Annotated in this window: 395 protein-coding genes, 6 tRNA genes, 1 other RNA gene, 1 pseudogene and 1 riboswitch (2 of these 404 running past the window's edge); of the genes and pseudogenes, 259 read left to right on the forward strand and 144 right to left on the reverse strand. The window is 35.7% G+C overall.

The window, feature by feature from the left end; genetic code table 11:
- The 19 genes and pseudogenes from AAEU33_RS11845 to AAEU33_RS11935 form a co-directional block, all read left to right on the forward strand.
- A protein-coding gene (locus AAEU33_RS11845) for an amino acid adenylation domain-containing protein (protein ID WP_345992766.1) crosses the window boundary here: on the forward strand, positions 1–2262 show its 3' end. The gene continues 3117 nt to the left of window position 1, outside the view; only the last 2262 of its 5379 coding nucleotides appear in the window; the start codon falls outside the window, past its left edge; it ends in the stop codon at positions 2260–2262.
- 8 nt (positions 2263–2270) lie between these two features.
- Positions 2271–6596 (forward strand): SDR family NAD(P)-dependent oxidoreductase, encoded by a 4326-nt coding sequence (locus AAEU33_RS11850; RefSeq protein ID WP_345987693.1) that lies wholly within the window; start codon positions 2271–2273, stop codon positions 6594–6596.
- Between the two features lie 14 nt (positions 6597–6610).
- Positions 6611–12769, forward strand: coding sequence for an amino acid adenylation domain-containing protein (locus AAEU33_RS11855; protein ID WP_345987694.1), 6159 nt, complete (start codon positions 6611–6613; stop codon positions 12767–12769).
- A 4-nt stretch (positions 12770–12773) separates the two neighbouring features.
- The gene (locus AAEU33_RS11860; protein ID WP_345987696.1) at positions 12774–13760 is read left to right on the forward strand and encodes a TauD/TfdA family dioxygenase; all 987 of its coding nucleotides are present in this window, start codon (positions 12774–12776) and stop codon (positions 13758–13760) included.
- Positions 13761–13781: 21 nt separating this feature from the next.
- Positions 13782–19096 (forward strand): annotated as a pseudogene (locus AAEU33_RS11865) (amino acid adenylation domain-containing protein).
- 17 nt (positions 19097–19113) lie between these two features.
- Positions 19114–19947, forward strand: a complete 834-nt coding sequence (locus AAEU33_RS11870; RefSeq protein ID WP_345992768.1) for a non-ribosomal peptide synthetase — start codon at positions 19114–19116, stop codon at positions 19945–19947.
- A 30-nt stretch (positions 19948–19977) separates the two neighbouring features.
- Positions 19978–21585, forward strand: coding sequence for an MBL fold metallo-hydrolase (locus AAEU33_RS11875; protein WP_273648447.1), 1608 nt, complete (start codon positions 19978–19980; stop codon positions 21583–21585).
- A 250-nt stretch (positions 21586–21835) separates the two neighbouring features.
- Positions 21836–24424, forward strand: a complete 2589-nt coding sequence (locus tag AAEU33_RS11880; RefSeq protein ID WP_345987698.1) for a condensation domain-containing protein — start codon at positions 21836–21838, stop codon at positions 24422–24424.
- Positions 24400–32211, forward strand: a complete 7812-nt coding sequence (locus AAEU33_RS11885) for an amino acid adenylation domain-containing protein (RefSeq protein ID WP_345987700.1) — start codon at positions 24400–24402, stop codon at positions 32209–32211. The genes AAEU33_RS11880 and AAEU33_RS11885 overlap by 25 nt, the downstream gene beginning before the upstream one ends.
- A 10-nt stretch (positions 32212–32221) precedes the next feature.
- Positions 32222–34603 (forward strand): TonB-dependent receptor, encoded by a 2382-nt coding sequence (locus tag AAEU33_RS11890; protein WP_345987701.1) that lies wholly within the window; start codon positions 32222–32224, stop codon positions 34601–34603.
- 19 nt (positions 34604–34622) lie between these two features.
- Complete coding sequence (locus AAEU33_RS11895; RefSeq protein ID WP_345987703.1) at positions 34623–35843, forward strand: glycosyltransferase; 1221 nt, start codon at positions 34623–34625, stop codon at positions 35841–35843.
- 17 nt (positions 35844–35860) lie between these two features.
- Positions 35861–36583 (forward strand): thioesterase domain-containing protein, encoded by a 723-nt coding sequence (locus tag AAEU33_RS11900; RefSeq protein WP_345987705.1) that lies wholly within the window; start codon positions 35861–35863, stop codon positions 36581–36583.
- Positions 36564–38180 carry a cyclic peptide export ABC transporter gene (locus AAEU33_RS11905; RefSeq protein WP_345987706.1) on the forward strand — a complete coding sequence of 539 codons (1617 nt, stop codon included), beginning with the start codon at positions 36564–36566 and terminating at the stop codon, positions 38178–38180. The genes AAEU33_RS11900 and AAEU33_RS11905 overlap by 20 nt, the downstream gene beginning before the upstream one ends.
- Before the next feature lie 12 nt (positions 38181–38192).
- On the forward strand, positions 38193–42599 hold the full coding sequence (locus AAEU33_RS11910; RefSeq protein ID WP_345987708.1) for an amino acid adenylation domain-containing protein: 4407 nt from the start codon (positions 38193–38195) through the stop codon (positions 42597–42599).
- Between the two features lie 63 nt (positions 42600–42662).
- Positions 42663–44597 (forward strand): alpha/beta hydrolase, encoded by a 1935-nt coding sequence (locus AAEU33_RS11915; RefSeq protein ID WP_345987709.1) that lies wholly within the window; start codon positions 42663–42665, stop codon positions 44595–44597.
- 36 nt (positions 44598–44633) lie between these two features.
- Positions 44634–45878 (forward strand): DUF6625 family protein, encoded by a 1245-nt coding sequence (locus tag AAEU33_RS11920; protein WP_345987711.1) that lies wholly within the window; start codon positions 44634–44636, stop codon positions 45876–45878.
- Between the two features lie 10 nt (positions 45879–45888).
- Positions 45889–46254, forward strand: a complete 366-nt coding sequence (locus AAEU33_RS11925; protein WP_345987712.1) for a cysteine peptidase family C39 domain-containing protein — start codon at positions 45889–45891, stop codon at positions 46252–46254.
- Between the two features lie 635 nt (positions 46255–46889).
- Positions 46890–50792 (forward strand): PAS domain S-box protein, encoded by a 3903-nt coding sequence (locus AAEU33_RS11930; RefSeq protein WP_345987714.1) that lies wholly within the window; start codon positions 46890–46892, stop codon positions 50790–50792.
- Positions 50793–50804: 12 nt separating this feature from the next.
- A complete protein-coding gene (locus AAEU33_RS11935) occupies positions 50805–51161 on the forward strand; it encodes a response regulator (RefSeq protein ID WP_172279099.1) in 357 nt (118 codons plus the stop codon).
- Between the two features lie 353 nt (positions 51162–51514).
- Here AAEU33_RS11935 and AAEU33_RS11940 read toward each other — a convergent pair whose 3' ends face one another.
- The 10 genes from AAEU33_RS11940 to AAEU33_RS11985 all read right to left on the reverse strand — a co-directional run bounded on the left by AAEU33_RS11940 (position 51515) and on the right by AAEU33_RS11985 (position 65124).
- The gene (locus AAEU33_RS11940; protein WP_345987715.1) at positions 51515–52555 is read right to left on the reverse strand and encodes a YaiO family outer membrane beta-barrel protein; all 1041 of its coding nucleotides are present in this window, start codon (positions 52553–52555) and stop codon (positions 51515–51517) included.
- 244 nt (positions 52556–52799) lie between these two features.
- Entirely contained in the window at positions 52800–53495 is a 696-nt protein-coding gene (locus tag AAEU33_RS11945) for an ABC transporter ATP-binding protein (RefSeq protein ID WP_345987717.1), read from the reverse strand.
- Positions 53489–54835, reverse strand: a complete 1347-nt coding sequence (locus AAEU33_RS11950) for a DUF3526 domain-containing protein (RefSeq protein WP_345987719.1) — start codon at positions 54833–54835, stop codon at positions 53489–53491. The genes AAEU33_RS11945 and AAEU33_RS11950 overlap by 7 nt, the downstream gene beginning before the upstream one ends.
- Positions 54835–56280 (reverse strand): DUF3526 domain-containing protein, encoded by a 1446-nt coding sequence (locus tag AAEU33_RS11955; protein WP_345987720.1) that lies wholly within the window; start codon positions 56278–56280, stop codon positions 54835–54837. Before AAEU33_RS11955 ends, AAEU33_RS11950 begins: the two co-directional genes overlap by 1 nt.
- A gap of 3 nt (positions 56281–56283) precedes the next feature.
- Complete coding sequence (locus tag AAEU33_RS11960; protein ID WP_345987722.1) at positions 56284–58599, reverse strand: TonB-dependent siderophore receptor; 2316 nt, start codon at positions 58597–58599, stop codon at positions 56284–56286.
- 143 nt (positions 58600–58742) lie between these two features.
- Entirely contained in the window at positions 58743–59069 is a 327-nt protein-coding gene (locus AAEU33_RS11965) for a hypothetical protein (RefSeq protein WP_345987723.1), read from the reverse strand.
- A gap of 349 nt (positions 59070–59418) precedes the next feature.
- Positions 59419–60825 (reverse strand): MFS transporter, encoded by a 1407-nt coding sequence (locus AAEU33_RS11970; RefSeq protein WP_345987725.1) that lies wholly within the window; start codon positions 60823–60825, stop codon positions 59419–59421.
- The gene (locus tag AAEU33_RS11975; RefSeq protein ID WP_345987726.1) at positions 60822–61472 is read right to left on the reverse strand and encodes a zeta toxin family protein; all 651 of its coding nucleotides are present in this window, start codon (positions 61470–61472) and stop codon (positions 60822–60824) included. Before AAEU33_RS11975 ends, AAEU33_RS11970 begins: the two co-directional genes overlap by 4 nt.
- 44 nt (positions 61473–61516) lie before the next feature.
- A complete protein-coding gene (locus tag AAEU33_RS11980; protein ID WP_345987727.1) occupies positions 61517–62638 on the reverse strand; it encodes a glycoside hydrolase 100 family protein in 1122 nt (373 codons plus the stop codon).
- 62 nt (positions 62639–62700) lie between these two features.
- Positions 62701–65124: a TonB-dependent receptor gene (locus AAEU33_RS11985; protein WP_345987728.1), complete on the reverse strand. Its 2424-nt coding sequence runs from the start codon at positions 65122–65124 to the stop codon at positions 62701–62703.
- Positions 65125–65367: 243 nt separating this feature from the next.
- Between AAEU33_RS11985 and AAEU33_RS11990 the strand changes: the two genes are divergently transcribed.
- Positions 65368–66297 (forward strand): LacI family DNA-binding transcriptional regulator, encoded by a 930-nt coding sequence (locus tag AAEU33_RS11990; RefSeq protein ID WP_345987730.1) that lies wholly within the window; start codon positions 65368–65370, stop codon positions 66295–66297.
- A gap of 431 nt (positions 66298–66728) precedes the next feature.
- Here AAEU33_RS11990 and AAEU33_RS11995 read toward each other — a convergent pair whose 3' ends face one another.
- Together AAEU33_RS11995 and AAEU33_RS12000 are read right to left on the reverse strand one after the other, a co-directional pair.
- Positions 66729–67589 carry a hypothetical protein gene (locus tag AAEU33_RS11995; RefSeq protein WP_345987732.1) on the reverse strand — a complete coding sequence of 287 codons (861 nt, stop codon included), beginning with the start codon at positions 67587–67589 and terminating at the stop codon, positions 66729–66731.
- A gap of 126 nt (positions 67590–67715) precedes the next feature.
- Complete coding sequence (locus tag AAEU33_RS12000) at positions 67716–69344, reverse strand: GIY-YIG nuclease family protein (protein ID WP_345987733.1); 1629 nt, start codon at positions 69342–69344, stop codon at positions 67716–67718.
- Between the two features lie 440 nt (positions 69345–69784).
- Between AAEU33_RS12000 and AAEU33_RS12005 the strand changes: the two genes are divergently transcribed.
- From AAEU33_RS12005 to AAEU33_RS12045, 9 genes are all read left to right on the forward strand, one after another.
- Positions 69785–70330, forward strand: coding sequence for a hypothetical protein (locus AAEU33_RS12005; protein ID WP_345987734.1), 546 nt, complete (start codon positions 69785–69787; stop codon positions 70328–70330).
- 261 nt (positions 70331–70591) lie between these two features.
- On the forward strand, positions 70592–72217 hold the full coding sequence (locus AAEU33_RS12010) for a T9SS type A sorting domain-containing protein (protein ID WP_345987736.1): 1626 nt from the start codon (positions 70592–70594) through the stop codon (positions 72215–72217).
- Positions 72218–72349: 132 nt separating this feature from the next.
- On the forward strand, positions 72350–76858 hold the full coding sequence (locus AAEU33_RS12015) for a DUF5977 domain-containing protein (RefSeq protein ID WP_345987737.1): 4509 nt from the start codon (positions 72350–72352) through the stop codon (positions 76856–76858).
- 6 nt (positions 76859–76864) lie between these two features.
- Positions 76865–80488, forward strand: coding sequence for a DUF6443 domain-containing protein (locus tag AAEU33_RS12020; RefSeq protein WP_345987739.1), 3624 nt, complete (start codon positions 76865–76867; stop codon positions 80486–80488).
- Between the two features lie 10 nt (positions 80489–80498).
- A complete protein-coding gene (locus tag AAEU33_RS12025) occupies positions 80499–80975 on the forward strand; it encodes a pentapeptide repeat-containing protein (protein WP_273648404.1) in 477 nt (158 codons plus the stop codon).
- An 11-nt stretch (positions 80976–80986) separates the two neighbouring features.
- A complete protein-coding gene (locus tag AAEU33_RS12030; protein WP_273648403.1) occupies positions 80987–81433 on the forward strand; it encodes an HAD domain-containing protein in 447 nt (148 codons plus the stop codon).
- A 234-nt stretch (positions 81434–81667) separates the two neighbouring features.
- Complete coding sequence (locus tag AAEU33_RS12035) at positions 81668–82183, forward strand: hypothetical protein (protein ID WP_345987741.1); 516 nt, start codon at positions 81668–81670, stop codon at positions 82181–82183.
- A gap of 1 nt (position 82184) precedes the next feature.
- The gene (locus AAEU33_RS12040) at positions 82185–82505 is read left to right on the forward strand and encodes a hypothetical protein (protein WP_345987742.1); all 321 of its coding nucleotides are present in this window, start codon (positions 82185–82187) and stop codon (positions 82503–82505) included.
- A 585-nt stretch (positions 82506–83090) separates the two neighbouring features.
- Positions 83091–83489 (forward strand): hypothetical protein, encoded by a 399-nt coding sequence (locus tag AAEU33_RS12045; protein WP_345987744.1) that lies wholly within the window; start codon positions 83091–83093, stop codon positions 83487–83489.
- Positions 83490–83521: 32 nt separating this feature from the next.
- Here the strand turns inward: AAEU33_RS12045 and AAEU33_RS12050 are convergent, their stop codons facing one another.
- A complete protein-coding gene (locus AAEU33_RS12050; protein WP_345987745.1) occupies positions 83522–83914 on the reverse strand; it encodes an NUMOD4 domain-containing protein in 393 nt (130 codons plus the stop codon).
- A gap of 421 nt (positions 83915–84335) precedes the next feature.
- Here AAEU33_RS12050 and AAEU33_RS12055 point away from each other — a divergent pair, with 421 nt between their 5' ends.
- From AAEU33_RS12055 to AAEU33_RS12070, 4 genes are all read left to right on the forward strand, one after another.
- Positions 84336–84995 (forward strand): hypothetical protein, encoded by a 660-nt coding sequence (locus AAEU33_RS12055; RefSeq protein WP_345987747.1) that lies wholly within the window; start codon positions 84336–84338, stop codon positions 84993–84995.
- A gap of 107 nt (positions 84996–85102) precedes the next feature.
- The gene (locus tag AAEU33_RS12060; protein WP_345987749.1) at positions 85103–85564 is read left to right on the forward strand and encodes a hypothetical protein; all 462 of its coding nucleotides are present in this window, start codon (positions 85103–85105) and stop codon (positions 85562–85564) included.
- Positions 85565–86166: 602 nt separating this feature from the next.
- Complete coding sequence (locus tag AAEU33_RS12065; RefSeq protein WP_345987751.1) at positions 86167–86700, forward strand: hypothetical protein; 534 nt, start codon at positions 86167–86169, stop codon at positions 86698–86700.
- Between the two features lie 345 nt (positions 86701–87045).
- A complete protein-coding gene (locus AAEU33_RS12070; RefSeq protein WP_345987752.1) occupies positions 87046–87318 on the forward strand; it encodes a hypothetical protein in 273 nt (90 codons plus the stop codon).
- An 80-nt stretch (positions 87319–87398) separates the two neighbouring features.
- On the opposite strand, the gene AAEU33_RS12075 is transcribed toward AAEU33_RS12070, so the two are convergent.
- The gene (locus AAEU33_RS12075) at positions 87399–87563 is read right to left on the reverse strand and encodes a hypothetical protein (RefSeq protein WP_345987753.1); all 165 of its coding nucleotides are present in this window, start codon (positions 87561–87563) and stop codon (positions 87399–87401) included.
- A gap of 81 nt (positions 87564–87644) precedes the next feature.
- Here AAEU33_RS12075 and AAEU33_RS12080 point away from each other — a divergent pair, with 81 nt between their 5' ends.
- The 6 genes from AAEU33_RS12080 to AAEU33_RS12105 all read left to right on the forward strand — a co-directional run bounded on the left by AAEU33_RS12080 (position 87645) and on the right by AAEU33_RS12105 (position 95483).
- A complete protein-coding gene (locus AAEU33_RS12080) occupies positions 87645–88316 on the forward strand; it encodes a hypothetical protein (protein ID WP_345987755.1) in 672 nt (223 codons plus the stop codon).
- A gap of 202 nt (positions 88317–88518) precedes the next feature.
- On the forward strand, positions 88519–91023 hold the full coding sequence (locus AAEU33_RS12085; RefSeq protein WP_345987756.1) for a PIG-L family deacetylase: 2505 nt from the start codon (positions 88519–88521) through the stop codon (positions 91021–91023).
- Between the two features lie 100 nt (positions 91024–91123).
- Positions 91124–92815: a sodium:solute symporter gene (locus AAEU33_RS12090; RefSeq protein ID WP_306612811.1), complete on the forward strand. Its 1692-nt coding sequence runs from the start codon at positions 91124–91126 to the stop codon at positions 92813–92815.
- Between the two features lie 25 nt (positions 92816–92840).
- The gene (locus tag AAEU33_RS12095) at positions 92841–93359 is read left to right on the forward strand and encodes a DUF2911 domain-containing protein (protein WP_345987758.1); all 519 of its coding nucleotides are present in this window, start codon (positions 92841–92843) and stop codon (positions 93357–93359) included.
- A gap of 514 nt (positions 93360–93873) precedes the next feature.
- A complete protein-coding gene (locus tag AAEU33_RS12100; protein ID WP_345987760.1) occupies positions 93874–94884 on the forward strand; it encodes a hypothetical protein in 1011 nt (336 codons plus the stop codon).
- 326 nt (positions 94885–95210) lie between these two features.
- Positions 95211–95483, forward strand: coding sequence for a YtxH domain-containing protein (locus AAEU33_RS12105; RefSeq protein WP_345987761.1), 273 nt, complete (start codon positions 95211–95213; stop codon positions 95481–95483).
- Positions 95484–95656: 173 nt separating this feature from the next.
- On the opposite strand, the gene AAEU33_RS12110 is transcribed toward AAEU33_RS12105, so the two are convergent.
- From AAEU33_RS12110 to AAEU33_RS12125, 4 genes are read right to left on the reverse strand one after another with little or no spacing between them, the layout of a single operon-like run.
- Positions 95657–96067: a hypothetical protein gene (locus tag AAEU33_RS12110; protein ID WP_345987763.1), complete on the reverse strand. Its 411-nt coding sequence runs from the start codon at positions 96065–96067 to the stop codon at positions 95657–95659.
- 9 nt (positions 96068–96076) lie between these two features.
- Entirely contained in the window at positions 96077–96526 is a 450-nt protein-coding gene (locus AAEU33_RS12115) for an SRPBCC family protein (RefSeq protein ID WP_345987764.1), read from the reverse strand.
- A gap of 56 nt (positions 96527–96582) precedes the next feature.
- Positions 96583–96996, reverse strand: coding sequence for a DoxX family protein (locus tag AAEU33_RS12120; protein WP_345987766.1), 414 nt, complete (start codon positions 96994–96996; stop codon positions 96583–96585).
- Positions 96997–97016: 20 nt separating this feature from the next.
- Positions 97017–97442: an SRPBCC family protein gene (locus AAEU33_RS12125; protein ID WP_273648394.1), complete on the reverse strand. Its 426-nt coding sequence runs from the start codon at positions 97440–97442 to the stop codon at positions 97017–97019.
- A gap of 133 nt (positions 97443–97575) precedes the next feature.
- On the opposite strand from AAEU33_RS12125, the gene AAEU33_RS12130 reads away from it, so the two are divergent.
- The 11 genes from AAEU33_RS12130 (at position 97576) to AAEU33_RS12180 (ending at position 112153) form a co-directional block, all read left to right on the forward strand.
- The gene (locus AAEU33_RS12130; RefSeq protein WP_345987768.1) at positions 97576–98544 is read left to right on the forward strand and encodes a helix-turn-helix domain-containing protein; all 969 of its coding nucleotides are present in this window, start codon (positions 97576–97578) and stop codon (positions 98542–98544) included.
- A 268-nt stretch (positions 98545–98812) separates the two neighbouring features.
- Positions 98813–99355 carry a peptidoglycan-binding protein LysM gene (locus AAEU33_RS12135; protein WP_345987769.1) on the forward strand — a complete coding sequence of 181 codons (543 nt, stop codon included), beginning with the start codon at positions 98813–98815 and terminating at the stop codon, positions 99353–99355.
- Positions 99356–99557: 202 nt separating this feature from the next.
- Positions 99558–100103 carry a peptidoglycan-binding protein LysM gene (locus AAEU33_RS12140; RefSeq protein WP_172279031.1) on the forward strand — a complete coding sequence of 182 codons (546 nt, stop codon included), beginning with the start codon at positions 99558–99560 and terminating at the stop codon, positions 100101–100103.
- Between the two features lie 381 nt (positions 100104–100484).
- Entirely contained in the window at positions 100485–101030 is a 546-nt protein-coding gene (locus AAEU33_RS12145) for a peptidoglycan-binding protein LysM (RefSeq protein ID WP_345987771.1), read from the forward strand.
- Positions 101031–101231: 201 nt separating this feature from the next.
- Positions 101232–101777: a peptidoglycan-binding protein LysM gene (locus AAEU33_RS12150; RefSeq protein ID WP_172279027.1), complete on the forward strand. Its 546-nt coding sequence runs from the start codon at positions 101232–101234 to the stop codon at positions 101775–101777.
- 80 nt (positions 101778–101857) lie between these two features.
- Positions 101858–102658 carry an Fn3-like domain-containing protein gene (locus AAEU33_RS12155; RefSeq protein WP_345987773.1) on the forward strand — a complete coding sequence of 267 codons (801 nt, stop codon included), beginning with the start codon at positions 101858–101860 and terminating at the stop codon, positions 102656–102658.
- A 9-nt stretch (positions 102659–102667) separates the two neighbouring features.
- Complete coding sequence (locus tag AAEU33_RS12160) at positions 102668–105472, forward strand: hypothetical protein (protein ID WP_345987775.1); 2805 nt, start codon at positions 102668–102670, stop codon at positions 105470–105472.
- Between the two features lie 10 nt (positions 105473–105482).
- The gene (locus tag AAEU33_RS12165) at positions 105483–106916 is read left to right on the forward strand and encodes a hypothetical protein (RefSeq protein ID WP_345987776.1); all 1434 of its coding nucleotides are present in this window, start codon (positions 105483–105485) and stop codon (positions 106914–106916) included.
- A gap of 603 nt (positions 106917–107519) precedes the next feature.
- Positions 107520–108254 (forward strand): HAMP domain-containing sensor histidine kinase, encoded by a 735-nt coding sequence (locus tag AAEU33_RS12170; protein ID WP_345987778.1) that lies wholly within the window; start codon positions 107520–107522, stop codon positions 108252–108254.
- A complete protein-coding gene (locus AAEU33_RS12175) occupies positions 108254–108898 on the forward strand; it encodes a response regulator transcription factor (protein ID WP_273648385.1) in 645 nt (214 codons plus the stop codon). The genes AAEU33_RS12170 and AAEU33_RS12175 overlap by 1 nt, the downstream gene beginning before the upstream one ends.
- A 291-nt stretch (positions 108899–109189) precedes the next feature.
- Positions 109190–112153, forward strand: a complete 2964-nt coding sequence (locus tag AAEU33_RS12180) for a response regulator (protein WP_345987779.1) — start codon at positions 109190–109192, stop codon at positions 112151–112153.
- Between the two features lie 493 nt (positions 112154–112646).
- Here the strand turns inward: AAEU33_RS12180 and AAEU33_RS12185 are convergent, their stop codons facing one another.
- The gene (locus AAEU33_RS12185) at positions 112647–113456 is read right to left on the reverse strand and encodes an AraC family transcriptional regulator (RefSeq protein ID WP_345987781.1); all 810 of its coding nucleotides are present in this window, start codon (positions 113454–113456) and stop codon (positions 112647–112649) included.
- Entirely contained in the window at positions 113456–114427 is a 972-nt protein-coding gene (locus AAEU33_RS12190; RefSeq protein WP_345987783.1) for an aldo/keto reductase, read from the reverse strand. The genes AAEU33_RS12185 and AAEU33_RS12190 overlap by 1 nt, the downstream gene beginning before the upstream one ends.
- A gap of 481 nt (positions 114428–114908) precedes the next feature.
- Between AAEU33_RS12190 and AAEU33_RS12195 the strand changes: the two genes are divergently transcribed.
- Entirely contained in the window at positions 114909–116324 is a 1416-nt protein-coding gene (locus tag AAEU33_RS12195) for an aldehyde dehydrogenase family protein (RefSeq protein ID WP_345987784.1), read from the forward strand.
- A gap of 65 nt (positions 116325–116389) precedes the next feature.
- Positions 116390–117187, forward strand: a complete 798-nt coding sequence (locus AAEU33_RS12200) for an AraC family transcriptional regulator (RefSeq protein WP_345987786.1) — start codon at positions 116390–116392, stop codon at positions 117185–117187.
- Between the two features lie 9 nt (positions 117188–117196).
- Here AAEU33_RS12200 and AAEU33_RS12205 read toward each other — a convergent pair whose 3' ends face one another.
- Positions 117197–117340 carry an AraC family transcriptional regulator gene (locus AAEU33_RS12205; protein WP_345992770.1) on the reverse strand — a complete coding sequence of 48 codons (144 nt, stop codon included), beginning with the start codon at positions 117338–117340 and terminating at the stop codon, positions 117197–117199.
- A 227-nt stretch (positions 117341–117567) separates the two neighbouring features.
- Positions 117568–117644 (reverse strand) — tRNA-Arg (locus tag AAEU33_RS12210).
- Between the two features lie 59 nt (positions 117645–117703).
- On the opposite strand from AAEU33_RS12210, the gene AAEU33_RS12215 reads away from it, so the two are divergent.
- Genes AAEU33_RS12215 through AAEU33_RS12225 form a run of 3 tightly spaced genes read left to right on the forward strand, consistent with a single transcriptional unit; the run spans position 117704 to position 121481 of the window.
- A complete protein-coding gene (locus tag AAEU33_RS12215) occupies positions 117704–118750 on the forward strand; it encodes an ABC transporter substrate-binding protein (protein WP_345987787.1) in 1047 nt (348 codons plus the stop codon).
- 42 nt (positions 118751–118792) lie between these two features.
- On the forward strand, positions 118793–119437 hold the full coding sequence (mtgA, locus tag AAEU33_RS12220) for a monofunctional biosynthetic peptidoglycan transglycosylase (RefSeq protein WP_172279005.1): 645 nt from the start codon (positions 118793–118795) through the stop codon (positions 119435–119437).
- 13 nt (positions 119438–119450) lie between these two features.
- Positions 119451–121481: a recombinase gene (locus AAEU33_RS12225; protein WP_345987789.1), complete on the forward strand. Its 2031-nt coding sequence runs from the start codon at positions 119451–119453 to the stop codon at positions 121479–121481.
- Here the strand turns inward: AAEU33_RS12225 and AAEU33_RS12230 are convergent.
- From AAEU33_RS12230 to AAEU33_RS12240, 3 genes are all read right to left on the reverse strand, one after another.
- Positions 121459–121752 carry a hypothetical protein gene (locus AAEU33_RS12230; protein WP_172279002.1) on the reverse strand — a complete coding sequence of 98 codons (294 nt, stop codon included), beginning with the start codon at positions 121750–121752 and terminating at the stop codon, positions 121459–121461. The genes AAEU33_RS12225 and AAEU33_RS12230 overlap by 23 nt on opposite strands.
- Positions 121753–121961: 209 nt before the next feature.
- Entirely contained in the window at positions 121962–123041 is a 1080-nt protein-coding gene (locus AAEU33_RS12235) for a DNA replication/repair protein RecF (protein ID WP_172279000.1), read from the reverse strand.
- A gap of 3 nt (positions 123042–123044) precedes the next feature.
- Positions 123045–123800 carry a hypothetical protein gene (locus AAEU33_RS12240; protein WP_172278998.1) on the reverse strand — a complete coding sequence of 252 codons (756 nt, stop codon included), beginning with the start codon at positions 123798–123800 and terminating at the stop codon, positions 123045–123047.
- Positions 123801–123818: 18 nt separating this feature from the next.
- Between AAEU33_RS12240 and AAEU33_RS12245 the strand changes: the two genes are divergently transcribed.
- The 22 genes from AAEU33_RS12245 to AAEU33_RS12350 all read left to right on the forward strand — a co-directional run bounded on the left by AAEU33_RS12245 (position 123819) and on the right by AAEU33_RS12350 (position 146644).
- On the forward strand, positions 123819–129713 hold the full coding sequence (locus AAEU33_RS12245; protein ID WP_345987791.1) for an alpha-2-macroglobulin family protein: 5895 nt from the start codon (positions 123819–123821) through the stop codon (positions 129711–129713).
- A gap of 42 nt (positions 129714–129755) precedes the next feature.
- Entirely contained in the window at positions 129756–130244 is a 489-nt protein-coding gene (locus AAEU33_RS12250; protein WP_345987793.1) for an ecotin family protein, read from the forward strand.
- Positions 130245–130501: 257 nt separating this feature from the next.
- Complete coding sequence (locus AAEU33_RS12255; RefSeq protein ID WP_345987795.1) at positions 130502–131911, forward strand: TolC family protein; 1410 nt, start codon at positions 130502–130504, stop codon at positions 131909–131911.
- A gap of 19 nt (positions 131912–131930) precedes the next feature.
- Positions 131931–132887 carry a biotin/lipoyl-binding protein gene (locus tag AAEU33_RS12260; protein WP_172278991.1) on the forward strand — a complete coding sequence of 319 codons (957 nt, stop codon included), beginning with the start codon at positions 131931–131933 and terminating at the stop codon, positions 132885–132887.
- 63 nt (positions 132888–132950) lie between these two features.
- A complete protein-coding gene (locus tag AAEU33_RS12265; protein ID WP_345987797.1) occupies positions 132951–134156 on the forward strand; it encodes an ABC transporter permease in 1206 nt (401 codons plus the stop codon).
- Positions 134157–134365: 209 nt separating this feature from the next.
- Complete coding sequence (locus AAEU33_RS12270) at positions 134366–134821, forward strand: DUF1569 domain-containing protein (RefSeq protein ID WP_172278987.1); 456 nt, start codon at positions 134366–134368, stop codon at positions 134819–134821.
- Between the two features lie 131 nt (positions 134822–134952).
- Positions 134953–135423 (forward strand): hypothetical protein, encoded by a 471-nt coding sequence (locus tag AAEU33_RS12275; RefSeq protein WP_273648374.1) that lies wholly within the window; start codon positions 134953–134955, stop codon positions 135421–135423.
- 39 nt (positions 135424–135462) lie between these two features.
- The gene (locus AAEU33_RS12280; protein ID WP_273648373.1) at positions 135463–135834 is read left to right on the forward strand and encodes a VOC family protein; all 372 of its coding nucleotides are present in this window, start codon (positions 135463–135465) and stop codon (positions 135832–135834) included.
- A gap of 8 nt (positions 135835–135842) precedes the next feature.
- Positions 135843–136385 carry an SRPBCC family protein gene (locus AAEU33_RS12285; protein ID WP_345987799.1) on the forward strand — a complete coding sequence of 181 codons (543 nt, stop codon included), beginning with the start codon at positions 135843–135845 and terminating at the stop codon, positions 136383–136385.
- A gap of 34 nt (positions 136386–136419) precedes the next feature.
- A complete protein-coding gene (locus tag AAEU33_RS12290) occupies positions 136420–136869 on the forward strand; it encodes a VOC family protein (RefSeq protein WP_345987800.1) in 450 nt (149 codons plus the stop codon).
- Positions 136870–137134: 265 nt separating this feature from the next.
- The gene (locus AAEU33_RS12295) at positions 137135–137485 is read left to right on the forward strand and encodes a DoxX family protein (RefSeq protein ID WP_345987802.1); all 351 of its coding nucleotides are present in this window, start codon (positions 137135–137137) and stop codon (positions 137483–137485) included.
- Positions 137482–137904 (forward strand): nuclear transport factor 2 family protein, encoded by a 423-nt coding sequence (locus tag AAEU33_RS12300; RefSeq protein WP_345987803.1) that lies wholly within the window; start codon positions 137482–137484, stop codon positions 137902–137904. The genes AAEU33_RS12295 and AAEU33_RS12300 overlap by 4 nt, the downstream gene beginning before the upstream one ends.
- 29 nt (positions 137905–137933) lie before the next feature.
- Positions 137934–138608 carry a DUF2490 domain-containing protein gene (locus AAEU33_RS12305; RefSeq protein WP_345987805.1) on the forward strand — a complete coding sequence of 225 codons (675 nt, stop codon included), beginning with the start codon at positions 137934–137936 and terminating at the stop codon, positions 138606–138608.
- 10 nt (positions 138609–138618) lie between these two features.
- Positions 138619–139623, forward strand: a complete 1005-nt coding sequence (locus tag AAEU33_RS12310) for a bestrophin family ion channel (protein WP_345987806.1) — start codon at positions 138619–138621, stop codon at positions 139621–139623.
- 75 nt (positions 139624–139698) lie between these two features.
- On the forward strand, positions 139699–141312 hold the full coding sequence (locus tag AAEU33_RS12315; protein ID WP_172278971.1) for a Na+/H+ antiporter: 1614 nt from the start codon (positions 139699–139701) through the stop codon (positions 141310–141312).
- A 22-nt stretch (positions 141313–141334) separates the two neighbouring features.
- A complete protein-coding gene (locus AAEU33_RS12320; RefSeq protein ID WP_345987808.1) occupies positions 141335–141763 on the forward strand; it encodes an SRPBCC domain-containing protein in 429 nt (142 codons plus the stop codon).
- Positions 141764–141820: 57 nt separating this feature from the next.
- Positions 141821–142204, forward strand: coding sequence for a VOC family protein (locus tag AAEU33_RS12325; RefSeq protein ID WP_345987810.1), 384 nt, complete (start codon positions 141821–141823; stop codon positions 142202–142204).
- A gap of 35 nt (positions 142205–142239) precedes the next feature.
- Complete coding sequence (locus AAEU33_RS12330; RefSeq protein ID WP_345987811.1) at positions 142240–143262, forward strand: glutaminyl-peptide cyclotransferase; 1023 nt, start codon at positions 142240–142242, stop codon at positions 143260–143262.
- Between the two features lie 193 nt (positions 143263–143455).
- Positions 143456–144481: a glutaminyl-peptide cyclotransferase gene (locus AAEU33_RS12335; protein ID WP_345992772.1), complete on the forward strand. Its 1026-nt coding sequence runs from the start codon at positions 143456–143458 to the stop codon at positions 144479–144481.
- A gap of 87 nt (positions 144482–144568) precedes the next feature.
- Entirely contained in the window at positions 144569–145546 is a 978-nt protein-coding gene (locus tag AAEU33_RS12340) for a hypothetical protein (RefSeq protein ID WP_345987813.1), read from the forward strand.
- A gap of 41 nt (positions 145547–145587) precedes the next feature.
- Positions 145588–146202 carry a deoxynucleoside kinase gene (locus AAEU33_RS12345; RefSeq protein ID WP_172278961.1) on the forward strand — a complete coding sequence of 205 codons (615 nt, stop codon included), beginning with the start codon at positions 145588–145590 and terminating at the stop codon, positions 146200–146202.
- Positions 146203–146293: 91 nt separating this feature from the next.
- Positions 146294–146644 (forward strand): ArsC/Spx/MgsR family protein, encoded by a 351-nt coding sequence (locus tag AAEU33_RS12350; protein WP_273648364.1) that lies wholly within the window; start codon positions 146294–146296, stop codon positions 146642–146644.
- Positions 146645–146694: 50 nt separating this feature from the next.
- On the opposite strand, the gene AAEU33_RS12355 is transcribed toward AAEU33_RS12350, so the two are convergent.
- Positions 146695–147000: a DUF493 family protein gene (locus tag AAEU33_RS12355; RefSeq protein WP_172278957.1), complete on the reverse strand. Its 306-nt coding sequence runs from the start codon at positions 146998–147000 to the stop codon at positions 146695–146697.
- 41 nt (positions 147001–147041) lie between these two features.
- Complete coding sequence (locus AAEU33_RS12360; RefSeq protein ID WP_345987815.1) at positions 147042–147719, reverse strand: DUF4197 family protein; 678 nt, start codon at positions 147717–147719, stop codon at positions 147042–147044.
- Between the two features lie 377 nt (positions 147720–148096).
- Between AAEU33_RS12360 and AAEU33_RS12365 the strand changes: the two genes are divergently transcribed.
- The 12 genes from AAEU33_RS12365 to AAEU33_RS12420 all read left to right on the forward strand — a co-directional run bounded on the left by AAEU33_RS12365 (position 148097) and on the right by AAEU33_RS12420 (position 165428).
- Positions 148097–150913 (forward strand): SusC/RagA family TonB-linked outer membrane protein, encoded by a 2817-nt coding sequence (locus tag AAEU33_RS12365; protein ID WP_273648362.1) that lies wholly within the window; start codon positions 148097–148099, stop codon positions 150911–150913.
- Positions 150914–150925: 12 nt separating this feature from the next.
- Complete coding sequence (locus AAEU33_RS12370; RefSeq protein ID WP_345987817.1) at positions 150926–152344, forward strand: RagB/SusD family nutrient uptake outer membrane protein; 1419 nt, start codon at positions 150926–150928, stop codon at positions 152342–152344.
- A 75-nt stretch (positions 152345–152419) separates the two neighbouring features.
- Positions 152420–153805 carry a glucoamylase family protein gene (locus AAEU33_RS12375; protein WP_345987819.1) on the forward strand — a complete coding sequence of 462 codons (1386 nt, stop codon included), beginning with the start codon at positions 152420–152422 and terminating at the stop codon, positions 153803–153805.
- A gap of 56 nt (positions 153806–153861) precedes the next feature.
- Positions 153862–154563, forward strand: a complete 702-nt coding sequence (locus AAEU33_RS12380; protein ID WP_273648359.1) for a prolyl oligopeptidase family serine peptidase — start codon at positions 153862–153864, stop codon at positions 154561–154563.
- Positions 154564–154639: 76 nt separating this feature from the next.
- Positions 154640–156970, forward strand: a complete 2331-nt coding sequence (bglX, locus tag AAEU33_RS12385) for a beta-glucosidase BglX (protein ID WP_345987820.1) — start codon at positions 154640–154642, stop codon at positions 156968–156970.
- A gap of 109 nt (positions 156971–157079) precedes the next feature.
- Positions 157080–157493: a hypothetical protein gene (locus AAEU33_RS12390; protein ID WP_172278943.1), complete on the forward strand. Its 414-nt coding sequence runs from the start codon at positions 157080–157082 to the stop codon at positions 157491–157493.
- A 334-nt stretch (positions 157494–157827) separates the two neighbouring features.
- Complete coding sequence (purB, locus tag AAEU33_RS12395) at positions 157828–159255, forward strand: adenylosuccinate lyase (protein ID WP_345987822.1); 1428 nt, start codon at positions 157828–157830, stop codon at positions 159253–159255.
- A 46-nt stretch (positions 159256–159301) separates the two neighbouring features.
- Positions 159302–160261, forward strand: a complete 960-nt coding sequence (locus AAEU33_RS12400; protein ID WP_345987823.1) for a WG repeat-containing protein — start codon at positions 159302–159304, stop codon at positions 160259–160261.
- A 27-nt stretch (positions 160262–160288) separates the two neighbouring features.
- Positions 160289–163984 (forward strand): phosphoribosylformylglycinamidine synthase, encoded by a 3696-nt coding sequence (locus AAEU33_RS12405; RefSeq protein ID WP_345987825.1) that lies wholly within the window; start codon positions 160289–160291, stop codon positions 163982–163984.
- Positions 163962–164378 carry a ribonuclease inhibitor gene (locus AAEU33_RS12410; RefSeq protein WP_345987826.1) on the forward strand — a complete coding sequence of 139 codons (417 nt, stop codon included), beginning with the start codon at positions 163962–163964 and terminating at the stop codon, positions 164376–164378. The genes AAEU33_RS12405 and AAEU33_RS12410 overlap by 23 nt, the downstream gene beginning before the upstream one ends.
- A 90-nt stretch (positions 164379–164468) precedes the next feature.
- Complete coding sequence (locus AAEU33_RS12415; protein WP_345987828.1) at positions 164469–165095, forward strand: GDSL-type esterase/lipase family protein; 627 nt, start codon at positions 164469–164471, stop codon at positions 165093–165095.
- The gene (locus tag AAEU33_RS12420) at positions 165096–165428 is read left to right on the forward strand and encodes a gamma-glutamylcyclotransferase family protein (RefSeq protein WP_345987829.1); all 333 of its coding nucleotides are present in this window, start codon (positions 165096–165098) and stop codon (positions 165426–165428) included. It begins immediately after the preceding gene.
- A 48-nt stretch (positions 165429–165476) separates the two neighbouring features.
- Here AAEU33_RS12420 and AAEU33_RS12425 read toward each other — a convergent pair whose 3' ends face one another.
- Entirely contained in the window at positions 165477–165833 is a 357-nt protein-coding gene (locus AAEU33_RS12425; RefSeq protein WP_172278930.1) for a diacylglycerol kinase family protein, read from the reverse strand.
- Positions 165834–166032: 199 nt separating this feature from the next.
- Here AAEU33_RS12425 and dnaN point away from each other — a divergent pair, with 199 nt between their 5' ends.
- The 3 genes from dnaN (at position 166033) to AAEU33_RS12440 (ending at position 170329) form a co-directional block, all read left to right on the forward strand.
- Positions 166033–167163, forward strand: a complete 1131-nt coding sequence (gene dnaN, locus AAEU33_RS12430) for a DNA polymerase III subunit beta (RefSeq protein WP_172278928.1) — start codon at positions 166033–166035, stop codon at positions 167161–167163.
- Between the two features lie 207 nt (positions 167164–167370).
- A complete protein-coding gene (pheT, locus tag AAEU33_RS12435; protein ID WP_345987831.1) occupies positions 167371–169773 on the forward strand; it encodes a phenylalanine--tRNA ligase subunit beta in 2403 nt (800 codons plus the stop codon).
- Positions 169774–169918: 145 nt separating this feature from the next.
- Positions 169919–170329: an META domain-containing protein gene (locus tag AAEU33_RS12440; protein ID WP_172278924.1), complete on the forward strand. Its 411-nt coding sequence runs from the start codon at positions 169919–169921 to the stop codon at positions 170327–170329.
- A 50-nt stretch (positions 170330–170379) separates the two neighbouring features.
- Here the strand turns inward: AAEU33_RS12440 and AAEU33_RS12445 are convergent, their stop codons facing one another.
- The 7 genes from AAEU33_RS12445 to AAEU33_RS12475 all read right to left on the reverse strand — a co-directional run bounded on the left by AAEU33_RS12445 (position 170380) and on the right by AAEU33_RS12475 (position 177353).
- A complete protein-coding gene (locus AAEU33_RS12445) occupies positions 170380–170619 on the reverse strand; it encodes a hypothetical protein (protein ID WP_007845674.1) in 240 nt (79 codons plus the stop codon).
- 36 nt (positions 170620–170655) lie between these two features.
- On the reverse strand, positions 170656–171972 hold the full coding sequence (locus tag AAEU33_RS12450; RefSeq protein WP_345987834.1) for a hypothetical protein: 1317 nt from the start codon (positions 171970–171972) through the stop codon (positions 170656–170658).
- An 83-nt stretch (positions 171973–172055) separates the two neighbouring features.
- Positions 172056–172946, reverse strand: coding sequence for a 3-hydroxybutyryl-CoA dehydrogenase (locus AAEU33_RS12455; RefSeq protein ID WP_345992774.1), 891 nt, complete (start codon positions 172944–172946; stop codon positions 172056–172058).
- 19 nt (positions 172947–172965) lie between these two features.
- Positions 172966–173373, reverse strand: coding sequence for a hypothetical protein (locus AAEU33_RS12460; RefSeq protein ID WP_273648351.1), 408 nt, complete (start codon positions 173371–173373; stop codon positions 172966–172968).
- A gap of 75 nt (positions 173374–173448) precedes the next feature.
- A complete protein-coding gene (gene bla-A / locus AAEU33_RS12465; protein ID WP_345987836.1) occupies positions 173449–174327 on the reverse strand; it encodes a CGA/CIA family class A beta-lactamase in 879 nt (292 codons plus the stop codon).
- Between the two features lie 76 nt (positions 174328–174403).
- Positions 174404–176137, reverse strand: a complete 1734-nt coding sequence (locus AAEU33_RS12470; protein WP_345987837.1) for a cellulase family glycosylhydrolase — start codon at positions 176135–176137, stop codon at positions 174404–174406.
- A gap of 247 nt (positions 176138–176384) precedes the next feature.
- Entirely contained in the window at positions 176385–177353 is a 969-nt protein-coding gene (locus AAEU33_RS12475; protein ID WP_345987838.1) for a Gfo/Idh/MocA family oxidoreductase, read from the reverse strand.
- A 161-nt stretch (positions 177354–177514) separates the two neighbouring features.
- Between AAEU33_RS12475 and AAEU33_RS12480 the strand changes: the two genes are divergently transcribed.
- From AAEU33_RS12480 to AAEU33_RS12510, 7 genes are all read left to right on the forward strand, one after another.
- The gene (locus AAEU33_RS12480; RefSeq protein WP_345987840.1) at positions 177515–178168 is read left to right on the forward strand and encodes a protein-L-isoaspartate(D-aspartate) O-methyltransferase; all 654 of its coding nucleotides are present in this window, start codon (positions 177515–177517) and stop codon (positions 178166–178168) included.
- A gap of 3 nt (positions 178169–178171) precedes the next feature.
- Positions 178172–178564: a DUF1801 domain-containing protein gene (locus AAEU33_RS12485; RefSeq protein WP_345987841.1), complete on the forward strand. Its 393-nt coding sequence runs from the start codon at positions 178172–178174 to the stop codon at positions 178562–178564.
- Between the two features lie 143 nt (positions 178565–178707).
- Positions 178708–178971, forward strand: coding sequence for a prevent-host-death protein (locus AAEU33_RS12490; RefSeq protein WP_345987843.1), 264 nt, complete (start codon positions 178708–178710; stop codon positions 178969–178971).
- A 69-nt stretch (positions 178972–179040) separates the two neighbouring features.
- A complete protein-coding gene (locus tag AAEU33_RS12495; RefSeq protein WP_345987844.1) occupies positions 179041–180018 on the forward strand; it encodes a D-glycerate dehydrogenase in 978 nt (325 codons plus the stop codon).
- Between the two features lie 53 nt (positions 180019–180071).
- Complete coding sequence (locus AAEU33_RS12500; protein WP_345987846.1) at positions 180072–180365, forward strand: hypothetical protein; 294 nt, start codon at positions 180072–180074, stop codon at positions 180363–180365.
- 283 nt (positions 180366–180648) lie between these two features.
- Complete coding sequence (locus AAEU33_RS12505) at positions 180649–182634, forward strand: urocanate hydratase (protein ID WP_345987847.1); 1986 nt, start codon at positions 180649–180651, stop codon at positions 182632–182634.
- 410 nt (positions 182635–183044) lie between these two features.
- Positions 183045–183485, forward strand: a complete 441-nt coding sequence (locus AAEU33_RS12510; protein ID WP_345987849.1) for a hypothetical protein — start codon at positions 183045–183047, stop codon at positions 183483–183485.
- Positions 183486–183556: 71 nt separating this feature from the next.
- Here AAEU33_RS12510 and tpx (AAEU33_RS12515) read toward each other — a convergent pair whose 3' ends face one another.
- Complete coding sequence (gene tpx, locus AAEU33_RS12515; RefSeq protein ID WP_172278897.1) at positions 183557–184129, reverse strand: thiol peroxidase; 573 nt, start codon at positions 184127–184129, stop codon at positions 183557–183559.
- A 169-nt stretch (positions 184130–184298) separates the two neighbouring features.
- Here tpx (AAEU33_RS12515) and AAEU33_RS12520 point away from each other — a divergent pair, with 169 nt between their 5' ends.
- A complete protein-coding gene (locus AAEU33_RS12520) occupies positions 184299–185927 on the forward strand; it encodes an NADP-dependent glyceraldehyde-3-phosphate dehydrogenase (RefSeq protein ID WP_172278896.1) in 1629 nt (542 codons plus the stop codon).
- Between the two features lie 124 nt (positions 185928–186051).
- Here the strand turns inward: AAEU33_RS12520 and AAEU33_RS12525 are convergent, their stop codons facing one another.
- Positions 186052–186786, reverse strand: coding sequence for an SDR family oxidoreductase (locus AAEU33_RS12525; protein WP_345987851.1), 735 nt, complete (start codon positions 186784–186786; stop codon positions 186052–186054).
- Between the two features lie 173 nt (positions 186787–186959).
- On the opposite strand from AAEU33_RS12525, the gene AAEU33_RS12530 reads away from it, so the two are divergent.
- Together AAEU33_RS12530 and AAEU33_RS12535 are read left to right on the forward strand one after the other, a co-directional pair.
- A complete protein-coding gene (locus AAEU33_RS12530; RefSeq protein WP_345987853.1) occupies positions 186960–187460 on the forward strand; it encodes an RNA polymerase sigma factor in 501 nt (166 codons plus the stop codon).
- A 16-nt stretch (positions 187461–187476) separates the two neighbouring features.
- Positions 187477–188070: a hypothetical protein gene (locus AAEU33_RS12535; protein ID WP_345987854.1), complete on the forward strand. Its 594-nt coding sequence runs from the start codon at positions 187477–187479 to the stop codon at positions 188068–188070.
- 31 nt (positions 188071–188101) lie between these two features.
- Here the strand turns inward: AAEU33_RS12535 and AAEU33_RS12540 are convergent, their stop codons facing one another.
- The 3 genes from AAEU33_RS12540 to AAEU33_RS12550 all read right to left on the reverse strand — a co-directional run bounded on the left by AAEU33_RS12540 (position 188102) and on the right by AAEU33_RS12550 (position 191059).
- Positions 188102–188659: a DUF417 family protein gene (locus tag AAEU33_RS12540; protein ID WP_345987856.1), complete on the reverse strand. Its 558-nt coding sequence runs from the start codon at positions 188657–188659 to the stop codon at positions 188102–188104.
- 61 nt (positions 188660–188720) lie between these two features.
- Entirely contained in the window at positions 188721–189554 is an 834-nt protein-coding gene (locus AAEU33_RS12545; protein WP_345987857.1) for a helix-turn-helix domain-containing protein, read from the reverse strand.
- Positions 189555–189562: 8 nt separating this feature from the next.
- Positions 189563–191059: a S41 family peptidase gene (locus tag AAEU33_RS12550; RefSeq protein ID WP_345987859.1), complete on the reverse strand. Its 1497-nt coding sequence runs from the start codon at positions 191057–191059 to the stop codon at positions 189563–189565.
- Between the two features lie 171 nt (positions 191060–191230).
- Between AAEU33_RS12550 and AAEU33_RS12555 the strand changes: the two genes are divergently transcribed.
- Positions 191231–192328, forward strand: a complete 1098-nt coding sequence (locus AAEU33_RS12555) for an MBL fold metallo-hydrolase (protein ID WP_345987860.1) — start codon at positions 191231–191233, stop codon at positions 192326–192328.
- 2 nt (positions 192329–192330) lie between these two features.
- On the opposite strand, the gene AAEU33_RS12560 is transcribed toward AAEU33_RS12555, so the two are convergent.
- Complete coding sequence (locus tag AAEU33_RS12560) at positions 192331–192618, reverse strand: GNAT family N-acetyltransferase (protein WP_172278880.1); 288 nt, start codon at positions 192616–192618, stop codon at positions 192331–192333.
- 453 nt (positions 192619–193071) lie between these two features.
- Here AAEU33_RS12560 and AAEU33_RS12565 point away from each other — a divergent pair, with 453 nt between their 5' ends.
- From AAEU33_RS12565 to AAEU33_RS12580, 4 genes are all read left to right on the forward strand, one after another.
- Positions 193072–193977 carry a helix-turn-helix transcriptional regulator gene (locus AAEU33_RS12565; protein ID WP_345987862.1) on the forward strand — a complete coding sequence of 302 codons (906 nt, stop codon included), beginning with the start codon at positions 193072–193074 and terminating at the stop codon, positions 193975–193977.
- Positions 193978–194066: 89 nt separating this feature from the next.
- Positions 194067–195068, forward strand: a complete 1002-nt coding sequence (locus tag AAEU33_RS12570) for an aldo/keto reductase (protein ID WP_345987863.1) — start codon at positions 194067–194069, stop codon at positions 195066–195068.
- A 71-nt stretch (positions 195069–195139) separates the two neighbouring features.
- On the forward strand, positions 195140–196330 hold the full coding sequence (locus AAEU33_RS12575) for an MFS transporter (RefSeq protein ID WP_273648331.1): 1191 nt from the start codon (positions 195140–195142) through the stop codon (positions 196328–196330).
- A gap of 2 nt (positions 196331–196332) precedes the next feature.
- On the forward strand, positions 196333–197328 hold the full coding sequence (locus AAEU33_RS12580; RefSeq protein WP_345987865.1) for an MBL fold metallo-hydrolase: 996 nt from the start codon (positions 196333–196335) through the stop codon (positions 197326–197328).
- A 59-nt stretch (positions 197329–197387) separates the two neighbouring features.
- On the opposite strand, the gene AAEU33_RS12585 is transcribed toward AAEU33_RS12580, so the two are convergent.
- The 7 genes from AAEU33_RS12585 to AAEU33_RS12615 all read right to left on the reverse strand — a co-directional run bounded on the left by AAEU33_RS12585 (position 197388) and on the right by AAEU33_RS12615 (position 202937).
- Positions 197388–197786: a DoxX family protein gene (locus tag AAEU33_RS12585; protein ID WP_172278870.1), complete on the reverse strand. Its 399-nt coding sequence runs from the start codon at positions 197784–197786 to the stop codon at positions 197388–197390.
- 43 nt (positions 197787–197829) lie between these two features.
- Positions 197830–198609: a DUF1223 domain-containing protein gene (locus AAEU33_RS12590; RefSeq protein WP_345987866.1), complete on the reverse strand. Its 780-nt coding sequence runs from the start codon at positions 198607–198609 to the stop codon at positions 197830–197832.
- A 117-nt stretch (positions 198610–198726) separates the two neighbouring features.
- Positions 198727–199494, reverse strand: a complete 768-nt coding sequence (locus AAEU33_RS12595; protein WP_345987868.1) for a LytTR family DNA-binding domain-containing protein — start codon at positions 199492–199494, stop codon at positions 198727–198729.
- Positions 199475–200488: a histidine kinase gene (locus tag AAEU33_RS12600; protein WP_345987869.1), complete on the reverse strand. Its 1014-nt coding sequence runs from the start codon at positions 200486–200488 to the stop codon at positions 199475–199477. Before AAEU33_RS12600 ends, AAEU33_RS12595 begins: the two co-directional genes overlap by 20 nt.
- 101 nt (positions 200489–200589) lie before the next feature.
- Positions 200590–201036, reverse strand: a complete 447-nt coding sequence (locus tag AAEU33_RS12605) for a hypothetical protein (protein ID WP_345987871.1) — start codon at positions 201034–201036, stop codon at positions 200590–200592.
- On the reverse strand, positions 201033–202028 hold the full coding sequence (locus tag AAEU33_RS12610) for a heme-binding domain-containing protein (protein ID WP_345987873.1): 996 nt from the start codon (positions 202026–202028) through the stop codon (positions 201033–201035). Before AAEU33_RS12610 ends, AAEU33_RS12605 begins: the two co-directional genes overlap by 4 nt.
- Positions 202029–202190: 162 nt before the next feature.
- Positions 202191–202937, reverse strand: coding sequence for an SDR family oxidoreductase (locus tag AAEU33_RS12615; RefSeq protein ID WP_345987874.1), 747 nt, complete (start codon positions 202935–202937; stop codon positions 202191–202193).
- A gap of 86 nt (positions 202938–203023) precedes the next feature.
- Between AAEU33_RS12615 and AAEU33_RS12620 the strand changes: the two genes are divergently transcribed.
- Positions 203024–203362 (forward strand): helix-turn-helix domain-containing protein, encoded by a 339-nt coding sequence (locus tag AAEU33_RS12620; protein WP_345987876.1) that lies wholly within the window; start codon positions 203024–203026, stop codon positions 203360–203362.
- A gap of 364 nt (positions 203363–203726) precedes the next feature.
- On the opposite strand, the gene AAEU33_RS12625 is transcribed toward AAEU33_RS12620, so the two are convergent.
- Positions 203727–205946 (reverse strand): NADP-dependent isocitrate dehydrogenase, encoded by a 2220-nt coding sequence (locus AAEU33_RS12625; RefSeq protein WP_273648323.1) that lies wholly within the window; start codon positions 205944–205946, stop codon positions 203727–203729.
- A gap of 170 nt (positions 205947–206116) precedes the next feature.
- On the opposite strand from AAEU33_RS12625, the gene tpx (AAEU33_RS12630) reads away from it, so the two are divergent.
- From tpx (AAEU33_RS12630) to AAEU33_RS12745, 24 genes are all read left to right on the forward strand, one after another.
- Complete coding sequence (gene tpx / locus AAEU33_RS12630; protein ID WP_172278849.1) at positions 206117–206614, forward strand: thiol peroxidase; 498 nt, start codon at positions 206117–206119, stop codon at positions 206612–206614.
- A gap of 94 nt (positions 206615–206708) precedes the next feature.
- Positions 206709–207281, forward strand: a complete 573-nt coding sequence (locus tag AAEU33_RS12635; RefSeq protein ID WP_345987878.1) for a Crp/Fnr family transcriptional regulator — start codon at positions 206709–206711, stop codon at positions 207279–207281.
- 67 nt (positions 207282–207348) lie between these two features.
- Complete coding sequence (locus AAEU33_RS12640) at positions 207349–208038, forward strand: alpha/beta hydrolase (RefSeq protein WP_345987879.1); 690 nt, start codon at positions 207349–207351, stop codon at positions 208036–208038.
- An 85-nt stretch (positions 208039–208123) separates the two neighbouring features.
- The gene (locus tag AAEU33_RS12645; RefSeq protein ID WP_345987881.1) at positions 208124–208471 is read left to right on the forward strand and encodes a VOC family protein; all 348 of its coding nucleotides are present in this window, start codon (positions 208124–208126) and stop codon (positions 208469–208471) included.
- Positions 208472–208485: 14 nt separating this feature from the next.
- A complete protein-coding gene (locus AAEU33_RS12650) occupies positions 208486–208881 on the forward strand; it encodes a glyoxalase superfamily protein (RefSeq protein ID WP_345987882.1) in 396 nt (131 codons plus the stop codon).
- 275 nt (positions 208882–209156) lie between these two features.
- A complete protein-coding gene (locus AAEU33_RS12655) occupies positions 209157–210368 on the forward strand; it encodes a DUF763 domain-containing protein (protein WP_345987884.1) in 1212 nt (403 codons plus the stop codon).
- 142 nt (positions 210369–210510) lie between these two features.
- Positions 210511–211101 carry a Crp/Fnr family transcriptional regulator gene (locus AAEU33_RS12660; protein ID WP_273648317.1) on the forward strand — a complete coding sequence of 197 codons (591 nt, stop codon included), beginning with the start codon at positions 210511–210513 and terminating at the stop codon, positions 211099–211101.
- A gap of 77 nt (positions 211102–211178) precedes the next feature.
- Positions 211179–211589 (forward strand): VOC family protein, encoded by a 411-nt coding sequence (locus AAEU33_RS12665; RefSeq protein WP_172278836.1) that lies wholly within the window; start codon positions 211179–211181, stop codon positions 211587–211589.
- A 23-nt stretch (positions 211590–211612) separates the two neighbouring features.
- Entirely contained in the window at positions 211613–212074 is a 462-nt protein-coding gene (locus AAEU33_RS12670; protein ID WP_273648316.1) for a hypothetical protein, read from the forward strand.
- 65 nt (positions 212075–212139) lie between these two features.
- Positions 212140–212664 carry a DinB family protein gene (locus AAEU33_RS12675; RefSeq protein WP_172278832.1) on the forward strand — a complete coding sequence of 175 codons (525 nt, stop codon included), beginning with the start codon at positions 212140–212142 and terminating at the stop codon, positions 212662–212664.
- A 3-nt stretch (positions 212665–212667) separates the two neighbouring features.
- Positions 212668–213444 carry an alpha/beta hydrolase gene (locus AAEU33_RS12680; RefSeq protein WP_345987886.1) on the forward strand — a complete coding sequence of 259 codons (777 nt, stop codon included), beginning with the start codon at positions 212668–212670 and terminating at the stop codon, positions 213442–213444.
- Between the two features lie 109 nt (positions 213445–213553).
- Positions 213554–213985 carry a VOC family protein gene (locus AAEU33_RS12685; protein ID WP_172278827.1) on the forward strand — a complete coding sequence of 144 codons (432 nt, stop codon included), beginning with the start codon at positions 213554–213556 and terminating at the stop codon, positions 213983–213985.
- Positions 213986–214063: 78 nt separating this feature from the next.
- The gene (locus AAEU33_RS12690; protein ID WP_172278824.1) at positions 214064–214477 is read left to right on the forward strand and encodes an SRPBCC family protein; all 414 of its coding nucleotides are present in this window, start codon (positions 214064–214066) and stop codon (positions 214475–214477) included.
- A gap of 32 nt (positions 214478–214509) precedes the next feature.
- On the forward strand, positions 214510–214755 hold the full coding sequence (locus AAEU33_RS12695; RefSeq protein ID WP_273648312.1) for a DNA-directed RNA polymerase subunit alpha C-terminal domain-containing protein: 246 nt from the start codon (positions 214510–214512) through the stop codon (positions 214753–214755).
- A 206-nt stretch (positions 214756–214961) separates the two neighbouring features.
- On the forward strand, positions 214962–215819 hold the full coding sequence (locus AAEU33_RS12700) for a VOC family protein (RefSeq protein WP_345987888.1): 858 nt from the start codon (positions 214962–214964) through the stop codon (positions 215817–215819).
- Positions 215820–215865: 46 nt separating this feature from the next.
- On the forward strand, positions 215866–216699 hold the full coding sequence (locus AAEU33_RS12705) for an SDR family oxidoreductase (protein ID WP_345987890.1): 834 nt from the start codon (positions 215866–215868) through the stop codon (positions 216697–216699).
- 46 nt (positions 216700–216745) lie between these two features.
- Positions 216746–217174: an SRPBCC domain-containing protein gene (locus AAEU33_RS12710; RefSeq protein ID WP_345987891.1), complete on the forward strand. Its 429-nt coding sequence runs from the start codon at positions 216746–216748 to the stop codon at positions 217172–217174.
- A gap of 35 nt (positions 217175–217209) precedes the next feature.
- Positions 217210–217650: an SRPBCC domain-containing protein gene (locus AAEU33_RS12715; RefSeq protein WP_273648309.1), complete on the forward strand. Its 441-nt coding sequence runs from the start codon at positions 217210–217212 to the stop codon at positions 217648–217650.
- 109 nt (positions 217651–217759) lie between these two features.
- A complete protein-coding gene (locus AAEU33_RS12720) occupies positions 217760–218218 on the forward strand; it encodes a hypothetical protein (RefSeq protein ID WP_345987893.1) in 459 nt (152 codons plus the stop codon).
- A 159-nt stretch (positions 218219–218377) separates the two neighbouring features.
- Entirely contained in the window at positions 218378–220381 is a 2004-nt protein-coding gene (locus AAEU33_RS12725) for a S9 family peptidase (protein WP_345987895.1), read from the forward strand.
- 236 nt (positions 220382–220617) lie between these two features.
- Complete coding sequence (locus tag AAEU33_RS12730) at positions 220618–221172, forward strand: sigma-70 family RNA polymerase sigma factor (RefSeq protein WP_228456954.1); 555 nt, start codon at positions 220618–220620, stop codon at positions 221170–221172.
- A 12-nt stretch (positions 221173–221184) separates the two neighbouring features.
- Entirely contained in the window at positions 221185–221526 is a 342-nt protein-coding gene (locus AAEU33_RS12735) for a hypothetical protein (RefSeq protein WP_172278808.1), read from the forward strand.
- A 91-nt stretch (positions 221527–221617) separates the two neighbouring features.
- Positions 221618–221875 (forward strand): hypothetical protein, encoded by a 258-nt coding sequence (locus AAEU33_RS12740; RefSeq protein WP_172278806.1) that lies wholly within the window; start codon positions 221618–221620, stop codon positions 221873–221875.
- Between the two features lie 300 nt (positions 221876–222175).
- On the forward strand, positions 222176–222823 hold the full coding sequence (locus tag AAEU33_RS12745) for a DnaJ domain-containing protein (RefSeq protein WP_172278804.1): 648 nt from the start codon (positions 222176–222178) through the stop codon (positions 222821–222823).
- 268 nt (positions 222824–223091) lie between these two features.
- Here the strand turns inward: AAEU33_RS12745 and AAEU33_RS12750 are convergent, their stop codons facing one another.
- Positions 223092–224285, reverse strand: coding sequence for a DcaP family trimeric outer membrane transporter (locus AAEU33_RS12750; RefSeq protein ID WP_345987897.1), 1194 nt, complete (start codon positions 224283–224285; stop codon positions 223092–223094).
- Between the two features lie 431 nt (positions 224286–224716).
- Between AAEU33_RS12750 and gcvP the strand changes: the two genes are divergently transcribed.
- Positions 224717–227575 carry an aminomethyl-transferring glycine dehydrogenase gene (gene gcvP, locus AAEU33_RS12755; RefSeq protein ID WP_345987899.1) on the forward strand — a complete coding sequence of 953 codons (2859 nt, stop codon included), beginning with the start codon at positions 224717–224719 and terminating at the stop codon, positions 227573–227575.
- Positions 227576–228000: 425 nt separating this feature from the next.
- On the opposite strand, the gene AAEU33_RS12760 is transcribed toward gcvP, so the two are convergent.
- Positions 228001–228723, reverse strand: a complete 723-nt coding sequence (locus AAEU33_RS12760; RefSeq protein WP_172278798.1) for an ATP-binding protein — start codon at positions 228721–228723, stop codon at positions 228001–228003.
- Between the two features lie 71 nt (positions 228724–228794).
- A complete protein-coding gene (locus AAEU33_RS12765; RefSeq protein ID WP_345987901.1) occupies positions 228795–229301 on the reverse strand; it encodes a MepB family protein in 507 nt (168 codons plus the stop codon).
- A 664-nt stretch (positions 229302–229965) separates the two neighbouring features.
- Between AAEU33_RS12765 and AAEU33_RS12770 the strand changes: the two genes are divergently transcribed.
- The gene (locus tag AAEU33_RS12770) at positions 229966–230301 is read left to right on the forward strand and encodes an SMR family transporter (RefSeq protein WP_172278794.1); all 336 of its coding nucleotides are present in this window, start codon (positions 229966–229968) and stop codon (positions 230299–230301) included.
- Between the two features lie 145 nt (positions 230302–230446).
- On the opposite strand, the gene AAEU33_RS12775 is transcribed toward AAEU33_RS12770, so the two are convergent.
- From AAEU33_RS12775 to AAEU33_RS12785, 3 genes are all read right to left on the reverse strand, one after another.
- Positions 230447–231058 (reverse strand): DapH/DapD/GlmU-related protein, encoded by a 612-nt coding sequence (locus AAEU33_RS12775; protein WP_345987902.1) that lies wholly within the window; start codon positions 231056–231058, stop codon positions 230447–230449.
- Positions 231059–231179: 121 nt separating this feature from the next.
- Positions 231180–231890, reverse strand: a complete 711-nt coding sequence (locus tag AAEU33_RS12780) for a glycosyltransferase (RefSeq protein ID WP_345987904.1) — start codon at positions 231888–231890, stop codon at positions 231180–231182.
- 246 nt (positions 231891–232136) lie between these two features.
- Entirely contained in the window at positions 232137–232871 is a 735-nt protein-coding gene (locus AAEU33_RS12785) for a DNA-formamidopyrimidine glycosylase family protein (protein ID WP_273648300.1), read from the reverse strand.
- A gap of 70 nt (positions 232872–232941) precedes the next feature.
- On the opposite strand from AAEU33_RS12785, the gene AAEU33_RS12790 reads away from it, so the two are divergent.
- Together AAEU33_RS12790 and AAEU33_RS12795 are read left to right on the forward strand one after the other, a co-directional pair.
- Positions 232942–234297 (forward strand): deoxyguanosinetriphosphate triphosphohydrolase, encoded by a 1356-nt coding sequence (locus tag AAEU33_RS12790; protein WP_172279687.1) that lies wholly within the window; start codon positions 232942–232944, stop codon positions 234295–234297.
- A 77-nt stretch (positions 234298–234374) separates the two neighbouring features.
- Positions 234375–235307, forward strand: a complete 933-nt coding sequence (locus AAEU33_RS12795; RefSeq protein ID WP_172278786.1) for an SPFH domain-containing protein — start codon at positions 234375–234377, stop codon at positions 235305–235307.
- A gap of 47 nt (positions 235308–235354) precedes the next feature.
- Here AAEU33_RS12795 and AAEU33_RS12800 read toward each other — a convergent pair whose 3' ends face one another.
- Positions 235355–235702, reverse strand: coding sequence for a DUF4377 domain-containing protein (locus AAEU33_RS12800; RefSeq protein ID WP_345987906.1), 348 nt, complete (start codon positions 235700–235702; stop codon positions 235355–235357).
- Between the two features lie 150 nt (positions 235703–235852).
- On the opposite strand from AAEU33_RS12800, the gene AAEU33_RS12805 reads away from it, so the two are divergent.
- A complete protein-coding gene (locus AAEU33_RS12805) occupies positions 235853–237874 on the forward strand; it encodes a hypothetical protein (protein ID WP_345987907.1) in 2022 nt (673 codons plus the stop codon).
- Positions 237875–237979: 105 nt separating this feature from the next.
- Here the strand turns inward: AAEU33_RS12805 and AAEU33_RS12810 are convergent, their stop codons facing one another.
- Both AAEU33_RS12810 and AAEU33_RS12815 read right to left on the reverse strand, forming a co-directional pair.
- On the reverse strand, positions 237980–238294 hold the full coding sequence (locus AAEU33_RS12810; RefSeq protein WP_172278780.1) for a DUF962 domain-containing protein: 315 nt from the start codon (positions 238292–238294) through the stop codon (positions 237980–237982).
- Between the two features lie 274 nt (positions 238295–238568).
- The gene (locus AAEU33_RS12815) at positions 238569–240251 is read right to left on the reverse strand and encodes an amino acid permease (RefSeq protein ID WP_345987909.1); all 1683 of its coding nucleotides are present in this window, start codon (positions 240249–240251) and stop codon (positions 238569–238571) included.
- 176 nt (positions 240252–240427) lie between these two features.
- On the opposite strand from AAEU33_RS12815, the gene AAEU33_RS12820 reads away from it, so the two are divergent.
- The 4 genes from AAEU33_RS12820 to AAEU33_RS12835 all read left to right on the forward strand — a co-directional run bounded on the left by AAEU33_RS12820 (position 240428) and on the right by AAEU33_RS12835 (position 246278).
- Positions 240428–243391, forward strand: a complete 2964-nt coding sequence (locus AAEU33_RS12820; protein WP_345987911.1) for a tetratricopeptide repeat protein — start codon at positions 240428–240430, stop codon at positions 243389–243391.
- Positions 243392–243464: 73 nt separating this feature from the next.
- Positions 243465–245231, forward strand: coding sequence for a TonB-dependent receptor (locus tag AAEU33_RS12825; RefSeq protein WP_306612673.1), 1767 nt, complete (start codon positions 243465–243467; stop codon positions 245229–245231).
- A 71-nt stretch (positions 245232–245302) separates the two neighbouring features.
- A tRNA-Arg gene (locus AAEU33_RS12830) sits at positions 245303–245374 on the forward strand.
- Between the two features lie 490 nt (positions 245375–245864).
- Entirely contained in the window at positions 245865–246278 is a 414-nt protein-coding gene (locus AAEU33_RS12835) for an SDR family NAD(P)-dependent oxidoreductase (protein ID WP_345987913.1), read from the forward strand.
- A gap of 90 nt (positions 246279–246368) precedes the next feature.
- Here AAEU33_RS12835 and AAEU33_RS12840 read toward each other — a convergent pair whose 3' ends face one another.
- Together AAEU33_RS12840 and AAEU33_RS12845 are read right to left on the reverse strand one after the other, a co-directional pair.
- On the reverse strand, positions 246369–247739 hold the full coding sequence (locus AAEU33_RS12840) for a T9SS type A sorting domain-containing protein (protein WP_345987915.1): 1371 nt from the start codon (positions 247737–247739) through the stop codon (positions 246369–246371).
- Positions 247740–247982: 243 nt separating this feature from the next.
- Entirely contained in the window at positions 247983–248342 is a 360-nt protein-coding gene (locus AAEU33_RS12845; protein ID WP_345987916.1) for a prevent-host-death protein, read from the reverse strand.
- Positions 248343–248713: 371 nt separating this feature from the next.
- On the opposite strand from AAEU33_RS12845, the gene gndA reads away from it, so the two are divergent.
- The 6 genes from gndA (at position 248714) to AAEU33_RS12875 (ending at position 257297) form a co-directional block, all read left to right on the forward strand.
- Positions 248714–250132, forward strand: coding sequence for an NADP-dependent phosphogluconate dehydrogenase (gndA, locus tag AAEU33_RS12850; protein ID WP_345987918.1), 1419 nt, complete (start codon positions 248714–248716; stop codon positions 250130–250132).
- 10 nt (positions 250133–250142) lie between these two features.
- Complete coding sequence (gene zwf / locus AAEU33_RS12855) at positions 250143–251624, forward strand: glucose-6-phosphate dehydrogenase (RefSeq protein ID WP_172278766.1); 1482 nt, start codon at positions 250143–250145, stop codon at positions 251622–251624.
- A gap of 25 nt (positions 251625–251649) precedes the next feature.
- Complete coding sequence (pgl, locus tag AAEU33_RS12860; protein ID WP_345987919.1) at positions 251650–252360, forward strand: 6-phosphogluconolactonase; 711 nt, start codon at positions 251650–251652, stop codon at positions 252358–252360.
- A 318-nt stretch (positions 252361–252678) separates the two neighbouring features.
- Positions 252679–253980: a M20/M25/M40 family metallo-hydrolase gene (locus AAEU33_RS12865; RefSeq protein WP_345987921.1), complete on the forward strand. Its 1302-nt coding sequence runs from the start codon at positions 252679–252681 to the stop codon at positions 253978–253980.
- A gap of 835 nt (positions 253981–254815) precedes the next feature.
- The gene (locus AAEU33_RS12870; protein WP_345987922.1) at positions 254816–256477 is read left to right on the forward strand and encodes an FAD-binding dehydrogenase; all 1662 of its coding nucleotides are present in this window, start codon (positions 254816–254818) and stop codon (positions 256475–256477) included.
- A gap of 16 nt (positions 256478–256493) precedes the next feature.
- Complete coding sequence (locus tag AAEU33_RS12875) at positions 256494–257297, forward strand: SDR family oxidoreductase (RefSeq protein WP_345987924.1); 804 nt, start codon at positions 256494–256496, stop codon at positions 257295–257297.
- Positions 257298–257575: 278 nt separating this feature from the next.
- Here the strand turns inward: AAEU33_RS12875 and AAEU33_RS12880 are convergent, their stop codons facing one another.
- Positions 257576–258100 (reverse strand): SRPBCC family protein, encoded by a 525-nt coding sequence (locus AAEU33_RS12880; RefSeq protein WP_345987925.1) that lies wholly within the window; start codon positions 258098–258100, stop codon positions 257576–257578.
- Positions 258101–258828: 728 nt separating this feature from the next.
- Here AAEU33_RS12880 and AAEU33_RS12885 point away from each other — a divergent pair.
- A complete protein-coding gene (locus AAEU33_RS12885; RefSeq protein WP_345987926.1) occupies positions 258829–260373 on the forward strand; it encodes a tetratricopeptide repeat protein in 1545 nt (514 codons plus the stop codon).
- A 325-nt stretch (positions 260374–260698) separates the two neighbouring features.
- Here AAEU33_RS12885 and AAEU33_RS12890 read toward each other — a convergent pair whose 3' ends face one another.
- The 6 genes from AAEU33_RS12890 to AAEU33_RS12915 all read right to left on the reverse strand — a co-directional run bounded on the left by AAEU33_RS12890 (position 260699) and on the right by AAEU33_RS12915 (position 268845).
- Positions 260699–261100, reverse strand: coding sequence for a hypothetical protein (locus AAEU33_RS12890; RefSeq protein WP_172278750.1), 402 nt, complete (start codon positions 261098–261100; stop codon positions 260699–260701).
- Between the two features lie 55 nt (positions 261101–261155).
- On the reverse strand, positions 261156–261890 hold the full coding sequence (locus AAEU33_RS12895; protein ID WP_345987928.1) for a response regulator transcription factor: 735 nt from the start codon (positions 261888–261890) through the stop codon (positions 261156–261158).
- 3 nt (positions 261891–261893) lie between these two features.
- A complete protein-coding gene (locus tag AAEU33_RS12900; protein WP_345987930.1) occupies positions 261894–262952 on the reverse strand; it encodes a histidine kinase in 1059 nt (352 codons plus the stop codon).
- A gap of 232 nt (positions 262953–263184) precedes the next feature.
- Complete coding sequence (locus AAEU33_RS12905) at positions 263185–264390, reverse strand: MFS transporter (RefSeq protein ID WP_273648278.1); 1206 nt, start codon at positions 264388–264390, stop codon at positions 263185–263187.
- 92 nt (positions 264391–264482) lie between these two features.
- A complete protein-coding gene (locus AAEU33_RS12910; RefSeq protein ID WP_345987931.1) occupies positions 264483–265397 on the reverse strand; it encodes a helix-turn-helix transcriptional regulator in 915 nt (304 codons plus the stop codon).
- Positions 265398–265503: 106 nt separating this feature from the next.
- Entirely contained in the window at positions 265504–268845 is a 3342-nt protein-coding gene (locus tag AAEU33_RS12915) for an SNF2-related protein (RefSeq protein ID WP_345987933.1), read from the reverse strand.
- 359 nt (positions 268846–269204) lie between these two features.
- Between AAEU33_RS12915 and AAEU33_RS12920 the strand changes: the two genes are divergently transcribed.
- From AAEU33_RS12920 to AAEU33_RS12930, 3 genes are all read left to right on the forward strand, one after another.
- Positions 269205–269381 (forward strand): histone H1, encoded by a 177-nt coding sequence (locus tag AAEU33_RS12920; protein WP_089026768.1) that lies wholly within the window; start codon positions 269205–269207, stop codon positions 269379–269381.
- Between the two features lie 202 nt (positions 269382–269583).
- Entirely contained in the window at positions 269584–270732 is a 1149-nt protein-coding gene (locus AAEU33_RS12925) for a hypothetical protein (RefSeq protein ID WP_345987934.1), read from the forward strand.
- A 166-nt stretch (positions 270733–270898) separates the two neighbouring features.
- Positions 270899–272470: a M20/M25/M40 family metallo-hydrolase gene (locus AAEU33_RS12930; RefSeq protein ID WP_345987936.1), complete on the forward strand. Its 1572-nt coding sequence runs from the start codon at positions 270899–270901 to the stop codon at positions 272468–272470.
- 53 nt (positions 272471–272523) lie between these two features.
- On the opposite strand, the gene AAEU33_RS12935 is transcribed toward AAEU33_RS12930, so the two are convergent.
- Both AAEU33_RS12935 and AAEU33_RS12940 read right to left on the reverse strand, forming a co-directional pair.
- Positions 272524–273093: an RDD family protein gene (locus tag AAEU33_RS12935; RefSeq protein WP_345987937.1), complete on the reverse strand. Its 570-nt coding sequence runs from the start codon at positions 273091–273093 to the stop codon at positions 272524–272526.
- 10 nt (positions 273094–273103) lie between these two features.
- Complete coding sequence (locus tag AAEU33_RS12940) at positions 273104–275227, reverse strand: Tex family protein (protein WP_345987938.1); 2124 nt, start codon at positions 275225–275227, stop codon at positions 273104–273106.
- A 223-nt stretch (positions 275228–275450) separates the two neighbouring features.
- Here AAEU33_RS12940 and AAEU33_RS12945 point away from each other — a divergent pair, with 223 nt between their 5' ends.
- From AAEU33_RS12945 to ychF, 7 genes are all read left to right on the forward strand, one after another.
- Positions 275451–276128 (forward strand): YceI family protein, encoded by a 678-nt coding sequence (locus AAEU33_RS12945; RefSeq protein WP_172278729.1) that lies wholly within the window; start codon positions 275451–275453, stop codon positions 276126–276128.
- Between the two features lie 136 nt (positions 276129–276264).
- Positions 276265–276801, forward strand: a complete 537-nt coding sequence (locus tag AAEU33_RS12950) for a type 1 glutamine amidotransferase domain-containing protein (RefSeq protein ID WP_172278727.1) — start codon at positions 276265–276267, stop codon at positions 276799–276801.
- A gap of 93 nt (positions 276802–276894) precedes the next feature.
- A complete protein-coding gene (locus AAEU33_RS12955) occupies positions 276895–277152 on the forward strand; it encodes a DUF1294 domain-containing protein (protein ID WP_345992777.1) in 258 nt (85 codons plus the stop codon).
- A gap of 186 nt (positions 277153–277338) precedes the next feature.
- On the forward strand, positions 277339–279144 hold the full coding sequence (typA, locus tag AAEU33_RS12960) for a translational GTPase TypA (RefSeq protein WP_345987940.1): 1806 nt from the start codon (positions 277339–277341) through the stop codon (positions 279142–279144).
- Between the two features lie 126 nt (positions 279145–279270).
- Positions 279271–280875, forward strand: coding sequence for a family 10 glycosylhydrolase (locus tag AAEU33_RS12965; RefSeq protein ID WP_345987942.1), 1605 nt, complete (start codon positions 279271–279273; stop codon positions 280873–280875).
- 233 nt (positions 280876–281108) lie between these two features.
- Positions 281109–281660, forward strand: a complete 552-nt coding sequence (locus tag AAEU33_RS12970; RefSeq protein ID WP_172278720.1) for a ferritin — start codon at positions 281109–281111, stop codon at positions 281658–281660.
- 113 nt (positions 281661–281773) lie between these two features.
- On the forward strand, positions 281774–282865 hold the full coding sequence (gene ychF, locus AAEU33_RS12975; protein ID WP_172278718.1) for a redox-regulated ATPase YchF: 1092 nt from the start codon (positions 281774–281776) through the stop codon (positions 282863–282865).
- A gap of 82 nt (positions 282866–282947) precedes the next feature.
- Here the strand turns inward: ychF and AAEU33_RS12980 are convergent, their stop codons facing one another.
- The 3 genes from AAEU33_RS12980 to AAEU33_RS12990 form a co-directional block, all read right to left on the reverse strand.
- Positions 282948–283148: a hypothetical protein gene (locus tag AAEU33_RS12980; protein ID WP_345987944.1), complete on the reverse strand. Its 201-nt coding sequence runs from the start codon at positions 283146–283148 to the stop codon at positions 282948–282950.
- A 170-nt stretch (positions 283149–283318) separates the two neighbouring features.
- Positions 283319–283480, reverse strand: a complete 162-nt coding sequence (locus AAEU33_RS12985) for a hypothetical protein (RefSeq protein ID WP_345987945.1) — start codon at positions 283478–283480, stop codon at positions 283319–283321.
- 144 nt (positions 283481–283624) lie between these two features.
- Positions 283625–283780 (reverse strand): bacteriocin, encoded by a 156-nt coding sequence (locus AAEU33_RS12990; protein WP_172278712.1) that lies wholly within the window; start codon positions 283778–283780, stop codon positions 283625–283627.
- A 150-nt stretch (positions 283781–283930) separates the two neighbouring features.
- Between AAEU33_RS12990 and AAEU33_RS12995 the strand changes: the two genes are divergently transcribed.
- The 3 genes from AAEU33_RS12995 (at position 283931) to cls (ending at position 287292) form a co-directional block, all read left to right on the forward strand.
- Positions 283931–284869 (forward strand): helix-turn-helix transcriptional regulator, encoded by a 939-nt coding sequence (locus tag AAEU33_RS12995; protein ID WP_345987947.1) that lies wholly within the window; start codon positions 283931–283933, stop codon positions 284867–284869.
- Between the two features lie 87 nt (positions 284870–284956).
- Positions 284957–285721 (forward strand): SDR family oxidoreductase, encoded by a 765-nt coding sequence (locus AAEU33_RS13000; RefSeq protein WP_345987948.1) that lies wholly within the window; start codon positions 284957–284959, stop codon positions 285719–285721.
- 104 nt (positions 285722–285825) lie between these two features.
- Positions 285826–287292 carry a cardiolipin synthase gene (gene cls, locus AAEU33_RS13005; protein ID WP_345987950.1) on the forward strand — a complete coding sequence of 489 codons (1467 nt, stop codon included), beginning with the start codon at positions 285826–285828 and terminating at the stop codon, positions 287290–287292.
- 21 nt (positions 287293–287313) lie between these two features.
- Here cls and AAEU33_RS13010 read toward each other — a convergent pair whose 3' ends face one another.
- The 6 genes from AAEU33_RS13010 to AAEU33_RS13035 form a co-directional block, all read right to left on the reverse strand.
- Positions 287314–288462 carry a methionine aminotransferase gene (locus AAEU33_RS13010; protein WP_345987951.1) on the reverse strand — a complete coding sequence of 383 codons (1149 nt, stop codon included), beginning with the start codon at positions 288460–288462 and terminating at the stop codon, positions 287314–287316.
- Between the two features lie 135 nt (positions 288463–288597).
- On the reverse strand, positions 288598–289260 hold the full coding sequence (locus AAEU33_RS13015) for a hypothetical protein (RefSeq protein ID WP_345987953.1): 663 nt from the start codon (positions 289258–289260) through the stop codon (positions 288598–288600).
- 3 nt (positions 289261–289263) lie between these two features.
- Positions 289264–289974, reverse strand: coding sequence for a hypothetical protein (locus tag AAEU33_RS13020; protein WP_273648262.1), 711 nt, complete (start codon positions 289972–289974; stop codon positions 289264–289266).
- Positions 289975–290160: 186 nt separating this feature from the next.
- Positions 290161–291390, reverse strand: a complete 1230-nt coding sequence (locus AAEU33_RS13025) for a T9SS type A sorting domain-containing protein (RefSeq protein WP_345987955.1) — start codon at positions 291388–291390, stop codon at positions 290161–290163.
- A 275-nt stretch (positions 291391–291665) separates the two neighbouring features.
- Positions 291666–292394, reverse strand: a complete 729-nt coding sequence (locus AAEU33_RS13030) for a response regulator transcription factor (protein ID WP_273648259.1) — start codon at positions 292392–292394, stop codon at positions 291666–291668.
- A complete protein-coding gene (locus AAEU33_RS13035) occupies positions 292363–295218 on the reverse strand; it encodes a histidine kinase (RefSeq protein WP_345987956.1) in 2856 nt (951 codons plus the stop codon). The genes AAEU33_RS13030 and AAEU33_RS13035 overlap by 32 nt, the downstream gene beginning before the upstream one ends.
- A 219-nt stretch (positions 295219–295437) precedes the next feature.
- Between AAEU33_RS13035 and AAEU33_RS13040 the strand changes: the two genes are divergently transcribed.
- The 7 genes from AAEU33_RS13040 (at position 295438) to AAEU33_RS13070 (ending at position 304225) form a co-directional block, all read left to right on the forward strand.
- Positions 295438–297321 (forward strand): DNA topoisomerase IV subunit B, encoded by a 1884-nt coding sequence (locus tag AAEU33_RS13040; protein ID WP_172278691.1) that lies wholly within the window; start codon positions 295438–295440, stop codon positions 297319–297321.
- Between the two features lie 86 nt (positions 297322–297407).
- The gene (locus tag AAEU33_RS13045) at positions 297408–297893 is read left to right on the forward strand and encodes a hypothetical protein (protein ID WP_172278689.1); all 486 of its coding nucleotides are present in this window, start codon (positions 297408–297410) and stop codon (positions 297891–297893) included.
- The gene (locus tag AAEU33_RS13050; protein ID WP_345987958.1) at positions 297893–300481 is read left to right on the forward strand and encodes a DNA gyrase/topoisomerase IV subunit A; all 2589 of its coding nucleotides are present in this window, start codon (positions 297893–297895) and stop codon (positions 300479–300481) included. The genes AAEU33_RS13045 and AAEU33_RS13050 overlap by 1 nt, the downstream gene beginning before the upstream one ends.
- A 14-nt stretch (positions 300482–300495) precedes the next feature.
- Positions 300496–301149, forward strand: a complete 654-nt coding sequence (locus tag AAEU33_RS13055) for a rhomboid family intramembrane serine protease (protein WP_172278685.1) — start codon at positions 300496–300498, stop codon at positions 301147–301149.
- 32 nt (positions 301150–301181) lie between these two features.
- Complete coding sequence (locus AAEU33_RS13060; protein WP_345987960.1) at positions 301182–302282, forward strand: helix-turn-helix domain-containing protein; 1101 nt, start codon at positions 301182–301184, stop codon at positions 302280–302282.
- A 144-nt stretch (positions 302283–302426) separates the two neighbouring features.
- The gene (locus tag AAEU33_RS13065) at positions 302427–303212 is read left to right on the forward strand and encodes an SDR family NAD(P)-dependent oxidoreductase (protein ID WP_345987961.1); all 786 of its coding nucleotides are present in this window, start codon (positions 302427–302429) and stop codon (positions 303210–303212) included.
- Positions 303209–304225, forward strand: coding sequence for an NAD-dependent epimerase/dehydratase family protein (locus tag AAEU33_RS13070; RefSeq protein ID WP_345987963.1), 1017 nt, complete (start codon positions 303209–303211; stop codon positions 304223–304225). The genes AAEU33_RS13065 and AAEU33_RS13070 overlap by 4 nt, the downstream gene beginning before the upstream one ends.
- Here the strand turns inward: AAEU33_RS13070 and AAEU33_RS13075 are convergent.
- The 5 genes from AAEU33_RS13075 to AAEU33_RS13095 form a co-directional block, all read right to left on the reverse strand.
- Positions 304176–304535: a DUF4180 domain-containing protein gene (locus AAEU33_RS13075; RefSeq protein WP_172278677.1), complete on the reverse strand. Its 360-nt coding sequence runs from the start codon at positions 304533–304535 to the stop codon at positions 304176–304178. The genes AAEU33_RS13070 and AAEU33_RS13075 overlap by 50 nt on opposite strands.
- Positions 304536–304621: 86 nt before the next feature.
- The gene (locus AAEU33_RS13080) at positions 304622–305008 is read right to left on the reverse strand and encodes a 5-carboxymethyl-2-hydroxymuconate Delta-isomerase (RefSeq protein ID WP_345987965.1); all 387 of its coding nucleotides are present in this window, start codon (positions 305006–305008) and stop codon (positions 304622–304624) included.
- Between the two features lie 53 nt (positions 305009–305061).
- Positions 305062–305910, reverse strand: coding sequence for a peptide chain release factor N(5)-glutamine methyltransferase (gene prmC / locus AAEU33_RS13085; RefSeq protein WP_345987966.1), 849 nt, complete (start codon positions 305908–305910; stop codon positions 305062–305064).
- Entirely contained in the window at positions 305911–306669 is a 759-nt protein-coding gene (yaaA, locus tag AAEU33_RS13090; protein ID WP_172278671.1) for a peroxide stress protein YaaA, read from the reverse strand. It abuts the gene before it with no gap.
- A gap of 156 nt (positions 306670–306825) precedes the next feature.
- On the reverse strand, positions 306826–307437 hold the full coding sequence (locus AAEU33_RS13095; protein WP_172278669.1) for an L-threonylcarbamoyladenylate synthase: 612 nt from the start codon (positions 307435–307437) through the stop codon (positions 306826–306828).
- Between the two features lie 101 nt (positions 307438–307538).
- On the opposite strand from AAEU33_RS13095, the gene AAEU33_RS13100 reads away from it, so the two are divergent.
- The 4 genes from AAEU33_RS13100 to AAEU33_RS13115 all read left to right on the forward strand — a co-directional run bounded on the left by AAEU33_RS13100 (position 307539) and on the right by AAEU33_RS13115 (position 307945).
- Positions 307539–307611: transfer RNA gene (locus AAEU33_RS13100), tRNA-Met, on the forward strand.
- A gap of 39 nt (positions 307612–307650) precedes the next feature.
- Positions 307651–307723 (forward strand) — tRNA-Met (locus tag AAEU33_RS13105).
- Positions 307724–307761: 38 nt separating this feature from the next.
- Positions 307762–307834, forward strand: a tRNA-Met gene (locus AAEU33_RS13110).
- Between the two features lie 38 nt (positions 307835–307872).
- Positions 307873–307945 (forward strand) — tRNA-Met (locus AAEU33_RS13115).
- Positions 307946–308016: 71 nt separating this feature from the next.
- Here AAEU33_RS13115 and AAEU33_RS13120 read toward each other — a convergent pair.
- Positions 308017–308598 carry a hypothetical protein gene (locus AAEU33_RS13120; RefSeq protein WP_345987968.1) on the reverse strand — a complete coding sequence of 194 codons (582 nt, stop codon included), beginning with the start codon at positions 308596–308598 and terminating at the stop codon, positions 308017–308019.
- A gap of 331 nt (positions 308599–308929) precedes the next feature.
- Between AAEU33_RS13120 and AAEU33_RS13125 the strand changes: the two genes are divergently transcribed.
- The 3 genes from AAEU33_RS13125 (at position 308930) to AAEU33_RS13135 (ending at position 312094) form a co-directional block, all read left to right on the forward strand.
- Entirely contained in the window at positions 308930–309295 is a 366-nt protein-coding gene (locus tag AAEU33_RS13125) for a BlaI/MecI/CopY family transcriptional regulator (protein ID WP_172278665.1), read from the forward strand.
- Between the two features lies 1 nt (position 309296).
- Entirely contained in the window at positions 309297–311144 is a 1848-nt protein-coding gene (locus AAEU33_RS13130) for a M56 family metallopeptidase (RefSeq protein WP_345987970.1), read from the forward strand.
- A 62-nt stretch (positions 311145–311206) separates the two neighbouring features.
- Positions 311207–312094 carry a GLPGLI family protein gene (locus AAEU33_RS13135; protein ID WP_345987971.1) on the forward strand — a complete coding sequence of 296 codons (888 nt, stop codon included), beginning with the start codon at positions 311207–311209 and terminating at the stop codon, positions 312092–312094.
- 53 nt (positions 312095–312147) lie between these two features.
- On the opposite strand, the gene fsa is transcribed toward AAEU33_RS13135, so the two are convergent.
- Positions 312148–312801: a fructose-6-phosphate aldolase gene (fsa, locus tag AAEU33_RS13140; protein WP_172278659.1), complete on the reverse strand. Its 654-nt coding sequence runs from the start codon at positions 312799–312801 to the stop codon at positions 312148–312150.
- 213 nt (positions 312802–313014) lie between these two features.
- On the opposite strand from fsa, the gene AAEU33_RS13145 reads away from it, so the two are divergent.
- Positions 313015–313503, forward strand: coding sequence for a YdeI/OmpD-associated family protein (locus AAEU33_RS13145; protein ID WP_345987973.1), 489 nt, complete (start codon positions 313015–313017; stop codon positions 313501–313503).
- A 43-nt stretch (positions 313504–313546) separates the two neighbouring features.
- On the opposite strand, the gene AAEU33_RS13150 is transcribed toward AAEU33_RS13145, so the two are convergent.
- Complete coding sequence (locus tag AAEU33_RS13150) at positions 313547–314098, reverse strand: hypothetical protein (RefSeq protein WP_306612601.1); 552 nt, start codon at positions 314096–314098, stop codon at positions 313547–313549.
- Positions 314099–314290: 192 nt separating this feature from the next.
- Between AAEU33_RS13150 and pepE the strand changes: the two genes are divergently transcribed.
- The 3 genes from pepE (at position 314291) to AAEU33_RS13165 (ending at position 317637) form a co-directional block, all read left to right on the forward strand.
- Complete coding sequence (gene pepE, locus AAEU33_RS13155) at positions 314291–314986, forward strand: dipeptidase PepE (RefSeq protein ID WP_345987975.1); 696 nt, start codon at positions 314291–314293, stop codon at positions 314984–314986.
- Between the two features lie 100 nt (positions 314987–315086).
- Positions 315087–316460, forward strand: a complete 1374-nt coding sequence (dacB, locus tag AAEU33_RS13160) for a D-alanyl-D-alanine carboxypeptidase/D-alanyl-D-alanine-endopeptidase (RefSeq protein ID WP_345987977.1) — start codon at positions 315087–315089, stop codon at positions 316458–316460.
- A gap of 7 nt (positions 316461–316467) precedes the next feature.
- Entirely contained in the window at positions 316468–317637 is a 1170-nt protein-coding gene (locus AAEU33_RS13165; protein WP_273648241.1) for a HAMP domain-containing sensor histidine kinase, read from the forward strand.
- Between the two features lie 62 nt (positions 317638–317699).
- Here the strand turns inward: AAEU33_RS13165 and AAEU33_RS13170 are convergent, their stop codons facing one another.
- The 5 genes from AAEU33_RS13170 to AAEU33_RS13190 form a co-directional block, all read right to left on the reverse strand.
- The gene (locus AAEU33_RS13170; protein ID WP_345987978.1) at positions 317700–319556 is read right to left on the reverse strand and encodes a peptidase M61; all 1857 of its coding nucleotides are present in this window, start codon (positions 319554–319556) and stop codon (positions 317700–317702) included.
- A 162-nt stretch (positions 319557–319718) separates the two neighbouring features.
- Positions 319719–321350, reverse strand: coding sequence for a M1 family metallopeptidase (locus AAEU33_RS13175; RefSeq protein ID WP_345987980.1), 1632 nt, complete (start codon positions 321348–321350; stop codon positions 319719–319721).
- 278 nt (positions 321351–321628) lie between these two features.
- The gene (gene tatC / locus AAEU33_RS13180; RefSeq protein ID WP_273648238.1) at positions 321629–322456 is read right to left on the reverse strand and encodes a twin-arginine translocase subunit TatC; all 828 of its coding nucleotides are present in this window, start codon (positions 322454–322456) and stop codon (positions 321629–321631) included.
- Positions 322457–322631: 175 nt separating this feature from the next.
- On the reverse strand, positions 322632–323327 hold the full coding sequence (locus AAEU33_RS13185) for a type 1 glutamine amidotransferase domain-containing protein (protein WP_345987982.1): 696 nt from the start codon (positions 323325–323327) through the stop codon (positions 322632–322634).
- A 114-nt stretch (positions 323328–323441) separates the two neighbouring features.
- Positions 323442–324401 carry a KpsF/GutQ family sugar-phosphate isomerase gene (locus AAEU33_RS13190; protein WP_345987983.1) on the reverse strand — a complete coding sequence of 320 codons (960 nt, stop codon included), beginning with the start codon at positions 324399–324401 and terminating at the stop codon, positions 323442–323444.
- A 161-nt stretch (positions 324402–324562) separates the two neighbouring features.
- On the opposite strand from AAEU33_RS13190, the gene recQ reads away from it, so the two are divergent.
- From recQ to AAEU33_RS13245, 11 genes are all read left to right on the forward strand, one after another.
- Positions 324563–326767 (forward strand): DNA helicase RecQ, encoded by a 2205-nt coding sequence (recQ, locus tag AAEU33_RS13195; protein ID WP_172278637.1) that lies wholly within the window; start codon positions 324563–324565, stop codon positions 326765–326767.
- Between the two features lie 49 nt (positions 326768–326816).
- Positions 326817–327902 (forward strand): glycosyltransferase, encoded by a 1086-nt coding sequence (locus tag AAEU33_RS13200; protein WP_345987985.1) that lies wholly within the window; start codon positions 326817–326819, stop codon positions 327900–327902.
- A 48-nt stretch (positions 327903–327950) separates the two neighbouring features.
- Positions 327951–328349 (forward strand): cupin domain-containing protein, encoded by a 399-nt coding sequence (locus AAEU33_RS13205; protein ID WP_345987987.1) that lies wholly within the window; start codon positions 327951–327953, stop codon positions 328347–328349.
- A gap of 128 nt (positions 328350–328477) precedes the next feature.
- Positions 328478–329881 (forward strand): dihydrolipoyl dehydrogenase, encoded by a 1404-nt coding sequence (lpdA, locus tag AAEU33_RS13210; RefSeq protein ID WP_273648234.1) that lies wholly within the window; start codon positions 328478–328480, stop codon positions 329879–329881.
- Between the two features lie 109 nt (positions 329882–329990).
- Entirely contained in the window at positions 329991–330848 is an 858-nt protein-coding gene (locus AAEU33_RS13215) for a DUF4476 domain-containing protein (protein ID WP_345987989.1), read from the forward strand.
- Between the two features lie 28 nt (positions 330849–330876).
- Positions 330877–331716: an arylamine N-acetyltransferase gene (locus AAEU33_RS13220; protein ID WP_345987990.1), complete on the forward strand. Its 840-nt coding sequence runs from the start codon at positions 330877–330879 to the stop codon at positions 331714–331716.
- Between the two features lie 196 nt (positions 331717–331912).
- Positions 331913–332737, forward strand: coding sequence for a S1-like domain-containing RNA-binding protein (locus tag AAEU33_RS13225; RefSeq protein WP_345987992.1), 825 nt, complete (start codon positions 331913–331915; stop codon positions 332735–332737).
- A 451-nt stretch (positions 332738–333188) separates the two neighbouring features.
- Complete coding sequence (locus tag AAEU33_RS13230) at positions 333189–333782, forward strand: TetR/AcrR family transcriptional regulator (RefSeq protein ID WP_345987994.1); 594 nt, start codon at positions 333189–333191, stop codon at positions 333780–333782.
- A 97-nt stretch (positions 333783–333879) separates the two neighbouring features.
- A complete protein-coding gene (locus tag AAEU33_RS13235) occupies positions 333880–335247 on the forward strand; it encodes a TolC family protein (protein WP_345987995.1) in 1368 nt (455 codons plus the stop codon).
- A gap of 9 nt (positions 335248–335256) precedes the next feature.
- Positions 335257–336318 (forward strand): efflux RND transporter periplasmic adaptor subunit, encoded by a 1062-nt coding sequence (locus tag AAEU33_RS13240; RefSeq protein ID WP_172278619.1) that lies wholly within the window; start codon positions 335257–335259, stop codon positions 336316–336318.
- Positions 336319–336325: 7 nt separating this feature from the next.
- The gene (locus AAEU33_RS13245; RefSeq protein WP_172278617.1) at positions 336326–339511 is read left to right on the forward strand and encodes an efflux RND transporter permease subunit; all 3186 of its coding nucleotides are present in this window, start codon (positions 336326–336328) and stop codon (positions 339509–339511) included.
- Positions 339512–339666: 155 nt separating this feature from the next.
- On the opposite strand, the gene AAEU33_RS13250 is transcribed toward AAEU33_RS13245, so the two are convergent.
- The 3 genes from AAEU33_RS13250 to metE all read right to left on the reverse strand — a co-directional run bounded on the left by AAEU33_RS13250 (position 339667) and on the right by metE (position 343433).
- Positions 339667–340113: a KTSC domain-containing protein gene (locus AAEU33_RS13250; RefSeq protein WP_345987997.1), complete on the reverse strand. Its 447-nt coding sequence runs from the start codon at positions 340111–340113 to the stop codon at positions 339667–339669.
- A gap of 482 nt (positions 340114–340595) precedes the next feature.
- Positions 340596–340796 (reverse strand): hypothetical protein, encoded by a 201-nt coding sequence (locus AAEU33_RS13255; protein ID WP_306612582.1) that lies wholly within the window; start codon positions 340794–340796, stop codon positions 340596–340598.
- A gap of 327 nt (positions 340797–341123) precedes the next feature.
- Positions 341124–343433 carry a 5-methyltetrahydropteroyltriglutamate--homocysteine S-methyltransferase gene (gene metE, locus AAEU33_RS13260; protein ID WP_345987999.1) on the reverse strand — a complete coding sequence of 770 codons (2310 nt, stop codon included), beginning with the start codon at positions 343431–343433 and terminating at the stop codon, positions 341124–341126.
- Positions 343434–343691: 258 nt separating this feature from the next.
- Positions 343692–343878: riboswitch (cobalamin riboswitch) on the reverse strand.
- A 154-nt stretch (positions 343879–344032) separates the two neighbouring features.
- Here metE and AAEU33_RS13265 point away from each other — a divergent pair.
- Positions 344033–344494: an Lrp/AsnC family transcriptional regulator gene (locus AAEU33_RS13265; protein WP_345988000.1), complete on the forward strand. Its 462-nt coding sequence runs from the start codon at positions 344033–344035 to the stop codon at positions 344492–344494.
- A 13-nt stretch (positions 344495–344507) separates the two neighbouring features.
- On the opposite strand, the gene AAEU33_RS13270 is transcribed toward AAEU33_RS13265, so the two are convergent.
- From AAEU33_RS13270 to AAEU33_RS13325, 12 genes are all read right to left on the reverse strand, one after another.
- A complete protein-coding gene (locus AAEU33_RS13270) occupies positions 344508–345041 on the reverse strand; it encodes a Crp/Fnr family transcriptional regulator (RefSeq protein WP_273648227.1) in 534 nt (177 codons plus the stop codon).
- 13 nt (positions 345042–345054) lie between these two features.
- Positions 345055–345435 (reverse strand): VOC family protein, encoded by a 381-nt coding sequence (locus AAEU33_RS13275; protein ID WP_345988001.1) that lies wholly within the window; start codon positions 345433–345435, stop codon positions 345055–345057.
- A 141-nt stretch (positions 345436–345576) separates the two neighbouring features.
- Positions 345577–346053, reverse strand: coding sequence for a hypothetical protein (locus AAEU33_RS13280; RefSeq protein ID WP_345988002.1), 477 nt, complete (start codon positions 346051–346053; stop codon positions 345577–345579).
- Between the two features lie 20 nt (positions 346054–346073).
- On the reverse strand, positions 346074–346655 hold the full coding sequence (locus AAEU33_RS13285) for a hypothetical protein (RefSeq protein WP_172278601.1): 582 nt from the start codon (positions 346653–346655) through the stop codon (positions 346074–346076).
- Between the two features lie 133 nt (positions 346656–346788).
- The gene (gene nudK / locus AAEU33_RS13290) at positions 346789–347370 is read right to left on the reverse strand and encodes a GDP-mannose pyrophosphatase NudK (protein WP_345988003.1); all 582 of its coding nucleotides are present in this window, start codon (positions 347368–347370) and stop codon (positions 346789–346791) included.
- Positions 347357–347716 (reverse strand): DUF4406 domain-containing protein, encoded by a 360-nt coding sequence (locus AAEU33_RS13295; RefSeq protein ID WP_273648222.1) that lies wholly within the window; start codon positions 347714–347716, stop codon positions 347357–347359. The genes nudK and AAEU33_RS13295 overlap by 14 nt, the downstream gene beginning before the upstream one ends.
- 67 nt (positions 347717–347783) lie before the next feature.
- Positions 347784–348365 (reverse strand): Crp/Fnr family transcriptional regulator, encoded by a 582-nt coding sequence (locus AAEU33_RS13300; RefSeq protein ID WP_345988005.1) that lies wholly within the window; start codon positions 348363–348365, stop codon positions 347784–347786.
- 120 nt (positions 348366–348485) lie between these two features.
- Positions 348486–350741: an excinuclease ABC subunit UvrA gene (locus AAEU33_RS13305; protein WP_345988007.1), complete on the reverse strand. Its 2256-nt coding sequence runs from the start codon at positions 350739–350741 to the stop codon at positions 348486–348488.
- A gap of 86 nt (positions 350742–350827) precedes the next feature.
- The gene (locus tag AAEU33_RS13310; protein WP_345988008.1) at positions 350828–351733 is read right to left on the reverse strand and encodes a TIGR01777 family oxidoreductase; all 906 of its coding nucleotides are present in this window, start codon (positions 351731–351733) and stop codon (positions 350828–350830) included.
- 25 nt (positions 351734–351758) lie between these two features.
- Positions 351759–352103, reverse strand: a complete 345-nt coding sequence (locus AAEU33_RS13315) for a hypothetical protein (protein ID WP_172278589.1) — start codon at positions 352101–352103, stop codon at positions 351759–351761.
- A gap of 4 nt (positions 352104–352107) precedes the next feature.
- A complete protein-coding gene (locus AAEU33_RS13320) occupies positions 352108–352704 on the reverse strand; it encodes an HPP family protein (RefSeq protein ID WP_172278587.1) in 597 nt (198 codons plus the stop codon).
- Positions 352705–352714: 10 nt separating this feature from the next.
- The gene (locus tag AAEU33_RS13325) at positions 352715–353611 is read right to left on the reverse strand and encodes an arginase family protein (protein WP_345988010.1); all 897 of its coding nucleotides are present in this window, start codon (positions 353609–353611) and stop codon (positions 352715–352717) included.
- Between the two features lie 172 nt (positions 353612–353783).
- On the opposite strand from AAEU33_RS13325, the gene ssb reads away from it, so the two are divergent.
- The 4 genes from ssb (at position 353784) to hisS (ending at position 356886) form a co-directional block, all read left to right on the forward strand.
- Entirely contained in the window at positions 353784–354119 is a 336-nt protein-coding gene (gene ssb, locus AAEU33_RS13330) for a single-stranded DNA-binding protein (protein WP_172278583.1), read from the forward strand.
- A 13-nt stretch (positions 354120–354132) separates the two neighbouring features.
- Positions 354133–354588, forward strand: a complete 456-nt coding sequence (locus AAEU33_RS13335; RefSeq protein ID WP_345988011.1) for an HRDC domain-containing protein — start codon at positions 354133–354135, stop codon at positions 354586–354588.
- Between the two features lie 205 nt (positions 354589–354793).
- Positions 354794–355426 (forward strand): MgtC/SapB family protein, encoded by a 633-nt coding sequence (locus AAEU33_RS13340; protein WP_172278581.1) that lies wholly within the window; start codon positions 354794–354796, stop codon positions 355424–355426.
- 92 nt (positions 355427–355518) lie between these two features.
- Positions 355519–356886, forward strand: coding sequence for a histidine--tRNA ligase (gene hisS, locus AAEU33_RS13345; protein WP_345988013.1), 1368 nt, complete (start codon positions 355519–355521; stop codon positions 356884–356886).
- Positions 356887–356939: 53 nt separating this feature from the next.
- Here hisS and AAEU33_RS13350 read toward each other — a convergent pair whose 3' ends face one another.
- Positions 356940–357881, reverse strand: coding sequence for a 2-dehydropantoate 2-reductase (locus AAEU33_RS13350; RefSeq protein ID WP_345988015.1), 942 nt, complete (start codon positions 357879–357881; stop codon positions 356940–356942).
- 159 nt (positions 357882–358040) lie between these two features.
- On the opposite strand from AAEU33_RS13350, the gene AAEU33_RS13355 reads away from it, so the two are divergent.
- The gene (locus AAEU33_RS13355; RefSeq protein ID WP_345988016.1) at positions 358041–358703 is read left to right on the forward strand and encodes a GNAT family N-acetyltransferase; all 663 of its coding nucleotides are present in this window, start codon (positions 358041–358043) and stop codon (positions 358701–358703) included.
- Positions 358704–358763: 60 nt separating this feature from the next.
- Positions 358764–359564: a class I SAM-dependent methyltransferase gene (locus AAEU33_RS13360; protein WP_345988018.1), complete on the forward strand. Its 801-nt coding sequence runs from the start codon at positions 358764–358766 to the stop codon at positions 359562–359564.
- A gap of 50 nt (positions 359565–359614) precedes the next feature.
- Here AAEU33_RS13360 and AAEU33_RS13365 read toward each other — a convergent pair whose 3' ends face one another.
- From AAEU33_RS13365 to AAEU33_RS13375, 3 genes are all read right to left on the reverse strand, one after another.
- Positions 359615–359851, reverse strand: coding sequence for a YtxH domain-containing protein (locus tag AAEU33_RS13365; RefSeq protein ID WP_172278571.1), 237 nt, complete (start codon positions 359849–359851; stop codon positions 359615–359617).
- Between the two features lie 96 nt (positions 359852–359947).
- Positions 359948–360790, reverse strand: coding sequence for an isoaspartyl peptidase/L-asparaginase (locus AAEU33_RS13370; RefSeq protein WP_345988020.1), 843 nt, complete (start codon positions 360788–360790; stop codon positions 359948–359950).
- Between the two features lie 123 nt (positions 360791–360913).
- On the reverse strand, positions 360914–361801 hold the full coding sequence (locus tag AAEU33_RS13375) for a cyanophycinase (RefSeq protein WP_172279675.1): 888 nt from the start codon (positions 361799–361801) through the stop codon (positions 360914–360916).
- A 199-nt stretch (positions 361802–362000) separates the two neighbouring features.
- On the opposite strand from AAEU33_RS13375, the gene cphA reads away from it, so the two are divergent.
- Complete coding sequence (gene cphA / locus AAEU33_RS13380) at positions 362001–364628, forward strand: cyanophycin synthetase (RefSeq protein WP_172278567.1); 2628 nt, start codon at positions 362001–362003, stop codon at positions 364626–364628.
- Between the two features lie 54 nt (positions 364629–364682).
- Here the strand turns inward: cphA and AAEU33_RS13385 are convergent, their stop codons facing one another.
- From AAEU33_RS13385 to AAEU33_RS13425, 9 genes are all read right to left on the reverse strand, one after another.
- A complete protein-coding gene (locus AAEU33_RS13385; protein WP_273648212.1) occupies positions 364683–365120 on the reverse strand; it encodes a hypothetical protein in 438 nt (145 codons plus the stop codon).
- Positions 365121–365144: 24 nt separating this feature from the next.
- A complete protein-coding gene (locus AAEU33_RS13390; protein ID WP_273648211.1) occupies positions 365145–366329 on the reverse strand; it encodes a hypothetical protein in 1185 nt (394 codons plus the stop codon).
- Positions 366330–366404: 75 nt separating this feature from the next.
- On the reverse strand, positions 366405–367238 hold the full coding sequence (locus tag AAEU33_RS13395) for a GMP synthase (RefSeq protein ID WP_172278562.1): 834 nt from the start codon (positions 367236–367238) through the stop codon (positions 366405–366407).
- Between the two features lie 31 nt (positions 367239–367269).
- Positions 367270–368388, reverse strand: a complete 1119-nt coding sequence (locus AAEU33_RS13400) for a carboxylate-amine ligase (protein ID WP_172278560.1) — start codon at positions 368386–368388, stop codon at positions 367270–367272.
- Positions 368389–368423: 35 nt separating this feature from the next.
- A complete protein-coding gene (locus AAEU33_RS13405) occupies positions 368424–369377 on the reverse strand; it encodes a hypothetical protein (RefSeq protein ID WP_172278558.1) in 954 nt (317 codons plus the stop codon).
- A gap of 53 nt (positions 369378–369430) precedes the next feature.
- Positions 369431–370144: an alpha/beta hydrolase-fold protein gene (locus AAEU33_RS13410; RefSeq protein ID WP_345988023.1), complete on the reverse strand. Its 714-nt coding sequence runs from the start codon at positions 370142–370144 to the stop codon at positions 369431–369433.
- A 34-nt stretch (positions 370145–370178) separates the two neighbouring features.
- On the reverse strand, positions 370179–371390 hold the full coding sequence (locus AAEU33_RS13415) for an ATP-grasp domain-containing protein (RefSeq protein ID WP_172278554.1): 1212 nt from the start codon (positions 371388–371390) through the stop codon (positions 370179–370181).
- A gap of 140 nt (positions 371391–371530) precedes the next feature.
- Positions 371531–372946 (reverse strand): leucyl aminopeptidase family protein, encoded by a 1416-nt coding sequence (locus tag AAEU33_RS13420; RefSeq protein ID WP_345988025.1) that lies wholly within the window; start codon positions 372944–372946, stop codon positions 371531–371533.
- 5 nt (positions 372947–372951) lie between these two features.
- On the reverse strand, positions 372952–374073 hold the full coding sequence (locus tag AAEU33_RS13425; protein WP_345992779.1) for an alpha/beta hydrolase-fold protein: 1122 nt from the start codon (positions 374071–374073) through the stop codon (positions 372952–372954).
- A gap of 215 nt (positions 374074–374288) precedes the next feature.
- On the opposite strand from AAEU33_RS13425, the gene glgB reads away from it, so the two are divergent.
- The 7 genes from glgB to apaG all read left to right on the forward strand — a co-directional run bounded on the left by glgB (position 374289) and on the right by apaG (position 384840).
- Entirely contained in the window at positions 374289–376238 is a 1950-nt protein-coding gene (glgB, locus tag AAEU33_RS13430) for a 1,4-alpha-glucan branching protein GlgB (protein ID WP_345988027.1), read from the forward strand.
- A 1-nt stretch (position 376239) separates the two neighbouring features.
- Positions 376240–377646, forward strand: coding sequence for a glycogen/starch synthase (locus AAEU33_RS13435; RefSeq protein ID WP_345988028.1), 1407 nt, complete (start codon positions 376240–376242; stop codon positions 377644–377646).
- 115 nt (positions 377647–377761) lie between these two features.
- A complete protein-coding gene (locus AAEU33_RS13440) occupies positions 377762–379030 on the forward strand; it encodes a glucose-1-phosphate adenylyltransferase (protein WP_345988030.1) in 1269 nt (422 codons plus the stop codon).
- A gap of 69 nt (positions 379031–379099) precedes the next feature.
- Positions 379100–380140 (forward strand): SRPBCC domain-containing protein, encoded by a 1041-nt coding sequence (locus AAEU33_RS13445; RefSeq protein ID WP_172278544.1) that lies wholly within the window; start codon positions 379100–379102, stop codon positions 380138–380140.
- Positions 380141–380263: 123 nt separating this feature from the next.
- Positions 380264–383080: a 2-oxoglutarate dehydrogenase E1 component gene (locus AAEU33_RS13450; RefSeq protein WP_172278542.1), complete on the forward strand. Its 2817-nt coding sequence runs from the start codon at positions 380264–380266 to the stop codon at positions 383078–383080.
- 39 nt (positions 383081–383119) lie between these two features.
- Positions 383120–384370 carry a 2-oxoglutarate dehydrogenase complex dihydrolipoyllysine-residue succinyltransferase gene (gene odhB, locus AAEU33_RS13455; protein WP_345988033.1) on the forward strand — a complete coding sequence of 417 codons (1251 nt, stop codon included), beginning with the start codon at positions 383120–383122 and terminating at the stop codon, positions 384368–384370.
- A gap of 83 nt (positions 384371–384453) precedes the next feature.
- Positions 384454–384840, forward strand: a complete 387-nt coding sequence (apaG, locus tag AAEU33_RS13460; RefSeq protein WP_194304229.1) for a Co2+/Mg2+ efflux protein ApaG — start codon at positions 384454–384456, stop codon at positions 384838–384840.
- A gap of 2 nt (positions 384841–384842) precedes the next feature.
- Here the strand turns inward: apaG and AAEU33_RS13465 are convergent, their stop codons facing one another.
- From AAEU33_RS13465 to AAEU33_RS13475, 3 genes are read right to left on the reverse strand one after another with little or no spacing between them, the layout of a single operon-like run.
- A complete protein-coding gene (locus AAEU33_RS13465; protein WP_172278536.1) occupies positions 384843–385397 on the reverse strand; it encodes a 3'-5' exonuclease in 555 nt (184 codons plus the stop codon).
- A gap of 49 nt (positions 385398–385446) precedes the next feature.
- Entirely contained in the window at positions 385447–386433 is a 987-nt protein-coding gene (locus AAEU33_RS13470) for a glycosyltransferase family 2 protein (RefSeq protein WP_345988034.1), read from the reverse strand.
- A 6-nt stretch (positions 386434–386439) separates the two neighbouring features.
- Positions 386440–387324 (reverse strand): lysophospholipid acyltransferase family protein, encoded by an 885-nt coding sequence (locus tag AAEU33_RS13475; protein WP_345988036.1) that lies wholly within the window; start codon positions 387322–387324, stop codon positions 386440–386442.
- Positions 387325–387403: 79 nt separating this feature from the next.
- On the opposite strand from AAEU33_RS13475, the gene AAEU33_RS13480 reads away from it, so the two are divergent.
- Positions 387404–387976 (forward strand): thioredoxin family protein, encoded by a 573-nt coding sequence (locus AAEU33_RS13480; protein ID WP_172278530.1) that lies wholly within the window; start codon positions 387404–387406, stop codon positions 387974–387976.
- Between the two features lie 32 nt (positions 387977–388008).
- Here the strand turns inward: AAEU33_RS13480 and AAEU33_RS13485 are convergent, their stop codons facing one another.
- The 4 genes from AAEU33_RS13485 to AAEU33_RS13500 all read right to left on the reverse strand — a co-directional run bounded on the left by AAEU33_RS13485 (position 388009) and on the right by AAEU33_RS13500 (position 393471).
- Positions 388009–389397: an aldehyde dehydrogenase gene (locus AAEU33_RS13485; RefSeq protein WP_345988037.1), complete on the reverse strand. Its 1389-nt coding sequence runs from the start codon at positions 389395–389397 to the stop codon at positions 388009–388011.
- A gap of 16 nt (positions 389398–389413) precedes the next feature.
- Positions 389414–390976 (reverse strand): hypothetical protein, encoded by a 1563-nt coding sequence (locus tag AAEU33_RS13490; protein ID WP_345988039.1) that lies wholly within the window; start codon positions 390974–390976, stop codon positions 389414–389416.
- A 109-nt stretch (positions 390977–391085) separates the two neighbouring features.
- Positions 391086–392132, reverse strand: coding sequence for an HlyD family secretion protein (locus tag AAEU33_RS13495; protein WP_172278524.1), 1047 nt, complete (start codon positions 392130–392132; stop codon positions 391086–391088).
- A 4-nt stretch (positions 392133–392136) separates the two neighbouring features.
- Positions 392137–393471, reverse strand: a complete 1335-nt coding sequence (locus tag AAEU33_RS13500; protein ID WP_345988041.1) for a TolC family protein — start codon at positions 393469–393471, stop codon at positions 392137–392139.
- Between the two features lie 137 nt (positions 393472–393608).
- On the opposite strand from AAEU33_RS13500, the gene AAEU33_RS13505 reads away from it, so the two are divergent.
- The gene (locus tag AAEU33_RS13505; protein ID WP_345988043.1) at positions 393609–394412 is read left to right on the forward strand and encodes an AraC family transcriptional regulator; all 804 of its coding nucleotides are present in this window, start codon (positions 393609–393611) and stop codon (positions 394410–394412) included.
- A gap of 78 nt (positions 394413–394490) precedes the next feature.
- Here AAEU33_RS13505 and rplI read toward each other — a convergent pair whose 3' ends face one another.
- From rplI to AAEU33_RS13535, 6 genes are all read right to left on the reverse strand, one after another.
- A complete protein-coding gene (rplI, locus tag AAEU33_RS13510; RefSeq protein WP_172278520.1) occupies positions 394491–395000 on the reverse strand; it encodes a 50S ribosomal protein L9 in 510 nt (169 codons plus the stop codon).
- A gap of 180 nt (positions 395001–395180) precedes the next feature.
- Positions 395181–395483, reverse strand: coding sequence for a 30S ribosomal protein S18 (gene rpsR, locus AAEU33_RS13515; RefSeq protein ID WP_007844708.1), 303 nt, complete (start codon positions 395481–395483; stop codon positions 395181–395183).
- 30 nt (positions 395484–395513) lie between these two features.
- On the reverse strand, positions 395514–395855 hold the full coding sequence (rpsF, locus tag AAEU33_RS13520; RefSeq protein WP_172278518.1) for a 30S ribosomal protein S6: 342 nt from the start codon (positions 395853–395855) through the stop codon (positions 395514–395516).
- Between the two features lie 144 nt (positions 395856–395999).
- On the reverse strand, positions 396000–397358 hold the full coding sequence (locus AAEU33_RS13525) for a chloride channel protein (RefSeq protein WP_345988045.1): 1359 nt from the start codon (positions 397356–397358) through the stop codon (positions 396000–396002).
- Between the two features lie 236 nt (positions 397359–397594).
- On the reverse strand, positions 397595–398905 hold the full coding sequence (locus AAEU33_RS13530) for a dihydrolipoamide acetyltransferase family protein (RefSeq protein WP_345988047.1): 1311 nt from the start codon (positions 398903–398905) through the stop codon (positions 397595–397597).
- A 63-nt stretch (positions 398906–398968) separates the two neighbouring features.
- Complete coding sequence (locus AAEU33_RS13535) at positions 398969–399796, reverse strand: SAM-dependent chlorinase/fluorinase (RefSeq protein ID WP_172278512.1); 828 nt, start codon at positions 399794–399796, stop codon at positions 398969–398971.
- Between the two features lie 361 nt (positions 399797–400157).
- Here AAEU33_RS13535 and AAEU33_RS13540 point away from each other — a divergent pair, with 361 nt between their 5' ends.
- From AAEU33_RS13540 to AAEU33_RS13555, 4 genes are all read left to right on the forward strand, one after another.
- On the forward strand, positions 400158–401117 hold the full coding sequence (locus AAEU33_RS13540; RefSeq protein WP_172278510.1) for a PhoH family protein: 960 nt from the start codon (positions 400158–400160) through the stop codon (positions 401115–401117).
- 193 nt (positions 401118–401310) lie between these two features.
- Complete coding sequence (locus tag AAEU33_RS13545; RefSeq protein ID WP_345988049.1) at positions 401311–401808, forward strand: hypothetical protein; 498 nt, start codon at positions 401311–401313, stop codon at positions 401806–401808.
- 212 nt (positions 401809–402020) lie between these two features.
- Entirely contained in the window at positions 402021–402677 is a 657-nt protein-coding gene (locus AAEU33_RS13550; protein WP_345988051.1) for an outer membrane beta-barrel protein, read from the forward strand.
- 234 nt (positions 402678–402911) lie between these two features.
- Positions 402912–403547: an OmpW family outer membrane protein gene (locus AAEU33_RS13555; RefSeq protein ID WP_345988052.1), complete on the forward strand. Its 636-nt coding sequence runs from the start codon at positions 402912–402914 to the stop codon at positions 403545–403547.
- Positions 403548–403613: 66 nt separating this feature from the next.
- Here AAEU33_RS13555 and ffh read toward each other — a convergent pair whose 3' ends face one another.
- The 3 genes from ffh to AAEU33_RS13570 form a co-directional block, all read right to left on the reverse strand.
- Positions 403614–404975 carry a signal recognition particle protein gene (gene ffh, locus AAEU33_RS13560; protein ID WP_172278502.1) on the reverse strand — a complete coding sequence of 454 codons (1362 nt, stop codon included), beginning with the start codon at positions 404973–404975 and terminating at the stop codon, positions 403614–403616.
- 74 nt (positions 404976–405049) lie between these two features.
- Entirely contained in the window at positions 405050–406306 is a 1257-nt protein-coding gene (locus AAEU33_RS13565; RefSeq protein ID WP_345988054.1) for a radical SAM protein, read from the reverse strand.
- Positions 406307–406366: 60 nt separating this feature from the next.
- The gene (locus tag AAEU33_RS13570; protein ID WP_345988056.1) at positions 406367–406570 is read right to left on the reverse strand and encodes a hypothetical protein; all 204 of its coding nucleotides are present in this window, start codon (positions 406568–406570) and stop codon (positions 406367–406369) included.
- Positions 406571–407213: 643 nt separating this feature from the next.
- On the opposite strand from AAEU33_RS13570, the gene atpB reads away from it, so the two are divergent.
- The 30 genes from atpB to AAEU33_RS13720 all read left to right on the forward strand — a co-directional run bounded on the left by atpB (position 407214) and on the right by AAEU33_RS13720 (position 437155).
- The gene (gene atpB / locus AAEU33_RS13575; protein WP_345988058.1) at positions 407214–408341 is read left to right on the forward strand and encodes a F0F1 ATP synthase subunit A; all 1128 of its coding nucleotides are present in this window, start codon (positions 407214–407216) and stop codon (positions 408339–408341) included.
- Between the two features lie 47 nt (positions 408342–408388).
- Positions 408389–408607: an ATP synthase F0 subunit C gene (locus tag AAEU33_RS13580; RefSeq protein ID WP_034681712.1), complete on the forward strand. Its 219-nt coding sequence runs from the start codon at positions 408389–408391 to the stop codon at positions 408605–408607.
- 106 nt (positions 408608–408713) lie between these two features.
- Entirely contained in the window at positions 408714–409208 is a 495-nt protein-coding gene (locus tag AAEU33_RS13585) for a F0F1 ATP synthase subunit B (protein ID WP_172278498.1), read from the forward strand.
- 2 nt (positions 409209–409210) lie between these two features.
- Positions 409211–409750: an ATP synthase F1 subunit delta gene (gene atpH, locus AAEU33_RS13590; RefSeq protein ID WP_345988060.1), complete on the forward strand. Its 540-nt coding sequence runs from the start codon at positions 409211–409213 to the stop codon at positions 409748–409750.
- Between the two features lie 18 nt (positions 409751–409768).
- Complete coding sequence (atpA, locus tag AAEU33_RS13595) at positions 409769–411346, forward strand: F0F1 ATP synthase subunit alpha (RefSeq protein ID WP_172278494.1); 1578 nt, start codon at positions 409769–409771, stop codon at positions 411344–411346.
- An 86-nt stretch (positions 411347–411432) separates the two neighbouring features.
- The gene (gene atpG / locus AAEU33_RS13600) at positions 411433–412296 is read left to right on the forward strand and encodes an ATP synthase F1 subunit gamma (RefSeq protein ID WP_172278492.1); all 864 of its coding nucleotides are present in this window, start codon (positions 411433–411435) and stop codon (positions 412294–412296) included.
- A gap of 105 nt (positions 412297–412401) precedes the next feature.
- Entirely contained in the window at positions 412402–413760 is a 1359-nt protein-coding gene (locus AAEU33_RS13605) for a hemolysin family protein (RefSeq protein ID WP_172278490.1), read from the forward strand.
- 11 nt (positions 413761–413771) lie between these two features.
- Positions 413772–414077, forward strand: coding sequence for an ATP-dependent Clp protease adaptor ClpS (locus tag AAEU33_RS13610; RefSeq protein WP_172278488.1), 306 nt, complete (start codon positions 413772–413774; stop codon positions 414075–414077).
- A 129-nt stretch (positions 414078–414206) separates the two neighbouring features.
- Complete coding sequence (gene udk / locus AAEU33_RS13615) at positions 414207–414821, forward strand: uridine kinase (RefSeq protein ID WP_273648198.1); 615 nt, start codon at positions 414207–414209, stop codon at positions 414819–414821.
- 1 nt (position 414822) lies between these two features.
- Positions 414823–415176 carry a septum formation initiator family protein gene (locus AAEU33_RS13620; protein WP_172278484.1) on the forward strand — a complete coding sequence of 118 codons (354 nt, stop codon included), beginning with the start codon at positions 414823–414825 and terminating at the stop codon, positions 415174–415176.
- 43 nt (positions 415177–415219) lie between these two features.
- Complete coding sequence (locus AAEU33_RS13625; RefSeq protein ID WP_345988062.1) at positions 415220–416386, forward strand: methylmalonyl-CoA mutase family protein; 1167 nt, start codon at positions 415220–415222, stop codon at positions 416384–416386.
- Positions 416383–416823, forward strand: a complete 441-nt coding sequence (locus AAEU33_RS13630) for a DinB family protein (RefSeq protein WP_345988064.1) — start codon at positions 416383–416385, stop codon at positions 416821–416823. Before AAEU33_RS13625 ends, AAEU33_RS13630 begins: the two co-directional genes overlap by 4 nt.
- A gap of 260 nt (positions 416824–417083) precedes the next feature.
- Positions 417084–418154 carry an RsmD family RNA methyltransferase gene (locus tag AAEU33_RS13635; protein ID WP_345988066.1) on the forward strand — a complete coding sequence of 357 codons (1071 nt, stop codon included), beginning with the start codon at positions 417084–417086 and terminating at the stop codon, positions 418152–418154.
- Between the two features lie 139 nt (positions 418155–418293).
- Complete coding sequence (locus tag AAEU33_RS13640) at positions 418294–418569, forward strand: hypothetical protein (protein WP_345988067.1); 276 nt, start codon at positions 418294–418296, stop codon at positions 418567–418569.
- A gap of 167 nt (positions 418570–418736) precedes the next feature.
- Positions 418737–420116, forward strand: coding sequence for a dipeptidase (locus AAEU33_RS13645; protein WP_172278474.1), 1380 nt, complete (start codon positions 418737–418739; stop codon positions 420114–420116).
- A gap of 305 nt (positions 420117–420421) precedes the next feature.
- Positions 420422–421345: a T9SS type A sorting domain-containing protein gene (locus tag AAEU33_RS13650; RefSeq protein WP_172278472.1), complete on the forward strand. Its 924-nt coding sequence runs from the start codon at positions 420422–420424 to the stop codon at positions 421343–421345.
- A 372-nt stretch (positions 421346–421717) separates the two neighbouring features.
- Positions 421718–422734, forward strand: coding sequence for a T9SS type A sorting domain-containing protein (locus tag AAEU33_RS13655; RefSeq protein ID WP_345988069.1), 1017 nt, complete (start codon positions 421718–421720; stop codon positions 422732–422734).
- Positions 422735–422811: 77 nt separating this feature from the next.
- Positions 422812–423519 (forward strand): SDR family oxidoreductase, encoded by a 708-nt coding sequence (locus AAEU33_RS13660; RefSeq protein ID WP_345988071.1) that lies wholly within the window; start codon positions 422812–422814, stop codon positions 423517–423519.
- A 148-nt stretch (positions 423520–423667) separates the two neighbouring features.
- Positions 423668–424414, forward strand: a complete 747-nt coding sequence (locus AAEU33_RS13665) for an electron transfer flavoprotein subunit beta/FixA family protein (protein WP_345988072.1) — start codon at positions 423668–423670, stop codon at positions 424412–424414.
- A gap of 43 nt (positions 424415–424457) precedes the next feature.
- Positions 424458–425405: an electron transfer flavoprotein subunit alpha/FixB family protein gene (locus AAEU33_RS13670; RefSeq protein WP_172278466.1), complete on the forward strand. Its 948-nt coding sequence runs from the start codon at positions 424458–424460 to the stop codon at positions 425403–425405.
- Positions 425406–425512: 107 nt separating this feature from the next.
- Entirely contained in the window at positions 425513–426112 is a 600-nt protein-coding gene (locus AAEU33_RS13675) for a bifunctional nuclease family protein (RefSeq protein ID WP_172278464.1), read from the forward strand.
- A gap of 21 nt (positions 426113–426133) precedes the next feature.
- Positions 426134–427516, forward strand: coding sequence for a nucleoside permease (locus AAEU33_RS13680; RefSeq protein ID WP_172278462.1), 1383 nt, complete (start codon positions 426134–426136; stop codon positions 427514–427516).
- Between the two features lie 276 nt (positions 427517–427792).
- Positions 427793–428179: a hypothetical protein gene (locus AAEU33_RS13685; protein WP_345988074.1), complete on the forward strand. Its 387-nt coding sequence runs from the start codon at positions 427793–427795 to the stop codon at positions 428177–428179.
- A complete protein-coding gene (locus tag AAEU33_RS13690) occupies positions 428176–428595 on the forward strand; it encodes a hypothetical protein (protein ID WP_345988076.1) in 420 nt (139 codons plus the stop codon). Before AAEU33_RS13685 ends, AAEU33_RS13690 begins: the two co-directional genes overlap by 4 nt.
- Before the next feature lie 63 nt (positions 428596–428658).
- Positions 428659–429837, forward strand: coding sequence for an acetyl-CoA C-acyltransferase (locus AAEU33_RS13695; protein ID WP_172278450.1), 1179 nt, complete (start codon positions 428659–428661; stop codon positions 429835–429837).
- A gap of 199 nt (positions 429838–430036) precedes the next feature.
- Positions 430037–431527, forward strand: a complete 1491-nt coding sequence (locus tag AAEU33_RS13700) for an MFS transporter (RefSeq protein ID WP_273648184.1) — start codon at positions 430037–430039, stop codon at positions 431525–431527.
- Between the two features lie 180 nt (positions 431528–431707).
- The gene (locus tag AAEU33_RS13705) at positions 431708–433873 is read left to right on the forward strand and encodes a T9SS type A sorting domain-containing protein (RefSeq protein ID WP_345988078.1); all 2166 of its coding nucleotides are present in this window, start codon (positions 431708–431710) and stop codon (positions 433871–433873) included.
- 177 nt (positions 433874–434050) lie between these two features.
- Positions 434051–434977, forward strand: a complete 927-nt coding sequence (locus tag AAEU33_RS13710; RefSeq protein ID WP_273648182.1) for a mevalonate kinase — start codon at positions 434051–434053, stop codon at positions 434975–434977.
- Between the two features lie 11 nt (positions 434978–434988).
- Positions 434989–435918, forward strand: a complete 930-nt coding sequence (locus AAEU33_RS13715; protein ID WP_345988080.1) for a UbiA family prenyltransferase — start codon at positions 434989–434991, stop codon at positions 435916–435918.
- Positions 435919–435982: 64 nt separating this feature from the next.
- Positions 435983–437155 (forward strand): proline dehydrogenase family protein, encoded by a 1173-nt coding sequence (locus AAEU33_RS13720; protein WP_172278440.1) that lies wholly within the window; start codon positions 435983–435985, stop codon positions 437153–437155.
- A gap of 102 nt (positions 437156–437257) precedes the next feature.
- Here AAEU33_RS13720 and AAEU33_RS13725 read toward each other — a convergent pair whose 3' ends face one another.
- Positions 437258–437797 carry a helix-turn-helix transcriptional regulator gene (locus tag AAEU33_RS13725; RefSeq protein WP_345988082.1) on the reverse strand — a complete coding sequence of 180 codons (540 nt, stop codon included), beginning with the start codon at positions 437795–437797 and terminating at the stop codon, positions 437258–437260.
- A gap of 831 nt (positions 437798–438628) precedes the next feature.
- Here AAEU33_RS13725 and AAEU33_RS13730 point away from each other — a divergent pair.
- The gene (locus tag AAEU33_RS13730; protein ID WP_345988083.1) at positions 438629–439738 is read left to right on the forward strand and encodes a M14 family zinc carboxypeptidase; all 1110 of its coding nucleotides are present in this window, start codon (positions 438629–438631) and stop codon (positions 439736–439738) included.
- Positions 439739–439802: 64 nt separating this feature from the next.
- Here AAEU33_RS13730 and AAEU33_RS13735 read toward each other — a convergent pair whose 3' ends face one another.
- On the reverse strand, positions 439803–440318 hold the full coding sequence (locus AAEU33_RS13735) for a DUF4920 domain-containing protein (protein ID WP_345988084.1): 516 nt from the start codon (positions 440316–440318) through the stop codon (positions 439803–439805).
- A 144-nt stretch (positions 440319–440462) separates the two neighbouring features.
- Here AAEU33_RS13735 and AAEU33_RS13740 point away from each other — a divergent pair, with 144 nt between their 5' ends.
- The 3 genes from AAEU33_RS13740 (at position 440463) to AAEU33_RS13750 (ending at position 444416) form a co-directional block, all read left to right on the forward strand.
- Positions 440463–441878: an amino acid permease gene (locus AAEU33_RS13740; protein WP_345988086.1), complete on the forward strand. Its 1416-nt coding sequence runs from the start codon at positions 440463–440465 to the stop codon at positions 441876–441878.
- Between the two features lie 192 nt (positions 441879–442070).
- Positions 442071–442511, forward strand: a complete 441-nt coding sequence (locus tag AAEU33_RS13745) for a GPW/gp25 family protein (RefSeq protein WP_273648175.1) — start codon at positions 442071–442073, stop codon at positions 442509–442511.
- A 21-nt stretch (positions 442512–442532) separates the two neighbouring features.
- Positions 442533–444416: a type VI secretion system baseplate subunit TssF gene (locus AAEU33_RS13750; protein ID WP_345988088.1), complete on the forward strand. Its 1884-nt coding sequence runs from the start codon at positions 442533–442535 to the stop codon at positions 444414–444416.
- Positions 444417–444468: 52 nt separating this feature from the next.
- Here the strand turns inward: AAEU33_RS13750 and AAEU33_RS13755 are convergent, their stop codons facing one another.
- The 4 genes from AAEU33_RS13755 to AAEU33_RS13770 form a co-directional block, all read right to left on the reverse strand.
- Entirely contained in the window at positions 444469–444768 is a 300-nt protein-coding gene (locus AAEU33_RS13755; RefSeq protein ID WP_345988089.1) for a putative quinol monooxygenase, read from the reverse strand.
- A gap of 19 nt (positions 444769–444787) precedes the next feature.
- Complete coding sequence (locus AAEU33_RS13760) at positions 444788–445462, reverse strand: type 1 glutamine amidotransferase domain-containing protein (RefSeq protein WP_345988090.1); 675 nt, start codon at positions 445460–445462, stop codon at positions 444788–444790.
- A 122-nt stretch (positions 445463–445584) separates the two neighbouring features.
- Positions 445585–445929, reverse strand: a complete 345-nt coding sequence (locus AAEU33_RS13765) for a hypothetical protein (protein WP_345988092.1) — start codon at positions 445927–445929, stop codon at positions 445585–445587.
- On the reverse strand, positions 445926–446159 hold the full coding sequence (locus AAEU33_RS13770) for a hypothetical protein (RefSeq protein ID WP_345988094.1): 234 nt from the start codon (positions 446157–446159) through the stop codon (positions 445926–445928). The genes AAEU33_RS13765 and AAEU33_RS13770 overlap by 4 nt, the downstream gene beginning before the upstream one ends.
- A gap of 154 nt (positions 446160–446313) precedes the next feature.
- Between AAEU33_RS13770 and uvrA the strand changes: the two genes are divergently transcribed.
- The 3 genes from uvrA (at position 446314) to AAEU33_RS13785 (ending at position 450147) form a co-directional block, all read left to right on the forward strand.
- Complete coding sequence (gene uvrA / locus AAEU33_RS13775) at positions 446314–449142, forward strand: excinuclease ABC subunit UvrA (RefSeq protein WP_172278420.1); 2829 nt, start codon at positions 446314–446316, stop codon at positions 449140–449142.
- A 349-nt stretch (positions 449143–449491) separates the two neighbouring features.
- Positions 449492–449887, forward strand: a complete 396-nt coding sequence (locus tag AAEU33_RS13780; protein ID WP_345988095.1) for a hypothetical protein — start codon at positions 449492–449494, stop codon at positions 449885–449887.
- A gap of 125 nt (positions 449888–450012) precedes the next feature.
- Positions 450013–450147, forward strand: a complete 135-nt coding sequence (locus AAEU33_RS13785; RefSeq protein ID WP_172278416.1) for a bacteriocin — start codon at positions 450013–450015, stop codon at positions 450145–450147.
- A gap of 33 nt (positions 450148–450180) precedes the next feature.
- Here the strand turns inward: AAEU33_RS13785 and AAEU33_RS13790 are convergent, their stop codons facing one another.
- Entirely contained in the window at positions 450181–450720 is a 540-nt protein-coding gene (locus AAEU33_RS13790) for a hypothetical protein (protein ID WP_345988097.1), read from the reverse strand.
- Between the two features lie 143 nt (positions 450721–450863).
- Here AAEU33_RS13790 and AAEU33_RS13795 point away from each other — a divergent pair, with 143 nt between their 5' ends.
- From AAEU33_RS13795 to AAEU33_RS13805, 3 genes are all read left to right on the forward strand, one after another.
- Positions 450864–451376, forward strand: coding sequence for a YetF domain-containing protein (locus tag AAEU33_RS13795; RefSeq protein WP_172278412.1), 513 nt, complete (start codon positions 450864–450866; stop codon positions 451374–451376).
- A gap of 4 nt (positions 451377–451380) precedes the next feature.
- Positions 451381–451881: a GNAT family N-acetyltransferase gene (locus tag AAEU33_RS13800; protein ID WP_273648168.1), complete on the forward strand. Its 501-nt coding sequence runs from the start codon at positions 451381–451383 to the stop codon at positions 451879–451881.
- A 173-nt stretch (positions 451882–452054) separates the two neighbouring features.
- A complete protein-coding gene (locus AAEU33_RS13805) occupies positions 452055–452276 on the forward strand; it encodes a hypothetical protein (protein ID WP_228456976.1) in 222 nt (73 codons plus the stop codon).
- 317 nt (positions 452277–452593) lie between these two features.
- Here AAEU33_RS13805 and AAEU33_RS13810 read toward each other — a convergent pair whose 3' ends face one another.
- Positions 452594–452908 carry a DUF4286 family protein gene (locus tag AAEU33_RS13810; protein WP_172278406.1) on the reverse strand — a complete coding sequence of 105 codons (315 nt, stop codon included), beginning with the start codon at positions 452906–452908 and terminating at the stop codon, positions 452594–452596.
- A 148-nt stretch (positions 452909–453056) separates the two neighbouring features.
- Between AAEU33_RS13810 and gyrA the strand changes: the two genes are divergently transcribed.
- The 6 genes from gyrA to AAEU33_RS13840 all read left to right on the forward strand — a co-directional run bounded on the left by gyrA (position 453057) and on the right by AAEU33_RS13840 (position 459959).
- Positions 453057–455657 (forward strand): DNA gyrase subunit A, encoded by a 2601-nt coding sequence (gyrA, locus tag AAEU33_RS13815; protein ID WP_345988100.1) that lies wholly within the window; start codon positions 453057–453059, stop codon positions 455655–455657.
- Between the two features lie 24 nt (positions 455658–455681).
- Positions 455682–456707 carry a tetratricopeptide repeat protein gene (locus AAEU33_RS13820; protein ID WP_345988101.1) on the forward strand — a complete coding sequence of 342 codons (1026 nt, stop codon included), beginning with the start codon at positions 455682–455684 and terminating at the stop codon, positions 456705–456707.
- A gap of 170 nt (positions 456708–456877) precedes the next feature.
- Complete coding sequence (locus AAEU33_RS13825) at positions 456878–457714, forward strand: 1,4-dihydroxy-2-naphthoyl-CoA synthase (RefSeq protein ID WP_172278400.1); 837 nt, start codon at positions 456878–456880, stop codon at positions 457712–457714.
- Positions 457715–457781: 67 nt separating this feature from the next.
- The gene (gene menA, locus AAEU33_RS13830) at positions 457782–458711 is read left to right on the forward strand and encodes a 1,4-dihydroxy-2-naphthoate octaprenyltransferase (protein WP_345988103.1); all 930 of its coding nucleotides are present in this window, start codon (positions 457782–457784) and stop codon (positions 458709–458711) included.
- 14 nt (positions 458712–458725) lie between these two features.
- Positions 458726–459175 carry an SRPBCC family protein gene (locus AAEU33_RS13835; RefSeq protein ID WP_345988105.1) on the forward strand — a complete coding sequence of 150 codons (450 nt, stop codon included), beginning with the start codon at positions 458726–458728 and terminating at the stop codon, positions 459173–459175.
- A gap of 97 nt (positions 459176–459272) precedes the next feature.
- Positions 459273–459959: a metal-dependent hydrolase gene (locus AAEU33_RS13840; protein ID WP_345988107.1), complete on the forward strand. Its 687-nt coding sequence runs from the start codon at positions 459273–459275 to the stop codon at positions 459957–459959.
- 15 nt (positions 459960–459974) lie between these two features.
- Here AAEU33_RS13840 and ffs read toward each other — a convergent pair.
- Positions 459975–460072, reverse strand: an RNA gene (ffs, locus tag AAEU33_RS13845) — signal recognition particle sRNA small type.
- 132 nt (positions 460073–460204) lie between these two features.
- Here ffs and AAEU33_RS13850 point away from each other — a divergent pair.
- Together AAEU33_RS13850 and AAEU33_RS13855 are read left to right on the forward strand one after the other, a co-directional pair.
- Entirely contained in the window at positions 460205–460783 is a 579-nt protein-coding gene (locus AAEU33_RS13850) for a DUF4199 domain-containing protein (protein WP_172278392.1), read from the forward strand.
- A gap of 17 nt (positions 460784–460800) precedes the next feature.
- A protein-coding gene (locus AAEU33_RS13855; RefSeq protein WP_172278390.1) for a glycosyltransferase family 2 protein crosses the window boundary here: on the forward strand, positions 460801–461373 show its 5' portion. The gene runs 378 nt beyond the window's last position; 573 of the gene's 951 nt are visible here — the first part of the coding sequence; it begins with the start codon at positions 460801–460803; its stop codon lies off the right edge, out of view.

Raw genomic sequence — 461373 nt, forward strand, 5'->3', positions numbered from 1 at the left:
CCACGTAGTCTGTTAAGCCAACTTCATCAGGAATCTATTCAGAGCAGCCGTTATCATTTTAATAGCCTGGCAGAGATCCAGTCTTTATCCTCTTTAGGTAAAGAGCTGATTAATCATATTATTGTTTTTGAGAATTATGTAAAGAATGAACAAGGGAATGCAGAAGCAAGTTCATATGCAGGCTTATCGTCTGAGTCAGCAGGTTCTTTTGAACAGACGAATTATCCTTTTACCATTGTTGTGGTTCCTGATAATGGCAGTCTGCATATTGAGTTCCGCTATAATTCTTCCGTATTTGCTCCATCTTCAATGACGTCTTTATTGTCTCATTTTAGAGAAGTTTTTCATCAGTTTATAAGTGCAGCAGATACTCCTTTAAAAACAATGGATTATGTAAGCCTTGAAGAAAAGGCAGTTTTAGAATCATTCAATAATACAGAAGTTAATTATCCTGTTGATGAAACTATTGTAAGTTTATTTGAAAAACAGGTACTAACGAATCCGGATCATGCAGCAGTTGTTTACGAAGATATTTCGCTGACCTATGCTGAACTCAATGCAAGATCCAATCAGTTAGCTCATTATTTACGTGAGAAATATTCTATAGAGGGGGATGATTTGATTTGTATTGAGTTACCTCGTAATGAGAATATGGTGATTGCAATATTGGGGATACTGAAGTCGGGAGGAGCTTACGTGCCAATAGATGTTGATTATCCAAAGGAAAGGATCAATTACATTTTGACTGATACCCAGGCTAAAGCTAGTATTGATGAATCTTTCCTTTTAGAGTTTGATTCTTTAAAAGAAAAATATTCCACAGAGAATCCTGAGACAGTAATCAGACCAGATCACTTAGCTTATATTATCTATACTTCAGGGACCACAGGAAATCCAAAAGGGGTAATGATTGAACATAAAAATGTAGTTCGTTTATTGTTCAATGACGAAGCATTGTATGATTTTAACAGTAATGACTCATGGACTTTATTCCATTCCTATAATTTTGACTTTTCGGTATGGGAATGTTATGGCGCCTTACTTTACGGAGGCAGTCTGCATATCATCTCAAAGCAGACGGCTCAGGATCCCGGAGCCTTCTTAAACTATCTGATTGAGAACAAGATCACGATATTAAATCAAACTCCTGCTGCTTTTTATAATCTTCTGGAATTTGACAGTGAATTTAATAATGAGAAACTGTCGTTACGCTATGTCATTTTTGGAGGAGAAGCTCTTAATCCTGTTCTATTGCAGGATTGGCATCGTAAATATCCGGAAATCCAAATGATCAATATGTACGGGATCACGGAAACTACTGTCCATGTTACCTATAAAAAGCTTAACACTGCAGACATGACCCGTTCTTTATCTAATATAGGAAAACCTATCCCAACGTTGGGCTGCTATATTCTGAATCCACACGGTCATTTGCTTCCTGTAGGAGTGATTGGAGAGATGTATGTTTCCGGTGATGGTTTGGCCAGAGGTTACCTTAACCTTGAAGATTTAACTGAAGAGAAATTTATTGATAATCCTTTTGTAAAAGGCGGTAAAATGTATCGTTCCGGTGATCTTGGAAGATGGTTACCAGACGGTAATATCGAATATTTAGGAAGAATTGATCATCAGGTTAAGATCCGCGGCCATAGGATAGAGCTAGGAGAAATAGACACTCAGGTACTTTCTTATGGAGATTCTATCAAAAATGCAGTTACTGCCGTTAAAGAACATCAGGGCAATAAGAGTTTGGTAGTGTATTATGTTTCAGACATATCGATTGATAAACAAGACTTGTCTCAATATCTGGAAACAAAGCTTCCGCAGTATATGCTGCCAGGTTTTTATGTGGAACTGGATTTTATTCCTTTAACCAGCAATGGCAAGATTGACAGGAAAAGCTTACCTGAAGTGGAAAGTTCGGATCTAATCAAGAACGAATATGTAGCACCTCAAACGGAAACGGAGCAACTACTGGTTGAATTACTAGCAAAAATTTTGAATTATCAGAAAGAAGAGATCAGTATTCAGGACAACTTCTTTGATATGGGATTAAATTCATTGTCTATTGTAAAGCTCTCCCAGCTATTGCGTAAAGATTTTGGTTTAGAAATAGAAATTGCCAAATTCTTTTCTTACCCAAGTGTATCAGAGTTAGCACACTTCATACAAAGCATGAACTCATACACTGAAGAAACGACAGCAGAAGATCAAAATCTGTCGGATCACGTAGATAACCTTATTGATAACCTGTTCGATTAAATTTTACTATGCAAAGAGAATCCTTAAAAAGAGACATAGCTATAATAGGTGTTTCCTGTATGTTTTCAGGTTGCGATAATCCCCATACATTCTGGGAAAAGCTCGCCAATGGAAATGAGCTGATTGAGTTTTATACAGATCAGGAATTATTGGAAAGCGGAGTAGAACCCAAGCTTATTCAGGATCCCAATTATGTGAAAGTAAAGACATTTATTGATCATTCTGATACTTTTGATTATACATTTTTTGGCTACACAAAAGATGAGGCTAATAGTATGGATCCACAAACCAGAATTTTACATCAATTGGTTTGGGAAGCATTTGAAGATTCATGTTATGATCCATCAAAAATTAACGATAAAGTAGGTTTGTATCTTACTGCTCCCGATAATTTCAACTGGATTGCCCATACCACCATTAATAAAAAAGATACAGTGGATCCTTTTTATTTGTCACAAATTAACAATAAAAACTTTTGCAGTTCTTTAATTTCTTATAACCTGAATCTAAAGGGGCCAAGTATTTTTATGGATACGGCATGCTCAAGTTCGCTGGTAGCAATGCATACTGCATGCAGGGCTTTGTTATTAAGGGAGTGTTCCATGGCGGTGGCAGGAGGAATTGCTTTAAACACCAAAGATGAAAAAGGATACATGTACGAAGAGGGAATGATTTCTTCTAAAGATGGACATTGCAGGGCGTTTGATGAAAATTCAAGTGGAACAGTAGGTACAGAAGGCGGTGGTATAGTTGTCTTGAAGAGGCTGGAAGATGCTATCAATGATAATGATCATATCTATGCTATTGTAAGAGCAACTGCCGTTAACAATGATGGAAAAAGAAAAGTAGGGTATACCGCACCGAGCATAGCAGGACAATCTGATTGTATAAAGCAAGCCCATAATTTTGCAAAGGTTTCTATTGATGAGATTTCTTATATCGAGACGCATGGTACCGGAACAAAATTGGGAGATCCTATTGAAATCGAGGCACTGAATAAGTCATTTAACTATGACCAATCTTTGAAATGTGCCATAGGAGCTGTGAAGTCAAACCTTGGTCATACTGGTAATGCGGCAGGAATTACAGGAATTATTAAAACAGCCTTATCCTTAGAGAAAAAGGTCATACCACCATCTTTACATTATATAAAATCTAACTCAGAAATAAGTTTTAGCAAAGGTCCATTTTATGTTAATACTCAGGCAAAACAATGGGAGACAAAAGACAATCGTCCATTAATTGCGGGAGTAAGTAGTTTTGGAATTGGGGGAACCAATGCTCACGCGATTTTAGAAAATTTTGTAGCTGATCATTCAGACGATCACCATAAGAACAAACAGGTAAGTAATGTCATAACCTATTCTGCCAAAAGACCGGAAGCGGTAAGACAATATTTTATAAAACTAAAAAAGTTCATCACCGAAAATCAGGAAATGAATCTTTCAGATCTTTCGTATTCCTTAAATATAGGCAGAGCTCAGTTTGACTATAGAAATACAATTGTTTTCAAAGACAGAGAAGATTTATTAAATGAGTTAGAAGCTAAAAAAGATTTTTACCAAAAAGCAAAATCTTCCCAACATATTGTTTTTGTTTTTCCAGGCCAGGGAGCTCAGTATTTTAAAATGGGGAAACATCTTTATCATCAGGAAGAAGGTTTTAAACAGTATATAGATAAAGGGCTTTTAATCCTGAAGAATAAATTCAATGCAGACTATTCTCAGGTCCTGGGATATGGTAATACTCAAACTTCTGATCCGTTAAAGATTAATGAAACTCAATATACCCAGCCTTTATTATTCCTTATTGAATATGCATTAGCAAAATTTCTTATTGAACTTGGAATAAAACCTTCATTAATGATAGGTCATAGTTTGGGAGAATATGTTGCTGCTTGCGTTTCCGGAGTACTTTCTTTTGAAGATGGACTATTGCTGGTTGCAGAAAGAGCTTTATTAATGAGTAAAGTACCAACCGGAAAAATGGTTGCTGTAAATGCCTCTTTTGAACAGATAAAAAATGAGATCCCGGATAGAATTTCAGTAGCAGCGATCAATTCGGATCATACAACAGTTTTGTCTGGAACAGAAGAAGATATTCAGGAATGTATTAATGTATTTAATGAAAGCAATATTACAACCACTCTTTTAAAAACTTCACATGCATTTCATTCCCGAATGATGAATAGTATTGCCGCAGATTTTGAAAATTTATTTTCTGATATTCAGTTATCGGTACCTGAGATTCCGTATCTATCAAATCTTACAGCCAACTTTATTTTAGGGGACGAAGCTAAATCTCCCCAATACTGGAAAGAACAAATGTTGAATACTGTTCTTTTTGAAAAAGGAATTAAAAATATTCTTAAGGATCCAAAAGACTATATATTCATAGAATTAGGACCTTCTACACTAACCAATGCAATTAAACAAAACGAGTTCTATAATGATAATACCATTATTCGCTTATTGCAAAGATCCGATCAAAATGAGGAACTGCAATTTTTAAACAAAGCTTTGGGTGATTTGTGGCAATCGGGTATTGAGATAGATTGGAAGAAATATTATCAAAATCAGAAAAGAAAGAAAATTTCATTGCCCACCTATGCATTTGAAAAAAATAAACTGGATTTTCATGTCAATCCTTTTAAAAGATTTACGGTAGATAACAATCGTTCGTCTTTAGACCTTTTTTATCAGAAAAAATGGAAGAGCAGCCTATTGTCTAAAGGCGAGAAGGAGGAAAAGGCAACATTTATTATTTTTTCTGAAAATAGTGCTGTATCGCAAAATATCATTAACGAACTAGGAAGCAGGGAGATAGGCTTTATTGAATTAGAAAAAAATGAATTTTTAAAAGCAAATGGGGAGATAGAGCTAGGAAGTATTGCAGATTATCTGGATAAAATTAATATTTCAGACAATACTAATTATCAGATTATTTTCACCTGGAATATACAGGATGATCAATTAAGTTCCATGGTCTCTGTTTTCAGATTGTTTAATATCATCGGGAAATTCTTAATCTCTAATGATCTTACAGCAAATTCGAAGATTACTTTGGTAGGGGATTTCAATAATATGGAGATCAATAAAAAGAGTAACACCACATTGCTGTCTTCATTTGGTCAGCTGTATGTCTGTGCGCAGGAAAATAAAAATATCTTCAGTTTTCTTTTAGATATTCCATCAGGGAATGATATTGCTTATGGAAAGATCATTGATGAAATCGAATACAACTTTTCTGATCCTCTTGTAACCTATAAAGGAGATCAGAGATATGTTCCGTTTTATGAAAGATGGAATGAAGATAGAGGTGATGTTCAGCTCGATTCCAAAGTTATCGTTGTCATTGGAGGTTCAGGTAAGATCGGAAAAGTTTTGACCGGTTACCTGTTAGAAAACAAAGCTAAAGTTGTCGTTGTAGGTAGGAAACTAATTGATCAACTGGATGAAGGATTCAGAAACAGAATAGGAAATGAATTGTCTTACTTTACTTCTGACATTTCAGATCTGACATCTTTAGAATCAACGATAGCTTTCATAGAACAGGAACATGGAAAAATCCATGGTGTGCTGAATTTAACAGGAAACCCTTCAAATAATTCTTTAAAATTAGTAGAGCATCTGGATATGGAAATGATTCAGGATCAGTTGTCTCCTAAGGTGCAGGGAATCATTAATTTGTATAAAGTATTCTCCGGCAAAAACCTTGATTTTGTATGGATCAGTTCCAGTTTATCAGCAATCCTTGGTGGTCAGACTTTTGGAGCGTATTCAGTAGCCAATTCTTATATGGATTATTTTATTGGAAAATCCAAACCTCAGAATTGGGTCAGCGTAAATCTGGATGGAGTTAGTGACGGTGCAATAAATGAGACTGAACTCGTCGATATTTTTAAGGCTACAGTGCTTTCCAATGTTCAAAATCATCAGATCATTGCATCGGCAAAAAATCCCAATCAATACCTCACCTATAATTACAAAACGATTAACAAAGCGGAAGTTCAAATTTCGGGAGGCATCCTATCCAGTACTGAATATGTGGCCCCTGTTTCTGCAACAGAAATTAAGCTGTGTAGCCTATTTAATAACTTTTTTGAACCTAAAAAGGTTGGAACTACCGATAATTTCTTCGAATTGGGCGGGGATTCATTAAAAGCGATGAGCATTTTGAAGAATATCAATAAAGAATTCAATCTGGAGCTAGCGCCACAGGATCTTTATACTTCACCTACTATTAAAGGTCTCGCCCTGCATATAGAAATGATATCATATGTTTCAAAAGCAGAAGTAAGCAGTGAGCCTAATAGAAAGACCATCATTATATAAATCCTATTCTTTATATGTTAAATTTATTAGAAGAATTAAAAGATAAAAATATTCATATATCTGTAAAAGATAATAACCTTGTTATTGATACCACAGAAGATATTGAAGAAAGTCTTATTAAAAGAATTAGAGTTTATAAAGAGGAAATCATATCCTATATTTTAAAACATAATTCTAACAGTATTGCCAAACATACCTCTACCGGAGAAGATCATCCTGTTTCAGATGCTCAGAAAAGGTTGTGGCTGCAAAGTCTTACTGAAGAAGGATCCAAATCATATCATATCAATTTTCCTATTGAATTTCCTTCCTCTTATGATCCGCATGTGGTGAAGCTTGCTGTTTTACAATTGATCAAAAATTTTGAGATCTTCAGAACGGTATTTCATCTCAATGACCAGGATGAAGTAAGGCAAATCATTTTGGAAGAAAATAATGCCGCACTTGATGTTGAGATTATAGATCTTAAAAGAGAATTCGCTGATATTAGATCCATAGCAGACCTTGTTAAAAATCTGAATTCACAGGCTTTCGATCTGGGTAAAGGTCCTTTGTTTAGATGTAGAATTTTTGAACTTAAAGATAAGATCGTCACCTATTTTATCTTTCATCATATTATTATCGACGGAGTATCTCTGAATGTTGTGAAGCAAAACATTTTAAGTTATTACCATGCAATAATTCATTCAGAAGAAATAAGCGGTCCAAAGTTCCAGTATCTGGACTATACGTACTGGAAACTTGCGGGAATTAATAATGGAAATTACAATGCTGCACAACGATATTGGATAGATCTATTATCAAAGAAAATTCCAACGATCGATTTACCTTCTTATGCTAAGAGGCCTTCTGTTAAAACATTCAACAGTTACACGCTAAAAACAGTTATTTCATCAGAACTTACTCAAAAGCTTGATGCTTTTGCTAAACAGAACATGGGAACTTTAAATGTAGGTTTACTGAGTGCTGTTTATGTTTTATTAAATAAATATACTTCAGAAAATGACATTACATTAGGAACTTTTACCTCCGGAAGAAATCATCCAAGCCTTAATGAAATGCCCGGACTTTTTGTAAATACCATTGTATTAAATAATATACTGGACCAGAAAGACACCTTAACAAATACATTCAGAAAGGTAAAGGATTCTTTTACAAAAGCATTTACGCATCAGGATTACCCTTTTGATCTTTTAATTGAAGACTTACACTTATCCCAGGATGCTTCGAGAAATCCGTTATTTGATATTACGGTGGTTTTCCAAGACTATCTGGATAACGAAGCAGCTGAAGTGTACAGTGATGAAATAGAAGAAGTTGGATTTACAAAAAGGGCTTTTGATATCAATTTTGAATTTATAAATAAAGGTTCATTTTTAGAAATGATTGTTGCATTTAATGCAGACATTTATGATAAAGGAACTATTATTTCATTTATAAATCACTTCAGGCAGGTTCTTCAGCAATTTGTGAGTGCTTCTGATATCCCTTTACAATCTCTTGATTATATAAGTGCTGAGGAAAAAATAGCTTTAGATTCATTCAACCATACAAAAGTTGATTATCCCTCAGATGAAACTATTGTAAGTTTATTTGAAAAACAGGTGTTAATAGCTCCCGATCACACGGCAGTTATCTATGGAGGAGTTTCTCTTAGTTATTCTGAATTAAATGCAAGAGCAAATCAACTGGCATATTATTTACGGGAAAAGTTTTCTATCAAAGGAGATGATCTGATTTGTATCCAATTATCCCGCAGTGAAAAAATGCTGGTATCTATTTTAGGAATATTGAAATCAGGTGCAGCTTATGTACCGATCTCTCAGGATTATCCACAAGACAGGACCGATTTTATTTTATCCGATACCCGGGCTAAAGTTAATATTAATGAATCTTTTCTTTTGGAGTTCGAATCTTGTAAAGACCTATATTCAAAAGAGAATCAAGAGTCCGTAATACGACAGGATCATTTAGCTTATATCATCTACACTTCAGGGACAACGGGAAATCCAAAGGGAGTAATGATACAGCATGGTTCTCTTGTCAATCGTTTGATGTGGATGCAATCGCGCTATCCTTTAGCTGATAAAGATGTACTCATTCAGAAAACACCTTATACATTTGATGTTTCTGTGTGGGAGCTTCTTTGGTGGTGTATATATGGTGCCACGTTATCTGTTCCTGAACAAGGAGCCGAAAAAGATCCGTCTCTTATCATAGAGACAATAGAAAGGGACCACGTAAGTATTATCCATTTCGTTCCGTCTATGTTTACCGCTTTCCTGAATCACATAGATACCTATCCTGAAGAAAAACAAAAACTGACAAGCCTGAAGACCGTTTTTACCAGTGGTGAGGCGTTATCTGTTTATCAGAAAGAGTTTTTTTACAGACTGTTCCCTGAAAATATTTCATTGGTTAACTTATACGGACCTACAGAAGCATGCATAGATGTTACTTACTATGATTGTAAGAAAGACATAAAAAATACAATAATACCCATCGGTAAACCTATTGATAATACCCAGATGTATGTTTTAGATGATGCGAATGGTATAGTACCAATAGGGGTGACCGGAGAATTATACATTTCGGGAGATGGTTTGGCTAGAGGTTACCTGAACCGTGTAGACTTAACAGCAGAAAAATTTGTAGAAAATCCTTTCATACCAGGTGCTAAAATGTACCGTACCGGAGATTTGGGAAGATGGTTATCAGACGGAACTATAGAATATTTAGGAAGGATTGACCATCAGGTCAAGATCCGTGGTCACAGGATAGAGCTTGGAGAGATCGACAGCCAGGTGCTTTCTTTCAGTGAATCGATTAAATCTGTTGTTACAGAAGTAAAAGAGCATGAAGAAGATAAGAGTTTGGTGGTGTACTATGTAAGTGATACCCCGATTGACAAGCAGGATTTATCAAGATATCTTGAGAGCAAGCTTCCTAAATATATGATTCCCGGTTTTTATGTGGAACTTGACCAGATTCCTTTAACAAGTAATGGAAAGGTTGACAGAAAGAGTTTACCAGAAGTAAGTTCAGAAGATCTTATTACCACAGAATATGTTGCAGCTACCAGTAAAGAAGAAAAGGTATTAGTCTCTGTCTGTGAGCAGGTCTTGAAACACAGTCCGATCAGTATCCGTGATAACTATTATAATTTAGGAGGAGACTCCATAAAATCCATTCAGATAGTTTCCAGGCTTCGTCAGCAGGGTTACAGTTTAAAAGTAGAACATATTTTACAGTATCCTGTATTAGAAGAGCTGGCGCGCTATATGACAACAGATGTTGTGAATATTGACCAGTCTGAAGTTACAGGAGAAAGTATTCTAACTCCTATCCAGAGGTATTTCTTTGAGAGTGAAGGGATCACTAATAAAAACCATTACAACCAGTCTGTTATCTTAAAAAGCAGGGAAAGACTTTCCGAAAAGATACTTGAATCCTCTCTAAAGACTTTGGTGTCACATCATGATGCTCTGAGAATGGTATATAGCAAGAAAGAGGGAAAATGGAATCAGTATAATTCAGGAATTGATGGTGTACATTACCGTTTAGCATATTTTGATATCCGGGAGAGTGGTAGTGAATCAGAAGAGCTATCCCAATTACAACAAATAGGAGAGGACCTTCAGAGTACAATCAACATAGAGTCCGGAGTTTTATTCCATGTGGGTCATGTTTCCATGAGTGATGGGGACCGTATTATTTTAGTGGTTCATCATTTGGTAATGGATGGTGTTTCGTGGAGAATTTTGCTGGAAGATTTAGGTAATTTATATGAGTCAGAAATTAGAGGACAACAATATTCTCTGCCCTCGAAAACGGATTCCTTCCAGAGTTGGGGTAAAGCCTTGGATGAATACAGCAGAAGTTTGGAACTGTCCAAAGAACGTTTGTATTGGGAAGGAGTAGAATCTGAAAACTATGCTCCTCTAGCTACAGATTATCCTGTAGAAGGCAAACAGGTTTTAGATAAAAGCTTAGGTTTTAGTTTGAGTACTGATGCTACGAAATTATTACAGACTCGTGCAGGGAGGAAATACAGTGCAGAGATCAATGATGTTTTGCTAACTGGTTTGGCATTAGCATTACAGAATCAGTTTGGAGTTAGCAAGACCAAGGTTCTCATGGAGGGACATGGTAGGGAAGTGATGAACACAGGACTTGACATCAGCCGGACGATAGGTTGGTTTACCAGTGTATATCCTTTTAACCTTGATATCAGCGATAACAGTCAGCCTGCTTTGGTCAGTGTAAAAGAAGGTTTACGAAGTATTCCAAATAAAGGAATCGGTTATGGTATTTTACGTGATCTAAAAAAAGAGATCGATTCACAATCAATGCCTTCTGTTTTATTCAATTACCTTGGGGACTTCAATGAAGAAGGAGATAAAAAGGACGATGCAACACAGAAATTTTCTTTATTCCGTTACAGCTCTGAAAATATAGGCTCTTCCGTCGATCCTTCCAATTTATCAACAGATATTTTATTCGACGTATCAGGGATGACGGTGAACGGAGAAATGAATATCAGCATCCGTTACTCAACTAAGGTATTTAAAGAAGGTACCATAGAGAATCTTTCATCTGCTTATAAGACAAATCTGGAAGCTATCGTGAGAGAGAGTGAAGATTCATCTGTAATTCTGACGCCATCAGACCTTACTTACAAAGAATTATCCTTCAATACCATTACAGAGATCAGTGTTGGTGATGAAATAGAAGATATTTATGAACTTTCCCCAATGCAGCAGGGATTATATTTTCACTGGCTGATGAACGCTAAAGGGTCAGCATACTTTGTCCAGACCTCATATAGAGTCAAGTCTGTCAATCTGGATCTATCCTTGGTAGAACAGGCTTTTGGAATGTTACTAAACCGTTATACGATTCTTCGCACTTCCTTTGAAAACCGTTATGGAGAAGTACCGCTTCAGATTGTTCATAAAAAAGCCCGTTTAGATTTCAGGCATTTGATCCTGGAATCAGAAATTGGATTGGATAATATCAAACAGGAAGACATAAATCAAGGCTTTATTTTGAATGAACCAACCCAGATGCGTTTGGTTGTGGTAGAATTACCGGATGATTACTACGAATTTATCTGGAGCCATCATCACATCGTGATGGACGGATGGTGCCTGAGTATTCTGATCAATGACTTTGCTGCCATTTTACAAAGCCTTCAACAGGAAACTATTTTGTCATTACCAGAGGCAGAGAAATATTCTTCATACATCCAGTGGTTGAAAAATATTGATAAGGATGAAGTCCTGGCTTATTGGGAGGATTATCTTCAGGGAAAAGATTCTCCGACCCTGATTCCTTTTGCAAAAGAATTTCACGAAGATACCATCCAGTATGATCTGTCGTCCCATATTTCATTTGTAGACAAAGATGTATATAAAGAGATTGTGCAGTTTTGCAAAAACTCAGGAATTACATTAAATACGTATATCCAGGCAGTATGGTCTTATCTTTTAAGTGCTTATAATGATTTTGAAGAGGTGACTTTCGGAGCAGTAGTATCAGGAAGGCCGCCAGAAGTACTTGGCATTGAAAGTATGGTGGGGTTGTTTATTAATACCGTTCCGGTGCGTGTGGCGATCAATAAAGACGAAACCCCGCAGATCCTTTTGGATAAAATGCACCGTGAGTCTATAGGAAGTACAAAATATCATTATCTGAGTTTAGCGGAAATACAGAACAAAAGTACTTTGAAGAGAAATCTCATTAATCATATTCTGATCTTTGAAAATTTCTTAATGGCTGAGCGTTCAGTTGATCCTGAAAATGATAGAGATCCTGACTCTATAAAAATTGAAAAATCTAAGTTTCAGTTGCAGACAACTTATCCTTTTAATTTCGAGGTCTTTCCTACAGATGAAGATTTAAGGATCTTGGTTGATTATAATAAAAATGTTTTTGATGACTATTCAGTGGTCAATATTGTAAGGGTATTTAAAGAAATCCTTGCATTTTTCAAAGAAAATATAAATGTCCCTTTTGCTGAAATTAACGATGAACTGGAGAAACAGAGCATATATTTTAAAGCAATCAGACAAAAGGACATTAAAGAAATTGTCAACACTACAGATTCCGATCTGATCAAGCAAAAGAACTCAAACAAGCTTAGTGCATTTATAAAAAATAAAAAACAATAATATTATGAACAGATTAAACAAATTAAAAAATCAAAACAGTGCTCCGGTATCTTCGGAAGAGCCTGCTTTAAAGGGATTTTTTAATGAGAATAAATTTCCTTTGCTAGTTCAGTCTTCAAACCCCAATACAGGTTTAAAAAACTGGCTGATTGAGAATAATGAATATTTTAATACCTGTTTATCAGAGAACGGAGCCATATTATGCAGAAATTTTGAAATTGATACTGTGGAAAAATTTCAGGATTTAGTTTCTGTTTTTGATCAGCCTCTTCTGGAATACAAATTCCGCTCTTCCCCAAGGCATTCTATTATGGAAAATGTTTATGTATCAACAACTTATCCTAATAGCTATAGCATCAATATGCACAGTGAAAATTCTTATGCTCCGGTACCACCTAATAGAATTATATTTTGCTGCATTATTCCGGCAACCTTAAAAGGAGAAACACCTATTGCGGATAACAGAAAGGTATTGGAATATATCAGTGATGATCTTAGGAATAAATTCCTTGAAAAAGGGATTCTGTACCGAAGAAGAATGAATGGGATGTTAGGATTATCCTGGAAAGAGGTTTTCCAGACTGAAAATAAAAATGAGGTGGAACAAGAGTGTGAAAAGAATGGAATCACCTATGAGTGGCTGGATGATAATGATCTCGTAATCAACTGGAAGAAAAAAGCCATTATAGAGCATCCTGTGACCAAAGAATTAATATGGTTTAATCACGGAGTATTTTTTAATAAATACAGCTACGATGAGGTTCTTCTTTCAGCCATAGAATCAGATGATGAGCTTCCTAATAATACCTACTTTGGTGACGGACAGGAAATCACTAAAGAAGAATATTCAGAGCTTTATGAAGCTTACCAAAAAGCAACGATAGATTTTCCGTGGGAAAAAGGAGATGTATTATTCCTTGACAACTATTTGTCTTCTCATGGAAGAAATGCGTATGAAGGCGAGCGTAAAATAATTGTTTCTATTTGCTAATTCCCAAAAAATACTAAATAAATGGAGAAAATTGAAGGATATAAATTATCTGAGAATCAGATTAATTATGTGTCAAATCAGGCTTATAATGCCGACTGTCTTTATAATCAGGTTATTATTAAAATAAATGATGAATGCTCTGACGAAAAAATTACCGCTTATATTAATGAAGCCATAAAAGGACATGAAGTATTGTTTTATACATTGTTTTCAAATAATGATGTAAAGAGTGCGATCCAATATAAAGATACCAAAGAGCATGAAATAAAACATTGGTATTTTGATACGGAAATTGATCAGGACCACTTTATAAAAGTGGTTGATAAAGATTTTGATTCTTCTTATCATTATCATGAAAATAAGGCACTTAAAATCGGAGTCGGTACTTCCGGAGAAGCAAGGTATATAGCGATTAGAATATATTCATTATTTGGAGACCTTTATAGTTGTATCTATTTGGCTAATGAAATTATACAAAGGATAAAAGGAAGTTATGAACATCATGAAAAAATAGAATTCTATAATTATTGCTCCTGGCAAAACGAGCTTTTAGCAGAACCCGAAGAAGAAGCAAAACTATTCTGGGAAACCTATAATGCAGATCCTGAAAACAAAATTATTCCTTTTGGGAAAAAGTTCGAAACTTTCAAACCTGTAAGGGAGAATATCATTTCCGTTGATAAGGAAAATTATGAGAAATTAATCAAAGATTTAGCGGAAAACGATCTTACTACTGAATCCTATCTGTTGTTGTGTTTAAGTAATTATTTTTCACAATTTTCAACAGATGATAAAGATCTGACCATCGGTTATGTAACTCAGGACAGGCCATACGAAGAACTTGCACATACCATAGGGTACGTTAACTCTAAGGTAGCATTAAATCTTAAGGTACATTCGGGAAATCTTGTTTTATCAGAAGCTATTGCAAAAATCAAAAAAGAAGTGGAAGCTGTAAAAAGCTGGGCTGATTACTTTACCTTAAACCGAAAAAAGCAAAATACAGTTTATTTCAAATATTGCTTTGAATACGTTAATACAGGAAAAATCCTTAGCGAATCACATGCTGGTATCATTAATGCTTATTCCGTACAGGATATTTTTGATTACAAGTTGACAGTAATTGATTCCGGTGAAGCTTTATCTGTAGATATTTATTACAATAGTGATGTTTTCTCACCTGTAGAAAAAGAAATTCTTGAAGAGCAGTTCAAAGGAATATATGATACATTATTGTACCAGCAAAAACAGGAATTGACCCCGGCAGACAAGAAAATTATAGCACTTACCAATTCTACGGCAGCTAATTTTGAAGACAAAAACAGTATTGTCCATCTGTTTGAATCACAGGTTACAGCAACCCCAAACGCTGAGGCAATTGAGTGTAATGGAATATCATTAAGCTATGAGGAACTTAATGAAAAGTCAAATCAGCTGGCACACTATCTTAAGGCTCACTATAATATCCAGCCTGATGATTTAGTTTGTATTCAAATTCCCCGCAGTGAACAAATGATTATTTCTATCATGGGGATCTTAAAATCCGGAGCCGCTTACGTGCCTGTAGATTACGATTATCCTGCTGAAAGAATACAGTACATTATTGAAGATAGTAATGCGAAAGTAGTTATAGACGATGCTTTTTTATCAGAGTTTGATAAACAGAAGGAAGGTTATTCAAAAGATAATCCTTCTGTGACAATTGGTTCTGGCGATTCTGCTTATGTTATCTATACCTCAGGAACTACAGGTAACCCAAAAGGAGTCGTTATCACGCATGCTAATATCCTTAATTATATACTATGGAGTAACGATTTTTATTTTACTGCAGGAGACAGAGGTAATTGGGGGTTATTTACATCAATTTCGTTCGATTTATCGGGGACCGCTGTTTTTTGCTCCCTTACAAGAGGAGGAAAGCTTTTCCTTGGCAATTCGCAGGAAGATAATGTAGCGTCTTTACTTTCAATGCTTGGAAATGAAGAGGTGGATGTTCTTAAGCTTACTCCATCTCATATTTCTTTATTAAAAAATACAGAAGTGACATCTTCCGGTCTGTCTAAAATTATTTTAGGTGGGGAGAAACTTCATGCAGACCATATTCAGACTATTCGTTCAATCCGTGAAAACATTGACATTTATGATGAATACGGTCCTACAGAAACAACCATAGGCTGCATAGCCCGTAAGATAGAGCAGGCGGGTGAAAATATTGGACAGCCGATATCCAACACTCAGGTTTACATTCGTAATGAGAAAAATGATGTTGTTCCGGTTGGAGTTCCTGGTGAAATATGCATAGCCGGAGCAGGAGTAGCTAAGGGATATCTGAATAATTTAGAACTCACCAATGAGAAGTTTATCGAGAATCCTTTCTCTTCCGGAACAAAAATGTACCGTACCGGAGATCTTGGACGTTGGCTTCCTGATGGAAATATAGAATATCTGGGAAGGACTGATGATCAGGTGAAAATAAGAGGGCACCGTGTAGAATTGGGTGAAATAGACAGTCATGTGCTTTCTTATAGCTCTACGATTAAAACAGTAGTAACTGAAGTGAAGCATCATGAGGGAGAAGCCCATCTTGTGGTATACTTTGTATCTGATGAACAGATTGATAAAAAAGAACTGACAGGTTATCTTGAGAAGAAGATGCCGAATTATATGCTTCCGGATTTTTATGTTCAGTTGGAGAATATTCCATTGACGAATAATGGAAAGATAGATCGTAAAAAACTTAGGGATGTATCTCCTTCAGATTTGATAAAACAGGAATATATAGCTCCGAGAAACGAAACTGAAAAGCAGTTAAAAGAGATCTGGGAGGAAATACTGGGAATAGAAAATATTGGAGTTACAGATAATTTCTTTGGATTGGGAGGACATAGCCTGATTCTTATAAGAATTATCAACAAGATTAAAACTACATTTAATAAAACCATCTCAATAAAAGATTTCATGGAAAACCCAAGGATCGATCTGGTAGCCCAAAAAATCTCAGGAGATGTAAATGTTGAAAACTTTGAACCCATTCCCAATGTTGCAGAAGCGAAATATTACCCAATCACTGCTGCTCAGTACAGATTTTGGGTGATCCAGCAAAATTATGAAGCTTCTGCCACTTATAATGTGAGTGAAGCCTATAAATTAAAAGGAGATCTGGAAGCATCTAAACTTGAAGAATCATTTAGGGTACTGGTTAATAGATATGAAATTTTAAGAACAATTTTCCTTAATATCAACGGAACTGTTTTTCAACAGGTTTTACCTTTTGATAATATTGATTTTAAGATTGAGAATATTGATTTATCATCCTCTCAGAATAAGGATCAGGAGTTAGCTGAGCTTTTGAATACCAAAAAGATCAATTTTAGATTAGATGAATTTCCTTTATTCAAAGTATATCTTATTAAAGTTGATAATGATGAATACATTCTTTGGTTCAATACCCACCATATCATTTGCGATGGATGGTCAAGCAATCTTTTTGCTTCAGAAATTATAAAAACGTACAATTCTTTAGTACGAAATGAATCTCCCAACGTACCGGATCTTAAAATACAGTATAAAGACTACGCAGATTGGGTAAATAAGAAAAATGTTGAAGAGAGCAGGGATTTCTGGATCAAAACGCTTTCCGATGATATAAAAAGAGTTGAGCTGCCTTTTTCAGGAAAAAGAAAGAAGTATCAGACTTTCAATGGTGATAAATTTGCATTTGTAATTGATGGAGAAAATGTAAAAAAAGTTAAACATTTTTTACAGGGAAATAACATCTCCTTATTTACTTATTTGGTAGCCTGTACCAAAGTATTACTGAATAAATATACCCATCAAAATGATGTTATCATTGGAACAACATTCTCCGGCAGGGACCATCCGGATTTAGAAAATCAGCTTGGACTTTTCCTAAATACTCTTCCTTTAAGGTCAAATGTTGATAATAATGACTCATTCAATACGCTCTTGATGAAGGAGAAAAAAAATATTATAGATGCATTTTCTAATGGAAATTATCCTTTTGATCAAATCCTTAATGATATAAACTATCAAAAAGATATTAGCAAATCTGCTCTTTATGATGTGTCTGTAGTATTGAACAATCATAATAACATGGCTTTATTTGAAGGGCCGAAAGAAATGGATGATCTTGTGATCGAAAGCTATCCGTATGCCTATAATATTTCTAAAAACGATATTGAATTTAACTTCTCTGAAGGTGATCATGAATTATTAGGAATTGCTACCTATAATACTGATTTATATGACAGAGAGTCTGTTGTGAAGTTTGTTGATCATTTAAAGAACATGATAGAAAGTCTCGTTGATTCCCCGGATCAGCCCCTTTCAGAATTGAACTATTTAAGCTCTGCTGATCAGGAAATATTATTAAGAGAATTTAATGACACCTCTGTTTCATACCCTGACAATCAGAGTATTCTTAGTTTATTTGAAGATCAGGTGAATCTTACTCCTGACAATATTGCTGTTGTTTTTGAGGATCTTAGTTTAAGCTATACCGAATTGAATGAAAAAGCATCCAGCCTTGCTCTTCAGCTTCAAAGTGCTTATGGAATCAAGAAAGGCGATTATGTAGGAGTAATGCTTAATCGTGGAGAAAATCAGATCGTTTCTATTCTTGGGATATTGAAGCTAGGAGCAGTTTATGTACCTATAGATGCGAATCTTCCAGAATCCAGGAAAGAAGTGATGACTTCCGGCTTATCTTTATTGATCACCGAATCTTACTATTTCTTTGACCTTGATTTCTACTCTGGTGAATCTTTTTCTATAGATTTAGAATTTGCAGAAGAAGATGCCTCAGGCTTTACATCAGAAGTTTTAGAAAGAGATGATATTGCATACATCATATACACTTCCGGTTCTACGGGAGAACCAAAAGGAGTTTTGAATACTCATGGCGGTATTTTGAATACAATGTTATTCCAGAAAGAATTCTTTGAAGTTCCCTCTTATGAGAATGTTGCTCAGTTTGCTTCTTTTCATTTGATGCTTCTATTTCAGAGATTTTTATGACGTTGCTAAGTGGTAAGAGTCTTCATATTTTGAGTGATTCAGTTAGAAAAGATGTTTATGCCTTTGAAGAGTATGTAAACAATCATTCCATTGATCTGGTAACACTGCCACCGGCATTTTTCAGTTTACTGAATGTTGAGAGACTTCAGGGATTGAAAGGTTTAATAACCGCAGGAGAATCAGCCGTTATCGGTAAGACGAAAGAATATTTAAAGTATGGAACTTTTTACAATGCATATGGTCCTACAGAGACGAGTATCTGTGCTACCGTACATAAACTTGAAAAGGAAGTGATTTAGCTTCTTCTACCATACCTATCGGTCAGCCTATCGCCAATACGCAGATTTATATTTTAGATGAGAATAAACATTTGGTTCCTGCAGGAGTAAGCGGGGAGATGTATATCTCTGGATCTGGATTAGCTCAGGGTTATTTAAATAATCCAGAGCTTACCGCAGAGAAGTTTGTAGACAATCCATTTATTCCGGGTACGAAGATGTACCGCACAGGAGATTTAGGAAAATGGCTAGCTGATGGTACAATAGAGTATCTAGGAAGGATTGACCATCAGGTCAAGATCCGTGGTCACAGGATAGAGCTTGGAGAGATCGACAGCCAGGTGCTTTCTTTCAGTGAATCGATTAAATCTGTTGTTACAGAAGTAAAAGAGCATGAAGAAGATAAGAGTTTGGTGGTGTACTATGTAAGTGATACCCCGATTGACAAGCAGGATCTGGCGAGACATCTGGAGAGCAAGCTTCCACAATATATGTTACCCGGTTTTTATGTAGAGCTTGACCAGATTCCTTTAACAAGCAATGGAAAGGTTGACAGAAAGAGTTTACCAGAAGTAAGCAGTTCAGATTTAATAAAGAACGAATACATCGCACCAACCAACGAATCAGAACAACAGTTGAAAGAAATCTGGCAGGAAATATTAAGAATTGAAAACATAGGAGTTACCGATAATTTCTTTGAACTGGGTGGAAACAGTATGAATGCCATAAGGATCATTGGAGAAATACAAAAGAAAATGAAAAAGGTGGTGAAAATTAATGTTTTCCTTGAGAAACCTACCATTAAGGAGCTGGCTGAAGTGATGAACGAAATAGAAAACAAAGAAGAAAACACATTTAGAACTATTATTTAACCTAGTAAAGACTATAAAAATTATTAAAAAATGGAAAATTTAAAAAACGATACCTATTTAAAACTTAATGTCGTAATTGAGCCATTGGTAGATCTATGGTATGCATGGTCTCACCTTATATCTCCGGTTACTGCAGCAATGAATATAAAGCATAGACACCTGAGAATTATGTCCTCTTATATTAAAAATGCAAAAACACATAGTTTAGCGGTTAAAAATCCTAAAATGCTGGGAGGTCCGTTCATCGATTATCAGACGGAAAGGGTAAATGAGGTTTCAAGATTACACGACGAGACCATCGAAAAAAGAGCACATTTATTAGAATTGGACAATGCCTTAAGAGAATTAAATGAGATTTTGCAATCAGAAGTTCAGGGCTTCTCTCTCAATAGTATGTATGAAAAGATTCCTGAAATTCTAAAAGGATATGTTGAGCTTTATTACGATTTAAATAATAATGTCAACTACAGATTAATAGAACCATTATTATATGCGAGTAAGTATTACGATGAGTCGGCTCAGTCTATAAGCTTACAATTAATTGATTCCGATGATTCAAGATCATTTGTGTTAAGTACTCCAAGATTACCGGATGAAAATGTTATTCATCTTGATATTCCTTTTAAATCTGAAGTAATAGATGAGCTGTTTACAATGAAAAAAATTCCGGGGGATTATAATAGAATCAAAGAATTATTAAATATTCCTGCTGAAAAAGAAGAGCTTTTCAAAACCTTTTTTACTAAAGAAAAACCGGCAGAATTCCGAAAATATAACGGGCCGGGAGTTAGAACCAGATATTTCGGACATGCCTGCGTTTTGGTTGAAACCAAAAAAGTATCAATTGTGGTAGATCCCGTTATAAGCTATGACGGATATGAAACAGATGTGAACAGATATACCATTAATGATCTTCCTGAAGAAATTGATTATGTTTTAATTACTCACAACCATCAGGATCATATTCTTTTGGAAACGTTATTACAATTACGCCACAGAATAAAAACGATTATTGTTCCAAGCAGCAGTAAAGGAAACTTACAGGATCCAGATCTTAAGTTGATGTTTAAGAAAATAGGCTTTAAGCAGGTTATTGAATTGAATGAGTTGGAAAGCATCGAAATGGAGAATTGTGTAATCACAGGACTTCCATTCTTAGGAGAACATGCAGATCTTGATGTTAGAAGTAAACTGTGTTATCATTTTTCCCTACACAATGGCATCAGACTTTTATTTGCAGCAGATTCTTGTAACATCGAGCCAAAGATCTATGAAAAAGTAAAAGGAATCGTTGGAGAAGTGGATGTGTTATTCCTGGGAATGGAATGTGAAGGAGCTCCTTTATCCTGGCTGTACGGACCATTAATGTATAAAAAATTAGAAAGGGATAAAGACCTTTCCCGACGTCTGGCCGGATCTGACTACAATCAGGGAATAGCCTTTATCGATATTTTTAATCCTAAAGATGTATTTGTATATGCAATGGGAATGGAACCTTGGCTGGTATTCATCAGTTCTATTAAATATACAGATGAATCCAAAGCTATTGTAGAATCCAATAAACTGCTGGAAGAATGTATATCCAGAGGCATCGAGGCAGAAAGATTATTCGGGGAAAAGACAATAGAATATGTATAACGGAATTACTGAATTGTAATGTAAAGTTAGATTTTAAATCAATGATCAATTATAAACTTTGCATTTGGTTTAAATAAAAATGCAAAGTTTTTAAATGGTCTGCTTGAATCCCAACGATATTTCTATGTAAACTCAATATTGTCTCCCTTAACAGATTGATATTGTTTTATATATTAAAAAATAATCAAAGATTATAAGCTGCATTAACTAAGGATAATTTTTAACAGAAATATCAATTATACCAAAATTTATGAAAAATTTTATTGATAAATTAAAAGAAAATAATATAGAAGTTGTATTGAAGAATGATGATTTAGAAATCATTTCCACGAAAGAGAATATTCCAACTGAGCTTTTGAAGGAAATAAAAATAAATAAAGATTCTTTAGTTCAATTTTTTAAAAATAAATCACTCTCAAATGTTTCTGTAGATGAACAAGGTAATATCCATTACAGAACATCTCATGTTCAAAGGGAAATATGGATAACATGCCAGGACCCTACAGCATCCATAACCTACCACTTACCTTCAAATTTCTATATTCGGGAAACTTTAGATCTTGAATTATTAAAAAAGGCATTGAATTTTGTTCTAAACAAATATGAAATTTTAAGAACCAATTTTAAATTAAATGCTTCAGGAGATTTGGAGCAAATAATCCATCATAAAGTAGAAGCGGATATACATGAAGTCGATTATACTCATGGTAATTATGGGGACGGGATGGATTTTATCAATAAAGATAATCTTGTAAATTTTGATTTAGAAAACGGTCTGCTTTTACGATGTTATTTAATTCATCTTCCTGAAGGAAATAGCATTTTCTATTATAATATACATCATATTATAGCGGATGAATGGTCCGTTAAGATATTTGAAAATGAAATATTCTCAGTATATAAGGCCTATTTAATCGGGGCTGAGCCGGAAAAAGAAGTAAAATATCAGTATAAGGATTATATTGACTGGACCTATGAACAATTGTCAGCTTCAAAGGATCACAAAAAATACTGGCAGGATGTTTTGTTACCGTTACCGGAAGTAGTTCAGTTTCCTACAGATAAGATAAAACCATCTTTCAAAACCTATGACAGTGTAGCTTTTCAGATGTTTTTATCCCTTGAGAATACCAAGCTGCTTAGTAATTTGGTGCAGAAAAGTCACGGAAGCCTTTTCATGGGAGTTCTTACAGTGTTAAAGGCATTATTGTACAAATATACCCACCATGAAGATATTATTGTAGGATCCCCGATGGCTATAAGGGAAAGAGATGAATTTTCTCAGCAGATCGGTTATTTTTTAAGAACATTGGTGTTAAGAAATAAAGTAAGTTCTACAGATAGCTTTAATACTTTCTTTGAAAAAGTTAAAGAGAACCTGATCTCCGCTTATGAGCATTCCATATATCCGCTGAGTGAGATATTGAATGATATTGATTTTAAAAGAGATCAGTCTAAAAGCTCAATTTTTGATATTTCAATTACATTTCATGAAGCCACAACAGATCCTTATTCAATACATGAAATAGTAACAGATAATATTCAGGAATTTAAAGGAGGTAACTGTAAGAATGATATTGAGTTTCACTTTGGTGTTATTAATGACCAGTTATATATCAAAGTAAATTATAATAAGGATCTGTATGATTCAGATATTATTCAGAACTTTATAAAACATTACAAAGAATTACTATTAAAATTTATTGACTCTCCCAATACTCCTTTATCAGAATTAGAATATGTAAGCTCTGCTGATCGGGAAATATTATTAAAAGAATTTAATGATACTTCTGTTTCATACCCTGACAATCAAAATATTGTTAGTTTATTTGAAGAAGAAGTGGCCAAAAATCCAGATTCAAGAGCTGTTGTTTTCGAAGATACAGTATTAAGCTACGAAGAGCTGAATAATAAAGCGAATGCTTTAGCTTATCGTCTTCAGGTGGATCATGGGATCAAGAAAGGCGATTATGTAGGAGTAATGCTTAATCGTGGAGAAAATCAGATCGTTTCTATTCTTGGGATATTGAAACTAGGAGCAGTTTATGTACCTATAGATGCGAATCTTCCAGAATCCAGGAAAGAGGTGATGACCTCCGGATTATCTTTATTGATCACCGAATCTTACTATTTCTTTGACCTTGATTTCTACTCTGGTGAATCTTTTTCTATAGATTTAGAATTTACAGAAGAAGATGCCTCAGGCTTTACATCAGAAGTTTTAGAAAGAGATGATATTGCATACATCATCTACACTTCCGGTTCTACGGGAGAACCAAAAGGAGTTTTGAATACTCATGGCGGTATTTTGAATACAATGTTATTCCAGAAAGAATTCTTTGAAGTTTCCTCTTATGAGAATGTTGCTCAGTTTGCTTCTTTTTCATTTGATGCTTCTATTTCAGAGATTTTTATGACGTTGCTAAGTGGTAAGAGTCTTTATATTTTGAGTGATTCAGTTAGAAAAGATGTTTATGCCTTTGAAGAGTATGTAAACAATCATTCCATTGATCTGGTAACACTGCCACCGGCATTTTTCAGTTTACTGAATGTTGAGAGACTTCAGGGATTGAAAGGTTTAATAACCGCAGGAGAATCAGCCGTTATCGGTAAGACGAAAGAATATTTAAAATATGGAACTTTTTACAATGCATATGGTCCTACAGAGACGAGTATCTGTGCTACCGTACATAAACTTGAAAAGGGAAGTGATTTAGCTTCTTCTACCATACCTATCGGTCAGCCTATCGCCAATACGCAGATTTATATTTTAGATGAGAATAAACATTTGGTTCCTGCAGGAGTAAGCGGGAGATGTATATCTCTGGATCTGGATTAGCTCAGGGTTATTTAAATAATCCAGAGCTTACCGCAGAGAAGTTTGTAGACAATCCATTTATTCCGGGTACGAAGATGTACCGCACAGGAGATTTAGGAAAATGGCTAGCTGATGGTACAATAGAGTATCTAGGAAGGATTGACCATCAGGTCAAGATCCGTGGTCACAGGATAGAGCTTGGAGAGATCGACAGCCAGGTGCTTTCTTTCAGTGAATCGATTAAATCTGTTGTTACAGAAGTAAAAGAGCATGAAGAAGATAAGAGTTTGGTGGTGTACTATGTAAGTGATACCCCGATTGACAAGCAGGATCTGGCGAGACATCTGGAGAGCAAGCTTCCACAATATATGCTTCCCGGTTTTTATGTAGAGCTTGACCAGATTCCTTTAACAAGCAATGGAAAGGTTGACAGAAAGAGTTTACCAGAAGTAAGTTCAGAAGATCTTATTACCACAGAATATGTTGCAGCTACCAGTAAAGAAGAAAAGGTATTAGTCTCTGTCTGTGAGCAGGTCTTGAAACACAGTCCGATCAGTATCCGTGATAACTATTATAATTTAGGAGGAGACTCCATAAAATCCATTCAGATAGTTTCCAGACTTCGTCAGCAGGGTTATAGTCTGAAGGTAGAACATATTTTACAATATCCTGTATTAGAAGAGCTGGCTCGGTATATGACAACAGATGTTGTGAATATTGACCAGTCTGAAGTTACAGGAGAAAGTATTCTAACTCCTATCCAGAGGTATTTCTTTGAAAGTGAAGGGATCACCAATAAAAATCATTATAATCAGTCTGTTATTTTAAAAAGCAGTGAAAGACTGTCGGCTTCTGTTTTAGAAACTTCCTTAAAATGTCTTGTAGAGCATCATGATGCTTTAAGAATGGTGTATAGTCAGAAAGAGGGAAAATGGAATCAGTATAATTCAGGAATTGATGGCGTACATTACCGTTTAGCGTCTTTTGATATCCGGGACAGTGGCAGTGAATCAGAAGAATTATTCCAATTACAACAAATAGGAGAGGACCTTCAGAGTACAATCAACATAGAGTCCGGAGTTTTATTCCATGTGGGTCATGTTTCCATGAGTGATGGGGACCGTATCATTTTAGTTGTTCATCATTTGGTAATGGATGGGGTTTCGTGGAGAATTTTGCTGGAAGATTTAGGTAATTTATATGAGTCAGAAATTAGAGGACAACAATATTCTCTGCCCTCGAAAACGGATTCTTTCCAGAGTTGGGGTAAAGCCTTGGATGAATACAGCAGAAGTTTGGAACTATCCAAAGAGCGTTTATATTGGGAAGGCGTAGAATCTGAAAACTATACAGCTCTTGTTACAGATTATCCTGTAGAAGGCAAACAGGTTTTAGATAAAAGCTTAGGCTTTAGTTTAAGTACTGATGCTACTAAATTATTACAGACTCGTGCAGGGAGGAAATACAGTGCAGAGATCAATGATGTTTTACTGACCGGTTTGGCATTGGCATTACAGAATCAGTTTGGGGTTAGCAAGACCAAGGTATTAATGGAAGGACATGGTAGGGAAGTGATGAACACAGGACTTGACATCAGCCGGACGATAGGTTGGTTTACCAGTGTATATCCTTTTAACCTTGATATCAGCGATAACAGTCAGCCTGCTTTGGTAAGTGTAAAAGAAGGTTTACGAGGTATTCCAAACAAAGGGATTGGTTATGGTATTTTGAATTATCTGGGTAATGCATTTTCTTCAACAAGAAATCCTTCCATACAGTTCAATTATCTTGGAGATTTTAATGAAATTGGAGATTCTGAAACTGAAGGGAAGCGCTCCTTATTTGATTACAGTTCCGAAAATATAGGCTCTTCTGTAGATTCTGCTAATTTATCTACAGATCTCTTGTTGGATGTCTCAGGAATGACGGTGAACGGAGTGATGAGTATCAATATCCGTTTTTCAGATAAATTATTTACAGAAAATACGATACAAAAACTTTTATCCGCCTATCAGTCTCACCTGGAAGCTATCGTGAAAGAGAGTGAAGATTCATCTGTGATTCTAACTCCATCAGACCTTACTTACAAAAGATTATCATTCAGCACCATTGAGGAGATCAGTAAAGGGAATGATATAGAAGATATTTATGAGCTTTCCCCGATGCAGCAGGGCTTGTATTACCATTGGCTGGTAGACCCTCACGGCTCAATTTACTATATGCAGACCTCCTATCGTATTAAATCATCTGAACTGAACTTATCTCTGGTAGAAAAAGCATTTGGAATGTTGCTCAACCGTCATTCTATTCTTCGTACTTCCTTTGAAAATCGTTATGGAGAAGTGCCTTTACAGATTGTTCATAAAAAAGCTCATGTAGACTTCAAACATTTGATATTAGAATCGGAACTTGAACTGGACAATATAAAGCAAGGGGATGTAAACCGCGGCTTTGTTTTAAGTGAACCTACACAAATGCGTTTGGTTATTGTGGAGTTACCGGATGGCTATTATGAATTCATCTGGAGCCACCATCATATCATTATGGACGGCTGGTGTCTTAGTATTCTGATCAATGATTTTTCAGCAATTTTAAGTTCTTTGGAACACGGAACAGAAATAAATCTGCCGGAAACCAAGAAATATTCCTCTTATATTGAGTGGTTAAGAGAAGTTGATGACCAGGAAACAATGAAATATTGGGAATCCTATCTTAGCGGTGTTAACGTGCCAGCAGTAATTCCGTTTGAACGAGACCGTGCTTCTGCCAACGAACCTAAGATAATTGTAAGCAATAAGATTAAAATTGAAGGAGATTCTTTCAAAGGAATTGAAAAATTATGCAAGAATATTGGAATTACGATCAACACCTATATTCAGGGAGTCTGGGGATATCTGCTTTCCAGATATAACGGATCAGAAGATGCTGTATTTGGAGCAGTAGTGTCTGGCCGCCCTCCTGCACTGGAAGATGTTGAAAATATTGTAGGACTATTTATCAATACCATTCCGATCAGAGTAAAATATAAAAAGGAAGATACAGTTAAAGAATTTTTCCTTGATTTACATACCAAGTCCATTCAAAGCAGTCCTTATCATTATTCTAAACTTTCAGATATCCAGACAATTTCGGGGTTAGGAAATAACATGATTAACAATATCATTGTTTTTGAAAATTACCCTGTTCAGGACTCTATCATGGACAACTATGTGGATAATGAAAGCAGCTCATCAATTGAAGAGATCAAAAACGTAGAAGTAGTTGATGAAACCAATTATTACTTTTTGATTACTGTATTCCCATCAGAAGACTCGGTAATGCTTGATATTAAATATGATGCTTCTGTATTCAACAGGGTATTAATGGATAATATCGGAATGCATTTTACTAATTTGTTAAAAAATATATTCATTGATGGCGAAAGAAAAATTTTAGAAGCTGGTTATTTAGGCGAGGATGAGAAAAAACTTTTATTAGAAGATTTCAACAATACCACTTCTTTTTATCCTGAGAATCAAAGTATCGTTAGTTTATTTGAGGATCAGGTAAAGCAGACTCCTGATCATACTGCAATTATTTATGAGGATCTGAAATTAAGTTATGCCGAGTTAAATGATAAGGCGTCTAGCCTTGCCTGGGAATTGCAGAATACCCATGGAATAAAAAAAGGTGGCCATGTAGGTGTGATGCTTAACCGTGGGGAAAATCAGATCATTTCTATCCTGGGAATATTAAAACTGGGTGCAGTGTATGTGCCGATTGATGCCAATCTTCCTGAATCCAGAAAAGAAGTGATGACCTCCGGTTTGTCTTTACTGATCACTGAATCTTACTACTTCTTTGATCTTGATTTTTATTCCGGTGGATCTTTTTCAATAGATTTAGAATTGACAGGAGAAATTAATTCAGAATTTAATTCTGAAGTTTTAGAAAAGGATGATATTGCCTATATCATTTATACATCAGGCTCTACTGGGGAACCAAAAGGTGTGATGAATACCCATGGAGGTATACTCAATATGACACAGTTTCAAAAGGAATTCTTTGGAGTCTCTGCTTACCAAAATGTAGCTCAGTTTGCCTCTTTTTCTTTTGATGCATCTATTTTCGAGATTTTTATGACCTTACTTTGTGGAAAGTCCCTTCATATTCTTAGCGATGTAGTTAGAAAAGATTCCTTTGCCTTTGAAGAATATGTAGAGAAGCATTCTATTGATATAGTAACGCTGCCTCCTGCATTCTTTAACTTACTCAATGTAGAGAAGCTTCAAAACCTGAAAGCAGTAATTACAGCGGGAGAATCGGCAGTTATCGGGAAGACAAAAGAATTCCTTCAACATGGTACTTTTTACAATGCTTACGGGCCTACCGAGACAAGTATTTGTGCTACTGTGCATAAAATAGAAAAAGGAAGTGATTTGGCATTATCAATAATACCCATTGGTAAGCCCATAGCGAACACACAAATTTATATTCTGGATGCAGATAAGGACCTGGTGCCTGTAGGAGTAACAGGGGAGATTTATATTTCAGGAGCAGGTTTGGCAAACGGATATTTGAATAATCCTGAACTTACCTCTGAGAAGTTTATAGAAAACCCTTTTATATCAGGTACTAAAATGTATCGTAGCGGGGATACGGGAAGATGGCTACCTGACGGAACTATTGAATATTCTGGCAGAGTCGACCGCCAGGTAAAGGTTCGCGGACATCGTATTGAGTTGGGAGAGATCGACAGCCAGGTAATTTCTTACAGCCATGCCATTAAGACTGCCGTTACTGATGTGAAAGAGCATGAAGGAGATAAAAGCATTGTGGTATATTATGTAGCAGATACTGAGATTGACAAAGACGAATTAACCAAATATCTGGAGGAAAAATTACCACAGTATATGGTGCCGAGCTTTTATGTCGAGCTGGAAGATATTCCTTTAACCAGCAATGGGAAAATTGACCGTAAGAAACTGCCTGATGTTTCTTCTGCCGACCTTATAAAGAATGAATATGTTGCTCCTGTTACACCAGCACAATCTGCTTTGGTAGAAGTTTGTGAACAGATTCTGAAACACAGTCCTATCAGTATGAAGGATAATTATTATAATCTTGGGGGAGAATCCATCAAATCAATTCAGATTGTATCAAAATTAAGACAAAAAGGATATACCCTGAAAGTAGAGCATATTTTACAGTATCCTGTTTTAGAAGAAATGAGTAAGCATATTACAAGCGAAGTCTCAGCAATAGAACAGTCTGTTGTAAGTGGAGAGATCAGCCTGACGCCTATTCAGCGTAGTTTTTTTGAGGATGAAAAGATCGTTAATAAAAATCATTTTAATCAATCCGTTGTACTAAAAAGCACTGAAAGACTCTCAGGTTCAATTTTAGAAAATTGTGTAGAGCAGCTGGTCAATCATCATGATGCGATGAGGATGATGTATACTAATGAGGAAGGTAATTGGAGACAATTCAATTCCGATATATCCGGTAAACATTATCGATATGAGTATTTTGATATCACTTCAAGCACATCAGAAACAGAAGAACTTGAACGTTTAGAAGATATTGGAATAACGCTTCAGACTTCAATAGACATCACTTCAGGGATTTTGTTCCATGTAGGACATGTGTCTATGAGTGACGGCGACAGAATTCTGTTAATCCTTCACCACCTAGTTGCGGATGGAATATCCTGGCGTATTCTATTGGAAGATCTGAACAATCTGTATGATTCGGCTATATTAGGACATGTATATATCCTTCCAGCTAAAACACATTCCTTCCAAAAGTGGAGTAAAGTGTTGGAGGACTATAGTACCAGCCCTTCTCTAGGAAAAGAACGTGCTTACTGGGAGAGCATAGAATCCGTAGATTATCAAATGATTCCTACAGATTATCCTTTAGCAGAAAATCAGGTTTCTGATAGTAGTGTGGGATTCTCTTTTGATAAAGAGCAGACGCATTTATTACAAACTAATGCAGGCAAGAAATATAATGCTGAAGTTAAAGATATTCTGTTAACAGCAATGGCTATGTCTCTGCAGGAACATTTTGGGATAAGCAAAACTAAGGTGCTGATGGAAGGACATGGTAGAGAGAACATTTCTGCTGATGTAGATGTTAGTAGAACAATAGGTTGGTTTACTAGTGTTTATCCTTTTTCATTAGATATTGGTGATCAGACCAAACCTTTTATATTAAGTGTAAAAGAAGGTCTGAATAACATTCCTCAAAAAGGGATTGGATATGGAGTTCTTCACTACCTGAATGAAAAAATTAAATCCTCATCGGATCCGAGCATATGCTTTAATTTTATGGGAAGTTTTGATGATGCAGGAGGTGTTAACAACAAAAAAATGAGGCTTGATTTCTCATCAGAAAGCATAGGTACAGCGGTTTCTGCTGACAATTTGAAAACTTCTATTTTACTGGATGTTTCAGGGATCATAGTTTCCGGAGTGCTATCTGTAAATATCCTTTACTCAAAAAACATATTTCATGAATCTACAATCGAAAAACTATCTCAATTGTATAAGAAAAATATGATAAAGATTCTGGAAGAAAATGAAAATGAAAGCATCAATGAATGGCAATATGGAGATACAATGACGTTGTCTCCTAACCAATATCATCTGTTCAGGAATAAATATTCATCAGTAAACTTTAATATAGACATACAAAGATTTGATGAAAATAATTTTGAACATACCCTTAGAAAGTGCTTTTCCAGATTTCCTTCTTTGATGACGAAATATGAGCAGGATCAGCTCCAGGTTTTACAACGATATATCTCCGAAACAGAAGTAGCTATAAAAATACATATTGAAAGCTTACAGGTGAGGTCAGAAGAGGAGATTAAAGCTATTGGAAAAGAGTTTATATTCCAGCCGTACGACTTATTTGAGGGCGAACTGATAAGAGTTTTTGTTGTTAAAACCGAAACTTCCGCTACTCCACAAGCTACGTTATTTTTTGGAATACACCACTCCTTATTGGATAATTATTCATCTAATTATTTAAAACATGAATTGGAGGCTTACTTTAATTCTGGTAAAGAAATTAGTATGCAACCTCACCATTTTACCTTTATTGATTCTCAGGAGAAATTTTTAAAATCCGATGACGGGATTGAACTTAGAAATAATCAGGTTAATTCCTTATTGACAACTCCTTTGTATGAAAATAAAGATTCCGGTAGTGACCATGTTTTCTTCCAGAATTTTATGATCAAGGAAGCTTTTATTAAAAATGAAGATTTCGTACATCTTAGGGTAGTATCTAAAAAAGCGTCTGTTCCTATGAATGCTCTATGCCTGTCGGTATTTTCCAGAATTATGACCGATTATAAAGGTCCAAACAAAAATTTATTCGGAATGCTAAGCAGTAATAGAGAAAGTTCGGAGTATGGTAATATGATCGGGGTATTAACTAATCTTGTTATGGTTTCACATACTGATTCTAAAAATTATTCAATTGAGGAAATGATGAAGAACTATGTAAGAATGATTGAGTGCAGATCAGTGCAAAAAATTCCATATCAAGTCATTAGACAGGATATAGAATCCATGGAAAGTAAAGATATCGAAAAAAATATTTTTGGATTTTATAGCTATTTAAGCCAGAATGAAGAAAAGGAATATGATTATTTTAATGAATACATGGAAGAAATGACAGAATTTGACGGAATTAATCTGAAAGCCTTTGAATATTCTAATGGAGTCTTAATTCAATTATCACAACCCGCATCTACTGCCAGTATTGATTTTTCAAAGTATATTAAAGAATTCACAGACTTTTTAAAAACGCAGTAATTACATATTTATGAAAAACGTTAAACTACTACATCTTTTAATTTTACTATTTCCTGTTCTACTTTATTCTCAATATAAAATAGAAGGGAGGGTATTAAACAAAGAAAAAGAACCTGTAAAAAATGCAGAACTTCTTTTTAAAACTACTCCTTCAAATAATAACAGGAAAGTAATGACAAATGATGGAGGAAACTTTAGTATAGAGCTCATAAAAGGTAAATACATACTGACCGTTAAAAACTCCGAGTATACCTCTTTTGAAAAAGAAATAATCATTAATTCGGATACTAAATTGGCTGACATAGAGTTGGTAACCGTCTCTAAATTAATAGAAGAGGTTAAACTGACTTCTTCACCCAAAATGATCATCCATAAACTGGACAGGACCGTGTTTAATGTTGAAAACAATGCTCTTGCAAACAAGGGGAATATTTTCGAGACGATGAAATCTGTACCGGGGCTTGTTTTGAAAAATGATCAGATATCAATGCTTGGAAGGGACGCTGTTAAAGTAATGATTGACGGGAGAATGATCAATTTAAGCGGAGATGATCTGAAAAACTTTTTAAAATCTATACCGAGCGAAAACATTAAATCTGTAGAAGTCATTAGTAACCCATCAGCCAGGTATGAAGCCGAAGGAAACAGTGGAATTGTGAATCTTGTTCTTAAAAAGACCAAAAAGAATTCATGGAATAACAATACTACTTTGACAACTGATGTTGCAAAAACAAAATATATCTTACAGACGGTAAATAACAATTTTACCTATCAGAAGAATAAACTCAGTTTTTTACTCAACACGGGATATACCTATGGTGACACCTTTACAAAACAGATGTCGGATATTTTCTTTTCGGATCCCTATTTCTTAACGACAGAGCAAAAGTGGAATTATAATCAGTTCTCCGGGAGGTTTTTGATAGATTATGACATAACGCCCAAAACAAAGATTGGATTACAGTATCTGGGAGGAGTATACAACAATTACGTTGACGATAATGTAAATACAGCTGTAGTTAACAACGCAAACGTACCTCTTTATTTTCTGAAAGGAGATGGACATATCCGTGATAAAAATAATAATCACTCATTGAATCTCCATTTGGAACAGAAGTTAGATACCGTGGGAAAAAAGTTAAATATAGACTTGGATTATCTTAGCTATGTAACAGATAGGAATAATACCATCCTTTCCAATCAATATAATCCGGATTACAGTTTTGAGGGAATTAATTTCTTTAATAGAGGGATTTCAAACCAGGATATTAATAATTATAGTTTAAAATTTGATATTGAACATCCCGGAAAATTTATGAATCTTAACTATGGAGGTAAAGTAGGATTTACAGGAACCAATTATTTACTCAATAATTATGATCTTTCTTCCAATAATACTCTAACTCAATCAGATCAGTTCAAATATGATGAAGCGATTCAGGCTCTCTATTTTAATGCAACAAAGAAGTTTTCTGATAAATGGGAGGGACAAATAGGATTGAGAACAGAATATACACAGACCAAAGGACATTCTGTCATCTTAGATCAGACTGATTATAATAAGTATCTGAAATTATTTCCGTCAGTATTTATCAAAAATACAATTAATGAAAATAATAGCTTACTATTAAACTATTCCAGAAGGATACAAAGACCATCTTATGGGCAGCTAAACCCGGCAAGATCCTATATCAACAGCCAGATTTCTTCTATGGGTAATCCATATCTGAAGCCATCTTATGTAGATAATATTGAACTTTCCCATACTTATAAGAGCCTGACTTCCAAATTGGCTTTTAATGTAAATTCAAATGCATACAATGTGTTCTTTAAAATGAATGATGAAACTAAAGAGCAGATCGTAACCTTTGATAATTATTTTAAAAGTTATGGCTATTCTTTATCGGAAACGTATGAATTTAATGCCCTTCCATGGTGGAAAAGTTATGTTACTCTTTTCCTGAATTATTCCCAGTCAAAGAAGACCCAGGATATTAATCTGGTTTTGAGGAACGGATTTGAGTTTTTTGGAGCCCTTAATAATTCATTGACTCTTAATCAATCAAAAACCTTGACCCTGGATATCAATTACTGGTACGGATCATCATCTAATCAAAATTTGTTTCATTACTCTGATGCCAATTCATTAGATATGGCTCTTTCTTACAAGACGCCCTATAAAGGATTAAATCTAAGCATTGCAGCGTACGATATATTTAATTCCAGTCCACGGACCATGCTGTCGGAAATTAACGGGATCGCACAGACTTATAAATCGTTCGCCAATAATAGATTCTTTAGATTTTCCATCAACTATAGTTTTGGAAATGATAAAATTTCCAAAGGAGAAAGAGCACTTGGAAATGAAAGTGAACGAGAGAGAAGCAGATAACCATAAAAACAATAACCTTATGAAAAAAATATTGGTTTATACGGATGCATTTAGAGGAAATATAATTCCTACGCTGGGAATCAGTGAAAAACTTCATCAGATGGGGGCTCATGTTCATTATATCGGTGTACCTGATGTGACAGAAATTATATCCGGGACATCATTTCCATCTACATCTATTTTTGGGGATTATTATCCGAAAGGCAGCAAATATGAGTCTGGTAAAATCAATGCGGATGTTATTCGTACAATTATCGATGGTGGTCTTGATGAGCTAATGCAGGATTTTAATCCGTCAGCTATTCTTTTTACAGCCTATAATCCAATAGAAGCAGCCACTTTCTATTTGAAATATAAGATAAAAACATTCCTGGTATATTGCCACTTTCCTGTTGATAACGATTTCAGTAAAACATCATTTACAGAAAAGGTAAAAGAATGGAGCATCAATATGCTTATGGATGATGCCAACCTGGAATCTACTAATCTTCTGATTAATTACCTTATCGATAAAGGATATGCAATGAATTCTCTGAACGATGTTTTATGTGTTTTTGAAAACTTCTATAATGTAGTACCTGCCTCAAAAGAATTCTTAATAGAAAATGCAGTGGTTAACGGAAATGATATGTATGTAGGACCTTGTATCCCTGAGCAGAATATATTTCACTTACATTATGATATGGATAATCTTGAAAATGAGATTTCTAAACAGAAGAAATCTGGAAAAAAGTTGGTTTATTGTTCATTAGGTTCATGGGCCGAACAAATTGATAACGAAAAAGCACAATACATTACGCAAACACTTATCGATAGTTTTCGACAGGAATCTATGGAAGATTATATCCTTAATATATCGGTCGGAAACTTATTTGATAACTATAAATCTCAGGCTTCAGATAGCATAAGAATTCACCAGTGGCTTCCTCAGGTGGCCATGCTTCAACATTCAGACCTTGCCATCATACATGGCGGAATGGGGGGGGTTAAAGAATGCATCATGCATGAAATTCCGATGGCTGTTATTCCATTAGGGCTTGATCAGTTTGAAAATGCAGATAGGGTAGCTGCCCACCAATTAGGAATAAAAATAGAAACTCATTCGATAAATAATTCAGGAATCATTTCAGTAATCAACAAGCTTCAGAATGATACCATTATAAAAGATAGTTTATCTAAAATGAAATCCAGTTTTGAAAAAGCATCGCAAGATGATGCATGGACAAAGTTTAACCCCTAAACACCAACCCCTAAATAATGAATAAACAGCTTTTTTTACTACATTTTGCAGGCGGAAATAAATATTCTTACAATTTTTTACAAAAAACAATAACCTCCGACATCGAATTTATTCCGATAGAACTGCCGGGTAGAGGAGAAAGATTTAGAGAGAGTTTAATAACCGGAAAAAAAGAAGCAATTGATGACCTTTTTCTGCAGATAAAAAAAAAGAGGAACGGTTCTCCTTTTATCGTATTAGGACATAGTATGGGAGCCTTGCTTGGCCTTTTTGTTACCCGGATGCTTGAAGAACATCATGATTTCCCGGAGTTTTTAATGGTATTAGGAAATCCGGGGCCTTTAAAAAATCATAAAATTCCTACCAGATACAATTTAGATGATGATACTTTCAAAAAAAGAATATCAGAGATGGGTGGAATTCCAATCGAAATCCTTGAAAACCAGGATGCATTTTCTTTTTTCGCTAAAATCATGAGGGCTGATTTCGAATGCATAGAAAAAGAACAGGGTTTTGAAAATGATGTCGTCATTAAAACACCCATTTATGCGATGATGGGCAGCGAAGAATCACTCAATACAAAAATTGAAAATTGGAGAGGATTTACAGAGTCTCAATTTCATCATTCAATATTGCCTGGAAATCACTTTTTTATTCATGATAACGGACCAGAAATAGGAAAACTCATTAACCATTGTTTTAAATTAAAAGAATCAAATTATGTTAAAAATAAAATCTAAACACATCATCTTAATATCCCTATATGCGGTTATAAGCAGTTTACTGAGTTTTGCTATTATTTATATAATAAACAATACACTGTCTAATCAGCTTTCGGCAAGCAGCTATATTTATATAACCTTTTTTGCTTTTGTTGTCTATGCTTATTTATTAAGTATCTTTTTTCAGAGAGAGCTCAATAAAATAACCTTTGAATTGCTTTCCCAATTAGAAAAGAAATTATTCCAGAAAATACTGGATACACCATTGATAAAAATCGAGAAATTAGGAACTCAGAGGTTTTATACAGCTGTGGAAGATACAAGAACATTTTATTCACTGCCGGCTGTGGTAACTGCAGCATTCTCCTCTTTACTGATGGTAATATTATGCCTTTTCTATCTCGTCAAATTATCTCCGGTATCTGCGGTAATTATTCTTGTTGCGATTTTGATAATTGCTGGAATCTATTATTTAGTAATGAATTCCTTATCAAAGTCGATAGAAAAGGTGAAAAAATATAATGAGCATTATTTCGGGTATGTACAGGACGTGATCAGTGGTTTTAAAGAATTAATGATCAGTGATAAAAGAAGAAAGAAACTGCTTGAAAACTATGTATATGAAAACAGGACTGCATCCTATGCGTTGGATTTTAAAATTAGTTTTTCCTTTTTATCAATAGGGCTTATCAGTCAGTATGGGATGTACATTATAATGGGTATTATTCTTTTTATATTACCTGAATTAGGATGGCTGAAAAGAGAATTTGTAATTCCATATGTACTGGTTTTATTATTTATTGCTGGTCCTATTAATAACCTGATCAATCTTCAGGATGTGGTCACCAGACTGTTTGTAGCGAACAAACGTCTTGAAACATTTTATGAGGATTTTAAAAATGAAAAGATTGTTAATGTACATAATAAAGAACTGGCGGCCGACTTTTCAAAATTAAATTTTAGGAATATTCATTTTAACTATAAAAATGATAATGCAGATGCTAATTTTGAGTTAGGGCCTATCAACCTTGAAATTAACAAAGGAGAAGTTATCTTTATTGTAGGAGGAAACGGAAGCGGTAAAAGTACTTTTATCAATATTCTTTCAGGTTTGTATGTTCCTGACCAGGGGGATATTTTTTTTGACGGGGAAAGAATAAGTTCAGAGAAGGAAATCCAGAATCTTATTTCTGCTGTATTTACCAGCAATCACCTCTTTTCACAAAATTATGATGACTATATACTGGAAAATAATCCAAAATATAAAATATTACTTGAAACATTTAAACTTGAAAATATCGTAAAAGACGATTCAGAAGAATCTGCCAGAAGAAGTTTTTCAAAAGGTCAAAGCAAAAGGATGGCGTTGATATTTGCTTTATTGGAAGACAAACCGATCGTAGTACTGGACGAGTGGGCGGCAGATCAGGATCCGTATTTCAGAAAATATTTCTATGAAGAATTGATTCCCAAATTGAAATCACAAGGTAAAACTATCATTGCTGTTACTCATGACGATAGATATTTCCATTACTGTGATAAGCTTTTGAAATTTGATTACGGTAAAATCGTGAAAGAAGATATTCCTGCAAATTTTCAAAATGCTTACTTTTAATACCATAGGTTTATGAAACTGACACTTCCCCAACTGGATGTTTTCTTTGAACAACTGCTGTATCCCGATACTCCGATCTATAATATAGGGGCCAAAATAGAAATTAAAGGTGAAATTCAGATTGAAACTTTTAAGAAGGCCTATCGTGAGATGATCAATCAGCACGATGCCTATCGAAGTTTTTTCAGACAATCTGAAGATGAGGTAAAAAAGCATATAAAAGAAGAAGAACCAAGACATTTGGAATGGATCGATTTTTCAAATGAAACTGATGCTGTGAGTAGCGCTGAACACTATATGGAGAGGGAGTTTTTAATACCTTTCAATGTGTTGGAAGATGATTGTCTGTATCGATTTGTTCTTATTAAATGCAGTAATGTTCACTATTACCTTTTCTCAGTGTACCATCACATCATCACAGATGGATGGGGAACCTCTCTTATGTTCCAGAGATTGATTAAAAATTATAATGACATCCTGAAATTTGATATGGTTCAAGACCAATACCCTTACGAATATAGTACGTTTGTAACTCACGATCTGGCTTATCAGGATTCCGATGAATTTTATAAAGATAAGCAGTATTGGGCTGAAAGATATTCAACACTACCTACGGTTGTTTTTAACAGGAAAGATAATAAAGAATACGCTGTTCATGAAAGCGACAGGAAAGAACTAATAGTTCGCAGGGAAGATTATAACAAACTCATAGAATTGGGTAAAAAGCATAATTTCTCTACATTTCACGGATTTTTAGGGTTGTTTTTCTTGTATTTTGGAAGAATTAATCAGAGTGATGATCTAGCCATTGGAATTCCTGTGCTGAACAGAAACACCAAAGTCTTCAAAAAAACAGTTGGATTATTTATGGGAGTTTCACCCTTAAGGATGAGACTGGATTATCAGGCTAATTTGTTGGATCTGATCAATAGTACAAAAAAGCAACTGATGTCCGACTACAGGCATCAAAGATATCCGTTGGGAAAAATTGTAAGTGACCTGAAACTTTTTAATGAAAAAAATAAGCTTTTTAATATTACCCTATCTTACGAGAAACATAATTATGCCGATCACTTTGAAGGTACTCAAACTACAGTGATTCCGCTTACCAATAAATCTGAGAGGTCTGCTTTAGCCTTGTTTGTAAGGGAATTCGATGATAATGAGGATATTAAAATAGATTTTGATTACAATACCGATTATTTTGATGACCAATCTATTGAACAGTGCGTACGACATATTCACTATATGATCGTTAACATCGAAACATTAGCAGCTGAACCTCTGTATAAAATTTCATTTTTGTCTGAGGAAGAAAAAGAAAGTCTCTTCTTATTTAATGAAAGATTCTCATCTAAAGATGAAAATCAAGACCACAATAAAACATTCCTTGATCTATTCAATGAGAAGACTTTAGAATTTCCTGATAAAGTTGCAATTGCCGATGAAAACTTTTCTTTATCCTACACTGAGACTAATAAGATCTCTACACAGATAGCTGATTACCTTCTCCATCATCATAACGATGAAAAGACGGTTGCTGTTTTATTGAACCGGTCGGCTTATATGATTTGTGTTTTGCTGGGAATAATGAAAGCGGGGAAGGCTTATATACCTCTCGATCCTGAATTTCCTGTACAAAGATTGCAGTATATTTTACAGGATAGTAAGGCGCAGCTTTTAATATCTGAGGAAAATATTTCTCTTAATCTTACTGATATCGAGAGTATTTTAGTTTCAGATATTGTAAACAAAAGCCTTAGCAATAAAGAAGTATATGTTAGTCCAACAGATACTGCATATATTATTTATACATCGGGATCTACAGGAAACCCTAAAGGGGTTGAAATTGGGCATGCTTCATTGTTAAACCTGTTAGAAAGTATAAGTGAGAAACCGGGAATCGACGATCAAGACACAATGTATTCAGTAACTACTTATTCTTTTGATATTTCTATTCTGGAGTTTTTTACCCCTCTGATTAATGGTGCCACACTATACATTGCCAGTGAAAAGACCTTGAGAGATCCAGTGGCTACAATACAGGAAATTGTCGAGGTGAAACCCTCTGTTATTCAGGCGACCCCAAGTTTTTTCAAAAGACTTCTTAGTGTAGGCTGGGAACCAGATTCGGAATTAAAAATAATGTGTGGTGGTGATTTGATCAATAATGATCTTATTGAGGAATTGCTTGCATCATGCAAAGAACTTTGGAATATGTATGGACCCACAGAAACTACGATCTGGTCCTCAACAAAAAAGATTGAACCCGGAACGGTACCTCAGAATATTGGTCAACCTATTAAAGAAACTTCTTTCTATATTTTAGATACAGATTTAAATTTACTTCCGGTAAATACTGTTGGTGATATTTATATTGGAGGTAAGGGGATTGCCAAAGGATATTATAATAATGAAGACTTGTCCCTTGAAAGGTTTATAAAAAATCCTTTCAGGAAGGAAGAATTAATGTATAAAACAGGTGATGTAGGCAAATGGAATGAACAAGGTGAAATCTTGTTCTTCGGAAGAAGTGATAACCAGGTTAAGGTAAAAGGATATAGAATAGAGTTAGGAGATATTGAAAACCATCTGAATACGGTGGAGAATATTGAAGATTCTGTTGTAGTGGCTAAAGAAGTGGAGGGCGAAAATCAACTGATAGCATACTTGAAAACTTATGCACCAATTGAGATCTCTTCTCTATATGAGAGATTGCATGAAAAGCTCCCCTATTATATGGTTCCCCAATTTATTTTTCCAATAGAGGAATTTCCCCTAACTCCCAATCAGAAAATAGACAGGAAATCTCTTTCAATGAAAGACTTTCCTTCTCAAGAACCTGCTACAATCCAGATCATTAAAGATGCAGAAATGATGCAAGAATTAAAGGATGTATGGCGGGAAATCTTAAACTATAAGAAAGATATTGAAGATAAAGACAATTTTTTTGAACTGGGAGGCCATTCTTTATTGATTTCCAGACTAGTGAATGTGTTAAACAAGAAGTTTTCTGTCCATCTGACTATGAAGGACGTATTTGAAAATCCTGATTTATCTTCTTTATGTCATACTATTTTAAAGAAAAATGACAGGAACAGTTTGATCTTAAAAGCACAAGATCAGGATCTATATTTGGCAACACCTACACAAAAGAATATTTGGTTGGCCTGCCAGAGAAAAGAAGTTTCTCCTTCGTATAATATGTTGATGGAGTTCGATGTAGCCGGAACCATTAATGTTGTAACATTTGAAAAAGCAGTCAGACAAATAATATCTGCTTCTGAAATTGTAAGAACAAATTTTATTCTGGAGGATGAAGCTGTGATTCAGAAAATCCACTCTTCTGAAGATATTCATTTTGCATTAGAAATTAATGAGGTTGCAAACGAATCCGGATACAGGAAAGTTATTGATGACTATAAAGGCTATTGTTTTGATCTTGAAAAAGAATTATTACTCAAAATGATGATTTTGAAAGTCAGGGGAAAGTACAAAGTTATTTTCCTTGTTCATCACATTATTTTTGATGGAATATCAACAGGAATATTTATAAAACAATTGATATCTCTTTATAATAATCATTCAAATCAAACAGCGGAACTGCGGCCTGAGATTCAGTTCCGGGATTATTCAAATTGGTATTACCAGAATGCAGATCTTGAAAAGAATGACATTTTTTGGAAAAACTATACAAAAGGATATCAATATGAAGCTTTTGTAAAAAAAGAAACTGTAACTGCTGATTCGTATCAGGGAAATATATTTACAATTCCTCTGGATCTGGAAGTAACACAAGGATTATCTGATTTAGCAAAAAAGATGAAAACAACACCTTATCTGCTTATGTTAACATCTTTGTTGATATTTTTACGTAATATTTCCGGGAAGAGAGATATCTGTATTGCTACAATAGATTCAGGAAGGTCTGTACCTCAGGTACAATCGCTTTTAGGTGTTTTCATTAAAAGTCTCTTAGTACGGGTAACATTCGGAGAAGAAGAATTAGGTGAAGTGCTTCATAAAGTGACTCAAGAATTTTTAAAAGTCACAAAATATGAAGAAGTTTCAGACCATTCTTTCGTGAAAAATAATATTGATATCCTTTTTGTAACCCAAGATCCTGAATTAAGTTATAATACAATAAGTGATTTTGCGGACTTTTCTTTACAAAATGTTTCGCAGGATACCACCTACAATAAATTCCCGCTTATCATGAATATGATTAATGAACCGCAAGGCATTCAGCTTGAGATAAGCTATAACAAAAGTCTGTATAAAGAACATATCATTGCAGATTTTTCACAGGCCTACACAGATTTTGTGAAATACCTGTCAACATTGAGATCTGAGGCTGAGCTTGGGTATAAGGATTTTTTCCACAGCAATAATCCGGTAGATATTGATTTTGACTTTTAAAGTTCGAAGATGTTGATACAGTGACTCTATAAATAATAAAAAAATAAAAATTAATAATTCTATATGAAGACCCAAAAAGTAATTTTTTTACTACTCATGATGTTATCCTCATTTTTGTTCGCTCAGAAATGGGAATACACAATTACAAAAACAAAACCATTTTTTGACGTTGAAAACCTCAAAGATGATCAATCGGTTGAATGGGGATACCTCTCAGTTCCTGAAAACTGGATCACTCCGTCAAGCAAAATAAAAATAGCATATGTTGTTTTAAAGAAGAAAAAACAATCCATTCAGAAACCTCTGTTATATATAGAAGGGGGGCCAGGACAATCAGGCATAGGTGCATTCGGGTATTTTAGGAACCATCCATTGAGGGATTACTCAGATATTGTATTGGTGGATGCAAGGGGAGTCGGGAACTCTTTACCGAAATTATGCCCGGAACTTGGAACGGAAATATTTAATATTTTATCTTCAAACGAATCTTCAACAGCAGATGAAAAAAACAGGTCATTTGCCGCAATGAACTGTAAAAATGAACTCATAAGAAAAGGCATTGACCCAGCTAACTATAGCAGTATCAATATTGCCAATGATCTTCATGCGCTTAAAAAGGCTTTACATTATGACAAATGGAATGTACTTGGAGTTTCATATGGGACCTATATTTCGCAGGTATATGCGAACTCATTTCCTGAAGATTTCAATAAAATGATTCTGGATTCTCCGGTTGATAATATCTCTGAATATTACAATAAAATCAACGATCATTATGTGAAAGAACTAAACCTATTTTTTGCAAAATGTAAGCAAAATCCGGCTGTAAATAAAAAATTCCCAAATCTTGAAAAGACCTATTATGAAGTAATAGAAGATCTGGCTAAAAATCCATTAACGGTAGGAGTTCCTAAAGATCTTCTGGAAAAAGGTAGCTTTACTTTTAATAGCGAAGATTTTAAAATTGTAATTCACCAGGCTTTATACACGAAGCAATTAATAGAGGTATTACCCGTTATCATTACCTTATTTCATAAAAGAGATGCGGAAACACTCAGCTCAATTGTAGGTGTATTTTCTGGCGTTTTTAAAGCATTGGACTTTGGGACCTATTATAGTATGGTACTTAATGATGCGGTTCCTTATAATTCATTGAAGTATTATGATGAGGATGCAGCGAATTATCCCGGATTAAAAGGGGGATTATCATTTTACAGAGCCGACTTTCTTGTGGGCAGCCAGTGGAATAATAATAAACAGGTTCCGCAAAATATATTAGACTATGGAAAGATGTCTAAAATTCCAACGATGATCATAGGAGGAGAATTTGACCCCATTACTCCTGTTTCAAATGCACAATCTCTGGCAGGATTACTGAATGCCCAACTGATCATCTTCAAAAATGAAGGTCATGCTCTCTTATTTGGAAAAGAAGGAAGTGATTTTATCAATAATTTCATTAATGATAAAATGCCTTTAAATTCAGGAAGTACACGAGTTATTAATTCTCCGGAAGTGAGGTTTATCACAGATATTCATATTAACTCAGGGATTACCAAATTAGCCATGTTATTATTTGGTGGTTTTGATATCTTGAAAGTTGCTCCGTTGATTCTGGCTTATGGAATTTTATTAGTTGCTATTATTTTCTTTTCTGTAAGTATATGGAAAAGACGAAATGTAGACAAGCTGATCATGAAAACTTTCTACATAATACTAATTATTAATTGTATGATAGGAATAGTACTTATGGCAGGGCTTATCTATGCAATAGTTTATTCTAATAATACTAATTTTTTTATATGTGCTTTTGGTATTCCCGAAAAGTTTGTCAATTTATTTTATTTGTTAAAAGTACATATGATCGTATCCGGGTTATCATTTATATTATTTTTTGTGACCTACACACGACTTAGATACAAAATCATTGTCATTTCAGTACTATTTTCATTTATTTTAATCCTTTCCTATTTCTACTACTGGGGGTTCTTTAGTTAATATCATTTCTAGCCTCTAATTATTATCCTAATTATTATGAAAAAAATAGCATTTATAAATTGTTTTTTCGGGAAAGCCTGGCCGGACTATTTTGATTATTTCCTGAAAGGCTGTGAGTATAATCCAACTATTGATTTTTACATTTTCACCAATATTGCTCCTCAATATAAAATAAAGAATGTCCATTTCATTAAGTTTGATTTACAAAAGTTTAATGAAATGGCAACGGAAAAATTAAAAATTCCGGTCAATATAAAAGATGCCTATAAATTATGTGATTTCAAGTCTTTGTATGGGGTGATACTGCAAGAATATATTTCAAAGTATGACTTTTGGGGATATTGTGATGTCGATTTAATATTTGGTAACATTCGTGCTTTTATTACTAATGAAATGTTAAATCAATATGATGTCATTTCTCCTGTTGATAAATATCCTGCCGGATTCTTTACCTTATATAGAAATACTCCTTTTATAAATAAAATATTCCGGTTAAGTAAAGATTTTAAGAAAATAGTACAAAGTGACCGTCACTTCTGTTTCGATGAATGTAATTTTGAATTTAATACCGTTCAGACTCAAGACATACAGTATATTGATTCTGAAATAGAAAGTATGGCCTTTTTATTAAGGAAGTTGGAACTAAGTAATAAAATCAAATATTTTCATGTAGACATGGCTCAGGAATTTTTATACAGCAGAAATACTCATATATGGAGAGATGGAAACATATACGATTTTATTACAGAAAAGCCTTATTTATTAATTCATTTTATTAATATTAAAGGTTTGCCCACCTTCCATATAGAAAAATACACAAAGACAGAGGTAAACAAAACAGAGGTATTTTATATATCGCCTCAATTTCTTGGCCGGGATTTAAAACGAAAATTTAATTTTCAATTATTTATTAATCCATATCAACGAAGAATTAAAAATATAATAACAAAGGTCAAAGCCATTACATTCGGAAAATCATTTTCTTTTCCTTTTGTAGAAGACTCTCCCTATAAGTCAGCTAATCGGGAAGTGTTCTTCTATAAAAAATCAGATAGAAGTGTTATCATGCTTACTTCAACTGGTAGTATAGATAATTATATATACAATGAAATTTTTCTTTATCAAATAAAAGGAAATCATTACTTCTGTTGGAATAAGATTGATAATATTCAATATTTCGCTAAGTTTCATTACTTAAAAGGTGATGAAAAAGCTTATAAAATTGAGATAGAAGATCTCAAATTAACAGAAAAAGGAACAATGTATTTACTCAATAAATAAAACTAATAGAATGCTACCTGCAGATTACAATAAAACAAAAACACAAGAAATTTTTAAGACCTTTTTTCAATATTATAAACCGCAAAAAAATATTCAGAATGTCGATTGTGAAAATTTGGATTTTATAACCTTACATTCTATTTTGTCATCGACTTTTAAAATAGAAAATGAAATAGGAAAAATAAATCTTGATGATTTAATCAATAGCCCCCTGCCTGCAATTACATTTTTACATATAAATGGAGGTTGTTTTGCTGTAATAAAAGAAATAACAGATCAATATGTAACATGGAAGTCTCCACAATATGGGGAACAAAAAAACAGTATGAACTTATTTAAGAAAATCTATAGTGGTTTAGCATTACGTATTGTCTGATAAGAGAAAAAATAAATTCAAAAATTTGATGCTGATATTTAGAAAAAGATAAACTTTCATTAATTGATATCAATGAAAATGTAAACATTTCAATTATGGAGTTATAAAAAATTATCTAAAGTATTTTATCCATATCTCGGATATGAAAAGACCGTACATGATCTTAAAAAATTACTTTAAATATCAAGCTGCTTGAAACGTACTTAATTAATCTAAAACTTATGTGCGAGTCTACAATTTAAATAAATCAGAGTAAATTTTTTACTCTGATTTTTGCTTTTTTATAGATTTAATATTGTCTTAACGTTCAACAGTAAAAAGGCTTTTCAATTTTAAAAAAGAAAATTATCAAGTAGCTCTATCTTAAAAGAAAACACAGACGGGATTGTTATCAAATAATTTTATCGATAATTGGCTCCGATTGAATGAGTTAAATCGGAATGGAATTGTAATATTCATTTTATCAGATATTTTTATTGAAGGCTAAATTTTCCGGAACTGTAATTTTGAATATTTATAATCGTAATGGATTATTAAATATATTAATTGAATATACTGACGATGTTGTAAAAAAATAGTTTCCCATAATGATTTTATAACTATATTTAACATAAAACAAAATATTAGTTAATGTTATGGGGAATTATCCAGTGCCTAATAATGAACAGGGGAGAGTAAAAAAACTGGAACTATTTGATCTTCTGAATCTGCCGAAGGATCCTCAATTAGATATTTTTGCAGAAACTGCTTGTCTGGTTACCGACTGTCCCAGCTCTCTTATTGCTATTATGGAAAGTGATATCCAGATGATACAGAGCTGTATTGGGATTTCTTTGGATAGCGTGGAGCGTGAAAATACACTTTGCCAGTATTCTATTGCAAACGGAGATGTGTTGGTGATCCCTGATACGCTCGCTGACGACAGATCATCCGGGAATTCTATAATTCTGGAAAGTGGTATCCGCTTCTATGCAGGGGTACCGCTGATAGATGATGAAGGATTTGCATTGGGTACATTGTGCGTTATTGATTTTAAGCCTAAAAACCTATCCGAAAACCAAATAGATACTCTGAAAAAAATTGGAGAAGCTATCACCAATTTATATATCGGCAAAAAAAAGAATAAACAGGCTGAATATTTCCAACAGACCTTTGATATTTCTAATAACCTGATTTGCGTTCTTGATAACAAATTTATCCTTAAAGAAGCAAATCCCACCTTTGAAAAAATATTCGGCATAGCTCCAAAAAAAGCAGTTCATCAGAGTTTTTTAACGATTATAAAAAAGCAGGATGACGATTGGCAACTCAAACTCGAAAGCTTTCTTAAGACAGATGAGGAACTGGTTTTTACTACCTCTACAAAAACTGATGATGCTGGTGCTATAATTATAGAATGGTACCTGAAGCCAAACCATGACCATTCAGAGATTTTTTGTTTCGGCATTAATATTACCCAGCATATCGAAGAAAAGCGCCAGCTTGAAAGTTCCGAACGCCGTTTTAGAAGCTTCTTCGAAAATGCCATTGGGTTGATGAGCATGCACGATATGGAAGGAAATATTCTTGAGGTGAATCAAAAAGGTAGAGAAACCCTGCATTATTCTGCGGAGGAAGTAAACGGATTAAATCTGAAAGATCTCGTTCCTGAACAAAATAGTTCTTTACTGGAAGAATATTTAGAACGCATCAATCAGAATAAGGAAGATTTCGGAACAATGATCCTCAAGTCAAAAGAAGGTGAAGAACTGTTTTGGATGTACCATAATCTTGTGGAAATTGATAAAGACGGAAAACCGTATGTGGTAAGTACAGCGTTGAACGTAACGGAAAGAATGAGCCTGGAAAAGGATCTTCTTTATGCCAAGAAAATGCTTGAGCAAACTAGCTCGGTCGCTCAGGTGGGTGGCTGGGAAGTCAACCTTAAAAATAAATCTGTAATCTGGTCCAAAACAGCAAAAGAAATCCATAAAATAGATCAGGAATTCCAGCCCGACTTTGAAAATGCAATCGGTTTTTATAAAGAAGAAGATAAACAAAAAGTTGAGTTCTTATTTAACCGGGCTGTTTCAGAAGGTATTCCTTATGATGCGGAATTTCAGCTTATCCGCAATGATGGAGTTACGATCTGGGTAAGAGTAAAAGGAATTCCGGAGTTTGAAAACGGAGTATGTACCAGGGTGTACGGAATCATTCAGGATATTGATGCTTTTAAAAATATATATCTGGAACTGGAGAAGAAAGAAGCAATGATGCAGTCTTTTGCTACTTATGTTCCCGTTGCAGTAGCGATGTTTGATAAAGAACTTAATTATGTTTCGGTAAGTACAAGCTGGAAGGAAGAATTCAATATGAATAATATGGAACTGATGGGAGAGAATATTTATACCATTTCTCCTAACGTTCCTGAAGAAAGAAAGGCCATCTACAAAAATGCTTTAGAAGGCAAGGTCTATAAAAATGATGATTTTGCCATTGAAGTTCCACATAAAGAAGGCATCCAACATTATAACCTTGAAGTAGGACCGTGGTATCTTTCTGATGGTGTAATAGGTGGCGTAATTGTTTCTGTACAGAACATTACCGATATTGTAAAAACTAATGAAGAACTCAAAAATGCAAAGAAAATGGCGGATATTGCAAGCAAAGCAAAATCAGAATTTCTTGCCAATATGAGTCATGAGATCCGCACGCCTCTGAATGGAGTGATCGGATTTTCAGATCTGCTTTTGAAAACTCCTCTCAATGAAATACAGACTCAATATCTTAATTATATAAATGAATCGGGGGAAAATCTACTCAATATAATTAATGATATCCTGGATTTTTCGAAAATAGAATCTGGAAAAATGGAACTCCTTATCGAAAGATCGAATGTTTATGATTTAGTTAGCCAGGTCATCAATGTGATCCTTTATCAATCACAGAAAAAAAACATTGAGTTGCTACTCAATATTGAACAGGGATTGCCGAAAGTAATTTGGCTTGACGAATCCAGAATGAAACAGATTCTCATTAATCTGTTGGGTAATGCCGTTAAATTTACACATCGTGGCGAAATTGAGCTTAAAGTAGAAAAGCTGAATATAACAGGAAAAAATATATCATTAAGATTTTCCGTACGAGATACCGGGATAGGTATTCCGCTTGAAAAGCAGCAGCATATTTTTGATGCCTTTACCCAGGAAAACAGTTCCATCAGCAAGCATTACGGGGGAACGGGACTGGGACTAACGATATCCAATAATATTCTGGCCTATATGGGAAGCCATCTTTCCCTGAACAGTATACCGGAAAAAGGATCCGTATTTTTCTTTGACATTGAAGTTCCCTATGAGGAATCTGAAGGTATTGAAGAAGAAGAACTGAAAATAGAAAAAGTTCTTATTGTTGATGATAATGAGGCGAACAGGATCATTCTCCAGCACATGCTGGCCTATAAAAATATTGGGTCAAAATTAGCAGCCAACGGGATGGAAGCTTTGCAGATTTTATTGGATGGAGAACATTTTGATGTTATTTTGATGGATTATCATATGCCCATTATTTCAGGGTTGGAAACTATTGAGAAAATTAAGGAATTATTTGCTCAAAAAAATGAAACTTCACCCCTGGTTATCCTTCATACTTCTTCGGAAGAGCATGATGTGCTCAACTCTTTCCGGCAAGAAGAAAATTCTTACTTCCTGCTAAAACCTATAAAATCAGAAGAACTCTACCGAACTTTAAAACGTGTAGTACATGATCATGTAAAAGAAATACCGGCAGCTGATGAGCAGGAAGCAGAAAATTTTTTATTCCCACCGCATCTTAAGGTTTTACTTGTTGATGATAACCCTGTGAATATGGTTCTTAACAACAAAATGATGAAATCTTTGATTCCCGATGCTGAGCTTACAGAATCGGTAAATGGACTGGAAGCAGTGGAACGATGTAAAAACAAACATTTTTCGGTGATACTGATGGATGTCCAAATGCCCGTAATGGATGGTATTGAAGCTACTAAACAAATTCGTCTTCTTCCAGGATACCAGGATGTTCCGATCATTGGTGTAACAGCAGGAACCATCATCGGGGAAAAGGAAAAATGCATCATATCCGGAATGAATGATTTTCTTCCGAAACCCCTGAGACAGTCGGATCTTTTGGAAATGCTAGAAAAATACATCTCCGTTCAAACGATAGAAACCGAAAATACTGTAAAAACTGAGAAATATCTTGATCTGAATCTTCTCAATGATCAAACGGGGGACGATGATGATTTTAGAGCGATTTTCCTGGATCTGGTAATCCAACAGCTCTCTGAGGCGGAAAATAATATAAGAACTGCATCGGCTGAAGAAAACAGAGATGAGTTGAAGAAAGTCCTTCACAAACTAAAAGGTACAGCCGGAACTGCCGGATTGATAAAGCTGGCAGAAACTGCTTTATACTGGGAAAAGAAAGCGGATGAAACTAAGGATTTCACCTCTTTACAGAAGCAAATTATCAATGAAATAACAATCGGATTAAATTTAATAAAAGGTTTAATACAATAAAAACAAAAGACTATGTTGATTCTGATCGCTGAAGACGATGAACTGATTCTAAAAACGATAGAACACAAATTACTAAAGGAAGGGCATGAAGTAATCCTTACCCGTAATGGTAAAGAAGCCATCGAAACCTTAAAAGAGAAAGATGTAGACCTTGCCATCACCGATATCATGATGCCTTTTGCTTCAGGAATAGAAATACTTTCTGCCATACAAACCATGGGAAAGGAGATTCCTGTCATTATGCTATCCAGTATGGGGCAGGAAGAGGTGGTACTAAACGCTTTTGATCTGGGAGCTTCTGATTTTATTGTAAAGCCGTTCAGTCCTAATGAATTGATGTTGAGGATAAAAAGATTTACCCCTAAATAATAGAACGATGCTGTTAGCCACTTCTGTACATTTTCTGTTTCTTATCTTCCTTGGGATGTTGTCTCTCGTATTGTTATTGATTACAGGGATTCTTGTTTACAGTTTTTTTCGGTACAAAGAATCTGTGAGAATCTCGGGGTGGATGAAGGTTATTAATCAAAAAATATCGGAAGTTATTGTTTATGAGGATGAAGAAGTTGCTCTTGATCAGAATTTTGTACTTCTTTCCAGGAGTCCTTCATTTAGAAATCTATTCCTGCAAAAACTGGTAGATTCCGAAAAGAAATTTTCAGGGGCTGCAAAAATTAAAATTAAAAATCTGTTTAAAGAATACAATCTCCGGCAGGAAGCCGCTAAAAAGCTTGATCAGAAAGAAAGCCAATATAATCCTGAGCACTTTTCGTATAATAGCGTACTGTTCCGGTATAGGAATGCGAGATATTTTTGTTATCCGGCGTAATGTAGGTTCTTATATTAAACCAGAAATTCTTGTAATATTTTCCGATAGATGCTGTGTACATCCAGATGCTGTTGCTGAAATAAAGCTGTCTGTATCCGATTTCTCCTTCGAAACTCTTAGGAAGATTAGCATAAAGGGATACCCCTGTACGGTATTTCGGGAAAAGCCCGACATCATTGGAATAGGCACCTCCCACATACAAGTAAAATGTTTTTGATAACCGTGGATAAGCTTCCAGCTCAATCTGGGTACCGTCTTGAGCAAATTTGTTGGCATAATTCCCTCTGATAATCACGGCTCCAATAGGGGTAGCCCTTTTATAGCTGATCCCTACAACATGCCAGTCGTCATCAAACTGCTTATCAAAATGGGAATAGTTATAAAGAATGCTTATCGCGTTTTTAGAAGTAAACTCTTTCACTTTTACGGCAAGGCTATTGGCTTCCGTGTTTTTCGGATCGATGGCTAAAATGGATTTAATGGCTTTTTCGGATTCAATATAATCTTTGTCCGTATAATTTACTTTCGCTTTTAAAAGTAAAAGTGCTTTAGATTGCGGATGAAAAGATAACCCTTTGTCGAGGATCTCTTTGGCTTTACTATACTGGTCATTCCAATATTCTAAGGAAGCATAGGCAATAAAGTAATCTTCATCCTGTATATTTTTTTTCCTAAGTGCTTCAAAAACGGTTCTTGCAGACTCCGGATCCTTATTCCACGTATAAACTCTTCCTAAAAAAATTGAAATATCGGTATAATCGGGGGCTTTTTCCAGGGCTTGTTTAGCCAATACAATAGAGTTGGTATAATCCTTATTTTCAAATGCAGCAGTTCTTGCTTTTGCAAATAATTCGTCGGCTGACAGATTTTGCTGCGCATGTATTTGTAACGGAAATAATATCAGAAGAACTAAATAGCCAAAATATATTCTCATTGAGGTGAAATTCTTAATCAATATAAAGACGAATTGTATCTTTAACAAATATATTAAACTTTTTTAAGTAATTCATTGTAATTATTTCCATTAAATAAGGGCCGTAAAGTTGATAGGAGCTCCTGTCTCTCCATCTTATTACTACTATGAGATCAAAGCATTCATAAGATTCTTGTAAAGAAAGATAATACAGAGAAGTTACAATACATATTCAATAATGTATTTTAGTTAAAATTCAAAATAATTAGATTGTTTTCAAATACAGTTCCTTCAGTTCTTCAGCTGAAAACGCTTTGGATGGAATATTTTGCACCAGTTCTCCCTGTTTCATAATTCCGATATTCGTAGCGACACTTACCGCGTTGAAAATATCATGGGTGGCCATTAAAACAGTTCGTCCTTCTAAGCCTAGCATTCTTACAATTTCTGTAAATTCAGCGGTGGCAATCGGGTCGAGTCCGCTGGTCGGCTCATCAAGGAGCAGAACTTTGGCATCTTTAGCGAGAGCGATAGCAATTCCAACTTTCTGCCGCATTCCTTTTGAATAACTTCCTAAAGGTTTATTATGAGCAGTTTCTTGTAAACCGGTTTGTTGTAAAAGACCAGAAAGTTCTTTTTTATTATAATTAAATCCCGCAATTTTTGAAAAGAAATCAAGATTTTCAATTCCGGTAAGATTCGGATAAAGTAATACAGTTTCAGGAATATATGCCAGGTGTTTTTTAATTTTTTCGGGATGATCTTTTACTGAAATATTGTTAATGAACGCATCACCGGAAGTAGCTTTAATCAGGCCTAAAAGAATATTGATAGTTGTACTTTTTCCGGCTCCGTTCTGTCCGAGAAGGGCAAAGATTTCCCCTTCCTGAATTTCAAGATCAAGAGATTTTAAAGCGGTAAAATCGTTGTATTTTTTGTGAAGTTTGATGGTTTTTAACATAGCTTTCTGAATTTGTTTTGTGAAAGGATTAGCAATAAAAAAATTAAAATGAAATAGGGAAGAAGTAAGCTGAAAAGATTAATTATCTCAGAATCCGTAAAGATTTTTACAGTCTGTTTTTTCCAGTCGATCATTTTTCCGTTTATATTTTCAAAAATATAAGGATAGAAATACAGCCTTTGTTTCTCGTGGAAATTTTTCAGGCTTTCTGCATAATTTAGCTGATTTTCCATTCCTGTTCCGGCAACATTGCTCTGAATCCATTGTGTTTGAATATTCGGTAAAATATACCCTAAGTAAATGGCTGCATTGTTTCTGCTCTGCATTTTTTCATGATATTTTTTTGAAGAAGCCGCTGATTCCACATCCGCCATGTGCTGCATTGCGTAATACCAGGCGTAAGAAAAGTCACTGTTTTCCGCAATCTCGTATTGGCTGAACTGGGGATAGATTTTATAGAATTTCTGCATTGTAGGAACTTTCGGTTCATCCCACTTGTTGTGATAACCTTCCCGTTGTTCGATTTGTGCCTGCAATCCTTCTTTTACAGGAATCAATTTCTGTATCATCATATTTGCAGTCATCGGAATTACAAAATTCATGCTCAGCCAGAAAATCACCAGGGTTAAAGCATTCCACGAAGAGGACTTCTGATAACCAATAATCCATCTACATAAGGCAAACCAGAAAGCCAAATATAGAAAACCGGACAAAGCAAAAATAGTGAAGGCCAGGTCTACAGGAATTTTAATGTAAAAAAGGGCAGCAATTAACAATAAAACATAAACCGAGCTTACGGCCAGGAAACGGAACAGCAACTTAGCATCAATCAGCTTTCTTACATTTTGACTTTGCACTGAGAGTAATTTCCAGGTTCCTTTTTCTTGATCTTCGGAAATGATATTGTAGCACAAGGCAATAATCACGAGTGGAAAAAGAAATATCATCACAAAAGAGAAATCGAAATTTCCAACCGCTGCATTCGCAGGGTTGAAAAAATCGGAATTGTTTTTTTGTTCTTCCAGGTTTCGTATTGTAACGCCCTGAATGGAAGGATTCAAATCTCTCATACCGATATTTAAAGCAGCTAGTCTGGGTATTTCATTCACGAGATTAAATTTCACATAATAGAGTAAAAGACCGATGTTATCGCTGTGTAATTCCACATTTTTAGCGATGCTGTTTTTTTGATAGGTTGCACTTTTAGCCATAATTTCTTCATTCCTGTCCAGAAATTTTTTACCGGTGTACAAAGAGCATAAACCGGCGAAAAGAAGAATCAACAAAGAAATAATGTAGGCTTTGTTGCGGTAAAACTGTTTAAATAAATAATGATTCATTAGATTAATTTTAAATTTTTTGCACTTAATTCAATCATCAGAACACAGGCAAGGAGCCAGAAAAGAATAGCAACCAGAGGAAGAATCTGGTTACCCAGACTTTCTTTAACTGACGTAAACTCATAATGAAAATCAGGAAATTCCTGCCAGTTTTTTTTGCTTACCATTGCCTGTTTTTCACCTTTTTTGGGTGGAGTGTTGCGGATGTGCTCAATCTGTAAATCATTCATTCGCTGGGCGAGTGTGTAGCGGTATTCCTCTGCCTGATTCTGAAATTGCCGGTACGCAAAATAATCTGTTCCCGAAGCGGTCACTGAAAGATTTTTAATCGCCATCACAGGATTGATGAAACCGAAAATTTCATTCAGTTTTTGCTGTTGATCGTATTGATCCTGAAGTCTTTTTAAATGATCAACATAGAGTTTTGCACTTATTCTTTCTCCTTCTTTCATCACAATTCCACCGTAATTAACCGGAAGTTCATCCGTTGTTTTCACATTGTATTTTGCCAGAAGCGAATCTTTAATGTGTTTAAAATGCGGATCGTTGGGGTTGTGGCTGTCGCCTACTTTCATAACATCCTCTTCTACCTGGGTTTCAAAGGCAATTCTTGATGGAGTAGGATAGAGATTCTGCGCTGCAAACTGAATTCCTTTAGGTAAAAAAATCGACAGGATTATCCATGAGCCAATTAAACTGATTAAGGCGGATGACGAAGCTTTGCTTTTTGCAGAAATTAAAACCGTCAATGTACTGAAAAAAAAATAATAGATCATATACGCCGGAAAAAGGATCAGTATTCTTGATAAAATATCAGTAAAATGGCTTGATTCAACCATAAGTCCCGCCATTAAAACGATGGCAATCACAGGAATCAGAAACAATAAAGAAAACTGCCAGAGACCAAGGATTTTTCCCCATATAATAGCTCGTGCGGAGGCCCCCTGAACGGTAAGGATTTTCAGTGTGGCGTCTTCTCTTTCACGGACAATCAGGCTAAAACCGAGAAATAAAATAATCAAAGGAACAATTGCCTGCAGAATGAATGCTGCACTGAACGCTCCGAAACGTACGAGAATCCCTGAACTTCCGGCTTCCGAAAGGTTAGCGGTATTTTGTTTATGGGCTTCAAGGAAAATAACATTTCCAAGGTAATCGTCCAATCCGTTATCAAAAATACTTAACGGATGCCCGATTCTGAAAACGAGATAACCATAGTGGGCCATCCTGTGCGGATGCTTATCAGGCCTGTGTTCCCAGTTTTCACGGGTTTCTTTACGGTATTCCCTTATTTTTGAATAGGTTTCACCGTATTTTGTAAACCCTATTCCAATGCTTATAAAGCAGAACAGGAGAACAGTAATGGCAATGAGCAGGTTTTGTTTACTTTTAAATAAATCCTGCCGGGTTTTTCTTACAATGAGTTTCAGGTTTGAAAAAGCCATGGTTTAAAATTTATAAGTTGCTGTAAATAGATAATTTCTTGGGGCTCCCGGGAACAGTCTCAGGTAGTTCTGAGCTCCTACCCAGTACGTTGTATTGGTCATATTGTTCACATTCAAAGCCAGCTGAAGCTTAGTTTGCGGTACGGAATAATAAATTGCCGCATCCACGGTAGCATAAGCGGGAAGTTCGAAACTTCTGGTGAACCAGGGAATTTTTTTACTTTGATAGAGCATTCCCGCACCCATTCCGAAGTCTTTTAAAAGCTGAATTTTGGTGAAATTATACCTCGTCCAGATATTGACGGAATTTTTTGATGTATTTTCTTTAGCTAAACCAATTAAAGCAGGATTAGAATCATCCAGAACTTTTGCATCAATATAGCTGTAACCAGCATAAATGTGCCATTGCGGAAGAATATGACCCGTAAACTCAGCCTCAAAACCACGGCTCCTGTCTGCGCCACGCTGGATCAGTTGATCGGGCTCCGCAGGATTATTGGCGTTCATCAGGATATTTTTCTGATTGATTTCATAGATGGAAAAAGTGGCATTAATTTTTCCAAAAAGCTTGGTTTTGACTCCGAATTCTTTCAGATCGGAAAGCAGGGGTTTGTACAATGATGCGGAAATTGCACCTGTAAAATTGGCTGTTTGCGGCATCAGGGTGACCGTATTGGATTGTGGCTGATACCCTGTAAGATATGTTGCGTATATGTTTGTATTTTCTGTGATGCTGTACGTCAGGCCGACCCGGTAAAGCATCTTCTGATTTCTGAAAGAACTTTCTTCCGCTTTCTTATATTGGGTAATGTCCTGAAACCATTCCTGTCTGAGTCCCGCCAGAAGTTTAAACTTTTTCCACGTCAGTAAATGTTGTACATATGCTGCATGAGTAGTTGTTAAAGCCGTTGGTAACGGGTTGATGATATTCAAAACAGTATAGTTATTCCCTTGATGGTTTGCCGCTCCGGGCGTCAGGTCGAATGGGCTCACATTGGGGGTGGGAAATATAATGCCATTATAAACCGATGTCTGATATAAAGCAGCATTGGCTGGATTATAAGATGAGCTTACTGTTCCATCCTTCATCATGAAACCTCTTGCCGCATCTTGTTTTCCGCCGCTTTTTTTCTCCCAGATATGACTGTCATATCCTACTAACGTCTGATGTTCAAGGGATCCTGTTCTGTAAGTAAAATTAAAATAGGCATTAATATTATCTACCGACCAATGCTGAATTCTTTCCATATACTGCATCATCACCAGGCTTGAAATCTGGTTATTGCTGATATCCGGCACAAAAGAATTTGTCGTCCTCGTTTCATGGATGTCTTCGTTCCAGAACTGTTTCATATAAGAAGCATTAAAACTGATGTTTTTATTGAAATGATGGGCTAGACTTCCCATCAGAGTAAGGTCTTTTGTTTTAAAATAGTCACCCGGAGCCCCCAGATTTAAACTGACAGGAGTACTGTTGAGATCGGTTTTTCCGGCAACTGCTCCAAAGATAGGCTGTCCTCTGTCGAGGTTTCCGTTCATTTCGTTGTAAATCATTTCTACATTCACCGATGTTCTATCATTAGGGATAAAGGAGATCGAGGGAGCTATTAAAATTCCGTTATTTTTTACATGATCCCGAAACGATTTGGCATGCTGATGGGCACCGTTGAAACGGTATAAAAGCGTTTTACTGGTATTCAAAGGTCCGGTTACATCTGCGGAAAGGCGATAGGTATCAAAGCTTCCTCCCGATAAACTTACTTCGTAACGGGAATTTGCCAAAGGTTTTTTAGTTACCATGTTGATGGTTCCTCCTGGGTCTACGCTGGACATGGTAATACTTGCCGGACCTTTAAAAACCTCCACACGCTCGATGTGTGAGGTCATCGGCTGAAGAAAATAATATTGCCTGGTGCGCATTCCATTAATGATCTGGCCTTCTTCATTCTGGCTGATTCCCCGGATGCTGTACTGATTATAAAAACTTACATTGGAAACGCCTGCAACATTTTTCAGTACATCTCCCAGCCTGAACGCCTGCCTGTCGTTGATGAGTTCTTTGGTAACCGTATTGAGCGTGAGCGGAAGATCTTTGTTTTTCATCGCAATCTTAGTGGCCGCAAATGAATAATCGGAAATATAATCTTTGGATTTTCGCCCTGTAATTTCTACCGTCTGAATAGTGACGGGAATTGAATCTTTTTTAATTTTCTGAGCATGGATCGCACCTGAGAATATGATACAACCTAAGCCTGCTAAATGAAAAGTTTTAGTGGGAATAAAATGTATGATTCCAGGATTATAAGCATTAAATGACATAAATAGAGAGTAAAATGGGTATAATTAAATACCTGGTGAGTAAAGAATATCTTATTCTGCTTTTAAAATAAAATATCCCAAAAAGACAGTTACTGCAGATAACAAATCTGTAGCTAAAAGAGTTTAGTTTGAAAAACTAGAAATCAGGAGAGAACGGGAGGAGCCCTGGAAGAGAAAAAATCAAGGAGACAACGGTATGATACGGCCTTTGGCTGAAGTATTTCGTTATCATTTGAATCGTTTATGGCAAAATTTAGATTCTGAATTTCCGGAAGAAGACTTGTATTCATCTGCAAATGGAGTGCACATTGGCAGTCGTCCTGGGAAACTGTAGGGGCTTTTTCCTTTTTAGAATCTTTTTTGTTGTCAATTTTGGTTGTTACATGTTTCGCATGTTCAAGACATATGCTTATTCCACTGACGTTCGAAAGAAAGATCAGTAACAGAGAAAAGGTAAAAAAGATTTTCAATGTTTTTTGCATAAGAAGCGGTAAAAGTAAGGATAAAATTTTATAAAATGAAACTTTGTTGCAATATTGAATGTCGCCAACCCAAAAATAACAAGCAAAACATAAACTCTATGTTTGAGCAGTTAGCTTGTTGGATATGGGAAAAGAACTTCTTATAGCAGTATTAAATGCTATAGGGGATAATAGTTCTGAAGAAGGTAACGCACAAAACCGTAGAGTAGAGCTTGCGAAAAAATAATATAAATGCTGCAATATCGGAGAATTGTAGCTATTTGGCTTAAAAAATCCCAACGAAAGCTGGGATTTTTTTATTGAAGTTTTATTAAAGAATAATTCTTATCATCCGGTATTATTCGCTTTTAGGAATATCAGGTTTAATAAAAAAGACACATGCGCCGGCAGTCAGAAATAATATTCCGGAGACCATAATGGCTGAAGAAGGATTACTATTCAGAAAGAAATTAAAAATAGTCCCGAAAGACAGGGTCTGAATCAGCATGGGAATAACGATCATCATATTGATAACTCCCATGTAGATTCCCCTTTTCCGGTGAGGGATAGAAGGGGAAACGATGGAGTAGGGCAAGCCCATCATGGAAGCCCATCCAATTCCAAGAGCCACCATTGGGATAAGAATAGCATATTCATTCCTGATAAAAGGTAACGTCATTATTCCCAATCCTGTAAGGAATAGACAGAAAATATAAGTGTTTTTTGAACTGAACTTTTTAGCAAAAGGTACCAGGAGTAATGCGGAAATCATGGTCACAATATTATAAGAACCATTCATAAGTCCCGTTTGTCCTACTGCTACTTCTACCTGGTGCAATATGTTTTTTGCCCAAGTCAGGTCGGATGCTGCAATGGGTATTCCGCTTTTAGTGCTTTCCAGAAGATGATGGGCTTTCATTTCATCAGCTTCGGAAACGCCGTACAGTGACCATTTCAGCATGGGCGTGATAAACTGCCAGTACACAAAAAGGGCATACCACTGGAAAAGGTACACCAGGGCCAGTTGCCAGAGAACTTTCGGCATCTCTCTGATGGCAATGATTATTTCTATAAAAGGAGTAAAAAACGTGCTGCTTTCTTTGGCTTTTTTTATGTCCTTAAGCTCATCTTCGGTGGGCGGAATCTCCGGTGTCTTATACACAGACCAGGCTACCGATGCAATGGAGCAGAAGGAACCTAAGAAAAAAGAATAGTAAACCCAGACCGGAATACCGCCGTTCGTAGAATTTCCTGCGAGATATTTCTGAAAAACAAACAGTGAAAGATTTGCCAGGGTAATACCCGCCCCTACAAACAGGCTCTGCATCTGAAAGCCGAATGTCTGCTGGTCTTCAGGGAGCTTATCACCAATAAAAGCACGGTAAGGCTCCATAGCTGTATTATTCGCCGCATCCAGGATCCATAACAAACCCGCTGCCATCCAGATGGTAGAACTGAAAGGGAATAAAAATAGAGCAATGCTGCAAAATAGAGCACCGAGCAAAAAGAATGGCTTTCTTCGTCCCCACCTAGGACTCCAGGTCTTATCACTGATGGCTCCTATCAGAGGCTGTATCAGTAACCCTGTGATAGGCCCGGCCAGATTCAGGATAGGAAGCTGCTCAGCATGGGCACCCAAAAAAGAATAAATAGGATTTACGGCCGTCTGCTGAAGTCCGAAACTGTACTGAATACCAAAAAATCCGACATTCATGTTCCAGATCTGCCAGAAGCTCAGATGGGGAATGATTCTTTTTGCTTTCATAAACGGGTATTTAAAAGTTCATAGTTTTTCCCCAGAATAAGATCTGCTTTATTTTTAAAATTTCTGATAATCTGATGTTCTATTTCCAATACTTTTTCTATAAAATCACTTTGTTCATCCCGGTTACGGTTCATCCGGTTTCTGTAAGTATCCTTATAATCCCTGTCTATGAAAATTTTAAAATCAAAAGCTTCAATTTCAAGGACGTAAGTGCCTTCTGCAATAATAATACTATATTCTGATGTATCCGCTATTTCGTTGCTTATAGTGTTTTCACCGTAGTTCACCAAAGGTTTTTCTATTTCCGGATCTCCATTTTTAAAGTCCCTTATATTTTGAGAAAGTGTATCGAGATCAACTTCAAGTATGCCTACGTTGTCCAGAGACTGCAAACGGTTTTCGTGATTTGTTTTCGGGGGAAGTTTAAAGTAATCATCCATTTGCAGAACGATGCTCTTCAGGTTTTCCTGTTCCAGGATCTTCTGAACGGCAAAAGCTGTTACGGACTTTCCGCTTCCGCTTTCTCCTGCAATTCCTATCGCTATTTTCTGGTCTTTATGTAAAGTGAAACGTTTTTTCAGTATTTCTGTGATCTCTCTGGCAGTTGCCAGATGTTTTTCTTTCAGTTCTATAATATCTCCAATCATTTTTTTAATTTTTTGAACCTATCTTGGTTATTTGAAACAATGCTTTACAGCGACATGAAAAGATATCCGGATGCAGAAAAACAAAGCTGCCCGGTTCCCAGTGGCAAGAGCTTGTCTGTTGAATAATATTCTCTGAAATGCTCACCCTTTTCATGCATTAATGTTTCGTATTCCGTCATAATTTTTTCAGGAATTTCCCTGATTCCCTTTTTCTTAAGCCCCAGGCACAGCCATCCTAAAAATATAGGCCACGATCCTCCGTTATGAAAATGGTAGGGTTGGTTTTTAAAGCTGTAACTGTAGTTGTTTTCCAGTAAACGCCAATCGTCATCTCCCGGAAAAATAACCGGGTAAAAGACAGGAAGCATCCAGTGCTTAAACTCATCACGGATACCCTTTAGAAATTCTGAAAAAGCCTGTATATCCATTTCAAAATCTAAAAGTAGAGCCAGTGCATTCCCGGCCAGATCAAACCGTTCGTCGTATCCGTGTGCATTCAGTGACGCCCACAAGTAGGGTTTTGCTGAAGCTTTTGCGTAGGCTGTTTCATGATACCTGGTTACATTGGAATCATTTTTATAAAAATTCTGCTGGATGAGATTTTTTGTGTTTTCCGATACTGCTTTTAATTCGGGATCATTATAAACTTCTGAGGTGTTTTTCAATGCCCAGTATCTCAGAACATTATCATACAGCGTATATCCTGATGTCACATATTCATCTGCCCAGTTTCCTCCAAGGGGGCTGTAGACCAAACCTCTTTGATTGTATTCCCAGGTCTTAAGGCATGAAAGCGCCTGATATATCTTCTCTTTCAGGCTGCTTTTAAGCGTATCATCTGATGTTGTTTTAAGGTATTCACAGGTCGTAACAATCCACCATGCCGTAGCATCCGTTCTTCCTACATGTGTTCCGTAACTCGCTTTGCTATTCACCACATTGGAAGGAATCTGCCCGTTTTCTGCCTGATGTTCGGCTAAGGTGAGAATAGATCTTTTAAGCCCGGAAATGATCTGCTCATCATGGATTAAAATTCCGGCATATCCTGTCATCATCGAATCCCTTGACCATACTCTTGCATAATTATCTTTTTGCTGTGCTGAGGCCAGAATACCCTCTTTTGTAATGGCTTTTCTGATGATCTCTATGGCTTCCTGTTTAAACATATTTTTTATTTTTTTTAAATACAGAGCGGATTAAAAAAAATCGTTCCGTCTATAACCAACTATTAAAAATCAAATTTCACACTTGCGCTGTAGCTGCTTCCCGGAAGTGTTCTGGCTCTTACAATTCCATTTCCGCCTGCGATGGATCCTTCTTCGGCCTCCGTAACTGCAATGGCGTTAAAGATATTATTGGCATTCACATTTACTGAAAGGTTTTTCATAATCTGATAAGAAATGTAAGGATTTACAATAGCATATCCCGGCATCACCAGCTTATTGGAATCCTGGGTGTATGCTTTTGTGGTTCCGATCAGATAAAACCCGACATTCACTTTACCCATATTGAAATTCGGGTTTACGGAATACATCAGCTTTGGGGTTCTTCTCGGCGTGTTCCCAATAATAGAAGGGTCAAGTGCATTTTTGATCTCAGCGTGGGTATAAGTAAGCCCTGCTTTTACTTCAAAACTTTTTGTAATTCTGTAATATCCATCCAGCTCTACTCCCAGGGACTGGTATTTATTTTCTGTTTTCCTCTGGGTGGTTGCTTCGTAATTCGCTTCTTTTGTTCCGGCGTAGAAAAGTGTGGTATTCAGGAAATATCCCGCTCCTCTGAGTTTGTATCCCGCTTCTATCTGGTTAACTTCATTTACTTTTACAGCATCCAGTGCAGGATCGTCATTATTAGTATAATTATATCCTGAAAACAGGATTCTGTCTGCAGAAGCGCTTCCACCCTGGCTTACTCTTGCAAATACAGCATTTTTACTGTTGAGTGCATAATTGGCGCCTACCGAATATCCGAAAATGCCATATCTGTAGTTGACCGGAACATTAATGTTATCATTGGATCCCACCATTTGTTCAGGAATATCAATGACGCCGTTTCCATTCATATCAAGGCTGGTATAGGTAACAGTGGCGCCTGAAAAAGTTCCCGTTACTTTTCCGATATCGTATCTTGCTCCGGCATCTATCGTCAGCTGATCTGTTGCATTGATTTCAATCTGGGCATGGGGTGCGGTGATATCATATTTGGTATTGTAATCCCTCTTCAGGTTTCCCCAGTCTTTCATTCCGTAATTCAGTAAACCATGGTCTGTGATCAATGCTCCGGTCGTATCTTTTACATCAACCAACCGGGCATTGCTGTCATTGACTTCCTGAATGTAATTGTTCCACATCCAGGACATATTGATGTTTTGTGTAGATTTATATAAGCCTGCATTCAATTTTAATCTGTTCCATTTCTTGTTGATATTCAAGTCATTCACGAAGTTGTTGAAGTTGTTCAGCTTTACATTAAAAAGGGCCAACTTCATATAATTGGCATTCATATCTACCGGAGTATTCGTCCCTGCATACACAGCACTTCCGAAATTGGTGAAATTAGCAGCAGTAAAGAAATCACTGCCTTTGCTTACACTGGCAGGAAAAGGGGCAATAAACTGTCCGCTGTTGGCCGCATAACGAATTTTTTCTTCCAGCTTCCAGCCTTCTCCAAGGTCATAATTAAACTCTGCCCCGATCACCTTTGAAAGGGAATGCATTCCATCCGAAACATCGCTGTTAAAAATATTTCCGTCATTTCCTAAGGTTCTGTCGTGTTGCAGATTAATGGTTTGTAAAGCACCTGTGAGAATATTGTAATTCGGCAGGGAAGACCATTTAGGATCTCCGTCGGTTCCTGTAACGCCTACCGGCATCGGCATATAAGCGGCTGTTCTGTCGTCAAGGAGCTTTGCATATATTCTGAAGCTTCCTTTATCAAACTTTTTCAGTAAAGAAAGTCTGAACTGTCCGCCGTTATTGGAATTAAATCCGGTTTTTCTCGGTCCGTCCGATATCCTGTAAAATCCTCCTACTGCGATATAGGTATTTTCCGCTATGGATGTTCCGTAATCGAAATCTGTTCTGTAGTTTTTATAATTAAGACCAATCTGTTGCGTAATGCTTCCACCTTCTTTTTCTCCGGTTTTTGTAATAAAATTGATGATCCCTGCCGGAGAATTGCTGGCAAAAACAGAGGCAGATCCTCCTCGTAAAGCTTCCACCCTGGAAACAAAAGAATCAAATCGGGTAAACTGGTCCTGCGTTCCGAAAGCAATGTCTCCAAACTGCATCACCGGTAAACCGTCTTCCTGGATCAGAAGGTATCTTGAACCTCCTGCCGAAACCGGAACTCCTCTTACCGTAATATTGGAATTTCCTTCCCCTCCTGATGATTCCGAACGGATCCCCGGAATAGTACGGAAAATTTCCGCAGTTGTTCTTGGAGCAGCATTTTCTATGTCTTTCATTTTTAATGTGGATATAGAAGTACTGGTTTTAATGGAAGCTTTAGGATTTGAATTTCCTGTGATCACCACTTCATCAATGGCCTTACTTTTTACAATCGTATCATTTTCTGTACTTTGGGAAAACATGAATGCAGCTGTATTCATCGTACCCAAAATAAGCAGTCTGGTAAAAATTTTTGATTCCATATCGTTTCGGAGTTTTTTGTTATGATCCAAAAGTATTTTTTTTACCCTATGTAAAATGAGCTTTATCCCGTATGTTAAATGATAATTAAATTCAAACGTTTGCGCAATCGTTTGCGGTGGATAACTTATTTGAATTTTAACTTTTTAATAACATTTTTATGGTTAAAATTAACGTTTTTTTAACTTAGATTTGCTCCGAAAACAGTCCTGAATTAACCCAAAAATGGCCTCAATTAACTTATAATGAAAAGAGTCACAATAAAAGACATTGCCGAAATGCTGAACATCAGTGTATCTACAGTATCCCGGGCACTGAAGGATCATCCTGATATCAGCAATGCCGTAAAGCTTAAAGTAAAAGAGGCCGCGGAGACTTTTAATTATATCCCTAATGATTTCGCCATCAACTTCCGGAAGAAATCATCGAAAGTGATCGGGCTTATCATTCCTGAAATGTCAATGTTCTTTATTCCTTCTATTATTAAGGGCATATCTTCTGTGCTTCACAGTGAAGGATATCATTTCTTTCTGTTGTCTTCGGAAGAGTCTTTGATGAGGGAAAAGGAAAACATTATAACCTGCATCAACTCCCGGGTAGATGGAATCCTGATTTCTCTTACGCGATATACGAAAGATCTATCCCACTTGCAGAGAGCCAGAGACATCGAGCTTCCTGTTGTTATTTTTGATAAAACGATCTCGCAAAATCATTTCGATGAAATTATTTTCGATAATGGACGGAATGCCGGAATGGCTGCCGAAAAACTGATAGAAAGCCAATGTAAAAGCATATTGGCCGTTTTTGGGGATGAAAACCTGGAAATAACCCAAACCAGAAGAGATTTCTTTCTTGAAAAACTAAAAAACCATTCAGGTATTAAGTGCAAAGTAATCTACTGTAAATCTGCCGATGAGGTAAAAGACAAGCTCAGTACCATTGTGGAGTATGAACATTTCGACGGCTATTTTGCCATGAGTGACGAAACGCTTGCAGGATTGCATAGTTCATTAGTTAAAAATAAATTACAAACCTCTGCAATAAAAGTAATTGCTATTACGGAAGGTATTCTTCCCAAGTATCTTGATGATTCTTATGAATGTATTATTAATGATGGATATAGCATGGGAACAATGGCAGCATCAAAAATTTTGGAGATAATAAAGGGGAGTTGAATTGGGAGTTGTGAATATTTTTTAGTAATTGTAATAAAAAAAGTTGACATAAGACATTTAATTTCTTCTGTGTAAGCCTCCAGTTTATTCTATCTTGGTTTTTTGTTTTTCATAGAAATTCTTACATTGATGTCAAAATTCATTTTGATTCCTCGAAAAATTTTGAAAATTAAATAAATGACGGCAATGATTTGTATTTCATAAGTATTTTTGAAAATACTATTGCTATGGTATTCTTGATGAAAATTTATTAAGCTGTCTTCTTTAAATTTTATCTGACTTTTTTCAATAGTTTTAATTGTACTCATTTTCAATATTTGTTAAATTAATAGTACAAAGATTGATTATTGTCGAGTATGAATGTTATCCAAACCATTATCCAGTTTATCCAAAAAATACAATAATTAATTGTAAACTAAGTTGTTATTTTTTTAATCTGTATTGATGATTCTACTGTGAGGAATCTTAAATTGATTTTGTTTGTCAGTTGAAAGTCTATTTTCAGTAAAAAGAGTTTTGCGTATATCTTCAGGCTTTGGTTGCTCTTCTTTATCAATAAATTCAAAATGGTCTAAAATCATTCTAGATATGGCGCTGGTATTATCTTTTCCATTTCTTTTTGGAGCTTCAATAAAACCTTTTTCGATTAATTCGGAAAATAAATAACCAATAGATTGAAGACTACCTTTAATTTTTATTTTTTGTAATGTAGAGAAAATATCATTGTCTTCAACTAGTACTTTTTCAAATTTAATTTTTGAGGTAATTAATTGAGTTTTTTTATCTAGAAATTCTAAAATTTTCTTTGTTGTAAATTTAAAATTTATGAATTTTTTACTGTCAAAATCTAATTTATTTGTATAATTATTAAAAGTAAAAAAGCCTTTTAAATATTTGTGTTTTTCGTCGTCAATTATTGCACTATTTTTTCTAGTTCTAACATTGCAATCTTCCCAAAAATCCATTACATCAATATCAAACGGAATTTCTAAAATGTCTCCATCAAAATTTGAAAACCCATTATTGAACAAATAATCTATTAGTTTCTTTTGTATAAACTCATGATATGCTATGATTGATAATTCATAATATTCAGGATATTCACTAGAAATCCAATTTGAGTTTATTGTAAAATCAGAATTATTCTCATAAAAAAATAATTGGTATTTGTTTCTTAGTTCATTTAAATAATCAATTTCATCAGCATCAGGGTAAATTTCACCCCAATTTTTAAAATCAATATTATAATTTTTTTCAAATTCTTTGAAAGAATAGTAAAATGTTATTTCCATATACTGAAGATTTGTATTTGGCTATTATCAAAAATTTATAAATTAAAATGCTTTATAAAATTATTTAGATTAGAAAAATATTTCTGCTGTACAAAGTCTCTCGAATTTGAGTTAGTTTAAAGGAAATTATATTTCATTAATCTCTTTGACTGTTTTTGTAATTATATCAATTGCTTTATTATAACTTACATCAAAAAATTCTCTTCTAGGGTCTATTCTATAATCTTGTAAAATATTATGTATATTTTTTTCTGCCAATATACAATCTTTTACTAGCCATTCTTGGGCTTTATAAAATTTGTCTGGAACACTAGTTTTTGATAACTGCTCAACTCTATAATTTACTTCATTCCTAGTAAGTCCAATTTTAAAAATATTTTTTCCCATAACAGGATTACGTAAAATATAAATATATCCAACATTTGGTCCTTCTAAAATAGTTTGCTCTTCTTCTATTATTAAATCGTTTTCGGATGCTTCAAACCAAGAAGAACTTTGGCTCACCCAAGTTCTTCCATGAATTGTGTTACCTTTTTTATCTAATCCAATCTCTTCTGGCAATAAGGTTTTCCAATATCCAGATTTTTGTACTTTAAAAAGATCATCTCTAAGTATTATTTTGCTAGGAGATAAAATATCTTTCTTATCTAAGTAAAAGATATTTTTAATTGGAGTTTTATATCCAAGTGTATTTGTAAATTTCCTTTTTTTAAGGGGATTTTTAATTAATTTTTTATATTCTGTATCAATATCTTCATCTTTAATATAATTTTCATTTATGTTAAAATAATGAGGTAGATATATCAAATAATTTATTAGATCATATATGGCATCATATTTAAAAATTTCATCAATATTATTTTTAAATAATTCTTCATGTTCTTTACTAAGAAAATTACCATTATTGTCAATAAAAATAGTTAAATCATCAGTTGTGATATTAAACATCATATTTGTTTCTTTCGCAACATATCTTGAATCAATGGTTAGTGTTTCAAGATCTAATCTAATTGCAATTATTGTTTTAATATAGCATTTATCTTTATCTAAATATTCAAATTCTAAATCATTATTTTTTAAATCATTTTTAATTTTCTCAACAATCTTAACCTTTTCAGGATTTGCTGGTCTGAAATCTTTGTAAATATTTTTATCTATAAAGTCTGTTTCTGTTTTTCTTTTTCCAGTTATTAATGATAGGGTAATTTCACTTTCTCTACGAATCATTGAAACTCCTTTAATTATAAAAATCTGATCGTTAGAGTTTTTAAATGTTATTTTTTCAAAATCTTTATTAAACTCAAAATTGTAGATTATATTTTCACTAATAGTATTTTCTAGATTAATTCCATCTAATACAAATTTATCCGATGTAACAAATTCGAGAAAATCAAACAATGTAACATAATAATTTTCTTCTTCGATTAGTTCAAAATAAATTTCTGGCTTTTTATAATTAAAAAAACTTTCCATTATATTAAACATAGTAGGCATAGACCATAAGCCGGTTTGCCATGCTCTTGAATTAAATTCTAGTAAAAAATGGCGTAAGTTTTTTTCTGTTGTGAGGTTACAGCTCGATGAATACTGTGCTTGTAATGATAAATTTACTTTTTCCCAATTTTTCTTCGCAAATTCAGTATGTTGTGGTGTGCTTTTTTTTTCTAGATACTTAATTACTGTATTATAGTTTTCTGTTCCTTTTTTGGGGAGAATTCCAATAGCAATTTCTTTCTTTCTATCAATATGAGTCATGGTGTTTTGTTTGAAAAATATTATTGTAAGTTAATGTAAAAACTTTTAATTAAAATTATTCAATAGTTATAAATAACAAATCCTAACTCTCGTCAGGATTATTCAATTATATTTTTTTGCCGTAATCTATATTCCAATCATCTTAAAAAAGTTGGCAAGAGTTAAATTTCTAGCGTGGCAAATTCGCATTATTGTAAGAAGAGCAATTTGATAATCTTTATCGTCTCTTATTCTTCGGACGGTCTTTTCATCTATGTTATGATCAACTGCAAATTTGCTGTTATTGTTCATAGGGATAACCCATTCATCCCTTATAAATTCAACAATTTTTCTATTTGCTTCTGTCATGGAAACAAATAAATTACATATTCTTATAAAAATCTCGGACTTAAATCCGAATATTTGTAATTTTTCATTACATTTATAAAAAAATACAAACAATGAAAAAGATAAAAACACATTTCGATTCCCGGTTTTGGCCGGGCAAGAACCCCTCCGGCTTACAGCTAATGGAAACCTTCTTTCAGCTCAATGAGCTGGATGTTTCCAAAGAAATACTCAGCAACTTGTTGAATTATGCTGTAAAGAGAAATAGCTGGATCCATGAAGATCCGGCGGTCATCTTTGAGTTTTACCATTCGATGAGGTCACTGATCCGGGCTGGCTATCTCATCATGCTGAAGGAAAGGAAATGGACGGTTGATACGCGGCCGGAAAAGATTTCCCCGTGGGTTCTTGGCCTGCTTTCAGAGAAGGAATACCGGAATCCGTTGCTGGTTTTCAAAACAGCATTCAGGGAATACACCCCCAAAGAATTTGATTATTTTATGTCCGGAATCGTCTATTTCTCAATGGGAGTCTATGAAAATCTACCGGAAAGGAATATCGTGATGCCGTATATCCATACGGTTAAAATGCTGGATGCGGCACACCTTATCCTTGAAAGAAGGAGAGAAAAGAAAATGGCGGGTACAAATTCAGGATAAGAAGACTATGCGAAACTTCTCAAAATATCATTTGAGTATTTTCTTGATTATTTACACTTCAAAATTTAATGCGTCAATTTCTGTCGCTATACTGCAATATCTTTGTAATATTGAAATCGTAACATTTTGTAAATGAATAATCAAACATGATGTAATTCATATTAAATCTTTTTAAAGTGAAATTAACAAGTCATAAAAAGCGTTAAATTTGCACGCTTTTATATCAGACGGAATTCAACTAAAAAATATATACCATAAAGGATGAAAAAACTCTACTTCAGTGTACTTTCTACGTGCATTATTTCCGGGCTATCGGCCCAGGAAGTGGTTTGGCAAAAAGATATCAAATCTTCTACCCAGGATTTCCTAAGCCAGGTAACCACAACAATTGATCAGCAGTATCTGATAACAGGAAGTGTCATACAGGCAGGAAACCAAAAGAAAGATGCAGGAAGCAATACCCAGCAAAACAATGGATACGACTTTCATTTGGTGAAGCTGAACCAGCAAGGAGACCAGGTTTGGGAAAAATATTTCTCCGGAAACAATCATGATTATTTGTCTTCTACCGTAGCTACCCAGGAGGGAGGCTTTTTGGTTTCGGGAACCTCATATTCCGGAAAGGGAATAGATAAAAAAGATGACTCCAAAGGAGGATCTGATATCTGGCTCATTAGAATTAATGAATCTGGAGATGAATTGTGGCAGAAGACCTTGGGAACAAGTGCTGATGAAGAAGCCAGGGCAGTTATCCAAACCACAGATTTAGGATTTGTTGTAGCCGGAAATGTTCAGAATGCATCCAAAGGTTACGGTTCAAAAGATATCCTGATTATCAGACTCGATAAAAACGGAAAAGAACTTTCACAACTTATTTTAGGAGGAAGGGGATTAGATGAAGTGGAGAAGATGATCCCCACAAGAGACGGAGGAGCACTTCTGGGAATCTATTCAAGAAGCTCTGAGTTTCGTGTTTCCGATTCCGGGAATCAAAACTCAGCTACAGGAACCTCAAATCCTATATCCCGCTATGCAAAAACCACTGAAAACTTTGGTGAAGGAGATTACTGGATCGTAAAACTAAACAAAGAGGGAAAGGTAGAATGGGAAAAGAACCTGGGAGGAAAAGGAGATGACCATCTAAGAACACTGGCTTTAACCTCAAACGGTTATATCATCGGAGGAGAATCCAGAAGTGAGAGATCCGGAAACAAAACAGTAGGAATAGAAGAAGGAACAGATTTGTGGTTGGTTTCTTTAAATGAAAGAGGAGATGAACAGTGGCAGAAGTCCTACAATTTCAAAAACAGGGATGTTTTGATGGGTATGACCGCCCTAAATCAGCTATCAACTGACAACTCTCAACCCTCAACTAAAGGAATATTGTTGGGTGGATATACTCAGGCAGAAGGAAGAATAGAAACAGATGATGAAACATTCTGGATGCTGTATCTGGATCATAATGGAAATGAACAGTGGAGAAAGCATGTGAAGGGAGAATCCAGAAAGAGAGAGGAGAGATTATCGGATATTAAGCTGAACAGAGATGGTTCCATCATTTTAGCAGGAACCAGTGCAGAGGAGCTAGGGAAGGAGAACTGGAAGATCCTGAAGCTGGGAGATAAACAACTGGATCAGTTGATTGAAAAACAGGATATCAAGATCTATCCGAATCCGGTGTCTGATTATGCATATGTTGAAATAGGTTTTGACTTCAAAGATGCAGATATCACTTTATATGATATTGGTGGAAGACAACTACAGACTTTGAAAACAAAGAATAGAGTAACGAAGATAAATACTCAACCTTTGATTCAAGGAGCTTACCTGGTGGTGATCAAGACGGATACGAATAAAACAGCTAATGCTAAATTGATTAAGAAATAAATAATGGAGAGATTAAAAATAGACTTAAAAGATCCAGTTATAACAACATCCTATATAAACATTAATAATATAGATTTGAAAAAGATATTACTATTACATATATTTTTTATATTTTTTAGCGCTCAAGGTCAAATGTCAGAATATCGGGCTAAACCTGTTGATATTAAATCTCCGCAGAGCTATGAAATGGAAAGATTTGGAAATATTCCAGTAAATCTCTATTCCGGAGGTATTGATGTAAGTGTTCCGGTTTATTCTACTGAAGTGCCTGGAACCGGAGAAAATTTCAACATTAGTTTAGCCTACAATTCCTCAGGATTTATACCTGCTAAACAATCCAATTACGTGGGACAGGATTGGTTTCTAAGTTATGGAGGTGCTATTACCCGTACTATAAAAAATCTACCAGATGATGTAAAGCATTATGAAAATACAAATGGTCTTTTTGATGGAGGAGGTTATCTGGTAGGTGCAAGAGCTGCTGCAGGATTGGGGTTGACAAACCAGAAGATTTTTGATGTACAATATCCTCGTGCTAAATTAAGTAATGGTTCATTGCAAGATTATTTCCCCTATTTGAGTCCCACACAACAGATAGGTTATTTTTATGAATTAGAACCCGATAAATTTAATTTTAATTTTATGGGAATCTCCGGTTACTTCTATATAGGTATTGACCTCAAACCTGTAGCGGTATCTAATGATCCTAACTTAAAAATAGATATTACAGGAATTTCTACTCAAAATGACCCCAATGCAGGATGTAAGCCAGCTTCTTCTGAGATTATCATTACAGACGGAAAAGGAAACAAGTATTATTTTGGAGGTGATTCCGATAATCTGGAAATATCATATGATCTTGGGATTTTAGGGGAAACGCCTCTCCAAACGCCTGCTTACAATATGAAAATAATGTCTTGGTATCTAACCAAGATTGAATATATGAATGGACGGAATGTTATTATTGAAAACAAAAAGTACGGTCCTGAATGGACCAATTTTTGTCATGGTAACTATTTTCCCCCTCAAGACTATAACAGTACTTCATCTACAGGAATAAAACAAAGCTTTTTTGATTTGAATTTTTATGTTTCAGGACAAAGAGAAATAAGACCTGGAAAATACGGTTCTAACTATTACAATGGTCCTGAAAATAATTTCAAAGGAGCAACCAGCATGAATTTAGTTAAAAAAGTATTCCCTCAGAAAATAACTATTGATAATGTTGCAACCATTATGTTTAGCTACACGGAGTTTCCTGCCTACACTTCCTATGTTGATAATCATGGTACACCGTATGCATACGGATACAAATCTTTAAGGTTGAACAATGTATCAGTATCTAACAATCAAAATAAAGAAATAAAAAGTATAAGTCTTAGTTATAACAGAATAAAAGATTATTTCTTCTTATCTTCAGTAACGGACAGCGATAAAAAATATTCATTTGATTATTATAAAACTTCTAACCTTCCAGAACATACCTCCTTTGGTATTGATTTTTGGGGATACTGGAACGGAAAACCAGAAAATAATCAACTTACGCCCAATTATCTATATAACAATTCCCTTGGTAGCTCAACCATTGTTGGAGATCAAAGAAACCCCAATCCTGAATTATGTGATGTCGGATTATTAAGAAAAATCGAATATCCTACAGGAGGGTATTCCTCTTTTTATTATGAGCCAAATACTTATTCAAAAACTATCTGGAGAGATACTAACTCACATTTCCTACAATATCTGAGAAATCAGACTGGAACCACTGGAGGTGCAAGGATAAAAAAAATTCTTGATTTTGATGGAAATAATCAAAACATCCGTGATTTCACGTATGATAAGGATGCTGACGATGGTTCTATTTCTGCAAAAAGTAGTGGGATCAATAATTCTTTTTTTATTTATGTTTATGACGGTTACTCAGACGAAATTTATAATTTTCTTAATCCTATTCTTCATATAAGGCCAAAGGAATTTATTAATAGTATAAATCCCAATACGTACACTAATAATCCAGTTAATTATTCGCAAGTGAATGAGTGGGTTAATAATAAACTTTATAGGAAATACTATTTCTCAGACTTAGAAAGCATTCCTGACAGCATTCCCGATAAACAGCTTAAAAGGGAATTTTTAGATCCTCAGGAAGTTATTGATAGTTATAAGAATTTAACTATGCCTTATCAGGATTATGGTTATTACCGGGGAAAACTACTTAAAACTAGTTATATAGGGGAGCAAGGAATTCCTGTTAAAACAATTGAGAATCAATATAGCTTGCTAAAGTTTCAAAATAAAGATCAATTTGTAACATGGGGTTCTTTTGAACATTTGGTGTATGATCGCTATTATAAAATTAATCTTAATCAACAACGTCTTACCTCTACAACCACAACAGACTATTTTAATGGAAATACAATAAGTACAAAAACCAATTATTTCTATGATACAAATTTGACAAATAATCTTACATCAGAAGAAACGACTTCTACAGACCAAACGAAATTAAAAACTACTTATAAATTTGCTAATGATGTTTCGGGTTCAGCTGATCTCATTCAGAATAACTTGTTAAGCATTCCTTTGGAAACGACCAGATATAATAATAACATTGCCATATCCAAAACAAAATTAAACTATTCTAATAACTGGAGTGGACATACCAAACTCTTACCCAAACAGATTCAATCCGTCTTGCTTAATACCATTGACAGCACTTCTGAAGTTATGGATAATGAAATTATTTATGACCAATATGACAATAAAGGAAACCTATTACAATATCACACAAAATCTGGAGTGAATGTGAGTATTGTATGGGGGTATGGCCAAACTTTGCCTCTCGCGAAAATTGAAGGTATAGATTATAATTCATTGTTGGCCTTGTCTGGTATGTCTACCATAATTACTGACTTGCAAACCAAATCTATAGCAGATGTAGACGATTCTACAGAGCAAACACTTAATAATGCTTTGGATATTTTTAGAAAAAATCAGTATCTAGCAAGCTATCAGATCACTACTTACACTCATAATCCATTAATAGGTGTTACTAGCATTACTCCCTCCAATGGAATTCGTGAAATATATAAATATAACACGAGTACTAATCAACTCGAAAAAATTATTTCAAAAGATAATGAGTTGTTAAAAGAATATAAATACAAGTTTAAACAGCCTGTCAGCGGCCTCTTTTACAATGATGAAATGTCTAATTATTATATCAAAAAAAATTGTCCGTCAGGCTTAGTTGGGGAGCGATATTTATATATTGTTCCTGAGGGAAAATATAGTTCTACCATAAGTAAGAATGATGCTAATCTGAAAGCAATAGCTGATTTAAATAACAATGGCCAATCTCAGGCCAATCTAAATGGAAATTGTGTACCGGCTACTTGTACTTTTAATTCGGCAGATGCAATTCCGTATTTTTCCATAGGTGTTTCTAAAACTCCTCCATCAACAGTACAACTAACATTTGATGGCGTATTTATAAATGATGATTTGGTTACTAAAAATTTGTTATTACAGGGAGTAATAGTTGGAAAAATTACAGGAAGCTGTGTACCTTCTTCACAAAGGTCTACTCAGGTTACGAGCAGAAATAGGGTATGGTCTGTTTCTATAGAGCCAAACGGCGATGTAATATTAAAGTATCTTTATGAGACTGCAGCGAACACTCCTTCTTCTGTTGTAAATTTCTCAATTAGTTATGATTTATATTATTACAATGTAGAACAAAAACAAGGCTTTATAAAAAATAATTGTCCCGCTGGAACATCAGCAGATCTTTATACTTATATAGTTCCTGCTAATACCTATACATCTGAGGTTTCTATCGCAGATGCTAATCAAAAAGCATTAAATGATATTAGTACTAACGGACAGAATACAGCCAATGCCAATGCTATTTGTCTATTTTTTAACATAGAAAAAAGTAAAACTTTTAGTAAAAATTGTCCTCCAGGGGGAACAGCAAGCTATACTTACATTGTACCAGCCAAAAAATATTCTTCAAATATCAGCCAGGCAGATGCTGACCAAATGGCACAAAACGATATCAATACTAACGGACAAAACCTGGCTAATGCTATACCATGTTTTTATAGTGCTGAAAAAAGTAAAGTGTTTACTAAAAATTGTTCTCCTGACGCTATATCAAATACGTACACATACATCGTACCCGCTAAAAAATACTCTTCAGACATCAGCCAGGCAGATGCTGATCAAAAAGCGCAGAATGATATTGATGCCAATGGTCAAAATGAGGCTAATAACAGTCCTTGTATGTACAATGGTTGCGATATAGGCTCATTAAACGGAATTACGCTAGGAGCTAGCTCTTATGTTAATCAACCAAACTCAGGACATTTTAAAGGAAATTTAAGTCTAATTGCACCTAATAATACTTATTGGTATAATAGCAATGCAGCAAGCATTCCAGCTTCCTGTAGACCTAATACTACAAAAGTAATCACTAATGTTATTGAATATGGTACACAAACAATATGGAAAATAACAATAAATACCGATGGAAGTATTATTCTAACGCCAAGTATCACAAACCATGGACCTGGTGATGGTGGTGTAGCAGTTGCAGGTAAAGGAGCTTCTTTCAGTTTTGAATATGATAAAAACTAAAATACGATGAAAAAGATAAAGCAAATAATATCTGTAGGTGCTGTGCTTGTAGTTAGTTTAGTACATGCCCAACTTTCTCCAACGGAAAACTATGTATATTCAAAGACGATTCTTGATTATGATACCAATAATCAGCCGACCAAAACCTCAGAAACAGTTCAGTATTTTGATGGTCTTGGTAGACCTAAGCAGATTATAAATATAAAAGCATCTCCGACAGGAAAAGATGTGGTTACCCCTATTGAATATGATGGCTTCGGAAGACAGGTAAAAGATTATTTACCTATTCCCCAGGGACAGACCTTAAACGGAGGTATTGTTTCAAATCCTTTAGCCAATGTCATAAATACTCCTTACGGACAGGAGAAGATCTATGCGGAAAAGACATTAGAAAACTCTCCTTTGGACAGACTATTAGAACAAAAACAAGTAGGGACGGCCTGGAGTGATAAACCTGTAAGGTTTGAATATGGAACCAACACCGCAACAGAAGTTAAAAAATACGTAACAGTAACCGGTTGGGCCAGTGGAACCACGTCATCTGCCATCAGCCAGTCCGTGAACTATGGCGCGAATCAATTGTATAAAAATACAATCACGGATGAAGATGGCAATAAGACCATTGAATTCAAGAATGGAAAAGGTCAGACTATTCTGGTTAGAAAAGTTATTAGCCCTACTGAAAATGCAGATACTTATTATGTTTATAACGAATTTGATCAGTTAGCTTTTGTCATTCCTCCTAAAGCGGCTGTGGTTGCTGATGTTAATACGCTACTGGGAAGCCTGTGTTATATTTACCGGTATGATGGAAGAAACAGGCTTATTCTTAAGAAACTTCCGGGTAAAGATTATGAGTTTATGGTATATGATAAACAGGATCGGCTGATCATGACCCAGGATGCTGTAATGGGAGCTAATAAACAATGGCTTTTTACCAAGTATGATCAGTTTGGAAGAGTTGCTTACACCGGAATCTACACCTCTACAGAAAAATCCGGAACAATAGGGAGGGCGGCTGAGCAAGTAAAAGCCGATGCTGTGGGGAGTAACAATGTAACGAGAACTGCTTCCGTAGGATTTATTGTGGGAGGCCGTGGAGCTTATTACACGAATAATGCTTCAAGTTATCCTAATACCATTACCACTCTTTTAAGTATCAACTATTATGATACCTATCCTGTATACAGCTTTAATCCAACATTTCCAACCAATATTTTAGGAACGCCTGTTATTACTGATAATTCCACATCAAATGCAGTGAGTACCAAAAGTCTTCCTGTGATGAGTCTGGTAAAAAATATAGAAGATAATAACTGGACCAGTAATTATACATACTATGACAGCAAAGGAAGAGTGTTAGGAACTCATTCCGTTAATCACCTGGGAGGATACACCAAAACAGAAACTTTACTTGATTTTGCAGGTACTCCACAGAAAGCGATCACAACTCATATGAGAAAACCGGGTGAGGCAAGTGTTACCATCAATGAACGTTTTGTTTATGATAATGGAAACAGGCTAAAACAACATTATCATCAGGTTGATAGCAACCCCGAAGAATTATTAACGGACAATACCTATAATGAACTTTCGCAGTTAAGCAATAAAAAAGTAGGAAACAATCTCCAAAGCATTGATTACAATTACAATATCAGAGGTTGGCTAACAGACATCAATAAAAACCAGATGTCCGTGGCTGATTTAGGAGGGAAGCTTTTTGCTTATAAGATCAAATACAATCAGAAAGAAGGAATCACTAATCCGGATCCAGTCTTATTCTCTGGAAAAAATGTTGAGGCAAAATACAATGGTAATATCGCAGAAGTAGATTGGAGGGCAGTGGAAACAATCGGAGCCAATCCTTCTCTTACTCCTAAGAGATACGGATATGTTTATGATAAGCTGAACAGATTAACAGCTGGATATTATCAAAACCCAAATAACCCCAACAGCAAAGAAAATACAGAATCTTTAACCTATGATTTGAATGGAAATATCACCAATCTTTATAGAACCTCAGTTCTGCAAGGGACAATTGCCACAAAAATTGATGATTTAGAATATACTTATTCAGGAAACCGGGCCACTACCATAAAAGATAACAGTGGTAACAAGACTGGTTATGAAGGAACAACAGGACTTCCCATAGGATATGATGTTAATGGGAATATGATCAATATGGCAGATAAACAAATCAATGGAATAGTGTATAATTATTTAAATCTGCCCAATGCAATATCTATTGGTTCAAGTCAGGCATATACTGATATTACTACAAAGTATGGATCAAATGGGACAAAGCTGAGAAAACAAGTCGTAAAAACACTTGTTGGAATAACAGGCACTACTTCTTCTACGGAAACTACAGATTATCTTGATGGATTTCAATATATAAATATAACAGGATCCGGAAATAATGGAGGAGGTACGGAAATGTTTGCTGCTAGTCTGGAAACGAGCAAAGCTTTGGAAATGGAGGCTTATTCTGCAGAGACTTTAAATGTTGTTCCCGGTTTAGGGGCAAAGAATCCTGAGCTTCAGTTTTTCCCAACCGCAGAAGGATTTTATGATTATGGAAAAGATCAGTATATTTACCAGTATAAAGATCATTTAGGAAATGTAAGGATAAGTTTCGTAAGAAACAGCACAGGCGCTCTTGAGATTACAGATGCTAATGATTATTATCCATTTGGAATGAACCATTTAAAAACGGGATTCTCCTTTTTTAGTCCAAGTGCCTATAAGAATTACAAATACAACGGCAAGGAACTTCAAGAGACGGGTATGTATGATTATGGGGCGAGAATGTACATGGCGGACATTGGAAGATGGGGGGTAGAAGACGAATTGGCAGAAAAGTCGAGAAGATTTTCACCTTATACCTATGCATTAGATAATCCTATAATGTTTGTTGATCCAGATGGTAGAGAAGCACAACAGTGCTGTGGAAAATTATGGGAACTTACTAAAGCGTATTATTCTGGTTTATATCAAGGAGCAAAAGCAACAGTTCAAGGAACCGCTAATTTTGTCAGACATCCAATAAACAGTATAAATGCAGCAAGCAAAGCAATGGCAAAAGATCCTATAGGAGCTCAAACCAATATGCTAAAAAGCGTAGCCAAAACTTTTTCACCAATGGTATCTGCAGCCAGTATTGGATATACAGCAGCTACAAAAGGAGTTAATGCAGCGGGAAGAGAAGCCGGGAGTGATTTGACACAAAAAGTAATTGATGCAACTGTCACTGCGGGATTGAAGGGTGCTGGAAATTTAATAGGTAAAGCAACTGCAGCTGGAGAAGCATCCACTTCTAAATCAATAACAGTAACGCAGGAATCGGTTACTCAAGCGCTACAAGATTCAAGTTTGAAAACAACACAAGGGGTCGTTTCAGGACCCGTAGTTGAAAATTATGTAGGAAGAATAATGAACGGAGATGTAGCACCTCCTATAAAAGTTACAAGTGAAGGTGTTATAGTTGAAGGAAATCATAGATATGTTGCAGGGAAATTAACAGGTGTGGAACCAGAGCAAGTGCCAGGAACTTTATCCCCAAGTCAACAATCTAGAGTTGCTCCTGTAAAAGATACCAAAGTAGACCCAACTGATTGGGGGCAACGATAAAATTATAATTATGAAAATTTATTGTGAAAATAATAATGAAATAGATGTTCCTTATAATAGCTTAAAAGGTGCTATTTTGGATAATTTAGATTTACATAGAGTTAAGCTTGAAAATGTTGAATTGAAAGGTGTGATTTTTCATAAATCCAATTTACGAGGAGCACTTCTTTATAATTCAGATTTGAGAAATGCAGATTTATCTTTTGTAAATTTAATTACCGCGGATTTACGTGACACCTTATTAATGAATGCAGATTTATCAAATGCAACAGCTTACAGATGTGATTTTAGACACGCAAAATTACAAAAAGCAAATCTAAATAATGCCAATATTAATTCTGCGGATTTTAGTAATGCAAATTTATCCGGAGCAGATATGTGTTGTTTAGAAATAGAGGAAGCAATATTTAGAGGAGCGGTATATAATGAAACTACAATTTGGCCGAAAGGATTTAATCCTAAGGATTTTGGCTGCATTTTACTTTAATAAATTTTGTTATGAGGCTTTTTTTAGACATTGATGGTGTAATGGTTCACGCTAATCCATATAAAAAAGTGGAGATGGAAGAAGATGGATTTTATAAATTTAATGCAAATGCTATTGATGTTATAAATTCAATTGATGATTTAGAAATAATTTTATCAACTTCACATAGATTTAGATTTGATATTCAAGAATGGGAAAATATTTTTCAGAGGAGAAATATTAAATTTAAAGAAATATCTATTATGAATTTAAAATTAGATTCCAAATTTTCAAGAAGAGAGGAAATAGAAAAATGGATAAATGATAATAAAATTGATCCTGATGATTTAATTATAATAGATGATGATAAGTCATTAAATGGGTTACCAGATAATTTAAAAAGAAGATTAATTTTAACAGATCCTTATATAGGTTTGAATAACGCTGCTCTCCAAAATTTGCAACTTCGGAACAGATAACAAAAAAACTTCCCCCTGCTGGCGCGAGCGTCACGCTCGTGCCCGAATAAAGACTAACAATCTATATAAAAATCCGAGAAGGTACACTTTCTCGGATTTTATTTTAGTATTTAAGATTAATGGGCCTGAAAGTAGCCTTATAACAGAAATATACAAATGGAAATATGGTAGTGTAAGAAACTACTGTAATGATGACCAGAAAATTCTGGAAATAGATTTAAATTTGTGATGTGAATGGCAACGAGCGTGACGCTCGCGCCAGCGGAGGATCCTGAAGCTGTCGGAGCTGCGGTTGTTATGGTTGCAGCTGGGAAAGGTCTTGCTAAAGCTGGAGGAGCGAAAGCTGCTGTTGTTGAGACTGAAGGAGCCGCAATGAATGGAGGGACTCCACTTTCAAGAACACAAATGAATTCTATTGTCGGAGGAGGAGGAGCTGAAAGAGCAGCGCAATATTCCTCTGAATGGCCCAGTGCTAGCTTGTCAGAAACCATACAGAAATTTGCACCTGAAGCAGAAGGTGTAACCACAGACACAGGAAAAACAATCTATACTAATTCTGAAACAGGATTGCAAATTGTTTATGATAATAACGGTAATTATTTTAGAATTCAAGATACAAATATAACAGGAAGACGAAGCTATTTAGATATGGACGGTAATATTCCAAATAATAAAACTGTAGATGGAAAACAATTGGGAAGAAGTCAAGGTGAATATAATCAAGTAACTCATTTTAATAATAATGATTAACATGCCAAAAACAATAATTGTTCCAAAGAATAAAGAAGCAGAAAATGCATTAGATTACGATACAGCTACTAAAGAACAGATAGTAGAATTAAATTTATCCGAGCAGGAATTTGAAAAATTATGGAATGAAGGTGTGTTCTCCTTAATTAATAAAGTTTCAGAATGTAATATAGATGATTATGAAGACGAACATATCACAGATTTAGGTCTTATATCTAACACATTAATTGAGTTAAATAAAATTTTAAGTGGTTCAGAGAATATTATTAAAATGTTTGAATTTGCTCTAACATATAAGACTAGTATACATTTTTATTTTTAGGATATTAGTTAAAACCTTGGTTACCATATGAATACTTTCGTATGGTCAAGTAACATAACCATTGCTATTTTTGCAGTGGTTTTTGTGTTAATGACAATCCTTAATTGCGATGAGGGTTTTGAGACATCTTTAACCTACATTGGTTTGCTTTCATTTACCATAACAAGTGTTTTATTAATTGAGATCACATTCTTACAAAAGAATAATAAAAAAAGGATTTTGGAGGTAGTTTTTCACAAGGTTTTGTATTTTTTTCTTGGTTTTACTATGTTCTGTATTTTCTTTTTTGGAATAACATATGTTTTTACAAACTAGGAATTTTATAGTTTTCTGATATTAAATAAATCGTAATTAACCAATATTAAAAATTAAAATAAAAAGCCTTTATCAAATTCGATAATGAAGTTGTTTATTATATTGTTGATATGAAAATCAATTTAGAAGAACTCAAACAAATTATTCCCAATATTAAACTTGAAGAAGATAATAGTTACTTAATATCTTATCCGTATTATTAATTATTTCAAAAAGGACATATTTACTGAACAAGATTTGATTTGTGGTGCATTTATGATCTATGGTTGGATGCCAACGATCTTAAAAAACATAGACTGTACTGATATAGATAAGATTGTTGACTTGTTTAATAAAGCAAAGTCAAGTGATAATATTCTAACCGAAATTGAGATTGAAAACTTGAAACCTTTTACAAATAAGTCGTTGGTTGGATTATCTAAACTTCTTCATTTTATAAATCCTAATGTTTATCCTATTTGGGATAGTAAGATTTGTAAATACTTTTTTTCGAACGGTTTCTATTCTAAAATAGGTAATATCTCAATTTATTTAGAATATATAGATGCAATAAAAGAAACTATAAAATCTGGCTTACCCAATGAATTTAATAGTATAAAAAAGCAACTGGGATATGAAGTTACTGATGTAAGATTAATTGAATTGGCTATCTTTTTAAAATCAGTTTGACAGTTGGTTTTTATGATGGTTAATGGTTTGTTTTAAGTTTTTCTTTTAAAGACAGAATGAATAGAATTTAATGAGAGTTTTGAAACATCTATATCCCACATTGGCTCATTTTCATTTACCACAATAAGAGTTTTATCATTGAGATCAAACTCCTCCACAAAAGAATAATAAAGTAGTCTAGTAATTGTTATACGAGATCTTTTACCATTGTGACTTAACAGTGTATAAAAATAGTAAGCTTTATTTTTTGGTTGTACATCAAAGCGCAGGGATATGATATGTTCATTTAAGAAAGTTTTGATTTTGTTAGTAGTCCAAGTATTTAATCGCTTTATTCTTCCTTTATTAGAAATGGCAAATTGCTCTTCGAAATCTTTTATAGGTTTCCACTGTTCATCAGGTAGGTCTTTAAGTGACAAATTCATACAAGCAGGTGGATTGTTTTTGTCAATTAGAGGATTGCCTAGTCTTTTCCAAAGAGACTTGTTTAGTATTTTATTTGGTTTTTCTTTTGTGCTGGGTGCAAAGTCTTCTTTTGTGGGAGTATAGCCTTTTAAAAACCATCGAAATCTCGTGCCCGAATAAAGATTAACAATCTATATATAAATCCGAGAAGATACACTTTCTCGGATTTTTATTTTTAGTATTTAAGATTAATGGGCCTGAAAGTAGCTTTGTAACAGAAATATACAAATGGAAATATGGTAGTGTAAGAAACTACTGTAATGACGGCCAGAAAATTCTTGAAATAGATTTAAATTTGTGATGTGAACGACAACGAGCGTGACGCTCGCGCCAGCGGAGAGGAGTTATTAATAATCATTTAACCTTATAATTTGTAAAATCATGAAAAAAAAACGTTTACTAATATATCTTATTGTTGGACTGACTGTAATAGGCTATCTCATATACAGAACAGTTCTTTTTTCAGAATATGATAATAAATTAACGGTAAGTAATTCAAAACCAGAAATTAAATTGGGGGATTTGCTTAATAAAAATGATATAAAAGTAGATTACCTAAAAAGCTTTAAGTATGATAATACTTCTATAGGGTTTGATGCAATAGTTAATAATAAGTATTACGTTAAAGTTACAAAGCTTGGAAAGCTCCGTAATATCCCGTTTGTTATTAATAAAACAAATAAAGATTTTATTATTAATTATGAAATAACACGTTTTCCAATTGATGTTGATGTTCAAATTGCACAATATTTTAGTTTTTACGACTTTCCTTTTCATATAAAAGAGGCAAAATACTATATAGATGGTAAAGAATTAAAACGAATTGATGATCAATTTGTAGAAATTATTTTTCAAGGTAATTATATTAATTTTTCCTTTAATAATAAAGGGAAAGAAGATTTCGGATATCTTACACCTAATGAAGAAATGTCAGTCAGCTTTATCTTATATAATAATGAAGTATATGCAATTAATACCAAAATGTATAAAGACTATCCTTTTAAAAGTTTACATTCATTATTAAGTGAAAGTGGTCAGTAGTAAAAAAAGATAATTCCGCTCCAGCTGCTAGTGCAAACATCTTGCTAGTGTTAAATAAATTAAATTCGCTGCTACATCATTAGTTTATTTTGGTAGAATGGCCGTTTATGAACATTATTATAACGATGACAAAGCAGCATTTTAAAATGATTAGATTTATAAGGTTATTGTTTTATCATATTTATATATGCTATGATAAATCAGAGAAAGGAGGAAAAGCTTTAACTAAATTTTCCACCTTTGCAGTTTTTTTAGTTGTATTATCTCTTTTAGTGTATGGCTCCTATAGTTTAATTTACCAATGTATTGACAAAAATTATATTGGTACCTCTAAAATATTATATGTTTTTGGGTGGATAGTTATTGGAATTATTATAGCATATTACTTATATAAAGAAGGATTTCATGATTTAGATAAATTTAAGGATTATCATGTAAAATATTATTTTTATTTCTTTTTAATAGCAGGATTTGCTTTTGCTTTGGCATTTTATTCAGCTAGTATTAATAGGGAAAGGATTTCTAAACAAAGAGAAATACAGAGTAAATCTATTGAAACAGGAAAGTGAAATGATTTAATTTATAAGATTACTTTTTATAATAATTATATATACCATGTTAAATCCCCTTCTGGCGCGAGCGTCACACTGATGTCCGAATTAGGTAGGCTGACAACTTATAAATAAATCCGAGAAAGTACTAATTTCTCGGATTTTTATTAAGGTTGTTTTAGAAGTGGTTTTGTAACAAAACCTTATGAATGGCAATATAGTAGGGCAAAAAATTAATATAATGATGATTAGGAAACTTTGGAAATAGATTTAAATTTGTAATATATAAATGGCAACGAGCGTGACGCTCGCGCCAGCAAGGGGCGAGCGTCACGCTCGTGTCCGAAAAAAGTAAAATCAACAATTTATAAATAAATCCGAGAAAGTATTAATTTCTCAGATTTTTATTTTAATATTTGAAAGACTGAAAGTACTTTTTTTGTGGAATCTTATAATTGAAATTTAATAGTACAAAAAATTACTATAAAGGTGATCAGAGAATTTTGGAAATAGGTTTAAATTTGTAATGTATGAATGGGCAACGAGCGTGACGCTCGCGCCAGCGGGGTAAATAAACCAATGCCCATTAATAGTAAAATTAATTTAAAGACATTAAGAAAATGAAAATAATAGTATTAATGCTAATGTCTGTATTATTATATTCTTGTAAAAAAGAAGTAAAAAATCCCTACTTTACATCTGACGAAGTTTATAATAAAGTTTTACAGAGTACTGATATTATCCATCAAGAAATCTCAAAAACTGACGGAATTTTTTATGTATTAAATAGATATGATACACTAATTATAATGTCTGTAAAATATGAGAATGTTATAAAGCCTTCTTTTATGATAAAAAAAGAAGGCACATTTTATACAAATTGCTGTAAAATAATTGTTACAAAACCCTATCATCCTATGTTTCAAATTATACAACAGCCTAATAGTTTGAAGAAGAATGATTTTGATAAAAATTTAAGTCATTATAATGGTAATGATTATCAAAAAGGAGTAATGTATAAGATAAAAGATTTAAACCATCTAGAATTGATTGCAAAAGGAGATTTAAGAAAGTATTTTTATCCCATTAAAGAATATAATTTACCAATTATAAAGCCTCCAAAAGAATATTTAGGAAAGCCCTATAAAAAATAACTTGCTCGCGGATACAAATCCCCCTTGCTGGCGCGAGCGTCACGCTCGTGCCCGAATAAAGATTAACAATCTTTATATAAATCCGAGAAAATCTTCTCGGATTTATATTATTTAATATTAATGGGTCCTGAAAGTAGCTTTGTAACAGAAATATACAAATGAAAATTTGCTAGTGTAAGAAACTACTGTAATGATGACTAGAAAATTCTGAAAATAGATTTAAATTTGTGATGTGAATGGCAACGAGTTTGACGCTCGCGCCAGCGGAGGAAACTTCTCATAGAGTAATTGTAGATAAAAAGAAAGGTAAAATTGTAACTTCATTTCCTCAAAAAGCAAATTAATATGTCAGTTAATTTTTTAGATATAGATAACAAAAGTCAGATTTTATTTAATATTTCTGATTCTGAATTTTTAAAATTTGAAAATATTATTAAAATTTTCAATAAGAAATATGATAATCTGTTTGATATATATGGTGATTTTAGATTATATCAAAACCATATTAATTATCTGATTGAATTATTAGAGCAACAAAATGTTAAAGAAGATTTATTTTATAGATTTTTATTAATGGCAAAAAATAATAATAAAACATTATTAGTAATTGGAAACTAAAAGAATTGAAACAGGTCAGATTTGGTCTTTAAATGATGATGAAAATGGATAAGCATTTGTTATTGATATAGATAATGATCTTACAATAGAATGCAGATGTTTTCATTTTCGGAATCAAGTTTTTTGATGTCGCTAAAACGGTTGAGCATTGCCGGATCTTTAAAGATGTTTATTTCCTCGGTTTCTCCTAGAAGATAACTGATAGTAATTCCTAAAATCTTAGCAATATTTTTTGCTACTTCCATAGAAGGATAAGGAAGCTTTTTGCCATTGAATTTACTAATGCCATATTTTTTCTATATTTAGAAGAAGTATATAGTAAGACAATGCTGATAAACTTAATACCTCCGGATGGAGGCATGTTATATAAAGAAACCGATATGGCTCAGTTTTTTCCTGAGCCTTTCAATGCAATAACTGCTGTATTTTTTTTAGCCATAGCCATTTTCTGGACCATTAAATTGAAGGGTCGTTTTAAAGAATATCCTTTTTTAACCTACTGCTTAATTTTATTGTACATTGGTGCCATAGGCGGAACTATTTACCATTCTTTCAGGCAATGGCCGGTATTTATCATGATGGATTGGATGCCCATTATGCTGCTGTGTCTGTCTGCCGGATTTTATTTTATAGCAAAGAGCACCAAATGGTACTATGCTGTTGTAATGGTTATTGTCTATGTGATCCTTATGTTGGGTTTGAGAAATTGGATTTTGGTCGATAACTTTGCTCTCTTTATCAATATCAATTATGCGATCATGGCTTCATTTGTGCTTTTTTCGGTAGTAAGGTATTTGATGTATACAAAGTGGAAAGCCGGAAAATGGGTGGGTTTTGCTTTATTGTCGTTTGTTTTCGCACTTATTTTCCGTATCGTTGATCAGTGGGGATGGTTGAGTTTCGGAACCCACTTTTTATGGCATACTTTCGGGGCGGCAGCCACATTTTGCATGTTTAATTATATTTATCTTACGCAGAATACAATGAGAAAAAAATAAAGAGTTTACATTTTCTTTGAATTCTAATTCATTCATAAGTGTGTTTAAACTTAACCACAAAATCACAAAAGTTTTATTATTTAAACCCCTTCGGTTTGTGGTTTAATAAAAATTTAAACATTTTTTTATGAAATTCACAGTGTGATTCTTTTACGTTTGCAAGAAAGATGATTTACTTATATTTGTCGCAAAGCAAATTTAAATGTTCAAAAAAGTAAGCGCTGTATTTATTCTTGGCTTTTATACGGTTTTTTGTTCGGCCCAACAGGTTCGACCTTCCCAATCTTCTGAAATTTACCGTGAACTCAAAACAATTAAACAGCTGCCTAAAGTTTTATACCTTGCGGCTCATCCCGATGATGAAAATACAGGATTGCTTTCCTGGTTAATCAACGATCAAAATGTAGAAACGGGCTATCTGTCTTTGACAAGAGGTGATGGTGGTCAGAATTTATTAGGCACAGAGCAGGGGGCAGCATTGGGTTTAATCAGAACGCATGAGCTTTTGGAGGCAAGAAAATTAGACGGTGCCCAACAGTTTTTTACCCGGGCCATTGATTTCGGGTTTTCTAAAAATACGACCGATACTTTCAAACAATGGGATGAAAAGAGCATTATAGCGGATGTTGTTTGGGTGATCCGTCAATTCCGTCCGGATGTTATTATTTGTCGATTTCCTCCAACTGCAGCGGCAGGCCACGGACAACATGCGGCTTCGGCCGTGGTTGCGGAAAAAGCCTTCAGGCTGGCAGGTGATAAAACTGCTTTTCCGGATCAATTAAAATATGTGAATGTATGGCAACCCAAACGCGTATTGTGGAATACTTTCCGGTTTGGTGGAGTTAATACAACCGCTGAAAATCAACTGAAAGTTACCGTTGGGCAATATGATCCGCTGCTGGGAATGGGCTATGGTGAACTGGCAGGATTAAGCAGAAGCCTACATAAAAGCCAGGGAGCAGGAACACAGTCTGTAGCCGGAATCAAAACTGAATATTTTTCTCATGTTATCGGAGAGCCTGCAAAAGCAACACTTTTTGACGGAGTCGTTAAAACCTGGACTTCAAAAGGAAACGCTGACATTGACCTGGCCTTAGATCAAATTATTTCCACCTTCAATTTCAATAATCCTGACCTGAGTTTACCCGCTTTGCTTGCCTTACGAAAAAAGGTTATGGCACTTCAGGATGCAGATCTGAAAAAGGATAAAATTAAATCTCTCGACCATATCATTCTGAGCTGTGCCGGATTTATGGGCGAGGTGGTGACGAATCAGGCTGAAGCCGTAGCCGGGGACCATTATAATTTCAGGTTAAATCTGATTTCAAGAGCTGCTGATCCTGTTGTTTTAGAAAATGTACAATGGTTACATCAATCAGAAAGCTTCAATAGAAAACTGTCAAAAGATTCTTTAATTACCATTCAGCATAACATTCAGATTCCTGCAGATGCGGCACTTACAGAACCTTACTGGTTGGCAAAACCTCCCGCCAACGCAGCAACTTTCTCTGTTCCGAATGATACTTTAATTGGTTTGCCTGAGGCGGAGTCATCCCTGAATGTGTTGCTTGGTTTAAAAATAGGCTCTGAAAAATTTCAGGTTAAACTTCCTTTATCTTTTAAGAAATTAGATCCGGTGCGTGGCGATGTGGTCGAAGGCCTGCGTATTGTTCCAGCATTGGAGCTGAAATTTATACAACCCCTGTATGTGGTTAAAGGAAATGAAGATTTACATTTGAGTTTAAATGTTAAGGTGAATTCCAGCAAAAACTTCAATAAAGGTATCCTCAATCTCATGTATAACGGAGAGCGAATAGGTAGCGCGGATATTAGTTCGCTCAATGGAAAAGATACTACCATCGATTATGTTATTCCAAAAACGAAACTGGCTTCAGTTAATTCATCCCGCTTGCAACTGGAAGCCAATTTTGTTGCAGATGGAGTTACGTATAATAAAAAGCAGATATTAATTCAGTATCCGCATTTACCTTCTTTACAATATTTTGCACCTGCCACTGTAACCATCATGAAAGGTGACATTCAGGCGAAGGTTAAAAAAGTGGGGTATATAGAAGGTGCGGGTGATTTCATTCCTGACTTCCTACGCATTGCAGGTATCCAGGTAGACGTCCTGAAAGATGAAGATTTTTATGGCAATATAGATGAGTCTGCCGGAGACGGGAGTCAGAGCAAGCTATCGCAGTATGATGCCATCGTACTTGGGGTTCGCGCTAATAACACAGAGAAAAAGCTGGGTCGTTGGATGCCTTTTCTATGGTCTTACGTAAAAAAGGGTGGTAATCTGGTAATGCAGTATAACACCAACCAGGATACAACCGTTGATAAATTGGGGATATACAATTTCAGTATTGCCAATAAACGGGTTACCGAAGAAAATGCTGCGGTTACGTTTTTAAACCCTGATCATAAATTACTGAACTTTCCAAACAAAATTACTCCTGATGATTTTAAAGGCTGGGTGCAGGAGCGTGGTGCCTATTTCCCTGCACAATGGGATGCAGCGTATGAACCGCTTTTTGAAATGCACGATACTGATGAAGAGCCTCTTCAGGGATCTACTTTATATGCCCAATACGGTAAGGGTAATTTTATCTATACGCCGTTGGCATTTTTCAGACAGCTGCCTGCGGGAAATGTGGGGGCGGCACGTTTATTTTTTAATTTTTTAAGTGCACAGAAAAACTGATGAACAAACAACTTAAAAACTGGAATATCTGGTACATACTATTAGCAGTAGCATTAGTATTCCAGATTGCATTTTATTATTGGTTTACTAAATTCTGGGCATGAGTAATATAGATTGGACAGTTCTCATTTTTACACTGGTTGCAGTGGTGGTTTACGGCGTATTCATCGGCCGGGGCCAAAAAAACAACGAATCCTACCTGAAGGCAGATAATAAAATGCCTTGGTACATTGTGCTGATAGGTATTATGGCTACGCAGGCTAGTGCCATTACATTTCTTTCAGCACCGGGCCAGGCCTATACGGACGGTATGCGTTTCGTTCAGTATTATTTTGGTTTGCCTTTGGCGATGATCGTTATCTGTATCACCTTCATCCCTATTTTTCAGCGCCTGAATGTGTATACGGCCTATGAATATTTAGAAAACCGTTTTGATAAGAAAACAAGGGTACTCACTTCATTGCTTTTTCTTTTTTCCAGGGGTTTGTCAACAGGAATCAGCATTTACGCGCCGAGCATCATCTTATCAAGCGTTTTAAACTGGAATATTTATTTGACCAATGTTTTAACGGGCGGCATTCTGTTGATTTATACCTATGTTGGCGGTGCAAAAGCGATCGCTCACACGCAAAAATTGCAGTTTCTCATTATTTTGGGAACAATGGCTTTTGCTGGGTATCTGCTTATCGAGAATATGCCGAACGGAATTGGTTTTAAGGATGCGTTGTATCTGGCGGGGAAATCAGGCAAGCTCAATGTCATTACCACAGAATTCGACTGGAAAGACAAATACAATATCTGGAGTGGATTGATTGGCGGTTTTTTCCTGGCGCTTTCTTACTTCGGGACGGACCAGAGTCAGGTCGGCAGGTATATTACGGCCAAAGACAACACCAATGCAAAAATGGGTTTGCTGTTGAACGGATTGGTTAAAATTCCGATGCAGTTTGCCATTCTCCTGATCGGTGCCCTGCTTTTCGCATTCTTTTCTCTGAAACCGGCTCCGATTTATTTTAATGAACGTTCTTATCAATATTTAAAGGAAACAAAACCTGAACAGGCTGCGGTTTTTGAAAAAGAACATCAGGATTTGCAAATAAAATTTAACGCAGAATCAAAAGAAATTTTAAAGCTAAAAGAAACTCATTCCCCCCGGCTCAACAAAACAATTCAGGATTTTAAAAATACGCAAACTGAGGTAAAAGCATTGCACGGAAGGGTAGAGGAAGCAATTAATAAATCAAATTATAATGCAGAGAAAACGGATACGAATTACATTTTCCTGTATTTCGTAAAAAATAACCTGCCTGTAGGAATGATCGGTTTACTGTTTGCCGTCATTTTTCTGGCAAGCTGGGGGTCCATTTCAGCAGCGCTGAATTCCCTTGCCGCCTGCTCATTAAAGGATGTTCATCTGATATTCAGAAAAGATATTCCTGATGAGAAAACCGAATTGAAATACAGTCGCCTGCACACTTTGGCCTGGGGTATTTTCTCGATTGGGGTAGCTATGTTTGCCACGCAAATGGGCTCGCTTATTGAAGCGGTGAATGTATTGGGGTCTCTTTTCTACGGCCCGATTTTAGGGATTTTTCTGGTTGCATTTTATTATAAGAAAATCAACGGCGCGAATGTATTTATTTCTGCCATTGTATCAGAAATTACGGTAATTGCCGTTTACCAGTTGGATATCATTTCTTTCCTCTGGCTTAATGTAATCGGCGCAGCGGCAGTCGTTATATTTTCTGCAATTGGTTTAGTATTTTATAAGCCGAAAGATGTAAATTCGTAAACAACAAATAAACAAACAAATTATTATGAAAACAATGATTAAATCTGTTACTGTAGTTTTTGCTGCAATGACGCTTTCAGTAAATGCCTTTGCACAGGACACTAAAAAGCCTGCCAGCCCTCCGGCTACTGCTACGGGAAAAATTAAAGATGCCACCATTACCATAAACTATAGCAGTCCTTCTGTTAAAGGGCGTACCATCTGGGGTGGTTTAGAAGCTTACGATAAAGTTTGGCGTGCGGGAGCTAATGAAGCAACTACTTTTGAAACGGATAAAAATATTACCGTTCAGGGTAAACCGCTGCCTGCAGGGAAATACAGCTTCTTCCTGATTCCTAAAGAAAGTGGAACATGGACTGCGATTTTCAACAAAGAGCCGAAACAATGGGGTGCTTACAAATACGAAGAGGCAAAAGATGCTTTACGTGTTGATGTAAAAACAAAAGCTTTACCGGCAACACAGGAAAATTTAGTGTATAAAATCAACAGTAATGGATTCACAATGGATTGGGATAAAATCTCGGTTCCTGTGGAGATCAAATAAATTGAGATACAACAAAAAATCCCGGATCATCCGGGATTTTTTGTTATTTATAGTATAATTTCTGTAAGCCAACTTCACACTTACCAATTTCTCAATGATCTTTATAACTATGTAAAAACTCATTTTAACTTTAATTTTCTTTAGTTGTTATTTTTTTTATGTACTGATTTTTAGTGATTTAGATTGTTATTTTCTTAATGATATTATTTTTCTTTTTTTGTTTGGTATGAAAATTGTCATAAGTAATAATATCACATATATGTGAGATAATAAAATAAGACACTGTTTAAAGTGAAACAAAAACTATAAAGGTTTCATCTTTTTCAGTAGGGCTTTATTACATCGGTTAATGTATTAAATTATCAATACTACTATTGATTAACCTTTAGCCTATTAAATTAAATATTTTGATGTAGACTAATTCTACCAACTTTATTCTTGGCAGTTCTTTTTTACGTCTATATATCAACCAACAGATAGCTAAACTATTATACTAATCTTTATATAAAATATTATGAAACAAACAATTAAAACTGCTAATGATCAATCTGTAATTGGTGTTATCAATCGTTTATCATGGACTTCCATTTTTGCTGGTGTCATAATAGCTATAGCGGTTCAACTATTATTGAATCTATTAGGTTTGGCAATTGGCCTGGGAAGTATAAATCCTCTTGAAGAAGCAAAACCCTTTAAAGGATTAGGAACCGGAGCACTTATATGGTGGATTGTCACTATGCTAATTTCATTATTTTGTGGCGGCTGGGTTGCTGGTTGGTTTTCTAACCAGATTAATAAGATAGATTTGTCATTGCATGGGGCAATTACATGGTGTCTACTTACTATTTTAAATCTTTATATAATTACGAGTTCAGTCGGTAAAATTGTTGGAGGTGTGGGAGCTGTTGTTAATAAAGGACTTGATGTAGCAGGTGAAGGTGTGAAGGCAGTAGCGCCAAAAGCAGGTGATATGATCAATGATCAATTAAATATCAACCAGAACTCCATAATGAAGCTTAAAAGCGAAGCAGAGTTACTGCTCAAGCAAACAGATAAAAAAGAATTACAACCTGGAAATCTTGAAAACAAATCAAAGAAAGCTTCTGACAATGTAAAAGGTACAGCAAATTCGATATTAGAAAACCCTCAGGAAACACAAGCTAAGATTGATTCATTATTCTCTAAACTTTTTCAATCAGAAAATTCTACATTTGAAGCCGTTGACCGTGATGCCTTAGCTAATATTGTTATGCACAGAACCGGCAAATCAAAAGTAGAATCTGAGCAGATCGTTGACAATTGGATAAAAGTAACAAACGAGACTAAGGCAAAGATTAAAGAAACTAAAGAAAAAACTGAACAGAAAGCAAAAGAAGTAGGGCAGGATGTGGCTTCAGGTCTTTCAAAATTTGCATTATTTTCATTTTTTGGACTTTTGCTGGGAGTTATTAGTTCAGTCTTTGGCTCAATAGTAGCAGGAAAAAAGCAAAGAGATTTGTTAGTAATTGAAAATACTAATGAGTAAACAAACTTTTAAATAAATAAACTAGGGTAAAACTTCTTATTAAAGAAGTCTGAAAATAAAAGAAAGCTGTTAACTTGTACAGCTTTCTTTTAAATTTATTTTGATTACAATAATCTTAAATAAAATGCAATGAGAATTAATTTAAAGACAATCTTTTTTTCATTTTGTTTATACCTGAAAACTTATATAAAAGGAAGGATTATATTTTATAATTTCGAATAATTTTTTCCCATTAACTTGTAAGAATTTTCGAATATGAATAAAAAAATGGTATGTTAATTGTACCCTTTTATACTGAATTACAAATTATTTGAAAAACGATTAATATGTGCAAGAAAAAAAATAACACGACAGGATTACTTTTAGCATTGATTGGTGGAGCAGCAGTTGGAGCAGCAATAAGTCTGTTATATGCTCCTAAAAGTGGCAAAAATACAAGAAAGAAAATCAAGAAATTAGCCAAGAATGTTAAGTATCAAGCTCAGAATAAATATGATGAGGTTACTGACAAAGTGAAGGAGGAGTACAACAATATTTCTTCAAATTTAAAAGATACAACGAGTAATGTTGTGAATACTATAACTGACAAGTTTGATTAATATAATTAATATAAGAGTAAGGATTTTTAGCCAAGGGCTATAAAGTTTTTAAATACTAGAGTGGTTAAGCTTTCCTTAACCACTCTGGTATTTTATTGTTAATAGGTAAAGTTTTACAGTATCTAACAGGAAAATCTTATTAGAATTAATCTTATAGATTATTATACTTTTTTTTACTTTCCGTCAGCTACCCCCAATATCCACCGAACCCCAAAAAGATCTGTTATTTCGATGAACCGTTGTTTTTCCGCTTCCGGAGAAGAACTTTCTTTATCTTTAGCGAGCCACATTATAAGCCTAGACCGTTCGGATGCATCCTGACAGGGAAAATAAATTGCAAGTTGGTTGCCCGTTTGGTAACCTTCATCATGAACAAGATCGGAACCATGAAGAACGATGCGTTCAGAAATTAGAGAACCACTAATCACCGGTTTATTGTAATATTGATTCAGAGGTATTTCCAATAGTTCAAAAAAAAGTTCTCCTCCAAAACAGGATTGATAAAAGGTAAATGCTTCTTTACAGTTTCCCGTTAACGTTATAAATACTCCAAATCTTGCAGATTCATTTTGATGGTTAAGCATATAGTTACATTAAGCATCCGGAATTTCAGGCTCCACAAGCCTTTTTAATTTTTCAAGGGATTCCTGCCAGCCCAGATAGCACATTTCTGCAGGTATCTGTTCAGGAATACCAGTTTGTTCAATTCTGATTTCTGTTCCGCACGATACTTTGCCGAATGAGACTGTAGTAGTCATTTCTCCCTGCAAAGCCGGATTATCAAAATGCTCAATATATTTAAGAAACTGCCCTTCTCTGATCTCAGTATAGGTACCACCGAAAGAATGTCCGTTACCGGTGCTGAAATTAATAAAAGTCATTTTAAACTGTCCGCCTTCTTTAAAATCTGCCTGCTGCACAGTGCATATAAATCCATAGGGCGGAATCCAGGAAGCATAAGCTGTTACATCGGCAAATGCGCGGAAAACTTTTTCCGGAGCTGCCTGGATTATTCTGTGTAATGAAACGTTGTTGTTTGTCATTTTTTTGATTTTAGAGGTTTGAATATATTTTAGTTTTTTTTTAATTATCCAAAGATTTATTGTACTGACGGGATTTTATCATAGGAAGCGGCTGATTCTTCTTTTCGGACATTCCATTTCCGGAAGCGATAAGAGACCATCAGTACTGCCAAAAATACAAGTGGCATCAACATATATCCCAGATTACCGTCAACACATGCATGGCTTATAAAAGCAAATATCAGGTTAAAAGCCAGACCGGCATAGGCCCATTCTTTTATTTTATCAGGTACCTTATTAAATGATATGGCCACAATTCCTAATATCTTGCAGATAATTAATGCGTAGGCAAAATAGTCCGGATACCCCAGGGCTTTTGTTCCTGCATTTACATATTCGGGTGCAAACAATAAAGTTGCAGCAGGCATAACGCCTTCCCAGAGGATCAGTACAATGGTAGCTGTCCAGAAAATTATTTTATTCTTTTTCATATTTAAGGATTTAGTAATTATTAATTATTTGATGATTCTGCATATTTTACAAAATTGTCCAGAATAGCCTGCCAGCCCTGTTTCTGAAATTCGGGATCATTCTCGGTTTCAGGATCAAAGCTTGTTGTTATCAATGTTTTTCCGTTTTGTATATCGAAGATGGTAGAGGCTGTTCTTCCATCAGCCATGGTATAACTTATTTCCCTGTTTGGGTCAACCTTATCGTAAGTACCGGAGAAATCGAAACCGAAACTTCCATCCCTGGCTTCCATTCTGTTTGTAAATGTACCTCCGACTCTGAGATCATTATTACTACTGGGACAATGCCAGCTTGGGTGTGCCGAATTCCAGTTCATAATATCTTCCGGTGAATTCCACATTTTCCATACTTTTTCCACAGGAGCATTAACTTCGGCCTGTACCTGAATTTTTTGTTCGTTTTTCATTGTTTTAATTTTTTGTTGTTATTGTTATGACAAAGATCGAACAGATAATAAAAAAACGGGTGTTGTAAAAACGACAACCTAAGGGGTGGATTACGACAAAAATTATAAGTATATTTACACCAAAATAAAAGGTATGCAGATATCAGTTTTTGTTCCTCAATATGGTACCATAGAAGCCATAACCCCGGCATTCAGGACTTTTCATACTGCGAATGAGTTTCTTTCCGTATTCGGGAAAAAGCCAATCTTTAAAGTAGAATATGTAGGATTAAATGAGTATGTTCCTGCTAATAGCGGAGAGTATACGATAAAGACAAACAGGCTCCTTCAGAATGTTACCCATACGGATCTGCTTATCATTCCTCCTACCTTTGGGGATATGGAGGAAGGCATAGCGGCAAATGCAGATGCAATTCCCTATTTCAGGAAACTTTATTTCGAAGGAACAAGCCTTGCCAGTTTATGTGTCGGTGCCTTCCTTCTTGCAGAAACAGGTCTTCTGGACGGCAGTAAATGTTCTACACATTGGGCTTATATTAACGAGTTTAAAAATAGGTATCCGCAGATAGAAGTAGAAGACGGGGCCATTATAACAGAACATGATAATATTTACAGCAGTGGTGGAGCGAGCAGCTTATGGAACCTGATACTTTACCTAGTAGAAAAATATTCCGACAGGGAAACTGCTATTATGATCTCAAAATATTTTGCCCTGGACATAAGCAGGGATAACCAATCGCAATTTGCCATTTTCCGTGGTCAAAGAAGCCATACGGATGAACAGATTAAAAGTGTTCAGGATTTTATAGAAGATCATTATGAAGATAAAATGACAGTTGAAGATCTTGCTGCCTATGCCGGTATAGGACGCCGTACGTTTGAAAGAAGGTTTAAGGATGCCACAAACAATACTCCTGTAGAATACATACAGCGGGTACGCATAGAGGCTGCTAAAAAGTTTTTTGAACAATCCCGGAAAAATGTTTCGGAAGTAATGTATGATGTAGGCTATACGGATACAAAGGCATTTCGTGATATTTTCAGAAAAATCACCGGACTTACCCCCATTGAATACCGGAATAAGTTTGCCAAAGTTTATTAAGCCTTAGCATCAGGTTTTTTTACAATAAGCCTGCAAAAGGTATTGATTATAGATACAATTTCAAAAGAGATTAATTTGCTCAACGAGAAAGTTACTAGTAAGGAGTTTAAGATTATAATATGAAATAACTCTATCAGATTGAATATCTTTATGATAATACACTTAATAATGAAAAAGTCTTGGTAATGTCATATAATGTTATTAGCTTTATAATGAATTCTGAATTCTGAATGACCATATTATTACACCTCACTAAATTTATTTAATCATGAAAAAGCAAATCTTTATCGTTGCGTTGTCTCTGGGAGCAACTGCCTTAGGAACCCACCGGGCTATGGCACAAAATTCAGAGCAGGTGAGTACATCAGTCAATATTATTTTATCAGACGTTATTGCAATGGATATTGGCTCTGCTGCTTCAGAAGGCGCCGTAGATTTTAATTATGGGAGCACAAAAGATTATAGTTCATCTAAAAATGTGACCGTTCCCAATAGTTTAGTCATTATTTCCTCTAAAAATTTTGATGTAAAAGTAAAATCTGAAGGGCCACACTTTGTAAATGGCGCAAACGTTATTCCTGTAGATATATTACAAGTAAAAGCGATACCAGGCGGAAGTTTGGTGGGAACTCTTAATGAGGTCACTTTATCTCCAAATGATCAGGTGTTGGTGAGTAATGCAAGTTTGGGTACCAAACAGTCTTTAAATATTGCTTACTCTATTTCTGCGGAAAATGCATCCAAGGTACTTTTAGGAAAACCACAAGGAACTTATACACAAAAAATAACTTATACTGCCACTGCATTGTAAGTCAATATTAATTTTAAATAGAAAAGCCCTCGATACTACAAAAGTATCGAGGGCTTTTCATTTATCATATGAGTAAATCTTGTAGTTATTTTACTACATGAACTTCCGTTTTCCACTACAAAGAAACTTTTAGCACCACTATAAATTTGCAGTATACAAAAGATAACAATTAAGTAAAAAATAACAATAAAATATTACCACCATGAAAAAACAAATCGTAATCACAGCCTTAACTTTTGGAGCAATCATATTTGGAACTAACAATGTTCAAGCTCAAAATACAACTGCAACTACAACCGTAAACATTACCCTGAACGATGTAATATCTATTGACGCAGGAAGTACAGCCATTGGTAATACGGTTGATTTTAACTATGTTACTGCAGCAGATTATAATTCTGATCAGACGATTACTAAAGCCAACTCTTTAAAAGTAACTTCAACGAAGAACTTTAATGTTAAAGTAAAAGCAGGGGGTGCTAATTTCATGAATGGAACGAACTTAATCCCTGTCAATGTTTTGACCATCAAAGCAGCTACAGCTGCCGGAACCATGGGGGGAACAAAAAATGCTGTAGTTTTATCTGCAACGGATCAGAATTTAGTTACAAATGCCCCACTGGGAAGCGCATTAACACTGAATTTGGATTACACTATTCCAGCTGCAAAATCATCATCATCTGATATTTTAGGTAAACCGGCCGGAACTTATACTCAAACAGTAACTTATACTGCAACAGCTTTATAAATTAATTTTTCATATTAATATTTTGTGATTTGGTGTTTCGAAGGCTTCCTCAGGAGGCCTTTGATTTTATATGTATTGTACCGGTATAAATACAATTCAAAATCCGGGAATATTTTTTGTGAAAACCTAAATAAAAATTATACGCAAACGGTAGTTTATATTGCGACAGCCTTATAATAGAAATTACAGGAATTTATATACGCCCTCAATAATTAGAAAGTGTTGAGGGCTTTACTATTTAAGTTAAATGAATAAACCTTGTAGTTATTTTACTACATGAACTTCCGTTTTCCACTACAAGGAAACTTTTAGCACCACTATAAATTTGCAGTATACAAAAGATAACAATTAAGTAAAAAATAACAATAAAATATTACTATCATGACAAGACAAGTCGTAATCACAGCCTTAACTTTTGGAGCAATCATATTTGGAACTAACAATGTTCAAGCTCAAAATACAACCGCAACTACAACCGTAAACATTACCCTGAACGACGTAATATCTATCGACGCAGGAAGTACAGCCATTGGTAATACGGTTGATTTTAACTATGTTACTGCAGCAGACTATAATTCTGATCAGACGATTACTAAGGCCAACTCTTTAAAAGTAACTTCAACGAAGAACTTTAATGTTAAAGTAAAAGCAGGGGGTGCTAATTTCATGAATGGAACGAACTTAATCCCTGTCAATGTTTTGACCATCAAAGCAGCTACAGCTGCCGGAACCATGGGGGGAACAAAAAATGCTGTAGTTTTATCTGCAACGGATCAGAATTTAGTTACAAATGCCCCACTAGGAAGCGCATTAACACTGAATTTGGATTACACTATTCCAGCTGCAAAATCATCATCATCTGATATTTTAGGTAAACCGGCCGGAACTTATACTCAAACAGTAACTTATACTGCGACTGCTTTATAATAAAAACACAATTATATATAAATATGCCCTCAATACCGGTAAAGTGTTGAGGGTTTTCTATTTAAACCAGATGAATAATACTGTAGTTATTTTACTACATCAACTTCCTCTTTCCACTACAAAGAAACTTTTATCGCCACTGTAGATTTGTAGTGTTCAAAAGAGAGCAAATAAACAAGAATAAAAATTAATAGTACTACCATGACAAAACAAATCGCAATCGCAGCCTTAACTATTGGAGCAATCATGTTAGGATCTAACAATGTTCAAGCTCAAAATACAACCGCAACCACAACCGTAAACATTACCCTGAACGATGTAATCTCTATTGATGCAGGAAGTACTGCAATGGGAGGGACAGTTGCCTTCAACTATGTTACTGCAATGGACTATAATTCGGAAAAAACAGTGGCTCAGGCCTCGGCTTTGAAAATCACCTCAACGAAGAACTTTAATGTAAAGGTAAAAGCAGGTGGCCCGACTTTCGTCAATGGTTTAAACTCCATCCCTGTAGATGTTTTGACAATCAAAGCCGCAGCAGCTCCTGGAAATATGGGCGGAACAAAAACTGATGTGATTTTATCAGCAGGAGAAAAAACTTTAGTAGCAAACGCTCCTCTCGGAAGCGCATTAACACTGAATCTGGACTACACCATTCCAGCTGCAAAATCATCATCATCTGATATTTTAGGTAAACCGGCCGGAACTTATACGCAAACAGTGACTTATACAGCGACTGCTTTATAATAAAATTTTTAGTTTGTAAAGGTCCATTTTGATGCGTTTTCAGTAGTTTTGGGAATCTTTATTATTAAACTATTTACACCATGCACAAGTTCATTCATCTTTTCATTTTCTTTATCCTCGCGGGATATTCCTCACTTCTGGCACAAAGTATTTCTATGTCGCCTACACGGTTGTTTTTCACAGGTAATCCAGGTGAAAAAGTAACAAAGACAGTCACGCTTCAAAACAGCTCCGATAAGGATTATGTTTTTAATCTCAACTATAAAGATTGGGTTAGAGAAGAAGACGGAAATAAGGTTTATCTTGAAGCAGGCAGTTCAAAAACTTCCAATGCGTCCTGGATATCTACTTTAGAAAATACTGTAACAGTTCCTGCAAAAAGTACAAAGGAAATTGTAGTAACCATGCAGATTCCTGCAAATGCATCAAAGTCTGCCGTCACAAACAGCATGTTGTTTTTCACCCAACTTCCTCAGCAGGCTGATAAGGCACGTATTCAGAATGGTATTGGTATTATCACCTTATTTGAGGTGGGACTTCACATCTTTTATACTCCACCGGGTAACCACGTAAAAAGTTTGGATATTACCAATATTTCAGAAGCGAGTAATGAAAATGCAGCGAACAGAAAAGTCGCAGTAAGTATCCATAATGATGGAAACACCATCAATGATGCCACCGTTGAGTTTGAACTCACCAATACAGACAGTGGTAAGGAAATAAAATTACCCGCAATTTCCATCTCTATGCTTCCCGATACCAATCAGGTCGTTCAATTTTCCTTGCCAGAGAACATTTCAGGGAACTTCCTTGGCGTGGTTATTATCAAAATGGCAGAATCAAATGATTTACGTGTAGGAGAAAAAAACTTTAAATTTTAAAATTTAGTCTTGAAACCACAGAATGGAATACCGATATCATTGCTAAGAAGAACAATCTTATTTTTTGTAATTGTTTTTCTGCACTTTTCGTTGGCCTTTGCGCAGGAAAAGAAGGATATTCAAATCCATTTTGAAAATGACAGCGTAGCTGTTGAGAAAGGTTCTACTTTTAGCAATTTCCTGGTTATTGAGAATAAAAGTTCTGAAGAGATTACCATTCAGAATATTATACCCAAGGAAAAATATCCGGGATTGCTTTTCTATCCTAAAAATGATTTTATCTTAGGTGCGGGCCAGTCTAAAAATCTTCCTGTGAAACTGATCGCCAACGTGGATTTTATGAAACTTCGATCCAATGAGATCCAATTCCAGATTTCGTACGTTACCCCGACGATCACCAGAACTGAAAATGCCTCTTTCTTCGTTACAAAAGGCGAGAACAAAAATATCGCAATTTATACAGCTACATATGAAAATTTCATTAACCCTGCTGTGCCCGAATCCTCAATCCTGCTGACTGTAGAAAACCAAGGGTACAGTAAACGAACCGTTAAGATTGATTTGCAATCCATTCCCGATGGTTTGGAAATGATGCCAAAACAACAAACCGTATCTCTGGAGGGCTTAGAAAAACAAACGATTGAGATCAAAATTGCGGTCAGAAAACAGAATACAATTTATCCCGAATTTAATATTAATGCAATAGTCACAGATCTGCTTGATAATAAAATAGTAGGAAGCAACACGCTCTATCTGGTCGTTTTATCGCACAACAGACAAATTGCCCGGGGAAACGAAGCGATGGGCGGAAGTAATTTTGCGGAAATTAGTTATAATGAAAACAGTTCAGGTTTCAATTATTTTCAATTGAGAGGAAATACAGCGTTTCGTGTGACAGATAATTTGAGATCGCGTTTCAATATTAGTGCAGATTACTATCATGAAGACGGCCGTTATAACTTCTATGATACCTGGCTGGAATTGGAGAGAAAAAATACCGTATTACGGGTGGGAAATGTTAATAGCAATGATTACGATTACCCGATTTTCGGTAGAGGAGGGAAAGTTTCTACGAAATTTGGTAAAAACAATCAGATTGAAATTCTTGCGCTTGAAAATAATTATAACTTGTATGGTACTTATTTCCAACAAACAAAAGGATCTACCATGGTGGGTGCAAAATATGGTTTTGGGAATGCTAAATCTTTCAACGGGAAAGTATCCTATATTTTCGACCATGATCCACGCTTTAACATAGATACACAGGTAGCGAATGCAGTAACTTCATTGCTAATTAATGACAAACACACCATCCGCATGGAGATGGGCCTGAGCCACGAAGAAGGTCTTTCGAATAAAGATGAAAATGCTGGAGCTTTAATGGGAGCCAATTATGAGGGGAAAATAGGGAGATGGGATATACAATCTTTCAATTCCTTTGCCACTAAAAGCTATGCAGGGATCAAGCGGGGATCTTTTTTCTCAAATCAGCGAATCGGTCACCAATTTTCCGCTTCTCAACGCGCTTTTATACAATATCAGAATTCGCAGGTAGAACCTGAGTTCCTAAGTTTCCAAAGTGAGCCAATCCAACCGGGGAATACCGCTAATTTGCGCTATTATTTCAACAGTACAGAAGCTTTGGGGTTAGGCTATCAGTTTTCTTTAAAGAAGTGGAATTTTCTACTTTCTCCAAAGGTTGAAAACCAGAAAACAGCTAATTTTTATACATCACAGGAGCTTTTTTCATACAAGTTGGAAGCCAATATAAGCACGACATTAGGTGCTCATGGATTCAACCTAACGGCGGAATATTCTTATTCAAAAGAGAACAATAAACAGGACTGGTTCAATAGTCTAAAAACAACTTTATCTTACAGATATAAATCATTTTCCCTTAACGGAACTGCCCAATGGAATGCTACCAGTGTCTTTGATTTAACTTCTTATTACAATGCAGACCGTAATTTTGCCAACTACAATGTATACGCCTCGTATAATTTCCAGATGCTCAATCATAATCTGACCGGATCTTTTTCTGCCGGAGCCTTCTATTCGGAACTTTATAAAAATTTAAACAGCAATATTACCGGTAATCTGGAATATAAGATTTCGCCTTCCTGGTCCACCACTGGTTATTTTAATCTTTCCGGTTATAAATCTACGGCTGAATATGCAAGCAGCGGCAGTTATTACCAGTTCAGGGTGGGAATTAAAAAATATTTTACCACCGCTACGGCTCTAGGAAATCATAAAGTGGCATTCCAGTTCTTTGAAGATAAAAACTATAATGGACTTCTGGAGTCCGGTGAATCGGTACTTGCTAATGAAATTGTAAAACTGGACAATTATGTAGCGATGACGGATAAGAATGGAAAAGTAGTTTTTCAGAATGTTCCTGAAGGTACTTATACCCTGAAGGTGAACGAAAGTGCGGGCTCCCGGTTGATGACGGATCCTGTCATTATGGTGCACAATAATATCAACCGCAAAGTGGGCTTGGTAAAAAACATCAGAGTAACTGGGAAATTAACGGAGATTAAACAAGCTTACGATACTGTAGAAACAGATGTAACAGGGATTGTAGTATATGCAAAAGGGGAAGATGGTAAAATTTATACCGCAGTGGTTAACCCAAAGAATGAGTTTGAGTTTTTCCTCAAAGACGGCAAGTATGATCTCTATATTGAAAATGACAAATACAGCTATACACAACCCACCCAAACCATTTTGGTGACAAAAGAAGGTTACTCAAAAACCGTGGTTTTTGAATACAAGAAGAAAGACACCATCATTAAGGTGAAAAAGTTTTAAATTTAAAAGTATGAAAAAGAAGAGGGCTTTTTTAATAGGAATTTTTACTGTACTTTGCGGATCTACAGCTACGAAAGCTCAGGATGTGTACCTTTCGGTTCCTGAAAATAATATTTTTAACAGGAGCGAATTTACCTCAGTACCTACAAGGGTAATGACGAACGCCAACAGAACAAACTGGGATTATGCCTTTTTAGGGATACTCCCAACAGCTCCTACATTTACCTCTGTTTCGGGACCAACTTTTACCCACTCTTCTTCCTCGCTTACTTTACCCGCTTCCATTCTTCTGTGGCAGTTGGAAAGTATGGGTGGGCAGCTGCCATATACAGGATTAACAGGTTATTTGCCAGGTTTTCAGTCGTTCAGTACAAGCGCCATAAAATGGTTTGAACCACCATCGACCAGTCTCGGGGGAGGGTTCAATCGGGGAAATATTAATTTTACATTTAAAATTCCTGCTTCACAATTTACTGCCAATACCTTTCGGGCTGGGAATTACTCCATGGAAATTACTCAAAATTATAATGATTTTACACCACGCAATTTTAAAACTATCTTAGTGATTCCTTCATCTATACGATGGATTACAAACTCTTTAACAAAATACATAGAAATATCTTCTTTGAATGACTATCGCAATACGGGCACGCGGGTATGGGATTTGGGGAATACGGAAATCGCGCATACGGTCGATTTTAATTTTTGGGCAAAAACTGCTTCCACTAACGTTCAGTTCACTTCCTCTAAAGGTGTTTCAGGAACCAGAAATATAGCAAGCATTAAATTGGCTAGCAATGGCTCAGCTCTCACGACCAAAGCCTTATCTGCCGATTTTCAGAATTTTTCCACGGCTAATTTCAGTGTTGTAGCGGGAAACAGAAATAGCTTCATTCCAGAGCTTCATGTGTCTGCTGAAGATTTTAAAAACTATTTTTTTGAAGCTGGAACTTATACGTTTGAATTGAATTTCAATGCCAGAAGCATAGATAGCTCAATCAATAGTTTACAAAATACGGCTGTTCAGATAAAGGTGCTCCCTCTGTCGGAGATTACCATTCCCAGTTCCGGCCGAAATGTAAATTTCAATTTTAATACCGCTGCCCATTACACCAATGGTCAGTCACAAATGGTTCCAAACCAAATTATGCTTTCCAACAATGAAAATTTCGAGCTCTATGTAAAATCGGACGAAAATTATTTCAAGAAAGGTGGCCTCCAGACCGATATCAATTCCAACATATTACAAATAGGCGTAGATGGAAGTTCTGTAAATGTTCCCTTATCCAAAACTCCTCAAAAAATACTTTTTAACGGAGCACCGGTTTTGGACCGGGAACTGAACATAAGATACACCATACCACCTGCAGGTGCTCAAAGTTTGGTAGGAAAGGAAAATACCACTTACTCTATCAATGTTTATTATAGCTTTACGGCAATTTAACAATACTTTAGAGTAGTCAATATTTTAGAATTTCAACTTCAATTTCATCTCTTGTTTTCAATGCCGGCGGAATTCCTTAAAAAGCTTCATAAGGCATAAATAAGCTTTACACCTTCAAATAATTCTTTTTCTGAGTATTTCATTCCAATATTTCATGGCTGAGGGTCAATTATAGCGGTTGGTCCAAACACAAAACTGTCCAGGATTCCCAATATATTTTGGTCTGGCTATCAATTATTGCCGCTTCAGGCACCTATTTTTAATTTGCATCATTGGGCTAGATTCGATCAGCAATCTGATGATATTGTCGCATGCTCCATCTTTTACCATTTCCGGTAGTGCCGGTAAACGGTTTTACAGAATAGAAACTCTGCCGAAATATCACGTCATGCAAAGCAAGTTTTAGTTAATAAAATAATGCATTTATTGTTTTCAAATAGATACTATTTCATTTTTCTTTTTACTAATATGATATTTTTTATAACTTGCTAACTCCTGGAAGAAAGGGCTGAACTGTATTTTTTAATCATATTGAAACAATATACCTTTCTGCCCTCTTCAAAAAAGTAATTCAAAAGCTTCTAAAACTGTGATACTTAATTTATGAATGATTTTATTAACGAACTACAATTGAAAATTGAAAGACTCGAAAACGAAATCAATTTTAAGAACGGACTGATCTCGATATTGTCTCATGACTCAAAAGAACTGTTTGGAACCTTTCTGTGGCTGATAGAGGAGCTAGAGCAGAAGACCATAAGTGAGGAAGATTTTTTTAAGTTGTTGCCGCAGGTAAAAAAAGATGCCCAGAAGAATCTGCAAACTATCCAGGACAGCGTTGCCTGGCTAAAAACGCAATACGGGGAATTTAAGATTAGACCCGTTAAAATTATGGTGATAGATCTTTTTCACTATTTAAAAGAAAAATACGCTGCTAAATTAAAAGAAAAAAATATTCAATTTTATTTTAAGGGAGATCATAACGCGTTTCTTACAAGCGACCGCCTGTTGATCGAATACGTTTTAGATAAAATTTTTAACAATGCGGTAAAATATTCCTTTCCGGGACAGGATGTTTATTTACAGGTAATTACAGAGAGTGATCAGGTTGTGCTTTCTGTAATTGATTCCGGAATGGGAATCAATGAAAAGTATTTACCTGCGATCTATACGTATGGTAATCCTATATTCCTGGGGACTGCCGGCGAGAAAGGAGCTGGGTTAAGTTTGAAAATTGTAAAAAATTTTATATCCTTGCTGCATGGAAACATCCAAATCATTTCCACTGAAGATAATGGCACTACGGTTTCCCTTTTTTTACATAAATTTATAGAATAATGGGTTTAAAAGTAAACATTCGTATTGTAGTAGCAGATGATCATGGTATTGTTCGGATGGGCTTGATACAAACGATCAAACGATTGATTCCCGATGCCATCATTTCAGAAGTAGAGGATTATAAATCGCTGTACAAATTAATTCTGAATGAAAAGCTGGATCTGGCCATTATGGATGTTAATATGCCTAATGGTACTGTTCAGGAAGCAATAGATTACATAAAGATTCACCAGCCTGAATTAAAAACTCTAATATTTTCTTCACAGGATGAAGAGCTGTATGGGATGCGCTATCTAAAAATGGGGGCAGGAGGCTATCTAAGCAAGCTGAGTTCCGCTGAAGTAATTGAGACCGCTTTAACGGCGATGGTCAGTAAAGGCCGATATATCAGTGATAATATAAAAGAAGCGATTTTTTTTGAATCATTAACCGGTTCAGGAAAAAATTCTCCCCTTGAAGCACTATCAGACCGGGAATTGCAAATTGCCAATAAACTTGCAGAAGGCCTTCCCCTTAAAGAAATTTCTAATCAGTTGAATCTCCATTCATCAACGATCAGTACGTATAAAAACAGGTTGTTTGAGAAGCTGAAGATACGATCCATACCTGAATTGGTGGAAATTCTCAGGCTATATAATCAGTAAATATTCTATCATAAATTGATTGTCATTCAATGAAATGATGCAATATGCTGCTTTTCTTTCTCCTTATCAGCTTCTTCGTACAAAGCAGCAGTCAGATCGAAAGAATGACGCATCAATTTTCATCCGAAACTGGGAATTTTCGGAATTGATAATAAGCATTTTAATATAGAGTTTCTCTCCGGAATATAGGCTCATTATGATCTGTACTCATTTCCAATATTTTCCGACAAATTTCTAAATTAATTTGCTACTAATATAAAATGACCTATTTTTATTACAAAATACTATTCCATGCCGAAAAAAATTATAAGAAATCTTAAAATTGGTGTAGTGATTTCTTTGGTACTTCTGATTGCTAGTTCTATAGCATCTTATATCAGCATACGTAAGCAGATGGAGAATAGGGAAAACCTCATAAAAAGTAAAGAATCTATAAGCTTAGCAAAAGATATATTAAATACTCTTTTAAATGCTGAAACGGGAAATAGAGGGTATCAGCTTACCGGCCGGGAAAATTTTCTTGAACCTTTCAATAAAAGCAAGGATGAATATCCGTTGCTCGTTTCGAATAAAGATAGACTTAATCTTAAAAACAAAGATCAGATTAAGGTCTTAAATGAACTGCTAGACGCTTCACAAATGATGATGAAGGAATATGCCTTACTTATTAAGAATCGGCAACAAGGAATATTAATGAGTCCGGAAGAACTTGTACAAAACAAGGAGGCTATGGACAGATGTCGCAGGCTCGTTCAGAAATTTGTAAAACACGAGGAAGTCCAACTTGCTATAAAAAATGAAGATCTGAAAAAATCTTCCCAGTGGACGGTTTTGTTCATCATTTTTTCAGCCATTGCAGCCATTGGTGTAACCGTTTTTGTTTATATACAACTAAAATCTGACCTTATTCGTCGTGGTAAGTTAGAAAAAGATCTTTTTGATACTAAAGAAATGCTTGAGGAAACAAGTTCAGTAGCCCAAGTTGGAGGTTGGGAGGTCAATATGAAGACCGGAAAGATCTTTTGGTCTCAAAGTACAAGAGAAATTCACAAACTGAAAGATGATCTCCAGCCTACTTTTGAAAATGCCTTGGGATTTTACAAAGGAGAAAGTGGAGAAAGAATAAAATATTTGTTTAACAGGGCAATACAACAAGGAATTCCTTTTGATGAGGAGCTTCAGCTTTTACGTAATGATGGAGTTACGACCTGGGTAAGAGTAAAAGGTATTCCTGAATTTGAAGATGATATTTGCAAAAGGGTTTTCGGAATCATTCAGGACATTGATGCATTCAAAAAAATGTTTCTCGAGGTTTCCCGGAAAGAGGCAATAATGCAATCTTTTGTCACTGATGTTCCTGTTCCTTTGGCCATGTTTGATAAAGACCTTAACTATATTGCTGTAAGCAGCAGATGGAGAGAGGAATTCCGTATGAATAATGTAGATCTTATCGGCAATAATCTATTCACGATATCACCTAATATTCCCGAAAAAGGAAAAGAGATCTATGAGAATGCACTATTGGGGAAAACGTATATTAACGGTGATTTTACGCTAAAAGTAGAAGGAAAAGAAGAAATCCAGCATTACGATCTTAAAGTTGGACCTTGGTATCTTACAAAAGATGAAATAGGTGGTGTAATTATTTCTATACAGAATATTACAAATGCTGTAAAGATAAATGAAGAATTGAAAAATGCCAAAGAAACAGCAGATATAGCCAGCAAGGCAAAATCCGAATTTCTGGCCAATATGAGTCACGAGATTAGGACTCCTTTAAACGGAGTTATTGGTTTTTCAGACCTTCTCCTTACGACACCGCTGAATGAAACACAGATGCAATATCTGAATTACATCAATGAGTCAGGAGAAAACCTGCTTAGCATCATCAATGATATATTGGATTTTTCTAAGATAGAATCCGGAAAAATGGAGCTTTTGATTGAAAAATGTGATGTTTATGATATGTTAAGCCAGGTAATAAATGTGATCATTTATCAATCCCAGAAAAAAGATATCGAACTACTTCTCAATATTGAGCCGGGCCTTCCAAAAATACTTTATATGGATGAAGCAAGGTTAAAACAGATCTTGATCAATCTTCTGGGGAATGCTGTGAAGTTTACAGAAAAGGGAGAGATTGAGCTAAAAGTAGAGAAGTTGCACATGAATGATCGTACAATCGCTTTGCGCTTCTCGGTACGAGATACAGGAATTGGCATCCCTGTTGAGAAACAGAAATACATTTTTAATGCCTTTACTCAGGAAAACAGTTCCATCAGTAAACGATATGGTGGCACGGGTTTGGGGCTTACCATTTCTAACACTATCCTGGGATATATGGGAAGTCATTTGTCGCTGAACAGCGTAAGGGAAAAAGGGTCTGTATTTTTCTTTGACATTGAGATTCCTTACGAGATTCCTCAAGTGAGAGAGGAGGAGGAAATAACTATTAAAACGGCCTTAGTGGTTGATGATAATGAAACCAACAGGATTATTCTTGAGCACATGCTTACCTATAAAAATATCAAGTCTACCTTGGCTTCTAATGGGATGAAAGCCTTAGAGATCTTGTTGAAAGGTGAGAGATTTGATGTTATCCTGATGGATTATCATATGCCTATTATGTCCGGATTGGAAACAATAAATAAAATAACAGAGCTGTTCAATCAGCGAAAAGAGACTTCACCATTTATAGTACTTTCTTCTTCTTCTGAAGAACTGAGCATACTTAATTCAGTTAGAAAAATTGATAATGCTCATTTACTTTTGAAACCCATCAAATCACATGATTTATACAAAACTTTAAAAAAAGTAGACCAAAGCTATTCAGTAGAAATTACTAAGGATTATTCTGAGAAAGTTACGCATGTATTTACCTCGGAATTAGAAGTGCTTTTGGTTGATGATAATGTAGTAAATATGGTCCTGAATAATAGGATAATGAAATCTTTTGCTCCCAATATACATCTGACGGAAGCAGTCAATGGACTGCAGGCTTTGGAGGAATGCAGGAAAAAACACTTTTCCATTATCATGATGGATGTACAAATGCCAATAATGGACGGTATTGAGGCAACACGCAATATCAGAATGCTGCCGGGATATGAACATATACCTATCATAGGCATTACGGCAGGAAATGTGTTGGGTGAAAAAGAAAAGTGCCTTGAGGCCGGAATGAATGATTTTCTTCCCAAACCTGTAAAGCAGGCAGATCTTCTTGAAGTACTCAAAAAGTATATTAGTGTTTAGAATCTATGAAAAAAGGAATCAATTTTTTGTAAATATTAGGGGACAATATATTTAACATACGGAATATATAACGGATTAGGACATAAAAAAACCGACATCGAAGAGTGAAATCTTCAAATGTTGGTCTTGTGACTAAGACAAGCGTATCTTCGAACACTTTTATAGACGATTTGGTTCGTTTGAGTCAAATTAACCAAGAGTTGCAAAATTCATTTTTACAAATAATTTCTATTAATTTTTTGTCTATGGCTTTTCATTCTACAAATCAAAAAAATTAGTAGAATAGTAGGCCTTACATTGGATTCAACGGTCTTTTAATTATAAATGAAGATTTAATTAAGAAATAGGAAATAGTATGATATTACTAGATAGTTAGATTGGAAAATATAGTTTGGTACATTAAAATATCAAATAGTATCAGACTCATATAAAAGCCGGCTCTGAAGAGTTTTAAACTACCCAGAGCCGCTTCATATGTATTAATTATCATTTTTTACAAAACTAATGTAGGTGCTTTTCCAAATTTCTTTTTAAAAGCATGGGAAAAATGAGAAAGGCTTTCAAATCCCAGGTCAAGATAAATGGAAGATGGACGTTGGTTTTTACTTTCGATGAGATGTCTTGCCTCATTCAATCTTTTATCCTGCAGCCATTTTCGCGGGGGCATTCCAAATGTTTTCTGGAAGTCTCTCTTAAATCCTGAAAGGCTTCTTCCTGTCAATTGGGAAAATTTTTCAACCGAAATATTAAAATGATAATTACTGAGCATAAATTTTTCAAGATCTATTTTGTAAGGCTCAGAAAAATCGAATAGAAAGTTTTGTAGTTCAGGCATGGCAAGAATCATAAGTTTAATGCCTTCCTTCACTTTTAAAAGTCCCATTTCGTCGGTCATTTGAGCACCTGAGTTTCTGGCATAGGGAACAATAGACTGGAAATATCCTTTTAGAAATTCATTATGAGGGATTATCAAATTAGGAAGTCCAATGTATTTACCAGCCGCTTCCATTCTCTCCTCCAAAATAATCTTACGCATTAGATCTTCCTGCAGAGATATAACGATAGTTTCATAATGTCCGCCGGGAAGAGGTGTTTTGGTAAGGGTTCCCAATTGATTTTTTCGTATTAATAAAACCTCTCCCGCAGAGATGGAAGTATTCTGCTCTGAGGTCTCCAAGACAAGTTGACCTGAAACCTGTAAAACTAAGGTATGATGATTCCAAAAGCAGACCTTTTGTTTCTGCTCCGAAGAAAGATAGGAATAAAATATAACGCCGGGTAAAATCTCTGCTGGACTTTCCATTATCTTTGAAGATAGGTACCGCCTTTTATGGCGCCTATTGCAAATGTAGTGTTTAAAATGTTCATTTCCTCAGGAGTGAATATAATTTCCATTGCAGAAATATTTTCAGGTAGTCTCGATCTGCGGCTCATACTTACGAGCGGCATTATATTCTTACCTTGTTCCTTTACCCATGCAATAGCAAGCTGTGTCGGTGTGAAACCTTTGCGTAGAGCCATCTGTTTGAGCACTTCTACTTTTTCAAGATTATGAATCAGGTTTTCACTCTTAAAACGGGAGAAATGATTTCGGTAATCATTCTCTGATAATGGTGACTGAAGATCCCCGCTCAAAAGCCCTTCCGCAGTATTTGCGAAGGCGATGACACCGATTCCTAATTCTCGGGCGGCTGGTAATAAATCTTCTTCTATCTGGCGGTCTGCCAAAGAGTATCCGATTTCCAAAGCATTGATTGGATATATATTATTAGCTTTACGAAGCTGATCCGTTGTGATCTCCGATACTCCGATATGACGTACCTTCCCTTCTTCAACAAGACCGGCGATTGTTCCAATAATATCTTCTATCGGAACACTGCCATCCATCCTGCTTGGCTGATAAAGATCAATGGTCTCAATTCCCAGACGGGTAAGAGAGTAATTGACAAAATTTTTGATTGCTACAGGACGAAGATCCATTCCAATCCACTGGCCATTGTGGAAAATAGCGCCAAACTTGACACTGATGAATGCATCTTCACGTCTTCCCTTAATTGCTTTTCCAATGAGCATCTCGTTATGACCTGCACCATAAAAATCTCCGGTATTGAGAAAATTTATTCCATTATCCAATGCCTGACGAATAGTAGCAATACTTTCTGCTTCATCAGGTGTCGAACCGCCCCAAACTGATGACATTCTCATGCATCCCAAACCAAGCTTTGAAACCATAGGTCCATTTTGACCTAACTGTATTTTTTTAATTTCTGACATTTTGATTTATTTAATAGGACAAAGTTCAGGTATTAATGGATATTCTACTTTTGTGTACGGTTCAATTTACTTGCTTGTGTGGTTCAAGAAAAGTATTGATCGTTTATACTTAAATCTTTGAGCAGAAAAAATAACATAACCTGGTTTAATTTTTTCGTCCGCTTTTTTTTATTTGAATGAAGAAATATCGAAACATTTGCTAAAAGTTTTAGGAAGAACTTTACAATTTTGAAGCTATGAAAGCCTTTAATGATTTAATATCATACAACAAATATCTGAATCTTTCACTTCCTCTTCATCCATTAATGGACAGCAGAGTGTGCAAACAGGCTTTCCTGGTGTAACACCTGTTCAGTATAAAAAAGAAGCAGTTAAGTAAGTTCAGGATTATAATCTGAACTTTTTTACAAACTCACATTGAGCTTTTTTACAAAGTTTACCTTTCATTTCTCATCTAACTTTGTCCTATAAAATTTTAGAAATGAGAACAGTAAACAAAATTTACATCAATGGTGAGTTTGTAACGCCTCACGGAACAGAAACTTTAGATTTAATCAATCCGTCTAATAACCAAAAAATAGGAGAGATAACTCTGGCAGACGAAGTTGATACCAGAAACGCCATTGCAGCAGCAAAAGAAGCTTTCAGAACCTTCTCAAAATCTACAGTGGATGAGCGAATTTCCTATCTTGAAAAGCTTAAAGATGCGGTAGAGAAAAGAAATCAGGAGCTCATCGACGTAATGATCGAAGAATACGGAGGAAGCAAACAGTTTGTTACTTTAAGCAGTAATAACACCAACAGTTGGTTCGATTCAATGATAGAATCTATCAGAAATTTTGAATTTGAACAAACCATTAATTCTTCAAAAGTTCTTTTACAACCTGTCGGTGTTGTAGGAATTATCACCCCGTGGAATGCCAGTAATAGTTCGGTTTGCAGTAAAGTGGCGACAGCGATTGCGGCAGGTTGTACAGTGGTCATTAAACCAAGTGAAATGAGCGGTCTGCAGACTCAGGTTTTGATGGAAGCCTTTCACGATGCTGGTTTGCCCAAAGGAATTATCAACTTTGTGACAGGTTTGGGAAATGTAGTCGGAACGGAATTAACTATTAATCCTGATGTTTCCAAGATTTCGTTCACAGGTTCTACGGCGGTAGGGAAACTTATTGCAAAAACTGCGGTCGATACAATGAAAAGAGTAACTCTGGAGTTGGGAGGAAAATCACCCAATATTATTTTGGATGATGCCAATCTTGAAGAAGTTATTCCTACAGCGATTTTCGGAGCGTATATGAACAGCGGACAGGCCTGTATCGCACCAACAAGACTTCTTGTTCCTGAAAATCAGATTGATAAAGTGAATGAAATTGCACGAGCAACGGCAGAAAAAGTAATTGTAGGATTGCCACAAAGTGAAAATACAAATGTGGGACCGATGGTGAGTGTAAAACAATTTGAAAGAGTTCAGAATTACATAAAAATAGGGTTGGAAGAAGGGGCAACTTTATTAGCCGGAGGAGAAGGCAAGCCTGAAGGACTGGAAGCCGGGAACTTTGTAAAACCGACCATTTTTACCAATGTAAACAATACAATGAGAATTGCTCAGGAAGAGATTTTTGGTCCTGTTTTATCCATTATCCCTTACAAAACGGAAGAAGAAGCGATAGAAATCGCGAACGATACGCCTTATGGTTTAGCGGCTTACATCAGTTCATCTGATGTGGAAAGAGCTCAGAAAGTGGCTTCACAAATTGATGCGGGAAGAGTATGTATCAACGGTTTCCGCCACGACCCAATGGTCCCGTTTGGCGGTTTCAAACAGTCTGGAATTGGCAGAGAATACGGTGTGTATGGTTTGGAAGCTTATCTTGAACCGAAAGCAGTTCTGCAATAATATTTTGTACATTTGATAAAGCGTTGTTTCAAAAAATGACGCTTTGTCTTTTAGCATCAATTAAAATGGAAAAATCTGATATTGTCTATTCCTGCTATCACGAGGTAAGCCGAAAAGGCGAAAATTTTGTTCCTCAGCACGTCCTTGCTTTTCAAATTTCGGGACAATTTGTGCTGTCTGACGGTAAGGAAAAATACATTGCGAAGGAAGGTGATTTTAATTTAATCCGGAAAAATCAGTTGGTGAAATTTACCAAATGTCCGCCCGAAAAAGGAAGTTTTGAAAGCATGAATATTTATCTGAATCAGGAGGTTTTACAGACTATGGCGAAAGAATATCATTTTTTATCCAACCATTCTGAAGCTTTAAAGCCTTTGGTTTCAATAGAAGTGAATGCTGTGCTTCAAAATTACATCACCTCGTTGCAAACCATTCTTGAAAACCCGAAACTGCTGACCAAAGATTTTATTGACCTTAAAATTAAAGAGTTATTATTTATTTTAATCGAGATTCAGCCTGAGCTCAAAAATATTCTTTTCGATTTTTCAGAGCCTTTTAAAATTGATTTGGAATCTTTTATGATTCAAAATTATAAATATAACGTCAATCTCGAACGTTTTGCTTATCTCACAGGAAGAAGTTTAGCAACTTTCAAACGCGATTTTGAGAAGATTTTTCACTCTTCTCCACACAAATGGATCTTACAGAAACGACTGGATGAAGCTTATTTTTTAATGAAGGAAAAACAGCAGTCACCTTCAGAAATTTATGTAGATTTGGGCTTTGAAGATCTTTCTCATTTTTCATATGCCTTTAAAAAACAGTTTGGATTTAGCCCGAAAAATATCGCAGCAATATTTTAAAGACTTAATTTAATTCTGCTCAGAAAACTGCTTTTTGAAGTGCAGTGGAGAAATTCCGGCTTTGGTTTTAAAAATTTTGATGAAGTGGGAAGGATGTTCAAAACCGGGTTCGTAAGCAATTTCGCTTATCGGTTTTGTGGTTCCTAAAAGGATATTTTTTCCTTGTCTACTCTCAACAGCTTAAAGATTTAGCAAAAGTAATAAGTCTTGAAGAGCTGTCCGAATATGTTGATATAAAATACAGCGGGAAAATGAAGGGGAGAGCGGTGGTGAAACTTTAGTAATTGAATTTTTAGGCAAGTTAAAAAAGATTAATCTGGATTCTGGAATTAAAAGCAAAAAAAAGGCGCCAACTGTCTTCAGCTGGCGCCTTTTGGCTTTGGTGACCTCGACAGGATTCAAACCTGTAACCTTCTGAGCCGTAATCAGATGCGCTATTCAGTTGCGCCACGAGGCCATTGTATCCTTATCGTTTAAAGGTTTGCAAATATAGCACTTTTTTCTTTTCTTTGAAATATGAAACTAAGAATTTTACTACTATTTGCGTTTTGTACTCTAATTTCCTGTAAAAGAGAGCAAAAAATTTCGTCCGATGATTGGACGGTTATCTCAAAAAAGCTTCAATACAAGGATGAAGCTAATATTTTACACATCAAGTCGGGGAATTATACCTATGATTTCAAAAATAATCAGGTTCCATTTAAAAAAGTGGTCCTTCTCAACGCCAGTTTGATGGGATATGTTTCAGCTTTGGATGCGGAAAATCTGGTCGTAGGGATTTCAAGTCCCGAATATATTTATTCGGAAAAAATTCAGGGATTGCTTAAAGAAGGGAAGATCCAGAATGTAGGAAGTGATCAGAAATACGATGTGGAGAAGATTATTTCCTTACAACCGGATGCCGTTTTCACCAACTATATTGCAAGCTTCGAAAATACCTATCAGTTATTAAAAAATAACGGAATTCAGGTTGTTTTTTTTGATGAGTATCTTGAGCAAAAAGCACTTGAAAAAACAGCATATCTGAAAGTGTTCGGAAAACTTTTTGGAAAAGAAAGAGAAGCAGAAGCCAAATACGCTGAAATTGAAAAGAACTATAACGAATTAAAAAAACTTGCCTTAACCGCTAAGGATAAACCGGTAGTTCTTGCCAATGAGATGTATGGAGATGTTTGGTATTTACCCGGAGGAAAAACGTCTGTAGCGAACTTTATTTCAGATGCCAATGCAGAATATATCCTGAAAAATAATAATGAGGAAAAAGCTGTGACCATGAGTTTTGAGGAAGTTTTCTCAAAGTCTGATAAAGTTCAGTATTGGATCAATGCAGGAAACCATACTTCAAAAAAAGAAATGCTGAATATAAATCCTTTTTACAGTAAGCTGGGAGTATTTTCGAAAGGGAAAATATACAGTATTTCGGGAAGGGAAATCAAAAAAGCCAATGACTTTTTTGAAAGTGGTGTGGTAAGATCGGATTGGGTACTGAAAGACTATATTAAGATTTTCCACCCCGAACTTTTGCCGGGATATCAGCTGGTCTATATGAAAGAATTGCAATAACTCGAAGGATTTGTTTATTTTTGTAGTGCTTTTTTTAAAGGTATGTGGAAAAAAATAAAACAACTGTTGTTTATCATTCTGATTTTGAATGTGGTGTTCATTATATGGGGCAGATTCTTTAATCCACCCATTACAATTACTCAGATCGGAGGCCTGTTCCAGTATGGAAAATTACAAAGGGATTACATTTCCTATGATGAAATGGGTAATAATGTGAAGAAGGCGGTCATTGCTTCTGAGGATCAGAAATTTTTTACGCACAACGGCTTCGATTATGTGGCTATTGAGAAAGCGATGAAACATAATGAAAAAGGAAAAAAAGTAAGAGGCGGAAGCACCATTTCCCAGCAGACGGCTAAAAATATTTTCCTCTGGCAGGGAAGAAGCTGGATCAGGAAAGGATTAGAGGCTGTCTACACCTTTATCATTGAGAAAGTATGGGGTAAGGACATTATTCTGGAAAGATATCTTAATTCCATTGAAATGGGACGTGGGGTATTTGGAGTAGAAGCTGCATCCGAATATTATTTCGGGAAATCGTCTAAAGACCTAACAAGTTCGGAAGCGGCCTGGATAGCGGCTGTTTTGCCAAACCCTAAAGAGTATGACCCTAAAAATCCTTCAGCCTACCTGACAAGGAAACACAACTGGATTTTAAGACAAATGAGAAATGTAAGTTTGAAATAGTATCTTTGTACTAATGAAATTTTTCAATTCCAGCACAAATTTTGAAACCGTCCTTAAAAAATATTTTTCTTTTAAGAACGAAACTCTTTCCTTAGAACCGTTTGCCGAGTTTTTGGAAAGCATTAAGAGAGCTGATTTTACAGATGTCCTCAATTTCTTTAAAAGTAATCCGGATTTTACAGCCAATTTTAAACATTATATCTACAATATTTTTGAGGGGAGGCCTTTTAACCTTTCGCTTACAGAAGCGAATATCCTTTCTGAAAATGCCTTTTTACCGGAACTGAAAAAAAGAATTCTTAATAAAGTTCTTCCTCCTGTAGAAAAGGAGAAAACGGTGTGGTATCTTATTGATAATATCAGCCTGAGACCAAAGAAAGATCTTGAATATCTTCACAATCTTCCGGAAAATGAAATCAATGAGTTCCTTACAATTTTAGGGATTTCTGATTTTATTATAAAAAATAATGTTAAAAGAGAGCTTATTTTCTCGATGAATATCCTTTCCTGGCGTGTTACAGGAATGGCTATGGAGGTGGAAGTGGTGAGAATGGCTCCCGAATACAGGAATTTTGACAATCCTTTTTTAGCTTTACAAAACGAGCTGGAAAGCCTTGCTGCGGAACTGGAAGCCGACCCCGGATTGCAGCTTCACTCAAAAGACAGCAGCTACAAGCAGATTAAGATCTACATCCAGCAATGTCATGAGTTTGTTAATATAGCTTTTAAAAACTCTTCAAAATATGGAATTTCAGGGAAGATCAATCAGTCACTTCTGAAAATCCGTCAGCAAATTGAAAGAATTAATGAAATCATCAAGCTTCTGGTCATCAATGGTGATGAAGATGTGATTATCAAATCCAAACAGCTGATGTTTAATATTCTCCGGTATAAATCCCATAAGAATAATATCGCAGAGCTTATTAATGACAGTACAAGACTGATTTCCCATCTTATTACAAATCATACGGCAGAAGCCGGATCACATTATATTACCTCCACCAGGAAAGAATATATGAAAATGTTCTATAAAGCCAGTGGTGGTGGAATTATCGTAGGAGCACTCTGTGTGTTGAAAATGTTGTACGGATATATTCCGGGAAGTGATTTTTCCCACGCATTTTTATATTCTATGAATTATGCCATGGGATTCGTTATGATCTACCTGATGGGATTTACTTTAGCAACCAAGCAGCCGGCGATGACTGCTGCAACTATGACTAAAGTACTTGCTGAAGAAGGCAACAGCAAAAGAAATAACACGGAATTTGCACATCTTGTCTCTAAACTATTCAGAAGTCAGTTTATTGCTTTTGTGGGAAATGTAGCGTTATCATTTCCGATAGCTCTGGCTATTATTTATGGGCTGGATGTTTTTTTCTCCCAAAACCTGGCTGTCGACAGATCCGACAAGCTGCTTAAAGACCTGGATCCTTTTCAGTCAAAAGCTATTTTGCATGCAAGTATTGCAGGTTTCTATCTTTTCATCTCAGGAATTATTTCGGGAAATATAGGAAACAACTCCGTATTTTACCAGATCCCTGAAAGGATAGCAAAAAATATATCCATCAGAAAATTATTCGGGGTTAAATTTGCGAAAAACCTTTCTAAATACTATGCTAAGAACTGGCCGGGAATTATATCTAATTTTTGGTTCGGGGTTTTCCTCGGTGCTACTGCTCCGGTTGGGTTATTTTTTGGTTTGGATCTGGATATCCGGCACATTACCTTTGCTGCAGGAAATCTGGCACTTGGATTATATGGAAAAGATTTCTCTGTGGATGCCTACACATTCTGGATTTCCTTCTTTACGGTATTCTTAATAGGATTCTTTAACTTCCTGGTAAGCTTCGGGCTGTCTATGTTTTTAGCGTTCCGTTCCAGAAAACTGAATTTCGGGCAGGTAAGTGAGATTTATAAAGAAATATTCAGGTATTTTTTAAGTCATCCGTTTAAGTTCTTTTTCCCTTTAAGTTCAAGGCTGGATAAACATGCGGATGATCTGATGAACAATACCATATCTACAAAATCTGAAGATCATTAAACTTCTCTTGACCAAATTTATCCTGGAATTTCTTCAGGTAAAAACTTCTCCGCATCTTAAAATCATTTTTTAAAAGAGGGGAATCTATTTTGATCACAATACATTGGTCATGGATCCCTACACTTCTGATTTCCTGAAAAAGACTTTCATCAAGATAATCTTCCAGAAAATCCTTGATTTCAAATGCGATCAATTTATCCTCAAAACCGTGTATTCTGGCAAAGGATTTAACAAGGTCGGATGATTGAAATTCTCTTTTTTTTCGTTTCATTGTTTTAGATCCGAGGTTCGGATTATGTATTAGAAATTGTGGATTAAATTTTTATTTTTTGCAGGTAATGTATGGTACGTTTTGGTTTCTGTTCTCTCTAATACCTTCATGTTTGATAAAGAAAAGTGAGTTTTTATGTGTTTTTAAGAAGAGATCAAAAGCAATTTTATTCTAACTCGTACTCTGAACTTCCTACTTTGTTTCCCACATCAGATTTCAAAAATTATACTTTCCTCATTTATTTTCTTAACTACACTTTCCGTTCTTTCCCTATGGGTATCTGTAATAAAAATCTGCCCGAAATTTTCTTTATTGACCAACTCAATAAGTTGTGCCACGCGATGGTCATCCAGCTTATCAAAAATATCATCCAGTAAAAGAATGGGCGTTTTACCGGTAAGCTCTTTTACGAGACTCATTTGGGCAAGTTTGAGCGAAATAAGAAAGGATTTTTGCTGGCCCTGGGATCCTATCTTTTTAATCAGTGCGGCATCCATTTCGAAAAGCAGGTCATCCTTATGAATTCCTCTGGAAGTATACGTCAGCATTCTGTCTCTTTCCAGGCTTTCCTTAAGTAAATTTTCGAATGAAGATTCCAATAGATGAGATTCGTAGATTACGGATACCATTTCCTTACCTCCGGAAATAATCTGATAAAAGTTTTGAACAATAGGATTGAGTTGGGAAACGAATTCTTTTCTTTTCTCAAAAATTTTAGTTCCGTGATTATGGATAGGAGCATCATAAATCTCGAGGGAATCTTTATCGAATACTCTGTTCTTGGCAAAATACTTTAATAAGGCATTTCTTTGCTGGATGATTTTCTGATACTGGATGAGGTCAAAAAGATATCCCGAATCAGTCTGGCAGATCATAGAATCTAAAAACTTCCGGCGGCTTTCCCCGGAATCCGAAATCAGATTGGAATCATAAGGAGAGATCATTACACTTGGCAGGTAACCGATATGGTCAGACATCCGGTCATAGCTTTTATCATTTTTTTTAATGATCTTTTTAGCCTCTTTGGGCTGCGATATTTTTAAAGTATCCTCACTATCATCATTCTGAACTTCGGCATCAATGGTGAAAAAGTCTTCCTCCTTTTTTATGTTATTAAGATCGGTATTCCCTAAGAAACTTTTTCCCACGGATAAATAGTGGAGGGCATCCAGGATGTTGGTTTTTCCCACACCATTGTTACCTACAAAACAGTTGATTTGAGGGGAGAATTCAAATTTTTTCTCAGCATGGTTCTTGAAATTGTACAGAGAAAGTTTCTTAATAATCATTTGTCAAAAATACTTCATTATTCCCAAAAATAAAAAGGGAAGTGCAGAACAGGTTTCTACCCCAAAAGAAAAATAAGCCTCATCTCTTTTGTTTTCAGAATAGTAGATCAGGATATAGGTGATCACACTGGCCAGAAAAAAAGAAACTGCGTAGGGCGGATCCAGATAAAAAGAAGCCAGCAGGCTACTTATAAAAACCAAAAGATAAGCTATGTATTTTGTATTCTGGGTACCGATCAGTTTGGGAAAGGTTTGCACCCTGTCACTTTTCATATCCCTGATATCAAAAGGAAGGACAAGCGCCGTAATAAAAAAGAAGCTGATCAGAAATATGGAAAGGCTGAATTCCGGTAATGTAAGCCAGCAATTTACCAGTGCCCATACCAGTCCCACATAAAAGACCTTCAGTAAAGGGATTTTTCTTATATAAACGTCCAGAAAAAAGCTATTATATAACAATCCGAGGACGACTATGATAAACCATTTGATTAATCTTATTTCATTGTGATTATGGATGATGAGAAATGCACAAATTACGCCGGCTATAGCATTTAAAATTAATATTTTAAAGAAATGCTTAGTGTATTGATACTTAGTGTAAAGATAACCACTGAAATACGTGATAAAAATTAAGAAAACGGAAGGGAAACGGAATGTGTTTTGCTCTTTCATGAAAAATACTGCAAAAAGAGTTCCCATTACGGAGACATAAATTTGACTGTCTATGACATATTTTTTCAGTATTTTTAAGAAATTCATTTATCAAAAATAACATTTATGAAAAGATTTTCCAAGGTTTTTATGCTTTTGCTTTTAATGCTGAATTTCTCAGCAGTTTTTGCACAGAAATACTACGACGATCAGTGGAAAAAAATTGCTGACAACAGCCAGAAAGGAGCGTACAAATCGAATCTTCCCATTGTTTTAGACATACAAAAACAAGCTATGAAAGAAAATAATACACTGCAGCTGATCAGATCCCTCAAAGCAGAATTTAGTATTGTAAATCAAACGACTGACGATGATCAGAATAATTCCGCTTCTAAATTCTTCGGTAAGCTTCAGGATACACAAAAGCAGCTGAAAGGTGATGAAAGGGTGGTGTATGATGTACTCTTAAGTAGTTTTTTTCAGGATTATTATAAACGGCATTCCTGGGAGATTAATGGACGGACGAACCTGAACTCTCAGGACGTTTCTCAGATTGAAACCTGGAGCAAACTGGATTTTAAAAATTATCTGACGAAGAACTTCAAAGACCTTGACCAGCAGAAAGAGCAAATGAAAAAAATCTCTTTGGATAAATATAAAAGTGCATTTTCAAATACTAAGGATATTATCTATTTTCCAACATTGTGGGATTGGTATTCTCTGAGGAAAATCAACTTTCTGGGGGATAGCGAAATTTTCACAAAAAATGAGCTTGCCGAAAACAGGACTCAGATCAATACAATTTTTGATGAATTAATTGCACAGAATAAAGGAAATGCAAAGTTGTATTTTATGCACCAGAAGCTTTCTGAAAACTGTGATGCCAATCAGTGCAAAGATAAACTGGTGCAACTTCAGAATCTTTTGGAGACTGATACCGAAGGAGATTATAAGGTATTGATCATGGAAGGGATCATGAATGAATACCTGATAAAAAAGCAAGCAAAAGAAGCTTTAGCAGTTGCTGCCCAGGCAAAAAGCCAGTATCCGAAATCTCCGTTTCTTGAGAATATAAAAAATAAAGAAGATCAGATTCTTAATCCGAATCTTACTCTCAAATATGAAGAGCAAACCCAGGCCAATCTTCCTATCCACCTGGTTGCTGAATATAAAAACGTTTCAGAATTTTCATTGAATATTTACGAAGTAAAAGATGATTTTACTTCTTTCATGCAATATATCAGGAACTCATATGGAAATACATTTGGACAGGTGAAAAAAAGCCTGGTAAGAAAAGAAAGCTATCAGCTTCCGGATCCTAAAGATTACCAGATGCATAAAACCTCAGTGGAAATTCAGCCTTTACCTTCCGGTATATACGTTGCTGAGTATCTTGTTGCAGGAGCTGACGCCAGTGATAATGATGCCAAACAGAATTTTTACTTTCTGGTTTCAAACAACAAGGTGATCTACCAGTCGAAAACAGACAGAAATCAACTTTCAAACGAATTGAAACTGGTAAACAGCGAAAACGGAAAAGCTGTAGCTAATGAAAATCTTACGTTCTACGAATTTGTAGCCAATAAAACTTTAAATAAAGTTGATGGAAAAACCAATGATAAAGGTGTTTTCAAATTTCCTTCAACATCAAGTAAGGATTACTACAGGACATTTTTGATACAACAGCCAAAAACCAAAGATTATCAAATCATGCAGGTGTATGGGAATGATGATTATTCCAATTATGATCCTAATAAGCAGGTCCGTTCGAAAGCTCAGATCTTTACAGACCGTGCAATTTACAGACCAGGTCAGACGGTCTATTTTAAAGTGATCAATACAAAGATTGATAAAGAAACGGAAGGGGTGGTATCAGGCCTGAAACAGAAAATAACGCTTGTGGATACCAATGGTCAGGAAGTCTCTGCACAAAATTTTACAACCAGTGAATTCGGATCATATCATGGAAGCTTTATTTTACCAAAAGGACAACTCAATGGGGTGTTCTATTTGAATACCGACGGCAATACGCAGGGATATAAAGATATAAGGGTAGAAGAATATAAGAGACCAAAATTTGAGGTAACCTTCGATCCCGTAAAGGATGAGTATAAATATGGTCAGACCATAGAACTCAAAGGAAAGGCAGCGATGTTTTCTGGTGTTGCCTTAAGCAATACTACGGTGAGTTATGAAATTAAAAAACGCAACATCCGTTGGAGATATTTCTGGTGGTATCCTGAAGGGGATGATAATGAAAATTCAATCCTGGGTGAAGCAAAAACAAATGAAAAAGGAGAGTTTGTTATCCGCCTTGACCTTAAAAAAGATGAAAAACTGGAAGGTATCCAGATCGATAATTATGAGATCAATGCTTCTGTAACGGATATTAACGGAGAAACGCAGACGGCGAATACACAATTGAAGGTAGCTTCCGTATCCCATTATATCAAGGCAGATGAGATTAATAATGCTTTTGCTGATGAGAATGTGAAAGTGAAAGTAGAGACAAGAAACTATAACGAACAGGATCTTAAAAAATCGTATCAGGTAAAGCTTTCTAAACTGGAGTCTCCGGACAGGATCTTCAGGGATAATTTCCTGAGAGAAGTTCAGAATCAGCCAAAATTGAGCAAAGAGGAATTCATTAAGAAATTTCCGCATGATTTATTTGACAAAAATGATGAATTAAAGAATTGGAAGGTCGGAAAAGTTGTTCTTACCAAAACACAGGAGCCATCTGGAGATCAGAAACAATTGGCAACCAATCTGGATCTGGGTAAACTGGAAACGGGTGATTACCAGCTGGAATTGTATAATATGGAAGGAAAAGATACCATAAAATCCGTACAGAATTTCAGTGTTTGGGATAAAGGAGCATTAAAGCCTGGTCAGAAAACATTCCTAAAGGTTATCGGACCTAAAAATGAATGGGGAAGAGGTGAAAAAGCAAAGATCTATGTGTACTCGGCTGTTCCTGATGCCATAGTCAATGTATTTGTTCAGAATGGGTCAGGAAGCACCCTTTCTGAAAGCTATAAGCTGAAAAACGGAATGCTGGAGTATTCAGCAGATATTCCTAAAGATAAAAGTGTATCTGTTTTAAATGTTCAATTTCAGATTGTTGCATTTAATGATGTGCAGACTGAATCTGTCAATTTAAAAATTAAGGACTCTGAAAAGCCTCTTAAAATAGAGACGGTGACTTTCAGAGATAAACTGGAGCCTAATGTAAAGGAGAAATGGTCTGTAAAAGTTTCAGGGAATGATAAGGAGAAGATCAATGCTGAGGTTCTGGCCAATATGTATGATATGTCTCTTGATCAGTTTGCAGCCAACAGCTTCGATTGGGAAAAATTATATATTCCGTATACCATCATAACCTCTTACGATATCAGGGAGAATCTTCTGCAAAAATATTATCAGAAGAGACTGAAATATATGAATGGTAAATATGTGGAAGTACCGGTATTTAACTGGTTTGACAATTCGCTTTATTATGATGGTGCTGTTCTTCAGAGTCTTGAAGGAAGAGCAAGTGGAATAAGAATTAGGGGTAATGCTGCTTACAGTAAAGCGTTACCTGCCCCGGCCGTTGCTGCTAAGGAAGTCGCTGCAGATGCGATGGCTGAAATAAATGAAGTCGTTGTTGTTCGTAAAGGCACAAGTAATCAAGAAGGTGGACAGTCAAAAGAATCTCTGGAAAAAGTTCCGGTTCGACAAAATTTGAATGAAACAGCATTTTTCTATCCGGATCTGAAAACGGATGCAGAAGGCAATGTGAATTTTGAATTTACTTCTCCGGAAGCGCTTACGAAATGGAAGCTTATGTTTCTGGCTCACACAAAAGATGCCAGGTCGGCGACATTGGAGAAAGAAGTAGTTACACAGAAAGAATTTTCCGTAACTCCAAATTATCCAAGGTTTTTAAGAGAAGGTGATGAATTAAACCTTCAGACAAAACTTTCTAATTTAACGGATAAGCGATTAAATGGTTCTGCTGTTTTACAAATCCTGGATGCATTTACTAATGAAGACATTTCTTCAAAATTTGGATTGAATGCAGGAACCCAGAATTTTGATGTAAGTGAAAATGGAAATTCGGTTGCAACATGGAAAGTAAAGGTTCCGGATAATGTTTCATCTATTATCCTTAAAGTAGTGGCTAAAGCAGGTTCTTTCTCAGACGGGGAGCAGCAGGCAATTGCTGTTTTACCGAACAGAATGCTGGTAACAGATGCAGTCCCTGTTTTTGTAAAAGAAGGAGAAACTAAAACTTTTGTTCTGGACCATCTTAAAGATGCGAATTCAGCAACAATAACGAATGTTTCAAATACACTGGAGCTCACAACCAATCCGATCTGGGAAATTATGTTTGCCCTTCCAAGCCTGAAAAATGATCAGAATAGTTCAGCTGATGTAATCTTTAATAAATGGTTTGCTGATGTTTTGGCATCTGAAATTTTCAAAGCAAACCCAAAGATGAAAACCATTTTTGAAGAATATCAGAACAAAGGATTATTGAATTCTAACCTTGAAAAAAATCAGGAATTAAAGCAGTTACTATTAGAGGAAACTCCATGGGTACTGGAAAGTAAAAATGAGCAGGAGCAGATGCAAAAACTTGCATTATTGTTTGATGCCAACACAATGAAAAATTCAATCAATCAGGATTGGGATGATTTCAAAAAACTGCAAAATCCGGATGGAGGCTTTTCATGGTATTCAGGGTATCCTAGCTCTTACGGAGTGTCATTGTATATCCTTAAAAATCTGGGTAAAATCAATTTATGGTTAAAAGGTAATGCCAAGGATTATCAAAGTTCAACGCAAAATGAAATGGTAACCCAATTGATAAACTATGTAGATAACGAGATCAATAAATATGTGGATACGAAAGAAAATGTTTGGAACAACTGGATTCTGGATTATCTGGACACACGTAACTATTGGGAGAAACAATATCCTCTGAAAGGAAAAGGGGCAACTTTAAAATCATTGGTCAAACAAAAAGCAAAAACTGCAAAAATCACTGATTTTACATTCTTCGGACTTCACCGGGCAGCTTTATTGATGAACGATTATGGAATGAAGGAAACTTCTGATAAGCTTATGACCTTTCTTAAAGAAACTTCCACAGATACCAAAACCCAGGGAGTGTACTGGAAGCAGAATCTTAATGACTGGGGTTGGTTCAATTCAAAAGTTGTGAACCATGCCGGTGCATTAGAAGCTTTTAATACCTTAAAACCGAACGATCAGAAGTTTATTGAAGATATGAAGATCTGGCTGGTAACACAGAAGGAAGTTAATTCATGGGGAAGCTCAAGGGGTACTTCAGAAGTGATTTTCACGATATTAAATTCAGGAAAATCATGGACCAGTGCTGAAAGTGATAAAGCAACCATTATTTGGGGCGGAAAAGAACTGGCACCGCAAACACAGGCAACGGGGTATGTAAAGTCAACCGTGAAAAAGGATGCAGTAGACAAAAGCCTGAGTACGGTTACCGTTACCAAGCCGGGGCCCGGAATTGTGCAGGGAGGATTGTTCTGGCAATATTATGAAGATCTGGATAAAATAAAATCATCAGAAAATTATATCTCCGTTACCAAAGAGCTTTATAAAAAAGTGAAAACAGTAAATGGTGAAGAGCTACAGAAAATAGGTGTGGGGACACCACTGAAAGTAGGGGATAAAGTAACAGTAAGAATGATTTTAAATACCGACCGTGCGATGGAGTATATTCATATAAAAGATATGAGAGCAGCCGGATTTGAGCCTCTTAATGTATTATCCGGATATCAGTGGAAAAATAATTTAGGATATTATCAATCTACTAAAGATGCGTCCACAAATTTTTATATTCAATATATGCCGAAAGGGAAATATGTATTTGAGTATGATTATGTTGCTAATGCATCCGGAAAGTTCTCAAATGGTATTACAACGATGCAAAATTACTATGCTCCGCAGATGAATGCTCATACAAAAGGAGACAATGTTCAAATTTTGGAATGATTTTTGGCTTTAGAGAATCAGTAAAAAATAAATACAAAAAATATGAAATTTTCAAAGACACTAATTGCAGGATTAGTCATGATGGTTGGAGTAAATACTTTTGCTCAAAAGAAAGCTGAAAAGTTTGAAAAATTGGAAATTGAAATGTTCCCAAAGGCTAAAGACGGATACAAGCAGGTATACATTCAGCTGCCTGTCGCTAAAAATGAAAAAGATCTGAAAGTTGAATATTTTGTGGGTAAGGAGAAAATGGTTGATTGTAATAACTATTTCATGATGGGGAGCGTAAAATCTCAGGATCTTCAGGGATGGGGCTACAATTATTATGAAGTAGAATCCAATGGAGAGACGGCCGGAACTTTAAAGGGATGTTTAAATAAAAAGGAAACAAAAAAGTTTATTTATATCAAACCGGAAATTGTAGGCTATAACAGTAAATTACCTTTGGTATTTTATGTACCTAAAGACCTCGAAGTACGTTACAGGGTTTTACGTCCGGACGCTGGAATGAAGAAAGCAGTTCAAAAGTAATTTTCAACTTCTAAATATAAAACTCCTCAGTTTTCTGAGGAGTTTTTTTTGTGAAGTACTAAAAAGAGTGGATTATAGGAAGGATCCTGATACAGGTTGTAGAAAATTATTTTATCCTTAAACTATATTTAAACAATTGTTTAATAAATACTGTTGGAGGCCGATTACCATTGAACATCTTTTAAATTCACTATACAGGAGAATTATTCTACGGGTTTTAACATTTTTTTGCATTATATTTGTTGTAAACATGAACCATGAAAAACAATTTATTGATTTTTGCCCTTGGTTTTTTTGTACTTCCAGCTTTTGGTTGGGCACAATCGGCGCCGGACTTTAAGGAACTTTTAGATAGTGCAATGGTTCGGGATTCGGATCTTAAAATGCAGATCACTCAAAATAAACTTACCGATCTTGACGGTCATAAACTGAAAGATATCTTCCTTCCGACGTTGGAATTAAGCGGGCAAGCCGGCTATCTGAACGCAACGGCAAGATTAACTTCTCCTGAAATTAACCTACAACCTTTTTTAACAATTCCTGAAGGAAGGTATAATAACAACCTTAATATTTCCGGTTTCTCGGGTATTGCAAAGGCAGATGCCAAAATGTTGGTGTATTCGGGAGGTAAAGTGAAATATCTTAAAAAGGCGATTGAAGAGAAAAAAGCATCAGAGGACATCCTTCTTGAAAAGACCAGGGATGACGTGGTAGCTGCTGTTTCTAAAGCATACGACCAGCTCGCCCTGATTCATCAGTCTAAAAATGTGTTGGATGAAAGTAAAAAGAGGCTGGACATCAACAGGAAAACAGCCGATAAAGCTCTAGGATACGGATTGATCACACCTTACGATCATAAAAAGATAGAGCTTGCCCAAGCAACCCTGGATGCTAAGATTGTAGAGTATGAAGGAAAAAAAGAGCTGCTTCTTACCCAGCTTTACATTTTAACCGGTATCAATAAAGAACGCCTCCGCCTGATAGAACCCGTTTTAACTCCTGTAGAAATGCTTTCCCGGGAAAATGGAATCGAGCAGAGAGCCGAAATCAGAGCATTGGATCACGGAATTGTAGCCGCGGATTACAAAATTAAAGCAGAAAGAACATGGATGATCCCAAAAATTCAGCTTATGGCTTCTGCATACTATATCGGGTTATATGGAAGCAGAGTCAAAACATCTGAAAATGTAATCCCCGCAATCCCTGCCCTTGGATATGAAGGTGCGCGATTGGATTGGAGGCCCACGAATATTAACATTCTGCCCTTATTTACAGCCGGTATAGGTTTTAAATGGGAAATATTTGATGGAAGAGAGGGAAAGCATGCCGAAGAGACGGCGCGGATAGGTAAAGAAGTTTTACAAAACAAAAAAGAAGATGCCTTGAAAAAACTGACCTTAAACCTCGCGAATAATCAAACGAATTATGATATTGCCACGGCGCAAATAACCCTGAAAAGTAAAGAAAAAGAATTGGCAAAAAATGCCCTTGTACAGGCTGAAAAAGAATTCAGGTATGGGATGAGCAAATCTTCACAACTTATAGAAGCGGAAAGTGACCTTGAAGTTGCGGAACTTGAATATCAGAATGCGGTTTTCAACCAGCGCAGAGCGGGAATTGAACTGATGAGGTCCACGCAGGAGCTGGATATCACGAAATTGTATTAACCCCACTAAAATTAAAATGATGCAAAAAAATATCTCTATACTATTTGGCTTTCTGATTTTATTGGGAAGTTGTGCACAGAAAAAAGAAAACCTCAATGATTCGGAAGGAAAAACCAAAAAGGATGTTGTTTCATTTGCTCCTAAAGTAACCGGGAGGATCCTCAAAATTTATGTTACAGAAGGTCAGACCGTAAAAAAAGGTGACACCTTGGCATTGCTTGATGTTCCTGAAGTTTCAGCAAAAATTGCACAGGCTCAGGGAGCCGTAAGTGCAGCAACGGCACAGGAACAAATGGCTAAGAACGGAGCTACCGCAGATCAGCTGAGACAGCTTCAGGCTAAATATAAAGGATTAAAAGAGCAGTATGATTTCGCACAGAAATCTTTCAAAAGAGCCTCTAATATGTTTAGGGATAGTTTGATGTCTCCGCAGGCTTATGATGAAGTATATGCTAAATTACAGGGTGCCAAAGCGCAATATGACGCTGTAGTCGCGGAACTGGATGATGTAAAAAGAGGAACCCGTTTCGAAAAAGTGGAGATGGCTGCCGGACAGGCTTCGCAAGCCAAAGGAGCTTTACAAGAGGCGAATGTTGCTTATTCTGAACGTTACATTATTGCGACAAACGACATGGAAATAGAAACCATCAGCCTTAATGCCGGAGAGCTTGCGACCGCAGGTTTTGCTCTGTTTAACGGTTACATTCCCGAAAGTACGTATTTCAGGTTTACCGTTCCTGAGAGCGAAATAGCAAAATATAAAAAAGGGCAAACCGTTGCGATGCAGGTCGTTTATAATAAAGAAAACATTGAGGGGACTATCCTGTATATTAAGCAGCTGACAAGATATGCGGATATTACTACTGCCTATCCCGATTATCAGCTGCAGGATGCCATTTATGAGATCAAAGTAAAACCTAAGGATATGAATAAAGCTAAAAATATCCTCGTCAACGCCAATGTGATCCTGAAATAATAATGAAATACAGTCCGATGGCATTTTTGAAATTCCATAAGGCTGTTTAAACAGATATAAACAATGAAAGAATTTTTCCGTCTTTTAAAGCGCGAGTTTAAGATGTTCATTAAAAACTCCACCTTAAGAACCGTATTCTTTGTGGCGCCTTTATTCTATGCCACATTGCTGGGTTTTGTATACAAAAGCGGGAAAGTAGAGCATACGCCAGTTATTGTTATCGACAGGGACAATACTCCGTTGTCGAATCAGCTGGTGGAAATGTTGCAGGACAATAAAGGGATCCGGGTTTTGAAGTATGTTCAGGAACCATTAAGCATAAAAGATGAGGTCATTAAAAATGATGCGGCAGCCGTAGTAATCATTCCTTCCAAGTTTGAAGCTGGAATGCTGCAAAAAAAATATCCGGAAGTCAATGTTTACATTAATACCGGAAATGTTCTTACAGCAAATTTTGCCACAAAAGCCCTTCAGCTGACGATTGGAACTTTCTCTGCAGGTGCATCGATAAAGGCCCTTCAGAAAGCCGGAATGCCGGCAACAAGGGCAGCTACCCAGTTTGAACCCTTTAAAACCAATTATATTACCCTTTTCAATACAACCAGTAATTACCTTATTTTCATGTGGCCGGCCATGTTGGCTGTAGTTTTACAACAGGTGATATTGCTGGCTATGGCCGTAAGTTTTGCTGCAGAATTTCAGGGAGGAACCTTCGTGAAAGAATATTATGGAATGAGGAAATGGGCATTTCCTACAATGCTGATCAAAGTGATACCGATCTGGATATTTTCTATACTGATCGTAGGAATGTATTATTTCATGCACATGATTTTTAAAGTGCCTATGCCTCAGGGGATTTTTAATTTTATAGTTCTGACCTCTGTTTTTGTGAGTTCAGCATCTTTCTTAGGTGTTTTTATCAGTATTCTGATTCCGGATGCCTTGAAGGCAACTCAAATTCTTATGGTTATTGCTTCACCTGCGTTTATTATCAGCGGATTCACCTGGCCATTGAATGCAATGCCTGCTTTTGTACAGTTTATTGCGAATATTATTCCTTTAACCCCATTCTTACAGGCTTTCAAAATATTATTGATTCAAAAAGGATCGGTAGAACTTACATTTCCCTATTTAAGGCACTTGGGAATTCTTTTACTTGTCTATGCTTTTTTAGGGTGGATTGCCCTGAAGATCAAATTATGGCTGGTATTCAGGTACGTAAAACCTGAGAATCCAAAAGAAGAAGATTCCTTCGAAGAAATCGGATAAATTTTTAAGCAAAATATAAATTGACCAGATAAGTTCATCGCATCAGTTGCATCCCAAACTTAATCCATACCACGTACTTTGTAACCCCTTAACTTATACCTCAGACCCGGTATCCATATATCATCGCCCGGGTTTTTACGGTTTTTAAAAAAGGATATAGAATCATCAGAAAAAACTGATATATTTGTTTTCCGAACAATTAACAAACAATGGAAAACGTATTTGATGCAAAAGTTGCTCAGAATTACATCAATAGGATCAATAATCTTATTGAAGATACTCACGGTATTTGGGGAAAAATGATGGTGGATCAGATGCTGGCTCACTGTTGCGTTTCCTATGAGATGGTGTATGAACCGGAGAAGCATAAGAAGCCCGGAGCTATAGCAAAATTTATCCTGAAAAATTTTGTGAAACCTAAAGTCGTTAGTGAAAAAGCCTATCCCAGAGATTCTCCTACTGCACCCCAGTTTATGATTGTGGGAAGAAGGGATTTTGAAGAAGAAAAAAAGAGGCTGATAGGATTTATCCAAAAAACGCAACAACTGGGAGCTGAAGCCTTCGATGGAAAAGAATCATTCTCATTTGGTAAACTGAAATCCCATGAGTGGAGCAATATGTTTGCGAAACATTTAAATCACCACCTGGCTCAGTTCGGAGTATAACTTCGGATGAGTTAGAACCTGTAATGATAGGTTAAAATTACTCAAGGAAATATTGGCCTTCCCTATGCTGTCACAGAATTTCCTTTTATTGATATTGCTTACGTAATACTCAATTAAAAACAAAAAACAATATGAAAAAACTTGTACTACTCCTCATTCTTATTTCCGGTTTTGCTTTTGCTCAGATGCCTAATATTTCAAATGTATGGCTCAACAACAGTAAAGCATACTCCGGAACCATCGGAAATGATAAACAGGCCATAAAGCTCAAGATTAATATTTCAGAACAAAACAGAAAAAATGATCAGGAATATTTTGTTTCCGGATATTCTTTAGTGGATAAAACCTATTCTAAATTTGAAGGAAATCTGACGATTACAAAGTATAAGGATACGAAAAGAAAAGGAACTGTGTATGGTGAATACGAATTGGCAGAGGAGAATAAAGGCAAACATTCCGGTATTTTCAAAGGTAAATTTGTTTATACTTTTAAGTGGAATAAAGTGACTGAGAAAATTGAGTCCCCTTATATCGAATTCATTGGTGACTGGAAAAGCTATGATGGAACAATGGACTTCAAAACCCATATAACCAATCAGTAAAACTGAAGATAAAACTTGTTAATAAAATAAATAAGAAATATGAAGCTAGGAGTATTCTCGCTCAGTTTAAGTGTAAAAGATCTTCAAAAGTCTAAAGACTTTTATGAAAAGCTGGGATTCAGTGCTATGGGAGGAAACATGGACCAAAACTATCTGATCATGAAAAACGGAAGTACATTGATCGGATTATTTCAGGCTATGTTTGACGGGAATATGCTTACCTTCAATCCGGGGTGGGATGAAAATGCAGAGAATCTGGAATCTTTCGATGACGTGCGTGAGATTCAGAAACATTTAAAAGAAAATAATATTCATCTGGAAAAAGAGGCTGATGAAACCACCTCAGGGCCGGAGCACATCTTCCTAAAAGATCCCGATGGGAATATGATTTTAATAGACCAGCACAGATAGAAATACCTATGAAGATTTTAAAATGGGCCATGATCGTATTGGCCGCAATACTGATAGTTTGGTTGGTAATAGCCGCCTTAATTTCCGGGGATTTCAAATATGAAAAAACCATAACAATTAATGCTCCTGTAGAAAAAGTATGGCAGAACACCAACACTTTAAAAGCAATGGATCTCTGGAGTCCATGGAACAGGCTGGATGCGGGAATGAAAAAGGAATGGGCCGGAACCGAAGGGCAACCGGGCGAAAAAATGTGCTGGAGCAGTAAAAATGATAAAACGGGAAAAGGGTGCCAGGAAATAAAAAAAGTAGATCCTTCCCTAAAAAGAATAGATACTTCAATTAAATTCATGACTCCTTACGAAAGTGAAGCAGATACTTATGTTATAGTGGCTCATGAAGGAAACGCAAGCAGGGTGACCTGGGGGTTCACCTCCCAAATTCCATACCCTTTTACCATAATGAAGCTGTTTATGAATATGGATGGTGCCATTGGAAAAGACTATGAACAAGGGCTTTCCATGTTGAAACGAATTTCCGAAAAGCCTTAAAACATCAGACAAACTCAATTTTAAAAAATACTTTATGGCAACAGTAAACGTTTATCTTACATTCAATGGGAACTGCAGGGAAGCATTTGATTTCTATAAATCTGTTTTTGGCGGCGAATATCCTTATATCGGAACTTTTGGAGAAATGCCTCCAATGGAAGGAAAAGAAACTCCGGAAGAAGATAAAAATAAGATTATGCATGTTTCTTTACCCATTTCTAAAGAAACAGTCTTAATGGGAAGTGACACCGGCGGAGAGTGGGCATCTCATTTTGTGGCAGGAAATAATATTTCTGTTTCCATTAATGCAGAGTCAAAAGAAGAAGCTACAAAATTATTCAATGGACTTTCAGAAGGAGGACAGGTGACAATGGCACTTGCAGATACTTTCTGGGGTGCTTATTTTGGTATGTTTACAGATAAATTCGGAATCAACTGGATGGTAAATTATGATGATCCGGCTAAAGCTCAGGTACATCCGTAACATTCATTTTTTGTATACGAAATATAGTTAAAAAGAACCGGCAGGAATTCCTGTCGGTTTTCATTTTATTATACATTTGCATTCCTGTTTTTTTAATTTTACAAAGAGCACTTTTTCGGAAGATTAAATAAGGAATTCATAACTTTAAACCCATTAAACAAAAGATGATGAATTTAACAATTATGATATATTGGCGGTAAAATAAGTGCCATCCGGATAAATCAGGTTCCTTCTCAACAAACTTTAACAATTAAAAACACAACATATGATTTTAAAAATACTCACCATTGCATTGATTGTTTTTGCAGTGTATATGGGCTTTAAACAAGGGATAGCAATGGTTTCCGGGAAACCTGAAATGCTACAGATGCTTGGCAGAATAGGAATGAACAATACCGCTATCATGGTTTTGGGGATAATTACCATAATCAGTGCGGTGTTGATCGTAATTCCACAGACTTTTTTCTGGGGGAATTTTTTAATGGCGGGAACGATCTTGCTTATTATGGGACTAGAGCTTTTTCACGGGGATATAAAAGGTGCTTTGATAGAGCTTCCGTTCATGGGTTTGAATCTTCTTATTATTTTCTTAAATTATCCCTTTAAATTCTCATGAAAAAAATTATTTATTTACTGACGGTATTTTCCATGTATTGCGCATGTGCCCAGAAAAATGATGTTAAAACAACCCCTACTCAACAACAGACAAAAAATGATATGGATACAACAAAATTAAATGAAACGGTAAAAAAGGCTTTTGATGCATGGCAAAAAGGTGATGCGGAAAATTTTACTTCTTTTTTTACTGCAGATGCTAAATTATATGACGATGGTAATCCAAGGGATTTTAAGAAATTCGTAAAAGATGCTTGTGGACACGAGAAATTTACTTCGATTGATACTATTGAAAATGAAGGTAAAACCATCTATGGCCGGTTTCACACAGAAAGCTGGGGGGATTTCAGAACTTTTTTTAAATTTAATATCAACAGTGACGGAAAGTTTGACAAGTTGGAAATAGGTCAGGCTAATTAATTAATAAAATATAAACGTAGAAGATTAGTATGGAGATTATAAGGTCGGTATCCCTCGTCATTTTTATTTTTGCAACAACACTTTCATTTGCTCAGAAAAATGATTTGGGAGCCTGGTATATGTATTTCGGGAATAATAAAATCAATAAAAAATGGAACTGGCACAATGAAATTCAGTATCGTAACTTTGATGCGGTTGGAGATCTTGAGCAGCTTTTAATCCGTACAGGGATCGGATACGATCTGTCGGAAAATAACAATAATGTTTTATTAGGTTACGGATTTATTTTAAGTCAGCCCTATGTAAACGGCGAGAAAAAAGAAAATATTGAACACAGGATTTTTCAGCAGTTTATCACCAAACAACAATTTGGAAGATTTTATCTTCAGCATCGTTACCGTTTGGAAGAACGCTTTCTTGAAGAGGATTTCAGAATGAGGTTTCGTTATTTCCTGGGGCTAAATATTCCGATCAATAATAAAGAAATGCTTCCGAAAACTTTTTATGCTTCTCTCTATAATGAAGTTTTTCTTCACTTTGATAGCCCGGTATTTGACAGGAACAGGGTGTACGGAGCGTTGGGATATGTGATCAGTAAGAATTTAAGAATCGAAGCAGGGTATATGAATCAGCTCCAGGAGAATAGAAACAGGGGACAGATTCAGATCGGATTTTATAACAACATACCATTTAACAAAAAGTAAAAACACATTTATGCACTCAGGAAAAAGATTTGGAGCCCGTGAATTTGCTATGTGGACAAGGAGAAGTATCTATGTCCTTGCCGTTTTAGCAGCAATTCCTACGGTACTTTATCATTTCGGTTTAACATTCGTTTCATTTCCCTGGCAGCCCATTGCAATCATGGGAACAGCGGTAGCTTTCATTGTAGGTTTTAAAAATAATGCAAGTTACAGCAGGCTGTGGGAAGCAAGGCAGATTTATGGTTCTATTATTAACAACAGCCGGAGTTTTGGATATATTCTCAGGGATTCGCTCTCTGCTAAAGATCCTGCTAAAGTAAAAGAAATGTTCTCACGGCATTATGCATGGTTAACGGCATTACGTTTTCAACTAAGGGAGCCAAGGGCGTGGGAGAATATGAATACGGTACAGTTTGACGAATACTCAAAAAAATATGACATTCCGGAAAGGCTTTCCAAGCTGGATGAAGAACTGAAACTTTATCTTTCTGAAAGTGAACTTCATTATATTCTCAGTAAAAAGAACAGGGCTACACAATTGATGGCTGCCCAAAGCAAAGAACTGTCGGAGGCTTATGCAAAAGGAGAGATTAATGATTTTCAATGGACACAAATCAACCAGCAACTGGTAAAATTCACCGATGATCAGGGAAAAGCTGAAAGAATAAAAAACTTCCCATATCCCAGGAATTTTTCATCGATTACTACTTACCTGTTGCTGCTGTTTATTGTTTTTGTTCCTTTCGGATTGTTGAAAGAATTTGATAAACTGGGAGAGGGAACTTTATTAGAAGGGTTTACCATATGGTTTAATATTCCGTTTTCACTTTTGGTAACCTGGTGCTTTCATACACTGGATAGTGTGGGAGAGGCTTCTGTAAATCCTTTTGAAGGAAGTCCTAATGATGTTCCTATCACACAGATCAGCCGGACAATTGAGATCGATATGAGAGATATGCTGGATGAACATAACCTTCCTTTACCAATAAGTCCGAAGAATAATATTGTTCTGTAGGAAATAAAAAACACAATGACAAAAGAATTTATTTAGATTTCTAACCTAATATTAATTAAATAAAATCATAAATAAATGATTCACAATTACGTAATAATATCAATCGCAGTATTGCTGTCTGTGATGATATTAGTAATGATCGGGCAAAAGCTGAAAGTAGCGTATCCTATTTTCCTTGTTATAGCAGGATTATTGATAAGCTTTATTCCGGGTATGCCTCACATTGAAATAGAACCGGATCTGGTCTTTCTTATTTTTCTTCCTCCTATTTTATTTGAAGCCGCCTGGTTTACCTCATGGCAGGACTTCCATAAATGGAGAAAGCAGATTTTTTCGATGGCTTTTGGGCTGGTATTCCTTACTTCAATAGTAGTGGCGTATCTATCATCATCAATCATTCCGGGACTTACTGTTGCGATGGGATTCCTGTTGGGAGGAGTAAATTCTCCACCAGATGCTGTGGCAGCTACATCGGTACTCAGAAATATGAAGATCCCGAAGAAGATTACGAGTATTCTTGAGGGAGAAAGCCTGATTAATGACGCATCGAGTTTGATCGTATTTAAGTTTGCTTTAGCGGCCGTTATTTCGGGGCAATTTATCTTTAGAGATGCTGTCCAGGATTTTTTCATTATGGCTATTGGAGGGATTGCGATAGGAATTGCAGTAGGTTTCCTGTTCGGAGCTCTACTTCGTATCATTCCTTCCAATTCCAATATAGACACTATTATCACACTTATTGTCCCATACATTATGTATGTTGGTGCTGAACATTTTCATTTTTCAGGAGTATTATCTGTGGTAGCCGGAGGTTTACTGATGTCTTATAATTCTCATTGTTATTTGAGCCATACTTCGAGAATTCAGTCGGGTAATGTATGGAGTGTTCTTATCTTTTTGATGAATACCATCATTTTCATCCTCATCGGTCTTGAATTACCCATAGTAGTTGCTGCAATGCAAGATTATACCATCTCTGAAGGAATCTTCTATAGTGTGGTGATCGGTGGTGCCATTATTCTGACAAGAATTATCTACAGTTACGCATTAATGTATTTTCCAAGACTTTGTTCAAAAGAACTGAGGCTGAAGGTCCCCAAACCAGATTGGAGGGAACCCTTTATCATCAGCTTTGCAGCAATGAGGGGAGTTGTTTCCTTAGCTGCAGCATTGTCAATCCCTGCATTTTTACCTAACGGAGATGCGTTCCCACATCGTAATATTATTTTATTCGTAACTTTCGTTATTATTTTAATTACTTTAGTGGGGCAGGGGCTTTTGTTGTCTCCTATTTTAAAGTTGTTGAAAATAAGTGATGCAGGAAGTGAAATACCTGAAGAAAAGCAGGAGGTTATTTTAATGAGAAAATTAAAAGAAACCGCTTTGCAAAAACTGGATACTGATTTCTCAGATCTTGCAGAAAGAAACAGTCTTGTACGTCATCAGAAACATAAACTGGAAAATGAAATGATGATGATGGCAGATAAAGCCCAATGTATGGCTTCTACTGGAGATTACGTTTCTGCCATGAACGAGAATAAGGATGTTTTAAGACAGGTAATACAGGCGCAGCGAAATGAATTGCACCGTATGAAACGTGAAAAGATATTTGATGATCATGTGATGCGGACGATTGAAATGCAGCTGGATTTTGATGAAGCTAAAATTACCGGGTTTACCCACGGATAGATTTGAGAAATAAAAAAATAACATGAGTACACCTATTATTGTTCAACAGAAAGTGGATGCTTCACCTGATAAGGTCTGGATGGCATTGACAGATAGAGATCAGATGAAATCCTGGTATTTTGATATCTCTGATTTTGAATTGGAAATAGGAAAACGGTTTAATTTCTATGAACCCGGAAATGAAAAAAAATACCACCATCAGGGAAGTATTTTGGATTTTGCCATCAATGAACGACTCAGACATACATGGTCATATCCCGAATTTTCCGATGCTGAAACTACAGTGATCTGGGAACTTCAGCCGGAAGATGGAGGAACAGTGATAACGCTGACTCATGAAAACACGGATCTCTTTAAAAACCTGGGAGAGGGATTTTCAAAAGAAAACTTTACAAAGGGATGGAATGTGATCGTTGGAGAAAGTCTGAAATCCTATCTGGAAAATAAATAACAAAAACGCAAAGACGCAGATTGAGTGTCTTTGCGTTTTGCTTTATAAATTAAAAATATGATAAAATATACTTCTCTTCGTCCCATACTCTGGACACAAAATCTTGATGAAACCCTTGGCTTTTATCTTCATATCCTTGGGTTTAATCTGGTGGAAAGGAATGATGAATGGGAATGGGCAACGATCCGTAAAGATGACGTTGAGGTAATGCTCTCGAAGCCTAACGATCATGAAAAATTCAATGGAATAGGATTTACCGGCTCATTTTACTTTAACGTCGACAGTGTAGATGATTTATGGGAAGAATTAAAAGACAAGGCTGAAATTTGCTATGAAATAGAAACCTTTGAATGGGACATGCGGGAATTCGCTATTTATGATAACAATGGGTACATATTACAATTTGGTCAACCCGCCAATCAAATTGGCAGAACGGAATAAAATTTGCTATTTTTGGGGAAATATTTAGAAATTCAATGAAAAAAAATATAATACTTGGTTTTGCGGCGATTTTGATGTTGGCGTCTTGTAACAATGATAAAAAAATATTGAATAGTTTAAGTGATTATAACAATTCAATGGAAAGCAAAGGATATCACTTCGGAGATAAACTTGAACTTCCGAAAGATGTTGCAGATAATGCAGAAAGTGTAACCATCAGTTTTGGAGATAAGGAGACCTCAAACCTTGTGATTGATCCTAAATTTTTCACATTAGGAGATAATGCCGTTACTTTTAATATTAAAACAAAAGGAGGAGAAACATTAAATCAGGATGCTACGATCAATGTTTTTGCAAAAAATCCTGAAAAAAAGATCTCTTATGAAATCGTTGCGGAATACCCGCATAATCCCGCCAACTTTGTGCAGGGATTTCAGATCGAAGGAAACACGATCTATGAAAGTGATGGGCAAAACGGGTCTTCACAAATTCTGAAGTATACTCTGGGCACAACAACTCCTTTAGCTTCAACAAAGCAGGCTCAGGAAGACTTCTCTGAAGGAAGTACGATTGTAGGAGATAAAGTATATCAATTGACATGGCAAAGCAAAAAAGGATATATCTACGATAAAAGTTCATTGAAGCTTTTATCTGAATTTGCATATCCGAACGTATTAGGAGAAGGATGGGGACTGACATATGACGGACAAAACTTGATTGCTTCCGATGGAAGTAAATTGTTGTATTTCCTTGATCCGAAAGATCCTTCAAAATTGGTTAAATATATTGCTGTAGCAGGAAGCTCACAGGCTTATGATCAGTTAAATGAATTAGAATACCACAATGGGTTTATTTATGCTAACGTATGGCAGAAACCTATTATTCTTAAAATAAACCCGGCAAACGGAGAAGTGGTGGGAACATTTGATTTTACAGATATTGCCAAGCAGAATACCAAGGGAAGTGATGATGTATTGAACGGGATCGCTTTCAAAGGAGAAAATATGCTGGTAACAGGAAAGAACTGGCCAAAAATATATGAAGTTGCCATTAAGTAATACAGACAACTCATTTAAAATTATATTTGAATAGCGCTCCCATCGGGCGCTATTTTAATGGAAAACAGAAACGGAGGTTTTAATAATTAAATTTCCATATAACAAATACGCGTTACAGCATGATGATGCCCAAAATGAAATTAGTACAAAGCAATAAATTTTGCTACTTTTGAGAAAATTATTTGGAAACTCAATGAAAGTAAATCCGATAGCCGGTCTTGTAGCGGTTGTATTATTAGTGTCTTGTAATAAAGATAAAGAGATTTTAAATTCTTTAAACGACTATAATCTTTCCATGGAACAAAAAGGTTATCATTATAATGATAAACTGAAAATTCCAGGGGATGTCTTAGAAAATGCAGAAACTATTACCATCAGTTTCGGGGATAAAGAAACCTCAGATTTAACCATTAATCCAAAGTTTTTTGGTCTTGGGGATAATGATGTAACATTTGTTGTTAAAACAAAAGGAGGAAAAACACTTTATCAGGATGCCACGATCAATGTCTTTGCAAAAAATCCTGAAAAGAAAATGTCCTACCAGATTGTAGCGGAATATCCACATGATCCTGATAATTTTATTGAAGGATTTACTGTAGAAGGGAATACGGTGTACGAGAGTGTAGGGTTAGAGAAATCATCTAAGCTTTTAAAATATAACTTGGGAGGAACCATACCCGGTAGTGTAACAAAACAACCAGCGGATATTTTTTCCGAAGGCTGTGCCACTGCAGGAGATAAGATATTTCAGTTAACCTACCGAAATAGAAAAGGTTTTGTATATGATAAAAGTTCTCTGAAACTGATTTCTGAATTTCCTTTAGCATCAGCGATGAAAGAAGGATGGGGACTAACCTATGATGGTAAGAATCTGATAGCGACAGATGGCTCAAAAAACCTGTATTTTCTGAATGTAAATGACCCTTCTATAACATTAAAAACAATGCCTGTGGCAGGAAGCGCTGAAGTGTATGATCAGCTTAATGAACTGGAATACCACAATGGATTTATTTATTCAAACATCTGGCATAAACCTATCATTTTAAAAATTAACCCTGTGAATGGAGAGGTTGTGGGTACATTTGACTTTACGCAACTGACAGCAGAAAATTCCGGAGATAACACTGAGCATGTTTTAAATGGAATTGCCTTTAAAGGTGATAATATGTTGGTAACGGGAAAAAATTGGGCAAAAATTTATGAGGTTGCTATTAAATAATTTAAAATAATAACAATTGAATCACGATTAAAATAAAGTGTGTAAATTGGTCATATTCCTTCGGGAAATCATATTAGTAAAAGAACATTGAAATTATTACCCCTGATATTTGCTTTTGTTTTCTGCTCACTTTCTGCGCAGAAGGCTTTGCCACTGGATACCTTGAAATTAAAAGAAGCAAAAGACCTTTTTGCAGACGATTATGGAAATTTGTACATCTATAAGAATAAAGATTTCAGTTTAACCAAATATGATTCTTTAGGAAAGCAGATTGGGAAAATGATGCTTACGGTACCATTTAAAATCCAGGGGGTTCAAAATCCACTTTCAGTTCCCTTGTTTTCAGAAAATGCCCAGGAATTAAAGTTTGTAGATCAGAATCTCAATGAGATCCAGAGAATAGATTTCAAACAGAAGTTTGCATTTATAAAAATAGCATATGCAGAAGATCTTCAGCAGATATGGCTTTTGGATGAGAGCTCAAAACGTCTCATTCAGTACAATTTCAGAAATGATACCACCATAAACTCGTATCCTTTTGATGCAAGCTTTGATGATCTGATGGATCTTCTGGTTTATGAAAATAAAGTATATATCCTGACAAGAAAGCATTTCAGGATCTATAGTCTGAAATTTGAAAAACTTATAGAGATTCCCATAGAAAACGGGAAAAGATTCAGAAGGGAGAATGAGTCTATTCTGATCATAACTAATAATTCAATTCTTAAATATATTCCGGAAAAAGGATTGGTGAAAATTTTTGAAGATCCTGATGCACAAATTGTGGATAAAAACACGCTTGCTTATTTTGAAATCAAAGCGAACAACCTTTATCTTTACAACCTTGAAAAAATTAAACAGGCAAAACAGGAGTCTGAGCCTGAACCTGGAAATACAGAAAAACCTGTTCAGAAGACACCAGAGCAAACTGGAGAATCAGCGGACAAATCATTAGAAAAGGTTCAGGACAAGTTTATTAAAGACCAGTCTGTGGAAAAACCTGCAGATACTACGTTGAAAAAGCTTCTTGAAGAGACTGCAGAAGTTCAGACTGTTGGTATTTAATAATTTTTTCATGGACATCAATAAATAAGGGAAAATAGAATATGCACATTGCAGTTACAGGAAATATCGGAGCTGGAAAAACGACATTAACGACGATGCTCTCCAAGCATTATGGATGGGATGCACAATTTGAAGATGTAGACCATAATCCTTATCTGGAAGACTTTTATGCAGATATGAGCAAATGGAGCTTTGCTTTGCAGATTTACTTTTTAGGAAGCAGGTTCCGCCAGGTAAAAGAAATAAGAGAAAGTGGAAAGAATATCATTCAGGATCGTACCATTTATGAGGACGCCCATATTTTTGCGGAAAATTTAAATGATATGCACTTGCTTTCGGACAGGGATTTTAAAAATTATCAGGATGTTTTTAATTTAATGAAATCTTTTGTTTCAGCCCCCGATTTGTTGATCTACTTAAAATCTGATGTACCCAATCTGGTTAAAAAGATCTATAAAAGAGGAAGAGAATATGAAGCTTCGATCAGTATTGAATATCTTTCAAAATTAAATCAGAAATACGAAAAATGGATTTCCAATTATACCGAAGGTAGATTGTTGGTCATTGAGGTAGATGATCTTGATTTCGTTGAAAAACCTGAAGATTTTGGGTTTATTCTGGAAAAAATTGAAGCTGAACTGAATGGATTGTTTTAATTAACAATACTTTAGGATCTTTTAGGATTGATGTAACTTGGTTTTTATCTAAATTTGTTACATACAAGTTTAATTGTTTATATTATTAAATATGTTAGTTAAGGTTTTACATAATGGAAGTTGTTCAAAATCAAATGCTGTTTTAGAGTATCTTGATGAGAATGGAGTGCCGTTTGAGATCATCAATATTGTGGAAGACCCATTAAGTATTTTAGAGTTAAAAACAGTTTTAAAAAAACTCAATCAGAGTGTTTTTCATCTGATCAGAAAGACGGAAAAATTATATCTTGAAAAATTTGCAGGGAAGAATTACTCAGAAGAAGAATGGTTGGAAATATTGTCTAAAAACCCTTCTTTAATTCAAAGGCCAATCTTAATAAAAGGTTCAGTTGCTATGCTGGGAAGGCCTATTGAAAATGTAAAATATTTTATTGAGAAATAAACCAGAATGAAATAATAAGAAAAGTCAGCTTTCGGCTGACTTTTTTATTTTTATAAAAGGATCACTCCTTCTATTTTTCCAACTTCTTTATAAATATTTACGACCTGATCAGCGTCTAAGACAAAAGCATTGATATTGCAGGCTGTATATTTTCCATTTTTACTTTCTCTGTTTCCAAGCGTAAATTTAATGCCGTCAAAAACCTTATATATTTCTGTAAGTTTTGCCTGATCTGTAGGAATTATAAATTTAAATAAATAATCTTCCGGAAAGTCGTGGTGGCCTTCCAGTTTTTCCTTTAAAGAATTATAAAATTCTTCCGGATTCGCGTGTTGATTTCCTTGAATGATATCCATCTAACAATTTTAATTTATATATAAATTTAACGAAATTTTTTCTATTTTCCAAGTGGACCTAACAGGGCTTGGGAGTTCTTTATTTCGTAATCTTCAATGATATTAAACAGTCCATTAACCAATTGTTCAGAGGCCAGCTTACTTAATCCTCCCGAATTGACAGTATTGCTGTTTCCACCCAGTAGGTTACCCAAGAAGTTACTTCCTGCCAAGGCTGTATTAATCGTTTTTACAATACCATACCGGTTAAGCTGTTCATCAACCTTTGGAGTAATAGCAGCCACAAGCTGATCCGAAGTTTTTTCCTTCAGAATTAAAGTAGCTGTACCTTTTTCTCCCTGAATGATCCTCGTTACATCCTGCGCATTCAAACTGTTAACTGCATTCTGAAGAATTGGTTTCGAAATATTTACAGTGTACGAAGCTGCTTCTGCAACATATTCCCTTTCCTTAGCAACCAGTGAAGGGGAAATTTTCTCCAGCATCGAATTGATATCTCTTAATTCTTTTGGTAACGCTTTATCCACCAGATTATTTTGTAGAAATGCATCTTTATTGCCATAAATATTCATTCCTTTATCGATTCCGTTCAATAAAAACTTTTTAATGATGGATAATCCCAGATCAGTCGTCGCAAGACTTGTGCAGGATTGTACAGAAGTTGTGATTACAGTAGCAGTTCCTGCAACTAATGCTATTGCCAGAATATATTTTTTCATTGATTTTTATTAATGGTTGAATTTTTCAAATACCGGGCCAAAGGTAAACAGGAAAATCTGTTTAACAAAATATTAATTTAATGTTAGCGATTTGGGGAGTTATTCTATAAAAACCCTTTAATATTCATTGTAAATTAAATGTTAAATTAAATTTATTTTTAGTGATAATACGTTAAAAAATTAACTTTTCACATATGATGTGTGATGTATCATGTTAATTTTAGAATTATTACGATATATTAACAATGTTTCATATATTTTTATAATTTTGGATTAATGTCTTTTTTTGAGAAATACAATATTTATTTAATTAAAGACAGCTTTGCAGTTTAAAAATCTGCTAAGAAATTTGATTGTACGAAATAAAATTGAACTATATGAAGCAAAGTGATTTAAAGTATTCATCGCTCATTGCTGTTTTATACTTTGGTATGAATGTCAATGCGCAGGTGACACCGAAAGATACTGTTCCGAAAGAGCATAAGATCGAAGAGGTGGTGATGATTGGATATGGCTCCCAGAAGAAAGAAAATATTACTGGAAGTATAGGGCTAGTGACAGCAAAAGATCTTGCAGATAAACCGAACGCTAATCCTATAAGCTCTATTCAGGGAAAATTAGCAGGGGTTCAGATTTTAAATTCTGGAACACCAGGAGGATCTCCCAGGGTAGACATCCGGGGAATTAGCTCTCTCACCGGTAAAACAGTTTTTATTGTTGATGGAATGATTACTGATGATATTTCATTTTTGAGCCCACAGGATATTGAATCCATGAGTGTATTGAAAGATCCCTCTAGTTTAGCAATCTATGGAGCAAGAGCATCAAATGGAGCAGTTATAATTAAAACAAAAAGTGGAAGAGGCAAAAAGCCTGTCTTTAACTTTAATTCTTATTTGGGAATCAAGACTGTCACGAACATTCCCAAAATGGTAAATTCTGACCAATACATCGAATTATTTAACGAAAAGTTACGTAATGAAGGGGTAACTGATCCTACAAAGTTTCTAAACAGGTCTAGCTATCCCGCGGACACTGATTGGTTTAAGGAAATTTTCAGACCAAGCATTATCAATTCTAATGATATATCCGCTTCAGGAAATGCTGGAAAATTAAATTATTATTTAAGTGCAGGATATTTACAGGACGAAGGAAATCTGGCTGCCGGACAAGGTATTAATTCTGGAAGTGGCTTTAATAGATTTAATTCTAAAGTTAACCTTATATACAAGATTACGGATAATATAACGATCGGAAATAATTTTACATTTTCTAAAATGCGTACCGATCAGGCACAGAATCCTTTGCAGGATGCTTATTCAGCGCCACCTGTGTATGCCCCGATTAATCCTGGTACAGGAGGATATCAGTATTTTTCACTTGTCAATATTTCAAATCCCCGAGCTAAACTTGACTTGTTCAGATCTCAAACTAGAGAAGAAAGGTTATTGAATAATATCTGGGGGGAATATAAATTTTTAAAAGATTTTACTTTAAGAATCAGTTATACCTCTGATAATATTAATTCGAATAAATATGAATTTACACCATCATTTACATATGCTCCTGATCCCAAACCAACGAAACTCATAACAAGAGATTCCAGAACTAGAAACTATGTGTGGGACAACACATTAAGCTGGAAAAAGAGCCTTGGAAAACATAATGTAGAAGTACTTGCTGGTTTTTCAAGAACAAGAAACTCTTATGCTCAGGAATATGCAGATGCTCTGAATATAAATTATAACGGAACAAACGCTTCACTAGATATTGCCAACGGAACTGACATCGTTAGAACTACTTTTGATGAAAAACGTACTGTTGTTCCATATCAGGACAGAATAGAATCGTTTTTTGGACGACTTAATTATGATTATGGAGGAAAATATTTGGTAAATGCCTCGATCCGTAGGGATGGAACTTCCAAATATTCCAGTAATGACAGATACCGTGTATTTCCAGCTGTAAGTGCTGGATGGGTAATTTCCAAGGAAAATTTTATGAGTGAACAAAATGTTTTTAATCTTTTAAAATTAAGAGCAAGTTGGGGAAAACTGGGAAACCCAGATGTACAAAGAGCTTATACTCTAAACACGACTATTATTAATGGAGGGGCCTACTATGGTAATACAGGCTCTCCGGCACAGACCATAGATCAGATTATAGACCCGAATATTGGTTGGGAAACGACAACGGGTAGGGACCTGGGATTAGAAATGGCATTGTTCAATAATAAATTGAAAATTGATGCTACCTATTTTGATAAAGATACCAAAGATGTTGTTTATGGTATTGTTCAGGGAACTGTATCAGGTGCTGGAAACTGGAATAATTATATTACCAATGCTTATTCTTTTAATAACAAGGGATTTGAAGCATCTGTAAACTATGATACAAAGATTAATGACAATATAAAGTTGGGAGTATATGGTAATATTACCACATTGAAAAATAAAATTACTTCTGTTGCTAATGGATCATATTTACAGACAGGGGCTAATTTGTATGGTAATGCAATCATACGATTACAAGAAGGACAACCTGTTGGTTCGTATTATGGTTATCAGGTAGAAGGAATTTTCCAGACTCAAGCGGAAGCGGATGCATGGGCTACCCAAAATGGTGCTAAAGCCGGAGGATTTAAATTTAAAGATATCGATGGAAATGGCGTAATTGATGCAAGAGATAAAACTTTTCTGGGAAGCCCTATCCCGAAAGGAACCTATGGATTCGGTATAAACTTAAATGTTTATGATTTTGATTTTGCCATTGATTTCCAGGGAGTGTTTGGTAATAAAATATACAATTTTAATAGGGAACAACGCTTTGGAAATGAAAGCTGGGACCTAGATTTTTATAATAACAGATGGCATGGTGCTGGGACATCTACTGAATATCCTATGGCTACAAATGATCAGTCTATTATTTTACCTAACAGTTTTTATGTAGAAGATGGAAGCTACATTAGAATTAGAAATATCCAGGTTGGGTATAATTTACCAAAAGCATTTACGAATTCAATGTCTATAACTAAATTAAGACTATATGTAAGTGCACAAAACCCTTGGACAAGTTTCAAATACCATGGATTTTCTCCTGAGATTTTGAACACCGATAAAGTACAAATGGGTATAGATAATAATATCTATCCGATTTCAGCAATTTATACTATCGGTATGAACCTAACATTTTAATAAGAAACCATTATGAAAAAGATATTTTTAACGGTCGCTTTATTTTCACTTGTAGTAAGTTGTAAAGACGATTATTTAGATATAAAACAAGAAGGGCAGACAGAAGCATCTTCTTTTTTTAAGACACAAGATGATGCAATGCAGGCAACCAGTGCTATTTATAGTTTCCTAAGAAGTTGGGAGAACTCTGCTTTTCCCTATCAATTCGTTTTTGGAGTGCCGGCTGACGACGTAGTGAAAGGTTCCAATCCAGGAGATTCTGCTTTTATTAATGTATATGATAATTTTACCTATACTGTAAGTGATGAAGGAGTAAGAGGTTACTGGATAGGACAATGGCAGGCAGTGAATAGAACAAATCAGGTAATTACTCATGTCCCGGCAATTCAAATGGATACAACCTTAAAGAATCGCCTGATTGCAGAAGCAAAGATGCTAAGAGCCTATTTCTATTTTAATTTAGTAAGAATTTATGGTGGAGTTCCTATTTATGACAAAGTAGAAACTGTATATGAAAAGCCAAGAAATTCTGTAGAGGAGGTTTATAATTTTATCATTTCTGATCTCACTGCGGCTGCTGAGGTACTTCCGCAAACGTATCCTTCCTCAGATCTTGGAAGAGTAACAAAAGGAGCAGCTTTAGGATTACTTTCAAAAGTTTACCTTTATAAAAAAAACTGGCAGAAGGCATATGAAACCTCTAATCAGGTAATTGCTATGGGATATAATCTAGATCCAGACTTTAATCATTTGTTCAGGCCTGCGGGTGAATTTGGTAGTGAATCTGTATTTGAAGTGAACTGTCAGTGTTCATCTCAATATGGAGGAAGTCAATATGCCCAGGTTCAAGGTGTTCGAAATCAGTTTGGATGGGGTTTTTTTACTCCTTCTAATGCGCTTGAAAATGCGTTTGAAGCTGGTGACATTAGAAAAGAACTTACCATACTTAGGAATGGGGAAACTACTCCTGAAGGTGATTTGATTGCTATGGGAGATCCCTTATCTGTAACAACATTTAATCAAAAAGTATATGTTCCGAAAGCATTGAATAATAATGCTTGTGACTACGGTTCTATTCAGAATATCAGAATATTAAGATTTGCGGAAATTTTATTAATCAATGCAGAAGCAGCCAACGAATTAGGAAATATATCAGCTGCTACTATAAATCTGAATAAAGTAAGAACAAGAGCTGGTTTAGCTGGAACTACAGCGTCAAATCAAGCAGCTTTAAGAACGGCAATCTGGCATGAGAGAAGAGTGGAACTGGCATTAGAAGGTGACCGTTTTGTTGATCTAGTAAGAACGGGACAGGCAGCAACAGTTCTAGCGCCATATGGATTTAAGGCAGGGAAAAACGAGGTGTTTCCTATTCCTTTGGATGCGATGGACCAAAGCCATGGTGCTTTCATTCAAAATCCAGGTTATTAATCTATAATCACATAAAAATAGCCAAAGTTTAGCTTTGGCTATTTTTTTAATTAACTCTATGTAAACGTATATTTTATGAAGTTAGGAATCATTTCTATTCTGGCAGTGGCGTCATTATTTTCCTGTAAAAATGCCCAGATGGGAAAACAGGAAATAGTAAAAAAAGAAGCTGTAAAAAGTACTATGAGTGATGAACAGCTGATGGACAAGGTTCAACGGGATGCTTTAAAATATTTCTGGGATTATGCAGAACCGAATTCTATGTTGGGAAGAGAACGTTACCATGAAGATGATATCTATCCGGATCATGATAAACATGTAATAACTACAGGTGGATCAGGATTTGGCTTAGCTACAATATTGGTCGGAGTGGAAAGAGGTTTTGTTCCCAGGAAAGAAGCGGTGAAAAGATTGACCCATATGATGGATTTTCTTGCTAAAGCAGATCGCCATAAAGGAGCATGGTCTCACTGGATCAATGGAGAAACGGGCAAAACAGTTCCTTTTGGAAAAAAAGATAATGGAGGAGATTTGGTGGAAACAGCATTTTTAACTTCAGGAATTTTAATGGTCCGTGAATATTTTAAAAATGGAAATGATGAAGAAAAAGCTCTGGCAAAGAAATGTGACGAACTATGGAAAGGAATTCAATGGAACTGGTATACCAAAGGCGGAGAGAAGGTTTTGTATTGGCACTGGTCTCCGGAATACCAGTGGGAAATGAATTTTCCATTGGAAGGATATAATGAATGTATGATTACTTATATTCTGGCGGCATCTTCTCCAACCTATTCAATTGATGCAGAAACTTATTATAAAGGATGGACCAGAAACGGAACTTTTCTTTCAGATAAAACGAAATACGGTCTTCCGATGTATGTGAAGCATAACTCTGCTGAGGAGTATGGCGGACCTTTATTCTGGGCACATTATTCATATATCGGGTTAGATCCCACCGGCCTTTCAGATAAACTGATTAAAAATTATTTTGATTTAAATAAAAACCAGGTCCTTATTGATTATAAATATTGTCTGGAAAACCCAAAACAATGGAAAGGATATGGTCCGGATTATTGGGGGCTTACGGCAAGCTATTCCAGAAATGACGATGGAACTACCGGATACAACGCTCATTTTCCTCAGAATGACCATGGGGTTATTTCTCCAACTGCAGCTTTAAGCAGTTTTCCTTATTCACCGAAAGAATCAATGGACTTTTTAAAATTTATTTATATTAAAAAACCTGAATTTGTGGGTTCAGCAGGACCTTATGACGCGACATCTATCCATTATAACAATTGGTTTACCCCACGGTATCTTGCCATCGACCAGGGAACAATTGCCCCGATGATTGAAAACTACAGGACAGGATTTTTATGGAAGCTGTTTATGAATGCTCCTGAAATTCAACAGGGTTTGAAAAAATTAAGTTTCAAATCTGAAAAATATGGAATCAAATAAAAGATAAAAAATGGACTTTGTTCCCATTTATAATAAGTCAAAATCTCACTAACAATATGAAATTAAAACTTAGACATGCTTTGTTTCTGCTTCCGCTTTTTTCTTTACAGATCAATGGTCAGGAGATCAAGGCAGAACTCAACAAGGAAATCAAAAGAACAGAAAAGATATCTTATATTTTGGACTATCCCCAAAAAGTAAAAGGAAATCTTCCGTTAATTGTTTTTCTCCATGGATCGGGAGAAAGGGGAACTGACCTTGAAATGGTAAAAGCCCATAGTCCCTTTACCTATAAAAATCTGATCAAGGAACCTGTCGCTATTTTAGCTCCTCAGTGTCCTGCAGATAGCTGGTGGGATACGATTACCGTTTATAACCTGATTAAAGAAATCCAGAAAAAATATAAAATCGATGCTTCCAGGATTTACCTTACGGGGCTTTCACTGGGAGGTTGGGGAACCTTAAAACTAGCAATGGAGCATCCTGAAATGTTTGCTGCTGTAGTCCCGGTATGTGCTCCTACAGATCAGATTATGACAGCAAATGTCAATCGATATAAAGATCTGAATATGAAAATTTTTCACGGTGGAATGGATGACATTGTTTTGCCTGAAAATGCGTTCAGATTATACCAGAAGTTACATCCGGTAAACCCTGGTGCGGAATTAATCATATTCCCGAATGATAATCATAACTCCTGGGACTCAGCTTATTCAGACCCCGGATTATACGAATGGATGTTGTCCAAGAAGAAGTAAGATAAATAATAACGAAAAGTAAGAATCCGGATTAAGAATCTGATGTTCACAATTACTATTAAAAAATGAAGATAAAATGAGTAAAAAGTTAGTTTTAATAGCTGCGTTAGCACTTTCGCCATTGTTTTCGGCTCAGGAAATGGTTACAAGACCTGTTCAGTCCTACCAGACGGCCCAATATCAGGCAAAGAAAAAAGCCTTTGTAGATCAGCTTTTGTCAAAAATGACCTTAGATGAAAAAATAGGACAGTTGAATTTACCAAGTTCGGGAGATTTTACAACAGGATTGGCTCAAAGTTCCGACATAGGTAAAAAAGTAGAACAAGGTTTGGTCGGTGGACTATTCAATATAAAAGGAGCGGACAAAATAAAAGCAGTTCAGAAAGTTGCAGTAGAAAAGAGTAGATTAAAGATTCCGTTGATCTTTGGAATGGATGTTATTCATGGTTATGAAACAACTTTTCCTATTCCTTTGGGCTTGGCAGCTTCATGGGATATGAACCTTATTCAGCAATCTGCGAGAGTTGCCGCAAGAGAAGCATCTTCTGATGGAATTAACTGGACATTTTCCCCAATGGTGGATATTTCTCGTGAACCAAGGTGGGGGAGAGTCTCTGAAGGTTCGGGAGAAGATCCTTTTTTAGGCAGTGAAATAGCCAAAAATATGGTATATGGCTATCAGGGGAAAGACCTTTCTGTGGGCAATACCATTTTAGCGTGTGTAAAACATTTCGCATTATATGGAGCCGGTGAATCAGGGAGAGACTATAATACCGTAGATATGAGTCATGTGAGAATGTTCAATGAATATTTCCCTCCTTACAAAGCTGCTGTGGATGCCGGAGTTGCATCAGTAATGGCATCATTTAATGAAGTGGACGGAGTTCCTGCAACCGGAAACAGATGGCTTCAGACAGAGGTTTTGAGAAATAAATGGAATTTCAAAGGCTTTGTGGTAACGGATTATACCGGAATTAATGAAATGGTAGATCATGGAATGGGAGACCTTCAGCAGGTTTCGGCTTTAGCTTTAAAGGCCGGGGTTGATATGGATATGGTGGGAGAAGGTTTTTTGACAACCCTTAAAAAATCCTTGTCAGAAGGAAAAGTTACGCAGGCTGAAATTGATATGGCAGCTAAAAGGATTCTTGAAGCCAAATATGATTTAGGATTGTTTGATGATCCCTATCGTTATGGCAATGCTAAATTAGCAGCAAAAGAGGTTTATAACCTCGAAAATCGTACGATTGCCCGAAATGCCGCTGCTCAATCAATGGTTTTAATGAAAAATGATAATCAGGTTCTTCCATTGAAAAAAACAGGGACCGTAGCAGTCATTGGTCCTTTGGTAAACAATTCTTTGAATATGGCAGGAACCTGGAGTGTCGCAGCAAAGCATGATCAATCTGTTGCTTTGATGAAAGGTCTTCAGGACAATTTTGGAAAAGAAGTAAAATTTATTTCAGCAAAAGGAGCTAACATTGATTACAGCGCTAAATTAGAAGAGATCTATGCAGCTCATGGAAAGAAAACAGATAGAGATAACCGTTCAAAAGAGGTGCTTTTAAAAGAAGCTGTGGATGTTGCCAATAAAGCGGATGTCATTGTTTTAGCCATCGGGGAATCGGCAGAAATGAGTGGTGAATCTTCTTCGAGAACGGAAATCACCATTCCACAGTCTCAGGTTGATCTATTAAACGAGTTGAAGAAAACAGGAAAACCTATTGCAATGGTGCTTTTCACGGGTAGGCCATTAGCCCTTACGAATGTAAAAGATGTTCCTGATGCCATTCTGAACGTCTGGTTTTCTGGTTCTGAAGCAGGTAATGCTATTTCTGATGTATTATTTGGAAAGGTGAATCCTTCCGGTAAATTACCTATGACATTCCCAAGAAGTCTTGGACAGGTGCCTATTTATTATAATGCTAAAAATACAGGACGTCCGTTAAGTCAGGATCTTGTTGATAAATGTGAGTATCAGCGATTTCGTTCCAATTATATGGATGAGTGTAATACCCCTCTTTATCCGTTCGGTTTTGGTTTGAGCTATACCCAATTCAACTACTCTGATCTTACCGTATCTGATCCTAATCCGAAAGGTAACCAAACGGTTCAGGCCTCTGTTACGGTAACCAACTCAGGGAATTATGACGGAGCAGAAGTCGTACAATTGTATATCCGCGATATGGTAGGAAGCATTACAAGACCGGTAAAAGAATTAAAAGGATTCCAGAAGGTTTTCCTTAAAAAAGGAGAATCTAAAAAAATTACTTTTGATATAACACCGGAAAGCTTAAAATTCTATAATGGGGATTTAAAATTTGACTGGGAACCGGGAGAGTTTGATATTATGATCGGAACCAATTCAGAGGATGTAAAACACTCTAAAATTAATTGGAGCAAATAATTTTAAGCCATTCATTTTGAATGGCTTTTTTTGTATCTTAGAATTAAATTAACTAATACCCTATTTTTGGCATACTTTTTACCAATCTGAAAACATTAAAAAATTAAATATGAAAAAAACAATTTTACTTAGCGCAATGTTCCTGGGTTCTTTCACTTTTGCACAACAAAAAGCTCCGGTTTTAGGAGGGGACAGAGATGTCCATGGCTGTAAAGGCTCTGCGGGTTACACTTACTCACAGATCAAGAATGATTGTGTACGGGTTTTCGAACAAAAAATCAAATTAAAAGAAGTCGGCTCGGATAAAAGCTATACCACAATGACTGCCGTTATTTTTAGCAAAAATATGAAACAGGCGGAAATTTTTATTCCGGATGGTAATGCCAAAAGTATTATTCTGGAAAGAGAAGGGAAAGGAAACATCTGGAAAAGTGGAAAACATATAAAAGAAAGCTATGTCCTGGTTCCTTATAAGAAAAAAGGTTATCAGATCAAGAAAGATGATGTTGTTATTTACCAATAAATCAGGAAGGCCATTCGAAAGAGTGGCCTTTTATTTTGATACCAGAAATGTTTACCATTATGGAAAAAAGTTACGTATTGGTTTTTATTTGGAGCTTTTTCCCGCTTTTCGTTTCAATCTTTTTTTCAAAAAAGGATTTCCTCTGCAATCGGGGCTAGCATTGTCTTGAAATTTTCAATGATCACTCTGATTTATTTTTGAAAATAATCAATAGAAATAATTAGTGTTCTTTAAAATTACCCATAGTTTTTAATCAAAATCTAAAACCTCCGTAACAATTTTTCTCTCTCACTGAAAATCCGTATTTTTGTGCATCTAAAAGTAATAAGAAAGAATGAATTCCTACAAAAATCCATTGGAAGAACGCTACTCCAGTGAAGAAATGTTATTTAACTTCTCGCATAATAACAAATTCCAGAATTGGAGAAAGCTTTGGATAGCTCTTGCTGAAATCGAAAAAGACCTTGGACTTGAAATTACAGACGAGCAGATCGCTGACTTAAAAGCTAATGCTGAAAACATCGATTATGACAAAGCAGCAGAGTACGAAAAAAAATTCCGTCATGATGTAATGGCTCACGTTCACGCATATGGTGATGTAGCACCTTCAGCAAAAGGAATTATTCACCTGGGAGCAACTTCAGCTTTTGTAGGAGACAATACAGACTTAATTCAGATTCGTGACGGACTTTTAATCTTAAAGAAAAAGTTGGTTAACGTAATGAAAAACCTGGCAGATTTTGCAATTCAGTACAAAGACCTTCCGACTTTAGGGTTCACCCACTTTCAGCCGGCTCAGTTGACAACAGTTGGAAAAAGAGCTACTCTGTGGTTACAGAGTTTGGTTCTTGATATTGAAGAATTAGATTTCTTCCTTGAAACACTTCGTTTCAGAGGAGTAAAAGGAACTACAGGAACTGCTGCAAGTTTCCTTGAACTTTTCAACGGAGATTATTCTAAAGTAAAACATTTAGATAAAGAACTTTCAAAAAGATTCGGTTTCGATAAGGTTTTCGGAGTTTCCGGACAGACTTACGATAGAAAAATTGATGCGAAAGTGGTGGCTTTATTAGGAAATATTGCACAATCTGCACATAAATTCACAAACGATTTACGTTTACTTCAGAACCTTAAGGAAATTGAAGAGCCATTCGAGAAAAACCAGATCGGTTCATCAGCTATGGCTTACAAACGTAATCCGATGAGAAGCGAAAGAATCGGGGCATTGGCAAAATATGTAATGTCTCTGACGACAAGTTCTGCCATGGTAGCTTCTACACAATGGTTTGAAAGAACATTGGATGACTCAGCCAACAAGAGATTAACAATTCCTCAGGCGTTTTTAGCTGTGGATGCAATCTTGTTGATCTGGAATAACATTATGAACGGAATTGTAGTTTATCCGAACAGAATCAATAAGCACATAATGGAAGAACTTCCTTTCATGGCAACAGAATATATTATCATGGAAGAAGTAAAAGCAGGAGGGGACCGTCAGGAAATCCACGAGGTCATCAGGGTTCACTCTATGGAAGCTTCTAAAAAAGTGAAAGAAGAAGGAAAAGAAAACGATCTGATTGAAAGGATTCTGAATGATGATTCTTTAAAGCTCGATAAATCAAAATTAAAAGAAGTTCTGGATCCTAAAAATTTCATTGGCTTTGCACCTATTCAAACGGAGGAATTCATTAAAAATGAAGTTCAGCCGATACTGGAGGAGAACAAAGACATGATTGGACTGGAGGCTGATCTTAAAGTATAATACCATATGCAGTCTTTTCGGCTGCATTTTTTATTTCTTTGCAGGTATGAACAGAATACTATTTTTCCTTTTGATACCCACTCTTTCCTTTTCACAGGGAAAAGATGTTTTAACCTACTTTAAATCAAAAGATTCTTTGGTAGGGGTAAAAGATCATACCGGAAAAATTATTGTTCCTGCGCAGTTCAAAGTCTTTTCATTTCTAAAAGACGGCGATCCTGTAAAAGAAGAAACCATTTATTTCGACGGGTCTAAAAAGGATGAGATAAAAGAAAAAAACGCCTGGGGATATGTCTATGATAAAAAAGGGAATTTCCTTTACAGACCTTTCCTGTACGATAATGGTGCTGATTATTTTTCTGAAGGAGTAAGACGGTTTGTTAAAAATGGGAAGGTAGGTTTTGTAGACAGAAACGGTACAACGGTAATTGAAGCCAAACACGATTTTGTTTCACCATTTAATTACGGATATGCTGCCTATTGTGATGGATGTGATTGGGAAAAAACCAATGATGAGCACAAAGCAATGGTAGGAGGAACATGGGGAGTGATGAATTTTAAAGGAGAAGTGATCCAACCTGTTGCGGAACAAACGAATTCCGTAGAAGTTAATGGGAAATTTTATCCAAACCCATTCAAATATAATGAGAAGGAGAAACGTATTCTTCAATTTTTTGAAAAACAAAATACAAAACTTTCGGAAATCTATTATGTCAACTGGTATAATAAATTATCCAAAGAGGAAAAAAAACTTTTTTTTGAAATCGTTGAAAGGCCAAAAGAAAACTTTCCTTTTTATCAGGTAAATACATATGATTACAGGAAAATAGATGTGGGATTAACATTTGATTTCAAATTTTTAGTCTCAGCAGAGGGCCAGGAAATTTTTGCACTGGACTATGATAATGAAAAGGTTCCTTTTGAAAAATGGCTTAAGAGAGAAATCGGAAAAGCTCAGAAATATCAGGAAGAACATCCTGATAATCCTAATAAAATAAGTAAATAAGTCTAATAATATAATATCTGACATCTAATGTCTAATAACAAAAGAATTTTCGTAGAAAAAAGAGGTATTTTCGATGTTGAAAGTCCAAAAATTTTTGATGAGGTAAAAGCGGTTGTTCCGGCTGTTCAAAGCGTGAAAGTATATAACGTGTATGATATTTTCAACCTGAATGACGGAGAATTTGAAAAAGTGGTCAATAACACTTTTGTAGACCCTGTTACTGATATTTTGCATACAGAGAACCCTGCAAAAGCTATTCATTTCGGAATGGAATTTTTACCGGGACAGTATGATCAGAGAGCAGATTCTGCACAGCAGTGTATCGCCTTACTGACAGAAAATGAAAAATCAAAAGTAAGAAGTGGAAAACTGATTGAATTTGAAGGAGTTTCTGAAGCTGATTTGGTTAAGATCAAAGATCTTCTAATCAATAAAGTGGAATCTCAGGAAAAAGATTTATCTATTCTTGATATTCCAGCTGATGAAACACCATCAAAAGTAATCATCCACGAAAACTTCATCAATTTCAATGATGCGGAACTTGAAAACTTTTATAATAATCATGGTTTTGCACTAGGATTGGACGACCTGAAATTCATTCAGGAATATTTCAAAACTGAACAAAGAAATCCTACGGAAACAGAATTAAAAGTATTAGATACCTATTGGAGTGACCACTGTCGTCATACAACTTTTGAAACAGAATTGTCAGACATACAGTTTGAAGGTCAGTTCAAACATACATTGGAAACTATTTTCAATGATTATATCGAAAAAAGAAAATTCTTAGGGCGTGAGCTGAAGCCGATTTCATTAATGGATCTGGCAACGGTATGCGGAAAGTATTTCCATAAAACAGGGAATCTTGATAACCTTGTTATTTCTGATGAGATTAATGCATGTACCATTCAGATCGAAGCAGAATACGATGGTAAAAAAGAACCTTGGTATTTATTATTCAAAAATGAAACGCATAACCACCCGACGGAAATTGAACCTTTCGGAGGAGCATCTACTTGTTTGGGAGGAGCGATCAGAGACCCGTTATCCGGAAGATCTTTCGTATTTCAGGCCATGAGATTAACAGGTGCTGCCGATGTTTTAGAGCCGGTTGATAAAACATTACCGGGAAAACTACCTCAGAAAACCATCACGAAACAGGCTGCCAACGGATATTCATCTTATGGTAACCAAATCGGGCTTGCGACGACAATGGTTTCTGAAATCTATGACGAAGGCTATAAAGCCAAGAGAATGGAGGTAGGTTTCGTTACCGGAGCTGTTCCTGTAGATTGGGTAAGACGTGAGAAGCCTGCTAATGGTGATTCAATCATTATCTTAGGAGGAGCAACAGGTCGTGACGGAGTAGGAGGAGCAAGCGGAAGTTCTAAAGAACAGGACGAAACCTCTATTCACACCATGAGTTCAGAGGTTCAGAAAGGAAATGCCGTAGAAGAACGTAAAATTCAGAGATTATTCAGAAACCCTGAAGTAACGAAGCTGATCAAAAAATCAAACGACTTCGGAGCAGGAGGTGTTTCTGTGGCAATCGGTGAGATCGCAGACTCTTTAGAAGTAAACCTTGATGTATTACCATTAAAATATGAAGGATTAAACGGAACCGAACTGGCTATTTCTGAATCTCAGGAAAGAATGGCTGTGGTGGTAGATCCTCAGGATAAAGAAAAATTCATTAAATTCTGTGAAGCTGAAAACATTGTGGCTGTAGAAGTGGCAAAAGTGACAGATTCCGGAAGAATGCAGATGTTCTGGAAAGGGGACAAAATTGTAGATCTTTCAAGAGCATTCTTAGATACCAACGGATGTTCAAAATCTCAGGAAGTGAAAATTACTCACCTGGAAGAAGTAAAACAAGAAACAAAAGCTTTCATAACAGAAAACTTCCTGAACATCTTAAAAGATAAAAACGTAGCTTCTCAGAAAGGACTACTTGAAATGTTCGACTCTTCTATCGGAGCCACTACGGTAGCTATGCCTTTGGGAGGTAAATACCAGCAAACCCTGATGGAAGGAAGTGTGCAGACACTACCTATTTTAGGTGCAAAAGATATCAAAACCGTTTCTCTCGCAAGCTGGGGATTCGATGCTGAGATCTCAAAACAAAACTCACTGTTAGGAGCATCTTACGCTGTCGTGGAGAGTGTGGCAAAGATTGTTGCCATGGGAGGTGATTATAAAAATATCAGGTTAAGCTTTCAGGAATACTTTGAGAAATTAGGACAAAACCCTGAAAAATGGGGCAAACCTTTAGCCTCTCTTTTAGGGGCTTATGATGCTCAGATCAAATTGGGTCTGGCAGCAATCGGAGGTAAAGATTCGATGAGTGGAACATACCAGGACCTTAACGTTCCACCAACCCTGATTTCTTTTGCATGTGACAACGGAGATAAAGAAAACATCATCTCTCCGGAATTGAAAACTGCAGGAAACAAATTGTATTTCTTCAATCACATTGCTCAGGAAAGCGGACTTCCAAACTATGATGCTTTAAAAGAAGTTTTTGAATTCATTTTCGAAAATATCAAATCCGGGAAAATTGTTTCTGTAAAAACACTAAAAGAAGGTGGTCTTGCCGTAGCTTTGGCAAAAATGAGTTTCGGAAACAGATTAGGAGCTGAGATCAGTGCTGATGAAAATGTATTATTAGCAAAAAATATCGGAAGCTTAGTTATCGAGGCGAAAGAAGAATTAAGCGCAGCTTCCCTTCAGTTAATCGGAGAAGTAAAAGACTCAGGAACCTTAAAAATTAACGGTATTGAATCAGACATTACAGATCTTGTAGCGGCCAATACTAATACATTTGAAAATCTTTTCCCGACTGTAGAAAAAGAAAAGATCACGGTTGAAATTGATGCAAAACATAACTCGGTCAACCCAAGAAATATCATCATTAAAAAACACGGAATCGCACAACCGAAAGTATTTGCTCCGGTATTCCCGGGAACCAACTGTGAATATGACACACTGAATGCATTCCAGAAAGAAGGCGCTGTAGTAAGCAGCTTACCTTTAATCAATATCAATCACCAGTTACTCGATGAAAGCATTGATGCATGGGTGGAAGAGATCAGAACATCTCAGATCCTTGCATTCTCAGGAGGTTTTTCTGCGGGTGATGAGCCGGATGGTTCTGCAAAATTCATTGTGAACGTTCTGAAAAACGAGAAAATGAAAAATGCAGTTCACGAATTATTAGACAGAGACGGAATGATCATCGGAATCTGCAACGGATTCCAGGCGCTAGTGAAATCGGGACTTTTACCTTACGGAAGAATCAAAGATCTGGATGAGAATTCTCCGACATTAGCTCACAATGCCATCAGAAGACACATCTCCCAGATGGTAACAGTGCAGGTAGTAAATGACGAAAGCCCTTGGTTAAAAGGAATGAAAGGACAGACTTTCACCATTCCGATTTCCCACGGTGAAGGACGTTTCATGGCTTCAGAAGATGAAATCAGGAAATTATATGAGAACGGACAGATTGCTACCCAGTACATTGATCTTGATGGAAACATTGCCCACGGGATGCCTTTCAACCCGAATAACTCATTATTCGGAATCGAAGGAATTACCAGTCCATGTGGGAAGATCTATGGAAGAATGGGACACCCAGAACGATTTGCTGAAGGTCTCATGAAAAATATTCCAACAGCGAACTATCACAATATCTTTAAAAATGGAGTTGAGTACTTCAAATAACAATAATAAAAAAATGATCGTCATTAATGGCGGTCATTTTTTTGATCTGGCGGGCTTCTATGAAGAAGTTTCAGAAGTACTGATGAAAAACACTGACTGGAAAGTCGGAACTTTGGATGGTTTTGATGATATCCTGTATGGTGGATTTGGAGTTTTTGAACTCCATGAAGAAATTGAATTGATCTGGAAGAAATCTGAAAAATCAGAACATGATTTGGGTTTCGAGGCCACCCGCGAGTTTTATGAGAAAAAAATAAAGCAGGGAAAACCTTTTAATACAGAAATGATCAGAGAAAAACTGGACGAGCTGATAGCACAAAAGGGACAAACTTTATTTGATATTCTAGTAGAAATTATTGAATCACATCAAAATATTAAGCTAATTTTGGATTGAAATTAACAATCCATTAAAGGGGATAAAGATTATGGTTAGGTAACTTCTTACCGCTTTAAAATCTTAGTGATTAAATTATAAAACTTAGAAATGAAAAGAATGATTTATGCGCTGTTCTTTGGGGACAGTATTACATATGGTGAATATGACGGAGTATTTGGTGGATGGGTGGATATTTTAAAAAGATATGCATTACAGAAATTCCATGAAGGTCACAATGAATTGATTGTTTATAATTTAGGAATCGGAGGAGAAACAACGGAAGGTCTGATAAAGAGGATACCCCATGAGCTGGCTGCAAGGAATTCCGCAGATGGGAATGTTGTTTTTATTGCCTATGGAGCAAATGACCTAGCTATTAAAAACGGAAATAAAATGGTAGCGCCTGAGGATTTTAAAGCTAATATTGAGGAGGCCATCAGAATTGCAAAACAATTTACTACAGATATATATCTGGTGAGCATTCTTCCTTTTTCTAAAGATGTAGATGGAATTGAAGTTGCTTCCGGAAAGCTGAGAACCAATGATGAGGTCCTTACTTACAATAGTATTCTGAAAGGCATGACAGAAAAGCATTCTTTAACCTATATTGATTTTTATTCTGCATTGGTAGACGATAAAGAAGTTCTTCTTTCCCAGGACGGCGTACATCCTAATGAAAAAGGCTATGGAATGATGGCCGAAATTGCAATTCCAACCATTGAAAAATATTTATAAATGCCTTATTTATTTTCATACGGAACTTTACAGAAAGAGCAGGTACAGACCCAAACCTTTGGAAGGTTGCTCAAAGGTGATAAAGATGTTCTCACAGGTTATACATTAAAAATGCTTGAGATTACAGATCCGGAAGTTCTGAGAAAAAGTAACCAGAAATACCATCCTATTTTAACGTTTTCAGGTCATGTCGAAGACCATGTAGAAGGGATACTTTTTGAGATTACAGACGATGAAATTCTGTTGGCTGATGCGTACGAAGTGGACGATTATAAAAGAATCGAAACGATTTTTAAATCCGGAAGGAGGGGCTTTATTTATGTTGCAAGATAATTCTAGGCAACAGTAATTATTCTAAGCAAAGCACGATTTCGGCTTTCTCTAGCTGAATAGATACTTGGGATAAACCAAAATCCCTACAATTAACGATACAATAGCCATAAGAATTACAGCACCTGCTGAAATATCTTTAATAAAGCCTATTCTTTTGTCAAATTCAGGCTGAATGATATCGCAGATCCTTTCAATGGCAGTGTTAAGAATTTCCGTACTTAAAACCCCAAAAGAAACGATGAGAACGAGGGCAGTATCGAATTTTGATAACTGTAAATAAAAAATAAGGAAAATGTTAATCAGCAGAGCAATACACTCGATCTGAAAATTTCTTTCTGTTTTTATCATTAAAAAAAGACCTCGAAAAGCATTCCGGAAACTTGTATGAATAGGAGGTTTACGCATGATAAAAAAGATTATGTACAAATATAATTAATTGATCAAAGAAAATGCCTATCTTTAGTCCTTAATGATGGTTTATCCATTAAAAAAGTATACCGGAAGTAGTTTTAAAAATCTTTTACTCGTTGTTAATAACTCTCAGAATTATATTTTTTAATCTATTTTCTATTTATTATATTTGTAAAAATTTATTTTTAAATCTATGAAATTTATTATTTCAAGTGGTGAATTGCAGAAGGCTTTGCAAACTGTAAGTGGCGTAATATCAAGCTCTCAATCGAGACCGATCTTAGAAAACTATCTTTTCGAATTAAACGAAACCCAGGTTACCATTACAGCATCTGATGGCGAAACAACTCTTGTAACTTCTTTGGAAGTAAAGTCTGATGATTCGGGTAAATTTGCTGTTCCTGCTAAAATTTTTCAAGATTTTATCAAAACATATGGTGAACAACCGCTTACATTTTCTGTAAAGGATAATGCTGAGGGAACGGGTAGCCAGCTGGAAATTTTGGATGAAAAGGATAATTTCGCAGTAGCATTGGATAATGCGGATGATTATCCGGAGCTTCCTGAATTTGATGCTTCACAAAGTGTGACCATGTCCGCAGGTATTTTATCTGAAGCACTTACCAATACTCTTTTTGCAACAAGTAATGATTCTCTTCGTCCGGTGATGACAGGAGTTCTATTCCAGTTCGGGGAAAATGAGACGAATTTTGTTTCTACAGATTCTCACAGACTGGTTGTTTACAAAAGAATGGACCTGATGAACGTAGAACCTATGGAGTTCATCATGCCTAAAAAACCTTTAAATATTTTCAAAAATATATTGGCAAGTTCCAACGAAGACGTTACTATCGATTTCAATGAGAACATGGCTAAATTTACTTTTGGTAAACATATCTGGATCTGTAGACTGATTGACGGAAAATATCCTAACTATACTGCGGTTATTCCAAAAGAAAATCCGAATGTATTAACAATCAACAGAAACCTGCTATTAGGTGCGATCAAAAGAGCATCGATCATGTCTAATAAATCAACCAATCAGGTAAGATTTAAATTATCTGCCAACATCCTTCACCTTCACGCAGAAGATACGGAATATGCAAACAAAGCAGATATGCAGATCCCTTGTGATTATAACGGAGAAGATATCAACATCGGGTTTAGCTCTAAGTTTTTAACAGAAATGTTGACTATTCTTGGTTCTGACGATATCACAATGAAAATGTCTCAGCCAAACAGACCGGGAATCATTGAACCTCTTGACGGTCTTGAAGAAAACGAAAATATCTTAATGTTATCAATGCCGGTAATAGGACTATAAGATTAAGCTCAATTAAATAACAGAGGTTTTGAATTTTCAGGACCTCTTTTTTTTTGTTTTTGAGTTCAGTTGGGAAGTTAAAAATTTCGTTATTTCTTAAAAAAACACGACCTTTGTAAACGCAAAATTCGAAGTAAAAATTTTCAAAATAAAGTGAATGAAACCTTATAGGTTGGCATTTAACCGATAAAAAATAGATTTAAGCAGATGAAAATATCAAATAACTGGCTGAGAGATTACATAAAAACGGAATTGAAAACTGAAAGAATCGGTGAGTTCCTTACAGATATTGGTCTTGAAGTTGAAGGTATAGATAAATTTGAAAGTGTAAAAGGAAGCCTGGAAGGAATTGTAGTAGGTAAGGTCTTAACCTGCGAAAAACATCCGAATGCTGACAAACTTAAGAAAACAACTGTAGATGTAGGAAACGGAAAGGTGCTTAACATCGTTTGTGGAGCTCCTAATGTGGAAGCCGGACAAACTGTTCCTGTTGCAGTGGTGGGAACAAAAATCTACGATAAGACCGGAAACTTTTTTGAAATTAAAGAAGCAAAAATCAGAGGTGAAGTTTCACAAGGAATGATCTGCGCAGAAGATGAGCTAGGCCTTAGTGAGGATCATGGCGGAATCATGGTTCTTGACGAAGCAGAATATGAAGTAGGAAAGAATTTTGCAGATTATTTTGAATTGGCAACTGATGAGGTAATTGAAATTGGTTTAACGCCTAACAGGACCGATGCCATGTCGCACTACGGTGTAGCAAGGGATCTTTATGCTTTTCTTTCAACCAATCAGCAAAAAGCCCAGTTCGAAAAGGTAGCTTCGGAACCATTAAATAATGAAGGTGCTCATAACTTTACTTTAGAAGTAGAAGATGCTGAATTATGCCCTAGATATATCGGAGCTGTTATCGAAGATGTAAAAGTAGCAGAATCTCCGGCATGGTTGAAAAACAGATTGAAAGCAATCGGTTTAAGCCCGATCAACAATATCGTGGATATTACCAATTATATTCTTCACGGATTCGGACAACCGCTCCATGCTTTTGATGCAGACAAAATTGCTGATAAAAAAGTAAAAGTAGGGACCGTAAAAAAAGGAACAAAATTTACGACTTTGGATGGTGTGGAAAGAACTTTAAACGGTTCTGAAGTCATGATCAAAGACGGAAAAGATAAACCGATGTGTATTGCCGGTGTTTTTGGTGGTGCCAATTCCGGAGTTTCTAATGAGACAAAAACAATCTTTTTGGAAAGTGCTTATTTTAATCCGGTAGCGGTAAGAAAAGGAGCTAAACTTCATGGATTGAACACGGATGCATCATTCAGGTTTGAAAGAGGAGTGGATCCTAACCTTACAAGAACAGCTATTACCCACGCTATCAAAATGATCCAGGAAATTGCAGAAGGAAAACTGGTAGGAGAGTTGCTGGAAGAATATCCAAAGAAAATTGAAGACAGCTATGTTATCATCAGGTTCTCTAAAATAGAACAGATTCTTGGAACTAAAATTCACAGAGAAAAAGTAAAAGAGATTTTAAAAGCTCTTGAAATTAAAGTTTTGAACGAAATTCAAAATGGTTTGGAAATTTCTGTTCCGGCTTACAGAGCTGATGTGACGAGGGAAATTGATGTTATCGAAGAGATCTTAAGGATCTACGGATATAATAAGATTGATGCTCCACAAAAGATATCATTTACACCTGTAAAGCTAAGCGCTAATGATCAGGATGAATTGGAAAACAATTGGGCAAGAACTTTACAAAGTTTAGGTTTTAATGAAGTAATGAACAACTCACTTACTTCTGTAAAAGATGAAACGGATGCTGTGAAACTTCTGAATCCTTTGAGTGGTGATCTGGCTTTCATGAGAAAATCCTTGTTGGAAGGGCTTCTTCAAAATTCCATCTATAATATTAACAGAAAGAACCAGGATATTAAATTCTTTGAGTTTGGAAAGATTTATCACAAAAGAGCTCAATATGAAGAAAGGAAACAGCTGGCTATTCTTGTTTCAGGAAGAGAGGTTGCTGAAAACTGGTTACAACCGAAATCAGCAACGGATTTCTACAACCTGAAAGCTTATGTGAAAGTATTGCTGGAAAGATTGGCAATCGATTATAAAGAAGTTGCTTTGTCCGATAACAGATTCTCGGATGCAATTGCTTATGAAGCTGATGGAAAAGTATTGGTAAGAATTGGAAAAGTGGCTCCGGAATTATTGAAAGATTTCGATATTGACCAGGACTGTTTCTATGCCGAAATTGAACTTGAATTGGCCCAACAATTACGATCTGGGAATGAATTGAAATTCAGGGATATTCCTAAATTCAATAAAATCAGAAGAGATCTTGCATTGCTGATTGATAAGAATATAACATATCAGGAGCTGTATCAGACTGCCAAAAAGAATAAATCTCCTTTCATTAAAAACATCAATCTGTTTGATGTATACGAAGGAAAAAATCTTCCGGAGGGAAAGAAATCCTATGCGATGAGTTTTGAGTTATTAAATGATGCAAAAACTCTTGAGGAAAAAGAAATTTCCGAAGTAATGGATTCTTTGATTAAATCTTTCCAGAAAGAATTCAACGCAGAATTAAGATCATAAATATAAAGAAACGGGCTAAAGCCCGTTTTTTTGTTATATACATTGATAACGGACAGGCTTTAGCCTTCTAAGAATAATAAAATTCTTTCAAAGCCGTTTAAATAATATAATTTCCGTAAATTTGGTTAAATCAAAAAAGAAAAAAATGAAAAATCTTTTTTTAAGTATAAGTGCAGCCGTGATTTTGGCGTCGTGCGGAACTATGTCAAGCGCATCTGCTTCAAAAGTAGGAAAATCTCAGCCTTCATTGGTCAATACAAAATGGACCTTAGCGGATAATGTAAAAGGGAAAGTTCCTACATTGAATATCGAGGGAGAAAAGATCAATGGAAATGCCGGATGTAATAACTATTTTGGTACGGTAAAGCTTGATGCTTCTACAGGTAATTTTTCAGCAGGGCAAATGGGTTCTACAAAAATGGCCTGTGATAATATGAATGTGGAGCAGAACTTCATGGATATGATGGGAAAAGCAAACAAGTACGTAATTTCAGGAACAACTTTGGAATTGTATAAGGACAATCTTTTATTATTGAAATTTAATAAATCAGAATAAAAAAATAAAAGGAACTCAAATGAGTTCCTTTTTTATGTTTTAGGGTTTTCTTATTCTTCCTCTTCTTCGTCGTATTTAGCTAATTCTTCGTCACACCATTTGAACGCTGCTTCTACCACTTTAGTAGCTTCATCTGCCATGGTCTCTTCATCGTCTCCTTCCAAATCATCCAGCCACTCAACTTCTTCTTCCTCAACGTTCAAGATAAATCTTGGGTATTCTGTATGAACCACGAATAAATCCTCAGGAAATTCCGAATTGTCTGCTAATAAAAACTTTGGTAATTTCATTTTTTTAATATTTTAACTTTCTCAAAGATAATAAAATTATTGATATTTGTTCTTGTCGATCCTAATTTTTTGTAAAACTTTGTACTGGGTAAGTGTAGTTTTCTGTAGGGTATCTTGAGGCTTGAATGTCAGGCTTATATTGGAATTTACTGTGCTTATTAATTCTGCTACCTGTATTTTTTCCAGGTCCTCGGTCGTTTCCAGATAAAATGTGATAGGTTTATCCTTAAGATTTTCAGTCTCTAAAAATTGACTGATATTTTTTCTGTTTTCCAGATAATTGCCTTTTGAAAGCCAGGTAAAGAGTATTCCTGACAGCAAACTTAATGCTCCGATTGCATACACTTTTATATTGAAGATATCAAAGAGTCTTTTGAAGTACATTAGCCACAGAGGTAAGCTGAATGGAGCTAATAACCGATAATCTATAGGATTGACAGGATAAAAATACTGAACAAAAAAGGAACATATGATTCCTGAAATTCCAATAACAAGAAAGAACAGATCACTGTCAGATAACCGGATCTTAATAAAAAGAAATACCATCAGACAGATATTCAGAAATCCGATACCATAAATCGCATTATTGATCAAACCACCTCCTGGATCTGCAATATGAATAAAAGGATTAAAAGTAGTAGCCAGGCCCTGAAACAATTCAACCAACAGCTGTGAAGTAGGGTGGAGACCCATTTCTAAGGATTGCTTAATGTAGTTTTCATTAAAATAATCCAAAAAGGTAAACTTGTATAAAGCTACAAAACCACAACCAATGAAGCCTGAAATAATGAAAGTACGGGCATACTTTTTTTTCCATACCAATAATCCGAAAAGTCCTGTTCCCCCCATAATAAACAATGAACTATAGCGGATATTATATAAGGCAATTAATGATAACGAAAGATAAAATACAGCTTTTCCTTTTTCCAGTTTTCCAGTAATAATTAAATGTGCCGTATACAGGAATAAAAATACAAATGGAAGGATGAGCGCTTCACTCATCGTAAAAGAGTAAATTGACACGAAACTAAATAAAGCACTGACGATAACAGATTCTTTAAAGAAAAAGTTTTTTTTCCAGGCAAAGGCCACAATAAAAAGAAAAGACAGAATCCCGATTACTTTACTGCTCCAGAATTCGTCCATCCCCAGATATGTAAAAAGCTTAATACTTAACGGATATCCTACAGGTGTTGTCGTATTATCAATAGTCGGGAATACATGAGCAAATCTCATATACCGGATTGAATCCGGGCTTACCCTGCCTTTCTCATTGAGTAAAAAACGTAAAATGGTCATCATTACAATAATGATGACCAATGATATCTGAATATTTTTTTCTTTAATTTTCATTAGGGTTGTGATCAATGATAACAGCCAGAACAGACCGTTGTTCAAATGTATAACTTATAACTCACAACTGATAATCACTAGAATTATTTCGAGAACATTTTTGAAACTTTTTCAGCTTTTTTGCTTTCGGAGTAGTCATAAAAACCTTCTCCTGATTTTACTCCCAGTTTTCCTGCCATTACCATATTTACCAATAGAGGATTCGGGGCATATTTTGGATTTTTAAATCCGTCATACATCACATTAAGAATAGCAAGACAAACATCAAGACCAATAAAATCAGCCAGCTGAAGAGGTCCCATTGGATGAGCCATTCCAAGTTTCATAACCGTATCAATTTCTTCAACGCCTGCCACGCCGTTATATAATGTTTCAATAGACTCATTGATCATAGGCATTAAAATTCTGTTAGCAACGAAACCAGGGTAATCATTCACTTCCACAGGCACTTTTCCTAACGTTTTACTCATATCATAGATGATGTCAAAAGTCTTTTTGGAAGTAGAGTATCCTTTAATGATTTCAACCAGTTTCATAATTGGAACAGGATTCATAAAGTGCATACCGATCACCTTATCAGCTCTCTTAGTTGCAGCGGCTATCTTTGTAATGGAGATAGAAGAAGTGTTAGTCGCAAGAATACAGTTTTCCGGAGCAAATTCATCCATCTGTCCGAAGATTTTCAGTTTCAGATCCTGATTTTCAGTAGCTGCTTCTACAATTAAATCAGCGGTTCCCACGGCTTCTTTCAACTCTGTAAAAGTGGTGATATTTCCTAAAGTTTCTGCTTTTTGCTCCTCTGTAAGGTTGCCTTTTGCAATTATTCTGTCGAGGTTGGTGGTAATGGTTTTTACTCCTCTGTCTAAAGCATCCTGAGAAACATCTACAAGATTTACTTTAAATCCGCTTTGCGCAAAAGTATGTGCAATACCATTTCCCATGGTTCCAGCTCCGATAACTACAACGTTTTTGATCATTTTTCCTTTAATTAAATTATTTTTTATAGATAGTTAAATTTCTTGAATTGGCTAAATCTGCTTTTGTGACGATCTGCGTTTCATCAAAGTTCACATTTCCGCTGTTGCTTTTTCTTACTGCATTTTGAGAAGATATAGCAGCCTTAAGTCCGGATATGAACTTCTTTTTTTTAGTTTTTGCTAAGGAATCGATCCCGATATAAAGATTAAATTCCCCCTCTCTGCCCAGTCCGCTTTGTTTGTAAATTTCAAAAGGTTTTGTCTTATTCTTTTTTTGAAACTTTGATATGTAATTAATCACAGGATCTTCGGAAGGTGTTCCGCAACAAATGCTTGCGTAGCCTACCTGTAAATAGTTCTGGCTCTTTTGAGAAAAAAAGAAGCTGAAACAAAAAATGCTGAAAAGTATTGCTATTTTTTTCATTGTAATAAATAAGATTAGGTTTAATCACGCCCTAATTGAGCGCTTTTTATCTCGCTTAAAGTTAAGCTTTAATATTTACTTACTAAAATCATCCCAAACTGCTTTTGAAATATCTGAAATGATTTTACAGTTTGCAGCTTCTGTTTCCATAGAGTTGCTTACAAATACAGCTATGGCATAATGTTTTCCATTCGGAAGGGTTACAATTCCCATGTCGTTTTCAGCACCGGTAAGCCCATCTTTATTTTTACCTGAAGAGCCTGTTTTATGAGCCACAGGTGTGTTTTTAGGAAGCTGCTCAATCAGTTTGTTTGTTCCTGTTTTGGTGCCTAGCATTACCTTCATCAGGTAATCTGTGGATTTTCTGGAAAGTAACTGTCCCTTATAAAACTTTTTCAAAACCTGTACGATGGAGTTTGTTGAACTGTAATTTTGATATTGTGCATTCCAGTCTTTATGCATTTCTTCTTCGTTAAAGCGGATCTGAAAATTTTTTATTCCTTTGGTATCCATAAATTTTTGAACTGTATCCGTTCCGCCAATTAACCTTAAAAGGATATCACACCCATTATTATCACTCTGCGCAACGGTGAAGTCTATAATTTCACTTAAAGGAATTTCAATATTACCATTGGGATATTTTTCTCTAAGTGGCGACCATGTATCCTCAAGAAGATCTGATTTTTTAACTAAAATCTTCTGATGTAACAACAGTTTTCCTTCATCTACAAAATTGAGAACAGTGGCAGCAATATGAAACTTGAAGACACTTTGCATTGGGAGCTTTTTATCTCCGCTTTTGCTATAAAGTGATTGATTTTCCATTCCCAGTACAGAAACTCCTACAGTGGCATTTTTGTCATTGATGATAGAATTTATTTTTTGCTCCAGGGCTGTATGCTGGGCAAAAGTAAATGTAGAAATCAATAGAAAGAGAAATTCTGCTTTTTTCATAATGGTCAATTTATATCGCCGTAAATTTAAAAAATAAATCCCTTTAGATTCTAAAGGGATTTTAATTTAAAGATAATTAGTATTTCAACTCAAAATAATTAATATCAACGCCGTCATTTTCAAAAATGATTCTGATCTTGTTTTCCCCTTTTTTAAGATTAACGTTCTTCACTGAACTAGTTTTCCATTGATTTTTTCCTCCTGTTGATGCCAGTGAAACAACTGCAAGCTGTTTTCCTGCGGCGTCTTCAATTCTCAATTTCGAATCATTACCAGCGGCATATCTTATATCAAAGGTATATGCTTTGTCTGCTTTACTGTTAATTGTGTATTGCAACCATTCTCCTTTTTCGGTTTTTCCTACATAATACGCATTAGTTACTTTGTCATTACACAAATAAATATCCACTCCGTCATTTCTCATCTGGTGACCTGCATTCCATTCAGATCTTTTGGCAGGATCACTAACCCACAGATTGATGAAGTCTTTATCCAGATATGCTGAACCCATTCTTCCCAAATCATATTCGGTAGCAAAGATTCTTCCCGGTGCCTGATGATTTTTAAAAGGTTTTGTAGAGTCATCGGTTACCTGTCTGAACATAGCATCGATAACGTCTCTTTTTATTTCAACATTACTGAATTTATAATTATCTGCAATTTTCATTAAAGCTTTTGTTGCAAATTCTTTTGACGGTTTTTCACCTCCGTTTTTCCAATAGTCTAACAGTTTCTGATACTCGGGTGTAATTTTTACATTGGCAATTCCTGCAGTATTATCGATCTTTTTCATTGGCCAGAAAGCATAGCCAATATTGTGTTTATTCATTAGCTGGATCAGTTCCGTAAACCATACATTAGAGTTTTCCCCTGTTTCTCCCAACCATATCGGAATATTATGCTTTTCTCTTAAATCCAGAATTCCTTTTACTGTCGCGTCATCATTGTTGTTCCAATATTTATGGAAGCTGAAGACCAGATTATTATCCCAAAGAGGAGTCAGGCCGTTATAGTTGTTTCCCCATCCGTTTCCTTCCAGAATAATGATGTGTTTTTTGTCCACCTCACGGATGGCTTCTGTAATTTCTTTCTGGAATTTCCATAATGGGGCATTTGACATTTCATCTGTTCCGTTGGGATTTTTTCCTGTGAAATTGATGTTAGGCTCATTGATGAGGTCATAACCACCTATCCATGGTTCATCTTTATAACGTTCTGCCAGCTTTTTCCAGAATGCAATGGTTTTTTTCTGATTTTCTTCACTTTCCCAAAGTGACGGTTTAGATTTATCGTTGTCTGATATGTTTACATCATTTCCCTGGCCTCCAGGAAGAGCATGAAGGTCAAGAATCAGATACATTTTGTTATCAGCGCACCATTTAAGAAGATCATCCGTCATTTTAAAGCCTTCTTCAAGCCATGTATTCTTTCCTTTTACGGGCTCCTGCTCAATTGGCAATGTGTACAGGTTATAATGCATCGGAAGCCTTATAGAATTAAAGCCTGCTTTTGCAAGCAGATCAATATCCTGTTTGGTTATTCCGTTTTTCCAGTATGCTTTATAAAATTCTTTCATCCCATCTTCACCGATCAATTCAGAAATCTTCTGCTTGATTTTATACTGGGGACCTGCGAAATCTGCTGTTTTCAGCATGTATCCTTCCTGCAGCATCCATCCTCCCAAGCCTAGGCCTTTTAGCTGGATATTCTCACCTTTGTCATTAACTATTTTTTGACCGTTTGTTTTCAATAATTGTGATGTCCCAAATTGAGACAATAAAAGTGCGGATATTAGGATGGTTCGTTTCATAGTTGGATTTTATAAGATTATGGGATTGATTTTAGAATTATAAGTTTACTAATCACAAATATATTTAAAAATTATTGAATTAAAATTAAAATTCCTCTTTAAATATATAAACAATTTAAAGAGGAAGTATGATTGTATTTTTACCACAGCCATTTAAACTGAAAGGCTTTCTTGGATTTAACCTTATTAAACAGGTTTTAAAATAATATCAGTGATTAAATGTGAAAGTCCAAAGTGAAAAGAGTAGTTATTTGCTTGTGATTAATTTCATAATTTCCAATGCTACTTTTAGCGCTTCAGTTCCGTCTTCCAGTGATACTTCTACATTTTTATCTTCAGTAATGGAATCGGCAAATGAGTTGAGCTCATCTAATATGGCATTGTTGGGCTGGATGTTGGGATACTCGAATAAAATCTGATTCTTTTCTCCTTCGGCATTTTCGATGATCATGTCGAATGGAGTAGGTGTTTCCGGAGCATCTTTCATACGGATTACTTCTGCTTTTTTCTCAAGGAAGTCAACAGAAATGTAGGCGTCTTTTTGAAAGAAGCGACTTTTTCTCATGGCTTTCATAGAGATTCTTGAAGTGGTAAGGTTGGCAACACATCCATTTTCAAATTCTATTCTGGCATTCGCAATATCTGGAGTTTTACTTACGACACATACACCGCTTGCATGGATGCTTTTTACCTTAGATTTAACGATACTCAATAAAATGTCCAGATCGTGGATCATCAGGTCCAGGACCACAGAAACATCGGTTCCTCTTGGATTGAATTCAGCCAATCTGTGGATTTCAATGAACATGGGATTTTTAATATAATCCTTAGTTGCCATAAAAGCAGGATTGTACCTTTCTACGTGTCCGACCTGTGCTTTTATTCCATTTTCACGGCACTTATAAAGGATTTCTTCGGCTTGTTCAAGCGTTTGTGTTACCGGTTTTTCAATGAAGAAATGCAATTTTTTTTCAATGGCCTTTAATGCATAATCATAATGATAAACCGTAGGCGTTACAATATCCAGCATATTAATCTGATTCAACAGATCATCAAAATTTTCAAAATAGGTATAGCCAAACTCGGCTTCCAATTTTTTTCCGTTTTCTACATCTTTATCATGAAAACCTACAAAATCATACTTATCTGATTGATTGAGAAGCTTTAAGTGTATTTTTCCCAAATGTCCGGCACCTACCAAACCTGCTTTCAACATAGCTTTTTTAATTTGTGTAAAGATATAAATTAGGTATGATATTTCAGATATAAAGACTTTTGACTTTAATCATCAAAAATTAAGGTGGCTTCCTGAAATCTGAAATCTAATTCTTACTTTTGTGTGAAACTAGCACTAGCAATCTAATAACTACTATCTAAATGACGCAAGATTCGTTTGTACATAAAGGAAAAAGAAAGATTTTAGTTGAATATCTTCAACAGAGAATTGGGATTACGGATCAAAATGTACTTTCGGCAATGAATGAAGTTCCGAGACATCTTTTTATTGAAAGTATTTTTGAAGACTTCGCTTACGAAGACCGTGCTTTTCCCATTCTGGCCCATCAAACCATTTCGCATCCTTCAACGGTTGCAGAGCAATCAGAGCTTTTACAGGTAATCCCGGGAGAGAAAGTTCTGGAAATTGGAACAGGATGTGGGTATCAGACTGCTGTGTTATTGGCAATGAAAGCCCTGGTGTATACTGTAGAAAGACAAAAAGACCTGTTCGATTATTCTAAGAAAAAATTAAGGGAGCTTAATCTTTTTCCAAAATTTCAGAGTTTTGGTGACGGTTTTGCAGGATTGCCAACTTTCGCTCCATTTGACAAGATCATCGTTACATGTGGAGCTTCCGTGCTGCCCGTGGAATTACTAAAACAATTGAAAGTAGGAGGGAAAATGGTGATTCCACTTGGACCGACAGATGAGCAGGTACTGTACAGGTTTACAAAAGTTTCGCCTACGGAAATTGAGAAAGAGGAATTCGGAGCCTATAAATTTGTACCTATGCTCAATAATACCAATTCTTAATTAATGATAAATCCTGAAATATCAGATTATAATAACGCACAGTCCCCATCAGATCAGGAGATCTGCACAATGCTTTCACTTGTTATTGATCAGGAGCTGGAACATGCTGAAAATAAGATATGGCACAGGCATCCTGTGTGGTTTCTGGAAGGGAATCCGATTGTAGGTTACAGTAAGCTTAAAGATTCTGTACGGCTGATGTTCTGGAGCGGGCAATCATTTGATGAAGACGATTTAAAGACCGAAGGTTCATTCAAGGCAGCAGAAAAAAGATATACGTCTCGTGAACAAATCAATACAGCTGATCTGAAAAGATGGCTTATGAAATCTCAGCAAATTCAGTGGGACTATAAAAATATTGTTAAAAGGAAAGGGGAATTGATAAGATTAAAATAAATTCGTAATTATGATTCAAAATTTCTATAATCGTTTCTAGGCTTTTCGTGACGGAGGATTGAAAGAAAAATGACAAATCGGCACTGATTTTCGGAACAGAAATTGAAGCTTTTCTATGACGAAATCACTTAAATCTTATGATTATGGACACAAACAGATTTAAATCGTCACACGACTTTAGTAATATTCAGAAAAACATTTACAATAATCCGGGATATAATGTAGAAAGTCATTCTCAAAAAGCAAAGGATTATTTCAATGAAATGAAGAGCCGAAATCAGGAAGCAACAAAACAGGGTTTTATAAGTCAAGCACAGAAATCGGCGAAAGAGGTCCGCGATGAAATTCAGAAAATGGCTTCCGAGGTCGGCGATAAAAATAGAAGAGAATCAGAAGAGAAGAAGTAATTTTTATATTAAAGTTAAAGCCTCACTTAGACAATGGGTGGGGTTTTTTATTGAAAAAAAGTTAAGATAATGAAAGTATTCATCAATAAAAGAATTCCTGAAGCAGGAATAAAAATGCTGAAAGAAGCTGGAATGGATGTTACTATCCCTGAAAATGATCAACTTTCACATGAAGAGTGGATAAACTATTGCAAGGATACCGATACCATTCTCAATGTAGGAACCCATTCATTTGACAAGGATTTTTTTAACGAATGCCCTAATGTGCAAGCAATTGCTTTATATTCTGTTGGTTTCGATCATGTGGATATTCAGGAAGCGACCCGTAGAAATATACCGGTTGGAAATACACCGGACGTCCTAAGTAAAGCTACCTCTGATGTTGCGTTTTTGTTAATGCAATCGGTGGCAAGAAGAGCAAGTTATAATTATGGGAAGGTAAAGGAGGGGAATTGGGGAGATTTTGATCCCCTTCATGCATTAGGACAAGAGCTATACGGCAAAACCCTGGGGATTTTCGGTTTGGGAAGGATTGGTTTTGAAATGGCACAGAAATCCCTGAAAGCTTTTGATATGAATATCATTTATCACAACAGGCACCATAACGAAGAAGCTGAAAGGGAGTTGAACGCACAATATGTTTCTTTTGATAAATTGATCAGGCAGTCTGATGTTCTGAGTATTCATGCCAGTTTTATTCCTGAACATAAAGAACTTTTTAACCGATCGGTCTTTGAGAAGATGAAACCCGATGCTATCTTTATTAATACGGCAAGAGGAGGTTTTCATCATCAGGGTGATCTCTATGAAGCTTTGGTTTCAAGGGAAATATGGGGAGCGGGACTGGATGTTACTAATCCTGAACCTATTGTAAAAGACGATCCGATCCTCGAACTTTCCAGTGTATGTGTATTGCCGCATATAGGATCCGCAACAGTTGAAGCAAGGAATGGAATGGCAAAATCAGCAGCGGAAAATATTATTGCTTTTTCAAAAGGAGAAAAAATGCCATATTGTGCTAATCCTGATGTTTATTCTGAGCAATAAACATAACTTGGAATTATTTTTGTTCTCTATCAGTAACACTAAATACAAATACTATGATACCAGAAGATAACATCAGCGAACAAAACAGAAAACTGAGAGAGATGGATTACAATCCTAATGAAGATTTCTTCAATAAGGAAAAGCATGTTCCTTTAGACGGGGACGGAAATCCTATTCTCGATGAAAATGAAGACAGTTATGATATGGAAATGGATCTGGACGTTCCGGGATCTGAAGAAGATGACGATATGGAAGAGATTGGATCCGAAGATGAAGAAAATAATTACTGGAGTACCAGTGATAACGATGATGATCATGAAGAGGAAAATGATGATGTCCTTACATAATAAGATAAAGATTTGCATTCATATATTTAAGATGGTAAAATACACCTTACTCAACCGGGTAAGGTTTTTTTATTGCCTTTAGATTGGTTGTTATACTTCAAAACACTGATACATAATAAAACAGGTTAATGGCTTTATTTTTTTTGGGTTGATCTTAAAATTGATATAGGTTCTGGTAATAGCTTTCGGAGAAAGGGAATTTTTTATGTTTTCATTGCATTATATTTTCTATTTTGAATATCTTTAAAACTTTGAATTTTAAACGAAGAATTTACTCATTGCTATGACATTCCAGGAACTTATACAACAAGGTATACCTAGCGTATTGCCACCATTCAAACCATACGAAACCAATATAAATCACGCTCCCAAACGTAAAGAAATTTTGGGTAAAGAGGAGAAAAAGTTAGCATTAAAGAATGCTTTACGTTATTTTGAGCCTAAATTCCATGCAGAATTATTACCTGAATTCAGAGAAGAGCTTGAGCAGTATGGCAGAATTTATATGTATCGATTCCGTCCGGATTATGAAATGAAAGCAAGACCTATCACTGAATATCCGGGGAAATCAGAACAGGCAAAATCTATTATGCTAATGATTCAGAATAATCTGGATTATGCGGTAGCACAACATCCCCATGAGCTGATAACATATGGTGGAAACGGAGCTGTTTTTCAAAACTGGGCACAGTATCTTTTAACGATGAAGTATTTGTCTGAAATGAATGATGAGCAAACCCTTGTCATGTATTCCGGACATCCGATGGGATTATTTCCTTCGCACAAAGATGCGCCACGGGTTGTGGTAACGAACGGAATGGTTATTCCAAACTATTCTAAGCCCGATGATTGGGAGAAGTTCAATGCTTTAGGGGTTTCCCAATATGGGCAAATGACTGCAGGAAGTTATATGTACATCGGTCCGCAGGGAATTGTTCATGGAACAACAATAACAGTACTGAATGCTTTCAGAAAAATAAATAAAGAAACAAAAGGTGGCTTATTTGTAACTTCAGGATTGGGGGGAATGAGCGGAGCACAACCAAAAGCTGGAAATATTGCAGGATGTATTACCGTGTGTGCTGAAGTAAATCCTAAAATTACAAAGATTCGTCATGAACAGAAATGGGTGAACGAAATCCATGAAAATGTAGATGAGCTGGTAGCAAGAGTGCGAAAAGCGCAGGAAAATAAAGAGACTGTTTCTTTGGCTTATCTAGGAAATGTAGTTGAGGTTTGGGAAAAGTTTGATGAAGAAGGTCTTAAGATTGATATCGGTTCGGATCAGACATCGCTGCATAATCCATGGGCGGGAGGATATTATCCTGTGGGACAAAGTTTTGAAGAATCAAATACGATGATGGCGGAAAATCCTGAATTATTTAAAGGAAAAGTTCAGGAAACTTTAAGGAGACATGCAGCTGCCATTAATAAACATACAGAAAAAGGAACTTACTTCTTTGATTATGGTAACGCCTTTTTATTAGAAGCTTCAAGAGCCGGCGCAGATGTAATGGCCGAGAATCCGACATTAGGAAGGGAATTCAAGTTTCCAAGTTATGTTCAGGATATTATGGGACCAATGTGCTTTGATTACGGTTTTGGGCCATTCCGTTGGGTTTGTACGAGTGGAAAGCCGGAAGATCTTCAAAAAACAGATGATATCGCCTGCAGGATATTGGAAGAAATTCAGCAAAATTCTCCGGAGGAGATCCAACAGCAGATGAAAGATAATATCCAGTGGATCAAAGGTGCACAGGAAAACAAATTGGTTGTGGGTTCACAGGCAAGGATACTATATGCAGATGCAGAAGGAAGAATGAAGATCGCTGAAGCCTTCAATAAAGCCATAAAAAACGGAGAAATAGGTCCGGTTGTATTAGGAAGAGATCATCATGACGTATCGGGTACAGATTCTCCGTACAGAGAGACTTCCAATATTTATGACGGTTCAAGATTTACAGCGGATATGGCTATCCACAACGTAATTGGTGATAGTTTTCGGGGGGCGACCTGGGTTTCTATTCACAACGGCGGTGGTGTCGGTTGGGGAGAAGTAATCAACGGAGGTTTCGGAATGTTGCTGGATGGGAGTGATGATGCTGACAGAAGGTTAAAGTCTATGCTTTTCTGGGACGTAAATAACGGAATTTCAAGAAGAAGCTGGGCGAGAAATGAAGGAGCTGTTTTTGCTATCAAAAGGGCAATGGAAGTAGAGCCGAATTTAAAAGTTACCCTTCCTAATATAGTCGATGATAATTTATTATAATTTTTGAAAAAATATTCAATAAAAAACTTTGCAATAAGCAAAGTTTTTTTATTTTTATATAAAACCATGATGAAATGAAAATTTCAACTGCTAATATTTGTGATGAGGTTTGGAATGAAATGCAACCCAATCAAAACAGCCTGTTTTAAAGGGTTCACAGTAAAGAGATTTAAGACTTTAGTAATTTTTCCAATGAAGATCTGATCACGAACTTGAATAAGGATAAAGATGCATGTAGAAAATTTTAATGAAAATTAGTTAAACAGAAATTTAAATTTTTCATCGGTTAACAAAAAATAGCTTTGGGATTGCCACAACACATGGAGATTGTTATCTCAAGCAAAATAAAATAAGAATAGGTGTAGATAATTATTTATTAAGTATAATCCGTTTAAATTTAAAGTAAGCCTTTGAAAAGATATACCGCAAAATTTGAAAAGAGGCAGTTGGTCTTGTTTTCAGAAAATAATTCAGAGATCGGAAAAATTGTGGAAGCAAACAAATTGATCTCATGGAAAAGATACATTGTATGTGATTCTAAACGATATCATATTAAAAATGTAGGATTTTTATGGAATGATATTGAACTTTCGGATGGCAGGAAAGTGATTTATTACACAGATTTTGGAAAAGATCTGATTATAAAAGCAGATGAATCGGATATAAAGATTTGTCGTTTCACATCAGATAAAGGAATGCAGTTGTACGAACAAAAGAAATTAATCATTGATATTCAAACCCACAGGAAATGGTTTGGAAATCCTGTTTTCAGCATTGAGGTAGATGATTCAGTTGATGATGCATTGGCATTATTGTTTTTGTATTATTCTTCAGCGAGCTTAATGAATTAGATTCATTATTTTAAATAAAAAACCTCCACCAATTCTAATTGACGGAGGTTTTTATCCTATACGATGAAAACTTAATTTTTCACAGCTTTAATAGCTGCTTCGTAATCAGGTTCTTTTGAAATGTCTGCTACCTGCTCTTCATATACAATTTTTCCTGAAGGATCAATTACTACGACGGCCCGGCTTAAGAGACCTTTCATCATAGAATCGGTGATCTCTACACCGTAAGTTTTTCCGAAATCAGAGCGGAAATCAGAAAGCATAACCACATTTTTTATTCCTTCGGCTCCGCAAAATCTTTTTTGTGCAAACGGCAGATCTTTAGAGATGCAAAGCACTACAGTATTGGGAAGATTAGCTGCATCCTCATTGAAATGTCGGACTGAAGCTGAGCAAACACCGGTATCTACACTCGGAAAGATGTTAAGAATAAGAAATTTTCCTTTGTAGGAATCCAGGGTCTGATCTTTCATTGAAACATCGGTAAGGGTGAACTTTGGCGCTGCTTTGTTTACGGCCGGTAGTTTGGAATACGTTTGTACCGGTTTCCCTCCCATCATAATGGTATTGGCATTGTGGGAGTTTTGAGCAAAAAGGAATACGGAAACTGATAATAGCGTGGTGAAAATTAATTTTGAAAACATTGGATTTTATTTTAAGACAAAATTATTCTTTTTTTGGATTGAATATTAATTTTAATTCAAACAGTCTTTAAATAGACCGAATCTATTAGCTGACTATTTTTATAATCATTTGTAAGGTCTACCTTTATTCTAACAAAGTGGACACTTAATTATTAAAAAGATAAAAAATATGAATTCAGCACAGAACACATCATTCCATGAGATTTTTAAAAGCGAAAATGAAATACCGGAAGAATTCAAAGTTCCGGAAATTCATCAGAGAACCTATTTGCTTAATGGTGAACTTATAGAGTGGAAAGGTGATGTCACGGAGATTTATTCCCCAGTTTGTATTCCTACAGAAAATGGGCTTGAGAGAAAGTTACTGGGAAGTATCCCTAATATCAGTCCTGCAGATGCTATGGAGGTTCTTGAGGCTTGTGTAAAAGCGTATGATAATGGTCTTGGGGAATGGCCGACCATGTCTGTAGAAGGACGCATCAAATGTATGGAAAAATTTGTGTATCTCATGATTCAGCAACGTGATCTTGTGATTAAGCTTTTGATGTGGGAGATCGGGAAAACCCTGGCCGATTCTACAAAAGAATTTGATCGTACAGTAGATTATATCAACCAAACCATAGACGCACTGAAAGACCTGGACCGGGAATCTTCCCGTTTTCAGCAGGCAGAAGGAACGATTGCACAGATTCGCAGAGCTCCTCTTGGTGTTGTTCTGAGTATGGGACCTTTTAATTATCCTTTAAATGAAATATTCACAACCCTTATTCCGGCTCTGATCATGGGGAATACCATTCTGTTTAAACTTCCCAAACATGGTGTTTTAGCCCACTATCCTTTATTGAATGCCTTTAAAGAGGCGTTTCCAAAAGGAACTGTGAACACACTTTATGGGAAAGGATCTGAAATCATCACTCCTATTATGGAAAGTGGAAAAGTGAATGTTCTGGCGTTTATAGGATCCAGTAAAGTGGCTAATGGATTGAAAAAGTTACATCCGAAAGTAAATCGTTTACGTGCTATTTTAAGTCTTGATGCAAAAAATGCAGCGATTATTACTAAAAATGCCAATCTGGATGTAGCGGTAAACGAGTGTATTTTGGGAGCGCTGTCCTTTAATGGTCAGCGATGCACAGCGTTAAAGCTTCTTTTTGTACAGAAAGAGGTTGCCGCCGAATTCACAGAAAAGCTGAATAAGGCTGTCTCTGCTTTGAAGCCCGGATTGCCTTGGGAAAAAGATGTGAAAGTAACACCGCTTCCTGAAGTCAATAAACCGCCTTATTTGAAAGAATGTATTGATGATGCCATTGCTCATGGTGCTAAAGTATTGAATGAAAACGGTGGCTATACTGAAGCTTCTTTTGTATTTCCTGCCGTAGTATATCCGGTAACAAGTGAGATGAAGTTATACCATGAGGAGCAGTTTGGTCCCGTGATACCTGTTGTCCCTTTTGATGATATTGAGGAGCCTATTGAATACCAGGTGAATGCTTCCCATGGAATGCAGGTAAGTATTTTCAGTGAAGACCCACATGAAGTTTCAAAACTTATTGATTCATTCGTTAATCTGGTTAGCCGGGTTAATATTAATTGCCAGGCACAAAGAGGCCCGGATGTTTTTCCGTTTACGGGAAGAAAAGATAGTGCAGAGGGAACGCTTTCTGTATTTGATGCGCTACGGTCTTTCTCTATAAGATCTTTGGTAGCTGCAAAACTTACAGAATCCAATAAAGAGCTCCTGAATACAATTGTCCGGGAACATGATTCTAATTTCTTAAGCACAGATTACATATTCTAACTAGTAGGTTGGTCTAAAGTAAAAAACCGTACTCAATTTAAATGAAGTACGGTTTTTTATTTAGTTCAGCTTAAAACTTAAAATATGAATCCTTTAAACCCTATGCTGAAAATTGCATTCTTTTTTAAACTAGCACCCCGCCGCCATCTGCAACTATTGTATTACCCGTCCCGAAACTTTGCTCCATCAGGTAAATATAAGCAAGAGCAATATCTTCAGGAGTGGCTACTTTTCTTACCAATAATGCCTCCGCATATTGTTGATACATTTTCTCCCGTTCATTTTCCGGGATAGCTCCCCATAGATCTGTTTTTACTATGCCAGGAGATGCGATATTAACTCTTGTTGGAGCAAGTTCAACTGCCATTGCTCTGGCAAAACCTTCCATGGCTGAAGTAATGCTGGCTGCAATACCCCAACCTTTTCCCGGCCGGTTGCCTGCAATTCCACTCGTTAAAGTAATGGATCCGCATTGATTTATTTTCGGAGCACCATATTTTACAGCAGCAAGAGCACCCCAATACCGGATTGTAAAGAGTTTTTGCGCTTCTGAAAGGGAAGTTTCATCAATATGGTTCAGTTGAAGGTTTTCACCGGCGGTGTATACCAGATGATCAAAAGAGGATTGAACAGCAAAGAAATTTTTAATATTTTCTTCTTTGCTTAGGTCTGCAACCTGACCTTTTGCATTCCCGGGAAGTTGCTTCAGAGCGGAATCTATACGTTGTTGATTCGAAGCAACAATAGTAATAACAGCTCCTTTTTCAGCGGCAGCTTTAGCGGTTGCAAAACCTATTCCTGCACTGCCTCCCATGACAATGACATGTTTTCCTTCTAAGGGATTTGTTGTTGATATCATTTCTATTTATTTTATGATACAAATTTCCCATAACTGTATTTTATTCGATTTACCAAATGGTAAAAAGAAAATGTGATATCAAACTTTTTATTGATCTATTAGATTTCACTATTTTTTACAAAAGATTGTAACATTTTCTATGAAATGTCACTAACTCCATAGAGCCAGGAACCATGAGCATACTAGAAAAAGAATTTTTAGAAAGAATCGAAAGGCATAAAGGAATCATTTTTAAGATTTCTAAAATGTACATGGATGATAAAGACGACCGCGATGATCTCTTTCAGGAAATTACCTATCAGGTTTGGAGAGCATATCCAGGATTTAAAGGGCAAAGTGAATTTTCAACCTGGTTGTACAGAATAGCCCTAAATACGGCCATTATCTTTCTAAAATCCGAAAAGAAAAGAAGCTTTATAGGAAATGATGATTTTGCCCATTACAAAATCGAACAGGAGGAATATGACCACGAAAAAGAGGAAAAGCTGGCGGCTATGTATCAGGCTATCCATCAATTGAATCCTATTGATAAGGCTTTTATATTTTATTATCTGGAAGATTTTCCCGGACGTGAAATCGCTGAACAAATGGGAATTTCAGAAGGTAATGTAAGGGTGAAAATGAACCGCGCCAAAAATAAGTTAAAAGATATCTTAAACACAAATAAGTACTAATTTTAAATCAATAACAATGAATATAGATGAATTGAAAAATACCTGGAATGATGATGTTTTTGAGGAAACACCGGAAATCAGTATTGAAAATAAAAACAAGATTAGCCTTCCTTTGGAAAGGATGCGTAAAAATATGAGAAAGGAATTCTTCTCCACAATTGGGATTTTTATTTTTGGATTTGCCATTGTCTGGTTATGTGGTGCTCCTTTTAAATTTAAGTTTTATCTCACGATACTTTTGGCTTCTATGGCCATAGTTACATTTTTCTTTTTCAGTAAATTTTTTAAGCTTTACAAGGACATGAGTAATCCGCAAATGAAAACTTACGATGGATTAAAGGACCTGCTTCATCAATTTGAACTCAATAAACAATATTACCTTTCATTTTATCTCAGTTTTATCCCCTTTCTGGTATGTGAAATTATTATTGTGCTTGAATTTATTCCAAGACCACAACCGTTAAGTGATCTTAAGATTGCCGGAATCCTTATAGGTTCTGTATTGTTTGGATTGTTTTCTTTGTATTTACTTGGGAAATATTGGTTTCAAAAGTTTTATGGTAAGTATATTGTAACAATAGAAAATCTTGTGATAGAATTTCAGGGATAAATTTTCGGCGGGCAGAATGCCCGCCGAAAGTTTATCTGCTTAAAATACTTTTTGCTGAGTCAGAAGCTATTACCAATCCGGCCCCCAACATGATCATATCTTTGATCACCAGTCTGCCGGCTCCTGAGAGGAAAGGAAAACCATGATCAGGCCCTCCGAGATCCGGAACCCATGTTTCGGGAGTTGTAATCAGAAATGAAAGCGTTACTATTGACATTCCCGCGGTTAAAATCCCGGATAATAAACCAATCTTTGGATAGAATATACCCAATACAACAAGAATTCCAATGCCAACAATGAAACTTCCCAATGCATAGGAAAACACGTAGGTACCATTTGCTTCATGCCATTTTACATTGGCTGGAATCCACTCTCCTTCTTTGTTTTTATGGAATTTGTAGTTATCTGCATCTGAAGATTTCGTATTAAGGAAGAAACTCATAAAAGGAGAATTGGCTACGAAAGGAATAATACCTTCCGCTTCATAATGAAATGCTTTTAGTCCTCCGATCCAGGCCATAACGATAAAAACACTAATCCTTAGAATATGGATGAAGTTTTTCTGTGAGTGTGCTAAGAATTCAATCATATTATTTTTTTTGACAAAATTAGATTGAATGTCTAACCTATAAAATGGAGAATTGTGGACGTTATTTGTACAAATCTGCAACGATGGAAATTCCTGCTTCTTTCCTGAAATGAGTAGGGGAAACGCCGGTATGTTTTTTAAAATATTTACTGAAATAAAATTCATCACTGAAGTTAAGTTCTGCTGCAATTTCTTTCATGGATTTCCGGGTCAGGTGAATTTGTTTTTTAGACTCCAGGATAACTCTTTCCTGAATAATCTGAGAAGGTGTTTTATTAAATCGGGATTTGATCTTTTTGCTTAACGTGTTGGGAGTGATATGTAAAAGATCGGCGTAAAACGATAGATTTTTTTCCGTAAGGAAATGAATTTCTACCAAATCCTGGAAAGATTTTAACTCTTTGAAATCATCCTTTATCAGATCCTTGTCTGGGAATATTTTATTTTTTTCTTTACTGCAAATTGCCAGGATTAACTGCAGATAAGATTGTAAAACGGCCTGTGAAAAATCCTCCTCAGGATCTACTTTCCGGATCTTAGAAAAATAGCCTGAAATTTCTTCAAAGACCTCTGCATTCAGTTTGAAATAAGGAAAGAGGTAAATATTGTTAAAAAGCAATCCGTTACAGGCTACTTCTTTCTTATGAAATTCTATGCAATAAAAATCACTGTGGAAGCTGAGATCATCAATCTTAAGAACGGTCTCAGTGACGATCCGGATATTCTGGAAAGGGGAAGAAAAAAGAACAATGTTTCCTTCAAAATCATATTCCACGAAATCTACAATGATTTTTCCCACTCCTTCCAACAGGAAGATATGATAAAAAGAATCGCTGGTGATATTTTTATAATATTCCGAATCTCTTTTTTGAACGGAAAAAAATGCATTTTTCATCTGAAGATCTATTTAATCTTTCTGGCTTTCTCTTTTTCAATCTCCTTTTTTACCCATGCAAGCTGTACATCATTTTTGTTGATAATATCCTGTAAAGTTTCTGTGATCGTTACATCCGGGATCACCCCTCTCTGAGAGTTGGTGAGTGTTATATTCGGATTTACCAGCAGTAAGCCGATAGGCAGTGTAAGTTTAGAGTTAGGAAGGACCTGATAAGAATAAAATCCGGCTACGGTTCCGTCATTTGCCCCGCCTGTTTCCTCTCCAACGAGGGTTGCTACCTTATCAAACTTGAGTTTTGAGCTGATAATGGAAGATGCAGAATAACTTCCGCCATTAACCAGTACAAAAATTTTTCCATGAAAAGCATTTTTATTGGGTTTTGTTACATTGTCTGCTTTTATCTTATAATAGAATTTGCCGTCGTTGCCTTTATAAGTATGAAGGGTTTTAAGGAAAAAGTATGTTGGATAGGTAATTCCTTTTAATGCATATTCCAAAGGGCTGCTCTTTTTGAAATAATTTGTTTTTAATGGGGTATAGCCTGAATTGAGTCTCGAAGGTTTTATTAAAGTGAATGGTTCTGAAACAAGATAGGAATAAAGATTATTAATTTCCTGTAAAGAACCTCCGTAATTATTCCGAATGTCTAATATCAGATAGTCTGATTTAGCTTCTTTAATTCTTTCGAATGTATTTTTATAAAACCTGTCAGATTTATTGTTTGAGAATTTTTTTATATTGATGTATGCAATTGAATTGTTCTCATCCAGAAATTTGAAATTTCTGTTCATAGGACAGTGAAAATTTCCGTTAGCCTGGGTTTGGGATTTAGCCTTTTCTGCTTCGCTTTGCTTATCCCGTTCGATAATGAAAGTTTGTTTTTTATTGTTATACAAGGTTTCAATTTTCACCTGTTCCAAAAAGCCGTTTTCCATGCTGAAAAAAACAAAAAACATATCTTTCAGGTAATAGGGTGTAAATGTAGTATTTCTGCCATCGCTGCTGATCAGCTTTCTGTATTTGCTGATATAGAAAGATATCGGAACATTATTGATACTCAGTATTTCGGTGCCTGGTTTTATATTCTGAATGGAATCTTTATTCGAGACGATATAAAGATGGTCATCCTTAATGTAATATTTGAAGTACGTAAATAATTTTCTTCCTCCATATTCACGCTTTAATTTTTCAAAAGGAATCATCAGTGAGAGATGCCCTTCTCTGATGCTTGTAATAACGGGTTGTAATTTGAAATAAAACTGTGTTGGAGTAAGAGGTTCGTTGATGGTTTGCTTAATGCTGTCGATTTTAAAATCCAGATCTTTTCTTGTAATATATCTGTAGAGCTGAGGATGCATTTCTTTTAATTTAGTATATGCATAATCCACATCTTTTTTGAGCAGCTCAGGCTCAATAAGTGTCCCTTCCTGCCTCTCGCTATTGGTGAGAGAAGAACAGGACCACAGAAAAATAAGTCCAAATAAAATAAATGTAATTTTCAAAATTTTTGTGTTTAAAACCTACAAATTTAGGCGTTTAAAATCATCCTGATATTAAAATACTAATAATTTTTTAAGTGTGAACTATAATATTGCGTTAAATAAATGATTTATTTATTAGGTCGGCCTACCAATTCACACTAAAAGTTAATACATTTGAACTTTATTTATCAAATGATGTATTTATTTATTGCGATTGCCATCCTGCTTATATTAGCATATTACATAATAACAAGTCGGGAAGTTTTTGGTGCCGAACCTGCTGGAAAAAGACTGGAAAGAATGAAGCATTCAAAGCTTTATAAAGATAAACAGTTTCAAAACCTTAGTTATACACCATCAATTGCTGAAGGCTATAGCATGCCAAAGGTTCTGTATGATTTTTTTGTGGCTAAAAAAGATCCGCTTTTAAAACCACTGAAAAATATACCATCAGTTCATACTATTTTAAAAGAGATCCCAAAAGACCAGGATGTATTTGTCTGGTTAGGGCATTCATCTTATTTCATTCAGACAGATGGAGTATCATTTCTGATAGATCCTGTTTTGAGTACGTATGGCTCTCCATTTAAATTTTTTAACAAAGCTTTTCCAGGGTCTGATATTTTCAAACCCGAGGATATCCCGGATCTTGATTATCTTGTTATTACCCATGATCACTTTGATCATTTGGATTATCCTACTGTCAAAAAGATAAAAGACATGGTAGGAAGCGTTATTTTACCATTGGGAGTCGGAGCACATTTTGAAAAATGGGGTTATCCAGAAAATATGCTTATTGAAGAAGAATGGGGAGGAATGGCATATTTAAAGAATAATATTAAAATTACTTTTACTCCGGCAAGACATTTTTCAGGAAGAAAAATAAAGAGGAACGGAACATTGTGGACTTCTTATGTTCTGGAAACTCCTACTAAAAAGATATTTTTAGGAGGGGATAGCGGTTACGATACCCACTTTAAAATGATCGGTGATCAATATGGTCCTTTCGATTATGCAATCATGGAAAACGGCCAGTACAATGAAGCATGGAAATACATTCATGCACTTCCTGAAGATGTTATACAGGCGAGTATAGATGTTAATGCAAGGAATATTATTCCTGTTCACTCTTCGAAATTTGCTTTAGCCTTACATCCATGGAATGAACCATTGCAAAAAATAACAAGTTTCGGTAAGGAAAAAAATCTACGTATTCTTACTCCTATGATCGGTGAAATAGTTAGCCTGGATGAGCTGGATCATCAGTTCAAAGCCTGGTGGGAGGATTGATATCAGGCGTGCCAGATGTCGTTATATCGTTTCGGGTGATTTTCAAACTGTTGTCTTACAAAATCACATTCAGGGTCTATCAGCAGGTCCTTTTCTTCTGCGTACCGTACCAGTTCATCTAAAAGCATCTTGGCATATCCGTGTCCTTCGAGTTCTTCATTAAGCTTTGTATAATATACAATTAATTGTCTGCCATCAATTGCTATGGACATATAGCCAGCCTTCTTGTCGTCAATTAATATCTGCAATTCATCCTGATATGGAGATATTTCAAATTTTATATTTTCCATAAGTATTGAAATTAGATTGAGTAATAAATGATCTTGAGAGCCTGAAAATCAGATCTCTTCTTTAAAATTACAAATTATAATCATACAATTCACCAATTTATAAGAAGTTAATCGTTATTTATATTCTTTTCAATTAAGCCAGGCAATAGTTGGTATTTGAACATAATGGTCAGTAATCCTACTTATTCTTTCTATAACGGATTTCATAACCTGCAATCCACCGACAAATTTATCCGTTACATTTTCAGCTGCTTATGATCCTTTAACAAATATTAATAAATGATTTCTTTTGCTTTGGCATTTTAATTGAAATGACATGAACACCGTATTAATCACATTTCACTATATATTCAAATTTTTCTTGATGGCTGTTCGTAAGATCAGTCATTTTTTGTGTAGTAAGAATAAGAAGGAAGTTATTTTGTTTTTGTTTGAATTTTATAACTTTGTCTTATGGAATCATCAGAGTCATTACAGGAATTTTATAACCGTACGCAGGTAAGGGTTTATCCTTCCTGCCTTTCTAATTCCGGACTGGGACATTTTAATGTCTTTTCACGGGATAATTGTGCATTGGTTACTCCTTACAGCAGGAGGGATTTTTATAAAGTATCCCTGATTATCGGGAAAGGAAAACTTCACTATGCGAATAAATGGATCCGTGTGGATAGGCCTGCGCTGCTGTTCTCCAATCCGGTAATACCTTATTCCTGGGAGGCGGATGATGATAACCAGACAGGGTGGTTTTGTCTGTTTACAGATGAGTTTCTTCAAAATGGAAGCCGGTTGGGAAACCTCCAGGATTCACCGCTTTTTAAAATAGGGGGAACACCTGTTTTCTTTGTTAATGAAGAACAGCAAAAAACAGTTTCTGACTTATTTGTAAAAATGATGAAAGAAATTGATTCTGATTATATTCATAAATATGATATGCTTCGAAGCTATTTACATCTTTTAATCCATGAAACCATGAAGATGAACCCTGCCGAAAACTTTGAGTATCATCAGAATGCTTCACAAAGAGTGGCATCCTTGTTCATGGAATTATTAGAGAGGCAGTTTCCTATCGATAGTCCCGAATCCTATTTAAAACTAAGAACCCCTAATGATTATGCGGAGAGTCTTTCCGTACATGTGAACTCCCTTAATCGCTCCGTAAAGGAGATTACAGGTAAAACAACCACACAACAGATCACTTCCAGGATTATTCAGGAGGCCAATGCTTTGCTGAAGCATACGGATTGGAATATTTCTGAAATTGCTTACGGGTTAGGATTTGAGGAACCTGCTTATTTTACTAATTATTTTAAAAAACAAACAGGAAGAACTCCCAATGCACTGCGAAGTAACTTAGTTTGAATTTTATAATTCTTAGTTTGAATTCTATATGCAATCATCATTGATGTTGTTGTAATTTTGTTTCAGTAATTTAAAACCACAAAAAAATCATGAAATTTAGAAAATTAGGAAACACAGGAGAGCAGCTATCTGCAATAGGTTTGGGATGTATGGGAATGAGCTTTGCTTACGGACCTGCAGATGAAAAGGAAAGCATTGATACATTACACAAAGCATTGGATCTTGGAGTTAATTTCTGGGATACTGCAGACATGTATGCTAACGGAGAAAATGAAAAACTAATTTCCAAAGTGCTTGTTCCGAACAGGGATAAAATATTCATTGCCACAAAATTCGGATTCAGGTTTAAGGACGGTAAAGCTAGTCATAGTGGTGCTCCCGGGACTTATTTTGATGGTTCGCCGGAATGGATCAGACAGGCTGTGGATTTAAGTCTACAACGATTAAAAATCGATACGATAGATCTTTATTATGCACACAGGGTAGATCCGAATGTGCCCGTTGAAGAAACAGTGGGAGCGATGGCTGAACTTGTAAAGGCTGGAAAAGTAAAATATATAGGTTTGTCTGAGGCTTCAGCAGAATCTATCAAAAAGGCAAATAAAATTCATCCCATTACTGCGTTACAATCGGAATACTCCATTTTAACAAAAGATGTAGAAAAAGAAATTTTGCCAACCATAAGAGAGCTGGGGATTTCCTTAGTTCCTTATTCTCCACTGGCAAGAGGGCTCTTTGCTAACATTAATGAGGTACAGAATTTTGGAGAAGATGATTTCAGAAGGTCTTTACCACGTTACCAGGAAGAAAGTCTTGAGAACAACAGAAAGCTGGTTCAGGAATTTAATGAACTGGCAAACTCCAAAGGAATCAAAGGAACCCAGCTGGCTTTGGCCTGGGTACTTAATCAAGGGGATGATATTATTCCTATCCCAGGAACCAAGCGTATTAAATATCTCGAAGAAAATATCGGAGCGATTGATGTAGAGCTTTCACAATCTGAACTTGATACTATTGATACGATTCTGAAGAAATATCCAAATGTGGGAGAGAGATATAATGAAGGTTCGATGAAACTGGTTAATAATTAAATAAAATTTTAAGTTTGGATTTCTGATTATTCGGAAATCCAGATTTTTTTGAAAGAAAAATAAAAAGAGGAATGAGAACTCTTAAAGAAAAGAATCAATTGATAGCTACTGTGCTGGCTTTTGCAGTAATTCCGATGTCTGGTCTGGCAACGGATATTTATTTACCTTCTATGCCCAGCATGGCAACAGAACTTCATTTACCTGAAAGCAGTATCCAGCTTACACTTTCTATATTTTTGATCAGCTATGGAATAACGCAGTTCTTTGCCGGGAGTGTTGTAGATTCATTTGGACGTTATCCGGTGTCCATTTTTTCACTGGCCTTTTTTGTGATCACCTTTTTAATTACGGCAACGACTAAAAATATTATGGTAATCTATGCGATGCGTGTCCTCCACGGTATGTTATCCGGTTTTGCCGTCGTTTCCAAGCGGGCCTTTTTTGTAGACGTGTACGAAGGAGAACAGCGAAAACATTATTTGAGTATCATGACGATCGTATGGTCTGTAGGGCCTATCATCGCTCCGTTTATCGGAGGTTATCTCCAAAAGAGTTTCGGATGGCAATCCAATTTCTACGTTCTGGCGGGATACAGTTTACTGCTTCTTATTTTAGAACTGGTATTTTCGGGGGAGACTTTAAAGGTACGGAATCCTTTTCGCATCAGTTTCCTGATCCAAGAGTATAATTCCATGTTTAAAACCAAAGATTTTTTCTATGGGATGCTGATGTGTGGGCTTAGTTATGCGATGGTAATATTCTTTAATCTATGCGGGGCCTTTATTATCGAGCATAAAATGGGATATTCTGAGGTTACTGCGGGATATGTTTCTCTGATTTTGGGATTGGCCTGGATGACGGGTGGGTTTTTGGGAAAAGCGTTAATCAACAAGGCCTTTCTGCCTAAGATCCGATATGCTAATTTTATTCAGTTGATTTTAATTATTTTAATGTTCATTTTTTCTTACTATGTAAGTAATCTGTACAGCCTTGTTGCTTTTGCTTTTGCAATTCATGTGACAGCCGGATTTATTTTCAATAACTATTTTTCTTATTGTATCGGACGATTTCCAAGTTCGGCAGGTATTGCCGGCGGATTAACCGGAGGGGTGGCATTTATCATTACTTCAGCCATAAGCTATGGTATTGCAAGTCTTATAAAACCTCAGTTCCAGCTGCAGGTAGCAGAAGGTTACTTTGTGCTGGGGATTTTGGGGCTTTTTATTTTAAGTATGATCAAAATCAGAAAAGCACACATTTAATCATGAATAGAAGAGAACTTTTAAAAAATGGAATTTTAGCAGGAGCTTTTAGTATAATTCCTTTTTCCAGCTCGTTGGCGCGGGAGAAAAATTCCTTCAGTATAAGCGCAGAAGATGATCTTTCCGGAGTGAAAAAAATAAAATTGGACGATCTGGACTTATTTATTCTTACAGATGGATTAATCCATGAGGAAAATCTTAATTCCTTTGCTCCACGTGGAAATATATCTGAATTGAAAGCAATACTCAAAGATAATTTCCGTCCGGAAAATTCGATCGACATGGCAATGAATGTACTGTTGGTTAAAACAAAAGACAGATTGATTCTAATGGATACCGGGATGGGAATTTTTGCCGATAGCAGGACAGGATTTTTATTGAAAAGCCTTAAAAAGGCTGGTTTTTTACCTTCTGATATTACAGATGTATTTCTTTCTCACGCTCATCCTGATCATATAGGTGGAGTAGTGGATAAGCAGAATCAATTGGTTTTTCCAAATGCCCGGTTATTTATTTCAAAAGTTGAATATGATTTCTGGATGAAAGCAACAATCAAGGATTTTGCTAACAGCGCACTAAAGGATCAACCCGAATTTCTTAATCAGATTATTCCTGGCATTCAGAATATTCTTAAAGTGATACAACCTCAATTAAAATTTTATGATCTTGAAAAGATGCTGTATAATCAATTCAGTTTTCAGTTAGCTCCAGGACATACACCAGGTCTTACTTTGGTGACGATTACCTCGGGTAATGAACAACTTCTATATATTGCAGATTTAATGCACTCGGATGTCATTTTATTTCCGCATCCTGACTGGGGATACTTTGGTGATACGGACCTCGATATAGCCATTGCTTCAAGGAAAAAAATACTTGAACAACTGGCGGAAACGAGATCCAGAGCTTTTGCGTACCATTTACCATGGCCCGGTTTAGGGTTTACTAAAAAGAAAGGGAACACATTTGAATGGGTTCCTGAGGTTTTTATGAGCTAAAAAGAATAAGAAAATCCTACTGAGAACAGTAGGATTTTCTTATTAAGGAGAACTTTGAATTAAAATCCGGGTTCATCAAAGATCAATTCCGGACTGTACATTTTTCTGAACATAAGATATGTAACGGAAAGGACTGAAAATGCTATGATCGCATCGATCGTAGAAGGAAATCCTAGAACGGCAATTTTGGAAAAGAATGCGAAAATAATATCGAAAAACATTCCGGCGAATACCCATTCTTTTAATCTCAGTAATTTGTTTGGAATTAAAAGTACGGTAACTCCTGCCAGTTTAAAAACACCAAGGATATAAATAAAGTGAGGAGGGTATCCTAGCTGCTGGGTAATATCCCATACTACAGGATTTTTAGTCAATTCAAAGAAGCCACTTGCTCCAAACCATAATGACATAAAGATAGCGCCTGACCAATAGATGATTTTTGTTGTTTTTGTTTTCATTTTTTTATTGTTTTAAATTGTTATGTATTGTTTAATGTGTATGTTATTGAAATGTAGCTTTTGATGCACCTGAGATCTGGCCGGTTTTTGTATTTTGAACAAATCCTATAATTTCCCAGTCTGTGATATTGAAGTTTTCAGGTATTGAAAAAGTAGAAACACCTTCAGAATTATTTTGTAATGAAATCTGAATTTGCTTGTGAACAATTTGCCAGTGATTCAGGTGTCGTCCTTCATTTTCACCTTTTGCAACGTTTGTTGATGCTTTTTTCTGTACCAATGTAAGTAAGAGTTTACTATGAGACTCATTTCCTGATACCTTATAGTGAATATTTATCTGCTTAGAATCGGATTCAGCTTTAAGGTCTATAGAACTGCTTGCTGTGTGGCTTACAGCATTGATAATGGAGTTTTCCACGGCTTCCCTGTCTGATCCTACAAATTGTTGTTTTCCGTTGACAACGAGCTGTGGGGTGTATACCTGGGAATCCAGTATTCTGCTGTATTGCTGTTGGCGCTCTGAATTTTCAATGCTGCTGAATCTGTCTTTCCATCCTAGACGGTTCCAGTAATCCACATGATACGCCAGAATATAGACAGGCTGATCTTTGTTGTTCTCTTTAATTTCTCCCATCAGGGCATCTGCCGGAGGGCAGCTTGAACATCCTTCAGAAGTAAAGAGTTCAAGGACCGCAAAGCCATTGCTTTTACCTGATGCAATTTTTTTAAAGCTTTCATGCGGTTTATCTTTCTGCATAAAGGCAGAAACAGTAAATAGTAAAGCTACAAATGCTCCTACTATGAAAAGTTTTTTAGATATCATTTCTTTTAATTTTTATTCAAAAGTAGATACCTGTGGGATGCTAAAAAATGAAAAAAGGGCTCAACTAGACAAATCGAAAGGTGAACCCTGAAAAATATAGATTTAAGAAATTTGCTGTTAACGATCTTCCAGCCAGAAAAAGAAACTATGCGTTTTTTCTTTATTGATAAGAAGCTTTTCCGGTGTGTCGATAACTAACTTTACATAGATTTTACGTTGGAAATAATGCTCCATTTCTTTAATAGCGCTGAAATTCACAATATACTGCCTGTTCACCCTGAAAAATTGTTTTGGAGAAACCTGCTCAGCGACCTGTCCCAGCGATTGTGAAAGTGAAAATTGTTGTTTATCAAAAGTAACCAGATGGGTCATTTCGTTGTGAATGTAGAAATAGGCTATGTTTTCGGTAAGAATAGTGGTGTATTTTTGATTTTTAAAGACCAGGAAACTACTTTTGGTAGCAGTTTGTGGCTGAGCTATTTTTTGTAAAAGTGCTTCCAGTTCCGGGATTTCCGTTTTCTGGAAAAACTTTTTGAGCTCGTCCACTTTTCGTAATGCCTCTGCAATATCTTCACGTGAAAAAGGTTTTAAAACGTAATCTACCCCTTTACTTTTGAAAGCGTCCAGCATATACTGGTCAAAGGCAGTACAAAAGACCACGGGGCAGGTAATATCTGCCTGCTTAAAAATTTCAAATGATAACCCATCAGAAAGATGGATGTCCATAAAGATCAGGTCGGGCTTTGTATTGTTCTGTAAAGCTGCCACACTGGACTCTATGCTGTCATAAACTCCGGATATAACAGATTCCGGTTTTAGTTCTTTAATTAAATTCTGTAAGGATTTTGCGGCTCTGAACTCGTCTTCAATGATGATGATATTCATGGATAAATGGTAGTTTTATTTGGAAAATTTGATTGTTATCTAAAATGTCGATTTCCTGGTCCAGAAGATGTTTGTAACGCATATTGACGTTATTCAGGCCAACTCCTAATGAATCTTCCGGAACCAATTTCCGCTGGATAGGATTTTCAATAATGATCTTTTGATCAGCATCATAGATGCTGATATGAAGAGGTTTACTCTGGGAAACAATATTGTGTTTAATACAGTTTTCCACCAGCAATTGCAGGGTAAACGGAGGAATAAGGGTTTTGAGCGTTTCTTTACCGAGAGTATCGGTAAAGGTAAATCCGTTACCAAATCTGGCTTTTTGCAGGAAAAGGTAAGAATTAAGTATTTTCATTTCTTCTTCAACGGTGATGAGGTCAAGTTTTCTGCTTTCCAGGGTGAAACGGTAAAAGTCAGAAAGCTTGATAATGAAATCAATGGTTTCCTCATCATGCGTTTCCACCATGGATTTAAGCGTATTTAAACTGTTGAAAAGAAAATGGGGATTTACCTGTTGTTTTAATAATTCATATTGAGCACCTAAATTATCGCTTTTTACTTTTTCTAGTTCCAGATGAACCTGCTGGCCGGCGTAATTATGCTGTACAAGATTTAAAAACATATAGAAAACAAGGTTGATAAGGATTCCTCTTACTTCCACCATCAGCATAACAGGTCCGAAATTAATATGGGATAAAATAAGCTGCTGGATCCAGGCCAGGCCAAACATTACAACCATTCCCAGGGCAAGGACAACCAAAAGCCGGGAGTATGAAATTCCCTGACGTTTCTTTGTATTACGATTGAGTAAAAAAATGTTGAGGTACCACATAACAACTGCAAATGCTGAAGTAATGGCTGCATTAACCACAGCTTCCATGAGATTAAAATCATGGGAAGCAAGCTGAGGAACTGAGGAAAGCACTCCCAAAACAATAGAGCTTATCCAGATAACAGCCTGTGATATTTTTATTTTTTCTTGTTGCATTAAGAAGAATTGGATTTAAAAATGTGAAATTAATATTTTTTAATGATAACTATTAAATAAATACAATCTGAGACTGCTGGTGAATCTCAGATTGCATTATTTTATGGCATAACGACCGGTTGATAGCCCATCATATACTGTATTCTTTGTTCTTTAGTCTGAAAGATGCCGGGTTCCTTTTCGTTATCCAGCTCTTTCCGGTAAGAGACTGATCCTTTTATACCGGTTTCAACAGTTTCTACACTCACCAGCTCACCAGTGATAGTACCTCCGGTATATTGCGGGTTTTCATGATATTTCCAGGTGACGAGTTTCATTTTTGTTCCGGGCAGCGGCTTATCATTTTTATTGGATAAAGATTGAAGGGCCTGACTGTTTCCGTATAGGGCGGACATCGTCTCTTTTTTCGTATTTAAGGATGAGGCAATGAACTGTAGCCCACCTGCATCAAACACAAGACGGACATGCTCCCGGTCCTTGGAATTTTCAGTTTTGCATGAAATTAAAAAAAGAAAACTTCCTATCATGGCTATAATTATTTTATTCATTTTGTCTGTAGTTTTTCGATTAGATTTTTGGTGTTTACTTTCATCGGTACGTCGAATAAATATCCTGTAGGCTCTGCCAGCTGACGATGACAGGCAATACATGATTCTCTGGCAAATGATGCTGTCTTTCCGGTAGGGTGAAGATCTTTACCCGAGAATTTGGCGAAACCCCAGCCTTCGGTATCGGTGTATTTTTTTGAATCTTTTACCATAAACTGGGCATTAACAAATTCGCCAGGTCTGATTTCTCCATCAGGAGCTTCTGTCTGTTTCCATACTGCTTTTACTACGATGCTGCCGTCCGGCCATGGATGGAAATTGTCTGTTTCAACTGCTTTTACGGCAATGCTGTTTCCATAGATAACGCGGATGGAATTATCAAATAATGTACTCATACTGATTACTTTCCAGTTTTTAAACTCCGGTGTATATTTTACTCCATTTGGTGAAACCGGAAAACCGGAATGGCTGACAGAAGCTGTTTTTATATCTTGTTGAAGGGGTTTTACCTCTTTTGTGTTTGCCGGTGAAGGACTTTTTCCTGAAAGAGATAGTGTGTATTTTCTGATAACTTCAATATCCTTTGCAGAAACTTTTGCAGATGCATGCAGTAAGGTATATTCGTGAAGAGGCATTTTTCCGGCTTGCATCATATTCAATATGGAATACATTCTGCCTTTGTGTTCTCCTGGTGAAACCTTTGACCATTCAGAAAAATTCATGACTTCCCTTGCTCTTTCAACATCCTTTTTTACACCCCATGATATGGGAGCAAGCTTATCATACCAGCTTAGTTTCTGTTCATTAGAATGGCAGTTGAAGCACGATCTTTCCAGAACGGCAATTACCTCGTGCGGTGCTTCAATGGTGCCGGTTACAGGTTTACCTTCAATAGGAGAATTGAAAAGCTGTAATCCTGCAAAGACTCCCACAATAGCTATAAATAATATAGCAATGGGTTTTGTTGTTCTCTTTTTCTTTACTGAATCCATAATCGTTTTATTTTTATGATCCAAAAATAGATTGCTGGCAAAGGAAATGAAACCTAAAAAAAGGTGAACCGGACAATTTAAGGGGTGAAGTAGAATTTATGCCCCGGAATATAAAACAAAATACCGGAAGTTCTTCCGGTATGTGATATGGAGAGTGTTTAACTATAAAATCATTCCTCCGTCAATAATAATTTCAGTACCTGTCATAAAACTTGCCACATGCGAATCGGATAAATAAACAACAAGTTTTGCAACATCTTCAGCAGTTCCCATTTTCTTTAATGGGATAGCATCGATGAGCCACTCATTTATGCCTTTTAGTGTTTCGTCATCGAGACCGGCTTTGGTCATAATTTCAGTTTTTGTAGGACCCGGACTTACCATATTGACCCTGATCTTTCTTGGTGCTAATTCAGCGGCAGCTGTTTTCGCAATAGAATTGAGGGCTGCCTTACTTGCCTGATAAACGGAACTGTTAGGTTTATAGGTTGTTGCAACATTTGATGATAAGAATACCACAGAAGCACCATCATGTAAAATAGGAGTGAACTTACTCAATGTGAAATAAGCTCCTCTGAAGTTGATATTCATTACATTATCAAAATTATCGGCATCCATATTCTCAATAGAGGTCAATGTGCCCGTAATTCCTGCATTGATAAATAAAATGTCAACTTTCCCGTTTTTTTCTTCAATCTCTTTTTTCAACAGATCAATATCTTCCAGTTTGCCCTGATCTGCAACGAATGGAATTGCCCCCAGTTCTTCAGCTGCTTTTTCAATGGCGTCTTTCCTTCTGCCGGTAATAATTACTTTTGCTCCTTCAGCTATTAATTCCTTTGCTGTGGCATATCCGATCCCACTATTTCCACCGGTCACTACTGCCAGTTTGTTGTTAAATTTATTCATTTCTTAAAATTTTTGACAAAGTTATAGTGAAAATGATATACTTTTGTAATCAGTATCACAGAGTATATCAAAATAAAGATTATAAAATGGAAAGAGATCAGACCGAAGAACTCAGAGCGTTGCAGGATACCCTGTACTTTATAGGTGGTAAATGGCGTATTCCTGTTATCAATTCAATTTGCAATGGTAACAGGCGTTTCCGTGAGATTGAACGCAGTATTCCAGGTATTACAACAAGAATGCTTTCAAAGGAGTTAAAAGATATGGAGATGAATAAACTGGTGACCAGAAATGTATATCCCGATACTCCGGTTTTAATAGAATATGTACCCACGGAGTACTGTCGCACTTTCGGGAAGATCATTATGGAAATGATCAACTGGGGGAGGGAGCACCGGAAGGTAATCGTAGACAGGGATGTTTAGCGTATGAGATTAAAAGATTAAAAGATTAAAAGATTGAAAAATTTAAACATTAAAAGATTTAAAAGATTGGGAGCGATTGAGGGATTGTCTTTGTTATTCAGAACAAAGCGTAAGTGAAGAATCTCAGCAGTTTTATTTAAAGATTAAAGAATTCAAAATGAAAGAATTGGTAAACATAGTGCATTTTGTTTATAATTCCTAGCAGTAGAAATGGGCTTTAGCGTTTTCAATACAAGACATTCTTCCTATGGTTTTCGTCAAAACTAAACCAAAATTTTTATATCATACAAAGATAAGATATCGCACTTATTTCAATAAAAAAAAGCTCCTTAGAAAAGGAGCTTTCATTTATAGTCAATGAAGATTAAATTCCATCAATAATTTCATTTAAAACAGTACTTGGTCTCATAGCTGCATAGGTCTTGTAGGTATCAGTTTTGTAATATCCGTCAATATTTTGAGGTTTACCCTGAGCTGCAATTAATTCCTGGTTGATCACTGCTTCATTCTCTTGCATGCTTGCAGCAACAGACTTGAACTTCTGAGCAATTTCAGCATCGTTGGTCTGATTAGCTAAGGCTTCTGCCCAATACATAGCAAGGTAGAAGTGAGAACCTCTGTTATCGATCTGTCCTACCTTTCTTGCAGGAGATTTATCGGTTGCCAGGAATTTAGCATTAGCTTCATCCAGTGCATCAGCCAACACCTGAGATTTTGTATTCCCCTGAGTTTGTGCCAAATGTTCCAAAGAAGCCTGAAGTGCTAAGAATTCTCCTAAAGAATCCCATCTTAAATAACCTTCTTCAAGAAACTGTTCAACATGCTTAGGAGCAGAACCTCCGGCACCTGTTTCAAATAGACCACCTCCATTCATTAATGGAACGATAGAAAGCATTTTTGCTGAAGTTCCTAATTCCAGGATTGGGAAAAGGTCTGTCAGATAATCTCTCAATACATTTCCTGAAACCGAAATGGTGTCTTTACCTTCTCTTGCTCTTTTAAGAGTTTCAGTCATGGCATCTTTTACGTCAAGGATTCTGATATCTAATCCTGCAGTATCATGATCTTTTAGATATTTTTCTACTTTTTTGATGATTTCTCTGTCGTGAGCTCTTCCTTTATCCAACCAGAAAATAGCTGGTGTATCGGATAGTCTTGATCTGTTTACTGCCAGTTTTACCCAGTCCTGGATCGGAGCATCCTTAGTCTGACACATTCTGAAGATATCATTTTCTTCTACTTTCTGAGAAAGAAGAACGTTTCCTGCTTCATCCTGAACTTCAATTGTTCCGTTAGCAGTAGCCTGGAATGTTTTGTCATGAGAACCGTATTCCTCTGCTTTCTGAGCCATTAAACCTACATTCGGAACAGAGCCCATAGTTGTAGGGTCCAGCTTACCATGAGCTTTCATATCATCGATTACTGCCTGATAGAAACCTGCATAAGAACGGTCCGGAATGATCGCTACTGTATCTTCTTCCTTACCTTCTTTATTCCACATTTTACCTCCACCTCTTACTAATGCAGCCATAGATGCATCAACGATGATATCCGAAGGAACATGGAAGTTCGTAATTCCTTTATCTGAATTTACCATTGCTACTCTTGGTCCGTTTGCCAAAGCCGTTTCAATAGCTGCTTTAATTTCAGCTTCCTGAGCATTTCCTTTGATTTTCTCAAATAGATCAGCAAGACCGTTGTTAGGATTGATATCTAAAGATTTGAAAGTGTCTGCATATTTTGTAAATACATCTTTGAAGAAAGTTTCTACAATAGCCCCAAAAATAATCGGATCAGAGATTTTCATCATAGTTGCTTTCAGGTGAGCAGAAAGAAGAACATTTCTGTTTTTAGCCTCCTCAATCGCTTCCTGTACAAAAGATTTCAAAGCGTTCAGGTTCATCACTGAAGAATCAATAACTTCTCCTGCTTCAAGGCTTGCAAAATCTTTCAGGACTTTTTCAGAACCATCATTTCCTTTGAAAACGATTTTGTATTTTGTAGCATTTTCAAGAGTTGTTGAAGTTTCAGTACCATAGAAATCTCCGTTATTCATATGGGCAACATCAGTTTTACTGTCAGAAGCCCAGTCTCCCATTCGGTGAGGGTTTGCTTTTGCGTAGTTTTTAACAGCTTTTGGTGCACGTCTGTCAGAATTCCCTTCTCTTAACACAGGGTTTACGGCACTTCCTAAAACTTTTGCATATTTTGCTTTAATCGCCTTTTCCTCATCATTTTTAGGCTCAGAAGGATAGTTTGGAACCGCAAAGCCTTTGGATTGTAGTTCTGCAATAGCTCCATCAAGCTGAGGTACAGAAGCGGAAATATTCGGTAACTTGATAATATTAGCATCCGGTGTTGTTGCAATCTGGCCCAATTCAGCCAAAGCATCACCAATTCTTTGATCTTCTTTTAAGAACTCCGGAAAGTTGGCAAGGATCCTTCCTGCCAAAGAAATATCCGGAACGGCGATTTCAATATTTGCTGATTTTGTAAATGCCTTTACGATAGGTAAAAACGAGTGTGTAGCCAGCATTGGAGCTTCATCCGTTAATGTGTAGTAGATTTTTGATTTTTCTGACATTATACTGTTATTTATTATTTGATTTTTTAACTCCCACAAATTTAGTTAAAATTTAATTTTTTTGGATTAATCCTATATAAGTTTTTATACTTTAAGAATTATTTAACCTTTATTTGAACGAAAAAAATGGCATTTTTAACTAAATTTGAAAAACCGTAAAAAAATAAATTATGTCCAATATAACGTTAAAAGGAAACGCAGTTCATACATTAGGTAATTTACCAGCTGTTGGAAATACCATTAAGGATTTCGCATTAGTGGATTCAGGATTGAATATTAAAACCCTGTCAGACTTTGAAGGAAAGAAAAAAATATTTAATATTTTTCCTAGTATTGATACAGGAATATGTGCGGCTTCTGCCAGAAAATTCAATGAAGAAGCTTCAAATTTAAATAATACAGTAGTAATTAATGTTTCCAAAGATCTTCCATTTGCCTTAGGCAGATTTTGTGCAGCTGAAGGTCTGAATAATGTTGAAACACTATCTGATTTCAGAAGCAGCTTCGGTGATGATTATGAGGTAACTATTACAGATTCTCCTATGAAAGGTCTTTTAAGCCGGGCAGTGATCGTTACTGACGAAAATAATAAAGTAGTATATACGGAGCAGGTTCCTGAAATTGGAAGCGAACCTAATTACAATGCTGCTCTTGAAGCATTAAAATAATTAAGAATTTATTTCTTTAAAGAGCCTTGTGGGATTTATTTTTACAAGGCTTTTTTGAATTCAAAATACACAAATAACAAATGAAAAATAAATTATGTCCGATAACTACACTAAGTATGGTGCACTATTCCAAGTTGACCAAGAACATTTCGGGGAGTTCTTTTCCCTCCTTAAAGATACACATCTTTTAAAGTCTGATTTTTTTCTTAAACAAGGAGAAAAATGCAAATACCTGGGCTTTATTAAAAGCGGAACGATAAGAAGCTTTTACATCAATGATCAGGGCCGTGAGATCAACTTCGGTTTCTATTTTGAAAATGAATTTTTTACGGACTATGAAAGTATACTTTGCGATACGGTCTCCAATATGAATATTCAGGCTATAGAACATTGTGAGATCTTACTTTTAAGTAAAGATGATCTTCAAAATCTATATAAGAAGGAAGCTTACTGGCAAAAGTTCGGAAGGATGATGAGCGAAAAGATCTATCTTGATGCAAAAAAGAGAATTGATGATTTACTATGCTATTCTCCTGAAAACAGATACCTGAATCTTTTAAAAAGAAACCCTATGCTTGTTCAGAAAATAGTCCAGAAGCATATCGCAAGTTATCTGGGGATAACGGAACAGTCATTAAGTCGTATAAGATCCCGGATTATTAATTAACTTAAGTTAACGTGTATTGGTTTTTAAGAACGTAGTTTTACTAGTGTCAAACTTAAAAATAGCAATTATGGATCAAAAAGATTTAACCATTATTTTGGTACACGGAGCGTGGGGAGACGGTTCCCACTGGCAGTATGTTATCCCTGCACTTACGAAAGCAGGATATAAGGTAAGAAGTGTTCAAAACCCTCTCACAACTCTGCAGGATGATATTGACAAGACTAAGGATTTGATAGATGCACAGGATGGGAAAGTTCTCCTGGTTGGTCACTCTTACGGAGGGGCTGTCATTTCAGGAGCCGGAAATCACGATAAGGTTGTAGGTTTAGTATATATTGCCGCTTTTGTACCGGATGCCGGTGATAGTCTGGGCTCGCTTTTAGGAAGAAGAGAGTCTCCTGGAGGAGCAAGCATTTACCCGGATAGCAAGGGCTTCCTTTGGATCAAATATGATGAATTCCAATCAGCATTTTGCCAGGATCTCGATGATGAAAAGGCATTGGTCATGTCATTATCCCAAAAACCGATTCATAGCCAATGTTTTGGTGATACAGCAGGTGAACCGGCATGGAAAACAAAGCCGAGCTGGTACCAGATTTCATCAAAAGATCGCATGATACCTGCTGAAACAGAAAAGGAAATGGCAGAGCGAATGAATCCTAAGAAAATTATTTCTTTAGATGCTGGGCATGCCTCCTTAGCGTCTCATCCCAATGAAGTAACACAATTGATCTTAGAAGCTGCAGCGGCCTTGTAAGACAATTTAGTAAAAATAGCTATACGCCTTGTGATGATTCTGTGTATCTTCACAAGGCTTTTTTATTGATAAGAACTTCAAAAATATGGTAAAAAGAATTGTAGCTAACATTAAGGCAGAAGACTTGTCCATGGCAGATCATTTCTATCATGGTATTTTAGGTCTGGAAATAATAATGAATCACGGATGGATCAAAACATTCGGAAGCAATGAAGAATCAAAGGTTCAGATCAGTTTTGCAATGCAGGGAGGAGATGACACGCCGGTTCCTGATTTGTCTATTGAAGTTGATGACGTAGAGGCTATCTATAAAAAGATGAAAGATTCAGGCTTTGAGATAACTTATGACCTTACAGATGAGGAATGGGGTGTTCGTAGATTTTTTGTCAGAGATCCCTTTGGAAAGTTAATTAATATCCTTTCACACGAATAATTTAATTATCAAACATGAGAGCAGAACAAGTAATACCGGTCCTCAGAATTTTTGATTATAATAAAACCATAGAATTTTACATTGATTGGCTTGGTTTTGAAATTGTATGGGAACATCGTTTCGAAGAAAATACCCCTGTTTATCTGGAAGTAAAGAAGGAAAACATCATCTTTCATTTAAGTGAACATCACGGAGATGCAAGTCCTGGAAGCAGTGTTTTTATCTGGGGTGAAGACGTGGCACGCTATTATAAAGAACTGATTGATAAGAAATACAAATACAACAGGCCGGGGTTGGAAAAAACATTTTATGATGCAGTAGCTTTCACAGTTAATGATCCTTTCGGAAATAAAATAATTTTCAATGAGAAATTTGATGCAGAGAAACATAAGGAAGTGGAGTTTATTTGATAAAGTAATGGTAAGTGTGAAGGATTAAAAGATTAAAAGATTTAAAGATTTGGATAGGTTACGCGTATTATTGTTTGTCATTCAAGACGAAGCGTAAGGGAGTAATATTTTTTAATATTATTAAAAGCGGGATTCAGTCCGTTTTCAACAAAACTGTCCAATGGCTTTAGCCAAATCTTATTTATTAAACTCGTCCTAAACATTAGTGTCATGTAAAAAAATAATGATTCAAATCATTAAAACCTTATTAAATAACCTCTAACTTTACACCTTAAATGAAACGTTCAGGAACAGCAGATCTCCCTTTACACTATGGCAAAGTGCCGCCATGGCTGTATGAGCGTATGTATACTCTTGGATTGTCCATCATTGAAGTGATTTTGATGGATTATGGTAAGGATGAGGTTTTGAGAAGACTGGCCGATCCGTTTTGGTTTCAGAGTTTTGGAGCCGTTATGGGAATGGACTGGCATTCATCAGGCATTACAACCTCTGTAATGGGAGCTTTAAAACGCTCTATTAATCCGAATTCAGAATCACTGGGGCTTTATATTTGTGGGGGAAAAGGGAAATTTTCAAGAGAAACTCCTTCGGAACTTCTTCAGATTGCTGATAAAACAGGCTTGAACGGTACTGAGCTGGTAAAGGCGAGCAAGCTCTCTGCGAAAGTGGATAATACAGCAATTCATGATGGGTATCAGTTATACCTGCATAATTTTATCCTGGCAGACAATGGAAGCTGGAGTGTTGTTCAGCAGGGAATGCATGAATCTGATGGAACGGCAAGGCGCTATCATTGGCATTCGGAAAATATAAAATCGTTTATTGAAGAACCGCATACGGGAATAAATGGTGTTCATAGAGGAAAAATTCTTAATCTTACCGATGCGCAGGCTTCAGAAAACAGAAAAGGAATTCTCGAGATTTCTCATACGGATTCCGCAGAGATTATGAACGATTTTTCCCGTCTGATTCTCCCTGATTATCACGATGTCCGCGCTTCTGACGTAGATTTAAAAAGATTGGGGGCTCTTTTATATGTTACCCGTGAACAGCAGCCTCAAAATTTTGAAGATCTTTTAATGCTGGAAGGGGTGGGACCAAGGACGATGCAATCTTTGGCTTTGGTAAGTGAGGTGATTCATGGGGCACCGTCAAGATTTTCGGATCCGGCCAGATTTTCTTTTGCACATGGCGGAAAAGACGGACATCCGTTTCCTGTTCCTACGAAAGTGTATGACCAGAGCATCGATATCCTTCGAAAAGGTATTGAAAAATCTAAGCTGGGAAATTCAGATAAACTTAAGACATTAAATAAGCTGCATCAGGTAATAGCAACAACGGAAAAAGATTTCACACCAGATTTTGATATTCAGCAGGTTATAGAAGAAGAAAGGCAGAATTCGTGGAGATTTGGAGGGAAAACTGTTTTCGGAGATGCTAAAAAACCAATCAAGCCTAATGATATTCAGCTTTCTTTGTTCTGAGAAGGCAATCACCATATCAGGTGAAATTATTTATAATATAAGCAGAAAGTGATTTGATTTCGGGCTATTTACATTTTCAACAACTTTTTTGATTCAGTTCCGATAAAAATTTTAATTTTAGAATCTAAAAAATATTCATCTTATGAGCAGTAAGTCCTTAGAAATTTCATATGATTTCCCTTTTTTTATGCACGAAGAGCTCGATGAGATCTTTCAGGCGCATGAAAAAATAAGTTTTCAGAAAGGAGATTTTATTCTTGAAGAAGGAAAAATGGCTAATGAATATTATATTTTAGATAAAGGGCTTGCAAGATCCTTTGTTAATGACTTTAACGGGAATGAAGTAACCACTCATTTTTTTACGGAGAATGAAATTATCATAGAAGTATTATCTCTTTTCCAACGAATTCCCTCTCAGGAGAATATCATCTGCATTACCGATTGTGAATGCTGGAAACTGGATTATGATACTTTTCAGAACCTGTTTCATAAAATTCCCAACCTGAGGGAATGGGGGAGATCGTGGATGTCCCAGCAGCTCTTTGCTTATAAGCAGCGTTCTGTAGAAATGTTTACCTTATCTGCTACCAGAAGATATCTTAATCTCCTGGAGGAGAAATGCCAGGTGATTCAGTATGCTCCTTTAAAGCAGATTGCTTCTTATCTTGGAGTAACAGACACTTCTTTAAGCAGAATCCGTAAAGAATTAGTTTCCCATCCAAAGAAAAATTAAATCTTGCCATAAGGCAAGATGATTCTGATATCGACTTGGTAATTTTGGTTAAAAGTTTAACACTAAAATTACAAAAAATGAAAGTCAATCAAATTTACGTAAATCTTCCGGTAAAAAGCGTTGAAGATACAAGAGCATTCTGGACGAAGCTTGGTTTTGAAATCAACGAGCAGTTTTCAGATGAAAAAGCTGTTTGTGTGATCATGAAAGAAGACAATATTTATGTCATGTTCTTAATGGAAGAGTTTCTAAAAACCTTTACAGACAGACCTGTTGCAAAAGGCGATACCACTCAGGTACTTCTTGCCATAGGTGTTAACAGCAGAGAAGAAGTAGATCAAATGGTTCAGACAGCGCTTGCCAATGGAGGATCCAAATACAGCGAGCCTCAGGACCACGGATGGATGTATCAATGTGCTTTTGCCGATCTGAACGGACATCAGTGGGAAGTAATGTTTGCAGATATGTCCAAATTACCAACGGAATAGTTTAATTCCCAAAAATACCTATTATGGAATCGAAATCAAACGACATTGAAATCATCAATCTACAGGTTCTTAGTAACTATAAAGTGATTCTGATGAATATCGATGGCATCAGCAACGAAGAAGCGATGGTTTTTCCCAATGGTGATGCCAACTGTATGAACTGGATTTTAGGACATTTAATCTATATACGAAATGCATTTATTAATGTTCTGGGAGGAGAATCAGTATGGGATGAAGAGAAATATTCTTGCTATAACAGGGGAGAGATTCCTTTACAAAGAAAAGATGAATTTGCGGATTTTGAAACATTAAAATCCTATCTGGATGAAACCCAGGACCGGCTGATACAAAAAATCAGCCACCTAGAAAGAATCAACCCCGATCAGGTTAACGATATAGCTACATTATGTCTTCATGAGATTTATCACAGTGGCCAGTTCGGTTATCTTCGGAGAATTCTCGGAAAGCCGGGAGCTATCAAGTAATAATATGCTTTAAAAACATGTTTTACAGCAGACCTTTAAAGATTAAAAATTAAAACCATATCGTTATGGATACACCAAAATCAAAAAAATTAGAAATTGTGATTCCTGCCTACAGGATGCACTCACAAAGCTTTTTAAATGTTTTAGAGGGCATTTCAGAGGAAGATGCAATGAAAAGAATTGACGGTAAAACGAATCACATTGTCTGGATGGCAGGTAATTTTCTTAATATGCGCTATGGACTGGGATCAGTTTTAGGTCTTCAGGAAGAAGATCCATACACAGACCTTTTCTTTCAGGGAAAAGCATTGGATGAAAATTTCAGCTATCCTAGCATTGCTCAATTAAAAGAAAGCTTTCACCATATTTCACCAAAGGTTTATCAAAAACTATTAGAGGCAACAGATGAACAATTGGATGAGATTTTTGAAATAGGGATGAATATTTCTTTTTACTCAGAAACAAAACTCAATTTTACGGGAATGTGTATAGGCCGGGAAGATTATCTGTGCGGACAAATGGGATTGATGAGGAAGATTTTAGGATACCCGGGAATGAGTTATACTACCGATGAAAATTTAAAATACTAACCCATGGATCTTAAAGAGAAAGGCTATAAAAAAGTCAATGGAATTCAGATGTATTATGAAGTATATGGAGAAGGAAAACCTTTGGTTTTAATCCATGGCGGGGGTTCTTCAATTTTATTTGACTACAAGGAAATTATTTCCAGGCTTGAATCTCAGTTTCAGTTAATAGGAATTGATCTCCAAAATCACGGGATGAGTGAACACCGGGATATTCCTGAAACATTTGAGCAGGACGCTCATGATGTAGCTCAACTGCTAAAAGAACTGGAAATAGGAAAAGCTTCATTCTGGGGTTTTAGTAACGGAGGAAGTACAGTAATGCAAATCGCTCATCATCATCCCGGTTTGGTGGATAAACTCATTGTAGCTTCTGCGTTTTTTAAAAGAAGCGGAATGATAGAGGGCTTTTTCGATTCCATGTCCGAAGTCACTTTAGACTCAATGCCGGAACCTTTAAAGATCAATTTTCTGGAATTAAATCCTGACTTCTCAAAGTTGGAAAATATGTTTCAGAAGGATAGCAAGAGAATGCAGTCTTTTGAAGACTGGGATGAGAAAGTTTTGAAATCTATTGAATCGCCGACTCTTTTTATCTCGGGAGACCGCGATGTAATAAGACCTGAACATGTTGTCGAAATGTGGAGGTTGGTTCCTTATTCTCAGCTTATGATCCTTCCTTCTACTCACGGTTCTTATATGATGACTGATTTTGAGGGTAAAACCGATAGCAAGCTCATCGATTTGACTGTGAACGAAGTAGTCAAATTTTTAAATCATTAAACTTTAACATCAATTGAAGTAAATCATTCTGACAAAACGGTTGCTTCATCTGTTAGTAATGATCTCTTTTACAATATAAACATAATTATAACTTTAAAAACCAAACATCATGGCAAAATTAAATCCGTACCTTAATTTTAACGGTACAGCAGAAGAAGCTTTCAATTTTTATAAATCAGTTTTCGGGGGAGAGTTCAGAGGAGAAGTTCATAAGATGGGCAACGCTCCGGGAACGGAAAACCTTTCTGATGAAGAAAAAAACAGAGTAATGCATATTGCGTTACCTATCGGTGACGACCTTTTAATGGCATCAGATATTGTTCCCGGATTCGGACAAACACTTACCGTAGGAAACAACAATTATGTTTCCATATTTCCTGAATCAAGGGAAGAGGCAGACCGTCTTTTTAAAGGTTTGTCTGAAGGCGGAAATATAGAAATGCCTATAGAAGACCAGTTTTGGGGAGATTATTTTGGAAGCTTCCAGGATAAATATGGTGTTCATTGGATGGTGAACTATAATGATGAATCGGCAAAATAATCCTATATTTAACTTCATTATCTTAGGGCAGCTGTAAGTTGGTTGCCCTGTTTTTACAACAATCACAAAAATATAACTATGGAACCCATTAAAATAGACATTACCATTTTAGCTCCAGTTGAAAAAGTTTGGGATTATTTTAATACTCCCAACCATATTACAAAATGGAACTTTGCTCATGAAAGCTGGCAATGCCCAAGTTCTGAAAATGATCTGAGAGTAGGAGGCAAGTTCAAAAACAGAATGGAAGCCAAAGATAAAAGTTTCGGATTCGATTTTGAAGGTACTTATGATGTGGTTATACCGAATCAGAGGATCAAGTATCATTTGGAAGATGGCAGAAATGTGGAAGTGATCTTTGACAGTATTGATGCCAATACAACAAAGGTTACCGAAATTTTTGATCCTGAAAAACAAAATTCTGTGGAAATGCAAAGGGATGGCTGGTATGCGATCCTCGATAATTTCCATAAATATGTTGAAAATCATTAAATTTCTTAACAATCATGATCAATTTAGTCATAATGGCAAAATGTTTAAGTTCCATTTGTGCTGTTAATCATGTTGTTCCCGGAACTTTTCTGCAAGGCGTTCTTTCCATGCCTGCAAGACGTGCCTTAGAAAAAGAGAAAATTGATTCCCTGGAAAAATTATCAGATTATTCTGAGGAGGAAATCCTGCAGCTTCATGGGTTTGGAAAGAACACTTTAAAAAAGCTTAAGATTTATATGCACGAGCATCAGATTTACTTTAAAGAGTTTAAAGAATAATAGCTGGTCTTACGGTTCATATTTTCAATCCGAATAATAATGAACTTTTTTATAAAAGTATATTTTCATTAGATTATAACGTCATCGATATACAGTTGGCCGTTAAAAAATGATATCGAAATAAGGATTTGTTTTAGTTCGATAAGACAACAGCATATCCGTTATTACAAAATAAAACAATATCAATCACCCTAAAAAAATTAATTATGAATAACGATATTTTTCCGTGCCTTTGGTGCGACGGAGAGGCTAAAGAGGCTGCAGAATTTTACAGCAAAGTATTTAATGGACGAATTACAGCAGATACACCAGTTGTAATGAATGTAGAATTATTCGGGCAAAAGTTAATGCTGCTTAATGGTGGCCCTCAATTTGAAAAAAATCCTTCCATCTCTTTCATGGTAATCTGCGAAACAGAAGATGAAGTACAAAGATATTGGGATCATCTTATTGACGGTGGTTCTGCTTTAATGGCACTGGATTCTTATCCATGGAGCAAAAAATTCGGATGGTTGAGTGACCGTTATGGGGTGAACTGGCAATTGCTTTTCGGCGAAAAGGATGGTGATCAGAAGGTGGTGCCGACATTAATGTTCATGCATGATAATAATGGTAAAGCAATGGAAGCAATGGAATTTTATACCCATACTTTTCCCAATTCAAACATTGTAAATGTCATGAAATATAAAGATGGGGGCGAATCCAATGAAAATCCCGAAAACGTACAACATGCCAGTTTTAAAATAGACGGATACAGCTTGTACTGTATGGACTCTTCTTATGATCACAAATTTGATTTCAATGAAGGGGTTTCTATGGTGATTATGACCGACGACCAACAGGAGACAGATCATTTATGGAACACCTTGATTTCAGGAGGTGGAAGAGAAAGTATGTGTGGATGGTTAAAAGATAAATACGGTGTCAGCTGGCAAATTGTACCCAAAAGACTGATCGAATTAATGAATGATTCCGATCAGGGTAAAGCTCAAAAAGTAGTGCAGGCCATGATGCGAATGCAGAAAATTATTATAGAAGATTTAGAAGTGGCTTATAAATCATAAAGTGTTTTCGGCTTGTTGTTTGATGCTGTTTATAAAAGATCGGCGTATGAAAACACAGAACAAATCACAATCCAAATCTAAAGTACCCAAAGAGGGCATGTTTCCCGAGATCATTCGTGAAAACTATTTGGGAAGTAAAAAACTTCTGAATAAGAAAGCCGTGATTTCGGGTGGAGATAGCGGAATAGGACAAGCGGTAGCGGTGCATTTTGCAAGAGAAGGAGCGGATATTATCATTATTTACAAAGAAAGTGATAAAGATGCCCGCGAAACTTTAAAGCTGGTAGAAAAAGAGGGACGGTCATGTATTTTACTCAAGGGGGATGTTTCCAAAAAAACTTTCAGAACTAAATGTCTTGAAAAGGTAAAAAAGGAGTGGAAGACCCTTGATATTCTCGTCAATAATGCCGGAATACAATTTCCTAAAGATGATATTGAGAAAATATCCGACCAGCAGATCCTTGAGACCTTTAATGTAAATATTATTTCAATGATTGCTTTGACGAGGGATTTTCTATCAGTCATGGAAAGCGGAGCAAGAATTATTTGTACCACGTCCGTCACTGCTTACCGTGGAAGTGATCACCTGATTGATTATTCTGCAACAAAAGGAGCTATTGCAACATTTATACGGTCATTGGCAACCAATCTTGCTGACCGGAAAATTTTGGTTAATGGAGTCGCTCCGGGGCCCATCTGGACACCGCTGGTAAAAGAAACATTTGATGACCTTTCTACATTCGGTAAAGATAATCCCCTGAAAAGGGCTGGACAGCCTTCTGAAGTTGCACCGGCTTATGTTTTTCTGGCTTCTGAAGATTCAAGTTTTATTACCGGAGAAATCATTCATATCAACGGAGGGGATTTTGTAGGAGGTTAATGAATGCTGCCAATTTTAGAACAATCACTTAAATATTATATATAACATGGAAAAATTATCGTACGAAATACAAATCAATGCAACTCCTGAAAAAATATGGAGTGTACTTTGGGGTGAAATAACCTACAGACAATGGACAGCAGTTTTTGCTGAGGGATCATTTTATCAGGGAAATCTTGAAGAAGGAAGCATTGTAAAGTTCCTCGATCCCAATAATAATGGAATGTTTAGTAAGGTGGAAAAAAATATACCTAATAAAGAAATACGGTTTCTTCACCTTGGAGAAATTGTTGCCGGAGTTGAAGCTCCTCAGGAATGGGGGGAGGCAACAGAGTCCTATTTCCTGAAAGAGATCGATGAAGGAACATCTTTAAAATGTGAAATTCAGACTCCTGAAGAATTTAAAGGGTTTTTTGAAGAGAAATTTCCTAAAGCATTGGAGATTATAAAAAATCTTTCTCAGAATCAGCTGTAATTTTATGATCTACTAAAATCACCTAAAAATATAATATGGAAACTTTATCATACGAAATCGTTATTAATGCTCCCTTACAAAAGGTCTGGGATATTTTATGGGGAAAAGAAACCTACACTGAATGGACTCAGTTTTTCAGTCCGGGATCTCACATGAAATCTGACTGGAAAGTCGGTGGAAAAACGTATTTCCTGGATCCTAATAATGAGGGAATGGTATCTACTATTGATAGTCTCAATGAGCCGCATGAGGTTATATTTAAACATCTGGGCATGGTGAAAGGTGGAGTGGAAGATACAGAGAGTAAGGAAGTAAAAGAATGGAGTGGCTCTTTTGAAAAATACATCCTTATTGATTTTGATGGAAAAACCAAACTCCATGCTGAAGTCCAGGTTGAGAAAAGCTGGAAAGACCATTTAAATATGGGTTTTACAAAAGGACTGGAAGTTGTAAAAAATCTTGCAGAGAAAAATTAATTATGAATTAAATAGTTTCCCCGTACAGGTAGGATGAATATAGAGGATTTTTGTTTTATTTTTATGTAACTATACAGAAATAAATTTTGAATCTGTAGTACCTTAAAAAATGAAACTATTATCTATTCTTTTCGTTACGTTTATTATAGCTTTGGTCGGGACAAAGCTACTTCAGGGACAATGGAACTTTCTTTTTTCCGGTAACCTGGGAATGGCTGTTTTTATCCTGTTTACCGGCTTTGCTCATTTCAAATTCCAAAAGGGAATGGCAATGATGATTCCTGATTTTATACCTGCTAAAATGTTTTGGGTATACGCTACGGGAATTATTGAAATTGCTGCCGGCATCGGTTTGATGATACCATCGTTACGTGAAACTACGGCAATTTTGCTGATTATATTTTATGTATTGGTTTTTATCGCCAATATAAATTCCTCAAGAAAAAAAGTTAATCTTTTCAAAGGCGATTATACGGGGCCGGGAGTGTCTTATTTATACAAAGAAAGGCTTCCCATGCAGATCATACTGATTGCCTGGACATGGTATTTTGGAATTTATTTAAATTAAAAATATAGTGTAATTATATAAAATAACGGAGATAAGTTAGTCTTCGTTATTTTTTTTCACATAAAAGAGAGAAAAAATGTAACATTTGCGTTAGATTAAACGTCTAATTTATAGAGCATCTTTTTTTGCTAATGTTTTTAATTCAAATCAATCCAAGCCATGAAACTAAAAACCAAAATTATAATAACCGTTCAGGTTGCGATGTCTACAATTATGATCAATGCACAAAACACAACTGCCAAATTACCGGGTGATGCCACCCTGCCAACTGCCAAAGCGAACCTTGATAAGCTTATCTCCTATGATAAAGGAACATTTAAGTACAAAGTAGAGGATTATTTTGCAAGGCCAAAAGCGTCACAATTTAAAATTTCTCCCGATGGTAATTTCCTATCCTATAAAGAGAAAGACAAGGATAGCAAGAATCATGTTTATGTAAAGAACTTAAAAACTGGAAAAGTTACGAAAGCTATTGAGGAGAAGGAAGATCTGATCAAGAGCTATGGATGGCTGAATAAAAACCGACTGTTCTTTACCCAGGATAAAGGAGGAAATGAAAATATTCATTTGTATGCTGCAGATCTTGATGGAGGTAATCTGAAAGACCTTACCCCTTTTGAAGGAGTAACACTAGGTATGGTTAAATTAATAAAAGATACGGATTTCGTGGTAGTTACCATGAATAAAAACAACAAACAGATCTTTGAACCTTATAAGATTAATTTCGTGACAGGAGATATGGTTCAGCTGTATGAAAATAAAGATCCTAAGAACCCTATAGATGATTATATCTTTGATAAAGAAGGTAATTTAAGAGGCTATACAATCCTGGTTAACGGTTTGACTACCCATACTTATTATAAGGACACACAGACCGGCAAGTTTAATCTGATCAAGAAAACCGACTGGTCCGATACTTTTACTATTATTGGATTTAATGACCATTCAGAAAATAAAGATGATGCTTATGTTGTTTCTAACCTGGATAGTGATAAGGCAAAAATCGTATTGTATGACCTGAAAAAAAATTCCGTAATAAAAGAAGTTTATTCTAACCCTGTTTTTGATGTAAGCTCAATAAGCATTGCAGGTAAGAACAGGAGTTATGAGCTGGATTACATCAGCTATACCGGAGATAAAAATGAAACGATTCCCGTGAGTGCATTTTATAAAGATGTTCATGCTCAATTGACATCAGAATTTGGAGATAAACAGTTTTATGTTGTTTCCTCAGATGATAATGATAACAAACTTTTGGTTATTGTGAGCAGTGATAAATTGTACGGGACCTATTATGAGTATGATCCAAAAACGAAAAAGACAACCCTTCTTTATGATCTTATGCCTCAGCTGAAGCAGGAAGATATGGCTGAAATGCGTCCTATACAGTTTAAAAGCAGAGATGGACTGACGATTCACGGATATATAACACTACCGAAAGCTGCCATAGAAGGAAAAAAGGTTCCTTTAATTGTGAATCCTCATGGAGGTCCGCAGGGAATCCGTGATGAATGGGGCTTCAATCCTGAAACACAGCTTTTCGCGAGCCGCGGGTATGCAACTTTACAGGTTAATTTCAGAATTTCGGGTGGTTATGGAAAAGGATTTCAGAAAGCCGGCTATAAGCAAATCGGCAGAAAAGCAATGGATGATGTAGAAGATGGAGTAAAATATGTCATAGAGCAGGGATGGGCAGATAAAGATAAAATAGCCATCTATGGAGGAAGCCACGGAGGATACGCTACTTTGATGGGATTGATAAAAACACCCGACCTGTATACCTGCGGAGTGGATTATGTTGGGGTTTCAAACATCTTTACATTCTTTGACTCATTTCCGGAGTACTGGAAGCCTTATAAAGAAATGGTAAAACAGATATGGTATGATCTGGACAATCCGGAGGAAGCAAAAATTGCAAAAGAAGTATCTCCCGTTTTTCAGATTGATAAAATTAAAAAGCCTCTTTTTGTAGTTCAGGGAGCGAATGATCCAAGAGTAAATATCAATGAATCTGATCAGATCGTGAAAGCACTTCGTGCAAAAGGATATGAAATTCCTTACCTGGTAAAATATGATGAAGGACATGGCTTTGGAAAAGAACCCAACAGATTGGAACTATACAAGTATATGCTGGGATTTTTTGCCGAGAATTTTAATAAATAATTACAACATAGATAAACTTTTATAAGAGGACGGAGTATATTTTAGCTCCGTCCTTTTCTTTTGCTCAGGATAAAAAGTATAGAAGTGTAAAATGAACCATGTTTATTAAGATCTATGAGTCAAAATATGATTAGCAAAAGAAAAGTGAATATTTGATAAAAAATATTTTAAATTTATTAAAGTAAAACAAAACAGATGATCGTCATGTGAGTATGGAGGTTGTCGAAAAAATAACAATGCCACAGAAAGAGAAAGAAAGTATCATCTCACAAACCGTTTCGAGCTACGGAGGAAAACTGATGTCTTTCATTCGTCCGAAAGTGAAAAATACAGAAGATGCAGAAGATATTCTGCAGGAAGTCTGGTATCAGTTCAGCAGTATTACCAATCTGTCTGAGATTGTAAACGTTGGTGGATGGCTGTACAGGGTGACTGCCAATAAAATTACCGACCGTTACCGTAAAAAGAAAACCGAGAATCTTGAAGATTTTGTATACGAAGATGAAGATGGCGACTTCTCCATCAAGGATATTCTATTGATGGATGAAAGTGCCGGTCCGGAAGTGAAAATGTTTCAGGATGAAATCTGGAAGAAATTATTCGAAGCTTTAGAAGAGCTTCCGGAGAAACAAAGATTGGTATATACGGAAAACGAGCTGAATGACAAGACCCTCCAGCAAATCGCGGATGAACAAGGGGAAAATATAAAAACCATCATCAGCAGAAAGAACTATGCAGTAAAGCATTTAAGAAACAGATTAAGAAAATTATACGAAGATTTAAATAGTTAGAAAGAAGATATTATGAATCATAAACACAAAAAAGGCTGGATTTTTTTAATTCTATGTCCACCATTAATTCTCTTAGCCGTTACATGGATTGTAATGTCGCTTTGGAACTGCCTTTTGCCTGAAATTTTAGGAGTAAAATCAATTAGCTACTGGCAGGCGATGGGGATACTGATATTAAGTAAAATTCTTTTCGGAGGTTTCCATTTCGGAAAAGGAATGCGGGACTTTAAAGAAAGAAAGATGAGAGAAAGAATGCAACATTTGTCTCCCGAAGAACGTGAAAAATTTAAAGAAGTCTGGAGAAGCAAATGCGAAAACGGATTCTTTAACAGACATAACAGAAATAACGAATAGTTTGAAATTTTTAAAGAAGTAGTAAAGTAAAATTAAAATTCATTCGTCTCTATAAAAAACAAGAAGTAGTAAAATTTAAAATTTTGAAAAAATGAAAAATTCAGTATTAAAAGGTGCTCTTGGAGCATTAGCTGTAGTAGGCGTAGCATTAGCAGTCAAAAAAATGGCAGAAAGAAAAAGATTTATCAGAGGTATTTTTGATGAATACGGAATCAAAGAAAGATCACCTTTCGGGCTTGCAGATAAAATCAGAGAAATGAATAATGAGCAGTATGAGGAATTAAAAGGAAAATTCAAAAAAGAATTTAAATCCAGATGCCACAGAAGACATGAAGCAGCGAAAGCTTAATCATCATTACTCAATTGAAATTGTTTAATTACGGCGCGGGAAGCAAAGCTTCCCGCGCCGTAATTTTTTAATGAAATTTTGAATATACGGATTGACAAAGCAGGAGATTTCGTCTCTGCAGATTGGACGATACAAAAGTCTTTTATTTTCCATCATCTTTAAACCAACCTGAGCTTTGAGACGTGTCCAGAGTATCTTGAAAGTGAGGATAGAGAAATAATCCCTTAGTTTACAATGACAAAAATCGTATATGATTAAGGGTATTTAGAAAAATAAATTCTTACTTTTGTAGGGTTCTACATGAAAGATTACTACTATTTTCTCGGTATTTCTCAGGATGCTTCAGAAGAAGACATCAAAAAGGCTTATAGAAAATTATCATTAAAATATCATCCGGATAAGAATGAAAATGATGATTTTTTTGCAGACCGGTTCCGTGAAATTCAGGAAGCCTACGAAACGCTCAGCGATTCTTCAAGAAGACGGGCCTATGATCAGAATTTGGAGAGTCATCAGAAGAGTTTCAGGTATAATGTTCCACCGGCGATTAAAACGTTTACCTCTAATAAAATTCATGCTAAAAAAGGAGAAGAGATCATTATCAACTGGCAGACAAGTAATGCTGATGTGGTAAAGGTTCTTCCGTTTGGACTGGAAAAGGCTTATGGTGAAAGGACGTTTAAGATTACGGAATTTAAAGATGGTAAATTCCAGCTTTTGCTGCACGCAACCAATTCATTATTACACAAAACGGTGGTGCAGGGAATTACGATTACGGAAGTGTTTGAAAGTAACACGGAGAAATTTAGAAGTGGCGCCGAAGATCTGTTTAAGAGTCAGCCACGGACAGCCGTGAATCCTAAGGGACAGCCGAAAGTTATTCAGATTATTGCGGCGGTTATACTTTTGGTTTTAGCCGTTTATTTTCTGATAAAAAGTTTTAGTTAGATTAAGCCATTTTTTTCCTTCCCGGACACTTTTTACATCTTTTTCCTTTTTTGAATTTCTTGCAACAGGATTTTTTTTCGCAATACATATCTTCATTATTAAAAGAATATACAGGGCTTAAGGGCGGTACTTTAAAAGGGGTAATCATATTCATGTTGCAAATATATTAATTTAGAATAAATATAATTAATAAATTTTCATAAATAATTTTATCACTGAAAATCAGTTTGTTGAAATCTTTATGATTACCCCTTTTTAACAGTGTTTTTTAAAAAGAAAGAGAAGATGAAAGCTGGATCCGGAATATATTTGCTTTTTGCCGGCCAAAGTTTTTCAGCATTCCGTAAGTTCCTTCGATACCCATTCTTAGTTTCTTACGAGGTTGAAAGGCCAGGTTAATTCCTGAATTCTGAAAATTATGGATCATCGTATCCGGAACAAAATCCTTCCTTCCCAATTGAGAGAAGCTGTAATAAATGACCGAGCTCAGTTTTGGATTCCACCAATGTTCATAGATGCCTACAATATTGAATAAATTCAAAGCTACCAGCCTGTTGTTGGCCATATCAGGGATCGCATCATATTTTTCACCGTTTAAAACTACATTATAGCTGGAATATCCTTTTCCGTATGAAGACTGGAATCTGAAATTATTTAATGTTCCACTATAAAGCCGGGCAGAAACCATTCCGCTATATCCGAGAATTGTATTGGCATCCGTGTGCTTTTGTTCATCATTTTTTATTTCATAGCTTATGGGGGAAACCATTGTTCCCAGCTTACAGTAGTCTCTTGTATTGCCATATCTGTATACAGCTGTGAAGATGGGAAGGATAGATTTCTTCTTCCAGTTCGGAGCGTTATTAGGAAGAAATATGCTCGCCGCATCAGGATCTTCCAGAGAAAGGGAAAGACTTTCTTTTTTCGATAAAGGTGTTGAATAGCGGATCTGAACCGTTCTGATGAACATGGTTCCGTTAGGCCCTACAAAATCAAAAATATTGGGGAAAATATCAAAATCACTGAAGTTACTCCAGGTTTGTCCGATCAATAATTTCTTCCATTTGATATACCCTTGGCGAAACCTTGGGGCAGTAGTTCCGTTGGGACCCAGGAAATCGATTTCTGTGTAAGCCGACAGATCCGAATTTCCATTTTCATCCATCTGTTTTATTCCAAAGCCTATTTGCGATTGTTTAATGCTGAAGTTACTGTTTACCGAATTGTTTTGGGGTATTGCTATAGAAGGAGCTATGAATCCGTCTTTAAATCCCATTTCCTGAAAATCGAACATGGCATCGGTTTGAATAAAGCCTTTTACATAGGCAGACCATGTATCACCCGAATTTTCAGGAGATGATCCTCCTGACTGCCGGGTTATTATTTTTACCTGGCCTTTTACGTTGAATAGGGATATAAAGATAAATGAGACCATCAGCCTTTTGTGTTTTTTTTTCGTCATTGTGTTGTGTTTTTGATTTTTTAATTGTGTAGTTTATGTATTCATAGGAGCTGAATGATATTGATTGGTGTAGGGTTTACCTTCTTATCGGAATTGTATTTCTAAATTTTCGGATGAAACTACAAAATTATTTTCTGTGGGTATTTATTGATAATTTTAGTCCTTGTAAAAATGAAAAGTATAAATATTCTATGAAAAGGAGTTTTACCCATTAAGTATTCCGTATTTTATTAGAATTATGAAATAAAAATTAGAAAAATGGCGTGAAATTTTTCTTGTATTTTTTGTATTCGTGCCCTTGTTTTTTTAAACACACGTTTATGGAATAATAGTAATTATCAATATCTGTCAGTAATTTTTGACTATTGTAGAATCCCTTAAAAAATTGTAATTTTACCCATCTTTTTTACAAACAAAATCTAATAAAAAAAATGAATACAGAACAGTTTGTGAGCCGTCACATTTCTATTAATGAAGCCGATAAGCAGGCGATGTTAGAAAGAGTCGGCGTTTCAAGTATCGAAGAGTTAATTTCTCAAACCATCCCTTCTTCTATCCGTTTAGAAAAAGACCTTGATATTTCCGAACCGCTTTCAGAATATCAGATGCTTATTCATTCAAAAGAATTGGCCTCAAAAAATACTGATTATACAAGTTATATCGGTTTTGGATATCACAATACGCTTTTACCATCGGCTATTCAAAGAAATATTTTTGAAAACCCAAGCTGGTATACAGCTTACACACCTTACCAGGCGGAAATCGCTCAGGGGAGATTGGAAGCTCTTTTGAATTTCCAGACTGTTGTCTGTGATCTTACAGGTTTTGCTTTGGCAAATGCTTCATTGCTGGATGAATCTACTGCTGCTGCAGAAGCAATGCATATGTTCTTTAATAACAGAACAAAGGACCAGAAAAAAGTCGATGCAAATAAGTTTTTTGTTTCTGATCTTGTTTTGCCTCAAACGGTTTCCGTTTTAAAGACAAAGGCAGAAGGACTTGGTATAGAAATCGTAGAAGGTGACCATAAAACCCACCAGTTAGATGGATCCTATTATGGAGTTCTGTTGCAATATCCTGGTAAAAACGGGATTGTTCTGGATTATACAGAGGACATTGTAGAATACAAGAAATTAGACCTTCAGGTTGCTGTGGCTTGTGATCCAATGGCTTTGGTTAAGTTGAAATCACCGGCTTCAATGGGAGCTGACTGTGCCGTAGGGACTACTCAGAGATTTGGTATTCCATTAGGCTACGGAGGACCTCACGCAGCATTCTTCTCTTGTAAAGAAGATTATAAAAGAGATATTCCGGGAAGAATCATCGGAGTTTCTCAGGATATGTATGGAAAGCGTGCCTTAAGAATGGCTTTACAGACCAGAGAACAGCATATTAAGAGAGAAAGAGCAACTTCCAATATCTGTACAGCTCAGGTACTTTTAGCAGTAATGGCTGGAATGTATGCCGTATATCATGGTCCTAAAGGATTGAATTATATCGCTGACCAGATTCATTTTAAAGCCAATGCTCTGAAAGGAGGTTTAAAAGCTTTAGGGTATCAGACTGTTGAGGAGCCTATCTTTGATACGGTAAAAATTGAGATGAGTGAAGATGAAAAAGGAAGATTGTCAAGAATGATGCTTGACCATAAGCTTAATCTGAACTATTTCACAGAAGGAGTTGTAAGCATTGCTATCAATGAAAGTACAACATTGGAAAAACTAAATGTTCTGATGGCTTCTTTCGCGCAGTTCAAAGATAAGCAGACGTTCAAACTTGAAATAAAAGAAGGATACAGTATTCCTGAAGAGAATTTGAGAAAAGATGAGATTCTTACGGAAGAAGTATTCAATAAATATCATACAGAAACAGAGTTGATGCGTTACATCAAACGTCTGGAAAGAAAAGATTTATCATTAACGCATTCAATGATTTCACTGGGTTCTTGTACAATGAAACTGAATGCTGCAACTGAAATGCTTCCGCTTTCGTGGGATAACTGGGGAAGTATCCACCCGTTTGTACCGGTAGATCAGGCAGGAGGGTATCAGGAAATGATCCGTGAATTAGAAAAAGATCTGGCTAAAATTACCGGTTTTGCAGGAACTTCGCTTCAGCCAAATTCTGGTGCGCAGGGAGAATATGCAGGATTGATGGTCATCAGAGAATATCATATTTCAAGAGGAGAAGGTCATAGAAATGTAGTATTGATCCCTCAGTCTGCACACGGAACAAATCCGGCCTCTGCGGCAATGGCGGGAATGAAGATCGTAGTAGTTAAAAACCTTGAAAGCGGGGAGATTGATTTCGACGATTTAAAAGCTAAAACAGAACAGCATTCTGAAAACCTGTCATGTGTAATGATTACATATCCGTCTACATACGGATTCTTTGATGCCAACATTATTGAAATTACCAATCTTATCCACCAGCATGGCGGACAAGTATATATGGATGGTGCCAATATGAACGCTCAGGTAGGATATACAAGTCCTGGAAACATCGGAGCGGATGTATGCCACTTGAATCTTCACAAAACTTTTGCCATTCCACATGGAGGTGGAGGACCTGGAGTAGGACCAATCTGTGTTGCAAAACATTTGGTGCCGTTCCTGCCTACCAATGCCAACATTAAAGTGGGAACTAAAGAAGCTATTGAAGGAATCTCTGCAGCTCCTTACGGTTCAGGATTGATCCTTAATATTTCTTATGCATACATTAAGATGCTTGGAGCTTCAGGATTGAAAAAAGCTACTGAGCATGCTATTCTGAATGCCAACTATCTGAAAGAGATTTTAGCAGAGCATTTCCCTATTTTATATTCAAACAAAAATGGAAAAGTAGCTCACGAATGTATCGTAGATTTCCGTCAGTTTAAAACTTTGGGAATTGAGGTGGCTGACGTAGCTAAAAGATTAATGGATTATGGTTTCCATGCTCCTACCGTATCTTTCCCTGTTGCAGGAACATTGATGATTGAGCCTACTGAATCTGAAAGTAAGTCTGAAATTGACCGTTTTGCAGAAGCTTTAATTGCTATCAAAAAAGAAATTGATGAGATTGCCAACGGGGAAGCTGATCCGGCAAATAACGTGTTGAAAAACGCTCCGCACACAGAACAGCTTGTTATCTCTGATTCATGGGATAAACCATATAGCAGAGAGAAAGCAGCTTATCCTCTTGACTGGGTAAGAGACCATAAGTTCTTTGCTTCTGTTTCAAGAGTGGATGAAGCTTATGGAGATAGAAATCTGGTTTGTACTTGTGAGCCTATTGAAGCTTATATGTAATAGAAAGTTCTAACCAATAAATATAAAACCCACTCATCTTTTGAGTGGGTTTTTGTTTACATTTTCTAATGTTTCCTTCTTGTTGATGTATACGCTATCAGAAGCGCTATCGCCATAATGCTAAATGTAATAATTGAGGTTATTTCAATTGCATTTTGGCTTTCATTACCGTGGTAACTATTATTACCTTTTTCACAGGAAAATAGGAATAATGCTGCTATTAATAAGCAAATAGAGGGTAGTTTTTTTATCATGTGTATATATGTTTGGTTATTAGTGGATTATCATCAATAAATATGCCGAATGTATGTGAATTATTATAGAGTTATATGTTTTGAATAATATATAATTCAAAACTATAGCTGTACAGTGGTTTTACAGATATCAAAAAAATAGAGGCGATAAAAAACTGATATGATGAGTCTTTATATTTTGGCGGATTCTCTCTGTGCTTCCAGCTTTTTAATAAGGTTTCCTTTAACAATAGTAAATGCATAATCTTTAGCTTCGGCAAAGGAAATGTTGTATTGGCGCTTAATATCCTTAATATCCTCTGGAAACCGTGCTAAGAGGCTGTCATAAAATTGATCTAAAAATTCTTTGGAAGGCATTTCGTAATTGATTTTCAATTGGAAACGTCGCAATAATGCGGTGTCAATAATTTCCGGATGGTTGGTTGCACAAAGCAATAAAGAATTTTCCGGGTAATAATCAATAAGCTGGAGTAGGGTATTAACAAGTCTTCTCATTTCCCCTACATCCTTATCATCACTACCTCTGGCTTTTCCGATCTGATCAAGTTCATCCAGAAAAAGAACCGATCTTTCGCGACCTGCTTTATCAAAGATCATTTTTATGTTCTGCGAAGTTTCTCCTATCCTGGAGGATACAATGTTACTGAGATTGAGCACAATGATATTTTTACCCAATGCATTAGCAATAGCTTTTGCTGTCATTGTCTTTCCGCACCCTGAACTTCCCTGCAGTAAAATTTTATTATTAACAGGAAGTCCATATTCCTGGAGTTCTTTGATGTATGTATGTTCTTTAATCAGCTGTACAAACTGTTCCCTATTGGAGGTTTCAAGAAATACATCATTAAGGGTAACTTCTTCTTTGTCTTGAATAATAAGGTTGTACAGATTCATGCCTTTGAATAATTTAAAGATGGGTTTTACCAAAATATACTGAAGTGCAAAGATAAATATTTCAAAGTGTATTAAGCGTGATGTGAAACAGATAAAATTTCCCGGATTCTTTCCATATGGTCAGTTTCTGAGAAGTCAATGAAAAATTTTTCCTGCCAGCTTTTTGTTTTTGCAGCCTGTTTGTTGACCGGGATGTCCCAGTTCGGATATATTCTGAATCCGCGTTTTCCTTCTTTGGCGGAGGATGTTATTATATGTTGTCTTGCAAGAATTTGTTTTGGAAAAAAGGAAAAACCGGCCTTGTCTTGGAGTTCTGTGTAAATCATGTAAAAATCAAAAGGATCGGAAATGGTAAAAGGTCCGGTTTGTTGGGTCTGTTGATTTCTTTTCCACAGCGTAACAAACTGGCCTCTTTTTATCGGAGTTATCTTAGCCTTTCTGAATTTGATATGATATTGATTAAGTCGGAAGTTATACCCTAGGTATTCTTCGCTTTCTAAATCGGGGTGTAAATGTGAAATTGTTAGATTCAGTTGAGTGAAAACTGATTTCTCTATAAAGGTAAGTTCTTGAATCATTGGGTTTATGTTTGGGGCTCTTTTACTCTTACTGAGTAAAAGAGCGGCGATCTGACAGAATCAGATGGCAAACATAAACAATACAATTAATAAATAGTGTAAAACTGAATGCAGTATAACTCTTTTATTAATTTCTTTCTCTTCTAACTGTTGTAAAATAAGAAGCGAATACTACTATACATGTTGCGATAAAAGCGTAGGTTACCATTTTTGTTTTTTTAAAATTTTAATTATACTTTCTTTGCTAATTTTCTAATTGCAATATTACAGCTTTCAAATGACATGCCAAATAGAATAATTGTGATGTTTATCAGGTATTTAGGTGTTAGCTTGGTGTTGTTTTTGTGATTATTTGTTTACATTAATTTAATATATTTTTGAAAAAATATGTGTATTATTATTATGTTATTCGTAAAAATTATTAATTTGATAAAAGATTTCCGTTCTGTATTTAAAGATTGATAAAAGGAATGCAGTGCATATTATCGGAAAATCGAAAAAGAGATAAGCCACTTTAAAGTGATAAATTAAAAATTAAATATTAATAAAATTTATTTTTCAAACTGTATAGAAAATAGATCATTACGAAGATTTAATAATGGACAAAAATTGAACTGAATTAAGACTGTCACTTTTGCTATTTTTGTGACTAAAAGATTTTTTAATGGGACGCAGTTATCTCTTTCTTATCCTTGCCATTGTTTTTGAAATTATTGCCACAACGTTTTTAAAGAAATCCGAGGAGTTTTCGAAGCTTATACCCTCCATTGTTACTATTGCAGGGTATTCGGCGGCTTTTTATTTTCTGAGTCTTACACTTCGTCATGTCCCGATAGGAATTACGTATGCGATCTGGTCAGGTGTTGGAATTATATGCATTACCATCATTGGAATGGTAGCATTTAAGCAAGTTCCTGATTTGCCTGCTATTATTGGTATTGCCTTGATCGTAATAGGAGTAATTGTGATTAACCTTTTTTCTAAAATGGGTGCACACTAGCAGAATGGGTTACTGTTAAGTCATAGGTATTTCAATAAACCATTTACATAGGGTTATGTAATTTCGCTTTTGCAGATTATAAAGTTTCTTTTATTTGCAATGATTTGGGTAGTGAAAGAAAGACTAAGAAGAAAAGAATTAATTTTTACTGATCAGCCTTTACCTGTTCGATAAGTTCCAGCCTTCTGACAATACTCTCTTTAGGTAATATAGTTCCAGGAGATAATACGGCATTCGCTCCGATCCGTGAATCATCACCTACGAGAGAGCCCAACTTATAAGTCTGGGTTCTGATGATCTCATTATTAAAAAGAACCGAAATCTCTTTATCTTTTCTTTCATTATAATGATTTGCACAGATGGAACCTGCTTCAAAATTAATCCGGTTTCCGATAATGCTGTTTCCTATATAATTAAAATGAGCAATGGCAGTATCATTATATATGATGCTTTGTTTGATTTCACATCCGGGACCGATTTTGGAATTTTTTCCTACAAAAACAGGACCTCTGAGATATGCATTGGCTCCAACAAAAGAGTTTTCTCCGATGATGATCCTGTCTTTGAAAATAACATTTTGCTCTATTGTAGCCGTTTTGTGAATAGCAATATTACCCGAAATTTCATATTCATCAGTCAGTTGATTGAATTTTTCTGCCAGAAGATCATCCAGATGGTTGATAACTTCCCAGGGAAAAAGATGGGTGTTGGCGGTGAAATCAAAAAACTCATCAATAAAATCGTTGATATTAATCATAGGAAACTCTTGTATTTAACCGTTATTGGCGGATCACAAAATTAAAATTTATGTTTGTGATTTTAAAATATTTCCAATGAAATGATCACTAATTTTTTGTGAAATAGAATGCCGTTAATAATTAAATGATAAATTCCATCAAAGTATGGATGACAAGAAGCAATGTTACCTGATTTTGTTTAATGATATCCTGGGTTGTTTGTTTTAGCTTCCAGTGTTCTGCTTTTTTTTCATACAGGAAGAATTTTCCCAGCTTATATTTGAATTGTAGATAACCTCTGAACTCAATTCCAGGAAATAATCTATAGGAGATATTTGAATTTTCTTTCAAACTCTGGCTGATTGCTTCGCTATAAACCGTTGGGCGAGTAGTAGCATGGATATTGTGGGGATATCGGTGGGTTTCGATATTGTCCAGCATAAGGTCCAGAGTCTTTTTTAGGAAAGGGTGATTTTTATTGAATATCAGTGCCCATTGAACAAACAAGCCATCATGTCTTTCTCTGCTTATTACAGCATCATCATCATCTTTAATGAGATCCCTTAAAGGTCTTGTGATGGCACTGTCTACATCAAGATAGATTCCTCCTTTTTTATATAAAACAGCATATCTGAAAAAATCAGCTTTTGCCGCGCCAATGGTTAGCTTATTGTAATTTTCAATATACTGGGGAGGAAATTCCTCCGTGATGAATTTTTGGATATCGTTATCATCATAGAAATGATATTGGTATTCCGGATTTTTTCTCTTCATTCGCCAAATGTGCCATTGAGTAATTAATGGTAATTTTTTAGACTTGAATGTTTGAAAAATCTGTTTTGGAATGGACATAATTAAATAATTAACAAGTTTTGATAATGCACAATAGTTCACCTGACCACCATTATTTTGGCGGCAATTCAATATTTAATGTGAAAAAATTTGCTGTGTTGGGAGTTGGATAATGATTTACCCACTAAGTTAAATGAGATGCACTAAAATTTTAATTATTTATTTTAGGACTTCGCAAATGGAAAAGGCTTTTATTTGAAGACAGAATGTCGGTTTTGTTGTAGTTTCGAAATTAAAGTTTTGGGATTAATACAGTTTTTGATCTTTTTCGCAATAGAAGCTACGCCTCTTACCTAGACCAGTTTGCTTTTTTATAAGTTTACGTCCACACTTCGGACAGGTGCTTTTGGTGTGAACCAGCCAGTGCTTTTTCAGCACGAATTCCTTTTTCCATTGTAAAAATTCAAAACTGTAATTCCGGGCTTCATGAATAAGTTCTTTACGTTTTCTGGGAGGAAGGTTTCCGATAAGGCTTTCAGGCTGAACTCCGATTCTGAAAAGAACTTCGTTTTTGATAATATTCCCGACTCCTGAAAAAATATCCTGATTCATCAAAGCATCACAAACCATCATTTGTGGATTCGCTTTTAGTTTCTTTTCTGCTTTCTTAGGATCCCATTGGTCACTCATAACATCGGCTTCCCAATCTATGGTGGACAGGAATTCTGAATCCACCATTTTTACAGAACAGGTATAAAAATACATGCTTCCCGTTTTGAAGGCTAACGCTAAACGTAAGCTTTTGTCCGGCTTTGTTTGTTCGTTAATTTCATAAGAACCGAACATCAACAAATGAATACGCACACTTACTGTATCAAAAACAAGATAGGTTTGCTTTCCGAAAGTTCTTATTTCAAGAAGAGTTTTTCCTACAAGTGGCTCTTTTTCAAATTGAGCATTTCCCCAGGCTTTGGTAACTTTTTTTCCTGTAAATCCCTGGAGATTCTCTTTCATAATGAGTATAGACGGACCTTCTGGCATAGCTTTAATTTTCTATAAAAATTCAAATAGTATTCCGTAAAAGTAAAATTTGAAGTAATTTTGAAAAATGATGAATTTAAATCAGATTTTCACCAATCAACGTACGGGAAATAATCCACATACTATAGCGTCCAGAACAGATTTTCAGAGGGATTTTGATAGAATTATCTTTTCGGCAGCCTTTAGGAGATTACAAAATAAAACACAGGTATTTCCACTTCCGGGAAGTGTCTTTGTTCATAACCGTCTCACCCACTCATTAGAAGTTTCATCAGTTGGAAGAAGTTTGGGGAGTATCATAGGAGAGTTTATTTCTGAAAGTTTCAGTCATGATCTTTCAGAAGAGTCTAAGAATTTTTATCTGCACAATTTAGGTAATGTAATAGCAGCAGCATGTTTATGTCATGATGTGGGAAATCCGGCATTCGGACATTCCGGAGAAGATGCTATTGCCAGCTACTTTGAAAGAAATGAAAAAGATCTGAAACCAAAATTTTCTGAAAAAGAATGGGCGGATCTGGTGAATTTTGAGGGAAATGCCAATGCGATCAGGGTTTTGGCTCATCAGCAGCAAGGCAAGGATGAAGGAGGAGTTCAGCTTACTCTAACTACCCTGGCAAGTATTGCCAAGTACCCTTGTGAGGCAATTGCAAGACAAAAAGGAATCATCCATCGGAAAAAATTCGGTTTTTTCCAGAATGAAAAGGAAACTTTTTTGGAAATCGCAGAAAAAACAAACCTGATCTGCGAAAGCAACGAGCCGCATATTTTTAAAAGACACCCATTTGTATGGCTTGTGGAAGCTGCAGATGATATTTGCTATAACATTATTGATATGGAGGATGCCCATCGTCTGGGGATTGTCTCTACCTCGGATTGTGAAAACCTATTCTTTGAACTGATTAAATCTGAGAATCAGGATGTCAGAAGAGTAGAACAGAAGTTGGCTTCTATTTCGAATGACAATGAAAGGATCTCCTATCTGCGGGCAAAAGTTATTAATGCTCTGATCAATAAATCAATTGAAACCTATAAAGAGAACTTTGAAGATATTCTTCGTGGGAACCTGGATAAAGCGTTGCTGGATATTTATAAATCCAATAACAAAACATTGCAGGATATCGAAAGCTTCTCGATCGAAAAGATATACAACCATAAAGCTGTTGTAGAAATTGAAAACGCAGGGTATAATGTTATGTACGAATTGCTGGATCATTTCATTCCTTCCGTTTTAAAATCAAAAGAAGAAAGAAAATCATATGATAAAATGGCTTTAAAACTTCTTCCTAACCAGTTTTTATATGATAGTGGAACAGAATACCAGAAGGTATTGGGAGTGATCGATTTTGTTTCGGGAATGACCGATAATTATGCCACTGATCTCTACCGAAAGATCAAAGGAATCGACATCGGCATGACCATGTAATTATAATTGATTTTTTTGTTAAAAAAAATATAACAAAACCGTATCTTATACGACCTATCAATTAAAATTATTAAACTATGACATATTTAGGCATTATTGTTTTTATAGGGCTTGTAACCCTCTTTGCTTCTTTTTTTACGGTAAAACAGGAAACTGCAGCTATTGTAGAACGTTTAGGAAAATTCCATTCTGTGCGCCATGCGGGTTTGCAGCTTAAAATACCATATTTAGACAGGATTTCTAAAAGAATGAATCTTAGAATTCAGCAACTGGACGTTATGATCGATACCAAGACTTTGGATAATGTTTTCGTGAAAATGAAAATTTCCGTTCAGTTTCAGGTGATCAGGACACAGGTTGCCGACGCATTTTACCGTTTGGAAAGTCCACACGACCAGATCACCTCATACGTTTTTGATGTGGTACGCGCTGAGGTTCCGAAGTTAAAGCTGGATGATGTTTTCTTAAAGAAAGATGATATTGCAATTGCTGTAAAAGCAGAGCTCCAGGAAGCAATGCAAAGCTACGGATATGATATTATCAAAGCTCTTGTAACGGATATTGATCCGGATGAACAGGTAAAACATGCGATGAACAGGATCAACGCGGCTGAAAGAGAAAAAACAGCTGCCGAATATGAGTCCGAAGCACAAAGAATCAGGATTGTAGCTGTTGCAAAAGCAGAGGCAGAATCAAAAAAATTACAGGGTCAGGGGATTGCTGATCAAAGGAGAGAAATAGCAAAAGGTCTTGAGGAATCTGTAAGAATGCTGAACAATGTGGATATCAATTCCCATGAAGCATCTGCTCTGATTGTAGTGACGCAGCATTATGATACACTCCATTCTGTGGGGGCTAGCAGCAGAAGTAATCTTGTGTTGTTACCTAATTCTCCTACAGCAGCGAGTGGAATGCTGAATGATCTTGTTGTTGCTATGACTACAGCTAATACAGTGGGAGAGGCAACCAAGGGAAAATACCCGCAACCTCCAAAAGATCATGAACATTAGAATATAAGTCAACTATACAAAAATGCCTCCCTTTAAGGAGGCATTTTTTATTTTTTAGTTTTGGAAACTTGTTGGATCAGTGTGTATTTTATAGAAGATCCGTCTGCAGGAGGGTTCTCTATTTTTTCAGTCTTTACCTTCAAAACATATTCGTATCCTGGTTCAAAGGTAAATCCTTCAATATTGCTATAAAAATTCGTCCAGCTTTCTGAAGCATTTTCTTTTACCTGAAGACATTTCATAGGTGCCACTCCCGTACAATCAGCAGTCTGAGGCCCAACAATAAAAGTCTTTTCATTTCCGTTGGAAACTTTTGCAGAAGTTGTACATTGTGTTAATACAGCCAAAGCTAATACGGGAAGCGCTCCTCTTACAATCGTCATCATATTTTTCATAAATCTAAATTTTAAAACTTACTGGCAATTATTGTGCCGAAAGAATGTATGCAACAGTCGTAGTTCTACTCTTGCTTTTTATGTATTTATTATTTAATTTACGCTCTGTTAATTATTTTAACCAAAACATTTTAAATAGCAAATAATAATATGGATAATCAAATTCACATTGAAAATTACAAAATTCAAAAACCTGAGTCGTGGGCGGGAAGTGTAGACGATCAACAGCTTATTGAAAAGATAAGAGAATCGGATTTCTCTAATAAACAAATTAATGAAGGGCGGGATTATTGCTATTTTCTGGACAAGATTTATTACACGAGCAATTCGGAAAGCAATGAGTATGTATGCATGGCTTACACTCTTAATGAACCTTCCAATCTGGAGAGGGCTTCAGTAATGGATGTAGTGGTCGAAGAAAATGAAGTTTACCATATTCATAGAATCAGTGTATTACGAGAAGGCGTTTTGATCGATAAAATACCAGATACAAAAATTAAGGTTTTGGATAGTGAAAATCAAAGCAGCGGAGGTATCTTAAGCAGTAATAAGAAGATTAATATTACAATAAAAGATCTGAGGCTTTATGATATTCTGATCCTTGAAGATTCAAGGGTAAAGGCTTTTACCGATCGGGATTTTTTAAGGAAGGAATTTTCTAAATACGTATGGGTAAGCCCTGATAATTATTGGGCTTACGGAAGTTATCAGTTCACTTTTGTTAATGAACGTGAAGAGCCGGTTGCCTATAAAAAAGTATTTTTCAGAGATGAGCAGGGAAATGTTTTAAAACCTGAAACTCATCATCTGAAGAAAGGGGAGCGTTTTGTGATCCGGGAAGAAAATTACATCAATCCTGTAGATGCCAGCCGTGAGATTTTTCCTTTCATTGATTTTGCAACAGAAAGCAACTGGAAAGATCTTTCCAATTATATCGCTCCTATATATGAAGAGATCTATAATAAGTCATTATTAAAAGATTTTGCTCCAAAACTTGTCGAAAAACTGGATGCAATTAGTAATCAGGACGAGAAACTCCAGTTTGCCATTGAATACGTTCAGAATAATATCTATTATATATTCAATGCTGATGAAATGAATGGTCACAAGCCTCAGGAACCGTCAGTAACTTACGAGAATAAACAAGGGGACTGTAAGGCGAAATGTGTTTTGCTGAAAGTTGTTTTGGATTATATTGGGGTCGATTCATCCGTTGTTTTGGTTAATTATCATACGGATTATTATATCAAATATTATTTGCCTTCGTTGCTTTCATTCAATCATGTGGTTGTGAAAATCAATTATAAAGGAGAGGAATATTTCATAGATGCTACAATCCGTGATGAGTTCGGGATGATTGAAAACAGGGGCTTTATTTATTTTATGCACTATCTGGAAGTGAATCGAGATCAGGAATTACAGCAGAGAAAACCATTCCGCTATCCATACTATTGTATAGATGAAAAAGTAGAGTTCAATGCAGAAAATAAGACCGGAAAATTAAAACTAACAACGGTATACAAAGGCAACAGGGCTAACGCTATGAGAAGGTATTTTAAAAATACCAATAAAAGAGAGGTGATAGACAGCTGGAATAATTTCCTGTTTTACAGCCTGAATTATTCCAATGACAGAAACGGAATGGATGTAAGGAATATTTTTAAGGACGCTTCAATAGAAATTATAAGTGATGACAAAAAGCTGAACGAATTCAAGATCGAATATCAGGCAACCGTTGAAAATCCTTATTATGTAGATCCGCAAAACAACCGGTTTTTAATGTATTTTGACCGGAATGTAATCAAAGCCAGTGCCAGGGATTTCCTCCATAAAGATTTGCCTTTCTGGCACAATTTTGATACGGAAAAATATGAGATCAATCTGTATACGGATCAGAAAATAGATACGGAGGAAAAATATACGGTTCAGGAAAGTACAATCAATAACCCTTATTTTGACTATACAAGCCGTAAGAAGATCACCAAAAACGGAGCAACTGTTTTCATCGACTATAAACCTTTGGTCAATCTTGAAATCCCGCAAGAAGAATTTGAAACATTCAGGGCTGCACATCACACAGTTGCTGATAGCAATTTCGGACTTGGAATTGATATTATCGAACCGGGACTGATGAACCAGTTGAAGTTTAGTTTTAAAAAGAGGTTTAAATAGAGAAAAGTAATGGTTGAAAACTAAAAGTTTGAATCAGCCCGGTTTTGCAAAGCAAAACCCGGGCTGATTATTTATTATACGTTTGAGATAGTGCATGAAATGCGACTATTTTGTGATAAACTTTTGTTTCCCGATCAGAAGTTCAAAAAATAAGCGGAAATCTGAAATTAATGACCATATGGGATATTTGAAAGTTGCCGGTTTATTTCTTTCAATCAATGCGTGACTGAACCAGGCAAAACCATATCCAAAAATAGGAATGTACCATAAGAACCTTTCCTTTCCTGAACTGATAACGTAAGCAATAACTAAAAATACCAGAAGGGTTCCCAGAAAATGAAAAATACGGGTTCCGGTTTTACTGTGCTCGGTAAGATAAAACTGATAAAATTCTTTGTATGTTTTTATTCTTTCAGACATGGTATAATGGTTTTTAAGTTTCCAAAAATCTAAAGCAATAAGTTCGCCAATTTTGGTGAGAAATCAAATCGCTGATTTATGAATGGTGAAACTGCCCTGAACGTGATTTAATTTTAAAATTTCACAATTGAAAATACAGGAATGCTGAATAGACTTCAGGTCTGATCAATCACTAGCATTTAAGAGTAAAATAAAAGGCAAAACTGCGGAATCGCAACTTTGCCTTTTAGTATTTTTTGCGATTTAGCCATTGAGCCTTTTCGCTTATTTGTAATTAGTCTCTGGAAGATTCCTTTCCCAGCTTACTGTTTTTATATCCGTAGCAAAAATAGATCACTAAACCTATAGCGAACCATAATCCGAACCAGAACCAGTTTTCATGGCTCATTCCAGTAAGAAGGTAAAGACATGAGCTTAACCCTATCAAAGGAATTAAGGAGAAATTTTTAACAAAAGTAAAGAAACAAAGGATCAGATTAATAATAATGAACACAAAGATTGAAGCCCTGAATTCACCTTCTTTAGGATCATTCCAATCCATGAGGTTGTGGAAGAACTGAGGCTGCCACATATAAAAACCTACTAATCCACCAATAAATATTACGGGGAATATAATTTTCCCGTTAATATAAGGAAGGTGGAATCTGCCCTTGATCTTTTCCTTTGCCGGAAGCATTAAAACTCCTGCACAAACAAGAACGAATGCAAAAATGGTCCCTATACTGGTAAAATCAAGAATGAATGTCTTGTCCGTAAAGAGGATAGGAACTCCTACGGCAATACCTGTAACAATCGTTGCAAATGATGGTGTTTTGTATTTAGGATGTACCGTTTTGAATTTTTCAGGCATCAATCCGTCGCGGCTCATCGCATACCAGATTCTTGGTTGTCCCATCTGGAAAACTAGTAATACGGTAGTAATGGCAACGATAGCAACAAAGGAAACGACAAGTTCCATCCACGCTACATTGGCATTGGATTTTTCAAAGATGAACGAAAGAGGATCGCCGATACCATCAAATTTTCTATAATCTACCATTCCCGTCAGGACTAATGTTAAAGCAATGTAAATCACTGTACAAAGAACCAGGGAAATGATCATTCCTTTCGGTAAAGTTTTTTGAGGATCTTTCGTTTCCTCAGAAAGAACACTTAAGGCATCAAAACCAATGTAGGCAAAGAAAACTCCGGAAACAGCACTCATAACCCCTGCAAAGCCATTTGGCATAAACGATGGAGTTTGTGTTTCGGGGCTTATCGGAGTCCAGTTATCGGTATTGATATAAGAAAACCCTACAAGGATTACTAAAACAATTACTGCCAGTTTTAAAATAACCAATGAATTATTGAAATTTTTACTTTCCTTTACTCCCACATAGCAGAGCCATGTTATAAGACCATTGATCACAAGGGCAGGAACATCAACGATGAACTTTAAGCTTCCTATTAATGGGGCAGATTTCCAGGCGTTGAGTAACTCCTTATTTTCTGAACCGCTGAGGAATGCTTTTTGGGCTTCCGTATAGCTGCACGTAAGATAATCAGGAATATGCATACCCAGACGTCCCAGGAAACTTGTAAAATAATCGGACCATGAAAAAGCTACGTAGATATTTCCGAAAGAATACTCCATGATCAATGCCCAACCAATGATCCATGCAATTAATTCTCCGAAACTTGCGTAAGCATATGTGTAAGCAGAACCTGCTGTAGGAATTCTGCTGGCAAATTCAGCGTAACAAAGCGCTGTAAAGCCACAAGCAAAACCACAAATTAAATATAAAAGAATAACTCCGGGGCCCCCTCTGAAAACAGCTTCGCCCAAACTGCTAAAACTCCCTGCTCCAATAATGGCTGCAATACCAAAAAAAACGATGTCCCAAACACCTAAAACTCTTAAAAGACTGGTAGATGTATCTGTTTCTGAATAGTTTTTCCTCCTGAAAAGTTGATTCATTCAATATTTATATTTGAAGTTGAAAAAAAACAAATGTAATGATAATTATAAAAGTATGTTAAAAAATAGCTAAATTTTCTATATTTTTCCATAAACTCCCGCCCGGGATTTGCCTAAGCAATAAGTTTTCAATACTTTCGTTGATATAATAGACTAATTTTTTTATTCCATAAAGAATGAAATCAAAAAAAATACTTTTAGCGGCTGCTGTGATCTATTTCGGAATCTCCGATGCTCAACAGTCTCAATACTTTACACAGAAAGAAAATTACAGATTCAATCTAGCTGAAAATCTTTACCAAACCAAAATATACAACGCTTCTCAATACGAATATGCCCGACAATATTTTTACAATCAAAATCTGTCGAGATCCAGGAAAGAAGCAGCCCAGTTTTTTGATAATGTGATCGGAGTTATTCTTCAGAAAAATCATGCTGAAGAAGGTTTAACGGCCTTTATCAAAGAATATCCGCATTCAGCATATTTTGCTCAGGCTAATTTACCTCTGGCGGATTATTATCTGGCTAAAAAAGATTTTGATAAAGCGCTGGAGACTTTGAAAAATGTGAATCAGTATCAGCTTTCAAAAGAAGAAAATACTCAGTATATCCTGAAATTAGGATATGCAAAATTCATGACCGGAGATTCTAAAGGAGCAATAGATGCGCTGGAAGAAGCCTATAAATCGGCTGATGAATCTCAAAAAGGGGATATTGCTTATATGCTGGGACATTTGTATTACTCAAACAGGCAGAATGATAAAGCATTCCAGTATTTTGATTCTGTAAAAGATCAGCCTAAATATTCAAAGCTGGTTCGTCCTTATTACGTTCAGATGTACTACAATGACAAGGACTATGATAAAGCAATTTCTGAAGGAAATCTTTTATTGAATGAGAATATTTCTGATTCCTATAAAGCAGAAGTTCATAAAATCATTGGGGAAAGTTATTTCATGAAGAATGATTATGCTGCTTCATATCCGCACCTGAAGGATTACCTGAGTGTTCAGCAAAGTCCTTCTGAGAACGATTTGTATGAAATGGGATTTGTAGCTGCTCAGCTGAAGAAATATGATGAAGCGGTTTCTTATTACAATCAATTGCTGAACAGCAACTCTGCATTGGCTCAAAATGCTTATTACCAGTTAGGGAATGCTTATCTGGCAGTAGATAAAAAACAGGAAGCATTGTCTGCATTCCGATCGTCTTACCAGATGAATTATGATGCAAAAGTAAAGAAGCTGGCGCATGAGCAATACGCAAAATTAAGCTACGATATCGGAAACCCTTTTGAAAGTCCTTCAGGAGTTATCCAGAGTTACATCAATGAAAACCAGAATGCAGATAATGCTTCAGAGATGAGGTCTTTGCTGGTGAAATCCTATTTGTATTCAGGGAATTACAAGGAAACATTAAATGCAATCGACAGGTTGCAAAGCTCTTCTCCTGAAATTGATAAAGTAGATCAGGAGGTTTCTTACCTGTTGGGAACAGAGGAGTTCAACAAAGGAAATTATGATGAGGCAGAAAAATATTTCTTAAGAAGCCTTGCGTTCAATATCAATAAAGAATTCAACAGCAGGGCACTTTACTGGCTGGCTCAGACTTACTATCAGAAAGGAAATTATCCATCAGCAATTGTGCGTTATGAAAAATTACTGACCGCTACCTTTCCAGAGAAGCAACAGCTGCCTTATGATCTTGGATATGCCTATTTCAAATCCAAAAAATTTGATCAGGCCCAAACCTACTTTAAACAATACCTTACCAACCCTAAACCGGAATTTAAAAATGATGCGGAACTTCGTTTGGCAGATATCCATTATGCAAATAATGAGCTGAATGATGCAATCGCTATCTATGATAAAAATGAGGATTCTACGGACTATACCTTATACCAGAAGGGGATGGCTTTAGGATTTAAAGGGGATACGCAGGCTAAAATTAATACGCTAAAATCCCTTCTGTCCAAATATCCGCAATCCGATTATTACGATGATTCTCAATATGAGATCGGAACAGCATATGCGGCACAGGATGACTTTACAAACTCTAATGATTATTTTACAAAAGTAATTAAAACCTCTTCAGATAAAGACCTTGTTGCTAACGCATCTATTTACAGGGCACAAAATTATATTGATCAGAACCAGAACGATAAAGCGATTGCTGAGCTGAAATCGCTGGGAGAACAGTATAAGAATACGGCATACGCCCAGAAAATTGTTCAGGCGGCTAAACCTGTATTTACTAAAAATGGAGATGTTGCAGGGTACGAAAGTTTTGCAAAAAATATTGGGGTTAATGTAGATGCCTCGGAGATCGATGAGATCAACCTTTCTACAGGAAAACAATATTTCTCGAAAAAAGACTATAAGAATGCCATTTCTTATTATGAGAAATACCTTACACAAAATCCTACGGGAGAAGGACTTTTCCAGGCTAAATATGAACTGGGAGAAAGTTATTATCAAACGAATAATACAACAAAAGCGTTATTGGTGCTTCAGGAAGTTGCTAATGTTCAAAATGATTACCAGGATGATGCACAAACCCGTTTAGCCCAGATTTATGTGTCGCAGGGGAACAGTGCAGAAGCTAAAAAATATTTAGAGAATATTAAAAACTCTTCGGATATCAATATTAAAAACTACGCGAATGTGGAATTAATGAAGATGTATGCTGAGGAGAAAAACTTCTCTCAGGCTGAAAAGCTGGCCAATGATGTTATTGCTAATACTAAAAACTCTGCTGCTGTTATTGAGACGGCAAAAGTAATCAAGGCAAGAAGCCTCATGAACTCTTCGAAAGATAAAGATGCCCAGGCAGCTTACGCTTCTCTTGAAAAATCCTCCAATACTGAGGTGGCAGCAGAAGCATTATATGCAAAAGCATTTTACCAGAACAAAGGAAAAGCATTCAAATCTTCCAACGAAACCATCTTCAAGCTGGCTAATAACTATTCTTCTGAGGAGTATTGGGGAGCTAAAGCATTGGTGCTGATGGCGAAAAACTATATTGGTTTAAAAGATAATTACCAGGCAAGTTATACTTGTGATCAGATCATTGCGAACTACAAGGACTTCCCGGAAATTGTTAATGAAGCTAAGGAAGTGAAAAAACAGATCAAAAAATAAAGAAAATGTACGGTCGTATCGACGGGTATTATTTCATTAATACATGCCGTAGATACATAAATACAAAGCAATAATGAACAAGAAAATTCAAATATTATCCATATTATTTTTAGGGGTTTCGCAGATTGCGTTTTCCCAGATCAAGGAAGAAAGGCTGATTCTTAATAAAAAAAGAGAACCGGAAGTTAAAAAGATCGAAAAGAAAAAGACTTCAATAGAAACTATTAAGAACTATCCGCCTGAAGAGAAATCTCAGAATCCTGTACAATACAGGATTACAGATGTTCCTGCTGTTTCAGACTTTAAAACTTCCACAATTCAGGGTCAGGATGTAACGCCGAAATTTGAAGGATCTGCTCAAAATAATTATCTGCAATTTGGGATGGGGAATTTCGGAAAGATATTAGGAGATGCCAATATTTCCAAAACCCTTGATAATAAGCTTGAAGTAGGGGCTGATGTGCATTTTCTGTCAACATTGGGACTGAAAAGAGAATATGCATGGGATTCCAAACAGAGTTCTGCCACTATAGGGGCTTTCTTAAACTCCTATGGAGAAAAAGGAAAATTCAATTTGAACGCCCAATATGGATTGGATAACAACAGGTATTACGGAATCTATGCTCTGGAACCTGCAGCAGATGTGGATCTGACGCAGAGGGTAAACCAATTTAAAGTGAACGGATACTATGATTTCTATTCAAATGAGATCTTAAATGATGTAAGGGTTAAATCCTCTTTTTTAAAGGATCATTTTGACGCTCAGGAAAACCAGGCATCCGTTTTGGTGAATTTATCAAAACATGGTGTAGAATTGTCTAAAAATGACATTCTCATGAATGCTGATTTGGGAGTAGGATTGGAAACCGTTAAAACCGATTTCGAAATCAGGGATAAAAATTCATCCAATTATTTCAACGCTACTTTAGATCCGAAAGTTACTTTCACTAAGGGAGAGTCTTATTTAATGGTGGGTTCTTCATTTGCATTTCTGAATGGTAAAAATTCAAGTGCCATTATGGAGCAGGTTAAAAACAATAAAAGCTACTGGTTTCCAAAAGCTGAATTCCAGGTGGCTGCTTCAAAAGAATTCAAATTCTATGGAGGGGTAGACGGAGGTTTAAAACTAAACACTTACAGTGACCTTTTGCAGCAAAATCCATTTATCCTTTCCGATCAGATGTTGAAGCCTACAGAAACCAAATATCATTTTTATGCAGGTTTAAGAGGGGATATTGATGAAACAATCAAGTATGATTTCTCAGCTGGTTTTGGAAAAATGAGAGATATCCTTTTCTTTAAGGCTAATGATCTTTTCAATAATGATTTTACATTAAACCGTTCTGCATATAATTTTGCGAATACATTCTCTGCTATTTACGATGACGGTAATGTAAGCGATATCAAAGGAAGCATTCAGTATTTTCCTCTGGCAAATCTTGTTTTAGATGCTGAATTGAGATTCACAAAGTATAATTTGAAGAATTACGATAATATTTATAACGTTCCTTTATTTAATGCCAGCATTGGTGCGAAATATTCAATGCTTGATAAAAAGTTATTGCTAGGGTTCAAGGGAATTTTTGCAAGTGACAGAACGACAAACTCTTACTCTATCGAGGGAGTGGCAAATCCTGCTATGATGTATCAGTCTACAGAGAACACTAATGATAAAGTTGGTGGTTATGCAGATTTAAATCTTTCCGCAGAGTATAAATTTCACAAAAATTTCAGTATTTTTGCAACCGGAAATAATCTTCTGAACTCAAACTACCAAACCTACAAAGGATATAAAGTATTGGGAGCCCAGATTTTGGGTGGTGTAAAGATTACTTTCTAGTAGTACTTTAAAGAATAGGAGTAAGAAGGTTTAATTCCTTCTGATCTTGTTACTTCAATCTATTACGGATCGGCTGCATAGTTTAATGGATAGAACTTCGGATTTCGGCTCCGACAGTGAGGGTTCGAATCCTTCTGCGGTCACAAAAAAAAGGCAACTATTTGATAGTTGTCTTTTTTTTATAAATGTAAAATCTCTTTATCAACTCTTATGTTTAATCTGTTGTGTTTGATATTTTAGTCTATTTAAAATAAACATTCTGGAAGTGCTACAAATACTGTAGATAAAGTTTGCATAATACTCAATAATGGCTCTGCTCAACTTGCAGCCAACAAAATCTTATGTTATAATTTTTTTCCATCATATTTTAGTTTTTTGTGGTTATATGGTATTCTTTGGACAGTCTATCATAAGGGATATTTTAATAACAATTAATCATCACTCACTAAATAATTGTAATAAGATTATAATTATTAAACCGAATCAATTACAATCTTTTATCACTGAATATAATAGAGTATATGGCAATTGAGCAATCAGTAACATGTTCAATAATTCGCACTTAATATTGGCGTGTCCTGCTGCTTATTTTCAAATCATAAATTCTTTAAACACCAAATAAATCGTATTGATATGGAAAGTAAAATAACAAGGAGAGATGCTATCGGAAAAATAGCTGCAACTGTTGCAGTGGCAGCCGTTGCTCCCGGTGCTTTAGCGCAGTCACAAAGCACTACTACAAGAAAAACGAATGCGAAGGAGCTTACGGATCCCCGGAACAAATATCCCAAGCCGCCTTTTAATAAGCAATCGCAACCTTTTCCCGGATTGGCAAACAAAATGACACCGGTACCCGATCATGGAGAGAAGAGCTACGTAGGTTCTGGAAGATTAGAAGGAATAAAAGCACTGATCACCGGCGGTGATTCAGGCATTGGTCGGGCTGCAGCTATTTCTTATGCAAGAGAAGGAGCGGATGTAGCAATTAATTATCTGCCTGCAGAAGAGGAAGACGCGAAGCAGGTGATCAATAGTGGGTTGGGATAAAATTTTTGCTAATAATGTTTAAAAGTTGATGTTTGTAATCATAACAAAAGGCCTCTTAAGAGGCCTTTTTTATATTAAATGACATTGATTTTATTCTTTCATCACTTTTTGCGATAAGGAAGTGCCGTCTGCAAATTGGATATTCAGCATATAGATTCCTTTTGTCAGTGCTGAGACATTGATCTTTTGGGATGAGGCGGTTAGAATGATCCTCCCTGTCATATCAAATAAAGTACATAATTTGATCTTTTTCTCTGTTTTTATATTGAGCTCGTCTTTTACAGGATTTGGATATATGCCGGAATTTAGAATTGAGGTTTCTTTGATACTCAGTTCTCCTGCATCGTAATACCTGGCAAAAATGCCATTAGATGCCGATAAACTGTATCCTACAATTATTTTTTTATTGTCCGGGCTAATAACAAGATCAACATTATAGTTAACCCCTCCTGCTGAGAACCCCGGTGTACCTATAGTTACCCAATTGTTGTTATCGAATTTTTTAACGGTAGTTTTCATATTGTTAGTACCGTCTGCATAAGCTATGTAAGGAATGCCATCCGGTGCTATGGCAAGGTTGGTAAAAATGGCTGTGCCTGCGGAAAATTGTGCCGGACCTACTGTTTCCCAACTGGTACCGTTAAATTTCATAACAGTTGTTTTTTCACTGTCATTGAAATCTGAATAGCCAATATAAGGAGTACCATTAGGTGCGATTACAAGACTTACATACATGGCACTGAGATCTACCGAGAATCCGGATATTCCTACCGTCTCCCAGCTGTTACCATTAAATTTTTTCACGGTTGCTCTGCCTCCGCTAACAATGTCTCTGTACCCTGCATATAGAGTTCCATTCTGTGCTACAGCAAGATTGACATATTGGGCATCTCCAGCTGAAAAACCTAATGTTCCCACTGTTTCCCAAATCGTTCCGTTAAACTTCATTACAGTAGCTTTTTTATTGTTATTATTATCTGAATATCCTACGTATGGTGTTCCATCAGGGGCAATAACTAAACTGATAAAAATGGGACCACTGCTCGTAAATCCTTGTATTCCTACTGTTTCCCAGCTGATACCATTGAATTTTTTTACCGTCAATTTACTACCATTCGCATAATCCTGATAGGCAATATACGGAGTGTCATCCGGGGCTGTAGTGAGATCTATCTGAGATATAATGCCATCCGAAAATCCTTCTGTTCCTACGGTTTCCCAATTGGTACCATTAAACTTCTTTACAGTGGCTTTACTATTGTTCACATAATCTCTGTATCCAAAATATAGGGTACCATTTGGTGCCATCGTAAGGCTGGTAACGTCAGAAGTTCCGAACGAAGGTTGGCTGGAGTCATCGGGACCCAGGGGCTGCCAGGTATTATTTTGACCGAATAAAAAAATAGAAAGGGAGAATAAATAAAGAAAGATAATCTGTCTAAAGAATAATTGTTGTTTCATTTTAGTTAAAAGTTTGCTTTAAATATACATAAAAAGCGGTATAGAAAATTAAAATGAAATAGCAAGTCTTCATCATTCCACAGCATATAAGGCTAGCTTTTCCCTTGATGAATACGTAAAGGAATAGTTGTCCGACAATTCAGTATTGCCTGAGCCTAATAAATCCGATAGGTATAACCATAGGAATACCTCTTACAGATTTAGAATAATGTGCAATAAAAATTATTGTAAGAATACAAAAAATTAGTTGAGATCGTAATTTGCAATTACCAGACTAAGGATAAAGTGAACGTAATCCTGTTCAGCATCTTTTCTGTTGATCAGTTTATTTTTATATTCATAAGAATTTAGTTTCTGAGATAACTTCTGATAATCATCAAAAGTATCTCCCTTGATTTTTACCCTCATATTCCCATCTCTTTTCTGGATGATATTATCATCCAAAGTTCTCACCTTGAATAAAACTTCACACAATTTCGGCCGAGCATTCATTGATCCAGCATACCTCTCAACTATATTGATCTTAAAAGAATCAAACATAATTGTATTAAAAACAATGTTAGAGTTAGGCTCCTGCGTATTAAGCGCAAGTTTGTAGTTCATGAATTTAAATTTTGGCAAATATATGATTTAATTACACAAAATAGTATTCATTTTTCAATAGATTATTTTCATAATTATCAGGTCCTAGTCAAGCAGGAGAGGAGAAATGCGAAATAATTTTATATTTATTCACGTTATACTGAAATAAATAGACTGTTATTCAATAGTAGGGATCGTATATCTGTAAAATTTCGAATAAAGGTGAATTTTTTTCCTTTTTAAAAATCGGAAGATTATCCGTAAAAATTTGTTTTAAACTATCTTCTTATAAATGAGGAAGATGAAAAAAGTCAGGGAATTTTTCTATTCTTTTATTTTTTTCCTCATAGGCTTTGCGTAAATTTATTCTTTGTATAATAAATACCAATACAATGGAAGGATATAGTTATGGGATGGTCGGCCTTGGTGTAATGGGGAGAAATCTTCTTTACAATATTGCTGATAACGGTTTTTCAATCGCAGGATTTGACCTTGATGTAGCGAAAGTAAAAGAATTAGAGGCTGAGGCCACTTCAGAAATGAAAATAAAAGGGATAAGTTCTCTGGAAGATTTTGTTTCCGCATTGGAAAGTCCGAGGAAAATTATTCTTATGGTGCCGGCGGGCAAGCCTGTAGATGCAGTTCTTGAAAGCCTGACTCCGCTTTTAAGTAAAGGCGATATCGTTATTGATGCAGGAAATTCTTATTTTGAAGATACCAACAGACGTATTGCCGATTTGGCCTCAAAAAATCTGCATTTTATGGGGATGGGGGTTTCCGGCGGTGAAAAAGGTGCACGATTTGGACCGAGTATAATGCCAGGAGGAGATTTGGAAGCATTTCGTCTTCTTCAGCCTATGTTGGAGGCCATTTCTGCAAAAGTGGATAATGAAGCCTGTACCGCATATATGGGGAAAGGATCAGCAGGAAATTATGTGAAAATGGTTCATAATGGGATTGAATATGCCATTATGCAACTGATCAGTGAGGCCTATGACCTGCTAAAAAGAGGAGCTAAGCTTAACAATGATGAGCTATATCAGGTTTTTAAAGAGTGGAATAGCGGCGAGATGAACTCATTTTTAACAGAGATCACCCGGGATATTTTTCAACAGAAAGATTCTTTAACCGATGGATACCTGTTGGATCAGATTTTAGATAAAGCAGGGGCAAAAGGAACAGGAAAATGGACTTCTGAGCAAGCCATGGAAATCGGAGTTTCCATTCCGACGATTGATATTGCTGTTACTTCAAGAATATTATCAGCATATAAAGAAGAGAGGGTTCGCGCTTCTAAACTGTATTCAGACCGCGAAATAACAAATCCGGAAGATACTAAAGCATTTATTAAAGAAGTAGGAGATGCACTTTATCTGGCTACCCTGATCAGTTATGCGCAGGGACTGGCTTTACTGGTTAAAGCATCTGAGGAATATGGTTTTGAAATTCCGTTAAAAGATGTTGTAAAAATCTGGAGAGGAGGTTGTATTATTCGTTCCGTGCTGTTAGAGAAATTTTATCTGGCGTACACCCAAGACCCTCATTTATCCAATATCTTACTTGATAAGGATATTTCAGTTATTGTTAAAGAAAAAATAAGCTCATTAAGAAAAACAGCGACTTATGCTGCCTCTAATGGAATTCCAAGCTTAGGGCTGCAGACTGCTTTAGGTTATTTTGATGCCTATACCACAGCATCTCTTCCTGTAAATCTTATCCAGGCTCAGCGTGATTACTTTGGAGCACATACCTATCAGCGAACCGACAGAGAAGGAGTTTTTCATACTTCTTGGCAAAGTCTAAATCAATAAATTCGGAAAAATGAATGAAAATAAAATCTTGCAGCCAACAACCATTATAATTTTTGGTGCTACAGGAGACCTGGCAAAAAGAAAACTTTTTCCGGCTTTTTATAACTTGTATATCGATGGCAGAATGCCAAAAGGCTTTAATATTGTTGCACTAGGAAGAGCAGACAATACTGATGAATATTTCAGGAGCTATATTAAAGAAAATCTGGAGCGTTTTTCCAGAAAAAAAGTGACTTCTGAGGACTGGGCAGGCTTTCAGGCACATATTACCTATTTTCAGCATCAGCTGGATGAAGAAAGTTCATACCTGTCGTTGTATGAGAAGCTGGAGGCTTTTGATAAAGTGTACGGTGTACGGGCCAACAGATTGTTTTACTTATCAATAGGACCTAATTTCATAGCTACCATTTCAAACCATATTAAAAATACAGCTTTAGCCGGTGATGCTAAAAAAGACCGCATCATTATCGAAAAACCTTTTGGCTATAATAAACAATCGGCAATAGAGCTTAATAGTCTTCTGGCACAGACATTTGAAGAAGAACAGATCTATCGTATCGATCATTATTTAGGAAAAGAAACCGTTCAGAATATATTGGCATTCAGATTTGGGAATTCTATTTTTGAACCTTTATGGGATCATAAATATATAGAATCTGTGCAGATCACTGTTGCCGAGGAAGTGGGGGTAGAGACGCGTGGAGCTTTCTATGAGCAAACCGGAGCATTACGGGATATGGTTCAGAACCATTTATTGCAAATCCTTTGTATGGTTGCTATGGAACCGCCTGCATCCCTTGAATCCGGGGAGATTAGAGACCGGAAAGTAGATGTTCTGAAAGCAATCCGTAGAATTTCTCCGGACCAGGTCGATCATTATGCGGTGAGGGGCCAATATGGAAAGAATATTATAGACGGTGTAGAAATAAAGGGATACCGCCAGGAAGATGGGATTGCTAAGGATTCCAACACAGAGACTTTTGCGGCTGTAAAATTCTACCTTGATAATGAAAGGTGGCAGAATGTTCCTTTTTATGTCCGTACCGGGAAAAAAATGAAAGAAAAGCATTCTTATATTACGATCCAGTTTAAACCTTTGCCGCATTCAACGTTCTCGGATAGTCCCCATCTTTTATCAGCAAACAGGCTCATCATCAATATTCAGCCGCTAATGGATATCAGACTTCAGTTTATGACCAAAAAACCAGGGCTTTCGCTGGTCCTAAAACCGGTAGAAATGATCTTTGATAACTTTGTCTGTCAGGAGGATACCCCAGAAGCCTACGAAACTTTATTATTGGATGCGCTTATCGGGGACCTTACCTTATTTATGCGTTCCGATCAGGTAGAAGAAGCCTGGGATGTAGTTACTACTATACAGGAAGCGTGGGAAAATAATAAAGATGCCTCTTTCCCTAATTATAAAGCGGGGAGCTGGGGACCGGATGACAGTATTTCATTGGTTGAAAGACAGGGGCATAGCTGGGTGTAGCAAGTATTAATTTAAAAAGAAAAAAATGAATATTACGATATTTGAAGATCTGGATAAGCTGTATAAAAAAGCAGCAGATACCTTTGTTGATCTTTCAAAAAAATCAATAGAGAAAAACGATAAATTTGTTGTCGCGCTAAGCGGAGGCTCTTCTCCTAAGGCTATTTTCAACTTGCTGGCAACTCCCGGATATGCAGAAAAGATTGAGTGGAATAAAGTGTATTTCTTTTGGGTTGATGAACGATGGGTTCCTTTAGATGATGACAAAAGCAATGCTAAAATGACTTTTGAAGCCTTACTCAATAAGGTTCCGGTTAACAAAGATCAGGTTTTTCCAATGTATAAGGAAGGTATAGCACCTGAAGAGTATGCTAAAGACTATGAACAACAGATCCGAAAAGTTCTTGGGCCGGACGGTATTTTCGACTTCATTCTTTTAGGAATGGGAGATGACGGACATACGGCTTCTTTATTTCCGGGAGAAAATGTTTTGGATGAAAAAGAAAAGTGGGTATCCGCTTACTATCTGAAACCTCAGGAAATGTTCAGAATTACTTTAACGGCACCATTGATCAATAAAGCGGATAACATAGTGGTTGTTGCATTTGGGGAGTCTAAAAGGCATGCGCTGAATGAGATACTCAACGGAGAATATAATCCCAAATTATATCCGATGCAGCTTATTGAGAAAAAAGCAGGTTTTCAGTTTTTCACAGATGAAAAAGCAGGAGGTTAAAATCCGGCTATTTTAAAAATATGCCAATTGGAATATAGAAGTTGGCCTCACTGATCACCGTAATTTTATGCAATGTTTTATAAAAGGCGGTCGTGAATTGATACCTAAGTATTTGGACGGACAAATCACAAAATGTGATTTGTCCGTTTTTTTGATACGTATAATAATCTTTTTTTTCTGATTGTAAAATTGGTTGTTGCAGGTTCAAGTTCTTAAAATTACTGCAATGCTAAACAACATCAGATGTAATGAGAAAAGTATGATAATTGTCTATATTTAATAAATGGGTAATCCCAAAAAACGAGAATAAATATTTCCATGAAAAAACTCCTGTTAGGCCTAATTTACCTTAGTGTTTCTGCTGTTTCTGCACAAAAACTGAAAAAGCCAGTAATATCCAACTCTAAAAAAGAGTTTTTTTCCCATCAATCTATTCAGCTCGAAACCGACAAAATTTTTCAAAAACTTGTTGAGATCCGAAGAGATTTTCATAGAAATCCGGAATTGGCAGGTCATGAAATTCGGACTCAGAAGATGCTAAAACAGTATTTGATTGCCTTAGGACTTGAGGTAAAAACAGATATATATGGATATGGAGTAGTAGGAATTTTAAGAGGCGGACGAGAAGGAAAGAAAATAGCCTGGAGATCCGATATGGATGCGCTTTCAAATGATTTTCCGGATCCGCAGCCTTTCAAATCAGAAACAAAAGGTATTCAACATGGCTGTGGTCATGATGTTCATATGGCGGTCGGCTTGGGAATCGCTGAAGTTCTTGCTAAAAATAAAAAATATTTAAAAGGAACCGTTTACTTTGTATTCCAACCGGAAGAAGAAACTTTTATGGGAGCTAAAGGGATGATGAATACTAATTTATTTTCCAAAATAGCTCCTGATGAAATATATGGTCTGCACGTAACCGCTCTCCCGGTCGGAGAAATAATAGTGAAGCCGAATGAAGTATTTGCTTATCAGAAAAGAATACGAATTGAATTACAAAAAGAATTATCAAAAGAAGAGATAAAAAATTTAACCAATAAAATCCATACCTCTTTGTCCCGGATGAACACAGGAAGTAAACCATGGGAAATCAGACATATAGTAGATCCGGATATAGGATTGATAAACCCTAATACTATTTTTAAGGATTATCGCTTCATGGACGATAAGTTGAGTGCCTATTCTAAAAAAGACCACTTCTTTCTCGAAGCTTATTTGTATGAGACCAATGCGTCATGTATCCCGGAAATAATTCCTGAAGTTAAAAGATTGGTGGAGGATATTTATAAAAGTCAGCTTATTTCAGTTTCATTTATACAAGAAAATCCTACGGTCATCAATGATGAAAAACTGACAGGTACTGCAATAAAAACCATTCGTGATATTTACGGGATCAATGCAATTTCTCCTGATTATGGACAGGTTCCGTTTTTTAATGATGACTTTGCCTATTTTCAACAAAAAATACCGGGTGTATATTTTCTTCTTGGAGGTTCCAACTTTGAAAAAGAAATGATTGCTATGAATCATTCTCCAAATTTTCAAGTGGATGAAGAAAGTATAAGAACAGGGGTGAAGTATTTTTCATCACTGATTATTGAACGACTTTATAAAAACTAAGTTCTTTCAGGAAACTTCCTGGATATTGTAGGAAAGGCTTAATGTATTTTTTAACATAAAAAACGCAATACAGTATGTGTATTTCATTTAAAAGTGAATTAATTAAATTATATAATCATTTATTAATGGGATATTAAAGGCAATAATTTGTCACTAATTAATGAATTTTTGTAATTTAGCCAAAACTTAATCAGTAAGTAAACTGAACGAATTTGCTAAAAATTTAGATTGTCGGGGGTATTTACTAATAACCAATACAAGAGGTTGTCTTAAATGGCAGCCTCTTATTATTTATTATGAGTAGCCCGAAATGGGAAACAGTAGGGCGATAGACAATAAAAAAGCCTTCCGGAGAAGGCCTAAAAAAAAACACAAATGTGATTAAATCACAAGAAGTTCAAATATAATAAAAAAATCCTCAACCTAAGTTGAGGATAAAAACTAATAACCATGAAACTCAAACATGAGTCACGTGCATAGTAAACGGAGCAAATGAAATAATATTTTGTAAAAAATAAAGAAAATACAGGAAAATCTGTGTTTAAAGTGGTTGTGAGGTGTATATTTTTTTATTTTTCTGTTTTTTTATCGAATATTTTTTGAATAATAAGGGATTTAACTATATCAAATTAAGTATTATAACAAAAGTGGTCCCTTTCTTTTGTTATATTTTTTACTTCTAAATCCCAACTTTTACACCATTAAAGTCCTTTATCATATTATATTCAAAACATAATAAAAGTAGAATAAAATTAGTAAAGCTGAAAATAATTGACGCTCTATAATGTTAAAATCTATTATCTTAGTTAATAGAATTTTGTTACACTTACCGCCAATGGACAATGAATTTCAACCAGATGCAATTATCGTAGGTTTTGGTTTGGCAGGACTTACTGCTGCTATGGAAATAACGAACGCCGGAAAAAAAGTATTATTGATCGATCAGGAGACAGAACAGAATATCGGAGGACAGGCATTCTGGTCTTTTGGTGGTCTTTTTCTGATTAATTCTCCTCAGCAGCGAAGAGTAGGAATTAAGGACTCTTATGAACTGGCGAAACAGGACTGGATGGGAACAGCAGGTTTTGATCGTAAAGAAGATTACTGGCCGAAACAATGGGCAGAAGCTTATCTGAATTTCGCAGCTAACGAAAAGTATGATTATATTTCTAAAATGGGAATTAAGCTGATGTTCATGGTGGGGTGGGCAGAAAGAGGAGATGGCTCCGCGGATGGGCATGGTAACTCCGTTCCTCGTTTTCATGTAAGCTGGGGCACTGGGACCGGAGTTGTAAAACCTTTTGTAGAAAAGGCTTACGAAACAAAAGCAAAAGGGCTTCTTGAAATGAGGTTCAGGCATCGCGTTACCAGCCTTATTACAGAAAATGGTAAGGTCACAGGTATTGAAGGAGACATTCTTGAAAATGACAATAAAGAAAGAGGTGAGGCAACCAGCAGAATTGTTGTTTCACAATTCAAGTACAGTGCACCCCATATTATTATTGCTTCCGGAGGAATAGGAGCTAATCATGAACTGGTGCGCAAAAACTGGCCGCAACGATTAGGTAAAGCTCCTGAAAAAATGGTATCTGGAGTTCCTGCTTATGTAGATGGGAAAATGATAGGGATTACTGAAAATGCTGGAGCTGATATCATCAATAGGGATCGGATGTGGCACTATACGGAAGGTCTTCAAAACTGGAATCCTATTTGGCCGGATCATGGGATCAGGATATTACCGGGACCTTCATCCCTGTGGTTTGATGCGAATGGAAACAGGCTTCCAGCGCCTTTCTTACCTGGGTTTGACACATTGGGAACCCTGAAATACATACAGGATACCGGGTTTTCTTATTCGTGGTTTATTTTAACACAAAAAATCATTAAAAAAGAGTTTGCCCTTTCTGGCTCCGAGCAAAACCCTGACATTACAAATAAGGATTACGGTCTTTTTTTTAAAAGAATCTTTGGGAAAAAAGCACCAGGTCCTGTGGAAGCTTTTAAAGAACATGGAAAAGATTTTATTGTATCGGATAATCTTCAGGATTTGATTAAAAGGATGAATGAACTTTCCGGAGATCATCTTTTGGATTATGAAAAGGTAAAATCTCAGATCGAAGCCAGGGACAGAGAATTGGATAACCCGTTTTCAAAAGATACACAGGTAAATTACATAAGAAGTACCAGAAAATACCTTGGAGATAAATTGGGAAGAGTAGCCACACCACACAAGATACTGGATCCACGAAACGGACCTTTAATTGCGGTAAGGCTTAATATTCTGACAAGAAAAACGTTAGGAGGGATTAAGACCAATCTGAATGGACAGGTTTTAAGAGAAGATGATACAATAATAGAAGGACTTTATGCGGCTGGGGAGGTTGCAGGTTTCGGAGGAGGAGGAATGCATGGCTATCGTGCCTTGGAAGGAACCTTTTTAGGAGGCTGTATTTTTTCAGGAATGAAAGCCGGAAAATATATTGCCGGGCTGAAATAAGATAAAGAACAATATCATGAGCACCTACTTTGATGATAAAACAGTTTGGATCACAGGGGCTTCTTCCGGAATAGGAGAAGCATTGGTAATGGAGCTGGCAGCAAAGACTACAGCAAAAATAATTCTTTCATCCAGAAAAGAAGATCAGCTGGAAGCAGTTGCGCAAAAAGCAAAGCTGTCCAAAAATCGGTATGCGGTATTACCACTGGACCTTTACAACTATAAGAATTTGGCTATTGTTGCAGCAGAAGCGGCAGGAAAATTCGGAAGTATTGATGTTCTTATTAATAATGCAGGATTGTCTCAGCGGTCTCTGGCAATGGAAACTGATATTGAAGTTGATAAACGTCTGATAGACATAGATTATATTGGGACAGTGGCCCTTACCAAAGCAACAATTCCTTACATGATCAGGAACGGAGGAGGACAGATTGCTGTTGTTTCAAGCCTTATGGGTATTTTCGGGGCTCCGATGCGGAGTGGTTATGCGGGAGCAAAACATGCTTTGCATGGTTTTTTTGATGCTCTTCGGGCAGAATTATACAAAGAAAATATTCTGATAACTATTATTTGTCCGGGGTTTATACAAACCAATATTTCAATGAATGCCGTAACCGGAGACGGATCTTCACAGGGAACCATGGATAATGCAACCCAAAATGGTATGCCGGCTCACGTTTTTGCCAGAAAAATGCTTCGTGCGATTGAAAAGAAAAAATACCAGAAAGCGATAGGAGGCAAGGAAGTTCTGGGTGTTTTTCTTAAAAGATTTTTCCCTGCATGGCTGGCCAGGATTACCAGAAAAGCGAAGGTAGTTTAAAAAATCGTACAGGCAATTCCAATTGATCAAGAATGTATATGAGGTAGACTATATATCCTGTTTCATAACAGGTGAGATAAATTCTTTGTAGTAATCCAGAGTGGAAGTAGTCAGTTTTATAAAACCTCCCGGGTAAGCGAGAGGTATATAAACTGTTGAGATTATAATAACACAGGTTATTAGACTATAAAGATATAAAGATTTTAAAATTAAATGTCATTATTTTTGTTAATTATTCGTTATCTGTAGAATAATTATGGCTTTTTTTATTAAAAAAACTATTTTTCGGCTTGTATTTTTAGATTTCTTAACCATTCCTGTAAAGAATGTTCCAGATGGCTCTGGAATTTTTTATGCATCATGGTAACAAGCCATCCTTCCATACTTTCATCTACAACAACGGTCGTGTTTACACCATTCGGAACAAATGTCCAGTTGTGAATCGCAAAAGCACCGAATGCCGGACCTGACCACCCGATTTTGCGGTAAGGAATTGCAGTGTGTAGGGTGGATCTGATTGTAAGACCTCCACTTTTCCAATCGAAACTGTTGTCTTTTTGAAAAGGTACCGTCATTACCGGATCCTGGATGTCTTTATTCCAGGCAGACCAATGATTAACATCACTCATGATCTGATATATCTTTTCCGGAGAAGCATGGATAGTGATATGTTGTTGTGTCTGAACAGGAGCATTTCGGTTGATATCTTCTGAAACTTTATAAGAACTGGTAAGTTCTAATATGCCAATGATCAGGAGCAGCGCTGTTAATAAAGCTAAAACACTAAAGAGAAACTTTTTCATAATGTTGTTTTTGAATATTTTGATACACGAAGCTATCGATTTGTTGTTCACGTTTATTGTAAGAAAACGAAATAATACAGGTCTGCTTTTGATTTAAAGAAGAATCATACATTATTATTTAAATAGTCATTAAAAAAAATCCTGGACCAATTGGTCCCGGATAAAAAACAGTTTAAAACTATTAACACTAATTAATGATTATCTTGAAGTTTCAAAGAATAATCAATTATAAAAACTGACTTATTATTACTTTTTCTCATCATTTGTGTTTTTTGCTTATTATTAGAAAAACTATATATCTTCTTGAAATTTTTTGATGACCAGTAATTAAATGTATTTTTTAGCGTTTAACTGCAATTTTTTTTCATTTTGTGTTTTTTTTAAGTTAAATTAAGAGATTGTGTTAATTTTTTTAAAAGTGATCTTTATTGAAGTTGATCTTTTGTTGTTTTATTTTATTTTCTGATTTAAATAATTTCCTGTCACAAAACTATAATGAAAAAACTTATAAACAAACCTTAAAGCGCCTATTGTGCAGAGATGTGTTAATTTATGTATATTTGTGTAAGTGCATTTTTTTATATGATTGATTGTGGTCATAAATGTAAATTGGTTAAATGGAAAAACATATAAATACACAAAATATACAGGGATTGAGTTGTACTGAAAAGCAGTCAATAGTCCTGTAAAATAATTACCAATTGTATATATTTAATTAATTTAGAAACATGCTAATAAATAAAGTATTAAAAACATCCACATTCTTTATTGTTTTTTTTATTTTTTGTAGTAATACCGGGGCACAGAATAGCAGTAAAGAAATTGATAGTGTAAGCCGGTTGTTGGAAAAAAATTATATAACAGGAGATAATAATCCAGGACTCACGCTTAAGAATGCTATAGTTCTTTATTATCTATCCCGTGAAAAGAAATTTTACCCTGGGCAAGTTTATTCAATATTTGAAGAAGTTAGGATATATCAACTTAATGGTGATTTTGATGCGGCTTTGGCCAAAATTAATGAAGGTGTAGATCTGGCGATAAAACAAAATGATTACAATATGATATGTCGCATTTTGTTATCTTATCATAAAGTACTCTTACAGCTTGATCACCTAAGTGCTGCAAAACAAATTTTAAATAAATGTGAGGAGTATAATAAACTTGTTACTATAGAGAATGATAAGCTGGTTAATGATATACACATCACAGTGGCAAAGGCTGAGCTATTGACGATTAGTGAAAATTTTAATGAAAGTACCAAGCAAGAGGTTGTCATACTTAAAAAACTTGCTTATTCACAATGTCTAAAAATAGGTAATGAAAGCAGATTAAAGAAGGTAACCACAATCTGTACACTTGAGTCCCTGGCCGGTTCCCTGGCACGCTTTAAAAAAGTAGATGAAGCCAGAAAGTATATCGCTATCACAGATCAGTTTCTTGCTTCATTTCCGGACGATAGATTTATCATCCAGAATTTAATAAATAAAGGAATCGTTGAAAAAGAATCCGGGAATTATCCTGCAGCTATTAGTTATTTTTCAAGGGCTATTATGGACTCCCAAAAAGATCATAACCGATATGAGCAGTATGAGGTGTATGCCATGATGGCTGAATCATATGAAGGATTGAAAGATTATGAACAATCTACTTATTTTTCAAAAAAGTATAAACGGATCATAGATAGCGTTGATCTGGTAAAGAAAAAATCAGGGGATGTAAATTTTATTAATAAAATAAATGGTAAGGTTTCTGACAATGTAGAAGAGGTGTCATCAAAACCAACAAATATTGCTATTGGTGCAGGTGTTATTCTCTTAGCAGCTCTTTTTGGTTTCCTTTATTATAAAAAGAAACAAGGAAATAAAGAGGATAATTCTATTCAGAATAAAATACCAGATGAAGTGCCGGCAGATATCATTAACTTCGAAAAAGCTGAAACGGAAACTGTAAAGGATAACATTTCAAATGCAAAATCAGAAAATACAAAAGAACTGATACTTTTAGCTAAAGAAGATATCAATGCATTTTACATAGAGTTCCAGAAAATATATCCTAATTTTTATCCTACCCTGAAAAGTAAATACCCTGATCTGAATATTTCCGATATCAACTTCTGTACACTTCTGAAGATGAATTTTGGAATTAAGGAAATATCTCAATATGCCAATTCTACAATCAGAGCAGCTGAAGCGAGAAGATACAGGATCAATAAAAAGATGGAGCTGAAAAATCAAAATGAGCTATATATGATACTATCATCTATTAATTAAAGGAACAGGTATTTGTATCAAAATCCGAAGCCACAGGTGACTTCGGATGAAAACAATCTGAATTGTTTATAGTGAAAACGACTATTTAAACGATAAGGAGAGCTTTATCATATAGACGGCTGGCTCTACTGGCTTCACGTGCTTTTCATTGTTTTTTCTGGGGGACGTTTATTAATTTTCGGACATTACTTTTCCTGCAGTTTTGTTGTAAACTGTTAAATAATGTTGAACGATTAAAAAAATAAATGAAAAGCAGCTAATCTTTAGAATAAAGCCTGCGAAAGAAGCCAGAGGAGCAGCCTGATAAGAATAAAGGACATTTGGCTTATTTATACTTAATGAAAGTAGCCTGTATCTTTTTTACTTTCATGTTAGTGGTTACCGAACCACCGGTATAAGTATTATTTTTGCTTCCTTTCTTCATGTTTCCAAAATCACTTTTTGAACTTCCCGTAACCTCTTCTGTCAGCTTCATAATAACACCGTCTGCACCTCGTGACTTGCCTAATTCAATCGCTTTTTGCTGCATAGCATCCATGGAACTGAAGCCTTGATTGATTTCTGTTGTCCCCATTGTTTCATGTTCTCTTTTTACATCAGCAGCATCAAAATAAACATCTACGTTTTGGGTGGCAGCATATGTTTTCCCAAAATAGGAAGGTGCACATGATGTTGCCGCTGAAAGGGCTAAAACTCCAACGGATTGGATTAATAATGATTTTCTCATTTTTTTGATTTATAAATTGATTGTTTGTGTATATATTGGTTTATTGTCTGTAATCCTATTCCGGGCCTTCTTCTTTTTTATTGGTAATTACTTTACCTAGCATTTGATTCATAAAAGATTCGCGGTAAGTCTGCCCGATTGGTATCTGGTTTTTAGTAAATTCGAGTTGGACTAAATTTCCATGGATCATCATAATAAAAGGGACTGCAATAATGAATGATTTATGTATTCTGAGAAAATGATCACCTGGTAATTTATTTTCAAGTCCACCGATATTTAACAATGCCAGAATCTGTTCCCCGTCTTTGGTGTGAAAGCATACATATTTTCCTTTTCCTTCTATGTATACAATATCCTGGGTTTTAATTTTTATTAGTTTTCCTTTATATTCTGTCTTAACCATGATAAAATCGTCTTCTGCATCTTTTGTAGATAAAGAAATAATTTCCTGCGCCCGTTGTACTGCCTTTAAAAACCGTGGAAAGAAAATTGGTTTAAGCAAATAATCTACAACATTATGGTCGAATCCGTCTAAAGCATACTCTCTGAAAGCGGTAGTGAGGATGACTTTATACCTGTCATTTAGTAATGGTAGAAATTCAACTCCTGACATACCCGGCATTTGAATATCGAGAAAAATGAGATCCACTTCCGTAGTATTCAAAATTTGTAAAGCTTCTGCCGGATTCATAGCAGAACCTACAAGTTTCAGAAATGGTGTTTGCTCAATATGCAATGCGAGTAATTCTATTGCGTGCGCTTCATCATCTACGACAATACAGTTAATCATAATTTAAAGATTAATGGTTATTTCATTTAAATAATAGTTTTCATCTTCCTTAACAGCAAAGGAATGCTTATCACCGTACATGAGTTGTAAACGTTGCTTCACATTGCTTAATCCTATTCCTTTTGAGGGTTCTTTGGGGCCTTTCTTCTTTTTATTGCTGACAAGGAAATAGATCTTATTTTTTGTGGCTTCCAGCTCAATGGTTACCTGGTTTTTTTCATCATTCAATTCCCCATGCTTAAAAGCGTTTTCCACCAAAGTAACCAATGCCAGAGTCGGGACATAAGATATGTAAGCTTCATCGGTTTCAATATGTTGATGATACTTTACTTTTAGCATATGATTGAACCGGATCTGATTCATTTCTATTACTTTTTTCATATGATCAATTTCCAATGCAAGAGGCACTGTTCCAAGTTCATCCCAATCATCCAGAGCATAGCTCATAATCTCTGAAAGAAGATGTACCGCATGGGCTGCCTCCGGGCTTGTTTTAAGGGTTTTTGTATAAATAAAACTTAGCGAATTGAAAATAAAATGAGGATTGATCTGATATTTTATGGCAGCAAGTTCGGCTTTTAATTTTTCCTTCTCCAGCTCTTCTTTACGCTTACGCATTTCATTGGAAATTATTATCGTGGCAAAAAAGACGGCTATCAAAATGATAACAAGATCAAGTAATGCAGCAGTGAGAAAGAATACGTTGGGTGAAACGTAACTTGGATCTGTGGGTTTGGGGTTTTGAATCTGGAAATTCCATATGTATTCATAAATGGTCAGTATGGTAAAGAATAAAAGCCCTTGTAAAATTGCTTTCTTCCAGTTTCTGGTTTTTATTAGAGGGATCAGTAACTGATAAATAAGAATATAGTATACAATGGTTCCCTTTACAACAGTATGAATAAAATTAATATAAAGCTGACTTCCTGTTCCGAATTGTTTAAGGGTGGTCTCCAATCCCTGTAATCGGATCAGAAATAGAAATGCCGCCACACTCCACGTCGTATAGATCATCAGAATGATCATTATCTGTTTCCATTGTTTTTTGGCGAACGTTATCATGAATATACTTTATTTTGAGCTTTTTATAATTAGATTTTAATTAAATAGGGAAATAAGAAATATAAGTTTCCGTATTCTCTATGAAATTACAATAATTTTATTTTGACAGTGCAATATTAACTCATATACTCTTTAGCATAAAACATTATCCACCAACAATTGTATTCCCGGCATCAACAATTTGATTCGGGTTATTTTATAATCAGCAGGTATGAAAATAAAAAAGCAGAGATCAATTCTCTGCTTTTTCTTTTTGTAAAGTGTGGTTCATGGTAAGAATAATACCCAGAAGGATTATTGCAATAATTAGATACCGCCAGGAAAGATCTTTCTGTAAACTAACAGTTCCGCTTACGGAGATAATGAAACTTGTAACCGAAGTAATAATATACACCAGTCCTCCCATCAGTCCACCGGCAGTCCCTGCATTCTTAGGGAAATAAAGCATACTTGTTGTGAAGAATGAAGTAAATAGAATCCCCGAACAGATATGAATAAAAAATGCAAAAGGGATCATGATATATAAACTTTCAGAAAAATAACTTATAATAATGAGTCCCGTAATGAGAGTTAATTGTAGTATGATAGGCTGCAGTATTCTTGCTTTAAAGCCTAATGATACTCTTTTTTTACCGATAAACCCACCGATCATCCAGGAGAACCCAAGGATTAGTGTACAGTATCCGATAACAACAGGGGTAAAATGGAAAGTATTTTCGATAATAAAGGGACCCGTGATATTGAATAGCATAACAATCGAGTAGCTTAATCCTAAAATAATAATGCCCAGCATAAAAATACGGTTCCGGAGCATCATTTTATACAAGCTGATGTTTTCGGAAAAATTGAGTTTCTTTTTTTGTGGAAGACTTTCTCCACTGAAAAACCATTCAAATAGCAGTATGGCTCCGGCATAAAAAGCCAGAAAGTAAAAATTAGCATGCCAGTTGAATAATTTTTCCAGATATCCACCAAGAAATGGAGCGAGAATCGGACCTAAGGACCAAACAATTGTAAAATAACTGAGATAATGTTTTACTTTTTCCGCATCATAAATATCAACAAAAATAGCCCGTGTAGCGACCACCAGTACTGATACGGCTATCCCTTGAAGGATACGGAGAAGGCAAATCAGTAAAATACTATTGGTCATGGTGATTAGAATACTTGTAATTACCAATAAAAACAATGCGATTAACTTGGGGCGATACCGGCCGATGCTATCCAAAATTCCTCCCACGAATAGTTGGGAAATTCCGTAGCTCAGCAAATAGGAGGTAAGGGTAATTTGTATATCTTTTTCAGAAACATGCATTCCTTTAGCCATTGAGGGGAAGGAGGGCAGATATATATCTGTAACAAACCCCGATAATGGAATGGATATAAAAGCCATAATGGTGATCAATCTGATCCTTTGTTCAGATGCTTCTCTCAACATAATTCATCTCTTTTTTTAATGATACAAAAATAAGCCGGGAATTTTTGATATCAATTTTAAAAGACAAAGAAAAAATTACAAAATTCAAAGAATTAAATCGCGTGCTTGAATTTGAGCGGCGAGGTATTTGAGTATTTTTTGAAGAAATTATTAAAATGAGAGGGTTGATCGAATCCCAAAGTGTAACCGATTTCAGCAATATCCCAGTTGGTGTATTTTAAAAGGTTTTTAGATTCCTCAAACATCCTTTCCTTAATAATATGTGTGGTAGTAAGCTGGGTTACAGATTTTACAGAAGAATTTAAATGATTGACGTGTACATTAAGCCGTTCGGCAAAATCTGATGCGGTTTTCAGGGCAAGCGGATAGGCAGGAGAATCTAAAGGGAACTGTTTGTTGAGCAATTCGTCAAAAAGACGGTACAGGCGTACATTTGCGGGAAGTTCATCAGGATCAACGTCTTCTACGCGGTTTTCTAGGACAAGATGAAGGACAGATGCCAGATGACTTTTAATGCTTCCGCAGCGAAACGGATAATTTGAATTATTGAGCTTGTACATTTGTTCAAAATACACCGTTGTCAACTGAGTCTGTTCTTCTGTCAAAAATACAATAGGCATGCTCCATTCCTTAAATAATGATGTTTTCTTAAATAGCTTGAATTCCGAACTTCCGTTAAAGAATTCCTGATTGAAAAGGCAGAAGTAGCCTTCCTGCAGATCCCCATCGCATTCCCATGAATAAGGAATATTTGGAGAGGGAAAAAACAAAGCAGGACGGTCTACATACAATTCCTGTTGTCCATATTTAAAAGTTCCTTTACCGATGATGAAGCTTATTTTGTAATAATCACGACGATTGTACGGGCTTTTGAAGCTGCAGTATCTTCGCATAGAGATATTAAAGTGTGATTTCCCCAATTCAAAATCGTGAGAATCAAACATTTTTAATTGGTTTTCTCTGATATTTCTGTAATAGTCTTCAATGGTTTCCAGCCGATCGCTCATAACTTTAAAATTATAAAAATCAAAGATACGAAAACCTAACGACAGATATTGCAAGCAATGTGTATTGTGTAAAATTAGAAAGGAGGTTGAAGAAAATGCCGTCAGACTATTCTAAAATTTCCAGCAAATCTGCTTTACTGAAGCCTTGTAATTTCGATTCTTCTGTTTTTATCAGTCCTTGGGCCAGTTTACTTTTCTTTTTCTGCAGGTTCAGTATTTTTTCTTCAATCGTATGGGTACAAACCATACGGACGGCTACTACATGTTTTGTCTGCCCTATTCTGTAACTCCTGTCAATGGCCTGGTTTTCGGCAGCCGGATTCCACCATGGGTCTACCAGATATACATAATCAGCTTCTGTAAGGTTGAGTCCTACACCACCAGCTTTCAAGCTGATGAGGAATACCCTCACATTGTCATCGGTCTGAAATCTATGAACTTTGGTACCTCTGTCCCTGGTCTGTCCTGTAAGATACTCGAAGGGAATATCTTTATTTTCAAGTTCTTTTTTGATGAGGTCCAGCATTCCTACAAATTGTGAAAATACAAGGATTTTGTGCTCTTTTGATTTATTTTCAATCTGTTCCGTTAATAATTGGATCTTTACAGCGTGATCGCCTGAGTAGCCTTCTTTCAGTAATACAGGAGAATTGCATATCTGACGGAGTTTAGTAAGACCTGTCAAAACATGCATGCTGTTTTTTAGTGTTTCATCATCTGTGGAAGCGGATATGAAATCGCGTAATTCACGCTCATAAAGGTCATAGATTTTACGTTGCTCTGCATCCATTTCACAGTAGATTACCATTTCTGTTTTTTCGGGAAGCTCTTTGGCAACCTGCTTTTTTGTTCTTCTTAAAATAAAAGGATTTATTTTTTGTTGAAGTTCAATAGTACGTTTGCTGTATTCAAACTTATCGATGGGAATGGCATACGTATCTTTAAAATATTGTTTGCTCCCCAATAATCCGGGTGAGGCGAATGAAAGCTGGCCATACAGATCAAAGGTGTTGTTCTCAACGGGAGTTCCTGTAATAACAATCCTGTTTCTGGCTTGTAAGAGACGTGCAGCTTTATATTTTTCTGAATTGGGATTTTTAATTGTTTGTGATTCATCAAGGAAAATATAATCAAAATGAAATGTTTTAAGAAAACGGATGTCCGAAAGGAGCATTCCATAACTTGTCAATATGATATCATAATCCTGAAAAAGGTTTGTTGATTTTTCCCTGTCCGGACCATAATGCATCAATACCTTAAGAGAAGGAGCAAATTTTTCAATCTCTTCCTGCCAGTTGAACAACAGGGAAGTAGGAACGATGATCAGGTGGGTTCCGGAATGATATTTCTCTTTTCTATATAGAATAAATGCGAGGATCTGTATAGTTTTTCCTAATCCCATATCATCGGCAAGACAGCCGCCGAAATTATAATGGTCGAGTAACCCCAGCCAATTGAGGCCTTCTTTCTGATAATCTCGTAGGGTAGTTCTCAATCCTGCAGGAACGGGAATTTCAGGTGCTTTTTTCAGCACAGAGAATTGCTTGGAGTAAGAATGAATTTCAGTCTGTACCTCTTTTGATAAAACCTCTTTCTCAAACCAATCCGAAACCTCCGAAAAGCTAACTTTTGGAATTTTAAGCAACTCTCCTTCCATATCACCAATCTGAAAATACCTGTCGATCTTCTTTATCCATTCATCAGGTAAAATTCCCTGGGTGCCATCATCCAGTTGTATAAACTTTGTTTTATTACGAAGGGCCCGGTGTACCTGTTTCAAAGAAGCTTCTTTACCTCCGAAACGCACACTTAGTTTAGCATTGAACCAGTCGATACCACTTGTCACCTGGATGTTGATTTTCGCAGAGTGAGGGTTCAGTTTGTTATTTTTGAGTTCATTAAATCCAAGGATGGTTATCCCTTCATTTCTCCATGCTTCAAAAGTTCTTAAAAACCAATCGGCATCCAGAAATTTATCTTTGTACAAGTAGAAATATTCATGTCCCTCCAGTTGGTCCTGAAAATCCTCATGCTGTATCATGACAATGGATGTAAGTGCTGCTTCAGCTTCGTAATTGCGTTCAATTTTAAACAGATTCCCATTCTGATCCCTATCATATAATTGCTTCCGGGAGTATACTGCCACCTCTACAGATCCGTATTTCATTACGGGTGTGATGGAGATATAGTTGCCTTCCTGGTGAAGATAAATGATCTTTTCCATTTGGAAATCCTTTTCCTGAAGCTGTACCGGACTGGCAGTACGAATGTAGCTGTAATTGATTTGGACATGAGTCTCTAAAGGAGATAAAACAGTATGTAAAAAGTGTTCATACTTTGATGCATGAATCAGCAGAATCTCATTATTGGACTTAAAAAATCTGATCACCCTAAGAAGATCAGGATTGTCAATGAGATTCAATGTATTCTGATGATAGATGAAACAATCATGGCGGATTATTACATTTTTAAAAGAAAGGGAAATATCATTAAATAGTAATTCTCCCGTAATCTCATAAAAAGGTTCTTTTTTAAACACTGTAAGCAGAATTTCGGCTTTCAGCAGATTGAGCTTTACGGGAATCAGGGATTTGGAAGAAATGGCTTCTGAAATAGTATGATCGTGGTAATAAGTATCAAGTCCCTGTGGGTTCCGGATAATTAACTTCAGGGCTTCCATTTCCGTTGCGTCCGCTTCTTCGTTAAATTTATTCTGAAAAGAAGCGATTGCCGTATAGAATTTGATCTCAGCAGGTTGATCCGCTTTCCAGACGAGTTGCATAGGATGAATAGGGGTCAACGGATTTTTGATCTTACCGCTTTGGGTAGTATCAGCTTCCATTAATGAAAAATTGAGATGATTATAATACCGGTGCTTGCCAATAACCAATATTCTTTTTCTCTCAGTTTCTTGTATAGCAAGTTCCTTTAAAACCGATTGCCTCGTAGGAAGCAGATTTTGTTTAAAGCCTGGTTCACCTATCAGGAGAAGTTCCTTTATCCTGGATTGAATGTTGAGTTTTCCGTTCTGTAATTCCAACTGGAAATAAGTGTCAAGGTCAGGTTCATTTTCCAACCCGAAACTTTTAGCATGTGAAACCAATGTCCTTTGTCTTAGATTGGCATCGTAGAATATTCTGTAATTTTTCTGTTCAAGAATACAATAAATAATCTCTGCCTGATGCTCACAAAGTTTTTCTCCGTATTGATCACAAGAGCATGCCGTTACAATTGAAGAACCTACCTGGCTTACGGAAATATTAGGAAAACCTATTGTCGAAACAGATTTCGTAAAAACCCCCGAATTAATCTCCAGGGCAACAGGTTCAATATCATGGAAGTTTTTTTCTTCCATAAATTTTGCCGTTGAAGTATGCTTTAAAAGTTCATAAACTGAAAGCGTGCTGATATGGGTATTCCGTAATATATATTCTTTTGGCAGCTCCATGGTTGGGACAGGCAGATAATTTATAAAAAACGAAGGTACATAAAAACAGATAAAAAGAACTGTGTACTCTTATTATAAAATTGAGATTCCGTTTCTTTTCCTATTGAAAAATGCTTTGCAATTTTATACCGTATTAATGATGTATGGTCTTTGAATTTTTTATGTTATAAACCCTTAAGTTAAAAAGGATATTGGAAAAAATTTAGCTTTAAATTAAAAATTTCACCCGCCTTCTAAAATTTGAATTTATATTGGACATTATAAAGGATTATTTTTTTCAAATTTTTGTAAACTTTTTTCATCACAGTTAGGCTGGAATCACCATAAAACCTATATTTGCACCCTAAATTTTAAAATAAATGAAAGAACTAATTGAAAAAATCAACGCGGAATTTGAAGCATTCGCAACTGAAGCAAACCAACAAGCTGAAAAAGGAAACAAAGCAGCTGGAACAAGAGCTCGTAAATCAGCTTTAGAACTTAGCAAATTGTTCAAAGATTTCAGAAAAGTTTCTGTTGAGGAATCAAAAAAATAAATTTCCTAAAAGCCAGCTTTTTAAGCTGGCTTTTTTGTGCCGGGATTTTTCTATGGATCCTGCTTTCAGATATTCAATCTCTTTGTTTTAGCGAATTTTGAAAATAGAAGCTAAATAGTACTAAATTTCATCAAGGTATTGTCTTATTTCCCTTTGTGGGTATATTTGTGTAGTTAGTTGTTTTACATTAATCACCCGTCATATGAAGCATTCTTATTTATATTTGATTCTTTTTTTTGGTCTTTTTTCCGCGCAAAAAGTAAAAGTCATAGATTCAGAAAACGGGAAAGCCATATTTCATGCGAGGATTGTTCTTAATAATCAGGTTGTTTACACCAATGAAGACGGCTATACTCCACTTGGGCAGAACGCAGGAAACTTTGAAGTATCAGCTTTCGGATATCAGAAAAGAAAAGTATCCGGTTTTAATTCTTTTATCAAATTGAAACCTTCATTCAAAAATATTGAAGAGGTAAAAATGGTAAGTATAGATATAAAAAAACTTTTTAATGATATAAGAAAGAATTATGAAAAAAGATATTATAATGAGCCTTCCTTGTATAATGTGGTATTCAAAGAAAAAAGATCAGATAATGATGAACTTTGCTTTTTAGTTATTACGGAAGCTAAATTATGGAGCAAAAGTAACCATTACAATTATAATGACGGAATTCGTAAAAATTATGACAAGATTCTCCAGATGCAGCTGAATAATGTAAAATACCTGAAAAATTTAAAGTCAGACAGTATTTTTTCGCCGGGGAGTAATGAATTTTCTCATGAGTATATGGGAAATTACTTTCTTAGCTTCGAACTGAACCGTACACTTAATCATATTAACAGTATTAACTCAAAATATTCAGGGAAAATAATCTCTGAAGAAGGGGATGAGCAGCTGATGACTTTTAAGGTTAAATCCGGTACGGGTATTGAGCTCATAGGAGATCTTAAGTATAACAAGACTGATAAAGTGATTACTTATTTTGAAGTCAATTATCTACAGACAAATTATCCGCCAATCAGAAGAAAAATGGCAGGAGGAATAGAGTATGATTACCAATTAGGGGATGCTTCACTTACTTTTGATTTTTATAAAAGAGACGGAATGTATCTGCCCGCCTTGGTAAGACTTAAAGGTGAAAAATACTCTGCTTTTTACCAGGGAAAGAAGCATGAAAGAAAATTCAGCAGAGAAATTATTTACAATACTTTTGAAAAGTCAAATAAGGAGGGACTTTCGTACAGAGTAGACTTCAGTAAAAACATCTGGGAAAATGTTCCGGTAAAAGAGGAGAAAGAAGATGCTATTATACTTTCTGCTGAGGAGCAGGCTTTTATTAATGAAAAGTAACAAATTTTGGAGAAAATTTAAAACTGTTGTTTTAAGCTGTTTTTTTAATTGTTATCCATTTAATTTCTTAATTATTTTCCTATAAAGGCTTTTCTTCCTTTATTTAGTTCTGCTTTTCTTTTCAATTTTCGCTGAAATCTATATCTTTATTCCAATCAATAATGCTATGAAGATAAATACGTTTTTTGCAATGCCGGCAGTTGTTCTGGCAACGCAGTTTTCTTGGGCACAGGCTCCCGCAAAATCTCAGGAAAAGCTTAATCCTATTGTGGAAAGTTTTGTGAATGAAGCCAATAATAATTCTCAACTCGAAAATATGGCCTATGAGCTGCTTGATGGTATCGGACCCCGTTTGGTAGGAACTCCGGAAATGCTTGCCGCCAATGAATGGACAGCTAAAACACTTCGCTCATGGGGAGTAGATGCAAACCTCCAGCAATTTGGAACCTGGAAAGGGTGGCAGAGAGGAATTACCCATGTAGATATGGTATATCCCCGTGTGAAATCATTATCTGCCACACAACTTGCATGGAGCCCTGCAACTAAGAAGGCAATTGAAGCTGAGGTTGTAGTACTTCCAAAGGTATCTTCCAAGGCCGAATTTGATCAGTGGTTGCCTTCTGTAAAAGGTAAAATGGTATTGATTGCGCAGTATCAGAAAATCGGACGTTCTGATGATCAGATCAAAGAATTCGCTACTCCGGAATTATATGAAAAGCTAAAGGCGGAAAAAGAACAAGCTTCCAAAGATTTCCGTGATTATGTAAAGAATATAGGATATGACAATAATACACTTCCGGAAGCTCTGGAAAAAGCGGGAGCAGCAGGGATTGCCATTTCCAACTGGACAGGAATTATGGGAGCAAACAGAATATTCGGAGCGAAAACATCTAAAATTCCCATGATTGATATTGATGTGGAAGATTACGGCATGTTGTATAGAATGGCAGAAAAGGGAGCTAAACCCAAAATAAAGCTTGAGGCCCAGTCAAAAATACTTCCTGAAGCTAAAAGCTTCAACACGATAGGAATGATCAAAGGAAAGGAAAAACCCAATGAATATGTTATTCTTTCTGCACACCTGGATTCATGGGACGGAGCGCAGGGTGCTACGGATAATGGAACCGGCACACTTACCATGCTTGAGACCATTAGGATTCTTAAAAAATACTACCCTAATAATAAAAGGACGATTGTAATCGGACTTTGGGGAAGCGAGGAGCAGGGATTGAACGGATCGAGAGGATTTGTTGCTGATAATCCGGAAATTATGAAAGGAACTCAGGCTGTTTTCAACCAGGATAATGGAACTGGCCGAGTAGTAAATATCGGAGGACAGGGATTTCTGAAATCATATGATTATATCGGGAAATGGCTGAATGCAGTTCCTAAAAATGTACGTGATAATATTAAAACCGATTTTCCGGGAATGCCGGGAGGAGGTGGATCTGATCATGCATCGTTTGTGGCAGCGGGTGTACCGGGATTCTCATTAAGTTCATTGAACTGGGGATATTTTGGATATACCTGGCATACAACGAAAGATACATATGATAAAATCGTTTTTGATGAACTTAAAAATAATGTGATTTTAACAGCTACCTTAGCTTATATGGCATCTGAAGATCTTGAGTTTACCAGCAGAGAGAGAAGGGTAATGCCGCAAGATGAAAAAGGGGAGGTTGTAAAATGGCCTGAAGCAAAACAGCCGAGAAGAGATTCAAAGGATTATAAATAAACAATAAATGAAACCGCCACAACACTAGGGCGGTTTTTTATTTAAAAAAAGCTTTACAATAAAAGGTTCTGATCACCCTGATATTTCAGGAGATCCCTGATTTCCGGAATTTTGTTTTCTTTTACAATATAGGTCTTACAGATCGTGTTGTTCATATGCATGCTGAAATTCACCCGCGTTCCGGTTCGCCTTCCCATGGCAATTGTTCTGGTCGTGTGTTCGGAGAAGACAGGGGAAAAGTTAGCAAGGCATAAAAGATTTCTTTGGAATGATTTTAAAAATCCGGGATAGTTTCCGTAATCATCCAGGACTTTAATTTTAAATATTTTCTTGCCTAAAGTTGTTCCCCAAGACCATTCCGTTATGGTTCCTGCAATGATAACACAGGGTATGGAAAGCAGAATGCTGATAACAATTACTTTATGAAGGAGAAAGTAGAAAATTAAACCAAAAGGAAGCATATCTATCCACTTGGCAAAAAGTCTTTCGGTCTCGTTTCCTTTATAACCTGGATTATAAGGTAAATGATACTCGTATGCATGATAAATTCTTTGGCCGGACTCGTCAAAATAACGAGTCGGCCGGTGAATGACTTTTCTTTCTTTAATTTCCGAGATTTTCAAATTAAATCCTTTATAAGATCATGCTCAGCTGAATTCTCTTTCTTACCTCGTCTACTTCTGTTACTTTTACCTGAACATGCTGATGCAGCTTCACTACCTCATTCACATCTGAAACAAAACCGTCCTTGAGCTGAGAAATATGGACTAATCCACTTTCTTTAATCCCCAGGTCAACAAAACATCCAAAGGCTGTAATATTATTAACGATTCCAGGAAGGACCATTCCTATTTTCAGGTCTTTTACACTTTTCACATTGGGGTCAAATTCAAAAATTTTAGTTGCCTTTCTGGGATCCAATCCCGGTTTTTCAAGCTCTTTTAAAATGTCCCGGATCCCAAGGATACCAATTTCTTCGCTAATATATTTTTCCGGCTGGATTAATGCAATTTTCTCTTTGTTAGCTATAAGTTCATTCAGCTTTATTCCCAGGTCTTTGGCCATTTTTTCAACGATACCGTATGCTTCCGGATGCACCGCTGAATTATCCAATGCATTTTTTCCGGTGCTTATTCTTATAAATGCCGCTGCCTGCTGAAAAGCTTTTTCTCCTAATCTGGGAACTTTTTTCAATTGTTTCCTGTCTTCAAAAGCTCCGTTTTCCGCGTGGTAATTGACAATATTTTCTGCCATTTTCTCACCAATTCCGGAAACATAGCTTAAAAGTGATTTGCTGGCTGTGTTCAGATTGATCCCTACGGAGTTTACACATTTCATAACCGTAGAATCCAGTTCGTTTTTCAATTGAGTCTGGTCTACATCATGCTGATATTGTCCAACACCAATGGACTTAGCATCAATTTTAACGAGTTCAGCTAATGGGTCTGCAAGCCTTCTGCCAATGGAAACAGCACCACGTACTGTCACATCATAGCTGGGGAACTCTTCTCTGGCAATCTTACTTGCAGAATAAACAGATGCTCCGGCTTCTGAAACAACAAAAACCTGCAACGGTTTGTCAAATGCAATTTTTTTAATAAAGAACTCTGTTTCACGGCTTGCTGTTCCGTTTCCTATTGAAATAGCTTCAATATTATAGGCGTTAACCATCGAGCGTATCTTTTTCATTGCCATTCCCGATTCATTCTGAGGTGCATGCGGATAAATGGTTTCGTTGTGCAGAAGGTCTCCTTTTTCATCAAGGCATACCACTTTACACCCGCTTTTGTATCCAGGGTCTATTGCTAATATTCTTTTTTCTCCTAAAGGAGGAGCTAATAATAGCTGGGTTAAATTTTCAGAAAAAATCTCGATCGCTTTTTTATCTGCCTTTTCTTTTGCTTCCTGTAGTGTTTCATTGGAAATGGCGGGTTCCAGTAACCTTTTATAGCTGTCTTTTATCGCCAGAGCAATTTGTTCACTACTTTCATTTTTAGATTTAATGATGGCATTTTCAATAAAATCGATTGCCTCTTCTTTATCAATTCCTATATTTACTTTTACAAAACCTTCAGATTCTGCTCGTAGCATAGCCAAAAGTCGATGGGAGGGTGTTCTGCCAAGGTTTTCTTCCCATTCAAAATACTGAGAAAATTTTTGTGCACCTTCCTCTTCTTTTTTGGCTTTAACAACTTTAGAAGATATAACTGCTTTGCGTTGAAATAAACGACGGAGATTTTTGCGGACATACATATTTTCATTGATCCATTCAGCCATGATATCCCGTGCTCCCTGCAAAGCTTCCTCCGGAGAAGAAACTAAATCGTTAATATACCGGGAAACTACAGAATCCAGATCATGGGATTTCTGGCTCATAATGATTTTAGCCAGAGGTTCAAGTCCCTTTTCCTTCGCAGCATCGGCTTTCGTTTTTTTCCGTTTTTTATACGGAAGATAAAGATCTTCAAGTTCCTGTATGTCGAAACTATCCTGGATTCTTTGCTGAAGTTCAGACGTTAAAGAATTTTGCTCCTCAATGGATTTGAGGATCGATTCCTTTCTTTTAATGATTTCATCAAACTGCTTGCTGAGTTTTGAAATTTGTTCAATCTGCAATTCATCCAGATTTCCGGTCGTATCTTTTCGATATCGTGAGATGAAAGGAATAGTACAGTCTTCTGACAATAATTGTAAGGTATTCGTAATGCTTTTTTCAGGTATATTAAGCGTTTGTTGTATATAGCTGGTTGTATTCATTCTAAATTTTAGACTGCTAAAATAGGCAATTTATATGGTGAGTGAAATATCTTACACCTTACATATTTGTATGGTTTTAGGACTTTATGATGGATATCTGAAAATAGAAACTTAATTTCTTGATGTATGATAAGAGAATAAGTAATAAGGTTTTTCTACTTTTGAATTTCAGAATTAAGGAATCAATCCTGATCAGTTCAAAAACTTTTTAAAAAAATAAAATATGAAAAAAATTAGTGTTATCGCGTTAGTAGGAGTAGGATTGCTTATGGCATCATGTACTAAAGAGAAATCAGCGGAGGCTTCTGCTGCTGGCCAGGAACAGGCTGTTGCTGAAAGCAAAGGAGAAGTGCTTGCCGTAGATACAGTAGCTTCTGTGGTTAACTGGAAAGCTTACCATAAAGGAGGTTTTGCTCCACGTTGGGGAACTCTTAATGTAAAATCAGGTGACCTTAGTGTTGAAGGAAATCAGGTTTCTGCAGGAAATTTTGTTATCGACATGACTTCTATTAAAGTGGATCCTGCTTCAGTAACTGAAAAAGACAAGAAGCCGGAAGATCTGGTAACGCATTTAAAAACGCCTGACTTCTTTAATGTAGAGAAGAATCCGGTTTCAGATTTTAAAATTACAAGTGTAGCGGACCTTAAAGAAGCTCCTAAAGATGCTGTGGCAGGTGCAAATAAAACAATAAGCGGTAATCTTACGCTATTGGGAAAAACAATGAATGTAACTTTCCCAGCGAAAGTAGAAGCAACAGCTAATTCCGCTTCTATAGATGCTAAATTTACTGTAAACAGAGCTGATTGGGGAATTAAATTCGGAACTTCCGAAGCAGACCCTGCTGAATGGATGATTAGTAAAGACATTGAGATCGGCGTTAATGTGAAAGCAAAAAAATAATTTGTTAGATATATTAAATAGGGAGCTGCTATTAAGCAGCTCTTTTTTTATGTTTAACTTTTTTTAGTAATTGATAACACGGGCTCGGCATCATTTTTTCTTCTTCTTAATTAATAACACCAAAAATTTTAATATTATGTCGAAAAAAATTGCAATTCTGGCAACCCATGGTTTTGAAGAAAGTGAGTTACAATCACCAAAAGAATTTTTGGAACAACAAGGTTGGACCGCGCATATTGTAAGCCCCGATTCCGGAACCATAAAAGCATGGGCCGAAAAAGACTGGGGTAAAGAATACACTGTTGACAAAAATCTTAATGAAGCAAATGCTTCAGATTATGATGCACTGGTATTACCTGGAGGGGTGATCAATCCCGATCAGTTAAGAACAAATGACAAAGCACTCCATTTTGTACAAGATTTTTTTCAGCAGAAAAAACCCGTTGCGGCGATTTGCCATGGTCCACAAATCCTGATCAACGCAAAAGTTGTAGACGGAAAAAATATGACCTCTGTGAATTCAATAAGCGAAGATCTAAAAAATGCAGGAGCTTTGTGGGAAGATAAAGAAGTTGTAGTGGATAATGGTCTTGTTACAAGCAGAACACCGAAAGATTTGCCAGCATTTAATGCTAAGATGGTTGAGGAAATAAGAGAAGGAAAGCACGGTTAATTTATAATTTCTGATCAAATATAAGATAGGGCATAGTGGTTAAATTTTAATTACTATGCCTTATTTTTTACAATGATCGTACATTTGCAGGATATGATCTATTATTTGTTGGCTATTAATCTGGTGTGCTTTTTTATATTCGGAATCGATAAACGAAAGGCTAAAATGCATCAAAGAAGGATTTCTGAAAACATACTTTTGGCATTGACCCTGTTTGGCGGCAGTGTAGGAGGAATATTCGGAATTTTTATCTTTAGACATAAAATTTCGAAAAAATCTTTTTTATTAAGATTTTGTGCGGTTCTTGTTATTCAGATGGTATTGGTTTATTTTTTTAGAAAATACAGATGAAGATATGATGTAATGAACGCCTAACAGCTGGATGGTCAGGTATATGTGTACTTTGGAATAAGGAGCCGGGGAGCCCATTGCCATGTGATTTATTTTAACTTTCTCATTATGAATTTGTTAAATAATGTATAATCATACTGATTAATTAATTAAAAAACACTATTTTTGCACCCGTAAAAATCATTCATGCAAAACATTAGAAATATTGCGATTATCGCACACGTTGACCACGGGAAGACGACTTTGGTTGACAAGATTATTCATGCTACAAACATTTTCAGAGAAAATCAGGAAAGTGGAGAATTAATAATGGATAATAACGATCTTGAAAGAGAAAGAGGGATTACCATTTTATCTAAAAATATTTCTGTTACTTATAAAGACGTTAAAATTAACGTAATCGATACTCCTGGTCACGCCGATTTTGGTGGTGAAGTAGAGAGAGTTCTTAAAATGGCAGATGGTGTAATTTTGTTAGTTGATGCTTTCGAAGGGCCTATGCCACAAACAAGATTCGTATTGCAAAAAGCATTGGAATTAGGGTTAAGACCACTAGTGGTTATCAATAAAGTAGACAAACCAAACTGTCGTCCGGATGAAGTACATGATCAGATATTTGATTTATTCTTCAACCTGGAAGCTACTGAAGAGCAATTGGATTTCCCAACCTTCTATGGATCTTCAAAACAAGGTTGGTTCAATACTTCACTAGAGCAAACGGAAGATATTTTACCATTATTAGATGGTATCTTACAATATGTTCCTGCTCCAAAAGTATCTGAAGGTAATCTTCAAATGCAAATTACTTCTCTTGATTATTCTTCTTTCCTGGGAAGAATTGCAATCGGAAAAGTAACAAGAGGTGAGATTAAAGAATCTCAGTGGATTGGTCTTGCTCAGGCTGATGGTAAAATTGTAAAAGGAAAAGTAAAAGAATTATACGTTTTTGAAGGTTTAGGAAAGAAAAAAGTAACTGAAGTACAAGCTGGAGATATCTGTGCTGTAGTAGGTTTCGACTCTTTCCAGATTGGTGATTCTTTTGTGGATATGGAAAATCCTGAACCATTACCAAGAACTGCAATTGATGAGCCTACGTTGAACATGACGTTCTCTATTAACAATTCACCTTTCTTCGGAAAAGACGGTAAATATGTTACTTCAAATCACCTGAAAGAAAGATTAACGAAAGAATTGGAGAAAAACTTAGCATTAAGAGTTCAACAGACTGATGATGCCAATACATTCCTTGTTTTCGGTAGAGGTATTCTTCACTTATCAGTTTTGATCGAAACAATGAGAAGAGAAGGTTATGAAATGACAATCGGTCAGCCACAAGTTATCTTAAGAGAAATTGACGGTGAAAAATGTGAGCCTTATGAATCATTGGTTGTTGATGTTCCTGAAGAGTATGCTTCAAGAGTTATCGATTTGGCAACTCAAAGAAAAGGAGATCTTCACATTATGGAAACTAAAGGAGAAATGCAACATATGGAATTTGAGATTCCTTCAAGAGGTTTGATAGGATTGCGTTCTCAAATGTTAACTGCTACAGCTGGTGAAGCTATTATGGCACACCGTTTTACAGAATATAAGCCATTTAAAGGTGCTATTCCTGGAAGAAACAATGGTGTATTGATCAGCAAAACTCAAGGTCCGGCTACTGAATATTCTATTGCTAAACTTCAGGATAGAGGTAAGTTCTTTGTTGATCCGGGTGAGGAAATCTATGCAGGTATGATCATTGGTGAACAAAACAAACCAGGAGATTTAGTTGTAAACATCGTAGAAGCAAAACAGTTGAACAACATGAGAGCTTCTGGAAAAGATAAAGATACTGGTGTTGCTCCGAAAATCTTATTCTCATTAGAAGAATGTATGGAATATATCCAGGGTGATGAAGCAATCGAGGTAACTCCAAACTTCATCAGAATGAGAAAGAAAGTACTTTCTGAAGAAGAAAGAAAAAGACTGGAAAGATCTGCGAAAGCATAATGAAATTCAATATAAGTGAAAGCCTCGATTTTCGAGGCTTTTTTTATATATAAAAGTTGAATTAATTCAATTTATTATAATATTTTTAAAAAACTAAAAAAATAATTTAATGTAGTTTTGCACCCTATGAAAGTTAGTAATTTAAAATTGATCATATTGCTGGGGGTACTGGCATCTTGTGGAAGTTCCCGTACCGTTCAGAATAATACGGTAAAACCAACCAGAAATCCAAATATAGCCAATCCCGTTAAAAATATATCAAAGCCTCCTGTGGCTAATACTAAACCAGTTCCTGTACCACCAGCCGATGAGGTTTTTAAAGTTAATCTTCCGGCTATTAACAGGGAATTCCGGGGTGCATGGATTGCCAGTGTTGCGAATATCAACTGGCCTTCAAGAAACGATTTATCTATTGATCAGCAAAAGGCCGAAGCCATCAGTATGCTGGATATGCTGAAAGATAACAACTTTAATGCTGTCATATTTCAGGTACGTCCCTCTGCGGATGCATTATACACCAGTTCTATTGAACCTTGGTCTTATTTTCTGACAGGAGAGACCGGGAGATCCCCTTATCCCAATTATGATCCGTTGCAGTTCTGGATTGAAGAGTCCCACAAAAGAGGTCTGGAGCTTCATGTCTGGCTTAATCCTTACCGTGCACATCATACAAACGGAGGAGCTGTGAACAGCCTTTCTATGGCCAATAAGCTTTCTGACATTGTGGTAAGACTAAAAAACGGGATGTATTGGTTTGATCCTGCGAATCCTAAAACACAGGGACATGTTTCTAATGTGGTAAAGGATATCGTGCAGAGATATGATATAGATGCGGTGCATTTTGATGATTATTTTTATCCTTATGCAACTTATAATAAAGGAGGTGATTTCCCTGATAACGCTACTTGGAATGCATATGTAAGCAGTGGAGGAACTTTATCCCGGGCAGATTGGAGAAGAGATAATGTCAATAAATTTGTTGAAAGAATTTACAAAGAAGTTCATGCGGAAAAAAATTATGTAAAATTCGGAATCAGCCCGTTCGGGATCTGGAAACCGGGTTATCCTGCGGGAATTACAGGATCTTCTCAATATGACGAATTGTATGCTGATGCTAAATTATGGTTAAATAAAGGATGGGTAGACTATTTTTCTCCCCAACTGTACTGGCCTATTGATTCTAAAGGGCAGGGTTTTGAAGCTTTGCTGAATTGGTGGGAATCTGAAAATACAATGAAACGCCACCTATGGCCGGGATTAAATACAGTGGAAATCAGGACTTCTGATCGTCCTTCCGAGATTAAAAACCAAATAGAACTTTCCAGACAGATTCTGAAAGGTGATGCCGGTGAAATCCATTGGAGCATTGCAGGGCTTACGAGAAATCCTTCGATGTTAAGCACCCTGAGAAACGGGCCCTATAAAGAAAAAGCTTTGGTGCCAAAAAGTCCATGGATTAAAGCTGCTCCTATCTCAACCCCAACATTGTTTGTGGCCGATAACGGAAGTTTTGCTCAGGCAAGCTGGAGTAATAAAAATCTGAAAGATGTATTTCAGTGGGCATTATTTAAGCAATATAATGGCGTTTGGGAAATTGAAATTCTGACTTTAGACACACTTTCAAAAGATATTCCTAAATATAAGGATGGAAAAACTTTAAATGCAATTGCCATTAAAGCAATTGACCGGCTGGGAAATGAAAGTGATTACATGGCAAAAAAAATAAAATAATAAAAGGCTTCCAAAACTATAAAGCAAAGAATAAATGATATGTTATTGGTGCCGATACAATAAAAGCAGCTCTTGTAGAGCTGCTTTTATTTTAGAATAACTATAAATTATTAGCTTAAAATATTGTTTGCTAGTATTTTATGTTGTGATTTTAGTTTTTTTTTAAAAGAATAAGAACTTTATCGGAACCATTTTTGCAGGATTATATTCATAATCACTAAAAATAAAATATTATGAATACGAACAGACTTTCACCTGCGGTGGAAAAAGCCTTGAGCGATCAGATGAATAAAGAAATTCATGCAGCACACACTTTCCTTTCTTATGGAATATGGGCTGATGACAAAGGATACCAAGGTATTGCTAACTTTCTATACAGGCATGCGCAGGAAGAGAGAAATCATTCTATCAAATTTATGGAATATGTACTGAACAGAGGCGGAAAACCTAAAGTTGATGCCATTCCTGCACCTCCAAGTGATCCTGAATCTCTGACTGCTTGCTTTGACGGCATTTTTAATCACGAGGTAGACAATACCACATCGATATATAAAATTGTTGATCTTGCCCTTCAGGAAAAGGATTGGGCAACCTGGAATTTTATGCAATGGTTCGTTCAGGAACAGATTGAAGAGGAAACTTTAGCTCAGAACCTGATCGATAAATTAAAAATTGCTGGTGGAGATCGTGCAACGGACGAATCTCTGTTTACATTAGATAAGACATTAGAAAAAACACCTGATGATGCTCCCTTAGCTCAGAACGCTACAGGTGCAAATCCTTAAGGTGAAAATAAAATGGAAAAAAAATCTGCCGGATTCCCGGCAGATTTTTTTATTATGAAACTCGTGTTAAAATCACTATCTTTGCAGACCTTTAAAAATAAAATAGTTTCATTATGAAATGTGGAATCGTAGGATTGCCGAACGTTGGTAAATCAACTCTGTTTAACTGTTTGAGCAATGCAAAAGCTCAATCTGCCAATTATCCTTTCTGTACTATCGAACCTAACCTGGGTACGGTATCAGTACCGGATCAAAGATTATTCGAGTTGGAAAAATTAGTAAATCCTGAAAGAGTTTTACCGGCTGTTGTGGAGATTGTAGATATTGCAGGTTTAGTAAAAGGAGCCAGCAAAGGAGAAGGTTTAGGAAACCAGTTTCTTGCAAATATCCGCGAATGTGAAGCAATTATCCATGTTTTAAGATGTTTTGATAATGGAAACATCATTCACGTAGAAGGTTCCGTAGACCCTTTGAGAGATAAAGAAATTATTGATATTGAACTTCAGCTGAAAGACCTTGAAACAGTAGGAAAAGCAGTTGATAAAGCTAAGAAATTTATCAAATCAGGAAAAAAAGAAGACATTCTTACTTATGAAACGCTGCAAAGCCTTCAGAAGTTTCTTGAAGATGGAAGAAATGCAAGAGAGTTTCCTGTAAATGATCTTACAAAACCAATTATTGACGATATTCAGCTATTAACAAAAAAACCTGTACTTTACGTTTGTAATGTAGATGAGAATTCTATTAAGAATGGAAACGAATGGGTGTCCAAAATTGATGAAATGGCTCAAAAAGAAGGATCTGAAATTGTGGTTTTGGCTGCTCAGATTGAAGCTGATATCAATGAGCTTGAAACTTTCGAAGAAAGAGAAATTTTCCTTGAAGAGCTGGGATTAGAAGAACCCGGAGTTAACAGATTAATCAGAAAAGCATATGATCTTCTCAAGCTTCAGACGTATTTTACTGCGGGTGTAAAAGAAGTAAGAGCATGGACTATCGGACAGGGATGGACTGCTCCTCAGGCAGCCGGAGTTATCCATACTGATTTTGAAAAAGGATTTATCCGTGCAGAAGTAATCAAATATAACGACTACGTACAATATGGTTCGGAATCAAAAGTAAAAGAGGCTGGAAAACTATCTGTGGAAGGAAAAGAATATATTGTTCAGGATGGTGATATTATGCACTTCAGATTCAATGTATAAAGTATAAAAGAAATATTAAAGTTATAGTAATTAAAAAACGCTTCCATAAATTTGGGAGCGTTTTTTTTATAAAAATTGTATGTCAATTGCTTTTACAAGCGACATCTTTTTGTGCACAGCTTGGAGAAATGGTTGTACAACCGTTAGGGTAGTCCGGAAGCGGAGGGTCGCAGGGATAAGTAGGACATGCGATAGGTTGTTTACAGTCTAGCATTCCTCCGATGATTGTTCTTAATTCTCTTTTTGCCAATTTTTTCGCCTTTATAAAGCTTTTGTTTTTCATGCGGTTGATTTTTAATTGTTTAGTGAAAAATAATGATCTCTAGAATAAGTACAAAGTAGAAGTGTAAATTGTATATGTATAATAGTCTAAATTGTTATTTTACAGTGATTAGCTAAAGTAAAACCACCCTTGTGCAGAATGGTTTTATGTGAAAAAGTTTACAGCTGATATTATGGAATCAATTCCGGACGGCATTCAGGTTCTGCACATCCCATTGAAATGATTCTGCAACCATTGGTTTTCGGATCACGGCACTGCATAAGGCCTCCTGTAATTGTTCTCAACTCTTTTTTATTTAACTTTGTTCCGTTTTGTAGATTTTGTTTTTTCATAATGATATTGTTAGTTTTAGTAATAATTTGCGATCATGATATTTCCTTATTTTGAATGATTGGTCAGGTAAGATATTTAAATACTGTGACCGGATGATACAAAAAACCACTCTTTGGAAGAGTGGCTTCGTAAAAAATATCAATTTAAGGAATGTATCTGCATTGAAATTCTGCACACTGACGCCCGTAAGCGATGCATTGATTGGTATCCGGATCCACACACATTTGTAGTCCACCGGTAATTGTTCTTAACTCTTTTTTGTTTAATTTTTTTCCTTTTTGGAGATTCAGATTTTTCATATTATGATTTTAATAAATTAGTTTAAACTAAGTTATGAAAAATATTTGTTGTATGTCACTATATTATGAAAAATATTTACATTAACAATAAATGATTGGAATTCAATATTTGTGTAACTTTATATATTTGAATTTTACAAATACTCAATTATGGAAAAAATAGGGCATGCTTCTCTGGAAGATTTTTATAGAGAAATGACTGCAAAGCTGGGGAAGGATATTGAAAGTATTTTTCCAAAGGGTTTGCATAAAGATATTGGTCATTTTAATGTATTTGATATTGCTCAGACCATTGAAAAGGTAAAGGCAACTTCTGAAATGCCATATAACAGAAGAAAATATTATAAGATAAGCCTGATTCGGGGACGAAATAGAGCAGAATATGCAGATAAGGTTATTCCCATAAAAGAGAATGCGCTATTATTTGCAACGCCTAAGGTTCCTTATCACTGGGTTCCTGAAGATCCTAATCAATCGGGTAGCTTCTGTGTATTCACCGAAGATTTCTTCATTAAGGATAAATCTCATAATACGCTTGAAGACTTGCCTATATTTCAACCGGGAGCATTCCCCGTATTTGAAATCGATGCTGCGTTAGCAGATGAAATTGAGGTACTTTTCAGGAAAATAAAAACTGAAATTGAGTCTGATTATATTTTTAAATATGACCTGATCCGCAATTATGTACTCGAATTGATTCATTACGGACAAAAGTTACAGCCGGCTACAAAATTGTCGACCTCCAATGATGCTTCTTTACGAGTTGTTTCTTTGTTTATAGAGCTATTGGAACGACAGTTTCCCATTGAATCCTACGATCAGAGACTCCAGCTTAAAACAGCAAAAGATTACGCAGACCGCCTGTCTGTGCATGTTAATTATTTAAATAAAAAACTTAAAGAAAATACAGGAAAGACTACGACGGAATTTATAGCTGACAGGCTTATCCAGGAGGCTAAAATACTATTGAAGCAAACCACCTGGAATGTTTCTGAAATATCGTATGCGTTGGGTTTTGAGGAAATTGCTCATTTCTCAAATTTCTTTAAGAGAAAAACTTCATACAATCCATTACAGTTTCGTTCCTGATTTGAATTTTGCAAATTTCAGATTGATTGAAGCAAACATCTGTGTCTCGAAATACCAGAACTTTGTCCCATTAAAAACAACGAAAAAATGAATTCAAAAACAAAAATTGCCTTAATAACCGGTGGAAGCCGTGGAATAGGAAAAAATTCAGCCTTGAGAATAGCTGAAAAAGGTCTCGACGTTATCATTACTTATAAAAGCAATAAAGAAGAAGCTGATGCTGTAGTCAATGAGATCAAGGCATTGGGTAGAAATGCAGCTGCTTTCCAATTGGATACAAGAGATGTGAAAAGTTTTGATGTCTTTATAAAAAATGTAACAGATCATCTACAGGAGCACACCGCAAGTCCGAACATTGATTATTTAATTAATAATGCCGGAACTGCTTTATATTCTCCGATTACTGAAACCACAGAAGAGCAACTGGATGATATCATAGATATCCATTTCAAAGGAGTATTTTTCCTTAGTCAGAAGTTCTTGCCTTTTATGAATGATGGAGGTGGAATTATCAATATTTCATCCGGTTTGGCAAGAGTAGCGCTTCCGGGATCGTCAGTATACGGATCTATGAAAGCAGGGGTTGAAATGCTTACAAAATATATGGCGAAAGAATTAGGTGCAAGAAAGATTAAAGCTAATGTCGTGGCGCCCGGAGCTATAGAAACCGATTTTGGAGGTGGCAGAACACGTGATAATAAAGAGGTTAATGCTTTGGTTTCAAACATCACAGCTTTAGGAAGGGCTGGACTTCCGGAAGATGTAGGTGGAGTAGTCGCTTTTTTGTGTACGGAAGATGCAGGATGGATCAGCGGTCAGAGAATCGAAGTGTCGGGAGGAATGGCGTTGTAAGATAATATCAAGGATATAATAATGAATAAAAGCAGTAGGAATCTACTGCTTTTTGCTATCTTTAATGTAGAATAATAATTGTATGATGAACGATCTTACAGGTTATGATTAAAGAATTTTTAAGCCAGTTTCCTTACATTTTACCTGCGATTGAAATACTCTATCTTGCAGGGATCTTTTTTCTTGCGGTGAGAATTATCATGGATACCAGAAACACCAGCAAAACGTTGGCTTATCTGCTACTGATCGTCTTTTTACCCATAATAGGGATCGTGATTTACTTTGTTTTTGGTGTTAATTACAGGAAGAATAAGTTCTATACATTCAAGATTGAAAGAAACGAGGAAATCTATAACAGGATTAAAAAATATATCAAAGAAACGCATTATGAAACTCTTGGTATCAGAAAAAAAGAGCTGGAGGATTTTATAACGACCGTTAATTTTCTTTATCATGGTGGACACTCACCCCTGACCTGTAAAAACAAGGTAGAAGTATTGATCAACGGAGAGGAAAAATTTCAAAAAGTTTTTGAGGTTCTTGAAAATGCGCAACACCATATTCATCTTGAATATTATATTTACGAAAATGATGATATAGGTAATAGGCTTGCGGATTTACTGGTGAGAAAATCTAAGGAAGGTATTATTATCCGTTTTCTTTATGACGATATGGGAAGTGGTAAAATCGGAAAGAAACTGCTTGCAGGATTAAGAGAAGCCGGAGTAGAAGTTTCTCCTGTCAACAAAATTACTTTCAGGGTTCTCGCCAACAGGGTCAACTACAGAGATCACAGAAAAATTATTATTGTTGACGGAACAAAAGTTTTTACTGGAGGAATCAATGTTTCTGATAAATATATCAATCCTAACCCTACACAATATTGGCGCGATATGCATTTATATATCCAGGGAAACGGAGCTTTTTATTTCCAGTTTTTATTCCTGAGCAATTGGATATTTGCAACCGAAAAAATTCCTCCTTTGTCTGAAGACTATTTCAATTATAAGGATAATGAAGAAGGAAGCACAATTATTCAGGTAGCCGCCAGTGGACCGGATTCCAAGCCTTCCATCATGCTGAGTACAGCTTCTGCTATTCTTTCGGCCAAAGAAAAAGTATATATTGTTACCCCCTATTTTATTCCCGTAGAAACAGTTCTCAATGCCATCAAACAAGCTGCTATTGCCGGACTTGACGTACGGCTTATGGTTCCTGAATCCGGAGATTCTGTTGTGGTAAATGCAGCTGCTTATTCCTATTATGAGGAGTTACTGGAAAGTAATGTGAGGATCTTTTTTTATAAAAAAGGGTTTATACATGCTAAAACGATGATCATAGATGATCTTTTTTCATCAGTAGGTACTGCAAATATGGATGTGAGGAGTCAGGAGCTGAATTTTGAGGTGAATACTCTTGTATTTGATAAGGAAATAAACCGGGAGATTGAGCAGGTATTTCTTCATGATATGAATGATTGCTCTGAAATTCATCTTAATGAATGGAGAAAAAGACCTAAGCTAAAGATTTTCTTTGAACATTTAGCCCGCTTGCTTTCTCCACTCATCTGATCAGGTACCTTTACCGATGTGCTATATTTTAGATAGATTTTCAATTGCCCTTTCTAACGTTTCCTCTTTTTTTGCAAAGCATAACCTGATCACGTTTTCGTTCACCTTGTTTTTGTAGAAAGAAGAGAAGGGAACACTGGCTACTTTATGGGTCACTGTCAATTCGCTGGCAAAGTCAAAATCATTTTTATCCGATATCTTATCATACTTTAAAGCCTGAAAATATGTTCCTTCACAATCAAGTAATTCGAATGAAGTAGTCGAAAGCCCTTGCCGTAGAAAATCCCTTTTTTTCTGGAAAAATTCATTCAGGTGGTTGTAATGTTCATCATCTTTCATATATTCGGCTAGCGCCAGCTGAATGGGTGTGTTCACGCTAAAAACATTGAACTGATGAACTTTTCTGAATTCGTCGGTCAGGATTTTTGGAGCTGCACAATAGCCCACTTTCCAGCCTGTGACATGAAAAAGCTTTCCAAATGAAGCTATCAGAAGGCTTCTTTCCCTTAGTTCTGGATATTTGCAGATACTTAAATGCTGTTTTCCGTCGAAAACAATATTTTCATACACTTCATCACTTAAAATGAGAATCGGTGTATCTTTTACGATATGAATAAGCTCCTGAATATCGCTTTCCTTTAAGATCCTTCCCGAAGGATTATTAGGATTATTAAGAATGATCATTTTGGTTTTTTCATTAACCATTCCTTTTACAGCATTCCAATCGATCACATAATCCGGGGCCTTCATTTCAAAACGCCGGATAACTCCTCCAAAAAGTTCTACGGTCGGCTCATAACAATCATAAGCCGGTTCAAAAATAATCACTTCATCGTCTCTCTTGATGAACGTGGCTATGGCTGTAAAAATAGCCTGTGTTCCCCCTGCCGTTACTGTAATTTCTGAGTCGGGATGATAAATGGACTGATGGCTGTTTTCAATTTTCCTGGCAATTTCTTCCTTTAATCCAATCATCCCTCCCATGGGAGCATATTGATTAAAACCTTTTTTAATGAAATTATCCACGTAATTCAGTAATTCTGGATCCGGCATAAAATCCGGAAATCCCTGAGATAAATTGATGGCTTGATTTTCATTTGCCAATTGAGTCATCTGACTGAAAATAGTGGTTCCAACATTGGAAAGCTTGGAAAGAGGAAGCTGTATCATTGACTGTATTTTATATACTTCGAATTTAATTTATTTTTTCCAATACAGAAGTATGGATATAAGAAAAGGTTATCCATTTCGATAACCCTGATGTTTATTATTTGTGATTTTATTTTTTTGAGTATATATCAAAGATTATTTTATCCATTCAAATATTTTGATTACTTGATTACTATTTTCAAAGCCATCTACAGGGAAATAGGTAAGGGTATCTTTTTTTAAAATCTGGCTCATCATTCCGACGATGTTTTTTTTATGATCAGACATGATTTTTATATTATTTTTCTCCAATATTCTTACGATAAATTCCGAGCAATAATAGGCTTTGTTGTTTTCCTCAAACTTAAAATCAAAATTGATATTTTCTTTTTCAGATTCGTGAAGGGTCTGTTTAATATGCTTAAAACTTGCGGTATCAATATTTTTAAGTTTCCAGATAGACAAATAATTCAGGTCTTCAGGACTGATGAATTCGTCTATACTATCAATATAAAGATTGTTATTGTTTTTATTTTTGTCCACATACACATGATAAATGGTTAGGATATTATTGTTGACAAAACCAATTCCCAAATGAGAAGCATATTTATTATTGATATTAAAGTCTTTTGCGACATTTCCCAGTTTTCCTGTTGTACCTCTTTGTATTAAATAAATGGCCTCACTATTCAGTTCAATATTTTTAATTTTATATTTTAAAGAAGGGTCTTTATGAAAAGAGAAAACTGCTATTATGAGCGCAAGGCCCATAACAGCAATTAAGAAATTTATTTTTTGATAAGGAAATGCAATTCTCATAGTTTACTTAGCTCCTAGTATAGCTCCTGTTATAATACCACCAACCACACCTATTCCTGCTCCTACAAGTGCTCCAACAGGACCTGCTACTGCAAATCCAATGATACCACCGCCTACCATACCGATCATACCGCCTGTAATCCATAACGGTTGTTTACCGGTTGGAATTCCTGTAATCAGGTAATTTCCTTGTTCAGCATTGTATTTGTAGTCATTGATATTCTTAATCATTGATTTTTCATTAGCCGGAAGATTGTTATATGCTGCATTCGCCTCTAAATGAATGATTGAACCGTTATTAATTGTTATCGCTAATGATTTTGCAGCACTTGAAATATTTAATTGTTGAACAGCCTGTGCAAAAGGTACCTGCATTAAACTTACTGTTTTGTTAATAATATTATTAACCTGATCAAGTGGTAATCTTTCATCCGTTGCAATTTGAGCTTTTTCGTAAAATGTATTCAGATCCTGCTGATTTAAAACATAGCCCGGATTTTGAGCAAACTTACTTCGGATAAATTCGAATCCTGCATTTACAGCCTGAGGATCTGTAAAATAAGTACCATTGGTAAAGCTTAGAGCTGTTTTAGGTAATGATTGGGTTGATTGGTAGTTTTCATTTTGCAGGTTTGTGTTGTCTTCGCCACAAGAATTAAACATACATTGTGTAGTTGCCAGTCCGGCAAGGACCAGAAGCGTTTTTGTTTTCATAGGTTAAAGTTTTTGTTTTTTTTGGTAGACTAAAAGTATCATGATAGTAAACATCCCGATACTGTGAATTTGTAAGTGTTGGTGTTTTTTTAATAAGTGTTGTTAATCGGAGGTTAACTGTAACCAACATGAAAATGAATAAAGAGCTGTTCGGATATGAACAGCTCTTTTTAAAAACTTTGGATTTTATTTTGAAATAATCAATTTTTGAGAATTTATTTTATTGGCTGATTTAATTTCAACAATATAATTCCCCTGAATAAGATGCTCAGTATTTAGTTTTATATTCTGGCGGCCGCTTTCAAGGTTTTCTGATTTTTCCAGCACTGTTTTTCCCGATGTATCAAGAACTCTTATGGAAACAGGTCCTCTTGAGGATAGATTTGTTTGAATATCCACATAGTTTTTAGCGGGGTTAGGAACCAGTCTGTACTCATTATCCATCGCTGTTAACTCTGCCTTGCCAATAGCTTTGATATCAATCTGAGGTGCTGTATTACCAATATTAGCCTCTCTGGAAGGGACTGTTGATTTGGAATAACAGAAAGTGAAGCATCTTGTACATACCAGTAGTTTTCCTTGCTTTTCAGTAACACATATCGTATATGTACCAGGAGTGGCATAAGTATGGGTTAAAGTGGAAAAAACATAAGGAGATGTTGTTCCGTCACCCCAGTTTACAGTGTAGCTACTGCCCGGATTATTGGGTGTTGAAACAAGAATTGGATTGGTAAGAGTTAAATTCACAGTTCCTGTGTTATTACCTTGTGTACTGAATGATGTTTCAAGTTTAAAGTCTGCTGTACATCCGTCACATGATTTGATGCAAATATTGTCGAAGTATACTCTCTCGCTTGGGCTTGAAGTAATGTCTGGCGATATCATTACTGCTGTTGAATTGTTCAATACATTATTGAAGTCAGTCCATGTACCTCCCGGCATGCTCCATGTACCTTCTGAATTACTTGGAAAAGCTGAGCTCGTAGCTAAAGCTAATGGAGCACGTACTCGGACCCATCCGCTATTAGGGGTTACTGTAGCATTGGCAACAAACGTAATCGCCTGATTTCCTGAAAGAATGTAAATAGTAGGATGGAGTGGGGCATTAAAACCTCCGTCTTTTTCAAGATAAAAATCGAAATACAGACATTGTCCCAGGAATTTTTGGCCTATGTTTTTATAGTCAACAGGATTGATGAACCAGGACCCACCGGAAAGATCATCTAGTATAAGATATTGTGAACCGTCTAATGTATTGGGGCTGCCAAGGTTGTAATTGACAGCGTTGTTTACAGGATCCAGCTGCCAGTTTCCTAAAGGATTACTGGTACCGTTAAAATCAGAACAAGGAGCTTGTGCATTCATCAGAAGGCATCCAAGGAACAAATAAATCGTTAAAAAATATATTCTTATCATAATGTGCTACTGGTTTTATCAATCAAAAACCAGAAAAAACTTTAGTTATTAGTAATTTGTTTATGAACTTGTCATAAATGTATTACGATATCTGATGCCAGGGTATTGTGATTTAATAAGTGTTCCTGCTTCACTAATATGTGTTATATAATTTCTCTTAATTGTGATTTAGCGTCTGGATTCAAACGATATTTTACATACATATAAAATATTCCTCCATCCAAAATATTATGTTGGATGGAGGGATTTTGCTTTTTGAAAAATCGGATTAGGATTTATTCCAATTGTTCAATTTTATTTAAGAAATCATTTTTCTTACGGACGGAAACATCCAGAACAGAGTTGTCAGTCATAATCACCTGTCCTCCTTTTCCTTTGATGTATTCTTTTAAGTGGCTCAGATTGATGAGGTGTTTATGATGAATTCTGAAAAAATTATAATCGGAAAGAAAATCTTCAAATTCATGCAGTGTTTTCGATACAATAACCTTTGTTTTATCACTCATATAAAATGTAGTGTAGCTGGAATCCGCTTCGCAACGAACAATATCTGCGATATTTGTAAGCTTGAATCCCTGCATAGTAGGTAGGCTTATTTTATTCTGGTGAACAGCCGGTGTAGAAGTTCTGTTCTTTTTGTTGATTTCCAGAGCTTTATTTACAGCGATAATAAAATCCATCTTTTTGATAGGTTTCAGAAGGTAATCCGTTGCTCCATTTTTTATGGCCTGGATCGCAAAATGTTCAAAGGCGGTAATAAATATGATCTGCGAGCTGATCTCCTTGAATTTTGAAAGCAAATCGAATGCGGTACCATCTTTTAACTGGATATCTAAAAATAAGATATCCGGAGCGTTTTTCAGAAGATTAACATAGGCTTCTTCTACGCTTGAGGCCTGAAACGAAATCTGTATATCCGGAAACTCATTCTTCAGCAGGAGAGAAATATAATCTCTTCCGTCTTGTTCATCATCAATGATGCAGGCTTGTATTTTGGTTTTCATAGGGGGTCATATATAGTTTAATTTGTGTACCTTGTTTTCCGTCCTTTTCGGAAAGATTATTCAGCTCCAACGTTATATCAGTCTCAAAAAGCTGCCTGAATGTTTCAATCCTTTTTTGAGATAATTTCACTCCGAAAGAATTGGCTTTTGCAGATTCCGGTCTTTTTTCTATTCCCACGCCATTATCCTCAATAGTAATACAAAGAAGTGAATCGGTATAATCAAATGTAATCCTGATATTTCCTTTTCGATCCTTTAAACCGGAAACACCATGTTTTATGGCATTTTCTACAAACGGCTGTATCAGTAATGATGGGATCATCCAGTTTTCATCTGTATTTTTTGAACGTGTTATGGTGTAGTCGAACTGATCCTTTAAACGTAATTTTTCCATATTCAGATATAGGGAAAGGTATTCAATTTCCTCTTTGATCTGCATAAATGTCTTTTCAGAATAGTGTAACGTTTTTCGTATCATCTGAGCAAATATGTTTAAATAGTTTTCAGTTTCCGCATAATCTTTTTTGTAGAGCAAAAACTGAATAGAATTGAGACAGTTATAAATGAAATGTGGATTTATTTGTGCCTTGATGGCCTGTAACTCAAGTTCGGCAATCTTCTTTTCATAATAAAGCGTTTCGAGTTTTTTGTTTCTTTTTCTCTGAAAGTAAATAGTAACCACCACAAAAATAAGTGAGCATCCTATTATAATGATGAAGAATTTAAACCACCAGGTTTGCCAGAATTTGGGCTTAATTTCAAATGCTATGGACGAAAATGTATAGGATCGTTTTCCATTATAACCGAGCCCGAAAACTTTAAAAGTATATTTCCCCGGCGGAATTGAATTAAACATGATTTTAGATGAATTGCTTATTTGCCATTCATCGGTCAGACCTTCGACTTTATACTTGAATTTGATCATACCCTGAGAGATATAATCCGGAAAGCTGAGGTCAAAAGTTATTGTGTTGTCAGGTGTTTGCCCTTTAATTTCCTGATTGAGATCAAATATCTCTTTATCCCCTACGGTTACAGAATTAATGACTACTTTTTTATTGATAAACTTCTGCTGGGTTAACAAGTTGTGAATAGGTAAGATACCCAGCCCTTTTGAAGTTCCGGCATAAATGGTGTCGTCTTTTATAACGCATCCGGCGACTACGTTAGAGGGAAGCCCATCGGTTTGTGTGAAATTATCGATGGCCAGTTTTTTCCCTTTTATTTCTATCCTGCTCAAACCGGAATTGGTACTCGCCCAGAAAACGTTTTCATTTTCAACTTCGATTTTTTTTATCTGGTCTGTGGACAGACCATCTTTTTCAGTGATTCTTTTGAGGATCTTTTTGTTATTAAAAATAAGGACTCCATTGAGATTGGTTGAGCCTACATATACATGAGGCTTAAGTTTTTTGATATCTTTAAAATAATATCCCTCAATAAATAGTTGTCTTTTATTTGTTTTTACATTCATTTTATACACATCCTTAAAACTTCCAACAAAGACACTGTCTTTGTCGTAGCGTAGGGCTGTATAGGCTCTTTCATTAAACAGGTCAGATTTGGCACCGGTAATGAAATTATAAAGTGTAAGACCCTGGGAAGTACAGAGGAGTATTGAACTGTCATTATAAGGGATTATATTTTTTAAGCTATAATCACCAATGGTTGTAATTTTTTTATTATCGGTATTGTATTGGTACGTTCTTAAACTAAGCCCCAGTATAACACTATTCCCTTTTGAAAACAGGGCCTTTGTTTCAATTTTCCTATTTTTTTCAAGGGATACATCAATGATGGTATTCGATTTTAAAATGCCGAATTTTGCCTCATTGTACCCCATGATAATGTTTTTACCACTTTTTCCGATAGCTGTAATGTAGGAAGAATTATTCTTTACAGGAAGATGGATATAATTGTTGAAAAACTTATCTGTAATAAAGTAAATACCATTGTTTCTGGTGGAAAACCAGATGTTTTTATCCTTGTCTACGAGGATATGATTCATGACAAAATCATTCATGATCTTCATGGGCCGGGATAGGTTCCCATCCCGTAAAGTATTTTTGTAATAAAGAACTCCTCCTTTATCTAAACATACCCACAATCTGTCGTTACGGTCAATAACAAGCTGATGGATCGGTTCTACAACAGAAAACGACTGCGTTTTAATGAATTCAAATTTGTTTTTTCGTTTGAAGATATCAATAGTATTTCCACGGTAAGCAACTAAGAAGTCCCCCTTTCTGTAGATGGCACTTTTTGGTAATGAAATATTGCATAGTATTTTCTTTCTTGTGAGGATGTCATATGCTATAACTTTTTGGGTATCATCTGTAAGGTAAAGCAGGTGGTTGGCTACATCCATACTGAATATATAAGGATTACGACCCACTAAGGGAAAACCTGCATGTAAGGAAAGAGGAATTGTTGTTACTTTTCCACGTCTGTATATATAGATATCTTTTGGATTGTTGGCTGTATATATACAAACTGAATCTCCACTGCTGTAAGTATGGGAGGTGTCACGGAATTTAAGTTTCCTAAGCTCTGTGTTATCATCCGGATTGATGATTTTGCCATTTTTCAGATAGGCAAAATCACTCAGGTAGGTTACGATGAAAATCTCACCATTAGATAAAGGGTTGCATCCAAGGATATCAATGTTTTTAAGCCCGCTTTTTTTATTGTATTGTTTAAATTCCTTACCATCAAACCTGAAAAGTCCATTATCGCTACCAATCCAGATAAGTCCTTTGTCATCCTGACTCATAGAATAGGTGTAGGAGCTATTCAACCCGTCTTTCTCACTATAATTTACCAATCCCGGGATTTGAGAAAATGAAAGAAATGGAAAAAATAGTATTACTAAAAATAGAAGAAAATCACGTAGGTTTTTCACTTGATCTTGAATAATGATGTAAATATAAAATTTGCTTGATAATAATGCAAAACATATTACATAATATTGAAAAAAATGAATTAGAAAAATTCGGATAATTTTAAGCATTTTCGTACTTTTGTGTGTTTGCTGAAATAACTTATGTCACAAGAAATAAATCCAATCTATTCAGAAGATAATATCAGAACCCTCGATTGGCAGGAACATATTCGTTTGCGTCCCGGTATGTACATCGGAAAGCTTGGAGATGGTTCTTCCGCCGATGATGGTATTTACATTTTACTTAAAGAAATTCTGGACAACTCTATCGATGAGTTCAGGATGAAATCGGGTAAGAGAATTGAAATAAAAGTAGATGACGGAAAGGTAACCATTCGTGATTTTGGCCGGGGTATTCCACTTGGGAAAGTGGTGGATGCCGTTTCCAAAATGAATACCGGAGGTAAATACGACAGTAAGGCCTTCAAAAAGTCCGTAGGATTGAATGGTGTTGGTACAAAAGCGGTAAATGCGCTTTCCGATTATTTCAGAGTAAGATCTTTCCGCGACGGAAGAATGAAGGTTGCGGAATTTTCACGTGGAATCATTTCGGAAAACCATGAGGAAAAGGATACTTCGGACAGGAACGGTACTGAAATTTCCTTTATACCCGATGGAGAAATCTTTCTTCATTTCAAATACAGAAAAGAGTATATCGAAAGAATGCTCCGGAACTATGCATATCTGAATCCGGGACTGAAGATCATTTTTAACGGGGAAACCTATTATTCAGAAAATGGACTTAAAGATCTGCTAGAAGAAGAACTGGAAAGCGAAATTCTATATCCGATCGTACACCTGATGGATAATGATATTGAAGTAGCTATTACGCATTCGGATAAATCACAGACTGAAACCTATTTTTCTTTTGTGAACGGGCAGAACACAACGCAGGGAGGTACCCATCTTAATGCTTTCCGTGAAGCATATGTGAAAACAATCCGTGAATTTTTCAACAAAAACTTTGATGCTTCGGATATCAGAAAATCAATCATTGCTGCCATTTCTATTAATGTAGAAGAACCTGTTTTTGAATCCCAGACCAAAACAAAATTAGGATCTAACGATATGGGCCCTAATGGTCCCACTGTAAGAACCTTTATCATTGATTTCTTAAAAAGCAAACTGGATAATTTCCTGCACAGAAACCCTGAGATTGCAGAAGCCATTCAACGGAAAATTTTAATTTCAGAAAGAGAGCGAAAGGAACTTTCGGGAATTCAGAAACTGGCAAGAGAGCGGGCGAAAAAAGTATCGCTTCATAATAAAAAACTGCGTGATTGCCGTCAACATTATAATGATCAGAAGGCAGAAAGAAAAGGGGATACACAGATCTTTATTACCGAGGGAGATTCCGCATCGGGATCCATCACGAAATCAAGAGACGTAGAAACGCAGGCTGTATTCTCACTGAAAGGGAAACCATTGAACTGCTACGGACTGACCAAGAAAGTAGTGTATGAAAATGAAGAATTCAATTTATTGCAGGCCGCTTTAAATATTGAGGAAAGTCTTGAAGATCTGCGATACAATCAGGTTATTATTGCAACTGATGCGGATGTCGATGGAATGCACATCCGTCTTTTAATGATTACATTCTTCCTGCAGTTTTTCCCGGACCTGATCAAGAACGGGCATCTTTATATCCTTCAGACTCCTTTATTCAGGGTGAGAAATAAAAAAGAAACCCGGTATTGTTATACGGAAATGGAAAGGGTAAAGGCTTTGAATGAACTAGGAAAAAACCCTGAAATTACACGATTTAAAGGGCTTGGAGAGATTTCTCCCGATGAGTTTAAACATTTTATAGGTAAAGATATCCGCCTGGAGCCTGTAGTTGTTGGAAAAGATCAGACCATAGAACAGCTTTTAGAGTTTTATATGGGTAAAAATACACCGGACAGGCAGGTTTTCATTCTTGAAAATCTTGTTGTAGAAGACGGGGATATTGATAGCAGAGAACTAATAAGCGAAGTAGAAAGTTAAATAGATCCCTCCAAAAAACTTTCCTGTAATAATTAATCTTTAAAAAACTTAAATGATATAACCTTTAAACTTAAACACAAATAACAATGAGATTAAGTAACCGTAATAAAGCACCGGGCTACAACTTTATTAATACCCTCTTAATAATGTTTTTAATAGCCGGAATTGTGTCCTTCTTTTTAGAAGAATATAAATTTAATATTTTAGGATCAGAAAGCTATCTGCTGATTATTGTACCGGTAATTATGTTATTAGCTTTCCATCTTACCGGAAGACAAATATTTGAGTATGATAGTGATGGAGAGGCTCTCAATTTCAAAAACAGGAATATCATTCCATTTTTAGATAAACCTTTAAGTGATGAATTTCCAAAATACAAATTAATAAAATACGAGATCGTCAATTTACTCTTTGTAAAAAGATTATATATTACAATTTCAAGTAAGAATAGTGGTTCAACCATGTTGAAATACGAAATTTCTTACCTGACGACAAAAGAAGTAAATGATTTGAAATTCTCTTTAAATAAAGTAGTAAAAGCGAATAACGAGAAAAACGTTAAAAACGAATAATGACAGAAGAAAATTCACATGAAGGCGAAAGCCTGAAGAAAGTTTCCGGACTTTATAAAGACTGGTTTCTGGACTATGCTTCTTACGTGATTTTAGATAGAGCGATTCCATCGGTCTACGATGGATTAAAACCCGTTCAGCGAAGAATTATGCATTCCATGCGTGAGCTGGAGGACGGGCGGTACAATAAGGTAGCGAACATTGTAGGAAATACAATGAAATATCACCCCCACGGAGACGCTTCTATTACTGATGCCATGGTACAGATCGGGCAGAAAGAGCTTCTGATTGACACTCAGGGAAACTGGGGGAATGTCTTTACCGGAGATTCGGCTGCAGCAGCAAGGTATATTGAAGCCAGATTAACCCCTTTTGCACTGGAGGTAGTTTTCAATCCTAAGACAACGGAGTGGGCAAAATCTTACGATGGACGAAATAACGAGCCAATAGATCTTCCCGTAAAATTTCCTTTACTTTTAACGCAGGGGGTAGAAGGGATTGGTGTAGGATTATCCACGAAGATACTTCCTCATAACTTTAATGAACTGATCAATGCTTCAGTAGCTCACCTTAAAGGAAAAAAGTTTGAACTTTTCCCAGATTTCCTTACAGCAGGGTATCTGGACGTTTCTGAATACAACGACGGACAAAGAGGTGGTAAAGTACGTGCAAGAGCCAAAATTACACAGACCGATAAACATACTTTGGTTATCTCTGAACTTCCCTTTTCCAAAACAACCAGTGATCTGATAGATTCTATCCTAAAGGCTAATGAAAAAGGTAAGATCAAGATTAAAAAAATTGAAGACAATACGTCCGATACCGTAGAAATTCTGATCCATCTCCATAATGACGTATCACCGGATAAAACAATTGATGCGTTATATGCCTTCACAGATTGTCAGGTAACAATTTCTCCGAATGCGTGTGTAATTGTGGGAGATAAACCAATGTTCCTGAGTGTTTCTGAAATCCTGAGAATGAATACGGATCATACCGTTTCATTGCTGAAAAAAGAACTGGAAATTGAACTTCACGAACTTCAGGAAAGCTGGCATTTCTCCTCATTGGAAAGGATTTTCATCGAAAACAGAATCTATCACGATATTGAAGAAGTAAAGACTTGGGAAGAGGTAATCAAAACTATTGATGCAGGATTAAAACCACATACCAAGCATCTTTTGAGAGCCGTTACTGAGGAAGATATTCTGAAGCTAACAGAGATCAGAATCAAGAGAATTTCCAGGTTCGACTTAGATAAATTTAAAGAAAATATTGCTGCTCTTGAAGGTAAGATAGAGCAGGTTAAACATAATCTTGCTAATCTTATCGCTTATGCTATCGAGTATTATTTAAATATTCAGAAGAAGTACGGTAAAGAAAAGCAGAGAAGAACCGAATTAAGAATTTTCGATACCATTGATGCTACAAAAGTAGCCGTGGCTAACGAAAAATTCTATGTAAACCGTGAAGAAGGATTTATAGGAACCTCATTGAGAAAAGATGAATACCTGTTCGACTGTTCCGATATCGATGATATTATAACTTTCAGAAAAGACGGAAGTATGAAGATCGTCAAAGTAGAGGCAAAAACCTTTATCGGAAAAGATCTCCTGCATGTGGCTGTCTGGAAGAAAAACGACAAGAGAACAGTGTATAATATGATTTACCGTGAAGGTAAAGAAGGTCCGTATTATATGAAACGTTTCTCCGTGACGGCGGTGACAAGAAATACAGATTATCCTCTGGCATCTGATAAAAAAGGCTCCGAAGTGCTTTATTTTTCCGCTAATCCGAATGGAGAAGCTGAAACGGTTACTGTTCTCTTGAAACCGAATCCAAGAATCAGAAAAAATAAGATGGATATCGATTTTTCTGAATTGGCAATTAAAGGCCGCGATTCCAAAGGAAACCTGGTGACCAAATACTCCGTGAAAAAAGTAGATCTTAAGGAAGAAGGTATTTCAACCCTGGCTCCAAGAAGAATCTGGTTTGATGATACGGTACGAAGATTAAATGCTGATGGCAGGGGGACTTTGTTAGGGAATTTTAAAGGAGATGATAAAATCCTGACGATTAATTCCAATGGAGAGGCAAAGCTGGTAAGTTTTGACCTTGGAAACCGTTTTGACGATGATTACCTGATCCTTGAAAAATGGCGGCCGCAGCAACCTGTAACCTGTATTTATTATGACGGGGAAAAAGAGATGTATTTTATTAAAAGGTTCCTTCTCGAAAATAATACCAATCCCCAGAATTTCATGCCTTCGGAGCATAACAAATCCTTTATTGAGAATGTGATAGTAGCCAACGGATCTACTGCAGAAATCATTTTTTCAAAAGATAAAGGAAAAGAACGTGATCCCGAAACCATAAATATTGATGATTTTATTATGGTGAAAGGTATAAAAGCAATCGGAAATCAATTTACCAAATTCAAGGTAAAAGCAATAAATATTACCGTTCCGGAGATTGAAGAAGAGGAACCGGAAGTATATGAAGAGCCTGAACATACTGAAGGCATTGATGAAGACGGTGGGGTTATCGGTGATCTTTTTGAAGGAGATACTGATAGTGACGAAAATTAAATTTTAAATTAATCATGAATATCTTATTATTAGTTATTATAGCTACCAGTATTATCAGCTTTATTGCTTTTAATAATCATGGTATTTTCGAAAAGTATAAATTTAATGTAGGAGCTATTCAAAACAGGAAAGAGTACATCCGTCTCCTTTCTGCAGGTTTCCTTCATGCAGATTTAATGCATCTTCTGTTTAATATGATGACTCTTTATTTCTTTGGGCCTATCGTAATGGAAGGTTTTGGAAATCTGGGTTTCATAATTGTATACTTTGGTTCTATACTGCTTGGAAACATGTTTTCCCTCTTTATCTATCAGAAGCAGCCATGGTATTCTGCTATTGGAGCGAGTGGAGGGGTTTCAGGGATATTATTTGCCGGAATTGCACTTATTCCTGATCTTAAAATATATATATTCTTTATTCCTATCGGAATTCCGGGCTATATTTTCGGGCTTCTTTATTTCAGCTATTCCGTCTATATGATGCTTAATCCCAGACAACATGATAATATAGGTCATGCAGCGCATCTTGGCGGAGCCTTTTTTGGTTTGCTATATGCGGTGATCAATCAACCTGAAAGAGCAATGGATAACGGTTTGTATATTGGCATTATGGCGATTCCGCTCCTGTACTTAAGCTATGAAATTTTTGTCAGGAAAAGAATAGGATAAAAAACCTATCTTTAAATAAAATATCAAAACCAATGAATACAATAGAGTTGAATCGTTTTATCGTCATACTTATCTATGGTTCATTGGTTTTGCTTTCTTTGTTAAAACTGGCCAATCCCCTTAAAGTTAACCGAAAAGCCAACCTATGGTTTGGTTTGTTTCTTTTTTTGTGGTCTACGTACTGGCTGGATGAAATTTGGTCACTGATCAAAGTTTCTCAGATAGAAATTCATTCAATTCTTTTTGTTCAGTTCGTTCAGTTTTTTACACCCATTATGTTTTATTTCAGTGTTTTATTCTTTACAAATCCTTCATTTAGGTTTAAGAGGTCGGACGTAAAATATGCTGTTTTACCTGTTATTTTTCTGATCAATTTGTTGTTACAACGTTACGGAAACTTTAAAAACCAATCTTTTTTTGAGTTTACATTTATAGGATTGATATTATTTCAGGCGGTATTTTATACAGGGCTTTCTTATTTTACCATACGGAAACATCAAAAGAGAATTCAGCAATTCTCTGCTAATACGGAAGGGATCAATCTTAATTGGCTGGAGTATATTATTCTCATTCTTTTGATTATCAATATAGTATATGTTATCTACAATCTTTTCTATGATTCTACATCATTAAATGCTTTCATCAATATAGCTTTTCTTTTAGTGGTTTATTTTGTAGCGTATTACTCGCTGAAGCAAAAAGAAATTTATCCTGTTGAGGAAAAACAACGGGATGAGCTCATATCCATTAATGATGAAGCAGAAAATGAAGAAATCAAACGAAAGCTCATTTCTGATGAAGAATTATCCCGGCTTAAAACAAAGCTTGAAAATGTAATGGAAAAAGAAAAGCTTTACCTGGATAGTGAGCTGAATTTAATTAAGCTTGCAGAACACTTGTCTGTTTCTACTCATCATTTATCGTATGTGATCAATACCGGCTTTCAAAAAAATTTCTTTCAGTTCATTAATGAATATAGAATCGAGCATGCTAAAAAGTTGCTGAAAAATAATGACGCCAATAAGCTTTCCATTTTAGGGATTGCTTTCGAATCCGGATTCAATTCCAAGACCTCATTTAATACCACCTTCAAAAAATTCACTGATCAGACCCCTTCTGAGTTTAAAAAATAAGTTCAGGTTTATAAATTTTAACCTTTTTTACTTTTATTATATTGATTTTAAGTTGTTTATGATTTGTGCTTAAATGTGTTCAGTCATATAAGATGGAACAGAAAAGGATCTTCATAAAGATACATTTGTACCATAATTTTTATCATGGATACTAAAGAATCATTTGCTGTTGTAACGGGAGCAAGTCAGGGATTAGGCAAGGCGTTTGTCGAGCATCTGGCTAAAAAGAAGATCAATGTTATTCTTATCAGTCTGCCTGGTCAGAATGTGGCTTATTTAAGTAAAAAAATAGCAGAAATCTATGATGTAAAAACCCATTATTATGAAATTGATCTTTCTGTAAATGAAAATGTAATGCAGATAACAGAGGAGCTGAACAGGTCTTTTAATATCCATATTTTAATTAATAATGCCGGTCTGGGAGGAACCCGAAAATTTGTGGATGCTACGCCTGATTATATCAATACGATATTACAGGTCAATGTTATGGCTACTTCTTTAATGACCCATCAGCTGTTGCCTAATCTTTTGAAACAACCCAAAGCTTATATTTTAAATGTTTCTAGCATGGCTGCATTTTCACCGATTGGTTTTAAAACGGTTTATCCCGCCTCCAAAACATTTATCCATTCCTTTTCCAGAGGATTACATGAGGAACTGAAAGATACCAATGTTTTTGTGAGTGTTGTGAATCCGGGAGCAATGAAAACCAATAAAGATGTCTGCGAAAGAATTGAAAAACAGGGTTTTTTAGGAAAGCTGACTTTGCTTGATCCTAATAAGGTGGCTGCACGATGTGTCAACCAGCTATTCAAAAGAGATTCTGTCATCATGGTTAATCCTATAAGTTGGCTGGTAATGAAGATATTGCCCATCTGGATTAAATTACCTTTGATGACGAACGCAATAAAAAAAGAAATAGAAGCATGAAAAAAGTTTTTGTTACCGGTAGTACCGGGCTTTTAGGAACTCATGTTGTTAAAAAATTATTAAGAGATGGTTATTTTGTTATTGCTTTGGTGCGGCAGAAAAGTCGCTATTATGGTCAGGAAGATGAAAACCTCCGGTTAGTTGAGGGAAGTTTGTTTTCTGATGTTTCCTCGCATCTTAAACTGGTGGATTTCGTCATTCATATTGCTGCTGAAACTGGGCAGGATCTGCTTTCCTATGGGGAATACAGAAAAACAAATTATGATGCCGTGGTTCATTTGTTTTCACAGTCAGTTGAAGCCGGGGTTAAAAAGTTCTTATTTGTAAGTACTGCGAATACGATGGGATATGGGAATCTTGACGAATTAGGTCATGAAAGCTCCGATCAAAAATATCCCTTCACAAAATCTTATTATGCCCGAAGTAAATCAGAAGCTGAGGGTTTTCTTTTCCGAAACAACAAAACCACTGAAGTTGTTATTCTAAATCCGACGTTTATGATCGGGCCTTATGACTGGAAGCCCAGCTCGGGGAAAATTATTTATTGGGTATGGAAGAAAAATCTGGTTTTTTACCCATCCGGAGGAAAGAATTTTGTTCATGTGGAAGACGTTGCCTCTGGAATCGTTAATGCCATCGAAAGGGGAAAAAATGGAGAGCGGTATCTTTTAGGGCATGAGAATTTAAAATATAAAGACTTCTTTAAAAAAGTAAATCTGATTACCCATCAAAACCCTTTATTGCTTCCACTTCCGGATTTCATTCTGATACTTTTGGGAATAACAGGGGATTTACTAAGATGGCTGAATGTAAAGACGAATCTAAGCTCACCCAACATGAAAGCTTTGAGAATAGATAATTATTATACCAACTGCAAGTCAATAGAACAATTAAACCTGGAATACCAGTCCGTAGATAAAGCAATTGCCGATGCGATAGATTTTTTTCAGAATAAAGAATATACTACTTTGAAAACTTCTCCAAAGCCTCTTTCAACGTTTCAACAAAATTAATATGCCTGGTTTTATTGCTTTCAAAAATAAAATCTTTCATACTTTTACTTTCATATTGACTAAAATCTCCTATAATGGCTAATCCCATTCTGTAATTGGAGAACTTCTGGAGAATATCGCCGGCAATTTTAGTTTTGAGGTCAAAGAATTCCGGGGTTATATTTTTCTCATAGATAATCACCTTATCAAACCCCTGATAGTAGGCGTTACCTAAGAGATCGATACCGTCCTGAGCCGATTGTATAATCGCGTTATCGGAAATCACTTCCGCTACTTTGATACCATTGACCTGGTGAGTTTTAAATTCCATGATTATTTAATTTTTGACGTAAAAATTTGCTTATTGATGTAAAGGAAAACAAGTATTATGCTAAATATTGTTTCGTTTAAAAAATATCAGTGACCAGGAAAGTGTCTGTCCTTATTCTTATTTTCAGGGTTGATTAAAGATTTATTGCAATAAGTTGCTGCTTTAAACTCCTGTATATTAATAGACAGAATAGGTATATCCGGAAACATCAGATTCAGCCGTTCTATTATTTGTCTGGATAAGCTGGTCTTTTGTTCTATTGTTCTTCCTGCCATAATATTTCCGAAAATATGGATAAAGCTTTCCTTTCCATCATCCATCTTATAATATTTAAAAGGCTTTAATCTCACTTTGATATCTCCTTTTGCAAAAAGTCCGGAGTTTTCTGCAGTCTCGTAAACTGCATTCATTATTTCACCGGGAGATTTCTGATCTAAAATATTTTCTGAGCAATCTATGATAAAATGTGGCATGGTTATTTGAAATTTGAGCTAAAGATACAGAACTAATCGAAAATACCGGAATCCTATCTTTTTCCCGTTATAAACCTGTCATTTCCAGACAAATCTTTTACCAGATGAGCCTCCGAAAAGAAAGAATAAAGCTCCAGGGTTTCGGATCCTAATTTTTGATTAATTTCTAAAAATAACAATCCGTTTCCGTTCAGGTTTTTTTTCGAATCTTCAGCGATTTTCCTGTAGAAGATCAAAGCATCAGAAGTAGGGGAGAAGAGCGCCATTTGTGGTTCAAATCCTTTCACAGAGTCTTCAATTTCAACTTCTTCTTCAATCCCGATGTAAGGAGGATTGGAAATAATGACATCATAATTTTCAGTAAGCTTAAAATTCAGATAGTCACCATACATAAAACGAACATCCAGCTCATGAAAAACAGCATTTCTTCTTGCTGTTTCTAAAGCTGCTTCTGAAAAGTCTATAGATGAAACATCGGCATCCGGAAAATGTTTTTTAAGAACCAAAGGAATAACTCCGCTTCCTGTACCAATATCAAGAATCTTAAGATCTTTCTGTTCAGAAAACGAACTTTGGATTGTATCAATGGCTATCTCAAGCAGTTCTTCTGTTTCGGGGCGTGGTATTAAAACATTTTCGTTCACAAAAAATGTCATCCCGTAAAATTCCGTTTCACCTAGGATATGTTGGTAAGGTTTACCGGTTTTTAGCTCTGCGGTTATTTTCTGAAGCTCCTTTTCATCATCAGATAGCAACTCCTGATGAGAAAACCGTCTTTGCTGGAACTGATCAAATCCGATTAATTTTTCAACAAAAACAGAAAACAGGAAAGCACTTTCAGATGCTGAATACAGATTACTCAGCTCTTTTTTGAAATGGATTTTAAATTCTGAAATTGTCATTTATCTTGTAAAAACCAATTTGGTATCTGTAGATTTTTCTTCGTCGATCATATAACCTTCATAATTAAAGGCTTTAACATCGTCCAGCGTTTGGGCATTGGTTTCAGCACAGAATCTTACAACAAGACCTCTGGCGTGTTTGGTATACACAACAATCGTTTTTAATTTTCCGTCCTTTAATTCATAAAAATCGAAATCAATTACTTTATGGTTCAGTTTTTTCCGGTCAATTACTTTTCCATATTCATTACTTGCCAGTTGAAGCAGAATCTCATTTTTCTTCATTTCTGAGTTCAGCTGATCTGTAATTTTCTCTCTCCAGAACTCATATAGATTTTTGTATTGATCAAATTCAAAATGACGGCCCATTTCAAGTCGGTACAACATGACTTTATCAGAAGGTTTTAACAAGCCATAAAGACCTGAAAGCATTCTGTAATTTTTCTGCAGATAATCCACGGCACTTTTATCCAGGGTTTTGGCATCCAGCCCTCTGTATACTTCTCCGGTGAACGCAAACATAGCTGGTGCAGATTCTTTAGGCTTTGGATTTGCTTTCCAGTTTTGATTTCTTTCCCAGTTTTCATCTGCCAGCTTAGGAGAGATCTCCATGAGTTCGGAAAGATACTTAGGTGATTTATGTTTTAAAAATGATTGTATAAATTCTGCCTCTTCAATGAATTTCGGGGTAGTGGATCTCAACAGGTCAGTTGAGTTTTCTACGTTCATTAATTTAGCCGGTGATGTAATGATTTTCATAAAATAATATAATAAGAACCTCAGTGAGAGGTATATAATAAACAATATATATTTAATGTTGGATAATAATCGTTATTGGGGAAATCCGGAAATATATCCCATTTTTAGTTTCTTCCTAACCTCTAACCTCTAATTTCTAACTTCTATTTAGAAAGCTTATATAATCCCTTTTCCCTGTCTGATTACTTCAGGTTCTCCGGAAGTAAGATCTACAATAGTAGAAGCTACATTGTCTCCGTATCCTGAATCAATGACAATATCGACCAGATGATCGTATTTTTCAGCGATGAGTTCCGGATCGGTAGAGTATTCGATCACTTCATCTTCATCCCTGATAGAGGTAGAAGCAATCGGATGTCCCAATTTTTCAACAATCAGTTGAGGAATGGAGTGGTCTGGAACACGGATACCTATTGTTTTATGTCCTTTATAAGCCAGAGGAACACTTTTGTTGGCATCCAGAATGAATGTAAAAGGTCCGGGAAGGTGGCTTTTTAAAAATCGAAATACGGAAGTATCAATGGGTCTTGTAAAATCCGAAAGGTGACTAAGGTCGTTACAAATAATTGAAAACTGGGCTTTTTCCAGCTTCATTTTTTTGATCTGAGCCAGTTTTTCCATGGCTTTGATGTCAAAAATATTACAACCCAATGCATAAATAGTATCAGAAGGATAAATAATTAATCCACCATTATTCAAGGTTTTAACCACCTCATTAATAAGATTTTCCTGAGGATTGTCAGGGTAAATTTTTAATATTTTTGCCATAAAACAAAGATACAAATAAATGTATAGTTTTTATAAAACTCCTTTATTTAAAAGAAAAATTAGGAATTTTAAAAAAAAGTCGTACATTTGCAATCCAATATCGCGGGATGGAGCAGTAGGTAGCTCGTCGGGCTCATAACCCGAAGGTCATCGGTTCGAGTCCGGTTCCCGCTACTAAGTAAGTGTTTTCGGTAAACACTCTAAAAAATACATCGCGGGATGGAGCAGTAGGTAGCTCGTCGGGCTCATAACCCGAAGGTCATCGGTTCGAGTCCGGTTCCCGCTACTAAGCAAGTGCTTTCGGTAAGCACTCTAAAAATACACCGCGGGATGGAGCAGTAGGTAGCTCGTCGGGCTCATAACCCGAAGGTCATCGGTTCGAGTCCGGTTCCCGCTACTAAGCAAGTGTTTTCGGTAAACACTCTAAAAATATACCGCGGGATGGAGCAGTAGGTAGCTCGTCGGGCTCATAACCCGAAGGTCATCGGTTCGAGTCCGGTTCCCGCTACTAAAGCAAAAGAGAATCACAAAGTGATTCTCTTTTTTATGTTAAAAAATCCCGCATAAAGCGGGATTATATTATTGTGCTAGTTCAGCATAAGGTTTTAATTTAAGATCATCTGCCATTGTCTGACCCAGAAATTCTTTCTTTTGATTTCCTTTCATTCTGTTGGAGGCATCATCACCATTAAAATAAGCGTCATTTAATTTTGTAGTGATTTCACTAGGATTAAAATCAATTTTAGTATCACCTTCCACTCCAAGATATCCATTCTTTTTTGTGAGGTAAGTAATATAGTTTTTATAGTTGATAAGCGTATTTCTCAGGTATTGGGTGTGGTATTCCATGCACTTTTTAGCTTTCTTTGAAGAATTATTTAAAATGCAGTTGTTCATATTTCCTCTGTATAAGTACCATTCAGATTCTAAAATACCATATTCTTTTCCCAGTGCTGCTTTTCCGTTGGTAAGAATATTATTGTCTCCTTCTTTGGTAGCGATCGCTTGTAAATGTCCGATAACCGCAGGAACTGTATTTTCAATTTTAGTTTTTGCTTCCTTTAAAGCGCTGAAATCTGCAGCAGGCGAACCTTTCTTTTGAGCATTAGTAATGTTAAAAATAAGTAGTAATAGTACAATCAGTAAATTATATCTTTTCATGAGAAATTTTTAAAGCACTAAAATAAATATATTTTCCCAGTTTAAGCATATTCATTTTAATTTTATTTAATAAAAATTAACAAGTTTTAAGAATTTATATTGTAATTAAAGAATTTTCTATTGATAATTCAGTGGAATTTGATTACTACTTATAAATTTAACATATTTTAATAAAAAATATTATGTTGAATATCAATTAGTTAGGCGCTTATTCTATTTATCACTAAAAAAATAGTTGTTTGAATGTAATTTATTTCTACATTTGTATAACTAATTAAATAGTGATATAGAATTTAGCGACGATATATCATTCAAGATAAATGAACAGGATATGATAATTCAGACTTTAACAAAAGCAGAAGAACAGGTAATGCAGTATTTATGGAAAATAGAAAAAGGATTCCTCAAGGATATTCTTGATTTGTTTCCTGAACCCAAACCTCACACAAATACTGTTTCAACTATTCTAAAAGTATTAAAGGATAAGGAATTTGTTGATTATAATGTTTATGGCAGACAGCATGAATATTTTGCACTGATCACAAAGGAACAGTATTCGGGAAAGACGATGAAAAGTCTTGTAAAAAATTATTTCAAAGGATCTTATAAAAGTGCAGTCTCTTTTTTGGTAGAAAAAAATGAAATGACGGTAGAAGATCTTGAAATGCTGCTCAACGAACTCAAAAAGAAAAACTGATATGGAAACTCTACTTCTATACTTTGGGAAAGTAATTGTATGTTCTGGTGTAACATTTTTGTATTATCAGTTGTCTTTAAAGGACAAGACATTTCATCATTATAACAGATTCTATCTGTTATCGGCTATATTACTTTCATTGTTATTACCTCTTATGAGGGTTGATGATTTTACTATAGAAGTGAATAATGAGGTGTATGTGCTGCTCAATAAATTACAGAATTTTAATTCACATAAAAACATAAGCAATGACCACATTTATTTTAGAATTATTTTTTCAGCTTTGGGACTGGTTTCTTTCTATTTTTTAGGAAGGTTTATCTATGGGATCATCAGGATCCAACAGCTTAAAAAGAAATTTCAAAAAGAGAGTTTTGATGGTATAAATTTTTACCATACAAACCTTACTGAAGCACCGTTTTCATACTTTAAAAATCTATTCTGGAAGAATTCAATACAGTTGAATTCTGATATTGGGAAACAGATCTTAAAGCATGAGATGGTACATATTGAACAGAAGCATTCCTTTGATAAAATTTTTATCGAAGTGATTACTTCAGTTTTCTGGTTCAATCCGTTCTTTTATATGATGAAAAAAGAACTCGGTCTTATCCATGAATACCTGGCTGATAAAAAAGCCGTCAAACAATCGGACACAAAAGCATTTGCGCAGATGCTTTTAGCAAGTCACTTTTCCGGAACACAGTTACCTGCAACCAGTCCGTTTTTAAGTTCAAATTTAAAAAAACGTCTAAAAATGTTACAAAAACCCAAAACCAAATTCGGGTATGCGCGAAGGATTTTTGCATTACCGGTTTTATTTACAGTGGCTTTTGCCTATATGGTAAATGCGAAGAATAAAGAGATCAAAGAAACCAACATAGCGATCCGGGAAGCAGTATCCAGAATGGAAGAACAGCCTGAAGCCAAAATTCAGAATGTAACTTCCATCATAAAAGACACCATTCCTGCCAAAATCGGTAAAATTGATGATTCACAACAAAAGCTGTTAAGAAAAAAAGAAACAGAGAAATTAAAAGATCTTGGAAAGAAAATCCAGGAAAAAAGTATGGCTCTGAAAAGCCTTAAGCCGGAAAGTAAAGAGTTCCAGAAGAATGTAGATGAGCTTAATGATCTGTCAGCTGAAATGGGAAAAATTACAAGTTCCGATGATTTCAGAATGGCTTATACCATTAATGGAAATGAAATTAAAAGAATTAATGACTTTTTCAAATCCGATGAATGGAAGAATAAAGTGAAAGAGCTCAAGAATATGAACGTTGAGATTCCTGAAATACCTGAAATTAATTTCGATTTCCAGGATATGCCAACGCCTCCGGTTCCTCCGACAGCTCCTCGAATGAAAGCATTCAAGTTCAGTGAAATTAAGGATATGAAATGGGATGCAGCAGAACTTGCCAAGGCTTCCGAGAATGCAAAAGGAGCTATGGAAACGGCTGCGAAACGAGCGAAACTCGATAGAAAGCGTGCCAGGCTTAACGAAAAAAGAGCTAAACTTGATGCAGAAAGAATGAAGCTGGATGCAGAAAGAAGAGCATTGGATGGCAACAATAGAAGAGTTTATGTGTATACATCCAGTTTTAGCGATTCGGATAATCCGGTGACAGTGAGGCTGAACTCTAATTTTAAAGATGTAAATACTTTTACAGTTCCAAGAGTAAACGGATCCGCTAATAATTACGGTAACATGAAATTATACATTAACGGAGTAGAGGTCACCAGAAAAGAATTTGATGCTATTAATCCAAAGGATATTAAAAGTATGAATGTGAATAAACGCACAAAAGACGGAGATCCTTCAGGAGAGATAAGAATTCAGACAAAATAATAAAGTTCCAATTGGCTTTGTCAATCCAGAATTGGCAAAGCTTTTTTATGTCTCAATAACCTATGAAAAATAATATTTTACTTTTTTTACTTTTGAGTATACTTACTCATGCCCAGGCAAACAGGTTTTATTATGATTATAAATATATCTCGGATTCCACCAACAGAGCGGATATAAAAAGTGATGTAATGCTCCTGGATATTGATAAAAATGGCTCAAAATATTACAGCCGTGAAAAATTTGTCTCCGACTCTACAACAAAAGCGGATATCGCAAAGCAAATGAAAGGCGGTTTTGGAGAAAGTATTAATATCAAAAAAAATATGAAACCGGGTGTGATTGCTACAAGCGTTACCAAAACATATCCCGACTATAAGGTTGTACTTTCAGAAAAAATAGGGAACACAATCTATAAAATAGCAGAAGATCAAAAACCTGAATGGAAGATTCTTTCTGAAAAACAAAAAATAGGAGAGTATAACACCCAAAAAGCAACAACAACCTATGGAGGCAGAGAATGGACTGCCTGGTTTAGTACCGATATCCCTTTTCAGGACGGACCTTATAAATTCTATGGATTGCCCGGTTTAATTGTGAAGCTTGAAGACAAAACAGGTTCGCATATAATGACTTTGATTGGAAATAAAAAGACAAACTTAAGCCAGGACGAAGACATACAAATGCCGGGAGTAACCATGATCGGTTTGGGGGGCAAAGATATCGAAGTAACAAAAAAACAGTTTAAAAAAGCCTGGAAAGATTATCAGGCAGATCCCACAAAGGACATGAAGCAAACAATGAGCACACTTCCGGCCGGAGCTGTCGTAAGAATGAAAAATAAGGATGGGAAAGACATTGATATGAATGAAATGTACAGGAATATAGAGAAAAGGGCGAGAGAAGAAATGAAAAATAACAATAATAAAATAGAGCCTGATCTTTATAAATAAAATAAAAAATCCCGAATTCATTTCGGGATTTTTTATGCAATATGGTTAAGCTGTTAAGCCAATTTCTGAGAATCTGCAATAAACTGAGCTAATCCACTGTCTGTAAGCGGGTGCTTTAACAGGCTTAAGATTGGAGCCAGTGGCGAAGTGATCACGTCAGCACCGATTTTAGCACAATCAATAATGTGCATAGAATGACGGATAGATGCTGCTAAAATCTCAGTTTCGTACATATAGTTGTCAAAAATCAAACGAATCTCCTGGATAAGGTTAAGCCCGTCCGTAGAAATATCATCTAGTCTTCCCAGGAATGGAGAAACATAAGTTGCTCCTGCTTTTGCTGCTAAAAGAGCCTGTCCCGGAGAGAAAATCAATGTACAGTTCGTCTTGATCCCTTTGTCCGAAAAATATTTTAATGCTTTGATACCATCTTTAATCATCGGAATTTTTACCACAATGTTTGGATGGATTGCTGCCAATTCATCTCCTTCTTTGATCATTTCCTCATATGTTGTAGAAAGTACTTCTGCAGAAATATCACCATCTACAATTTCACAGATCGTTTTGTAGTGGTTCTTGATTGCTTCAGCTCCCTGGATACCTTCTTTAGCCATTAATGAAGGGTTAGTGGTTACACCATCTAAAATTCCAAGATCTTTAGCTTCCTTAATTTGCTCTAAATTAGCAGTGTCAATAAAAAATTTCATTTTGTTACATAGATTTATTCCTGCAAAGATAAGGAATACTTTGCGAGTGGAAAACTTAGTTGCTGTTTTGTTGGTTTGAGACTGGAAGGTAGATATTAGATATTAGATATTAGAGGTTAGAAGTTAGAGGTTGGAAAACATAAATAGTCTGTCGGATATCTATTGATTGTCTACTATTTTATCCTATTAAACTATTTTCTAAATTTGTGATATATGGAAAATAATCTGTTTACAGCACGGCTTGAAATTATAGGAATTAATCCTTTTGTTTTCATTCCTGAAGAAATATTAAAAACAATTTTTGAAGTTTCAGGAAGAGATAAGAGCCCTATTCCTGTGAAAGGAACAGTGAATGGTGTGGAATATAAGCAGAATTTAATGAAGTATCTCGGAGAATGGAGATTGTATATAAATCTTGTCATGTTAAAGAATTCTCCCAAAAGAATTGGTGAGATAATAGAAGTTTCAATAGAATATGATAGCTCGGACAGGAGTATTGTTATTCATCCTAAACTTGACCAGGCGATCAGGGAAGATCCTGTTACCCTGCGTAATTTTGAAAGTTTAATCCCTTCAAGAAAGCTGGAATTGGTCCGTTATATCAATAACCTTAAAACCGAGGCAAGCATTGAAAGAAACATTGATAAAATTATAAGACACCTGAAAGGAGAAACCGATTTCTTCGGTAAAATGATCAAATAAAATACAGAAATAAAAAATCCGGAAATTTTCCGGATTTTATTTTTTATGAATTTAAGGTTTTGCTAAGTTTTAAAGCATCCTGATTGGTGGGGTCATACTGTAACGACTTAGCTATATGTTCTTTTGCTTTATTACGGTCGCTCTGCTGTTCTGAAAAGGCCAGATAGAAATAAGCATACGCAAGGTTTTTCTTGTTTTGCTCTACTTCCTCAGGTTTTACAGTTGCTATATACTTTTCATAAGCAATTTTAGCATTGGCATCATCTTTAGCAGCCTGATATGCGTAAGCCTGGCTGTAATATGCCGGAGCCCAATCGGGTAATAAAACAGATATCTTTTTCCAAGTCGCCACTGCATTGGTCCAATCTGAAGCATCCTGATAAGCTGCAGCTAATTTAGCTAACGATTCTGTATCCTTTGGATTGGCTTCAATTTGTTTTTTAAGACCCTCAATACTGGAATCTCCAGCTTGAGTTGTTGCAGCTGTATTGGCTGTTGTTTTGGTGCTATCTACCTGTGCATTAACCAAACTCATTCCTCCTACAAATAATAAACCTAAAAATAGATTTTTGATATTAATTTTAACGATTTTCATAATCTTATATTTTATAATTCTACATTTTGAAATTCAATAATAATTCCATAAATGGCTAAATTTTAGAGGCTTTAAGTTTTTTTAGAAAATATTAACGGATACAGCTATTTTTTTTAGCTTAATTTTTGATTCGTTGTGGTTTCAGTTATCTTTGTACTTCAACTAGTTTTATAACCACAATAATTTCATTGTATGAATATCATATTAGCTTCGACATCAGCCATTTTCGGTGGCGAATACCTGGAATATTTAAGAGAAGAATTAATACAATTATATAAGGGTGTTGATGAAATCATCTTTGTTCCTTATGCAAGGCCTGGAGGGATATCCCATGACGATTATACGGCAAAAGCCCGTTCTTTTTTTGAAACAATAGGTATTAAAGTAAAAGGCCTTCATGAATTTGACGATAAAGCCGCTGCTTTATATAATGCGAAAGGATATTTTACAGGAGGTGGAAATACATTTTTATTGGTTAAAACTTTACATGAGGAAAATCTGATGTCGGTTTTAAAGAATAATATAGAACAAGGTAAGCCTTATTTAGGATGCAGCGCGGGAAGCAATATCGGAGGACAAAATATGAAAACAACGAATGATATGCCTATCGTTTATCCTCCAAGTTTTGATTGTATGGGCTTGGTCCCTTTTAATCTGAACCCTCACTATCTGGATCCAAATCCGGAATTAAAACATAACGGCGAAACCCGGGAAACCAGAATTCTTGAATTTCTAACCCAAAATGATTTAAAGGTAATCGGGTTGCGTGAAGGAAACTGGATCAGGAGAATTGGTGGAAATATAACGGTTGAAGGAAGCGAACTGACAAGGATTTTTGAGAAGGGAAGGGCACCCTATGAAATTGAGGCAGGAAGCTCATTAATCTGATCCCACTATCTTTTTTTATATTTGAATAAAGAATGGACTATTCAGCAATGATATAGTCAACATAAGTTGCGAAATAATCAATCACCATAACAATGATGCAATGAAAAAAACACTTGGTGTTCTTATATTATCTACACAAATAGTTTTTGCTCAGGATATCGCTCAAAAATTAGACGATGCTACAAATGATCTTATGAATTCTTCAGGAGGAATAGCATCCAGTTTATCGTTTTATGTAACCGATGAAAACGGGCGTTTGATTTACGATTATCAGGGAAATAAAGGACTTTCGACTGCTTCCACGCAGAAAATATTTACGGCTGGGGCAGCATTGGAAACATTAGGGAAAAATTATACTTTTAAAACAACAGCCGGTTATTCGGGTACGATTTCAAAAGATGTTCTTAACGGAAACCTATTGATCAGTTCTAATGGTGATCCTACTCTGGGAAGCTGGAGATACGAAGCATACAAACCTGAAAATTTTAAGAAAAAGCTTATCGAAGCAATCAAAACGCAGGGAATTGCAAAGGTTAACGGAGACCTGGTGATCGATGATTCATATTTTGACCATCAGACGATTCCCGGGGGCTGGCCCTGGGATGATCTGGGGAATTATTACGGCGCCGGAGTTTGGGGGATCAACTGGAGAGAGAACCAGTTTGATATCAACATCAACGGCACTACTTTTAAAAGCTTTTCATATCCGCTGGAAGGAGTTCAATGGTTAAATGACCTGAAAGCCGGTGGAAGTTCGGATCAGAGCCTTATTTTCACGGCACCACACTCGGATGTGGCATTGATTAACGGAACTTTACCTGCCGGTAAAACGGTTACTGTTTCAGGATCAACTCCAAATCCTCCTTTACAATTGGGAGTAGAAGTAAAACAGTGGCTTAAGGAAGCCGGAATTAGCTTTTCAGGGAAGGTTATTACGAATTCCCAACTCGAAATTGAGGGGAAACAGATATTTGAAGTTCCTAAGAAAAATATATTTCTTACGTATCAATCACCGACGTTAGATAAGATTATATACTGGTTTCTAAGAAAGAGTATTAATCTGTATGGAGAAACTCTTATTAAGACGCTGGGGAAAGAGAAAAAGGGAAATTCAAGCTTTAAAAGCGGAGTTGCCTATCTTAAAGAGTTCTGGAAATCCAATGGGATTAATCCGAATATGATCAATTTTGCAGACGGTAGCGGGCTTTCTCCTCAGAACTATGTATCGGCAAAAGCAGAGGTACAGGCTCTCTTGTATGCTAAAAAGCAACCATGGTTTGATGCCTATTATGACGGATTCCCAACGCAGGAAAACGGGATGAAAATGAAAAGCGGAACTATGAGGGATACAAAATCTTTTGCGGGATATCAAACGGCAAAGGATGGAAAAAAATATGTATTCTCCATTATCATCAATAATTATCAGGGAAGCGGAAATACGGAATTACAAAAAATTCTGAATATTTTAAAATAAAAAAGGTATGAAGAATCGTCCGTTTTTATCGAGAATCAATAACTGGTTTGTATTTACGTTACTTACCGTGATTGTTATTGCTTTGATTGTTTCATCTAATATTCTCATTAAAAATTTAAGGGAAAAAGAGGCTGAAAGAATTAAGGTTTTCGCTACTGCGATAAAGATTCTCCAGGACAATAAGCAGAAAAGTTCTGAGACCCAGGAGCTTTTGTTTGCGATATTAACGGAGAATGATCAGATTCCATCAATTTTGACGAATGAAAATAAAGAACCTTTTATATTTGAAGGGAGTTCAAGAAATATTGCCAAAGAAATTCTTGAAAATCCCGGAGAACTAAAAAAGCTAATCTCAAAAATGGAAAATAATTATGCTCCATTTGAGATTGAAGTGGCAAACGGTGATAAGCAGTTTGTATTTTATGATAACTCTTCATTGCTTAACAATTTGCGTTACTATCCTTATTTCTTAGGGCTATTTATCCTATCCTACCTGTTATTTTCATTCTGGTTTCTGAGGACGATTAAAAAAACGGATGAAGGGTATGTATGGGCAGGTCTGGCGAAGGAAACCGCACACCAGATCGGAACTCCGCTTTCATCCATGATAGGATGGATGGAGATTATGAAACTGGAAAATCCGGATTCTGAAGGAATTGAAGAGATAGAAAAGGATATTGAGAGACTGAGAACCATTTCTGAACGATTTTCAAAAATCGGATCTGTGCCGGAGCTTAATGATATGAATTTTAATCAGATGATTCAGGAGAATTATGAATATTTAAAATCCAGGATTTCAAGTAAGATAAGTTTTACCCTGCAGCTACCGACATATACTATTCTGGTTCCGCATAATAAGATCCTGATGAGCTGGGTTATTGAAAATCTGGTGAAAAATGCCGTAGATGCTATGAAAGGGGAAGGATCTTTGCAAATGTCCGTATTTGAAAGAAATAAAAATATCCTGGTAGAAGTGAAAGATACGGGTAGCGGCATGACAAAGCAGCAGGCAAGAAATGCGTTTAAACCGGGCTATTCAACAAAGAAGCGGGGTTGGGGATTAGGATTGTCGCTTGCAAAAAGGGTAGTGCAGGAATACCATAACGGTGACATAAAGATTTCACAAACAGAATTGGGCAAGGGGACTACTTTTAGGATAACAATTAAGAAAGGATAAGAAAGTCTGTAAAAATAAAAAAAGCGGGGAACAATCCCCGCTTTTTCATTAAGTATTGTTTATTATTTCTTTCCTGTTAACCACTGATCCTGCAGTTTTTGTTCTGCCGGTGTAGGATTGGCTTTGTATTTAAGCGTTTCCATAGTTAACTTATCAAGGATTGCTTTTCCTTTCAGCTCTATTTTATCAGTCTTATCTCCATTTTTTCTAAGAACTGTTACTGTCACGGGTTGTCCTTCTTTGATGGTTTTGGTATAATTGATAAATGCCTGTATATTTTTCACATCAATAGTTTTTCCGTCTATTGCATAGATCTCATCCGTAATTTTAAAACCAATGCTCTTCGCAAAAGGAGATAAAGGAGAGTTTTCATCAAAAATGAAAGTATTGTTTTTCTCGTTAAATCCTGTTTGGTTTGGGTCTTTAATAAACCAGAAGATTGGTGGAGTTTCCTGTTTTGTTATTTCCACACCTACCTGGTTTAAATAGTCAGCATAAGGTGTTGGCTGATTTCCTGCAATATATTTGTTGTAAAAATCTTTAACTTGCGGGTAGCCGGTAACAGTTACCAGTTCATCGATCAGTTTGTCGTCCTTAAACGGTTTGTTTTCACCAAATCTCTGTGATAATTTTCTGATCATATCACGATACCCCATCTCACCGTTGGATAATTTTCTAAGCTCAATATCCATACACATCGCCAGTAAGGCTCCCTTTTCGTAAACATTTCTGTACTGATCCTTGTAAGGCTCTACAAGAACATTTTTACTCATTACGGTAAACGGCATTGTGTCGTCATAGTTCTTAGAATTGGTGATTTTTTCACCTATTCTCTTCAGGAATTCATCCTTGTTGATCAATCCTTCCTGGATTTGGAATAAATTTGCGAAATACTCTGTTCCTCCCTCATACATCCATAGATGTTGAGACATTTTAGGATCTGCATAATTGAAGTAATGAATTTCTTCAGAGTGGGTTTTCAGTGGGTTTACCGTATGGAAGAATTCGTGTGAAACAACATCGGTAATGGTTTGATCGATAGCTTCTTTAGGCATGGCCTCCGGTAATACAACACTTGTAGACTCATGGTGTTCCAATGCCCCGAAACCTTTAATCTGGGGTCCTTCTCCACCTGAAAGGTAAAGCATGATCGCATACTTTTTATTGGTATTCATATCACCCAGGAATTTCTTTTGGGCAACGACCATTTTTTCAAGGTTGGTTTTAAAGTCAGCTGCTTTATACTTTCCTGTCGGAGAATAAACGCCTAAAACCAGATCCATACCGCCTGCATTAAAAGTAATATAATCCGGTTTGGTGTACATTAACGGAGAATCTGTCACTTTTGCATAGTTAGCCAGCGTAAAAGTGTCTGTAGCTTCTGATTTATCCTGATCTACGAGGGCGGTGGTTCCATAGAAATCAGCGGGCTTCTGAATGACCAACTGGTAAGGAACATCCTGCATATCATCTATATATCCTATAAACCCATGGGTATTGATTAAATATACTTTTCCAGCTTCAATATCAGTTCCAGACGGAGAAAATACCGCTTTGTGTTTTTCAGTATTCAATTCATCATCAAAACTGTCATTGACCAGATAAGTTACCTTTGATAAAAACTGAGCATTTTTAAGTGCATAGGAATTGTCATCCACTTTCGTGTAGGCCAGCTCTCTTCCTTTGTTATCGAAGAATTTGATACCTTCTATAAATCTTCCGTAGTCATCCACGGAATAAGTTCCGGGAACTGTTTTAGGAAAATGGAATTTTACATTGCCGGATTTCATTTTAGGAAATTCCATTGTTACCACCACCTTATCGTCTTTTACATTCACCAGGTCAATATTGGTTTTAATAGACTGGGCATTGGCCAGAACAGTGGCTAATATACCTAAGCTTAGTGCTATTTTTTTCATTGATTAGAATTTATAGTTAAGTAGTTGTTCTAAAAATGATTTTGTTACAAATAAGATTCCATTGTGGTATTAAACTTTTCTTAAAATGAAGAAAGCGCTGAAATGCAGAAGGGCGAAAAAGCGAATTTGCAAATTAGCTATTTACTCTATCAGCCTTTTCGCTTATTGTACCTTCTTATAATTCACGTAATAATTTTTATTAAACTCAACAGGAGTACCTTTTTTCAATTTTACCGTTTGCCATACCTCTGTTGGATTTATAGTTTGCTCTCCGTCAATTCTGATAGGAAGCTTGAAGTTCTTAACAACATTGGTGTATCTGAACTTCAATGCTTCTCCTTTTTGAGAGTATTCCAGTGTCGGAACTTTAATAGTTCTCAAATACTGGTTGAATACACTGGAAAAGTCAATGCCTGATTTCGAATTGATGTAGTTTTCAATTTGCTGAGTAGTTACCGTCTGGTGGTAGAATTCCTTATTAAGACCTCTTAGGATCTGTCTGAACTTATCATCATTGTTGATAACCTGTCTGATCGTGTGGATCATGCTGGCACCTTTAGGGTACATGTCACCGCTTCCTTCATTTCGAACTCCGTATTTACCGATAATCGGGATGTCATTGCTTATGATATTGCGTATTCCGATGGCATATATATCTGCTGATTTTTTATCCAGGTATTTTTCTGTAAAAAGAACTTCCGAATAATTGGTAAAACTTTCATGGATCCACATGTCAGCCTGATCTTTTGCGGTGATATTATTGGCAAACCATTCATGTCCGCTTTCATGGATAATGATAAAATCCCATTTCAATCCCACTCCCGTACCGGACAGATCCCGTCCCAGATATCCGTTCATATATTGATTACCATAAGCTACGCTACTCTGATGTTCCATCCCCAGATACGGAGAATCCACGAGTTTATAAGAATCCTCATAAAAAGGATACGGACCAAACCAGTACTCAAAAGCGGATAGCATTGGTTTTACCTGCTGGAATTGCTTTTTTGCTTTTTCTAGATTGTAATCCAATACCCAATAATCCAGATCCAATTTCCCTTTTTCCCCGTTAAAAGTATCTTTAAAATTGACGTATTTTCCAATATTAGGAATAATGGAATAGCCGTTGATCGGGTTTTTAACTTCCCAAGTATATATGGTTTTATCTCCGTCCGCTTTTTTATCGATTAAACGTCCGTTTCCAACCCCAACAAGACCTTTGGGAGCAATGATTTTCATAGTAATGCCATTATCCGGCTCGTCACTCCATATATCCTTTGTAGGAAGCCATACAGAAACCCCTATGCCTTCATCAGCAACGCTCATCCAAGGATTTCCTTTTTCATCCTTGGTAAAAACCCAGCCTCCATCCCAGGGTGCTTTTTTGGCAATCACAGGATTTCCGGAATAGGTGATATCAATGGTGTATTTTTCGCCTTTTTTGAAGTTTTTATTTGTGGTGATGAAAATGAAATCCCCATCCTGTTTGGTGTCGGCAATCGGAAAGCTGGCCTCCACTTTATCGGCTTTCATAGGTTTTTGAAGATCGATCTGGAAAGTAGGGTTGGTGACATCTTTGATGATTTCAAAACTGATCTTGTTGGTTCCTTTAATGCTTTTCTGATCAAAATCCGGTTCTACGGAAAGATCATATCTTTTTACATCCCAAAAGTTCCGGAATTTGGTGTTAGAACCTTTTAAAGTGTCCTGCTTTGTAAATGTTTCCGTTTTTTCGAAGAATTGTCCAAAAGCAAGTCCTGATGCAAGTAAAAGTGAATATGAAAGTTTTTTCATCTGATATCAAATTATTAATCTATCAAAAATAGAAAATTAATTGAAGATAAATTGTGAAAGCATAAAATAGTTCTTAAAACTAATATCGGTAACAGTGAGCAAAACAATAGCCCTGATTGAAGTGAAAATACTTTTTATAAAAAAGATTGTAACGAAAAGCAGGATTAAGCTCCTGAAAAAAAATATAAATCGAGTGGTTATATCCATAAAAAAATCCCGCAGATCAATCTGCGGGAATATAGTAAGAAGACGTTTTCGGTCTTCGTTTTTTGCTGACACTACTTCTGAACGACAGGCAGGTTTCCTTCACGTTTCTGAACCTTCTTATAGGTATAAGAACACATAACAATACTGAATTCATACAGCAACAATAATGGCAGGGCAGCCATAATCATACTTAAAACATCAGCAGGAGTAATAATGGCTGCAACAACCATGATGAGCACAATAGCATGTCTTCGGTATGTTTTCATGAATTTCGGGCTCAGAATTCCGATCGTCGTAAGGAAATAAATAAGGATAGGAAATAGAAAAACCACTCCCATACCTAATACAACCTGTAAGAATAACGTGGTATAATCACTCAGATCATAAAGAGGAACGATAATATCGGAAATTTTGAAAATCACCCCAAAGTTGACGGCAAAAGGAAGAATCAGAAAGTACCCTGATAAAACCCCTGACATAAACAATATCCACACCGCATTGATAATGAAGATCGAATTTTTTCTTTCTTTTGGATGTAATGCAGGACTGACGAAACGCCAAAGCTCCCAGACTATATAGGGAAATGCCAGAACAATCCCCCCGAAAATAGAAACCGCCATCATGACATTGAACTGCTGATAAAGCCTTTGTACACGAACAGGAAATTCTTTTGGAAGATGTATGCTGTCTTCTCCGAGGATCATCCTCGAAAAGTGATTAACAATTTTAAAAGTGGGAAAGTCATTTCTGGTAGGACCGAAAAAAATATGGTCCATAATCCAATTGATATTAAAGCCAATGATAAAAGCGGCAATAATAATAGCAATAATTGAGCGAATCAGATGCCCTCTTAATTCTCCAATGTGCCCAAGAAAGGACATTTCCTTTTTTTCTTCCATTATATAGAATCTATCTAGAATATTAAGGTCTTACAAAGTAAAAACTTTATAATATATAAGCATGCAAAACTATGAAATTATAATGAGTAATTGTAATTATTGATTATGATTTTGCTGTCCTTTTTATATAATCACTGATCCCGGTAAATTTGTACCGGGATCAGTTTTTAGATTTCTACTTTTCTTGTTTTTCCAATATTTCCAGCACTTTTTCACCAACCGCTCCTCCTGATTGAGGATTTTGGCCTGTAACCAGTCTTCCGTCAGCAACGGCGAAAGAAATAAAATCTTTATCGGCTTTTACATAGTTGGCACCATTGCTTTTTAAAACGTCTTCTGTCAGATAAGGCATATGGTCAGCTAACTCAGCTGCTACCTCCTCCGAATTTGAAAAACCGGTAAGTGTTTTCCCCTTAATCAGTAATTCACCATCTGAAAGCCGGATGTTAAATAAACCTACAGCACCATGACATACCGAAGAAACAATTCCTCCGTTTTCATAGATCTTTCTTGAAATATCCTGTAACTCCTTATTCTCAGGAAAATCCCATACAACACCATGTCCTCCGGAATAGTAAATAACTTCATAATCTTCTGCATGAATATTCTTAGGCTCTAAAGTATTTGCCAACTTTTCCCTGAAGGATTGATCTGCATAATATTTCCAGTCCACCGGTTGTACAAACATTTGGAGGGAAACAGGATCAAGAGGAGTGTAACCACCCCGCGGGCTTACAAAATCGATTTCATATCCTTTTTGGGATAATTTTTCATAAAAATGAACTGCCTCACCTAGCCATAAACCGGTTGCACGATCCATTTCAGGGTATTTTTCCACACTTGTGACTACGATTAATGCTTTTTTCTTCATGTTTTTTTGTATTTGTTCTTACAAGATATGGATTTTAAAAAAATTGGCAAGGGTAAAAATAAAGTTCCGGCTTGCGAAGCAAGCCGGAACTTTATTTTTATAAGATGTTATTTTTTAGATAATTCCTTCGTCCAACAATTTGTGAAGGTCTATAATTCCAAAGTATTTACCATTTTCGGTTACAATAAGCTGGCCAATATTGTTTTCTTTTAAAACTTTCATCGCATCTTTTGCGAGAACATTTTTTTCAATGGTTTTAGGATGGGCAGACATGATATCTTTGGCCAGAACCTTAGATACGTCTTCATCTTTTAACAGCATCCTTCTCAGGTCACCATCCGTAATCACACCGATGATTTCATCTTCTTTTGTAACCACAGTAATTCCATGACTCGATGCGCTGATTGAGATAATTACATCCCGTACAGGTGCATTTTCGCTTACCTGTGGTTTTTGTGATGAAAGGAATTGCTCAACCCTTGCGGTTAAGTTTTTTCCTAAGCTTCCTCCGGGGTGGAATTTTGCGAAATCGTTCTCTTTAAAGTCGTTGAGTTCCATCAGGCAGATTGCCAGCGCATCTCCCAGTGCCATCTGTATGGTAGTAGAACTGGTCGGAGCTAGTTTATTAGGACAGGCCTCAAGGTCCACTTGGGTATCTAAAATGATTTCAGAAAATTCTGCCAGTTTGCTTTTTCTGTTTCCTGTCATTCCTATTAATGCTGAAGAATAATCTTTTAAGAATGGAACAAGATTGGCAATTTCAGGTGAATTTCCGGAATTGGAAATGCATAAAACCACATCCTGTTTCTGGATAACTCCAAGATCTCCATGAATGGCTTCCGAAGCGTGAAGGAACTGGGAAGGAGTTCCGGTGGAATTGAGCGTGGCAACAATTTTATTTCCCACATGAGCAGATTTTCCTATTCCAACAACAATTAATTTTCCTTTTGCTGAATGAATAACCTCTACTGCTTTTACAAATTCATTGTCTATTCTGCTTTTTAATTTTTCAAGTTCTGAAATCTCTATTTCTAATGTTGTTTTTGCTATTGAAATGATATTTGCTCTTTCCATTTTTACCTTTACAATTTGTATACAAAATTCTCCCGATATAAATTTATACTTTAAAAAGAATATTTAATATAAATTTTATTTTTTATAAATTCGTTCGCTTTTATTATAAGCAAAAATTTTATAACTTTGGATTAGATGCAAATTTAGCAATAGAAAATTAGATGAGCGCAAAAAAAGCCAATTTATCAGGCGAATTGAAAAAGTATTTCGGGTTTTCTACTTTTAAAGGTCAACAAGAACAAATTATAGAAAATCTGTTACAAGGGAAGGATATATTTGTTTTGATGCCGACAGGGGGAGGTAAGTCATTATGTTACCAACTTCCGGCACTCATTTCTGAAGGGACGGCGATTGTAGTTTCTCCCTTAATCGCATTAATGAAGAATCAGGTAGATGCCGTAAATGGTCTTTCATCTGATGATGGAGTAGCACATGTTTTAAATTCATCATTAAATAAAACCCAAACCAAGCAGGTCTTTGATGATATTAAAAGCGGGAAGACAAAATTACTTTATGTTGCTCCTGAATCATTAATTAAAGAAGATTATCTGGATTTCCTTAAGGAAGTTAAAATTTCATTCTTTGCTATTGACGAGGCTCACTGTATTTCAGAGTGGGGACATGATTTCAGACCGGAATACAGAAATCTGAAATTGATTATCGATAAAATTGCCGACGTTCCCGTTATTGCACTTACAGCCACGGCAACTCCTAAGGTTCAGGATGATATCCAGAAAACATTGGGAATGACGAATGCATTGGTATTTAAGGAAAGCTTCAACCGTGCTAATTTATACTACGAAGTACGCCCGAAAGTCAATGTAGATCTTGAAATCGTAAAATTTATTAATCAGCATAAGGGAAAATCAGGAATTATATATTGTTTAAGCAGGAGAAAAGTAGAGGAATTTGCGCAGCTTTTACAAGTGAATGGAATCAATGCATTACCATATCACGCCGGTCTTGACCAGAAGGTAAGAGTGGCTAATCAGGATAAATTCCTCATGGAGGATGCTGATGTTATTGTTGCAACCATTGCTTTTGGGATGGGAATTGATAAACCGGATGTGCGGTTTGTAATCCATTACGATTTTCCGAAGTCATTAGAGAGTTACTACCAGGAAACGGGACGCGCAGGAAGAGACGGTGGAGAAGGACACTGCTTAGCCTTTTATGATCCGAAAGATATCGAAAAGCTTGAAAAGTTCCTTGCTCAAAAGCCGGTTTCAGAAAGGGAAATCGGATTACAACTTTTAAATGAAGTGGTAGGTTATGCTGAAACATCCATGAGCCGGAGACAGTATATTTTGTATTACTTTGGTGAAGCTTTTGATCCTGTTAATGGAGAAGGAGCTAAAATGTGTGATAATGCATCAAACCCTCCAAAATTAAAGGATGCTACAAAAGATCTGAAGAAAGTTCTGGAACTGATCAGGGAAACTGGAGAAAAGTTTAAATCCAAAGACCTGATCTCGGTGATCTCGGGAAAAGAAAGTGCTGTCACCAAATCGTACAAGCTTGAACAAAGTTCATATTTCGGTTTCGGGAAAGATCAGAAAGATAACTATTGGAAAACGATCTTAAGACAGGCTACTGTTCAGAATTTTCTGCAAAAAGATATTGAAACGTACGGTGTTTTAAAGATTACGGATAAAGGCCTACAGGTTCTGGACCATAATTTAGATCACGTGTTTATGATAGCAGAAGACCGCGAATTTGACCTTACACAGTCAAAAGCGGAAAGTGATCAGGTGCAGATGCAATCCGGAGGAGGACTGGACCAGAATTTATTTGGTCTTCTAAAGGAACTGAGGAAAAAAGTAGCTAAAAAATACGGAATTCCCCCTTATACGGTATTCATGGATCCTAGTTTGGAAGACATGACGGTTCAGTATCCGATCACAGTGGAAGAAATTGCCAAGATTTATGGAGTAGGGGAAGGAAAAGCCAAAAAGTATGGAAAGGAATTTGCCGACTACATAAAAACCTATGTTGAAGACCATAATATTGAACGTACTCAGGATATGGTACTGAAACAGGTAGCGAATAAATCGAGCCACAAAGTATTTATTATTCAGAGTACCGATAAGAAGATCGATCTTGAGGATATTGCAAGAGCCAAAAATTTAACAATGAATGAATTGTTGAAAGAAATGGAAAGTATTGTATACCAGGGAACGAAGCTGAATATTGATTATTATATTGAAGATAATTTCGATGAAGATATTGTAGATGGCTTCATGGAATTCATGAATGATTCTGAAAGCGATAGCATGAAAGTATTGCTGGATGAATTCGGAGACGAGCTTTCTGATGAAGAGGTCAGAATGTTAAGGATAAAATTCATTAGTGACGTAGCTAATTAAATTAAAAATATGAACCTTATCCGATCATGGGTAAGGTTCTTTTACAATGATGAAAAAGATTTCTGTTATTTTTATTCTGCCGGATTTGGAAACCGGAGGTGCAGAAAGAATTATTACCACAATTGCAAATCATCTTTCGCGGGATCGTTTTGAACCTAAGATTTTGCTTTTACGGAAACAAGGAGGTTATCTTAGCTTTCTTGAAAAAGATGTTGAAATTATTGATATCAATACAGAAAGAATCAGACATTCATTAAAGCCTATTTTATCGGAGATCTATAAAAGGAAACCTGATATTGTATTTTCAGGATTTGGTGAGGTAAATGCTTATTTATCACTGTTTATAAAGCTTTTTCCAAGGACGAAGTTCATTGCCAGAGAAACAAATGTGGTAAGTGAGCATGTGACGCGGAAAGAAATTAAATTCTTTTATAATTTTTATAATAACTATCAACGGATCATCGCACAAAGTGATGACATGATGAGGGATCTGATGAAGAATTTCAATATAAAATCGGATAAGATTGTCAAGATCAATAATCCGGTGGATTTTGATTTTATCAATCAGAAACTTGCCGTTTCCCAAAAACCGGAATGCTTTGCGTACAATTACAAAAATGTTGTGGCCATTGGAAATTTATCTTCAAGAAAAGGATTCGATAACTTACTGAAAGTTTTTTCCCGATTAAAAAATGAAAATATTCTGCTCCATATTCTGGGGGACGGAAAAGACAAAGAAATCCTGCATCAGATGAAAGATTTTCTGGGATTAAAACATGTATTTTTCCATGGAAGACAGGAGAATCCTTATCAATACTTAAAATACGCGGACCTTTTCATTCTTTCTTCAAGATATGAGGGATTTCCTAATGTATTATTGGAAGCCGGTGCTTGTGGAACTTATGCTCTTGCCAACAACTGTCCCGGAGGTATTAATGAAATCATCCAACATCAGGTAAACGGTGAGATTTCGGATATCAATAATCATGAAGATTTTTCCCAAAAGATCATGAGTATCCTGCATCAGACCTATGATAAAGAAGCCATTAAAAGTTCTATTAAATCAAGGTTCTCCAAGAATATTATTCTCGATAAATACGAAAAACTTCTGTTGGATGTAGTTCGTAATTCATAATAAAAATTGTTAATAGGTTAATTACTAATTATTAAACCAAAGGTAATCATGGAGAAAATAATTAAATCGTTTGCAATAGCTATTTTGATGGTAAATTCTGTAGCTCTTATGGCTCAGAACACCCAGCTTTCCAGAAAAGAGTTGCTAAAAACAGGTCTTGATCAGAAAGTTAAAACTGCGGAAATTCAGGAGGTCACAATAGCTGCAGGCGTAGCGGCACCGGAGCATCTGCATCCTTGTCCGGTATTGGGAATAATAAAATCAGGAGATGCTGTTTTTCAGATAGAAGGACAGCAAAAAATAATACTCCATGAGGGGGATGCTTTTTATGAACCAAAAAACGTTAAAATTCTTCATTTTGATAATGCATCAGCTGAAAAACCACTCATTTTTTCAGCTATTTATTTAAAAGAAGGAAATGAAGAAAATATCAAACTATTGAAATAACTCCTGTGAAAGATAGGATGTCCTGTTATCAATTCTAAAATTGATAAAACTCACTTTGGTGCTTGGTAATTTATCATTAAATTTGTAAGACTTAAGATAGATAATAATAAACAAATTCATAAAATAACATGAGTCAATTCGATGTTACCGTAATAGGTTCTGGTCCTGGTGGTTATGTTGCTGCAATTCGTGCTGCGCAATTAGGCTTCAAAACAGCAATTATTGAAAAATATTCAACTTTAGGCGGAACTTGTCTTAACGTTGGATGTATTCCTTCTAAAGCACTTTTAGATAGTTCCGAGCATTTCGAAAATGCAAAACATAATTTTGCAGGTCACGGAATCATTATCAATGATCCTCAAGTAGATATTGCAAGAATTATCGAGCGTAAAAATGAAGTGGTAAAGCAAAATACAGATGGGATCAACTATCTGATGAGCAAAAACAAAATTACTGTTTTTGAAGGTGTTGGAAGTTTTGAATCAGCTACTCAGATTAAAATCAGCAAGAAAGATGGTTCTTCAGAAACTATCGATTCCAAATATACAATCATTGCAACAGGTTCCAAGCCATCTTCATTGCCTTTTATTACGCTTGACAAGGAAAGAGTAATTACTTCTACTGAAGCTTTGAATCTTAAAGAAATTCCTAAGCATTTGGTAGTTATCGGAGGTGGTGTAATCGGTCTTGAGCTAGGTTCAGTATATTTAAGATTAGGATCTCAGGTTACTGTTGTTGAATTTATGGATAAGATCATTCCTGGAATGGATGGAGCATTAAGTAAGGAATTACTGAAAGTTCTTAAGAAGCAGGGAATGAAATTCATGCTTTCTACAGCTGTTTCTGCTGTTGAGAGAAATGGAGACTCTGTAAAAATTACAGCTAAAGATAAAAAAGGAGAGGAAATTACTGTTGAAGGAGACTATTGTTTGGTTTCTGTGGGTAGAAAGCCTTATACAGATGGTTTAGGTCTTGAGAAGGCTGGAGTAGAGCTTGATGAAAGAGGCAGAGTAAAGGTAAATGATCATTTACAGACCAATGTTGCCAATATTTATGCGATCGGAGATGTGGTTAAAGGAGCTATGTTAGCACATAAAGCTGAAGAAGAAGGCGTATTTGTTGCTGAAACTTTAGCAGGTCAAAAGCCACACATCAACTACAATCTTATTCCTGGTGTAGTATATACATGGCCTGAAGTTGCCGGAGTTGGTAAAACTGAAGAGCAGTTAAAAGAAGAAGGTGTTGCTATTAAAGTGGGTTCATTCCCAATGAGAGCATTAGGAAGAAGCCGTGCAAGTGGTGATATTGACGGATTGGTAAAAATCATTGCTGATGAGAAGACAGATGAGGTTTTAGGAATGCATATCATCGGAGCAAGAGCCGCAGATTTGATTGCTGAAGGTGTAATTGCTATGGAATTCCGTGCAAGTGCAGAAGATATTGCAAGAAGTTCTCATGCTCACCCAACGTATGCTGAGGCTGTTAAAGAAGCGGCATTGGATGCTACAGGGAAGAGACCAATTCATATGTAGTATTTACTGAAAGATTAAAAATTTCAAAATTGATATAAAAAGAGAAACCAAAACTTGGTTTCTCTTTTTTTTGGCATAAAAATAGAGATGCTGATATAAAAGTAAAATAATGAAAAATATATTTATTGGTTTAGCGATGTTTACCGGAATTTATTCTTTTGCTCAGGAAGCTGGAAAAGCAGGAGAACTGTTAAAAAATGAAGCTTCTGTGACTGAAATGAAATCTTCAGCGGCCAAAGGAAATCAACAAAATAATACGACTAAAAGCAATTCCGGCTTTCGAAACGGTAATCAAAATAATGGTTTTAAAAATCCCAATTATCATTGGAACCAAAATTATGGATATGCAGAAGTTTTTCTGAGGATTCCTGAACTGGGATATTTCACTGTTGAACTTGGTGATCAATCCATTTCGAACAATTCGGGAAAATACCGTTTCTTTGATTTACAATCCGGGAGATTGCCCATATCAATTTATGATAATGGATTTTTAATTTACAGATCGACTCTGATGTTAAGGAATAACAACAGAATGGTACTCGATTTTTTTACCAATGAAGGTTTATATTTATTGGATTCTTACCCGGTTCAGAACGAATCTTATGGCTTCAACGACTGGAATGATATATGGAATAACCCTTATGGTAATCAATCCGGAAACTGGAATCAACCGGGCAATACTATGGATGCCCGCACCTTCAGCCAATTTTTTGAAATGCTTCAGAATAATGAGAAATTTGATGACGGTAAAATAGCATTGATTAATCAGCAGATGCGTACTTCTTTTTTTACTTCACAGCAGATAAGGGATCTTGTAAAGTCGTTGAGTTTTGATAAGAATAAATTGGCCCTGGCGAAATCCATGTACCGAAAATGCGCAGATAAGAACAGGTATTTCATGGTGTATGATGCTTTTGATTTCGAAAGCAGTAAGAGGGAATTAATGGAATATATAGCAAACTCATAATAAGCATCTAGACAACTTTAATCTAATTATGGAAAGATCAGAATTTGAATTGTATTTAAAACGGTTGGGAACGTACTGGAACCATGAAGATAACGGCGAGCTGAAAGGCTTGCAGAGATTACATCAGTTGCATCCTAAACATATTGTATTTGAAAATATTGATTCTTTCACGGGCATCGTTCCTTCTTTAGATAGAGGTGCCATTTTCCATAAACTGGTTACATTTCAAAGAGGTGGATACTGTTATGAACAAAATTTACTGTTTAAAAATATCCTGACGAACTTAGGATTTACTATCCAAATGCATCTGGCCAGAGTCCTGTGGAATAGTGCCAATGGTAAAGCAACGGCAAGATCACACATGATGCTCACTACAGAAATTAAGGGTCTAAAATACCTTGTGGACGTGGGGTTCGGTTCAATGACGCTTACTTCGCCCATATTACTTCAGGCAAATATAGAACAGGAAACTCCAAATGGAGTGTTTCGATTGGTTAACAATGACATTTTTTATCAGTTGGAAGTTTTGAAGGAAGAATGGCTTCCGATCTATAAATTTTCACTTGAAGAAGTGGAGCAGCCTGACCTGGAAATGGCAAATTGGTTTGTGGCTACCGGGCCTGATTCTGTATTTGGTAAATCTCTTATGATTTCCCGTGTAGATGAAAAATCCAGATATTCCCTTTTTAATCATGCATTCACTATACGCGGAAATGATGGAAGAAAAGAAAGTCTTGAAATTACAGAGCCTGATCAACTAAGATTTATCCTGGCCACACATTTTAATCTTGACAAGCTTTCGGATCAATTATTAAGCACAATGTATAACAAGCTGAACGAAATCCGGACTCGTTTTCAGACAACTTAATAACCGGTCGATGAATAATCAACTTTGTAGCTAAGTTCTCTTTTAAAACAGACCTCTTTATAAACTGGTAAAGGAATATTGGGTATTCGGATTAATAGAATTAAATCAGGAAATTCAGGGAAATAGAAGTTGACGGAATTATTTCTGAATGAGTCATTTTATATTTCCGTACCTTTGCAGACTAATTTTATCATCAATGCAACTCGGAAGAACTCAAACTTTAAAAATTTCAGAAAAAAATAATTCAGGATGGATCCTGATCGATGAATCGGGTGAAAAGGCTTTTTTACCAAAGGTTTTCGCTCAGGAAGATAAGGAAATTGAGGATGAAATTGAAGTTTTTGTGTATCAGGATGATGGTAAATTAAAAGCCACTACTGAAATTCCATTGGCTGAAGTAGGAGAGTATGCAGTAATGACAAGTGTTCAGAGTTTACCTAGTGGTGCTTTTATGGATTGGGGAATTATTAAAGATTTATTCATTCCTTATAAGCAACAAAAATCCAAAATTATTGAAGGCAAGAGATATCTGGTATATCTTTATGTAGATGAGGATCTGGAACTGATCACAGGAACAACAAAGTTTAAAAGAAACCCACAATATGAAAATCTGCCCTTCCAGAAAGGGGATAAAGTAGATTTGATCATGATGAATGAAAGTGAACTGGGGTGGAATGTTGTCATTAATAAAAAATACATAGGATTGATCTATGCTTCTGATGTTTTCAAAAAGCTATATCCGCTATCTGAAGAAAAAGGCTATATTAAAGCCATTCGTGAAGATGGTAAGATTGATGTTTCCTTACAGCCTGAAGGTTTTGAAAATATTGATGAGTTTAAGCAAAAAATCCTTACCAAATTAGAAGAGAACTATGGTCTTCTTTATCTATCTGATAAATCTACTCCAGAGGAGATCAAAGATGAAATCCAGATGAGTAAAAAGAACTTCAAGAAAGCAATCGGAGGTCTTTATAAAGATAAGATCATCGATATTATGGAGGATAAAATCAGATTATTATAAAAATATAAAACGAGCAGAATTTTCTGCTCGTTTTTTTGTTTTTATTCTCTGTTCTTAATCAATATCCAACCATTGTATAATCGCCCATCTGAAACCCTTATAATGTACCAATAGCTTCCTGTAGGCAATGGTAATGAATTGTATTTTCCGTCCCATTCAAAAGATTTTTTACTGATGATATCTTTGAATACCGGAATACCTCTTCTATCATAGATGCCGACTTCAGTTCCTGTAAATGAACACTGATAAAAGAAATAAAATTTTCCGCATCTATTATTAATTTCCGGCAAATATATAAAAACGCCTCACTTTATCGGGATTAATAATCATTCATCTGTAAGTGTTTGTTTTAAAACATGATGGAAATCATGAGATTCATTTAATTATTTTGTTTAACAATTTTGTCAAAAAAAAATTTTGATCTACATTTGCACAAATTTGTTTAACAAAAATGTCAAATCAAGCAAAAAAAGACCAAACACAAGAATTGATCAAAGAAACTGCGAAGCACCTATTCTTTGTGAAAGGGAAGTTTGATGCTACTACGCAAGAGATTGCAGATGAAGCCGGAGTGAATAGAACGCTTATTAATTACTATTTCCGTTCAAGAGATAATCTGATGCAGATTGTATTTAATGAAGCGCAAAAAGTAGAACAAGAGAAATCTAAAATTATACAGAATTCCGATCTGCCTTTTAAAGAGAAAATAAGCCAGTTTATAGAAGGCAGCTTATCAACAAGCCTTCAGTATCCTTATCTGGAAACTTATATTGTTTCACAGATCAATAAAGGGAATTGTCATAAGAAGGATATAGAGGAAGATGATTTGAAAAAGATGTATGAAGACATTGAAACGGAAATGGAAGCAGGAAATATAGAGAGAATGAAGCCTATCCAATTTATTCTGAATATGGTTTCTTTATTGGTATTTCCCAGCGCAATACGTCCTCTTTTGATGGAGAATCTAATGATCAGTGATAAAGAATTTGATAAGATCATATCAGAGAGAAAAGAGATCATACTGAATATTTTATTTAAAAATTAGTTAAAAGCTTAAAGTATTTTTAAATATGATCCGTCCTTTAGGAATAAAGTATTTGAAGAAGAACATCTATTAAAAAAATAAACGAAGTAATAAAATTATGAAAAGAAAACGTATAACTGCACAAAAGCTAAAAATAGGGATAGCTGCAGCATTTATGATTTTCGGTTACTCATCGGTACATGCTCAGCAACAGGTTTCTTTAAAAGAAGCCATTCAGCAGGCCCTGAAAAATAAGGCAGAAGCTAAGAAAGCTGCTTTACAGGTAAAAAAAGCTGAATATAAGATTGATGAAGCCAGAGCCGGTGCTTTACCGCAGATCAGTGCTAATATCAGCAATACCTTTAATCCTATTTTACAGAAGTCTGTTCTTCCTGGTGAGATTTTAGGAATGCCGGGACAGATGATTCCGGTGACATTCGGAACAAAATGGCAGTCTGTAAACTCTTTAACGCTTAACCAGAATATTTTTGACCAGAGAGTATTCATCGGTTTAAAAGCGGCTAAATCTACCCGTGAGTTTTATATTCTTAATTCACAGCTGACCAATGAACAAATCATTGAAAATGTAGCGACAGCTTATTATCAGGTTTTTGTTCAGGAAGAAAATCTTAAGACGATTGAAGCCAGTTATGCTAATACGGAAAGGGTAAGAAATGTGATCAAAAGTTTAGTTGATAATGGCCTTGCTAAATCTATAGACCTGGACCGTACCAACGTTCAGCTTAATAATATAGGATCGAACAGGCAACAGCTGATCAACGGAGTGGAAGTGGCTAAAAATTCATTGAAGTTTTATATGGGAGTTCCTATTGAAACACCGATAGAGCTTGAAGAAAAAACAATCGAACCCAATCCGCAGCTTTTAGCAACCAATGTGAGCCTGGAACAAAGATCTGAATTAAAAGTACTAAATAAACAAAGAGAGTTATTACAGTTTAGTAAAAAAGCAACAGAAGCTTATCTTTATCCTACCGTGGGATTAACAGCCAATTACGGATGGCAGGGATTAGGAAATAAATTTCCTTATTTCACAGGATCTTCTCAGGGAACCAACTGGAGTGATTTTGCTTCCATAGGTCTTGCCATTAAAGTTCCGATTTTTATGGGTGGCCAAACCAAGGCTCAGATTCAACAGGCTGAAATCGATATTCAGGATCTGGATCAGGATATTGAGAAAACTAAGCTTAGCCTAAACCTGGATTATAAAAATGCGGTTTCCAATATGGAAAATGCGATCATCAATATCGAAAGCATGAAAAATAATGTAGGACTGGCAGAAAGGGTTCAAAGCAACACACAATCCAATTATCAGTATGGTTTAGCAACACTTACAGAAGTTCTGGATTCTGAAAATGCCCTTACTCAGGCAAAGCAGAACTATGCGAATGCATTGCTGGATTATAAGCAGGCTGAGATAAAACTGATCAAAGCTAAAGGAGAATTAAATACATTAGAAAACCAATAATAAACTAAAATGAAAAAAACTTTAATATATATCATCGTAGCGGCTGTACTTATTGGTTTAGCAGCTTATAAGATTGCGGGAAACAAAGAAAAACAGACACAGGAAGTAAAAGAAGTTGCCAAGCAGGTTGATAAGATCAACGTGAATGTGGTAACCGTAAAGAGAGAAAATATCGATACGGATTACTCAGCGAATGGAACGTTTCTTCCAAAGCAGGAAATGAATCAGTCTTCTGAAATTGCAGGACGTATTGTAAGTGTTCTAGTAAAAGAAGGTTCAAGAGTTTCTGCAGGTCAGACTTTAGCAACTATTAAAAGAGATGCTATTGAGGTAGATGTATCACAGGCTCAGAATAACTTACAAAACGCAATTATCGACAATCAGCGTTATGAAAATGCTTATAAAACAGGAGGAGTTACCAAGCAACAGCTTGATAATTCAAGATTACAGCTTAAAAATATGCAAGCTGCTGTAAAAGCTCAGGGTGTAAGAGTAAATGATACCAGCATCCGGGCAGGGATCAGCGGTACAATTAATAAAAAAATGGTGGAGCCTGGAACTGTAGTTTCAGTGGGAACTTCCATGTTTGAGATCGTTAATATCAATACCTTAAAACTTTCCGTTCTGGTGGATGAAAGCCAGGTTGGGAAAATCCAGTTAGGTCAGGTAGTTCCAATTAGCGTAAATGTTCTACCTGAAGATTCTTTCAGTGGAAGAATTACATTTATTGCTCCTAAAAGTGATGCTTCTTTAAATTTCCCGGTAGAAATTGAAGTTCCGAACAAAGGAAACCTGAAAGCCGGTATGTATGCAACTGCAGTTTTCAAAACAAACAACGGAGCTGAAACTCAGAACATGCTTACTGTTCCTGCGGAAGCATTTGTAAACGGGGTGAGCTCTGGCCAGTTGTTTATCGTTCAAAATGGAACTGCCAAATTGATCAAAGTAACGATCGGGAAAGTGTACGGAGATAAAGTACAGATTCTTACAGGTCTTACCGAAGGTCAACAGGTAATTACCAGCGGACAGATCAACTTGGATAACGGGTCAAAAATCAATATTGTAAAGTAGTAGACTTATGAAGTTAGCAGAAATATCGATCAAAAGACCCTCGTTGGTAATTGTATTATTTACAATTCTGACACTGGGAGGTATCCTGAGTTATACACTCATGGGATACGAATTGATTCCGAAGTTTGAAACCAATATGGTAACAATTTCTACGACCTATCCGGGAGCTTCGCCTGCAGAGGTGGAAACTTCCGTAACCCGGAAAATTGAAGATGCCGTAGGTTCTTTGGAAAATGTAAAAAAAGTAGAGTCTTCATCATATGAAAGTTTATCCGTGATCATGGTTCAGCTGAACGATGGTGCGGATGTGGATTATGCTTTGAATGATGCTCAGCGTAAAGTAAATGCAGTTCTTAAAGATCTTCCGGATGATGTAGATCCGCCTTCACTGAATAAATTCTCATTGGATGATTTACCTATTATTACGATGAGTGTTTCTTCGAATAAATTGAATAACAAAGAACTTTATGACCTTTTAGATAAAAAAATAGAGCCTATTTTCTCCCGTGTAAACGGAGTAGCACAGGTTGATCTTGTAGGTGGACAGGAAAGAGAGATTCAGGTGAATCTTGATGAGAAAAAATTGCAGGGTTATGGACTTTCCATCGGAGATGTTCAGCAGGCTATCCTTTCATCCAACCTGGATTTCCCTACAGGAAGTTTGAAATCGAGAACGACAAAATCTACGATCAGATTATCCGGAAAATATAAATCGATCCAGGAAATGAACAACCTTGTTGTTTCCAATAAAGATGGAGCTCAGGTTCGTTTATCCGATATTGCTACCGTTTTCGACTCTCAGAAAGATGTTGAGAAAGTGGCGAGATTTAACCAGTTTCCGACGATCTTAATGCAGGTTAAAAAACAGTCTGATGCGAATGCGGTTGCTGTATCTGAAAGTGTTCAGAAAACCATAGCAAAAGTAGAAGAAGCGTATAAAGTTCAGGGGATAAAAGTGAAGGTAGTAAATGATACTACGGATTTTACTCTTGAATCTGCCAACCACGTTATTTTTGACTTGTTCCTGGCAATCGTCCTTGTAGCTATTGTGATGTTACTATTCCTTCACAGTATCAGAAATGCCTTTATCGTAATGGTCTCTATTCCGGCTTCGTTAATTGCAGCCTTCATTGGAATGAACCTGATGGGGTATACACTGAACCTGATGAGTTTATTAGGACTATCCCTGGTGGTTGGTATCCTTGTGGATGATGCGATCGTGGTATTGGAAAACATTTACCGTCACATGGAGATGGGTAAAAGTAAGATCAGGGCTGCGTATGATGGAGCGTCTGAAATTGGATTTACCGTTGCTGCAATTACATTGGTAATCGTGGTGGTATTCCTTCCGATTGCAATGAGTTCAGGTCTTGTAGCAAACATCCTTGGGCAATTTTGCGTCACGGTTGTTATTGCAACCTTATTATCATTGTTGGCATCATTTACCATTATCCCTTGGTTATCATCAAGATTTGGTAAGCTGGAGCACTTAACAGGTAAAAACTGGTTTGAAAAATTCATTCTTTGGTTTGAAGGACTGATTGATAAATTCACACACTGGATCACAGGCATTCTTGAGTGGTGTCTGAAGTCAACGTTAAGAAGGATATCAACGGTAGTGATCACCTTTATTATTCTGATCTCTTCGTTCATGTTGGTAGCATTTGGTTTCATTGGTGGTGAATTCTTCCCTCCAATCGACCGTGGTCAGTTCTTAGTTCAAATGGAATTATCAAAAGATGCGACCGTTGAAAAGACCAACCAGTTAACTTTAGATGTAGAGAAGTTTTTAAGAAATGATAAAGATGTTGTGGATCTGATTACCACTGTTGGTCAGCAGTCAACAGGTTTTGGTGGAGCTCAGGCAACGACTTATCAGTCTGAAGTTCAGGTAAACCTTACTGATAAATCTGAGCGTGCTGAAAGTACGAACATCAAAGCAGCTAAAGTAAAAAGAGCATTAGAAGAGAAATTTACAGGAGTTGAGTTTAAAACGGCTCCAATTGGTATCCTGGGTGCTGAAAATGCACCGATCGAAATGGTTGTAACAGCTCCTGATAATGCTACAGCAGTAAAAGAGGCAACAAGAATTCTGGAACTATTGAAAAAAGTTCCCGGAGCAGTAGATGCAGAACTATCAACAGATACCGGTAACCCTGAAGTTCAGGTAAATATTGACAGAGATAAAATGGCTTCTTTAGGCTTGAATCTTCAGAGTGTAGGACAAACAATGCAGACAGCATTCAACGGAAACACAGATGGGAAATACAGAGCCGGAGAATATGAATATGATATCAATATCCGTTTCGGTGATGCGAACAGACAGTCTATTGATGATGTTAAGAACCTGATGTTCACAAATCCTAGAGGAGAAAAGGTTCGTTTGAGTCAGTTTGCAGAAGTGAAAATGGGTTCAGGACCAAGCTTACTTGAGCGTAGAGATAAATCTCCTTCCGTAAAAGTAAGAGCAAAGGCGGTAGGTAGACCGGTGGGGGATGTTGCGAATGAATGGGCAGACCAGTTCATGAAGAGCGATAAAAAACCTATCGGAGTGGATTACATCTGGAGTGGTGATATGGAAAACCAGCAGGAAGGTTTCGGTACTTTAGGTATTGCCTTATTGGCAGCTATCGTATTGGTTTACCTGGTAATGGTTTCCTTATATGACAGTTTTGTTTATCCGTTTGTGGTATTGTTCTCGATTCCGCTTGCGATGATCGGAGTTATGGTTATCCTTGCTTTAACAGCAAATTCATTGAACATCTTTACGATGTTAGGGATGATCATGTTGATTGGTCTTGTGGCGAAGAATGCGATCCTGATTGTTGACTTTACCAATGCTAGAAAAGCTGCAGGATCAAATACACACGATGCCTTGATTCAGGCTAACCATGCTCGTCTTCGTCCTATTCTTATGACAACCATCGCGATGATCTTCGGGATGTTGCCAATTGCATTGGCGAGTGGAGCAGGAGCCGAATTTAATAAAGGTCTGGCTTGGGTAGTTATCGGTGGTTTAACATCGTCTCTATTCCTTACCTTGATCATCGTACCAGTAGTATACTCTCTGTTTGATTCAATTCTAAGAAGAATGGGTCAGCATGAGAAAACAGACTATGAGGCTGAAATGAAGGCTGATTACGAGCACAGAGAACTAAGTGATGACGGATTTACTCCTAAACATTTAGATTAAAATAACAACCTTAATTAACCGAAAAAGCGTATCATTTTTGATACGCTTTTTTGATTGTTCCCTGTGCTGCCAACAAAATTTTAAACTCTATTCTCCACAATAAAAAAGGCTTCCAGAATAAACTGAAAGCCTTCGCTTTTATTTTATGCAAAAAATTAATCTGCCATGGCTTCACCTGACTTTCTGTAGATGAAGTTTCCGTAAATGTGTCTTCTTGCAAAACGGCTTGGTGAATCAGCATTTACCATTTTAATAAAGGTGTTTCTTGGTACTCCCAGGTATTCATACATCATTCCGTTTAAATGCTGGATCTTCAGAACCTGTTTCTCAAAATAGAAATCGTGAATATTAGATTTTGTAGTTGTTTCTACATATTCCTCTTTATACTTTTCCTGTGTTTCCGGGTTAATGCTCACCAAAAAGTGGTAGGCTTCAATCACAGATTTGCTTTTTTCTTCAGCTTCCAGTTTCCCGGCTTCATCATTGATGAATTTATCAGGATGAGAATCTTTCATCGTATTCCTGTAAATGGTTTTTAACTCCTGTAATGTTACTGTTTTATCTACCCCAAGAAGCTTTCTATGTTCACCAACTCTTTTCATATTTATATATTTTATTGATTTTAAGGATTCTATGTAATTGTTATATCCATAAGTATGAATGAGTACAATGCTATTTTAGATTCCATAGTATAATCCTTTTTTTGGGGTGCAAAATTAGGTAATTAATTCCAGAAAATCATAACTTATTCATTATTAATTTATTTGAAGCTGTTTGTTATAATAAGAAGATAAGGAAAAGAATTAATAATCTTCATTTTTTATCATATCTAATAAATCTTTGACATTTTTAAACCCGGGAAGATCATTATTATTTTGTTTTAAATCAAAAAGTTTAGTTTCTGTTTTTACTAATGAATTATTTATTAAAGTCTCACTTGTATATTTTGCTAGGTCAGGTTGAGAATCATCATAATAAATTGTGATTTCGCGAATTATACTTTTTTGTGGATTTTTATGATCTTTTATATAATGATTGGATTCAGATTTTAAAATTCGAATAATTTTACCATTACTATCTTTAGTTATTTGATGGAGAATCCTATTGCACCTACATTTCTGTTTTTTTTATTTTTTATTAATCCAGATCCCTCGACAAGTTTGGTGGGATAATCTTTTGAATAAACATCAATAGTATCCAAATGGCTGTAGTTTTTATGTTTTAGTTCTTTTGACTGACCTAGTAATGATCCTGAAATTGTAATTAAAATAAATAGAATTTTCATATTACTTCTGTAGTTTGGAATTTACAATTTTAATAATTCTAACAGTTCCAATTAACTGAGATTCTTCAAATCTTAAATCCCTGCTGTTTTTAATTTTCTTTGAAAATATTCCTACGGTAAAATATTAACTTCTGCATTTACCAAGTTCCCATGAAAATATAGCTCCTAAGTTTTAAATATAACAAAACATAAATATATGATATTTTGTTTTTCGTGATAAAAATTTCCTACGAATTCTTCTGTAGTCATTGATTTATTTTATTAAACAAAAAAAGCAGAAGCTTACGCCTCTGCCTTACAATATAAAAAAAATAATAATCAGTTCTATTATACTTTCTCAGTCGAATAAGCTGCAGCCACTTCTTTCGAAGCTGCTACCATAGCGATCAATGCTTTTTCTGTTTCCTCCCAATGACGGGTTTTCAATCCGCAATCCGGATTTACCCAAAGCTGTTCTGCCGGGATTACGGCTTGTGCTTTTTTCAGCAATGTGACCATTTCCTCTTTTGATGGAACTCTTGGAGAGTGAATGTCATATACTCCGGGGCCGATCTCGTTTGGATATTTAAAGTCTGCGAAAGCATTTAATAACTCCATTTGGCTTCTTGAGCATTCTATCGTGATGACATCGGCATCCATATCGGCGATATTGTGGATAATGTCATTAAACTCGGAATAACACATATGAGTGTGGATCTGTGTAGCATCCTCGACACCGCTTGCGGAGATTCTGAAAGCTTCTACAGCCCATTGAAGGTAATTTTGCCATTCTGCCTTACGCAAAGGAAGACCTTCTCTGATAGCTGGTTCATCGATCTGGATAATTCTGATTCCTGCTTTTTCAAGATCGTTTACTTCATCACGGATTGCCAAAGCAATCTGCTTACAGGTGGTCGAACGAGGCTGATCATCACGTACAAATGACCATTGAAGAATGGTTACAGGGCCGGTCAACATTCCTTTTACCCATTTTTGGGTTAATGACTGGGCATATTGCGACCAGTAAACCGTCATTGGCTGAGGCCTGTGAACATCTCCATAAATAACCGGTGGTTTTACACAGCGGCTTCCGTAGCTTTGAACCCATCCGTTTTGAGTAAATGCAAATCCTGCGAGCTGTTCCCCAAAATACTCGACCATATCGTTGCGTTCAAATTCTCCATGTACCAATACATCAATTCCGATTTCCTCTTGCCATTGGATGGTTCTCTGTGTTTCTTCTTTAAGCAGCTGATCATATTTCTGGGCAGTCAGGTCTCCTTTCTTGAATTGAGCTCTCCAGCTTCTTACTTCTTTGGTTTGAGGAAAGGACCCAATTGTTGTTGTCGGAAATAAAGGAAGCTCCAATGCCTTCTGCTGTGCTTCTTTTCTCACATTAAAAGGACTGTTTCTCTGTGCGTCACTTTCTGTAGTTACGGCAATACGGTTTTTCACATCCTGATTGTGAATCAGTGTTGAAACTTTTCGGTTTTCAATAGCTTTTTTATTTTCAGCTAATTCCTGTAAAGTATTGTAATCCGGGTTTTCTGAAGCTAATTTTTTTAAGGTAACAATTTCATAAACTTTTTGCCTGGCGAAAGCCATCCATTGTTTGATCTCCGGAGATAGTATATTTTCATTTTTCTCCAGGTCAAGATCGAAAGGAGAATGAAGTAATGAACATGACGGTGCAATGAAAACTCTTTCAGAACCTAATGCAGCAATAGCTTTTTTGATGAAAACCAGAGACTGATTGAAATCGTTTTTCCAGATATTTCTTCCGTCTACGACTCCTAATGAGAGGATTAATGTTTCAGGAATTGCATTGATGACCTCATCCAATTGTTCCGGGGCTCTTACCAGATCAATGTGTAGTGCATCAACAGGTAGAGTAGTGGCCAATGAAAGGTTATCTTTTAACCCATCAAAATAGGTGGTCACAATGAATTTAAGGTTCGGAAACTGTTTGGCAATTTCAGCATAAATGTTCTGGTAAACTTCTTTTGCTTTCTGATCAAGGTCTAGTGCTAAAAACGGCTCATCCAGCTGGATCCATTCTGCTCCGTTTTTTTCAAGCTCTTTTAAGATCTCGACGTAAACCGGAAGAAGATTTTGTGCTAAATCCAATTTATCAAAACCTTCTTCTTTTTCTTTTCCTAATAATAAATAGGTTACCAATCCAAGGATAACAGGCTTTGTATGAATTCCTGCTTCCTTCGCTTCAATAAACTCATTGACGATTTTATGGGAGAATAATTTGAATTGCTGATCTTTTTGGAATTCTGGAACGATATAATGATAATTGGTATCAAACCATTTTGTCATTTCCATGGCTGTAATATCGTGTCCTTCTTTCTGATAACCTCTGGCCATAGCAAAGTAAAGATCTAGCTCATTTGATGTAATATCCTGATAACGGGAAGGAATAGCTCCAACAGATAATGTCATGTCCAATACCTGATCATAAAAAGAAAAGTCATTGGATGGAATCAGATCAATTCCTGCTTCTTGTTGTAGTTCCCAGTTTTGCTTTCTGATCTTTTTTCCTGCCTCTAAAAGTTCCTGTAACGATGTTTTACCTGCCCAATATAGTTCGCAGGCTTTTTTAAGTTCTCTGTTGCTACCGATTCGCGGATAGCCAAGGATGTGTGTTTGCATTTTCTTTAAACTTTTAATTAAATTTTGGTTTTAAAAGTTCTTATAATGCTTCATGACGCAATCGGGAAATAGTTTTTAGCAATAGAGAAGATACAATATAGACGTAATTTTTCCAGTGAGGGATAGTTTGTTGAGTAGCCTGAAATTAATTTTCATAAAAAACATTACGTTTAAACTCAAATAAATTCTGAGTTTAAAACCCAATTCAATACGTTCAAAAGTATCATCTGTATGACCAAAAGCTTCAGACCGCGAAAGCATTGTCAATTCGGAACAGGCAGGTCTCCTGACTTGTAACAGTTTTTGTCATCCTTCCCGCTTGTGGCAGTGGATATTCGGGGACAAAAACCTCTGTTGTGTTACTTACAGTTGCGCGACAGCTCGTGATTTTCACACGATTCCCTATTAATCTACCTTAAGTAAAACCTTTTCCGTTTGATGAAGTATGTTAAAGAACAAAATAGGGTGTAAAGGTATTAATTTAAGATGTTTAATTGGCGTAAATGCAAAAATTAAGGATATTGTTTTGTTTGAATTGAATTTGTGAGTTATTTATTCTGTAAATTTGAAAATATAAATCGAAAAAAGAATATTATCCTGTGGAAAGACTAGACGATAAAGACCTTCAATTGTTAAGAATCCTTCAAAAAAATGCAAAATTGACCGTTAAAGAATTGGCAAAGGAAATTAACCTTTCTCCATCTCCTGTTTTTGAGCGTGTTAAAAGGTTGGAGCAGGAGGGTTATATCAAACATTATGCAGCTGTCTTAGAAGCTGAGAAACTGAATCGTGGTTTTACAGTTTTCTGTCAGGTTAAATTAAAGATCCACGACAGGTCTGTGGGAAATGATTTTGTACAGGAAATTACACTGATAGACGAAGTTGCGGAATGCTATAATATTTCGGGCGATTTTGATTTCCTTCTCAAAGTTCAGGTACGCGATATGAAACACTACCAGGATTTTGTATTTAATAAATTAGGTTCCGTCGACTCGATAGGTAGCACACACAGTACTTTTGTAATGGCAGAAGTGAAGAATAACCATGGAGTTACTATATAGAGTACATCTCTTATTAGATTTTTTTTCCTCTGATCCTGCTTAATGATACAGACGTGATACCAAGATAAGATGCAATATAATACTGAGGAACCCGGCGGAAAATCTCGGGGGATTGCTTTATAAGCTCATTATATCTTTCCTCTGCAGAATCTTTTATACGGGAAATAAAGAGCTTCTGATATTTAAGTAAGCGTTCCTGTAGATAGCTGTAATAAAGTTCCTTGCTGTCCGGATTATTTTCAATTATTTGTCTGAAATCCTCAATAGAAGTGCTGTATACAGTACAGGGTTCTATCGTTTCGATATTATAAATACTTGGAGAATTATAAAACAAACTTTCCCACGACGAAATAAAGTTTCCTTCAAACAAAAACTGAAATGTAATTTCCTTACCGTCATTATTAAGCCAACCTCTGGCAACTCCTTTTTTGAGATAGTAAAATTTACGTGCCATCTTACCTTCTTCCGTTAGCAAGGTTTTGTTGGGTAATTCTTCCTGTTCAAAATTACTAAGGATTTTAGCCAAGGCGTTTTTATCTGGGGACATGCTCACGAAGATTTTAAATATAATTACTCACTTCAATCAGGTTCTGATCAGGATCCCGGAAGTAGACGGACCTTATTTTGCCTGTTGCCCCGGTTCTGATAACAATACCCTCGATGATTTCGATGTTTTTTTCTTTAAGTTCTTTTAAAATATCATGTACATCTGTTGTGGCAATAAAGCACAGATCTGCAGAACCGGGAGTAGCATGTAGTGCCTTTGGCTCAAATTCATTGCCTTTCTGATGCAGGCTGATTTTTTGGTTTCCAAAAGCAAGCGCTTTCCGGTTATCTCCGAATGAGACCGCTTCAAATCCCAGGATGTCTGTATAAAAAGAGATGGTTTTTTCGATATCAGCTACCGTTAGAACGATATGATCAATGTTTTGAATTTCCATGGTTTTGTTTTTAATGTAAAAAGATCAGAAGGTAAGATTTCTCTGATCATCGGTTATAATGCACAATTATAGACGGAAAAAATGGTAAGAAAAGCAGTGAAAATATTATTTGGGATGTTGATATTTATATATCATCCAGTGCTATTTTCTAGTACCATTTATATAGATTATCTCAGGCTTTTTTCCGTCTAAATCCCTTTTATTCCGACCAAAAATACCTATTTCAATATCATTTGGGTTTTTATTCTCAATTTCAGAAGGGCTTACATAAGTATACATTCCATATCCGTGACCTGAAACGATCCAACCCTCAGTTTTATTTAGGTGGATAGTCCCAAAATCTCCTGCCGGCCCACCTGTAAATACAGGCCCAAATTCTTTCATTTGATTTATTGCTTCATCTTTTACGCTTTTTATAGTGTCAGCATTATCAAAAATAATATATGTGCCATTTTTAAAAAGAACCCAATCCTGAAATTTGGGGTTTATTGCCAATTTAACATTCTTAATTAATTCAGCCTCACTCATTACATTACTATTTTTGCTTTCTTTTGAATTAGGTTTATCACTACAACTTAGTAAAAATGAAATTATAATTAAAAGGAAACCTTGTTTCATTGATTAGTATTAATTGATGTTTAATCTAATCTCTGCTGCTGCAGGTAGGTCAAAGTTGAATTTTTAACAAACTCTTCCATAGAAGTTTCTTTATCTGCATTTTTATTCGTCAGTTCAAAAAGATATTGAATTAAATTGCCCAGTTTACTATCCTTGCAGGTCACTCTGAATCTTTTGGCCTTTGGGCTGGATTCGAGGAACGTTAGTTCTGTGGTATTGCTTAATTTTACATTATTGACATCGAAACCGGCACGGGGATTTTTCTGAAGACGCAGAAATCTTTTCTGGGTTTTGTCGGTACTTTCCTCTATGAATTTTTCCATTTGATAATCGGTCAGGAGTTGCGGATAGATAAGTCCTTCCCGTAAAATTAAACTTGTTAGTTTATCCGATTTATCATAGAAAATGGTTTTATCATCAAATTGTATCTGATTATCTTTTACAACGATCTTTCCTTCAAATTTGTTATAAGTCTTCTTTTTATAATCATTTTTGAACTGCTCGGTAAGTGCTTTTTCCTTAATGCTTACACTTTCCTTTTTTTGACCAAAGGCAGCTAATGATAATGATAATAAGATAATTAATGAAAATTTCCGTTTCATATTTTTAAATTTTAAGTGTACTTCTCACATCCTTTTCGGGAAATTCTAAGGCTAAGAAACCAGGAATGAAAAATACTTATTTTATTTTAAATTCAGTTTTTATGATATTAGTTTTTTAGCAGCAAAGATGATGCTACAAAATATTTTTTACACGAAGATATTGAAGGAGCATGATTGTTTTTGCATCTTTGATCTCCCCGTTATCGATCATTTGCAATGCTTCACCGAAAGATAACTCCAGCACTTCAATATCTTCACCTTCTTCTTCAAGGCCACCACCATCTGCTATTTTCATTTCTTTAGAATATTCCGCAATGAAAAAATGAAGAATTTCAGTTACTGACCCCGGAGACATATAAGATTCAAAAACTTTTTCTACCCTCGAAATCTGGTAGCCTGTTTCTTCTTCGGTTTCTCTTCTGATACAATCTTCAGGATTGTCATCATCCAGTAACCCTGCACAGGCTTCTATAAGCATTCCTGTTGAATTTCCATTAATAAACGTAGGTAATCGGAATTGCTTTGTCAGAATAACCGTATTTGTATTTTTATTGTAAAGCAGGATTGTGGCACCGTTTCCTCTGTCGTAAGCTTCTCTGCTTTGGATTTCTACTGATCCGTCGTTTTTTATCTTTTCATAGGTAACCTTTTTCAGGGTGTACCAGTTATCTGATAAGATTTCAGTCTTTATGATTTTCACTTTACTGTTCTGCATAGGGAATATCTTCTATATGATAATAAATTTTCAGTCCTCTTTCTTGAGCAATTCTTACATCCTCATCAGCTCCTTTGGATGCTCCTTCTATCCGTAATACAGCATCACATTTTTCCAGAATCCTGTGGGCAATCGGATATTGTATTTCCTGCCAGGCTTCATCACCTATCTTTGTTGAACCGGCAAGGTGTATCAGTGGTAATGCCACCCATTCACCGATCATCGGGATATGACCTTTCCTGAAAATAGGTAATGCTGCTGATTCTAGTTTATTCAGATTTTGTTTGATGAGTTTTGGATCATCGTGGGTACCACTTCGGTAAGGTCCGGCAATTAATATTAGCATTATTTTTTATTTTTAAGTAAAATAAAGAAAGAAACCATGTAAAAAAAATAAGATAGTTTAAGAGTATTCACTTTTTATTTTTATTGGTTTTTATGGTACTTAGAAATTCGGGCGTGATCCCAAGATAAGAAGCGATTTGCTTTTGGGTAATACGTTCTGCCGCAACAGGATATTTCCGGATAAAGGCATTATAACGTTCTTCTGAAGACAGGGAGAGATTCTCAATAATCCTGAGCTGTTCCCTGGTATAAGCATTCTGCATCATAATTCTGAAGAATCTTTCAAATTTCGGAACCGTATAGTACAATTTGTCCAGATCTCCTTTTTTCAATTGAAAAATAAAACTATCCTCGAGTGCTTCAATATTCAGCATAGCGGGTTTTTCATTAACGAAACAATACATATCAGTGATCCACCAATCAGGAAGGGCAAACATAATTGTGGATTCTTTACCTGTCGCATCCAAATAAAAAGCACGCAGTAGGCCCGAATGAACAAAGCTGATTTCTTTACAGGGTTCCTGCTGTTTCAGGATACATTCTTTTTTTCTGACCTTCCTTTCGCGTAACAAAGAATTGAAGTAATTGGCTTCATCATCGCTGAGCGATATATGTCGGGATATATTCCTTAAGATTAAGCTGTTATTCATGGTTATCAGATGACCTTTAATTTCTCTGTAATGTACGGGCTAAATTAATATTTATTTTCCAACAAATCCTGTAAAATGCCTTTAAATTGAGAGATTTTGATCGATATAGATCATATCTTACTATTTTCCATGGAGATGTTTTTTCAGATATTTAGACGTTTGGGACTGGGAAGCGGATAAAAGATGTTCTACAGTCCCTTCGAACATAATTTTACCACCCAACTTTCCGGGTCCGGGACCAATGTCAATAATCCAGTCTGCCTGAGCAATAATATCCAGATTATGTTCAATGACGATAAGGGTGTTATCTTTATTCACAAGCTCCTCAAAAAATAAAAGCAACTTTTCATTGTCGATAGGATGAAGTCCGGTGCTGGGTTCATCCAGAACTATAACCCTGGCAGTATGGTTTAATTCTTTGGTTAATTTTAGACGCTGTCTCTCACCGCCGGAAAAACTGTCGAGCCGTTGGCCTAAAGTAAGGTAATCTAAACCAAGTTTGATCAGCAGGGTAAGCTCATGTCCGAATCCTTGTTCGGGAAAAAAACTTAGCGCTTCTAAAACGGTCATATCCATCACTTCAGCAATATTTTTTTTGTGATAATGATATTGAAGAACTTCGGGCTTGTATCCTGATCCCTGACAAACTTCGCAAGGTTGCTCAATATCATCCATAAATGCGAGGTCCACTTTTTCTATTCCGAGACCTTTACAATTGGGACAGGCGCCCTCTCCGTTCCGGCTGAAAAGCTTATCCGAAACATTGTTTGATTCTGCAAAAAGCTTTCGGACCGTATTGGAAAGATTGAGATAAGTAAGCAGGTTGGAACGGCTGCTGGCCTTAAAAACAGATTGATCAATGACGGTTAATTCAGGATAAAAAAGAGGAAGTATTTTATTGATCAGCGTGCTTTTACCGGAACCTGCAACTCCCGTTACAACCGTCATAACTCCTTTCGGAATTTTTATGTCAATATTTTGAACATTAAACATACTTCCGTTTTTTATTTCAATAAATCCTTTTGCTGATCGGGGATTTTTATTGTAATCTGGAATTTTGCTGAAATAGATTCCGGTTTTGCTTTTAGCCGTTTTTAGATTCTTAAAAGTTCCCTGGTACATAATCTCGCCTCCATTTTTTCCGGATGCAGGTCCCATATCTACGACAAGGTCTGCTATTTTAATAAGATCAGGATCATGTTCTACGATCAATACTGTATTTCCTTTATCTCTGATTTTCTTTATAATGTCTACAATATGATCAATATCTTTGGGATGAAGACCAATACTGGGTTCATCAAAAATATACAACAGATCGACAAGACTGTTTCCTAACTGTTTTACCATTTTTACCCGTTGAGATTCACCTCCGGACAGAGTATCTGTCTGCCGGTCCAGCGTGAGATACTGCAATCCTATATCGATGAGATTCTGAAGTTTTTTTTCCAGCTCCGATAGGATGGAAGAGTAGGTTTTGGAGGGAATGGACTGGAGGAATACCAGAAGTTCATCCACTGATAGTGCTGTACAATCGGCAATGTTTTTATCAGCAATTTTACAGGACAAAACTTTTGGATTCAATCTCTTTCCTTTACAGGCCGGGCAATCTTTAGTAATGATTACTTTTTTCAGCGTTTCTTTTCTGGTGATATTCTCTTTTGAGTCCTTTTTTAAAAATGAGTTTTCAATCCTTGGAATTACTCCTTTATACTTAACCGTTTTCCCCCATTCTTTTGAAGGATGTTTAGGAGTGTGCTCTTCAGCATTCAGTAATAATTCCCATTCATTTTTTGTATAGTCCTTTAATTTTTTATCATTGTCAAAATATCCGGAATGAATATATCGGGTCAGCCGCCAGCCACCGGGTTGAAAAGTAGGAAACCGTATAGCACCTTCGTTTAGGGATTTATTTTTATCAAAGAGAGTTTCAGTATTTACCGTCTGTACAAATCCAAGACCTTCGCATTCAGGACACATTCCCTGGGGATTATTAAATGAAAATACATTGGAATATCCCACAAAAGGCTCACCGATTCTTGAAAAAAGTAATCGTAAAGAAGCATAAATATCGGTTGCGGTTCCCACTGTAGAACGGGCGTTACCTCCTAGTCTCTTTTGATTAATGATAAATGGAACATTCAGATTTTCAATTTTATCTACATTCGGAACACCAAAATGTTGCAGGCGGTTTCTGATGAAGCTATTTTGGATTTCATTGATCTGCCTCTGAGCTTCAGCCCCGATCGTTTCAAAAACAAGGGATGATTTTCCTGATCCCGATACTCCAGTGAAGACTGTGATTTTGTTCTTAGGTATTTTTAAGGAGATATTTTTAAGATTATTCTGTCTGGCTTTGGTAACAATGATGTCTTTCATAATGTGGTATTTAGATATGAAATCAGATACTTCAATATTAACAGATACTTTCTCTTCATGTATCCTCTGAGAAAAGACCGTGGATCTTATTTCTTCAGTAAATCTTCCAGCGAATCTCTCAGATCAGGAAACTGAAACCGATAGCCTGCATTCTGAATTTTTTGGGAATCAACCCTTGAGCCTTCCAGTAAAGCAACAGAAAGCTCTCCAAAAATGATCTTCAGTACAAATGCAGGAACATTAGGCATAAACAAAGGTTTGTGTAAAACCTCTGCAATTTTTTCCGTAAACTGTTCGTTGGTTGTATGTTGTGGTGATGCAGCATTATAAGCTCCTTTTAGCTGAGGATTTTTTAGAGCAAATTCATATATACCGATGATATCTTTCAGATGAATCCACGGCATATATTGTTTTCCGGTTCCAATGGGTGAACCGATTCCCAGCCGCACGGGAGTTGCCATTTTTTTTAAGGCTCCGTCTTTTTCAGATAGTACGATGGATGTTCTTACTTTAACAACTCTTTCTGCAACATTCTGACTAAGAAATTCATCAGCAGCTTGCTCCCAAAGCATAACTACCTTTCCAAGGAAATCATCGGCTTTTTCATCTTCCTCTGAGAAAATTTTCTGTGAAGTATAAGCTCCATAAATTCCCGTGGCGGAAGCTGATATAAAAGATTTTAATTTGATGTTTTTCTTTTTTAAAGTATCAAGAATAAGTTTTGCAGAATCAATCCGGCTGGAAATAATCTCTTTTTTTCTGTCATCCGACCATCTTTTTTCAGAAATATTGGCTCCAGCAAGATGAATAATATGACTGATATTTTCAAATGCCGAATCATCAATTGTCCTCTTACTAATATCCCATTCGTATTCATTGTCTTTGGTCTTTTTCCGGGTCAGCAACCGGACCGTATATTCCGGATCTATTTTTTTTGATAGCTCTCGGGCAACCATTCCATTAGCTCCGGTAATTAAAACAACTTCTTTCATAGATATTAATTTTGGTGGTGTATTCTTAGGTTTGATTTTTTACAATCAATACAAAATCATCTTCCAAAAGTTTATAACCGTAATCGTAAATAAATTTATATTCCGAACCGTTTTTATAAACTTTAATGTTAGTGATGTAATCGAAATCAAAACCTAAGCCATCCAGCTTTGAACGTGAAATTTTTGTTTTACCTTCCACGTTTATTTCCGTAAGAATACGGTAGTTTTTGCGGAGTTTATTATTAATGTTCCGCATCAGGTTATTGGAGTCTTTATTCTGCTTATTATTATAGGCGTTGCGGCAGGCGTCATTGCAGAATTTTTTGTCTGATCTTCCGATGATCTTTTCGCCACATTCTAGACAATTCATAATATTATTTTTTCATTTTGTGTTGATGCTTTTTCTTTAACAACCGCAGAAATCTTGTATGGTTGGGATAACTTCTGTTGGAAGTAATATTATTGAAAAATAAAGCAACAAGAAGCAGGATGATACACCCCGATAGAACAGGAGATAATGCATACCAATATCCCAGTTCCGGAATTTTTCCTGATGAGGTAACGGCGATCAACGCTGTAGCACCACCGGGTGGATGCAGGGTTTTCGTATACTGCATCAGAACGATTGAAAACGCAACAGCCAACGGAGCTGACAGCCATAATACGTCGGGAACTATTTTATAAATCGTTACACCCACCAATGCTGAAAGAACGTGACCTCCTACAAGATTCCGGGGTTGTGCCAACGGACTTTGAATGGCTCCATAGATTAAAACGCTGGATGCCCCGAACGAACCGATCAGAAAAATGTTCTCCTGTTCCAAAAGATAGTGCGACTGGATGAATGCAATGATTCCGATTCCAAAAAATGCACCTAAAAAAGACCAGAAATGTTCTTTGTAATCGACGAGCGTTTCTTTATAAATTACATATTTCGAAACCCTTAGTGTTCTTTTTATTTTCTGCTTCATGAATTCTTCTTTATTTTTTTATTATCTGGGTTAAATTTTCAACAAATGCCTTTGTGTAGACGCCTTGCTTATCGTAGTCAGGGTCTAATATAGTAATTTCTATTCCAAAACATTGGTCATTCTCAATCAATGGAGTCAGAATTTCCCGGAGGTTATTATAGTCGATTCCATCTTCTGTTCTGCTGTCAACAGCCGGCATAATCTGATCATTCAATACATCAACATCGAAATGAATGAAAAAACCATCCAAACCTTTCTGTTGAACCATTTTTAAAAAATCTTCAGCAGTTTTGCTGAAACCATTTTTACGTAGACTTTCCAGATCATAATAATGAACGCTCGAATTAATCACCTGGTTTACATAGTCTTCATCGTCTGTTTCTGCATTCCCTACACAGAAGATGTTTTCTTCAATAAAATAGGGCCTCAGGCCACGAATATTGGTGAGTTTTTGATGTCCCATTCCTGAAACGATAGCCAGATCCATTCCGGCTACGCCACCACTTGATGAAAGTTCAGGTGGAATATAATCAGTATGTCCGTCAAGATAAAACAAACCAAAATTTCCCAGCTTTTTAAGGGCGATTGCAGTTCCTATTAAAATACTGCAGTCACCGCCAATGATTACATTGAGGGTGCTTTTATCATAGTTTTTTAGGATCAGGTCAGATTGCTTTTGGGCATATTCAATGATTCGATCTGGATTTTTTACCTGGGTTTCTTCATCAAAATCCATTGCATAGTCAGGACCATTAAGTCTCAAAATATTTTTAGGATGGAGCTTAGCATGAAAATTATGTTTTCGAAGCCAATCCGGAAGTTTTCTTACTCCGGGCTCTGTTTCATGTTCTTTTTTAGTAAGGCCTAGATTAAAAGGAAATTCAAAGATGTTGATCTCTTTTTTCATACCATGAATATTTAATCAAAGGTACGGATTATCCGTTTACAAACGACTACAAATGAATTTAAATAGTTTATAACCGACTTTAATGGGCTGGGATGGCAATCTTTGCAACAGAGATTTGAGAAAGCAGTGAACGTCTCTTATCTGATAATATTAATCTTTAAAATTTATAGTTATGTCACTAAGAAACAAAGTAACATTAATCGGTTACACAGGAAAAGAAGTAGAAATGATCAACTTCGACAGTGGAAATGTAAAAGCAAGTGTGTCTTTAGCAACGAGTGATCACTACACCAATGCAAAAGGTGAAAAAGTAGAAGAAACACAATGGCATAATCTGATTGCCTTTGGAAAAGTTGCGGAGATCCTTCAGAAGTATGTTCCCAAAGGAAAAGAAATTGCTATTGAGGGAAAGCTTACCTACAGATCTTACGATGATAAAGATGGTGTAAAAAGGTATATTACAGAAATCAGGGTTGATGAAATCCTGCTGTTAGGGGGTAATAAATAATACAAAAACACAGATGATGAGAGTAAAAGTTTTTAAAATAAGGCTGCCCGAAGAGTATCTGTATACAGATCAGCAGGCATTGGACGATTTTCTCGGAAATCATGAAATTATTAAATCGGAAACGGCTTTTGTACATGACGAGCTTTACTGGTCAGTTGTCTTATACTTCGAAGAACTGAAAGCAGGAGTATCTGCTGTAAAAGAATCCAAAAGTGTAAAATATTCGGCAGAAAATGAAATGCTGAATAGAGATGAAGAAAAAATTCTCGATGCCCTGAAATTATGGAGATCGGAAAAAGCAAGAGAGCAAAATCTCCCAATTTATTTTATAGCCAGTAATAAAGAGCTGTTATCCGTAGCAAAATATAAACCGGCCAAAAAAGCAGAATTATTAGACATCAAAGGTTTCGGAAAACATAAAATAGAAAACTATGGTGAAGAGATTATAGAAATTCTGGAAAGTATCTGATTTACTAATTGATCAAACACAAATTGTGAAACAATGAAAAGCTGGGGGATCTGTATTCCTTCAGCTTTTTCCATACCTATTTTATGTTATGAAACCTACCGGTAAATAATGGGCATAAGCACTGAAAACTGATAATATTTTTTTTATAAGACATTTGTAAATAAAACAAAAAAATAATAATTTGACATAGGCAAAAAAAAGATAAATGATTAGTATAAACGATATACTCCCTATAGTATTTTCGATTGTAATTGGAGGAATCATCGGGATCGAAAGAGAGTACCAGTTAAAATCTGCAGGACTTAGGACAATGATATTAGTGACATTGGGTTCGTGTATGTTTACCATGCTATCTTTGAGTCTTGGTGTCGAAGGAAGTCCGGATCGGATTGCAGCTAATATTATTACAGGAATCGGCTTTGTAGGGGCGGGAGTTATTTTTAAGGAGGAAAACAGGGTATCGGGGCTTACAACAGCTGTGACTATTTGGATTTGTGCGGCACTGGGTATGACGATAGGTGCGGAATATTATAAGGAAGCTCTGATCGGTTCCCTATCTGTAGTTTTACTTTTGGTCCTTTTCAAATACATACAGAACGTTATCGATAGGATTACAACCCGCTATACTTATCAGATTACCCTTTCTTATAATGATGAAGTGGTGGATAAATATGAAGCCCTTTTCAAAGAATACGGACTAAAATCGAGCAGGGGTAAACAGATGAGGATCGGAGAGAAATATACGATCATATGGCGTGTACAGGGAGCTTTGAAAAATCATGAGGCTTGTACAAAAATACTGTTTAATGATGAGGGAATCGATGAGTTCAAATTTTAAATAATTAAAATCTTCCGGAATTTAAAAAGTCCTTTCAATTCCTTATTTTTGCAAGACTTATCAATTATTATTTATCATTTACCTATTATAGAATGAAGCCAAGCTTAGCAAAAGGAACGAGAGATTTTACCTCACAGGAAGTTTCAAGAAGAAAATATATCATTAATATTTTACAGAATAACTTTCAATTATTTGGATTCCAGCCTTTGGAGACACCAAGTTTTGAAAATCTTTCGACATTAACGGGGAAATATGGAGAAGAGGGAGATCGGTTAATTTTTAAGATCCTGAACTCGAGCATCAATGAAGCTAAAGAAGATAAAAAGACACAGATGCTTACCGATTTTCAAAAAGCATTGGATAAGCCTTTCAGTTCAGAAAGTCTTACGGACAAAGCTCTTCGCTATGATCTTACCGTACCTTTTGCGAGATTCGTAGCAATGAATCACGGGCAATTAACATTTCCATACAAACGATATCAGATTCAACCGGTTTGGAGAGCTGACCGCCCTCAAAAAGGAAGGTTCAGGGAATTTTACCAGTGTGATGCGGATGTAGTAGGCAGTGAAAGTCTTTTACAGGAAGTAGAGCTGATTCAGCTGTATCTGAAATCTTTCTCAGACTTGAAAGTTTCGGTAACGATTCATGTCAACAACAGGAAAATCCTTTCAGGATTGGCAGAATATGCAGGAATTACAGATAAACTTATTGATTTTACAGTGGCCCTTGATAAATTGGATAAGATTGGAAAAGACGGTGTAATCAAGGAATTGCTTGAAAGAGGAATTTCCCCGGAATCTATCGATAAACTGGATTTCTTATTCTCTCAATCGGATGATGCTTTGGAAAACCTTCTTCAGCTGAAGGAAAAATTTGTAGGAAATGAAATAGGATTGAAAGGAGTAGAGGAACTGGAGTTTGTTCTTACGCAATCTTTAAGTCTTGGCGTAGACTTGCAGAACCTTGTTTTCGACATTACATTAGCAAGAGGGTTGGATTATTATACAGGAGCTATCTTTGAAGTGAAAGCCGATGAAGCTCAAATGGGTTCTATCGGTGGTGGTGGAAGATATGATAATCTTACGGCTGTATTCGGGGTTAAAAATATTCCGGGTATCGGTATTTCTTTCGGATTAGACAGGATTTATCTGGTTATGGAAGAGCTAGGTCTTTTCCCGGAAGAGGCTTCGTCGAAAGTAGAATATTTGTTTGCTAATTTCGGAGGGGAAGAAACACTTGAAGCTTTAAAGCTGATTATTCAACTCAGAGCAAAGGGGATTTCTGCCGAGCTTTATCCTGAAAGTGCAAAAATTAATAAGCAATTCACTTATGCAGAAAAAAAGGGAATTAAAAACCTGGTATTCCTGGGTGAAGAAGAGATTAAAAACAGAACAGTGACTTTTAAAAACCTTGAAGCCGGAGAGCAAAAAACAGTTTCTTTGGAAGAGTTTTTGGGATAGTCTAGATTAATAAATAAAAAGAGTCTTCTTATCGAGATAAGAAGACTCTTTTTTTATTTTATCTTAGCCTTTATTTCATCATATATTTTTTGAGTAAAAGGTACCTTGATTCCGTTTTCATTTCCGTATTTGATAATTGCTCCCGCAAATAATTCCAGTTCACTTTCTCTTTTTCCGGAATTAATATCCAATTGAAGGGAAGTAGGAGTTTCATGAGTAAATGCTGATGCTTTTTCAAAAGTATTCTCGATGATATTATCTTCAAGTAAAATCCCCTTTTTATCTGCAATTGCTTTTATTTCCTTCATTATTTCTTCTGCCTCATTTTTTTGTGCAGGATCTGTACAAACGGTACCAATAGAGGAGTTGTATTTAGCTGTTACCAGTCCGAAACTTGCTATAAAAGTAAATTTGGTCCAGATATCAGTTAAGGCATCATCTTTAAAATCAAAATCGATCCTGCTTTCTTTGAGAACATTGATTACCCAATCTATGTTTTGGGAAAAATTTTGTGGATCCCTGCCAATAATCAACTTTCCAGTTTTCCCTTTATGTTCTACAACTCCTTTTTCTTTTATATGAGAAGCTACATAAACACATGAAGGCAATATAACATGAGCAGGAATTATTTTTCTTATTCTGTCATAAATATCAGCACCATTCATCATAGGTAATAAAATGGTATTTTCAGTAATGACTTCTTTCAGTTCTTGACAAACTCTTTCCAGGTCGTATTCTTTTACACAAATCAATACAAGATCAGGTTTTACAATTTCCCCGATATTTTCATAAACTGAATTAGCCCATGTTTTACTATATCGGTGTTCAGTGGAAATTAAGGTCAAGCCCTCCGCTTTCACTTTTTTATAGGTTTCACCTCTTGCAACAAATGATATGATATATTGGTGGAAAGTTTCATTATTCTGGCTTATTTTAAAGCCAAAATAGCCCCCTACACCTCCTAAACCTATGATTACAATATGTTTTTTATTCATGAAATTATTTTTTATCTGTTTAAAACCTGGCCTTTAATAATACACTATGTTAAAGATGGTGATTTATTTTAATATTTTGAGATGTATATAATCTATATTTATTGTGAGATAAGATCAATCAATTATTATATTTATGTCAACATTTTTAATAGCCTTATCATGAAAAATAAAGCTTCAGCCGAAATATTAGGAAAGTGGTTGAAAGGATGGTCGTTATCAAGAGAATTACCTTTACCGGTTCCATATAAATCCGGTTTTACTGTTGATGTCAATGCTCCTATGCAGAAAAAGCGATATCTGTTTTCTGAACCTAATGATGATTTTATTCAACTGTCGAAAATAATTGATGAACCATGGGTATATCTGAAAGTTTCCTCACCTTTTGAAACTTTTAAGGATAAAATCCCCTCAAAATGGAAAATTCAGGGTGACCAGTATATGATGTCATGTTTTCATCCCATGGTTGCTTTAAAGCGTGGTCTCCCAGATGACTACACGATTCATCATGACGTGTATAATTCTACGCATGTTGTAAGGGTAATGACCAAAAATGGAAATGAGCAGGGAGCGATAGGAAGAGTTGCTATTGTTGATGATATGGCTGTGTATGATCAGATCATTACAGATGAGAAACACAGAAGAAAAGGACTTGCTTCTTTACTAATGAAAGAGCTTGAAAAAATAGCACTGTTAAAAGGCGCCCGGAATAATTTTCTGGTGGCCACTACAGAGGGTAAATCATTATATGAAACTTTAGGGTGGGAGATTTACAGTCCTTGCACTTCTATTGTGATTCCATCCGATGATTCTCTGGATGACTGATTCGGGGAATTATAATTAAGATTGTTTACAATACACATCATAGCACTTATATGTTCAATCATGGAAAAGAATTATTTAGAAATTAACAGAAACTCCTGGAATGCTAAGGTGGAACCCCATCTTAAATCGGGTTTTTATTTTGTTGATGAGTTTTTAAATGGAAGAAGTTCACTCAATTCCATAGAACTCGAACTTTTAGGAAATATTGAAGGAAAAAAGATCCTGCATTTGCAATGCCATTTTGGACAGGATTCAATATCATTATCAAGGCTAGGAGCTGTGGTTACCGGAATTGATTTGTCTGACAAAGCTATTGCTACTGCAAGAGATTTGACGAAGAAGTGTGGAACCGATACTGAATTTATTTGCTCTGATGTTTACGATCTTCCCAATGTTTTAAATGAAAAGTTCGATATTGTATTTACAAGCTATGGAACCATAGGATGGCTTCCCGACCTGGATCAGTGGGCGCAGGTTATTGCTCACTTTTTTAAACCGGATGGGAAGTTTATCATGGCAGAATTTCATCCTGTTGTCTGGATGTTTGATGATGACTTTAATAGGGTTGCTTATAATTATTTCAATGAAAAACCGATCATTGAAACATATAACGGAACGTATGCAGATCCGTCAGCCGATATTACTCAGGAATATGTGATGTGGAATCATTCATTGGCAGAGGTTATCCAGAATCTAATTAAAAATAACATGACCATAAATGACTTTCAGGAATTTGACTGGTCTCCCTATCCTTGTTTTAAACACATTGTAGAATCTGAGAAAGGTAAATGGAGAATACCGCAATTTGGAAATCATATACCTTTGGTATTTGCATTGGAAGCACAAAAAAAGTCATCGTAAATAAGTATTACGATGACTTTTCTGTATATGAATGTTAAAAAAAACTTGTTTTAACTTAAAGAGTCCTGAGCTTTTGTTTTAGCCTCATCAACTTTGTCCTGAACCTGGGATGCAACATCATTTGCTTTGTTCTTAAGATCATTTCCCCACTTGTTTACATTGTCCTTAACGTTGTTGATTTTGTCCTTTACAGCTTGTTGTTCTTCTGGTGTGGATTTTTTGTACTTCCAATATGCTAAAGCACCTAAACCTAATAAAGCTAATAATCCGTTTGTCTTATTTCCCATGATTTCTATTTTTTAAATTAATATTAAAAATTTGTTGTTTAGTATCATGTAAATTGCGTGCCAAAAAAATGAAAGCAGTAATAAAAAAATGTTAAATTAATTGAATATTTCAAAATTTTCACCATCAAAACTTGCAAAAACCATCGTAGGATAAGAGTCCTGATGATAGATATTTCCATCTTTATCAATAGCAATCGCACCTGCAAAGCCATCAATAGTTTTTAATTCCTCAAAGGTTTTATGAAATGCATCTTTCAATTTCATTCCATCAGTTACCCGGGTCACAATTTTGGTTGCTGTAGCATTGCTTACAATATCTTCACCTACACCAGTGCAGCTTACGGCACAAAATGAGTTGGCGTAATTTCCGGCAACAGTAGCTGAATCAGAAATTCTTCCGGGAATTTCAAACCCTTTTCCACCGGTTGAAGTGGCAACAGCAAGTTTTCCATCCTTGTCTATGGCTACGCAACCTACAGTTCCTTTTCCTCCGTTATTTATTTTTGCTTCGTATTCTTTTCTTCTTTGGGGAATTTCTGTAGAGAAATCTTCAAAACCATGTTCTGAAGCATATTTTTTTGCACCACTACCTCCTAAAACACGATCTTCCTCCTTCATTAAATCCTTTGCTACAAATACGGGATTTTTAACATCCTGAATATTAATAACACCACTTAATTTCTGTGTTTCTGCATCCATGATCGCTGCACTCATCCGAATGATACCATCACTTTGGATCTGAGAACCGATTCCTGCATTGAACAGGGCATCATCTTCAAGAAGAGATACTGCATACGCTACGGTATCAAAAGCTGAATTGGATTGCAGATAATCAAATGCTTTTTGTGCAATATTTTTTAATGAATTTTGTTTGGCAACTTTTACTTCATGGCTTTGGTCACTTTCGGAAAAGAAACCGCCGTGGATGATTATTTTCATATTTTATTTAAATGAAAGTTGTAGGTGGTAAACTTACGATTATATTGACTATAAATTATAAGGTTTTTAGTTCATATACACTAAAAACTTTTAATTCTTCACTCTCAATTTTTCGGGATCAAATTATTTGTCCTGTGGGATAGGATTGAATTGTGAATTCTCAATCGTTAATGTTCTTGTGGTAAGGTCATAATGATCGTTCATCGACATGACATGCACGGTAAGGTTATCAATGGATATAGGTTCGCCTAAGTTGATATTGGTAAGATTGGTATCTTTAATAAAACGTCCATCCACGATAATTACAAGACCTGAACCTACAGCAGTCATTACATCATTGTGTATAAAAAGACCTGTATCTTCTCCCAATCCGATTCCTAATGTTCTTGGATTATTAACAACTGCCTGGAAAAGTCTTCCGATGCGTCCTCTTTGTACAAAGTGGGTATCAATGATTACATTATCAATAAGTCCTAACCCCTGAGTGGTTTTTATTTCTCCTTTTAATAATGCTTCCGAGCTGCTGCCCTGATAGATCATGTTTTCTGAAGCTGCAGCAGCTCCGGCAGAAGTTCCGGAATAGATGAAATCCTGCTCCTGGTATTTTAAAAGAATGGTATCGTGGAATCTTGTCCCGCCAAGGATAGATGTAAGCCGCAATTGGTCCCCACCGGTAAACATCACCACGTCCGCTGCATTGGCTCTTGCTACCATAGCATCAGAATTGGCTTCTTCCCGGTTATGGATATCCAGAATGTTGACATTTTTTGCGCCCAGAAATTCGAATGCTTTCTTATATTCCGTTCCTACAATCTGAGGGATCTGTGAAGCTGTAGTAACGATTTCTATTACAGAATTTTCTTTGAGCTTAGACTCATTAATGATCTTTCTTAAAATACCTCTTTCAAAAAAATTAAGGTTTTTTTCTATGTTCTGATCATAATCGGTTTCTGCAAAACTTCCTTTATTTACAGCACCTCCGATAACAATTAATTTTCCAACAGGTTTCATCATGTATGCAAATTTAAAAAATTATTAATACTCGAGGAAATATCAATTATACATAAATTGATTTTGAGGATTTTAAGATTGTTAATAATATTTAATTTTTTTGGGAAATCTTTAAATGGTCTATGGTTTTGTTTATGGTTTTACATTATCTTTGATTTTAGAAGATGTTATTATTAATCAAGAAAAATGCAAATTGACTATGAAAATTGAGAAGATACAGGCCTTACGTGGTCCAAATATTTGGAGCATCAGAAGGAAGAAGCTGATACAGATGCGGTTGGACCTCGAAGAGATGGAGAATTTTCCTACCAATAAGATTGAAGGGTTCAGAGAGCGTATAGAAAAATTGATACCTTCCTTGATTACCCATCGCTGTTCGGAGGGCGTAAGAGGAGGCTTTTTTCATAGGGTAGAAACGGGAACCTGGATGGGACATGTTATTGAACACATCGCTCTCGAAATCCAGACTCTGGCAGGAATGGACACCGGATTTGGAAGAACCCGTGAAACAAAAACTCCCGGAGTTTACAATGTAGTATTTGATTATATTGAAGAAAATGCAGGAATTTATGCTGCTGAAGAAGCCGTAAAAATTGCTGAAGCCCTGATCGAAGGAAAAGAATACGATATCAGTGAATGCGTTCATAAATTAAAGGAAATCAGGGAACGTGTTCGTTTAGGTCCTTCTACAGGGAGTATCGTAGAAGAAGCCGTTTCCAGAAAAATTCCATGGATCAGATTAGGAACCAATTCTCTGGTACAATTGGGATACGGAGTTAACCAGCAAAGATTCCAGGCAACGATTACCGGTAAAACAAGTTCAATTGCGGTAGATATTGCATGTAACAAGGAGCTTACTAAAAAGATGCTTCATGATGCGGCAATTCCGGTTCCCATAGGTGACCTTGTGACGGATGAAGAAGGCTTGGAAAAGGTTATTAAAAAAATAGGATATCCGATTGTTCTTAAACCATTGGACGGTAATCATGGAAAAGGGTCTTCTATCAATGTAAATGATTGGGAAAGTGCTAAAATTGGTCTGCAACATGCCCAGAACTATTCTAAAAAAACGATCGTTGAAAAATATATTACAGGATATGATTTCAGGGTTCTGGTCATTAATAATAAAATGGTTGCAGCAGCCAGACGGGTACCTGCCCACGTGGTAGGTGACGGAGAACATGATATAGGAAAACTGATTGAAAAGGAAAACAAAGATCCGAGGAGAGGTTATGGTCACGAAAATGTTTTAACGGAAATACAAATTGATAAGGATACGATGGAGCTTCTTGAAAAGCTTCAGTATACACTGGAGACGGTTCCTCAGAAAGGAGAAGTCGTTTTCCTGAAATCTACTGCCAATCTTTCTACGGGAGGTACCTCAATTGACGTAACGGATATGGTACATCCTGAAAATATTACCATGGCCGAAAGGATTTCTAAAATCATCGGTCTTGATGTTTGTGGTATCGATATCATGGCTGAAAATCTGACTCAGCCACTCAAAGAAAGTGGTGGGGCCATTATTGAAGTAAATGCAGCTCCTGGATTCAGAATGCATCTTGCTCCAAGTGAAGGTCTTCCGAGGAATGTGGCTGCTCCTGTTGTAGATATGCTGTATCCACAGGGAAAACCTTTTACAATTCCTATTATAGCTGTAACGGGGACTAATGGTAAAACAACCACGACGAGACTGATCTCCCATATTGTTAAAAATAACGGATACAGAGTTGGATTTACAACTTCAGATGGAATCTATATTCAGAATACCATGCTTACAAAAGGAGATACCACAGGTCCGCTTTCCGCTGAATTTGTTTTAAAAGATCCGACTGTAGAATTTGCGGTATTAGAAACTGCCAGAGGAGGAATTCTGCGTTCAGGGTTAGGTTTTTCACAGTGTGATATTGGCGTTTTAACCAATATTAAAGAAGATCACTTGGGGATGAATGATATTCATAATCTAAAAGATCTTACCAGAGTAAAGAGAGTAGTATTGGATAGTGTAAAGAAAAGTGGCTGGAGTGTAATGAATGCCGATGATGAATATTCAATGCGAATTGTAAATGATCTGGACAGCAATGTAGCAATTTTCAGCTTGGACGAGAATAATTCGTATATTAAGAAGTTCGCGAAAGAAGGAAAAATTACCTGTGTGTATGAAGAAGGCTTTGTAACCATTAAAAAAGGAGACTGGAAGATCCGCATTGGAAGGGCTAAAGATTTTCCTATTACAATGGAAGGTAAGGCAAAATTCATGATCGCAAATGTTCTGGCAGCAAGTTTAGCCTGCTACCTGTACGGTTTTGGTATTGAGGATATTTCAAATTCACTTAGAACATTTATTCCAAGTGCACAGCTTACACCGGGAAGATTGAATATATTTAAGTTTAAAAATTTTAAGGTATTAATAGACTTTGCCCATAATCCGAATGGCTACGAGGCGATTGAAGATTATCTTAAAAATGTAGAGTCAACCAAAAAAATTGGAATTATTTCAGGGGTAGGAGACCGGAGAGATGAAGACATACGGTTATGCGGCAAGATTGCGGGGAGAATGTTTGATTACATTATCATAAGAAATGAAAAACATCTTCGGGGAAGGAAAGAAGAGGAAATTAACGGTCTGATTATAGACGGAATTAATGAAGCCGGAAGAGATGTAAGTTATGAGATTATTCCAAAAGAAATTGAGGCATTGAAACATGCTATCGGAATGGCTGAAGAAGGAACATTTATTACTGCCCTGAGCGATGTGATTTCAAATGCGATTGATCTTGTCCAGGAGTATCAGGCTAAAGAATTGCTGGAAGACGATAAAATCTGATTAAGAATATAATGAAAAAACCTCCATTTGGAGGTTTTTCTTTTATAAGCTTGTTCATCTCTTCTCAATCTCCCTCATTTTCATCAGATAAAAATAGAGAGGGATTAATTCTAGTCTAATGGTGAAGCTGATGTTTGAATTAACGAAAGGAATAACTACCATCATGACAATGCAAACTATAATACCTATAATAGCATCAATAATTGCTGTTTTTGGACCCCATTTTTCTTCAAACCAAAGTCCATAAGCTACAATGGCCTTAAAAATTAAAAGAATACAAACGATGAGACCAGGAATAGTATAAGGATGATTGGCTTTGATTCCGTAAATTGATAATGATACATTTGTCAGGAAAAATCCTGCAATTAGTATCAGGGATGCTACAGATCCTCCAATTAAGAAAAACCAGGTAAAGATCTTGATCCATACCGGTAATAGGTCGCGCCTTTTAGTGGTATTATCAAACTCTTCAAAAGCGGAATTTTGTTCCATAAACAGATATTGTTTTAATTATTTTTACATTTCTCCAAAGAATACATTAGAACTACCGATCCAGATGGCATCTTTTTTATTAAAATCTACATTCACCATGGCAGCTTTGGTCATTCTGCCCAGATTCTCAAGTAAGATAGGACGTTCATCATTTTCCCGCCAAATATACAATAAACGGATCTCTGCTTTTGAAAATTCACCATTGATATCTTCAAAAACAGGTTCGTATTGTACTTTCCGTTGTAATATATAATTTTCCTTATCTGTAATAGAATCTGTTATTTCAAAGGTAGGATTGAGTTCTACACCACTACCTGCAAATGAAAATAAAGGTTTTAAAACATAATTTTCAAGATTCTCATGCTCGGGAAACTCATGGAGGAAGTAGCTTTTAGGAACAAACTGATGTCGTAATAAAGGTAAAAGGTATTTTGAAATTTTAAAAAACCAATTGGGATGGGTGATCCATTTAACATCTGCCTCTTCTCGAAAATCGAATTCAAGAGTAAGACCCGGAATTCTGTCCAATTCATCAAAAATAACACGATTATAAATCCTTTTTATCTGAATTTGTCTGCCATTATCCTCATAGTATAGTTTTCTTCCTTCTTTTTTTACTTTAGTAAGGCAAACTGTTTTTATACCGAGTAATTTTTCAGTCAGCGCAAAATCTATTGCCGTCTTTTGTTTGTCGGGAAAAATTTCCAGAAGAATTACATTTTCCGGATTTTCATTTCCGATAATTAACTCTTTCAAATAATGAGTGAACTGGTCAGCAGACATGGGATTCTTAATTGCTGAAAGAAAGGGATAAACTTCACAAAAAGTATTTTCAAAAGTTTTCTGAAAAGCATATAACGATGGAAAGGCCTGTAGTTCTATCAATTGTGGCTCAATCTCTCCATTTTCATTTTTACAAACACCAAAGTCAATGGTGAAGAAGTGAGGCTGATCTGTATCATTGGGAACTTTACAATTCTCCGGGATAGCTTTCTGAAGAATTTCTTTAGGTAAAGCCTTTATCTGATCGATAATGCTTTCACTGGCGTCAATGAGTTTGGTTTCAAATTCTTTAGTAAGAAAAAACGGACTTTCTGAAATTCTGAATGCAGGCTCAATACCGCTTTTTTGCGTAAGAATATCTTTAACTTGATTGTATTTTTCCTGCGAAAAATCTTTATTAAATTGCTTTCTGTATTTTGGGATCATATTTTTTTCTTTGTGATTTTAAAAAATCGAGCAATTTTGCTCGATTTATGGGATTGCGTTTATTTACTTTTTATTTCAAGCAATTACACCTGTTCTTTTCAGAATATTTTTTTTCGCAAACTGTAAAAATGCCGGAAGGATCTGGGCTCTAGTCAAAACAATTTTGTCTTCATCATCAATGCGGTCAAGTGTTTCAAGATATTTCTCTCTTCCGAAATTTTCTATCATCGCAGCTCTGTTCTTTTCATCTTTTAGATTTTCAAGCATGCTCGCCGGATCTGCTTCGGGATGAAACTGTGTTCCAAATATCTCTTCTGAGAAGCGAACTGCCATAACAGCCCGTTCAAGGTCTATGTGAGGTCGGAATTTTTCTATTGCAACGATCTTCATTCCTAATTCCTCAAAACGATCATGGTCCGGTTCTATAAACTGAAATGCCCGCGAATCTACACCATAAAAAGGATTCGAAAGATTTTTAAATAAGAATTCACTTTCTCCTTCCTCTGTCTTGTGGATAGGCATTACTCCAAAAGAGTAAGATTTTCTTGGACATACATTTCCCAGATTCCAGTGAATACTTCCTATCTGAAACGAATGGCATATGAGAAACAAATATTTCTTATCCTCCTTTTCTTTATTATGGTTATATACGGCATCTAAAAAATCAGCGTACTTTATTTCCCAGTCCAAACCTTCTTTATGAGGATTTCCCGGCCCTCCAGATGAAATAAAAATATCAAAATCTCTGATATCCGGAATTTCATCTTTGTAGCGTACATCAAATACCTCAATGCTTACATTTTCTTCAGAATTTTGCCTGAAGGCTTCAGAAATTTCTTTAATATTTCTAAATCCTTGGTTAACATGATTGTTGTTCATATCCAACAGAGCAATTCTAATATCTTTCATACATCATATTTTTGCAAAGTTACCAAAAATATCATGAAATGATTTCGCCGTGGGTAATGCCGTATTCTGTTTCGGAGATCATATAATCTACCACTTTAGTAAGGTCTCCTGTTTCCCTGAAGATCTGAAGCTGCCTGTCTGCACCGGTTCCGTTTTCCAGTATTTTCCATGCGTATTCTACTTCTTTCCTGCATCCTAACTCATCAACTACATCATCTATAAATTCCAGCAGTTCTTTCAGGAGATCCGGATATGGCACCGATTCCTCTTTACCAAAGTCGATAAGATGTGCTTCTATACCACTCTTTGAAGCGCGCCATTTATTTTCGTTTAATAAAAGCCTTCTATAGCTTCTGAAACTTAAATTTTGCTTGTGAAGTTTATAAATTTTGGCTACTAAGCTCTGCATAATGGCAGCCAGACAAACCGTTTCATCAATCCTTAACGGCATATCACAGATTCTGAATTCAATAGTAGGGTAGAATGGATGTACCCGAAGATCCCACCATATTTTTTTGGCGTTATCAATCGTTCCTGTTTTCACCAGAAGGTCTACATAGCTGTCAAATTCAGCCAATGAGTTGAAATAGCTTGGTATCCCTGTTCTTGGGAATTTGACAAAGATCTCTTGTCTGTATGATTTAAAACCTGTATTTCTTCCGATCCAAAATGGAGAATTGGTTGATAGAGCGTAAACATGGGGAAGAAAATATCGCATTACGTTTTGAATTCTTACTCCTTCTTCACGATTGGGAATACCAATGTGAACATGAAGACCGAAAATAAGATTTTCCCGGGCTACATCTCCCATATCATCTACAATTTTTACATAACGTTCACCTTGGGTAATGGAATTGTCCGACCAATGGGAGAAAGGATGGGTTCCTCCTCCTGATACCCTGAGCCCCTGTTCATGTGCAATATTGATGAGATGCCTTCTTAAATTCGTGAGCTCAGTTCTTGCATCCTGAATATTCTGGCAGATCCCTGTTTCCATTTCAATCATGGATTCATGCATTTCGTGTTTTAAATTTTCACTTAAAACAGCTTTCCCACCTTCAATAATTTTAGAAACATGAGAAATAAGATCCCTGCTTTCAACATCAATTATCTGATACTCTTCTTCGATTCCTATAGTAAACTGGTGCATCCTTTTAGTGTTTTTTTATTTTCTCTTTCACTGATCTATCGTATGGAGTCTTTTACAAAATTTCCCCAGGAAATATTAGGCTTTCCTGGAACATATTCTTTGGCTTTTTCAATCGCAAACAGAGCAGCGTGTTCCACAATCCATGCAAAATTTTCTTCTCCTACAGAATTTCTGTCGGCATCAGGCGCAGGATTACAAAAATCAATAGCATAAGGAATTCCATCCCGTACTGCAAATTCCACGGTGTTGAAATCATATCCTAAGGCCTCATTCATTGTTATGGTATAATCGTGAATGGTCTTCAATAGTTTTTCCAGTTCTTCACCATCAGTCTGATGATTGGTTGCATATCTTAAATGAGGCTCATTTCGAGGCTCATAAGGCATGATATGAACGTATTTCCTACCCAGGCAATATACCCTGTAGTAATCATCAAAAATAATCTCTTCCTGAACCATCATCACGAGTTGTTCTGTTTCACCCAGTTTATTCCATAAATCTTCCGGATTTTCAATTCTATACACATTTCTCCAGCCTCCTCCGTCGTGAGGTTTCATATAAGCGGGAAAACCTACATAATCGAATATATATTCCCAGTCATGAGGAAATTTTAAGTTTCTGAATGATGTTTCCGTAGTATTGGTTGGCCTTTCGTGAGAAGGTAATAATACCGTTTTGGGAAGAGGAATTCCCAGTTTTGTCATCAGTGCATTATTGAAAAATTTTTCATCAGCACTCCACCAGAACGGATTATTGATAATATAGGTCCCATTCAGTGCAGCATTTTTGAGGTATGCCCTGTAGAAGGGAACATCATGGGAAATCCTGTCTATAATAACAGCATAACCATAATCAGCCCCTTGTTCAAGTTTATCAATATGGACAGGTTCTGCTATAATCTCGCCATTTCCCAGCTCATTTACTTTATCGATAAATGCCCAGGGAAATGTATCCTCCATACCAAATAGAATTCCCACCTTTTTTTTCATAATTGTTATTTTTATTGTTTTATACTAATAAATGATTGTCAGAACCTGATTTTTCAGGAAAAAAATGTGCTGATGAACGTCGGGAATACCATTCTCCACAACGGCCAGTCGTGATTGATCCATTTTCTTTCATCATACCAGTAATCTATTCCTTTTGATTGGAGGATTGCTGCCATTTCAAGGTTTTTATCCTTACAAATGTCCTGATCAGAAGTACTTAAGACAATATGCATATGTTTATATTTCCAGGCCTCATCATTTTTGACGAACTCTCTGGGGCAATTATAATATACAAGATCATCAGAATATCCGTCCATGAAATTCCGGATCGTAAATGCCCCGGAAAGACAGAATAAATGTGAGATGACATCAGGAAACCGGAATGCAAAATTTGCAGCATGGTATCCTCCGAAACTGGCACCGGCTATAGCAACCCGGTGTGTTTTATGTAATTTCTGAATATAAGGGACAAATTCCTGAATAAGAAACTGAACATATCTTTCATAATTTTTTATTCTTTGCTGCGGCGATATATCATCATCATAAAAACTCCAGCTGTCAATAGTCTGAAGGTTATACAGCTTTACTTTGCCCTGCTCTACAAACCAGTTGATGCTTCCGTTGAGGTGGAAATCATGATTCTGGGTATACAATCCCTGCGAAGTAGGGAACATGATAATAGGATAGCCGTAATGTCCTGTTACTTCTACCTTAATGCTTATTCCCAATATATTTGAATAATAATCAGTATGTTCTATATGTGGCATGCTTGGAATAATTATAATTTGAATACAGACCGAACTAACTTGTGGGTTTACCTTTCGGAGGTAAAATATTCAGTAATCCGGTATTGATCTTCTCTGCAGCGAAGTCGAGTCTTTCCTGTATAATATCGGCGTTTCCGGATTTATATACTATCCCGACATGATAGTCTATAGGAAGGTACTTAACTATTTCTTCACATTCGAACGGACCGTAATCAGGCTTTTGATCCTTAATCAAAGCAATGATCAACCCGGAATGGTACTCCACGGGTTTGGCTACTTCATATTTTTTTGATCTCAGAAGTGCGTCTTCAATCTTTGCCCATTCGCGCCAGATATTGATATCGCTGGAAGCTTCAACAAGATCAGGAATATGTGCACCCCCTACACGTGAAGAGGTTTCCAGAAAATACCATGTTCCGTCTTCTTTACTCCTTATAAATTCAGTATGGGTGGCTCCATTCAGTAATCCAAAATTTGAGAGGAGTTTTGCATTAATTTCTTCAAGAGCTTTGAATTCATCAGATTGCCTGCTTAAAGTTTTGGTTCTGAAAACACCTCCTTCATGGGAAACCTGCATCGGCGGGGCCAGATATTGAGATGCTGATGTAAACACCACTTCTTTATCAAAAGTAAGGCTGTCTACATGGAAAACATCTCCGGGTTTAAAGCTTTCCAGTAAAAAAAGATGGCGTTCTTCTCCCAACTCATTTAAGGCTTCCCAAAGCTGTTCCTTAGAAGTGATTTTCTTTATCCCCGATGCAGAAGCTTCGGAACGGGGCTTTAACACCCACGGAGCAGGAACGTTTTCAATAAAAGTATTAACCTCATCATTGTTAAAGACTGCTGTAAATTCCGGCACGTTGATACCCGAATCTTTGGCTTTTTGTCTCATTGCCAGTTTATCCCTGAAATAGCGGTGGGTAGTTTGTCCCATCCCTGGGATACGGAAAGTCTCCCTGATCAGTGCTGCTTTTTCAACGTCATAATCATCGAGAGCAACGACAGCATCAATTTTTCGGGTCTGCATAAGATGGGAGAATCCCTGAATAAGATGTTCAAGATTCCATACGGACGGCTTTAATTCGGGCATATAAAAAACCTCATCGATCGCATGCCACGGCCAGTTCTTTTCTCTGATATTTTCGGATGTAATCAGGATTATTTTATTACCGAGCATCTTCATTTCGTCCATGAAATCATAGCCCTTGTAATAGCACGAAATACATACTATAGTTTTCTCCTCCATACAGTGTTTTTAAAAATTTAATGAATTATCAAAAATAAAAGCAATTTTTTATTAACTAATTAATATTAAAAATTAGCCATTGCTGAGATTTTGAAAATCCTAAATCAATTATACAGAGAAATTTTGTAATAAACTAATTTTTAATGATAATTTTCGATTAAATCCGTCAGCAATTGCACTCCAAAACCTGTTGCGGCTTTTTCTTTGGCATAACCAACACTCCCGAAAGCGACTCCCGCAATATCCAGGTGAGCCCACTTCGGATGATTTTCTATAAATTGTTCCAGAAATTTGGCCGCTACAATACAATCACCAATCGGCTTCAAGGAAATGTTTTTAAGATCTGCTACATCAGATTGTATGTCTTCTTTCCATACATCCCACAAGGGAAGATTCCACAGCCTTTGATTGGTTCTGTCACCTGTTTGCAATAACATATTTTTCACTTCTTCATTGTTTGAGAACAAAGCACCACAGGTATCTCCAAACATTCTTACTGAACTTCCTGTAAGGGTTGCCAGATCAATAAGAAGATCTGTTTTGTAGTTTTTAGCCAGATAAGAAAGAGCATCGGCTAATATCATTCTGCCTTCTGCATCAGTATTCAGAACTTCTATAGTTTTTCCGTTGTAAGCTGTGATGACATCACTTGGCAGAAAAGCTTTTTCAGAAATAGCATTATCGGTAATGGGTAAAATTACAACAAGGTTTACAGGAAGCTGCATCTCTGAAGCATAAATTAAAGATCCTATAACAGCAGTTGCTCCGCCCATATCGGATTTCATATAATGCATGTTCTGATGATCTTTTAATGAAATGCCTCCGGTATCAAAAACCACACACTTTCCAATTAATCCAATGGTCTTTGCTTTTTTTACGGTTGTCCGATATTCTAATATAGTGAATGCAGCATCATAAGCGCTTCCCTGATTAACTGAGAGATACGCTCCAAGACCTAATTCCTCACATTTTTTTCTGTTGAATACAGTGTATTTAAGCTGATGTTTTTTTGCCAGATCCTTAAGGTATGAGCCTAAAACGGGTGGGGTCTTAAGGTTTGCAGGTTTATTTAACCATTCCTGGCAAGCTGTCTGACCATTGGACAGCGCTAATGCTTTTTGGTTGATATTATCCAGTTTTTTCTGGCTTATATTTTCAAAGTGAATTTCAAATTCAGGGCTCCAGAAAGGATGGCTTTTATCAAATGGGTATTTGTATGTTCCTAATAACAGTCCTTTGATAAATTCTTCAAATTGTTTTTGGCTGATGAAATCGCTCATCAACAGAGTAGGGACAGCTTTTAAATTATTTTTTTGTGTTTGTGAAAATTTTAATGCCACCTGCTGGATCTCAAAACTTTGAACAGACGATTTTCCTAATCCGATAAAATAAGTAATGCTATCTTCACTAGTGCTAATGAAAACTTCATTCTTTTTTCCTGTAAAAAAGGTGGAAATATTTTTGTTAATGCTTTTATTTTTTTTGATCCATTCTTCTTCTGTAAATAATTGAAAAACCTGAATGTAATTTTTATTTTTTTTATTGATTAGTTTCATAATTTTTACGGTTTGATTGATTGTTGTTGTGGTGCTACTTCTACAGGATTTTCTGTATTGTCATAAAATAGCCATTCGATGGCCCTCGGAAACTCCTGCGACCAATAGAATTCACTGTGTGTACCTTCGGGATTGATACTGGTTTTAAATTCGAAATCAAAAAGATTTTTTTGTTCCCATTTTTTTAAATATTCTTCAAATATGCGGATTCTTTTTACCATTTTAGATCCTTCCTTTCCTCCTCCGTATAAATAGATTTTAGTCTTGAAGGGAATACGGAAGTTCATCATTGGAAAATTATTGTTAGGCTCTACCCAAAGCGAAGGAGAGAAGATCAGTAATTTTGAATATACTTCAGGATATAGAAATCCACTGTAAATACTAATAAGGGCACCTAATGAACTCCCGCCGATACCTGTATTTTCCCTGTCTTTTTTGGTCCGGTAATTTTCATCGACAAAAGGTTTCAGCGTATCTGTGATGAAGCGTATGTATTTCTTGCCTTCGGAACCGTGAGCAACATGATCATTGTCGAATATATATTCCTTTATCCTTTCCTGACTTCCGTGTTCAATCGCGATGATGATTACATCCCCACGTCCATATTCTGCAAGAATAGAGAGTTTTTTATCTATTTCCCAATTGCCGTATTCACTTCCTTCGTTGAAGAGGTTCTGTGCGTCCTGAAGATAGAGTACAGGATAGCTTTTGTTGGAAATATAATAATCGTAGGGAAGTAACGCCCATACTTTTCGGTATCTGTCGAGTTGTGGAATGTAAAATTCTTCTGAGATGATTTCAATAATGGGAAAAAATTCATCTTTAAAAGGTCCCCAGTTAAGCCTCCATTTCTTTACAATGTCAGAGACTTCTCCTGTCGATTTGTTTACTTTTCTGTTGAGAGTAATATTTCCATACTGGTCAAGCTCTACATTTTCCCAGCCTCCTTTTGTGAATTTGTATTCTATTGCTGAGGGCAAAAATTCATCGCTAATGTCAATACTATAGTTGTTAGCATCTATGGAAGTAAGCTTGTATTGATCATCTTTAGGGTTCCAGTTATTAAAATTTCCTGTTATATAAACAGTTCTGTCATCACTTTCATCAGTGTAAAGCTTAAACTTCATCATGCGTTTTATAAAAAGTTAAGGCTAAATTTATAAAAAAACTTTAGATATATAAACGTTGAAAATTTCTGGTAAAAAACAATCAGAAGACTATTAAATTTTATATATTTGATAGGGAGGTGGATGAAAGAACTTTTATAACAATTATTTGAATTATAATTAATTGTTTCTATCTGTATTTTTCGTAGTTTCAAAGCATATAAAATTAAACACTAATGAACTCTGTTAAAACCTATACACTTTTTACGGATCATGATGTTTATCTTTTCAAAGAAGGTAAGCATTACAAGCTTTACGATAAGTTTGGGGCACATTCCGTAGAGAAAGACGGGGTTTCAGGAGTTTATTTTTCTGTCTGGGCACCCAATGCGAAAAAGGTTTCTGTGATTGGGAATTTTAATAACTGGAATCATAAAGAGCATATTTTATATCCCCGGTGGGATGGATCCGGGATCTGGGAAGGCTTTATTGCTGATCTTAAATGGGGAACTTTATATAAATATGCTATAGAAACGGCTTACGGTGATCTTTTGGAAAAAAGTGATCCTTATGCATTAAGTTGGGAGCAAAATTTACAGGCAGCATCTCTGATTTCTACTACATGGTATGAATGGAAGGACCAGGAATGGATGGACAGCCGATGGAAAAAGAACCGGTTGGAAGCTCCGATTTCTGTATATGAAATGCAATTAGGTTCATGGGTAAGGGAAGAAGACCATCCTGATAAGTTTTTAAATTATCGTGATATAGCCAAAAAGCTGGTGCCTTACATCATAGAAATGGGATTCACACACGTAGAATTTATGCCCGTCATGGAGTTTCCTTATGATCCTAGTTGGGGATATCAGATCACAGGTTTCTATGCCGCAACTTCAAGATTCGGATCTCCTCAGGATTTAATGTTCCTGATTGATGAACTTCATAAGAATGATATAGGCGTAATACTGGACTGGGTTCCTTCTCATTTCCCGGGAGATGCGAATGGACTCCATCGTTTCGATGGGTCTTTTTTATATGAGCATGAAGACCCGAGAAAAGGATTTCATCCGGACTGGAAATCTTACATTTTCAACTACGGAAGAAATGAAGTAAAATCTTTTTTGATCTCCAACGCCATGTTTTGGCTGGAAAGATATCATGCGGATGGATTGCGGGTAGATGCCGTAACTTCCATGCTCCATCTGGATTATTCCAGAAATGAAGGAGAGTGGGAGCCAAATCAGTATGGCGGGAATGTAAATCTTGAAGCAAAAATATTTCTTCAGGAATTTAATACAGCAGTATATAAAGAATTCGGAAATGCAATTATTACGATTGCTGAAGAAAGTTCAGATTTTCCAATGCTTACCACGCCGGTGCATGATGGTGGTGTGGGTTTTGGAATGAAATGGATGATGGGTTGGATGCATGATACACTGGATTATTTTAAACTTGATCCCATCCTCAGAAAAAATAACCATCACAAAATAACCTTTGCGTCCATGTACATGTATAACGAAAATTACATGATGCCTTTATCTCACGATGAAGTTGTACATGGGAAAGCAAGTCTTATTTATAAAATGCCGGGAGATGAATGGCAAAAGTTTGCCAATCTTCGTGCCCTTTATGTATACATGTATACGCATCCGGGAGCAAAACTGCTTTTTATGGGAGATGAATTCGGTCAGACTGCTGAATGGAATTTTAAGCAAAGCCTGGATTGGCATTTGTTACAGTATCCTGTTCATAAAGGATTGCAGACATTAGTCAAAGATCTCAATCATGCGTACAGATCAGAATCTGCTTTGTATGAAAACCAGTTTAATCCCAAAGGATTTGAATGGGTGGAAGCCGATGATAAGGATAATTCTGTCTTTGTATATTTAAGAAAGGGAAAACGGAAGGATGATGTTTGCATGGTCGTTCTTAATCTTACACCCCGTATTGTGGAGTATACAATAGGAGTGAACGAAGGAACACATTGGGTAGTTATTTTCAATTCCGATGATGAAATATACAGTGGCAGTGGTGTAGATCCTGTTATTATCAGGGAAGAGAAAGGGGATTGGATGAACAGACCCCAATCCATAACTTTAAAACTGCCGCCACTCGCCGGATTGATTTTAAAGCAGAAAAAAGATAAAAAGTATAAATTACATAGAATTAAATTACATAAAAAGTAAAATGATTGTTTATCATCTTAGTACGGAATGTTATCCGATAGCAAAAGTAGGCGGTTTAGCAGATGTTGTAGGAGCTTTGCCAAAATATCAGAATAAAATAAAAGGAGTGGATGCAAAGGTTGTAATGCCTTGGTATAATAAATCTTTTATTTACGATCATGAATTTGATGTTGTTTTTGATGGTTTTATTCATCAGGGGCCCAATATGCTTCAGGTTCAGGTAATGAAAGAAAAAACAAATGTTTTAGGCTTTGAGTTATACCTGGTGAAAATTCCAGGGCTTTTAGACAGGGATAATCCTTACGGTTACCAGGATGAAAGTTTCCAGTTTTTAGCGTTTCAGCATGGTGTCTTGCATTGGCTGAGTGCCATGGAAATCCGTCCTGATGTTTTGCATTGTCATGATTATCACACGGGCCTGGTTCCTTTTATGATTGAATATTGTCCTGAATTCAAATTTCTTAAGGGGGTTAAAACGATTGGGACAATTCACAATGGTGAATACCAAGGGATGATGAGCTGGAATATGGCACAATATATGCCTGTGTTTGATAACTACAGATGGGGACTTTTAGACTGGAACGGATTGATTAATCCTCTGGCGTGTATGATCAAATGTGCATATGCATTCACCACTGTTTCGGAAGGCTATCTGGAAGAGCTTTTTATAAGTTTCCGCGGACTTGAAAGCCTGGTTCGCGAAGAATTCGGAAAAGCATACGGAATCATCAATGGTATTGATACTGAAGTATGGAATCCTGAGACTGATCCTATGCTGGATTATAACTTTAGTATCGAAGATGCCGTAGAACAGAAGAAAAAGAGTAAAGCCAAACTTTGCAAAGAGTATGGTCTGAAGCCGGAACTTCCTTTGTTTGCATTTATTGGAAGGTTTGCAACCGAAAAAGGAGCCGATCTGCTGCCCGATGTTGTATGGAGAAGTATAAGACAGAGCTATGGTGCTTTAAATGTCATCATTCTGGGCTCCGGTAACAGATATATAGAAGATAAGTTAAAAGAATATGAACATTTGTACAGTAATTTTGCTCTTGATCTGGGGTATAAAGAATATCTGTCCCATAAAATATATGCTTCAGCAGACTTTTTGCTGATGCCTTCAAGGGTAGAGCCATGCGGATTGAATCAGATGTATTCCATGAGATACGGAACGGTTCCCATTGTAAGATACACCGGTGGATTGAAAGATACTGTGCAGGATATATCTACAGGAGGAGCGGGATTAAATTTTTCCTATCCGGGAGTTGATGATGTAATTCACGCGATGAACAGAGGGATGCATATATATTATCAAAAAGGTGTGATGGAGGACCTTATCACTGCCAATATGCAATTTGATTTCGCCTGGGAGAAGTCTGCGGAGAAGTATATTGCGTTATACAATAAATAAAACGAAGTATAACCTGTTTTGTTTTCTGTAGTGACATAATGAGGAAAAGAAGTATTGTAGAAATACATAAAGTGAATAAAAAAGTAATCAAAACTAAATTAAACGCAAGATATTTATGAATCGCAACGTTATTTCCATTGTTTTGGGAGGAGGTAGAGGAACGAGACTTTTTCCGTTAACTTATTCAAGGTCAAAACCAGCCGTTCCAATTGCCGGAAAATACAGACTGGTAGATATTCCTATTTCCAATTGTTTAAACTCGGGACTGAATAAGATCTTGGTTTTAACCCAGTTTAACTCTGCTTCTTTAAATTCTCATATTAAAAACTCATATCATTTTGATATCTTCAGTAAAGGATTTGTAGATATTTTAGCTGCCGAACAGAATGTTGAAAATGAGAGCTGGTACCAGGGTACTGCAGATGCGGTTCGTCAGTCGATGAAACACCTTGAAAAATATGATTATGATTATATCCTTATCCTTTCTGGGGATCAGCTTTATCAGATGGACTTCAGGGAAATGCTGGATTATCATATTAAAAAAGGAGGGGATGTAACTATTGCGACTATTCCTGTAAATGCCAAGGATGCAACAGGGTTTGGTATTTTGAAATCCGATGATGAAGGAAATATTACTTCATTTGTTGAAAAACCAGGGATGGATATTTTAGGAGATTGGAAGTCTGAAGTTTCTGATCATAACAAACATGAAGGGAAAGAATTCCTTGCATCTATGGGGATTTATATTTTCACAAAGAGTATTCTTAAAAAGATGTTTGATGAAGGTGCGGGGGATGATTTCGGGAAAGATATTATTCCTAATTCAATAGGAAAATATGCTACATTAAGTTATCAGTATGAAGGATACTGGACTGATATTGGAACAATTGAGTCTTTTTACGAGGCTAATATTGATCTTTGTCAGGATTTTCCACAGTTTAATTTATTTTCTTCGTCACCGATTTATACGAGAGCCAGAATGCTACCTCCATCCAAAATTAATGGATCTTACGTTAGTAAAGCTGTTTTTGGAGATGGATGTATTATTATGGCGGACAAAATTGAAAATTCAGTGATCGGAAACAGGACCCGTATCGATAAAGGAAGTACGATCGTAAATTCTTATGTAATGGGATCGGATTTCTATCAGAATACTACTGAAATTGTCATGAATGACCGGAATGGCCGTCCCAACATGGGAATAGGGAAATACTGTTATATCGAAAAAGCAATTCTGGATAAAAATTGCTATATCGGAGATAATGTAAGGATTATCGGAGGGAAGCACTTACAGGATGGCGACTTTGGAACCCACTCCGTTCAGGATGGTATTGTTGTGGTGAAAAAAGGAGCTGTATTGCCTCCGGGAACTCATATTGGATAATTTTCATAAACTTAAAACTAGAGTGATCAATATATTGGTCACTTTTTTTATTTGTTTTACTTTTGTACGATGCGTTTTTTTAAAATAATAAGTGTAATTGTTGTTTTACTGGTAGGGGCTTATGCTGCTTCCATGTATTATTTTGTGGATGAAAGTAAAGATTTTAAAATTGAAAAAGAGATAGATTATCCTTTGGATAAAGTCTTTCACCAATTCAATAATTTACAGAATTTTACCCGTTGGAATAATTTTTTTACAAATTCCCAAACTATTGATATTGATTATTATACTCCCTACGAGGGAATGGGAAGCGCTATAAGTTACGTTGATCCAAAAAATGATAGAGACGGAGAGATGTTTATCCGGTATGAAAACCCTAATCAAACCCTTAAATATCAGCTTTTTGAAGATAAAAATGAGAACCCAACGCTTGTCGATGTTAAATTCAAAGCATTATCTGCAGAAAAAACAAAGATCACATGGTATGTTCATACCCCTAAACTTTCTGTGCTGAGGAGAGTGGAGAATTTTTGGACGGAGGACCGTTTTACAGAAAATATCGATAAAAGTATGGCCAACCTTAAGAACGTTCTCGGAAATAAGGTGGAAAAAGATAACCAGATGGCTGCAATAAAATACGATAGCTTAATGGTAGAAAATGAAGAGGAAAAGTTATTGCTGGGAATTAATGTAAGCACCTCCAACAAGAAAGATGCTTTGTACAAAAACATCGTTATGAACTACAATAAAGTTTACAATTATGTAAGCATGGATCTTGGAAAAAAAGAGGATGAATTCGGGTTTCCCATCCTGATCACTGACGCCGATAATTATAAAGATAAGGAGGTTTCCTATTTCCTGGGGATACCATTGTCAAAAAAGATAGGAGTTACAGATAATAACTTTAGTTTCAGATCTGTAAATCCTACGCAGAATTATGTGATGTATTACAAAGGACCTTATGCCGGAAGAGTAAAAGCAATTCAGCAATTGATTCAAAAAGCAAAGAAAGATGAGATGCGTTTTGGTGATATTCGTCAGGTTTTTATGGAGCGCCCGATGGATGATCAGGACGTGAACATGAAGCTTTCCCTATCTGTCTTTAAGTAAATTATTGGAAATTATATATTTTATGTTTTTTTTAGTAATCTGAGGCTGTCCCAAGTCGGTTTTTTTTATTAAATTTGAGGATTAATTATACAAACAAATTTTAATAATAGATAAACTGTAATAATGGACAGATTTTCATTCCTAAACGCAGCTCATTCTCAGTTAATTGAGGATTTATACCAACAGTACTTAAAATTCCCGGATTCTTTAGAGCCATCATGGAAAGCCTTCTTTCAAGGCTTTGATTTTGCTTTGGAGAACTACGGTGATGAAGATAACATCCAATACATTCAAGCTCCAGCTACTACTGCTCCTGCAGTACAGCAAATATCTCAGGCGGTATCAAACGGAGAAGTTCCTGAGCACATCAAGAAAGAATTTAAAGTAGTAAACCTTATTGAGGCTTACAGAACAAGAGGGCATTTGTTTACAAAAACAAATCCGGTAAGAGAAAGAAGACACTATACACCTACTCTGGATATCGAGAACTTCGGTCTGAGCAAGGAGGATCTAAATACGAAATTTAACTGTGCTGTTGAAACAGGGATGAAAGAGCCTGCAACATTGCAGGATATCATTAAGCACCTGGAAAACATTTATTGTGACTCTATCGGTGTTGAATATACTTATATCAACAATGTTGAAGAGAAGGATTTTATCAAAAAATGGTTGCAGGTCAATGAAAACCATCCAAGTCTTTCAGCCAATGAAAAAACTGAGATCTTATTGAAGTTGAATCAGGCTGTAGCTTTTGAAAATTATCTTCACACGAAATTTGTTGGTCAGAAAAGATTCTCACTGGAAGGAGGAGAAACATTGATTCCTGCTTTGGATCAGTTGATTTCAAGATCTTCTCAGCTTGGTGTAGATGAGGTGGTGCTTGGTATGGCTCACAGAGGAAGATTAAATGTACTATCCAATATTTTTGGAAAATCTTACAAGCAGATCTTCTCTGAATTTGAAGGAAAAGAATTTGAAGAAGATGTATTCTCGGGTGACGTTAAATATCACTTAGGATCTTCTAAAAAGATCAAAACAGCTTCAGGTGAAGAAGTTTCTATCAATCTTACTCCGAACCCATCTCACCTGGAAACAGTAGCAGCTTTGGTAGAAGGGATCTGCCGTGCTAAAGTAGATGATAAATACAAAGGGGATTATTCTAAAATTTTACCAATCGTTATCCATGGGGATGGAGCTATTGCAGGACAAGGAATTGTTTATGAAGTAGCGCAGATGATGACCTTGGAAGGATACAAAACAGGAGGTACGGTGCATATTGTTGTGAATAACCAGGTTTCATTTACAACCAACTATGCAGATGCAAGATCATCCACTTATTGTACGGATATTGCAAAAGTAACTGAGTCTCCGGTAATGCACGTAAATGCTGATGACGCGGAAGCAGTAGTTCATGCAATCCACTTTGCAGCTGATTTCAGAGCGAAGTTCGGAAAAGATGTATACATCGATTTACTGGGATATAGAAAATATGGTCATAACGAAGGGGATGAACCAAGATTTACTCAACCCAATTTATATAAACTGATTTCCAAGCATCCGAACCCAAGAGAAATTTATAAGGATAAATTAATTCAGGATAGTATTGTTTCTAATGATATCCTGAAGAAAATGGAAACTGATTTCAAAGAACTTTTGGATAAAGATTTCGATGCTTCTAAGGAGATTGAGAAAAATGCAATGGATGTTTTCATGTCTGATGACTGGACAAACTATCCTATTGCAAAAAGAGGAGCAATGCAGTCTCCTGTAGATACAAAATATGATTTAGCTAAGCTTAAGGAACTGGCTATTAAAATGTCTACGCTTCCTGCTGATAAGAAATTCATCAATAAGATTACAAGACTTTTCGAAAACCGTGTAAAAGCTATTGAGGGAGATTCTTTAGATTGGGCTTTAGGAGAATGGTTAGCATATGCTACATTACTTGCTGAAGGACACAACATCAGAATTTCAGGGGAAGATGTGGAAAGAGGAACTTTCTCCCACAGACATGCCGTAGTGAAAACAGAAGATACGGAAGAAGAGTATATTCCATTAAGACATATTTCTGAAAGCAGATTTGATGTTTATAACTCTCACCTTTCAGAATACGGAGTTTTAGGTTTTGATTATGGATATGCTATGGCTTCTCCAAACACGCTTACAATCTGGGAAGCTCAGTTTGGGGATTTCGTAAATGGTGCTCAGATTATTGTTGATCAATATCTGGCTGCTGCGGAAGAGAAATGGAAGATTCAGAACGGATTGGTAATGTTATTGCCACATGGTTCCGAAGGACAGGGAGCAGAACACTCTTCTGCAAGATTGGAGAGATTCTTGACACTTTGTGCGAACGAAAATATGGTGGTAGCCAATATCACTTCTCCAGCTAACTATTTCCACTTGTTGAGAAGACAATTGAAATGGTCTTACAGAAAACCGTTGGTTGTAATGAGTCCTAAGTCATTATTAAGACATCCTAAAGTTGTTTCTCCATTAGAAGATTTTGCGAACGGAACTTTCCAGCCTATTTTGGATGATGCTACTGCAGATCCTAAAAAAGTAGAAAAAGTTGTCCTTTGTTCAGGTAAATTCTATTTCGAATTATTGGCGAAGAAAGAAGAACTTAACAATGAAGATATTGCTCTGGTTAGATTTGAACAATTGTATCCATTACAAACAGATGCTATTGAGCAGATTTTAAGCAAATATGATAATAGAAAAGAATTGATCTGGGCTCAGGAAGAACCTGAAAATATGGGGGCATGGTCTTATATCCTTAGAAACTTCAGAGATACAGGTATTCAGGTGATAGCTCCGGTACCAAGTGGTGCTCCGGCTCCTGGTAGTCACAAGATGTTTGAGAAAAATCAGAATGCAGTAATCAACAGGGTTTTCAACACAAACGATGCGCCTGCAAAAAGACCTGTAACAGCTTAATCAATAAATAATAATTAATAAAAAAATAAAAAATACGATATGTCAGTTTTAGAAATGAAAGTTCCTTCACCGGGCGAATCAATAACAGAAGTTGAAATCGCGACTTGGCTTGTGAAAGATGGTGATTATGTAGAAAAAGATCAACCAATCGCTGAGGTAGACTCAGACAAAGCAACTCTTGAACTTCCAGCTGAGCAAAGTGGTGTAATTACTTTAAAAGCAGAAGAAGGTGAAGTTGTACAAGTAGGTCAGGTAGTTTGCTTAATTGATGTAGATGCTCCTAAACCAGAAGGGGCAGCTGCTCCTGCTGCTGAAGCTCCTAAGAAAGAAGAGGCTCCAAAACCAGCACCTGTTCAGGAAGCTCCAAAACCGGTTGCACAACCTGCGGCTGCTACACAGACATATGCAACGGGAACTCCGTCTCCTGCTGCTAAAAAAATTCTTGATGAGAAAGGAATAGATGCAGGACAAGTTGCCGGATCCGGAAGAGATGGAAGAGTTACTAAAACTGATGCAGAATTAGCTGCTGTTCCTGCTATGGGAAGTGTATCTTCTACTAACGGTTCAAGAGCGACAACGACTACTAAGCTTTCAGTTCTAAGAAGAAAAATCGCTTCAAGACTGGTTTCTGTAAAGAATGAAACGGCAATGTTAACTACTTTCAATGAGGTTGACATGTCTGAGATCTTCAGAATCAGAAAACAATATAAAGAAGAGTTTGCCCAAAAACACGGAGTTGGACTAGGTTTCATGTCTTTCTTTACAAAAGCTGTTACAAGAGCTTTGCAAATGTATCCTGATGTAAATGCATCTATCGATGGAGATTTCAAAATCAACTATGATTTCTGTGATATTTCAATCGCGGTTTCAGGTCCTAAAGGATTAATGGTTCCTGTATTGAGAAATGCTGAAGATATGACTTTCAGAAGTATTGAAGCAAACATCAAAGATCTGGCTACTAAAGTAAGAGACGGTAAAATCAGTGTTGATGAAATGACTGGTGGTACATTCACAATTACAAATGGTGGTACTTTCGGATCTATGATGTCTACTCCGATTATCAATCCTCCACAATCTGCAATCCTGGGAATGCACAACATTATTCAAAGACCTGTAGCAGTAGACGGGCAGGTAGTTATCCGTCCTATGATGTACGTTGCAATGTCTTATGACCACAGAATTATTGATGGAAAAGAATCCGTAGGGTTCCTTGTAGCTGTAAAAGAAGGTATCGATAATCCTGTTGAGATTTTAATGGGCGGTGATGAAAGAAAAGCTCTGGAATTATAAATTTTAAGAAAATTATAATATAAGTTACGATCTCGCCTCAAAAAAGGCGAGATTTTTGTATTTATTTAAACAAATGTTAAGTGATGTTTTCAAAAATAACTTCTAATATCAAAGTTTCAGTCATACCTGAATATGATAGTAAAAACAGTTACCCCTCAGAAAACCGTTATGTTTTTAAGTATAATATAACCATAGAAAACGACGGTGGTTTTCCCATTAAGATTCTGAAAAGAAAATGGTTAATCTTCGATGTAGGTTTCGGATATACTGAGATCATCGGAGATGGGGTAATCGGATTGACTCCGGAGATCTCAACAGGTGAAAATTTCGGTTATTTCTCTAACGTAATGCTTCGTTCAGGAGTAGGGAATATGAGCGGAAAATACCTGGTTAAAAACATGGAAACTCAGGAAAGTTTTGAAATAGACATTCCTAAATTCAACCTGCTTTCAGAAGTATTGAGCAATTAGAATCAGAGTTGTTTGATTTTAGGCCGCAGGTAATCATAAATTTCTTCATTTGTACTTAGAAATAACTTTTCAAAGGCCAATAAAGAGATTTTAGCACAAGCTTCGGCATCATCTCCGGCCCTATGGTGATTAAGGCTGATCTGATGATATTCTGACAGATGTTTTAATCCATACCTAGGGAGATAATTCCAGGACTTTTTTGCCAGCTGGATACTGCATAAATAATTCAGTTTTGGTGTAAATATACCATAATGTTTAAGGCACCCTCTTAAGACCCCTGCATCAAAGCCTGCATTATGAGCAATCATAAGCGTTCCATACATCATTTCTTCCACTTCATACCAGATTTCATCAAAAGTAGGAGCATCCTTTACATCTTCTGGTTCTATACCGTGAACCGCAACATTAAATCGGCTAAAATAAGGAAAACTGGGTGGTTTAATAAGCCAGGTTTTGGTTTCAACAATCTTGGAATCCTGAACAATACAGACTCCAAGTTCACAAGCAGAGCTTCTGTCGTTGGTTGCCGTTTCAAAATCTATTGCACAAAAATCCATTTTTATTGATAATATGATAAGTTATGAATTATAATTGAAAAGCCAAAGCTTATGAAGACTTTTTACCTCCAATAAAGTGTTTGAATATAAGCCATTTGCTTTGATAGAAAATATTCTTTTGATTTTTCTGACGGAGTTTCCAGGTTCCGGGAACCTGTGCATAAAAGCCAAAATGTGCTCTTACAACAGCCCAAAGATGAGGAAATCCATTTTTTAATCCAAAATAAATACCCGCAATACTGTCTAAGCAAAGTCTGAAAAAAATAAGCCAGATCAGTTTTGGGAAAGGAAGGTTCTTAAGCATCATGGAAAGGTTATTTCTGATATTCAGATAAGTCTTCTGCGGACTTTGCTTATTTAAAGTTCCTCCTCCTACATGATAAACAGTAGATTTCCCTGTATAGTATATTTTTTTTCCCGTGTTGATCAGCCTCCAGCATAAATCGATTTCTTCCTGATGAGCAAAGAATCTTTCGTCAAATCTATTTTGTTCCTGAAAATCCTTTGAACGGATAAAGAAACAACATCCCGATGCCCAAAATATTTCTGCTTCATCATTATACTGTCCTTTGTCTTCTTCTACATCATCAAAAACCCTTCCTCTGCAATATGGATATCCTAAATTATCTATTAATCCCCCGGCAGCACCTGCAAATTCAAAATACTTTTTGTTCTGATAGGATAAAACCTTGGGTTGTATAGCTACAATTTCAGGATCTCTTTCAAAAAGGTCAAGGACAGGGGTAATCCAGTTTTCTGTTACTTCTACATCAGAATTAAGAAGGCAGTAATAGTCTGCCCTGATATTTTTCAATCCGACATTATATCCGCCCGCAAAGCCATAATTTCTGTCATTGTAAATAATCTTTACGGTCGGAAACTGTGATTTTAGATAATCGATGGAGTTATCTGTAGAAAGATTGTCAATAACATATATATCCGCATCAGCCGAGAAGCGGACAACGCCAGGAAGAAACTTTTCCAGCCAGTCCTTACCATTCCAGTTTAAAATAACAACTGCTAATTTTTTAGACATCCTGTATTATTCTTTTTCTGAATCAAAGTGTTTAATAGAGTCCTGATATTTCCACTTCCTGTGTGACCAAAGGTAGTTGTCGGGACGTTTATGAAGGGTGTTTTCCAGTAATTTATGAAACTTTTTTACTACCTCGTGCTCAACAAACTTATCACTGTCCGGATAAATTCTATGGTAGTTTACCTGATAAAAACCACGTTTTACTTTTTTCATTTCACAGTAAATGAAAGCCAGGTCCATTCTTGTCGCCAACTTATCATATCCTATAAATACGGGAGTTCTCTGGTCCAGGAATTCCAATCCGTAGTTGACATGAGAAACATGAGGTGTTTGATCGGCAACGAACATATAAATGGAGTCGCCATCATTTTTACTCCTGAAAATATTGAGAATAACCTCATTGGCTTCCAACGCCTTATTTCCAAATTTATTCCGGACCTTTTTCATCTGGTTTTCCCAGAATTCACTGTTTACTTTGCGGTATACAGGATGGCAGTTTTTCTGGGGAACGATAGTGGCCAATGCATTGATCCATTCCCAGTTAAAAACATGTCCGGCCAATAAAATAACATTTTTACCTTCCTTTTGGACTTCATGAAATACATCCTGATTGATGTGCTGCATCCTTACCCTGGCCTCTGTTTGTGAAATACTAAAGGATTTTACAGTTTCTACCAGGTAGTCTGAAAAGTTACGATAGAATTTTTTTCTTATCTCTGCGATCTCTTTTTTTGATTTCAGGGGAAAAGACCTGGTTAGATTCTGGGTGATTACATTTTTTCTATAACCTACAATGTAGTAGTTTAAAAAGAAAATGATATCCGAAAAAATATATAATATTTTCAACGGGAGCTTAGAAATCAGGTATAGTATCTTGATCAGGAAATTCATAAAACATGCAAATTTAGTGATAATAAAAATATGGTTCTATTTTTGCTTGCAATAAGTATTATTTTTTTACTTTTATATTATGAAAAAATTATCAATAGCAGCTTTCCTGATCGCAGGTACTTTTGTTTTTTCACAGGAAACAAAGAGGACTGAGGATGTTAAGGATTCAAGAGATAAGGCATTAATTGTAAAGACTGATCATGCAGAACTGGATGCCAAAAGAAAAGCCGCTGAGGAGAAGGCTAAGTTACCGAAGCCATATGATCCGAAAGCGGATGCTCAGAAAGATATTAATAAACTGATTGCTCAGGCAAAAAAAGAAAATAAAAATATTATGATCCAGGCCGGTGGAAATTGGTGTATCTGGTGTTTACGCTTTAATCAGTTTGTACAAACCACACCTGAATTAAAAAATATTGTTGATAAAAATTATTTATACTATCACCTTAATTTCTCTCCGGACAACAAAAATGAAAAAGTTTTTGCTCAATATGGTAATCCGGGAGATAAATTCGGATATCCTGTGTTTATTGTTCTGGATAAAAATGGTAAAATGATTCATGTTCAGCAAAGTGATGTTCTGGAACAGGATAAAGGATATAATCTTGAAAAAGTAAAAGCATTTTTCAACGAATGGATACCTAAATCATAAATAAAAACCGGGAATTTCCCGGTTTTTTTGTTTTATAAAAGTTTCTTAATCCATTTTAGTTTTTTATCAGAATATGGCGGATATTTTATATTGGGTTCTCCCCATGTTACCCTTTCAAGGATCGATTTCTGGTGCGAAAAAGTTTCAAACCCATATTTACCATGATAATGGCCAATTCCTGAATTTCCTACTCCTCCAAACGGCAGATGGTCGTTACTTAAATGCATTACCACATCATTGATACATCCTCCGCCAAAAGTGATCTTTTGCTTAAAAATTTCTTTTTCTTCTGGGTTATTCGTAAAGAGATAAGCAGCGAGAGGTTTCTCTAATTCTGTAATCGTATTGATCATTTGGTTATAGTGGGTGAATGAAATCACGGGTAGAATCGGACCAAAGATTTCTTCTTCCATGACAGGATCTTTCCATTCAATATCCGTTAGGATGGTTGGTTCTATATAAAGTTTTTCTTCACTATAATTACCTCCGAAATATACCTTATCCTTTTGGATCAATTGAATAAGCCTTTGAAAATTTCTTTGGTTAATGATTCTTGTGTATTGTTCTGATCCGGGTTCATATTTAAATTCTTTAATGTATTTCCGGAGCATTTCCAGAAACTGCTCTTTCACGGATTCTTCTACAACAAGGTAATCCGGAGCAACACAAGTTTGTCCTGCGTTTAAAAACTTACCCCAAACGATTCTTTTGGCTGAAACTTCAAGATTTGCTTCTTTAGTAATGATGGCGGGTGATTTTCCTCCCAATTCTAAGGTTACTGGCGTCAGGTTTTCCGCAGCAGCTTTATAAACAATCTTTCCTACTTTGGTGCTCCCTGTAAAAAATATTTTATCAAACCTGAGTTTCAAAAGATCTGTCGTTTCATTGATTCCACCTTTATAGACATAAACATATTCAGAAGGAAAGTTTTCATTGATAATTTTAGCCATTGCTTCCATTGTATTTTCGGCAATTTCACTTGGTTTAAGGATACAGCAGTTTCCTGCTGCTAAGGCGGCAACAAGTGGAGAAAGGGATAGTTGATAAGGGTAATTCCATGCACCAATTACAAGAATACATCCTAAAGGTTCAGGATAAATGAGACTTTTCCCGATCTGATTAGCAAGGTTGGTTGAAACCTTTTGGGGTTTTGAAAGCGTTTTCAGATTTTTTATATAATAATCAATATCCTTTAGAACAAAAGATAACTCTGTAGTAAATGTATCAAATCTTGATTTTCCAAAATCTTTCTCTATTGCTTTATATAAGAGCTCCTCATTCTGTGTGATGATTTCTTTAAGCTTTTCAAGGTACATTTTCCTGAACTTTAAACTTTTTGTTTTATGTGTTTTGAAAAATGCTTTCTGAGCTGATGAGATTTCCTGAATGTCCATGCTTTCAAATTTGGGAAAGCAATGCAAATTTTTTGCCTAAAAATTACATAATATTTCTGATTGCAATTTTAGCGGGATGATATAAAAGCAGTAAAAGTGCCGTAATAAATGCCAGCCAGAATAAGCCGGTAAATATTTCCATATTGGAAAGTAAAATAGCCTGTGATGTAATTTTTGCTTTAAACGCTCCGGCTGTCAATGATAAAGATTCATTCACCGGTAGCTTAGAGATATTTGCTCCGAAAATCTGTGTCCACTGCGAATAAAAAACAGGATTGGTATCTGTCATGTTATAGCTTAAGGCATCAGAATGTTTTAAGGTAAGAAAGAGCATTAAATTCTGCATTAAAGCATATCCTATAGCAGTCGTCCAGAATCGGGTAGTGGTTCCCATTGCCGTGCCATTTGCTACATAATCTTCCGGAAGCCCTGCTATTAAAAAGAAAACAAGAGGGGTGAATAAAAGCCCCTGGGCTATTCCCTGTAAAAATAACGGAGGGCAAATGGTAGAAAGTGTTGTATCGGGATAAAAAGTATATGTGAACCAGGCACAATCAATGGCCAGTAATAAAAACCCGGTAAAGAAGACCATTCTGGAGGAAATACCTTTCATTAAACAGATCCCGGATAATAAAACGCCAATAAGCGTTCCCGCCACATTCCAATACTGAACATCTACAATATAATCCCAGGGCCATTTCCATACGGTAGCCATGATACTGTATACATTATTTAAAGCTGAACGGATCAGATAAAAAACAAAAAAAAGGACCATACCCGCAATAACATTTTTAGAATGGAAAACTTCAAAATGGAAAATTGGGCGTTTTGAATTTCTCTGTTTTAAAATAAATAATCCTCCCGATATTAAAAATATGAATAAGCATAAAATAATGATATGGGACTCAAACCACATAAGGCGTTTTCCATAGATAATAGCGTAAGCTCCCGCCTGCAAGCAGGTCCACAATAAAAACCAGCTGGTAATGTCAAGCTGATATAGTGGCTTTTTGGGAAAGAATCTGTTTTTGTTGAATAACGCAATTCCGATAACCAATACAAAAATGTGAAAATAAGCGATCATCAGAATCATATGCTGAAAATCGTAATCCTGAATGCTTGATTTTAATAATGAGGTGGTAACTGTTCCTCCGGTAAGCATTATGGTGTACATGAAAAGATAAGCAATTACTTTAGCATGAACAGTCTTCAATTCCGCTATAATAAGGGGTAAAAAAATAGCGCCTTCCAATAATCCGAATATCCCTTCCAGGAAGCGGATGACAAGAACAATATGATAATCATTGGTGACTGATAATACATACAGTATAATTACTGAAATAGAGGACATCAGCAAAATATAGTATTTTACGCTGAAATAGGCCATAAATCGCTGCAAAACTAAAAGGGTAACCACAAATGTCCCGTACATCAAAATCAATAAGTATTGGATATCATCTGGGTCCACATCCATAAAGGAAGCCGTGAAGGCACTATTGGAATGCAGAATAGACAATAACATCAGGTGGGGAAACAGCGCCAGAATAAGGAGCGGCAGTTTCAGCCATTGTGGTACCCATTTATAATAAACTGAATTATGTTGCATTTTTTTAACTTAGATAGTAGATTTGGAATTACGGATAGTGGGGATTAAGGATGGATATAAGGTCTCAAATTCCTTTATATCACCGCATGCATGGTGAATTTTTCGCTTTCTATAGTTTTTTAGCGCTGACCAGTACATTCATTCCTGAAAGTAATTTTTCATTGTCCTGGCCATTCTCTAAAATAATTTTTACTGGAAAACGCTGTTCTATTTTTACGAAATTTCCGGTTGCATTATCGGGCTTAACCAGAGAAAACTGAGAACCTGATGCAGGGGATACGGAAACTATCTTTCCTTTAAATTCAATATCCGGAAAAGCATCCGCTTCAATAATAACTTCCTGCTTCTGATCAATCTGCCCCAGTTGGGTTTCTTTATAATTGGCAATGATCCATTTTTCCTTACTGACGATCTGAACCAAAGCTTGTCCTTCTTTAATCAGCTGGCCTTCCTGAATCGTTTTTTTTCCGACCCATCCATCATAAGGGGCAGTAACTACTGTATACGAAAGAAATAATTTTGCATTACTGAGATTAGCGGAGCTTTGCTGAATCTGACTTTTTGCGGGAGCCACTTTGGTCTCTTGTTCATTAGCACCAGCTCTAATTGCTTTCTTTTGCTGTTCTAATGCCAGCAGATTGGCTTTAGCCTGATCATATGAAGCCTGTACATTTTCAAACTGTTGTTCGGTGGCAGCATCTTCAGCCAAAAGATTTTTGTATCTTTTATAATCCTGTTCCGTTCTCCATATATCAATTTTTGCTGAAGCTATTTTAGCATCAATGATTTTAGTATCACTTTCTTTAGTATTAACACCACTTTGGATGGTTGCAATATTTTCTGAATTTGCATGCAGGTTGGCTTCGGCCATTTTTACCTGGTTGATGAATTCCCGATTGTCAATTACAATTAAAGTGTCTCCTTTATGGACAAACTGATTTTCATTAAACCGTATGTCTTTAATAAAGCCTGAAACTTTACTTGAAACCGGTGTGATGTATTGTTCGATTTGCGCATCATTTGTTGTCACATTCTTTCTGGAAAAAAGATAGAAACTTATCATCCCTGTAATTCCGCTTATGATGAGAATCCAGGCTAATAAAGTAATCGATTTGTTGATTCTTTCTTCTTTTTTAGTCAATTGCTTCTTAGTCATAGTTTTATAAGTTTCCGATAGTATATTGGAGTTGATAGTATTTTAATTGTCGGTTGATCTTCACAGAAATAAGATTGGATTGAGTTTCCAGATATGTATTATCAGCATCAATCAATTCGGTGATAAGGCTTAATTTATTTGCGTATTTTGTTTTAACGATCCGATAGTTTTCTTTTGCCTGATTAATAGCTTCCTCTGCTATTTTTACTTTTTGTTCAGTTTCTTCAAATTTTTTATACGCTTCATAAACCGAATGTTTTAAACTTTCTTCCTTCTCTTCAATCTGTAATTTGGCAAGGTCTACATTTTCCTTTGCTTCCTGCATCTTATATTTATTCTTATATAAGCTCTCTATAGGATAGGTTAGGTTTACCCCAATCATTCCTAAACGATAAGCATAAGGCTCAGGGGGAAAGAACATCATATTGGGATATTTTATGAAATATTCACCTCCGGCAGTAATCTTGGGAAGATAATTGGCTTTTACGATTTTTTGATCAAGCTCTTTTAAAGAGAGATTTTTCTTGGTGATTTCAACATATTCATTTTTAATTAAAGCTGTTTCGGTCAGCTCATTGATATACGGAATTTCTGCATTTTCAGAAATAAGATCTTCTGTTTCAGCATGCATTTCCTGAGTGTCCGGAAGTAAAATTGTTTTTAACTGGTGTTCCGCGATCTGGATGTCATTATCAAGTTCCGTCCAGCTCATTTTGTGATTAGAAAGTTGCAAAGATGTTCTTAGTACTTCATTAAAAGTAACCACTCCGTTTGCTTTTAAGGCCTTTACCTGTTTTATGTTTACAGAATCTTCCTTCATTTTTTCAGCAATAAGTTCTTGTTGTTCCTTTAAATGGTGAATCTGAAGAAAAGCGGTAATGATTTGCATTTTCAATGATCTTTCATCCAGATGGGTTTGTAATTTCGAAATTTCAGTGTTTACAGATGATTTCTTCTCTGTATTTTTAATTCTTCCACCCATAAATACCGGAATGGAAGCGGAAAGGGTAAAATCATACATCCCGTTAATAACATTATATCGGGTTGCTTTTCCCAAAATTCCGTTTTCATGCTGAAAAAGATCAGATACCTGAGTGTAGCTGGTATGAAATTCAATGTCCGGCAATCTTTCCATTTTAAGATCTTTCTCTTTTGTTTCAGACATGCTTTGTTTGAGGTGGCTGATCTGAATGTTTTTATTATTCTTCAGACCTAATTCTAATGCCTGTTGAAGGCTGAGATGTTGATAATCGATCACTTGTGAGTGTAGGGACATGCTTATCAATAATAAGCACAACGCAATCCAGTGATTTCTGCGTGTGCTAAATATCATTTTCATAAATTAATTAAAGGTTTTTTGCTAAATTGATTTTGATAGTGCAAAGGTACGAGCAGTATGTCTAGACATGATTTGTTAAAGCAGAAAAAGATTTGCTCATTTACGCCAAATAGAAATATTCTCAGTACCTTTATCTCATGAATGATAGTCACTTTAAAGCGGTAGAGGAAGAAGACGCAGAATTTTATGTATATCATGTACTTACCGGTAATGTAAAAACAGATATCCATAATCACAGTTCTGCCCAATTGGTGTATGCAGAAGGCGGTATCGTACATATCTTTACTGAACTTAAGCACTGGTACCTTCCTGCGAGATGTTTTATGTGGATCCCTGCCGGAATTCCCCATTATATATTTACATCTAGCCCAAAAGTGGATTTATACAATTTTTACTTTAAAAAAGATGGAGGTGAAAATGGCTTTTTTGATGAAATCAATATTTATTCTGTGAGCCATTTACTTCGGGAAATGATTTTATATACAAAAGAATGGGATGGGAAAATCACAAAAAATGACGGTTCTAAATATTATTTTCTCAAAGCACTTAAGGGAATTTTACCTGAAAAAAGAGATAAAAAATTAGCGTTTCCTGTACAGCATCCTTTCCCGGAAGATGAAACATTGCTAAAGGTAGCCAAATACATCCATGCCAACCTGGAGAAGAACCTTACCATTGAATCTACGGCAAAAGAATTTGGAATGAGTACAAGAACATTGTCCAGAAAATTTAAAGAGATTTTGGGCATGAATTACGTTCGTTTTTTAAGAGCTTTAAGAATAACCCGTTCATTGGAACTTATGCTTGAAGGGAAATACAATATGTACGAGATTGCAATGATGGTAGGGTATAACAGTCTGTCTTCCTTCAGTAATATCTTTAAAAAAGTAATTGGGATACCGCCGACAGAATATCTCCAGAAGTTGAGAGGAAATGAATAGGGCAACAGATATCAGGGCATAAAAAAACCACTTCGAATGAAGTGGTTTATATGGTGTGAGAAATAAATTCTCTTTTTATTAAGCTTCTTCTTCAGTTTTAGCTTCTTCTTTTTTAGCCGCTGGAGCTGGAGCTACAACAGGAGCATCAGAAACAACGTCAAACTCGAAGTTGTACTCTACGTTTCTGTGTAATCTTACAACAGCAGTTACTTTACCAGTTCTCTTAATAGTGTTCCCTGGAATTTTGATGTATTTCTTCTCAACTTCAACACCAGCTTTTGCAAGAGCTGCAGAAAGGTCAGCATTGTTGATAGATCCGAATAATTTATCACCAGATCCAACTTTAGCAGGAATAGTAATAGTAGTTTTTTTCAATTGCTCAACTACAGCGTTAGCAGCAGCAATTAATTTAGCTTCTTCTTCTTTTCTAGCTTCTAAAGTTGCTTCTAAAGTTGCTTTGTTTTTAGGAGTAGCTAAAAGTGCGTAACCTTGAGGAATCAAGAAGTTTCTTGCATAACCTGGTTTTACGTTTACTGTATCAAACTCAAGTCCTAAGTTTTCTACGTCTTTTTTTAGGATAATTTCCATTGTTGTTGTCCGTTTTTTAGTTCTAGAGAAAAGAACAAAGAAAAAAGAAAAAAGACTGGTGTCTTAGAAATTATTTCTTTCCTTTAATCTAAAAATCGTTAGAATTAATTATTTATTCAGCAACTTAAAAAAAGAGAAAAAGATCTCCATCTTTTCTCTTTCTTCTTGTTTCTTTATATCTTATTTTAATAAGTCAGCTACGTAAGGCATTAAAGCAAGGTGTCTTGCTCTTTTGATAGCAGCAGAAACTTTTCTTTGGTATTTTAAAGAAGTTCCAGTGTATCTTCTTGGTAAAATTTTACCCTGCTCGTTTACGAATTGTAATAAGAAATCAGCATCTTTATAATCTACATGCTTAATTCCGAATTTTTTGAATCTACAATATTTCTTTTCAGATTTTGTATTGATATCAAGTGGAGTAAGGAATTTTACTTCTGATTCTCCTCCAGCTGAGGCTTGTTTAGCCATTTCATCTATTGCCATGTCTTGTCTTTTTTAATAATGGGTTAATAATTAAGCTTTAGCTACTTTTACTTTAGTTCTTCTTGTTACAGCATAGTCAATTGCATGCTTGTCAAGTTTTGTAGTAAGGTAACGGATTACTCTTTCGTCACGTTTGAAAGCTAATTCTAAATCAGCAACGATAGTACCTTCTCCTTTAAACTCAATTAAAGTGTAGAATCCGTTCTTTTTTAATTGGATCGGATAAGCTAATTTTTTTAATCCCCAGTTCTCTTTAGCAACGATTTCGCAGTTTTTCTCTTTTAAAAGAGTTTCAAATTTTTTTACTGCTTCCTCCACCTGTGCGTCAGATAGAACGGGAGTTAAAATGAAAACAGTTTCGTAATTGTTCATAATGTTAAATGAATTTATTAATTATTTCGAGGTGCAAAAGTAGTGAAAGTATTTTAAGTATGCAATAGATATGGAAGATTTGTTTGTGGGGAACTGCCCAAGATAAAAGTGGAAAGTCTGAGTTATAAATTATTTTTGATAATATTAGACTTCTTCATTGCTTCTTATTTCACTTAAAAAATTCATCTTTATCACGTCATAGAGTGAATGTCTGCTTACTAAAATAGAAGCAATAGACGATACCATTCCGGCCAGCATTAGATGGAATATTAATGAGTGTCTGTCGGTCATTTCAAGGACGATAATCGCCGATGTAAAAGGGGCTCTTGTAATTCCCGTAAGAAAAGCAACCATTCCCGCAAGAACGACAACATTCGTTTCGTTTTGGGTAAGATGAATCACTCCTGAAATGACGGAGCCAATACTTGCGCCTGCGGAAAGAGCAGGAGCAAAGATGCCGCCGGCTCCTCCTGATGTAAAGGATAAAGCTGGTCCCAGCATTCTTAAGATGGGCACATACCAGTCTTCATGTTTGTTTTTTGTGAAAAGAACTCTTTCCATAATTTCTTTACCGGATCCTAAGATCTCTCTGTTAATAAAATAAGCAATAGAAGCAATGATAAGCGCACAAATAACAAGAAATAAAATATTTGATTTATCCGTTTTCAGATTTTTCTTTTTCCACTTATTCATGGTAAGCATGATAACAGACAGCTGACTTGCGAGAATACCTGAAACACCCGCTACAAGGATGATCGGGAACATTACCATCAGCGAGACATCATGCGTTTTGGGATAACCAAGATATAAATAAGATCCTGCCAGAGTTTGCGCAGTTAAGCCTGCAATAATAACAGCTGTAAAAAGAGCTGTTTTAAAATAATTAATATGAGTTTTTGATAGTTCTTCCACCGCGAATACAATTCCCCCCAAAGGAGTATTGAAAGCTGCTGCAAGACCTGCGGCCGCACCTGTCATAATCATATTTTTTTTTGATATTTTCGGCCACCATTCGGGAAGATATTCATTTACCTTTCTGAAAACAGAACCTGCGATCTGGATGGTTGGTCCTTCGCGTCCCACAGCACCACCCCCGATTACCAAAATGACAGAAGAAATAATTTTAAAGAATATGATTTTAAGACTCAAAAGGCTTCTGATCTTTTTGTGTTCCTTGGGATTAGCAAGCTCTACGGCAGCCATTACCTGTGGAATTCCGCTTCCTTTGGCATTCGGTGCAAATTCTTTTACCAGCCACCAGGACAAAACAAAACCAATGGGAGCAATAATGAAGATCATCCATGAATGCCAATTGAAAATGATATTTAAAAGACTTTCACCCCATGCAAATATTTTAGCATACATCACTGCAAAAAATCCCGTAATCACCGAACCAATCCAGAAAGGAATTGCCTGAAGCAAATTGTACTTCAGTTGTTCATTGCGGATATTATCAAAAGATTTTTTGAGACTTCTGCGGAGGTATATAAAAACTGAGTACATTTTATAGTCTTGTTTTACCTTGAAGAGCAGATATTGTTTTTATTCCTAAATAATAGTTGTAATTATTTAAGCCATAGGATAGCAAGAAGTTAACGTTATTGTATTTCAATTTCATCATTTAAAGTTTGTTTTAAAAATAATATTATTTAATCACAAATGCAATAATAAAAAACCTCCGAAATTCATTTCGAAGGTTTGTATCATATAACAAGCAAAATTTATTGCTGCTTTAATTTTTAAATTTCTGTATTCAGATCCCAGTTTTGAAGGTAATCATGAACATGTTTTAAGAACATTCCACCTAAAGAACCATCTACAACTCTATGGTCATAAGAGTGGGACATAAACATTAACTGGCGGATAGCGATTACATCACCGTCTTTAGTTTCAAGTACTGCCGGTTTTTTAACAATAGCACCGATGGCAAGGATAGCTACCTGCGGTTGAGGAATAATAGGGGTTCCCATTAAGTTTCCGAAGCTTCCTACATTGGAAATAGTGTAAGTTGCACCTTGAGTATCTTCAGGTCTTAATTTCTTGTTTCTGGCTCTATAAGCTAAATCATTAATCGCCTTTGCAAGTCCTGATAGTGAAAGCTGATCTGCATTTTTGATGACAGGAACGATAAGGTTTCCGTCCGGTAAAGCCGTTGCCATACCAATGTTGATATTTTTCTTTTTGATGATATTATCTCCATTTACAGAGACATTGATCATTGGATAATCCTGAATTGCTTTTACGATCGCTTTTACGAAAATCGGCATAAAGGTAAGTTTTTCACCTTCGCGTTTTTCGAACAGATCTTTATGCTTATTTCTCCATTTTACAACGTTGGTAACGTCTGTTTCAATGAAAGAAGTAACGTGAGGTGCAATGTGTTTTGCTTTTACCATATTTTCAGCAATGATTTTTCTCATTCTGTCCATTGGAATGATTTCATCACCAGCTGAAACTGATACAGGTGTTACAACAGGAGTTGTTGCAACCGGCTGTGGAGTAGAGGCAACTTGCTGAACAGATGCTGTCTTTTGTTGGTTTCCTCTGTTATTAACAAATGCTAAAATATCTTCTTTGGTAATTCTTCCTTCTAAACCGCTTCCTTTAATAGATTTTAATTCAGATTCAGAAATGTTTTCTTGTTGTGCAATAGATTTTACAAGAGGCGATAAATAAAGATCTCCTGAGAATTCAACTGTTGAAGTTCCCGTTTTTAATGGTTCTTCAATCGTTTTTAAAGTTTCAGTATCAGGAGCTGATACCTGGGCTTCAGTGATCGTTTCTTCTGTAGCTGTATTTCCGCCTTCTCCTTCAATTTCTAAAATAGCAATGGCTTCACCAACTTTTGCAACTTCATCCTTTTGCTTTAAGATTTTCACAATTTTTCCCGAAACTGGTGTCGGAACATCTGAATCAACCTTATCTGTTGCAATTTCTACTACGGAATCATCTTCCTTTACCTGATCACCCTCATTGAATAACCAAGTGATAATTGTAGCTTCCATAACACCTTCTCCCATGGAAGGAAGCAATAATTTGTACTCTGCCATTTTTATTTTTTAGATTTTGACAAATATATAAAAAAAATCGGTTTTTTTACGGAATATATAATTTTACGAAAATTCTATATAAATATTCCCGCCTACATTCAGTCCAAATAAACTTCTTGCACCATTTTTCTTGCTTCCTTTATAGATGGTAAGTTCCAATAGTTGGCTGTCATTAAAAATGGCTGCGGATTGCCCATGGAATTCAGTTTCCCTGTTCCAGTCTGAAACAACTTCCGTGTGGCTGGAAAATACTTTTGAAAGACTTAAATTCCTGAATTTGATCGTGAAATTTTCATGTCCTTTTCCTGCGGCTTCAAAAAAATCTTTGTTGATATTTGATATTATGTTTCCGAAATTATCAATATACATCACTTCCCCGATAATCATCTTTTCAGTCTCATTATAGACAGGTTTCGGGAATAGAAGTTCTTTTACACTTTTTATTTTCCGTCCGATTACTTCCGGAAGGCCACCGTTGGCTAAATGTACGGCAGCAGGAACGAAAATATCTGTTGAAGTGAAATTAATGATATCATCAAACCTGTTGTTCAGAGTAATTTCATAAATAGCCTCAGGTTTGATATCAAAAAAAACAAGGCTAAGTAAACCATTATCTGCAGCAAGAAAATAAGAACCATCTGCTTTATAGAGAATATTTTTTCTTGACTTGTGATAAAAACTGTCTACAGACAGAATATGAATAGTTCCTTTTGGAAAATGTTTATAAGCGTTCCGTATGATATATGAAGTCTGGATAAGGTTATATGCCTGAATTTCGTGGGTAATATCAATAATATTAACCTCAGGATTTAAAGAAAGAATTTTGCCTTTCATAGCCGAAACCCTGTAATCTAAATTTCCGAAATCAGAAGTGAGTGTAATAATTGACATTTTTGTAGTTGTGGAATAATACTAGTCCTGCAAATTTATTTAAAATAAAGGAAAACTTCGTGCTTATAACTCATAAAAAATAATTAAAAAAGAAGCTTACATGAGTTTAAACCTCCTTTTATTACATTGAATATAATATCTTTTAATACTAAGAAAAAGAATTAAAAAGGTACCACATTATACCTGTTACAAGTGTTTATATAATCTATATTGCGGTACCTTTTAAGAGAATTGATATTTTATATAACTAAGAGTTAGCTAATTGTATTATAAAGGTGTTTAAATGAAAATTGTGGATAACAAAATTAATATAAGTATGAAAAAAAACTTTAAATTTAGATTCTAATAAAAAAATGCTTACATGTTTGAATTAACATATGATTTGGAAGATATCGATGTGAAAATCTTCTATGGAGTTAATAACCAATATTTCAATTTATTAAAATCAAGCTTTCCGACACTAAAAATTACAGGCAGAGATCACTCTATTTTAGCTAAAGGAAATCAGGAAGCTCTGGATATATTTAAACAAAAACTTGATGATATTGTAAAATTTATTTCAAAAAATAATTCTATTGAACTGAAAGATGTAGAGAGTATTCTCAATATTAAGGATGAGAATGAAAAACATCTGATTTTTGATCAGGATATTATTGTAAAAGGAGTCAATGGTAAAATTATAAAAGCTAAAACGACTAATCTTAAAAAACTGGTTAAAGAAACCGAGAAAAAGGATATGGTTTTTGCTATAGGACCTGCAGGAACAGGGAAAACCTATACCAGTGTTGCTTTAGCAGCCAGGGCTTTAAGAGATAAGGAGGTTAAAAGAATTATACTTACCAGACCCGCTGTAGAAGCAGGGGAGAGCCTTGGATTTTTGCCAGGGGATCTTAAAGAAAAATTAGATCCTTATTTACAGCCTTTATATGATGCTTTAAGAGATATGATTCCTCACGAGAAACTTGAAGGTTTTATGGAGAAGAAAGTTATTGAAGTGGCACCTTTAGCTTTTATGAGAGGAAGAACCCTGGATGATGCTTTCGTAATTCTTGATGAAGCACAGAATACAACCCATGCCCAGATGAAAATGTTCCTTACCAGAATGGGTATGAACGCTAAGTTTATTATAACAGGGGATCCTACCCAAATCGATTTGCCAAGAAATCAGCAATCCGGACTAAAAGAAGCAATGAGGATTTTGCATGGTGTAAATGAAATTGGTTTTGTGCATCTAACTGAAGAGGATGTTGTAAGACATCCGGTTGTAAGGAAAATTATCCTGGCTTATAATGACGAAGAGAAAAGGCTTCGAAACGAATAATCAAACATTGGGTTCGATTTAAATTTGATGGAAATTAATAGGTTTAATTATTCAGCAAGATTAATTACGTTCACCCTAGTTTAAAATAATTTTAAGCACTTACCTGGTAAGTGTTTTTTTTATCCGTGTTTTAACGGGAGGTAGAATGAAAAATAAACGTTAATTTTGCAGCATCAATCAAAACTATTTAAAAATGAAAAAACTATTATTAATGGGCGCTTTTGCGCTTTTAGGAAGTGCAGTAAATGCGCAAGAAGGTTTTAAACTAGGAGGACATATCGGAATTCCTGTTGCTGATGCCAGTGATGTTTCATCATTTACTTTAGGTGTAGATGCATCTTATATGTGGAATATTACAAAAGGATTGGATCTGGGAGTTGCTTCAGGGTATTCACATTTCTTTGGAAAGGATAACTTTGATGATTTTGGATTTATTCCGGTGGCTGTTTCAGGAAAGTATAAGTTCTCAGGAGCTCCTGTTTTTGTAGGATTAGATCTTGGTTATGCTATTTCTGTAAAAGACGGAATGGATGGAGGTTTCTATGCGCAACCGAAATTTGGATATCAGATGTCTAAAGGTGAATTGTATATAGGGTACCAAAGCATTAGTAACAGACGTGATTTTGGAAGATACAGATCAAGCTGGACAATAGGCGCTGTAAACATCGGATATAATTTCTATTTAAGATAAAATTATTAAAAATTCCGAATTTTAAGGACTCCAATTGCAGAATTGGAGTTTTTTTATTCAAAAATTTGTGAAAAAAATAATATAATATATTAAGTGCATTTTTTTCCTGTAAAAAGCGAGTATTTTTGGATGATATTAATCACGTTAACAAATTTTAATATTAGAGGGACCCACTGTAAATTTGCTCTCAGAAAGTATTAAAATTTTTTAAAATGAAAAAATTATTATTAGCGAGTGCTATTGCACTTTTCGGTTTATCTAATGCTCAGATTGCTAAAGGTACTACATATTTATCAGGATCTGTTGGTTATTCTCAAGAAGAAACTAACAATGGTAATCTTAAAACAGAAAACTTCAACGTATTACCTACAGTTGGATATTTTGTTAACACAAACTTAGCAATTGGTTTAGGTGTTGGTTACCAAACTGAAAAAACTACAGCTACTACTACTACAACTATTCTTAACACTACAACTGTAAGTGAGAATATCACTAAGAAGCCAGCTTTCGTTGTTGCTCCTTTCGTAAGAAAATACTGGACTTTGTCTGAAAAATTATATATCTTCGGACAATTAGCAGTACCAATGGAGTTCGGAAAAACTAAGTTAGAAAATAACTCAGTATCTACTTCAGGAAATACTACAGTTTCAAACTCTACTTCTAGCGAAGCTAAATACACTCAAATTGGTGTTACTGTGAAGCCAGGTTTAGATTACTTCTTGAACAAGAACTGGTCTATCGAAGCTACTATCGGTGAGTTCGGTTACAACAACTACAAGCCAAAAGATGGTGATGCTACAAACAACTATAACTTCGGGTTGAATTTATCTTCTGTTACTTTCGGAGTTAAATATGTTTTTGCTAAGTAATTAGTACATTATTTTACAATAAAAAAAGGTCTGAGCTTGCTCAGACCTTTTTTTATCGCTTTAAATTCCTGAAAACAATGGTGTAAAAGAGATTATAATATTGTTTAATTAAATATTAAATAAATGATAAATTTATGTTAAATTTGCCGCTTGTAACTTTTTATATCAAATGATAACTAATAATGAGTTCTATTTCCACAAATAGAACCCTGTATAAATTAAATTTTAATAACTATGAAAAAACTATTACTAACTGGTGCTGTTGCACTTTTTGGATTATCGAACGCTCAGATGAGTAAAGGAGACTGGGTGATCAGTGGAAACACTGGTTTAGGATTTAACAACATTACTACAACAATTAAAGCTGGCGGAGAATCGATAGATGGGCCTAAAGTGAGCACTTTTTCTGTATCTCCTTCAGTGGGGTATTTTGTAATTGATAAGTTAGCCGTTGGAATTGACTTAGGTTTTATGAGTGCCACAACAAAATATCAGGGAATCAAATCTAAAACCAATAATTTTTCTGTAATGCCAACTGCTACTTATTACTTTGTTAATGATAGCAAGTTTGTTCCTTTCCTTGGAGCAGGGATCGGATATTCGTCTGTTAAAAATACAGGTGAAGGAAATTTTGGTGATGGTTCAGTTTCATCTGATACTACTACAGATGGTTTGGCATGGAAGGTAAAAGGAGGAGTAACGTACATGGCGACACAATCTTTAGGGGTTAATTTAGGGGTTTCATATGATCAGTTTTCTAATAAAGAAACAATTATGAATACCGATGTAAAAACTAACGTTAAAACTTTTGGAGTTAATATTGGTTTTTCTTACTTCATTAAATCAAAATCTCAGAAATCTGATAAATAATAATCAGTCAGACTAAAAAATAAAACCGGCTCAATTGAGCCGGTTTTTATATTGATTCATGGATTCCTATTTTCCAAACATTCCGCCCATTCCAGGCATATTAGGCATTTTACTCATCATCTGCATCATTTGTTTACCCTGAGGTCCCTGCATCATCTTCATCATTTTACCCATTTGATCAAATTGTTTCATCAATTGGTTTACATCTTCAATCTTTCTTCCTGCGCCTTTTGCAATTCTTTGTTTTCTTTGCGTATTGATAATAGAAGGTCTTCTTCTTTCTTCCGGAGTCATGGAGTAGATAATTGCTTCAATGTGTTTAAATGCATCATCACTGATTTCAACATCCTTAATAGCTTTTCCCACCCCAGGGATCATTCCCATCAGGTCTTTCATATTACCCATCTTCTTGATCTGATTGATCTGCTTTAGGAAATCGTCAAAACCAAACTCGTTTTTAGCAATTTTTTTATGAAGTTTTTTAGCTTCTTCTTCATCGAATTGTTCCTGAGCTCTTTCTACTAAGGAAACAACGTCTCCCATTCCCAAAATCCTGTCCGCCATCCTTTCCGGGTAGAAAAGATCTAGAGCTTCCATTTTTTCCCCTGTGGAAATGAATTTAATCGGTTTTTCAACTACAGAACGGATCGTTAAAGCAGCACCCCCTCTTGTATCACCGTCTAATTTGGTAAGAACAACACCGTCAAAATTTAATGCATCATTGAATGCTTTTGCAGTATTTACAGCATCCTGACCCGTCATAGAGTCTACAACGAACAATGTTTCATGAGGCTTGATGAAATAATGAACAGATTTGATCTCATTCATCATTTGCTCATCAATCGCCAAACGTCCTGCAGTATCCACAATTACAACATCATGGTTTTTTTCTTTTGCAAACTTGATAGCATTTTCAGCAATGGTAGACGGATTGGTAGCTCCTTCTTCTGTATAAACAGGAACCCCGATCTGGCTGCCCAGTACTTTTAACTGATCGATTGCAGCGGGACGATAAACATCACACGCTACCAATAAAGGTTTTTTATTCTTTTTAGTATGTAAATAATTGGCAAGTTTTCCGGAAAATGTAGTTTTACCGGAACCCTGAAGACCTGCAATAAGGATTATCGTAGGTTTACCCGAAAGATTAATACCTTCCTGGGATCCCCCCATTAGATCTACCAGCTCATCGTGAACAATTTTAGTCATCAATTGACCCGGAGTAAGAGAAGTGAGAACGTTTTGTCCTAAAGCCTTATCCTGAACTCTTTTAGTGAGATCCTTTGCTACTTTATAATTAACATCGGCATCTACCAATGCTCTACGAATTTCTTTTACGGTTTCCGCAACATTGATTTCCGTAATTTTTCCACGTCCGGAAATATTATGAAGCGCCTTGTCTAATTTATCCTGTAAACTATTAAACATATGTGTTATAAATTATAGTCTGCAAAAATAAGGAATTAATTTTAAAATTCTCATTTATGCTAGATATATAAATGCTAAGCTTTTTTATAAAAATGACTTAATAGTTCATCCGTATCAATTGTATTATCTTTAACGATATTTTGATTTCTGATTTGTTGTATTTTTTCAGGAGTTAATTTTTCTATTTCGGCTTCTTCTACAAGTTGTTTTGGTAATCGGTCTATTATTCTATTTTGAATATGCGAGATGAGTTTTTCTAGGTCTGAACAGTATATAGACGGATTGTCAAAGCCACTTTTGGAAGAATATCTGTTGGCTAAATCCCCACCACCACATGTTTCATTAATAGGGCATGATCTGCATTTTTTACATAAATGCTTGTGACTATAATGGTAAAGTTTGGCTAAAGGTGTGTCTAGGGCTTGGTTTATAGAAGAAGAGCTAACATTGGCACCTGTTTTCGTAAAGCCATTTCCACAAGATTTTAAACCATCTACGGCCTCCATTGTTCCATCGGTTTCAATTACAAGTACTTCATTATTTTTATTTCCCAAGTAATCTGCCATAATATCATTTCCTAATATTGAAGTTGTAATATCTCCAAATAGTCGAATAGATGGTCTTGTTGTTTCATCCTCGTTATACCATGTATCAAAGATGTTAATAAGCCAGTCAGCATAATATGTATTTTCTGTGCTTTCAGTTTTCCCTAAAGGAGGGTTGTCGTATGTGCCATAAGGAAATAGAAAGTCACCCCCTTTTACTTCCATGCTTTTGATATGATCATATGTTTCAATAGGATCAGAATCTATATTCATTACTGATAATAATCCTGTGCGCTCCTTATATGATTTATTGTTAAGCAAAACTTTTATACCTTTTATTACATCATCATAAGATCCCTTACTATTATGATAAAACCTATATTTGTCATTTACCTCCTTAGGTCCATCAAGGCTTACACCAATGTGAACCCTTAATTTTTCAAGAGAATTCACAATATCTTCATTAAGTAAGATTCCGTTGGTTTGAAGATTGTATCTGAAGTGTACCTTGCCTCTAGCCATTCTATTTCCGATATTTACGAAGTCTTCGATGTATTTTTGCCCTGCTAACAATGGCTCTCCACCATGTAAAATGATTCCAAAATTTTTAATATTATGTTCTTCACAATGCTCAATGATTCTATTATAAATATTTTCAATTGTTTCTTTGCTCATCACTTTAGGTTGATTTTTATAAGTTTTATCACCTAAATTATACATATAACAGTAAGAACAATTTAAATTACATCTACTTACAATTTTTAATACAACTATTTTAACTTCCATCTCTTCTTTTTTATAATTAAAAGGTCTGTTAGAAACAGACCTTATAATGATATAATTTTATCAGCTAATACCATTTCTCCAAGCATTACTCCAGGATAGATTTGACCAATTGTTTGACCATTCTGGCTCAAAAGATTCGTTAGGATTAGAATTTCCACCTTTAATTGTTTTGCTTACTTCTCTTTTTAAGAATTTGTCTTGCAATAAATCAGAATATCTTTCCATTTTTTTTGCATCTGATTTCAAATCGAATTTAAATTTCATAATATGTGTATTAAAAATATTCCATTTTTTATATCAAGGAATTTTATCGATAGTTATTTAATTCCGTCCAAATAACAGACACTCTAGCCTTATAGAAAAGAGATGGGATAAATCTATTAAAAAAATATATATAAATATGTTTTTGGTAATTTTTCATTGTTAATTGTTTTTATTTGTTAATAATTTTTACTTTCTTATTGGGATATCGATTGTTTTTTTGTGTTTTTATTTATGTATTATGAAAATAAGAAAGACTGCTTTTTGTTATTTTAATAATTTTATTTTTGCAAAATGAATATTTGGAATAGTTTAATTATCGTATTTTTAATAATAGTCTTTAATTTCATAGTATATATAGTATTTAAAAAATATCTTTACAATAAGGATAACACAGCCATGAGATTTCTCTGGTTAAATATTTCTAAAGATATTTTGTGGTTTACTATTTCTATGTTTTTAATTGATAAAACCAAAAGCAATTTTGTCTTCCTTGTTATTTGCTTTGTGATATCCTCATTCTTCATGTACTTTGTTATAATAAAACAGATTAACAAATCTTGATTTTTTTGATGATAAAAATCAATTTTTAATATTGGTAAAGTTTAATAAAATCAATATATTTGCACACGATTAAAAAAGAGATATGAACAGAAAGATTTCTTCATTATTTTTCGCATTTTTATTTGTGTTTATTAGCACTTTAGCTAGTGCTCAGCATGAGTCTGAGGGTGAAAAAGTAGCTGAAAAAGTAGAAAGCAAAGAAGCTAAAGGCGGTTTTAATGCTACCAAAATGATCATGGAGCATATTGGTGATTCTAATGAATGGCATTTATGGACTACCAAAGACGATAATGGGGAAGAACATCACGTTTCAATTCCATTACCTGTAATTATTAAAGATAATGAAGGATGGCATACTTTCCTTTCTAACAAGATCGCTCACGGTCATGAACATGATGGGTATACATTAGAAGAGGGACAAGTGGTTTCTACTAAAGGAATTGAAAAAGCAACTTTGTTTGCGTTAATAGGTGGGAAACAAAAATCAGATAATGTTTACTTTGATCTTTCCATTACTAAAAATACAGCGTCAATGTTCTTATCAGTGATTTTTATGCTGGTAATATTCATTGGAATGGCAAGGAACTATAAGAAATCTCAGCTTCCGACAGGTTTTGGGAAAATAATGGAGCCGGTAATTGTATTTATCAGAGATGAAGTTGCAATTCCGAATATTGGATCGGTGAAGTATAAAAGATATATGCCTTATCTATTAACAGCATTTTTCTTCATCTGGTTTAATAACCTTTTTGGATTAATTCCTTTCTTCCCTGGTGGATCAAACCTTACTGGTAACATTGCAGTTACTGCGGTTTTAGCTATTATCACATTATTAATAACAGTGTTTAGTGCAAACAAAGATTACTGGAAACATATTTTTATGCCACCAGTTCCATTATTGTTATATCCGATTATGATTCCAATTGAGATCATCGGAATTTTTACAAAGCCGTTTGCTTTAATGATGCGACTTTTCGCTAACATTACAGCAGGTCACATTATGATCTTGGCAATTATATCCTTGATCTTTATCTTCAAATCACCATTCTTAGGATTTGCATCTGTGCCATTAGCATTATTTGTTTCCGTATTGGAATTATTAGTTGCGGCATTACAAGCATATATATTTACAGTATTATCAGCACTATTTATCGGTATTGCTGTAGCAGAACATGAGCACGAACATGGTCATGAAGAACACGCTCATTAATAGAGCATTATTTTTAAAATAATTTTAACTAATATAATTTATTTATTATGGATTTATCAACTGGAACAGGATTAGTTTACGTAGGAATCGGTTTAGCAGTACTAGGAGTAGGTCTTGGTATCGGTAAAATCGGTGGACATGCAATGGATGCTATCGCTAGACAACCAGAACAAGCTGGTAAGATTCAAGGAGCAATGCTTATTGCTGCTGGTCTTATTGAAGGTGCTGGTCTTATCGCGATCATCTTTGGTGCTTTCATCAAGTAATTTATCCTCAAAAGAGAATATTCTTAGCAGTGAAGCGGTTGGCTGCTGCTAAGAATTTTAAAAAGATATCCATAAAATTATCACATTAAAAAAAGAATTTACAGATATGGGAATTATTGAACCTGGAATTGGACTTTTGTTTTGGATGACGCTTACTTTTGTTATCCTGTTGTTTCTTTTAGCAAAATTCGCTTGGAAACCAATCGTTAATGCAGTAAATGACAGAGAAACTTCTATTGTTGACGCATTAAATCAAGCTAAATTGGCTAAAAAAGAAATGGAAGATCTTAAAGCTGATAACGAAAGAATCATTCGTGAAGCTAAAATTGAAAGAGATGCTATCCTGAAAGAAGCAAGAGAAATTAAAGATAGAATTGTAGGAGAGGCTAAAGATGTTGCTAAAGCTGAAGGAGATAAAATGATTGAAGCAGCTAAACAAACTATTGAGACAGAGAAAAATGCTGCAATGGCAGATATTAAAACTCAAATTGGTGCTTTATCTGTAAATATCGCTGAGTCTATCTTAAAACAAAAATTAGATAACAACGAAGCTCAGAACGAGTTGGTTCAAAATTATTTAAACAAATCTAACCTTAACTAATAATGCTTACATCTAAAGTAGCTAAAAGATACGCACAGGGTTTGCTTGATTTTACTAATGAAACAGGGCAAACGGCTACTGTATTTTCTGAAATGAAAGATGTGGTAAAGCTGATGTCAGTATCTGCGGATCTGAACAAGTTTTTCCTTACACCTTACATTGATGCTAAAAAGAAAATAGAAGTAGCTGATGAGATTTTCAAAGGTTTGTCACTTTCTTCGCAGAATTTAATCAAATTGGTTATCAGACAAGGTCGTGAAAGCCAGTTGAAGAATATCGCTCAGGAATTTATCAATAAAGTAGAAGATGTTAATGGTGTACAGAGAATCACTTTAACTACTGCTACTGAGCTTTCAAAAGAAAATATTGATCAGATCTTAGGATCTACAAACCTGGTAAAAAATACTTCAAATTTTGATTTGAAGGTTAATGTAAATCCTAAGATTTTAGGGGGTTATATTTTAAGAGTAGGAGACCAGCAGATCGATGCATCTGTTAAAAGCAAACTTAATCAGGTTAAAAAAGATTTTCAATTAAATTAAGACAAAAACAACCATACAATGGCAGAAATAAATCCGGCAGAAGTATCTGCGATCTTAAAACAACAATTGGCCAACTTCGACACTCAATCTAACGTTGAGGAAGTAGGTACAGTTTTAACCATCGGTGATGGTATTGCTCGTGTATACGGGTTAGAAAACGTACAATACGGAGAGTTGGTTAAATTTTCTAGTGATGTAGAAGGTATTGTACTTAACCTTGAAGAGGACAACGTAGGGGTTGCACTTTTAGGAGAAAGTAAATTAGTAAAAGAAGGTGATACAGTAAGAAGAACAAACAGAATTTCTTCAATTAAAGTAGGGGAAGGTATGCTAGGAAGAGTAGTTGATACTCTTGGTAACCCTATCGATGGTAAAGGTCCTATTACAGGGGATTTATACGAAATGCCATTGGAAAGAAAAGCTCCTGGAGTTATCTTCAGACAGCCTGTAACTGAGCCTCTACAAACAGGTATCGTTGCGATCGACTCTATGATCCCTGTAGGAAGAGGACAAAGAGAGCTTATCATTGGTGACAGACAAACAGGTAAAACGACTGTTGCTATTGATACGATCATCAACCAAAAAGAATTTTTTGATGCAGGGAAACCTGTATATTGTATATATGTTGCAATTGGACAAAAAGCATCTACAGTAGCTCAGATCGTTAAAACTCTTTCTGATAAAGGAGCTTTAGCTTATACTGTAATTGTTGCCGCTAATGCATCAGACCCTGTTCCAATGCAGGTGTATTCTGCTATGGCAGGTGCTTCTATCGGTGAGTATTTCAGAGATACAGGTAGACCAGCTCTTATCGTTTATGATGACTTGTCTAAACAAGCTGTTGCTTACCGTGAGCTTTCTCTTCTATTGAGAAGACCACCGGGACGTGAAGCTTATCCTGGAGACGTTTTCTACCTTCACTCAAGATTATTGGAAAGAGCTGCAAAGGTGATCGCTGATGACAATATCGCAAGCCAGATGAATGACCTACCTGAATCTTTGAAGCCTTTGGTTAAAGGGGGTGGTTCATTAACTGCACTTCCTATTATCGAAACTCAGGCTGGTGACGTTTCTGCATATATTCCTACTAACGTAATTTCAATTACAGACGGACAGATTTTCCTTGAATCTGATCTATTCAACTCAGGGGTTCGTCCTGCAATTAACGTAGGTATCTCCGTATCAAGGGTAGGGGGTAACGCTCAGATTAAATCAATGAAAAAAGTGTCTGGTACATTGAAACTTGACCAGGCTCAATATAAAGAACTAGAAGCGTTCGCTAAATTTGGTTCTGACTTAGATGCATCTACTTTAGCTGTAATCTCTAAAGGGGAAAGAAACGTGGAGCTTCTTAAGCAGCCGGTTAACTCTCCACTTCCGGTAGACAGCCAGGTAGCAATGATCTATGCAGGTACTGAGAACTTGTTAAGAAACGTTCCTATCAGAAAAGTGAAAGAATTCCAGGCGGAATATATCGCTTTCTTAAGATCTAAGCATCCTGAAACGATGGCTGCTATTAAATCTGGAAAAATTGATAACGAAATTACAGACGTTCTTAAGCAAGCTGCTAACGATCTAGCTTCAAAATATAATTAAAAAATTAGTTGATGGTTTTTGGTTGATAGTTGACAGAAATTTCTAAAACTAGCAACCAACAACCGACAACCAACAACTAACCCAATATGGCAAACTTAAAAGAAATACGAGGAAGAATCAGTTCAATTTCATCTACGATGCAAATTACACGTGCTATGAAAATGGTTTCTGCTGCGAAACTTAAAAAAGCACAGGATGCAATCGTGATGTTAAGACCTTATTCCGAGAAACTACAAGAAATCATTCAGAATGTAAACTCTAGTTCAGATCCTGATCAGGTTTCTATATATGCTCAAAAGAGAGAGGTTAAAAGAGTGCTTTTTATCGCTGTAACGTCAAACAGAGGTCTTGCCGGTGCATTTAACTCATCTATTGTAAAAGAGCTTAATATTCAGTTTCAGAATAATTCTCAATACGATATTGAAGTTCTTACAATCGGTAAAAAAGCATATGATGCTGTAAGAAGAAGCCGTACTGTATATGCTAATGAAAGTGCCGTTTTTGATAATTTGAACTTTGATGCAGTTTCTAACCTTACAGAAGGGGTTATGAACAGCTTTAAGGAGGGTAAATTTGATGAGATTTATTTAATTTATAATAAATTCATTAATGCTGCTACTCAGGAAGTAACCAAAGAGCAACTTCTTCCTATCCTGATGCCTGAAACTACTGAACCACAAGTAGAAACAGATTATATCTTTGAACCTAACAAGAATGAAATTTTGGATAACCTTATTCCAAAATCTATAAAAACTCAGGTTTTCAAAGCTGTTTTAGATTCAGTAGCATCTGAGCATGGAGCTAGAATGACTGCGATGCATAAAGCAACAGATAATGCCCAGGCTTTGAAGAATGATTTGGTAATCTTCTATAACAAAGCGAGACAGGCTGCTATTACAAACGAAATCCTTGAGATCGTTTCGGGAGCAGAAGCTTTGAAAAATTCATAAGAAAAATATTTAGTAAAATATTAAAGCATCGAGTATATCGATGCTTTTTTTTGTTATTTTTATTTTCTATATCTTTGTAAAACTAAATTTTATATAATTTTCTAAATGGACTCGGACATAGTCAGGCTTTTGCTAGCCTTGTTTCTTGTATTACTTAATGGCTTTTTCGTAGCCGCTGAATTTTCAATTGTTAAAGTTCGTTATTCGCAAATTCAAATTAAGGCCGCAGAGGGGGACTCAATGGCTAAACAGGCAGAGCACATCATAAAACATCTTGATGAATATCTTTCTGCAACACAATTAGGAATTACATTAGCTTCACTTGCCCTAGGTTGGGTAGGAGAAAGCGCATTACACCATATTGTAGAGAATATCTTTATATCTATCAATTTTCAATTAAGTGCTGCTTCAGTTACTTCTATATCGTTAATCATCAGTTTTGTTCTTATTACGATTATGCATATAGTGTTTGGAGAATTGATTCCTAAATCCATTGCAATCAGAAAATCAGAAGCTACCACGATGGCAACTGCTGTTCCTTTGAGGATCTTCTATACGATTTTCAAACCTTTTATCTGGTTGATGAATTCCATGTCGAACGGGGTTTTAAGATTAATGAAAATCCATCCCGCATCTGAGCAGGAAATCCATTCTACAGAAGAACTTCAGCTTTTGGTAAAACAAAGTGCTGATAGCGGAGAAATAGAAGAGGAAAACTATGAGATTATTAAGAATGCGTTTGATTTTACAGATCACTCTGCAAAGCAAATCATGGTTCCCCGACAGAATATTACATCAATAGATTTTGAGGAAGATATCAACGATATTATCAATAAAATTATGGATAGTGGTTATTCCAGAATTCCCGTATATATAAACTCTATTGATAACGTGATCGGTATTCTCTATACAAAGGAGATTATCAGAGAATTTGTTAAAAGAAAAGGTGAGCTGAATCATGAAGATCTGAAAACCCTTATGCGTGATGCTTTCTTTGTAGTGGGGAGTAAAAAGATTTCCGATCTCCTTAAGATCTTCCAGCAGAAAAAGCAACACCTGGCAATTGTTATTGATGAATTCGGTGGTACCGAAGGTATTATAACACTTGAAGATATCCTCGAGGAGCTGGTGGGAGAAATTCAGGATGAGGAAGATGACGAAGATAAAATTGTTGATAAGATTGGAGACAACATCTATTGGGTTCAGGCTACACAACCTCTCGAAGAAATTAATGAATTCCTGCCTAAAAAATTGGCTCCTTCTGAAGAAAGCGAATATAATACATTAGCAGGATTTATTCTCCACGCATTAGAAGATATTCCTGTGGAAAATCAGGAGTTTGATATTGAAAACTACCATTTTAAAATTCTAAAAATGAATAATAAAAGCGTTGAGCTGGTAGAATTGGTGTATGAAGGTCCAAATGTTATCAATGATTTGGCAGATAAATTAGGGGAAGTTTAAATAATTCTAAAATGATTTTTTATAACAGTATAAAGGATTACGAAAATCCAAAACGCCAGTACGAGGAAGAAGTTCTCGTGTTGGAAGAAACGGATGATGTGTATAAGCTGATTGTACATAATGATGATGTACATACTTTTGATTATGTGATCGACTGCCTTGTGGAAATTTGTAAGCATACATTTGAGCAGGCTGAGCAATGTACGATCCTGATTCATTATAAGGGCAAATGCACTGTAAAAACAGGCTCTATGGATGTACTGAAGCCTATGCATGAGAAATTGATTTCAAGAGAGCTGACAAGCGAAATAGTATAACAAAAACACCGGCATCATTGCCGGTGTTTTTATTTGTATGTGCTTTCCATATAATTTAAAGATGGATTACTTTACTTGCATTCAAGTAAAATAGTATATTTGTACCAACTATATAGAAACTCAAAAAGAATGCTTGTAATAGGAATTGCAGGAGGAACTGGATCCGGCAAAACTACAGTTGTGGATAAAATACTCCAACAGCTTGATATCGAAGGAATGAACATCTTGTCACAGGATAATTATTATCATGATAACCATAATCTTACATTGGCTGAAAGGGAAGCTTTGAATTATGATCACCCGAAGTCTATAGATTTTGAACTGATGTTAAAACACGTCAAAGCTTTAAAAAATAATGAGCCCATTGAACAGCCCATTTATAGTTTTGTTACGCATTCCAGAACCGGAGACCACGTGACTGTAGAACCTAAAAATGTATTGGTTGTGGAAGGTATTTTAGTTCTTACTAATAAAGAGCTGCTGAAAGAATTTGATTTGAAAGTTTTTGTTCATGCAGATTCTGATGAGAGGCTGATCAGAAGAATTAGAAGAGATACCCAGGAAAGAGGTAGAGATTTAAGTGAAGTTTTACATCGCTATCAAACTACTTTAAAGCCAATGCATCAGGAATTTATTGAACCTTCAAAAAATGAGGCTGATCTTATCATCCCTAATATGAAGCAAAATTCTGTAGCGATTGATTTTTTAACTACTGTGATAAAAAACTCGTTGAGAAAACACTAAAATGGCAAATAAATTAATTAAAGACATCCAACCGAAATCCGAAGTCGTTAAACTGCTTCAGAAATACATTGTAAACAGGTATTTTATTACTATCTGTTTGTTTTTAGTGTGGATGATTTTCTTTGATAAAACATCATTTCTGGTAATTAATGAGCTCAATGGTGAGATCAGTAAATACCAGGAACAATTGCAGTATTATAAAACGGAATATGAAAAAAATGATACGTTTTATAAAAAGCTCATGAATAATAAATCTGAAAAAGAAAAATACGCAAGAGAAAATTATTTTATGAAAAAACCTGATGAGGAAATCTTCATTCTTGTTGTGGATAGCACTAAAATATCGAAAAAATAAAATTCATAAAATAAAAGCTCTTAATCCTATAACTTTCCACTAAATGTCAAATATTAATACCCTTCCTGATTGGGAAAATTTAGTAAAAAAGCAACTTAAAACAGAAGATATCTACACAATTCTGAAAAAAGAAAATTTAGAAGGAATTGTAGTAAAACCTTTCTATGATTCTGTGCCACAGCTTTTGGTTAATCTTCCCAAAGTTGAAGAAAGCACTCATTTGGTTGCCCAGTACCATGAAAGTCTGGAAGATGATGTTTTTGCATTTCTTTTAAATCAGAATGTTGAAAATTTAGAAGGAAAAACCATTTTCGTTAATAATAAAGATCTTGCAGAGCATATCAGCCCAAAGGATGAAGATCAATACTTTTCGCTGATTGATGTATTTAATGAACAAAATGGAATAATTAATGATCAGCTGGCCAGGGAGCTATTAGCTAAAGATTTCAGAAGAAATATTTGTATAGATATTTCTCTTCATCAAAATGCAGGAGCTGCAATTTATCAGCAACTTGGAATAGCATTAGCAAAAACGAAAGAACTTATTGAAGTTTTTGGAGCTGAAATCTTGGATAAATTGATTTTTAAAATTGCCGTAGGAGGAAATTATTTTTTTGAAATGGCAAAGATAAGAGCATTTAAACTCATCTTTAACCAGCTTTCAAAAGAATATAACCTTAACGAAATCCCTTATATTTTTGTTGAAACTTCATTAAGAAATAAAGCAGTTTCGGATAGTGAAAATAATCTTATCCGTTCCACATTGGAGCTTGCCGCAGCAATGATTGGTGGTGCTGATGCGGTTTATAGCAATAATTATCTTGTAAGCAGAAGTACGGATAATTCAGAGGAAATTTCTTTCAAGCAACAGATCGTGTTGGCTTACGAAAGTATCATTAATGTTTTTGAAGATGCTGCCAATGGGAGTTATTATGTTGAAGATCTCACACGACAAATTGCAGAAAAATCCTGGGGTCTGTTTTTGGAAATAGAAGACGGGGGTGGCTATCTGGAATTAATCAGACAGGGAGTTATTCAGAAAAAAATCTATCAGCACGCTATTGAAGAGCAGAAGTGGGTGGAAGAAGGAAAGATCAAATTAATAGGAGTGAATCTTTATCCAAAATTGGAAGCTAAAAGATCAATTGATGAATTGTATTCTGAAAAAGAGATAAAGCCTGTACGTTGGGCGGAAATGTTTGAATTATGATCGATAAGCTAGTTGATTTATTTGAATATACACATCATTATAATCAGAAAATAATTAAGCTGGTTAAAGATTATACGCCGAAAATAGATGAAAGAACTATTGCATTAATCAATCATACGATTAATGCTCAACAAATCTGGAATGCAAGGATATTGGGAGAAGAAACTTTCGAAGTCTGGCAGGTCAATCCACTTGAAGATCTGGAAGAGATCAATCACCAGAATTTTTTAACAAGTATTCAGATTGTTCAGAATTTTAATCTTGATAACCGAATAGGATATCAGAACTCAAAGGGGGCAAAATTTGAAAATAGTGTCTTTGAAATGCTTTTCCATGCAATCAATCATTCTACTTATCACAGAGGGCAGATTAATTCTCTATTAAAACAAAACGGTATTGAGCCGTTATTAACAGACTATATCTTTTATAAAAGGTAATTTTATATTATTTAAAGCTGTAGTGTTCTTCTCTATCGATCTACTTGAAATTAACAGGCTTAAAACTCTAAATTTTAGTTGGTTTCAATACTGATTGCATTGCTAAAAGGATATTTAGAAAAATAAATGGAAATTTAGAATATTAAGAAATTAAACATAAACATCTTTGTAGATCAGGTAAATCTGTGGTTGAAATATTAAAAAAAGAGGTTCAAAATTTTATAAATGCAAATCTGACTACAGATTTACATTCATTATTATTGAAAAAATCGCCATTTGATGAAGTTAGCATGCAGGAAATCGTTCATCAAATAAAGGGAAGACAAGTTGCTTTAAAGAAATTTCCTTTTTTATTACGTGATGAAATTATATTTCCTCCTCAGCTCAATATGGAACAATCGTCTTCTGAAAAAACAGCGATTTATAAATCAACTTTGATAAGTGGGAAAAAATTCATTGACCTTACCAGTGGCTTTGGAATTGATGCCTACTATCTGTCACAAAATTTTGATGATATAGTCTTAGTAGAACAAAATACTGAACTTTTAAAAATAGTTGAACACAACTGGTCGGTTTTAAATAAAAAAGCCAAATTTATTAATCTAAGGCTTGAAAATTTTCTTGAGCAGAATAAAGAAGTTTTTGATGTTACGTATTTGGATCCGGCCAGAAGAGATAGTAGTAAAAATAAAGTTTTTCTTTTAGAAGATCTCTCACCCAATATTCTTGAAATCCAGGATCATTTACTATCCATTTCAAATAAGGTAGTAGTAAAACTATCGCCACTGATTGATTTAAAATATCTTCTCTCTGTATTAAAGAATATTTCAAGAATTGATATTATCGCATTAAAAAATGAGGTAAAAGAGGTTGTCGTATTTCTAACACATGATGAGCCTGAAAAAGTCATGTGCCATTGTATCAACTTAGATAGTGGAGAGTCGGACTTTGTATTTCAATTGGGTAATGAAGAATTTGTTCATTCAGAATATTCCGAACCAGAGCGTTTTATATATTTGCCAAATAACTCCATTTTAAAAGCAGGTGCGTTTAATCTTATATCTGAAAAATTTTCCCTAAAAAAGCTTCATCCCAACACTCATATCTACACTTCAACAGAGAAAATTGAAGGCTTTCCGGGAAGAGTTATGGAAATGGAAGTTATTGGAAATAAGCAGATTAAAAAGAAGGAGCAATTTAATATCATTTCAAAGAACTATCCTTTGAAACCAGATGAAATCAAAAAGAAATACAACCTGAAGGATGGTGGAGAAAGATATCTTATTTTTACACAATCCAAAAAAGGTAAAATTATTTTAAAATCAGTATAAAAATGTTGTCAAAAGGAGCAGGATTTCTTAATTTTGGGCAATCTAAAATTTAAGCATGAAATCGCGGCTGTTGGGATAATTTAGAATAGACTAAAATAGAGCGATTCCATATGACCTTTTAAAAAAATAAATCTTACATATGAAAAAATTAATTATATGTTTAGCCATTGCAAGTGTAGCAGTAAGCTGTAAAAAAATACAAGCTGGAGGAAATAAGAATACTTTAAAGCTAGAAGAGGGAGCAGAAAGATATTCAGATGATGTGCAAAAAGGTGGAGAAACTCATGGTCATGATGCTACAGCTGAACATAAAGAAGCTGCTGTTGCTGAAAAACATGGAACAGAAGCTCCAAAAACAGACAGTACTGCTACAGCAAAACCCGTAGAAGCTGAAAAAGCTAAAGCTGAACACTAATTATTATTAGAAAATATAAAAATGTCTTGCCAGGTTGCAGGACATTTTTTGTTTTTGGTTTGTAGTATTGGCCGATTCTAAATAAATAATTGGCTAAAGGAAAATTCTTTGTTTTTGCTTGCTGCTGCAGACCATTTTCTTTAATTTTAACAAAACAAATTTTTACAATGCAAGAGACATTAAATTACATCAACGAAAACAAACAGCGTTTCGTGGATGAATTATTTGAGTTATTGAGAATTCCTTCTATTTCTGCAGATCCCGCGTATAAAGATGACGTATTGAAATGTGCAGAAGTATGTGCAACACATTTAAAAAATGCGGGAGCCGATAATGTGGAAGTATGCCAAACAGCTGGTTACCCAATTGTTTTTGGAGAAAAGATCTTAGATAAAAATCTTCCTACTGTTCTGGTATATGGTCATTATGATGTTCAGCCTGCTGATCCTTTAGAATTATGGAAGAAACCTCCTTTTGAACCATATATAGAAAAGACAGAGCTTCACCCGGATGGGGCTATTTTTGCCAGAGGTTCTGCAGATGATAAAGGACAGTTTTTTATGCATCTAAAGGCATTTGAAGCGATGATGAAAACCAATACTCTTCCTTGTAATGTTAAATTTATTTTAGAAGGAGAAGAAGAAGTAGGATCCGTAAGTCTTGGTGATTTTGTTAATGAAAATAAAGAAAAATTGGCTTGTGATTGCATTCTGATTTCTGATACTCATATTTACAGCAATGAGCAGCCAACTGTTACAACGGGTTTGAGAGGTTTAAGTTATGTAGAGGTAGAAGTAGAGGGGCCAAACAGAGATTTGCACTCCGGATTGTATGGAGGTGCAGTTCCAAATCCAATCCACGTTCTTTCAAGAATGATTGCAAAATTAATCGATGAAGATGGACATATTACAATTGACGGGTTTTATGATAATGTAGATATTGTTTCAGATCAGGAAAGAGCTGAAATGAATAAATTGAAAGATAATCCTGAGGAGTTTAAAAGAGCTATCGGATTAGGTAACATAGAAGGAGAAAAAGGATACACGACTTTAGAAAGAACATCAATCCGCCCAACATTGGATTGTAATGGAATTTGGGGTGGTTATACCGGAGAGGGAGCAAAAACAGTTATTCCTTCAAAGGCTTTTGCAAAAATTTCTATGCGTTTGGTGCCTTATCAGACTCCGGAAGAAATCACTGAAAAATTCACCAGATATTTCGAAAAAATTGCTCCGGATACAGTAAGGGTAAAAGTAACTCCGCATCATGGAGGGATGCCTTATGTTTTACCGACTGATACCAAGGAATTTGCAGCTGCTAAGCAAGCAATGGAAACGGCATTTGGAAAAGAGGTATTACCTTACAGAGGAGGAGGAAGTATTCCTATTACCTCAATGTTTGAGAAAGTATTAGGTGCAAAGTCTGTATTGATGGGCTTTGGATTGGATTCTGATGCCATTCACTCGCCTAATGAACACTATGGATTGTTTAATTTCTATAAAGGAATCGAAAGTATTCCGCTCTTTTTTGAAAATTATTCAAAATAACAGAACAGTATGAGAAGCTAGGTGCTTGCACATATTGCAGTAAACAAAAAAATAGGATACCCCACTAGGTATCCTATTTTTTTTATTTTCACTAAGGTATTTTTACATTAAAATGTTATTTATGGTTTATTTTATTAATGATTTATTTTTTTTAAAAAATACATATTTTTCACTATTATGTGGATTAATTTATCTTATTTGTTATTTATATGATTGATTATTTTTGATTGTTTTATTTATTTGATAAAATTTTTTTTAATCAATAAAATGAAATATCTTTACGGTGATAACTAAAAAATTATATCATGAAAAAAATCTACATTCTGGGATTATTACTTGGAGTAATGAATCTAAACGCTCAAACTGTTATTTTCTCTCAACCTACAACTACAACTAATGGTATTGTTGCCGATGTGCTCGCCAATGGGAATTTTGTTGCAGCTGCTGATGACTTTACGCTTGCTAGTCAAAGTACAATAACAAAAATTTCTATTTCTGGTTTTCAGAGTTCTGGAACTCTTGAAACTACTGTTGGAACTGGTTTAATGTTATACATTTATGCTAATTCAGCGGGTAGCCCTGCAGGAATTCCTAACAATCCGGCTGTAGCTCCGATAGCAGCTATTAATATTGCTAAAGGTGCTCCAGGGTATGGCTTGGTAAAATCTGGAACTTCCAATTATACTTATAATATTGATGTGGCAGCTGCGCTATCAACACCTCTTGTATTACAACCTAATACTGTTTACTGGTTAGTATTTGCGGCAAAAACAAACCTAACGGCTTATACGGCAGGTCCTCGATTTAATTGGTTTGCAGGAACAATAAATGGGAATCCAGCTAAGTTAGTTGATCCAAGTGATGCTTTTGGAGCGGGAGCAACTGATTGGACGGATTTATTTGACTTAACAAATACTGCAGCACTTAATGGTTTGGCTTTTTCTATTGAAGGCACAACGACAACACTAGGAGTTACAGAAGTTACAAATTCGCAAGATTTTCAAGTTTTTCCAAATCCGGTTAAAGATGTTTTGAAATTCAGATTTGGTAACAATTTAAAATCTGAAGGAATTGATATTTATGACATGAATGGAAGAGTGATTACTTCAATTTCTAATAATAAAAATGTTAATGAAGTAAACGTATCAAGCTTTACAAAAGGAACTTATATCTTAAAGGTTAAGGCAAGTGATGGAAAAGTATATGTTCAAAAAATCATTAAAGAATAAAACTAATAAACTTTAGTATAAAAAACGCTCCAATCCGGAGCGTTTTTTTATTGCCAAAATATTTCATTGATTAATTTTAAAAATACCTAAAACTAGGTAGAAATAATTACCCTTTTCCTAGTATTGGTAATCTTTTAGTATCAAGATAGTTTTGTAATATAAAATCGGTCAGGCTCAGAATAAGTCATCACGAAAAAATCAACAAAATGAGGTCTGCGGATATACCCGTATCACATCATGATTTTTCCAGGTTGATTTATTTTTTTATTTCATGAGCAACCTTTTCAGATTTTAGTTGTCTTAATAATGAATATGGATTCTAAAGGAATTTGTACTAAAAAATTAATGTTATAATACTAAAAAAATTATGTTATGAAAAAAGTTTTATCTATTAGTGTATTTTTATTTGGTTTATTCCAAACATGGAATGCTCAGTCCTTACAAGGTGATAATTTTAATTCCTATACCATAGGAAATGTCGGAACTACTATTACTCCAAACACTTTAGGGCAAGGTGGATTTCGTACCGATTTTGCAGGAGGGTTTAATTCAGATGCACAGATTGTAAATATCGATGCTTCTCATGATAAATCTTTGCAGCTTACGGGAAGTGCTACTGCAACAGGGACAAGATATATGTGGAAAGACGGTTTACCGGCTGCCTGGGCCGCTAGAACGCCGGGAAATGATATTTTAAAATTGGAATTTAATTTATATACAGGAAGTGCTACAGGAGGTTCAGGCAGGGGAACTGTTTTAGTTTATGATACCACGACCCATAAAACGCTTCTTGGAGCAGGATATGATTATGCTTCACAAAGAGTTGTAGGCATAGCATATTATACCAATACTACGACAAATGTAACGGGTAATATTCTTTTTTATCTGGAGCCTAATACATATACCTATCCAGCAAATACGTGGATTACATTAAAATGTACATTTAATAAAACTACAGGGGTGGTAACATGGTTAAGTCCGGGCGGTATTGTTTCTAGTCCTCCGGCTACCTACATTCCTGCCGCCCCCGGAGTAGATCCTTTTGAAATGGATTTCGTTTCTGTTGTTGGAGCGGGAAATACGGTTGCTCATATCACTTCTTTTGATAATTATACACTTTCAGCTACAAATAATGGAGTATTAGGAACAAAAGAAGCTTCCGTGTTGGACGATAGTGTTTTGGTTTATCCAAATCCTGCAACTGATTTTGTTGCTATACAATCCAAGTCAACTGTAACTAAAATTGAAATTTTTAATGCTGCCGGAAGAAATATGCATGCGCAATTTGATGGAGATAAAATTGATGTAAGGCATCTCGGTTCAGGTGCTTATATCATCAGTATTGAGACCATAGATGGGAAGATATCTAAAAAAATTATTAAAAAATAAATAACTGATTAATCTTAGCAAGAATTAACGCTTCAATTGAAGCGTTTTTTTTATTTTAGGGAATTAAAGTGAAATGTATGATCGAAAATAAAGTAGCCTATATAACAGGAGGAACCAAGGGGATAGGTTTTGGAATTGCCAGGATTTTATTGGAAAACGGAGTATCAGTTGCCTTTTCAGGACGTAAAAGAGAAGATGTAATGAAAGCAGAAAAAGAATTGCAGTCATATTCCGGACAGGTTTTAGGGATTGTTTCAGATGTGAGAAGTCTTGAAAGTGAAGAGGAAGCTATAAAATACACTGTACAGAAGTTTGGAAAAGTAGATTTTGTAATTGCGAATGCAGGACTAGGGATATTTAAGCCCGTAGATGAACTTACTGTGGAAGAATGGAATACTATGATAGAAACGAACTTAACCGGCCCTTTTTATACGTTAAAAGCTTCAGTTGAGGAATTAAAGAAGACGGAAGGATATTATATTACAATTTCAAGTCTGGCAGGAGCTAATTTTTTTGAAAACGGAACTGGTTATAATGCCTCAAAATTTGGGGTTGTTGGCTTTACACAGGCCGCAATGATAGATCTAAGAAAATATAATATTAAAACAACAGTCATTATGCCGGGATCTGTAGCGACGAATTTCAACGGGAATGTTGTTTCAGAAAAAGATGCATGGAAAATTCAGCCTGAAGATATGGGAAATCTGGTGTTGGATATTTTAAAAATGAATCCACGGGTTTTACCTAGTAAGATAGAGTTCAGGGCGACTAAACCGGCAAAATAAATACATTTAATGTATTGAATAATAAAATCATAAGTATTATGCATGCATAATATATTTTTTATTTATATTTACAGAAATTAATCAAACAAAATCTCTGCATAACAACACCAGGCTTTTATGCAATAAAGAGAAAAATAAAATAGTACACATGAAAATATTAGTTTGTATTAGTAGTGTTCCGGATACTACTTCCAAAATTAACTTTACAGCAGATAAGTCTGCTTTCGACAAAAACGGAATTCAGTGGATAATCAATCCATTAGATGAATTTGCGTTGACAAAGGCAGTTAAACTTCAGGAGTCCCAAGGAGCTACAGTGACGGTTATTAATGTAGGAGATGCTGCAACGGAACCGGTTATCAGAAAGGCATTGGCAATTGGTGCAAATGATGCAGTTAGAGTAAATCTTGATCCAAAAGATAGTTATTCAACAGCTAAAGAAATTGCTGCTGTTGCTCAAAATGGAGGTTACGATCTTATCCTTTGTGGAAAAGAGTCTATTGATTATAATGGAGGTTCTGTTCCCGGAATGGTAGCACAGTTGCTAAATCAGCCGTTTGTGAATGCATCTGTTGGTTTGGATGTTAATGGAAGCGAAGCTACTGCAGTAAGAGAGATTGAAGGAGGTAAAGAAACGATTTCTGTAAAACTTCCTGCTGTGATTGCCGGACAGAAAGGTTTGGTGGACGAAAAAGATCTAATTATTCCTAATATGAGAGGGATTATGTCTGCAAGAACAAAACCTTTGCAGGTTGTTGAGCCTACTTCTTCTGAAGTGAAAGTTCAGGGAGTTTCTTATGATAGTGTTCCTCCAAGAGCTGCTGTGAAAATGGTTTCTCCGGACAATCTGGATGAGCTGGTAAGATTACTTCACGAAGAAGCTAAAGTGATCTAAATCTTTTAATTATTAAATTTTTTAATCTTTTAATTCAAAAAAAATGGCAGTATTCGTATACGCAGAAAATATAAACGGAGTTTACAAAAAAGCAGCTTTTGAAGCAGTTTCGTATGCTAAAGCTATTGCTGATCAGGCGGGAGATACCGTTACAGCAATTTCTGTAAACCCTACAGATTCTTCAGATTTATTATATAAATATGGAGCATCTAATGTCATCAATATTAAAGACGAAGGTCTTAAAAACTTTTCAGCAAAAGCATTTGCTCAGGCAGTGAGTGAGGTGGCGAATGGAAACATAATTGTTTTTCCTCATACTACCGATGCTTCTTCCGTAGCTCCTATGTTGGCTGTAATGAAGAATTTTTCTTTAATTACCAATGTATTGGCAGCTCCTGAAAGTATTTCTCCGTTCCAGGTGAAGAGAAGAGCTTTCTCAGGAAAAGGATTTATGCATGCTAAAGCTGAAGGGACGGGAGTAATTATTACTGTTTCTCAAAATGCTTTCGGAATTAAAGAGAATCCGGTGTCAGGTTCTGAAGAGGTGAAAAACTTATCAGTGGCTAATGAAGATACTAAGGTGGTTTCTCATGAACAAAGCTCAGGGAAATTAGATCTTAAAGAAGCTGAAATTGTAGTTTCAGCGGGAAGAGGTTTAAAAGGTCCTGAAAACTGGGGAATGATTGAAGATCTTGCCAATGTTTTAGGCGCGGCTACAGCTTGTTCCAAGCCTGTTTCCGATATTGGTTGGAGACCTCACACTGAGCACGTAGGGCAAACAGGTAAAGCAATTTCTCCTAACCTTTATATTGCAGTAGGTATTTCCGGTGCTATCCAGCATTTAGCAGGAGTAAACTCTTCTAAAACAATTGTTGTGATCAACAGTGATCCGGAAGCTCCTTTCTTCAAATCAGCAGATTATGGGGTAGTTGGTGATGCATTCCAGATTATTCCGGCATTAACTGAAAAAATTAAAGCAATCAAAGGATAAAATTTAGTTTTATACTATATAAAAAATGAAAGTTCGGGTTTTTCCGAGCTTTTATTTTTGTCCAAAAAGTAAAACTTACATTCAAAAATTACTTTATCTTTGTAGCTATGGATTATAAACAGCTAATTATTCGAGGAATATCGTACAGCCAGACCCAATCAGGGGCGTACGCTTTGTTATTGGAACATGAAGAAACACACATAAAGTTACCTGTTGTTATAGGAAATTTCGAGGCACAATCCATTTCTCTTGGTCTGGAGAAAGATATTCATCCACCACGTCCTCTTACCCATGATTTATTTACAAAATTTATAGTTTCGGCAAATTATGAATTGGTGTCCGTGATTATTTATCAAATTGTAGATGGAGTTTTCTTTTCCAACATAAACTTCAAAAATAAAATAACGGAAGAAGAACTGATTTTAGATGCCAGAACTTCTGACGCCGTTGCTATGGCAGTACGCTTTGACGCACCTATTTTTACCACTCAACAAGTCTTAAATGAAGCAGGAATTCTTTTGGAATTGGAAGATGTTTCCAAGGAGGAACAGTCATTTTCTGAAACAGTTCAGACAGAAGATAATTTAAGATCTCTCTCTATGGAGGAATTACAGAAATTATTGGAAGATGCTGTAAAGGAAGAAGACTTTGACACCGCTTTGGAGATTCAGGAAGAAATCAAAAGGAGGAAAAAGAAAATTGACTAAAGAGATACTTACAATTAAACTATGAATTTAAAATTACGACTTACCATCCTCAGCTTTCTGCAGTTTTTTGTTTGGGGTGCATGGCTGATTACGATGGCTAATTTTTGGTTCGGTACAAAACATTGGGATGGAACTCAGTTTGGAGCTGTTTTCGGAACAATGGGGATAGCTTCTATCTTTATGCCTACCATAACCGGGATTATAGCAGACCGTTGGGTAAATGCAGAGCGGATTTTTTCGGTTTTACAGATTCTTTACGGAATTGTCTTATTTATCTTGCCACATACAGGCGATCCTAATTCATTCTTTTATGTCATGCTGGCTGCTATGTGTTTCTACATGCCTACTATTGCTCTTGCCAACTCTATTTCATATACGATACTGAAAAATAGTAATCTGGATGTTGTAAAAGACTTTCCACCTATACGGGTTTGGGGGACAATAGGATTTATTGTAGCCATGTGGATAACAAATCTTACAGGAAACAAAGCAACCGAAGGACAATTTTATATCGGAGGCGTTGTTGCAATTTTATTAGGAATTTATGCATTAACTTTACCTAAATGCCCACCTCAAAAACTGATTGATAAAAATGCTCCGTTATCAGAGCAATTAGGACTGAATGCCTTTAAACTTTTTGCTAATTATAAAACAGCATTATTCTTTTTATTTTCCATGCTTTTAGGGGCTGCCTTACAGCTTACCAATGCGTATGGTGATGTATTTTTGAGTGAATTTGCTCATTTTCCTAAATATGCAGATTCTTTTGTGGTGCAGAGATCAACAATTATTATGTCGATTTCACAGGTTTCGGAAACACTGTTTATCCTTGCAATTCCTTTCTTTTTAAAGAAATTCGGTATAAAGAAAGTAATGTTGATGTCTATGCTTGCCTGGGTTTTAAGGTTTGGCTTTTTCGCATATGGAATTCCTGAAGGATATGGGCTTGCACTGATTATTCTTTCCTGCATTGTTTATGGAATGGCATTCGATTTCTTCAATATTTCAGGTTCCCTTTTCGTAGAGACCACAACCGATAAAAAGATCCGTTCTTCTGCACAGGGTTTATTTATGATGATGACGAATGGTTTTGGAGCTGTTTTTGGAAGTTATATGGCAGGTTGGGCGATTGATAAATTCTTTACACGTGAATTTACTAATGTAAGTGATTTATCTGCTTATCTGGAAACAACTCCCGATAATCCGACATTTTTAGAAATTCTGAAAAATTCTTTTAATGCAGCTGTTAATTCCGATGGGACTTTATCCTCTATTGTGATGGTAAAAGACTGGCAAAATATCTGGTTATCTTTTGCAGCATATGCATTAGTTTTGGCTATTCTTTTTGCTCTTTTATTTAAACACAAACACGATCCAAAAGAAGTGGCTCATATCAATCATTAAAAAATATAGAGATTATTATCAACATATTATATGCACCTTACTCTGAGGTGCATTTTTTACTTTCAGACAGCCTTTTAAATCTTTTCAACATTAGTTTGTCTGTGAAAAAAGATCTTAGTCTGATTTTTACTAATGATGCGCTAATAATGAACAAAAACGGAATACAAATAGGTTTAGAAATTTTCAATTTAATGTTTTGATTTTTAATAGGATATCATGATATTGAACACGCTTTTATAAGTGTGTTTTTTTTTGTATTTTGGCATTTTAAGAATTATGAAAAATATTCAGTTAATAGGATCATTATTAGTAATCGCAGGAAGCTTTTTACCGCTGGTTCATGTTCCTGTAATTGGAAACTGGAATTACTGGAAGCTGGATCACTCACTGGCAATAATTTGCTGGATTTTGGGTGTTTGTGCTCTTTTTGGAGTGGTTAACAATCGTTTTAAAATGGGGCAAATTTTAGGCTTTTTACTTATCCTTTTGTTTATATTTACCCTGGCTGCCATTAAAATGCAATCTTTGAATTATTTCAGTTTTCTTCCTTTTGCATCATGGAGAGAGACATTTGCGGGTGTGGTTAAGCTCAAATGGGGATGGATTATAGAGTTTTTAGGAGCTTTTTTATTATTAATTAAAAAAAACACAACAAAAATATGAAACATCTCAACATTTTATTCATTTTGCTTTTTGTCTTAAGTTTTTCACAGGTAAGAGCCCAGCAAAATATTTTTCTGACCTCAGATCAACCTGCAAAATGTCAGAATATAAAAACAGGAAAATTCTTACGTGTGGATATGCCTATTGATGAATGGGTAATGACTGTACAAGACAATATTCAAACAGAATATTATAACAAAGGTAAAGACTATATAAAATCACGATTAGATTTCGTAGATGATTGTAATTATAAAGTTACGCTGATAGCCAAATCTGAAGAAAGCTACCCTATGAAGCTGGGAGAAGTAATGGTAAACAGGGTTGTAGAAACTGATCGTAATTTTATTAAAATTACTTCAGAATATAATAATAAAACGACAGAATTTATAATTAGTAAAGTCGAAGAAATGAACTAATTACTATCAAATAAAATGAAGCCGTAAGGTTACATATATCAATAAAAAAAATAAATCATACACATGAAAGAAGTATTCATCGTTTCCGCAGTAAGAACACCAATGGGGAGTTTTATGGGAAGTTTATCAACTGTTCCTGCTACAAAGCTGGGAACTGTTGCCGTAAAAGGAGCATTAGACAAAATTGGTCTTGATCCGAAATTGGTTCAGGAAATTTACATGGGGAACGTATTACAGGCAGGAGAAGGGCAGGCACCTGCCCGTCAGGTGGCATTAGGAGCAGGACTTTCTATCGAAACTCCGTCCACAACAGTAAATAAAGTTTGTGCTTCAGGAATGAAAGCCGTAACAATGGCGGCACAAGCTATTAAAGCAGGTGATGTAGATATAATCGTTGCCGGAGGAATGGAAAATATGTCTTCAGTACCTCATTATTATAACGCAAGAATAGCAACCAAGTTAGGCGATGTTAAAATGCAGGATGGAATGGTTTTAGACGGTCTGACAGATGTTTACAATAAAGTTCACATGGGTGTTTGCGCAGAAAAATGCGCAACAGATTATTCTATCTCAAGAGAGGAGCAGGACCAGTTTGCTATCGAATCTTATAAAAGATCAGCTAAAGCATGGAGTGAAGGTAAATTCAACGATGAGGTTGTATCTGTTGAGATTCCTCAAAGAAAAGGAGAACCTGTAATTTTTGCTGAAGATGAAGAGTATAAAGCTGTTAATTTTGACAGATTGCCAACACTTCCAACAGTATTTAAAAAAGAAGCAGGAACTGTAACTGCAGCTAATGCCTCAACTTTAAATGACGGTGCTTCAGCTTTGATTCTTGTGTCTAAAGAAAAAATGGAAGAATTAGGACTTAAGCCTTTAGCGAAGATCGTTTCTTACGCTGATGCAGCTCAGGAGCCTGAAAACTTTACAACAGCACCTGCTAAAGCTTTACCTATTGCTCTTAAAAAAGCAGGGTTAGAACTTACAGATATTGATTTCTTTGAATTTAATGAAGCATTTTCAGTAGTTGGTTTGGCTAATAATAAGATCTTAGGATTAGATGCCGCCAAAGTAAATGTAAATGGAGGGGCTGTTGCTTTAGGACATCCACTGGGAAGCTCTGGTTCAAGGATTATTGTTACTCTGATTAACGTTTTAAAACAAAACAATGCTAAATATGGTGCTGCAGCTATCTGTAATGGTGGTGGAGGTGCTTCAGCTATTGTTATTGAAAATATCTAGTATTCAAATTCTTTTTGAATATTTGAATTGGAGCTTTAAAGGCTCCAATTTTTGTTTTAAAACCTGTAATTATTATTCAGGACCTCTACATATCAATAGTATTTAAAGAATTGATAATATATCTGGATATTCTAATTAATAAAAAAAACTGCTGAATATTCAGCGGTTTTTCTATTTTTGTGCATCTAATATATTTGAAATGTCCGAAACAGAGAATCAACGACCAAAAAATATTAAGAATAATCCAAAGATAATGAAGGCCTGGGCAGTGTACGACTGGGCCAATTCTGTTTACTCTTTGGTTATTACTTCTACCATCTTTCCTATTTATTATTCTATTCTTACTACCGCCTATGAAAAGAAGGAGTATGTAACTGAGACAAAACAATGGATTGATGTCCCTGTAAGGCATTTAATAAAGATTTTTGGAAAAGAATATCAACCTGATGCAGTGTATGGATATTCACTTACCATATCGTTCTTTATCGTAGTATTATTATCTCCATTTTTATCTTCTTTGGCAGATACGATCGGAAATAAAAAATCATTTTTGCAATTCTTCTGTTATCTTGGAGCTACTTCATGTATGGGATTGGCTATGTTTACAGGAATGCATAATGTATTTTTAGGATTACTTTTCAGTATTACTGCAAGTGTAGGATTTTGGGGAAGTCTGGTATTCTATAACTCATTTTTACCCGATATCGCAACTCCGGATAAGCAGGATGCTCTTTCAGCAAAAGGTTATGTCTACGGTTATATTGGTTCTGTAGTTTTAGTTGTTATTTGTTTAGTTCTGATTCAGGTTTTCGCTAAAGGTGCTGCCCAACAACTTTTATTTACAAGAATAAGTTTCTTATTAACGGGAGCATGGTGGTTTGGTTTTTCCCAGTATACTTTTAAACATTTGCCACAATTTGGAAATGTAAAAGATAACCTGCCAAAGGATCTGGTTTTATTAAATTATAAGAATATATTCAAAAAACACGCAGAACAAGGAGGCTTTTTTGAGGTACTTAAAGATAATATGAGCTTTTATAAGGATATTGCCAAAGAAAGCTTTCATGAACTTTTTAAGGTAGGAAATGAGCTTTTTAAAGATAAAAATCTGAAATTTTTCCTTTCGAGTTTCTTTTTTTATAGTGTAGGAATGCAAACCATTTTCCTCATGGCTACGCTATTTGGTAAAAGTGAAATTAATCTCGCACAGGATAAACTTATAGGGACTCTTTTGGTAATCCAGATCGAGGCAATTATAGGAGCTATAATTTTCTCCAGATTATCAAAGAGAATAGGAAATAAAAATGTAATTTCTATCGCTATTGTGTTATGGATTGTAGCCTGTCTATGGGCCTATTTCTTAAATAAAGAAAATCCAAATGTTGAATATCAATTTTATGGAGTTGCAGCAGTTGTAGGTTTAGTGATGGGCGGGCTTCAGGCGATGTCCAGATCTACATATTCAAAACTGTTACCTGAAGATTCAATGGAAAATACAACCTATTTTAGTTTTTATGATGTATTGGAAAAAATAGCCATTATTATCGGAACATTTATTTTCGCAACATTGATTGAGCATTTTAATAATATGCGTATTGCTGCCCTTTCAATGACTTTATTCTTTGGGGTTGGTCTTATACTGATTAGGTTCCTGAAGGTCAAAATGCTGAAAGATCGTGATACATTGTAGAAGACATAAATAAAAAAGACGCTTATAAGCGTCTTTTTTATTTAAAAGGTCTAAAAAATGATAGAAGCATATTGTTAATTAAATAGCCTTTTTGTTATATTGTACTTATCATTTTAATAATTTTCATGACGATTAATCACTAGGTGTAGATTTTTTTGTTTATTTGTATAAAAATTAATAATGATAAAGAAAATTCTACTTTTTAGCATTTCGTTATGCTTTATCTTAAATTTTGCTCAGAATTTAAGGCCTGTCTCGCAGAAAATATCAGAATATCATAAACAAGGTAAACACTTTGAGAAATATGATCTTTTCAATATTAATAGAACTTCACCTAAAATAGAGGAATATAAAAGGGCAGCCACAGATATTACTGCAATGACTATTTATTCTGTAAATCTAAAAAAGTTGGTCAGAGACAAGCCTGAATCTATTGAAATTTCATTCCCTTTCGAAGGAGATAAAAAGCTTACCGTAGAGCTTTACAAGCATCAGATTTTTACAGACAATTTTAAAGTAACCACCAATACAGGGGAAATTGTGCCATATAACCCTGGAGCGTATTACAGAGGTATCATTAAGGGAGATAATTCTTCGATCGTTGCTTTTAGCTTCTTTGAAGATGATGTAGTTGGAGTAGCTTCATCCTCTGAATTAGGAAATGTTATTGTCGGAAAAATAAAGAATTCGGAAGATTTTGTAAGCTATTCTGAGTCAAAACTTACAGGCACGAACCCTTTTGTTTGTGGAGTAGACGAGTTAAAAGAAAATCAGGTTCAAAAGACAGCATTTGATCCTGCTACTGTTAATAAAGCTGTTACTGAAAACTGTGTCCGGATTTATTATGAAGTTTGTTTTGCTCCTTATCAAAATAACGGCTCTAATACAACAACGGTAACGAATTGGCTTACAGCTGTTCATAACAATATCGCAACACTTTATAATAATGATGATATAAAAGTAGCCCTTAATGAAATTTTTATCTGGACTACTGCGGATCCTTATACAGGAACTCCTGGTGCTAATCTTAGTAGCTTCAGAACAAACAGGCCTACTTTTAATGGAGATCTTGCTCATTTAGTAAATGCTCCGGCTACAACGAGTATTGCCTATCTCAATTCACTTTGCACGGGAAACAAATATGCATATTCGGGCATCTCTCAGACCTATTCCAATGTGCCTGTTTATTCATGGACTATCCAAGCAATGACTCATGAGATGGGACATAGTTTAGGTTCTCCCCATACCCATGCTTGTGCATGGAATGGTAATGGAACAGCAATAGACGGATGTGGTGCACAAGCTGGGTATAGTGAAGGCTGCACAGGCCCGATTCCGGCCACCACGGTAAAGGGTACGATCATGAGCTATTGTCACCTGGTTTCAGGAGTGGGAATAAGTTTTAGTAATGGATTTGGCCCGCAACCTGCAGCACTAATCAGGAGTACCGTAGACTCCAAACCTTGTCTGGGAACCAACTGTACAACACCTTGTGCGCTTAGCATTACGACTATGAATATTTCTAATGTTACCACAAATACAGCAAATGCTACTATTACGGATGGAACTTCTACTTCATGGAAGTATAAATTGACAACAATGGACGGGACAGTTGTAACATCAGGAAATACAACCACTCAAAATATTAGCTTAGCGAACCTTCAACCGGCCACTTACTACAGACTTTTTGTAGGATCGGGTTGTTCGGGATCAAATGCTTTTCAAAGATCCCAGTTATTTCTAACAGATGCCAATTGGTGTGGAGGTATATTATTTACAGATACAGGAGGGGTGAATGGTGCTTATGGTAATAATGAAACTATTGTAAAAACCTTTTATCCGAGTTCCGGTTCGGCGCTCAGCATGACTTTTACAGAACTTGAACTGGAAGAAGACTATGATTATATGTATATTTATAATGGTCCTTCAACGACTTCACCTTTGTTTTCTAATGGGACTTTAACTGGGAATACATTGCCGGGAGTATTTACTTCTACTCATGCTACAGGTGCTATTACTGTAAGGTTTGTATCGGATCCTGCTGAAACAGGAAGTGGTTGGAAAGCAGGCTTTTCCTGTGCTGTTCTAGGTATCGAAGATGTTAGTACAAAAGACAATACCGTAAATATTTATCCTAACCCAGCAAAGAATATGATTGTCATTTCAGCTAAAGAAAATCTCAGGTCCTATAAAATGTACGACGAAGCAGGAAGGTTAGTGTTGTCATCCGATTCATTAAAGGGAAATAAATCAGAAATTAATATTTCATCAATACAAACAGGAAACTATGTAGTTTCTGTAGAAACGGAAAAACAGACAGTAATAAAGAAATTAATAAAACAATAATACCCAATAAAAAAGCCTGATCAAATCAGGCTTTTTTATTGGGTTGATCAGGTTGGAAGTATGAATAAGGCTTATGGTTACAAATCCATTATTGTTCAAAAAATATTGTAATTCGGCCCGGATTTTGATTATATTCAGCAGAATAATCTTAAATTTGCAAAAAGATTTATTGTCAAGATGACGAACCCTCTATTTTACGCAAAAATAATTCTGTTTGGAGAATATGGGATGATAGAAGATTCCCAGGGGCTTGTGGTACCTTATAGTTTCTATAAAGGAGCTTTAAAGTTCTCTGATCTGAATTCTGAATTTGAATTGAAATCAAATCAGCATCTGCAGAAATATTCTGATTTTCTTGCGGATCTTAATCTTTCTGATGACTTCCAACTTAATATAGAAAGTTTTAAAAAAGATATTTCAAATGGACTTTTCTTTGATTCCAATATTCCTCAGGGATATGGGGTAGGAAGTTCAGGGGCTTTAGTAGCTGCTATTTTTGAACGTTATTCTATGAATAAGCTTAACCCGGAGAATATTTCCAAAGAAAATCTTAAAAAACTGAAAGCTGTTTTTGGAGAAATGGAAAGCTATTTTCACGGCAAAAGTTCAGGGATGGATCCTTTAATCTGTTATATGAATCTTCCCATCCTTATCGAAAACAAAGAAAATCTCGATAGGGTTGCTATTCCTGAAGGGGAAGAAGGAAAAGGAGCAATCTTCCTTATAGATTCCGGAATGACCGGAGAAACCGGCCCGATGATTCAGATTTTCTTTGAAAAAATGAAGACAGAAGGTTTCCGTAAAACATTAAAAGAAGAATTTATCCGTTATAATAATGCCTGTATCGAGGCTTTTCTGAAAAAGGATATGAATCCTTTCTTTAGAAACTTGAAAAAACTTTCACACTGGGCATATGAACATTTTCGACCAATGATTCCGGAAAGTATTTTCAACATATGGAAGAAAGGTCTGGATTCCAATGCCTATTATCTTAAGCTATGCGGAAGCGGTGGCGGAGGATATATACTTGGATTTACCAAGGACTATGAAAAGGCGGAAAAAATGCTTGATGGTTTTAACAAAGAGGTTATTTACAGATTTTAAACAGATTGGGAATGAATTCTGAAAAAGAAACTTTCCAATCAAAAAACTATATATCTAAATCTTTATTTTATAGATTCTCACAGTTCGTGGGCTTTCTTTTAGGCGCAAGGTTTTTTGTAGCGATCTTGCTTACATTTGCGCTTTACGTATCTACTTTTTTCTTATTTAATCAGGAGGAAAGTCTTCGAAATTTTGTCTTCGATTTTAAGGTTCACGGTATTATTTTCTGTACGGTACTGAGCATTCTAGCGGGAGGAATTATCAACCAATTCTACGATTTTGAAAAGGACCATGTGGTGAAACCTTTTCGTACAAGAATTCAAAGTTTTATTGCCCAGAAATATTTCTTGTACGCGTATCTCGCACTAAGTGTTATTTCCCTGGGAGTTGCTTGGTTTATTTCACATAACGTATTTATTTTTTTTCTGATCTATCAGTTTTTTATGTGGTTTTACAGCCATAAGTTAAGCCGTGTATTGCTGCTGAATAACCTTACTTTTGTAAGTCTTACATTATATCCTTTCTTTGGGATGATGGTATACTATGAAACTTTTTCCAAAAAGGTTCTTTTAATGGCTATTTTCCTTTTTTTGATCCTTTTATGCATTGATATTGTAAAAGACACGCTGACAAAGAGTGTTGATAAAGCGTTTGGATATACTACAATTCCTAATTATTTCGAAAATAAAACAACTAAAATTATTATCGTTTCTCTGCTTGTTGTAACGATGGTGGTGTCTATGAAGCTAATTATGAGAACCGGGGTCTCCGGTTTTATGGCTTATTACTTTGTCGGCGGGATGTTTATTATGATTTTATGTATTTATTTACTCCTCAACTACTCCCGGAAAAGCAAGTTCATAACATTGAATATATTAAGACTTTGGGTCTTTGTAGGAATTATTGCGATGCTTTTGAACGGGATCGAAAGTAAATTTTAAAAAATATTTTTTAAAAAGACTAAGGTTATTATTACCTTTGCAAAATTAAATTTAATAAAAAGGAATGCCCATTTTTAACGATACTAAAGTTGCATTTGCAGACAAAACAGATGCCCAATTAAGAAAAGCATATTGGATGTTTAAAATGATTGAACAACCGGCTTTAACCAGTGTTGGAACTTCTATTCTTAATTTTACCGTTCATCATAACTTTCCGTTTGTAACCGGGATTGTAAAAAATACTTTATTTGAACAATTCTGTGGTGGCGAAACACGGGAAGAAAGCATGAAAGTGGTAAAGCAATTATTCAAAAGAGGGGTTGGAAGTATTTTCGATTACTCAATTGAGGGAAAAGAAGATGAAGAAACTTTTGATGCAGTATGTAAGGAAATCAAGGATATTGTAAGATTTTCCGTAGGAAATCCGGCAATTCCATTTATTGTTTTTAAGCCTACAGCTTTTGGAAGAATTGATCTGTATGAAGCAGTTGGTAAAAACGCAGAGCTAACGACCAGCCAGAAAGAAGAATGGGAAAGAGTTGTAAGAAGGTTTGATGAGGTTTGTAAGCTTTGTCATGAGAACGATAAGAAAGTAATGGTTGATGCAGAAGAAACATGGATGCAGGATGCTGCAGATCATCTTTGTGAAGAGATGATGGAAAAGTACAACAAAGAAAAACCAATTGTTTGGAATACGATTCAGATGTACAGAACCGGAAGGCTGGAATACATGGAAAGCCATTTGCAAAGAGCCCGAGAAAAGAATTATTTTATCGGATATAAAATAGTGCGTGGGGCTTACATGGAAAAGGAAAGAGCCAGAGCAGAACAAAAGGGATATGCAGATCCTATCCAGCCTAATAAAGAAGCAACTGATAGGAACTATAATGCAGGAATTGATTTTGTAATGAATCATTTAGATAAAGTTTCAGCATTTTTTGGAACCCACAATGAGATCTCTTCCGAGTTGGTTATGGATAAAATGAAAACAAAATCTCTGGAAACGGGTAATCCTCATGTGTATTTTGGGCAACTTTACGGGATGAGTGATAATATTACATTCGCTTTATCAGATAAAGGCTATAATGTGGCTAAATACCTTCCTTATGGTCCAGTAAAAGACGTAGTTCCTTATTTGACCAGACGAGCTCAGGAAAACACTTCTGTGGCCGGGCAGACCGGTAGAGAACTGGGACTGTTAAAGAAAGAATTAGAAAGAAGAAAAAACAGTAAATAATTAATACCAATTATTTAAAAATAATAAACCTCACCAATTGTGAGGTTTTTTTATTCGCAATACTAGAGAATCTCAAGATAATAAATGATTGGCAATGCTTTTTTATGGCTCAAAGCTTTCGAATTTTCCGTTTTCATAAAACAAAACGATTCTTTTTATCTTACTTTGTTGATTTTCAATTACTTGATTAATAATTCTCTCATTTGAATTCTCTAATCGCTGAGAATCGTTTATTTTTTCCTGAGCTTTAACCTTGTACGGTATAGGAGATTCTCGAAGGGGTTGTTTTTGGGGAACAATTTCATCTTCATCAATGCCGAAATCTTCATCATCATTCATCATGGTAAACAGATCAGGGAGGGAAGTAGGCTTTAACTTTTCTTCATCCGGTTCATCTGGTTCGGGAACTGAAGTTTCGGGTAAGGCTGATTTGAGCATTTCACCTTCGCCATTGACTAACCAATCCCAAAGGATCTCAGGGAAATGAGATTTTATTTTTATAATAAATTCCAAAGAAGGTTTGTTCCTTCCGGAAGTGATATGAGAAATGGAAGATCGCTGTACATCGATCTCATCTGCGAATTCAGAAGGAGTAAGTCTTGAATACTCGATAACTTTAGAAATTCTTTCATTTAAACTCATAAAAATAAGCTTTTAATTGTTTTACAAATGTAAATAATAAATTTACAAATGCAAAATACAAATGTAAATAATTATTCACATTCATAATATACAAAAGTAAATAGGTATATTGTTGATAAACAACATATTATATTACTCATAAAATTCTACTGTAATTTTTATTCAACAATTTATCCTCATATCTGATTTTAGTGATATATACTTAAAATAAGAAGTCAATAAATTTCCTGTTAATAGGATGCTGTTCAAAAATTAGTATTAATCTTCTGATAAGGCTCTATTCATCACTATTTATTGTCTTTTTGAATGACGCTGGAGTAGGACCAATGATAAATGCCTGATTTCAACCATATATAATATGAAGTTATACTCAAATTTAAACGCTAAGTGTCTATTAATGGCTATTTCTTATGAGAAACTGATTAAGATTAATCTGAAAATTCCTCAATGCATTACTATATGATAAAATGACTTTTTATCTGTCCTATTTAATGACGGAAATCAAAAAAAATAAGAAAATAATCCACAATTTACATTTGTATACAAGGCAGGAAATTTATGTTTTCCACATCTTACTGTGTTTAATCACATTACCCTCAATTGAGGATAAATAGGGAATTGATCACTTCAAGTAAATTTAAAATAAGCATTTAGATAATCGTAGTAAATATTTGATTTTAAATTACTTAATAATATTATATTAAATTATTAGCAATCCACAATTTTATCCACAGACATTATGGCAATTTACATTGTTTAATAAAGTTACAAATGTTAATTTTATTTTCTCTTTAAAAATGGCTAATTTTGACTCATGTAAATTATTATGAAATGAACTTTGAACAGATCTATCTTCAAAATCCAAATTTCCCTAATCGCTATATTTCCCCTGAAAAATTATTTTTTTTCCTACAGACGAATCTCAGCGAATATATTACAGAGATCGGAAGATCGTATTTGGAGAAGCCCATTTATAAATTAAGTATTGGCAGTGGACCTATTAAAATACTGGCATGGTCGCAAATGCATGGAAATGAATCAAACGCTACCCATGCTATGCTTGATTTGCTGGTAAGTCTTGATAAATATCCTGAAATGAAGGAAGATTTATTCAACAAGATCAAACTTGACTTTATCTTTATGCTAAATCCTGATGGCTCTGAAAGATGGACAAGGCTAAATGCAACGGATATAGACCTTAACAGGGATTTTCATAATGAGGCCAGTAAAGAGATTAAGTTCCTTAAGAATATAGTATCTGCAAACCAATATGATTATGCTCTGAATTTACATGAGCAAAGGACTATTTTTACAACAGATGGAATCCATCCAGCCACACTTTCGTTTTTGGCTCCCTCTGAAAATGAAGAGCGCACCGTTACGGACAACAGAAAAAAATGTATGGCAGTGATTGGAAGGATATACAATCATTTAAAAGATTTAATTCCTAATCAGATTGGAAGATATTCTGATGAGTTTTATCCAACATCAACCGGTGATAATTTTATTAAAGCAGGAATGCCTACGATTCTATTTGAGGGGGGACACTTTGTAGATGATTACACAAGGACAGGAACAAGAAAATATTATACTATAGCATTATTCTATGCTTTAAAAGCAATCAGTGAACTTAATTCTGATATTACAGGCTGGGAATCTTACCTCGATATTCCGGAGAATAAGGAAAGCCACTACGATATTATCTACAGAAATGTAAAACTGAATACAGATCATCATTGTATTTTAGATATCGCTGTTCAGTATAGAGAAATTAAACAAGAAGGAAAAGATGATTTGTCTTTTATTCCATTTGTTATGGAGGTGGGAGATGTAAAGAAAAGAAAGGGATGGCTTGAAATAGATTGTACGGGAAAGAAATTTGTGTGCGCTACCAAATATCCTAAGCTGGATGAAAAAGTAGATTTTAGTATTGAAGATTAAAAAATGAAAAATAAAAAGCAGAACATTTGTTCTGCTTTTGTTTTATTAGATGAGGTCTGCAGGATTAATTAACAACTTTGATTCCATTAGCTACAAATCTCACTTCCTCTTTTGGTTTTGTGATAGCGTCAATCTCTGATTGTGGTTTTTTAGCATCTTCAGCATAATGCTTTTGTTCATCTACAGAGATTACTTTTCTTTCGGCATTTCCTTCCAAAACAACGTTTTTCCCCTTCAGAGCAGTAGGAACGAAGAATGCATAATCTTTCATTTTTACAAAGAACTGAGAATTATCTTCAGTCTTAATAGTTAGCCAGCATCCTTTTTTCTCACATACATCGGTTACTTTTCCTTTGATGGCTACATTCTCAAGTTTTTTATTTTCTTTTTTCAGTTTTTTACCAAGTTTTTCAACCGTAATCGCCTTAGATTCTACTGATGAGTCAACACCTGCACCATAAGTATCTCCCACGATAGCATTTCCCGCCGGCGGAGCAAACTTTTTCTGTGATGTCTCCTGAGCGAATGCTACAGCAGAAGTACTGATTGCAACCGCAAGTAATATGGATTTGAATTTCATTTTTAATATTTTTTTCAAAAATAACAATAAAAATTGAATTAATAAGTTAGATATACTTGATAAAAAATAGGTGTATTTGTAATTTTTGCATAAAATTCAAAATCAGAAACTTATTTGTTTATATTTGGAAATTCTAAATAATCTATGCAGAAAAAATTAAAACTTTGGGATGCCATTATGTTGGTAATGGGTTCTATGATTGGGAGTGGAATCTTTATTGTAAGTGCTGATATGATGCGGAATCTGGGATCCGGATACTGGTTGATCGTAGTATGGGTTATTACAGGAATAATGACAGTGGCAGCAGCAATAAGCTATGGGGAACTGTCTGCATTGTTTCCTAAAGCAGGAGGGCAATATACTTACCTTAAGGAGATTTTCGGTAAAAGGATGGGGTTTCTATATGGCTGGGGGCTTTTTACGGTTATTCAGACGGGTACTATTGCTGCCGTTGCAATGGCTTTCGGTAAATTTACTGCTTACCTGATTCCAGCACTTAATGATGCCGAGGCAATTTTCCAGAGTGGCGAGTTTAAGATAACGTGGATCCAGATATTAGCAATTGCCGTTATTCTTCTTCTTACATACATCAACACAAGAGGAGTAGAAAGCGGGAAGATTTTACAGAATATCTTTACAGGCTCTAAAATTATAGCATTAATAGGTCTTATTGCAGCCGGATTTATTTTAGTTGATGTTTCCCATCTTTCTGAAAATTTTGGATTTGGTTATGACTCATTTAATAATCTGAAAAAAGATATTAGCGGAAATTTTCTTAAACATGGATGGGAGCCTATTGGAGGAATGACCTTACTTGGAGGTATTGCCGCAGCTATGGTAGGTTCCGTTTTCAGTTCCGTAGCCTGGGAGAGTGTTACTTTTGTATCCGGCGAAATTGATAATCCTAAAAAAAATGTGGTTAAGGCAATGATCTATGGTACTTCTGCCGTAATGCTTCTGTATATAGCAGTTAATTATGTATACCTGAATGCTTTGGACCGGGATTCCGTTGCTTTCGCGGCTAATGACAGAGTAGCGGTAGCTGCTTCGCATCATATATTTGGAAGTGGGGGAACAATTATTATTGCTTTACTGGTCATGATTTCTACTTTTGGATGTAATAACGGACTGATCCTCGCAGGAGCCAGGGTGTTCCAGACAATGGCGAAAGACGGTATGTTTTTCCAGTCGGCAGAAAAAAACAATAAAAATGCAGTTCCCGGAAATGCACTTTGGATGCAGGGAATCTGGGCTTCTTTATTATGCCTGAGCGGACAGTATGGAAATTTACTGGATATGATTTCTTTTGTGATTGTTTTATTCTATATGATTACTGTTTTTGGTGTAATTTATTTAAGATTTAAACAGCCTAATCTTGAGAGACCTTATAAAACCTGGTTATATCCTGTTACTCCTCTTATTTATTTATTAATAGGAACCGGATTTTGTATTTTACTATTGATCTATAAGCAACAATATACCTGGCCGGGGTTTATAATGGTGATATTAGGGCTTCCTGTCTATTATTTTATCAACAGGAACAAAAAAAGGGATCAGTAGTACGATCTATTTGCTAAATAAAAAACATCCTGGCAACGGGAGGTAAAAAAATAGTTTACGGCTTTCAAGATTTTTTGAAAGCCGTAATTTTTTAAATGATATTTTTATTTCTTATTATTTCCTGAAAATGTTTAAATTGGTATTTTGTTTTATGCGAATGAAATAATACTGTCAAAACAAAAAAGTTGATATATGGACACACCAAATTACAGAATGCCTTTTGTTCCGTCAACACTAATGTCCGAAGGAGGAAGTATTGATACCTGCGACATGGGAGAGAGTATAGCCCATAACATTATGTTGCTGATAACCACTAAAAAAGGAGAAAACAGATATGATGAAAATTACGGAAATGATGTTTGGAACCTTGAATTCGATAATGGAGTTACAAGCGCTGTTTGGGAGAATATATTCATTAAAAGTCTAAAAAGACAGATACAGGAATATGAACCAAGAATTGTTCAGCCACAGATTGACGCCCACATACAAATTGTAGAACATAGCTACGATACCAAAGAGCACACGGAAATAAAGAAAAAAGTAAGAATTGCCATTAATGCCAAAATGGAGGCAACCGGTGAGCGGTTTAGCTTTTCTACAGAACTGTTCCTGAGCCCTATGTCTATTGATTAATGCTTATTGTAATTGAAATTTATGAATCTAGATCAAAATATATATTCCAAAGAATCTGTAAAGGCAAGAATGCTTCAAAACGCAACGAAAGTATGGGGACTGAAAAGTCCACAATCTTTGGACCCGTTTGTGAAATTACTGATAGATGCCTTCAGTACTGAAATTTTTAAAGCAAATAATGAAATACAGACGGTAAATGCCCGTATTTTAGAGAAACTGGCAAAATTACTGACTCCTTCTATTTATACACATCCAATTCCGTCGCATGCTATTGCCTTTACTCAACCTTCAGAATCTTCAGAAGTATTGCTTGAGCATACGGAGTTTTTCTTTAGAAAGCAGATGACCTCTACGGTTAAATCAGAATCGGATAAACAGGTTAACATTCCTTTTACGCCAATCGGTAATGTAAGAATCAATAGAATTCAAACTTCTATTATGTTTGTAGGGAATACATGCTATAGTATCGATGACCGACTGAATAAAATACCTATTTCAAGATTTCAGGGAAAACCGGAAGATTACCGTAAGGTAACCATTGGAGTGGATGTCTCTAAGTACGTTAGTGAGAACTTTCCTAAATATTTAAGTATATTTTGTTCCAATCCTGCCTTTGAACATCTGGACTTTGTTTATAAGCTATTGCCTTATCTTACGGTTACAAGTGATGGCAATCCATTATTTGTGAGGGAAGGCTTATCATATCTTAAAAATGCGCAGGCAGAAGGATATGAACAAATGTTCCGTGAACAATCGATCAGGACAAAAACAATTGAAGATATTAAAAGCATCTACCATCACAAATTCATTGAAATAACAGGCCTATCAAACAGCTTATTTTCTGAATCCGGTAAACTCCCACAGAATCTGAATTTCCTTGAAGGAAGAGAAGAGATAGAAAAATATATTGATGGAAAACAATATCTATGGCTGACTTTTGAATTTCCGCCACAGTTTTCTTCAGAAATTCTGGATAATTTCTCATTTGTTTTCAATGCTTTTCCTATTTATAACAGAGGATGGAAAAAAACGGAATACAGCCTTGATATCATGGGAAATAACATTCCTTTGGTAACAGATGAGGGAGAACATTTCTTATATGTTGATGAGGTACAGGATGGAGAGGGAAGGAGATATACGGAAATTCCTTTTACTCCGACCGACGACCTTAAAAAAGGACTTTATACGGTAAGAAAAGGAGGAATGGAACGCTTTACCAACAGAAATGCAGTCGATATGATTGCCAATGTTCTGGAACTCACAAGAGACGAGATTGCAGCATTTTCACTTTTAAACAGGGATAATGTAAAAGGAATGTTGAGCGAGATGTCTGATAAAATGAAATCAATGGTACAAAAGGTTAATAATGCTAAAAGAAGTATCAAGCAGGAACTGAATTATGTTATTATGGAACCTGTTGAAAAGACTGATCATACATATGCATCCTTTTGGATTACTCATTGTACTCTGGCCAATCATATGCGTCCGGGAACCGAATTATCCAATCAGCTGAAATCACAGTCTTTAGTGCTTCTTACGGAAACAATCGGAGGAGCTGAAGAACAAAAAGGAACAGACAGCATTCAGGCCTATAAATATGCACTTACAACCCGTGATAAGATAATATCATTGGAAGATGTGAAAAATTATTGCAGAATGGTTCTTAAAGATGAACTGAAAGAGGTAAGGGTGAGAAGGGGAACTATGATCAGTAATAAGCCTAAGGAAGGTTTTGTACGAACAGTTGAGATTGAAATTATCCCTCAGAATTATTCTTTTTACGGAAGAGCGTATTGGGAGAATATGTCCAACATGCTTCGGAACCAGATCATTTCTAAAGCAATAGATGGTATAGAATATATTGTCAGTATCAGTAACGAAGATGTTGACTTTTTTGAAAACTAAAATAAAAAATTCCGGAAAACATAATTTCTGGAATTTTAATTTTATAGATGCATCATACAATTTTATCCATAAGGATCACTTCTCTGTTTTCCAGTAAAGGAACAATTTGTTCCAACACCAACTTCTTAAAATATTCAGAATTACGATGTATCTCTACAGCCTCCGAATTTTTGTATCCCTCAAATAAAATCAATGTATTCTTATCCGATTGACTCTGATGGAGTTTATAAAATAGATTTCCATCTTCCCGGGAGCTTTGTTCAGCAACTTCTTTCATCATATTCAATACGGTAAGTAATTCTCCCTCTTTTACCTGCCATCTCGCATATACATAAACTTCTTTCTGGCTCATTTTTTTAGATTTAATTAGATTATTTATCTTCTAAAGCAGCAACTATTTTTTCACCCACTCCTTTTGCGGAGGCGGGGTTTTGTCCTGTAATCAGATTCCCATCAGCAATGCTGTTGGCTGACCATGGTTGTGCTGCGTGGAAAATAGCGCCTTGTTCCGTTAAAGCAGATTGAAGGTCAAAGGGAACATCTTTTCTCGCATAGTTGTCTTCTTCTTCTGTGGTAAAGGATGTAATATTTTTTCCGGCTACCAAATAGCTTCCATCGCTTAATTGTACGTTGAGAAGAGATACAGGACCATGACATACGGCTCCTACAATACCATTTTTTTCATATATCTCAGCTATAAATTTCTTGAGAAGAGGTGCTTCCGGCATGTCTACCATTGGTGCTAAACCACCGGGTATGAACACAGCATCATATTCATTACTATTAAAACCGGATAACGAAGCTGCTTTTTGCATATCTGACCATCCGATACCTGTAAGGAATTTTAAATTATCAGGATCATCAGCTAAATTTAAGGCATCTAAAAATGGTGTCTCTCCTGTCAGACTGGCAAAATCAATCTGATAACCGGCTTTAAAAAATTCTGCATACGGATGTGCTACTTCCGGAAGGAAAGTTCCTGTTCTTCTATTTTCCGGCCCGATTGAGCTGGCGTTGGATACAATGATTAATACTTTTGGTTTCATGACTTGAATTATTTATTATTTTGCTTCGTCGGAATTCTTCCGATTGATATAGCAAATTTATGGTGATAAGGCATGCTAAAAGAAGGATCGGAGTCACAAAAAAAGTGTGATTTCGATCACACTCAGTACTTGTTATCATTGGTATACAATCTGCTTAGAGTCTCCCTGCTTACGCCCAGATATTCCGCAACATATTTTTTCGGGATCTGGAGGATAAGATCCGGGTATAATCTTGAGAATTCTTCATATCGCTGTTGAGGTGTACTGGATAATAGTAATGTAATCCTTTGCTGTAAAGCAATATATCCATTGGTAAGTTTTACTCTGAAGAAATGTTCCATTTTATGAAATTCAGCCGCCAGTTTCTCTCTTCCTTCAAGGGTCAGGCATAACACTTCACCCTCTTTCAGGCATTCCACAAACATAGTTGCATTGTTTTGCTTAAAAAAACCGATGTAATCGGTCATCCACCAGTTCTTTTTGGCAAACTGTACAATATGTTCTTTTCCATTTTCACGATGTAAAAAACTTTATAAATCCCATCTAAAGCCAGGAACTCAAATTTTACTTCATCACTTTCGTGAAGCAGGAATTGATTCTTACGGACTTTCCTGAGTGTAAAAAATGTTTTGATATATTCGAATTCTTCATCAGTAAGGGACATTATCTCTTCAATATGGTCGCGTAGTCTTTGCATTGATTAGTTAGGGTTAAAGCAATGTAAATTTAAACTTTAAAAAACAAAAACAGGACTTTTAGAGTTAATTAATCTAACACTTTTTAACATAAAAAATTCCATAAAATTCCGTAATTTTGCACATTGTGATTTTCAGGTAAAGTCACGCCAAATTATGAGTAAATCAACAGAATATATAGAAATTTACGGCGCACGCGAGCACAACCTTAAAAATATCAATGTCAAAATTCCACGCAATGAATTAGTGGTTATTACGGGGCTTTCCGGTAGTGGAAAATCTTCATTGGCTTTTGATACCATTTTTGCAGAAGGCCAGCGTCGTTATATAGAAACATTTTCTGCTTATGCACGACAATTTTTGGGAGGATTGGAACGTCCTGATGTCGATAAGATAGAAGGATTATCTCCCGTAATTGCTATCGAGCAGAAAACAACAAATAAAAACCCACGATCTACGGTAGGAACGGTTACGGAATTGTATGATTTCCTTCGTCTGTTATATGCAAGGGTTTCTGACGCTTATTCCCTTTCTACAGGAAAAAAATTGGTTAGCTATACGGAAGACCAGATTCTTGAAACCATTAAAGAAAACTATAAAGGGGAAAAGATCATGCTTATGGCCCCTGTAGTCCGTTCAAGAAAAGGGCATTATCATGAGCTTTTCGTACAGATGGCGAAAAAAGGGTATGGGCAGGCAAGAATTGATGGTGAACTACAGGATATTGAATATGATCTAAAGCTTGATCGTTATAAGACACACGATATTGATATCGTTATTGACCGTTGGATCATTGGAGAAAATGCATCTGAAAGCAGAATGGAGAAGTCACTCAGAACTGCTATGGAGATGGGAGAGGGAATTATCGGAATTCAAAAATTAGGAAGTACGGAAATTGAGTACTTTTCAAAAAACTTAATGGATGCAGAAACAGGACATTCATTAGCATTGCCGGAACCCAACACATTCTCCTTCAACTCACCGAAAGGAAGCTGCCCGGACTGTAAAGGTCTTGGTACTATTAAAAAGATTAATACGGATTATTTTGTGGAAAATCCTAAATTATCCATTAATCAGGGAGGTCTGTTGCCTTTAGAAGATATTAAATCGAATAAATGGATTTTAGCACAGATTAAAAATATCCTGGAGATATTTGGTTTAGGTCTTACAACTCCCATGAAGGATATTCCTGAAGAAGCTTTGGAATATATATATTATGGATGTCATAAAGAATTTAACAAAGACCTTAAATATGCAGGGATCACTAAAAAGATAAAGATTAATTTTGATGGATTGATTCCTTTTATGGAAGAAATTATTGATGAAAAAGAATCTTATGAAGGGGTTTTATTGGAAAGACATTTTACTACTGAGGAAACATGTCCTGAATGTAACGGAACCCGCCTGCAGCCATCAAGTCTGAGCTTTAAAATTGATGGTAAAAATATTGCTGAGGTTAATGGATTGAGTTTGGCTGATCTGAAAGATTGGCTCCATGATGTTAAAGATAAATTCTCAGAAAAAAATAAAATTATTGCTTACGAAATCTTAAAAGAAATCGAAACCAGGCTTCAGTTTTTGCTGGATGTGGGATTAGACTATTTAAGCTTAAGCAGAAGCTCAAAAACGCTTTCAGGGGGAGAATCCCAAAGGATCCGTCTGGCTACACAGATCGGTTCTCAATTGGTTAATGTTCTTTATATCCTGGATGAACCCAGTATCGGACTTCACCAAAGGGATAATGAGAGGCTGATCAATTCATTGAAGAACCTGAGAGATATCGGAAACTCTGTTTTAGTGGTAGAGCACGATAAAGATATGATCCTTGAAGCGGATGAGGTTCTGGATATTGGTCCTAGGGCCGGGAAGTTTGGAGGTGAAATTCTATGGCAGGGAAAACCTAAAGATCTTTTGAAAGCAGACACTATCACAGCGGATTACATTAATGGGAAAAGAAAAATCGAAATACCAGCCGAAAGAAGATCTGGAAATGGTAAGAGCATCGTTTTAAAAGGAGCTACAGGAAACAACCTTAAAAATGTAAATCTCAATATTCCTTTAGGAAAGCTTGTGGTGGTAACAGGAATTTCGGGAAGTGGTAAGTCTTCTCTGATTAACGGAACATTATATCCTATATTGAACAAGCATTTTTACAGAGCGGTTCAGGAACCTTTGCCATACAAAAAAATAGAAGGGCTTGAGAATATTGATAAAATAGTAGATGTAGATCAAGCTCCGATTGGAAGGACTCCTAGATCTAATCCAGCAACCTACACAGGAATGTTTACTGATATCAGAAATCTTTTTGCAGAGCTGCCGGAAAGTAAGATTCGCGGTTACAAGCCGGGAAGATTTTCTTTCAATGTAAAAGGTGGAAGATGTGAAACATGTCAGGGAGGTGGATTGAAAGTAATTGAAATGAACTTCCTTCCGGATGTGTATGTACACTGTGAAACATGTAATGGGAAAAGATTCAACAGGGAAACCCTTGAAGTCCGGTATAAAGGTAAATCAATTTCTGATGTACTGGATATGACAATTGACGAAGCAGTAGAGTTTTTCCAACCTATTCCTAAGATCTACAGTAAAGTTAAAACCTTACAGGATGTAGGTTTAGGGTATATTACAATGGGACAGCAATCAACTACACTATCAGGAGGAGAAGCCCAGCGTATTAAACTGGCTACTGAGCTTGCCAAAAGGCAAACCGGAAATACACTCTATATTCTTGATGAGCCTACCACGGGTCTGCACTTTGAAGATGTTAAAATTTTGATGGATGCGATCAATCAATTGGTAGAACTCGGAAATTCATTCATTATTATTGAACACAATATGGATGTAATCAAATTGGCCGACCATATTATTGATGTGGGACCTGAAGGAGGAAAGCATGGCGGACAGATTGTTGCCCAGGGAACTCCGGAAGAAATCGTGAAGTCTAAGAAAAGTTTGACCGGTAAATTTCTGAAAAAAGAACTATAGGTATCCAATATTTATACTTCATTGGAATAGATATTTTAATTACGGAATTCATTTTATAAAGAGAGGATAGTGTACTATCCTCTTTTTTATTCCTAAATCTAAAAGATTCTTGATTATCAAAGCCAATTGGATAGGAAAGATTTCGATAAAATAGGGTATAAAAAGGTGGTTTTCTCAACTCCAATATTAAATTTTCACATTGTTAATCTATTTAAATGTCTGTTATTTAGTGTTTTATGTTTTAATATTAACTGAATGTTAATTAAATATGAACTAAATATGAATTATTTTTAATAACTTAGAGTAGCAATTATAAATGGAATATTACAATATTTAAAATCAAATAGTTATGAAAAATAAAATTCAAATAGGTTCCCTATTCCTGTGCATTATAGGATTTGTTTCATTGAGTACTTTAAAAGCACAGACTACAGATGGTAATGTCATTCCTGAAATTCAGCTGAGCAAAAATGATACGTTCAATAAAATACGAAAAGAGCTTATCAATAATTTCGACTTTACTAATTATGAATATAAACAAGGTGTTGTGAATTCAGAAGTGAAATTTGATATTACAGAAAATGGAAAAATTGTGAATGTACACTCAACAGGTGATTGCAAGAATGTAAGTAAAGAGATTGAAAATGTTTTAACGAATCTGAAAATAAATCGTAAAGATTTTAATAACAACATTATTGCTTATACCTATGTAATGCCTGTAACAGTTGAGATTGATAACAGGTAATAAATCTTTTCATAAAAGAAGTTTTGATAATTTTTAAGTGTAAATAGTGAAAATTTTCTGCAAAAAACTGTAATAAATTAATTTGTTCTTCGTTTTAAATTTACCAAACATTAAAATTAAAAAGTATGAGAAATTTAAAGAAACTTAACAAGGAAGAATTAAAATCAGTGTATGGCGGAGAACCTAAAAAATACTGCGTATACTGTGAAAGATTGAATAAGACAGTATGTAGCGAAGTTCCAATCGCTCAGTGTCCTTAAAATAAAAAAAAGCTGCTTGACGAAGCAGCTTTTTTATTTCTTATAGCACAGGGCCTTTTTTGTTTCGATAATAAAAGCCTTGAGTTGCTCTTTGAGGGTAGACCTTTGAGTAAAAATGATATTGTCAATTTTCCAGCCCTTATCATTGATCAGTTGAATTGTATTTTCCCAAACCAGAGTAGGATATATTTTATCGTCTGCTTTATATTCACTGATTTCCATTTCCACAATGGCTTCTGCTGTATTTCCGGTTACATTTATGCTTTTTATTTTTTGATTTGTAGCATCAGGTACTCCTGTGAAAATAAAGCTTTCTACTGCTGCAGGTTTATCAGTGGGATAGTTGCTGTTTTTTATTCTTTGGGCATCCGCATCAGCTATCCTGTTTGCTTGATCAAGTATATTTTTTAGATCAGGAGAAAAAAGTTCCTTTGAAGAAGTAGAATTGGACGGTGAAGTGTATTTATAGAGTTGGTCGATTTTAGCTGTTATTTCCTTTTCATTGCTGCTTTTGCTTGTTACACAGCTGTTAAAAAGTAGCAGTAGAGAGAGGAAAAAAAGCAGTCGTTTCATAATATTGTGTTTGATGCTAACAGATGCTCAAACTTTATGCCAATCTTTTATAATTTTTCATAATTGAATTTGATAGGACTCTATTAAAAAATACTCATCAGAATTATAAAAATTTATACATTTGATAGATATAAATATAATTGGTGAATCCTATCCTAGATGTTGTAGTCCGTTCGCTTTGCGTATACCTGTTTATGGTCGTAGCGATCCGTCTGTTCGGCAAAAATCAGCTATCTCAGCTTAACGCGGGAGACGTAGTCTTGTTATTATTAATCTCCAATGCAGTGCAAAATGCAATGGTGGGTCAGGATACTTCCTTGCAGGGTGGTCTCATTGCTGCACTTGTTCTTTTTGCCGCCAATTTTATACTAAAAAGATTAATGTTTTCTAACCGTTCTTTTGAAACGTTTATGGAAGAAAATCCTGTAATCCTGGTAAAGGATGGTAAGATCGATGAAAAAGCTTTAAATACAGTAAAAATTACCAAAGATGAGCTGGAGGAAGCGATCAGGGAGCATGGAGTAGAAAGAATAGAAGATGTAAGGTTATCGATTCTGGAAGTGGATGGGAATATCAGTGTTGTTTCGGAAGATAACCAGACAAAGCAGACTCATTATTCGAGGATAAAAAGAAAAAATAAAAGAAAATATCAGTAATAAAATGAACTACGAGATCAGAGAAATGCTTCCCAGTGACGAAGTACGTGTATTAGAAATATTTCAACAGGGAATTGATGGTGGGATTGCCACTTTTGAGACAGAGGCTCCTAACAGAGAAGTTTGGAATACGGAATTTTTCAATGATTGCAGGTGGATATTGGAGAATGAAAATAATGAAGTAGTAGGATGGGCGGCTTTGAAGCCTGTGAGTAAAAGAGAATGTTTTAAAGGTGTTGCTGAGGTGAGTATTTATTTTGATAATCAGTACCAGGGAAAAGGGCTGGGATCTGTGCTGCTTAAAAAGATGATTCTGGATAGTGAATATCATGGATTCTGGACTTTACAGTCTAATATATTTCCGGAAAATGAAGCTTCTATAAAATTTCATCAGAAGAATGGATTCAGAACAGTGGGAGTTCGTAAAAAAGTGGGAAAGCTCAATGGAGAGTGGAAAGATCTTGTCATGCTTGAAAAAAGAAGTGAGACAGTTGGGTTTGATTAGGCAGTGTCCGCTTTAAAAAACGGCAACGCATTCCTAAACTTTAACTTTGTCCTCTAACCTCTAACCTCTAACCTCTAACCTCTAACCTCTAACTTCTTTTTGCTTTTGGCATCAACCTTGTTTATATACATTTCGAAATTCGAAACAATGAAAATATGAACGGTTTGATAAAAATGCTAGGTGTGGTTTCTTTGACTTTAATGCTAAGTAGCTGTACAGTGCAGGAATACCACCATGGAAGGAGAGGATTACCTCCGGGCCAAGCTAAGAAAGTGTATGGCGGGAGTGCAAGATACTATGCACCGGGTCAGGTTAAAAAAAGAGTGTACTATTACGAATATGATGATGATAGAGGACGAGGACACAAGAAACATAAAAAACATCACAGAGATTAAGATCTCTTGAAAAATTAAAACCCTGTAAAAGCAGGGTTTTTAATTTTATAAGGTGTTTTAGAATTTATTATGTATAAAATAAACATCTGGCATTCAGATTGTTGTTGTTATGGTAATCATAAAAAGAAAAAATATGAAAACCCTGACTAAAACTATCGGCATACTGGCGTTGGTTTTCCTGCTGACTTCTTGTCTGCATCATCCACCTCCACCGCCAAGACCACATGGGCCTCCGCATCATTCGAGGTAATGAAAGAGATTTATAATTAATTTTTAATACAACAAAAAAGCTCTGAAATCTCAGAGCTTTTTTATGATTACATTCTTGTTTTTTTAGGGTTCAAGAAAGTATTGAATATCATGACCTCTTGCCCGAACTGTTTTTCAACTCTTTCTCTAATGTTTAAGAGCTCACTCTCGATAAAATCTGTCCGAAGCTCATCATTATCAAAGATCAGCAAGAGATTATAATTCTTCCCTTCGTCGATATAATCACTTTCGATCTCAGAAAGAATATATTTGTTTACATCCATAAGATTTTCAGTCATTAAAACCAATGTCTCATCCATATAATTTTCCCACTCTTCAAGATTATTTTTTGTGCAATGGAAAGTTATACTTAATAGGCTCATATTTTAAGAATTTTTAAGATTTTGTGGATAAATTCTACCACAAAAATCGGTAAAAATTTCGTAAATTAGCCCGTTATTAAAAAACCAAAATAAATAATTTTCAGACTCACAGCTAAAAGTCTGACTGTCATTATAATAAAATTTGTTTATGCAAAAAGAAGGAGAAAGACTAATTCCTATCAACATTGTTGATGAAATGAAGTCATCTTATATCGATTATTCGATGTCGGTTATCGTTTCAAGGGCGTTACCTGACGTAAGAGATGGCTTAAAACCCGTTCATAGAAGAGTGCTTTATGGTATGTATGGATTAGGGGTTTTTTCTAATAGAAAATACTTAAAATCTGCGAGAATTGTTGGGGATGTTTTAGGTAAATATCACCCTCACGGAGACTCTTCTGTATACGATGCAATGGTAAGAATGGCGCAATCCTGGAGTTTACGTTATCCACAGGTTGATGGTCAGGGGAACTTCGGTTCAATGGATGGAGATCCACCTGCAGCAATGCGTTATACTGAGGCAAGATTGAAAAAAATCTCTGACGACGTTCTTGCTGATCTTGACAAAGAAACAGTTGATTTTCAGAATAACTTTGATGACAGCTTACAGGAACCTACTGTAATGCCTACTAAAATTCCTAATCTTTTAGTTAACGGAACTTCCGGTATTGCCGTAGGTATGGCAACCAATATGGCTCCGCATAACCTGTCTGAGTCTGTTAATGCTATTGTTGCTTACATCGATAATAAAGAAATTACCATAGATGAGCTGATGCAGCACATCGTTGCTCCGGATTTTCCAACAGGAGGAATTATTTATGGATACGATGGAGTAAGAGATGCATTCCATACAGGAAGAGGAAGGGTAGTTCTTAGAGCAAAAGTTAATTTCGAAGAGATAGGAAACAGAAATGCTATTATCGTAACTGAAATTCCATATCAGGTAAACAAAGCTGAAATGATTGCCAGGACAGCTGAGCTGGTTAAAGATGAGAAAATTCCAGGGATTTATGAGATAAGAGATGAGTCCGACAGAAACGGACTTCGTATTGTATATGAGCTGAAAAATGATGCGATTCCGAATGTTGTATTGAATTTATTATATAAATATACTTCACTTCAGACATCTTTCAGTGTCAACAATATTGCTTTGGTACACGGAAGACCGGAACAATTAAATTTAAAGGATATTATCCATCACTTTGTAGAGCACAGACATGATGTTGTTATAAGAAGAACTCAGTTTGAGCTTAAGAAAGCCAAAGAAAGAGCACATATCCTTGAAGGATTCATGAAGGTGATCGGTACGCAGGACTCTCTGGATAAGGCAATTTCTATCATCCGTCACAGTGTAAACCCACAAGCTGCTAAGGAAGGATTGATTCAGGAATTTGATCTTTCTGAAATCCAGGCCCAGGCAATTCTTGATCTGCGTTTGGCTCGTTTAACGGGAATGGAACTGGATAAGATCCGTGATGAGTATGACGCGATCATGAAAGAAATTCTGAATTTAGAAGATATCCTTGCTAACGAAAGCAGAAGGTTTGAAATCATTAAAGAGGAATTACTTGAAGTAAAAGAAAAATATGGTGATGAAAGAAGAACTGAAATCGATTATTCAGGAGGTGAAATGTCAATTGAAGACATTATTCCTAATGAAGCGGTAGTTCTTACTATTTCTCACGCAGGATATATCAAGAGGACTTCCCTGTCAGAATATAAGATCCAGAGCAGGGGTGGTGTAGGAAACAGAGCGGCAACAACAAGAGATGAAGATTTCCTTGAATATATTGTTTCTGCGACCAATCACCAGTATATGTTGTTCTTTACAGAAAAAGGAAGATGTTATTGGTTAAGGGTATTTGAAATCCCTGAAGGTTCTAAAACGGCAAAAGGAAGAGCTGTACAAAACCTTATCAATATCGAACCGGATGATAAGATCAAAGCATATATCAGAACCAATGATCTGAAAGATGCTGAATACATCAATCAGATGAGTGTGGTTATGATCACTAAGAACGGTACGATCAAGAAGACATCTCTTGAAGCTTATTCAAGACCAAGAGTTAATGGTATTAATGCTATTGAAATCAGAGACAATGACCAATTGTTAGGAGCATGGCTTACGAACGGAACTTCTCAGATCATGATTGCTACTAAAAATGGTAAATGTATCCGCTTCCCGGAAGAAAAAGTAAGAGAGGTAGGTAGAGGATCTATCGGGGTTCGTGGTATTACCATGGAAGATAATGACGAGGTAATTGGTATGATTGTTGTGAACGATGTAGAGAATGAAACCGTTTTAGTGGTTTCTGAAAAGGGTTACGGTAAAAGAACTGCTGTAGAAGATTACAGAATTACCAACAGAGGAGGAAAAGGAGTTATTACGCTAAACATTACCGAAAAAACAGGAAATCTTATTGCCATCCAGAATGTAACGGATGAAGATGGATTGATGATCATCAATAAATCCGGTGTTGCTATCCGTATGAATATGGATGAAATGAGGGTTATGGGTAGAAATACACAAGGGGTTAGAATGATCAACCTTAAGAAAAATGATGAAATTGCGGCGATTGCAAAAGTGGAGATGGATAAGGATGTAGAAGAAGAGTTAGAGGAAGGAGAAGAAGAAGCAGAATCTACACAAAGCACCGATGCAGATGCAAATGTAACACCACAATTAGAAAATAATTCGGAAAATGAAGAGTCTGCCGATGAAATCGGAGATTCAGATTCCGAAGAATAAATGTAAATAAAATAAATTCTGATTATGAAAAAGCTAATTTTAAGTATAGCGATTATTTCTTCAGCTTTTGTTTTCGGACAGAAGAAGGATGTAAATGCTCAGCTACAAGATGCTAACAAAGCAGCTATGGATGCATATAATGCGAAAAACTATGCTGTTGCGGCTCCTAAGTTTTTAGAGGTTTATAACCTGTTAAAAACGAATGGCCAAGATGATAAAGTGTATATGTATTATGCAGGACTTAACTATGCTTTGGCTAACAACGTTGATGAAGCCATTAAGATCTATACTGAATTGATCAATTCAGGATATACAGGAGTTCAGACCAACTATACGGCAAAAGATAAAAAAACAGGTCAGGTTGCTACTTATGATAAAGGAACTTGGGAGATGCTGAAAAAATCTTCAGATTATTCAGACTTCAAAACAGAGCAAACTCCAAGTGTAGAGCCTGATTTATATGAGACTTTATCTACATTGCTTTTAAATGCCAAGAAGAATGATGAGGCTGTAGCTATCATTGAAAAAGGATTAGCTAAATTTCCTAATAATGCTAAGCTGAAAGACTTCCAAAGTACGGCTTATTATCAGTCAGGAAATACAGATAAATTTGTGGCTACTTTAAAAGAGCAGTTAGCGAAAAATCCTAATGATGCTACCAACTGGTATAATTTAGGAGTTATGCAATCTAAAAATCCTGCTACCGGTGCAGATGCTGAAACTTCTTTCAAAAAAGCAATTGAGTTGAAGCCTGATTTTGCCAATGCTTATCAAAACTTAGTGTATACAATAATCGGAGAAGATGATAAAGCGGTAAATGAAATCAACACGCTTAGAAAAACTAAGCCGGATGATGCAACGAAGCTTATTGAAGCCAGAAAAGAAAGATTTAACAAAGCTTTACCTTATGCAGAAAGCTGGTATAAGGCTCTTCCTAATGATGTAAATGCGGTTACTATGCTGAAGGAGATTTACAGCATTACTAAGAATCAGGCTAAGATGGCTGAAATGAAAGCTAAAGAAGCTGAACTTCAGGGAAAAGCTAAATAATATTCTTTAAAAGAATTGATATAGAAAACCGAAACAAAATTGTTTCGGTTTTTGTTTTTTAATCCGAAAATGAGCTTCCTCAGTTTCTATGTTTTTTTACATGATAATCCTTGTTTTTGGAACGTTAAAATTCTTTGCAATTCCGTATCTTTGAGAAAAATTTTTACAAGATGATTGAGTGGAAAACCGCTAAAGAATACGAAGATATTACCTATAAAAAATGCAATGGTGTAGCTCGAATTGCTTTCAACAGACCGGAGGTTCGTAATGCTTTCAGACCTAAGACAACTTCAGAATTATATGATGCTTTTTATGACGCTTATGAAGACTCTTCAATAGGTGTTGTTTTGCTTTCAGGAGAAGGACCAAGTCCTAAAGACGGAGGATGGGCTTTCTGTAGTGGAGGAGACCAAAAAGCAAGAGGACATCAAGGGTATGTAGGTGAAGATGGAAGACATCGTTTGAATATCTTAGAAGTTCAGCGTTTAATCCGTTTTATGCCTAAGGTAGTAATTGCCGTTGTTCCGGGTTGGGCAGTAGGTGGAGGACATTCGCTTCATGTGGTTTGTGATCTTACGCTAGCAAGTAAGGAACATGCTATTTTCAAACAAACGGATGCTGACGTTACAAGCTTTGATGGTGGTTATGGTTCTGCATATCTTGCAAAAATGGTAGGTCAGAAAAAGGCCCGTGAAATTTTCTTTTTAGGAAGAAACTATTCTGCCCAGGAAGCTTTGGAGATGGGAATGGTGAATGCCGTTATTCCACATGAAGAATTAGAAGATACAGCTTATGAGTGGGCACAGGAAATTTTAGCCAAATCTCCGACTTCCATCAGAATGCTGAAATTCGCAATGAACTTAACTGACGATGGAATGGTGGGACAACAGGTTTTTGCAGGAGAAGCTACCCGTTTGGCTTATATGACTGAAGAAGCTCAGGAAGGCAGAAATGCATTCCTGGAAAAAAGAAAACCTGACTTCGGGGAAAATCAATGGATATCATAAAAATATAAATGATAATTGATAAATGATCACGGCATCATTTATCAATTATTGCTTATCAATTATAACTATGAAAGATTGGATAAAAGCCGCAAGGCTAAGAACTTTACCGCTTTCTTTGAGCGGAATTATTATGGGTAGTTTCATTGCAAAATGGAAATTATACGGTGAAGGAGGGACCTGGGATTGGAAGATTTTTGCTTTAGCCCTGCTGGTAACCCTTCTGTATCAGATCTTATCAAACTATGCCAATGATTATGGTGACGGCATAAAAGGGACAGATGCAAAAAGAATCAGTGAGGCCGAAAGTCGAGCAGTAGCTTCAGGAAAGATTACAGCAAAGCAAATGAAAAATGCAGTGATCTTATTTTCAACCTTGTCCTTTATAGCAACTGTTGTTTTGCTGTACGTTGCATTCATTCCCGATTATATGAATGAGTTTTACATTTTTATAGGTCTGGGAGTTGCAAGTATTTTAGCGGCAATCGGCTATACTGTAGGTAAGAAACCTTACGGGTACATGGGATTGGGAGACGTTTTTGTATTTATCTTTTTTGGTTTGGTTTCTGTTTGTGGAAGTTATTTTCTGTTCACAAAAACATTCAGCTGGGATATCTTATTGCCGGGAACGGCAGTTGGAATGATGAGTATGGCTGTTTTAAATCTTAATAATATGAGGGATATTGAAACGGATCGATTATCTGGGAAGAACAGCTTTGCTTTAAGATTAGGTTTCAGGAATGCAATGATTTATGAGATGATCCTTTTGCAGCTTCCTCTGATTTTAATCCTTATCTTTTTAGGGATAAACGGTTTCATACAGTCGCAAAATTACTATGTATTCATTGTAATGATCCTGTTAATCCCGTTTGCTAAACTGAGAAGGAAAATAATGTCTGTAAAGGAGCCTAAAGAACTTGATCAGTATTTGAAACAAGTGGGTATCCTGACGTTTACTATGGCTGTACTGACAGCAATCGGACTTAATTTTTTTAACTAAACAAATTAATCAGTATGAGTAATTCTCCTGCATTCGTTGAAGCTCAAATGCTTATCAGAAAACCTGTTCATGAGGTGTTTGAAGCATTTATCAATCATGAACTAACCACTCAATTTTGGTTTACGAAATCGAGCGGAAGACTTGAAGAAGGCAAAACAATTACCTGGGAATGGGAAATGTATGGAGTGAAAAATAATGTCACTGTTCATAAAATCATTCCCAATCATCTTATCAAAACAGAATGGGGTGATCCCTCATCTAATGTGGATTATGAATTCAAAGAAATGGAGAAAGGGACTTTGGTTGTGATTAAAAGCTATGGATTTACCCAGACAGGTGAAGATCTTTTAAAGACAATTAATGATAATACGGGTGGTTTTACGACAGTTTTAGACGGTTGTAAAGCATATCTGGAACATGGCATTAACCTCAGACTGATTGAAGATAAATTTCCCCAAAAATAAGTGATGTATTCTTTGTTTATTCAATATCAACAAATCTTTGAAACATTATTTAGAAATACTTGAAAATTATATTTAACATAATTAAAATAAAATCAAAATGAAAATACAATTCTTAGGACAAAATTGTTTTTTGTTCACATACAAGGATAAGACTATTTTAAGTGATCCTTTTTATAATTATAAAAAAGCAGAGTCCGGATTTGATATTTCTGCCCGGAAAATCGATTATATCCTGCTGACCCACGCTCATGGTGATCATATAGCAGATGTGGTGGAAGTTTTGGAATATCATCCAGAAGCTACCGTTATCGGGGTGCCTGAAGTGTGTGGATACTTCAAGGCTGCAAAAAACAAAGATGATGTGAACTTAGGAGGATCGGCAAAAATCGACGATCTTAAAATTTCCATGGTTCCGGCTCACCATACTAGTTCTTTCCCTGATGGAAGCTATGGAGGTGTTCCTGTGGGATATATTTTCAGATTACCTGAAGGTAAGAATATTTATCTGGCAGGGGATACAGGAGTAATGGCAGATATGGAATTATTTCCAAGGCTTTACGGAAATATTGATTTGTCCATTTTACCAATTGGAAGCCATTATACAATGTGCCCGAGAAAAGCGGCCTTTGCAGCTTCTGAATTGCTAAAAACACCAAAAGTAATAGGATGTCATTTTGATACTTTCCCGGCTATTGAAATAAATCATGAAAGTGCCTTAAAACATTTTAGTGATAAAAATGTAGAGCTTGTTTTACCGAAATTGGGAGAGGAGTTTGAATTTTAAACTAAGGGAAATAAAAAATGGCAAGCTACCTACATCACACCGCTACGACCGATTACCTTTGCTGTGTTCCCACCCTGGAGGATTCTCAGGAGCTGGTTGTGTAGGACTTGCCGGTGCAAAGATAGGAATTAATTATAAATTTGAAAATAATATTACAGAAAAATGAACGAAAAAAAGCTTTACTGGTGCTAAATTGCTGAAATTTAGGGTAATAATTTTTCTAAAATTTTTCTAAAAATAAGAATATGACGAAAAGTCCATCCACTATAGGAATTATACTATTTATCGCTACAATGATTGTTTTTTTTGTAGCATACTACTTCTTCTCAGGAATTCATTATTTTGATACATCCCTCAAAATCAATGCTTTCGTATTGCCTGTTATTTATGCAGGAGGAGCATTCTGGTCTGTTAAATCACGTTGGAATACCCATAAAATGGGTTTCAGAGAAGCATTCAAGAGATCTTTTGTACCAATGTTTATTGGTGGGATTCTTTCCATATTTAGCATTTACCTGTTCCTGAATTTTGTTGATACAGATGCTAAAAAACTGTTAAATTACCAGTATGTTGAAAGACAAAAATCTGAATTAGATTCTGAATATCAGTCTGCAAGAAAGATTTTGAAACATCAGAAAGACATTGATGAATTAGATCAAAAATACAAAGAGAGAAGTCAAAGCTTTTCTCCACAAGCTGTAAAAGGAAAAGATATGCTTACTGCAAGTCATTTTTCAGGATATTTTGCAGCAATTCTTATATTTTACGTAGTTTTGTCCCTGTTTTTCGGAGCGTTTTTCAGAACAAAAACGATTCATCAATAAATCTTTATAAAAATTAAATGAACTTATCTATAATTATTCCGCTACTTAATGAAGAAGACTCTCTGGAAGAGCTGTTTTCAAGGATTGATCTGGTTTGCGCAACGAACAATTTATCCTATGAAATCTGGTTTGTAGATGATGGAAGTACGGATTTGTCCTGGAGCATTATCGAAAATCTGAAGGTACAGCATCCACAGATTCATGGAATTAAATTTTCCAGAAATTATGGGAAATCCCAGGCATTGCATGCAGCGTTTGAACGAGCACACGGAGATGTGATCATTACAATGGATGCTGATTTACAGGATTTTCCCGAAGAGATCCCTGATCTTTATAAAATGGTCGTTGAAGATAATTACGACATTGTTTCAGGGTGGAAAAAGAAACGGTTTGACAATGTAATGACCAAAAATGTTCCGTCTAAACTTTTCAATGCTGCTGCTAGAAAAGTTTCAGGAGTGGAGCTGCACGATTTCAATTGTGGTTTGAAGGCATATAAAAAACAGGTCGTTAAATCTATTGATGTATATGGAGATATGCATCGATACATTCCAGTTCTAGCTGCGAATGCAGGATTCAAAAGGATTACG

It is taken from the genome of Chryseobacterium sp. Chry.R1, from assembly GCF_039645525.1.
Classification (GTDB): Bacteria; Bacteroidota; Bacteroidia; order Flavobacteriales; family Weeksellaceae; genus Chryseobacterium; species Chryseobacterium proteolyticum.

Coding starts and splice junctions, on each gene's coding strand:
- typA (WP_345987940.1), top strand. CDS start 277,339: ATGCAAAACATTAGAAATATTGCGATTATCGCACACGTTGACCACGGG.
- AAEU33_RS13230 (WP_345987994.1), top strand. CDS start 333,189: ATGTCAAATCAAGCAAAAAAAGACCAAACACAAGAATTGATCAAAGAA.
- AAEU33_RS11855 (WP_345987694.1), top strand. CDS start 6,611: ATGTTAAATTTATTAGAAGAATTAAAAGATAAAAATATTCATATATCT.
- AAEU33_RS13680 (WP_172278462.1), top strand. CDS start 426,134: ATGAATTTAAAATTACGACTTACCATCCTCAGCTTTCTGCAGTTTTTT.
- AAEU33_RS13040 (WP_172278691.1), top strand. CDS start 295,438: ATGTCACAAGAAATAAATCCAATCTATTCAGAAGATAATATCAGAACC.
- AAEU33_RS13095 (WP_172278669.1), bottom strand. CDS start 307,437: ATGGCAAAAATATTAAAAATTTACCCTGACAATCCTCAGGAAAATCTT.
- AAEU33_RS13030 (WP_273648259.1), bottom strand. CDS start 292,394: ATGAAAACCAAAATACAAGCCTGCATCATTGATGATGAACAAGACGGA.
- AAEU33_RS12150 (WP_172279027.1), top strand. CDS start 101,232: ATGACAAAACAAATCGCAATCGCAGCCTTAACTATTGGAGCAATCATG.
- rpsF (WP_172278518.1), bottom strand. CDS start 395,855: ATGAACAATTACGAAACTGTTTTCATTTTAACTCCCGTTCTATCTGAC.
- AAEU33_RS12460 (WP_273648351.1), bottom strand. CDS start 173,373: ATGAAAAAAATAGCAATACTTTTCAGCATTTTTTGTTTCAGCTTCTTT.
- recQ (WP_172278637.1), top strand. CDS start 324,563: ATGAGCGCAAAAAAAGCCAATTTATCAGGCGAATTGAAAAAGTATTTC.
- AAEU33_RS12670 (WP_273648316.1), top strand. CDS start 211,613: ATGGAATCGAAATCAAACGACATTGAAATCATCAATCTACAGGTTCTT.
- AAEU33_RS12715 (WP_273648309.1), top strand. CDS start 217,210: ATGGAAACTTTATCATACGAAATCGTTATTAATGCTCCCTTACAAAAG.
- AAEU33_RS12080 (WP_345987755.1), top strand. CDS start 87,645: ATGCTGATAAACTTAATACCTCCGGATGGAGGCATGTTATATAAAGAA.
- AAEU33_RS13350 (WP_345988015.1), bottom strand. CDS start 357,881: ATGAATAAAAAACATATTGTAATCATAGGTTTAGGAGGTGTAGGGGGC.
- AAEU33_RS13825 (WP_172278400.1), top strand. CDS start 456,878: ATGATTGAGTGGAAAACCGCTAAAGAATACGAAGATATTACCTATAAA.
- AAEU33_RS12335 (WP_345992772.1), top strand. CDS start 143,456: ATGAAAGTAAATCCGATAGCCGGTCTTGTAGCGGTTGTATTATTAGTG.
- AAEU33_RS11970 (WP_345987725.1), bottom strand. CDS start 60,825: ATGAAAGCAAAAAGAATCATTCCCCATCTGAGCTTCTGGCAGATCTGG.
- AAEU33_RS13365 (WP_172278571.1), bottom strand. CDS start 359,851: ATGGGAAATAAGACAAACGGATTATTAGCTTTATTAGGTTTAGGTGCT.
- AAEU33_RS12060 (WP_345987749.1), top strand. CDS start 85,103: ATGAACATTATTATAACGATGACAAAGCAGCATTTTAAAATGATTAGA.
- AAEU33_RS13225 (WP_345987992.1), top strand. CDS start 331,913: ATGCAACTCGGAAGAACTCAAACTTTAAAAATTTCAGAAAAAAATAAT.
- AAEU33_RS12040 (WP_345987742.1), top strand. CDS start 82,185: ATGCCAAAAACAATAATTGTTCCAAAGAATAAAGAAGCAGAAAATGCA.
- hisS (WP_345988013.1), top strand. CDS start 355,519: ATGAAGCCAAGCTTAGCAAAAGGAACGAGAGATTTTACCTCACAGGAA.
- AAEU33_RS12230 (WP_172279002.1), bottom strand. CDS start 121,752: ATGAAACGAAAAAAAAGAGAATTTCAATCATCCGACCTTGTTAAATCC.
- metE (WP_345987999.1), bottom strand. CDS start 343,433: ATGCAAACACACATCCTTGGCTATCCGCGAATCGGTAGCAACAGAGAA.
- AAEU33_RS13655 (WP_345988069.1), top strand. CDS start 421,718: ATGAAAAAAGTTTTATCTATTAGTGTATTTTTATTTGGTTTATTCCAA.
- AAEU33_RS12945 (WP_172278729.1), top strand. CDS start 275,451: ATGAAAAAAATTAGTGTTATCGCGTTAGTAGGAGTAGGATTGCTTATG.
- AAEU33_RS11950 (WP_345987719.1), bottom strand. CDS start 54,835: ATGAATCATTATTTATTTAAACAGTTTTACCGCAACAAAGCCTACATT.
- AAEU33_RS12720 (WP_345987893.1), top strand. CDS start 217,760: ATGAAACTATTATCTATTCTTTTCGTTACGTTTATTATAGCTTTGGTC.
- AAEU33_RS13410 (WP_345988023.1), bottom strand. CDS start 370,144: ATGCCACATATAGAACATACTGATTATTATTCAAATATATTGGGAATA.
- AAEU33_RS13730 (WP_345988083.1), top strand. CDS start 438,629: ATGAACTTTGAACAGATCTATCTTCAAAATCCAAATTTCCCTAATCGC.
- AAEU33_RS13395 (WP_172278562.1), bottom strand. CDS start 367,238: ATGAAAGATATTAGAATTGCTCTGTTGGATATGAACAACAATCATGTT.
- AAEU33_RS12125 (WP_273648394.1), bottom strand. CDS start 97,442: ATGAAAAACGAACAAAAAATTCAGGTACAGGCCGAAGTTAATGCTCCT.
- AAEU33_RS13625 (WP_345988062.1), top strand. CDS start 415,220: ATGTCAAATATTAATACCCTTCCTGATTGGGAAAATTTAGTAAAAAAG.
- AAEU33_RS12375 (WP_345987819.1), top strand. CDS start 152,420: ATGAAGTTAGGAATCATTTCTATTCTGGCAGTGGCGTCATTATTTTCC.
- AAEU33_RS12560 (WP_172278880.1), bottom strand. CDS start 192,618: ATGGAAAATATAAAATTTGAAATATCTCCATATCAGGATGAATTGCAG.
- AAEU33_RS12345 (WP_172278961.1), top strand. CDS start 145,588: ATGCACATTGCAGTTACAGGAAATATCGGAGCTGGAAAAACGACATTA.
- AAEU33_RS12535 (WP_345987854.1), top strand. CDS start 187,477: ATGAATATAGATGAATTGAAAAATACCTGGAATGATGATGTTTTTGAG.
- AAEU33_RS12940 (WP_345987938.1), bottom strand. CDS start 275,227: ATGAATACAACCAGCTATATACAACAAACGCTTAATATACCTGAAAAA.
- AAEU33_RS13200 (WP_345987985.1), top strand. CDS start 326,817: ATGAAAAAGATTTCTGTTATTTTTATTCTGCCGGATTTGGAAACCGGA.
- AAEU33_RS12295 (WP_345987802.1), top strand. CDS start 137,135: ATGATTTTAAAAATACTCACCATTGCATTGATTGTTTTTGCAGTGTAT.
- AAEU33_RS12920 (WP_089026768.1), top strand. CDS start 269,205: ATGAAAGAACTAATTGAAAAAATCAACGCGGAATTTGAAGCATTCGCA.
- AAEU33_RS13820 (WP_345988101.1), top strand. CDS start 455,682: ATGAAAAAGCTAATTTTAAGTATAGCGATTATTTCTTCAGCTTTTGTT.
- AAEU33_RS12685 (WP_172278827.1), top strand. CDS start 213,554: ATGGCAAAATTAAATCCGTACCTTAATTTTAACGGTACAGCAGAAGAA.
- AAEU33_RS12705 (WP_345987890.1), top strand. CDS start 215,866: ATGAAAACACAGAACAAATCACAATCCAAATCTAAAGTACCCAAAGAG.
- AAEU33_RS12905 (WP_273648278.1), bottom strand. CDS start 264,390: ATGTTGAGAGAAGCATCTGAACAAAGGATCAGATTGATCACCATTATG.
- AAEU33_RS13490 (WP_345988039.1), bottom strand. CDS start 390,976: ATGCAACATAATTCAGTTTATTATAAATGGGTACCACAATGGCTGAAA.
- AAEU33_RS12900 (WP_345987930.1), bottom strand. CDS start 262,952: ATGATAACGTTCGCCAAAAAACAATGGAAACAGATAATGATCATTCTG.
- AAEU33_RS13245 (WP_172278617.1), top strand. CDS start 336,326: ATGAAGTTAGCAGAAATATCGATCAAAAGACCCTCGTTGGTAATTGTA.
- AAEU33_RS12300 (WP_345987803.1), top strand. CDS start 137,482: ATGAAAAAAATTATTTATTTACTGACGGTATTTTCCATGTATTGCGCA.
- AAEU33_RS12475 (WP_345987838.1), bottom strand. CDS start 177,353: ATGTTGAAAGCAGGTTTGGTAGGTGCCGGACATTTGGGAAAAATACAC.
- AAEU33_RS13335 (WP_345988011.1), top strand. CDS start 354,133: ATGATGAGAGTAAAAGTTTTTAAAATAAGGCTGCCCGAAGAGTATCTG.
- AAEU33_RS13585 (WP_172278498.1), top strand. CDS start 408,714: ATGGGAATTATTGAACCTGGAATTGGACTTTTGTTTTGGATGACGCTT.
- cphA (WP_172278567.1), top strand. CDS start 362,001: ATGAAAATTGAGAAGATACAGGCCTTACGTGGTCCAAATATTTGGAGC.
- AAEU33_RS12840 (WP_345987915.1), bottom strand. CDS start 247,739: ATGAAACAACAATTATTCTTTAGACAGATTATCTTTCTTTATTTATTC.
- AAEU33_RS12025 (WP_273648404.1), top strand. CDS start 80,499: ATGAAAATTTATTGTGAAAATAATAATGAAATAGATGTTCCTTATAAT.
- AAEU33_RS13650 (WP_172278472.1), top strand. CDS start 420,422: ATGAAAAAAATCTACATTCTGGGATTATTACTTGGAGTAATGAATCTA.
- AAEU33_RS13020 (WP_273648262.1), bottom strand. CDS start 289,974: ATGAAAACAAAAACGCTTCTGGTCCTTGCCGGACTGGCAACTACACAA.
- AAEU33_RS12055 (WP_345987747.1), top strand. CDS start 84,336: ATGAAAAAAAAACGTTTACTAATATATCTTATTGTTGGACTGACTGTA.
- AAEU33_RS13400 (WP_172278560.1), bottom strand. CDS start 368,388: ATGCACCAGTTTACTATAGGAATCGAAGAAGAGTATCAGATAATTGAT.
- AAEU33_RS13735 (WP_345988084.1), bottom strand. CDS start 440,318: ATGAAATTCAAATCCATATTACTTGCGGTTGCAATCAGTACTTCTGCT.
- AAEU33_RS12095 (WP_345987758.1), top strand. CDS start 92,841: ATGAAAACAATGATTAAATCTGTTACTGTAGTTTTTGCTGCAATGACG.
- AAEU33_RS13170 (WP_345987978.1), bottom strand. CDS start 319,556: ATGAAAAAAATAGCACTAAGCTTAGGTATATTAGCCACTGTTCTGGCC.
- AAEU33_RS12735 (WP_172278808.1), top strand. CDS start 221,185: ATGAATCATAAACACAAAAAAGGCTGGATTTTTTTAATTCTATGTCCA.
- AAEU33_RS12665 (WP_172278836.1), top strand. CDS start 211,179: ATGAAAGTCAATCAAATTTACGTAAATCTTCCGGTAAAAAGCGTTGAA.
- pepE (WP_345987975.1), top strand. CDS start 314,291: ATGAATATCATATTAGCTTCGACATCAGCCATTTTCGGTGGCGAATAC.
- AAEU33_RS12590 (WP_345987866.1), bottom strand. CDS start 198,609: ATGATATCTAAAAAACTTTTCATAGTAGGAGCATTTGTAGCTTTACTA.
- AAEU33_RS12800 (WP_345987906.1), bottom strand. CDS start 235,702: ATGAAAAATATGATGACGATTGTAAGAGGAGCGCTTCCCGTATTAGCT.
- AAEU33_RS13690 (WP_345988076.1), top strand. CDS start 428,176: ATGAAACATCTCAACATTTTATTCATTTTGCTTTTTGTCTTAAGTTTT.
- AAEU33_RS12565 (WP_345987862.1), top strand. CDS start 193,072: ATGGAATCATCAGAGTCATTACAGGAATTTTATAACCGTACGCAGGTA.
- AAEU33_RS13450 (WP_172278542.1), top strand. CDS start 380,264: ATGGACAGATTTTCATTCCTAAACGCAGCTCATTCTCAGTTAATTGAG.
- AAEU33_RS13480 (WP_172278530.1), top strand. CDS start 387,404: ATGAAAAAATTATCAATAGCAGCTTTCCTGATCGCAGGTACTTTTGTT.
- AAEU33_RS12360 (WP_345987815.1), bottom strand. CDS start 147,719: ATGAAAAAATATATTCTGGCAATAGCATTAGTTGCAGGAACTGCTACT.
- AAEU33_RS13205 (WP_345987987.1), top strand. CDS start 327,951: ATGGAGAAAATAATTAAATCGTTTGCAATAGCTATTTTGATGGTAAAT.
- AAEU33_RS11930 (WP_345987714.1), top strand. CDS start 46,890: ATGGGGAATTATCCAGTGCCTAATAATGAACAGGGGAGAGTAAAAAAA.
- AAEU33_RS12390 (WP_172278943.1), top strand. CDS start 157,080: ATGAAAAAAACAATTTTACTTAGCGCAATGTTCCTGGGTTCTTTCACT.
- AAEU33_RS13255 (WP_306612582.1), bottom strand. CDS start 340,796: ATGAAAATTCTATTTATTTTAATTACAATTTCAGGATCATTACTAGGT.
- AAEU33_RS13070 (WP_345987963.1), top strand. CDS start 303,209: ATGAAAAAAGTTTTTGTTACCGGTAGTACCGGGCTTTTAGGAACTCAT.
- AAEU33_RS13740 (WP_345988086.1), top strand. CDS start 440,463: ATGCAGAAAAAATTAAAACTTTGGGATGCCATTATGTTGGTAATGGGT.
- AAEU33_RS12020 (WP_345987739.1), top strand. CDS start 76,865: ATGAAAAAGATAAAGCAAATAATATCTGTAGGTGCTGTGCTTGTAGTT.
- atpA (WP_172278494.1), top strand. CDS start 409,769: ATGGCAGAAATAAATCCGGCAGAAGTATCTGCGATCTTAAAACAACAA.
- AAEU33_RS13055 (WP_172278685.1), top strand. CDS start 300,496: ATGAATATCTTATTATTAGTTATTATAGCTACCAGTATTATCAGCTTT.
- AAEU33_RS12250 (WP_345987793.1), top strand. CDS start 129,756: ATGAAATTTTCAAAGACACTAATTGCAGGATTAGTCATGATGGTTGGA.
- AAEU33_RS13545 (WP_345988049.1), top strand. CDS start 401,311: ATGAAAAAACTATTATTAATGGGCGCTTTTGCGCTTTTAGGAAGTGCA.
- AAEU33_RS12480 (WP_345987840.1), top strand. CDS start 177,515: ATGACGCAAGATTCGTTTGTACATAAAGGAAAAAGAAAGATTTTAGTT.
- AAEU33_RS12285 (WP_345987799.1), top strand. CDS start 135,843: ATGAAGATTTTAAAATGGGCCATGATCGTATTGGCCGCAATACTGATA.
- AAEU33_RS12415 (WP_345987828.1), top strand. CDS start 164,469: ATGAAAAGAATGATTTATGCGCTGTTCTTTGGGGACAGTATTACATAT.
- AAEU33_RS12890 (WP_172278750.1), bottom strand. CDS start 261,100: ATGAGAAAATCATTATTAATCCAATCCGTTGGAGTTTTAGCCCTTTCA.
- AAEU33_RS12990 (WP_172278712.1), bottom strand. CDS start 283,780: ATGAAAAATCTGAATCTCCAAAAAGGAAAAAAATTAAACAAAAAAGAG.
- pheT (WP_345987831.1), top strand. CDS start 167,371: ATGAAAATATCAAATAACTGGCTGAGAGATTACATAAAAACGGAATTG.
- AAEU33_RS13420 (WP_345988025.1), bottom strand. CDS start 372,946: ATGAAACTAATCAATAAAAAAAATAAAAATTACATTCAGGTTTTTCAA.
- AAEU33_RS12290 (WP_345987800.1), top strand. CDS start 136,420: ATGGCAACAGTAAACGTTTATCTTACATTCAATGGGAACTGCAGGGAA.
- AAEU33_RS13805 (WP_228456976.1), top strand. CDS start 452,055: ATGCTAGGTGTGGTTTCTTTGACTTTAATGCTAAGTAGCTGTACAGTG.
- AAEU33_RS12140 (WP_172279031.1), top strand. CDS start 99,558: ATGAAAAAACAAATCGTAATCACAGCCTTAACTTTTGGAGCAATCATA.
- AAEU33_RS13010 (WP_345987951.1), bottom strand. CDS start 288,462: ATGATACAGCTTCCTCTTTCCAAGCTTTCCAATGTTGGAACCACTATT.
- glgB (WP_345988027.1), top strand. CDS start 374,289: ATGAACTCTGTTAAAACCTATACACTTTTTACGGATCATGATGTTTAT.
- AAEU33_RS12690 (WP_172278824.1), top strand. CDS start 214,064: ATGGAACCCATTAAAATAGACATTACCATTTTAGCTCCAGTTGAAAAA.
- AAEU33_RS12625 (WP_273648323.1), bottom strand. CDS start 205,946: ATGTCAGAAAAATCAAAAATCTACTACACATTAACGGATGAAGCTCCA.
- AAEU33_RS13495 (WP_172278524.1), bottom strand. CDS start 392,132: ATGACTAAGAAGCAATTGACTAAAAAAGAAGAAAGAATCAACAAATCG.
- AAEU33_RS13445 (WP_172278544.1), top strand. CDS start 379,100: ATGCGTTTTTTTAAAATAATAAGTGTAATTGTTGTTTTACTGGTAGGG.
- AAEU33_RS12325 (WP_345987810.1), top strand. CDS start 141,821: ATGATAAAATATACTTCTCTTCGTCCCATACTCTGGACACAAAATCTT.
- AAEU33_RS12895 (WP_345987928.1), bottom strand. CDS start 261,890: ATGATTAACTGTATTGTCGTAGATGATGAAGCGCACGCAATAGAATTA.
- gndA (WP_345987918.1), top strand. CDS start 248,714: ATGGAAGGATATAGTTATGGGATGGTCGGCCTTGGTGTAATGGGGAGA.
- tatC (WP_273648238.1), bottom strand. CDS start 322,456: ATGGAAGAAAAAAAGGAAATGTCCTTTCTTGGGCACATTGGAGAATTA.
- AAEU33_RS11925 (WP_345987712.1), top strand. CDS start 45,889: ATGCTACCTGCAGATTACAATAAAACAAAAACACAAGAAATTTTTAAG.
- AAEU33_RS11955 (WP_345987720.1), bottom strand. CDS start 56,280: ATGGCTTTTTCAAACCTGAAACTCATTGTAAGAAAAACCCGGCAGGAT.
- AAEU33_RS12545 (WP_345987857.1), bottom strand. CDS start 189,554: ATGAAAAATGCATTTTTTTCCGTTCAAAAAAGAGATTCGGAATATTAT.
- AAEU33_RS13610 (WP_172278488.1), top strand. CDS start 413,772: ATGATTTTTTATAACAGTATAAAGGATTACGAAAATCCAAAACGCCAG.
- AAEU33_RS11860 (WP_345987696.1), top strand. CDS start 12,774: ATGAACAGATTAAACAAATTAAAAAATCAAAACAGTGCTCCGGTATCT.
- AAEU33_RS13425 (WP_345992779.1), bottom strand. CDS start 374,073: ATGAAGTTTAAGCTTTACACTGATGAAAGTGATGACAGAACTGTTTAT.
- AAEU33_RS13745 (WP_273648175.1), top strand. CDS start 442,071: ATGGACACACCAAATTACAGAATGCCTTTTGTTCCGTCAACACTAATG.
- bla-A (WP_345987836.1), bottom strand. CDS start 174,327: ATGAAAAAAGCAGAATTTCTCTTTCTATTGATTTCTACATTTACTTTT.
- AAEU33_RS12420 (WP_345987829.1), top strand. CDS start 165,096: ATGCCTTATTTATTTTCATACGGAACTTTACAGAAAGAGCAGGTACAG.
- AAEU33_RS12505 (WP_345987847.1), top strand. CDS start 180,649: ATGACATTCCAGGAACTTATACAACAAGGTATACCTAGCGTATTGCCA.
- AAEU33_RS12810 (WP_172278780.1), bottom strand. CDS start 238,294: ATGTCTGAAAGAATAAAAACATACAAAGAATTTTATCAGTTTTATCTT.
- AAEU33_RS12115 (WP_345987764.1), bottom strand. CDS start 96,526: ATGACAAACAACAACGTTTCATTACACAGAATAATCCAGGCAGCTCCG.
- dacB (WP_345987977.1), top strand. CDS start 315,087: ATGAAAAAAACACTTGGTGTTCTTATATTATCTACACAAATAGTTTTT.
- AAEU33_RS12320 (WP_345987808.1), top strand. CDS start 141,335: ATGAGTACACCTATTATTGTTCAACAGAAAGTGGATGCTTCACCTGAT.
- AAEU33_RS11980 (WP_345987727.1), bottom strand. CDS start 62,638: ATGTTTAAACAGGAAGCCATAGAGATCATCAGAAAAGCCATTACAAAA.
- AAEU33_RS12200 (WP_345987786.1), top strand. CDS start 116,390: ATGGAAAAATCTGATATTGTCTATTCCTGCTATCACGAGGTAAGCCGA.
- AAEU33_RS13270 (WP_273648227.1), bottom strand. CDS start 345,041: ATGTCCCCAGATAAAAACGCCTTGGCTAAAATCCTTAGTAATTTTGAA.
- AAEU33_RS12730 (WP_228456954.1), top strand. CDS start 220,618: ATGCCACAGAAAGAGAAAGAAAGTATCATCTCACAAACCGTTTCGAGC.
- AAEU33_RS12925 (WP_345987934.1), top strand. CDS start 269,584: ATGAAGCATTCTTATTTATATTTGATTCTTTTTTTTGGTCTTTTTTCC.
- zwf (WP_172278766.1), top strand. CDS start 250,143: ATGAATGAAAATAAAATCTTGCAGCCAACAACCATTATAATTTTTGGT.
- AAEU33_RS12175 (WP_273648385.1), top strand. CDS start 108,254: ATGGGTTTAAAAGTAAACATTCGTATTGTAGTAGCAGATGATCATGGT.
- AAEU33_RS13405 (WP_172278558.1), bottom strand. CDS start 369,377: ATGAAAAAAAAGGTGGGAATTCTATTTGGTATGGAGGATACATTTCCC.
- AAEU33_RS12280 (WP_273648373.1), top strand. CDS start 135,463: ATGAAGCTAGGAGTATTCTCGCTCAGTTTAAGTGTAAAAGATCTTCAA.
- AAEU33_RS13660 (WP_345988071.1), top strand. CDS start 422,812: ATGATCGAAAATAAAGTAGCCTATATAACAGGAGGAACCAAGGGGATA.
- AAEU33_RS12955 (WP_345992777.1), top strand. CDS start 276,895: ATGATCTATTATTTGTTGGCTATTAATCTGGTGTGCTTTTTTATATTC.
- AAEU33_RS12640 (WP_345987879.1), top strand. CDS start 207,349: ATGGATCAAAAAGATTTAACCATTATTTTGGTACACGGAGCGTGGGGA.
- AAEU33_RS11935 (WP_172279099.1), top strand. CDS start 50,805: ATGTTGATTCTGATCGCTGAAGACGATGAACTGATTCTAAAAACGATA.
- AAEU33_RS13540 (WP_172278510.1), top strand. CDS start 400,158: ATGTTTGAATTAACATATGATTTGGAAGATATCGATGTGAAAATCTTC.
- AAEU33_RS12155 (WP_345987773.1), top strand. CDS start 101,858: ATGCACAAGTTCATTCATCTTTTCATTTTCTTTATCCTCGCGGGATAT.
- AAEU33_RS12005 (WP_345987734.1), top strand. CDS start 69,785: ATGAAAAAGATAAAAACACATTTCGATTCCCGGTTTTGGCCGGGCAAG.
- AAEU33_RS12675 (WP_172278832.1), top strand. CDS start 212,140: ATGGATACACCAAAATCAAAAAAATTAGAAATTGTGATTCCTGCCTAC.
- AAEU33_RS12910 (WP_345987931.1), bottom strand. CDS start 265,397: ATGAGCGATCGGCTGGAAACCATTGAAGACTATTACAGAAATATCAGA.
- AAEU33_RS13370 (WP_345988020.1), bottom strand. CDS start 360,790: ATGAAAATAATCATCCACGGCGGTTTCTTTTCCGAAAGTGACCAAAGC.
- AAEU33_RS12790 (WP_172279687.1), top strand. CDS start 232,942: ATGAATTTAAATCAGATTTTCACCAATCAACGTACGGGAAATAATCCA.
- AAEU33_RS13695 (WP_172278450.1), top strand. CDS start 428,659: ATGAAAGAAGTATTCATCGTTTCCGCAGTAAGAACACCAATGGGGAGT.
- AAEU33_RS13725 (WP_345988082.1), bottom strand. CDS start 437,797: ATGAGTTTAAATGAAAGAATTTCTAAAGTTATCGAGTATTCAAGACTT.
- AAEU33_RS12490 (WP_345987843.1), top strand. CDS start 178,708: ATGGACACAAACAGATTTAAATCGTCACACGACTTTAGTAATATTCAG.
- AAEU33_RS12180 (WP_345987779.1), top strand. CDS start 109,190: ATGCCGAAAAAAATTATAAGAAATCTTAAAATTGGTGTAGTGATTTCT.
- AAEU33_RS11995 (WP_345987732.1), bottom strand. CDS start 67,589: ATGGAAATAACATTTTACTATTCTTTCAAAGAATTTGAAAAAAATTAT.
- AAEU33_RS12915 (WP_345987933.1), bottom strand. CDS start 268,845: ATGGAGCTGCCAAAAGAATATATATTACGGAATACCCATATCAGCACG.
- AAEU33_RS12580 (WP_345987865.1), top strand. CDS start 196,333: ATGAATAGAAGAGAACTTTTAAAAAATGGAATTTTAGCAGGAGCTTTT.
- AAEU33_RS13530 (WP_345988047.1), bottom strand. CDS start 398,905: ATGGCAGAGTACAAATTATTGCTTCCTTCCATGGGAGAAGGTGTTATG.
- yaaA (WP_172278671.1), bottom strand. CDS start 306,669: ATGAAAATCATTACATCACCGGCTAAATTAATGAACGTAGAAAACTCA.
- AAEU33_RS12405 (WP_345987825.1), top strand. CDS start 160,289: ATGTCTAATAACAAAAGAATTTTCGTAGAAAAAAGAGGTATTTTCGAT.
- AAEU33_RS13385 (WP_273648212.1), bottom strand. CDS start 365,120: ATGGAACAAAATTCCGCTTTTGAAGAGTTTGATAATACCACTAAAAGG.
- AAEU33_RS13435 (WP_345988028.1), top strand. CDS start 376,240: ATGATTGTTTATCATCTTAGTACGGAATGTTATCCGATAGCAAAAGTA.
- AAEU33_RS13060 (WP_345987960.1), top strand. CDS start 301,182: ATGAATACAATAGAGTTGAATCGTTTTATCGTCATACTTATCTATGGT.
- AAEU33_RS12885 (WP_345987926.1), top strand. CDS start 258,829: ATGCTAATAAATAAAGTATTAAAAACATCCACATTCTTTATTGTTTTT.
- AAEU33_RS11890 (WP_345987701.1), top strand. CDS start 32,222: ATGAAAAACGTTAAACTACTACATCTTTTAATTTTACTATTTCCTGTT.
- AAEU33_RS11940 (WP_345987715.1), bottom strand. CDS start 52,555: ATGAGAATATATTTTGGCTATTTAGTTCTTCTGATATTATTTCCGTTA.
- AAEU33_RS12315 (WP_172278971.1), top strand. CDS start 139,699: ATGATTCACAATTACGTAATAATATCAATCGCAGTATTGCTGTCTGTG.
- AAEU33_RS12330 (WP_345987811.1), top strand. CDS start 142,240: ATGAAAAAAAATATAATACTTGGTTTTGCGGCGATTTTGATGTTGGCG.
- AAEU33_RS13705 (WP_345988078.1), top strand. CDS start 431,708: ATGATAAAGAAAATTCTACTTTTTAGCATTTCGTTATGCTTTATCTTA.
- AAEU33_RS12540 (WP_345987856.1), bottom strand. CDS start 188,659: ATGATTGAATTCTTAGCACACTCACAGAAAAACTTCATCCATATTCTA.
- AAEU33_RS13475 (WP_345988036.1), bottom strand. CDS start 387,324: ATGAATTTCCTGATCAAGATACTATACCTGATTTCTAAGCTCCCGTTG.
- purB (WP_345987822.1), top strand. CDS start 157,828: ATGAATTCCTACAAAAATCCATTGGAAGAACGCTACTCCAGTGAAGAA.
- AAEU33_RS12820 (WP_345987911.1), top strand. CDS start 240,428: ATGAAATCAAAAAAAATACTTTTAGCGGCTGCTGTGATCTATTTCGGA.
- AAEU33_RS11945 (WP_345987717.1), bottom strand. CDS start 53,495: ATGTTAAAAACCATCAAACTTCACAAAAAATACAACGATTTTACCGCT.
- AAEU33_RS12355 (WP_172278957.1), bottom strand. CDS start 147,000: ATGGATATCATTCAAGGAAATCAACACGCGAATCCGGAAGAATTTTAT.
- AAEU33_RS12575 (WP_273648331.1), top strand. CDS start 195,140: ATGAGAACTCTTAAAGAAAAGAATCAATTGATAGCTACTGTGCTGGCT.
- AAEU33_RS13300 (WP_345988005.1), bottom strand. CDS start 348,365: ATGAATAACAGCTTAATCTTAAGGAATATATCCCGACATATATCGCTC.
- cls (WP_345987950.1), top strand. CDS start 285,826: ATGATTAAAGAATTTTTAAGCCAGTTTCCTTACATTTTACCTGCGATT.
- AAEU33_RS12795 (WP_172278786.1), top strand. CDS start 234,375: ATGACATATTTAGGCATTATTGTTTTTATAGGGCTTGTAACCCTCTTT.
- AAEU33_RS13645 (WP_172278474.1), top strand. CDS start 418,737: ATGCAAGAGACATTAAATTACATCAACGAAAACAAACAGCGTTTCGTG.
- tpx (WP_172278897.1), bottom strand. CDS start 184,129: ATGTTTTCAAAATTAATTTTCACCACGCTATTATCAGTTTCCGTATTC.
- AAEU33_RS12145 (WP_345987771.1), top strand. CDS start 100,485: ATGACAAGACAAGTCGTAATCACAGCCTTAACTTTTGGAGCAATCATA.
- AAEU33_RS12305 (WP_345987805.1), top strand. CDS start 137,934: ATGGAGATTATAAGGTCGGTATCCCTCGTCATTTTTATTTTTGCAACA.
- AAEU33_RS12610 (WP_345987873.1), bottom strand. CDS start 202,028: ATGGATTCAGTAAAGAAAAAGAGAACAACAAAACCCATTGCTATATTA.
- AAEU33_RS12645 (WP_345987881.1), top strand. CDS start 208,124: ATGGTAAAAAGAATTGTAGCTAACATTAAGGCAGAAGACTTGTCCATG.
- AAEU33_RS13780 (WP_345988095.1), top strand. CDS start 449,492: ATGAAAAATAAAATTCAAATAGGTTCCCTATTCCTGTGCATTATAGGA.
- AAEU33_RS12950 (WP_172278727.1), top strand. CDS start 276,265: ATGTCGAAAAAAATTGCAATTCTGGCAACCCATGGTTTTGAAGAAAGT.
- AAEU33_RS13280 (WP_345988002.1), bottom strand. CDS start 346,053: ATGAAACAAGGTTTCCTTTTAATTATAATTTCATTTTTACTAAGTTGT.
- AAEU33_RS11875 (WP_273648447.1), top strand. CDS start 19,978: ATGGAAAATTTAAAAAACGATACCTATTTAAAACTTAATGTCGTAATT.
- AAEU33_RS12710 (WP_345987891.1), top strand. CDS start 216,746: ATGGAAAAATTATCGTACGAAATACAAATCAATGCAACTCCTGAAAAA.
- AAEU33_RS13770 (WP_345988094.1), bottom strand. CDS start 446,159: ATGCAAAGACTACGCGACCATATTGAAGAGATAATGTCCCTTACTGAT.
- AAEU33_RS11850 (WP_345987693.1), top strand. CDS start 2,271: ATGCAAAGAGAATCCTTAAAAAGAGACATAGCTATAATAGGTGTTTCC.
- ssb (WP_172278583.1), top strand. CDS start 353,784: ATGTCACTAAGAAACAAAGTAACATTAATCGGTTACACAGGAAAAGAA.
- AAEU33_RS13145 (WP_345987973.1), top strand. CDS start 313,015: ATGGAAAATAATCTGTTTACAGCACGGCTTGAAATTATAGGAATTAAT.
- AAEU33_RS12500 (WP_345987846.1), top strand. CDS start 180,072: ATGATACCAGAAGATAACATCAGCGAACAAAACAGAAAACTGAGAGAG.
- AAEU33_RS13570 (WP_345988056.1), bottom strand. CDS start 406,570: ATGAAATTTAAATTCGATTTGAAATCAGATGCAAAAAAAATGGAAAGA.
- AAEU33_RS12930 (WP_345987936.1), top strand. CDS start 270,899: ATGAAGATAAATACGTTTTTTGCAATGCCGGCAGTTGTTCTGGCAACG.
- AAEU33_RS11910 (WP_345987708.1), top strand. CDS start 38,193: ATGAAACTGACACTTCCCCAACTGGATGTTTTCTTTGAACAACTGCTG.
- AAEU33_RS12815 (WP_345987909.1), bottom strand. CDS start 240,251: ATGAATCAACTTTTCAGGAGGAAAAACTATTCAGAAACAGATACATCT.
- bglX (WP_345987820.1), top strand. CDS start 154,640: ATGAGTAAAAAGTTAGTTTTAATAGCTGCGTTAGCACTTTCGCCATTG.
- AAEU33_RS13185 (WP_345987982.1), bottom strand. CDS start 323,327: ATGAAGAAAAAAGCATTAATCGTAGTCACAAGTGTGGAAAAATACCCT.
- AAEU33_RS13325 (WP_345988010.1), bottom strand. CDS start 353,611: ATGAAAAAAGAGATCAACATCTTTGAATTTCCTTTTAATCTAGGCCTT.
- AAEU33_RS12980 (WP_345987944.1), bottom strand. CDS start 283,148: ATGAAAAACAAAAGCTTTATAAAGGCGAAAAAATTGGCAAAAAGAGAA.
- AAEU33_RS12185 (WP_345987781.1), bottom strand. CDS start 113,456: ATGGAAAGTCCAGCAGAGATTTTACCCGGCGTTATATTTTATTCCTAT.
- AAEU33_RS13850 (WP_172278392.1), top strand. CDS start 460,205: ATGACGAAAAGTCCATCCACTATAGGAATTATACTATTTATCGCTACA.
- AAEU33_RS12865 (WP_345987921.1), top strand. CDS start 252,679: ATGAAAAAACTCCTGTTAGGCCTAATTTACCTTAGTGTTTCTGCTGTT.
- AAEU33_RS13295 (WP_273648222.1), bottom strand. CDS start 347,716: ATGCTAATATTAATTGCCGGACCTTACCGAAGTGGTACCCACGATGAT.
- AAEU33_RS11975 (WP_345987726.1), bottom strand. CDS start 61,472: ATGATTGGAGATATTATAGAACTGAAAGAAAAACATCTGGCAACTGCC.
- AAEU33_RS12635 (WP_345987878.1), top strand. CDS start 206,709: ATGTCCGATAACTACACTAAGTATGGTGCACTATTCCAAGTTGACCAA.
- AAEU33_RS12135 (WP_345987769.1), top strand. CDS start 98,813: ATGAAAAAGCAAATCTTTATCGTTGCGTTGTCTCTGGGAGCAACTGCC.
- AAEU33_RS12265 (WP_345987797.1), top strand. CDS start 132,951: ATGAAAGAATTTTTCCGTCTTTTAAAGCGCGAGTTTAAGATGTTCATT.
- AAEU33_RS13415 (WP_172278554.1), bottom strand. CDS start 371,390: ATGGAGGAGAAAACTATAGTATGTATTTCGTGCTATTACAAGGGCTAT.
- AAEU33_RS12650 (WP_345987882.1), top strand. CDS start 208,486: ATGAGAGCAGAACAAGTAATACCGGTCCTCAGAATTTTTGATTATAAT.
- AAEU33_RS13685 (WP_345988074.1), top strand. CDS start 427,793: ATGAAAAATATTCAGTTAATAGGATCATTATTAGTAATCGCAGGAAGC.
- AAEU33_RS13710 (WP_273648182.1), top strand. CDS start 434,051: ATGACGAACCCTCTATTTTACGCAAAAATAATTCTGTTTGGAGAATAT.
- AAEU33_RS12165 (WP_345987776.1), top strand. CDS start 105,483: ATGAAAAAGAAGAGGGCTTTTTTAATAGGAATTTTTACTGTACTTTGC.
- AAEU33_RS12035 (WP_345987741.1), top strand. CDS start 81,668: ATGGCAACGAGCGTGACGCTCGCGCCAGCGGAGGATCCTGAAGCTGTC.
- AAEU33_RS12525 (WP_345987851.1), bottom strand. CDS start 186,786: ATGATATCAACAACAAATCCCTTAGAAGGAAAACATGTCATTGTCATG.
- AAEU33_RS13000 (WP_345987948.1), top strand. CDS start 284,957: ATGAATTCAAAAACAAAAATTGCCTTAATAACCGGTGGAAGCCGTGGA.
- AAEU33_RS12570 (WP_345987863.1), top strand. CDS start 194,067: ATGAAATTTAGAAAATTAGGAAACACAGGAGAGCAGCTATCTGCAATA.
- AAEU33_RS13165 (WP_273648241.1), top strand. CDS start 316,468: ATGAAGAATCGTCCGTTTTTATCGAGAATCAATAACTGGTTTGTATTT.
- uvrA (WP_172278420.1), top strand. CDS start 446,314: ATGAGTAAATCAACAGAATATATAGAAATTTACGGCGCACGCGAGCAC.
- AAEU33_RS12365 (WP_273648362.1), top strand. CDS start 148,097: ATGAAGCAAAGTGATTTAAAGTATTCATCGCTCATTGCTGTTTTATAC.
- AAEU33_RS13505 (WP_345988043.1), top strand. CDS start 393,609: ATGAATGATAGTCACTTTAAAGCGGTAGAGGAAGAAGACGCAGAATTT.
- AAEU33_RS12070 (WP_345987752.1), top strand. CDS start 87,046: ATGTCAGTTAATTTTTTAGATATAGATAACAAAAGTCAGATTTTATTT.
- AAEU33_RS12495 (WP_345987844.1), top strand. CDS start 179,041: ATGAAAGTATTCATCAATAAAAGAATTCCTGAAGCAGGAATAAAAATG.
- AAEU33_RS13240 (WP_172278619.1), top strand. CDS start 335,257: ATGAAAAAAACTTTAATATATATCATCGTAGCGGCTGTACTTATTGGT.
- dnaN (WP_172278928.1), top strand. CDS start 166,033: ATGAAATTTATTATTTCAAGTGGTGAATTGCAGAAGGCTTTGCAAACT.
- AAEU33_RS11900 (WP_345987705.1), top strand. CDS start 35,861: ATGAATAAACAGCTTTTTTTACTACATTTTGCAGGCGGAAATAAATAT.
- AAEU33_RS12090 (WP_306612811.1), top strand. CDS start 91,124: ATGAGTAATATAGATTGGACAGTTCTCATTTTTACACTGGTTGCAGTG.
- AAEU33_RS12410 (WP_345987826.1), top strand. CDS start 163,962: ATGGAGTTGAGTACTTCAAATAACAATAATAAAAAAATGATCGTCATT.
- AAEU33_RS12660 (WP_273648317.1), top strand. CDS start 210,511: ATGAGCAGTAAGTCCTTAGAAATTTCATATGATTTCCCTTTTTTTATG.
- AAEU33_RS12075 (WP_345987753.1), bottom strand. CDS start 87,563: ATGGAAGTAGCAAAAAATATTGCTAAGATTTTAGGAATTACTATCAGT.
- AAEU33_RS13360 (WP_345988018.1), top strand. CDS start 358,764: ATGGAAAAGAATTATTTAGAAATTAACAGAAACTCCTGGAATGCTAAG.
- AAEU33_RS12555 (WP_345987860.1), top strand. CDS start 191,231: ATGATGTATTTATTTATTGCGATTGCCATCCTGCTTATATTAGCATAT.
- AAEU33_RS13840 (WP_345988107.1), top strand. CDS start 459,273: ATGAAAATACAATTCTTAGGACAAAATTGTTTTTTGTTCACATACAAG.
- AAEU33_RS13535 (WP_172278512.1), bottom strand. CDS start 399,796: ATGTCAATTATTACACTCACTTCTGATTTCGGAAATTTAGATTACAGG.
- AAEU33_RS11985 (WP_345987728.1), bottom strand. CDS start 65,124: ATGGAATCAAAAATTTTTACCAGACTGCTTATTTTGGGTACGATGAAT.
- AAEU33_RS12585 (WP_172278870.1), bottom strand. CDS start 197,786: ATGAAAACAAAAACAACAAAAATCATCTATTGGTCAGGCGCTATCTTT.
- AAEU33_RS13310 (WP_345988008.1), bottom strand. CDS start 351,733: ATGAAAGAAGTTGTTTTAATTACCGGAGCTAATGGAATGGTTGCCCGA.
- AAEU33_RS13810 (WP_172278406.1), bottom strand. CDS start 452,908: ATGAGCCTATTAAGTATAACTTTCCATTGCACAAAAAATAATCTTGAA.
- AAEU33_RS13550 (WP_345988051.1), top strand. CDS start 402,021: ATGAAAAAATTATTATTAGCGAGTGCTATTGCACTTTTCGGTTTATCT.
- AAEU33_RS12245 (WP_345987791.1), top strand. CDS start 123,819: ATGAAAAGATTTTCCAAGGTTTTTATGCTTTTGCTTTTAATGCTGAAT.
- AAEU33_RS12105 (WP_345987761.1), top strand. CDS start 95,211: ATGTGCAAGAAAAAAAATAACACGACAGGATTACTTTTAGCATTGATT.
- AAEU33_RS12785 (WP_273648300.1), bottom strand. CDS start 232,871: ATGCCAGAAGGTCCGTCTATACTCATTATGAAAGAGAATCTCCAGGGA.
- AAEU33_RS12050 (WP_345987745.1), bottom strand. CDS start 83,914: ATGAATTTGTCACTTAAAGACCTACCTGATGAACAGTGGAAACCTATA.
- AAEU33_RS13525 (WP_345988045.1), bottom strand. CDS start 397,358: ATGTACTCAGTTTTTATATACCTCCGCAGAAGTCTCAAAAAATCTTTT.
- AAEU33_RS12780 (WP_345987904.1), bottom strand. CDS start 231,890: ATGTCCATTCCAAAACAGATTTTTCAAACATTCAAGTCTAAAAAATTA.
- rpsR (WP_007844708.1), bottom strand. CDS start 395,483: ATGGCAATAGATGAAATGGCTAAACAAGCCTCAGCTGGAGGAGAATCA.
- AAEU33_RS13580 (WP_034681712.1), top strand. CDS start 408,389: ATGGATTTATCAACTGGAACAGGATTAGTTTACGTAGGAATCGGTTTA.
- AAEU33_RS13220 (WP_345987990.1), top strand. CDS start 330,877: ATGGAAAGATCAGAATTTGAATTGTATTTAAAACGGTTGGGAACGTAC.
- AAEU33_RS12235 (WP_172279000.1), bottom strand. CDS start 123,041: ATGATTATTAAGAAACTTTCTCTGTACAATTTCAAGAACCATGCTGAG.
- AAEU33_RS12595 (WP_345987868.1), bottom strand. CDS start 199,494: ATGAATATCATCATCATTGAAGACGAGTTCAGAGCCGCAAAATCCTTA.
- AAEU33_RS13675 (WP_172278464.1), top strand. CDS start 425,513: ATGGATTATAAACAGCTAATTATTCGAGGAATATCGTACAGCCAGACC.
- AAEU33_RS13305 (WP_345988007.1), bottom strand. CDS start 350,741: ATGAAAGACATCATTGTTACCAAAGCCAGACAGAATAATCTTAAAAAT.
- prmC (WP_345987966.1), bottom strand. CDS start 305,910: ATGACAATTTCAGAATTTAAAATCCATTTCAAAAAAGAGCTGAGTAAT.
- AAEU33_RS13555 (WP_345988052.1), top strand. CDS start 402,912: ATGAAAAAACTATTACTAACTGGTGCTGTTGCACTTTTTGGATTATCG.
- AAEU33_RS12520 (WP_172278896.1), top strand. CDS start 184,299: ATGAATTCAGCACAGAACACATCATTCCATGAGATTTTTAAAAGCGAA.
- mtgA (WP_172279005.1), top strand. CDS start 118,793: ATGTGGAAAAAAATAAAACAACTGTTGTTTATCATTCTGATTTTGAAT.
- AAEU33_RS13045 (WP_172278689.1), top strand. CDS start 297,408: ATGAGATTAAGTAACCGTAATAAAGCACCGGGCTACAACTTTATTAAT.
- gcvP (WP_345987899.1), top strand. CDS start 224,717: ATGAATACAGAACAGTTTGTGAGCCGTCACATTTCTATTAATGAAGCC.
- AAEU33_RS13025 (WP_345987955.1), bottom strand. CDS start 291,390: ATGATAAGAATATATTTTTTAACGATTTATTTGTTCCTTGGATGCCTT.
- AAEU33_RS12085 (WP_345987756.1), top strand. CDS start 88,519: ATGTTCAAAAAAGTAAGCGCTGTATTTATTCTTGGCTTTTATACGGTT.
- AAEU33_RS13750 (WP_345988088.1), top strand. CDS start 442,533: ATGAATCTAGATCAAAATATATATTCCAAAGAATCTGTAAAGGCAAGA.
- AAEU33_RS12775 (WP_345987902.1), bottom strand. CDS start 231,058: ATGATTAATATCAACGATTTTATTGATGAGTTTTTTGATTTCACCGCC.
- AAEU33_RS12470 (WP_345987837.1), bottom strand. CDS start 176,137: ATGAAACGAACCATCCTAATATCCGCACTTTTATTGTCTCAATTTGGG.
- AAEU33_RS12170 (WP_345987778.1), top strand. CDS start 107,520: ATGAATGATTTTATTAACGAACTACAATTGAAAATTGAAAGACTCGAA.
- AAEU33_RS12655 (WP_345987884.1), top strand. CDS start 209,157: ATGAAACGTTCAGGAACAGCAGATCTCCCTTTACACTATGGCAAAGTG.
- AAEU33_RS13080 (WP_345987965.1), bottom strand. CDS start 305,008: ATGCCACATTTTATCATAGATTGCTCAGAAAATATTTTAGATCAGAAA.
- AAEU33_RS12045 (WP_345987744.1), top strand. CDS start 83,091: ATGCCAACGATCTTAAAAAACATAGACTGTACTGATATAGATAAGATT.
- AAEU33_RS11915 (WP_345987709.1), top strand. CDS start 42,663: ATGAAGACCCAAAAAGTAATTTTTTTACTACTCATGATGTTATCCTCA.
- AAEU33_RS12030 (WP_273648403.1), top strand. CDS start 80,987: ATGAGGCTTTTTTTAGACATTGATGGTGTAATGGTTCACGCTAATCCA.
- AAEU33_RS13800 (WP_273648168.1), top strand. CDS start 451,381: ATGAACTACGAGATCAGAGAAATGCTTCCCAGTGACGAAGTACGTGTA.
- AAEU33_RS12680 (WP_345987886.1), top strand. CDS start 212,668: ATGGATCTTAAAGAGAAAGGCTATAAAAAAGTCAATGGAATTCAGATG.
- AAEU33_RS12760 (WP_172278798.1), bottom strand. CDS start 228,723: ATGAATCTGTACAACCTTATTATTCAAGACAAAGAAGAAGTTACCCTT.
- AAEU33_RS13235 (WP_345987995.1), top strand. CDS start 333,880: ATGAAAAGAAAACGTATAACTGCACAAAAGCTAAAAATAGGGATAGCT.
- AAEU33_RS12450 (WP_345987834.1), bottom strand. CDS start 171,972: ATGAAAATTAAAGAAAAAAATATTCAGATATCATTGGTCATCATTATT.
- pgl (WP_345987919.1), top strand. CDS start 251,650: ATGAATATTACGATATTTGAAGATCTGGATAAGCTGTATAAAAAAGCA.
- AAEU33_RS12995 (WP_345987947.1), top strand. CDS start 283,931: ATGGAAAAAATAGGGCATGCTTCTCTGGAAGATTTTTATAGAGAAATG.
- AAEU33_RS11920 (WP_345987711.1), top strand. CDS start 44,634: ATGAAAAAAATAGCATTTATAAATTGTTTTTTCGGGAAAGCCTGGCCG.
- AAEU33_RS12605 (WP_345987871.1), bottom strand. CDS start 201,036: ATGAATAAAATAATTATAGCCATGATAGGAAGTTTTCTTTTTTTAATT.
- AAEU33_RS12725 (WP_345987895.1), top strand. CDS start 218,378: ATGAAACTAAAAACCAAAATTATAATAACCGTTCAGGTTGCGATGTCT.
- AAEU33_RS11885 (WP_345987700.1), top strand. CDS start 24,400: ATGTATATCTCTGGATCTGGATTAGCTCAGGGTTATTTAAATAATCCA.
- AAEU33_RS13765 (WP_345988092.1), bottom strand. CDS start 445,929: ATGACCGATTACATCGGTTTTTTTAAGCAAAACAATGCAACTATGTTT.
- AAEU33_RS13390 (WP_273648211.1), bottom strand. CDS start 366,329: ATGATCCCAAAATACAGAAAGCAATTTAATAAAGATTTTTCGCAGGAA.
- AAEU33_RS12875 (WP_345987924.1), top strand. CDS start 256,494: ATGAGCACCTACTTTGATGATAAAACAGTTTGGATCACAGGGGCTTCT.
- AAEU33_RS13715 (WP_345988080.1), top strand. CDS start 434,989: ATGAATTCTGAAAAAGAAACTTTCCAATCAAAAAACTATATATCTAAA.
- ffh (WP_172278502.1), bottom strand. CDS start 404,975: ATGTTTAATAGTTTACAGGATAAATTAGACAAGGCGCTTCATAATATT.
- AAEU33_RS13630 (WP_345988064.1), top strand. CDS start 416,383: ATGATCGATAAGCTAGTTGATTTATTTGAATATACACATCATTATAAT.
- AAEU33_RS12015 (WP_345987737.1), top strand. CDS start 72,350: ATGTCAGAATATCGGGCTAAACCTGTTGATATTAAATCTCCGCAGAGC.
- AAEU33_RS12965 (WP_345987942.1), top strand. CDS start 279,271: ATGAAAGTTAGTAATTTAAAATTGATCATATTGCTGGGGGTACTGGCA.
- AAEU33_RS13285 (WP_172278601.1), bottom strand. CDS start 346,655: ATGAAACGGAAATTTTCATTAATTATCTTATTATCATTATCATTAGCT.
- AAEU33_RS13700 (WP_273648184.1), top strand. CDS start 430,037: ATGTCCGAAACAGAGAATCAACGACCAAAAAATATTAAGAATAATCCA.
- AAEU33_RS13120 (WP_345987968.1), bottom strand. CDS start 308,598: ATGAAAAGATATAATTTACTGATTGTACTATTACTACTTATTTTTAAC.
- AAEU33_RS13315 (WP_172278589.1), bottom strand. CDS start 352,103: ATGAATTGTCTAGAATGTGGCGAAAAGATCATCGGAAGATCAGACAAA.
- AAEU33_RS13465 (WP_172278536.1), bottom strand. CDS start 385,397: ATGGATTTTTGTGCAATAGATTTTGAAACGGCAACCAACGACAGAAGC.
- AAEU33_RS13665 (WP_345988072.1), top strand. CDS start 423,668: ATGAAAATATTAGTTTGTATTAGTAGTGTTCCGGATACTACTTCCAAA.
- AAEU33_RS12065 (WP_345987751.1), top strand. CDS start 86,167: ATGAAAATAATAGTATTAATGCTAATGTCTGTATTATTATATTCTTGT.
- AAEU33_RS12310 (WP_345987806.1), top strand. CDS start 138,619: ATGCACTCAGGAAAAAGATTTGGAGCCCGTGAATTTGCTATGTGGACA.
- AAEU33_RS12425 (WP_172278930.1), bottom strand. CDS start 165,833: ATGCGTAAACCTCCTATTCATACAAGTTTCCGGAATGCTTTTCGAGGT.
- fsa (WP_172278659.1), bottom strand. CDS start 312,801: ATGAAATTTTTTATTGACACTGCTAATTTAGAGCAAATTAAGGAAGCT.
- AAEU33_RS12370 (WP_345987817.1), top strand. CDS start 150,926: ATGAAAAAGATATTTTTAACGGTCGCTTTATTTTCACTTGTAGTAAGT.
- AAEU33_RS13340 (WP_172278581.1), top strand. CDS start 354,794: ATGATTAGTATAAACGATATACTCCCTATAGTATTTTCGATTGTAATT.
- nudK (WP_345988003.1), bottom strand. CDS start 347,370: ATGCAGAACAGTAAAGTGAAAATCATAAAGACTGAAATCTTATCAGAT.
- AAEU33_RS11905 (WP_345987706.1), top strand. CDS start 36,564: ATGTTAAAAATAAAATCTAAACACATCATCTTAATATCCCTATATGCG.
- AAEU33_RS13670 (WP_172278466.1), top strand. CDS start 424,458: ATGGCAGTATTCGTATACGCAGAAAATATAAACGGAGTTTACAAAAAA.
- AAEU33_RS13500 (WP_345988041.1), bottom strand. CDS start 393,471: ATGAAAATGATATTTAGCACACGCAGAAATCACTGGATTGCGTTGTGC.
- odhB (WP_345988033.1), top strand. CDS start 383,120: ATGTCAGTTTTAGAAATGAAAGTTCCTTCACCGGGCGAATCAATAACA.
- AAEU33_RS12600 (WP_345987869.1), bottom strand. CDS start 200,488: ATGCAACAAGAAAAAATAAAAATATCACAGGCTGTTATCTGGATAAGC.
- AAEU33_RS11880 (WP_345987698.1), top strand. CDS start 21,836: ATGAAAAATTTTATTGATAAATTAAAAGAAAATAATATAGAAGTTGTA.
- lpdA (WP_273648234.1), top strand. CDS start 328,478: ATGAGTCAATTCGATGTTACCGTAATAGGTTCTGGTCCTGGTGGTTAT.
- AAEU33_RS13275 (WP_345988001.1), bottom strand. CDS start 345,435: ATGGAAATTCAAAACATTGATCATATCGTTCTAACGGTAGCTGATATC.
- AAEU33_RS11960 (WP_345987722.1), bottom strand. CDS start 58,599: ATGTCATTTAATGCTTATAATCCTGGAATCATACATTTTATTCCCACT.
- AAEU33_RS12835 (WP_345987913.1), top strand. CDS start 245,865: ATGGAAAGTAAAATAACAAGGAGAGATGCTATCGGAAAAATAGCTGCA.
- AAEU33_RS12530 (WP_345987853.1), top strand. CDS start 186,960: ATGAGCATACTAGAAAAAGAATTTTTAGAAAGAATCGAAAGGCATAAA.
- AAEU33_RS12745 (WP_172278804.1), top strand. CDS start 222,176: ATGAAAGATTACTACTATTTTCTCGGTATTTCTCAGGATGCTTCAGAA.
- AAEU33_RS13215 (WP_345987989.1), top strand. CDS start 329,991: ATGAAAAATATATTTATTGGTTTAGCGATGTTTACCGGAATTTATTCT.
- AAEU33_RS12985 (WP_345987945.1), bottom strand. CDS start 283,480: ATGAAAAAACAAAATCTACAAAACGGAACAAAGTTAAATAAAAAAGAG.
- AAEU33_RS11990 (WP_345987730.1), top strand. CDS start 65,368: ATGAAAAGAGTCACAATAAAAGACATTGCCGAAATGCTGAACATCAGT.
- AAEU33_RS12190 (WP_345987783.1), bottom strand. CDS start 114,427: ATGTCAGAAATTAAAAAAATACAGTTAGGTCAAAATGGACCTATGGTT.
- AAEU33_RS12380 (WP_273648359.1), top strand. CDS start 153,862: ATGAAATTAAAACTTAGACATGCTTTGTTTCTGCTTCCGCTTTTTTCT.
- tpx (WP_172278849.1), top strand. CDS start 206,117: ATGTCCAATATAACGTTAAAAGGAAACGCAGTTCATACATTAGGTAAT.
- AAEU33_RS12130 (WP_345987768.1), top strand. CDS start 97,576: ATGCAGATATCAGTTTTTGTTCCTCAATATGGTACCATAGAAGCCATA.
- AAEU33_RS13050 (WP_345987958.1), top strand. CDS start 297,893: ATGACAGAAGAAAATTCACATGAAGGCGAAAGCCTGAAGAAAGTTTCC.
- AAEU33_RS13620 (WP_172278484.1), top strand. CDS start 414,823: ATGGCAAATAAATTAATTAAAGACATCCAACCGAAATCCGAAGTCGTT.
- AAEU33_RS13135 (WP_345987971.1), top strand. CDS start 311,207: ATGAAAAATAATATTTTACTTTTTTTACTTTTGAGTATACTTACTCAT.
- AAEU33_RS12120 (WP_345987766.1), bottom strand. CDS start 96,996: ATGAAAAAGAATAAAATAATTTTCTGGACAGCTACCATTGTACTGATC.
- AAEU33_RS12740 (WP_172278806.1), top strand. CDS start 221,618: ATGAAAAATTCAGTATTAAAAGGTGCTCTTGGAGCATTAGCTGTAGTA.
- AAEU33_RS13790 (WP_345988097.1), bottom strand. CDS start 450,720: ATGAAACGACTGCTTTTTTTCCTCTCTCTACTGCTACTTTTTAACAGC.
- AAEU33_RS12215 (WP_345987787.1), top strand. CDS start 117,704: ATGAAACTAAGAATTTTACTACTATTTGCGTTTTGTACTCTAATTTCC.
- AAEU33_RS12225 (WP_345987789.1), top strand. CDS start 119,451: ATGAAATTTTTCAATTCCAGCACAAATTTTGAAACCGTCCTTAAAAAA.
- AAEU33_RS12110 (WP_345987763.1), bottom strand. CDS start 96,067: ATGCTTAACCATCAAAATGAATCTGCAAGATTTGGAGTATTTATAACG.
- AAEU33_RS13605 (WP_172278490.1), top strand. CDS start 412,402: ATGGACTCGGACATAGTCAGGCTTTTGCTAGCCTTGTTTCTTGTATTA.
- rplI (WP_172278520.1), bottom strand. CDS start 395,000: ATGGAAATTATCCTAAAAAAAGACGTAGAAAACTTAGGACTTGAGTTT.
- AAEU33_RS12765 (WP_345987901.1), bottom strand. CDS start 229,301: ATGATTCAAGAACTTACCTTTATAGAGAAATCAGTTTTCACTCAACTG.
- AAEU33_RS13065 (WP_345987961.1), top strand. CDS start 302,427: ATGGATACTAAAGAATCATTTGCTGTTGTAACGGGAGCAAGTCAGGGA.
- AAEU33_RS12825 (WP_306612673.1), top strand. CDS start 243,465: ATGAACAAGAAAATTCAAATATTATCCATATTATTTTTAGGGGTTTCG.
- AAEU33_RS12695 (WP_273648312.1), top strand. CDS start 214,510: ATGGCAAAATGTTTAAGTTCCATTTGTGCTGTTAATCATGTTGTTCCC.
- AAEU33_RS13440 (WP_345988030.1), top strand. CDS start 377,762: ATGAATCGCAACGTTATTTCCATTGTTTTGGGAGGAGGTAGAGGAACG.
- AAEU33_RS13250 (WP_345987997.1), bottom strand. CDS start 340,113: ATGAAAAGAGTTGGTGAACATAGAAAGCTTCTTGGGGTAGATAAAACA.
- AAEU33_RS12255 (WP_345987795.1), top strand. CDS start 130,502: ATGAAAAACAATTTATTGATTTTTGCCCTTGGTTTTTTTGTACTTCCA.
- AAEU33_RS12010 (WP_345987736.1), top strand. CDS start 70,592: ATGAAAAAACTCTACTTCAGTGTACTTTCTACGTGCATTATTTCCGGG.
- AAEU33_RS11895 (WP_345987703.1), top strand. CDS start 34,623: ATGAAAAAAATATTGGTTTATACGGATGCATTTAGAGGAAATATAATT.
- AAEU33_RS12195 (WP_345987784.1), top strand. CDS start 114,909: ATGAGAACAGTAAACAAAATTTACATCAATGGTGAGTTTGTAACGCCT.
- AAEU33_RS13355 (WP_345988016.1), top strand. CDS start 358,041: ATGAAAAATAAAGCTTCAGCCGAAATATTAGGAAAGTGGTTGAAAGGA.
- AAEU33_RS12485 (WP_345987841.1), top strand. CDS start 178,172: ATGATAAATCCTGAAATATCAGATTATAATAACGCACAGTCCCCATCA.
- AAEU33_RS12100 (WP_345987760.1), top strand. CDS start 93,874: ATGAAACAAACAATTAAAACTGCTAATGATCAATCTGTAATTGGTGTT.
- atpG (WP_172278492.1), top strand. CDS start 411,433: ATGGCAAACTTAAAAGAAATACGAGGAAGAATCAGTTCAATTTCATCT.
- AAEU33_RS13175 (WP_345987980.1), bottom strand. CDS start 321,350: ATGAAAAAACTTTCATATTCACTTTTACTTGCATCAGGACTTGCTTTT.
- AAEU33_RS12620 (WP_345987876.1), top strand. CDS start 203,024: ATGGAAAGAGATCAGACCGAAGAACTCAGAGCGTTGCAGGATACCCTG.
- AAEU33_RS12000 (WP_345987733.1), bottom strand. CDS start 69,344: ATGACTCATATTGATAGAAAGAAAGAAATTGCTATTGGAATTCTCCCC.
- AAEU33_RS13785 (WP_172278416.1), top strand. CDS start 450,013: ATGAGAAATTTAAAGAAACTTAACAAGGAAGAATTAAAATCAGTGTAT.
- AAEU33_RS13130 (WP_345987970.1), top strand. CDS start 309,297: ATGGAAACTCTACTTCTATACTTTGGGAAAGTAATTGTATGTTCTGGT.
- gyrA (WP_345988100.1), top strand. CDS start 453,057: ATGCAAAAAGAAGGAGAAAGACTAATTCCTATCAACATTGTTGATGAA.
- AAEU33_RS13190 (WP_345987983.1), bottom strand. CDS start 324,401: ATGGAAAGAGCAAATATCATTTCAATAGCAAAAACAACATTAGAAATA.
- AAEU33_RS12400 (WP_345987823.1), top strand. CDS start 159,302: ATGAACAGAATACTATTTTTCCTTTTGATACCCACTCTTTCCTTTTCA.
- AAEU33_RS13755 (WP_345988089.1), bottom strand. CDS start 444,768: ATGAGCCAGAAAGAAGTTTATGTATATGCGAGATGGCAGGTAAAAGAG.
- AAEU33_RS12970 (WP_172278720.1), top strand. CDS start 281,109: ATGAATACGAACAGACTTTCACCTGCGGTGGAAAAAGCCTTGAGCGAT.
- udk (WP_273648198.1), top strand. CDS start 414,207: ATGCTTGTAATAGGAATTGCAGGAGGAACTGGATCCGGCAAAACTACA.
- AAEU33_RS12880 (WP_345987925.1), bottom strand. CDS start 258,100: ATGAAAAAGTTTCTCTTTAGTGTTTTAGCTTTATTAACAGCGCTGCTC.
- AAEU33_RS13075 (WP_172278677.1), bottom strand. CDS start 304,535: ATGGAATTTAAAACTCACCAGGTCAATGGTATCAAAGTAGCGGAAGTG.
- AAEU33_RS13565 (WP_345988054.1), bottom strand. CDS start 406,306: ATGGAAGTTAAAATAGTTGTATTAAAAATTGTAAGTAGATGTAATTTA.
- AAEU33_RS12845 (WP_345987916.1), bottom strand. CDS start 248,342: ATGAACTACAAACTTGCGCTTAATACGCAGGAGCCTAACTCTAACATT.
- AAEU33_RS13150 (WP_306612601.1), bottom strand. CDS start 314,098: ATGAAAATCGTTAAAATTAATATCAAAAATCTATTTTTAGGTTTATTA.
- AAEU33_RS12440 (WP_172278924.1), top strand. CDS start 169,919: ATGAAAAATCTTTTTTTAAGTATAAGTGCAGCCGTGATTTTGGCGTCG.
- AAEU33_RS12240 (WP_172278998.1), bottom strand. CDS start 123,800: ATGAATTTCTTAAAAATACTGAAAAAATATGTCATAGACAGTCAAATT.
- AAEU33_RS12805 (WP_345987907.1), top strand. CDS start 235,853: ATGGATAATCAAATTCACATTGAAAATTACAAAATTCAAAAACCTGAG.
- AAEU33_RS13640 (WP_345988067.1), top strand. CDS start 418,294: ATGAAAAAATTAATTATATGTTTAGCCATTGCAAGTGTAGCAGTAAGC.
- apaG (WP_194304229.1), top strand. CDS start 384,454: ATGTTTTCAAAAATAACTTCTAATATCAAAGTTTCAGTCATACCTGAA.
- AAEU33_RS13015 (WP_345987953.1), bottom strand. CDS start 289,260: ATGAGAATTGCATTTCCTTATCAAAAAATAAATTTCTTAATTGCTGTT.
- AAEU33_RS12275 (WP_273648374.1), top strand. CDS start 134,953: ATGAAAAAACTTGTACTACTCCTCATTCTTATTTCCGGTTTTGCTTTT.
- AAEU33_RS12750 (WP_345987897.1), bottom strand. CDS start 224,285: ATGACGAAAAAAAAACACAAAAGGCTGATGGTCTCATTTATCTTTATA.
- AAEU33_RS13760 (WP_345988090.1), bottom strand. CDS start 445,462: ATGAAACCAAAAGTATTAATCATTGTATCCAACGCCAGCTCAATCGGG.
- AAEU33_RS12260 (WP_172278991.1), top strand. CDS start 131,931: ATGCAAAAAAATATCTCTATACTATTTGGCTTTCTGATTTTATTGGGA.
- menA (WP_345988103.1), top strand. CDS start 457,782: ATGAAAGATTGGATAAAAGCCGCAAGGCTAAGAACTTTACCGCTTTCT.
- ychF (WP_172278718.1), top strand. CDS start 281,774: ATGAAATGTGGAATCGTAGGATTGCCGAACGTTGGTAAATCAACTCTG.
- AAEU33_RS12870 (WP_345987922.1), top strand. CDS start 254,816: ATGGACAATGAATTTCAACCAGATGCAATTATCGTAGGTTTTGGTTTG.
- AAEU33_RS13320 (WP_172278587.1), bottom strand. CDS start 352,704: ATGAAGCAGAAAATAAAAAGAACACTAAGGGTTTCGAAATATGTAATT.
- AAEU33_RS13125 (WP_172278665.1), top strand. CDS start 308,930: ATGATAATTCAGACTTTAACAAAAGCAGAAGAACAGGTAATGCAGTAT.
- AAEU33_RS12615 (WP_345987874.1), bottom strand. CDS start 202,937: ATGAATAAATTTAACAACAAACTGGCAGTAGTGACCGGTGGAAATAGT.
- atpB (WP_345988058.1), top strand. CDS start 407,214: ATGAACAGAAAGATTTCTTCATTATTTTTCGCATTTTTATTTGTGTTT.
- AAEU33_RS12770 (WP_172278794.1), top strand. CDS start 229,966: ATGGGACGCAGTTATCTCTTTCTTATCCTTGCCATTGTTTTTGAAATT.
- atpH (WP_345988060.1), top strand. CDS start 409,211: ATGCTTACATCTAAAGTAGCTAAAAGATACGCACAGGGTTTGCTTGAT.
- AAEU33_RS12445 (WP_007845674.1), bottom strand. CDS start 170,619: ATGAAATTACCAAAGTTTTTATTAGCAGACAATTCGGAATTTCCTGAG.
- AAEU33_RS13375 (WP_172279675.1), bottom strand. CDS start 361,801: ATGAAACCTGTTGGAAAATTAATTGTTATCGGAGGTGCTGTAAATAAA.
- AAEU33_RS12700 (WP_345987888.1), top strand. CDS start 214,962: ATGAATAACGATATTTTTCCGTGCCTTTGGTGCGACGGAGAGGCTAAA.
- AAEU33_RS13470 (WP_345988034.1), bottom strand. CDS start 386,433: ATGTCTAAAAAATTAGCAGTTGTTATTTTAAACTGGAATGGTAAGGAC.
- AAEU33_RS12350 (WP_273648364.1), top strand. CDS start 146,294: ATGTTAGTTAAGGTTTTACATAATGGAAGTTGTTCAAAATCAAATGCT.
- AAEU33_RS13720 (WP_172278440.1), top strand. CDS start 435,983: ATGCCCATTTTTAACGATACTAAAGTTGCATTTGCAGACAAAACAGAT.
- AAEU33_RS13835 (WP_345988105.1), top strand. CDS start 458,726: ATGAGTAATTCTCCTGCATTCGTTGAAGCTCAAATGCTTATCAGAAAA.
- AAEU33_RS12270 (WP_172278987.1), top strand. CDS start 134,366: ATGGAAAACGTATTTGATGCAAAAGTTGCTCAGAATTACATCAATAGG.